This window comes from Paenarthrobacter sp. NPDC018779 (assembly GCF_044391085.1).
In the GTDB taxonomy this organism is placed as follows: domain Bacteria; phylum Actinomycetota; class Actinomycetes; order Actinomycetales; family Micrococcaceae; genus Arthrobacter.
The window spans coordinates 1-461,373 of the sequence record NZ_JBIRZS010000001.1 but is presented as its reverse complement, the minus strand read 5'-3'; the positions used below and the strand labels follow the sequence as shown (position 1 = coordinate 461,373).

Here is a 461,373-nt window from a genome sequence, read left to right as displayed (position 1 = left end):
GTCACCGACGCCGGCGGCGATCATGTCGGGTTCGCTGAGGTAACGGAAGTTGATTTCGGTGGTCACGGTACTCCTTTGTGGATCATGTCATGAAACGTTGATAACTGACATTCAACACAGGCGGCGTTTCCGATCCATCAAGCCGAAGTTTCCGGCATGTAACTTCTCCCTCCGTGCACGACGCCAGAGGTGACGCCGGGGCTACCGCTCCGCGAATGAGGTTCCGCGCGCAGGACAAGTCCACTAGCGTCGTCTCCAAAGGCTCCACCCCACAGGTGCGCCTTCCGGCTATCCAGGCCCCGGACTGTCCAGACCAAGCAAAGGAACACCATGGCACTGAGCAAGGGAACGCGCGTGGAGTGGAACACCTCCCAAGGCAAGACACACGGCAAGATCGTGGAAAAGAAGACGAGCGACTTTCAGCTTGATGGCAACACCCACCGCGCCAGCGAAGATGAGCCGCAATACGTCGTGGAATCCGCGAAAACCGGCGCCCGTGCAGCCCACAAAGGATCCGCACTGACTGAACTGCCGTAGCGGCCGTCGGAAGCCCGTTGATCCTGGGCGGCTATATTGGGCCGTGTCAGCCACCACCACAAAACCCGGGAGTCTGCACACATGGCCAAGGAACTCGCCACCCAGCTCATAGAACAACTCCAAGCTGCCGGGGTGCAGCGGATCTACGGGATCGTGGGTGACAGCCTGAACCCCCTTGTGGATGCCGTCCGGCAAACCGGCGGATCAGCAAAAGGCGGCATCGACTGGATCCACGTGCGCCATGAGGAGGCCGCTGCCTTCGCTGCCGCCGCGGAAGCGCAGCTGACCGGGAAGCTCGCCGTGTGCGCGGGCTCCTGCGGCCCCGGCAACCTTCACCTGATCAACGGCCTCTATGACGCCAACCGGACAGGAGCCCCAGTACTGGCCATCGCTTCGCACATACCAAGCAAGCAGATCGGCAGCGGCTTCTTCCAGGAAACCCACCCTGACCGGCTGTTCAATGAGTGTTCTGTCTACTCGGAATTGATCAGCACCGCCGAGCAAGCCCCGAGGGTCATGCACAGCGCCATCCAGAGCGCGCTGGCACTCGGCGGAGTATCCGTCGTAACACTCCCGGGGGATATTGCCGGCCTTGAAGCCACGGCCCCCACGCCGCTGCCGGCCACCTTCCGCCCTGCCGCCTTGATCCCCGATCCCACGAGCGTGCGGGCCCTCGCCGATGCCATCAACGACGCCGGCAAGGTCGCCATTTTCGCGGGGGCGGGCGTCGAGGGAGCCCACAGTGAGCTGATCGCCCTGGCCGAACTCGCCAAGGCACCCATTGGGCACTCCCTGCGGGGCAAGGACTTCGTCCAATACGACAACCCGTTCGATATCGGCATGACGGGCCTGCTTGGCTATGGCGCGGCAGCGGAAGGCATCGAGGACGCTGACCTGCTGATCCTCCTCGGTACCGATTTCCCCTACGACCAGTTCCTGCCGGATACCCGCACGGCCCAAGTGGACAGGGCCGCACAGCGGCTGGGGAGGCGGACCGACGTCGACCTTGCCGTGCATGGCGACGTCCTGCCTACCCTCACCGCCCTGCTGCCGCTGGTGAAGCCGAAGACCAACCGGCGTTTCCTGGACCAGATGCTGAAGAAACACGATCGCCTGATGAACAAGGCCGTGGGTGCTTACACCCGGAAAGTGGAGAAGAAACAACCGATCCACCCGGAGTACGCGGCCTCACTGCTGGACCAGGTGGCAGCTGAAGACGCGATCTTTACGGCCGACACCGGGATGTGCAACGTGTGGACGGCCCGGTACATCAACCCACTGGGTACGCGCAGGTTGATTGGGTCCTTCCTCCACGGTTCCATGGCGAACGCCCTCCCGCACGCCATCGGAGCGCAGGTGGCGTTCCCGGAACGCCAGGTGGTGTCGGTTTCGGGGGACGGCGGTCTGTCCATGTTGCTGGGAGAGCTCATAACTGTTGAAGCGCTCAAGCTGCCGGTGAACGTAGTGGTGTTCAACAATTCCACCCTGGGCATGGTGAAGCTGGAGATGCTGGTGGACGGCCTGCCGGACTTCGGTGTTGACGTTCCCGATGTCAACTATGCGGCAGTGGCCGCTGCCTTGGGATTCCACGCCGTCCGGGTTACGGATCCTGCGGACATCGAAGGGGCGTACCGTTCAGCGTTTGCGCACCCCGGACCATCGCTGGTTGAGCTGATCACGGACCCGCAGGCGTTGTCCCTCCCGCCCAAGATTTCGGGCGCCCAAGTGATCGGCTTCGCCACCGCCATGTCCAAGGTGGTGCTGAACCGTGGGGCAGGGGAGGCGGTCAGCATGGCCCGGAGCAACCTGCGCAACATCCCGCGGCACTAGAGGAACAGGGGAGCGGGGTCACGCTCTGGGGCGGCCGGGCCATTCCTTGCCGGCCCAGGGATCGTAGTTGGCGATCAGCTCTTCCTGCTCCGGGCGTTTTGCTTCCGGAACGTGCTGGAGGTTGATGCGGACGCGGTACCAAAGAGAGCTTGAGCCGCGCATGCCGTCCACCAGGACATCGGCGGGGTGCAACTCCGGCACAACGGCTGCGTGGCGCGACTTCCACTCCTCCAGTGCTTCAAGGGCTTCCGGCTTGGTCTTGGTCCGGGCCACCTCAATGAGCGGCATGACCGACTGCCGTCGTCCCGAACCATCACCCGAACGCGGAGCTTTCTCAGTCGGTCCCAGTTCGGCGCCCAAAGCGAGGAGCCGGTCCAGGCTACCTGCAGCACCATCGATCCCTGCGTGGGGATCCCCTTGCTCCTCAAACCGCGCTGGTACGGTCAACACAGTGAATTGGCCGGGCCTGGCCGTCGCCAGCTCATCCCAGGTCAGGGGAGTGGAGACCCTGGCGTCGGGCAGCGGCCGCACCGAGTAGGCCGAGGCCACCGTCCGGTCCTTGGCGTTTTGGTTGAAGTCAACAAAGACGCTTTCGCCCCGCTCCTCCTTCCACCATCGGGCAGTGGCGAGTCCGGGCGCCCGGATCTCCACTTCCCGGGCGAGCGTTTCGGCGGCGAGGCGCACTTGCTTGTAGTCGTGGTCCGGCGCAATGCGGACCAGGATGTGCAAACCCCGGGATCCGCTGGTTTTGGGCCATCCCACCAATCCAACGTCCTCCAGCACTTCCCCCGCCACGTAGGCAACATCCACAATTTGGGACCAATCCACTCCGGGCATCGGATCCAAATCGATGCGCAGTTCGTCCGGATGGTCAAGGTCCTCTGCGCGCACAGGATGCGGATTGAGGTCGAGGCATCCCAGGTTCACTACCCATGCCAATCCGGCGTCATCCCGGATGACCGCTTCCTCAGCCGAGGTCCCGGACGAATAGTGCAGGGTTGCCGTGTCGATGAAAGGCGGATGGTTCTCAGGAACACGTTTTTGGAAGAACGGCTCGGCATTGATGCCCTTGGGGAAGCGCTTCAGGACCATGGGACGGCCGCCCGCACCGCGCAATGCTCCCTCCGCTACGGCCAGGTAATACCGCACCAGATCCAGCTTGGTGATCCCCGCTTCCGGAAACACCACCTTGTCCGGACTCGAAATACTGACGTCCCAGTCGTCGATGGCCAGGATCTCGGGAGGGGTCTTCGAGGGACTCATGGCGTCACGCTAGCAACGTTCGGCCCCCTGAACCAGAGGGGTCGCTGGGGGGCACTTAGCGGCACCCTCAACTGAAAGTCAGCGAACGACGGCGGCTACCGCACTGATCTCCACCAAGGCCCCGCGGACGCCGAGGCCAGCCACCCGTGCGGCCGTGACCAGAGGCGGTTCATCCGAGGCGAGCTCGGAAGCGATGGCCCCGTATCCGGCAGCGAGGTCCGCACCATCGACGAAGAGCACGGTCCATTGCACCACGTCGGAAAGGCCAGCTCCCACCGCGGCCAGGGCGGTGCGGGCATTGGCCAGTGCGCGGGCACACTGGACTGCAACGTCGTCCGGTCCAACGAGGTTGCCGTCAGCATCCACCGCGTTCTGCCCTCCCACATAAATGGTGGTGGCGCCAGGAGGAACCACCGCCACATGACTGAAGGCAGGACTGTTCACCAACCCTTGGGGACGAAGGCGCTGGACAGTAGGGAGCTGGTCAGAAGCCATGAACGTAATGATGCCACCACCAAGGCTCGTTGTGACTCCGCTGACAACATGAAGCGACCGTTTTCTTAAATTAGGTAAGGCTAAGCTAATCTTCCATCTGTGATTGAGCAAACTGTGATTGAGCAGGGAAAACAGGCGGGCCTCAAGGCTCACGACCTCGTGTTGCGCTACGGCGACAGGGACGTGGTCCACGGTGCCGGCCTGGTCCTGGAGCCCGGGCGGATCGTAGCCCTGGTGGGTCCCAACGGCAGCGGAAAGTCCACGTTGCTGCGGGCCTTGGCACGTTTGCATGCCACGTCGTCGGGAAGCGTTACCGTCAGCCCCTCCGACGGTGACGCAGTTGATGCCCTCATGATGAAGCGCAGCGATTTCGCCCGTCACGTGACCTTGCTTTCGCAGAGCCGCCCGGTGCCCCACGGCCTGAGCGTCCGTGACGTGGTCGAATTCGGCCGCCATCCGTACCGCGGACGGTGGCGGGCGGCCGACCCCGAGGGGGCTGCCGCCGTCGAACGCGCCATGCTGCTCACCGGCGTCGGCGACTTGGCCGGCAGGGGAGTCCACGAACTATCCGGAGGGCAGCTCCAGCGCGTGTGGCTGGCCAGTTGCCTGGCCCAGGACACCTCGGTGCTTCTGCTCGACGAACCGACAAACCATTTGGACCTTCGCTACAAGGTGGAAATCTTCGACCTGGTGTTCGACCTCGCCCGCGTCCACGGCGTGGCGATCGGCGTCGTGCTGCACGACCTCGACGAGGCTGCGGCGCTGGCCGACCAGGTGGTAGTGCTCTCCGAAGGCCGCATCGCTGCGGCTGGTCCTGCACACGAGGCCCTCGACGCCGCACTCCTCAGCGAGGTCTATTCCATTCCCATCGTTACCCACACTGATCCGCTGACCGGAAGGCTGCGCACCCGTGCAGTGGGCCGGCACAGCGAAACCCAACCCCTCAACAATGAAAGGACCACGCGTCCATGAAAATCCCCAAGGCTTTGGCCGCTACCGCCGCCGCGGCACTTCTCCTCACCGGCTGCGGCACTACTGAAGCACCTGCCGGTTCGGCCTCCAGCGGTGCCGCAGGCGGCGGTGCCATCACCGTGACCGACGCCCGCGGCACGGAGGTCAAACTCGACGGACCCGCCAAGCGCGTGGTCGGCACAGAGTGGAACGTCGTGGAAAACCTCACGACGCTCGGCGTCATGCCCGTGGGTGTGGCCGACGTCAAGGGTTACAGTGCCTGGGTCACAGCCGGCAAGCTGGACAGCACGCCCAAGGACATCGGAACCCGCAGCGAACCCAGCTTCGACACCATCGCTTCCCTGGATCCCGACCTCATTGTCGCCACCACGGACCTGACCGACCCGGTCATCAAGCAGCTTGAGGAGCTGGCTCCCGTTGTGGTGGTCAAGTCGGCCGACGCGAGCCGCCAGATCGCCCAGGCAGAGGACAACCTCAAGCTCGTCGCCAAGGCAACAGGAACGGAAAAGAAGGCCGATGAAGCCATCGCCGCCTTCGATGCAGCGGTGGCGAAGGGCAAGTCCGACCTCGAAAAGGCCGGGCTCGCAGGAAAGCGCGTGGCATTCGCCGACGGCTGGGTGGCCGACGGCAAGGTTTCGGTCCGGCCCTACGTCAAGGGATCACTGCTGGCAGACATCAACACCGAACTTGGCCTGGTCAGCCCCTGGACCATGGAAGGGGATCCCGCGTACGGACTGGCGTCCACCGACGTCGAGGGCTTGACTGCCATCAACGCGGACAGCTTTGCCTACATCACCAACAATGCCGACGGCGACTTCACCGATGAGCTGACCAACAACGCGGTCTGGAAGTCCCTCCCGTTCGTCACTTCCGGAAGCGTACACCGCCTGCCGGACGGCATCTGGATGTTCGGTGGCCCGGCTTCGATGACGCAATACGTCGACGCCCTGGTGGCCTCCCTCACCAAATAGCACCGCCGCATCATGACCCAAACAGCACGGAGGCCCGCCATGACCGCTACCACGGCCGTGGCGGGCGCTCCCGCCCCCGCTCCCGCAGGCTTCCGGCGCTGGTCCGGAACTGTCCTCGCCGCCGTTGCCGGCCTTGTGGCCCTGGTGGCCTTTTCGCTGGTCCACCTTACGCAAGGGACGGCCGACGTCGGCCCTGCCGAGTTGCTGGGGTTGCTCACCGGCAGCGGCTCGGACCAGGCGACAGCGGTGTTGATCGCCTCCCGGGTACCCCGCCTTGTGGCAGGCCTCCTCGTGGGCGTCGCCTTGGGCGTTGCCGGGGCTGCACTGCAATCGGCAACCCGCAACGTCCTGGCCGCACCGGACACCTTGGCAGTCAACGCCGGCGCGCATTTCGCGATCGTAGGCGTAGCGGCGTTCGGCTTGACCTTGCCCGCGCTCTTGTCCGGCGGAGTTGCCTTCCTTGGCGGCCTCGCCGCCGCCCTGCTCGTGCTGGCGCTCTCCGGGGGTGGAGCCAACGGCAACGGCGGTCCCATTCGGCTGGTGCTGGCAGGGACAGCGCTGGCGCTGGGGCTTCATTCGGCCACCAGCGCCCTTCTGCTGCTGTTCAGCCAGCAGACAACCGGGCTCTATGCGTGGGGACAAGGCAGCCTTGCCCAGTCCCGCACGGATGAATTGCTGCAGTTCACGCCGGTGGTACTGGTGGCGGTCGCTCTGCTCCTGGTACTGTCCCGAAGGCTTGACCTCCTGGGCTTGGGAGACGACGCCTCCAGACTGGCAGGTGCGGATCCGCGCGTAGCCCGGGTGGCCGCCGTCGTCCTGGCTGTTGTCCTGTCCGCAGCGGCGGTCACCATCGCTGGACCCATCGGTTTTGTGGGGCTGTGCGCCCCGGCCATCGTCCGCTTGCTGGCGAGCCGGCTCCGGGGCCTTGGCAGGCACCGTTCCCTGCTGCCCGTTTCCGGGTTGGCCGGAGCGATCGTCGTGGTTGGCGCGGACGTCGCCGTGCGCGGGCTGTTCGGCGCCCAGGCCGGCGTCGAGGTGCCGACGGGCGCGGTGACCACAGTCTTTGGCGCAGTGTTCCTGGTGGTCCTCGCGCTGCGCATGACCGACGCCGGTCTCAGCGCGGCCGGGGATGCCCTGGCGCGATTGCGCTCGCACAGGTTTTACTGGGGCGTCCTGGTGGCTTTGCTGGTGCTGCTGGCAGGGCTGCTTGTGGCCGGGGCTTTGCTTGGCGATGCCAAATTGCTGCTCGGGGATCTGGCCAATTGGATGACGGGGCAATCCGGAAACCGGGTCAATGCCATCCTGGGCACCCGGATGCCGCGCGTCCTGGCCGCGGTACTGGCGGGCGCGGCGCTGGCCCTTGCCGGTGCCCTCATCCAGGCAGTCTCCCGGAATTCGCTGGCCGAGCCCGGCATCCTGGGCGTCTCGGGCGGCGGCGGCTTGGCGGCCATTGCCGTGATCACCACGGTTCCCCTGGCTGGAGCGTGGGTAGTTACCGGCTCGGCCTTGCTGGGCGCCGCGTTGTCCGCCGCGTTGGTCTTTGGCCTGTCCTTCCGCGGAGGCCTGCAGCAGAACCGGCTTGTCCTGATCGGAATCGGGGTCTCCGCGGGTCTCGCAGCCATCATCACTGTCCTGCTCGTTTCAACGGATCCGTTCAACCAGACCAAGGCTTTGACTTGGCTTTCCGGATCAACGTACGGTCGAAACTTCGCCTCGGTCCTGCCTCCGCTGCTTGCGCTGGTGATGGCGGTTCCCGTCCTGGCTGCCCTGCGGAGGGACCTCGACCTGATCGCCGTGGACGACGATTCCCCCCGCGTACTTGGCATCCGGCTGACGCGCTCCCGGTTGATCCTCCTCTCCGTTGCAGTGCTTCTGACCGCCGGGGCGGTTTCATCGGTGGGTGTCATTGCGTTCGTAGGCCTCGTAGCTCCTCACGCTGCACGCACCCTGGTAGGCGCGAGGCACGTGCGCGTGCTTCCGGTGGCGGCCCTGATCGGCGCTTCCACGGTGGTCTTGGCTGACGTCATCGGCCGGACGATCATTGCTCCGGCCCAGATTCCAGCCGGCATCACCACAGCACTGGTGGGCGCGCCCTACTTTGTCTACTTGCTGTGGAGGTCCCGCGTGGATCGAAGTGCCTGAAACCGGCACGCCCGGCCCGGTGCCTGCGGTCCTTGAAGGGCGGAAGGCGGCGGCGGTAGCATAACCGCCACCACACCCGAACTCAGCCAATCGAGGAGCCAACCATGGGTGAAAGTGCAGCGGAGAAAACGTCAGCCGAGTTGATGGTGGATCTCATCATTTCCCTGGACGGCTACGCCTCGGGCGAAGGCTGGCCCGGCTGGTGGGGGTTGGAAGGACCGGAATACTTGGCGTGGCTGGACGAGGAAGGAAAAAAGGACATCACGCTTCTGATGGGGGCCAACACGTACAAGGTCATGTCCAGTCTTTCCCAGCAGGCGGAGGATGAAGGCTCGGGGTTTTCGGACGACGAAGGGGCAAGCCTGACGGGGTTGGCGGCGATGCCCAAAATTGTCTTCTCCAAATCCGTGGAGGAACCACTGGCCTGGCCAAACACCGAGCTTGTACGTGGTGATGCCGTGGAGGCCGTCCGGGAGCTGAAACGCACCCGCACGGGAACCTTGAGTACCTTGGGCAGCCTCAGCCTCACCCGGTCACTGCTGTCTGCCGGACTGGTGGACCGCTACCGGCTGGTGGTCTTTCCCGTCATTACCGGCCGGACCGGGAGCGAGCGGATCTACGACGGATATCCGGACGTAGCCCTGGAGCTCGTGGAAAGCCGCACGTTCGATGGGCGGTCCCAGCTTCTTGAGTACATTCCTACGCTGATCGAGGGACCACCGCCGGGACGCCCGTGACCTGCCGCCTTCGCATGCCTGACTAGTAAATAAGTAAACTTACTAATAGGCTGGCAAACCGGGATGGTCCCGGACGAAAGGTGGAATGAGGCAACCATGAGTGAAGAGCAAGGCATCGCCAAAGTCACGGACATCATCAACCACACCAAAATTGGCATGCTGACCACCGTCAATGAATCAGGGGCATTGGTCAGCCGGCCTTTGGCCGTCCAAGAGGTCCGTGACGACGGCGACCTCTGGTTCTTCACGGGCTTGGGTACCTCACAGGTGGCCCACATCCGGGGCGACAACAGGGTCAACGTCTCCTTCGGCAAGAACACCGAGTGGGTCTCCGTGGCCGGCACCGCGGAAGTGGTCACGGACAGGACCACCATCCGTGAACTGTGGAACCAGGCCGTGGAAGCCTGGTTCCCCGACGGTCCCGAGACACCGGAGGTCTGCCTGCTTCGAGTGGACTCCGACTCCGCGGAGTATTGGAGCACTCCGGGCGGAACCGCTGCCACCGTCCTTCAATGGATAAAGTCCAAGGTGTCCGATTCCCGGATGAGCGTCGGCGAGTCCGGGACGGTGGACCTCTAGGCCCCCGCCTGTTGCGGCAACACGAGCATGTAGCCGGTGGGCAGCTCGCTGCTCCATCGCCGCGGTTCCCGGACTACAAACTGTGTGGCCAACTGCTCCGGATTCAGCAAGGTGTCCGGGGCCGGTGAAGGGCCCCACTGGCCACTGCCGTAGGGGTACAGCGGATCCAGCACCCTGACGCCGGTCACTTGGAATTCCGGATGCAACCGTGGATCGCCCACTGACTCGAACCCACTCATCACCCATGCGTGGCGGCCACTCCACATCACCAGGCCGACGGGCCTGCCGGTGTTGGCCATGGCCCGCGCGGCCGTTCGCAGTGCGTCCGCGTACCCAGGAATGCTCACCACCTGGTAGCGGCCCATGCCCACCTCCTCAAGCACGGCTGCCCAGCCCAAGGGGTTGGCACCGTTGAACGCGTTGGACGAGCGCACCCGGGCCATCTCCCACAATTCGCCCTGTTGGGCCTGCCCCGCCCAAGTGCCGTTGCCGCCCTTCAGGACAAGGTTGTGTGCCATCTGGACACTCGCGGCCACACACCATTCGAAGGTGTACTGCGGTACGAAGTCGCCGTCCTCATAGAGGTTGAAAGCGAAGGGCTGCGGTGCAGCTGTCTGGGTTGGCGTGGGTGGCGGTGCCAGGGTTGCACCGGCGGTCGGTGATGCATCGCCGGCCATGGCCGCTGCGGATTCCACCGGACCGGGCTGGCTGGTTGACGATGCCTGGGCGGGCGGGGGAGCGGTGTCGTGGGCAGCCGGTGAGCAGCCGGACATGAGGATCGCCGCAACAGCGACTCCGAGGAATAGACGGGCTGGGCTACCGGTCATGGTCGAACCAGTCTATTCCTGCCCTTGTGATGCGGGACAGGTGTGCGTAGCGTGGGAGGATAGGCTCTTTCGCCGATGCAGCCCGGCGGTTCTTGCCTTTCATCCCCATTGGAGGCCGTCATGGCCACAGACAATTTCGCGCGTTTCATCCAGGAATCCCTCATTATTGAAGAAGACACCGACGAGGGCATGGACATCGATACCCTCTACGGCTTGTACATCAGCTGGTGCCGGATAGCCGGCACTGCGCGGGAACCCGAAACGCGATTCCTCTCCACTTTGCGCAGGCATGGGCTTCGTTGGGGCCGCCACGACGGCGGCTGGGTCCTCGTGGGCCTGCGAATGGTTGGTCCCGCTGCCCGGGACTACGTCATGTCCAGTGAAGTCTATTCCCGCGCCGGAAAAGACGAAGTGTGGGAGCTACCCTTGGAACCGGACGCGGCCGCCTGACCGGCCAGCTCCGCCTGGTCAACGCACAGGGGAACCGGGCCCGAGCGAGGAGGGTGACGCACCTACAGGGTCCTGGCCAAGCTAAGGAAGTCCACCCCGTGCAGGGCCTCCGCGGCACGGACCAGGGCAAGGTGCGAGAAGGCTTGGGGATAGTTCCCGGCCATCCGTCCTTCATCTGTGTCGTACTCCTCGCTCAGCAGGCCAAGTTCATTGCTGAGCCCCACCAACTGGTCCATGAGGCGTTTGGCATCGTCTGTCCGGTCTGTTCGGGCGTACTGTTCCACCAGCCAGAAAGAGCAGGCCAAGAAGGGATGTTCTCCGGGTTCCAGGCCGTCCACACCCGTCTCCGTCCTGTAACGCAGCAGCAGGCCGCCGTCGTTCAGCAGTTCTTCTTCCAGGCGTGCCACCGTACCCAGCATCCGTTCGTGGCCGTAAGGCAGGAACCCAACCTGGGGCATGACCAGGAGGGCTGCGTCCGTTTGGGTACCGCCATAGGTCTGGCTAAACGAATTGAGCCCAGGGTTGAAAGCCCTGTCCATGATCTCTTCGCGCAGCTTTTCGCGGAGGTCTTCCCAATGCGCCGCCGGGCCTCAAGGCCGTGATCGCGAACTGCTCGAATGCCGCAGTCGAAGGCGGCCCACATCATCACCCGTGAATGGGTGAAGAAGCGTGGTTCGCCCCGTATTTCCCAGAGGCCATAGTCCTTGTCATCAAGGTGTTTCTCGACGAATCCCAGCAAGATCTGTTGCAGGGTCCAGGAGAAATGGTCTTCCTTGCCTCCGGCCATACGCAGTCTTTCCAGAGCCACCATGACTTCGCCGACCACGTCGGCCTGGAACTGTGCCACGGCCGCGTTTCCGATCCGCACGGGCCGGGAATCGGCGTACCCCGGGAGGTGATCGAGAACCCGCTCCGGCAGGTCCCGTTCGCCTCCGATGCCATACATGATCTGAAGGTCTTCCGGTTGCCCGGCCAGCGCACGCAGCAGCCAGTTGCGCCACTGCAACGCTTCGGTTTCGTAGCCATGGGTCAACATCGATTCCAGGGTCAACGCAGCATCACGCAACCAGCAAAACCGGTAGTCCCAGTTCCGGGACCCGCCAAATTCCTCCGGGAGGGAGGTGGTAGGTGCAGCGACAATGCCGCCCGTCTCGTAGTTCGTCAGGGCGCGCAGGACCAAGAGGGACCGCTTGACGGCTTCTCCGTAGGCGCCATTCGAACGGCAGTGGCTTCCCCACGTTGTCCAGTAGGCAGTGGCCTGCTGCAGGGCGGCGTCCACATCGATTCTTGCCGGCGCCGGGCGATGCGACGGAAACCAGGTCAGCTCGAAGTCCACAACGTCCGACGCCGCTACCGTGAACTTTCCTGCGTGACCGTGTGTGTGCGGTTCCGGAAGGTGCGGGCCGCGAAGGGCCAACGCGTCCGGTCCTGCCAAGGCCTGGAGCATGGTCCCGCCGGAATCCACGTCGTGGATGCGTCGCGTCCACGGGACGATCTTCGCGTAGCCCGGACGAATAGCCAGTTCCTGATGCATTTCCACCACGCCCTCAAGCCCGGTGATGCGGCGCAGAACCGACGAGGTGGCATGCCCTACCGGCATGAAATCGGTAACCCGGACGGAACCCGTGGGCGTACGCCAGTGAGTTTCCACTATGAAGGTCGAATCAACGTATGAGCGGCTTGTCACCACGGCTTCCGGGTCACCCGGGGCGAGCAACCACCGTCCTTGTTCACCGGATCCCAACAGGGCGCTGAACTGCGCGATCCCAACAGGGCGCTGAACTGCGCGGGGGAGTCGAACCTCGGGAAACATGCCCAATCAAGGCTGCCGCGACGGGAAACCAGCGGCCCGGTCGAGAGATCCGACAGCAGTGCATAGTCCTCGATAGGATCAGCCATGGCTTTACTAAAACACACCCGGAAGCGTGACGGGAGGGGCTACCTGGCAGCGCTCAGCGCCAACGGCGAGCAGACAAAGAACTGTGGCTGCTCAACCTGGGCGAACGGAACGACGATCCAGCGGCCACCATAAAACTCAACATAGGAGTCCGGGTTGCATTGTGCGTAAGCTTCTTCCCGCGTCATCGTCTTCTCCTTTCCTCATCTAGGTTGCGGACCACCACTACTGATCTGTGTCTGACCGGAACAGGTGCCCTTCTTCTCTTCGATTGGTACTCTTAACTATAGACTTTTATTGATAAGGGTCAATAGACATTCAAGGTTAAATGTCACTTTCTTCGAGGAGGACGAGTACCGGTGTCGACATGGAAAGAGCAACTGGCTTTCGCCCCGCTGGAGACCGCCGACAGGGGAGAGGAAGTCGCCCGGCGCCTGAGGCACGCCATAGAACTCGGCGTCCTCGAGGACGGATCCCAGCTGCCGAGCGAAAGCTATCTGGCCACCAGGATGGGCGTGTCAACATTGACGCTTCGGGCAGCCCTGGCCGAATTGCGGGGATTGGGTCTCGTGGAGACCCGGCGCGGCAAGGGCGGAGGAAGCTTCGTCAAGGCCAATACGGGCGACGTCGCACGGATGCAGAAACATTCGGTGGGCACCTACTCCTTGGAGGATTTGCGCGACCTCCGCGAGTTCCGCGCGTTCCTGGCCGGCAGCGCCGCTGCGGCCGCAGCGGAGAGGTCCAGCCGGCTATCCCTGGCACGCCTTGAGTACATGTCCGATGAAATCCGGACAAGCGAGCACCCGGCGGACGCGATCCGGGCCGACAGCAAATTCCACATTGAGCTTGCGGCGAGCTCCGGCTCCGTCAGGCTGACCAGGCAGGAGGCGGAGCTGCAGGCCGAGGTTGGCCCGCTGATCTGGATGGACCCTGCACCCCGCAGACAGGCCGCGGCCGACGATCACGCGCGGATAGTCGAGGCAATCAAGGCCGGCGACGTTGCGCTAAGCCGGCAGCTCGCCGAAGACCATGTGCGGCGGGACATGAACCTGGTCATCGACGAACGGTTGGAGCTGGACGTTTCGCCAATCGATACCAAAGGAAAGCCCCCGTCCGTGGACCGCGTAGTGACGGCCATCGAGACGCTCGCCGGCACTTTCCAAGGGATCGCCGCAGCATCACTTCGAGACCTCGAGCAGGCCGTTCGCACCAGCATTTCCTCGGGTGCGAGCCGGGAAAAGGCGGATTCAGAGATCTATGCCGTGGCCAGAAGGTCACTGGCCATCGGGGTACCCTTCCTGTACGGCAACGGCTTCATGGCCGATCAGGAATTCTACGGGGAGGGATGGATAGCGTGGTGCTACGCGCCTACGGGCCCTGAGTCCCACCAACGGCTGTACATCGATATGGATCTCTATGAGGTGAACACCGTCCCGTGGCTGCCGGGGGAGGACACAGAGGAGGGCGGCTACCACGTCAGCCACGCATACGTGGACGCCAGCGGAACCAATGAGATTGTGATGACTTTCGGCAGGCGTATCACGGTAGACGGCCGGTACGCCGGGGTAGTGGGCGCAGATGTTTCGGTCAGCCAACTACAGACTGCGTTCGAACCCCATCTGCGCGCGTTACCACCCAACAGCTGCATCGTTGACCAGCATGGAGCGATTCTCGCAACGAACACCGGCCGCTTTGTTGGTGGAACCATTCCCGTCGATTCCGGGGATTCACGTGAGCTGCCCGGCGTCCCTTGGCGGCTCTGTATCGGCTACGCCGGTTAGACTCCCCGCGCGACCGACCGGAGTCAGTTGGCCCCGACCAATTCGTTGAGCCAAGCAACTTCGAGTTCCCTGCTGCTGCGGGGCTGGAACCTTGCGTATTCGCCACTGAATTTCGCGTCCGGTTCAGCAAGACGCTGTCCATCCAACGTGACGAAGGGCAGTTCATCCAGGTACGCCAGGCGCGGGAGCCGGGTGATGTTGAACTCCGTGATGCACTGTGAGCAGATGGGCGTCGCCCGGATGCGCGCGTGGGCAGGGTTGGTCCAGCGGGTTTCGCAGAAGGCAATATCGCCGGGCATGTTTTCCTCAATGGTGGGCGCTGACGTGCACTTTCAATCCTCACAGCTGCCACCATGCGGTTTCGAGCAGGTGTGGCAGGCCCCACGGTGTGACGTGGCGCAAACGCGGAAGCACGTTCCAGGAAAACCCAGAAGGTTTGGCCCGGGACCCCGCAAAGCTGCGCATGCAGCGTCGAGAGGGGACGCTGAATATCCGTTACTTTACATAATGTAGATTATCGGCGTTTGGGACACATCACGGAGGGGGCCGTCCCGCACAGCCGAAACGGCCCCAAATACGCTCGCGTCAGGCGCCTACGTAAGCCGCCAAGTGCTTTGCCGTCAGCGTCGACCTGCCGGCCACAAGCTCCGCCGGCGTTCCAGCGAAAACGATCTTGCCGCCGTCGTGCCCGGCTCCGGGTCCCAAGTCGATAATCCAGTCCGCATGAGCCATGACGGCCTGGTGATGCTCGATCACTATGACGGACTTGCCGGACTCAACCAGGCGGTCCAGCATGCCCAGCAGATTCTGGACATCGGCCAGGTGCAGGCCCGTTGTGGGTTCGTCCAGGATGTAGATATCGCCTTTCTCGGACATCTGCGTGGCAAGCTTCAGGCGCTGGCGCTCACCGCCGGACAGGGTTGTCAACGGCTGGCCCAGAGTCAGGTATCCCAGTCCGACATCGGCAAGCCTGTCCAGGATCTTGTGGGCGGCCGGCGTGCGGGCGTCGCCCTCGCTGAAGAACTTTTCTGCCTCATTCACAGACATTGCAAGCACTTCTGCAATATTGCTTCCGCCCAGCCTGTACTCAAGAACCGACGCCTGAAAGCGCTTTCCCTCGCATTCTTCGCACGTTGATTCAACGGTGGCCATGACACCCAGATCCGTGTAGATCACCCCTGCGCCATTGCATGTGGGGCAAGCACCCTCGGAATTGGAACTGAACAACGCCGGCTTCACACCGTTGGCTTTGGCGAAGGCCTTGCGGATCGGTTCCAAGAGTCCCGTGTACGTAGCCGGATTGCTGCGCCGTGAACCGCGAATGGCACCCTGGTCAATGACCAGGACCCCGTCGCGCTTGGCCACCGAGCCGTGCACCAGCGAGCTCTTGCCTGAACCGGCCACGCCCGTCAGGACACAAAGAACCCCCAGCGGAATATCAATGTCGACATCCTGCAGGTTGTTCGTCGACGCGCCACGCACTTCAAGCTGGCCTGTGGCGGGGCGGACTGTGTCCTTGATTGCGGCGCGGTCATCGAGGTGCCGGCCGGTGATGGTGTCACTCCCCCGCAACCCGTCGAGGTCTCCCTCGAAGCAGACGGTTCCACCCCCGGTACCGGCTCCCGGGCCAAGGTCCACGACGTGGTCGGCGATCGCGATGGTTTCCGGCTTGTGTTCCACCACCAGCACTGTGTTGCCCTTGTCCCGAAGCTGCAGCAGCAGCTGGTTCATGCGCTCAATGTCGTGCGGGTGCAGTCCGATGGTCGGCTCGTCGAAAACGTAGGTGATATCCGTCAGGGAAGAACCCAGGTGACGGATCATCTTTGTCCGCTGCGCCTCTCCCCCGGACAACGTACCGGCGGGACGGTCCAAGGACAGGTACCCGAGCCCGATGCCGGTGAAGGAGTCAAGCAGGTGCTGCAATCCCTTCAGGAGGGGTGCGACTGATGGTTCGTCCAGTCCCCTGATCCAGCCGGCGAGGTCGCTGATCTGCATCTTGCAGACGTCCGCAATGCTCTTGCCCTGGATCTTGGAGGACCGGGCTTCCGGGCTGAGGCGCGTCCCTTCACACTCCGGGCAGGTTGTGAACGTGATGGCGCGCTCCACGAACGCCCGGACATGCGGTTGCAGGGCATCCACGTCCTTGGACAGCATCGACTTCTGGATCTTGGTAATGATGCCTTCGTAGGTCAGGTTGATGCCTTCCACCTTGACCTTGGTGGGTTCACGGTAAAGGAGGTCGTGAAGTTCCTTCTTGGTGAACTTGCCGATCGGTTTGTCCATGTTGAAGTAGCCGGTCCCGCTGAAAATGCGCCCATACCAGCCGTCCATGCTGTAGCCGGGCACGGTCAGGGCGCCTTCGCTCAGGGACTTGCTGTCATCGTAAAGTGCGGTGAGGTCGAAGTCGCTGACCGACCCCATACCTTCGCACCGGGAACACATGCCTCCCAGGCGGTTGAAGGACGCCTTCTCCGTCTTGGTCTTGCCTTCCCCGCGCTCCACGGTGATGGCTCCGCTGGCCTTGACGGTGGGGACGTTGAACGAATAAGCGTTGGGTGAGCCGATATGCGGCTGGCCGAGCCTGCTGAAAAGGATGCGCAACATCGCGTTGGCGTCAGTTGCCGTGCCAACCGTGGACCTGGGGTTTGACCCCATGCGCTCCTGGTCAACAATGATGGCGGTGGTCAGGCCCTCCAGCATGTCCACGTCAGGCCGCGAGAGGGACGGCATGAAACCCTGGACGAACGCACTGTAGGTCTCGTTGATCATGCGCTGCGATTCGGCGGCGATGGTGCCAAACACGAGCGAGCTCTTGCCGGAGCCCGAAACACCCGTGAACACCGTGAGCCGGCGTTTGGGGATGTCGATGCTGACGTCCTTGAGGTTGTTTTCGCGGGCTCCCTGCACCCGGATAAGGTCGTGGGTGTCCGCTACGTGGGACGCCGAAGCTTCCGTCTCCGTGCTCGCGGCAATGCTCATGATTTCTCCATCTGCCAGGCGGCGCTGCCTCGGCGTCGCCCATCCCCTGACCGGCCGGCTGCGGCCAGTACGTTCGATTCTCGTTCGTTGGCGCGGATGCGGCAACGGTACGTTCCACACTACTGGGCAGTATGCACCGCCACGGTGAACACGCGGCAACAACCCGCGCCCATTGTCTTCGCGTCCATACTCGCTAAGAATGAAGCATGCCGGTCTACATGAGGTCCCTCGAAACCGCAGTCCCGCCCACCATCCTTGTCCAATCGCAAGCGCGCGATGTTTTCGCAGCCCAGCCAGGCCTGTCCAGGCTTGGCTCACGGCTTGTGACCACCTGCTTCGACTCCGCCGCCATTGACACCCGCTACACGGCCGTGGCCGAATTGAGCCTGGACGCCCATCCCGAGAATCCGCAGTTCTTCGACCTCGAGACCAACCGGGTGCTGAGTCCCAGCACCAAGGCACGAAACGAAATTTTCGCCGTCGAAGCCACCAAGCTCTTCATCGAGGCCGGCAAGGCCGCCGTGGCAGGTGCCCCCGGGATCGGCCTGGATGACATCACGCACGTCATCACCGTCTCCTGCACTGGATTCTTCAACCCGGGACCGGACTACAAGGTGGTCAGGGCCCTGGGCCTCCAGCCTTCGGTCCAGCGCTACCATCTGGGGTTCATGGGGTGCTACGCCGCGTTCCCGGCGCTCAGGGCCGCCAAACAATTCTGTGTGGCGGATCCATCGGCCGTGGTCCTGGTCATCTGTGCCGAGTTATGCTCCCTGCACGTACGCACCTCCAACGATCCGGACACCATAATGGGTTCGGCCATCTTCGGCGACGGAGCCGCGGCAGCCGTCGTCACAGCCCGGGAACCCGAGGGGCCGGAGCCCGTCATCCGGCTGGACCACTTCGAGACCGTGCTGACCCCTGTGGGTGAAGAAGCCATGGCCTGGAACATCGGCGATGAAGGCTTCGAGATGGTCCTCGGTTCCTACGTGCCCCACATCATTGAAGACCACATCACAGGGGCCTTGGAACCGCTCCTGGCCAAGGAACCCGGCCTCAGCGACAAGCCCTACCGGGACATCACGCATTGGGCCATCCATCCGGGCGGACGCAGCATCCTGGACAGGGTGGAGTCCAAACTGGAGCTGATGGCAGATCAACTGGTCCCTGCCCGGGAGACGTTGCGGGAGTACGGGAACATGAGCAGCGCCACGGTGTTGTTTGTCCTCAAGTACATGCTGGACAGGCCTGCCCGTGAGCGTGAGGAACGGATCTGTTCCATGGCCTTCGGACCCGGATTGACCGTGGAGACCGGACTCCTGACGCTGGTCTCCCCCGGCCTGTGAGTCCGTGGGGGTCCCTCGCGCAGCGGGACCTGGATGCCGTGGAGGACATGGACCGCCCCGATTGCGACCTCCAGCGCCTCAACCGCAGCTATGCCCGCTTTCCCGTGGTGAACGCCCTGCTGTCCGGATGGCACAGGATGTACCGCGAACGGTTTGTACCACTTCTGCGCCTGCGGGATTCCGTCTCGGTGCTGGATATCGGCTGCGGAGGCGGTGACGTCGCCCGAAGCCTGGCCCGCTGGGCATTGCGCGACGGCTTCGACCTCCGAGTGACGGCGATCGACCCCGACGAGCGCGCCTTCGCTTTCGCTTCGAAGGCCCGGAGCGTGCCAGGAGTGGAGTACCGGCAGGCTCTCAGCTCCGACCTGGTGGCGGAGGGACGCACGTTCCACATTGTGCTGTCCAACCACATGCTGCACCATCTTGATGCTGCCGATCTGGCCGCTATCTTGGGCGACTCGGAGCAGTTGGCCACCTCGATGTCGCTGCACAACGACCTCCGGCGCAGCAACGCGGCCTATGCGCTCTTTGCGGCAGGTTTCTGGCCGCTTGGCGTGGGATCGTTCATTTGCGGTGACGGCTTGGTGTCCATCAGGCGCAGCTATACCCCGTCGGAACTGCGTGCGGAGGCCCCGGCCGGTTGGCGCGTGGAAGCAAACGGTCCCTGGCACAACCTGCTTGTCCGGGAAACCCGATTCGGAGACGACGGTCCGCGTGGGACCTGACGTTGTGATCGTCGGCGCCGGCCCTGTGGGTCTTTTCCTGGGAGTCCTCCTACTACAGCGCGGGAGGTCGGTACGCATCCTGGAACGCCGCACCGCGCGCAGCAACCGATCGCGTGCCATCGGTATCCACCCTCCTGCCCTGAAGGAACTCCAGCGCGCAGGACTCGCCACGGGGCTCGTGGCTGAAGGAATACGCATCCGGAAGGGCGTGGCGTACAGCAGGGGAAAAAGGGTCGCCGCCTTGCCCTTCTCCGGTGATCCGGATTTTCCGTTCATCCTTGCAGTTCCCCAGCCGGTGACGGAACGGCTGCTGGAGGAGGCCGTCGCAGCGTTGGACCCGCAGGCACTTGTCCGTGGCGCCAACGTCCACACGCTGGTTGACGACGGCGGCACTGTCAGCATCGGAGCGGACTCACCTTCGGGGGCACTCGGGTTCAGGACCAGGCTGGCTGTGGCCGCTGACGGCGCCCATTCCAGGTTCCGTGAGCGGTTCGAGCCCGGCAAGCATGCCAGGGACTATCCGGACTACTACCTCATGGGTGATTTCCAGGACACCACGGGCCACGGGGATGACGCCGTCCTCTACCTGGAGCCGGACGGGATCGTGGAATCCTTCCCATTGCCCGGTGGCGTGCGGCGATGGGTGGTGCGGCTCGGCACACCGGCAACGAGCCCGACGGCGGGTGGCCTGGCTGCGCTGGTGGGCGCCAGGACGGGCGTGCTGCCGGACCCGGCCACCAACACCATGCTGAGTGCCTTTGGCGTGCAGTCCCGGCTGGCTTCTTCCATGGTGCACGGGCGGATGGTCCTGGTGGGCGACGCAGCCCACGAGATCAGTCCGATCGGCGGGCAGGGGATGAACCTCGGATGGCTGGACGCCGCAGCCTTGGCACCCATCATCGATGCTTCACTCTCGGGTGTGGACGTGGGACGGCGTATCAGGCGTTTTGAAACCACCCGTGGCCGCGCCGCCTCCAAAGCATCACATCAAGCGGCGCTGAACATGGCCCTGGGCAGGCCCATGCCGGCTTCGGCGCTGGCCACCAGGAACAGCCTCTTTGCCGGTGCCCTCCGCCTGGACTGCGTCGCCGGGCTGGTGGAGCGGCGCTTTACGATGCGCTGGTAAGCCGTCCTCAGTCAGCTGCCGGTGTAGTAGCAGTCGTAGGTGTCCTGGCTGGCGATCAAACCGTCCCGCAGTTCAAAAACTGCGGTGCTCCGCGCGCGGATGGTTTCCCCGGCATCCCAGTGCGGGAGGTCCAGAAGCAGGACGGCGGACCAGTTCATTTCCAGCACCACCCGGTTTCCTTCGGTAGTGGTCCGGACAATCTCGAACCTCTGCCCGGAAACGATTGCCTTGCTGTCGTCGGCGCCGGCCAGGGTCTCTTCGCGGGTGCGGGTGGAGCCCGTCTTGGACAGGGCGTGAGGCCATTCGGTGAGTGTGAAGTCCTCGGCCAGGAACGGATCGATGTCGGCTCCTCCTCCGCCGGCTTCAACGGTCCTGACGAATCCAAGTACTACTTCCAGGGGGTCGCTGTCGCTCATCCGATGAGCCTAACCCACCTGCCCCGCCGCTCCATTGACGTGGTCATGCAGGCCGAACGGATAGGCTCACCTCATGACCCAGCATGCTCGGCCGCTGTACGGCCCATCCACGGACTTCACCGCTACCGACATCCGGGACACAGCGCGGATGCTGCTGGATATGGAGACCCTGCCCCCGATCGTCCAGGCCGGTCATCCAGTGCTCCGCCAGCACGCAGCACCATTCGACGGGCAAATCGACGGAGCAGAATTGCACGCCCTGATTGAGCGCATGCGTGAGGTCATGCATGCTGCACCCGGTGTGGGATTGGCGGCGCCGCAACTCGGTCTGCCCCTCCAGCTAGCCGTCCTGGAGGATCAATACCAGATTGACCCTGCCTCGGCGGCAGCCAGGAACCGCGAGCCGCTGGAGTTCCTGGCCGTGCTGAACCCGACTTACACGGCGGTTGGTCCTGAGAGCGCATCCTTCTACGAGGGCTGCCTGTCAGTCAGCGGCTACCAAGCCGTCGTCAGCAGGCCCGCTTCGGTACAGCTGGAGTGCCTCACCCCGGATGGTGTCCCGTTTGAAGGCGTGTACTCCGGGTGGCAGGCGCGGATCGTGCAGCACGAAACCGATCATCTGATGGGCACCCTTTACCTGGACCGGGCCGAACTGCGGTCATTGTCCAGCAACGCCGAACATGCCGCTCGATGGTCCGGTCCCGGGATCGACGATGCCCGGGCCGCCCTCGGCTTCCTCCGCAGCTAAATCATTCAGTCCTCGCCGTGCGCACCTGCGAAGGCCTGCTTGCAGATAATCGCAGCGACTCCAGCCAAACATCAGTGTCCTGGACGGCCAAACTGATTCGTTAGGGAAGGCGGATGAGCATCGAAACCCGGCACGACCCCTTGGGAGCCGTCAAAGGTATCGCCGCTGCCAGGGACGCGCACGGCGTCACCCTCGCAGACTCCGGCACGAAGTTCCTGTTCTACACCGCGATCCGCGATGGAATGCAAGAGGGATACCGCATTCCATCGTTGGCCCGAATTCAATACCGGAAACAACAGGGGTGTTACGGCCCCGGATCTTCAGTGCCAGGAAATGGCCCTTGCAGCGTGGTCGTCGGCTAATGGAATACCCAGCGCCCAGCCCTTGGATCTCGTCGAGCACAACGGTTTCCCCGTTCTGGTCCTGAATGTCATCGAGGACGACGGATCAAAACTCGACACGGCAGCATTGGGCTCTATCGTTGCCAGGATGCATCAGCTGCCGCTGCCCGAAGTGGACTTCGTCGCATAACATGGCATGCCCGTGAATCTGCGCATCGTACGGCGGTTGGAGCAGCGATATGCCGAGTTGGGAAAGAACGATCTGCTTCCGGTCCTGCCTGGAGCCGCACAGCTGCTACGCGATCTGGACGGGAACCCGAGCCGCGCGCGCCTTACCCATCTGGACCCCAGGCGTCAGAACGTCCGAGTCACGGGCGGCCAGCCGCCGTCCATTTTCGACTGGAGCAATGCCCTCGGCGCTGCACCTGAAATGGAGATCGCACGTATTGAGGAATACGCTGCCATCGATGAGAACGGACTGGACTACGAGGCTTTCCTGGAAGGCTATTCCCGTGCGGGAGGGACAGTCGTATCGGAAACACCCGCATGGCCGATCCTGCGTTTGGACAGGGCAGTGATGCTTGCTGTTGTCTTCAGCACCGTTGCTCCCAACGACCAGCTGAGAGAACTGTTCCTAACCCGTGTGAAGACCCTGGCCAAGCAACTCTGAGCAGGCCCGCCGAGCCCCTATTCCCCTTCATGCAAAAGACTCGCTCTGCAACGTCTGAGACTCGCATGGGCATCCCTGTCTCGTGCAACCGCTTCAGCATACGTACCCAGTGAATATCCCGGTCACCGTACCGCCGGCGCTCAGCCGAATCCCGCGGCACACCAGAGACCAGCAGGCGGTCGTTTCGTAGTAGCGCACTGTGTGCTCCGTAAGCTCTGTTAACTCCGCGGCAATGGAAATCGAATAGCTCAAGGCATTCCCCAATCAACAGTGACTCACCAATGCCAGCCTCGACCCAATTTGCAGAGCACGTGACATGAATATCACGGCCTCCCCCCGAGGATGAACCACGAACTATCTGGGGAACTCTCTTGAATCAGCGTCACGAACAAGGTTTCGCATCACATAAGTGTGTAACGAAAATATGGCTGAAGAAGCCTGACAGTCCATCATGGAGGTTGATCATGCGGTTCATTCAAGTTGCACAAAGTGCCGAGGACCTGGAACGGGCAGCGGCGTTCTATTCCTCGCTCCTCGGGAAGGAACCCCAAGCCGTCTTTGATCCGCCCGGCCTGTTGTTCTTCGATGTCAGTGGCGTCCGTCTCTTGCTGAAAAAGGGTGCGCCGTCGGCATTGGTCTACCTAGAGGTAGCAGACCTCCACTCGTCCGTTGAAGGGCTCCGGGCCAAGGGAGTGCGGATTGTCAAGGAACCGCACGTCATCTACGTCCACGAGGACGATCGGCTTGGCCCGACGGGGTCGGAGGAATGGATGGCATTCGTGGAGGACAGCGAGGGCAATACCGTGGGCCTGGTGAGTCACGTCCGGACGTCCGGCGACTAGGAGGCTGCTGGACAAATGTGGCTTTGGGGCGGGCGGAACACAACCAATGAGCCGTCCAGCGGCCCATCCAGGTCAGCACTCAAGGTGCGACAACCTGGTCGTTCCGCCCGCTTAGGATCATGTTGCACCCGGATCAGGGCGTCCGAACCACTAGCCCCACAGGTCCAGCCGACGCGCTTTAACACCACCGACCAATTCAGCAGCCTCCTAGGCCGAGGCAGGCCAGTGGCGCCGGTTGAACCAGGGCAACACAGCATGGGCTCACCGCTGAGCGGCATCTGCTCGACCTCCGCCAGCACATTCCTCCGTCACGCCGGCGACAAGGCGCCGTGGAACCTGCAGGGCGTCTGGTCAGCCACGCCCTACGGGTCGAAGCAACCAACGTGGGTGGTTATTCCGTACGCTTACGCCACGGGCCGCGGCAGAATCATCTTTGACACCGCGACCAACACCATCATCGCCGATCTCCCAAGAGGCACGGCTGTCCCATGGGAAAGAACCATCGTCTTGTTGAGCAGCAGGTGTGGTCGGTTTACCCCAATCGGCTGGCCACACCTGCACTTAGAGAAAATGTATAGCTGAGAAGTCAAGAGATTTCAGATCAAACCCTTGGAGTCACTTCAGTATATGTTTAATTCATTTCATTTATTCTACGGAGGTTCTTTTAATGAGTAAAGTCCAGTTCTCTGTGCAAGTGTTGCTAGTATCAAATCTAGAAGTTTCGAGAGCCTTTTATAAAGAAGTTTTAGGCTGTGAAGTAACTGATTTTTGGGCTGTGAGAGACGATTTTAGGCTGGGTTTCAAGTTGATAGAGGCTAATAGCTCTCTTGATGTCCAGCCAAACAAACCTGGCAAAGGACAGGACAAATCATGGGATACTTATGCTTATGTAGAAACGCATGAAGATATAGATATCTTGTATAAAGAATTAGAAGGTAAGGGAGCATCCATTACTCAAGAGCCTGAAGTGTATGATTTTGATTGGGGAGCATGGAAAGAGTTTTCCATAAAGGACCCGGATAATTATGTCATTGCTTTTGGATCAGGAAAAAAGAGTTTGTAAATTTTTCAATGAAGCCAGCTCATCGGTGTCCGGTACTGCGCCCGGCGCGTCGAAGCCAGCCCCGACGACGCAGTCTCCTACGGCTTGGTTTGGCTGTCCGATATCCGGCAGCACAGTCCAAGAGCGTGGCGGAAAGGCCAAGCTCGGTCCCGTCCCGGGATCGACGATGCCCGGGCCGCCCTAGGCTTCCTCCACAGCTAAACCATGCAGTCCTCGCCGCGGTTCAGCTCGCTGGGCAGGTGGTGCGCCCACCATGACAGAATGTGCTGGAACCGCGCCTTGCGGTGATGCGGAGTGCCCGAGCGCGACAGTTCGTGGTCCTCGCCCGGAAACAGCAACAGTGCCGTTTCCACCCCGCGGGACTTCAGTTCCGAGTAGTACCGCTGGCCCTGCTCGATGGGGCAACGGAGATCGTTCTCGCTATGGATGACCAGCGTAGGAGTCCTCACGCTGCCAACCACGGCCATGGGGCTCTGGGCTTGCAGTTGTTCCGGGGTTCCGCCCGTGTACTCGCCTCCGAAGAACCAGCCAATATCTGCCGATCCGTGGAAACTGACGGGGTCCAGGAAGCCGCGCTCCACAATGGCACCCTTAAAGCGATGATCGTGGCCGATGGTCCAGGCGGTCAGGTACCCGCCGTAGGAGCCTCCCATGATGCCCAACCGCTCTTTGTCCAAGGCCGGGTATTTCCGCAGCGCAGCGTCCAGGAAAGCCAGGACGTCCTGCATGTCCACGGTGCCCATCCGTTCCTTGATGGCCCGCCCATGGGTCTGGCTGTATCCGGCGGAACCACGCGGGTTGCACATCACCACCGCATATCCGGCCGCGGCATAGACCTGGGCTTCGTCGAAGAACGCGCCCGTGTACTGGGCGAACGGGCCGCCGTGGATAGTGAGGAGCACCGGGTGTGGTCCAGGACCGTCCGGCATGACCACCCAGCCGTGCACGGGGTGGCCGTCCTCCGCTGCCACTTCAAGGTCCCGCGGTTCGCTGACTTGGGAGTTGTTGCGGAGGTTTGCCGAGAAATCGGTCAGCAGCCGCAGTTCACCCCTGTCCAGGGAAGCAAGATCACCTACCGTGGAGGCGTCAGAGAAGCTGACTGCCATTTCGCCGTTAGCCGCCACTGTTGCTCCCAACACCACGCGGGCACCGTGTACCAGTGGGGTGATGCCGCCGTCCGCTGCGACCTCCAGCAGTTCAACAGTGCCCAAGGCCGTGTTCAAGACCAAGACACTATCCGGTCCACACGGCTGCAGGGGGCCTGAAACGTCAAGGTGCTCGGCATCGGTCAATGGCCGCGCCTCTCCCCCGCCCACGGGCATGACGAAGAGCACCGTGTTCCTGGCAACGAAGTCGATCCGCGATTCGCCCAAATCCTGGGCGGTGTAGAACAGCCACTCGCCGTTGGTCGACACCCGCACGGCATCGACCGTTTGCGGGCTGTGGTTGGAGGGATGAACTGCTTCTGGCTGGCCGCCTTGGACGTCCATCCGGTAGACAGAGGCGACCAGGTCGTCGTCGTGCGTTTCATGCAGCGCGGCCACAAAGTAAAGGTGGCGGCCGTCCGGAGCGAAGACCGGAGACTCATGGTCGGCGTCGCCAAAGGTGAGCTGCCGGGCTTGGGGAATGTCCGTGAAGGCGGCCTGGCTTTGTTCGTGGGCCGCCCGTCCGCGTGGACGGAACGCCGGCTCGCTGCCGAGTTCAGGTACGTCCACCAGGAACAACTGCTGGCGCTGGTCAGCGGTATAGCCCAAACCGTTCATCCGGTACTGCTTGGAGGAGATGAGGCGCGGGTCCTCGCGCCCGGCCGTGACGTCCTCCACCGTGCCATAGCGGCCGGGTTCGGGGACGCGCGACGTAAAGACGATCCGGTGCGAGTCCGGTGCCCACTCAAACCCTCCCACGCCCGCATGCTGCCCGGTAATCCGCTGCGGCTCGCCACCCGCGGACTCCACTACGAACAGCTGCGGCTTGCCGTCCTGGTCGCTTCGCAGGAAAGCCAGTACCAACCCGTCAGGCGAGAAGGCGGGAGCGGTATCCCTGAAGCCGCGCGTAATACGTCGGGAGTGCTTGGCAGGGTCCAACGGCACGCTCCAGAGCTGGCCGACATAGGAGTCGGTGTCAAAGTCCGGCCTGGTGACCGCGACGACGGCCCTGGTCCCGTCAGGGTGGATAGCGGGAGCGGAGACAGTATTCAGCAGTGGCAGTTGCTCGGGTTTCACGTGGGTGAGCCTAACCGCACACCCCGGATGCCGGTGCCTGACACTCCGTCGGCCGTAGGATTGAAGCCATGCTGTCCGACGCCATCGCCGCCCTTCGCTGTCCCGTGTGCCAAGGACCCTGCCACCTTGGCGAAGGCCCGAACCGCGCAATCCTGTGCGGCGCCGGCCACGTGTTCGATGCCGCGAAGCAGGGCTACTTCAACCTCTTGACGGGGAAGGGCACAGTCTTCGAGGCGGACACCGCAGACATGGTGGCCGCCCGCCAGCGCTTCCTCGACGGCGGCCATTACGCCGAACTGGCCGGCACCATCGCCTCCCTGGCAGCCGAGGCCATGCAGGGGCCGGATCCTGCTGTCCTTGACGCCGGGACGGGGACGGGCCATTACCTGCACGCCGTCCTGCACAAGACGCCGGCAAAAGCAGTGGGGCTGGATATCTCCAAATTCGCCCTCCGCAGGGCTGCCCACCTGAATCCCCAGGCCGCCAACCTGGTCTGGGACATCTGGCGTCCCCTGCCCCTCGCAGACCATTCCATGGACGTGGTCCTGGTGGTGTTCGCCCCGCGGAATCCACCGGAGTTCGCCCGCGTGCTGCGTCCGGGCGGCACCCTGTTGGTGGTCACCCCACGCCCGGGACACCTGGCCGAAGCGGCGGAGCGCACCGGCATGCTGTCCATACAGGAAGGCAAGGAGGCGAAGCTGGCAGAGACCCTCTCGGAACACTTCCTGCCAGGGCGCACCATCAACCTCGACGTCCCGCTCACGCTGGACCCGGGACAGTTGGCGGACCTCGCCTTCATGGGCCCTGCGGGCCACCATCTCGATTCGCACAAGACGCCGGGAACGGCCGACGGCACGGAATCCTTGCACACCACGGCGAAGTTCCAGATCGGTATCTTCAGGAGCCGTGAAACACGGCCCTGACGTGGGACTCCGCTCCGGGCTAGGATGGAAGGACAGCGACTGTGATCCCGTCCTCGGGGTCCGGGACCAAGGGGGAACAGATGTTTGAATGGCTCGGCGAAAACTGGTGGGCTCTCTGGCTCACGGTCTTCCTCGCCTTCGCAGTGGTGGAGATGCTCACGCTCGATCTCTTCTTCATCATGCTCGGTGGCGGCGCCCTCGCCGGTCTCGTGGCGGACTTCGCGGGGGCCGACTTCTGGCTCCAGATCGTGATCTTCAGCGTGGTTTCGCTCCTGATGATTGCCTTCGTGCGGCCCGTGGCCCTCAAGCACCTCCGCAAGGGACCCGCTGAACAGCGCACCAACGTGGACCGCCTGATTGGACAATCCGCCCTCGTCATCGAAGCCGTGAGCGGGACAAGCGGCCTGGTCAAGATCGGGGGCGACGTCTGGACGGCACGCAGCACGTCCGGGGTCATTGACCCGGGCGCAACGGTCCAGGTCACCAGGATTGACGGCGCGACGGCGGTTGTCGCCTCGACTGCCGAAAGCAGCCCGCTCTAGGGCACACCGAAAGTTTCTGCTGACGGGCGCGGGTTTGCCCCGCACCGTTGAGCCGCATCAAACCACTCAATTGGGGAATGAAGGAGATGTATGGACGGCTTGGGAGGAACAGCGGCAGCCATAGTGCTGGTTGTTCTAGTCATATTTGTCATCATTGTGTTGGTCCGCTCGATCAGGATTATTCCGCAGGCACGTGCCGGCGTCGTTGAACGCCTGGGCAAGTACCAGCGCACACTCAACCCGGGACTCACCATCCTGATCCCGTTCGTGGACCGGCTCCTGCCATTGCTGGATCTCCGCGAACAAGTAGTTTCGTTTCCGCCGCAGCCAGTCATCACCGAGGACAACCTGGTGGTGTCCATCGATACCGTCGTCTACTTCCAGGTCACTGACCCCCGGGCTGCCACGTACGAGATCGCAAACTACATCCAGGCTGTAGAGCAGTTGACCACCACCACGCTCCGTAACGTAGTGGGCGGGCTCAACCTCGAAGAGGCGCTGACTTCGCGCGATCAGATCAACGGCCAGTTGCGTGGCGTGCTGGACGAGGCCACCGGCCGCTGGGGCATCCGCGTGTCCCGCGTCGAGCTCAAGGCAATCGACCCACCCCACTCCATCCAGGACTCCATGGAGAAGCAGATGCGGGCCGAGCGTGACCGGCGTGCAGCCATCCTCACGGCCGAGGGCACCAAGCAGTCGCAGATCCTCACGGCCGAGGGCCAGCGGCAGGCGGCGATCCTTGCGGCCGAAGGTGACGCCAAGGCAGCCATCCTGCGTGCTGACGGTGAAGCCCAGGCCATCCAAAAGGTCTTCGACGCAATCCACAAGGGGAATCCGGACCAGAAGCTTCTGGCTTACCAGTACCTGCAGACTCTCCCCAAGCTTGCGGAGGGTACCTCAAACAAGCTGTGGATCATTCCCAGCGAGGTAGGCGAAGCCCTGAAAGGCATCGGCGGTGCCCTTGGCGGGACCAACGGGGACTCCCCCGTCCAGGGTCTTTTCGGCGGCAGGGACGATGCCAAGGCAACGTCCGCGGTGCCGGCAGCCGAGCCTGCGAGGCCCGCGGAGTAGCACCAGGCGAATCGCGTCAGGAGCGGTCAGCCGGGAGGCTGGCCGCTCCTGGGGTTTAAGGGTTTTTGAGTGCCCGGCCCGTTTCCGCGTATAATGGGATATTTGTCCGGCTGGTTCAGCGTGGATGGAACATAAGAGCTTGGCCAGGCGTTGCAAATAGTGATGCAAGGTGTGCAGAAGTAGTCCGTGAGCGGCGAGACAACGGCTTACGGCTAGCGCAGGGTTTCCAGCCCTGCGAACAGACAGAGGGAGTAATCATGAGCGATCGCAGCCTGCGGGGCATGCGTCTTGGCGCCCAGAGCATGGAAACCGAATCCGGTGTTGAGCCGGCACCGCGCCAGCGGGTCGAGTACCGTTGCGAGGATGGCGAGCAGGTCTTCGTGACCTTTGCCGCCGAAGCCGAGATTCCCCCTGTTTGGGTTTCCAAGACCGGCAAGGAGGCGCTGCTGGTTGACGGCGAGCGTCCGGTCGACGCCAATGAAAAAGCTGTACGTACCCACTGGGACATGCTTCTTGAGCGCCGCACGCTTCCGGAACTGGAGCAAATCCTGGAGGATCGCTTGAACATCCTCCGTGAGCGCCGTGGAGAGCGCCGCTCAGCATAACGGAGCCTGCAAGAGCTAAGGCCGGGCCCGGATCCCCCAGGGGAACCGGGCCCGGCCTTTCTTGTGGCCTGCTGGCTTCGGATTACTTGGCCGCGGCCGGCTGCTTGCCTGTCAGTTTCGCCCACCGTGCGGCGAGTCCCCACTTGGTGACGTTGATCATGGCTTCCACCACGATGTTCCCGCTCATCTTGGATGCTCCGAGTTCCCGTTCCACGAACGTGATGGGACGCTCTTCGATGCGCAGTCCGAGTTTGGCGACGCGCCAGGCGAGGTCTACCTGGAAGCCGTAGCCCACCGAGGCTACTTCATCCAGCTTGAGGGCCTCCAGGGTGCTCCGGCGGAAGGCGCGGTATCCACCGGTGACGTCCTTGATTTTGACGCCCAGCATGATCCGGGAATATGTGCTGCCAATACGGGAGATCGCCTGCCGGTACAGCGGCCAGTTGACGACGCTGCCGCCGGGAACCCAACGGGATCCCATTGCGAGGTCGGCGCCGTCCTTGATGGCGTCCAGAAGGAGGGGCAGTTGCTCCGGCTGGTGCGAGCCGTCTGCGTCCATTTCTACCAGGACGTCATAGCCCGCGGCGAGGCCCCATTTGAACCCGGCGATGTACGCGGCACCCAGGCCTTCCTTGCCTTTGCGGTGCAGGACGTGAACCTGGTTGTCCTCCGCGGCGATCCCGTCGGCGAGCTGTCCCGTACCGTCCGGGCTGTTGTCATCGACCACGAGGACGTCCGATTCGGGAACGGCAGTCCGAAGCCGGCCCAGTGTCTTGGGGAGCGATTCCAGCTCGTTGTAGGTGGGGATGATCGTCAGGACACGCAAGAAGAGGCCTTTCCTTGATGGAGCGGTCAGTGTGCCGGACCAGCATGGACGCTGGCGTTCTGGCGCAACTCTCCATTATAGGGTGAGGCGGCCACTGAAATTTTGCGCATGTGTCAGTGCCCACATTCCCGAGCGACGCGGCCGATGCTGTGGACAGGTCCAGCGGTCACAGTCCAGTCGGTGCCCGGCGGGTATCCTGCCGGACGGACTGTTTTCCAAGACCGCATGGACCTGCCCACACGCGTAACGCTTATGCTACCCGGCGAGGTATCGCCGTCAACCGGCCGATGACCTGCACCGACGGGTGTTGCCCCAGTTCAGCGGGGACGGTACTTCCGGGAAATTCTTGCGGGAATCAGCCGCGCAGGGCCTCGTGCGCGAACAGCTCCTGGCCTTCGCGGACCGTTTGCAAACAAACGGGGTCGCTGCCGGTATCCAGGGCCGGAAGCAGTGGCGTGCGCGCACGTGGATCGGTGCTCCACGACTGGACCCGGCTGTCTGCCACCTGCACCATAAGCTCCTCGACCTCCCAGACGGCGAAGCTCGCGGGTGCGCCCGGAACCAGTTGGCCCATGAGCGGATTGCGGTGCTTGGTGGCCCGCCACCCCGCACGGGTGTGGCCCAGGAAGGCAGCACGCGCCGAGATACGCTGCTCAGGGTTGCTGTGTTCCAGGCAGGCCCGGATGCTTGACCATGGTCGAAGCGGAGTCACAGGGCTGTCACTTCCAAAGGCAATGGGAACGCCGCTGGCATAGAACGACGCGAAGGGATTCATGCCACGGCTGCGGTCACCAAGCCGCTGCTCATAGAGCCCTCCCGGACTCCCCCACGCAGCGTCGAAACCGGGCTGCACACTGACAGTGATGGAGTACTTGGCGAGCCGGTCCACTGATTCCTGATCGGCCAGTTCGACGTGCTCAAAACGGTGCCCAGCAGCACGGATACGCTGCTCTCCGACTTCCGCTGCGGCCGCATCGAGTGCGTCCAGCGCGGAAGTCAGTCCGGCGTCGCCTATGACGTGGAACCCGGCTTGGATGCCCAGCATGGAACATGCCGCCAGGTGGCTCGCGGCCTCCTCAACGGACAGGTAGAGATTGCCACGGTTTCCGGGAGCGTCGGCGTAATCGGAAGCCAGTGCTGCTGTCCGGGAGCCGATGGACCCGTCGATGTTGAGGTCACCGGCGAGCCCCAGCACCGGGGTTCCCAGGCTTTCCAGGATCTGCCGGGCATGCTCCTCCGAGGAGGCCAGCTCACCCCAGTAGGGCAGGATCAGCGGGCTGCCGCCTTCTTCGTTCCAGGAGTTGGCCATCCGCAGATCGTCCGCCCGGCAAATATGGGGAGCGGACATTTCTGCCAGTGCCACATATCCGTTGCTGGCCGCTTCGCGGAGGGCTGCTTCCTGGAAGCCCCGTCGCGTGGAATCGTCGAAGTTCCTGGCCGCGCTCCTTGCCGCCGTGTGTGCCGCCCGGACAACATGGGCCGTTCCGGTAAAGCCATCAAGCCCGCCAAGGCCCGCGTCCTCGATCAGGGCGGAAGAAACGAGGGAGGAATGAACGTCTATCCGCGACAGGTAGACGGTCCGGCCCCGGGCTGCCCGATCAAGCTCTTCCACGGTGGGCAGTGTGGGATCGTTCCAGGTAGTTTCGTCCCACCCGTGGCCCAGGATGGCCGCCGTGCCGGGCACTGCGGCAACGGCGTCGAGGACATCGCGGGCCGAACGTGCGCTACCCAACTGCAGGCCGGACAGGGCCAAGCCCGTTTCGGTCAGGTGGACATGCGAGTCCACGAAGCCCGGGGCGAGAAGGGCACCTCGGAGATCGATGATCTCCATGGTGCCGTCCGCGATGGATGTGGCAGCCTGCTCGGAACCGACCCATGCCACAGTGTCACCGTCCACCACCATGGCCGTGGCAAAGGGATCCGCCGCAGTGTAGATGGATCCGTTGCGGTATATGGTGACCTTGGCTTTGCCGGCAGGCGCGCCTGGCTGGTTCATTCGCTGAACTCCTTGGGAAAGACGGTAATGAAAACGGAAAAGACGTCAGGCGACCGTGGAGTACGCCACGACGCCACGGCGGACCAGGTCGATGGACTCCCGGCAGATGCGGGCCAGCCGTGGGTCCAGCTGGGGAATTTTCGCCAACTGGTCCAACAGGTCCACCACCTGCTTGGCCCAGCGGACAAAGTCGCCGGCCGCGAGGTCCGTCCCATTCAGTACATCCTGGAGGTGCCTGCCCTTGGCCCACTTGTACATGGGCCACATGAGGCCCAGTTCGGGTTCCGCCGTCAGAGGGAGCCGGTTCTGTTCCTCGGTGTCCTCCAGGCGCGACCATTCACGGACCACGATGTCCACAGCGGTCTCAAGGGAGATGGAAGGCATCTTCGGCCGCAGGCCCCTATCTTCGCGCTTGGCCTGGTACACCAAAGTAGAAGCAAAACACGCCATCTCCGCAGCGTCGAGGTCGTTGATTGCACCTTCCCTGATGGCCTGTGAAATGAGCAGGTCCTTCTCGCCATAGATCCTGCGAAGACGCTGGCCGTCGGCACTGATGGTGACCTTTCCGGCGTCGTTCGCTTCCAGGTAGCCGTAGGAGGACAGGACATCGCACACCCGGTCGAAGGTCTTGGCAATGGTGTTGGTCCTGCCTTGGATCTGGCGGACCAGTCCGTCAGTCTCCTTCCGCAGCTTCCACCAGCGCTCGGACCAGCGGGCGTGATCCTCACGTTCGCTGCAGCCGTGGCAAGGATGCGCCCGAAGGGTCCGGCGAAGTTCGGCGATCCGTTTCTCCTGCTCCTGCGTCCGGGAACCCAGGCCGAAGTCCTCGTGCCTGCTGTTTCGCCGCTTGGGGGCATCGTCGCTGACAGCATGGCGCATGGACGCTGCGAGATCGCGTCGGGCCTTCGGCAGCTTGGCATTGAAAGACTTGGGAATCCGGATCCGGGTCACCGGGGACACGGGCGCATCCACGTCATGGACGCCGATGCGCCGCAGTTGGTTGTCCGAGGTCAGGATGGAGGGCCGCGGTTCACGCGCGTTGGGGTCGGCGTCAAGTACGACGGCGAACCCCGCCAGCCTGCCGCTCGAAACGCTGATGACGTCCCCGGGTATGAGACGGGTCAGGGAATCGGACACCCTGGACCGGCGGGCCCGCTGGTTGTCCCGGGCCGCGAACTGTTCAGCATCGCCGAGCTCGCGCCGCAACCGGGAGTATTCGCCGAAGTCACCGAGATGGCATTCCATGGACTTGGCGTAGCCGGCCAGCGATTCTTCCCTGCCGCGGACTTGCCTGGCGAGGCCAACTACGGAGCGGTCGGCCTGGAACTGCGCAAAAGAGGATTCGAGGATTTCCCGGGCCCTGGTACGCCCAAACTGGGCAATCAGGTTGATGCTCATGTTGTAGGTGGGCCTGAAACTCGAATTCAGGGGGTAGGTGCGGCGCGAAGCGAGGCCCGCCACGGCTGCCGGATCGGTGCCGGGTTGCCACAGGACTACTGCGTGTCCCTCGACATCAATGCCGCGGCGCCCGGCCCGCCCCGTCAACTGGGTGTACTCCCCTGCCGTGATGTTGACGTGGGCTTCCCCGTTGAACTTTTCAAGCTTTTCCAGGACGACGCACCGTGCCGGCATGTTCACGCCCAGCGCAAGGGTTTCGGTAGCGAAAACAGCCTTCACCAAACCGTCCGCGAAGAGCTTCTCCACCACCTCCTTGAAGGTGGGGAGCATCCCGGCATGGTGGGCCGCAAAGCCCCGCACAAGGCCGTCGCGCCAGCCCCAGAAACCCAGGACGTCAAGGTCGTCGGCCGGAATCTCCCGGCTGGCCTCGTCCACGCGTTGGGCAATGATCTGCTGCTCACGTTCGGTGGTCAGCCACAATCCGGAGGCGGCACACTGCGCGACCGCCGCGTCACAGCCGGCCCTGGAGAAAATGAAGGTGATGGCCGGCAGCAGGCCTTGCCGGTTCAGGCTGTCGATGACCTGGGGCCTGCTGGCCTTCCGGACAGGGCTGCGCTGTTCTGTGTTGCGGTCCTCCCGTTGCCTGTCCTGGCGACGCCGGCTGCGTCCGCCATGGCCAAAGCGGCCGCTGAAGTTCATACGGCTTTCCGAACGTGCCATGGCCAGGAGCTCGGGGTTTACCTCGAACTCCTGCCCGGACAGGGCCTGCCGGACGTTGTTTCCTGCTTGCTTGGCCGGCTTGGCGAAACTTGCCGCCCGTTCCTCAGCCGCGTCTACGGACTCATCCAGGTCCGGAACCTCAGAATCGGGAATGGGCGGGGCGATCTCGTCAAAGGACGTGTCGCCCGCGAAGAGGTCCACGATTTCCCGGCCCACCATGACATGCTGCCAGAGCGGAACGGGCCGGTGCTCGGACACAATGACGTCCGTATCTCCACGGACGGTGTCCAACCAGGCACCAAACTCCTCGGCATTGGACACTGTGGCGCTCAGAGATGCCACCTGGACTTCGCTGGGCAGATGGATGATGACTTCTTCCCACACGGCTCCACGGAACCGGTCGGCGAGGTAGTGCACCTCGTCCATCACCACAAAGCCAAGGTCACCCAGGGTTTCCGAATCGGCGTACAGCATGTTCCGGAGCACCTCGGTGGTCATGACCACCACCGGCGCCTCTCCATTGATGGTGGTGTCACCGGTCAGCAGGCCAACGTTGGCCGCCCCGTACTTGGCTGCAAGTTCGGAAAACTTCTGGTTGCTCAGCGCCTTGATGGGAGTGGTGTAGAAAGCCTTCAAACCCCGTTGCAGCGCAAGATAGATGGCGAACTCGCCAACGATTGTCTTACCCGCGCCGGTGGGTGCCGCCACGAGGACGCCCCGGCCCTCTTGCAGGGACCGGCACGCCTCACGTTGGAAGTCGTCCAGGTCGAAATCGAGGGAACGTGCGAAAGCGCCAAGATACGTCTTGGCCTCGGCTGTCCGGTTGGCTGCCGCCTGGTAGCGGTCTGATGGTGACGGAGACCCGGAGATGGAGGACATGCATCAAGCCTAGTGGCCTAAGGTCTACAGATTCTCCAGATCCGATGCCGAGGTGGCTATGTCCGCAGTGGCTTCCGTCTCAGCAGCCCGCTTGACGGCACGGCGTTCGCGCCGCCGGTCGTTCCACAAGCAGATCCCGATTGCGGCAAAGAACAGCAGGAGCATAGGTGCAGCCAGGTAGAACATGCTCATGGCGTCCGCGCCGGGAGCCGCCATGGCCGCAAACAAGCACACCAGGAAGATGGTAATGCGCCAGCTCTTGATCAGTTGCTTGCCCTTGACGATCCCCGCAAGGTTGAGTCCCACGAGCACCACGGGGACCAGGAAGGCGATACCGAACGCCAGGAGGAGCCGCAGGACGAAGGAAAGGTAGATCTCGGCACTGATGAAGTTGGACGCACCGCTTGGCGTGAAATCAGTGAGGACCCTTACTGCGTTCGGCAGGACGAGCCACGCCAGAAGCACGCCGCCAATAAACAGCGGTACGGCGGCGGCCACGAAGGACAACGCCAGGTTGCGTTCCTTCTTGTGAAGGCCGGGAACAATGAAAGCCCACAGCTGGTAGATCCAGACGGGGCTGGAAATGAGCACGCCAAGGAACACCGAAACTTGGACCATGAGGTCGAAGGAACTGGCCACCCCATCGAAATTCAGGGTTGCGGCGCGGCCTTCCTTCTCGTTGAGGTCCTTGATCGGCTTGATCAAGGCCTCAAGGAGCGGCTGGTAGACGATGAAGCCCGCCACCGTGCCCACAATGACGCCAATCGCCGCCTTGAAGAGCCTGTTCTTCAGCTCTTTGAGGTGGTCGAGCAACGCCATCCGGGCTTCGGGATTGGCTTTGCGTCCTTTCGTTTCTACCACTCTTCTTTAGACGCGGTTTGAGGGCGGAACGTCTGTCTCGCCGTTGTTCTTTGCCTTAACGTCCGGGTGGTCGACAACCCGGCCTTCGACGGCGTCCGAAGCGTCCTTGGAATCCTTGGACTCCGAAGATCCGTCCTTCTTCATCTCCCGGACCTCAGACTTGAAAATACGCATCGACTGACCAATGCTGCGCGCCATGGACGGCAATTTTGGTGCGGCAAACAGCACCAGGGCCAGAACGATGATGATGATGAGATGCCAGCCTTCAAGCCTCATGTGGGAGGTCCTTTCCTTTTGGATACATCCTACGTCTATCTGAATTCTATGTCGTGCAGGGATTGGGGTTGGCCCCGCTCGGCTTTGCGCTGGACGCGCCGTTGGCGACGAACTTCCTGGCGGAAGGCTTTGGCCGTCAGGTAATCATGACGCATCTGCTCGGGCGAGGCAAAAACGGCAGAACCGGGCACCGGGCTCTCTGACTTCCCGTCCACATCGGAGGTTTCCGTTGTTGGCGAAATGTTGCTGAAACGTTTACCCGCCTCGCCCAATTCGCGCACGGTAGCCATGAACTTCCGGAACAAACGGAAGCCCAGGGTGACATGCAAAAGCAGCGACAGGGCTATGAGCGCGATCCACAACAGGATCCAAAACCACCAAGGCATCTGAGTAGTCTAGCCAGCCGGGCTGGAAGTCGTGGCGCCGTATTGCGCCAAGGCGGATTCGAGCCAGGCCCGCGCGGCGTCCCTGAGCGGCCCCGGATCCAGGATCCGGGCTGTTCCACCGTGCTGGGCTATGAACATGGGCAGCCACTCCGCGCTGCCGAAGCGCACTTCGGCAAGCAGACCGCCGTCGGGCAGTTGGGCCGTGCGCTCCGCGTAGTAATCGTCGGCAAGTCCGGCACCCTGGCGGGTCAACTGCAACACCACCAATGCGTCGTCGTCACTGGGAGTGAAAAGACGTGCGGGCACATCAGCATCCGGAACCGCCTTCCGCGACACCGGCCGCCCGTTGGGCTCCAGCGACTCCACCCGGTCCAGCCGGAAGTTGCGGAGTCCGGATTTGCTGTGGCAGTACGCCTCGAAATACCACGTGCTGTCCATGGAGAAGAGACGCAGTGGATCCACGTCCCGTTCACTGACTTCGTCCCGCTGCAAGGACAGGTACCGCAGGCGGAGTTGCTGGCCGTCCCGCAACGCTTTGTTCACCGTGGCGAAGGCCTCCGACTGCTCGGGCTCCACAGAGGCTCCGGCCACTGCTCCCGCCAGTCTTCCTGCCTCGCCCGCGGCACCTGCCAACTTGAGCGTGACCGATTCAAGGGCGCTGCCCGCATGGTCTTCCTCAACACCGGCCAAGGCCGGCAGGTCTCCAAGCATGGCCAATCCCGTCAACAGCGCCGCCGCTTCTTCCTCGCTGAAGCGCACGGGACGGTTCAGGTCCAGGTGTTCGGTAATGTACACGTGGTCGTTTTCCCACTGGATGTCCAGCAGGTCGTCCGGATAGCCTTCCGGTAGCCCCGAACAGATCAGGATCTTAAGGTCGTCGATGAGGGCCTTGCGGGTGATCCCAAAATGGTCGGCGACCTCCTGGATATGCAGCCCCTGGTGGTGGACCAGGAACGGCACCAACTGGAGCATCCGGGTGAGCTGGTCCTCCGAGGTCCGTTTCCGCGCCCGGACCACCGGGGCCGTTGCGGGAAACTCAACGGCAACAGGCGGGGCGGCATCAAAGGCGGCCGCTCCCTGAAGGCGGCGTACGACGGCGGCACGCAACTCGGCGGGCTCCCGCACCAGCACGTGCGGCCCGTAAGAGGCCAGCTCCTCTGCCAACTTCTCCGGATCCCGGAAGGCTATCCGGAGTGTGTCGCGCCCGTTGGCGCCGGGCGTGGCCGAGCCGCGCTTCCGAAGGTCCAGCAACCGACCCGCGTCAGCGTCGAGGTGCGCTTCCTGGAGTGGGAGTTCAGTGAGGGAATCCAGCTCGGCCCGTGCGTCGAAACCAGCGGGAGGGTGGAACCGGCTGCTGGCGATGACAGTGACTGCGGTGGTCATCCTGGACAAACGGAAGAACCGCTTGGCGTTCCTTCCGCGGTCCAGCCCCACCAGGTACCACTGGCCAAAACGGCTGCCGAGGCCCCACGGTTCAACCTCGCGGGTTTCTTCCTTGCCGGTGCTCCCGGCGAGGTAGCCGAAGCGGATTGCCTGTCGTCCATGCATGGCCGCCACGACGTCATCGAATGCCTGGCCCGCGGGCTTGACGCGGGGCTGGACTCCGGAGGGGAGCTCCGTGTCCGCGAATCCTCCGGCGGCCTGCAGCTTGCGCACGGCGTTCACCGCGGCGTTTCCGAGGGCCGCACGTTCCCAGAGCTGCGAGGCCAGGAGAAGGACAGTTCCTTCAGCCGGCGTGAGGCTGACCTCGGGAAGCCTGTTCGAATCCTTCCCGATCCTGTATCGCGTTGAGGCGGGGTCATCCTCACCAAACCCGGTGTCCATCAGCGTCTCGATGTCGAAGCCAAACTGCTTCAAGTCCACCTTGTCACGTTCGAACATGCGCCCAAAAGCCGCGTCATTCTCAGCGGAGCCACGGTAGACCGTCTCGCGCAGGACTGCGCGGCTCAGCCCTACTTTGGTGTTCAGGAGGGCCAGGAGCAGGTTCAGGAGGCGTTCAGTGCGGGATGCGGACACGCTTGCTACGTTACTAAACACCCGACGAAAAACAGCAAGGCGCGTCACCTGCTGGCTGAACCGGAGGTGACGCGCCTTGGTGTTCTGCTTCGCCTAGCGGACGGCTACGAGGTCCACGACGAAGATCAGGGCCTCGTTGGGCTTGATGGCTCCGCCTGCACCGCGCGAGCCGTAGGCAAGCTCGGAGGGAATCTCGAGGCGGCGACGGCCGCCAACCTTCATGCCCAGCAATCCCTGGTCCCAGCCCTGGATAACCTGGCCTACGCCGACGCGGAAGTCCAGCGGTGCACCGCGGCCCCAGGAAGCGTCGAATTCTTCACCGGTGGACCAGGCTACGCCGACGTAGTGCGTGGAAACGGTGTCCCCGGCCTTGGCCTCGGCGCCGGTGCCTTCGATGATGTCGGTGATGCGCAGTTCCGTGGGGACCTCGCCCTCAGGGAAGTCGATCTCCGGCTTGGTGCGGTCGTAATCGCGCTGTCCAAATGACATGGTTGCTCCTTGAAGTAGTCGGGTGTCAGGTTCCAGCCTAAGCCAGTGCCTGGCGTGGTGGCTCCTGTTACTTGACGCCGAGGATATCCACGACGAAGACGAGGTCGCCCTTGGCCTTGCCGGATCCTTCCGCGCCGTACGCGAGGTCCTGCGGGATGACCAGGAGTACGCGGGAACCAACGGTCTTGCCGGTCAGGCCCTGGGTCCAGCCCTTGATCACGCCGGAGAGAGGGAAACTAGTGGACTCGCCGCGGTCAAAGCTGGAATCGAACTTCTCACCGCCAACGAGGTTGACGCCCACGTAGTTCACGGTCAGCGTGTCCGTGGCCTTGACGGCCGCGCCGGTGCCCTTGATCAGGTCCTGGGCGATGAGCTCCTTGGGAGCCGCGACGCCGTCCACGGAGATCTCGGGGATGCCCTTGTCGTTTTCCTTGACGGTGGGCAGGCCTGCCGGAGGAGTAACGGTTTCGCCTTCCGGCTTGTCGAGGGCCTTCGGGGTGTCCTTGGCGGAGAGCAGCTTGAAGACAACCAGCTGGGTGGTGGTGGACTCGCCGGTAGAGGCGTTTCCGGGAGCCGCGAAAGCAACATGGGAACCGATCTTTGCACCGACAATGGCGTTATAGATGGCCGCGTTGCCGGCCTTCAAGTCGTCGTTGAGTTCAATCGGCTGGGGCCCTTGGGCGTAGGTGTCCTCCAGGGTCTTGCCGTCAGTACCGTCCACGGCAATGTACGCCAGCTCAGCCGTCTGGCCTGCCTTGATGGTTTCTCCGCCGCCTTCGTCCACCACCTTGACGGTGGGCTCGGTGACGGCCAGGGGCTTGGTGAAGTCGAGGCCGGGGGCTTTGTCGTCACCATTGTCGGTCACCTTCAGCGAAGAGAGCTTTGAGACGTCGCCGGTGGACTGGCTGGTGGGCTCGGCAGCAGGGGTGCTTCCTCCTCCCCCACACGCCGTCATGAGCAGAAGGGCAGGAATCAGTATTGCTAGGAGTCGTCGCACAAAAGACACTTTCGTCGGGACAGAGGACATTCGGAATCGCAGGCAATCGCGGGGGCGCGCCGCGTCCGATCAGGTGCCTCTTTGGAAAGAGACCAACATCCAGAGTAACCGGCGAAGCTGGGAGTCAGCTCATAGAGTCCAGCAGGGCGTCCACCCTTTCGTCCACGCTGCGGAAGGGATCCTTGCACAGGATGGTTTGGTGGGCACGGTCATTGAGCTTCAAATGGACCCAGTCAACCGTATAGTCGCGCCCAAGTTCCTGGGCCCTGCGGACAAAATCCCCACGCAGTTTGGCGCGCGTGGTCTGTGGTGGAGCGTCCACTGCGTCCTTCACCTCGGTCTCTGTGACCAGGCGGCGGGCAGCACCACGTGACTGGAGGAGGAAGAACAATCCGCGTTGCCGGGAGATGTCGTGGTACGTCAGGTCCAACTGGGCGATCCGGGGCGAATCGAGGCTGAGATCGTGGCGGCGCATGTAACCGTCCATGAGCTTCTTCTTGATGGCCCAGTCAACTTCGGTGTCGATCGAACTGGTGTCACCGCTTTCGATGGCATCCAGCGTGCGGGTCCAGAGGTCGAGGATCAGGGGAACGTGGGGGTTGTGCGCACCATTTGCCGCAACGAACTCCGTCACTTTGCCCAGGTACTCACGTTGGATGTCCAGCGCGGAAAGTTGCCTGCCGTTGGCCAAACGGACCAAAGCCCGGCCGGTCAGGTCATGCGATATTTCACGGATGCTCCGGATCGGGTTCTCCATGCGCATGTCCCGCATGATGACTCCAGCCTCGATCATGCGAAGGATCAGGTCCACGGTGCCCACCTTGAGCAGTGCCGTGGTCTCTGACATGTTCGAGTCCCCGACGATCACGTGCAGGCGGCGGTAGAACTCGGCGTCGGCATGGGGTTCGTCGCGCGTGTTGATGATGGGACGCGAACGGGTGGTCGCGGAGGAAACGCCTTCCCAGATATGGTCGGCCCTTTGGGAGAACGCAAAGGTGGCGCCGTGCGGTGTCTTGAGGACCTTGCCGGCACCGGCGATCAACTGCCTGGTCACCAGGAAAGGAATCAGGATTTCCGCGAGCCTGGAGAACTCTCCCCTGCGTGGAATGAGGTAGTTCTCGTGGCTGCCGTAGGAATTGCCGGCGGAATCGGTGTTGTTCTTGAACAGGTACACCGTTCCGTTGAAACCCTCGGCGGCGAGCCGGGCCTGTGCCTCATCGACGAGGTCGTCGAGGATCAGCTCTCCCGCCCTGTCGTGGGCGATGAGCTGGGCGAGGTCGTCACATTCTGCAGTGGCGTACTCCGGGTGCGAACCAACGTCCAGGTAGAGCCGGGATCCGTTGGTCAGGAAGACATTGGACGACCTGCCCCAGCTGACCACTTTACGGAACAGGTAGCGGGCCACTTCTTCAGGAGCCAGGGGACGCGAATCCGGGCTCGAATACGAGATTCCGAATTCTGTTTCTATACCGAAAATGCGTTTGTCCATCTCAGGCCTCCTCAGTGATCAGTTGGGCCGTATCCTCAGGGAGAAGGCGGCGGAAAGATCTCCGCGTTCCCCTGCTGCTCTCCGAGGCCCTGTGCAGGACAGCGGCCTCCACGGCGGTAGCAGGAAGACTTTCAACGTCCTTGTCCGCAGCCAGCGCCCGCAGCGCCAATCTCATGGCGCCGGCGAAGTCCAGTTCAGGATCCCAGGAACCCCGCACCACATCCGAGATTTGCTCGGCCACGCCACCCATCACCACGAAGCCATTTTCGTCCGCGATGGAACCGTCGAACGTCAGCCTGTACAGGTGGTCTTTGTCCTGGCGCAGGCCGACCTCGGCCACGGCGAGTTCAACCTCGAAGGGCTTCTGTTCAGCGGTGAACACGGCGCCCAGGCTTTGGGCATAGACACTGGCGAGCCCACGGGCAGTCACGTCTTCACGGTCGTAGGAGTAGCCCCGGACATCGGCATACCGCACACCTGCCTGCCGGAGGCTCTCGAACTCGTTGTACTTGCCCACCGCCGCGAAGGCGATCTTGTCGTAGATTTCACCGATCTTGTGGAGGGACGGTGAGGGGTTCTCGGCCACCAGCGCGATGCCTTCAGAGCAGGAGATCACGATGACCGACCGGCCCCTTGCGATGCCTTTCCGGGCAAAATCCGCCCGGTCCTTCATCAGCTGTTCAGGCGAAACGTAGAATTGCTGCGTCATTTCAGGCCTCCCGTCCGGCGATGGCCCGCGATTCCACGATGGCCGAGGAAATCACAGCCAGGTCCCTTTCCGGAACCCGGCGGTGGCCTGCCCGGTTCACGGCATAGATCACGGGATACAGCTGGCGGACCGGATCCGGGCCGCCCGTTGCGGAATCGTCGTCCGCGGCGTCGTACAGGGCTTCAACGGCCACGGCAACGGCCGCTTCCTCGGAGAGGTTGGGCTTCCAAAGTTTCTTCAAAGCCCCACGGGCGAAGACAGAGCCAGAGCCAACAGAGTGGTGCTCATACTCCTCGTAGCGCCCGCCCGTCAGGTCATAGGAGAACAGCCGTCCGGTAGAGGACACGTGGTCGAAGCCGGCGAAGAGCGGTATGACGGCCATGCCTTGCATTGCCATGGGCAGGTTGCCGCGGATCATGGCGCCCAGGCGGTTTGCCTTCCCCACGAGGCTGAGGAGGGTGCCCTCGATTTTCTCGTAGTGTTCCAGTTCCACCTGGAAGAGGCGGGTGATGTCGATGGCGAGGCCTGCAGTGCCTGCAATTCCCAGAACGGAGTAATCGTCAGCCGGGAAGACTTTCTCGATATGGCGGCTGGCGATGACATTGCCCATGGTCGCGCGCCGGTCGCCGGCCATGAGGACTCCCCCGGCGTACGTCATGGCCACGATGGTTGTGGCATGCGGCGCGGCGGGAACGGCGCCCGCCGGAAGGGATTGATTGAAGGGAAGAAGTTCGGGACGCGAGCGTTGGAGATGCTCCGTGAATGAAGACGTTGCCTGGGTGGCCAGGGGGCCGATTGATGGGTCCTGCATTGCTGCACTCCTTCGACTCGCGTTCCAATGCCCGGCGGCCTCTCGCCGAACGGGCCCTACATCCTGTGTCCGGGACGGGTTACTGGCCGCCCTTTTGGACAAATGCCCTGACGAACTCTTCGGCGTTCGATTCGAGCACGCCGTCAATCTCGTCGAGGAGGTCGTCCACGCCCTGGGTAGCGTCCGAAGCCTGGGCTTCGGGGGCCGCAGGCGGGGCCTCGGGGACGTCTACCTCGGCCTCGGTGTCCCGCGACTGCGGTTGCTGTTGCTCCTGAGCTGCCATTTTCTTTCTCCCTACTGTCAGTCCCCCAAATGGGGACTTCCTACTGCCATACTGCCACGCTGCGGGCTGCCGTGCCCGGCTTTGCCGGGCCACCATTATTGCCGTGCCGGGCGGTGCCCTAGGCCTTGGGCGGCAGGGGGGTTTGCCCCAGCAATTCGGCCAGGAAAGAGCCTGCTTCGCTGTGCCTGTCGAACAGCCCACCCGTGAGGGCCTGGGTGCCGCGGAGGGGTTCCCTTGTGGGGACACGCTGCAGCTTGCCAAGGCCCGGGACATCGAAAATCACGGAGTCCCAACTCGCCCCCACCACGTCCTTGCCGAACGTCGAGACGCACCGTCCCCGGAAGTAGGCCCTGGTGTCCGACGGCGGTTCGCCCACCGCCCTGGTGATGGCGGCGTCGTCGACGATCCGCGCCATGCGGTCCCGCGAGAGAAGCCGGTAGTAGAGGCCCTTTTCCGGCCGGATGTCGGACCACTGAAGATCCACCAGGCCCAGCCGTGCGTCTCCCCATTCGAGCTTGTCCCGGTTCCGGTAGCCCTCCAGGATGGATTTCTTGGCAACCCACTCCACGGACGCAGCCGCGGAGGCAGGATCGGTACCCAGCGCGGTGAGGATTGACTCCCAGCGCTCAAGGACCTCGTGGGTATGGCCGTCGCCGGTCACGGAGTCGGCCACGCCCGTCTCCTGTGCCAGTTTCGCGGCGGCCTCGAAGTACATCCATTGAATGTCCAGCGCCGTGACGCGCCTTCCGTCAAGGAGCCTTACGGAGGTGGTGAGCGTTGTGTCATGGCTGATGGCCTGAAGCGCCTGGACAGGCTCGTGGACCTCGATCCTGGGCGCCTGTCCCGCTTCGATCAGGCTCAACACCATGGCCGTGGTCCCGAACTTCAGGTAGTTGGACACCTGGCTGAGGTTCGCGTCGCCGATGATGACGTGCAGGCGCCGGTATTTGTCCGCCGTGGCATGTGGCTCATCCCTGGTGTTGATGATGGGACGCCGGATGGTGGTTTCCAGGCCGACTTCCGCTTCGAAGAAGTCGGCACGTTGGCTGATCTGGTAACCGGAGGTGGAACTGTCCTGGCCTCGGCCCACCCTCCCGGCACCGCACACCACTTGGCGGGAAACGAAGAACGGCGTCAGTCCGCGAATGATGTCACCGAAGGGCACGGACCTCGGCATGAGGTAGTTCTCGTGCGAGCCGTAGGACACTGCCTTGTTGTCCGTGTTGTTCTTGTAAAGGTTGATCGGCGGAAGGCTGGTGTCCGCGGCAACCTTCCGAACCGTGGCCAAAGCAACCAGGTCGCCGGCAGCATCCCACGTCACCGCGTCACGGGGGTTGGTTACCTCCGGGCTCGAGTATTCGGGGTGCGCGTGGTCCACGTAGAGCCGGGCACCGTTTCCGAGCACCATGTTCATCAGGAGTGATCCGGATTCGTCAGCCCCATCGAGTTCCAACTCCTGCCGCCCGTACGCCAAGGCGACTGCCTCGGCGTCGAGCACTGGCGGCTGGTCCGTGAGTTGGCTTGGATCCGCCGCCGAACGTTCCAGCGTCCAGCCGCGGGCGTCATGCAACGGTTCTTCGTCCGTGTAGTCCCAGCGCGTTTCCGCGCCGCCGGCAGCTCGCTGCCGGGTGACGGTGGCATAGGCCTGGATGATGCGCGCGGACATCATGGTGGCGTTGGCGCCGGGGGCGGAAGGGGCGTGGATGCCGTATTCCGTTTCCGAGCCCATCACCCGCATGGCGCCGCCAACAGGCAGTTTCTCCTGGGTTTGTCCCTCGGGCCGAGCTGTCACAGGTACTGGCCCGTGTTGGCAGTGGTTTCGATGGACTTGCCAGGCTCCTGGCCTGCCTTGCCCTGCACGATGGTGCGGATGTAGGTGATCCTTTCACCCTTCTTGCCCGAGATCCGGGCCCAGTCATCCGGGTTGGTGGTGTTGGGCATGTCCTCGTGCTCGCGGAACTCGTCGACGACGGCCCGGAGCAGGTGGTCGATCCGCAGGCCCTTCTGGTGGTTGGTCAGGAGGTCCTTGATGGCGTACTTCTTCGCCCGGTCAACCACGTTCTGGACCACGGCACCGGAGTTGAAGTCCTTGAAGTAGAGCATTTCCGTATCGCCGTTGGCGTACGTCACTTCGAGGTACTCGTTGGACTTTTCGGTGGAGTACATGGCCTCCACGGTGCGCTGGATCATGGCATCCACGGTTGCCTGGACATCACCGCCGTACTCCGCGAGGTCCTGGGCATGGAACGGCAGGTCGGTGGTGATGTACTTGCCGAAAATGTCTGCTGCAGCTTCGGCGTCCGGGCGCTGGATCTTGACCTTGACGTCCAGGCGGCCCGGCCGCAGGATGGCGGGGTCGATCATGTCCTCACGGTTGGATGCACCGATGACGATCACATTGTCCAGCCGCTCCACGCCGTCGATCTCGCTCAGGAGCTGGGGCACGATGGTGGTTTCGACGTCGGAGGACACCCCGGTGCCGCGGGTGCGGAACAGCGAGTCCATCTCATCGAAGAACACCACTACCGGGCTGCCATCCGAGGCTTTCTCGCGGGCCCGGGAGAAGATGAGGCGGATGTGCCGCTCCGTCTCGCCGACGTACTTGTCCAGCAGCTCGGGACCCTTGATGTTCAGGAAGTAGCTCTTGAGGTCCGTGTTCCCGGCGCGCTCGGCTGCGCGTGCGGCCAGGGAATTGGCAACGGCCTTGGCAATGAGCGTTTTGCCGCAGCCCGGAGGACCGTAGAGCAGGATGCCCTTCGGAGCCTTCAGGCCGTGTTCGCGGTACAGGTCCGGGTGCAGGAACGGCAGCTCGACGGCGTCGCGGATCTGTTCGATCTGCGGCCCCAAGCCACCGATGTCCTGGTAGGTGATGTCCGGAACTTCCTCAAGGACCAGGTTTTCCACCTCGGCGCGCGGCACCTTCTCCAAGGCATAACCCGTCCGCGAATCAAGCGAGAGCGCGTCGCCCACCTTGAGGTGCACGTTCTGTAGGGCGCCGGAGAGGCGGACAACACGCTCTTCGTCCGCGCGGCCCACCACCAAGGCACGGTCCCGGCCAAGGAGTTCCTTCAGCGTCACCAGTTCCCCGGCGCGCTCATATCCCAGGCCCGCGACCACCAGGAGAGCCTCATTCAAGAGGACTTCCTGGCCCACAGCGAGCTGGTTGACGTTAACCAAGGGGCTGATGCCCACGCGCATCTTCCGGCCGGCATTGAAGATATCCACGGATTCCTCCGTGGCGGCCTGGCCCGAATTGCCTGCCGTTGGCTGCCGCCGCGGATTGATCTGGACCACGGTGCCAAAGCTGTAAGGGGGCTGCCCCTCCTGCTCCAACGCGCCCTTCAGCCGAAGAATCTCAGCCTTGGCCGTTTCCAGCATGGTGACGAGCTTGGTGTTGTTCTGCGTGGCAGCAGCCAACTGGCGGTCGATATGGCGGAGTTTGTCCCGAAGGATGTTGATCTGCCGTTCGGCCACCGTAAGTTCACTCGAAGGGTCAGGCGGTTGGATGGCGGCAAGCCTTCGGCGGGCAGCCTCTTCCGCTGCTGCGTTTGCTTCTTCCGGCGTCGGCCGTCCAATGTCGTTGTTCGACGTATCCACGATTCATCAGCCCCTTCCTGCGCTTAACAAGACCTTAGTCCCGAAAAGCTCAGGGTGCTGGGAGACATCCGGAATGCGGACCCTATTGTGACCTTTGTCAGTTTGTGACCGGCGGATCGTCCTGGACGTTGGTGCCGGCGATTGCGTCACGGGCCGCACGGCGAAGCTTCTTGTCCGAGACGGAGCGCTCCCCCACGGCACCGGGGGTCCAGGCGTTCAAATCCTCTTCGCTGAACTCGGTCTTGGACGGACGGCGCTTCACGGAAATGCCTTGGACGCCATCGGCCAGGCGCCGGGTCACCAGGAGGAAACCGGTGTGGGCCACCATGCGGTGGTCCGGGCGGACAGCCAGTCCCTCAAGGTGCCAGCCGCGGACCATGGATTCCCAGGCATCCGGCTCAGTGAAGCGGCCGTCGGCCCTGATGGCCTCGGCGGTCCGGGACAACTGGGTCACGGTGGCCACGTAGTTGATCCAGACGCCGCCCGGTGCCAGGACGGTAGCCACGGCATCGAGGCATTCCCACGGTGCCAGCATGTCCAGGACCACGCGGTCCACCGAACCCGGGGCCTCGGCCTTGACCACTTCTTCCTGGAAGTCACCCAGAGAAATCTGCCACGCAGGGTGCGGCCCACCGAAGATGGTCTCCACGTTTCCGCGGGCAATGTCCGCGAATTCCTCGCGACGTTCGAACGAGTGGAGGTACCCGCCGTCGCCAACGGCCCTCAGCAGGGAGATCGAAAGGGCGCCGGAGCCAACGCCGGCCTCCACCACGCGGGCGCCAGGGAAGATGTCCGCCATGGTGACGATCTGGCCGGCGTCCTTGGGATACACCACGGCAGCACCGCGCGGCATGGACAAAACGAAGTCCGAAAGCAGCGGGCGCAGCGTTTGGTATTGCTGTCCGATGTTGTTGCTGACCACCGAACCGTCCACCTTACCGATGATTTCATCGTGGTTCAGGAACCCACGGTGCGTGTGGAAGGCGCCGCCCACCTCAAGCGTGATGGTGTTCATACGGCCGCGCTCGTCAGTGAGTTGGACGCGCTCACCGACGCGGAAGGGTCCGCGGCGCCGTGCAGCGCCGGTTGCTTGGGCCGTCGGACTTACGCCTGTGGCAGTGGTGGCCGTTTCCGCGGCGGTTTCGCTGCTCATCTGATGTTCCTCGCTCCTGTGCGGCCGTGCCGCCGTGTATCGCTGCCCTGAGGGCGCCAAAAATTCGTCTGGATCTTTTCGGGCCGGCATGTAACTCTACCGGCCAAGGCGTCAGGCCCGCCCGCTTCCGCGGGCTTCCTTACCTGTTATGGCCGTCACCACAGCCTGCTGCCGGAGCAAACCGGTGACCATACCGTTGTGGTCCACCACGGCATATTCGTTGCCGTCCAGCCTGGCAAGGTACTGGATCAGCTCCTGGCCCTTGGACCATTCCGGCACGTAGGCGCCGGCGGCGAGGGCGTGCGCCACGGCCGTGACCGGCGTCGTTTCCAACGCATAGGGCGGCACGGCGGCGGTCGCACCGGTGTCCACAACGCCCTGCGGCTTACCGTCCGGACCACAGATCACGACGGCGGGACGTCCCTCCGGTGACATGGCCACCACGTCCGCGACGCTGGCGGAGTTGGGGATGCCGACGGCGGGATCGGCCAGTCCGCCGGCGCTCACCAGGTAGAGGCGACTGCGGAGGCGACCATGCTGGATGGAACTGGATGCGCCCATCCAGAGGAAGCCGCAGACCAGCAAGGTGATCAACATGAGGTTGATGTCCAAACGCTCCCCGCTGAGGAAGGGCCGGGCAATGAACCAGAGAAACAGGGCTACCGCTATGACACGTCCCGACCACCCTGCGGCGATAGTGCCCTTGTCCTGGCTTCCGGTTGCCTTCCACACGGCAGACTCGACGAGGCGTCCCCCGTCCAGAGGGGTTCCCGGCAAGACGTTGAAGATGCCGATCAGGAAATTGGCCCACATGAGAATGTTCGCCAGCATCTCAACGACGCCGTGGAAGGCGTGGCCGAACACGAACGGTGCCAAAGCCCCGGCGAGGATGAAGTTGGACGCGGGGCCGGCCATGGCCACCACGACCGCACGGCCGGGGGATGCCGTGAAGTTCTGGAATTGCGTGTGCCCGCCCCAAAGATTGAGGACAATCTTTTCCGTTGGCCATTTAAAGGCCTTGGCACTCAAAGCGTGCGCAAGCTCGTGAACCAAAACGGATGCGGCCAGCAACAGTGCGTAACCAAAGGCCACGAAGTACGCGCCAATACCCAATCCAGGAAATTGAACCAACACAGCCGGACCGTAAACGATCACCGTAAACCCGGCGATCACGAACCACGAGTAGGCCAGGTACACGGGGATTCCGGCGATTCTGCCCAGGGGTATGCCGTCCCGCTTGCTGGCGGCATGGTGCGGTGCGGAGGGACTGCTCACTTAGTTGGCCCCTTCAAGCAGGTTTGCTCCTGCGAAGCGGTCAAGGACAAGGTTCCCCACATCAGTGGCGGACCTGCCCACCAGGGTGTCCCAGAGGACCATGCGGGCATCGTCGGGCAGCGGAACCTGGTGTGGAACGCCGATGGTGATGACACCGGATGCCATGGCAGCGGTGGCACCCGGAACCGAATCCTCCAGGGCGACGCAATGGTTGATGGTCAGCGTTGGATCGTCGAGCCGCAGGCGGTCGACTGCCGTCAGGTAGGCCTCGGGATGGGGCTTGCCGTTGGTCACGGTGTCCCCGGTGACGAGGAATTCGAAATAGGGCTTGGGCAGGCTTTCCACCACCACGCTGGCCAAAGGGCCTTCGGACATGGTGACCAGCGCGCAGCGGATGCCGGCCTGGTGGAGATCCTCCAGGAGCTCGCGGGCCCCGGGCCGCCACGGAACTTGGTTGCGGACCTGCTGGATCACTTGGGAGCTGAGGGTGTCGATGATTTCACGGGCCTCGAGCCGGACGCCTGCCGCTTGCAGTATCGCCGCAGAATGGAGCAGGGATTGGCCTACCAATTGCATGGCCTGCTGGTGGGACCACGTGCCGCCGTGGGCCTCCACGAGGGCCCGCTCAGCGGCGATCCAGTAGGGTTCGGTGTCCACGAGGGTGCCATCCATATCCCAGAGCACGGCTTTGAGGAAGGGCTGGCTGGGTGAGGAATGCATGGCTTCAAGTCTACGTGGAACATGGGGCGCACCTTGCCGTGCTTGTGCTGTGGGCGAAGACCGGGGACGCGCCCCGTTGAAATGCCATGCATCTACGAGGGTCTTGGACGTAGGGTGAGTGGATGAACAGTGTGGACGGGACCCCAGAAGGACAGGACACCGCAGCGGAGCCCGAGCGTTTCCTCAAGGAACCCGCGGAAGGCCAACGTGTCACCGTAATGATCGCCGCGTTTGAAGGCTGGAACGACGCCGGAGAGGCCGCCAGCGATGCCTTGCACTACTTGAATAAATTGTGGGATGGCAAGAAGGTGGGCACGGTTGATGCCGAGGAGTACTACGACTTCCAATTCACCCGCCCCACGGTAAGGCGTTCGTCGTCGGGAGTCCGCAAAGTCAAATGGCCGTCCACCCGGATCTACAAGGCATCCATACCGGACAGCAACGTTGACGTGGTCTTCGTTCTCGGCACCGAGCCGTCCTACCGTTGGCGCGCCTACACCACCGAGTTGTTGGTCCACGCAGAGGCCTTGAAGGTTGACTCCGTCATCTTGGTGGGCGCCCTGCTGGCGGACGTGCCACACAGCCGGCCCATCCCCGTGAGCACCACCACCGAGGACAACCCGCTCCGGGAGCGCCTGAACCTGGAAGCCTCCCAATACGAAGGACCCGTGGGCATTGTGGGCGTGCTGGCCGAGTTTGCCATGCTTGCGGGACTACCCACCGTTTCGCTGTGGGCAGCAGTCCCCCATTACGTGGCCCAGCCGCCTTCGCCCAAGGCGCAGTTGGCAATCCTCCACAAGATCGAGGACTTGCTGCAGGTGCCCCTGGACAGCCGGGCGCTGGCCGAAGAATCGGAAGCGTGGGAACGCGGCGTGGACGAACTCGCCACGGAAGATCCGGAGATCGCGGCCTACGTCCGCCAACTTGAGGAAGCCAAGGACACTGCGGACCTCCCCGAGGCCTCCGGAGAGTCCATTGCCCGGGAATTCGAACGCTATCTCAAACGGCGGGGTAAGGAACGTCCCTAGGCGGTCCGCTGCTGCTGGGTTTGGCAACGAAGCGGCCCTGACGGATATCCGTCAGGGCCGCTTCCTTTGGTGCTCTTCGGTCAGAGTTCGACGCCGAGCAAGGCGTTCAGGGCGTCCGTCACCAGGGCGCTGTCCACGGGCGAGGCCGTGGAGGCGCCTGCGGTGAGAGCCGATTGTGCCCAATGATCGACGGCGGCGATGGCACCTGGAGCGTTCAGGTCGTTGGCCAGCTCCGTGCGCATGGCTGCAAGAAGCGGCGTGGCCGATTCCGCAGGTGCCTTGAGGGCTGCCTCGCGCCACGTGGCCAGCCGCTGCTTGGCCTCAGCAAAACCCTCCGCAGTCCAGGACCAATCGGAACGGTAGTGGTGGGCAAGGATGGCCAGGCGGATGGCCGCAGGTTCTTCCCCGGCGGCGCGAAGTTTGGAAACGAGGACGAGGTTGCCCTTGGACTTGCTCATTTTTTCGCCGTCGAGGCCCACCATGCCGGCGTGGGCGTAATGCCGTGCGAGGGGAACATGGGCCAAAGAGTAGGCGTGGCCGGCTCCCATTTCGTGGTGCGGGAAGATGAGGTCGGAGCCACCACCCTGGACAGTGAACGGTGCCGGGAGGTACTTCTGGGCGATCACCGTACACTCGATGTGCCAGCCGGGCCGGCCGTCACCGAGGCTGGCACCCGGCCAGCTCGGCTCGCCCTCGCGGGCTACGCGCCACAGCAAGGGGTCGAGGGCCTGGCGCTTTCCCGGCCGGGCCGGGTCGCCGCCACGCTCGGCGAAGAGCTCCAGCATTTCCGCTTCGCCCAGACCGGAGACGTCGCCCAGGGTCCAGGCATCGGTGGCGTCCGAGCGCTTGCCGGCCGTTTCGACGTCGTAATAGACGTCGCCGTCAGGTTCGCCGTCCGCACCCTGGACCCGGTACGCGACGCCGTCGGCGATCAACCGCTCCACCGCGGGCACAATATCCGGGATGGCCTCCACGGCACCGACGTAGTGGTCCGGAGCAAGGACGTTGAGGGCATCCATGTCAGTGTGGAACAGCTCGATCTGGCTCGCTGCAAGCTCCCGCCAGTCCACGCCGGTGGCATTGGCCCGCTCCAGGAGGGGATCGTCAATGTCCGTCACGTTCTGGACGTAGGACACTGTGGTTCCGGCGTCACGCCACGCACGGTTGAGGAGGTCGAAAGCCACATAGCTGGCGGCGTGGCCCATGTGCGTAGCGTCATACGGGGTGATGCCGCACACGTACATGGATTGATCCGCTGTGTGGCCAACTTCCACCACCTGCCCCAGGGCAGTATCGAAAAGGCGCAGGGACGCCAGGCTGCCGGGCAGCTCAGGAACAGGGCGGGAGATCCACGATTTCACGAGTCAACCTTAGTGCTAGGCGCTGATCACACCGAAACCGAGCAGGACATACAACGCCAAGCCCAGCAGGATCCGGTACCAAACGAAGAGCCGGTAGCTCCTGGTCGAAACGAACTTCAGGAACCAGCCAATGATGACGTAACCCACCACGAAGGCGATCACCGTGGCCAGGGCAGTTTCGGGGAGGCCGTAGGGTCCAGCGAGCCCTTCCTTGGAGACTGTCTTGTACAGCTGGTAAAAGCCACTGCCGAACACCGCGGGGATCGCCAGGAGGAACGAGTAGCGGGCGGCAGCCTCACGCGTGTAGCCCATCAGGAGGCCTGCAGTGATGGTGCCGCCGGAGCGGGAGACACCCGGGATCAACGCCATGGCCTGGGCGAAACCGTACAGGATGCCGTGCTTGTAGCTCAGCTGGGAAAGGTCCCTCTCCTGCTTGCCGATGGCATCTGCCACCGCCAGGATCATGCCGAAGACGATCAGCATGGTGGCAACGATCCACATGCTGCGGAAAACGGACTCGATCTGGTCCTGGAACAAAAGGCCCAAAATGACGATGGGCAGGCTGCCAAGGATCACCAGCCAGCCCATCCGGGCGTCAGGGTTGTTCCTGGCCACTTTGCCTGTCAGGGAACCGAACCAGGCGCCAATGATCCTGACGATGTCCCGCCAGAAATAGACAATGACGGCGGTTTCCGTGCCGAGCTGCGTAATGGCCGTGAACGCGGCACCGGGATCGGAGGCATTCGGGAGGAACGAGCCCACAATCCGCAGGTGCGCGCTCGAGGAGATCGGGAGGAATTCGGTGAGGCCCTGCACCAGGCCCAGCAAGGCAGCTTCTATCCAGTTCACGTGAATAGACCCTACGTCATGAAGTATGGGAACTCCCCGTAAGCTATCAGCATGCAGCAGCGTTATGTCGGTAACAGTGGGTTCCGGGTGTCCTCTTTGTCGCTTGGAACCATGTCCTGGGCACAAGAGACGGACGAACAGGAAGCCGCCGCGCTCCTGCATGCCTTCGTGGACGGCGGAGGGACCGTGATCGACACCGCCGCGTCCTACGCGCAGGGTCAGGCCGAAGCCATGCTCGGCTCCATGCTGGGAGACGTGGTGGCCCGTTCCGAAGTGGTCCTTTCCACGAAAGCCGGTGTGTCCAGTTCCGAATCCCGTCGCAGCATCAACGCCTCCCGGGGGGCCATGCTGGCTGCCCTGGACGCCAGCCTGGCGCGGCTCGGCACCGATTATATTGACATCTGGTTCGCCCACGAGTGGGATCCAAACGTTCCCCTCGAAGAGACGCTGTCCGCGCTTGAACTGGCCCAGCGAACCGGCCGGGCGCGCTACGTGGGAATTTCGAACTACAACGGCTGGCAAACAGCCAAGGCCGCGGCGATTGCCGGCTTCACCCTCGTGGCCAACCAATCCGAGTACTCGCTCCTCCAGCGCCGGCCGGAAGATGAACTTGTCCCGGCCATCGAAGATGCCGGCCTGGGATTGATGGCATGGGCACCGCTGGGCCGCGGAGTGCTGAGCGGCAAGTACCGCGGACAGATTCCCACGGATTCGCGGGCAGCCCAGGGCCGCTTGACCGCGTACGTGGAACGGTACCTTGACCCTCAAGCCTCACGGGTAGTGGAGGCCGTGGCCATGGCGGCGCGGGGCCTGGGACGCTCGCCGCTGGATGTGTCACTGAGTTGGCTGCTGTCCCGGCCGGGCGTCTCCACCGCCATCGTGGGACCGCGCAACGCGGTCCAACTCAAGGAACTCCTCGACGCGCAACTGGGTGTCCTGCCGGCTGAAATTTCACGGGCCCTGGAAGACGTTTCCTAGCGCCTGTCCAGGATGTCCAGGAGATAGCTCCCGTAGCCGCTCTTGGCCAGTTTGGCCGCCTGTCGGCGGAGTTCGTCATCGCTCAGGTAGCCCATGCGCCATGCCACTTCCTCCGGCGCACCGATTTTCAGTCCCTGCCGGTTCTCCGTGGTTCGGACGTAGTTCGAAGCGTCATTCAGGTCGCCGAAGGTTCCGGTATCCAGCCATGCCGTGCCACGTGGGAACTTCTGGACGTGGAGTTTGCCAAGCTCCATGTATTTCCTGTTGATGTCCGTGATCTCCAGTTCGCCACGGGGCGAGGGCTCCAGGTCCTTGGCCATCGGCACAACGTCGTTGTCGTAGAAGTAGAGACCCGGTACGGCGTAATTGCTCTTTGGTTGCGCGGGTTTTTCCTCGATCGAGATGGCCAGGCCGTCATCGTCGAACTCCACCACGCCGTAGGCAGTCGGGTCCTTGACCCAGTAGCCGAAGATGGCGCCGCCATCGACGTCGTTATAGTGCCGGAGCTGGGCACCCATGCCGGGGCCGTTGAAGATGTTGTCCCCGAGGATGAGCGCCACCTTGCCGCCACCGATGTGTTCCTCGCCCAGGATGAAAGCCTGCGCCAGGCCGTCCGGCGTGGGCTGCTGGGCGTACGTGAGCGATATACCGAACTGCGAGCCATCGCCCAGCAGGTTCTCGAATTGCGGGGCGTCCCTGGGAGTGGTGATCACCAGGATGTCGCGGATTCCCGCCAGCATGAGGGTGCAGAGCGGGTAGTAGATCATGGGCTTGTCGAACACCGGAACCAATTGTTTGCTGATTCCGAGCGTGATGGGATGAAGCCTTGAACCTGTTCCACCTGCCAGAATAATTCCGCGCATTTTGCGCTCCTCTCCCCTGCCCGTGACCGGTGCTGGCGGTTACGCTATCGCCATGCAGAGAATCCTTGTCACCGGCGGGGCCGGATTCATCGGATGCAACTTTGTCCACTACATCATGGAACACGGCAGCGTTCATGTCACTGTCCTGGACAAATTGACCTATGCGGGCAATGAGTCATCCCTGGTCGGGCTGCCACCGGAGAGATTCGAATTCATCAAAGGCGATATTTGCGACTCCGTGCTAGTGGACCGGCTTACGGCCAGTGTTGATGCGGTGGTGCATTTCGCGGCGGAATCCCACAATGACAATTCCCTGCAGGATCCCAGGCCATTTATGGACACCAATCTTTTGGGGACCTACACCCTCATTGAGGCTGCCCGGAAGCACGGAACGCGATTCCACCACATCTCCACCGATGAGGTTTATGGAGACCTCGCGCTGGACGAACCCACCCGTTTCACCGAGGATTCGGTGTACCGGCCCACGAGCCCCTACTCCGCAACGAAAGCCGGTTCGGACTTGCTGGTACGGGCCTGGGTCCGTTCCTTCGGCTTGCGGGCCACCATCAGCAATTGCTCCAACAATTACGGGCCCTACCAGCACGTGGAGAAATTCATTCCCCGCCAGATCACGAATCTCCTGGACGGGCACCGGCCGCGGCTCTACGGAAAAGGCCTGAACGTCCGGGACTGGATCCACGTGGAAGACCATTCTTCGGCCGTGGCTGCCATTCTGGAACGCGGCCGCATTGGTGAGACCTACTTGATCGGCGCCGACGGGGAACAGTCCAACCGCACGGTGGTGGAAAAGCTGCTTCACCTGGTGGGCCAACCATCCGATGCCTACGACCTCGTCACGGACCGCCCAGGCCACGACCTGCGCTACGCCATAGACTCCACCAAGTTGCGACGCGAGCTCGGGTGGCGGCCACTGTTCGAGGACTTCGACGCCGGACTGGCGGCTACGGTGCAGTGGTACCAGGAGAACGAGGACTGGTGGCGGCCGCAAAAAGCCGAAACTGAAGTGAAGTACGCGGGGCAAGGTCACTAGCCCCGATGGCAACGCCCAAGAAGTTGACGTCCCGGTCCACCCCGATCGGCGGTCTACTGCTGTTTGACCTGCCGGTGCACGCGGACGAACGCGGCTGGTTCAAGGAGAACTGGAACCGCAGGACCATGGGTGCCCTTGGACTGCCCGACTTCGGGCCCGTGCAGAACAACATCTCCTTCAACGCCCGCCGCGGTACGACGCGGGGTTTCCATGCCGAGCCGTGGGACAAGTACATTTCGGTTGCTTCCGGCAGGATCTTCGGAGCGTGGGTGGACCTGAGGAGCGGTCCCGGATTCGGCACGGTGTTCTTCACCGAAATGTCTCCTGGCGAGGCCGTCTTCGTCCCCCGCGGAGTGGGCAACGCCTTCCAAACCCTCGACGACAACACGGCCTACACGTATTTGGTCAACGACCATTGGAGCGCCGAAGCCCAGGCCGAATACACGTTCCTGAACCTGGCCGATGCCACTGCCGCTGTGCCGTGGCCGATCCCCCTGGCCGAAGCCACCATGTCCGCCCAGGACCAACAACACCCCTCCATGGCCGGGGTTGCTCCCATGAAGCCGCTCCGGACCATGGTTCTGGGCGCCAACGGCCAACTGGGATCGGCCTTGCGGAAGGTCTTCGCGGACCTGGACACCGTGGACTTCTTTGACCGGGCGGGCTTTGATGTCACCGACAGCCGCTTCTTTGACCAGGCCGATTGGCGGAAGTACGCCACGGTCATCAACGCCGCCGCCTACACCGCCGTCGACGCCGCCGAAACCCCGGAGGGGCGCGCCGCGGCCTGGCAGGTTAACGCCGGCGCGGTGTCACACTTGGCGAGGACCGCCGTCGACCATTCACTGACCTTGGTGCACGTCTCCAGCGACTACGTCTTCGACGGCACGGCAGAGATCCACGGCGAGGAAGAGCAGCCCAGTCCTTTGGGCATCTACGGGCAGAGCAAGGCCGCGGGCGATGCGGCCGCGGCGGTGGCGCCCAAGCACTACATCCTCCGGAGCAGCTGGGTGGTAGGCGATGGAAAGAACTTTGTGCGAACCATGGCGGCACTGGCCGGGCGCGGTGCGGCGCCGTCCGTCGTGGACGATCAATGGGGGCGCCTGACGTTTGCCGAAGATATCGCCGCGGCCATCCGGCACTTGCTGGGCACCGGCGCGCCCTATGGAACGTACAACGTCAGCAACGACGGGCCGGTGCAGTCGTGGGCGGACATCGCGCGCGACGTCTACCGGCTCCGCGGCGTGGATCCCGGACTGGTGAGCCCGGTGAGCACCGAAGAGTACGCCAAACCCGGCATGTCGCCCCGTCCGCGACGAAGCGTGCTGGATCTTGGCAGGATCAAGGCGGCCGGCTTCGTGCCGCCGGAGGCACAAGTCCGGCTCAAGGAGTATGTACAGGGCCTGGAACCCTAGCCCTGCGGCACAAAACGTCCTACAGTGGCCGTACGGCAACCTCGATCAGACGGGGCCGGGAGACAACTCAAGCAAGTACGGGGCAGCACCAGTTGCCCGCGGCGATCCAAGGCAGTGCAGCGGCCAGGGATCGCCGGTCAATAGTCCATGCCTTGAGTTGGACCCGAGCGAGACCTTGCGTCTGGAGAGCCGATCATGCTGCAGCCAAAGACCTTCCCCATCGGGGGCCTTTTCCACGTCCTCGCCGACCGGCTGAGTTACCACCCGCCAGCAGCGCCGCGGGCCGCGCAGACCCAGGAGCTTAGTCTCGGCGGTACCACGGTCCGGCTCATGGAGTTCCCTGAGGCCGTCAGCTTCATCATGGACCGCGCCTCGCATCTGGGAACACCGCCCTTGGGTGTGTGCTCAGCGAATCTGGACCACATCCGGCACTTCGGCACAGGAAGCCGTTGGGCAGGAACCATGGACGGCTCCGCGGTTGAATGGCTCACCCTGATTGATGGTGCTCCCCTTGCCGCGGAAGCCCAGCGCCTCACCGGTACGCCTTGGCCACGGCTGGCGGGCAGCGACCTGGTTGGACCTCTCCTTGACGAAGCGGAAAGACTCGGATTGCGCGTGGGCTTCATCGGCGGGTCCGGGCAGGCCCAGCAGCTGATCCGCCAACGGTTCGCCGAGGACCGTCCGGGACTGGCCATAGCAGGCTGGTGGGCGCCGGACCGGTCCGAGATCAGCGATCCCGCTGCATCGAGGCGACTGGCAGGTGAAATAGCTGCCAGCGACGCAGACCTCCTGGTGGTGGGATTGGGCAAACCCCGCCAGGAACTCTGGATCACCGAGTACGGCCACCTGACAGGAGCCAAGGTCCTTCTGGCGTTCGGCGCCGTGGTGGACTTCCTCGCCGGCCACATCAAGCGGGCACCGGACTGGGTGGCCGGACACGGTTTCGAATGGGCGTGGCGCCTCATGCTGGAGCCCCGCAGGCTCGCCCATCGCTACCTCGTGGACGGCCCCGAGGCCTACCTTCACCTAAGGCGGGACAGCGGGCTTTCCACCGCCCACGGGGTTCCCCGCTCCGAGGAACTACCCGCACAGGCGCCCCGCCAGGCTCCGGGCATCTTCGCGTCGGCCGCAGACCAAGCCGACATCGCCGTCGTGGTGGTCACCTACAACAACGCCGATGACATTGGCCCGCTCATCGAGAGCCTCCGCACCGAAACGGCTGGCCAGACGCTCAAGGTAGTGGTGGCGGACAACTCACCCAATGGCGAGACCATGGCGGCCCTCGCAGGGCATCCCGATGTGATTGCCAAGAGCACAGGCGGCAACTTGGGGTATGCCGGTGGAATCAATGCGGGGCTCCGGGCAGCCGGTCCGGCGGATGCCTTCCTCATCCTCAACCCGGACCTGCGCGTCGAACCTGGCGCGGTGGCTGCGCTGCGGCGCCGCATGGCGGCATCCGGCGCCGGAGCGGTGGTGCCTGTTCTCCTCGATGACGACGGTACCGTCTATCCCTCGTTGCGGCGCGAACCCAGCATCCTGCGAGCGCTGGGCGACGCGGCCATGGGAAGCCGTTTGTCCGGACGGCCCGGGTGGTTGTCCGAGATGGACTTTGATGCGGAGAGTTACAAGTATGCCCACGCCGTGGAGTGGGCTACGGGTGCGGCCTTGCTGATCGATGCGAGGGTGGCCGCGGCTGTGGGCGACTGGGACGAACAGTTCTTCCTTTACTCGGAAGAAACCGACTTTTGCCGGCGGGTCCGGGAATTGGGCTTCCCGATTTGGTTTGAGCCGTCAGCCAGGATGTGGCATGAGCGGGGCGGCTCGGGATCGTCGGCGCAGTTGTCGGCCCTGATGTCTGTCAATCGGGTGCGGTATGCGGAGAAGCACCTGGGCCGTGGGCGTTCGGGGGCTTTCCGGCTGGCGGTACTGGGCTCGGAGATTGCGCGTCTGGGGAAACCCGGTCACCGGGAGGCCGCTGTGGCGTTGCTGAGCCGCAAGCGTTGGTCCTCCTTGCCCCATGCGGGAACCTACCCTGAGGCGGGACCGGCAGTTCATCCGGTGGGTTCGGTGATTATCCCGGCGCACAATGAGGCCGCCGTGATGGGGCGGACGCTGGATGCGTTGCGGGAGGTGCTGGCTTGGGGCACCGTGGAGGTAATTGTTGCCTGCAATGGGTGTTCGGATGGGACGGAGGCCATTGCGGCGGCCTATGACGGCGTGCGTGTCATCGAGGTGGAGGCGGCCTCGAAGGTGGCGGCTTTGAACGCCGCTGATGAGGCTGCGCAGTTGTGGCCGCGGTTGTACCTGGATGCCGATATCGAAGTGACGCCCGGCGCCCTGGCTGCCGTGTTCTCGGCGCTCACGGACGGTATGCTCCTTGCCGGGCGTCCTGCCTACCGCTATGACACCTCGGGTGCGTCCTTCCTTGTCCGCGCCTATTACAGGGCCAGGACCAGGATCCCCGGTAACGCGCAGGGCTTGTGGGGTGCGGGGGCTTATGCGCTCAGCGAGGCGGGACACGCCCGCTTGGGGACTTTTCCGCCGTTGAGCGGCGACGACTACTACGTTGACAGGTTGTTTACGGCGGATGAGAAGGCCGTCCTGGACACGGAACCGGTGGTGGTTCGGACACCCCGTTCCCCGTCTGCCCTGATGGCCGTCCTGCGGCGTACGTCCCGGGGTAACGCCCAGCAGGATGCAGTCTCGGGTGATTCTTCGGCTTCCCGGACGGTGCGGCAATTGGTGGATTCGGTTCGTGGTCCGCTGACCGCGTTCGATGCGTTGGTGTATGCCGCCTTCGCAGGTGCTGGCCGCCGTCGTGCAGTCCGCCCGGGTACCCCGGCGGTTGCCTGGGAGAGGGACAACAGCAGCCGGTAGGTCACCAGCCGCAGCTGGTGCCTCCTTCAATGCGGTAGAGGTGGACTGCGTTGCCGTCGGCGAAATTGTCGGTGAACGTTGCGTCGGTGATGGGGATGGTGCGGTTTTCATCGATCACGACGGCGGTGCTGCCGCCGCAGGCGAGGTGGAAGGTGGCTTGGCCTCCGGCTTGGGTGTTGGCACCCGAGAAGACGTAGGCCTGCCCGTTGTGGAGTTTCGTGGCGACATCCACGGGGCCGGATGCGGTGGCGGCGCCGTCCAGGAACGGGGCGTTGAGCACCGGGGCGAGTTGTTTGATCTGGTGGTTGACTGCCGTGACGGCGGGCCGCACGTCGCCGGGGCAGTCTCGAAGAACGTGCTGGGTCACGCAGTCCCCGCCGAAGCTGTGGTTGAAGTACACGATTCCCCGGGCACCGTGGATGAGGCTGCTCCATACGGCGGCACGCAGTTGGGGACCGGTCATGGTGGCAGCGGCTGGTGAGTCTTCGAACGGGTGGCCTGCTTCCACGAAAGCCCATACGGGTTTGTTGCCTCCCGTAAGTTTGCGGATGCGCTCCACCGTCCACCCGTAGTTGGCCGCGAGCCGGCATTGTGCGGGGGTGAGGTCCCGGAGGTAGCCGTTGATGGCGCCGCCTTCGGTCTTGGCGCAGATGTTGGGGTCCGTGAACCAATAGTTGTCCGCCGAGACAACGTCCTGATACTCGCGAAGGAACTTTTGTGATTGTTCGTCGGACAGCCAGAAGGTGACGCCCTTGCCATAGTTGGCGTAGACCATGGTGCCCTGTGGCGCGGCGGCGCGCAGCTGGCCCTGGACCGTGTAGCCGCATTTGGCTTGTTCGGGAACGCAGATGGGGCCCTCGCCTGGGTATTTGCCGCTCCACGCGCCGTCACCGCCGCCGGCCCACATGTCCACCTCGTCACCCAACGCGAAGCCTGCGGCTGTCCCGGCCGGGTAGGTGGGGATGGCGTACATTCCGGAGGACTTGATGAGCTCCATGTCGGAGTCCGGTGTGAGGACGACGTACGTGTTGAGCCCCGCTGCGAGATCCTTGGCTACGTAGTCCTTCTCCAAGGCACTTTCGAACCAGACTCCCACGGGAAAGTAATTCGGATCGGTGGGAAGCGGATTACTGAATTGTCCGTAGAAGTCCGGTCCGCCGTCCACGGGGCGCAGCGCAGTGCCTGCCGGGTGGGTTGGTTCAGGTTGCTGCACCGTGCCTGCCAGGGGTGCTCCCCCGCTGATGGTGGCAGCGGCAAGGAGGCAGAGCAGTGCCAGGGCTCCGAGTATTGCCACGGACTTGCGGTTCATGGTTCCCCGATTCCCGGTGGTCAATGCGGAGTGGTCTTGAGGGCAGCGTCCGTGCGGGCCAGCCGCCACAACGCTCCGGAGATTCCGAGCATGAAGAACAGGACGCTGGCGGACATGGCGAAGGACAAGCCATCGAAGAAGGCGAACGTGACGGCGATTGCTGCTACTGAGGCCAGGACCGCTTGGGAGAGCTGTTGGCCGGCGGGATCAGTGGCGAGTTTCCTGCCCCGCCAGGCCGCGGCGAGCGCGCAGGCGATGACGCCCAGGAAGGCCAGCAGGCCGAGGACTCCAAGTTCCACGAGGGTGCCCAGGTACTGGTTATCCACGATCACGTAGTCGGGCAGGAAGGTTCCGAACCCGCGGCCGACCACCGGGTTGTTGGCCAGCATGCCGAAAGCCGTGCTGTAGGCGCTGGTGCGGGAACTGATGCTGGGGTCCTGTGTTCCCACGGTGAAGAGTCCGCGAAGGGTACCCAGCATGCCTGGCGTCAGGACGTACAGGGCTCCAGCCAGGACGACGGCCAGGAGCATCGCCCGGCGTCGGATCTTTTTGGGCCACGACGGAACCAGGGCGACGATCGCGACGGCGAAGGCCGTGAGCGCTGAACGGGAGACCGAGAGAACGGCTGCGGCGGAGATGATCGCTGCCGGTGCCCATCTGAGGAGCCAGCCGCGGTGCCTGTCGGTCACAGCGAAAGCAATGGCTACGGGGAGGGAGGCCACCAGGACGACGCCGTACTCCAGGGGGTGGCTGGCCATGCCGGCTGCGCGGACGAAACCGCCCCTGGACTGTACGCCGGTGAGCTCTGAGGCGGCGCTGAACCCGGGAAGGCTGATCCAGTCCACCAGTGACTGGCCTGTGGCAAATTGCAGCAGGCCCAGCAGTGCTGTTCCCGTTCCTACCAGGACCAGGGCGCGGAGGACCTTCATCAGGGTCCGGCGGCTGGCCAGGCCATCGTTGATCAGCAGGAAGATGCCGGCCCAGCTCGTCAGTCGGATGATGCCGCTGTCAGCCGGGCTGGTTTCGGGTGCAGGGACTCCGTGGAGCATGGCCAGGGCGTAGCTGGCCAGCGCTACGGCCAGGAAAACCGCCATGGCGTTGCGGACCATTTGTGTGCCTGCACGGCTTGGGCTGGTGCGCTGCAGTTGGTACAGCAACCACCAGGCGAAGGCCAGGAGCCCGCAGAGGGTGCTGGGCCTGCCCACGGACCCCAAGGCGGTGAGTGTCAGGTTGGAGGGGATGGCACAGGCGAGGAGCAGGTAGACAATGACGAACGATGAGACGTCCCTGCGTTCGGCGGGTTCGAGCGGTGTGGGGTTGGCAAGCAGCGTGTTCCGCTCAGACCCGGGCCTTATCATCGGACACCTCCCTTGGTTGCACCTTGCCCTGGCGGCGGCGGACCATGATGCGGTCGATGTAGATGGTGGCCACGGACGTGACCGCAAGGCAGAGCGCCTCGAGCACCACGGCTCCCTTGAGCCGGGTGACGGGAGTTCCACCGCCGAAGACCACCTCTGACTTGGACGGGGTTGTCTGGGTGGAAATGAGGTCACCTTTGACCTGGGCTTCGGCTTGCAGCTTGACGGTTGCGTCGTTGATCCGGTCCAGCACGTTCGCCAGCACCTGGTTCACCTTCTCTGCGCTCGAATCCACAACCTGCACTTTGAGCACGGGCTGGGTGAAGGTCTTGTTCCACTGGCCACCATTGTTGGGCAAGGTAACGGAGTAGCCCTGCTGGACTCCGGCGCCGTACAGTGTTCCGCTCGTCAGGACCAGGTCCACGGCAGCGGAATCCTGGTTGACCCGGCGCTTGACCATGTCCGCGAAGTCCACCAACGTCATGGCGCTGCCCCCTGAGATCCAATAGGCAGGCTCACGTTCGGGGGCCAGGAACGTCACGTCTGCCTCGGTCCAGAAGACGGGCTCGGAGGACCTGATGGCACCCAATGCAGCCAGGCCCAGCACCAGGCCTATGGCCACTACGTACCAACGGCGCAGGAGGATCCCGAGGAATGTAGCCGCCGTCATGGCTAACTTGGTCCGGAAGACAAGGGCAGGACGCCGTCGGTTTCAGGTTCTGTGGTGGCCTGGGCCTTGTTGCGGTTGCGGGATCTCACCGGCGAGGCGGCCAAGGGATCCACGGTGATTTCCTGCTCTGCTGCCAGCTTGCGGCGTCGCCGGGTCAAGAGCAGCCCGTCCAGGAGGACAGCGATCACCAGGGTCACGGCCACTCCACCGGCGCCTGCTACCAACACCAGCTGGGTCCGGGCTTTCACCTCCGGCACGGCCTGCCGGTCCACCAACAGGTTCATGGTGGTGATCCTGGCGGGAACGGCGACATTGAGGGCTTCCTGCATCTCGTTGAGGGAGCGCGGGGTTTCCTCCATCACGGCCTTGAGCAGGGACATGGTTTGCTCCGGTGAGTCGGCGGTGGCTGTGATGACCAGGATGGCACCGTTGGTTCCACGGTCCGGTTCGGCCGCGTACGTGGCCGTGCCGAAGTTCGCCAGAACCCGTTCCTTGACCGGCTGCGAGGAGAGTTTACGGATCAGGATGTCCAGCGCCTCGCTCATGCCTCCCAGGTAGAGGTAGGGGTTGCCTGCTGCGCCGATGCTCTGGCTGGAGGGCATCAGCACCAGGCTCGCTTGGGCTTTGAACTTGTCCGGGGCGTTCATCTGGATGGCCACGCACACCAGCCCGGTGACCAGGATGCCGGCGACCAGCACGTACCACCGCCGGATTATGCTCGCTATGACGGTACGAAATTGCATCATTTGCTCCCAACATGACGGGGTCCGCGTGTGCTGTCCGGCTCCGTGGTTTGATGCTTGCCCACTAGGGAAAGCAGCTGTTCTGCCCTGACATCCCACGTGTGCGCGAGAGCCGAGTCCTGGATCGCCAGCCGCCGCACAGGGCCGGGCGGGTCAACGATCCTGGAACGCACAAGATCCACGAATTCCCTAGGTGTCCCGGCGATGGAGACGGACAATCCCCCAACCCACCGTGTGGCGGGCAGGTCCGTCGCAACCACGGGAACACCTGATGCGAGGTATTCGAGGGTCTTCAAGGGAAAACTTGACGTATTGAACTCCGAAACGCTGTACGGGGTCAGGCCCACCGCGACTGTTTGGAGGATCCGGGCCACCTCATCGGCGGGGACTTCACCGCGCCAATCCACCGACGGCAGGGCAAGGAAGCCATCCAGGAAGCGTGCCATCCCCGGATCGCGTTCGGTCCGGGGTCCCACCACCACCAGCGGCACCTCGGCATGGCCCAGTTCGGTGAGGATGTCCTCATCCAGCCGTTCGTTCAGTTGCCCCACCAGGGCGGCAACGGGCCGCCCCACGGCGTCCGGGTCCCCTGCCGCCGGGGTCCGGCAACCATTGGGCAGCAGCTCCACGGTGCGGCCTGCGAGCGCGGTCATCTTTTCGGCCAGGCCGGGCGAGACCGCGGTGATCACATCTGCCATGGCGCAGTTGGCCTGCAGGACCCGTTCCACATGGCGCCGCGACAAGCCCAGGAGATCCGAGGCGGCCAGCCAGTCGTCCGTGAGGTGAAGAAGCCGGGGAGCACTGATGGCTGCCGGGAACGGCACCACCGGGGAGGAATTAACGACGACGGCGATGTCCGCCTTCTGCGAGGCGGACACCAAGGCCCTTGTGGCCAGTGCTTCGGTGATCCGCCGGACCAGGGGGCGGCTGAAACCAGGAAGTGCAGGGAGGCGGAGCCGGTTGATGGACGGGGCCACCTGTTCGGGAACACCCTTGAGGCTGCGGAAGGCGTGGCGGCGGACGTCGGCGTAGCGATGGACGGAAACTGGCTGGTCCGCCCACAACACGTCGGCGTGTACTGCGAGCGCCTCGGCGAGGAGCCTGTCCGTGCCGGGGATGCCGTCCCAGCGGCCTCCGGAAACGTACATGATGGTCTGCGTCATGGCCGGACCTCAGCGGGGTTCCAGGCCGGCCGTGGCGAGGACGCAACGGGACGGGAATTGAAATCGTCCAAGGCGGCTTGGCCGCGTAGCCGGAGCCAGCGGCGTCGCGCAACATAGGCGGCATACCGTGACAGGGCCTTTGCCTCGGCCGGTGCAAGCGCAACCTGCCGCTTCGGTGACCCGCAAACTTCCGTGTAGAGGTCCAGTTGCCGCTGCGCGGAGTGCTCCAAGGAAAAACGTTCCACAACCAGGCGCCGGCCGTAACTGCCCAGGGCTGTGCGCAGCCCCTGGTCGTCCAGGAGGCGGGCCAGGATGGCGGCGAGCGCCCCGCTTCCTTTCCCGGAACTCCCGGGCCCTGCGCCGTACCAGCCCTGCCACAGGAAGGTTGGCAGCGATTCCGGCGTCAGGAGCTCCCAGAAGCCCTCCTCGCCTTGAACCACCAGGGGCTTGGCAAACGCCATGCCCCGCAGTGCCGAGCCGCCCATTCCCAACACCACGTCGGCCATCGCGTAGGCGGGGCGTGGGTCCTCGATTTCCCCGGTCAGGACAACCACGGCGCGTCCGGCCCCGGCGTTGATCCGCTCGGCGCGTCCGCGGACGGTTGCCTCGGCCGGCCCGGATCCCACAACCACCAAACGCACGTCCCCTGCGCGGGCAAGATCCGCCACGGCATCCATGGCCGCGAGGATTCCCTCCAGCTTCAGTTCGTGGGCCAGGCGCGAAACACAGACAACGTGCAAGGCCGCGTCCGCCAGGCCCCACCTTGCCCGGAATTCGTCTGTGGCAGCGCCGGCATCCGGACTGTTGGCTGCAGTATCGACAGGGGGTTCCATCAGGCGGACCGCTCCCCGGCCGGCTTTCGCTTCATGGCGGCGGATCTGCTCCGTTCCCACCATCAAGGGCATGGAATAGGGAATGAAAGGTGCAACCGCCATGGACATGACGGTGGCGACGGCGGAACCGCCCGCTATTTTGCTGGCGGCGAGGCACTCCAAGGCGGGGGGCCATTCGTAGCCGTGGATGATGTCCACGCCGCGCTCGCGGACCAGGCGCCCCAATGCCCGGACCACGGCCGGCGAGGGACGCTTCCCCGGTACCGGGGCCTGGACGTGCTCAAGGCCCAGTTCCTTGGCCCTGCGAACCAAGGGGCCGGGCTGTCCGAACAGCATCACTTCGTGTCCCAGGGCCTGAACGGCGGCGCCCAGCTCAATGGCGTTCAGTTGGCTTCCGCCGAGGCCAAGGTCGTGGGGGTAGACAACGATTCTCATACGGCCACCTCCTCGCGGCCACGGCCCCAACGCCGGATTTCGGCGACGTCGGAGCGCCGCAGGGCGAGGCCGGCACCCATGACCACAAGTCCAATGCCGGTGGAAGCAAGGACAGCAGGCAAGGGTGAGTGCAGTGCCTGGGACACGAGCCACGACGCGTAGCCTGTGACGGCGGCCAGGGCGAGCGGAACAGCCACACGGGCCGCCAGGTCCCGCAGTGCGACGTTCGCCCGGCGCAGGGTCCTGAGATACATGGGTGTTGTCACCAGCAGGGCCACCCCTGCCGGAGCCATGGCCAGGCCCGGCATCCCGCCCAGCAAGGCCCCGGCAATCAGTCCTGGAACCAATGCCACCAGCGCCACTAGTTGGACACTGAAAATCGACATGGAGAGGCCAACCACCACCAGGTAGTCATAGAACAGTTCGTGAAGGATGCGCAGAGCGGTCAGCGGCGCCAGCCACACCAGGGCCAGGCCCGCCAAGGACCAGGCATCCCCGTAGACCAGGGTCACCAAGGCGACAGCGCAGCCCATCATCACCGCGCAGACCGGGAGGAGCACCGCGGACAAGGCACCCAACAAGGAAAGCAGGGCGGCCCGCATGTCTTCCGGATTGTCCTGCAACCGGGCAAACATGGCCGGGGCGACGCTCCTGAGGGGCTGCGACAACAGCGCCGCGGGCCAACCCGCCATATTAAACGCCATTACGTACAGTCCCAGCGTCACGGGTCCCAGCATCTTGCCTGCCACCAACTGGTCCACGTAGCCCACGCTGAAAACCACCAGGCTCGCCCCTGCCAGCGGCAGCCCGAACGACAACAGTTCGCGGGCCGCCTTCCGGGAAAAACCGAAGCGGTAAGGCAACGGAGAAAAAACCACGAAGAGCACGGCGGACACAATGCTTGCTGCCACCCGGCCGACGGCAAGGCTCATGGCCCCCATGCCGGCTATGACCAGGACCAGCGAAACACCCGCCCCGAGCCACACGTTCACTTGGTCTATGGCCATCCGCTGCCCTTGGCGGAAGTTTCTTTGCAGGAGGGCAGCGGGGGTGGCCACGAGGCCGTTGAAGACGATGCACGTAGCAAGCAGCCGGACAACATCCGTGGCGGCCTCATTGCCCATGGCGGCAGCAAAGTACGGGGCAGCCACATAGGAAGCAGCGAAGAGGACAACACTGCACGCCGTGGAAATCGTGGTCACCGTAGCAGCGATATGCTTTGGGTCCCCCGGCCACCGGACAATGGCCAGGCTCACCCCCAACTCGTTGAAGCTCAACACCGCAATCAAGGCGACGAACGCCACCGCGTACGTGCCGAACTCCTCCGGCCCCAGCAAACGGGCAAGGGCAATGCCAATCCCAATGGTCCCCAGGCGCGTGACGAACGCATTGATGACGCTCAGCGCAAAGGCCCTCGAGGGCGTTGGCCTGCGTTGGGTGGTCGCCACGTGCTTCTGGAGAGTCACAGGATGCCCTCCAACGCAGGGTAGTTGCCGCGCCGGATGATCCGTGCAGGAACACCCGCCCACGTCTCGTCCTCGGGAACATCGCTCAAAACGGCGGCACCCATGCCGATGGTGGCACCTGCGCCAACCGTGCGGCGCTCGCGGACGCTGGCGTTCATCCCGATGTACGCTGCCCTGCCGATGTGGACGTTACCGCCCAGGGACACGCCTGCGGCGAAAGTCGCGAAGTCGCTGACAACATCATCGTGGGTGAACGTCACTCCGGGCATGGCCACGACGTGGCTGCCGAGGGTCACCGAAGCAGTCATGGTTACATGCGCCAGGATGATGCTGCCGGGGCCAATGCGGCACCCTTCCGGAACATGGGCGGAGGGATCGACGGCGGTGGCGTAACGGTCCTCGGACAGTCCAAGCGCCCGCAACCGCATGACGACGCTTTCCCTGCCGCTGCCCGATCCGATGCAGACCAGCAGCAGTGCATGCGGGAATTTCAGGGCGTCACGGATGGGACCGAGGACGTGGGCTCCATCGACGACGCGTCCGAGCTTGTCTTCGTCGTCGTCAAGTATGCCGATGACATCGAACGGCCCGCTGCTGCGGACCATGGCCAGGACTTCCCGGGCCAGGCCGCTTGCAGCGATCAGGAGCAGCTCGCTCATCGTCCCCGCCCTGCCGCCCGGAGCACGGAATCAATGACGCGGACCTGGTCGGCGAGCGTGAGCTGGTGGTAGAGGGGCAGGATCAACGTATGGTCCGTGAGCCATTCCGTGGCGTCGAGGGCGGCGCTGCCAGTGTCCCTCCCGGCGTAGGCGGGCTGGCGGTGTGCGGCCATGATGCCGCGCCGGGCCGAGATTCCGTCCTCAGCCAGGCGAACCATCAACTGATCGCGTTCCAGCGGGAAAACCTCACCGATTTCCAGCCAGCACGACTGGTAATTGCCCGCCCCGTACACGGGATCGTCCACGAGCCGCAGGCCATCCACACCGGCAAACGCGTCAGCGTAGTTGGCGGCCAGTTCACGACGCCGGCGCACGGCTTGGGCCAGCCGGCCCAACTGCACGAGTCCGACGGCGGCCTGAAGGTCCGTCATGCGGTAATTGAAGCCAACTTCGAGGTACTCCTCAGCCGGGGCCAGAACGCTTGCATGCCGGTCGGCGGCCGAAACGCTCATGGCATGTTCGCGCAGCCTGCGGGCACGGTCGCCAAAGTACTTCCGGGACGTCGAGAGCATGCCACCCTCCCCCGTGGTCAGGATCTTGCGGGGGTGGAAGGACCATGCCGCCACTTCCGCACCGGCACCCACCGGCCGCCCGCGGTACCGCGACCCGATGGCGCACGCAGCATCTTCCACCACCACGATGCCCAAGGGATCGCACAGCGCACGAAGGGGATCCAGGTCCACCGGAACACCGCCCTGGTCCACGGCGATGACGGCCCGGGTCCTGGGAGTGAGCGCGGCGGCCACGGTTTCGGCCGTCACGCAGCCGGTGACGCGGTCGACGTCGGCGAACACCGGCCGTGCGCCCACGTACGTGGGCGCGTTCGCCGTGGCAATGAAGGAAAGGGAGGGCACCACCACGTCGTCGCCGGGACCAACACCGGCGACGGCCAAGGCCAAGTGCAAGGCGGAGGTGCAGCTTGAGACCGCAACGGCGTAAGCCGCCTGCTGTTCACGGGCGAAAGCTTCCTCGAACTGGCGTACCTTGGGTCCCTGGGCAACCCAGCCCGATGCTATGACCTCCGCCACGGCCTGGGCCTCTTCGGCTCCAAGCCACGGCTTCATGACGTCGATACGCGCCAGCGAGGTCTCGGACATGGTCATCGTGCACCTGCTGCCGGCACCGCCGGCCGGGTGGCGGACCTGGCTGCGGCGATTTCCTCCCGGAGGGGCCTCCACCAGTCAACCAGGGAACGTAATCCGTCCTCCAAACCCACGGCGGCCTCAAAGCCCAGGTCACGCCGGGCAAGGGTGGTGTCGGCCAGGCGGCGGACCACACCGTTCACTGCCCGTTCCGGCCCATGCTCCAGGTGCAAAGGCGAATCCATGACGTGCAGCAGGGTACGGGCGAGGTCGGCAAGGCTGGTCTCCGTACCGCTGGCCACGTTGTACACGCCCTCATTCACGCTGCTCGCGGCCGCAAGGACATTGGCACGGGCCACGTCCGCCGTGTGCACGAAGTCCATGGTCTGCTCGCCGTTTCCGAAAATCAATGGAGGAAGTCCATCAACGATCCTCTCCATCCAGCGGACCAGCACCTCGGTATAGAGTCCGTGGACGTCCATGCGGGGCCCGTAGACGTTGAAGTAGCGCAGCAGCACGTAGTCCAGGCCGGACATGGCCCGGAAACTCCTGGCCATGCCTTCGTTGAACGACTTGGCGGCGCCGTAGAAGGTGTCGTTGTTGTGGTGGTGGTGACGTTCCGTCGTCGGAAATTCCTCTGCCATGCCGTAAACCGAAGCACTGGAGGCCGCGATGAGCTTTCCCACTTTGTGCTCGACGGCCGCTTCAAGGACGGTGAACGTCCCGTCCACCAGAACTTCCAACGCGAGCCGCGGTTCCTCCGCACACTGGGTGATGCGTATGGCCGCCTGGTGAAACACCAGGTCCTTGCCGATGGTCAAATCGTGGACCAGGTCGCGCTCGCGGATGTCCCCCTCGACCAAACGGACACGTCCGGAGGCCATGGCATCGTCGAGGTTGGCTTTACGGCCACGCACCAGGTTGTCCAGGATGTCTACGTGAGCCACTCCGGCGTCGAGCAACTGATCCACCAGGGTGGATCCAATGGTGCCCGCCCCACCCGTGACCAGTGCCGTGGCGCCGAGGAGGGCGTTCACTGGGCAACCTGGAGGGAGACTTCGTTCCCCGCCACAACGGCTGCGTGCCCGTCGGTGCCAAGGCTCTGGGTGACGGCTTCCAGGACTGACAGGACTCGCAGTCCGGACTCGCCGCTGGTCCGTGGAGTCGAGTGGTTGCGGATGGACGAGGCCAGTTCGGCCACCACCTGGGTCAAGGGCTCACGTTCCTGGAGTGCCGGGGACCACGTGTCTCCCAGGCGGTAGGAAATCGCTGTCGCTTTCTTGTCCGCGGCGGAGCGGGGCTGGTGTTCCAGGCTGACTCCACGGTCGTAGACGCTTAGCCGCTGTTGGGGATTCAGGTCATCCCAGACCAGCGTCCTCTTGGATCCACCGATGATCATTTGCCTGATCTTGGTGGGACTCAGCCAGTTCACATGGATGTGGACCATGGCGTCGTTGGGCAACCCGAAGGTGAGATGGCCTACGCAGTCGCGCCCGGTCCCGAGTGGATCGGCCCCGTGCGCGGAGATTTCCGTGGGGTGCAGTCCGCCGGGGAGGATGAAATCCAGGATGGACAGATCGTGCGGGGCAAGGTCCCAGAACACGTTCACATCGGGCTGGACCAGGCCAAGGTTGATGCGCACGGAGTCGACGTACAGGATGTCGCCCAAGGCGCCGCTGCTGACCAGCTCCTGGATTTTCAGGACCGCCGGGGTAAAGCAGTAGGTGTGGTCGGCCATGAGGACCAAACCGCGGGCCTTGGCCTCCTCCACCATCTCAAGGCCCTTGGCCCTGCTGTCCGCCAGTGGTTTCTCCACCAACACATGCTTGCCTGCCCGCAGGGCGGTCATCACCACGCCGTGGTGGGTGTGGGCCGGCGTCGCCACGGCTACGGCGTCAAGGTTGTAGGTGTCCAACAGTTCGTCGAGGGATTCGACGACGGCCACCCCACCTACCGTTTCCGCCAGGCGGAGTCCCCGTTCGACGTCCAGGTCGCAGATGGCCACGAGTTCCCAGTCCGGGCTGGCTTTGAGGTTCCTCGCCAGGTTGGGCCCCCAATAGCCCGCGCCCACAACGGCGATCCGCAGTTTGGGGCGCAGCCCGTGGCCATTCAGTTGGCCTGATGGAATGGTTCCTATGCTCATTTTCCACTCGGATTCTGTGAAGGTGACTGGGTTGAAACGGTCTAGTAGGCTCCGGCGGGCCGGGTCATGGCCCGGAAGGTCCGCCACATGATCATGAGGTCCCCCGCGATGGACCAGTTTTCGACGTAGTACAGGTCCAGGCGGACAGCTTCGTCCCACGGGAGGTCGGAGCGTCCATTGATTTGCCACAAGCCGGTGATGCCCGGCTTGATCAGGAGCCTGCGGTGGGTGTGCTGCTCGTAGCCGTTCACTTCGCGGAGCAGGGGCGGCCGGGGGCCCACCAGGCTCATGGTTCCCATCAGGACGTTCCAGAACTGCGGCAGTTCGTCCAGGGAGTACTTCCGCATCCACCGGCCGCACTTGGTAATCCTTGGATCTCCCTTGATCTTGAACAGCACACCGGCTCCTTCGTCCTTGGTGCTGAGTTCTTCCAGCCTGGCCTCTGCGTCCACCACCATGGACCGGAACTTGAGCATCTGGAAGGTGGTTCCACGCTTTCCGATCCGCTCCTGCTTGAACAGGACGGGACCGGGGCTGTCAGCGCGCACGATCAGGGCCAGTGCCAGCAGCACGGGCGCCAGGACCAGAAGCGCTGCGCCCGCGACAGCGATGTCCATGACCCGCTTGAGGGTGTGTTTCCCACCGGAATAGTGCGGGATGTCCACGTGCATCAGTGGGAGGCCTTCGACTGGACGCCAGTGGATGCGGGGACCGGCGACGTTGGTCAGTGTTGCCGCGAGCACCAGTTCGGCAGCGTCTTCCTCGAGCCGCCACCCCAGCTCGCGGATGAACTGGTTGCCGCCCGGGACTGGGCCTGCCACGATCACTGCGTTGGCTCCGGTCTGCCGGACGGTGCGGGCCACCCCGTAGATCGACGAGAGAACAGGGACACGGCGTTCGTCCACCACGAGGGTTGTTCCCCGGCGTGCGCCCGGAAGGCAGGCTCCCACAATGTCGTAAGGGGCTCCGGACTTCCTGTTGATTTGCTTGATGACGTACCTGACGTCCTCCGGCTCACCCACCACGATGGCTCGGGAGAGGCACAGGCCATGGGCCTTCTGCCGGCCCAGCCAGCGCCTGAAAGCCCACCGGTTCACCGCAAGGGCAGCAACGCCGATGGGCAGCGAAACAAGGACGAAGGTGCTGACGGACTCGATCCTGAACACCACCGCGGCGACGCCCAGGAAGCCGAAGACCCGCAGGCTGGCCGAGAGGACGCGCTTGTATTCCTCCGGGCCGACGCCAAGGACCTTCGAATCCCGCGTGCGGTAGACCTCCAGTGCGCCAATCCACGCCAACCCGATGAGCAGTCCCAGGATGGCTTGCCGTGTGTATCCGGTTCCCTCCGCAGCCGTAGCGAAGCCATCGGTGTTCAACAGGTATCCGGCAAAAACCGCGACCGCCACCAAAACACTGTCGGAAAGGCGGAGGGCATTCCTCAGCAACCGGATCCACGTTGAACTGTCGGGCCGCGGCAGCACCGCGTGCGCGGGCCGGCGGGTGACTGGCGGCATGAGGTCCAGGGTGACATCTGCCCCCAGTGCCGCCAGTCCCGCCTTTTCAGTCCGTTGTGCAGCAACGGACTTGTCAATCCAGGGAGACACCGGCGGATTGACGGTGGCAACGGCCGGTTGCAGGGGGAATTCCGTGACGGTGTGGGTTGCACGCTTGGGTGCTGTTGCCTTGCCTTGGCGCAAGAGCGGAACTCGTACCATGTCAGCCTTCTTTTGCAGACCTGCCATTGCCTACAACCCAGTGAAGCCGGGGGGAAATGGGGGCGCACCAGTAGTCGGTACTCAACTTTGCGCAGGTTTACCCCTTGCGCATACTCGCGAGTACCTAGCTGCGCTACTTGGGACTACGTGCCTTGGCTCGTGGTTCGACGCCGGAGATCAGCGCCAATCCGGGCCCAAGGCAGCACAAAGAAGCCCAAAACCGGCACAAAAAAACCGGCCACCCGTTGGGTGGCCGGTGACAGTTGCTCAGTCCTCCAGGCTTTCGAGGTCCTCGTCGAGGACCTCTTCACCGTCCTCGTCATCCTCGTCGAACACTTGAAGGGGAGTAACCTCGGAGTAGGCCTCGTAGAGTGCGTCCTCGTAAACCTCAAACGCATCGGCTACGGCGAAGAAGGCCGCCTCGACGGTGGGATCACCCTCCCCGCGCCGGGCGGAGGCAGCGGCCAGATGCTCTTCGAAGGCAGCAGTCAGTGACTGCAGCGCGACACGCGGATCGATGCTCATGCCTTCACGTTAGCCGGAAAAGGACCAAAATGGAGAGGGATGAAGGAACAATTTCAAGGCGGCTCCGTTGAGCGCCAACGAGACTATGCCCGTCAGTACGAGTACCTCGTCCTGACGGTTGGACCTGAGGATTCGCTGCCGGAGGCCCGCCGTCGGCTGGCAGAGCACTCCGAGTACGGCAAGTGGGAGTTGGAGCGCAGCCGGCTGTATATGGGCGGCGGCCGCCGTTTCTGGCTCCGCCGGAAGGTGTACTCCGTCCAACGAACGGTGTAATCCCACCGACTAGTTTTCCAAGGGTCCCAACCAGGCGCTGGCCACTGTATTGTGCGCCGATTCGTCGTTGGACGGGTGGAAGATGCCGGCCAGCACGTCACGGTAGAGCCGCTCGAGCTCCGAGCCACGGAAATAGCTCCCTCCCCCGGACACCCTGATGGCCACGTCAACCACGTAGCGGGCATTCTCCGTCGCCCGTGATTTCAGGCCCACCAGCTTCGGGAACCATTGCGGACCGTGGTCCACCAACCCGTCCACGTCCCGGGCCAGGCCGGCCAGCTGTGGGTAGATGCCGTCCAGGGCCATGGCGGCATCGGCGATCTTCCAGCGGATGTCCGGATCCTGGGCAAAACTGCGTCCCCCGTACTTCGAGGAGACCCGCCATTTCACGGCGTCCACGCCCAGGACGAAGGCACGCTCCGCAAGCCCGGTGTAGACGGCAGCGAGCAACGTTTCGAAGCAGGCGAAAATCGCGAAGATCAGCAGATCCCGGTTCGGTCCTGCCGGGAGCTTCCGAAAGATCCGTTCCGGCGGCACCACAGCACCCTCCAGCAAGGTGCTGTTGGACGCACTGGCACGCATGCCCAACGTATTCCAATCGTCAAGGGTCCGGTGCCCGGGATCCTCGCGGCGCAGGAATCCGAACACCAGTTCGCCCTCGCCATCACGGGCATCGGAGTCCTTGCCGAAGGTACCCAGCCGCGTCCAGCCGTGGGACAGGCTGGTGAAAATCTTGCGGCCGGTAAACCGGTAGCCGCCATCAGGCAACGGCTCGGCCACAGTACCGGAATCGAAGAGCATGGAGTCATTGCCCGCTTCGGAAATCCCGAAGGCGAAAACCTCCCCTTCTCCGGCCTCTTTGAGGACAAAGGCCAGGGAATCGTCTCCCCTGGCGTTCATGACATGCGCGACGCCGGTCCACACCAGGTGCATGTTCACGCCCAACGCTGTGGCCGGCGCAGCCGTGGCGAGCCGTCGCTGAAGCGCAGCTACCGCTTCGAGGCCAAGGCCCAGGCCGCCGTCGGACGCCGGAACAAAAGCCTTGAGGTAACCGGCGCCGGCAAGGTCCGCGAGGTCTTCGTGGAAGAACGCATTGTCCCTGTCGTAGCCCGCAGCCCGCCCCCGGAGCCGCTCGAGCAGTTCGTCGGGCAGGATTTCCTCGGGAACCATTGCCTCAGCCTTCCTAGTAGTTGGTAAGCAGCCTGTTCAGGACGCGGGCGCCGAACTTCAACGATTCGGCGGGAACCCTCTCATCGACGCCGTGGAACATGCCGGTGAAATCAAGCTCGTCCGGCAGCATGAGCGGGGCAAAGCCGTAGCCCGTGATACCGATTTTGCTTAACGACTTGTTGTCCGTTCCACCGGAAAGCGTATAGGGCAGCACTTTCGCTCCAGGGTCCTCCGAGTGGAGGGCATCGATCATGGAGTCCACCAGGTTCCCCGCAAACGGGACTTCCAAGGACACATCCTTGTTCACGTAGCTGATGTCAATGCCTTCACCGGCGAGCTCCTTGATGGTCTGGAACACCAACTCCTGCTGACCCGGCAGCGTGCGGCAATCGACGAAAGCTTCGGCGGACTCCGGAATGACATTGTGCTTGTAACCCGAGCGCAAGTACGTGGGGTTGGAAGTGTTCTGCAGGGTCGCACCAACGAACCGCGCCACGGTCCCCAGTTCCTTGAGGAGGATGTCCGGGTTGTCGGGGTCGAACTCCACTCCGGTGAGTTCGGTGACGCCGTCCAGGAACTGCCGCGTCGTGGGAGTCAGCTCGATGGGCCACGTGTACTCGCCGATCCTGGTGACGGCAGCCGCGAGACGGGTCACTGCGTTGTCCGTGTTGATCTGGGAGCCGTGGCCGGCGCGGCCGTGCGCTACCAGCCGCAGCCAGGAGATACCCTTCTCGGCTGTTTGCAGGAGATAGGTCCGCTGGCCACCGATTGTTGCCGAGAAACCGCCCACTTCCGAGATGGCTTCAGTTGCACCATCGAACAGTTCACGGCGGTGCTCCACGGCATAGCGCGCCCCGTACGTTCCGCCCGCTTCCTCGTCGGCGAAAAAGGCAAAAATGATGTCCCTCTTGGGCTTGCGGCCAGTCCTGGCGAAATCACGCAGCACGGACAGGATCATGGCGTCCATGTCCTTCATGTCCACCGCTCCACGGCCCCAGATCAGGCCGTCCTTCAGTTCACCGCTGAAAGGATCAACGCTCCACTGGTCCTTCAGTGCCGGAACCACGTCCAGGTGGCCATGGACCACCAACGCGTCCGCGGATGGATTCTCGCCGGCCATGCGGGTGACCACGCTTGCCCGCCCAGGCTCGGATTCGAAGATCTCGACGTCGAGGCCGACTTCGCTGATGAGGCCTGCGGTGTACTCAGCCGCAGCACGCTCCCCCGGCCCTGTGCCATCGCCGAAGTTGGACGAGTCGATGCGAATGAGCTCCTGGCAGATCCGGACTACTTCGTCCTCGGGACGGATGACAGACATGGAAGTTCTCCTTGCGTGGCTGGGCTGCAGGTTCCGGTGACGCGCAGCGCGGATTCCGCTGCTGTGCCGTCCCGTGTACCTTCAGCCTACTCATCGGATGGGCGAGGGTGCAGACATTTGAGCCTCCCACCGGACCACGCTTTGCCCGGCCACTCCGCTCCGGTTGCCCGATTTTTGTGTTCCCCCAAAGCGTGTTAGAGTTTTTCTCGCTGCTTCGAAGGAAAGTGAAGTGCCGCACGGCCCAAACAGATACTTCGAACACCACCTGCGCGGGTGGCGGAATGGCAGACGCGCTAGCTTGAGGTGCTAGTCCTCGAAAGGGGGTGGGGGTTCAAGTCCCCCTCCGCGCACCAACTCAAGGCCTGGAATTTTCGAATTCCGGGCCTTGATTGTTTAATTCAACGGTCGCAAAACTACCCACTTGCGAGCTTGCTCACATTTATTGCCGCTTGCGTCATGTGCCGAAATCCGGCCCTGTCGTGCTAACGACGACGGCGGCAGTCACCATTGCTGACTGCCGCCGCCGTCGTGCCCCGGAGCCTAGCCCAGCGCCGCAACGCTGCCGATGAAATGCCGACGTCCGCTCCGTGGATTCCAGGCGACGTATTCCGATCGTTCCCATGCCCCGGACGCGGCCTGACTTGTGGAGATATCCAAGGCCACCCGCGCCGGCAGGAACACGGGGGCTTCGAAGGCTACGTCCCAGGTGAAAGCTTCGGCCTTGACAGAACCCACGTCGGCCAACGCCCTGGACGCCAGATACATGCCGTGGGCAATCGATCCGCGCAGCCCCAGGGCCTTGGCTGAGAGACCGCTCAAATGGATCGGGTTGAAGTCACCTGACACCGCGGCATAACTGCGTCCCGTGTCCACCCCGAGTTGCCAGAGGGCGGTGGGAAAGGGCGGCTTGAAGTCCGTCTGTGCCGCGCTGTTGGACGTCCCGGCCTTATCGATTCCGGGCAGGAACACGCCTTTGGCCAGATAAGTGGAAACCCCTCGCCACAGCAATACTTGCGATGCATGGTGACGGACCTCGGCCACCACGTCCACTTGCGTACCTGCGCGATGACCGGTGAGGTTTTCCGCCCACGCCCTGATATCCAGCGACTGGGTGAACTGTATGGGGCTGTACTGCTCCACGTGGTTCCTGAGATGGATCATCCCCAGCAGCGGCAACGGAAAGTCGTCACGGTTCATGACGCTCATGGTCACCGGGAAAGCCAAGGCGTGGACGAATCCGGCGGGAAGGATGTCACTCGCCGTTTCGCCGAGGAAGTGCTGATAGGACGTGAGGTTTTCAACGTCCGCCGTCACATCCCGGACCTCATGGCTCACTGCCGGCAACTTCCTGCGCGGCGGAGTCCCCAGGACGCGCCTCCGGGCCGCGTTGGCGGCGGCATTGACGTAGAGCTTGGACAGCGACGGCAACTCCCCAAGGATGACGGGCTGGGCCTGGATCATGCGCCCACCAGTTGCTGTCCGCAGACGCGAAGGACCTCCCCGGAAATGCCCCCGGCGGAGTCGCTTGCAAGGAAGGCAATGGCTTCGGCCACGTCCGTCGGCTGGCCACCTTGCTTGAGGGAGTTCAGCCGGCGGGCCGCCTCCCTGATGGCCAGGGGCATCCGGGCGGTCATCTCCGTCTCGATGAAGCCGGGAGCCACAGCGTTGATGGTCCCGCCAAAGGATGCCATCAATGGCGCGGTTGAACGCACCATGCCGATCACACCACCCTTGGAGGCGCCGTAGTTCGTCTGGCCCCGGTTGCCGGCGATACCGCTGGTTGAGGCAACCGAGACAATGCGCGGCGCATCCTTGAAATGCCCCGATGACAGGAGTGCCTCATTGATCCGCAGTTGCGCGGCGATGTTCACGGCAATCACCGACTGCCAGCGGCCCTGGTCCATGTTGGCAAGGAGGCGGTCCCGGGTGATACCGGCGTTGTGCACAACAATGTCCAGCCTGCCGTGGCGCTCCACGGCGTGCTCGATGATCCGCTGCCCCGCATCGCTGCGGCTGATATCCAGCTGCAACGCCGTCCCGTGCACCTGGTTGGCCACCTCGGCCAGGTGGTCTCCGGCCGCAGGGATGTCCACCAACACCACTTTCGCGCCATCCCGGTGCAGGGTGCGGGCGATCGCGGCACCGATCCCCCGCGCAGCTCCGGTGACCACGGCGACTTTGCCTGCGAGGGGCTTGTCCGCAACGCCAGGCAGCCTGCCGGCCGCGGACGTCACCGAAAGGAATTGTCCGTCCACGTAGGCCGAGCGACCGGACAGGAAGAACCGGACTGCACCGAGGGCGGAGGGGCTGGTGGTGGACAGGTCCTCCGCAAGCAGGACACCGTTGGCCGTCGCCCCCGATCGGAGCTCCTTCGCCAGGGAACGCAGCAAGCCGTCGATGCCTTGGCGTGCGGCGGCGGTGGCCGGGGACGAGGTTCCCCCGGCTGCCCGGGACACCGTGATGACCCGGCCATTGGGTGCGAGGTCCCGGAGGGAAGCACCTACGGTGAGGACAGGCTTTCCGAGGTCCTCAGGGTGCTGCACGGAATCGAGGACCAGGATGATGGCGCCCAACTTTTCCTTGGGCAAAGCATTCCGGCGGACGTCCAGCCCCCACCCCAGCAGGGTGGTAGCGAGATCGTCGGCGCCCACGCTGTCCCCGTTGACCAACACCGGACCGGAGATCAACGGGTCACCGGGATGGTACCGACGCAACAGGACGGGCTGGGGCAGGCCAAGCTTCCTGGCCACGTCCCGGCCCAGTCCGCGGCTGACGATTTGGGTGTATTTGTCCGTCATTGGGCCCCCTACGCAGCTTCCAGGATGGCTACGACGCCCTGTCCACCGGCGGCGCAAACGGAGATGAGGCCGCGGGCAGGACGTCCGTCCACCGTGCCCTTGCCATGGAGCATTTTGGCCAGCGAAGCAACAATCCTGCCCCCGGTGGCCGCAAAGGGATGGCCCGCCGCGAGGGAGGATCCGTTCACGTTGAGCTTGGCGCGGTCCACCTTGCCGAGGGCGCCGTCCAGGCCCAGCCGGGTACGGCCAAAGTCTTCGTCTTCCCACGCCGCCAGGGTGCTGAGCACGGTACCCGCGAAGGCCTCGTGGATTTCGAAGAAGTCGATGTCCTCCAAAGTGAGTCCTTGACGGGCCAGAAGCCGCGGAACGGCAAATACCGGCGCCATCAGCAGCCCGTCCTTGCCATGGACAAAGTCGACGGCGGCCGCCTCACCATCCACGACGGTGGCCAGCTTGGGCAGGCCGCGGCTTTCCGCCCACTCCGCACTGGCGAGCAGCACGGTGGAAGCGCCGTCCGTGAGCGGCGTCGAGTTGCCGGCGGTCATGGTGGCCTGGGAGCCAAGGTTCTTGCCGAACACCGGCTTGAGTGCAGCGAGCTTCTCCAGGGACGTGTCCGGACGCAGGTTCGAGTCGCGGTTGAGGCCACGGTAAGGGGTGATGAGGTCATCGAAGAAGCCGTGGTCGTAGGCGGAGGCGAGATTGTGGTGGCTGTTGAAGGCGAGTTCGTCCTGGGCTTCGCGGGTAATCTTCCACTGTGCCGTAGTGAGGGCCTGGTGTTCGCCCATGGAGAGTCCGGTACGCGGTTCGCCGGTGTTGGGTGCATCCGGGGCGAGGTCCTTGGGCCTGATCTTTCCAAGGATGCGCAACTTCTGGACCGGCGTCTTGGCGCGGTTAAGGTCCAGGAGGATTTCCCGCAACCCCTCGCTGACGGCGATGGGGGCATCCGACGCCGAGTCCACGCCGCCGGCAATGGCGGAATCGATCTGCCCCAGTTTGATCTTGTTGGCCAGGCCCAGGACCGTTTCAAGGCCGGTGGCGCAAGCCTGCTGCAGGTCGTACGCCGGAGTCTCCGGAGACAACGCCGAGCCCAGGACCGCCTCACGCGTGAGATTGAAATCCCGGGAATGCTTCAGCACGGCTCCTGCCGCCACTTCGCCGATGCGTTCATCCTGCAACCCAAAGCGCGCGATCAGCCCGTCCAGTGCTGCGGTGAGCATGTCCTGGTTGGACGACTTCACGTACGCACCGCCCGTACGCGCAAACGGGATCCGGTTTCCGCCCACGATCACCGCTGACCGTACCTGCCCGGGTTCTTGGGCTGCGCCCGATGTTGCACCTGCTGAAGCCATGTTTGTCTCCTTCGGAAAAGTTGCCGGTTACTGATACCCAGCGTACCTGATACGCTGGGTATCGTGAACAGTGGTCCCGCAGATTTCTCTCCTGCCCCCCGGGGCGTCGGCCGAACCGACGTCGAGTACTCCCCTGCCGCCGTCGATGGTCCCGAAGGTGCCGTGGACGGCCGCACGGCCCGCTGGCAATCCCACCGCGAGGAGAGGCGGCGGGCATTGATCAAGACAGCGAGGAAGGCCGTTCATGCGCTGGGCAGCGACGCGTCCATGGAGGACATCGCGGGCGCGGCCGGAACCTCCAAATCGGTTTACTACCGGTACTTCGGAGATAAGGCAGGACTGCAGCAGGCCATGGGCGAGGTGGTCCTCGGACAGATGCAACGCCGCATGAAGGACGCGGCCCAGTCGGCACAGACTCCGCGTGAGGGGCTCTATGCCATGGTCTCCGCCTACCTCCAGATGGCCGAATCAAGCCCGAATGTCTATGCCTTCATCACGAGGCTGACACCGGGCGAGGCTTCAGCGCAGGATGCCATTGCCGCGTCCGGCGCTTTGGGCAACTTTTTCGAGCAGATCACCGGCATGATCGCCACTCCCATGCGCCAATACCTGGGGCCGGATAACGAGGCCCTCATCGAGTACTGGCCTACGGCTGCGATCGGCCTCGTCCGGAACGCAGGCGAAATGTGGCTCGGAAGTGCCGCGACTTCCGCCAAGCCGGACCAGGCCACCATGGCCGCCAACATTACCGACTGGCTGTGCCTGGGCATCGCCCCACAGCTCAAGACCACCTGACACCAGCAAAGACGCAGCAGTTGTCCGGAACCAGAGAAAGAAGAAGCATGACCGACGTAGTGGATCGCGAATCATCAACCCGGCAGGCGACCGCGGGCAACCCTGCAACCGGCGTCGAAGCCGGGCCCGCCGTGGACGTGGCAGCATTGGGCGAGCAGCTCCTCGGCACATGGGCGGGCGTCCGGCGCCAGGCACGCGAACTCGCCGGCCGCCCTGAGGTGCAAAAGATCGAGGGCCTCACGCATACAGACCACCGCCACCGCGTCTTCGAGCAACTGAAGTACCTCGTGGACAACAACGCCGTCCACCGGGCCTTTCCCGTCCGCCTGGGCGGATCGGACGATCACGGCGGAAATATTGCCGGCTTCGAGGAACTGGTCACCGCGGACCCGTCGCTTCAGATCAAGGCCGGCGTACAGTGGGGGCTCTTCGGCTCCGCAGTGATGCACCTGGGCACCGAGGAACATCACGACAAATGGCTTCCAGGAATCATGAGCCTGGACACCCCCGGGTGCTTTGCCATGACGGAAACCGGTCACGGTTCCGATGTTGCAAGCATCGCCACCACAGCCACCTATGACGCCGCCAGCCAGGAATTCGTCATCAACACCCCGTTCCGGGCGGCTTGGAAGGATTACATCGGCAACGCTGCCAACGACGGCCTGGCTGCGGTGGTCTTCGCCCAGCTCGTCACACGCAACGTCAACCACGGTGTCCACGCGTTCTACGTTGAGTTGCGCGATCCGGACACCAAAGAGTTCCTTCCGGGCATCGGGGGCGAGGACGATGGCATCAAGGGTGGGCTTAACGGCATCGACAACGGACGCCTGCACTTCACCAACGTCAGGGTTCCGCGGACCAATCTGCTGAACCGGTATGGCGACGTCGCCGTCGACGGCACTTACAGCTCCACCATCGAAAGCCCCGGCCGCCGGTTCTTCACCATGCTGGGCACCTTGGTCCAGGGGCGGGTTTCCCTTGACGGCGCCGCAGTGGCGGCCAGCAAGGTGGCACTGAAGGCCGCCATCCACTACGCGGCAGAACGCCGCCAGTTCAACGCGTCATCGCCCACGGACGAGGAAGTGCTGCTGGATTACCAGCGCCATCAGCGCCGCCTGTTCACGCGGTTGGCCACTACCTACGCGGCAAGCTTTGCGCACGAACAGTTGCTCACCAAGTTCGACGACGTTTTCTCCGGCGCCCACGACACCGACGCCGACCGCCAGGATCTGGAAACCCTGGCCGCGGCTTTGAAGCCGCTCAGCACCTGGCACGCCCTGGACACCTTGCAGGAGTGCCGTGAAGCCTGTGGTGGTGCGGGCTTCCTCATCGAGAACCGATTCGCCTCGCTGCGGGCCGACCTCGATGTGTACGTGACCTTCGAAGGCGACAACACGGTCCTCCTGCAGTTGGTGGCCAAGCGGCTGCTGGCCGATTACGCCAAGGAATTCCGCAGTGCCGACTTCGGAGTGCTGGCCCGCTACGTGGTGGACCAGGCGGCTGATGTGGCGTTCCACCGGACCGGCCTGCGCCAAGTGGCGCAATTCGTGGCCGATTCCGGATCTGTCCAGAAAGCCGCGCTGGCACTGCGGGACGAGGCAGGCCAGCGCACCCTGCTGACGGACAGGGTCCAGTCAATGGTTGCGGAGATCGGGGCCGCGTTGAAGGGCGCCAACAAGCTTCCCCAGCACCAAGCGGCAGCGCTGTTCAACCAGCACCAGCATGAACTCATCGAAGCTGCCCAGGCCCACGCGGAACTGCTGCAGTGGGAGGCTTTCACCGAAGCCCTGGAATCAGTATCCGATGCCGGAACCAAGCAGGTTCTGACCTGGCTGCGCGATCTCTTTGGGCTCTCCCTGATTGAGAAGCACCTCTCCTGGTACCTCATGAACGGCCGGCTCTCCATGCAGCGTGGCCGCACGGTAGGCACCTACATCAACCGGCTGCTGGTGAAGATCCGCCCACATGCCCTGGACCTTGTGGATGCCTTCAGTTACGGTCCGGAGCACTTGCGGGCCTCGGTAGCCACGGGCGCCGAGGCCACGCGCCAGGATGAGGCCCGCACCTATTTCCGGCACCAGCGGGCCAGCGGCAGCGCCCCTGCGGACGAAAAGTCGCTTCTGGCCCTGAAAGCGGGCCGGCAGCAGTAGTTTTCGGGGCCTGGCAGTCCGGGCTGGCCACTTGGTGAACACTTGCGGAAGCTTGGAAACCACGACGGCGCCGTCCCCACCTGGGGGCGGCGCCGTCGTGGTTTCGGCTGCTTCAGCGACGCTTAGGCGAGCACCGAGCGGTAGACCTCAAGGGTGGTCTCCGTGATGGATTCCCACGAGAAATGTTCCTCGGCCCTGCGGCGTCCTGCCACACCCATGGCGCGTGCACGGTCCGGGTCGGTCACCACCTCGTTGAGGGCAGCGGCGAAGTCACGGACGAACTTCTCCGGGTCAAGCGGCGTACCCGTCCCGTCGGTGACCTGTTCCAACTCCACCAGCAGCCCGGTGTTCCCGTGGTCCACCACCTCCGGGATGCCTCCGGTGGCACTGGCCACCACCGCCGCCCCGCAGGCCATGGCTTCGAGGTTGACGATGCCGAGGGGCTCGTAGATGGACGGGCAGGCGAACACGGTGGCGTGGCTCAGGACCTGGATCAGCTCGCGCCGCGGCAGCATCCGTTCAATGAGGATGACGCCCTCACGCTGGCTCTGAAGTTCTTCGATGAGCTTGGCCGTTTCCGCGGCAAGTTCGGGGGTGTCAGCCGCGCCAAGGCAAAGGACCAGCTGCACGTTTTCAGGAAGGCTCGAGGCAGCGCGCAGCAGGTAGGGAACACCCTTCTGGCGCGTATTACGGCCCACGAACACCACGCTGGGTTTGGCGGGATCGATGCCGAGTGCACGGACTGCGTCTTCTTCCTCGTCACGTTCCCACAGGGACACGTCGATCCCGTTGTGGACCACGCGAACCTTGGCGGGATCTACATTGGGATAGCTGCGGAGGATATCCTGGCGCATCCCCTCCGATACTGCGATGATCGCGGCGGCGGCCTCGTAGGCGGTCTTTTCCACCCACGACGAGAGCGCGTATCCGCCACCAAGTTGCTCGGCTTTCCATGGCCGCAGCGGTTCAAGGCTGTGGGCACTGAGCACGTGGGGAATACCGTGCAGCAGCGACGCCAAGTGGCCTGCCATGTTCGCGTACCAGGTGTGCGAGTGGACGAGGTCCGCTCCCGCAACGTCCGGAACGATCCTCAGATCGACGCCGAGGGTCTGCACGGCAGCGTTGGCTCCGTCCAGGTCCCCGGGTGTCGCGTAGGAGTCAACCGTTGCGCCGTGGTAGTCGGCTTCGCGCGCCGCGCCGAAGGCCCGCACATGGAGGTCAACGTGCTTCGCCAGCACCCGGCTGAGCTCGGCAACGTGGACACCGGCACCGCCATAAATTTCCGGAGGGAATTCTTTAGTCACAATGTCTATTCGCACGCTAACCAACGTAGTCGTTCAGCCGTATGTGTTCTAGTGTGAAAGAGTCCGGAAAATCGGACTTTTGGGGGCTACGAAGACGTACGGGGAGCTGTGACCATGGCGTTGAAGAAAGTTTTGGCAATCGTGCTGGCCGGCGGAGAGGGCAACCGCCTGATGCCGCTGACAGCAGACCGTGCCAAGCCAGCTGTACCGTTTGCCGGCGGTTACCGGCTTATTGACTTTGCACTATCGAATCTGGTCAATTCGGGATATTTGCGAATTGTTGTGTTGACCCAATACAAATCGCACAGCCTGGACCGGCATATCTCCGAGACCTGGCGCATGTCCACGCAGCTGGGGCGCTACGTCGCTTCCGTTCCGGCGCAGCAGCGGGTGGGCAAAAGCTGGTTCCTGGGCAGCGCCAACGCCATTTACCAATCCTTGAACCTGATCCACGACGACGCCCCGGACATCGTGGTTGTTGTCGGCGCTGACCACGTCTATCGCATGGACTTCTCGCAAATGGTTGAGCAGCACATCGCCAGTGGCGCAAAGGCCACTGTTGCAGCCGTGCGCCAGCCCCTGAACATGGCCAACCAGTTCGGCGTGATCGAGGTGGACCAGAACGATCCCCAGAAGATCGCCGCCTTCGTCGAGAAGCCGGCCAGCACGCCTGGGCTCGCAGCCGACCCCAGCCAGTTCCTTGCTTCCATGGGCAACTACGTCTTCAACGCCGACGCCCTGGTGGAGGCACTGCACGTGGACGCCGAGCGGCTGGACACCAAGCACGACATGGGCGGCGACATCATCCCGTATTTCGTGGACAAGGGTGAGGCAGGGGTCTATGACTTCACGCTCAACGACATCCCGGGCGCTACGGAGCGCGACCGCACGTACTGGCGCGACGTCGGAACCATCGATTCCTTCTACGACGCACACATGGACCTGATCTCCCCCGTCCCGGTCTTCAACCTCTACAACTCCGAATGGCCGATCTACACGCGGCAGAGCATTTCACCGCCGGCCAAGTTCGTCCGCGGCGAAAACAGCACGGTGGGTACTGCACTGGATTCGATCGTTGCAAGCGGCGTGGTGATTTCCGGTGGCATTGTTGAGGGTTCGGTCCTGTCCAACGATGTCTTCGTCGAATCCGGCAGCCGGGTCGAGGATTCCGTACTCATGGACAAGGTCCGCGTTGGCGAGGGAGCCGTGATCAAACGGGCCATCCTGGACAAGAATGTGAAGGTGCCTGCCGGTGCTGCCATTGGCGTGGATGCGGCCCTGGACAAGGCCCGGGGGTACAAGGTCACCGAATCCGGCATCACCGTGCTGGCCAAGGGCCAAGTGGTCCCTGAACCCGGTGAAGAGGAACTGGCACTCTCCGCCGAGTACCGCCGCAGCCTTCCTGAAGCCCTCAAGGCAGCAACCCAGGACGACCCCGCCATGCGCGACTCCGCCGAGAAGGTAGCCGCCGGAATCCAGGCGCGGGTGGTGGACGCCGCTTCCCAAGGCGCCGCGCACTAACGAAGTCCGCACCACCAAACCCGAGGCAGGTCCCGGGGTCCCAAGGCTGTAAAATCAGGTCAATGAGTTCCACCGACCTGACGCCTGAGGAGATCCAGGCCTGCCTCAAGGTTTTAACCACCATCCATGCCTACGACGAAGAGCATCCGGACTACATTGCCGTCCGCCGGGCCACGGGCAAGATGTTCAAGGCAGTCAAGCGCCACCGGAGGGTGACCAAGCGGGACCTGATCGCCGAAGCTGACCGCGCGGTGATCGCCCTTACCGCGACTGCGGCCCCGGACCGGATCGACGACGAGACCCGGGGCAACAAGCTGGCCCCTTCGACAACAGGCGAGGTGGCCGGTCACCTCATCCGGTCGCGGCCCTGCTATATCTGCAAACAGCACTACACGCAGGTGGATGCCTTCTACCACCAGTTGTGCCCGGAGTGCGCAGCGTTCAGCCACAGCAAGCGGGATGCCCGCACGGACCTCACCGGGCGCCGGGCGCTGCTGACCGGCGGGCGGGCCAAGATCGGCATGTATATTGCCCTTCGACTGCTCCGGGACGGCGCCCACACCACCATCACAACGCGTTTCCCCAAGGATGCTGCCCGCCGCTTCGCAGCCATGGAGGACAGTGCAGACTGGCTGCACCGGCTCAAGATCGTGGGAATCGACCTCCGCGACCCGGCGCAGGTCATGGCCCTGACCGACTCGCTGAACGAAGCCGGCCCCCTGGACATCATCATCAACAACGCGGCACAGACGGTGCGTCGATCAGGCAACGCGTACAAGCCGTTGGTGGACGCGGAGGACGAGCCCTTGCCCGCCGCCCTCGAAACTGCCAACGGTGGGCCTGAGCTGGTCACGTTCGGCCATGCCCACGACAAGCACCCGCTGGCCCTGGCGAGCAGCGTGACCGAGCACCCGGTCCTCGCCGGCGACGCCATCACCTCGTTGGCGCTGTCCACGGGCTCCGCGTCCCTGGAACGGATCGAATCAGGAACCGCGATCGATGCCGGCGGCCTGGTCCCGGACCTCGCCACGATCAACAGCTGGACGCAGGTGGTGGATGAGGTGGATCCACTCGAGATGCTCGAGGTGCAGCTCTGCAACGTCACGGCACCGTTCCTGCTGGTCAGCCGCCTTCGCGGCGCCATGAAGCGCTCTACGGCACGGCGGAAGTACATCGTGAATGTGTCCGCCATGGAGGGGCAGTTCTCCCGCGCCTACAAGGGGCCGGGCCATCCGCACACCAACATGGCCAAGGCCGCCTTGAACATGATGACGCGGACCAGTGCCCAGGAAATGCTGGACGCCGACGGTATCCTGATGACCGCCGTCGATACCGGATGGATCACCGACGAGCGGCCGCACTACACCAAGATCCGGCTCATGGAGGAAGGCTTCCATGCTCCCTTGGACCTGGTGGACGGCGCCGCCCGGGTTTACGATCCGATCGTGATGGGCGAGCAGGGCGAGGACCAGTACGGCGTCTTCCTCAAGGACTACAAGCCCTCGCCCTGGTAAGGACTACGTAAGCACTACGCCAGGCGGGTAATCTCCACCGACACCGACAAACCGGAGCCGCCGCCGCCCGAAAGGATTCCCTTCAGCGGCGGCACATCCCGGTAGTCGCGCCCCTTGGCAACTGTCACGTGGTAGTCCCCCGCCGGCTTGTGGTTGGTGGGGTCCCAGCTGCGCCATTCGCCATCCCACCACTCCAGCCATGCGTGGGACTGGCCCGCCACGGTTTCGCCGATGTCCGCCGAGGACCTCGGGTGGATGTAGCCGGAGACGTACCGGGCCGGGATGCCGCAACTGCGCAGCGAGCCGATGGCCAGGTGTGCGAGGTCCTGGCAAACACCCTGACGCTGGGTCCAGGCCTGCTCGGCGTTGGTGGTGACTCCCGTGGTGCCCTTCATGTACGTCATCTCACCGGCCATCCAGGAGAAGACCGCAAGTGCCGCCTCATGCGGGTTCTTGCCCTCGACAACGCCGGGAACCAGGCTGAGGACTTCTTCCCCCGGACCGCTAAGCCGTGACTGCGGCAACCAGTCGCTGAATTCGTCCTGGATCTTCGCGGAACGGATAACGTCCCAGCCAACAATATCGTCGTCGTTCGCCACCCGTTCAGTGCGGTGGACCTCCACAGTGGCAGTCGCCAGGACCTCAAGGTTCTCGTGCGGCATCTGCATGTCGAAGGCGGTAACGCGGGTACCCCAATAGTCGCGGTAGGTACTCACCGAGGCCTGGCTGGGGCTCACCTTCAACGAGGACTCGAGGACCACTTGCTGGCCGTCCGTCAACGGCGTCATCCGGGCCTCGTTGTAGCTGAGGGTCACACGGCGGTTGTATTTGTAGGCAGTCTTGTGGACGATGCTCAACCGGGTCATGAAACTTCTCCCACCCAGGCGTGTTCATCAGCCTGATTGAAGTACTTACGGGAAATCGCATCCGAGGCCTGCGTCACGGCCTTCTGCACACGTTCCATGTGTTCGGGAAGCTCGGACATCAGGTCATCGGTCCGATGGAATTCAAGGAAGGTGCGGGCTTGGCCCACGATCCTGCGGGCGTCGTTGATGAAGCCGACGCGTTGGGCCGAGGGATCCAGTTTGGCCAAGGACTCGTCGGCATCGCGCAGCGCGTAGACGATGGACCGGGGGAAGAGCCGGTCCAGGAGCAGGAACTCTGCAGCGTGCTGGTCGCCGAAAGCAGCCCTGCGGGTCCGGATGAACGACTCGTACGCACCGGCGCACCGCAGCATGTTCACCCAGGACATGCCGGCCGACTGGACGTCGCGGGTGGAGAGCATGCGTGCGGTCATGTCCGCCCGTTCCAGGGAGCGGCCAAGCACCATGAACAGCCAGCTCTCGTCGTGGCTCACCGTCGTGTCGGCGAGGCCGCGGACCATGGCGGTCCGTTCCAGGACCCAGTTGCAGAACCGGTAGGTGCCCACCACGTCCTTGCGGTGCTGGTTAAGGCCGTAGTAGGTGGTGTTGAGGCTTTCCCACAGGGATTGGGAGACTGTCTCGCGGGCACGGCGGGCGTTTTCGCGCGCAGCCCCCAGGGAACCGGCAATCGAGGACGCACTTTGCTTGTCGTACGCCAGGGCGTTCAGCAGTTCGGGAAGGCCGAAGTCCTCGTTTTGGGGCTTGGCTCCCATGACCGCCAACAGGTCCCGGGCTACAGTGCGCTGTTCCTCGAGGGGCAAGTGGTTAAGGCGTTCCAAGTGGACGTCGAGGATGCGGGCGGTGCCATCGGCGCGCTCAACGTAGCGGCCAATCCAGAAGAGTGACTCGGCAATACGGCTCAGCATGCGGCTGTGCCTCCTTCGCGTGGTGCTTGTCGAAGTTCAAGGGATGGAAGGAGCGGAACGGCGCTCACTGTTGTTGTTCCGTCTGCCGGTCCCGCCAGTTGCTTTCCACGGGCCACACGGAAACCTGTTCGCGAACGGTCACCGTTTGCCGTGGAATGAATTCCGACGGCATCTGCGGCGAGTTGGCCAGTACCCAGGTGTCCTTGGAACCGCCGCCTTGGCTGGAGTTCACAATCAGCGACCCCTCCTTGAGCGCCACACGGGTGAGTCCGCCGGGCAGGACCCAGACGTCGTCGCCGTCGTTCACTGCGAACGGACGCAAGTCCACATGCCGGGGGCCGAACTTGTCTCCGGACAACGTAGGAACAGTTGACAACTGCAGGACGGGCTGGGCGATCCAGCCGCGGGGATCGGCGATCACGCGCTTGCGCAAGGCATCCAGTTCTTCCTTCGAAGCGTCGGGGCCAATGACCAGGCCCTTGCCACCGGAGCCGTCGACGGGCTTGACCACCAACTCTTCAAGCCGGTCCAAAACATGTTCCCTGGCTTCCTTTTCCTCAAGCCGGAAAGTGTCGACGTTGGCGATGACCGGCTCTTCGTGAAGGTAGTAGCGGATCAGGTCAGGGACGTAACTGTACACGAGCTTGTCGTCTGCGACGCCGTTGCCCACGGCATTGGCGATGGTCACGCCGCCGGCCCGCGCTGCATTGACCAGTCCGGGGCAGCCGAGCATGGAGTCGGAACGGAACTGCAGCGGGTCAAGGAAGTCGTCGTCGATCCGTTTGTAGATGACGTCCACGCGCTGCTCACCGGCGGTGGTCCGCATATAGACGCGGTTGCCGCGGCAGATGAGGTCGCGGCCTTCCACCAGTTCCACGCCCATGAGGCCCGCCAGGAGCGTGTGCTCGAAGTAGGCGCTGTTGAAGACGCCGGGGGTCAGGACAACGACTGTGGGATCGTCCACGCCCGCCGGAGCCGTCTTGCGAAGTGCTGAGAGAAGCCTGCGGGGGTACTCCTCCACGGGACGGATGTGCTGCTGGCCGAACGCCTCGGGAAGGCCCTTGGCCATCGCCTGGCGGTTTTCCAGGACGTAACTGACGCCCGACGGGACGCGCACGTTGTCCTCAAGGACGCGGAACGTGCCCGCCGCATCACGGACAACATCGATGCCCGAAACATGGACGCGGACACCGCCGGACGGTTCGAAGCCATGCACGGCGCGGTGGAAGTGCGCACTGGTGGTCACCAGCTGGCGCGGTATGACGCCGTCCGCCACCACCGCCATGCGCCCGTAGACGTCGTTGAGGAAGGCCTCGAGGGCCTTGACCCGCTGCGCGACCCCGCGCTCCAGCACATCCCATTCGTCAGCCGGGATGACCCTGGGAACAATGTCCAGCGGGAACGGCCGCTCCTCGCCCGCGTAGTCAAAGGTGACGCCACGGTCGAGGAAGCTGCGGGCCATGGAGTCGGCCCGGGCGGTGACATCCGCCAAGGAGAGCTCCTGCAGGGCGCCGGCAACCTGACCGTAGGATTTTCTGGTGACATGGCCGTTGGCAAACATTTCGTCATAGGCGCCGCTGCGCGCGGCGGCCTCTGAGTAATCCTGGAAGAGGTCAGACATGGGAAATAGACAATCACCTTTTTGGGTCCAGCGCATTTCGCGTTGATTGTGTCGCGGTTTCCCGGGCCTCCCGCGCCAGGCCGCCAGGTGCCGCATGATTAGATGGCTGTGTGTCGAATCACAATTTGTCGCGCGAAGAAGCCGCTACCCGCTCAGCCCTGATCACCACCCATTCCTACGACGTCACCCTCGATGTCCGCAACGCGGAAGATCCCGCAATGAACGGATACCCGAGCATCAGCACCATCGCCTTTTCCGCCGAGCCCGGCTCGGCCACTTTCCTTGATTTCATTGGCGGCACCGTGGACTCCGTCGTCCTCAACGGCCAAGAATTGGACGTCGCCGTGGCAGTAGACCAGGACCGGATCATCCTTGAAAGCCTGGGAGCAGAGAACGTGGTTACGGTCTCCGCGACGGCCCTCTACAGCCGTTCCGGCGAGGGCATGCACCGCTTCGTGGATCCGGCGGACGGCAAGTGCTACCTCTACACGCAGTACGAACCGGCGGACAGCAGGCGCGTCTTCGCCAACTTCGAACAGCCGGACCTGAAGGCCGAATTCACCTTCCACGTGATCGCGCCCACCGGATGGGAAGTTGCCTCAAACGGAGTTGAGGTGGCGCGGACGCCACTGCGCGACGATCCGTACGCGGCCCTATGGGACTTCGCCACAACGGCGCGGATGTCAACCTACATCACCACCGTTTTGGCTGGCCCTTACTTCAAGGCGACGGACCACTGGGGAGCAACGCTCGACGGCGGAACCCGCCTTGATGTTCCATTGGCCCTTTACTGCCGCGCGTCTTTGGCTGGGTCCTTCGATGCCGGTGAGCTCTTCAAACTCACCAAGAACGGCCTCGCGTTCTTCAATGAACTCTTCGATTACCCCTACCCGTGGGGGAAGTATGACCAAGCCTTCGTGCCCGAGTACAACCTTGGAGCCATGGAGAACCCCGGGCTGGTGACGTTCACCGAAAAGTACGTCTACGCGTCACGGGCAACGGACGCCCAATACCAGGCACGCGCCAATACCCTCATGCACGAGATGGCCCACATGTGGTTTGGCGACCTCGTGACCATGACCTGGTGGGACGATTTGTGGTTGAAGGAATCCTTCGCCGACTACATGGGCACCCTGGGCGTGGACCGGGCCACGGACTGGGACACCGCCTGGGTGAACTTCGCCAGCAAGCGCAAGGCCTGGGCCTATGTCCAGGACCAACTGCCCACCACGCACCCCATCGTTGCCGACATCCCCGACCTTGAGGCGGCCAAACAGAATTTCGACGGCATTACCTATGCCAAGGGCGCATCGGTGCTCAAGCAACTGGTTGCCTACGTTGGGTTCGACGCTTTCATTGCCGGTTCCAGGCAGTACTTCCGCGATCACGAATATGGCAACACCTCCCTCCAGGACCTCTTGCGCGCCCTCAGCGACGCGTCCGGACGGGACCTTGCCGTGTGGGCCCGTCAATGGCTTCAGACATCCGGTATCTCCACGGTCGGCGCCGAGATCGTCGAGGACAACGGGATCCTTGGGGCCGTTACGCTGACGCAGGATGCGGTGGACCCGCTGACCGGTGACCAGGAGTTGCGTCCCCACCGGATGCGGATCGGGCTGTACAACCCGGACCAAAACGGCGCGTTGGTCCGCGTGGAAAGCATTGAGGTGGATGTGTCCGGCCCGCGGACGCTGGTGGGCGGGCTGTCCGGAAAACCCCGCCCGGCACTGCTCCTGGTCAATGATGACGACCTCAGCTATGCCAAGGTCAGGCTGGACAGCGTTTCAGAACAGACCGTCCGTACGTCCCTGCACCGGATCCAGGACCCCATGGCACGGGCCTTGTGCTGGACCGCCCTGTGGGACGCTGCACGGGACGGCGTGACGCCGTCGGCACAGTACGTGTCGGCCGTGGAACAGTTCGCTCCTGCGGAGACCGGCATCGGCGTGCTCCTCAACGTGCTGGCCAACGCCTCCTTTGCCGCCGGGCGGTACGTTCCGGCTCCCCAGCGGGACAAGGTCAGGTCCGGGTTTCTTTCCGTGGCAGCACGCCAACTTCGCGCCGCGCTGCCGGGCTCGGACCAGCAACTGGCTTGGGCGCGCACCCTGGCGGATGTGTCACGGCATGCGGACCGGGAACTTCCGCTGGTGAAGGGCCTGCTGGAGGGCAACGTGGTGATCGATGGCCTCACGGTGGATGCGGAGCTTCGCTGGAGCCTCTGGCAGGCGCTGGCGGCGCATGGGCAGGCTTCCCAGGAGCAGCTGGATGCTGAGCTGGCCGGTGATCGAACGGCTTCGGGCCATGAGGGGCACGCGCTGGCCATGGCGGCCCGGCCGGACGCCGCTGTCAAGGCTTCCGCCTGGAAAGCCGCCGTCCTTGGCTCGGAACTGTCCAACGAGATCCTGTCCGCCACCATCAACGGCTTCATGGTGGCGCCTGCCGCGTTGCTCCACCCCTATGTCGAACCGTACTTTGAAGCACTTGAGACGGTGTGGTCGGAGCGTTCCATCGAGATTGCCGGCCGGATTGTCCGGGGACTGTTCCCCGCTTCCCAGGACCTCCCCGAGGGAACCGCTCCCGCCGCGCATCCCGTAGTGGTCCGAACCGACCAATGGTTGCGTGAGCACGCAGACGCACCCCGCGCCCTGCGTCGGATCATCATCGAGCAGCGGAGCCACTTGCTGCGCGCCCTGACGGCGCAGGCAGCAGGCTGACAGCCACCCTGTAGTAGAGGCAGCCGGGGTCAGGGAACGCGGTTGAGCCATTCGGCGGTGCCGAACTTGGTGTCCACCCGTTTCCTGGCCTCGGCCAACTCGTCATCCGTCAGGCGCGACACGACAGCGCCGTAGCGCTCAGTGAAGACCTCCTGCATGGCGTCGATAATCGCCGCCCGGGCAAGGCCTGTCTGCCTCCTCAAGGGGTCCACCCGCTTCTTCGCACTGCGGGTTCCCTTGTCGGAGAGCTTCTCCTTGCCGATCCGCAGGACCTCCACCATCTTGTCCGCATCGATGTCGTAGCTCATGGTCACGTGGTGCAGCATGCCGCCGTTCGCCAGCCGCTTCTGGGCCGCGCCACCAATCTTGCCTTGGTCCGTGGCGATGTCATTGAGTGGCACGTAGAAAGCACTGATGCCCAGCTTCTCCAGGGCGGCCATGACCCAGGAGTCAAGGAACGCGTAGGAGTCGGCGAAGCTGATCCCGTCAACCAGGGTCTGCGGCAGGTAGAGGGAGTAGGTAATGCAGTTGCCCGCCTCCATGAACATGGCCCCTCCCCCGCTGATGCGGCGGACCACTGTCACCCCGTGCCTCGCCACACCCTCCGGATCCACCTCGTTGCGGACGGACTGGAAGCTCCCGATCACCACGGAGGGTTCCGCCCAGTCCCAAAAACGCAGGGTGGGATTCCGGAGTCCGGCCCCCACCTCCTCGGTCAGGACTTCATCGAGGGCCACGTTGACGGGCGTCGGGAGGACTGACGGAGGGATGACGTCCCATTGGTGGTCCGCCCATCCCGTGGCCTTGGACAAGGCCCTTCGGACGGTGACCGCAACGGCCTCGGCCGAGAAGCCAAACAACACCGCACTTTCGGGAAGCCTTGCCTTGACGGCGGACGCGATCTCCCCCGCAGGGGACTCGGCGGGGAGCCCGGTGAGGGCCGTGTTGATGTCCAGGAGTGCTTCGTCGGGTTCAAGGAAGAAGTCTCCGCTCACAGAGACATTCGCGAACCGGCCTTCGACGACGTCCAGATCGACCACCACCAGCTTCCCGCCGGGAACTTTGTATTCCCCGTGAAGGTGCGTGCCGTCGTCGTGCGTTTCCTGTGCGGGGAGGGAAGTCATGGTTTCCATCTTGCCGGAAAACGCAAAGGCCCGCATCGCCGGAAACCGGTGATGCGGGCCTTCGAGAAGACTTGGGGTGAAGTGGGTTACTTCTTGCCGCCGAAGCCCTTGAAGCGAGCGTTGAAGCGCTCGACGCGGCCAGCGGAGTCCATGATGCGCTGCTTGCCCGTGTAGAACGGGTGGGACTCCGAGGAGATTTCGACGTCGATGACCGGGTAAGTGTTGCCGTCTTCCCACTCGATGGTCTTCGAAGAAGACACGGTGGACTTGGTCAGGAACTTGACGCCGGAAGCCAGGTCGTTGAAGACAACAGCTTCGTACTTCGGGTGGATATCAGACTTCATAATTGGACCTTTGTTCGCGCAGCTGGATTTTGCCAGCTGCCAGGTATGAATGGAGGTGGTCCGTAGATGCCATAACTCATTTCAACGTCCGGACCAACAAACAATCCTACCTGATGGTTGCCGCCTGCACGAACCAGGTGGCAAACCCGCCTCAGCCGTGTGGCCGGAGCTCCCAGAACGCCACGGCCGAAGCAGCGGCGACGTTGAGGGAGTCGACGCCGGCGCGCATGGGGATCTTCACCGCAAGGTCGACGGCGGCAAGCGTCCCGGCGCTCATGCCCGCGCCTTCGGTGCCGAGCACCAGCGCAAGCTTGGGGATCTCCCGGGCGGCCAGTTCGTCAAGGTCCAGGGCGTCATCCGTGAGTTCCATCGCCGCGACAGTGAAGCCTTGCTCCTGCAGCAGTGCCAGGTCCCCGGGCCAGCTTTCCAACCGTGCCCACGGGACCTGGAAAACGGTCCCCATGCTGACACGGACGCTGCGCCGGTACAGCGGGTCACCGCAGCGCGGCGAAACAAGGACTGCATCCACGCCGAGGGCCGCCGCGGAACGGAAGATGGCGCCGACGTTGGTGTGGTCAACGATGTCCTCAAGCACTGCCACGCGTTGGGCGTTGGCCAGCAGTTCCGGCAGTGGTACCGGGGCCGGCCGGTGCATGGCGGCCATGGCGCCGCGGTGCAGGTGGAAGCCGGTGATCTCTTCGAGCAGGGCGGCTTTGCCAATGAAGACCGGAACGTCGGGGTAGGCCTCAAAGACGTCCGTCAGATCCTCAAGCCACTTCTCCGCGAGGAAGAAGGACCGTGGTTGGTGCCCGGCGGCCAGTGCACGGCGAAGCACACGGGACGACTCTGCGATGTACATTCCCTCTTCCGGCTCACGCAGCTTGCGCAAGTGGACATCCGTCAGCGTGGTGTAGTCGGAAACACGGGGGTCACTGGCGGATTCGAGGTAATGGAAGGTCACAGCGGTCTTACTTAAGGAGATTGGCGATCATGAAACCGAGGGCCACGATGCCAAGGGTGAAAATGACGCTGCGGAGGACTTTCGGGGAGAGTTTGCGGCCCACCTTCGAGCCTACCAGGCCGCCAATGGTGGAGCTCACGGCAATGAGGAGGACCACCAACCAGTCGATCCGGTCGAAGGCGAAGATCAGGTAAGAGATGGCCGCCACCATGTTGACCGTGAGCGTCAGGATGTTCTTCATGGCATTGGCGTTTTGCATGGTGCCGGACATGAACACGCCAAGGATGCCCACCAGGAGGATTCCCTGGGCTGCCACGAAGTAGCCGCCGTAAACGCCGGCGAGGTAGATCAGGACCACCAGGAGGATGCCGTGGCTCTTGTCCTTGAGGGCGTGCTCCGGGTTCTGCTCGCGGTTTTTTATCCAACCCTGCAGCTTCGGCTGGAACAGCACCATCAGCAAGGCCGCCACCAGCAGCACCGGTGCGACATAGCCAAAGACTTTCTCCGGTAAATGAAGGAGGAGCCAGGCGCCGGTAATGCCACCGAGGAGGGAGGCCGGCATCAACTTCATCAGTTGCCTGCCCCGGCCCTTCAGTTCGCGCCGGTAGCCCCAGGCACCGGCTGCGGTGCCTGCGACGAGGCCCATGGCATTGCTCATGGAGGCAACCACGGGAACCACACCGAGTGCAATAAGTACCGGGAAGGTGACCAGGGTGCCGGATCCAACGACGGCGTTGATGGTGCCCGCCCAGAGGCCAGCAAAAAAGACCAGGATGCTGCTAAGAATTTCCATAGTGAATGTGCGTTTCCGGCCTAGCGGCGGGCAGTGGCCGTGTAGCGGCCGGCGTTTTCGGTGACGTCCAGCTCAAGGCCGAAGGTGCTGCTGAGGTGTTCATTGGTCAGGACGTCGTTGATGGGCCCCGCGGCCACAACTTCGCCTTCGCGCAACAACATGGCATGGGTGAAGCCCGGCGGCACTTCCTCAAGGTGGTGTGTCACGAGGACCATTGCCGGGGAGGCTTCGTCCTGGGCAAGTTCGCCCAGCTTGTGGACCAGTTCCTCGCGACCGCCAAGGTCCAGCCCGGCCGCGGGCTCATCGAGGAGCAGGAGTTCGGGGTCGGTCATGAGTGCCCGGGCGATCTGGACGCGCTTGCGCTCTCCCTCGGACAGCGTGGCGAAGGTCCTGTTAAGGAGCGGGCCCATCCCCCAGTCGTTCAAGAGACTAAAGGCGCGGCGTTCGTCGTCGCGCTCGTACCCTTCGCGCCAGCGGCCCGTGACACCGTAGGCCGCAGTGACAACGACGTTGAGGACGTTCTCGTGCTCGGGGATCTGGGTGGCAAGGGCAGCCGAAGAGAGGCCGATCCTGGGGCGGAGTTCGAAGACGTCCACGCGGCCCAGGGTTTCGTCGAGGATGCCGGCCTTGCCGCTGCTGGGATGAAGCCGTGCGGCAGCAATCTGCAAAAGCGTGGTCTTGCCCGCGCCGTTGGGTCCCAGGATGACCCAGCGTTCGCCCTCGTTGACCTGCCAGTCCACTTTGTCCAGCAGGGTCTTTTTGCCTCGGACAACGCTGACGGAAGCCAATTCCAGAACATCACTCATAGCAGTAGACACTAGGACAAAAATGAACATGACTGATAACCGGCACGGGAGCCCGTTACCAAGTGAAACCAATTCGGGTACATATAGCCGCCTCGCTAGGATTGAGGCCATGACTTCCAACTTGGCTGCGGTCAGCTATGGCATGACATTGTCCCCCGAATCCCTTGATGGCGTGCGCAAGGCACTCGCGGACGCCGGCGTCACAGTGTCAGCAGAATCACAGTCCGGTGACGGGCGCTACGCAGTGCATACCGCTGAACTCAACGTCGCAGCAGCCACGGCTGAAGACGTGGCCGCGTTGCGCCGCACCGTTGCCGCGGTGGATGCTCCAGGCGTGGATACGGCACTGGTGCCCGAAACCCTCCGGAAGGCGTCGCGGAAACTGCTCATCATGGACGTCGACTCCACGCTCATCCAGCAGGAAGTCATCGAACTGCTCGCTGCCTACGCCGGCAAGCGGGAGGAAGTCGCAGCCGTTACCGAAGCGGCGATGCGCGGCGAACTCGACTTTGCCCAAAGTCTCCACGCCCGTGTTGCAGTACTGGCAGGCTTGCCGGTCGACGTCGTAAATTCCGTGCGTGCGGAGGTGCGCCTCAGCCTGGGCGCGGCAGAGCTCGTGGCGGCGTTCAAGGCGGCTGGACATGTGGTTGCGGTTGTTTCCGGCGGCTTCAACCAGATTCTTGGTCCGCTTGCCGGGGATCTCGGCCTCGATTACTGGATTGCGAACGAGCTTGAAATCGTCGACGGCGCACTGACCGGCAAGGTGCTGGGCGCTGTCATTGATCGCGCCGCAAAGGAGAAGTACTTGCGGAAGTGGTCTGCAGCCGAAGGCATCGACATCGAACACACCATCGCCGTGGGCGACGGCGCCAACGATCTCGACATGCTGGGGGCTGCGGGGATCGGCATTGCCTTCAACGCAAAACCGGCTGTACGCGCCGTGGCGGACGCAGCCATCAATATGCCGTACCTCGACGCGGTAAGGCATATCGCCAACGTCTGAGCCGGACTTCCCCGCCCCCGTGGTGAAGGAAATCGATTCCGAGGATACGGCGATGGCTGTATCCGTTTCTCCGTGGATGAATCAGCGTCACGAATTGCGGTTCCCGACACTTAACCTTTGTGTCCGGCTGCCATGGTCCGGCGACTCGTTGACAGAGGTTCCTTCGATGAGGCGCTGCCTGGCGTCCCATCGTTAATCCAGGAGCATCATGAACCACACCTTCACGTCTGCAACGCACCATGTGGCCCACAGGACCACATGGACGCCGGGACGGTAAGTGGAAGGTTCACAGCGCACCTGGAAATGGTGGAGACGCCTCACTGAAGGTCCACCGGCCGACGGGTCGCCTGACTCGACAACAGGTTCTGCCTCCTTCCTGGACGAGGTACTCAAGGAAGAAGACCCTGGTACGGGCACGCCTCATGGGAAGGCGGTGGCTGGGCAGCCGGGTTTCCTGGAGGTCCCGTTCCGCGAATCCACCACCGGTTACTTCCCGCAACCCCTCTCCAAGGAAACAGAACAGGAAAATCGGAATATGAGTTCACTCGACGAAGCCGTAAAGCAACTACTGTCCATTGAAGGCGCCACCGGCGCCGCCGTGGTTGACTACACCAGCGGTATGGCCCTGGCCCAGGGCGGAAGCCCCGGCTTCGATCTCGGCGTCGCGGCGGCGGGCAATTCGAACGTGGTCAGCGCAAAACTGCGCACCATGTCCGATCTCAACCTGGAGAGCGATATCGAAGACGTTCTCATCACGCTGGATACCCAGTACCACTTGATCAACGTGCTGAACTCGGCCGGCTCCAAAGGCTTGTTTGTCTACCTGGTATTGGACCGCACCTACGCGAACCTTGCCTTGGCCCGCCACAAGCTCAAGAACCTGGCCAAGGGCATCACCATCTAGCGTCGCCGCATGAAGAAGGGGTGGTCCCGCCTGGGACCACCCCTTCTGCATCTCACAGCAAACTAACCCTTTTGGCGCCGGGGCTCCCGGGATGCTGCCTCGAATTTCTCGCCCAACATGTGGTGGACCAAAACATCCTCGTTGGTATTTGCGTTCGCCTCTATGGAAACCAATTCGCCGTCACGCATCACTCCGATCCTGTGGCACCAGCCAACCAGCTCTGACAAGTCAGAAGACAGCAGGATGATGGCCACCCCCGTTTGGCTGAGTTCGTGGAGCATCTTGTAGACGATTTCCTTGGCACCGATGTCGATGCCCCGGCTGGGGTGGCTGAGGATCAGGATGTCGCAATCGGTGGACATCCACTTGGCCAGCTGCACCTTCTGCCGGTCGCCGCCGGACAACGTCGCGATGGTTCCGTGGATGTTCGTGGTGTTGATCCGCATGCGCCTGACTAGTTCAATGACACCTCGGAGCTGCATCACCTCGTCCTGGAGGCTTGCCTCGTGTTCGTTTGCCGCTTGTTGAAGCCCGTCGGCGACGGTGGCACTTGCTTCGAAGTTGTCGTCCGTCTCTGACAGGAACCCGATCTTCAAACGCTTGGCATCCGGCTGTTCCCTGATTTCCACCTTGTCGCCGTGCATGAAGATCTCGCCCGAGGTGCTCGGGGTGGTCCCTACCAGGGCACCGATCAAGGGGTAGATCCCGGAGCGGTGCGTCCCCACAAGGCCAAAGATCTCGCCCTTGGCCACATTGAACGTGACGTCGCGGACCAGGTCACCCACACCCAGGTTCACCACACGCAGCGCCTCTTCACCGGTAGCCAGTTCCACGGGCCGGGCGTTGGGCTCCAGTTTTTGCTGCAACAGCAGGAAAGCGAGTTCGGCGATGTCTGTCTGGCTCGCGTCCACCACACGATGGACCCGCCCGTCACGCAGAATCGCTATGCGGTGGGCTATGGAACGCACTTCGTCGAGCCGGTGGGTAATGTAGATGATCGCCCTGCCCTGCTGGTTCAGCATTCGCAGGACTCTGTGCAGGACGGCAACGTCGTGGTCCGGCAACGAGGCCGCGACTTCGTCCATGATGACAAGCTGGGCTTCTTCGGCAACCATCCGAAGAACCTCCACCAGTGTTTGCTCGGCGCGGATCAGGGCTCCGACTTTCATGTCCGGATCAAGGTCAATCCCGGCGTCCAGAATCAATTTAGCCGCTTGCTCCCTTAATTCCGCGTGCGCTTTCCCCGCTTGGAACGTCCCGCGGAATATCGCTTCGGCAACCGTTAATTCAGGATCCACGCGAAAGTTTTGCGGGATGAGGCCTACGCCGCAGGCTTGGGCCTCATCCAGGGAGTCGGGTGCGAACTTTTCGCCGGCGAGGTTCATCCGGCCACCGTCATGTTTGTGGGATCCGGCCAGGACGCCCATGAGTGTGGTTTTGCCGGCGCCGTTGGTTCCGATCAATCCCAGGATTTCACCCCGGTGCAATGAGAAGCTCACGCCTTTGAGGATGCGCCGCTGGTCATAGGACGCGCGGATATCGTCGGCGTGCAATAGCAGGTCCAATAAAGCTCCTTGTTCGCAGAATTGCGGAGGGACTGGCAGGAAAAGCCCGTTGATGCGCACCGCTCAAGGCAAAATATTGAACGCAACTACGGACGCAGGCGCATTGCCGAGTCAATCAGATAGCGAACTTTAATGCAAAATTAGAATCACGAAACAAGTTAATGAAATTCGTGACGAAAGAATGGCAATAATTTATAAAATTGTCATTGAGTGATGAGCGGCGGACGTAGGTCCGGTTAAAGCGAAAGAGGCCCGGGACGCCGTCCCGGGCCTCTTTCGCGCGTGCCGCTACTGCTCGCTCTTGCCGAAGTAATCGGCGCCACCAACGTATTCGGTGTGGCCCGATTCGACGTCGGCCGTGACCATCTTGGCAACTTCGGCGGCAAACTCTTCCACCGAGTACAGCTTTCCGGCCTCTGCACGGCGTGCCTCGATGGCTCCAGGGTTGGAACGGTCAAGCAAGGTGGCCGTGACCGTGCCTTCGATCATGTCGCCGGAAACGACCACCAGCGAAATGCCCTTGTTGGCAAGGTCCGGCAATAGGGCGCGGAGCGCATCCTCACCAGCCCTCTTGCTCTTGGCGACGGGCTCGTACTCAGGCATGGTGGGAACGGTCTCCACGAAGTGCGCCTGGTGGCTGGTCACGAAGACCACCCGGGAACCTTCGGGCATGAGCGGTACGGCCGCGTTCAGCATGTTGACCTGGGCATCGCGGTTGAGCTTCAAGGCGTAGCCCTCCTCCATGCCCGTTTCCATGCCGCCGGAAGCGTTCAGGACCAGGACATCGAGCGATCCGAACTCCTCCATGGCGGCACTGGCCAGGGCATGGACTCCTTCATCCGTGGTGAGGTCCGCCCCCACGGCGGCCGCGCGTCCACCGGCGGCCTCGATCCCGGCCACCACTTTGTTGGCCCGCGGGGCCTTCTGGCGGTAGTTGACGACGACGGCGGCACCCTCGCCCGCGAGGATCTTGGCAACTTCGGCTCCAATGCCGCGGGAAGATCCCGTGACGATTGCAGTCTTGTTATCCAGCGTTCCCATACGTGCTCCTTTTGTTCACTTCATCCAAAAAACTGTGGGCTCGGATTCCATCTTGCCAGCGCGTGCTGGAAAGTTGCTTGTGGAGCACCAACAAAAACTGCCTGATCGGCTAGTGCAGCGACGGCTAGTGGCCCATGCCCAATCCGCCGTCAACGGGGATGACGGCACCGGAGATGTAGGCAGCCTCATCACTGGCAACCCAGCGCACCACGTTGGCTACCTCGGCGGCCTCGGCAAAGCGACCGGCCGGAACGCTGGCCAGGTACGACTTCTGTGTTTCCTCGGGGAGTTCGGCCGTCATGTCGGTGTTGATGAATCCTGGCGCCACCACATTCGCGGTAATGCCGCGGCTGCCGAGTTCACGGGTGAGCGATCGGGCGATGCCAACCATGCCGGCCTTCGAGGCCGAGTAGTTGATCTGTCCCGGCGCGCCGTAAAGGCCGGATACCGAAGAGATCAGGATGACGCGGCCCTTCCGAAGACGGATCATGCCCTTGGACGCCCGCTTGATGACCCGGAACGCACCGGTGAGGTTCGTGTCCAGGACGGAGGTGAAGTCGTCTTCGCTCATCCGGAGCAGCAAGGTGTCCTTGGTGATGCCGGCATTCGCCACCAGCACTTCCACCGGCCCATGGGCCTCCTCGACCGCCTTGAACGCGGCATCGATTGACGCTTCGTCGGTGACGTCCGCCTTCACACCCAGAATCCCTTCAGGGAGTTCTGATTCGCTACGGTAGGTCACCGCAACCTTGTCGCCATTGGCCAGGAAGGACTCGGCGATCGCGAGGCCGATCCCGCGGTTGCCACCCGTGATCAGGACGCTGCGGCCGGTGGATACTGCTTCAGACATTCATTCGCTCCAGGTTCTGCGGCATGGGTGTGCCACGGTGAAGAGGGGTTTTACCTGCCTCGATCTTAGCCGCCGCACCCGGCAACGCGCGGGTAACCGGTCTGGCCAGCGGTTTGGGCCAGTACCACGATGGTGAGAGAATTGATAGGAGCCTTTGGAGCGTGATGATTCAGCTGTGACACGAGAGAACAGTCCCATGCAGCAGGTGCCCGGGGATCCGGACGCTGTTTCCAGCGACCCCGAAGTGCACAGCATCACGGACGCCGCTACCGCGCATTCCGAGGACATGCGTCAACGGATGATCAAGTACTCGCTGGCCATGGGTATTCGCATGGTGTGCATCATCCTGATCTTCGTGGTGGATGGCTGGTTCAAGATCGTCGCGGTGGCGGGCGCAGTGTTCCTGCCGTGGATCGCTGTAATTATCGCCAATGGCAGCGATATGGCAGAGGACCACAGTGAGTCCTTGCTGGACTATGTTGCCACGCCCGAAATCGAGGGATCGCAGCAACCAGCCGAAGATGAACCCGAGGAAACGGTCACAGTCCTCCAGGGAGAGCTGGTGGACGACGATCCGGACCAGGACAGCACTCCGCCCCATGGCACCACCGACACACCATCTACGAAGGCCGGGAACGCCGGCGACGAACGGGCGGCTTCATGAACATCTTCACCCTCGGCGGCCTTGGTCAAGGCGACCAGGAGGCCGTACCTGAAAAGGCGCTGTGCTCCCGCAAAGGCTGCCGCGATGGCGCAAGTTGGCAACTCCTGTGGAACAACCCACGCATCCACACGCCGGAACGCCGGAAGGTGTGGCTGGCATGTGGCGAACACCGGGCGTGGCTCGAAGACTATTTGCAAACGCGCGGACTGTGGAAGGAAACGGTGCCGTTCGAGTCGGACGAGGCGTCCGTAGGCGGGGCCCGCTGAATGTACCGCTTCCTGTTTTCCAGCAAGTGGCTGGGCTATTTTGTCCTGGCCGTCATCTTCGCTACGGCCTGTGTGTTCCTCGGGCGGTGGCAAATGGACCGGCGCGCGGAAACGCTGGCCGAAATCAACCGCGTGGTCAGCAACTATTCGGCCACCCCGGTGCCCTTCGCCTCCATCAAGGACGAGTTCCGTCAACTCGATCCCGAGCGCGAATGGACTCAGGTGGAACTGCGCGGAACCTACGATCTTGACGGACAGCGAGTGGTCCGGAACCGGCCGTTGAACGGCCAGCCGGGCTACGACGTCGTGGTTCCTTTCCGCCTGACCACCGGCGAGGCCGTAGTGATCGACCGTGGCTGGTTGCCGATCGGCAACAACACCCCCGGAAGGCCCGACGTCGTGCCATCGCCTCCCACAGGTGAGGTCACCGTGGTGGCCCGCCTCAAGCCTTCGGAACCGAAGCTGGACCGCGGGGCGGTGGAGGGGCAATTGGCGTCGATCGATTTGCCCGGGTTCGCTGGTGAGTTGCCCTACAAGATTGAAACGGGCGCCTACGGCCAATTGGCGAGCGAAACACCAGCCGTGCAGCCCATGCCCACGCCATTCCCTAAACCGGCAACGGAAGAGGGCACCCACTTGTCCTACTCGCTGCAGTGGTTTGCCTTCGGCGTCCTGATGTTCATCGGGTTCGGCTACGCCGCCCGGCAGCAGGCGCGCAACGCAGCGATCGATGCCGAAGATGAGGACGACGAAGAAATCATGTCCGCTGCTGCTCCCCGCAAACGCCCTGCACCCGCGCCACGAAAGAACAAGCGCCGTACGTCCGAAGAAGAGGAAGACGCGATCCTGGATGCCCAAGGCTACTGAGAGAATCCACGATCCCGTCCAAACCGTCAGGACCGCCCTCACTGCGCTTGGGGCCAAGGACACGGTCCGCGTCTTCGAAGAGAAGGTCCCGACGGCGGCGGCAGCAGCTTCCGTACTTGGCTGCGAGGTCGCTGCCATAACCAACAGCCTTGTTTTCGAAGCGGACGGCGAACCTCTCCTGATCCTTGCGAGCGGCGCCGCGAAAGTGGACACCACACTGGTGGCCCGCCAACTGGAGACCGGCAAGATCCGCCGCGCCACCCCGGAGTTCGTCCTTGAACACACCGGACAGGAAGTGGGCGGAGTGGCGCCCGTAGGCCACCCCCAGCCGATAAGGACCATCCTGGACAGCTCGTTGCGGGATCACAGAGAACTGTGGGCCGGCGCAGGAGACCACAACTCCATGTTCTCCATCACCTACGAGGACCTGCTGCGCATTACCGGCGCGACGGAGCTCCCAGTGCGCTAGCCGGCCTTAAGCCAGCGTGATCAGGTCCAGGTAATCCTCGTTCCAGTGGTCCTCGACGCCGTCGGGCAACAGCACTACGCGCTCGGGGTTCAGCGCGGCGACTGCGCCCTCGTCGTGGCTCACCATCACCACGGCGCCGGTGTAGTTCTTCAGGGCGCCAAGGATTTCCGCGCGGCTGGCAGGGTCCAGGTTGTTGGTGGGCTCATCGAGGAGCAGAACGTTGGCGCTGGAAGCCACGATGGTTGCCAGGGCCAAGCGGGTCTTTTCACCACCGGAGAGCACACCGGCGGGCTTATCCACGTCATCGCCGGAGAACAGGAACGAACCCAGGATGCCGCGGACCTCGGCATCCTTCATGTCCGGCGCCGAGGAACGCATGTTCTCCAGCACTGTGCGGTCGTGGTCCAGGGTTTCATGTTCCTGGGCGTAGTAGCCGACTTTGAGGCCATGTCCAGGGATGATGTCGCCGGTATCCGGCGCGTCCACTCCTGCGAGCATGCGCAGCAGCGTGGTCTTGCCCGCACCGTTGAGGCCCAGGATGACCACCTTTGAGCCGCGATCGATCGCGAGGTCGACGTCGGTGAAGATCTCCAGGGAACCGTAGGACTTGCTGAGGCCCTCCGCCGTCAAAGGCGTCTTGCCGCAGGGCGACGGCTCGGGGAAGCGCAGCGCTGCCACCCGGTCCTGCTCACGGACAGCCTCAAGCCCACTGAGCAGGCGCTCGGCACGCTTGGCCATGTTCTGCGCGGCCACGGCCTTGGTGGCCTTGGCACGCATCTTGTTGGCCTGGTCCAGGAGGACCTGGGCTTTCTTCTCGGCGTTCGCGCGTTCCCGGCGGCGCGCGCGCTCGTCGGTTTCGCGCTGCTGGAGGTACCGCTTCCAGCCCATGTTGTAGTAGTCGATCTGGGCACGGTTGGCATCAAGGTGGTAGACCTTGTTCACCGTTGCTTCGAGCAGCTCCACATCGTGGCTGATGACGATGAGTCCGCCCTGGTGGTTCTTCAGGAAGTCGCGCAACCACGTGATGGAATCAGCATCCAGGTGGTTGGTGGGTTCGTCCAGCAGCAGCGTTTCTGCGGACGAGTACAGGATCCTGGCCAGCTCCACGCGACGACGCTGGCCGCCGGACAGCGTTTTCAGGGGCTGGTTGAGGATGCGCTCGGGCAGGGCGAGGTTGGAAGAAATAGCAGCCGCTTCCGCTTCTGCTGCGTACCCTCCGCCTGCAAGGAATTCGGCCTCCAGGCGGTCATAGCGGTTCATGGCCTTGCGCTGGACAGCTGCGTCCTCGCTGGACATCTCCGCCTGGGCTTTCTTCAGCTTGCCAAGGACCACATCCAGGCCACGGGCGGAGAGGATGCGGTCCCGTGCCAGCTGCTCCATGTCCGGGGTACGGGGATCCTGCGGAAGGTACCCAATCTCGCCGCTCCGCGTCACCTTGCCGCCTGCGGGAAGGCCCTCCCCCGCCAGGACACGGGTCAGGGTGGTCTTACCTGCGCCGTTACGGCCAACCAGCCCGATCTTGTCCCCTTTGTCCACCCTGAAGTTAACCTGGTCCATCAGCAGGCGTGCGCCGGCGCGGAGTTCGAGTTCCTGGACGGTAATCAATTCGGGTGATGCCTTTCAACGGGGAACGCCTGCGGGGCCGGTGGGCCGGTGGTTGCGGCGGGGACGGCCGTGAGAACGGCCTGTCCAAGTCTACCGGCAGGCTGGCCGGGACCGGACATCGGGAGAAACTGTGCCACCCACCAAAGATTGCCCGGGTGCCTTTGTGGAGAGACTCCAAAATAGGTGCTCCCACGCCTCCGTATTCTCGAAGTGTGGGCCCCAACCCACCATCACTGCAGCTACCAAGGAACCCCCATGACTCAAACCAATCCGGCTCCCCCTGCGCGCACTGTTGCCCGCAAGCGGTGGACAGCCACGGACCTCGGCCTCATCGCCGTCTTTGCGGCCCTCGTGGCCGCTTCATCGATTGTCCCGGGCATCCCCGTGGGCGCCCTGGGCGTGCCGATCACCCTGGTGACCCTGACTGTCATGCTCAGCGGTTTGGTGCTGGGCGCCGGGCGCGGTTTTGCCGCCGTCGGGCTTTATGTCCTGTTGGGGCTGGCAGGACTGCCGATCTTCAGCGGCGGACGCAGCGGACTGGGCATCCTGGCAACTCCCTCCGCGGGCTACATCATCGCTTTTCCCCTGGCCGCCGCCGCGACAGGCGCCCTGGCTGCCGTGATCATCCGGAAGACGGTGCGGTTCCGTGCGCTCCTGCTGTTCGTTGCCACCATGGTCAGCAGTGTGGTCATCATCCACGGGCTCGGCGTCCTGGGCATGATGGTCAACGGCAAACTCGATTTCACCAAGGCATTCATCGCGGACCTCCCCTACTACCCGGGCGATATCCTGAAGAACGTCCTCGCGGTCCTCATCGCGGTGGCTCTCCATAAGGCATTTCCGGACGTGCTGGTACGCCGGGTCAAACAGGCAGGCTAATGAATTCCATCAACTTCAGCGGGGTCTCCGTCCGTGTTGCCGTGGACGGCGCGGCGACGGACAAGACCCTGCTGCAGGACGTGTCCCTCGGCCTGACCGAACGGCGCATTGGTGTCATCGGGGCCAACGGTTCCGGCAAATCCACCTTGCTGCGCCTGGTCAACGGCCTGGTGGAGCCGACTGCGGGGTCGGTAACGGTCCATGGAGAGGACACCGTGGCTGCCGTGCGGCGGGTCCGGGCCAACGTGGGCTTCGTGTTCACCGATCCTTTCTCGCAGCTGGTGATGCCCACGGGACGCGAAGACGTGGAATTGTCCTTGCGCCGTTCAGTGAAGAACGGGCGCGAGCGTGCCCTCCGGGCCGAGGCGGTCCTGGACCGTTTCGGCATCCTGCACTTGGCAGACCAAAGCATCTATGAACTCTCCGGCGGCGAGCGGCAATTGTTGGCCCTGGCAGCCGTCCTTGCGGTGAATCCCAAAGTGTTGGTCCTCGACGAACCGTCAACCTTGCTGGACCTGCGGAACCGTGAGCTGCTTCGGCGCACCATCGCCGGGCTCGAACAGCAGGTGATCATGTCCACCCATGACCTGGAACTCGCCCAGGACATGGACCGTGTCCTGGTGGTCGAGTCGGGCCGGATCGTCTTCGACGGCGTCCCCGCCGCGGCCATTGCCCATTACCGGGAACTTTGTGCCGCAAGCATTGAGGGGACCACGCCGTGAGGGGCCATGGCTTCCTCATCGCGAACTACGTCCAAGGGGACTCGCTGATCCACAAGACTCCCTTGTGGTTGAAGTTCCTGGTGGTGGCGGCCTGCGGGGCCGCGTCCTTCCTCATTGTCGACTGGGCTGTTTCGCTGGCGGTCTTCGGGGCCATGTGTGCCTTGTTCCTGCTGAGTGGAGCAGGCCCCCGCCGCCTCGCACGGGTGGTCTGGATGGTCACGCCGATCGTGGCAGTCATCGGATTGTTCCAATGGTGGCAGCTTGGCGGCCCCACCGCGGCCAGGATTGTGCTGAATGTCCTGGTGTGCGTCGTCGCTGCCTCTGTCCTTACGGCCACTACACCGGTACAGCAATTGCTGGATGGTGTGGTTTCGCTGGCCCGGCCCTTTCAACGCTGGGGGGCGGATCCCGAGCGCTTCGCACTGACCATCGCCATTATGCTCCGGAGCATTCCGTTCATTGCCGGTGCGTTCTCCGATGTCCGGGACGCCGCGAGGGCACGCGGACTTGAGCGCAGCCCACGCGCGCTGGTGCTTCCTGTCTTCATCACCACGGTGGCCTATGCCCGGCACACCGGGGACGCACTTGCTGCCAGGGGTCTTGGCGAACCCGACGAGGAATCAGAGCGCCGCTAGAGCCTCGCGTACCGCAGAAGGGCAGACGTTCCCATGCCCCCGGCAATGCTGATCATCGCCAGCCCCAGGGACTCGGCGCCCCCGGAGTGGTAGCGATGCCTGGCCTGGGACATCAATCGCGTCACGAGCACTGCACCGGACGCACCGTAAGCGTGCCCCAAAGCCAGCGCCCCACCCTCCAGGTTGGCTGCCGCCGGGTCGATCCCCAGCTGGTCCAGGCAGGCGATGGTCTGAGAGGCAAACGCCTCGTTGAATTCCACCAGGTCCACGTCCCCGGCCGAAAGGTCCGCGTGGGCAAGGAGCCGTTTGGCAGCATGGGCGGCGCCGATGCCCAATAACTCCGGGTCCACTCCTGCGGTATCGCAATCCAGGACCAGCAGGGCGTCCTGCGCACCCATCGACCGTGCCCGGTGGAGCGAAGTAACAACGACGGCGGAGGCCGCATCGGCGTCAAAGCACGAGTTCGCCGCGGTAACCGTTCCGCCAGAGACGAACGCCGCCGGGAACCGCGCCATCAGGGACGGGTTGAGCGACTTCCTGGGTCCGTCGTCCTGGGCGACAGTGGTTCCAGCGCTGGCCAGGGGCACTATTTCGCCCTCGAAGCGGCCGGCCACGGCAGACGCGACGGCACGGCGGTGGCTTTCCAGCGCGTAGGCATCCTGCCGTTCCCGATCGATGCCGAAATGACGGGCCACATTTTCGGCGGCCACCCCCATATCCGGGTCACCAAAGTCGCTTGGCACGAAGCTGGCCCTGGAGTAGAAGTCCAGGCCGCCGTCGTCGTTCCGGTTGGCGCGTGCGGGCGCCGTACTGACGCTTTCCACTCCGCCGGCGATGAACAGGGGGCTGCCCCCGGCGGCAACCAACCGAGCCGCCATGGATATCGCATCCAGGCCTGAACCACACTGCCGGTCGATGGTCACGCCGGGAACGCTGACGGGAAATCCTGCCTGGAGCGCAGCGAACCGGGCCACGTTGCCGCCACCGCCCACTGCGTTGCCGATGATAACGTCGTCCACCAGAGCCGGGTCCACCCCGGCATCCTCAACCAGGGCCGCCAGCACCGGAGCCAGCAGATCCCCGGCCCGCAGGTGTTGTAGCCGGCCGTTGGCACGGCACACGGGCGTCCGCAACGCCGCAATGATGACGGCCTGCCGGGAAGGATCGGAGGCCACCCGGCTGTCTGCCTTAGCCAAGGGGCTGGACCCGCGGATCGTGGTTCTTGATCCAATCCAGAAGCACCTTGCGGCTCACCTTGCCCCGGTCCGTCATGGGCAGCTCGGCCATGACGAAGTACTGCAGCGGCCATTTGTCCCGTGGCAGTAATCCATCCAGGCCCGTGCGAAGCTGGGTGGCTGTGACAGCACCGTACGCGGGCACGATTCCCGCGACCACCCGTTGGCCCCTGATGTCATCCGGGGCCCCGGCGGCGACGGCGGATGCAATGCCCGGCACGGAAGCAAGGGCGAGCTCCACCTCGTGCGGGTAAACGTTCTTGCCCGCGGTGATGATCATGTCCGCCCGGCGGCCGAGGATATGCAAGGTGCCATGATCCAGGTAGCCCTGGTCCCCTACCGTGTACCAGCCGTCGAGGCAGCGAAGGGCGTGGCCGTCATCGCCCCACAGATAGCCGTTGCTGACCATCCCGCTCCGGACGCTGATGTTTCCATGCTGTCCGGGCTCGAGCTCGTTCCCGGCGTCGTCAAGGATCCTTAGGTCCACCCCAGGGAACGGGCGCCCGATGCCGGTCCCGCCAATGTCCAACGGCTCCCCGGCGGCCAGGCGGGTGCCGGACACGAAGCTCAATTCAGATGCTCCGTAGTACTCGAAAATCACCGCGTTGGGAGCCCAGCGGCGGGCGGCCTCCAACGTACGGGCATCGAGCTTGGAACCGGCGGAGACGATGCTGCGGATCCCCGAGGCGTCCACATCGCCGGCCAGGCCGCGTTCGCTGAGGAGGCGGAGCATGGTGGGGGCCAACACGAGCCTGGTGATGCCGTCGTGGCTGATGGCCGCGTGGGCGTCGCCAACATCGAAGGTCTCCAGGGTATGGAACGAGGCTCCCGCGTAAAGGCACTCGGACAATGCGTAGAGGTTCAGGGATGCCGAAAGCGGCCCGGGAGCGAGTGTGTGGTCGTCCTGTTCCAAGCCGAAAAATTCGATGGAGGCATCGAAGGAGACCTGCCAGGAACGGCGCGAACGGGTGAAGGCCTTGGGAATGGAAGTCGTACCGGAGGTCAGTCCAACGAGGAACGTGCTGGCGGGATCGCCGTCCACCAGTTCCATGGCGGCAACCGTCTCCGAGTCCTGGACCCTGGCGGCAACCTCCTCAACCATGGCCGCGGGCCATGCTGGGTCGAGGACCGCGCAGCGGCGGGTCCCCGCCACGGCGGCAACGTAGCGTTCAATGAAGGGGACAGAGTTCTGTTCGGCCAGCACCATAGTGGCACGGGTGTCCAGAAGGTCCGTGGCGGCGTCGCGGAGTTCCGCCCAGGTGAGCCGGCTGCTTCCCACAACCACGGCCGTGTGGTGCGGGCGTTCATCGGCCCAGAGCTGAAGTTTGTCCAGGAAAGGCATCCCCGCAATTTTACGGCAGTGTCCCCCGTCAGGCATCAAAGGTGACGTCTATTCTGGCTGTATGAGTTTCAATGACGGCGCACAACTGGATCCCTCGCAGGTTGAAGACCGACGCGGCAGCGGCATAGGACGCGGAACCAAGATCGGCGGCGGGATCGGGGGCGGCATTGTGGCCCTCCTGCTCGTGCTCTTGGGAGTAAATCCCAACATCCTCGGTGACATCACCGGCGGCGGCCAGCCACCCGCCGTCGAGAGCGGAACCGGAACAGGCGGCGTCCAGGAATGCCAGACAGGTGCGGATGCCGACAAGCGGCTTGATTGCCGCATCACCGGGACGGTCAACAGCCTCAACGCCTTCTGGCCCGCATATCTGGCCGACTACAACGTGAAGTACTCGCGGCCGGGGACGGTCATCTTCGACCAAGTCACCAGTACAGGCTGCGGGCAGGCGACCACTGCCGTAGGGCCCTTCTATTGCCCTGCCGACGTCAAGGCCTACTTCGACCCTGGTTTCTTCGACGAGTTGGTGACGCGGTTTGGCTCCTCCGGCGGACCCCTCGCGCAGGAATACGTGGTGGCGCACGAATTCGGGCACCACATCCAGAACATCCTTGGCAACCTTGACCGGGCTCAACAGGATCCCCAAGGCCCCCAATCCGGCGGAGTGCGGGTGGAACTGCAGGCCGACTGCTATGCCGGCCTGTGGGTGCGTTACGCGTCAACGCAGGCCGACCCTGCAACGGGAAAGCCCTTCCTGGACCCGATCACCCAGCAGGACCTGCAGGATGCCCTCTCCGCTGCATCGGCAGTGGGCGACGACCGCATCCAGAAGGCGGCCACCGGCAGGGTCTCACCGGAGTCCTGGACGCATGGTTCCAGCGAACAGCGGCAGAAGTGGTTCTCCCAGGGCTACTCCACCGGAGACATCAACAAGTGCGACACGTTCGGCGTCGCCACGCCATAGCCGAAGGTTAAACGGAAGTGGTTCCGGGCATAAGCCCGGAACCACTTCCTTTGTCCGCCTACAGCGGGACAGCCAGCTGATCAGATGTTGAAGCCGAGGGCCCTCATCTGGTCCTTGCCGTCGTCGGTGATCCGTTCGGGACCCCATGGCGGCATCCATACCCAGTTCAGGCGCCAGTCATCGACGATGCCGTCCAAGGACTTGCCAACCTGCTCTTCCAACACGTCCGTCAGCGGGCAAGCCGCCGTGGTGAGTGTCATGTCGATCAGGAGGGCGCCGTCGTCGTCCGAGTACTTCAGGCCGTAAAGCAGGCCCAAGTCAACGACGTTGACCCCAAGCTCAGGGTCGATGACGTCCTTGAGCGCTTCCTCGACATCTTCGAGGCTGGTGCGCGCAGCGTTGATTTCGGTCATAAGGCGATCCTAACTAGGCCTGGGCGGCAGGAGCAACAGCGACGCCGGCACCTGCGGCGTAGCGGTCGTAGCCTTCTTCTTCGAGGCGGTCGGCGAGCTCGGGGCCGCCTTCTTCGACTACCTTGCCGTCAACGAAGACGTGAACGAAGTCCGGCTTGATGTAGCGCAGGATGCGGGTGTAGTGGGTGATGAGCAGCGTGCCCATGTTGCCCTGGGCGTGTGCCCGGTTGACGCCTTCGGAAACCACCTTGAGGGCGTCGACGTCCAGGCCGGAGTCGGTTTCGTCAAGCACGGCGAACTTGGGCTTGAAGAGCTCGAGCTGCAGGATCTCGACGCGCTTCTTCTCGCCGCCGGAGAAGCCTTCGTTGACGTTGCGCTGGGCGAAGTCGGCGTCGATGCGCAACTGCTGCATGGCTGCCTTGACGTCCTTGGTCCAGGTGCGGAGGGCAGGAGCTTCGCCGTCGATGGCGGTCTTGGCGGTGCGCAGGAAGTTGGTCATGGTGACACCCGGAACCTCCACCGGGTACTGCATGGCGAGGAAGACGCCTGCACGGGCGCGCTCGTCAACGCTCATCTCCAGGACATCTTCGCCGTCCAGGGTGATGCTGCCGCTGGTCACCGTGTAACGCGGGTGGCCGGCGATGGTGGAAGCAAGCGTGGACTTGCCGGAGCCGTTGGGACCCATGATGGCGTGGGTTTCGCCGGTCCTGATGGTCAGGCTGACGCCCTTCAGGATCTCCTTGGTGCCCTGCTCCGTCTCGATGCTGACGTGCAGGTCCTTGATCTCAAGAGTAGACATGCTCTTCTTTCTTTCCGTTCGTAAGTCTGGCGGTACTGGGCGCTCAGTAGTTGTTTACCGGAGCGCCGTTCACAACGTTGGTCACGTCCACGTAGACGTCGTCGCCATCGATGGTGACGGCGAAAACCGGGACGGGGTCGTAGGCAGGCAACTGCAGGGGCTGTCCGCTGCGCAGATCGAACTGGGAACCATGGCCCCAGCATTCGATCGCGCAGCCTTCGATTTCGCCTTCGGACAACGAGATGTCAGCGTGCGAGCAGGTGTCTCCGACGGCGTGGATTTCGCCCATCGAGTCCTTCACGATGGCTACGGGGTAGTCATCGATCAGGACGCGCAATGCCTGCTTGACCTTGATGTCGTTGGCGTTGCACACCAGTTCGCCCTTGATGTGATCACTCATGGTTGTCCTGTTGGCCTGTCCTGGTTGTCGGTAGACGTTAGTTGTCGGTTGCAGCGAGCTCGCGCTCAACGGCTTCGGTCAGCCGGTCCTCGATGGCCGGAACCTTGATCTTCTGGATGATCTCGTTGAGGAAGCCACGGACCACGAGCCTGCGGGCAACGTCTTCCGGAATACCGCGCGCCATCAGGTAGAAGAGGTGCTCGTCGTCGAAACGGCCCGTGGCGCTGGCGTGGCCCGCGCCTTCGATGAGGCCCGTCTCGATTTCGAGGTTCGGCACGGAGTCCGCACGGCAGCCATCGGTCAGCACCAGGTTCTGGTTCTTCTCGTAGCTGTCAGTGCCTTCGGCGTTCTTCTGGATCAGGACATCGCCCACCCATACGGTGTGCGCACCCTTGCCCTGCAGCGCGCCCTTGTACAGCACATTGGAGACGCAGTTGGGCTGCCCGTGGTCAACGTACGTGCGGTGCTCAAGGTGCTGGCCGGCGTCGGCGAAGTACAGGCCGAAGAGTTCCACTTCGCCGCCGGGGGCTGCGAAGCGGGCCGTCGGCGTGACGCGGACGAGGTCGCCACCGAGGCTGACGACGATGTGCTTGAACTTGGCGTCACGGCCGATCTTGGCCTGCTGCGAGGAAGCGTGAACCGAATCATCGTTCCATTCCTGCAGCGAAACGACGGTGAGTTCCGCGCCGTCTTCGAGGATGATCTCCACGTTCTCGGACACGACGGCGGTGCCTTCATGGCCCAGGACCAGGACGGCCTTGGAGAACTTCTCCGCAACCACTACCACGTGCTGGGCGGCGGCCTCCGTGCCGGAACCCGCGAGGGTGACACTGATCTCCGATTCGAGGGAGGTCTCCGAGGGAACCGTGATGACGGTAGCTTCCTTGAAGTTGGCCCAGGCGTTCGCGGAGACGCGGTCCTCGGGAATGCCTGCCTGGCCAATGCGCTGGTCTTCCCGACCCACGGTCTCAACCGTCACGCCGGCGGGGGCGTTGACGGACACGGCCGGAGCAGCGCCGGTCAGGGCTTCGCTGTGCAGCCCGCGGAGGCGGCGCAGCGGCGTGAACCGCCAGTCCTCTTCGAGGCCCGTCAGTGCCTTGAAGTCCTCCACGTTGTAGGACGTCAAGCGTCCTGCGCGTGAGCTGTCCGGGACGCCGACGCCGCCGCCGTGCGAGTGGCCCTTCGCCGATGCACCGGCGAGGGGGCCAGCAGAAGGCTGTTCCGTCGTCGAGCCGGCGTTGATCGGCGAAAGGTTTTCGCCTTCTTCGGTGAAGCCGTCGATAAAGGGCTGTGCTGAGGGCGCGCCGATGCGTGCCTTTTCAGTAGTGATATCAGTCATTGTTAACCGACGGATCCTTCCATCTGAAGTTCAATCAAGCGGTTGAGCTCGAGGGCGTATTCCATGGGCAGTTCACGGGCGATCGGCTCGATGAAGCCGCGCACGATCATGGCCATGGCCTCGTCCTCCGGCATGCCGCGGGACATCAGATAGAAGAGCTGCTCTTCGCTGACGCGGGAAACGGTAGCCTCGTGGCCCAGTACGACGTCGTCCTCGCGGATGTCGATGTACGGGTAGGTGTCCGAACGCGAAATCGTGTCCACCAGAAGCGCGTCACAACGTACGGTGTTGGCCGAGTGCTTGGCACCTTCGCGGACCTGGACCAGGCCACGGTAAGCGGCACGGCCGCCGCCGCGGGCCACCGACTTGGAAATGATGGAGCTCTTGGTGTTCGGAGCGATGTGCACCATCTTGGAACCGGTGTCCTGGTGCTGGCCCTCGCCGGCGAAGGCGATGGACAGCGTCTCACCCTTGGCGTGCTCGCCCACGAGGTAGACGGCCGGGTACTTCATGGTCACCTTGGATCCGATGTTGCCATCTACCCATTCCATGGTGGCGCCCTCTTCGCAGATGGCGCGCTTGGTGACCAGGTTGTACACGTTGTTGGACCAGTTCTGGATGGTGGTGTAGCGGACGCGTGCGCCCTTCTTCACGATGATTTCCACAACTGCCGAGTGCAGGGAGTCCGAGGTGTAGATCGGAGCCGTGCAGCCTTCGATGTAGTGCACATACGAGTCTTCGTCGGCAATGATCAGTGTGCGCTCGAACTGGCCCATGTTCTCCGTGTTGATACGGAAGTAGGCCTGCAGGGGGATGTCCACGTGGACTCCCTTGGGAACGTACACGAACGAGCCACCGGACCAGACCGCGGTGTTCAGCGAGGCGAACTTGTTGTCGCCCACGGGGATCACGGTGCCGAAGTACTCCTGGAAGATCTCCGGGTGTTCCTTCAACGCGGTGTCGGTGTCCAGGAAGATCACGCCCTGGGCTTCGAGGTCCTCGCGGATCTGGTGGTAGACAACCTCGGACTCGTACTGCGCCGCAACGCCCGAAACCAGGCGGCTGCGCTCAGCTTCCGGGATACCCAGCTTCTCGTAGGTGTTCCGGATGTCCTCGGGCAGGTCTTCCCAGGTGGCTGCCTGCTTCTCGGTGGAGCGCACGAAGTACTTGATGTTGTCGAAGTCGATGCCCGAGAGGTCTGCACCCCAGGTGGGCATGGGCTTGCGGTCGAAGTACTTCAGGCCCTTGAGGCGGAGGTCGAGCATCCATTCGGGCTCGCTCTTCTTGTCGGAGATGTCACGGACAACCTCCTCATCGAGGCCACGGCGGGCGTTGGCGCCGACGTCGTTCTTGTCGGCCCAGCCGTACTCGTAGTTGCCGATGCCATGCAGCTCGGGATTCTTTTCCAGAATCTCCGAGATCACAGTGCCGTCAGCTACCGCCTTCTCTGCTGTTCCTTCAGCTAATTGACCCGTCATCACGGCCTTTCTTGCTGGTTGTTTGATTCCTTGGACAGGTTTCCGGACTGCTCTGCGATGTCGGGGAGCATCGTGGCAGCCGGTCGCCCGGTAGGTATGTGGGTGGTGCAGACGTGACCGCCTTGCGCCAAGGTGGACAAGCGGCGGACATCGACGCCCACCAAGCGGGAGAACACCTTGGTTTCGGTGTCGCAGAACACGGGAAATTCCGCCGCGAGCTGCTGGATGGGGCAATGCCCCTGGCACAGTTGGACGCTCGAGAATTCGGCGGGCAAGGGAGCCTTGGCCTCAATGGAGTGGGCGGAGGCGACGTAGCCGTCCCGGCTCAGTGCCTTGGACAAAGCCACTGCGCGGGCTCCTATGTCCTCACCGGCAGCGGCCACCTCGGGCGCATAACGGCGTTCCATCTCGGCGAACCGTTCTTCCGCATAATCCCGCACCGCGTCTTCTCCCGCGATATCCTGCAGGCGGCGCAGGGCAGAGGTTGCGATGTTCAGGTAGTCGTCGCCCAGCTTGGACTGGCCCTGTGAACTGAGGACGTACCGCCGTGCCGGACGGCCTGCACCGGCTCCGGCCTTTGCGACGCGCTTGACTTCGATGACGCCGTTCCGTTCGAGGTGGTCTAAGTGCCGGCGTACGGCCGCAGGGGTGAATCCAAGCAGGTCACCGAGTTCTGCGGCGCTGACAGGTCCGTTTTCCAGGACGGCGGCAAGGACGCGGTCGCGCGTACGGTCTTCAGCATCCGGCAGCGAAGGCACGGGCGCAAGGGGCCCGTCCGCCGCAGCATGCCGCTTCGAGGGCATGGAAACTGGAGTGCTCATGGAATACACAACACAATCATGTCGTAATTTCATTCCGGGCTCCAGTAAGGCAAGACTGACCTTGCCCTACCCGCCGCATGTGACCGTACTACTTCGCGTAGAATACTTTGGTGCGATCCACCGACTCCCCTGTCCTCACCATAGACGGACTCATCAAGGATGTTGGCCCCCTGGCCTCCCTTGACGGCAAAATGCTCAGGGTTGTGAGTGGCCTTTCCCTGGTAGCGGAGCGCGGGCAAATCACCGCCCTCCTTGGCGCCAACGGTGCCGGCAAGACCACCACCCTGGAGTGCGCCCAAGGTCTGCAGAAACGGACAGGGGGCACCATCTCGCTCCTCGGCGAGGACCCGGACACCGCGGGCGCGGAACTGCGCTCACGCGTTGGTGTCATGCTCCAGGACGGCGGCCTCCCGCCGTCGGCCCGCCCCCTTCCCCTGCTGCGCCATGTGGCGGGCATGTACGCGAACCCCATGGACCTTGACCTGCTGGTGGAGCGGCTCGGCATCAACCAGTTCAGCAGGACCAACGTCCGCCGCCTGTCAGGTGGACAAAAACAGCGGCTTGCCCTGGCCGCCGCCCTGGTAGGCAACCCGGACATCCTCTTCCTGGATGAGCCGAGCGCGGGCCTGGACCCGCAATCGCGCCAGATCGTTTTCGACCTTATCGCCGAACTCCGCGACGCCGGGATGGGCATCGTGCTCACCACCCACCTGATGGACGACGCCGAGCGGCTCGCCGATTACGTCTACATCATCGACGGCGGACACAACGTCGCCGAAGGAACGGTTGCCGAGCTGTTGGCCCACCACCATTCGACCGACATCGCGGACAGGACACTCTTCTTCGACGGACCTGCCGGAATGGACTTCAGCGCAGTTCTCCGGACAGGCCTCCACGTCACCGAAACGAGGGCCGGCAGCTATTCGGTCAGCGGCGCCCTGACTCCGGCGGACCTGGCAGCCCTGACCGCGTGGTGGGCAGAACGGAACATCATGCCTGCATCCCTCCGCCTTGAAGCACGCAGCCTGGAGGACGTATTCCTGGACATTTCCGGAAGGGACCTTCGATGAGCAAGCTCCTGGCACCCAACGCCGGTCCGGCCTCCCTTTCCCGCCGCATCGTTCAACAGGGCAAGTACGAGACCATCACCATGCTCCGCAACGGGGAGCAACTTATCCTGGCCATTGTGTTGCCGCTCATGGCCTTGGTAGGCCTGTCGGTGACTCCCTTGCTGGACGGGCTTGGCGGCTCCCGCGTGGACATCGCGACGCCGGGCATCCTGGCACTCTGCGCCATGTCCACGGCTTTCACGGGCCAAGGCATCGCCACAGGATTCGACCGCCGCTATGGAGTTCTGCGCTTCCTGTCCACCACCCCGCTGGGCCGGGGTGGCCTGATCGCGGGAAAGATCCTGGCTGTATTGGTGGTGTTGTTCCTGCAGGTAGTGGTGGTAACCATTGTTGCCGGATTGCTGGGGTGGCACCCCGCTCCGGCAGGGTGGCTGCCCGGGCTGGCATTGTTGGTCCTCGGAGCTGCAGCGTTCACCGCGCTGGGGCTGCTGGTTGCGGGTACGGTGCGCCCGGAAGCCACGTTGGCCATTACCAACCTCCTGTGGATCCTGCTCGGCGCCCTGGGTGGGATTGTTGTTCCAGCCGAGAGACTCCCGGCTCTGGCCCAGAGCATCGTGCATTTCCTCCCCTCCGGCGCCCTGGGACAGGCGCTGCGCGAGGCGTTCCTGCACGGAGCCATCGCCTGGCCGGCCGCCTTGGTCCTGCTGCTGTGGACACTGATTGCGGGCGCCGCGGCCATCCGCTGGTTCAAGTGGAACTGACCACCGAACGAGAACTGAGAAACGAGAAACCTGTGAGCACGGCATCACGCCTTCCCAAAACCGTTCAGCGGTTCACTTCCAAACTCCCCACCGACGTGAACCGGACCATCCGGCGTCTGTCGGTCCTGTCATTGATCGGCCAAACGGTCTTGGTTGTGACCGGCGGCGCCGTTCGCCTGACTGCCTCCGGCCTTGGCTGCCCCACGTGGCCCCGATGCACCTCGGACTCCCTCGTCAACACTCCGGAAATGGGCATCCACGGATTCATCGAGTTCGGCAACCGCCTCCTGACGTTCGCCCTGGCGGCCGTGGCCGCCCTCATGCTGGTCTACTTGTGGAACCTCCGCAAGGAACGGCGCGACCTCTTCCTTCTGGCACTTGGACTTCTGGCCAGCATTCCCGCGCAGGCCGTCATCGGCGGCATCACGGTGCTTTCCGGGTTGAATCCCTGGGTAGTGGGCTTGCACTTCCTGGTCTCCATGGCCCTGGTGGTCTTTGCCACGCTCCTGGTCAACCGGGCCTACGGGCGCACAGGGCGGTTCATGAACCGCTCCCTGGTTCCGCTGCCGGCTGTTCTGCGCCCGGCAATGCTGGCAGTGGCCGTGTTCTCGGCCATCGCGGTGATGCTCGGAGTAGTGGTAACGGGCGCCGGCCCGCACGCAGGCGATGCTGATGCACCGAGGAACGACCTCGACTGGGACCTCTTCTCGCACATCCACGCCGTCCCGGCTTACCTGATCACGGCGGGCTCGCTCTTCGCCGTCTACGTGGTGTTCCGGCACAAGATCGCCGGGCCCTTCCGCACGGCCGCCCACCTCATGGTGGCGGTCACCGTGTTGCAGGCCGTCATCGGCTTTACCCAGTACTACAACGGCATCCCCGCCCTCATGGTTGGCGCGCACATGCTCGGCGCGGCTTTGCTGATGAGCGCCTCAACCAACGCGGCAGACCTGGCGAAGGCGAGCCCGGTCAAGTAGGCGGAGTCCCGTCCAATAGCGCAGTTCGTGGAATTGGGATGGCTCGGTTGGGCACTCCGCAAGGGTGCCAACCGAGCCGCATCAGGTTCTGCTGGGCGGGCTACGGGGCCGAGTCCACTACCGATGTCTGCACCGACGTCCACGCTGCAGCCGTGTTGGCGGGAATGCCGGCTTCGGCTACCAGGTATACCGTTCGCTCGCCGATCAACTGTCCCGTTGCGGGGTTCACAATGATGTCATCGCGGACTTTGCCATCGGCATAATGTACTCCAAGGGCAACGCCCTGGCGCCCGTCAAGGGTCGCCTGCTTCGCAGCCACCACGATGCCAGGAATCAGGGCTGCCGCCTTGTACATGGCTGCCCGCAGATCCGCAGGGATAACGCCGGTTCGCAGCGCTGAAGCTATGGTCGTCAACGCCTCGCTCTCCGGTGAGGGGCCCTTCCCCTTGGTCCTGTCGTAAATAAGCTGCAAGAGTTTTTCGGGCTCGCGCGGGAAGGTCCGGAAGGCTTCTGCAAGCGGCGTGCCCAGGATCTGTTCGGGGCTGCCGCCATAGAATCCACCAGCCTTCCCCCGTAAAATTCCCTCGAGCTGAGGCCCTGCGAACACCGGGCCTTCAGCAGGAGCTGACTGACGTTCAGCTTCCGCACGGGACTCTTCACCGAAAAAGGTTGTAGGTATCCGTGGCTCCCGGTTCCAAACCCACTCACCGGTAATATCCGCTGGTATGTACATCTGGCCACCGGTGGTCTCGAGCCAGGCGACAGCAGTTCCGTCGTCCTTTTGCACGGTGCTGGCATATACAGCCTTGGTATCTACTCTCAGGTACTGCCCTGGTGCCATGACCGGATCGGAGGTCCGTATGGTTGCCAGCGCTGCATCGTTCAGGATCTCAGCGGCTTCCGCCGTCGCTCCGGGAGTCGGGCGGACGACGTCAGCCACGACGATACTGCCAATCAGCAAGACTGCAGCCGCGGACGCCAACAAGGCGCGACGGCGGAAACGGATGTGGCTAACGTTTCTCTCCGATGACTGTTTGCCCAGGACCCCGATGGTGGCGTCATGGGCGATAGCGGCCATGACTCTCGACCGGCCCATGGCCAAGGTTGCCGGCGGGACTGAGCCAGTGTCGCTACGCAGTTCACGGAGCAGTTGCAAGTCGTCCAAGGTCGTTCTCCGTTTCGTCAGGAGTGAGGTTGAGCTGGGATCGCAGGGTGCGGCGGGCACGGTTCAAACGTGAACGCACTGTCCCGACGGGAACCTCCATGGCGAGGGCGATGCCCTCGTACGTCAGGTCCGCCCAGGCATAGAGGAGCAGTGTTTCCCGGTCAATGGCTGCCATGCTTTTCAGAGTCCGGGCGATGCGCCCGGCAGCCACTGTGGCATCCACTTGGGCGGCGACCCGGTCTGTGTCATCCGCCAGCCCCTCCCTGCAGGCTGCTTTGGCCGCGGTTTTCAGCATCCTGTTTTCGGCACGGTGGTGACGTCGGAGTAGATTCGTGGCGATGCCGAACAGCCAAGGCCGGGCATCCTCCCGGGCAAGGTCGTAACTTTCGAGTTGCTCCCAGGCCACCAGAAACGTTTCGGACGTAACGTCATCGGCCACAAAGTCGCCAGCTCTTCTGGCGGCATATCTGTAGATGATGGGCGCGTGTCTGTCATACAACTCCCCGAAAGCTTCAGGGCTGTCCCGGGACCGCCTGAGGATGTCATTGTCTGTGCTCACACTATTTATTGCCCACTCAACGCAAATGAGTTCACGGAGCTGCCTTTCCACCGTCCTAGGTTTTCCACCGAAGCGTACTTCGCTGCGGGTGCGGTTGGCCCGAAGGGCTTGCGGCCAGGCCCCAAACGATGCACTCCCAATTCACCGTCAGCAGCTTCCGCGCTGACGGGTATCACAGGCGCAGCTTCATTGTCGGAGGTGAGAGAAGGATCGCCGGAAAGGGGTGTTTGGTGAGAGAGGGTTGGGGTGGGGATAGCAAAAGTCCGACGCCGGCACTCGCGTGAGTGCCGGCGTCGGACTTTGCGTAACTGGAGCCTTGGAGGCGTTAGCCGCCGATCAGCGGCGCACCCACGAAGGGGTCGACTGCGAGGGCGATGAACAGCAGCGTCAGGTAGCTGATGGAACCGTGGAAGACCTTCATTGCGCCCTTGTTGGAAACATCGCCGCCCTGGGCCCGCTTGTACAAGGCGTGGCTCTCGTAGAGGAACCAGGCGCCGGCCGCAACCGCCGCAATGGTGTAGACCCAGCCCGCGCCGCCCACGGGGATCATCAAGAGCGAGCACGCCACCATGGCCCATGCGTAAAGGACAACCTGCACCGAAACCACCTTGGCGCCGGCGATGGCACCCAGCATGGGCACCTTGGCGTTGCGGTAGTCCTCGCCGTAGCGCATGGAAAGGGGCCAGTAATGCGGCGGGGTCCAGAGGAAGATCACCATGAAGAGGACGATCGCCGGCCATTCAACGGTGTTGGTCACTGCGGACCAGGCGATGAGTACCGGGAAGCAACCCGCTGCGCCACCCCAGACGATGTTCTGCGCAGTGCGGCGCTTGAGGATCATGGTGTAGATGACGACGTAGAAGACGATGGCGCCGAGGCCGAGCCAGGCGGACAACGGATTGGCGCCGAACCACAGGATCGCGATGGAGGCCGCCCCGAGGATCCAGGCGAAAACGAGAGCTTCGCGGGGCGTAACCTCCCCTGTCACGAGCGGACGCTTCTCGGTCCGGTGCATGAGCTTGTCGATGTCGCGGTCGATGTAGCAGTTGAAGACGCCCGCGCTGCCGGCGGCGAACGCGCCGCCCACCAGCGTGGCAAGGATCAGGCCGATGGAGGGGAAGCCGCGCTGGGCGAAGATCATGGTGGGCAGCGTGCTGACCAGGAGCAGTTCGATGACCCGGGGCTTGGTGAGGGCCAGATACGCCTTGAACTTACGGGAAATTCCGATGCCTCCCCGGGCCGGGGACGCGTTAAGGGGCGTATCAGTTGTGCTCACGGCGGCAGTCACTCTGTTCTATGCTCTGGGGTTCTCGCAGCGGCAGCGTCCGGTTGATGGTGGAACCGGGGGGCCGGACACCGCTGGTGGCCTCCAGATATCATACCGTGGCCGGAAGTGGACCAATGTCCGCAAAATACGCCAATGTTTCCGAATCTTCACGTGTTCGGGGCGCCTTGGTGATTCATATAAGCGAATTTCTGTCCAGTTAGTGGGATTCCCTGAGTCCCACGCCACGTTTAGGGCTAAGCTGTGAAACAGATCAGCACACGTCGACTGTCCGGGAAACCGTATTCTCGGATTCTCCGTGCGACTGGATGAGAGATCAACGTTTCAATGGTGAACGGCTGGTAGACACATTGCAGCGGGCGCCATCCTGAGCTTCCTGCGTGCCGTGTTTCCAAAACCTGCCGTCAGCACAGAGAGGGGCTCGGTTTTCGTGCCACATTTGGAAGAGCAAGTACTGTCCTGGACCGATCTGGACCAGAAGGCTGTTGACACTGTTCGGGTGTTGGCTGCTGATGCTGTGGAGAAGGTCGGCAACGGCCACCCTGGTACGGCCATGAGCTTGGCTCCGGCTGCGTACCTGCTGTTCCAGAAGCTGATGCGCCACGACCCGAAGAACCCTGAGTGGATTGGCCGCGACCGTTTCATCCTCTCCCCGGGCCACACGTCCCTGACCCTGTACATCCAGCTGTTCCTTTCGGGTTACGGCCTGGAACTGAAGGACCTCGAAGCCCTTCGCACCTGGGGTTCCCTGACCCCTGGCCACCCGGAGTACAAGCACACCGCCGGTGTGGAGATCACCACCGGCCCGCTGGGCCAGGGCCTTGCGTCCTCGGTTGGGTTCGCTTACTCCCAGCGCCGCCAGCGCGGCCTGTTCGACGCCGATGCTCCCGCCGGCGAATCGCCGTTCGACCACACCATCTGGGTCATCGCTTCCGACGGCGACCTGCAGGAAGGTGTCACGTCCGAGGCTTCCTCGCTCGCCGGCCACCAGGAACTGGGCAACCTTGTTGTTGTCTACGATGAGAACCACATCTCGATCGAAGACGACACCGACATCGCGTTTACCGAGGATGTCCTGAAGCGTTATGAGGCCTACGGCTGGCACACCCAGCGCGTGGACTGGACCAAGACCGGCGAGTACGTCGAAGACGTCCAGGAACTGTACTCGGCACTCCTGGCTGCGAAGGCTGAGACCACCAAGCCGTCCATCATTTCGCTGCGCACCATCATCGGTTACCCGGCCCCGAAGAAGCAGAACACCGGCAAGATCCACGGTTCAGCACTCGGTGCCGAGGAAGTTGCCGCGCTCAAGACGGTGCTCGGTTTCGACCCGGCCAAGTCCTTCGAGGTCGACGAGGAAGTCCTGGCCCACGCCCGCAAGGTCGTGGAGCGCGGTTCCGAGGAACGCGCCGCCTGGCAGAGCAAGTTCGAAGCATGGCAGGCCTCCAACCCGGACGGCGCCGCCCTCCTGGAGCGCATCGAAGCCAAGAAGCTCCCCGTGGGCATCGACGCCGCCCTCCCGGTCTTCGAAGCCGGCAAGGACGTTTCCACCCGCGCCGCGTCGGGCAAGGTCCTGAACGCGATCGGCCCAGTCCTTCCGGAACTGTGGGGCGGTTCGGCCGACCTCGCCGAGTCCAACAACACCACCATCGAGGGTTCCCCGTCCTTCATCCCGGCTTCGCGCTCCACCGAGGCCTGGAAGGGCAACCCCTACGGCCGCGTGCTGCACTTCGGTATCCGCGAACACGCCGCTGCCTCGATCGTGAACGGCATCTCCCTGGCAGGCCGCACGCGTGCCTTCTCGGGCACGTTCCTGATCTTCAGCGATTACCAGCGCCCCGCCATCCGCCTCGGCGCGCTCATGGGCGTGCCCTCGCTCTACGTCTGGACGCATGACTCGATCGGCCTGGGCGAAGACGGCCCGACCCACCAGCCCGTGGAACAGCTCGCCTCGCTGCGTGCCATCCCCGGCCTGGACGTGGTCCGCCCCGGTGACGCCAACGAGGTCTCCGCAGCATGGAAGGCCATGCTGGAGAACCACGAGAACCCGGCCGGCATCGTCCTGACCCGCCAGAACATCCCCACCTACGCCCGCGGCGAAGGTGCAGCCAACGGTGACACCTTCGCGTCCACCGCAGGCGTGGCAAAGGGCGGCTACGTGCTGGCCGAGGCCTCCAAGGACGGCGAAACCGCTGACGCGCAGGTCATCCTGATCGGCACCGGTTCCGAGGTCCAGCTCGCCGTCCAGGCCCGCGAAGCCCTCCAGGCCGAAGGCATCGCCACACGCGTTGTCTCCATGCCGTGCGTCGAGTGGTTCAAGAAGCAGGACGAGGCCTACCGCGAATCCGTCCTCCCCAGCTACGTCAAGGCACGCGTTTCCGTGGAAGCCGGCCTCGCGCTCGGCTGGCAGGAATTCGTCGGCGACGCCGGCCGCTCCATCAGCCTCGAACACTTCGGTGCCTCCGCTGATTACAAGCGCCTGTTCAACGAATTCGGCATCACCGCCGAAGCCGTTGCGGCCGCAGCCAAAGACTCCCTCGCAGACCTTTCTTAGTAAACGTCTGAAACCCCATCAAGGAGAAAACCAATGACCAGCACTCCCACGCAGCAGCTGTCTGACGCCGGCGTATCCATCTGGCTCGATGACCTCTCCCGCAACCGCCTGGAAACGGGCACGCTGCAGAAGCTCATTGATGAGAAGAACGTGGTTGGCGTGACCACCAACCCGTCCATCTTCCACGCCGCCATCACGTCCGGCACGGACTACGACGCAACCATTGCAGCCAAGGCCGCAGAGGGTGCCAGCGTCGAAGAAACCATCTTCGAGATCACCACCACTGACGTGGCGGACGCTTGCGACCTGTTCGCCCCGCTCGCGGCAGCCACCAACGGTGTTGATGGCCGTGTATCCATCGAGGTAGACCCGCGCCTGGCGTGGGACACCGCGGGCACCATCGCCGAGGCCAAGCACCTCTACGCCAAGGTCAACAAGGACAACGTCCACATCAAGATCCCGGCAACCCTGGAAGGCCTCGAAGCCATCACGGCCACCCTGGCTGAGGGCATCAGCGTCAACGTGACCCTGATCTTCTCGCTGGAGCGGTACCGCGCAGTCATCAACGCTTTCCAGTCCGGCCTTGAGCAGGCCAAGGAGAACGGCCACGATCTGTCCAAGATCCACTCGGTCGCCTCGTTCTTCGTCTCCCGCGTGGACACCGAGATCGACAAGCGCCTTGACGGCATCGGAACCGACGAGGCCAAGGCCCTCAAGGGCAAGGCAGGCGTCGCCAACGCACGCCTCGCCTACCAGGTCTACGAAGAGCTGTTCTCCACGGAACGCTGGAACGTGCTCACAGAAGCGGGCGCACTCCCCCAGCGTCCGCTGTGGGCTTCCACCGGCGTCAAGGACCCGGCCTACCCGGACACCCTCTACGTGACCGAACTGGTTGCCGCCGGCGTAGTGAACACGATGCCGGAGAAGACCCTGGATGCCACCTTCGACCACGGTGTGGTCACCGGCGACACCATCAGCGGCACGTACGAGGACGCCAACGCCGTCCTCAACGCCCTTGAAAACCTCGGTGTTTCCTACAACGACGTTGTTGCGCTCCTTGAGTCCGAAGGACTCGAGAAGTTCGTGGCCAGCTGGAAGGAACTGCTGGCCGACGTCGAAGGCGCACTTGCTACCGCACGGAAGGCTTCCTAACCAACAATGAGCACAATCAGCTTTGACGCCAGCGGTGCCGCTCAGCAGGCAATCGCCCAGCACATTGACAGCCTGGTCGAAGACAGGATCGCTACGCGGATTTTCGCCAAGGACCACACGCTGTGGGGTCCGGACGCGGAGTCGGAATCCGCTATCCGCCTTGGATGGGTTGAGGCTCCGGCCGTTTCCCAGCCGTTGGTGGGCCAGATCCTGGAGTTGCGTGACGCGCTCCGCGCCGAAGGCGTTTCCCATATTGTCCTGTGTGGCATGGGTGGCTCGTCTTTGGCTCCGGAAGTCATTGCCGGCACCGCTGGCGTCGAGCTGACTGTCCTCGACAGCACCGATCCTGAACAGGTCAGTGCTGCCCTCGCGGACCGGCTGGCTGAAACGGCAATCGTCGTTTCGTCCAAGTCCGGTTCCACTGTTGAGACGGATTCCCAGCGCCGGGTGTTCGAGAAGGCGTTCAACGACGCCGGAATCGACGCCAAGAGCCGGATCATCATCGTGACCGATCCGGGCTCGCCCCTGGACAAGGCTTCCCGCGAAGCCGGCTACCGTGCCGTGTTCAACGCCGACCCGAACGTCGGCGGCCGTTTCTCGGCCCTGACGGCCTTCGGGCTTGTCCCCTGCGGCCTGGCCGGCGTGGATATCCAGGCATTCCTTGATGAGGCCGAAGAAGCCGGAGAGGTCCTCAACGAGGACTCCTCGGACAACATCGGCCTGTCACTCGGTATTGCCCTGGGCGGGACCAACCCGCTGCGGAACAAGATCGTCATCGCCGAGGACGGATCCGGCATTGTTGGTTTCGCTGATTGGGCAGAACAGCTCATTGCCGAATCCACCGGCAAGCTCGGCACCGGTGTACTGCCTGTTGTCGCTGGCCCGGACTCTCCCGAAGCCCGCGGCGGTGCCGACGATGTACTGGTCATCCGCCTGGTTGGTGCGGATGACGACGTCGAACTTCGCGAGAACGAGGTGGCCATCGCTGGCGGCCTTGCCACGCAGATGTTCGTCTGGGAGTTTGCTACCGCCGTCGCCGGTCGCCTCCTGGGCATCAACCCGTTCGACCAGCCCGATGTGGAAGCAGCCAAGGTTGCCGCGCGTGGCCTTCTCGACGCCCGTCCCGAACCGACGCCTGCTGCCTTCACCGACGGGGCCGTGGAAGTCCGCGGTGGCGATTGGCTCGGCTCCTCCGCAACTGTTACGGAGGCTGTGCAGGCACTTCTTGGCCAGCTCGGCACCGATGGTTACCTCAGCGTCCAGGCCTACCTGGACCGCATCAGCCACGCACCCCTGGAGGGCATCCGCGATGAACTCGCAGCTGCCAGCGGCCGTCCGGTGACATTCGGCTGGGGACCGCGGTTCCTGCACTCCACAGGACAGTTCCACAAGGGCGGCCCCGCCATCGGCGTCTTCCTGCAGGTTACTGCTGCATCCTCCCTTGATCTTGAAATTCCTGAGCGGCCCTTCACCTTCGGCGAACTCATTGCGGCCCAGGCCTCGGGCGATGCCCAGGTCCTGGAAAGCCACGGCCGTCCCGTCCTGCGCCTGCACCTCACCGAGCGTGCCGCAGGCGTAGCCCAGCTCCAGGATGTCGTCGCTGCGTTGGCCGGTCAGCCCAGCGCACTCGAAAGCTAAGGCACAAAGCAAACATGCCAGATACTGAAAACGGCAGGAAGACTGCCGGTTTGCGGAATCCGTTGCGGGATCCGCGGGACCGGCGCCTGAGTCGCATTGCCGGGCCGTCGTCGTTGGTGTTCTTCGGAGTCACCGGCGACCTCGCCCGGAAAAAGCTGATGCCCGCGGTCTATGACCTCGCGAACCGCGGCTTGTTGCCGCCGAGTTTCGCGTTGGTGGGTTTCGGCCGCCGGGAGTGGGACAACGCCGACTTCGCCGCTGAGGTCAAAGAGAACGTCAAGGCCCACGCCCGGACCAAGTTCGACGAAGCCGTGTGGGAGCAACTTGCCTCCGGGATCCGCTTCGTGACGGGCGAGTTCGACGACGACGATGCGTTCGAGCGGCTCGGTGACGTGTTGGAGGAGCTGGATGAAACCCGCGGCACCCGCGGCAATCACGGCTTCTACCTGTCCATCCCGCCGAAGGCCTTCGAACAGGTGTGCCGGCAGTTGTCCAAGCACGGTTTGGCGCAGGCGAAGCCGGGGCAGTGGCGGCGGGTGGTGATCGAGAAGCCGTTCGGTCATGACCTGGAATCGGCCCGGGCGCTCAATGACATTGTGGAGTCGGTGTTCCCGCCGGATGCGGTGTTCCGGATTGACCATTATTTGGGCAAGGAAACGGTGCAGAACATTCTGGCGTTGCGGTTCGCGAACCAGTTGTTCGAACCGTTGTGGAACGCGAATTATGTGGACCATGTGCAGATCACCATGGCCGAGGACATCGGCACCGGTGGCCGGGCCGGGTATTACGACGGGGTGGGTGCGGCCCGGGACGTGATCCAAAACCACCTGCTGCAGTTGCTCGCGCTCACGGCGATGGAAGAGCCGATCTCCTTCAACGCCGATGATTTGCGGGCGGAGAAGGAAAAGGTCCTCGCCGCGGTCAAACTCCCCGAAGACCTGTCCACGCATTCCGCGCGGGGGCAGTTCACCGGCGGCTGGCAGGGCGGGGAACAAGTCCAGGGGTATTTGGATGAGGACGGGATCCCCGCGGATTCGAAGACCGAGACCTATGCGGCGATCCGGGTGGATATCAACACGAGGCGTTGGGCCGGGGTGCCGTTCTACCTGCGCGCGGGCAAGCGCCTGGGCCGGCGGGTGACGGAGATCGCGGTGGTGTTCAAACGCGCCCCGAACCTGCTCTTCCGCGACCATGGCGAGGACGACTTCGGGCAGAACGCGGTGGTGATCCGGGTCCAGCCCGATGAGGGCGCCACGATCCGGTTCGGGTCCAAGGTCCCGGGCACCCAGATGGAAGTCAGGGATGTGACCATGGACTTCGGTTACGGTCATTCCTTCACCGAATCCTCCCCGGAAGCCTATGAGCGGTTGATCCTGGACGTGCTCCTGGGTGAGCCGCCGCTGTTCCCCCGCCACCAGGAAGTGGAACTGTCCTGGAAGATCCTGGACCCGTTCGAGGACTACTGGGCGTCCCTGGATGAACAACCGCAACCCTACGCACCGGGCAGCTGGGGACCGGCCGCCGCCGATGAACTCCTTGCCCGTGACGGACGAACCTGGAGAAGGCCATGATTGTTGATCTGCCGGACACCACCACCTCGAAAATTTCCAAGAAAATCACCTCCCTGCGCGAACAAGGCGGCGTGATCGCCCTGGGCCGGGTCCTGACCCTGGTGGTCGTGACCAAATCCGGGCAGGAAGAAGAAGCGATCGAGGCCGCCAACGAAGCCAGCCGGGAACACCCCTGCCGGATCATCGTCCTGGCCGACGCCGGCGCCGAAGCCCCGGACCGGCTCGACGCGCAAATCCGCGTCGGCGGGGACGCCGGCGCGTCCGAAGTGATCGTGCTGCGCGGCTACGGCCAAATGGCCCACGAAAGCGAATCCCTCGTCGCCGGACTCCTCCTCCCCGACGCACCCATCGTGGCCTGGTGGCCCCACGGCGCCCCCGCGTCCGCCTGCGAAACCTCCATCGGAGCCATCGCCCACCGCCGCATCACCGACTCCGCCAACGAACCCGACCCCGCCCAAGCCCTCGACACCATCCGCCAAACCTACAAAGCCGGCGACACCGACCTCGCCTGGACCCGCCTCACCAACTGGCGCATCCAACTGGCAGCGGTGCTCGATCAGGTGGACAGTGATCCGGTGTCCGCGATTGCTGTCGAAGGTGCCTCGGACTCCCCCAGCACGCTGCTGCTTGCTGCCTGGTTGACGTTGGCACTTGAGGCGCCGGTGACCATTGTGGCCGATCCAGCCGGGACCGGCATCCGCCGGGTGCGGCTGACCCGTGCCAGCGGCGATGTGCAGCTGTTCCGCCCGGGCCTGTCGGTAGCCGAGCTCACCCAGCCCGGCCAGCCGGCGCAGCGCATCACCTTGCCGCGGCGCAGCCTCAAGGACTGCCTCGCCGAAGAACTCCGCCGGCTCGACCCCGACGAAGTCTTCGGAGAAGTGATTACGATGGGACTGCCACTTACCAGCCAGAGGAGAGTCCAGACCAGTGCACGCTGAGCCCAGAGTAAGCATCCACCCAGACTCCAAAGTGTTGATGGCCGCCATTGCGGCACGACTCATCACCAAGCTTGTGGACGTCCAGGACAAGCACGGCGAAGCCACGGTGGTCCTCACCGGCGGAACAGTGGGGATCGGGACCTTGCGGGCGGTGGCCGAGTCGGCAGCTGCTCCAGCAGTGGACTGGTCGCGGGTGAACTTCTGGTGGGGCGACGAACGCTTCGTGTCTGCGGACAGCGGTGACCGGAACACCCGCCAGGCCCGCGAGGCGCTTCTGGCCCACCTCCCGGTGGATCCTGAGCGCATCCACGAACCTGGTTCCTCGGATGAGTTCGCAACGGCCGAAGAAGCTGCCGCGGACTACGCGGTCCGTTTGAAGGCAGCCGCCGAGGCAGAACACGCGGCCGACATGTCCGATGACCGGCCCGAAGAACCTGGCACCTTGCCCCGCTTCGACGTCCTCCTGCTGGGCGTCGGTCCGGATGCCCACGTTGCCTCGTTGTTCCCGGAGCAGGCAGCCATCCGGGTCAAGGACCGTACTGTGGTGGGCGTTGAAAACTCACCCAAGCCGCCGCCGTCGCGGGTTTCCCTGACCTTGCCCGCGATTAACACTGCCCAGGAAATCTGGATGGTAGTGGCTGGAGAAGACAAGGCCGGTGCTGTGGGGCTTGCCTTGGCCGGCGCCAATCCCGTACAGGTGCCCGCAGCCGGCCCGGTGGGCCGCTCTAGGACCCTGTGGCTGATCGACGAGAACGCCGCCTCACGTGTCCCGCAGCAGTTGGTCCGGAAGGACCCCGCGGGCGCGTAGCCTCTCAAGCGCTCCGGCCAGGACGATTTCCGCGTCCTGGCTGGAGCGTCTTTCTTTAACGTAATCCAGGTGTGATTTGAAGATTTCATCGTCCGGGCGTGCCGCTGCTGGATGCAGGGGGTCGCGAGACGCAGGGAGCCCACACTTAGGGCAGTCCCAGGCCTTGGGAATTTGCTCGTCCGGCAGCTTAAGAAAAACAAGCCGCGTTTCGTGTCCCTTGGCGCACCAATAGGGAACACGAATACGCGGCAACTGTTCTCCGTCACTGTGGTCGCTCTGATTTCGCGGTGCGGACCCTTGGGTTACTCCCACTCGGGTCCCCCGGTAACCGGGCGTGCCATGAACCATTTCGAACCCCTAGCGACTCGGTGGTCGGCCGTATGGCCCGTGGGCCTGACGGCCAACACCGACAGTCTAATGCCAGGTGCACGACGGCGGCACCAAACTTTGGTGCCGCCGTTCAGGATGGCGTGACGAACTTTCCGGAGGAGATCAGGAATCCCCGCCGGAGGTGAAACGCATGATGAGACCGAGGCCGATGATGACCACTCCCCAGGTGATGCCAAGGATGATGGTGAACCTGTTGAGGTTCCGCTCTGCAACGCCGGACGAGCTCAAACCGGAGCTCATGCCACCACCGAACATATCGGACAAGCCGCCACCACGGCCCTTGTGCAGGAGGATGAGCAGCGTCAGCAGAAGACTGGTAATGCCCAGCAGAATCTGCAGGATAACTTGAAGAACGTCCACGACGGCCTTTCGAAGAAGCGGAAAGCGGGAGCCGGACTAGTCCGTGACGAGGTGGCTCTCGAACCTGACAATGTTAGCAAACTCCGCAGGGTCAAGGCTGGCGCCACCCACCAGGAGACCGTCCACGTCCGGCTCGGCAAGGATCGCAGCGGCGTTGTTGGCCTTGACCGATCCGCCGTACAGGAGGCGGGTCTTGGCAGCGACATCGGCATCGAAGAGTTCCGTCAGCTCGGCGCGGATGGCCGCACACATTTCCTGTGCGTCGTCAGGTCCCGCGACTTCGCCGGTTCCGATGGCCCATACGGGTTCGTAGGCGACCACCAGATCAGCTGCCTGCTCCGCGGTGAGGCCTTCAACGTCGGTCCGGAGCTGTGCAAGCGTGTGCTCCACATGGGTGCCGGCCTGGCGGACCTCGAGTCCTTCGCCAACACAGAGGACGGGCGTGACCTCGTGCCGGTACGCGGCTTTGACCTTGGCGTTCAGGACCTCGTCGGATTCGTTGTGGATGGTCCGGCGCTCACTGTGGCCCACCAGGACATACGAGCAGCCCAACTTGTTGAGGAACTGGCCCGAAATGTCGCCCGTGTAGGCCCCCGAATCAAACTGGGACAGATCCTGGCCACCGTAGGCGACCTCGAGGTCGTCGCCCTGAACCAGGGTCTGCACGCCGCGGAGATCGGTGAAGGGCGGGAAGACCGCCACTTCAACACGCTTGTAGTCGTGCTTCGCGTCGTCCAGCGTCCACGCGAGCTTCTGCAGCAACGTGATGCCCTGGACGTGGTCCATGTTCATCTTCCAGTTGCCTGCGATAAAGGGTTTGCGGACAAAGTTGCCGTTGGCAGAGGTAGTCACGTGAACTCCAAGGGGATGCGTTGAAATATGGACGGCCGGCGGAACGCAAGGGCGTGCCGCCGGCCGGTTACTGTATTTAGCGGTCCAGGACGCTGAGTCCCGGAAGTTCCTTGCCTTCGAGGTACTCGAGGCTGGCACCGCCACCGGTTGAGATGTGGCCAAACTGTTCGTCGTCGAAACCCAGGGTTCGGACGGCGGCGGCGGAGTCGCCACCACCGACGACGGTGAACGCCACAGTGTCTGTCAAGGCCTGGGCAATGGCACGCGTGCCGGCTGAGAAGGCCTCGAACTCGAACACGCCCATGGGGCCGTTCCAGAAGACGGTCTTTGCGCCCTCGATCTGGGCAGCAAACGCAGTTGCTGATTCAGGTCCGATGTCCAGGCCGATGCCGGCCGTTCCAAAGGAACTTTCCTCGATGGCATCCGCCTTGACCACCTCGTGCTCGGCATCGGCCGCGAAACGGCTGGCCACCACGACGTCCGTGGGGATGACGAACGAGGTGCCCGCGTCAGCTGCGCGCTTGAGGTAGTCCTGGACCCCTGGGATCTGGTCCTCCTCAAGCAGGCTGCCTGCCACCTTGTGTCCTGCGGCAGCCAGGAAGGTGAAGAGCATGCCGCCACCCACAAGGATGGTGTCGGCCTTGCCCAGAAGGTTGTCAATGACCGCAAGCTTGTCTGAGACCTTGGAGCCACCGAGCACCACAACGTAGGGACGCTGCGTCTCCGCGGTGAGCTTCCGGAGGACTTCGACTTCGGTGTGGACGAGGTCGCCCAGGTAAGACGGCAGCCGGGTAGCGACGTCGTAAACGCTCGCGTGCTTGCGGTGGACAGCGCCGAAGGCGTCATCCACGAACGCGCCGTTGTCTCCCGTCAGCGCTACCAGTTCGTCGGCAAAAGCACCACGCTCGGCGTCGTCCTTGCTGGTTTCGCGGGCATCGAAGCGGACGTTTTCCAGGACGAGCACTTCGCCGTCCTGGAGGCCTGCTGCAAGGGCCTTGGCGGACTCGCCAACGGTGTCCCCGGCCAGGGTGACCTTGAAGTCTGCAAGTTCCGCGAGGCGGGCTGCTGCGGGCTTCAAGGAGTACTTCTCCTCGGGGGCACCCTTGGGGCGTCCGAGGTGGGCGGTTACGAGCACACGGGCACCGGCGTCCGAGAGCTTCTTGAGGACCGGAAGGGAGGCCTTGATGCGGCCGTCGTCGGTCACTGTAGAGCCGTCGAGCGGCACATTGAGGTCACTTCTGACCAGAATGTACCGCCCGCGGACACCTTCAGCGATGAGTTCGTTGAGGGTGTGAGATGTCATGTGTCTACCCTAGCCCAGCTTGGATGCGACGAGCTCCGTGAGGTCGACGAGGCGGTTGGAGTAGCCCCATTCGTTGTCATACCAGGAAACAACCTTGACCTGGTTGCCGATCACCTTGGTGAGGCCGGAGTCGAAGATGGAGGATGCCGGGTCCCCAACGATGTCCGAGGAGACGATCGGGGCGTCCGTGTAGCTCAGGATGCCGGCCCACTGCTCGGACTCCGCGGCAGCCTTGATGGCAGCGTTGACCTCAGCGACAGTGACTTCGCGGGAAACGGTGACCGTGAGGTCCGTTGCGGAGCCGGTGGGGACGGGAACGCGGATGGCGTAACCATCCAGCTTGCCCTTGAGCTCAGGCAGGACCAGGCCGATTGCCTTGGCTGCACCCGTGGACGTGGGGACCATGTTGATGGCTGCTGCGCGGGCGCGGCGGAGGTCGCCGTGGGGGCCGTCCTGCAGGTTCTGGTCGGCAGTGTAGGCGTGGACCGTGGTCATGAGGCCACGCTCGATGCCGAAGGCGTCGTTGACTACCTTGGCCAGCGGGCCGAGGCAGTTGGTGGTGCAGGACGCGTTGGAGATGATGTTGTGCGCAGCGGGGTCGTACTGGGAGTCGTTGACGCCCATGACGATGGTGATGTCTTCGTCGCTGGCAGGAGCGGAGATGAGGACCTTCTTGGCACCGGCGTCGATGTGCTTCTGCGCGGCTGCCGCCTTGGTGAAGAACCCGGTGGACTCGATGACGATTTCAACGCCGAGGTCTGCCCACGGAAGGTTGGCGGGGTCGCGCTCTGCAAGGACCTTGATGGACTTGCCGTCGACGACGAGGTTGCCGTCCACAACTTCCACCGACTGGGTCAGGCGGCCACCGACGGAGTCGTACTTCAGAAGGTGGGCGAGGGTCTCAGGGCTGGTGAGGTCGTTGACGGCTACGATCTCAAGGTCAGCGCCCTGGGCCAGCGCTGCGCGGAAGTAGTTGCGGCCGATGCGGCCGAAGCCGTTGATACCAATACGGGTGGTCACTGTTTGTCAATCTCCTTGGTGCTCTTGCAAGCACGCCTCGTGAGTTGGGTTTTTAGGTCCAACCAACAGACCCCGCACGTCATTGGGCAGAGGTGATTATCAGATCGGAGGGCGACCAGCCACGTTGCTGAAGGCTAACCGCCTTCCGTGACCCATCTTACGTTTAACTGAGCCTGCCCCCGCAACTGCGGGGGCAGGCATTTCAGCATTTGGCCCTAATTCACTGAAAAAGTGACTTTTGTTACACCAGTGTCAACCAGGGCTCACCACCTAGAGGACGATGAGGCCCGTGGCGTTGGTGCGGGCTGCTTCGAAGCGCTTGGCAACATCTGCCCAGTTCACGATGTTCCAGAACGCCTTGACATAGTCGGCCTTGACGTTCACGTAGTCCAGGTAGAACGCGTGCTCCCACATGTCGAGCATGAGCAGCGGGGTGGTTCCCACGGCAACGTTGCCCTGCTGGTCGTAGAGCTGTTCGATGAGCAGGTTGCCTGCGATGGGCTCGTAGGCCAGGAAAGCCCAGCCGGAGCCCTGCAGGCCAAGGGCAGCAGCGGTGAACTGTGCGCGGAAGGCATCGAACGAGCCGAAAGCGTCGTCGATGGCTGCTGCGAGTTCGCCTTCGGGCTTGTCGCCGCCGTCCGGGGAAATGTTGTTCCAGAAGACGGAGTGGTTGATGTGGCCACCGGTGTGGAACGCGAGGTCCTTGGAGAGGCGGTTGATGTTGGCGTAGTCGCCCTTGTCACGGGCTTCGGCCAGCTGCGCCAGCGCATTGTTGGCGCCGGCTACGTAGGCAGCGTGGTGCTTGCTGTGGTGCAGCTCCATGATCTTTGCCGAAATGTGCGGCTCGAGTGCTGCGTAGTCGTAGCCGAGCTCGGGCAGAACGTACTCTGTCACGAAATCCTCCAATGTCATGGACCGAAGTCCGGTTTGGTAACTCTCGTTGTGTTCATCCGACCGGCTGGGCGGCCGGAAATCCTTGGCGAAGAAGCCTGCGATTGCCTCCAAAGGGGGTCAACCCGTGGGGGCTCCGCAGTATTTCCTTCAGCGCACTTTTGATTCTAGGTGCGTGAACTACTCGTCCATCATTTCCGGAGTCACATTTGCTTCGGTACCCGGAATTCCCAAATCCAACGCTCGTTTGTCCGCCATGGCCAACAAACGGCGGATACGCCCGGCAATGGCGTCCTTGGTCATGGGCGGATCAGCCAAGCGGCCGAGTTCGTCCAGGCTGGCCTGTTTATGCGCAACGCGTAATTCGCCCGCATATTTGAGGTGGTCCGGCACGTCGTCACCCAGGATCTCCAACGCGCGGTCCACCCTGGCACCCGCAGCCACGGCGGCCTGGGCCGAGCGGCGCAGGTTGGCGTCGTCGAAGTTCGCGAGCCGGTTGGCGGTTGCCCGTACTTCCTTGCGCATGCGCCGCTCTTCCCACACCATGAGGGCATCATGGGCACCCATGCGTGTCAGGAGGGCCGCGATGGTGTCGCCGTCCCGGATGACTACACGGTCCACGCCGCGTACTTCGCGCGCCTTGGCCTGGATGCCCAAGCGACGGGCGGCGCCGACCAAAGCCAGCGCAGACTCGGGGCCGGGACAGGTGACTTCGAGCGACGACGACCGCCCAGGTTCGGTGAGGGAACCGTGGGCAAGGAACGCGCCGCGCCAGACCGCCTCGGCATCGGCCGCAGAACCGTTCACCACTACGGACGGCAATCCCCTGACGGGCCTGCCGCGGCCATCGAGCAGGCCGGTCTGCCGGGCCAGGGCCTCGCCATCACGGACTACCCGGACCACGTAGCGGCTCCCGCGCCTCAGCCCGCCGCCGGACACGACGATGATTTCGCTCTGGTGGCCGTAGACCTCCGCAATGGCCGCACGGAGCCGCCTGGCAGTGGATGCCAGATCCACCTCGGCCTCGATGACGATCCGCCCCGAAATAATGTGCAAGCCGCCGGCAAAACGAAGCATCGCTGAAACTTCGGCCTTGCGGACTGAGGACTTCTTGATGTCCAGCCGGGACAGTTCGTCCTTGACCGACGCGGTAAGTGCCATCGCGTATGTGTTCCTAACTGTTCCCGAAAATATCGTGGTATGCCGCTGCCAAGAGCAGGGGATCATGGACGGGGCGGCGCCTCGACGCCCCTACTCTACCCAACACGACTTCCGCGCCGATCATCCCTGCGGCCTTCTCGAAGGCCTTGAGGTCCGGGATGGCCGTGGGGTCGGCAAGGACCACGTCCACGCTGAACTCGGGGGCATAGCGGCGGAGGACATCGAGGTGGTCCGCCGCGGTCATGCCGGACGTCTCCTTCGTCTCCATGTCCAGGTTCATGGTCAGGCAGCGCTTGGCCGTTGTTTCGCCCAGGGCCTGACGCAGTTCCGGCAACAGGAGATGCGGAAGCACCGAGGTGTACCAGGAACCCGGCCCGAGGATCACCCAATCGGCGAGCTCAATGGCCGTCAGTGCCTCCGTGCAGGCTGGGGCGTCGGCCGGCAGGAGCTGGACGTCCTCGAGCTTCCCGGCAACAGCGCACTTGGCTTGTCCGCGGACGGTCTGGAGTTCGTGTCCGCCTCCGGGCAGGGCCACCCGGGCCTGGCCTTCGATGGTCAGGGGAACGCTGGACATGGGAAGGACCTGTCCGCGGGCACCCAGAAGGGCCCCCGCCCATTTGAGGCCGGCTACCGTATCCCCCAGCAACTCCCAGAGCGTGACAATGAGGAGGTTGCCCATGGCGTGGTTGTCCAGCGAACCGCCCTTCGCCGTGCCGGCGTTGAAGCGGTGCTGCATGACATCACGCCAGGTCCTGCCCCAGTCCGTGTCGTCACACAGTGCGCTGAGCGCCATCCGCAAATCACCGGGCGGGAGGACACCGTACTCGTCCCGGAGACGCCCCGAAGAACCGCCGTCGTCCGCTACCGTGACGATCGCCGTCAGTTCGGAGGTCAGCAGACGCAAGGCGGACAGGGACGCGGCCAGGCCGTGGCCTCCACCGAGGGCAACCACGGAGGGACTCTTGTGCTGCTGGCTGCCGGGAACGCCCTTCGGCGGGATCAGGGGCAGCGGGCCGGTCAGGACGCCCATTACTCGCGGCCCAGGTCGCGGTGGGTGGTGGTGACGGTGACCCGCGGGTACTGCGCCAGCCTCTTGGAAAGCTCGACGGCGACAGCCACCGAGCGGTGCTTCCCACCGGTACAGCCAACGGCCAGCGTGGCGTAGTGCTTGTTCTCCTGGCGGTAGCCGTCCAGGACGGGTTCCAGGGCGCTGACGTAGCGGTCCACGAATTCGTGGACACCGTTGGCGGCCAGGACGTAGTCGCTGACGTCCTGGTCCAGCCCGGTGTGCGGCCGCAACTGCGGAACCCAGTGCGGATTGGGAATGAAGCGGGCGTCGGCCACGAAGTTCGCGTCCACAGGGAGCCCGTACTTGAAGCCGAAGCTCATGACGTTGAGCCGCAACGTCACGGGCCCGGTGTCGCTGAACAATTCCGTAATGGCGGTGGCAAGGCCGTGGACGTTGTAATCGGTGGTGTCCAGGACGACGTCCGCATGCTCGCGGAGTTCCCGGAGGACCTCGCGTTCAATGCCGATGCCGTCGAGGATGCGTCCGCCACCCTGGAGCGGGTGCGGCCTGCGGCCTTGTTCGAAGCGGCGGACCAGGACGTCGTCGCTGGCGTCGAGGAACAGGACCCGGAACGTGATGCCCGTGGCGCTCAAGGCGCCCAGCGCCGTCTGGATGTCCGTGAAGAGGTCCTTGCTGCGGACATCCACGACGACGGCCAGCTTGGGGATCGATTTGGGGGCATGGGACACAATCTCTGCCAAGGTGCCCAGCATCTGGGGCGGCAGGTTGTCCACCACGTACCACCCGTGGTCCTCGAGGGCGTCGGACGCCGTGCTGCGGCCAGCACCGGACATGCCGGTGACTACCAGCAGTTCCGCCTCCGGTGGCTTGACGGGCGTCATGCCGTCCTGCTCCGTGCCGGATCCTGCCGTTGACTCGTCCATCAGTCGTCCCCGTTTCCTCGGAAGTCGTATGTGGCCCACGGTGCTGCCGGAGGGTGGCACCATGGACCGGTGGCGTCGCGAAGGCTGCCACCGGTCAAGTTCTTACCCTAGCTAAGATTCAAGGATTTCGCCGGTGGTCATGTTGATGGCAGGGACCGCCCCACCTGCGTTTTCTCCCGCGCCGAGATGCTGGACCACGGCGGCTGCGAGGGCAGGCCCGATCCCCTTGGCCATGGTGAGTTCCCCGACACTGGCCGCTTTGATCTTCTTCAGCGAACCAAAGTGGGCGATCAGCGCCTTGCGCTTCGCCTCGCCCAGTCCCGGGACGCCGTCGAGGGCCGAAACCGTCATGGCCTTCCCGCGCTTTTGCCGGTGGAACGTAATGGCAAAACGGTGGGCTTCGTCGCGGATGCGCTGCAGGAGGTACAGCCCCTGGGATGTCCGGGGAAGGATCACCGGGAAGTCGCTGTCCGGGAGCCACACTTCTTCGAGGCGCTTGGCCAGGCCCACGACGTAAACGTCGTCGATGCCCAGTTCCGCCAGGGCACGGGCTGCCGCGTTAACCTGCGGTTGGCCGCCATCCACCACCACCAGGTTGGGCGGGTAGGCGAACTTCGCCTTGGGCGCGGGCAGCGTGGGGTCCGACGGCGGCTGCTCCGTTCCGGCTGTTGCCGCAGCTTGCGTCGGATTGACGATTTCACCTGAAACCGGTACCTGCGCGGCTTTGTCGTTCAGGTAGTGCCTGAACCGGCGGGTCAGGACGTCGTGCATCGCGGCGGTATCGTCCGCGGCCGCCGGTCCCGTGATGGAGAACTTCCGGTAATCGGACTTCTTGGGCAGCCCATCCTCCACCACCACCATGGAGGCCACCACGTTGGTGCCCTGCACGTGCGAGATATCGAAACACTCGATGCGGAGCAGCGGCACCGGCAACTCCAGTGCTTCCTGCAGTTCCTGGAGGGCCAGGGACCGCACCGTGATGTCTCCCGCCCGCCGCGTCTTGTGGAGCTTCAGCGCCTGCTCGGCATTCTCCCTGACCGTGGACATGAGCGCGGCCTTGTCCCCGCGCTGCGGAACCCGGATGTCCACCTTGGCTCCGCGCAACCCCCCGAGCCATTCGGCAAGCTCGGCATGGTTGCTCGGGTTCTCAGGGACAAGCACCTCGCGGGGAATGCGGCCCTGTACCTCGCTGTCCTCGCCGTAGACCTGTTGGAGCAGGTGTTCGATGAGCTCCGGCGTGGTGGCATCTTCCACTTTCTCCACCACCCAGCCGCGCTGGCCCCGGACACGGCCACCACGCACATGGAAGACCTGCACGGACGCTTCCAGTTCGTCGTCGTGCAGGGCGAAGACATCGGCATCCGTATCTTCGGCCAGGACGACGGCGTTCCGTTCGAACACCTTGCGCAGCGCGATGATGTCGTCCCGGAGTCCCGCCGCCCGCTCGTAGTCGAGTTCCGCGACGGCCGCGGCCATGTCTTTTTCCAGCCTGCTGATGAAGCGCTTGGCCTCGCCGCCCATGAACGAGCAGAAATCCTCCGCCAGGGCCCGGTGTTCATCCGGGGTCACCCGGCCCACGCAGGGTGCGGAGCACTTGTCGATGTAGCCAAGCAGGCAGGGCCGCCCGCTGGCTTCGGCGCGCTTGAAGACGCCGGCGCTGCAGCTGCGCACGGGAAAAACGCGAAGGAGGGTGTCCATGGTTTCCCGGATGGCCCCGGCCGTGTACGGACCGAAGTAGCGCGTTCCCTTGCGGCGCTCGCCCCGCATCACCTGGACCCGCGGATACTTCTCCCCCATGGTGACGGCCAGGTAGGGGTACGTCTTGTCGTCACGGAAGACCACGTTGAAGCGCGGCTTGAACTCCTTGATCCAGGTGTACTCCAGCTGGAGGGACTCCAACTCGCTGCCCACCACGGTCCACTCGACGCTGCTCGCGGCATGCACCATGGCATGCGTCTTGGGAAGCAGGCCCGCCGGGTTGGCGAAATAGGAGTTGAGCCTTGAGCGAAGGTTTTTTGCCTTGCCTACATAGATCACACGGCCGTGCGGGTCGCGGAACCGGTAGACGCCCGGGGTGGTGGGAATTTCGCCTGTTTGAGGGCGGTAACTTGCTGGATGTGCCACGGTTCAAGTCTAGTGAACGGCACTGACACCAAATGCCAAGCGTAGTGTGCGGCTATTCCACAACCTTGCTCTGGTTGTAGCTGGTGGAGCGTTCCTGGCCGCTAAGGGCAGCAATGGCGTCCATGATCCGATCCGTCACTTCACGACGCGCAGGAAGGGAGTGGTCGGGGCCGGTCTTGTCGAAATACAGCGGTTCCCCCACCTTCATGGTGAAGTGCTGGGGCCGGACGGCGTTCTTGTCCGCAGGCTGCAGCTTTTCAGTCCCGATCAAACCGACGGGGATGACCGGCGCACCAGTGGTCAGGGCAAGCCAGCCAACGCCTGTCCTGCCGCGGTAGAGGATGCCGTCCCGGGACCGGGTACCTTCCGGATAGATGCCGATGCCCTTGCCCGCTTCAAGAATGTCCAGCAGTGTTTTGAGTGCCTGCACGCTGGCAGCCTGCTCGCCGCGCTCCACGGGAATGGAACCCACGGCTTCGAAGAAGGACTTCATCACTGCACCCTTGACGCCCTTGGTGGTGAAGTACTCGGCTTTGGCGAAGAACGCCACGGGCCGCGGCATGAGTGCCTGGACTATGACACTGTCCAGGAAGGAGAGGTGGTTGGGGGCAACAATGAACGGGCCTTCCTTGGGCACATTCTCGAGGCCGATCACCGTGGGGCGGCACGTGGTGGAAATCAATCCACGCGTGGTCCACCGGATCGCATCAAAGACTGCCATCGTTATGTACCTCGCTCAGGGCTGCCGCACGGACAGCGTCAAGTTCTTCGATTTTGCTCCGCAGCCCGGCCGTGTCCTCCACAACTGCTACGGCACCGGCCTCTTCCAGCTCGCCATCGGGCGCGAATCCCCAGCGGACGCCAATGCAGTCGAGTCCGTTGGCCATGGCCCCGGCAACATCCTGGTGCCGGTCCCCCACCATCACGGCAGGCTGCGAGTGGAGTTGTGCCAAGGCCGCACCCACAATTTCGACCTTGCCCGGAGCCGTGTTCGCGCCCAGGGATTCGTCATCGGAGGCACCACAAATGGCCACAAAGAAATCGGCGATTCCGTGATGCTCCAGGACCATCCGGGCAATGCCCTGGGGTTTCTGCGTTGCCACGGCCACTGAACGACCCGATTCCGTGAAGAATTCAAGGAGATCGAAGATTCCCGGGTACAACGTGCTTTGCGCAATGCCGGTCTCACGGTAATGCGTGCGGTAGCGCTCGATGGTTTCATCGACCATTTCCGGCGGAACGTTCGCCAAGTGGAGCAGGGAATCGCTCAGCTTGGGACCCACCATGGAATTCAGCACGGCCTGCTCCGGGACCGGGAGGCCCATTTCACGCAGTGCCGCGGAAATGCCCCCCGTGATACCGCCGGCTGGATCGACAAGGGTGCCGTCCAGATCGAATATTACGGGCACCTTTGTTTGAGTCACCGGGTTAGTTTCCCACAAGTAGCGGCATGCTCGAAACTCGCATGCCGCTACCGGAATACTTCCACTGCAGCGATGGGCGGCTAACCCAGAATCTCGGCCAGGAACTTCGCCGTGTGGCTCTCGGTGGACTTTGCCACCTGTTCCGGGGTCCCGGAAGCCACGATCCGGCCGCCGCCGGAACCTCCGTTGGGTCCCAGGTCCACAATCCAGTCAGCGGACTTGATGACATCCAGGTTGTGCTCAATGGTGATCACCGTATTGCCCTTGTCCACCAGGCCCTGCAGGACCATTAGGAGCTTTCGGATGTCCTCAAAGTGGAGGCCCGTGGTGGGTTCGTCCAGCACGTAGATGCTGCGGCCGTTGGAGCGCTTCTGCAACTCCGCTGCCAGCTTCACGCGCTGTGCCTCGCCGCCGGAAAGGGTGGTGGCCGGCTGGCCGAGGCGTACGTAGCCCAGGCCAACGTCCACCAAGGTGTTCAGGTGGCGGGCGATCGGCGTGAACGCGGCGAAGAACTCTGCCGCCTCCTCGATGGGCATGTTGAGCACGTCCGCGATGGTCTTGCCCTTGTAGTGGACCTCCAGGGTTTCCCGGTTGTAGCGCGCGCCGTGGCACACTTCGCACGGGACGTAGACGTCCGGCAGGAAGTTCATCTCGATCTTCAGCGTTCCATCGCCCGAGCAGGCCTCGCAGCGGCCGCCCTTCACGTTGAAGGAGAAGCGTCCCGGCAGGTAGCCACGGACCTTGGCTTCGGTGGTCTCGGCGAACAGCTTCCGGATGTTGTCGAAAACACCCGTGTACGTTGCCGGGTTGGAGCGCGGCGTCCGGCCAATCGGGCTCTGGTCGACGTGCACCACCTTGTCCAGGTGTTCCAGCCCGTTGACGGTGCGGTGGCGTCCCGCAACCTGCTTGGCGCCGTTGAGCTTGTTCGCCAGGACCTTGTACAGGATCTCGTTGACGAGCGTTGACTTGCCCGAACCGCTCACACCCGTGACGGCGGTAAACAGGCCGAGCGGGAAGGTGGCGTCGACGTTGTTGAGGTTGTTCTCGCGTGCACCGACAACCTTCAGCTCACGCTTTTTGTCGTACTTGCGGCGCTTCGCTGGAACGTCGATCTTCCGGCGGCCGGAGAGATAGTCGCCGGTCAGGGAATCCTGGTTGGCAAGGAGCTCCTTGTAGGTACCGGAGTGGACCACCTGGCCGCCGTGCTCGCCGGCGCCGGGTCCAATGTCCACCACCCAGTCGGCCTCATGGATGGTGTCTTCGTCGTGTTCCACAACAATGAGCGTGTTGCCGAGGTCCCGGAGGCGGGTCAGGGTTTCGATGAGGCGGCGGTTGTCCCGCTGGTGCAGGCCGATGGATGGCTCGTCCAGGACATACAGCACGCCCACCAGGCCGGAACCGATCTGCGTAGCCAGGCGGATGCGCTGGGCCTCGCCGCCGGACAGGGTGCCGGAGGGACGTTCAAGGTTCAGGTATTCCAGGCCGACGTCCAGGAGGAAGGTCAGGCGGGCCTGGATTTCCTTCAGCACCTGGTGGGCAATCTGGGCCTCACGGTCCGTCAGCGTCAAACTGCCGAGGAATGCGGCGCACTCCCGCATGGGCAAGGCTGCGACTTCGGCAATGGACTTGCCGTTGATGAGGACGGAGAGCGACGCCGGGTTAAGGCGCGCGCCATTGCACTCGGGGCAGGGAACCTGCCGCATGTATTCTTCGTAGCGGTCGCGGGCCCAGTCCGAATCGGTCTCACCGTGCTTGCGGTGGACGTACTGGATGGCTCCTTCAAAACCGGTGCTGTACTTGCGTTCCCGGCCAAAACGGTTGCGGTACTGCACAACCACCTTATGGTCCTTGCCGTGCAGCACGGTGTTCCGGACGTCCTTCGGCAAGCGCTCCCAGGAAGTGTCCATGGAGAAGCCGAGTTCCAAGGCAAGGCCTTCGAGCAAGCGGTTCCAGTATTCCGTGGTCGCGGTGCCCAAAGACCATGGCGCAATGGCGCCCTCGGCCAGGGAAAGTTCCGGGTTGGGGACGATCAGTTCCTCGTCCACCTCGAGCTTGGTGCCGATGCCGCTGCAGGCAGAGCATGCGCCAAAGGGATTGTTGAAGGAGAACGAACGGGGTTCGATCTCGTCGATGGCCAAGGGGTGCTCGTTGGGGCAGGCGAGGTTTTCCGAGAAAGCCCGGATGCGTGCAGGGTCCGCGGCATCGAGATCCACGAATTCCACCAGTACACGGCCCTCGGCCAGGCCGAGCGCCGTTTCCACGGAATCCGTCAGGCGCTGGCCGATGTCCTCCTTGACCACGAGGCGGTCCACCACTACTTCGATGGTGTGCTTGAACTGCTTTCCCAGCTTGGGAGCCTCGCTGAGCTGGACCAGCTCACCATCCACGCGTGCACGCGAGTAGCCCTTGGCCGTGAGTTCCTTGAAGAGGTCAACGAACTCGCCCTTGCGGCCGCGCACAACCGGAGCAAGCACCTGGAACCGGGTCCCCTTGTCCAGCTCGAGCAGCTGGTCCACGATCTGCTGCGGGGTCTGGCGCGTAATCGGCTCTCCACACACGGGACAGTGCGGCCTGCCGACGCGTGCCCACAGAAGGCGCATGTAGTCGTAGATCTCCGTGATGGTGCCCACCGTGGAGCGCGGATTCTTGCTGGTGGACTTTTGGTCGATGGAGACGGCCGGGGAAAGGCCCTCAATGAAATCGACGTCCGGTTTGTCCACTTGTCCCAGGAACTGCCGCGCATAGGCGGAGAGGGACTCAACGTAGCGACGCTGCCCCTCGGCGAAGATGGTATCGAAGGCCAGGGAGGACTTGCCTGAACCGGAAAGACCGGTAAAGACGATCATGGCGTCCCTGGGGAGGTCCAGGTCAACGTTGCGCAGGTTGTGTTCGCGGGCTCCCTTGACCACTAAACGGGACAGATCCGGGCGCACGGGCTTGGCGTCGGGCGCGACCGAAACGCGGTTCAGGGCATGGACGGCTGTATCTTCAGCTAAGGCTTTGGGCACCCCACAATGCTAGTCGAAAACGTCTTCGAATTTCCATGTGGTTGCTCACACCCTACTGATCGGTATCAGTCGGCGTCATAAGCGGCTGCCAGGAGTTGCACCGCCTCGGCGAACGATGCCCCTTGGGCCTTGGCCGCTGCCGCGTACTGGGCCGCCCCTTCCGCCAGCGCGCCCCACCGGTCATCGCGTGCGCACACCACGGTCCCGTTGCGCCCCCTGGTGGCCACCACTCCCGCCGCCTCCAACTCCTTGTAGGCTCGGGCCACCGTGTGCGGTGCTACATCCAGGACCCCGGCAAGGTTGCGGACAGGCGGGAGTTTGGCACCCACGGCAAGGACACCCGAGTCGGCGAGTTCAATGATCCGAAGCCTCAATTGTTCGAACAAGGCAACGCCGCTGCTGGTGTTGGGGCGCCACGTCCCAGGGAAGTCCGTGGGGGAAATCATGCCGGGCACCGGCCGGACGAAAACGCTGTGCCCGGCTCAACGAAGCTTCCTTGGTCCATGCCGAGAATTAGACCAGCGACGCACTGTCGGGACAAGGCACTGTTGGCTGTGAACTTCCTCGTGGCGTTGTCCTGGGTCACGGGTTCCTGCGAGCCACGGCAAAGATCCGGCGGAACGGGAAGACGGTTCCGTGCACGGATTCCGGATAGGCGTCATGGAGCAAGGCGGAGTATTGGCGTTCAAACTCTGCAGCTTCCTCGGGAGGCAGGGCCGCAAGAACCGGCCGCAGCCCGGTTCCCCTGACCCATTCAAGGACCGGGTCCTTGCCCGGCAGCAGCTGCTGGTAGGTGGTCTCCCACGCGTCAGCCGAGCAACCGGCGTCGAGCATGATGTTCAGGTAGTCCGCGGGACTGCCCACGGCGCCGTCGTGGCGCAGCACGCCGCCCAGGCGGGAAGACCAGGTGGACGAGCCGGCGAGTTCCCGCATCAGCGCATGCGACGGTGAGGTGAAGTTGCCTGGAACCTGCATGGCGAACCAGGCGCCAGGCTTCAACGCCCGAAGCCAGCCGCCGAGCATTTCCTGGTGCCCGGCAACCCACTGCAGGGCGGCGTTGGTCACCACCACGTCAGTGTCCGGTCCGGGCTGCCACGTTGAGATGTCGCCCTCGACAAAGTCCAGCCGGGGCTCCCGCTCCCCCAGTGCCGAGGCCTTGGACAGCATTTCCGCAGAGGAATCAATGCCCGTGACGCGGGCGTGCGGCCAGCGTTCGGCCAGGGTTGCGGTGAGGTTGCCGGGACCACAACCCAGGTCCACCACCTCGCGGGGATCGTCGGCCAGTACCCGTGCAACGAGGTCATGGAAGGGCCGGTCGCGATGATTGCCGAACTCCACGTACTTGGACGGATCCCACTTCATAACAGCCTCCTTGCCATGGGCACCTGTGCAGGAGCGAGCCTAGTAGCTGCGGGCACTAAGCTGGAAACCAATGAAACTTCTTGAGCAGCTTTCCGGTTCAACCACCGCCAACCCCCTGGGTCCGGACGACATTTACAGCCGCTTTGTTGAGTGGACAGAGAGCCGCGGCCTGCAGCTGTACCCGGCACAGGACGAGGCCGTCATGGAGCTTGCTTCGGGAGCCAACGTCATCCTGGCAACGCCCACTGGTTCCGGCAAATCCATGGTGGCCATCGCGGCGCACTTCGAAGCCATGGCGCGTGGCCGGCGCAGTTACTACACGGCGCCCATCAAGGCGCTGGTGTCCGAGAAGTTTTTTGCCCTGTGCGAGATCTTCGGCGCCGAAAACGTTGGCATGATCACGGGTGACTCCGGCGTCAACCAGGACGCGCCCATCATCTGCTGCACCGCCGAAATCCTCGCGAACACGGCCCTCCGCGAAGGCGCGGCCGCGGAGGTCGGCGCCGTGATCATGGACGAGTTCCACTTCTATGCCGACCCGCAGCGTGGCTGGGCCTGGCAGGTACCGCTCCTGGAACTTCCGCAGGCGCAGTTCCTGCTCATGTCAGCCACGTTGGGCGATGTGACCCGCTTCGAAGAAGGACTGACCCAGCTCACCGGCCGGACCACCACAACGGTCAGTTCCGCGGAACGCCCCATCCCGCTGCACTACTACTACCACCAGACGCCTGTCCACGAGACCCTCGAGGAATTGCTGTCCACCAAGCAGGTGCCTGTGTACGTGGTCCACTTCAGCCAGGCCGAAGCGATCGAGCGCGCGCAGAACCTCATGAGCATCAACATGTGCAGCCGGGAGGAAAAGGACCGGATCGCCGAGCTGATCGCCAACTTCCGCTTCGCGGCCGGGTTTGGCAAGACCCTTAACCGCCTGGTCCGCCACGGCATCGGCGTCCACCACGCCGGCATGCTGCCTAAGTACCGCCGTCTGGTGGAACAGTTGGCCCAGGCCGGCCTGCTCAAGGTCATCTGCGGAACCGACACTTTGGGCGTTGGCATCAACGTGCCCATCCGGACGGTGCTGCTCACGGCCTTGAGCAAGTACGACGGCGTCCGCACCCGGGTGCTGAACCCGCGTGAGTTCCACCAGATTGCCGGACGGGCGGGGCGGGCGGGGTACGACACCGCCGGCACGGTCGTTGTCCAGGCTCCCGAACACGTGGTGGAAAACGCCAAGGCGATGGCCAAAGCAACCGCAAAGTTCGGCAATGACCAGAAGAAGCTTCGCCAGGTGGTGAAGAAGAAGCCGCCGGAGGGATTCGTCTCCTGGGGAGAACCGACGTTCAACCGGCTCGTGGAATCCGTTCCCGAGCCTTTGACCTCCAGCTTCACGGTGACGCATGCCATGTTGCTGAACCTGCTGGAGCGGCCCGGCGACCCCTTCCTTGCCACCCGCAGGCTGCTCAGCGAAAACCATGAGAGCAGGGCCTCGCAGCTCACACTCATGAAAAAGGCCCTGGGTATCTATCGTGAGCTGCTGGCCGCCGGCGTGGTGGAACGGGTTCCGGAGGATGAGCAGGCGGCCGAAGGGCGTTCGGTCCGGTTGACTGTCCACCTGCAGGCAAACTTTGCGCTCAACCAACCCCTCTCCCCCTTCGCCCTGGCTGCCTTGGAGTTGCTCGATCCGGAATCGCCGGCGTACGCGCTGGACGTGGTGTCGGTGATCGAAGCGACGCTGGAGAAGCCCCGGCAAATCCTCTCGGCCCAGCAGAAGAAGGCGCGGGGCGAGGCCGTGGCGGCCATGAAAGCCGATGGCATCGACTACGATCAACGCATGGCCATGCTCGACGAGGTCACCTATCCCATGCCGTTGGCGGACATCCTGGGCGAGGCCTTCGACGTGTACCGCAAGGCCGCGCCGTGGGTGGGCGACTTCGAACTGGCGCCCAAATCCATCATCCGGGACATGTATGAGCGGGCCATGAACTTCGGCGAGTTCGTCCAGTTCTATGGCCTGGCCCGTTCCGAGGGCATTGTGCTGCGTTACCTGGCCGACGGGTTCAGGGCGTTGCGCCAGACGGTTCCGCAGGATTCGTTGCGCGAAGACCTGGAAGACCTCATCGCCTGGCTTGGCGAGCTGGTGCGGCAAGTGGACTCCAGCCTGCTCGACGAGTGGGAGGAACTCACCTCCGGCCTGGCACCGACGCCCCACGATGCCCCGCCGCCACCGCCGCCCTCGCTGACCTCGAACCCCAGGGCCTTCCGCGTCATGGTCCGCAACGAAATGTTCCGGCGCGTGGAGCTGTTTGCCGACGAAGATTCAGCGGCCCTGGGCGAACTGGACAGCGAAGCGGGCTGGGACGCGGACAAGTGGGAAGACGTCCTGGACGATTACTTCGATGAACACGATGACATCGGCACGGGACCGGACGCCCGCGGGCCGGGACTGCTGATCATCACGGAGGAGCCCGGACTGTGGCGTGTCCGGCAAATCTTCGATGACCCGGAGGGCAACCACGACTGGGGCATTTCCGCCGAGGTGGACCTTGCCGCCTCGGACCAGTCCGGTACAGCGGTGGTGAGGGTCACCGCCGTCGACCGTTTGTAAAGGAACGCTCCATGGAAACCGTCCCTGATCTGTTGGAGAGCCTGCGGAACCTGCGCGCCATCGGCCCGGTTCCTGCAGCGGCCTGGGACGGTCCGCGACGCTGGTGGCACGGCCCCTTGGACGTCGAGGGCTTGGCGATCGGCTCCGTCCAGGCCGCAGCTACAGCGTTGAATGCGCTGACGGCGAGCCGGCGATACAAGGTTTCCACCGTCCGGACCGCCCAGGCCTTCGATTCCCTGGGACACTTGCGCATCGCAGGACAGCCGGCGGTGGGCTTCGCGCCCCTGTCAGGCTTCAGGAGGACCTCGGACGGCTGGATCAGGCTGCACGCCAACTATCCGCACCACGCGGCCCGGCTGCTGGAAGCGTTGTCCGTGTCCGCGGAAGGGCACGTTGCGGGTGCCTTGCTGGAGCTGACGGCGTTGGAAGCCGAGGCGCTCATCAACGCCCGGGGTGGAGTGGCGGCGGCCGTCCGGAGCCGTGGCGAATGGATCGACGCACCGGTCCACGGCGCGGTCGCATCCCTCCCCTGGATCGACGCGCATCAGTCACCGGGACCAGCGCCGACTGGAAAGCAGTGGCGCCGTTCCTCCGATGCAGCCCGCCCTTTGCTGGGCCTGCGGGTACTGGATCTCACCCGTGTCATCGCCGGTCCCACGGCAACACGCTTGCTGGGCGCCTTGGGCGCGGATGTCCTGCGGATCGATCCTCCGCTGATCCCGGAACTGCCGGACGCCTTCATCGATTCGGGCTTCGACAAGCGAAGTTCCGTGGCGGACTTCGGGAATGCCGGCGACCTGGAGCGCGTCCGGGGCCTTGCGGCCACAGCGGACGTGGTGGTCCTGGGCTACCGTGACGGCGCCCTGGATGCCTTCGGACTGGACGCCCAATCATTGGTCCAGGACCGTGGCGATGTCATTGTGGCTACCCTGACGGCGTGGGGTGCCGGGCCCTGGCAGCAGCGGCGGGGCTTCGACAGCCTCGTCCAGGCGGCTTCCGGCATCGCCGCAAGTTATGGAACATCGAACGACGGCGGGTGGCGGCCGGGTGCCCTGCCGGTGCAGGCCTTGGACCACGCCACGGGATACGGCCTGGCCGCTGCCATCCTGGCCCTGCTGGCCGAAAGGGAAGCGAATGGACGCGGAGGAGTAGCCCGGATGTCCCTGGCCAGGACAGCGGAGGAGCTGTTCAGCGTGGGCCCGGCTGGCGGCGACGGGACGGACGGTGTGCTGCCCGGGCCGGATTACCGGCAGATGGACAGCCCCCACGGAGTCCTCCGGTTCGTCGGGCCGCCGCTTACGGTTGACGGCTCACCCCTGGACTACTCAGAGGCGCCGGTGGCCTACGGTTCTTCGGAACCGGCTTGGCTCAGCCGCCCCTAGTAAGCTCGGAACCATGAGTGTAATCCGCCCCGCAACTGCTGACGACGTTCCCGCGATCCTGCGCATGATCCACGATCTTGCCATCTACGAAAAGGAACCGGATGCCGTCAGGAACACCCCGGAGATGCTGGAGGATGTGTTGTTCGGGGAGAACCCGAGGGTCTATGCCACCATGGCCGAAAATGCCGCCGGCGAGGTCCGGGGATTCGCGCTTTGGTTCTTGAACTATTCCACGTGGGAGGGCGTCCACGGCATTTACCTCGAAGACCTCTACGTCATCCCTGAAGCCCGGGGCGAGGGCCACGGCAAGGCGCTCCTGCAGCATCTGGCCGCGACCGCCGTCGAACGTGGTTACGCACGGGTGGAGTGGAGTGTCCTGGACTGGAACGAGCCGTCCATCAGGTTCTACAAGAATCTTGGAGCCTTCCCCATGGAGGAATGGTCCACCTTCCGCTTGACCGGTGATGCCCTGGCGGCATTCGGGACCTCGGGCGCAAACGACGGGAAGGCACTGGCACGTGGCTGAACAGCACTGGATCCGCGCACGCCACGAGTTCCGGGGGCTGCGGACCGCGGAGCATTTCTTCACTGTTCCCCTCAACCATGGACTCGTGGAAGCGTGGGGAACCAAGGAAGGACACGTCCCCAGCGAAGCCACCGGGGAGACCATCACGGTCTTTGCCCGCGAGTACTCGTCCACGGAATACAGCGAAGAAGAAGCCGCGCGGCTCCCGTGGCTTCTCTTCCTGCAGGGAGGTCCGGGCGGTCGCGGCAACCGGGTCACGTCCCTGGCGGGCTGGATGAAAGCTGCAGCCAAGGACTTCCGGATCCTCATGCTGGACCAGCGCGGAACGGGCCTGTCCACCCCCGTGGAGCAGCACACCCTGGCATCGCGTGGAAATGCACAAGAGCAGGCAGACTATCTGGCACACTTCCGCGCGGATTCGATTGTTGCCGATTCCGAGTTCATCCGCCGGACCCTTGGCTCGGCCCCCTGGAGCGTGCTGGGGCAGAGCTTCGGTGGCTTCTGTGCGTTGACCTACCTGTCCTTTGCCCCGAAAGGTCTCCGCGAGGTCATGATCACCGGCGGCCTGGCACCCATCCAGGGTCCCGCTGACCGGGTTTACCGGGCCACCTTCCGGCGAGTGGCCGCCCGCAACGCAGAGTACTTCTCCTGGTACCCGGAGGACCGTGAGGTGGTCACGCGCATTGCCCGCCACCTGGAGGAGACACCCGAGTACCTCGCCAGCGGTGAACGGCTGACGCCGGAACGTTTCCAAATGGTTGGCTCGTTCCTGGGCGGCAACACCCGGGTCGACTCCCTCCATTACCTCCTGGAGGATGCCTTCGTGGAGACGGCAGCGGGGCCGCGGTTGTCCGAGGCATTCCTGGAGCAGGTACGCTCACTGGTCAGCCGGGCTGCCAATCCCCTGTATGCCGTGCTCCACGAGTCCATCTACGGCCAGGGCGAGGCCACCAAATGGGCAGCTTGGCGGGTCCTGGAAGAGTACCCGGAGTTCGAGCCCACGGCAGCCGAACCACTGCTGACGGGCGAGATGGTCTATCCCTGGTACTTCGACCAGGACCCGGCATTGGTCCCCTACCGTGACGTCGCCGAACTGTTGGCCGCCAAGGAGGACTGGGCCCCGCTGTACGATCCGCATCGTTTGGCCACCAACACAGTCCCTGTTGCGGCCGCCGTCTACAAGGACGACATCTACGTGGACCACGAACTCTCCATGGAGACAGTGGCAGCAGTACGCGGCCTCCAGCCATGGGTCACCGGCGACTTCCACCATGACGGCATCGGGGAAGACGGCGAAGGCATCTTCCGCAGGCTCTTCGGACTGGTCCGCGGTGCCCGCTAGGCCGCTGTCCGTACCTTGTATCTGGCCGCGGTGGTGAGTACCAGGGCAAGCACCGCTGCGGCCAGGATGCTCCCGGCCACGTTGAGGCCTTGATAGCCAAGCCACGCAAGGACCAGTCCGGACGTGGCGCCACCAACGGCGCCCGCAGCGCCCATCAGGGTGTCGGACACACCTTGGACCGTGACGCGCTGGCCCTCTGCCACGCTTTCTGCAAGCAGGGTTGATCCGGCAATGGTCGCCGCGGACCACCCCAGGCCCAGAAGGATCAAACCCACCGTCACCAAGAACGGCTGGGCATGGCCGAGTCCCGCTACCAGGACAGCAAGCAGGATCAGGCCGTGCCCCATGGCGATGGTGGGAAGCCGGCCCGCTTTGTCCGTCAGCCAACCCCAGAGCGGCGAGAGCGCGAACATGCCCGCGATATGCAATGAAATGGTCACGCCTATCACTACCAATGCGTCGGTGCTGTCCGTGGTGTGATGTTCAGCGTGGGCACCGCCTACCAGTTGTTGGAGGTGGAGGGGCGTCATGGACATGACCGCCACCATGACTCCGTGCGCGGCCACCACAGCCGCCAGCGCAAGGAGCGCCCGCGGCGAGGAGCGGATGGCGGCAAGCCCCGAACGGACGCTGCCCCGCACGGGCGCCTTCGCTGTTCCTGCAGCCTCCGACGCGAGGCGTCGGGCCAGCAGCAAGGGATCAGGCCGCAGCCCGAGGAACAAGAGGGCCGCAGCCAGGAACAGTCCCACGGCCGAGAAGACAAAGGGCCCGGCGATAGGCGGCAAGCCAAGCGCATGACCCACCACCGCACCGGGCTGGATGAGGTTGGGGCCGGCAACTGCCCCAATGGTGATGGCCCAGACGACGGTGGACAGCGACCTGCCGCGGTGCTCCGCTTCGGCGAGGTCGACGGCGGCAAACCGCGCCTGAAGGTTCGCGGCGGTGCCCAGCCCGAGGAAGGCGCCACCCAGGAGCAGCAAAAGGAACGATCCTGCCACCACGGAAGCCATCATGAGCAAGGCCCCCGCCAAGGCCGCAACCAACCCGGTAACGAGTCCCACCCTGCGTCCGCGGGCTTCGGCGAGCCGGGCCAATGGCAGGGCGGTCAAAGCCGCGGCAAGGGTGAGCACGGTGGTGATCGACCCGGCCCACGCCTCGGAACCCGAAAGATCCACAGCCAGCAAGGAGCCGATGGACAGGGTGGCGCCGTTTCCGATGCCGCTGAGCAGCTGCGAGGAGCTGAGCAGGAAAACAGTACGGCGCTGGACCCTTTGGGGGTCCAGCGCCGTAGATGAAGTGGTAGTCACCTCACGAGACTACAACGATTGCTGTGCGGTTACTCCGCCTCGCTCATGCTCTTCTTGGCGTCTTCTTCCAGGCGGGCATCGATCTGCGCCTTCTTTGCGGCGGGGCTCAGCAAGCTGGCGACGACGGCGATCACAATGGTGCCGATGATGACGCCCAGCGAGACGAAGGTGGGAATCTCAGGCGCCCACTCGATGTGGTGGCCGCCATTGATGAAGGGCAGTTCGTTGACGTGCATGGCGTGCAGGACCAGCTTGACGCCGATGAACGCAAGGATGACCGACAGGGCGTGCTTGAGGTACACCAAACGGGTCATGAGGCCACCGAGCAGGAAGTACAGCTGGCGGAGGCCCATCAGGGCGAAGATGTTGGCCGTGAACACGATGAAGGCGCTTTGCGTCAGGCCGAAGATCGCCGGGATGGAGTCCACCGCGAACAGGAGGTCTGTCATGCCGATGGTGATGAACACGATCAGCATGGGGGTGAACACCTTCTTGCCGTTGACCGTGGTGCGGATCTTGCCGCCGTCGAACTTCTCCGACATGGGCAGCACCTTGCGGATACGGGCAATCAGGGGGTTTTCAACGTCTTCTTCGTGTTCACCGGAATCTGTGGCCTGCTTCCATGCTGTCCACAGGAGGAACGCACCGAAGATGTAGAAGATCCAGCTGAACTGCTCGATCACCACAGCGCCCAGGGCAATGAAGATACCGCGCAGGACAAGCGCGATGATGATGCCCACCATCAGCACTTCCTGCTGATACTTCCTGGGCACCGAGAAGCGGGCCATGATGATGATGAACACGAAGAGGTTGTCGATGCTGAGGCTGTACTCAGTGACCCAACCTGCGACGAACTGGCTGCCGTATTCAGCACCCGTGAAGTAGAACATCGCGCCGGCAAAAACCAACGCCAAGGCCACGTAGAAGGCGACCCAGAGGCCGGCTTCCTTCATTGAGGGTTCATGGGGACGCTTGACCACCAGGAGAAGGTCGATCAGCAAGATGATTCCGAGGACGACAAACGAGCCGACTTCGAACCAGATAGGGAGCTCCATTAAAGAAGGCCTTTCGCAGGGTACGGGAAAGCGATGTAAGTCTCTCCGGCCAGCCCGATGCGCTCGAAGGCATGGTGTGGCGGCCCGCTAGGCCCGGCGAGGCATCTGTGCCTTGCGTGTTGACGGACGTAGCGCTTGGGATACTCCCCTACGTGGAGCTAACTTTACCTCAGGCGTGCCCTGCGGATTGCATCTGGCGTAATTCGCGCTTCAACTCCTTGACTTCGTCACGGATCCTTGCAGCCACCTCGAACTGCAGCTCGGCGGCGGCGCCGTGCATTTGCTCCGTCAGTTGCTCGATGAGGCCAACCAGGTCTTCCGCCGGTGCGGCCGCGAGGCCATCCTGCCGGACGGAGGCTGCACCCTTGGCCGTAGTTTTGCTGCGCTTCGCTCCCTTGGCCAAGCGGTTGTTGTTGAGCAGTTCCTGGGTATCGGCGTCTTCCTTGGCGAGCTGGTCCGTGATGTCGGCAATCCTCTTGCGCAGTGGCTGGGGATCAATGCCGTTCTCCTGGTTGTACTTCACCTGGATGGCGCGGCGCCGGTTGGTTTCATCGATGGCGTGCGCCATGGAATCGGTGATCTTGTCCGCGTACATGTGGACCTGGCCGGAGACGTTACGGGCCGCACGGCCGATGGTCTGGATCAGGGACGTAGAGGACCGCAGGAAGCCTTCCTTGTCCGCGTCCAGGATGCTGACCAGCGAGACTTCAGGCAGGTCGAGGCCTTCACGGAGGAGGTTGATGCCCACCAGGACATCGAAGACGCCCATCCGGAGCTCCCGGAGCAGCTCCACCCGGCGGAGGGTATCGACGTCCGAGTGCAAGTACTCCACCTTGACGCCGTGGCCCACCAAATAGTCGGTGAGGTCCTCGGCCATGCGTTTGGTCAGGGTGGTCACCAGGACACGTTCGTCCTTGGCGGTCCGGGTCCGGATCTCTTCGAGGAGATCGTCGATCTGGCCCTTGGTGGGCTTGACCACCACTTCCGGGTCGATGAGTCCGGTGGGCCGGATGATCTGCTGGACGTAGCCATCTGCCTTGCCGAGCTCGTACTTGCCGGGCGTGGCCGAGAGGTAAACGGTCTGCCCGATGCGCTCCAGGAACTCGTCCCACTTCAGTGGGCGGTTGTCCATGGCCGAGGGCAGGCGGAAGCCGAAGTCCACGAGGTTGCGCTTCCGGGACATGTCACCTTCGTACATGGCGCCGATCTGGGGAATGGTGACGTGGGATTCGTCCACCACCAGGAGGAAGTCGTCCGGGAAATAGTCGAGGAGGCAGTGCGGAGCCGTCCCGGCGGCGCGGCCGTCAATGTGGGCGGAGTAGTTCTCGATGCCGTTGCAGAAGCCCATCTGCTGCATCATCTCGAGGTCGTAGGTGGTGCGCATCCGGAGGCGCTGGGCTTCCACCAGCTTGTTCTGGCTTTCCAGGACCTTGAGCCGGTCCGCCAGTTCATCTTCGATCCGTTTGATGGCGCGGGCCATCCGCTCGGGTCCGGCGACATAGTGTGACGCCGGGAAGACGTACATCTCTTCCTCGTCCCGGATGACTTCGCCCGTGAGCGGATGGAGGGTCTGGATGTTCTCGATCTCGTCGCCGAAGAACTCGATCCGGATGGCGAGTTCCTCATACATGGGGATGATCTCGACGGTGTCCCCGCGAACCCGGAAGGTACCCCTGTGGAAGTCCATGTCATTGCGGGTGTACTGCATGGAGACGAACTTCCGGAGCAGATGATCGCGGTTGAGTTCGGCACCCTTGCGGAGGGTCACCATTCCGGCGATGTACTCTTCGGGGGTACCCAGGCCATAAATGCATGACACGGTAGCCACCACGATGACATCGCGCCTGGTCAGCAGCGAGTTGGTGGCCGAGTGGCGGAGCCGCTCCACTTCCTCATTGATGGAGGAGTCCTTCTCAATGAAGGTGTCCGTCTGCGCTACGTAGGCTTCGGGCTGGTAGTAGTCGTAGTACGAGACGAAGTACTCCACCGCGTTGTTGGGGAGCAGTTCCCGGAACTCGTTGGCCAGCTGTGCTGCCAGCGTCTTGTTCTGGACCAGGACCAGCGTAGGCCGCTGGACCTGCTCGATGAGCCAGGCAGTCGTGGCGCTCTTACCGGTACCGGTGGCGCCGAGGAGTACAACGTCCTTCTCGCCGTTGTTGATTCTCTCGGTCAGCTCGGCGATGGCCGTGGGCTGGTCGCCGGCAGGCTTGTATTCGCTAACGACTTCAAAGGGCGCAACGACACGGTTGATATCCTGGGCAAGGCTCATGGAATCAATCTACCCCTGCCCACGGACAACTACTGTCCGGAAGGGGACCCTTCCGCCAAGGGAGAACCCGGCAGCCCGGATTCGGCGGCTAACGACGGCGGCCTCCACCCTGAGTCCGCGGCCCACGCCTCCATGCGGGGCCAGGCAACCTCGGTGAACCACGGCTCTTTGGCGTCGGCGTACCCGGCGGTGTCCTGGTCTTTGGCGTACCGCGCAGCCAGGTCCCGCTTATGCGACTCATAGTTCTCCCGTGCGACGGCGTCGGCCCGCAACCAGTCGCGGAACATCAGCGCGTACCGCCATCCCGGCGAGCCGGCCACGCGGACGTGCAGGTTGACCGGCCTTCCGGGGTCCGCATTCGCATGGAATCTTTTGAGCCAGCCCGCGGGATCCGGATGTGACGGCTTCGGGGTGTCCCAGGTGACGTGTGGAACCACCGGGAAGCCCGCGGCAGCCAGCAGCGGCGCAAGCCGGTCGGCCACATCAAGGTCCGGAACGCCCAACTGGAGGTCCAGGATGTCCTTCGCAGCCAGGCCGGGGACGGACGTTGATCCGACATGATCCAGGGAGAGAATGCCGGCGGGCACTGCGGCCTTGATTCGGGCCAGGAGGCGTGCGGCCTCCAGAGGCCACTCCGGCAAGGACTCTGACAGTACCGGGCCGGAGGCACGTGGAGCGCGGTGGTTCCCTTGCAGGTTCTCTGCGAAGGGCACCAGCCTGTGGGTCCACAGGGAGTCGACGGCGGCAAGAATGGCAGAACGGCTGCCCGAATTGTCCAGGACGACGTCTGCCGCTGCCAGGCGTTCTGCCCGGCTGGCCTGGGCTGCCATACGGGAGCGGGCCTCGTCCGGAGACATTCCACGGAGCTCCACCATGCGCTGGATCCGCACGTCGTCAGGGGCATCCACCACGATGACCAGATGGAAGGAACTCCCCTGCCCTGTCTCTACGAGCAACGGAATGTCCTGGACCACGATTCCGCCGGGCGGAGCCGCGGCAAGCGCTGCAGCAGCCGACGCGCGGACCAAGGGATGGATGATGCTGTTGAGCATTTCCCGCTTGGATGGGTCCTGGAAGACAATGGCACCCAGCGCCGGACGGTCCAGGCTGCCGTCCGCAGCGAGAATACCCGCTCCGAAAGCCTCCACCACTTGAGACAGCCCGGGAGTACCGGGCTCCACCACCTGCCGGGCCAGGAGGTCTGCGTCAACGAGGGTGGCCCCCAGCTCCTGGAGTCGAGCGGCCACCAACGATTTTCCCGAGGCTATGCCGCCCGTCAGCCCAATCTTCAGCACCCCTCCACACTAGACTGAAGCGGTGGAAAATGAGGACGAAAGCCGCGCGACCAGCTACACGACCCTCACGTCGGGACCCGATTTCCGCCATGAACTCGAGATCCGCCGGTCCCGTTTCATCACCGTCCTCCGCCGCTCAGCGGACGAAGAATCAGCACGCGAACTTGTTGCCTCGTTGCGCCGGGAGTTCCACGATGCCGGCCATCACTGCTCGGCCTTCGTGATCGGTCCCGACCGCATGGTCCAGCGCTCCTCCGACGACGGAGAGCCGTCCGGCACCGCCGGGATACCCATGCTTGAGGCGTTGATCAAACGGGAGACGGCACCCGGGGTGACTGACCTCAGCGACGTCAGTGCCGTCGTCGTTCGCTACTTCGGCGGGATCCTGCTGGGTGCCGGCGGCCTGGTGCGGGCCTATTCCGAATCGGTTTCCACGGCCCTGGAAGTGGCGCCATTGGTTCACAGGAAGCGCCTGCGGCTCTGTGACCTCGGCGTCCCCCATGCCGAGGCAGGCCGCCTGGAAAACGACCTCCGCAGCAGCGGCTTCGTGATGGCGGAAACGCAGTACCAGGCACAACAGGCCGTACTGAGGCTGGCCCTTCCCGACGAAGTCACGGCCATCGAGGAGGCACAGTCGCGGGTGGCTGCACTGACGGCGGGGAGTTCCACCCTGGAGCCCCGGGGAACCGAATGGATCGACGTTCCCCGCCAGGCCTAGGCAGCGGGCAACGCAAAAGACCCCCACCGGAAGGGTGGGGGTCTTTTGTTGGCTATTCAGCACAGCCCCGAAGGGCGGCGGAATTAGTTGCCGGTGAGCTTCTCGCGCAGAGCGGCGAGGGCCTCGTCGGAAGCCAGGGTGCCCGCGTTGGACTCAGCAGCAGCCGGCTCCGAGGAGTAGCTGGTAGCGCCGGAGTCGCCTTCGCCGGACGTTGCAGCAGCAGCGTCGTCGGCAGCGTGCTGTGCAACCTGCTTCTTGTGGGATTCCCAACGTGCCTGGGCGTCAGCGTACTGCTGCTCCCAAGCGGCACGCTGTGCCTCGTAGCCCTCGAGCCATTCGTTCGACTCGGGGTCGAAGCCCTCGGGGTACTTGTAGTTGCCCTCTTCGTCGTACTCAGCGGCCATGCCGTACAGAGCGGGATCGAACTCGGTGCTGTCTGCGTCAACGCCCTCGTTGGCCTGCTTGAGGGAGAGGGAGATGCGGCGACGCTCGAGGTCGATGTCGATGACCTTGACGAACAGTTCGTCGCCAACGGAGACAACCTGCTCGGCGAGTTCCACGTGGCGGACAGCCAGCTCGGAGATGTGCACGAGGCCTTCGATGCCGTCTTCGACGCGAACGAACGCACCGAACGGAACCAACTTGGTGACCTTACCCGGAACAACCTGGCCGAGGGCGTGGGTGCGGGCGAAGGTCTGCCACGGGTCTTCCTGCGTAGCCTTGAGCGACAGGGAGACACGCTCGCGGTCCAGATCCACTTCGAGGACCTCGACGGTGACTTCCTGGCCAACCTCGACAACCTCGGACGGGTGGTCGATGTGCTTCCAGGACAGCTCGGAAACGTGGACGAGGCCGTCTACGCCGCCAAGGTCCACGAAGGCACCGAAGTTGACGATGGAGGAAACAACGCCGGGACGGACCTGGCCCTTTTCCAGCTTGTTGAGGAACGTGGAGCGAACCTCGGACTGGGTCTGCTCGAGCCATGCACGGCGGGACAGAACAACGTTGTTGCGGTTCTTGTCCAGCTCGATGATCTTGGCTTCGATCTGCTGACCGATGTACGGAGCGAGGTCGCGAACGCGACGCATTTCGACGAGGGAGGCGGGCAGGAAGCCGCGCAGTCCGATGTCCAGGATGAGGCCACCCTTGACAACCTCGATGACGGTACCGGTAACGACGCCGTCTTCTTCCTTGACCTTCTCGATGTCGCCCCAGGCACGCTCGTACTGAGCACGCTTCTTGGAGAGGATCAGACGGCCTTCTTTGTCTTCCTTGGTGAGAACCAGGGCTTCGACCTGATCGCCAACGGCGACAACTTCGCCGGGGTCAACGTCGTGCTTGATGGAAAGCTCGCGGGAAGGGATGACACCTTCGGTCTTGTAACCGATGTCGAGCAGGACTTCGTCGCGGTCAACCTTGACGACAGTACCTTCGACGAGGTCGCCGTCGTTGAAGTACTTGATGGTGGCGTCGACAGCTGCGAGGAAGTCCTCAGCGGTACCGATGTCGTTGATCGCGACTACGGGGGTACCGGGCTTCTCGGTGGAGGTGATGGTCATGTAGTAGGGGCTCCGTTGTGGATAGTATGTCGGTCAGGCAAACCGCTGCCGCCCGGGTCCGGACGGCAGAACACGGCGAAGTGCCGGGTCATCCTGATTTGTGGATTATTACAAAATGGATGCGCGCACGTAGTACACGCCCGTTTATTGTAGTCGATTCTGCAAAGCAGGGTCAAAAGGACGCCATGCGGCTTCAGTCCGGGAGGACCTGTCCCAACTGGGCGAAGGTGGTTCCGCCGTCCAGGAGCCGGGGCAACACCCTGGCGTAGCCTTCGGCGGTACCGGAAGCCGGCCGGTTGAAGTGCGAGATCACGATGTCGCCTGCTTTTGCCTTGCCCACCTCGGCGGCGACCGTTGCCGGCGGGAAGGTCGCTCCGCCGTCGCCATTGATGGTGAAGTTGACCGGCAGCATGCCGAGCCTGCGCGTCATGGCCGCCGCGACGTCGTCGTAATAGGCCGTGCCGGGACGGAAGAAGCGGGGCCATGTGCCGGTCAGCGAGTGCAGGACGGTCTGGTTCCCGGTCAGTTCGTCATAGGCGTCCGCCACACTGGCCGTGCCAGTGATGCCATAGGCTGCCCGTCCGCTGACGGACAGCGGCAAGTGCCGCGTTCCATGGTTGGCAAGCTCGAACAACGGCTCGGCGGCGAGGTCGGCTGCCAGCGACGGGTTCGCGGCAATCCAGCGGCTGTTGACGAACAACGTGGCCGGCACCTTGAGACTGCGGAGGGTAGCCAGGAGCTTCTGGTCGCAGCCGGCTCCGCCCGGACCGCCGCAGGCATCGAACGTGAGGGCCACGTGGCGGCCGGGTGAATTGTCCACCACGCCTGTCACGTGCAGTCCCCACTCTTTGGGGCGCAAGGCACTGAACTCGGCCAGGATTTGCTCCCTGCCGGGCGGCGGAGACACGGCGTTCGACGCCGGTGCTCCCCTTCCGGCGTCCACCCCGCCGCCCGCTTCCCCGCTGCCGGCGTCGACGCCTCCGGCGTGCGGACTGTGGTTCCGTGCCGCCAGGGCCGCTGCTTCTTCCTCCTTGGAAAGTTCGGCAATGGACGGCGGCGGAGTGGCCGGACCGGCACCGCCGGGGGCGGGCGCCGCAGATGGCACGCCGCTCCCGCCGTCGGTGGAACATGCGGCCAGGGCAGCGGACGCGAGGCCCGCCATTCCAAGCAGCACTGATCGCCGGCCAGCCAGCGGCCGCCGCTTGGAATCCCCCATGGATGTCCCTCTTCTTGTTGCGTGCTATGCAGTTGTTGCGCTGTGGATGGAACTAGAAATGCGTGAGGCAGTGCGCCGGCCGTTCAACGGCGAACAGCTGCTGGGCCGCAAAAGCAGCCCCGGGCGTGTGTACCTGGATCCGGCCGGCCGCGGCCAGGGTCACAGGCGACACGGAACCGAGGTAGATCGACGCCAGGTCTGAAACGTCAAGGCTGAGGTCCGGGTCCGTGCCGGCAACGTCCCGCACTGCGGCGGAACCGGAGTCGGACGCGATTTCCCACGTGCCACCGGCCAAGCCGAGGGTATCCGAAACCTGCAGGACCAGTTTGCTGGTGACGGGATAGTGCCGGGCCGTCAAAGCCGCCGGCAAGTCGAGGATCCTGAGCCACAGCATGTCGCGGACATCGGAGGAATCGATGCAGCGGGGATCCTCCAGCGCCCAGGCCAGCGGATCGTCCACCGGGGCCTCGTTCCAGGTGACCACCTCTATCAGGTCGATGCTGCCAAGGAAGCGCCATAGATCGAGGTAGGCGGCATCGTTGCCGGCCACGAGGTCGACAACCTCCATGGTGAAGGGCTTGGCGTCCCAGCCTTTGAAGCGGTAGGAGACGTAGCCGTCCACGGTTCCTTTGCCGTCGTAGTGCAGTGCACTGCGCACGGCAAGGTCCGGTTGCCCATCATGGCCGATCGAACCGGATGCAAGGAGCCGGTAATACTCCTGCCGTCCAACAGACCCCGGGGTGGCGCGCTGGACGCGCTCGAAAATCTGCGGTGCGATGTCCAGCAGGACTGCCGGATCTGCCACTTCCACGGTTCCCGCCATCTGCCCGCGGACACGGAACCGGGGCCCGGTATCCACCTTGATACTCCGCTCGAAGGTGGCCACGCCAAACCCGAAGCGTCCATAGATGGTGCCCTCGGAGGCGGTGAGGGCGGCCAAGGCCAGGCCGTCATCCTTGGCCCCTTCAAGGTCGGCGCTGATCATGCCGCGCAGGATGCCCTGGCGCCGGTGGGTGCCGCGGACGGTGACTGCAGTGATGAGGTTGGACTCGAGTTGCCGTCCGAAGCCGATGTTGAGGGGCTTCCGCATGGTGCCGTACGTGGCTACCGGAACGTCGGCACCGACGGAGTGTTGGGGTACGTCGCCTTCGACGTAAACGCCCGTCAGCTCCCGCTGGTCGAGGGCGTAGCTGGCGAGTGTCTTGGCGACGAAGTCCTCGTTCCGACGGTGCTGGTGGAAGCCGTGGGAGACTGCGTGGACCCATGCCGCGCTGCGGGCGTAACCAGGGTTGTCCTGGCCTGCGGCGGGAAATCGGTGGACGGTGTACTTTGCCTGGTGCGTTTCATTGGGATCAGCCACGATCCCGAGCCTAGCCAGCAGCAGGAGGGCGCGCCACCATCGCGGCGGCGCGCCCTCCTGCGGACGTTCGGAAGTCCTAGTGTCCGGCCTCGTGCCAGCTCGAACCGACTCCGATCTGGACGTCGAGGGGAACGGACAACTCCGCAGCGGCACCCATCTGCTCCGCAACGAGCTTCTCCACGGCCTCGCGTTCGCCGGGGGCCACTTCCAGGACGAGTTCGTCGTGAACCTGCAGCAGGAGGCGGGACTTCAGGCCCTGGCTTGCCAATTCGGCCGCCACGCCGAGCATGGCCCGCTTGATGATGTCCGCAGCCGAACCCTGGATGGGCGAGTTCAACGCGATGCGCTCGGCAGCTTCGCGGGCCTGCCGGTTGGTGCTGGTCAGGTCCGGCAGGTAGCGGCGGCGGCCTTCGATGGTAGCCGTGTAGCCGTCAACGCGGGCCTGGTCCACAACGCCGCGAAGGTAGTCGCGCACGCCGCCGAAGCGGTCGAAATAGTCCTTCATGAGCGTACGGGCTTCATCCACCGAGATTTCCAGCTGCTTGGACAAGCCGAAGGACGTCAGGCCATACGCGAGGCCGTAGGACATCGCCTTCACCTTGGAGCGCATGGCACTGGTGACATCCTCGGGGGCCACATTGAAGATCCTGGAGCCCACAAAACGGTGCAGGTCCTCGCCGTCCCGGTACGCCTGGATCAGTGCCTCGTCCCCGGAAAGGTGGGCCATGATGCGCATTTCGATCTGCGAGTAGTCCGCAGACAAGAGGCATTCGTAGCCCTCGCTCACCACGAAGATGCCGCGGACCCGGCGGCCTTCCTCGCTTCTGACCGGGATGTTCTGGAGGTTGGGGTTGTTGGAGGAAATGCGCCCGGTCGCGGCGATGTTCTGGGCATACGTGGTGTGGATCCGCCCGTCCTCGGCAACGGACTTCTTGAGTGTCTCCACCATCTGGGCCAGCTTGGACGATTCGCGGTGGGCCATGAGTTGGACCAGGAACTCATGGCCGGTCTTCTCCAGCAGGGCTTTCAAGGAGGCCGCGTCCGTGGTGTAGCCGGACTTGATCTTCTTGGTCTTGGGCAGGCCGAGTTCCTCGAACAGGACAGTCTGCAGCTGCTTCGGCGATCCGAGGTTCACCTCGTGACCGATCGCGGCAAACGCCTGCTCCTGGGCATTCTCAATCACCTTGGTCAGGTCAGCGAGCTGCTCGTTCATCCGGTCCATGGAGACGTAGATGCCGGTCAGTTCCATCTGGGCCAGGACACGGGCCACGGGGAGTTCCAGCGTGGTCAGCAGGGCATCCGCCTTGCGCTCGGCAAGCTCCTTTTCGAAGTGCTTGCTCAGGGCATGCACGACGGCGGCATGCTGGACCAGCGCAGCGGCGGCAGCCTGGTCGCTGTCCCCGGCAAGGTCCAGCTCCAGCTGGCCCGAAGGAGCCGCAGCCGCACCAAGGGTGATCTTCAGGTGCACCTGGGCGAGTTCGGCGAGATCGTAGCTGCGCCGGTCAGGCTGGATGAGGTAACCGGAGATGGAGGTGTCATCCACCACGCCTTCCAAGCCCAGGCCACGGTTGTGCAGGGCCTTGAGGGCGGACTTGAACTCGTGGAGGATCTTGGCTTCCTCGGGGTCCTTGAGCCAGGTGGCCAGGACCGCTTCCGCGGCGGCATCCAGCCCGGTGAGTTCGATGAACGCGGCTCCGTTGTTCCGGACCACGGCAATGGCTGCGGCGTCTTCCCCGATGCGTCCGGGAACGAACTGGACGGACACCGCAGAACGCATGCCCGAGCCAGCAGCGAAGAATGCTTCCAGGCCGGCAGCATCGGACAACACGGCGAACTCCGGGGCCTCAATGGTGTCCCGGGCCGCGCCTGCGGTGTCATCGCCGTAGAGGTCGAAGAGCCGCGTGCGGAGGGTGCGGAACTCGAGTTCCTCGAAGAGGTCCTCCACCGCCTGGCGGTCCGGACGGGGTTCGTGGAGGTCGGCCAGCGAGACCGGGAGTTCCAGGTCCGTCAGCAGTTGGTTGAGGCGCCGGTTGCGCTTGACGTTCTCGACGTTTTCCTTGAGCGCCCCGCCGACCTTGCCACCAATGGAGTCCAGGTTCTCGAGGATGCCTTCGAGTCCGCCGTAGAGGTTGATCCATTTGGCGGCCGTCTTGGGACCCACGCCCGGAACGCCCGGCAGGTTGTCCGCCGTCTCGCCGACCAGCGCTGCGAGGTCCGAATAGAAGGCGGGCTTGACGAAGTACTTCTCCTCGATGGCAGCCGCGTCAAGCTTGGGAATGTTGCTGACGCCCTGCTTGGGGTAGAGGACAAACACGTTGTCATTGATGAGCTGGAAGGAGTCCCGGTCTCCCGAGACCAGCAGGACCTCGAACCCTTCGGCGTCGGCCTGGGACGCCAGGGTGGCCAGGATGTCGTCCGCTTCGTAGCCGGGCAGCGCAATGGTCTTGATGCCCCAGGCTTCCATCACCCGCGCAATCAGGCCGATCTGTCCCGCGAACTCGGCCGGCGTGGCATTCCTGCCGCCCTTGTACTCGCTGTACTCGGCCTTGCGGAAGGTGGTGTCGTCAGAGACGTCGAAGGCCACGGCAACGTGGGTGGGCTTCTGGTCCTTGATCAGGTTGATCAGCATGGATGTGAAGCCGTGGACGGCATTGGTGAACTGGCCACGGGCGGTGGAGAAATTCTCTGCGGGAAGCGCGTAGAAGGCACGGAACGCCATGGAGTGGCCGTCCAGGACCAGCAGCCGGGGCCGCTCCCCCCCTGTGATGGAAGGTGTTGCTGCGGAAGAGGGTGCTGGTGCCGTTGCGACGGCAGCAGCCTGGGCCGTTGGAACCTGGTCCGGTTTGGTTGTTTCACTCACAGGTGCCAGCCTAGTTGGCATGATGGACAATTTCACGCCGAACCGGTTTGTCGACGAACTGAACCAGGCAGGCATCCCCGAGGAATTCCACGGCTGGCTTTCCGCCCACGGCGTGGGTTCACTGGTAGTCAAAATGGGCATCCGCTTCACCGAGCTCAGCGCAGAGCGCACCGTTGCCACCATGCCCGTGGAGGGAAACACGCAAGTGGCCGGAATCCTGCATGGCGGGGCGCACGTGGTCCTCGCGGAAACCCTGGGCTCCTTTGCCGCATCCCTGCACGCCGGACGGGGCCGCCATGCCGTCGGAATCGAAGTGGGCGCCACGCACCACCGGTCCATTGCCGCTGGCACCGTGACGGGCACCTGCACCGCCATCCACTTGGGCGGAACCCTGGCCACCCACGAAATCGTCATCACCGACGAGAAGGGCCGCCGGCTGTCCACCGCCCGGATCACCAACATGATCCGTGACAACCGTCCGCAACGGACCGACGGTCCGGCAGGCACCCCTGCCGACTAGGCTCCCTTCCGGGGCATACGGTAATGGAGCTCGGCCGCCGCGCCACCGAGGATGCGCGACGAGACCAACTCAAGTGGCGCCGTCGGGCCCTTCAACGGCAAGAGCCGCTTTCCCGCGCCAAGTACCACGGGAATGATGGTGACGATCATTTCGTGGAGCAGTCCCGCATTGGCGAACTGCGCCACGAGGTCGCCGCCACCCACAAGCCAAACGTTTTTGTCCCCGGCATCGGCCAACAGGTCCGGAGCGAACTCGCGGACGTCGCCCCGGACAAACGTCACGTTGGCTCCCGTTGGCGCAAGGTACTCGTGGTGGGTGAACACCCAGCAGGGATGGTCCGGGTAGGGCCATTTCCCGGCCTCATGCTCCATGAGCCAGCGGTACGTTTCGCCGCCCATTGCAATGGCTCCCACTCCTGCGAAGAAGGACTCGTAGCTTCCACTGACGCCTTCCACCTGGTCGAATTGGAGCAGCCATCCAAGCTCGTCCTCGGGTGAGGCGATGAAGCCGTCAATGGTGGACGCAACGTAGTACTGGAAGAGTGGCATGGCCCCAGACTAGCCAATCCGCCGGCCTGGGGCAGCCAGCAGGCGCGGGTCAGTTGGATCCGGCGTTTCCGTACTCCACCCGGACGCTGCCATCGTCCCGCAGCACCACCACGCGGCCTTGGGCGAGCGTCCAGCCATCGTTGAGGAGAAAGATCCTCCCGCCGCTCACTACCAGCAGCCGCAGCCCGGAGTACCGGTAGAGCGGAGCAGCGTCGGTTCCCGCCGACTCCTCGCGCACGTTTGGTGCCGTGACCGCGAGCCGTTCCTTGCTGTAAACCACTGCGGTTGGCAGGAGGCTGGAGCGTTGCTGGTAGTCGACGGCGGCGCCACGGCCCAAGGCCTGGGCATAGTCAGAAGTGCCCCAAAACAGCAGCAACGTGACCAGCACGAAAACCAGCGACCGTTCCAATGCCTTGGGCGTCAACCTGAGGTTCCTGGCTGGCGGTGCCGAACGGCGGCGGACGCTGAGGCCCCAGGCGCCCACCACCAGGCCGGCGGCGATCAGGAAGGGAACGTAGAGCAGCGTACGGTCCGGTTGGGCAACCACCACCACCCACATCACCGCTGCATACGCGAAGCCGAGGACCACCACCACCATGGCTGTCCGGTGGAGCAGCGCCCTGTGCCGGGCCGCGCCCAAGAGCCGCGAGACCGCACGGTCCAGCATCAACCACAGCAAGCCGAGCACCACAAGCCATGCGAGGGGCTGGAAAAGGGACTGGATGCTCCGCAGGATGAAGTCCTGGACGGTGTAGCCGAACAGGCTCACGTCCAGGCCCATGGCCTTGGCCTGCGCGTCGGTGCGCGCCCACCCGAAGTAGACCAGGAGGGCCGTGGCTACCGTCAGGGGCGGGCCAATCACGGAGAGCACTTCAAGGGTTCGCTGCCAGCGGGTATTGACCAGATTGAGGTTCGCTGTTTCGGTGGCGGCTGGCCCTGGTTGCGGATCCGATTCCTGGGCAGCGTCTGGAACTGCGCCTGCGCTCATGGCGTTGCCGTCGGTGACGGCGTCGGGGAAGGGCTGCCGGGCGTAGGACCGGAACTGGCCGAGGGTTGCCCCGGACCCGCCGTGGGATCCGGCTGGGCGGACGCCGCATCCTCGTAGAAGAAGGTCACCGTGCCCGTGATGTCCACCGTATCCGTGATGGAAACCTTGACGGTGTCGCTGCCGGGTGCGGCCGGCGGCATCTGGATGTACATCGTCTGGTAGTCGCCGTCGTATTTGACCACCGGGTCCTGCTGCGCCGGAAGGCCGTCGAACCGGACCTCGCCCACGCGTACGTAGTACCCGTCCAGGCGAACGATCGTGCCGCCTGCGCGCGTCCCCGCTGCGCGTTGCAACCCCGGCACCGGCACCAGGTTTTGGTCAACCACCGTGAGGCCACTGAGATGGCGTGGGCAAGCCTGGCCGGGCGCCGCCGTCGGCTGCAGGGCAAGCCTGGGGCTGATCCGGTGTTGGGCAAGCACGGCAGCCGACGTGGATGCCACAGTCGACTCGAGGCACTGGGTTTGCGGGATGCGCGGCGTGGCGGCTACCGCGGTGGACGCCTTCGCCCAGTCCTGCTGGCTGCCGGTCTGGAGCGCCTTGCAGACAGCGGCCGCGGCCTGCCACACGGCCGCCTCCTGGTCGCCGTCCACGTTTTGGGCGAGGGCATCGCACTGCAGCTGCTGCAGCAGGAGGTAGCGCTGGCCGGAGGTGGGGTCGTTGGGGCCGACGGGTCCTACGGGGACCCAGCGGACCACGGGCGCCTCAGCTTGCGGGGCTGCCGGACCGGCGGGTCCCACCGGCTGTTGGGCGGTAGGTCCGACGGCGGTGGGCTGGGCCGCGGAAGAAGCGGCCGTTGCCGAAGGTGCCGGGTTGGGAGACGGATTGTCAGGGTTGGCAGCAGGCGGAAGGCACGCGGACAGTCCCAGCATCAGGACCGGGACCAGGGCCAGTCCGATGAAGTGGCTTAGGGATTGGCTCTTCATGACAGCCCCACATCTGCCGGATCACCATCGTGCAGTGATGTAAGTTCACTGCTGATTATTCTCCCGAATGGACTTTACTGCCAGAGCGGCCGCACTCCCCGCTACTTGCCGAAGTAGGGCACGATCAGGTAGATGCCGAACAACACGGCCAAACCGCAGACGCCGAAACAAACATAGGCGAGGGACCTGACCAGGGCGGGCGATTTTTGCTGGGCGTCACCGGCAATGGCCGTCAAGCGCACACCCAGGGAGTACAGCACCACGAGGGTCACGGCGGCCACCAGCGTGACACCGGCTACTTCCAGCAGTTCCAACCATTTCATCGCTGAGCACCCTTGGCTTTCTTCTTTTTCCGGAAGCGGACAGCGTGGCCGGCTTCTTCGACTTCCACGGCATTGTGGTGGCCCACATGGGATTTCCGGGAGGCGACGAACATGAACAGGATTGCGGCCGTCCCTGCGACCGCCGCGATGACCACACCCACCACGCCGACGTTGACCAGCAAGGCGGTAAGCGCGCCGACAATGGCGGCGGCCGGAAGGGTGAAGAGCCAGCCCAGGGCAATCTTCCCGGCAGTGCCCCAACGGACCGAGGTGCCCTTGCGGCCCAGGCCCGAACCAATGACTGATCCGGAGGCAACCTGCGTGGTAGAGAGGGCGAAGCCCAGGTGCGAGGAAGCAAGGATCGCCGAGGCCGTGCTCGTTTCAGCCGAGAAACCCTGGGCGGGCTTCACCTCGGTGAGGCCGGAACCCATGGTGCGGATGATGCGCCAGCCACCGGCGTACGTTCCGATGGCGATTGCGAAGGCACAGGCTGCGATCACCCAGAACTGCGGCCCGGAGCCGGGCGCCTGCGTGCCGGCCGCGATCAGGACCAGCGTAATGATGCCCATGGTCTTCTGGGCGTCGTTGGTTCCGTGGGCCAAGGCGACGAGGCTGGACGTGAAGATCTGGCCCGTCCTGAAACCACCGCGCTTTTGGGTGAGCTTGTCTCCCGTCTCGGGATCGTGGCGCGAGGTCAGCGCATACGCGAGGCGGGTACAAATGTAGGCCACCCCACCGGCGATCAACGGCGCGAAGACGGCCGGAAGGATGACTTTGAGCAGCACGGTCTCGAAGTTGATCGAATGCAGGCCGATGCCCACCACGGCTGCTCCAATGAGGCCACCGAAGAGTGCGTGGGAGGAACTGGACGGGAGGCCCTTGAGCCAGGTGACCATGTTCCACAGGACAGCGCCCATGAGCCCCGCGAAGATGATGTCCGGGGTGATGTGGATGCCGTCGGACCCTTCCCGGATGAGGCCGCCGGAGATGGTCTTGGCCACCTCCGTTGAGAGGAAGGCACCCACCAGGTTGAGGACGGCCGCCAAGGCTACCGCCGTCTTGGGCTTGATGGCCCCCGTGGCGATAGGCGTGGCCATCGCGTTGGCTGTGTCGTGAAACCCGTTGGTGAAGTCAAAGAAAAGGGCCAACGCTATTACCAGCGCGACCATGAAGGTGATTTCCACCTGTTGCCCAATCTGCAGAGTCGACGTTCAGCAGTTTCACTTCCCCGTACCTGCCAAGCACAGCATAGTTCAGCAACTGTTCATAGGCTGGACTTGCAGAATTATCGTGGCGGGCTTGAAACCTTAAGAATCCTACGTGCCAGCTTCCGAGGGGACAAACGAATCCCCGGCTTCCTCAGCCCAGAAATTCCCTGACCGCCGCCAGGTGGCGCCGGGAAAGCCCTCGCCGGGGATCCGGTGAGATACACAGCACACGGTCCTGCTGGTAATCGGCCCAGGACTGCGCTTCCGCCTCCTGCCCGAGCTGGTCATCGAGCCAAATGAAGCGTTCGGCCCCTGCAGTGGCAAGGTCCTTCTGGAGGGCCGTCAATTTCCACCATTCGGGACCCGCGTCCCAACCCTCACTCGAAAGAACGGGCCACTCCTGGCCATTGAGGCCAATCGCCGGGCAGAGGAACTCGGGTGCGAGCCGCTCCCACGTGGTGAGCCACACAAAGCGCGCTGCCGGATGTTCAGCTATGAGGTTGAGTTCGGCAACCAGCTCCGGAGCATAGGCGACGTCGAGAATGCCGGCATCGGCGATGTGCCACTCGCCGCCCCAGTCCGTGACGCCCAGCGGACTGAACGGATTCACCACGCCGTCGACATCCAGATAAATGGACACCGGCACGATGGACATCGGCATCGTTCTCCCTTCCCCAAAGGTTCACGTTCAGCGTACGGCACGCCTTCCGGACGGAAAACAGCCCAAATCAAATTCTTGACGCGCGTCATAGCAATGATATTCTGGACGTATGGAAAAGCCTGCGGCAGAGTTGCCGAATGCCCACTCGCACCGAAGCGTCCGCCCCATCGAGGAGACGGTACGCACGGATTTCCGGCATGCGATGTCTTATGGCGGGTACCTGGACCTGGACAGGTTGCTGGGTTCCCAGCATCCGTTGAGCCAGCCGGAGCACCATGACGAGTTGCTGTTCATCATCCAGCACCAGACAAGTGAGCTGTGGCTCAAGCTGGTGCTCCACGAACTGTTGGAAGCGCGCAGGCTGTTTGACCAGGACCAGCTTGGCAAGGCCCTGAAATGCATCGCCCGGGTCAAGGCCATCCAGCGCACCATGACTGAGCAATGGTCCGTGCTCGGCACGTTGACGCCGCGTGAATACGCCCAGTTCCGTGGCTTCCTGGGCAGTTCCTCCGGCTTCCAGTCCTACCAATACCGCGGTGTGGAGTTCCTGCTGGGCAACAAGAACCGGGGCATGCTCCGGGTCTTCGAAAGCGACCCCGAGGCACATGCCCTGCTGAGCACGCTGCTGACCGAGCACACGCTCTATGACGCCTTCCTCCGCGTCCTGGCCCGCGCCGGCTACGAGATTCCCGCGGACATCCTGGACCGGGACACCAGCGAACCGTGGTCCTACCGCAAGGACCTTGTCCCCATCTTCCAGAAGATCTATGAATCCGATGACACGCCTTGGGGCTTGTATGAGGCCTGCGAGGACCTGGTGGATGTGGAAGACAACTTCCAGGCCTGGCGTTTCCGGCACCTGCGCACGGTCCAGCGCACCATCGGCTTCAAAGTGGGCACCGGTGGCTCTTCGGGCGTCGATTTCCTCAAGCGCGCGCTGGACCTGACCTTCTTCCCCGAGTTGTACGCCGTCCGCACCGAGATCGGCAACTGACCTTTCCCCGCCCCACCCAGCAGGAGTAACCATGAGCACACAGCAGACCCGGCGGCCCGCGGCCGCGGACCTGGACGCCAACGATCCCCTCGCAGCCCAGCGTGAGGCCTTCTACACCCCCGACGCCGGTCAACTCACCTCCTACCTGGACGGGAACTCCCTCGGCAGGCCCCTGAAGGCCACTGCCGCCACGCTGCAGTCATTCGTCGAAGACGCCTGGGGCAGCCGGCTGATCCGCGGCTGGGACGAACAGTGGATGGACGAACCCACCCGCGTCGGGGACCGGATCGGCGAAGTGGCCCTCGGCGCCGCGCCCGGCCAAGTGACCGTCGGCGATTCGACATCGGTGATGCTCTACAAACTGATCCGCGCCGCCGTGGACGCCCAGCCCGGCCGGAACCAGATCATCATCGACCGGGACAACTTCCCCACCGACCGGTTCATCATCGAAGGCATCGCCGCCGAACGCGGGGCCACCATCACCTGGATCGCCCCCAACCCCGCCAGCGGTGTCCGCGCCGCAGACCTTGACGGCCTCGTGGGCGAGCAGACCGCCGTCGTGGTCCTGAGCCATGTTGCCTACCGCTCAGGGTTCCTGGCCGACGCGAAGGCGATCACCGACGTCGTCCACCAAGCCGGCGCGCTCATGCTCTGGGACCTCTGCCACTCCGTGGGATCCGTACCCCTGCAACTCGACGAATGGGACGTCGACCTCGCTGTCGGCTGCACCTACAAATACCTCAACGGCGGACCCGGCTCCCCCGCCTTCGCCTACGTCAACGCCGCACGCCAGAACCTTCTCCAGCAACCCATTTGGGGCTGGATGGGCGCCGCCAACCCGTTCGGCATGACCGAGGCCTACGAACCGGCCCAGGGCATCCGCCGGTTCATCACCGGAACCCCGCCGGTACTGGCCATGCAGCCACTCAAGGACATGGTGGAACTGATCGCCTCGGTCGGCATGGACGCTGTCCGGGAAAAATCCATCAAACTCACCAACTACGCCATGGAACTGGCCGACGAGCTCCTGGTCCCCCTCGGCGTCGAGATCGTCAGCCCCCGCGACCCCGCCGAACGCGGCTCCCACATCACCGTGGACCACCCCCTCTTCGCCGACGTCACCACCCGACTCTGGGAACGCGGGGTCATCCCCGACTTTCGTCCCCCGCACGGCCTCCGCATCGGCCTGTCCCCCCTCAGCACCAGCTACGCCGAAGTGGAGCTCGGCGTCCTGGCCATCCGCGACGTCCTGACCGAACTGCAGTGAGCGCCGTCCTCGACGACATGGACTCCCGGCCAGGGAGTACGACGTCGTTGCTGCGCACCGTGATCGGGCTCTACCTGCGTGAGGCCGGTGGATGGATGTCCGCCAAGGACCTGGTGGTCCTGATGGAAGCCCTGGGAACATCCGGGACCGTCACCCGGACCGCGCTGGGCCGGCTGCGGAAGAAGGACGTGGTGCGCCAGGAAACGCGGGACGGCAGTCCCGGCTTCACCTTGACCGAGGGCGCAGCAACCATGCTGGCCCGTGGCGATCGCCGGATCTTCACTCCGCGTTCCATGGAGCCCGGCGATCCATGGTGCCTCGTCTCCTTTTCGATCCCGGAAACCGAACGCGAAAAACGCCACCAGTTGCGCCGCCGGCTCCATTGGATTGGCTGCGGAACCGTAGCCGCGGGCCTGTGGATCTGTCCCGACTCGTTGCGGGACGAGGTGGAGGAAATCCTGGCCGACCTTGGCTTGCGGGACATGGCCACGCTGTTCGTCACCGGATCGCCGATGGTGGGCGGGAGCCTGCCTGACGCCGCCGCCAAGTGGTGGGACCTGGACGCCATTGCCGGATTGCACCGGGATTTCCTTCGTGAGCACAACGCATCGGAGACCGATGCGGGCGTGCGCACTGGCGCGGCCGTGGATACCGGAGCGACGGCGTTTGCCACCTATGTCCGGAGCATCGACCGGTGGCGGATCATCCCCTACCTCGACCCCGGCCTGCCATCCACGTTCCTGCCCGATGACTGGCCCGGGGCCCAAGGGGCAGCCCTGTTTGGCCGGATTACAGAAACACTCGCAGCTCCCAGTGCGGCGTTCGTCCGGGAAACGCTGGGCGCCACGGTCTCCTGACATCGCGACCTCAGGCATGCATTAGCTGCCTGATTTCACCCGCGACACGAAGCGGAAGCGGTCCCCCCGGAATACGCTGCGCGTCCACTCCACCGGCCGGCCAGCCGCGTCCCGGCCCAGCCGATGGACCACCAGGAGGGGCGCACCCATTTCGATGCCGAGCAACTGCACGTCGCCTGGCCCGGCGAGGGCAGTTTCCACCGTGTCCTCGACGTCGGAAATCCGGATGCCGTACGCATCCGCCAGGGCTGCGTAGAGCGAACCCGCCTTGGACAAGTTGGCCTTGAACCGGGGCAGCTTCCCGGGAAGGCAGGCAACCTCGTGGGCCAACGGCTCACCATCGATGAGCCGGATGCGTTCCAGGCGCGTCACGGGGTCTCCTTGGTCCAGTCCCAAGTGGGCCGCCACCTCGGCGTCCGCCTTCCCTACCGCCAGGGCCAGGAGCTTCGAGTCGGGGCGGAGCCCTTGGCTGCGGGCATCGTCCGAGAACGACGTCAATTGGCGCACATGCGTCATCTTCGGAGGGGCCACGAACGTTCCATGGCCTTGGACCCGGCCAAGCTTGCCTTCGGCCACCAGTTCGCTGATGGCCTGGCGGACGGTGGTGCGCGAGGTCTGATAGGTCTCGGCGAGTGCCCGTTCAGTGGGGATGAGGGTGCCCGGCTGGAGTCCTGAGATGAGCGCCAGGACCTCGGTCTTGAGGACGTAATACTTTGGAGCACCGGGCGCGACGTCTGTGGACATATTGGACATCCTACTTGTAGACACAAATATTGGTCTATGCCAATCTAGTCCGAGTTGGCCTGACGCGGAAGGATCGTCCCATGAAGTTCGCCACGCACCGCCCTCATTCCCACGAAGCCCCGAATTCCCTCGAGGCCCCCGCGTTGCAGGCGTCGGACGCATGAGCCCCGCCGTCCTCGGCCTGCACATCGGCGGATCCCGGACACACGCCCTGCGCGCCGGGTTGGACCAGGCGGGCAACGATGATGGCACTGGCCTTCCGGAAATCACCGAGTCCAGCGCCAATCTTTCGTCCGTTGGGCACCAGGGAGTGGATGCCGTCCTGCGCCGGATCGCGGGGGCCGCAGGCGGCGACGTCCGGGCAGTGTGCGCGGGAGCGGCCGGTGCCGATACACCCGCCAGCCGCGCGGTGCTCTCGGGGCTCCTGTCCGAGCACTTTCCAGGTGCCAGGATCCACGTGGTCCATGACACCCGCATCATCCTCGCCGCCGCTGGCCTCGAAGCGGGCGCCGTGCTGGTTGCCGGAACGGGCTCGGTGGCCTGGGGCCGCAGCCGCGAAGGCCGGGAGGCCCGCAGCGGCGGTTTCGGCTACTTGCTGGGCGACGAAGGGGGCGGCTACTCCGTGGTCCGGGACGCCGTCAGGGAGGCCCTCCGCGAGCATTACGCGGGGCTGGAACCGGGAACTTTGGTGCAGGCACTCCTGGCAGCCACGGGCAGCGGTGATGCCTTGCAGTTGATGGACTTCTTCTACGCGAAACCCGAACCCGACCACTGGGCAAGCCTCGCTCCGCTGGTCCTGGAACTGGCAGTGGACGGCGATCCGGCCGCCCTGCGCATCCAGGCGGAGGCAGCACACTCGCTCGCGACCATGGCCCGACAGGTGCTGGGTGAACTCGGCCTCGACCTGCCCCTGGTGATGGCCGGAGGTTTGCTGGTCAACCAACAACAACTGGCCGGCGCAGTGGCCCGGAAAGTGGCACTCGAGGATCCCTCGGCCGTGCGCATCCTTACCGAGTCTCCGGTACGCGGTGCTGTGCGGCTTGCAACCGAACTCCTCCAGGCCTGAACCACTGGGTTTTACCCCCAACAACCGACAGGAACCATGACCATCACTTCCCCGTCCCCCAGCATGTCCTACACGCCCGGCCTGAAGATGGCCCACGAAATCAATGAACAACCCCAGGTGCTCGCCGGCCTCCTGGAGACCGGCCGCCAGCAGGTTGCCGCCCTGGCGGAAACCATCCGCAAGGCCTCGCCCCGCTTCGTCCTCCTCGCCGCCAGGGGCACCAGCGACCACGCCGCGCTGTACGCGAAGTACCTCATAGAAATCAGCCTGGGCCTGCCCGTGGGGCTCGCCTCGCCGTCGACCCTCACCTCCTACGGCGCCACGCCGCAACTGGACGGCGTCCTGTGGCTGGCCGTCAGCCAGTCCGGCGGTTCGCCGGACCTCGTGGAGTCGACGGCGGCGGCACGCCGCTTCGGTGCCCTCACCGTGGCGGTGACCAACTCGCCGTCGTCCCCCCTGGCGGGCGCTGCCGGGCACCATCTGGACATCCAGGCGGGTCCGGAAACCGCCGTAGCGGCCACCAAGAGCTACACCGCCCAGTTGCTTGCCCTGTGGATGCTGGTGGACGCCTGGCGCGGAGGCAACGGCGCAAACGCCGCGGCACTGCCGGACTGGGCCGGGACCGTCCTGGCCGACGGCTCCGTGGAACATGTTGCCGCGCAGTACAGGTTCGCTGACCGAATCATCACCACCGGCCGGGGGTACTCCTACCCCACCGCCCGTGAAGGCGCCCTCAAGCTCATGGAAACCTCCTACCTTCCGGCGCAAGCGTTCTCCGGAGCGGATCTCCTCCATGGTCCCTTCGCCATGATCGACTCGCAGCACCCGGTGATCGCCGTGGTTCCGGAGGGAATCGGCGGCACCGCCATGCGCCCGGTACTCGACCGGCTGGCAGACCGCGGGGCGCACGTATGCGTCGTCGGTGATCCTGCAGCGGCGGCGCCGGGCGGCTTGGTGGTTCCCCTGCCCGCGGGCATTCCGGAAGAGCTTTCGCCGATTGTCCAGATCCTGCCGCTGCAACGCCTTGCACTGCGCCTTTCCGTGGACCGTGGCAACGATCCTGACGCACCGCGGGGACTGCTGAAGGTCACCGAAACCTGGTAGCACACGCCGGTGGCTGGACCCGGAGCTTGGGGAGGGGCACAAGCCGTCCGGGTTTTCCAGCTACCGGCCACCCGTGATGCAGGCAGCCAACCGGAGTAGTCTGGAAACATGCCTCTCACGGACGGTGGTCGGTAACAATGGCGCGGGTCAAGCAACGGTGGCTGCCGGCCCTCCTGGTCCCGCTTGTGCTGATCGCCGGAATCCTGGTGGGCTCCATCCAGGCAGGCGCAGCCCCCTCCCTGCCGTCCAAGACGGCCCAGGACCTCATGGTCATGATCGCCAACAGCAACGTCCGGTCGTTGTCCGGGACAGTGTCCCAGGAAGCAAACCTTGGACTGCCGGATCTATCCGGCACCGGCGGCGGACCTGGCGCCGGCTCACCCTTGGAGTTCCTGACCGGTACGCACACGGCCCGCGTCTACCTCGATGCGCCCGGCAAGGCGCGCCTACAGATCCTGGACCAACTGGCCGAACGTGACATTGTGGTCAACGCAAGCGATGCCTGGTACTACAACTCAACCGACAACAGCGTGGTCCATATGGCGCTGCCGCCACGGCCCGGCACAGGAAGCATGCCGTCGGAGATTCCCCGGCCCCGGGCCGCGACCCCCGAAGCCCTGGCCGCCCGCTTCCTCGCGGCCGTAGACTCCACGACGGACGTGGCAGTGGGCCAATCGGCAACCGTTGCCGCTCGAAGCGCCTACAGCCTCACGTTGACTCCGCGCAGCGAGGGAACCCTGGTGGAATCGGTGTCCCTCAGCGTCGATGCTGAAACAGGCCTGCCGCTCGGCGTCACCGTGCGAGCCAAGGGACAGGCGGAACCTGCCTACTCCCTCGCTTATACGGACCTGAACCTGGCCACCCCGGACGCGTCGTTGTTCACCTTCACGCCGCCAGCCGGCGCAAGCGTGACAGAGAAGGCGTTCCCAGCCACGCCCGCCCTCCCGGTACCGGCCGTTCCAGCACCCGAAAAAACGGTTCCGGCCCCAACTCCAGCGAACCCGTCCTCCCATGCCCGTCCGGCGGTGACCGGCAAGGGCTGGGACGCCATAGCAACCTTGCCGGCGGGTTCCGCACCCGCGGAACTCACAAGCAACCCGCAACTCAGCCAACTGCTCCAGCCGGTTTCCGGTGGACGGGCGTTGACCACTTCGCTGGCCAGCGTGCTGATTCTCGACGACGGCCGCGTGCTTGCAGGCATGGTTCCCTTGGACCGACTTGAGTCAGCCGCTGCCGCCGGTTGAGGGGCTGCGAGCCACGGAATCGCCCGGCGCGGCCGGCACCGACCTCGCCCTGGAGACCATGGGACTAGCCAAACGCTTCGGCCACCGCGCTGCAGTGGACGGCATTGCCCTCGCAGTACCCCGCGGTTCCGTCTTCGGTTTCCTGGGACCGAACGGATCCGGCAAGACCACCACCATCCGCATGCTCCTCGGCCTGGTTTCGGCTGATGCGGGCACCATCAAGGTCCTGGGGAGGGACATGCCCCGGTGCCTTTCCGAGGTCCTGCCGGATGTTGGCGCGTTGGTGGAAGGACCGGGCTTCTATCCCTTCCTGACCGGCGCGGGAAACCTGCTGAGGCTCGATGCCGCGGACAGGCACGCCCCACCCGCAACCCGCCGCCAGCGCGTGGATGATGCCCTGGAACGCGTGGGCCTGGGCCACGCCGCGGGAAAGAAGGTGCGGGCCTACTCCCTGGGCATGAAGCAACGCCTTGGACTCGCGAACGCCATGCTCCGGCCCCGCAAGCTCCTGGTCCTGGACGAACCCACCAACGGCCTGGATCCCCAAGGCACCCGCGAAGTCCGCAACCTGGTCCGGTCCCTTGCTGCAGGTGGCACAACGGTGTTCGTGTCCAGCCACCTGTTGGCCGAGGTGGAACACATGTGCACCCATGTGGGCATCATGAGCGCCGGCCGGCTCGTGGCCCAGGGCACCTTGGACGAACTGCGCTCTACGGGGCAGGCCACCGTCCTGGTGACAACGCCCGACGTCGGGAAGGCAACCCATGTCCTGGCCCGGCTGGGGCTGGTCCCCGTCCCGGCACCCACGCCCGGCACCGTGCTGGGTGGCGGCCTCGACGGCCTGGCTCCTGAGGCGATCGTCGCTGCCTTGGTTGGCGACGGGGTCCGCGTGCGTGGCTTCTCCGTGGAGAACGCCAGCCTGGAAGAACGGTACGTGTCACTGACCGGAGAGGGGTTCGACGTTGTCGGCTGAGACTGTTTCAGGGCCAGCCATCCGCCCAGGCATGGGCTGGCGCCTTCTGGGCTCCGAACTGGCCGTCCTCTTCCGCAGGCTCCGGACGTGGGCGATGCTGTTGGCGCTGGCCGCCGTGCCCATCCTGATTGCCGTGGCGGTCAAGCTCTCCTCGCGTCAAGTGCCTCCGGGCCGTGGCCCCTTGTTCCTTGACCGGGTGAGCCAGAACGGCCTGTTCGTGGCGGTGACGGCACTGGTGGTGTGCGTCCCGCTGTTGCTCCCGCTGACCGTGGGTGTGGTGGCCGGAGACACCATTGCGGGCGAAGCCAACCTCGGCACCCTGCGGTACCTGCAGCTGGCACCGGCCGGCCGGATACGGCTCCTCCTGGTCAAGTATGCGGGGGCCGTCGCTTTCTGTTTCGCCGCCACGGCAACGGTCGCCGCTGCGGGTGCCCTGGCCGGCGTCGTGCTTTTTCCCATCGGTCCTGTGACGCTGTTGTCCGGGGACACCATCAGCGTGGGCGAATCCGTGGTGCGATCGTTGCTGATCGCCGCCTACATCACTGTCTCACTGCTGGGCCTGTCCGCGATCGGGCTGCTGATCTCCACGTTCACGGACGTGCCGGTAGGCGCCATGGCTGCCACGATCGTCCTGGCCGTCGTCTCGCAGGTACTGGACAACCTCCCCCAACTCGAGTGGCTGCATCCGTGGTTGTTCAGCCACCATTGGCTCGGGTTTGCCGACCTCCTGCGGCAACCCATAGCGTGGGGATCCTTTGCTGACAACGCCCTCCTCCAAGCCGGCTACATGGCTGTGTGCGGCGCCTTGGCATACGCGAAGTTCTCCACCAAGGACATCCTTTCCTAGCTTTGGCGTAGGCTCGTCCCATGGCGAGATTCTTTGACGTGCACCCTGTAGATCCCCAGCCCCGGGCCATCGGCCAAGTGGTGAACATGCTGCAGGACGGCGGGCTGATCGCCTACCCCACTGATTCCTGCTACGCGTTGGGTGCACAGATCGGGAACCGCGAAGCCCTGGACCGGATCAGGGCGATCCGGCACCTGGACGACAAGCACCACTTCACGTTGGTCTGCAAGGATTTTGCCCAGCTGGGCCAGTTCGTGATGCTGGACAACGACGTCTTCCGCGCCATCAAGGCCGTGACGCCAGGCAGCTACACGTTCATTCTTCCCGCCACCCGGGAAGTACCCAAGCGCCTGCTCCACCCGAAGAAGAAGACTGTTGGCGTGCGTATTCCGGACCACAAGGTGGTCCAGGCGATCCTCGCCGAGCTGGGCGAGCCGCTCCTGTCCAGCACGCTCCTGTTGCCTGACGAGGAAGAACCGTTGACCCAGGGCTGGGAGATCAAGGAGCGCCTGGACAACGAGGTGGATGCCGTCATCGACTCGGGAGACACCGGCTCAGAACCCACAACGGTGATCGACTTCTCCAGTGGCGTAGCCGAAGTGGTCCGCCGCGGCACCGGCGACCCTTCCCGCTTCGAATAGGACGACGCCGCTACTAGCCAAAGCGGAAACGGCAGCTTGAGTTAAGGACCACCTGGGCGACGTTGGTCAGTTCAAGGGCAAGAGCCGAAGGCTGGCCGCTGATGGGTTCCGGCGGAGAGGCAACCGCGATGGTGAGCTGGCGGTTTCCATCCGCGCTGCTCATGGTGATGGTTCCGAAGCCGGGAAGATCGCCGGCATGGCCGTAATAGTTTCCATTGGTGCACCTGTCATCCCACTGGTCCAGTCCCAGCCCATAGTCAGCCGACACCTCGCCCTTCATCAGCAGCAGGCCGGACGGCGCCAGCAGGCGCCCGGCGAGGAGGGCAGCCTGGAAGGTGTTCACGTCCGCCGCCGAGGACACCAGCCGCGGCGGCGATTGGTTTGTCGCTGCTGGGGTCTCTGTGATGTCTACGGTCCCGCCATCGGTGGAGGCATAGCCGTGGACGAGGTTGGGAATGGCTTCGGCATCGTCCAGGAGGGCCATGGATCCCAGCCCCAGGGGACCCCACACCTCGCGGCGGAGCACATCGGCGAGGGCTGCTCCCCTGAGCCGTTCCACCACACGGGTGAGTACCGTGTCCGCCCATCGGCTCGAATCGGGGCCCGACGAGTCGGCCAACAGCCGGCGGAGGGAAACCTCGCCCACAGGACCTTCACTGCCTGCGGCCACCTGATCGGCAAGGTCCGGCACGTAGGCGCTGACGGGGACATCGAGGGCGGCCTTGCCTTCCTCGACCAATTTAAGGACTGACACGGCAAGCATGCTCCGGAGCACCCCGCCCACAACGATCGGATCGGCGGACTCCACCGGCAGGCCACCTTCGAGGCTGCGGACCCCTGCCGCAGATGTCCAGATCTGCTGGCCGGAGCGCACCTCGATGAGGACCGCCGGAGCACCCTGACTGATCAGCTCCCTGCTGAACACTTCGAGGGACGCTTGCAGCTCAAGGAACACCATGGACGTGGTGGACTCCGACGGTGCGGAGGCGGTGGGAAGCGGCGGTGCGGTCCGGGCGGAAGGAGGGGCCGACGTCGTGCCCGTCACCGGCGCTGTTGGCGGCGGCGGGAGCGGCCCCGGTGGATCAGTGCACGAAGACGCCAGGCAGGCGGCGAGCAACAGGCTGCAGCAGACTCCGGCAGCCCTGTGTGCAGACGCCCGTTTCACCTCACTTCTCCGGTTGTTCCTCCGGCTTGCGTGCGCGGCTCGGCTGGACCCTCATGGGCTCGCCGGGCATCTTGGGAAATTCCGGAGGGAACGGCATCTCCCCTTGCCCGTTCTTCACGTCGCGTTCCCACCACTGCAGGAGGACATCGATGTTGCCGGGCTTTTCATGCATGGCCGCCCACGGATCGCCGATGGTCCTGAGCCGGTCCGGAACAGTCTGGATGGTGTACTTCGAGGGGTCGGCATTCTCCAGTTCGTCCCAAGCCAGCGGGCAGGAGACCTGGGCCTGGGCCACGGCGCGGGGACTGTAGGCGCCGGCGATGGTCCTGTCCCGGTTTGCCTGGTTGAAGTCGACGAAGATCCGGGAACCGCGTTCCTCCTTCCACCACGCCGTGGTGACGTGCTGCGGCATCCTGCGCTCCAATTCCCGGCCTGCGGCAATGACGGCGTGCCTGACGTCGAGGAATTCGTGCTTGGGATGGATCGGCGCATAGACGTGCAGGCCCCGGTTGCCGGAGGTCTTGATGAAGGCCGTCAGGCCGGCCTCGTCCAGAACGGAACGGAGCTCCTGGGCTGCCGGGATGGCATCGGCGAAATCAGTGCCTGGCTGAGGGTCGAGATCGATCCTCAGCTGGTCAGGATTGTCCGGATCGTTGGCCCGCGAAGCCCAGGGGTGGAAGACCACGGTGTTCATTTGGGCTGCCCACACGGCGGCGGCCGGCTCGTCAATCACCAGTTGCGGATGGGACCGGGCACTGGGATAAGTGACCATGACCGAGCGGATGTAGTCCGGGGCACCCTTGGGAGGGTTCTTCGAAAAGAACATGTCTCCTTCGATGTTGCCCGAATAGCGCTGCAGGCTGACGGGCCGGTTTCCGTTGGCAGCGACGAAGGCTTCCCCCACGTCCGAGAGGTAGCTTGCCAGGTCCAGCTTGGTCAGTCCCGCTTCCGGCCAGATGACGCGGCTTGGACTGGAGATACGGACTTCGCGGGGACCTTCGGGGCCGGGCACGGTCAGGGTGGTGGATTCGCTCGCCATGGCCACAAGCTACCGTGCCCGGACCGTGCGCGTCAGCAGGTGGGGATCGTTTTGGGGGAATTGGTGCGCGCCCGTACGTAAACCTGCTCCATGATGGATGCATGCCAAACACCGAAACCGCCCTGACCATCTCCGTGGACCACACCGATGTCCCGGGCATCCACCTCAGCCCGGAGGCCCCGTCCGCCACCCTGGTGGTGGCCCACGGCGCCGGGGCGGGCATGGAGCATCCGTTCCTGCAGGGTTTCTGCGAGGCGATGGCGGCAGAGGGTGTTGCCACGCTCCGTTTCAACTTCCCCTACCGGGCCGCGGGACGCCGGTTCCCTGACCGTCCACCGCTGGCCATCGCCACATGGCGGGCCGTGGTGGCCAAAGCCGCCGAACGCTCCAACGGGTTGCCGCTCTGGGCGGCGGGGAAGTCGTTCGGCGGACGCATGGCATCCATGGCCGTGGCCGAGGGCATGGACGTCCAAGGCCTCGTGTACCTCGGCTATCCCTTGCATGCTCCAGGCAAACCCGAAAAGCTCCGGGACGAGCACTTGTACGGCGTCACCACGCCCATGCTTTTCCTGCAGGGCACCAGGGACACCTTCGCGACTCCGGAACTGCTTGAGTCCGTGGTGTCCCGCATCGGGCCAACGGCCACCCTGCAATGGGTAGCGGGCGGGGACCACTCCTTCGCCGTCAAGGGCGTCAAACGCACGGCAGCGGAGGTCGGCGCATCGCTGGCACCGGCCGTGGCAAGCTTCATGCGCACCGACGGACAGGCCGGGGCTACTTCGCTATAGGCTCGTGGCGCAGGTACTCCCGGCTGAACCGTCCGGTCCCGGCCGTGAGGGCACGGAGTTCAATGGCGTACCGCAGGAGTTCCTGGTCCGGCACTTCGGCACTGACCTCGGCGCCTTCGCCGCCACCGCTGTCGGTGCCGGTCACCCGCCCCCTCCGTCCGGAAAGATCGCTCATCACCGTTCCCACATATTCATCCGGGACGCTGATGACCACCCGGGACACGGGTTCCAGGAGTTGAATTTTCGCCACTGCGGCCGCTTCGCGAAGGGCCAGTGCCCCGGCCGACTGGAAGGCGGCGTCCGAGGAATCCACGCTGTGGGTCTTTCCGCCCACCAGCGTCACCTTGATGTCCACAACCGGGAAGCCTTCGGCGACGCCCTTGAGCATCTGGGCGCGCACCCCCTTCTCGACCGATGCCACGAAGGTTCCGGGAATGACGCCACCCACAATCCTGTCGACAAACTGGAAGCCCTCGCCGCGGCCCAGGGGTTCCACCTCGATGTCGCAGATGGCGAACTGGCCGTGCCCACCGGACTGCTTCACGTGCCTGCCATGACCGGCCGCCTTGCTGGCGAACGTCTCCCGCAGGGGCGTGATCACGTCCACGGTCTGGAGCTTGACTCCCTGTCCACGCAGGCGGTCCAGGACCACTTCGGCGTGCGCCTCCCCCATGCACCAGAGGACCAACTGATGGGTGTCCTGGTTGCGTTCCACCCGCAGTGTTGGGTCCGCCGCTGCCACCTTGCCGATGCTCTTTGCCAGGGCGTCCTCATCGCTGCGGGACGCGCCTTCCACGGCTACGGGCATCAGTGGCTCGGGAATGTGCCAGGTCTCGATAAGCAGCGGTGCATCCTTGTCCGACACGGTATCCCCGGTTTCTGCGCCGGCGAGCTTACTGATGGCGCAAATATCCCCGGCGATGCATTCCCGGACAGGCTTCAGGCTGGACCCCACCGGCGAGTACAGATGCGTTACCCGTTCGTCTGAGTCGTGGTCCTCATGGCCCCTGTCCGCGAGGCCCCTTCCGCCGATATGGATGGAAGAGTCCTCCCTCAACGTTCCGGAAAACACCCGCACCAGGCACACCCGGCCTAGGAAGGGATCCACTGTTGTGCGCACCACCTCGGCAGCCAACGGTCCGTCCGGGTCACAGGCCAGGTCCTTCAGGGAGGACCCGTCAAGCTGCATGGCCGGGGGCGCGGAGCGTTCCAAAGGCGACGGCAGCGCGTCGGTAAGGAGCGCCATCAGTTCCGGTAGCCCCCGGCCCGTTTCAGCCGACGTTGGCATGACGGGGAAAAAGCTGCCCCGGGAAACAGCCTTTTCCAGGTCCTCGATCAAGTCCCGCAGTGGCAACTCTTCGCCGCCGAGGTAGCGGTCCATGAGTGTCTCGTCTTCGCTTTCCGCAATGATGCCCTCGATCAAAGGCCCGCGCGCTTCCTCAAGCGCGGCGTCATCGCCCTGGCCGCCGCCGTGCAGGACTCCTGCCACCCCGTCAGCGTCCGGAAGGTAAAGCGGCAGCACCGACTCGCCGAAGGCCTCCTGGCAGCGCGCGACGGCGGCACTGAAGTCTGCGCGCGGATGGTCCAGCTTGCTGACAACCACGGCCCGCGGCAGCCGGACCCGCTCGCATTCGCCCCACAGGGCGATGGTGGCGCCGTCTATTCCGTCGATGGCCGAGACAACAAAAAGGGCCGCATCCGCGGCCCTCAGACCGGCACGCAACTCGCCGGTGAAGTCGGTGTAGCCCGGGGTGTCGATCAGGTTGACCTTGATGTCGCCCACCAGGATCGGCGCCACGGATAAGGAGACGGAACGTTGCTGATGAACAGCTGAGGGATCCGAGTCGCTGACGGTGGTTCCTTCGGTGATGGAACCCATGCGGGTGATCGCACCGGTGGCTGCGAGGAGGGCTTCCACGAGCATCGATTTGCCGGCTCCCGAATGTCCCACCAGGGCGACGTTCCTGATCCGGCCCGGGTGGCTGGCAGTCAGTGCTGCACCATTCTCGCTTCGTCGGGGTTCCGCGGCGCTTGATCCCGTGGCCTTGGCTGTCTCGCGCGTGCCCTTCGCGGACATGGGCGCCTCCCGGTGTTCGTATCCAGGCTCGGAGTCCGAACGCATGGCTTGGTTCGAACGTGTACAAGGATTGGACACCCTCAAGCGACCACAGGGCAAGAGGCAACGGCGCAGATGCGAGGCCCTAGAGAGCCGCTATCCCCAGCATTCCCCAGAGCAGCCCTGCGGAAACAGCGGCACATCCGGCGATGACCAGCGTGAAGCCAGTCATCCAGACGAAGCTGGGGACACCAGTGGTGCGACCCAGGATCCAGGCGTCCGAGGCCTGGATACGGTCCCTGCGCCGGGTGTGCACCCCGGCGAGCTTCAGCAGGTCACGTACGCCACCCACCGTGAGCGCAATACCCAGCGCCAGGACCACATAGTTCACGGCCTCGGGCGGGGCGAAGAGGATTAGTGATTGGGCGGTGGCAGCGCTGACCACCGCCACCAGGATCCCGGTCAGGTTCCGCAGGAAGACGAGGGACACCAAGAGGATGAGGGCGCCGATGGACATGGCGGCTCCGGACCGTCCGGCGGAGAAGGCGGCGATCAGGGCAAGGCCCACCACCGCCGGGGCCGGATACCCCCAGAACCCGGACCACGCCGCTCCAAAGGCACTCCGCCCGCTGCTGACGAGGCGGCCGGAATGGTCCAGTCCGATCCGCAGGCTGTGCACGAAACGCCCGGTCATGAGGGCCGCGTAAGCGTGGCCGAGTTCGTGCACGAACGTGACGTAAAGTCCGAACCACCGCCACGTGGCACTGGGGATGCTCAGCAGCGTGGCGCCTGCAACGATGGCGAGGAGCACGGGCAGGGGCACTGCAGTGGTGTGGACATCGGTGAAGCCGCGGACGACGGCTGCCCACCAGGTCTCGGGCACGGATGCGGGATCGAAGGCGGTGTGGGTCACCGTCGAATGGTACGCAAGAAATCTGGGAGTCAGACCAACGCCTGCTTGAGACGGGAGCGCAGTCCGGCCATGAGGATTTCCAGGCCGAAGTCGAAAGCCGCTTCACCACGTTCCGCGGACGGACCCGCATTCTCAAGGGCACCGGACAGCGCCGGGTATCCGTCCACCGGCGGAGCCCAGACCACCTGCGGCGCTGCCAGGTCCAGGGCAAAGCCCAGCGCGAAGCTGTCGATGGTGGAGATGGCAGACACCACGTCCTGCCCGCGGAAGCCGGCCTCTTCGAGGGCGATCGCCAGATTCTCATACAGGGCCAGCACTTGCGGGTCCTGCACCGTCTGCAGGACCATCAGCGGCGCCAGCCGGGGGTGCCTGGCGAACGCGTCCCGGTAGCTGCGCACGATGGCCCGCAGCGACTCTTCCCACCCTTGGCCTTCGTGAAGCTGGTAGGGGCTCTCGGAGATGATCCGTCCGCGCATGAGCTCGAGGATCTCTTCGCGGCCGCTGACGTGGTTGTAGATGGACGATTGGCTGACGCCGATTTTCCTGGCCAGCTTGGGCAAGCTGAAGTCGCCGGCTTCGTCCACCAGTTCCAAAGCGGCCGTTACCAAGGCGTCGATGGATATGAGCGGGACGGGCGGGCGCGGCATGGGTACTCCAATCGGTCGTTGCTACGACTCTAGCCACAACTCCCGGAACTTCGCAGGAAAGTATTGTGCGTCGGGTCACAACGCCCTACCATAAAACGAAAGGCTTTCGCTAACGCCTCGATCCCCATACTTTCCAGCTCCCAGACCCTTCGAGGACTCCCATGTCTGACACCGAAATCCGCCCGCCGGCAGCCGAGGCTGCCCATGGGCTCAAACGCAATGCCATCGGAACCGGAGGCATCGCCTTTCTGGTCATCTCCGCAGCGGCACCGCTTACCGTCATGGCCGGCGTGGCCCCGGTAGCCATCGGCATCGGGGGCATTGGCGCCCCCATGGGCTACCTCATCGCCGGCGCTGTCCTGCTCGTTTTTGCCGTCGCCTTCATGGCCATGACCAAACACGTCAAAGCCGCCGGCGGCTTCTATACCTACATCACCTTGGCCATGGGAAAGACGGTGGGGCTGGCCTCCGCCATCCTGGCAATCGTGTCCTACAACTGCCTCCAGATCGGCGTCTATGGACTGTTCGCCGTCCAGACGCAGGCCATGCTCCGGACGCTCTTCGGCCTGGACGTGCCCTGGCCCGCCGTAGCCCTCGTGGCGATCGGCGCCGTATGGTTCCTCGGATACCGCGGCATCGATGTCGGAGCGAAGGTCCTTGGTGTCCTGCTCATTGCCGAAACAGCCATCCTGGCAATCATGGGCGCGGGCATCCTTGCCTCCGGTGGGGCGCACGGCATCAGCGGGGCATCGTTCGAACCCGGAAACGCCTTCACGCCCGGCGTCCTCGCAATCCTGGCCATCTGCTTCGCCGCTTTCATGGGCTTCGAATCCACGGTGCTCTACCGCCGCGAAGCCCGGAATCCGGACAAGTCCGTACCCCGTGCCACCTACATTGCGGTGGGCTTCATGTCTGTCTTCTACGCCTTCATCGTCTGGACGGTGGTCCAGGCCTTCGGCGACGGCGACGTGGTGGCGGCAGCGGGCGAACTGGCCGACGGGATGTTCTTTGCCACCATCAACCACTACGTGGGGCCTTGGGCGGAAGTGGTGATGTACGTCCTGATCGTCACGAGCGTTTACGCATCGCAACTGGCCTTCCATAACGCCATCAACCGCTACGTTTACATGCTCGCCAAAGACGGCGTCCTCCCGGCCTTCCTTGGCAAGACCCACCCCAAGTACAAATCCCCGCACCGCGCCGGGCAGATCCAGACGCTGCTTGCCGCCGTCGTGATTGCCGTGTGCGCCGTTGCCGGGGCCGACCCCTACAAGCAGTTGCTGATCTGGGTGAACACCCCCGGCATCTTCGGAATCGTGGCGCTCCAGGGACTGGTTTCCGTGGCTTGTTTTATCTACCTCCGCCGCACTCCCGCAGCTGTCACCAACCGGCTGCTGGTTCCGGTGAGCGCGGCGTCCGCGATCCTGCTCTTCGGCGTTGTAGTGCTCATTGCCGTCAACATCGAACTCCTTACGTTCGCCGACGCCCTGACCAACACCATCCTCCTGCTGGTCGCCCCTGTTGTTTTCCTGGCCGGCCTGCTGATCGCACGCCGCCTGCGCGCCACCCGTCCACACATCTTCGACCGCCTTGGAAGCTTTGAAACCCATGACTCCTGACCTGATCGTCCTGGCAGATACCGTCCACACCCTCAGCAAGGGTGCCGACGGGAAGCGGCCCGTCCAAGCCGTAGCCGTCAATGGCGGCGTGATAGCCGCCGTCGGGAGCCGAGCCGATGCGCACGACTGGCGACGGTCCGGCACCGAGGTAGTGGACCTTGGCGAGGCCACCCTGACCCCGGGTTTGGTGGACTGCCATATCCACCCGGTGTTCGGGCTGGACCTGACCATCGGCGTCGACCTTTCCGCAGCGGTGGGCCTGGAGGACGTCCGCGCGCTGCTGAAGGCGGAGTCGGAACGGACCAACGACGGCGGCTGGTTGCGGGGGTGGGGGCTGAACCCGAACGCTTTTGGAACAGAACCGCTGCACCGCTCGGTGATCGACGACGTCGCAGGTGGCCGTCCCGCGATGATCCGCTTGTTCGACGGTCACTCAGCACTTGCCAACAGCCGTGCCTTGGAGATTGCCGGCGTCGACGGTCGCCGGGACTTCACGCAAGCGGCCGAAGTCGTCTGCGATGCCGGTGGCACTCCCACCGGGTTGCTCCTGGAGGCGGCCGCCATGGAACTCGTGCAGCGGTACATTCCCCAGGAATCCTTTGCGGAACGGAAGGTCCGGCTGGGCCGCTTGCTGCAGGACTTCGCCCGTTCGGGCCTGACCGGCGGACATGTCATGGACCACGGGGACGAAACAGCCGCCCTCCTGAATGCCCTGGAAGCCGACGGCGGGCTGCCGCTGCGGCTGCGGACCGCACCGTGGTGCATGCCCGCCACGGGAGAAGCGGAGTGGGAGCAGTTGGCCGCCTCCATCGGGACAGGAGGGCAACGCTGGTCCATCGAAGCCATCAAGCTCTTCGTGGACGGCACCATCGACAATGGAACCGCGTGGCTTTACGAGCCGGACCTTTATGGTCAATCCACGGCATCCTTCTGGCCGCGGCCGGAAGAATATACCGCGGCGGTCCACTTCTTTGCGGCCCGCGGAATTCCGACGGCCACGCACGCCATCGGTGATGCCGGAGTGGAGCATGTGCTCAACGCCTTCGGCTCGCTCCCCCGGTCCGTCCGGTCCCGTCACCAGGAGACAGTGCACAGGATCGAGCACATCGAGACAGTCCCCGACGCACTCGTGGAGCGGTTCAAGGACGCCGGAGTGGTGGCCAGCATGCAGCCCACGCACTGCACCCACTATTCCCTCGCCGACCACAGCGACAACTGGTCCACCCGGCTGGGCCCGGAGCGCGCGGACCGGGCCTGGCGCTGCCGGGACCTCCGGGACGCAGGCATCGTCCTGGGCATCGGCTCGGACTGGCCCATAGCCCCCTACGAACCCCTGCCCATCCTGGCCGATGCCCAATTGCGCAGGCGTTCCGGGCACCCCGCGCAGGAACCGATCGCTCCGGCCCAGGCGCTCACGGCCCTGCAGGCTTTGGAGGGATACACCTCCCATGCCGCCAAGGCTGCCGGGCTCTGGGACGTCTCAGGCACCATCGACGTGGGCAAACGGGCCGACTTCACGGTATTCGACCTCGATCCCCTTACCACGGCGCCCGACGAACTTGCGGCAAGTTCCGTCCTGGGCACTTTTGTTGATGGCGAGGTCCAGTTCATGCTGGACAGGTTGTAGGGGCTACATCCGTTTCTTGGTCCTGGCCGTCGCCTGGGCTGTCCAGGGATCCTCGGGCCAGGGGTGTTTGGGGTAGCGGCCCCGCATCTCGGCCCGGACCTGGGCGTAGGGGCCGGACCAGAACGACGCGAGGTCGTCCGTCACCGCCAGGGGACGGCCCGCCGGAGACAACAGATGGAACAGGACCGGCACCCTGCCGTCCACCAGCCGCGGCGTGCTGTCCCAGCCAAAGCATTCCTGCAGCTTGACCGCCACCACCGGACGGCCGACGTCGTGGTTCTCCCCAGGGTGGCCTGAAACGCCAGGGTAGTCGATCCGCACACGGGAGCCGCTTGGAACCTGCAGGCGCTCGGGAACGAGGGTGTCCAGGTGGACAGCCTCGGGCCACGGGAGGAGCCGGCGCAGCGGCTCGGCAAGATCCAGCGCCGTGGCCGCTTTGCCGTTGGCCAGGGCCTCCAGTTCGGGGCCGAGCCACTCGTCCAGGCGGGACAAGAGTGCCGCTTCGCCGACGTCCGGCCACGGTTCGCCGAGTACGTTGTGCAGGAGGGCCAAGCGGCGCCTGAACGCATCGGCGGCATCCGACCACCCGATCATGGACAGCCCGCGCTTGGCGAGGGCCTCGGCCACGGCAGCGCGGCTGGCTTCCGGTCCCGGTCGGACCGGCGTGGAAGACAACACGATGGCACCGAGGCGTCGTTCCAGCCGTGCTGTGACTTTGCCCCCGTCAAAGCGTGCGCGGACAGTCTCTTCCAGCAGGTCCGGAGCCGCCGAGAGTGCCAGGTCCTCAGCAAGCGGGGCCGCCGACCGGATGACAGCCCCCGTGCCGGCGGCATCCCGCCCTTGCGCACGGGAGACCTCAGCCACGGCGAGCCACTCGGGCCCGGCGAGTGTGCTGCCTCCCGGAAGTCCGGCGCGGGTGCCGGAGGCGAGGAGGTAGGCCGCCGGCCCGTCCCCCGCCACGCGGCGCGCGATCCTGTCCGGGAACGCCAACGCGACAACGAAACCAGGCTCTTCGTCGCGCATCGGACTTCGGTGCGGTGCGGAATGGACGACGGCGGTTCCGCCCTTCCGCACGATCGCTTCGAAGCGCTTGGCCTCCTCGGCGAAGCGCTTGCCAGCCGGGCCCGAACCGGAGCGCATTTCCGAGAGCAGGCGCGTGAGGTCGGCGCCCGGAGCGCGCTGGTCGCCGGAAACCAGGGCCACTGTTTCCGCCGCTCTCCGCGGTCCAACCACGGCGGCACCGTCCAACAACGCCCGGGCCAGGCGGGGATCCGCCGGAATCCCGGCCAAGGTCCTGCCAAGACTGGTCGCCTTGCCCTCCGTGGTGACCGCGCCGAGTTCGCGGAGGACCTCCACGGCATCGTCCATGGCCACCGTGGGCGGCGCGTCGGGGAGCGCCAGACCCCGTCCGCGCGGAGCACCCCAGCAGGCCAGGAGCAGCGCGGCTCCGGTCAAATCCGCTACGGCGATTTCCGGGGTCTGGTGTTCCGGGGCTGCGGCGAAGGCTTGCTGGTCGTAGCAGCGCACCACCGTTCCCGGGCCTTGGCGTGCGGCACGCCCGGCCCTTTGCCCGGCAGAAGCCCGCGAGCAGGATACCGTGACCAGCCCGGACATTCCCCGGCCCGCGTCCCTGCGTGGTTCCCTTGACAGGCCGGAATCGATCACCAAGCGGACCCCCGGGACGGTCAGCGACGATTCGGCAAGGGCCGTGGACACAATGATCCGCGCCGGCCCGCCCGGGCTCCGGCCGGATACTGCCCGGTCCTGCTCCTGTGGCGATGCCTGGCCGTGCAGTTCAAGAACTTCCGTGCCATCGTCCGCGCGATTCCGCAGGCGCGCGGCAACATGGGCTACTTCGCGGACACCGGGCAGGAAGACGAGCGCGTCAACCTTCGGATCGTCGTGGAGCATCCGCTGGTGGGCCTGCGCCGCCGTGTCCGCGACGTGGTCCAGGAAGCTCCGGGCCACACCGCGGTCGTCGAGTCGAAGGGAAGGCCCCGGAAGCCACTCGACGTCCAAGGGGTGCAGGGCGGAAGGACAGTCAACCACCGGTGCCGGTGTTCCGCCGTCGGGGTCCGCCTCCCCGAGGAGGGCAGCGAAGCGCGGCGCATCCAGGGTGGCGGACATGGCCACCAGCAGCAGGTCCTCGCGTACCTGGCGGACTTCGGCCAGCATGCCGAGCAAGAGGTCCGTTTCCAGCCCGCGTTCATGGACTTCGTCCAGGACCACCGCGTGGGTCCCTTCAAGGGCCGGGTCCGAGAGCAGCCGCCGCAGCAGGATACCCGGCGTGACGAACTCCACCAAGGTGTCCTTGCCCGTCCGGGATTCGCCACGGACGGTGTAACCCACGCGGCCTCCGGGCGTACCGCCGTCCGTCCCGCCCTCCACGGGCGTGGGGCTGTCCAGGGCAGCGAGGCGGCGCGCCGCGGAACGGGCCGCGACGCGCCGGGGCTGCGTCACCACTACGCGGGGCCGCAGGTGGCCTTCCTGGTGCAGCAGATTGACCAGCAGGGGCGGCACCAGGGTGGTCTTGCCCGTACCGGGCGGCGCCTGCACCACGGCAGTGCCGCCGGGTTTGGCCTTGAGGGCCGAGGCCAGGTTGTCCAGGGAATCGGCGAAGACCAGGCCTTTGCCGATGGTATCCAGGTTGAAAGTCACCGAACCATTTTCCCTTGGACGCGCTGCCCCGGCACACGGCCCACCCGGTGCCGGGCCTGACGACTAGGCGATGGTGGCGGCGTCGATGACGAAGCGGTAGCGGACGTCGGATGCCAGGACCCGCTCGTAGGCTTCGTTGATCTTCTCCGCGGGAATGACCTCGATTTCCGCACCAAGGTGGTGTTCGGCGCAGAAGTTGAGCATTTCCTGGGTTTCCCGGACGCCGCCGATCGCGGAACCAGCGAAGGACCGGCGGCCACCAATCAGGGCGAAGGCATTGACGGGCAGCGGCTCGGCCGGGGCACCCACGTTGACCAGCGTGCCATCAAGGGCGAGCAACTGGAGGTAGGCGCTGATGTCGATGGAGGCGCTCACCGTGTTGATGATGAGATCGAACGTGCCGGCGAGCTGCTCGAACGTGCCCGGGTCGCTCGTGGCGAAGTACTGGTCCGCGCCCAGCTTGAGCCCGTCTTCCATCTTCTTCAGCGACTGCGAAAGGACAGTCACCTCGGCGCCCATGGCGTGTGCCAGCTTGACGGCCATGTGGCCCAGGCCGCCCAGTCCTACCACCGCCACCTTCTTGCCGGGGCCAGCACCCCAGTGGCGAAGCGGCGAGTACGTGGTGATGCCAGCGCAGAGCAACGGTGCGGCGACGTCGAGTTCGAGGCCCTCGGGGATGGTGACCACGAAGTCCTCGTTCACCACCACATCGCTGGAGTAGCCGCCCTGGGTGATGGTGCCGTCGCGGTCCACCGAGCCGTAGGTACCCACGTTGCCGTTCAAGCAGTATTGCTCTTCCCCGGCCTCACAGTTTGCGCATTCCTTGCAGGAATTGACCATGCAGCCCACGCCAACCCGGTCGCCCACTTTATGCTTGGTCACCTCGGCGCCCACCTTGGTGACTATGCCGGCGATCTCGTGGCCCGGCGCCAACGGATATTGCTGCCGACCCCACTCGCCGCGGACCGTGTGGATGTCGGAATGGCAGATGCCCGCGAACTTGATGTCGATGTGGACGTCGTGCGGCCCCACCTCGCGGCGCTCAATGGTGGTCAGGACCAGATCGCCCGTGGCCGAAGGGGCTGCGTATGCGGTAGCGGAAGGCATGTTTCTCCTGTTGATCATGATGTGTGGATGATTCCATCAAACCTGCTTTTTTCGACGGGAGGGAGTGTCTGTTGAGACTGGGATTGGGAGTCCTACCCATGGCGCCGCCCCGTCAAGCGCCCAGTTCCTCGATTTTCCGCTCGAGCACCAACCGTTCAGCAGCGTTGGCGCATCTGTCAAGCGCCAGCATGAGCGCTTCCCTGGCCTCTGTTTTCCGGCCCATGCGCGTCAACAGCTCGCCGCGCACCGCCGGCAATACATGGGAGCCCTGCAGCCCGCCGTCGTCCGCCAGCCCATCCACGATGTCCAGGCCCGCCGCGGGTCCCTGGGCCATAGCGACGGCCACGGCCCGGTTCAGTTCGACGATCGGCGAGGGGGTCAGCCTGCCAAGGGCCTCATAAAGGACCACGATCCGGTCCCAGTCGGTATCGGCGACGCTGGCAGCGGCAGCATGGCACTCCGCAATCGACGCCTGCAGTCCATAGGCGCCCAGCCCTCGTCCAGCGGCTACCGCGGTGGCAAGTGCCGCCTTGCCGCGCCGGATCGCGGACTGGTCCCAGCGCCGTCGGTCCTGGTCTTCAAGGAGGACCGGGCGCCCGGCGGCGTCCAACCGGGCGGGGAACCTGGCAGCCGTCAATTCCATCAGGGCCAGCAGGCCGAAGGCCTCCGGTTCGGGCGAAAGCCGCACCAGCGTGCGGGCCAACCGGCGGGCTTCTCCGGCCAGATCCTTGCGCATCCAGTCATCGCCGGCGCTGGCGAAGGACCCTTCAGAGAAAATGAGGTACACCACCTGCAGCACCGAACCCAGCCGCTCAGGGAGTTCGTGCTCTTCCGGCATGGCGAACGGAATGTGGGCAGCGGCAAGTGTCTTCTTGGCCCGGGTAATGCGGGCCTGGATGGTGGGCACGGGAACCAGGAACGCCTTGGCGATCTGATCCGTGCCCATGCCAGCCACCACGCGCAGGGTCAAGGCGATCCTGGACTCCTTGGACAGGACAGGATGGCAGGAGATGAACATCAGCGCCAGGACATCGTCCTGGACCGCTTCGGGGTTGAACAGCGCATCCATCGAAGGGTCCTCTTCTGACAGCCCGCCGGCCAGCAACGCATATTTTTCGTCACGGGCGGCGCGGCGCCGGAAAGCATCGATCGCACGACGCCGGCCCGCAGTCAGCAGCCAGGCAACCGGTTCGGTGGGGACGCCATTGACGGACCACGACACCAGTGCCTCGGCAACGGCTTCCTGGGCGAGGTCTTCAGCCAGCGGAAAGTCGCCTGTGTACCTGGCAAGGGCGCCGACGATGCGGGCGGATTCACTCCGCCACACAGCTTCGACGGCGGCCCTTGCCGCAGTGTTGCCCACGTCAGGTTTCGCCCTGAGAGTCAGGCCCGGCGATCAGAGCTGACCGGTCTGTTCACGCCAGGCACGTTCCTTCTGGATCCATTCGTTGTCCTGGGGGAACTCGTCAATCCCCGGGACCCTGCGGATTTCCGTTTTGGTGCCCGCCGTCATGGGCGCCCGCTTTGCCCATTCCACCGCTTCCTGCTTGGAAGCCACGTCAAGAATGTAGTAGCCGGCGAACAATTCCTTGGTCTCCCCGTAAGGGCCGTCGGTCACCACGGGAGTCTCGCCGGTGAAGTCCACCACCACGCCTTCCTTGGGGTCGTCGAGTCCTTCCGCTGCCAGGAGCACGCCGGCGCGGATGAGTTCGTCGTTGAACTTGCCCATGACCTCGAGCATTTCGTTGAAGTCGGCGGTCTGGAGCTTCTCCATCGACTCATCGGTTGCCCGCATGATCAGCATGTACTTGGCCATTTAACTCAATCTCCTCGGTTGTGGAAGGTCGCTTTCCGACCTTCTCACTGATAGGTCGAACGGATCGAGGAAGAATCGACACGGAAACCAAGAATTTTTCAAAAGAGGGGCAGGATCCTTCCGGTTGCCCGGCGGATCCTGCCCTCCTGTGGTGATTCTGTGTCGGATTTCGGGCGGGGGCCGAAAACTACCGGCCGCCGCCCCCAATGACTCCCGCGTTAACTGCCTTGGTGACGGCGTCCGCTTCGGCCTGCGTCAGCTTGCCATCGGAAACAGCCTTGTCCAGGCGGGACTTGAGCTCGGCCGAGCGGTCGGCCTTCGCCTCGGAACGGATTTCCTCAAGCGCCGTAGTCACCTTGGACTCATCGATTCCAAGGGCCTGGGCCAAGGACTTGGCCAGGGCCGCTTCCCGCGCCGTACGGTCCGGCTTGGTGCCTTCGGTACCTTCGCTGGGCGGAGCAGTGGGCTTGTTGGCATCACGGAACGCCTTCAAGGCGTCGGTGACTTTGGATTCGTCCACACCCAGCTTGGTGGCGAGCTTGGATGCGAGCTGGGCACCGTCGCGACCGTGGCCGCCATGGCGTCCCTGGCCGTTGCCCTGAGTGGACCCGTCAGTGGACGAGGTGGCACTGGATGTCGGGGTACTGGGCGTCGGGGTGCTGGTGGCCGAGGCAACGCCCGTGACTCCCAGGCCGGCACCCAAAGCCAGCGCTCCGGCGGTTACGCCCAGCGTGATCTTCTTGGTTTTTGACATATGCCTCTCCTGATTCGGCAGCCGAACAGTTGCTGCACCGTAGTACGGCTGGTGACATGAGGACAGCAGGTTGCGCCGTCCTTTTCCCAGCATCCGGCATCGAACCCAGTCCGCCCTGTCGCGAAGCTGTTGATTAGCTGTGAAAGCAGCCCGGAAAGCTGTGAATCAGCCCCGGCCTGCTGCGTCGAGGGAGTCAAGCAAGCGCTTGACGGCGCCGCCGAGGTTCCAGTCCGAAGCCAGGCCTTCCAGTTCCTCCCTCGCCGTACCGGTCACGGGTCGAAGGGCCGCACCGGCTTCGTCCAGTGCTGGAACGTCAAGGTCTCGGGCCACCTTGACCACGGTGGGCGCCACGGCCAAATAGTCCGCGGCGGCGGACAGTTTGGCTTTCACCCCGGCCGACAACCCGCCGTCGGGGCGCTCCGCCGCTTCGAGGAGGCCGTCCAGCGTGCCGTGCGTTGCCAGGAGGGATGCGGCGGTCTTCTCCCCGATGCCGGCCACACCGGGCAAGCCATCCGAGGAGTCGCCACGGAGTGTCGCGAAGTCCGCATACTGCTGGGGCAGGACACGGTACTTTCCCACCACGTCCACCTCCGTCAGCACTTCGAGGTTCCGCATTCCGCGGGCGGTGTAGATGACCCGGACATCCCGCTGGTCATCGACCAACTGGAACAGGTCCCTGTCCCCCGTCACCACGTCCACGGGAAGCGTTGCCTGGCTTGCGTAACTGCCTATGACGTCATCAGCCTCATGGTCATCCACACCCACAACCGCAATCCCGGCCAGGGACAGGACGTGCCGGATGAGCGGTATCTGGGCCTCCAGGGCGTCCGGGACTTCCTCGATGTCCGGCCCGTCCTCCACCGGCCGCGCAACCCGATGGGCTTTGTAGCTGGGAATGAGGGCAACCCGCCACGACGGACGCCAGTTGTTGTCCCAGCAGGCAACCAGGTGGGTGGCGCCGTAGTCCGCGGTGAGCCGGGCAATCATGTCCATCAGCCCCCTGACGGCATTGACGGATGTCCCGTCTGAACGGCGGATGGTGTCCGGTACGCCGTAGAAGGCACGGAAGTACAACGAGGCGGTATCCAGCAACATGAGGCGAGGCATACCTGATCCTGACATGCCTCCGACCGTTTGGGGACCCAACGCGCTTACCGCTGGGACTTGAACGTCCGTGTGAGCCGGATTAGCATTGTGTGAGCGATAATCGAACAGCGATTTCTATTATCGAACACAAAGTTTTCGAACACGCTATCAAGCCCAGGCATTTGTGCCCACGAAGAAGTGAGGAAAGCCCGTGCAGTTTCATCATCACGGTTATGTATCCGGTGACCCACGGGTCGAACCCGCGGCCGGAGTCGGGATCGACCGCCCGGAGGAGCTTCCGGATGAGGTGGATGTCCTGATTGTGGGCACCGGCCCGGCGGGCATGTTGACGGCGGCGCAGTTGGCACAGTTCCCGGACGTCACCACCCGGATTGTGGAGCGGCGTCCGGGCCGCCTGGCGATCGGGCAGGCCGATGGGATCCAGGCCCGGAGCGTGGAGACATTCCAGGCGTTTGGGTTCGCGGAGCGGATCATTGCCGAGGCTTACCGGATCACTGAGATGGCGTTCTGGAAGCCGGACCCGGCGGACCACAGCAAGATCGTGCGCAGTGCCCGGGCGGTGGATGACCCCGCCGGGATCAGTGAGTTCCCGCATCTGATCGTGAACCAGGCCCGGGTGCTGGACTACTTCGCCGAGTTCGCGGCGAACTCCCCGGCCCGCCTTCGCCCGGATTACGGGTACGAGTTCGTAGGCCTGAACAACACGGGCCAGGGCGAGTACCCCGTGGAGGTGACCCTCCTGCACACGGCCGGTCCGGACGAGGGCCAGGAGCGCACGGTTCGGGCCAAGTACGTGGTGGGGGCGGATGGTGCCCGGAGCAAGGTCCGTGAGTCGATCGGCTGTCACCTGGCCGGGGACCAGGCGAACCACGCCTGGGGCGTGATGGACGTGCTTGCGGTGACGGACTTCCCGGACATCCGGACCAAGTGCGCCATCCAGTCCGGCACGGGTGGAAGCATCCTGCTGATTCCCCGCGAGGGCGGGCATTTGTTCCGGATGTACGTGGACCTCGGTGAAGTTGCAGCGGATGACCACGGGGCGGTGCGCAGAACCACCATCGAGCAGATCATCGCCAAGGCCAACGACATCCTCCACCCCTACACCCTGGATGTGCGCAACGTGGCCTGGCACAGCGTCTACGAAGTGGGGCATCGGCTCACGGACAGGTTCGACGACGTCCTGCCGGAGGAGCGCGGTACGCGGACTCCACGGGTGTTCATCACCGGCGACGCGTGCCACACGCACTCGGCAAAGGCCGGGCAGGGCATGAACGTGTCCATGCAGGACGGGTTCAACATCGGTTGGAAACTTGGCCACGTCCTCGAGGGCCGGTCCCCGGAGTCGTTGCTGGATACCTACTCAGCCGAGCGGCAGGTAGTGGCGAAGAACCTGATCGATTTCGACAAGGAGTGGTCCACCCTCATGGCCAAAAAGCCCGAGGAATTCAAGGACCCCACCGAGCTGGAGACCTTCTACACCAGCACTGCCGAGTTCCCTGCCGGGTTCATGACCCAGTACGCGCCTTCCATGCTGGTCGCAGAGCCCAAGCACCAGGACCTCGCCACTGGATTCCCGATCGGCAAGCGCTTTAAGTCCGCCCCGGTACAGCGGGTCTGCGATACGAACCCCATGCACCTGGGCCACCACGCCAAAGCCGACGGCCGCTGGCGGATCTACGTCTTCGCCGACGCCCCAGCCGCCGGCACCCCCGGAGCCGTGGCGGACCTGGCCCAGTGGCTCGCGACCGCGGGCGACTCGCCACTGGCCGCAACGCCGTCGAGCCTTGACCGCGATGCCTGGTTCGACGTGAAGGTGATCTACCAGCAAGACCACACCGGAGTTGACATCAACGCCGTCCCCGCCGTCTTCAAACCCACGGTCGGCCCGTTCAAGCTCACCTACCTCGAAAAGGTCTTCGGCACCGACCCCGCCAACGATATCTACGAGGCACGCGGCCTCAGCCGCGATGGCGTCGTGGTGGTCGTCAGACCGGACCAGTACGTCGCCAATGTCCTGCCGCTGACCGCAACCGCCGAACTCGGCCAGTTCTTCGCAGGCCTCCACGCCACGCCGAGGAACGCCAAGCAACTCAGCAACGCCTGACCGAAACACCAGCAAGAGGTTGCCGGGAGCCATGCAAGGCTCCCGGCAACCGTGCTTTAAGGGGACATGCCTGTACGGCCGGAAAGTTTTACCTGGCGGAAACGAAACACTCTAGCGGCAATCAAAATTGCAGAGTATCTTTATTGCAATGCAGATTGCAGAGTGATGCACGTTACAGGGAGGATGGCCGTGAAGAGCGAGCAACTCGAAACCGAGTCAAGCAACGCGAATGGAACCACCTGGGAATCCGCGGATTATGCCTGGTTGGGCGACGCCCTCCCAAACATCCCGCTTTCCAAGTCGCAGGCCCGGGTAGTGGAAGTCATCGCCCGCAATCCGCAGTTGTCCTCCTACGCGGACATCGCCGAAATCGCCCAGCGTTCGGACGTGAACAACTCCACTGTGGTCCGCACGGCCCAACGGCTTGGCTACCGCGGCTGGCCGGACCTGCAACGTGAATTGCGGTCCAGGTACTTGGTGATGATCTCCACCGAAGACACCCTCAATGAACACGGCGAACACCGCAGCCCCCTGCATGACGCCCTCAGCCACGACATCGAAAACCTGCGGCTCACCCTTGATTCCAATACCCCGGACGACGTCCAAGCCGCCATCGCTGCATTGGCCGCAGCGAAATCCATCACCGTGATTGGCCTCGGTTCGTTCGCTGGACCGGCCAGCGTCATGGCCCACCTGGGCTCAACCATGGGCTACGCCATCACCCTGGAGAACCGGGCCGGCGTGCACTTCGCCTCGGCAGCCAACAACCTTGGACCCGGCGACGTTCTGGTGGTCATCAACATGTGGCGTTCGGTCAAACAAATCATCCTCACGGCTGAGGCTGCCAAGGAGGCTGGAGCCACCGTCGTCGGCATCAGCGACATGCGCCGCGGCCGCCTCGCCGCAGCAGCCGACCACCTCCTGATCGTCGCTTCGGAAGGCATCTCCTTTTTCCAGTCCGTCACCGCGGCCAACTCCATGGTCTACGGGCTCCTCGCCGGCATGGAAGCGGCACACCCCGAACGAAGCCGGGCCGCCATCCGCCGAACCCAGCAGTTGTGGAAAGACCTTGACGTCTACCTCGACTAGCGGCCCGCCCCCTCACCTGCCCCACCCATCAACACCCAAGGAGTACCTCATGAACACCAAACGCCGCGTCGCCGTGGTGGGCCTCGGATCCATGGGCGGAGCCATGGCCTCGACCCTGCACGCCGCAGGGTGGGACGTCATCGGCTTCGATCCCTCCGAATCTGCCCGCACCGCTGCTGCAGCGGGAGGAATCACCACGACGGCCAGCCTCGAAGACCTGGCAGGGACCCCGTACGCAGTGCTGTCCCTCCCCTCGGCAAAGATCGTGGAGGCCACCGTGCCGACGCTGCTGGCAAAGCCCGGCGTGGTGGCCATCGTGGATACCACCACCTCCGAACCCGGCACCAGCCAGGCAATGGCGGACCTCGCCGCGGCCAAGGACGCCGCTTTCGTGGACGCCCCCGTGTCCGGTGGCCGCGATGGCGCAGCAACAGGGACACTGAGTGCCTTCGTGGGTGGTACGGATGCTGCCCTCGCCAGCGCCCAACCCGTCCTTCAGGCACTGACCGGAGGCAGGTTTGCCCACATCGGCGGACCGGGCAGCGGAAACGTGGTCAAGCTCCTCAATAACGTCCTCGCCGCGGCCAACCTGGTTTCAGTGGGTGAGGCCCTGGGAGTGGCCAAGGCGTATGGCATCGACCCCGCAGTGGCGGCTGAGAGCATCAGCAACGCTTCGGGCGGCAGCAAGGTCTCGGCAAACATGTACCCCAACTGGGTCCTGAGCGGCACCCATGACTCCGGTTTCTCCCTTGGCCTCATGGCGCGCGACGCAGCCCTGGCCATTGACGTGGCCCGGGAAGTCGGCGAACAGCCGGAACTCCTCGCCGCGGCGGCTGAGCAATGGCAGGAGGCCCTGGCGCTTCTGGGACCAGCGGCGGACTTCACCGAAATCGCCCGGACCGTCGCACCGGCAGTTACTCCCGCAGGCGCCCCCGAATCCAGCGACGCTGCCTAGCCAACCCCCGAACGCCCCAAGCACCAAAGGAAACTACGTTGAGCATCACCACAGTCCCCACCGCCTCTTCCACTGCCACTGCCCGGGCAGTCCTCGACGCCGCCTTCCCCTCCGGCCTTGGCGCCTTCGTTGATGGCTCGGTGGCCCCCGGCGCCGGCGAGCCCATCACGCTCACGGCTGCAGCTACCGGCGAGCCCTTCGCCAGCTACGCCGACCCCGGCAAGGAAGGTGCCGACGCATTGCTGGCCAGTTCCGTCCGCGGCGCCACGGCCTGGGCAAAGCTGAACGGTTTCGAACGGGCGGCCATCCTCCGTAACGTGGGCCGCGTCGTCGAACAGCACGCTGAAGAGCTCGCCATCCTCGAGTCGGCCACCACCGGCAAGCCCATCCGCGACGCCCGCGCGGAAGCAGCCAAAGTCGCAGAAATGTTCGGCTACTACGCGGGTTGGGCGGACAAACTCACCGGCCAGACCATCCCGGTGCCTGGCAACTGGCACACCTACACCGAGCGCGTGCCATGGGGCGTCGTGGTGGCCATTACTCCATGGAACGCACCGCTCTTCACTGCAGGGTGGAACTCCGCAGCACCCCTCGCAGCGGGCAACTCAGTGATTATCAAGCCCAGCGAATTTACTCCGGCCTCGACCCTTCGCCTGGCGCAGTTGGCCCACCAGGCCGGACTTCCCGATGGTGTCTTCAACGTTGCCACCGGCTTGGGACAGACGGTGGGATCGGCCCTGACCACGGACCCGCGCGTCGGCAAGGTCAGCTTCATCGGTTCGGTGCCCACGGGCCGGCGCGTCGCCGTCGCAGCTGCCGGAGCAGGCATCCCCGCGTTGCTGGAACTCGGCGGCAAGAGCGCCAACATCGTCTTTGCCGACGCGGACCTGGAACGTGCCGCTGACGGTGCCATCTCCGCGATCTTCTCCGGCGCCGGCCAATCGTGCGTCGCCGGTTCCCGGCTCCTGGTGGAACGCAGTGTCCACGCCCGCTTCGTGGAACTGGTGGCCGAGCGTGCTGCCCGCCTCCGCGTTGGCGATCCCCTGAACGCCGAAACAGAAGTGGGTCCCATCATCACGCCCGGGCAGTTCGCCACGGTCACCTCGCTGATCGAAGCGGGAATGAACGACGGCGGCCGCCGGGTCACGAGCGGAAACCTCCCTGAGTCTCTGGCCGGCTCAGCCCTTGCCGGCGGCCACTGGGTCATGCCCACCCTGCTGGACGGCGTGACGCCGTCGAACCGGCTCGAAACAACCGAAGTGTTCGGTCCGGTAGTGGGCGCGGATGCCTTCGACACCGAGGAGGAGGCTATCGCGCGGGCCAACAACACGAACTTCGGCCTGGCCGGTGCCGTCTGGACCTCGGACGTGTCCCGGGCCCACCATGTGGCCCGCGAAGTGAAGGCGGGAACGTTCTGGATCAACGCCTACAAGACCATCCATGTGGCGGTTCCCTTCGGTGGGTTTGGTGACTCCGGCCATGGCCGTTCGTCCGGTCCCGGCGTCTTGGACGAATACACGCAAACAAAGGCCATCTGGGTGCCCACGCGGGCCGCGGGCTCCCCGTTCCCGTCGCTGTCGTACTGAAACGGCCGGTTGAGGAAAAGGAAGAACCATGGAACCGACCGGAACGAACCCGGCGATGGAGGCCCTGCGCAAGGCGCTGAGGGACGGAGTGGACGCCTGGCGCCCCCAGGTCCAGAGCTTGTCGCAGGACTTGCACGCCAACCCGGAGCTCTCCTTCGAGGAGGTGCGGGCCGCCGCATCCATCACAGCTGTCCTGGCCGAAGCCGGATTCGAGGTGGCAACCGGTACTGCCGGCCTTCCCACCGCCTTCACGGCCACAGCCGGCACCGGTGGGCTGACGGTAGCCCTGTGCGTGGAATACGACGCGCTGCCTTCGGTGGGACACGCCTGCGGCCACAACCTCATTGCAGGAGCATCGGTAGCCGCAGCACTCGCCCTCCTCCCCCATGTGGACGAGCTGGGCATCACGTTGAAGGCCATAGGTACGCCCGCCGAGGAACACGGCGGCGGAAAGGCCCTGATGCTGGAGCGGGGTGCTTTTGACGGAGTGGGACTGGCACTCATGGTCCACCCCGTACAGGACGGCGTCACCTACAACCCGGCCGGAACCACCGCACAGGCTGTGGGACGGTATGAGGCGGTCTTCACCGGCAAGGCAGCGCATGCCGCCGCAGCCCCGCACCTTGGCGTCAACGCCGGGGATGCGGCTGTGCTCAGCCAAGTGGCCATCGGTCTGCTTCGCCAACAAATCCCCGGGGATCACCGGATCGCCTGCTACGTGGCTGAGGCTGGCCATGTCACCAACATCATTCCGGACCACGCGGTGGTTCCCTTCGAATGCCGGGCGTTCACCCTGCCGGAATTTGAAGCACTCCTGGAACGCGTCAGGCATTGCTTCGAAGGGGCGGCCCTCGCCACCGGGACAACCCTGGAGATCACCGCGGCCGAGCCACTGTACGAACCGTTGATCCAGGACGACGACCTTGCCGCCCACTGGACCGGGGCCATGGACGCCTTTGGCAAGGACACCTCACCGTCCGCCGGAATGGGCGGTGGGTCAACCGACATGGGCAACATCTCCCAGGTCATCCCCTCGCTCCACCCGTGGCTCAGCATCCCTGGCGCCAACGTGCCCATCCACTCGCACGGTTTCGCCGCCCTGGCCAACACCCCCGAGGCCTATGACGTCATGTTCGAGGCGGCCGTGGCCCTTGCCTGGACCGTGGCCGGAGCCGCAACCCATCCCCAACAAAGAGAACGCTTCGCCAACGCGGCCTACCGCGGCGGAGCCCTGATCCAGGAAGCAACATCATGAGCACCCGCATCGAAACTGCGCGGACGGACAAAGCCGGTATGCGGCTGACCCTCCCCATTGCCGCGCTGGCGTTTGTCATCGCCCTTGCTGTTCAATTCATCGGCCAGGCCAAGATCGATCTCGGCATTGGCGCCATCATCATCTTCCCCATGGTGTGGGGCCTGATTTTGGGCCTCCTCGTCTCCATCCAGAAATTCAAGCCCCTGGGCCTTGACCTCCAGCGTGTCGCCTCTGCCCTGGTGGGTGTGGCCGTCCTGCTCCTGGTGGCACGCCTGGCCTTCAACATTGGCCCCAGCCTGCCCAGCCTGATCAAGGCAGGACCGGCACTGTTGCTGCAGGAAGTCGGACACCTCCTGGGGACCATCGTCCTGGCACTCCCCCTGGCCGTCCTGCTCCGCATGGGCAAGGCGACGGTCGGGGCGACGTTTTCCCTGGACCGCGAGCCTTCCTTCGCCATGGTCTCCGAAAAGTACGGCCCCGACTCGGACCAGTACCGCGGGGTTCTGGCGATGTACGTCTTCGGCACGCTGTTCGGCGCCGTGTTCATCACGCTGCTGACCTCGCTCGTCTCCAACTGGAAGATCTTCGATCCGCTGGCCCTTGCCATGGGTGCCGGCGTTGGTTCCGGGTCCATGATGGCGGCTTCGGCGGCCAGCATCGTGGCTGCCTACCCCGGCGACCAGGATGCCATCCTGGGCATGGCGGCCGTCTCGAACCTCATCACTACGGTCCTGGGCGTGTACGTGGGAATCTTCATCGCTCTTCCGCTGGCAGACAAGTTCTACAAGTTCCTGACCCGGAACAAGGACGGGCAGAAAGTGGCGGCCGGCACGGCAGACGCACCCAAGACGGGAACCGCCGTCGTCAGTGACCACGACGAGGCACAGGCGGAAGAGAACCGTCGCTTCCGTGAGGAAGTCGCCAAGTCCTCGGCACACATGCAGTTGCCCTTGTGGCTTTCACTCTCTGTCCTGACTGTCCTGGGTGTTGGCACGGCCGCTGTTGCGGCAAAGGGCCTGAGCCTTTCCATCCTGGCCGGTTACGGCATCATGCTGGCGCTGGTCCTGGTGAGCCTCTTGCTCGCCAAGATCACGGGGAAGATCTCGGCGATCGTGTTCATCACCACCATCGGTGCCTACATTTCCAGCCCCTGGTTCTTCGGTGCCGGCGTGCTGAATGAGGCCGTCAAGACCGTGGACTTCCTGTCCATCGCCACTGTCATGCTGACCTTGGCCGGGCTTTCCCTCGGCAAGGACATCCCGCTGCTGCGCAACATCGGCTGGAAGATCATCCCCGTGGGCCTCGTAGCCATCACGGCGTCGTTCCTCCTCTCGGCCGTGATCGCCGAATTCGCCCTGGGGCTCTGGCACTAGCCCGAACGGACCGCTAACACGTGAGGCCCCGGGGATCCCCTCCCCAGGGCCTCACGTGTCATAGCGCGTTTGGATTCGCCCGATCAGGCAACTGCCGGAGCAAGCTCAACCTGCACTCCCGCGGCCCGGAACGGCGCCAACTGTTCCTCCGAGGCACCGGCATCCGTCACGAGCGTCCACGGCAGCGGCAGCCGGACCCAGGAATGGAACGGACGCTTGCCAAGCTTGGACGAATCAGCAAGGACGTAGACGGCTTCGCCGCGGCGCGCCATCAGTTCCTTGAGCCGGGTTTGCTCGTGGTCGGCCTCGCACAAGCCGTCGTCGGCCGTCACGGCATCGGCACCGAGGAACACCCGGTCGAATGTCATCCGTTCCAGTGCCGCCTCGGCCAGGGGACCCACAAACGTTTGGCTGACCTCGCGGAACCGGCCTCCGAGGCAGTTGACCACCACGCCCGGCGCGTCCTGCAGTTCCTGCAGGGTATTCACGCCGGGGGTGGTGATGGTCAGCGCCTCTGAGCCGCGCAGTGCGTGCGCCAAGGCACCCACCGTGGATCCGCCGTCGAGCAGGACGCTTTCGCCCGTCCGCACCTGGCCGGCAGCCCACGCCGCAATGGCGTGTTTCTGTTCATACGCTTCGCCCGTGCGTTGCCGCAGGGAAGGTTCCGGGTGGGCGCCCAGGGGAAGCGCCCCGCCATAGGTACGGGCCAGTTTGCCTTCCGCGTGCAGCTGTGCAAGGTCACGCCGGATGGTGGATGACGTCACGTTGAAATGCTTGGAAAGCTCCTCAACGGAGGCAAGCCCAGTGGTAACGGCGAGGTGGTAGATCTCCTCGCGCCTGGTCCGGGCGGTGGTCATGGTGGGCTCTCCTTTGGCCTGTGCGTGGCTGCTTGTCACATCGTAGGGGCACGGCGTCCCGTTCGCCGGGAAGGGACCGGCCTACAGGGATGCGCCTCCGCAGATGACGTAGTTCTGCCCCGTGATGGATTTGCCGTGCGGCCCCAACAGGAACGCCGCAAGTGCCGCGACGTCCTCCGGATCCACCAGGGAACCGAGCGCCGGCGTGATGGGCGGCGTGGCGGACCTGCCGGGATCGGCCAGCATGGGCGTGTCGGTGGGTCCGGGCGAGAGCACGTTAACGGTGATGCCCCGCGGTGCCAACTCTTGCGCCCAGGATCTTCCCAAACCCAACAGGGCGGCCTTCGTCGCGGCGTACTGGCTCTTGCCCGGTGCGCCGGTGGATGTCCGGCTGCCCACCAACAGGACCCGGCCGCCGTCGGGCATGTCCGGGACCACCGCGTTGGCGAGGGCCTCGGCAGCAGCGACATGGACGGTGAACATGCCGGCGAGGGCCACCGCGTCCAGCTCGCCGAGGCGCGCGGTCCGCTGGAACCCGGCAGCATGGACCAAGGCATCGAAGGGTCCATGCGGGCTGACGGCCGCAGCGAGCGATTCAGGCTGCGCCAGGTCGGCCTGCACCCAGCCGAATCCTTCCCCGAGCACTGACTCGCCACGGCTCAGCCCCGTCACTTTCCAGCCGTCCTCCAGGAGCTTGAGTGCGATCGCCCTGCCAATGCCGGAACTTGTCCCGGTGACCAGTGCGTGCCTGGTCATTCCTGGCCGCCCGGAGTGGAGGTGCCTCGGTAGGCCCACTCCGGGTCAACCCGGACAAACTTGATGGCCTGGCGGAAATACGTGTAGGCGATGTTGACGGCGCCATCCGGTCCCTGGTGGATGGACGGATAGGAGTACTTGCGGTTCAGGCCGTCGCGGGAATTGTTGGACAGGCAGTAGCCGTCTCCGACGTCCAGGTTGCGGCGGACCGGCCAGCTGCGTCCGCCGTCCTCGGAGATGGCGAGGGTCATCGGCGATCGCGGGGTTCCCCAGAACGCCTTCCGCTCGTCACCTGCCTCTGCGGAGGGCTGCTCGGTAGTCAGCTGTCCCTGTTCCTCGGCCAGTCCGTCGTCGTCGATTTCGTCGTAGAGGGAGAGTCGGCGTTCGGTGCCCTCTTCGGCACGGCTGTGGTTGTAGACCAACGCCAGGCGTCCGTCCGCCAGGGCCGTGAACTGGATGGAGGAGTTGTTGTTGGGCAGCTCCGTGGGGACCGGCTCGCTCCACGTGGATCCGTCGTCGGTGGAGCGGGATTCGTAGATGGCATCTGCCCAGCGGCTGCGGAAGAGTGCCAGCAGCGAACCGTCCCGGAGGACCTGGATGTTCATGTGGACGCAGCCCAGGCTTCCCGGCAGCACCGATTCTGTCCACGTGATGCCGGAATCGTCGGAGATCATCACCGCGCTGTCGTCGCTGTTGCCCACCCACTTTTCGCCGGGCGTCGTGATGCACCGGAAGATCGGGATGATCAAGCGTCCGGAGGGCAGGGCCACCGGCAGTTGCCGTACGAAGACCCCGCCCGTCTGATTGGCGGCGAACAAGGTTTCCACCACGCCCCAGGTGCGGCCACTGTCCGACGACGTACGACGCCGGACCTCGGCTGTGTCCTGGTTACCCGCCTTTTGCGCGGTGTACAGGAGCCACAACTCACCATTGGGTGCGTTGAAGAGGATGGGGTTCTGCTCCGAACGGGTGGAGTCGTTCGAGAGCTGCTCCGGCGTTGACCACTGCCGGCTGCCGGGCTCCAGCGTGGCGAACCAGATGGAGATGTCCGGGACACCTTCCTGCGTACCCCCGAACCAGACGCAGGCGAGGCGTCCGTCGGGCAGGGTCAACAGGTTGGCGGCGTGGCTCTGGACCGTGGGCGCAGGCAGGTAGGCGAACTCCGCCTCCATGGCCTCCTTCACGAGTCCGTCCGGAGTGATGGTGCTGTAATCGGTGGTGGTCTGCACGGTTCAGTCCTTGGCGGTTGCGGCGTCGAGGTGGGACTTGGCGATCTGCTCCAGGTGCGTCAGGTCGGAGGCCACCGTGGTGAAGGTGTAGCCCTGCTTGAGGCGTTGCGCGGCTACGGTTCCGGTGGGCGTGTGAATGCCTGCCGCGATGCCCGCGGAAGCGGCTGCGTCGGCGATGGTTTCCAGGGCCGCGTTGAATTCCGCTTCCACGGCGGGATCGCCCGGGAAGGCGCCACCCACGGCGATGGCCAGGTCCGACGGGCCAACATAGATGCCGTCAAGGCCGGGCGTAGCGCAGATTTCCTTGACATTCGCCAACCCATCCGGGGTTTCGATCATCGCGAAGACAAGCGTGGCGGCGTTGGCGTCGGCGGGAACCGGGCCAATGCGCAAGGCCGAGCGCATGGGGCCGTAGGAACGGCCGCCCATCGGCGGATATTTTGCGGCTGCCACGGCTGCGGCCGCGTCGGCTGCTGTGTTCACCAGCGGGACGATCACTCCCACTGCACCGGCGTCGAGGGCTTTGCCGATCGCCGTCAGATTGTTGTCTTCCACCCGGACCATTCCGACGGCGGTGTGCCCGGCGTCGATGGCCATGAGTCCGTTCAGCACGCCCGAATATCCGAGCAAGCCGTGCTGGGCGTCCAGCGCAACGTAGTCGTAGCCGAGCCGGCCGATGCGTTCCGTGGCCACCGGGGCGTCCAGGACTGCCCAGTATCCAATGGCCTGTTCACGGGCCCGGATCTTCCGGGCGAATTCGAGGGCCAATTCCGAAGTCATGTTCTCTACCTTTGGTTCGTCGTGGGTTGCGTGGTCAGGAGTGTGTCTCAGCGGTTGTAGGCCGGCATGGGTCCGCGGAGCCCGGCCCCCACCGCGTCGCACGCGGCCACCGTGCCGGCGTCGAGCGGCCCCTTGGCCACTGCAGCGATGTTGGATACCAGCTGCTCCACCTTGGAACCGCCCAGCAACATCGAACCGACGCCGTCCCGGTAGGCAAGCCACCGCAAGGAGAGCTCCGGAAGTCCAATGCCGGCGTCGGAGGCAATCCCTGCGAGCGCCGCCACGGCGTCGAACAGTTGCTTGTCCCAGTAGCGCTGGGTGTACATGGCCGCGAGTTTGGAGTCGCCGAACCTGCCTTCGGAAGGCTTGGAGTCGAAGCTGTGCCGCCCGGTCAGCAGGCCGCCGCCCAACGGGTTGTACACCATGGTGTGCACCTCATGCGTTGCCGCGAATTCGAGGTACTCCTCTTCCAGGCGGCGGGCCACCAGGTTATACAGCTGTTGGGCTACGACGGGCCGCGGGGCGCCAACTTCGCGGGCCACATGGATGACGTCCGCGATCTGCCAGGCGGCGAAGTTGGAGACGCCCAGGGCTCCGATCTTGCCCTCGGCAACCAGTTCGGCCACGGTCCCCAGGGTTTCCTGCAGCGTGGCCGCACGGTCGGGCTGGTGGAGGTAGAACAGGTCGATGCTGTCCACTCCGAGACGGCGCAGGCTGCCTTCGACGCTGTTGCGCAGTCCCTTGGCGGACAAGGGAGAGGCATCCCCGTGGTCTGCGTGCGGCATGCCTGCCTTGGAGGCCAGGAGCACCTGTTCCCTGCGGTCCTTGAGGAGGCGGGAGAGCATCTCCTCGGTGGCACCTCCAACGTAGGCGTTCGCGGTGTCGATGGTGGTGATCCCGGCGGCGAGCGCCTCATCCACCATGCGCCCGGCAGTGGCTTCGTCCGCTGTGTCTCCGAAGGTCATGGTTCCCAGGACAAGCTTGGAAATCGGCAGGTTCAGGCCTTCGACGCTTGTTCCTTTGTGCTGGTTGCTCATGTGCTGTGGTTCCTCGGGTTTGGATGGTTGGTTTCAGGCGCTGGCTTTGAGGGCCAGGGAGGACACGATGTGGCGGGGCTTGAGTCCGTTCATGCTGGACGGGTCCAGGGCGGCGCGGCGCAACCGCCGTGTGTAGTCTTCCGCTGGGCTGGTCAGCACTGATGCGGTGGGGCCTGCTTCCACCAGTTGGCCTCGCCGCATCACCATGACGGTATCGCTGATCTCCTGCACCACGCCCAGGTTGTGGGAGATGAAGACGTAGGTGATGCCGGTTTCTTCCTGGATGGACTTCAGCAGCCTGAGCACCTGGGCCTGTACGGAGACATCGAGCGCGCTGGTGGCTTCGTCGCAGACCAACAGTTCCGGCTTGGAGGCCAGGGCCCGGGCGATGCCGATGCGCTGCCGCTGGCCGCCGGAGAATTCTGCCGGGTGTTTCTCCAGCGATGCGGCGGGCAGCCCCACTTGGTCGATGAGTGTGGCTGCTGCCTTGTGGCGTTCGGCTTTGGACCTGATGCCCTGGAGTTTCAGCGGCTCCGCCACGATCTCCTGTGCGGTCAGGTGCGGGTCCAGGGAGCCGTAGGGATCCTGGAAGACCATTTGGAACTTCGAGCGGAGGGGGCGCAGCTTCGACTCGCTCAGGGATGCGAGGTCCGTGCCGTCCAGGTTGATGCTGCCGCTGGTGGGGGTTACCAGCCGCATGAGCGCCTTGGCGATGGTGGATTTGCCGCAACCGGACTCCCCCACCACGGCGATGGTCTTGCCTTTGTCCACGGAGAAAGAAACATCGTCCACGGCCCGGAACGTTCCGCCGGGCACGTGGTAGTCCACCACGAGGTTCTCTACCGAGAGGAACGGTTCAGTCATGGCGGACTCCTGTCCGGGTGAGCGTAGTGGGTGGAGGTTCGACGGCGGCGCCTGGGGTGGGTGCCTCTGTGCGGTCCGTCCGGGGTTGGGTTTCATCCGGGGTTTCGTCCCACGTGCCCAGTACCGGAACAGCGGCCAGCAGGCTGCGGGTGTACTCCGTGGCCGGGTTTTCAACGATCTGCTGGACTTCCCCCGACTCCACGAAGGTGCCGTTCTTCATGACGTGGATCCGGTCGGAGATGAGGCGGGCCACCCCGAGGTCGTGGGTGATCATGAGGATGCCGATGCCCCGCTGCTCCTGCAGTTCCAGGAGCAGGTCCAGGATGCCTGCCTGGACCGTGACGTCGAGGGCCGAGGTTGGTTCGTCGGCTACGAGGAGTTGCGGTTCGCTGGCCAGGGCGATAGCGATCAGCACGCGTTGCAGCATGCCGCCGGAGAGTTGGTGCGGGTATTTCTTCAGTTGCTGTTCGGGCACCGGGATGTGGACCTGCTGCAGCAAGCGGATGGCACGGGCCCGGACAGCATCCTTGTCCTTGGCCGACGCGGCGCCGGCGATGCGGATGGCTTCGAAGAGTTGGCTGCCGATCGAATGGACCGGACTCAAGGCTGTCATGGGGTCCTGGGGAATGAGGGCAAGCGTCTTTCCCCGGACCTTGTTGATGGCTTTCGGATGGGCCACCACGTCCACGTCTTCGATCTTTACCGTTCCGGAGAGTACAGCGAGGTCCGGGGGCAGCAACTGGAGGATGCCCATCGCCGTCGTTGATTTACCGGAGCCTGACTCGCCGATGATGGTGACAGTCTCGCCGCGGCGGATGCTGAAGCTGACGTCGTCCACGGCGCGGATGATCCCCGCGTCGGTGATCAATTCAACCTGGAAGTTCCGGACGTCCAGCAGGGCCGGTTCGGAGTGGGTTTGCGTATTCATTTCAGGCACCCTTCTTCTTGCGGCGCGGACGGTCGCGGAGGCCATCACCAAGGAGGTTGACGCCTACCACCATCAGTACGATCACCAGGCCAGGCAGGGTAACCATCCACCAGGAGGTTGTGATGTAGTCCTGTCCATCGGAAATGATGCGACCCCAGGTGGCGAAGGGACGCTGCGGACCGGCGCCGAGGAAGCTAAGGGCGCTTTCCAGCAGGACCGCCTGGGCCAGGAGCAGCAGGACAACCAGCATGGCCTGCTTGATGACGTTGGGAATGATGTGCTGGATCAGGATCTGGATGCGGTGCAGGCCCAGGATGCGGGCCGCGGAAACGTAGGGTTTCTCCCGTTCCACCAACACCATGGAACGCGTGAGCCTGGCGACTTCCGGCCACTGGGCTATGGCGATGACGAACGTGATGACGGGGATGGACGGACCGAAGAGCGCCACCACCAGGAGCAGCATCATGAGCAGGGGCAGCGACATCTGTGCTTCCAGGATGCGCGAGACCACGGTGTCCACCCAGCCACCGAAGTATCCTGCTGCGGCACCGAGGATGATGCCAATGGCACCGGACACCACCACGGCGAGGACGCCGATGGTCAGTGAGACCTGGCCACCGTGGAGGACTCGGGACAGCAGGTCGCGGCCGAGTTGGTCGGTGCCGAACAGGTGCCCGTCCACCAAAGGCGCCAGGCGCCGGGCGGACAGGTCCTGATGGTTGGCGTCCGGGAGGGGCAGTACCTGCGCCAGCAGGATGGGAATGATGACGATCAGCGTGCAGGCCGCGCCGATCCGGATTTTCCATTTGGCGGCGTTCCTGCGACGCGTGGCACCGGCCTTGGCGATCATCGCCTTGGTGACCGCGCTGGGGGAAGGCCTGCGCTCCGGCTGTCCGGCCGGTACTTCGGCCGGGGTGGTTGCGGTAGGACTGATGCTCATGCTGCTGCCGCCTTTCCAAGACGAACACGGGGATCCAGGAGGGGGTAGGCAAGGTCGATGACCAATTGGACCGCCACTGCCAGCAAGGCCGTGATGAGGACGGTCGCCTGGATGAGGGGGTAGTCGCGGGTTTCCAGGGCCCGGACAATCAGGGACCCGACTCCCGGCCAGGCGAAGACCACTTCCACTACCACCACGCCGTTGAGCATCGCCGCGAAGCGGGTACCCAGGGCGGTGAAGACGGGAATGGCCGAGTTGCCCATGGCGTAGCGCCACGTCAGGAGGGAGTTCCGGACACCACGGGAGCGGGCCACTGTCAGGTAGGGTGCGGCGAAATTGGTGGTCATTTCGCGGCGGACCATGCGCGAGATCAAGGCGATCTGGAGGATCGCGATGGTCACGGTTGGCAGGACCAGTCCGCCCCAGGTGGCGAAACCGGAGGCCGGGAACAGAGGGATCAGGACAGCAAATCCAGTGAGGAGCATGATGCCTGTCCAGAAGTCCGGCATTGACTGCCCGGCGATGGTGAGGACGTTGACGCCGAGCTCGCGGTTGGTATCCGGGCGGCGGGACATCCAGACGCCCAAGGGAATGGCGACGACGGCGGTCAACAAAATGGCCGACGTCGCCAGGGTCAGGGTGTAGGGCATCCTTTCGGCCACAACCTGCATGGCCGGGGCCTGGAAGGAATAGGACGTTCCCAGGTTGCCGGTGAACAGCTGTTGCAGGAAGATCCAGTACTGCTCAAGCAGGGGACGGTCCAGGCCGAACTGCTCGCGGACCCGCGCCAGCTCCTCGGTTGTTGCCAAGGGCCCGGCATAGGACACAGCGGGATCGCCCGGGGCCATGCGGATCAGGATAAAGACGGTGGAGACGGTCAGGAACACGGTCAGGAGCCCCTGGCCGGCCCGTTTGAGGATGTACTTCGTCATGGCTTAGGCCTCCAGCCGGACATCGACGAGTGGGTAGGAGTTGGTGGGGGCCAAGGAGAGCCCGTCCACGCGTTTCTGGTGGGCGAGGACGGATTTCGGCACGAACGCCCACGCGCACGGCCAGGTATCCCAGATGGCCTGTTGCGCGGCGGCCAGCCGTTCCTGCCGCAGTGTGGGATCCACCTCGGACGAGGCTGCCTGGATCTTCTTCTGCACGTCAGGGACAACGTAGCCCTGGTAGGTGTCGCGGGTCTTCTCCTTCTCGGCAGTACCTGCGTACATTCCCTGCATCATGGTGATGGCCAGTCCCGTAGGGCTGCTGAAGCCGTTCCCGAGCAGGTCCCAGTCCCCCTGCTTGCCCTGGCGCCACGCGAGGATGTTCCCACCGGGCTCGAACTGCTGCAACTGGGTCTTGACTCCAATAGCGCCGAACATTTCCACGAGGGCTTCCATCACGGAGGTGTCGGAAGCGAATTCGCCGGTCTCCCAGATGATCTTCAGCTCGAGGTTGCTGACCCCCAATTGCTTCAGGGTGGACTTCGCTTTGGCGGGATCGTAGCTGTATGTCCCGGTTTTGGCGTATCCGGTGAGGCTGGAGGGTACAACGCCTTCGGCTTGGCTCACAGAGTCCACCAGGACGTCCTTGACCAGGGCCTCACCATCAATCGCCCAGCTGAGGGCCTCCCTTACCCGGACATCCGCCAAGGGGTGGCCAGCGGGTTTACGGAAGTTGTAGAAGATCTGGTTCAGGCGCAGGCTCGAAGCTTCTGCCAGCACGACGCCCGGGAGCCCGGCGAGCTGCTCGCGCGAGTCCGGGGTGATGGAGTCGATGATGTCCACCTCGCCGCTGCGCAGGGCGATCACGCGGCTGGACTCTTCAGGGAGGAAGCGTACTTCGACGTTTTCCACCTGGGGAGCCGGACCCCAGTAGTTTTCGTTCCTCCGGAGGCTGTAGGTGCCGGCGCCGCGGTTGAATTTGGTCACCATGTAGGGGCCGGTACCCACGCCGTCCTGCAGTTCTTCCGGCTTGTTGCTAGCGGCCGGGCTGATCAGGATCATGCTCATCAGGGAGTCCAGGATGGGGATCGGATTCTTCGACTCCATGGTGAAGGTCCGGTCATCCACGGGCACAACCGTGGGGAATTCCGGAAAGAAGCCCGCCACGAAGGAACCTTGGACCTGCTGGTACATTTTGAGCGCTGTGGCAACGTCGTTGATGTCAACGGGGGTGCCGTCCGAGTACTTGATGCCTTCGCGGAGGCGAACGGTCCATTGAGTGGGTGAGGTCATCTCAAAACGTTCGGCCAGGACAAGCACGGGCTTGGTCTCGGGACCGATTGCCGTGAGGCCTTGACGTACTGCACGCTGCACCGTCACTGCGGCATCGAACTGGTTGAGCTTGTTGTCGAGGCTGACCAGTGAACGGTTGAGGGCCAGCGTCAGGGTGCTTGGTCCTGGAAGTCCGGTGGGGCCTGCGCACCCTGCGACGGTGCCGGTGCCCAGGAGAAATCCGGCGGCTGCGCCGAACTGCAGGAGGCGGCGCCGTGAGATCTCGGTTCCTTGAGGAAGAACGGTCATCGTTGACCTCTCGGTTGGTTGGGGAGACGGCCGGCCGGATTGGCTGCGCCGTGTTGCATGGATCACTCTGCCACCTCTGCGCGAAATACGCAACAGCCATGGCGCATTTCGCGCAATCATGCCATGATGGTCCCACGGTCCGCCTCATCTGCAGGCGACGCGACCGGCCAGCAAACCCGCTGGCCGGTTCCCACGGCAAGGTCAGGAAGGAGGACACGTGGACACACCCCCGCGCCTCATCATCCAGGCGGACGACTACTCGGGCGCAGCAGAGGCGGGACAAGCATTTGCCGCGCAAGGATTCACAACCGGCATCGCCTTGGGCGGAGCTGGCCGGACAGCGCCCCTTTCCATGGGCTCCCCCGATGTCCTGGTACTCGACACGCATACCCGGGGAGCCTCCCCAACCGACGCCCGGGCTGCGGTGGCACAGGCCCTGGATTCGGCCCGCCGCGACACCCGGACAGTGGTCTTCAAGAAGACGGATTCGCTCTGGCGGGGCAACATCGCCGCCGAAATCTCTGCGCTTAACGCACTGGGCTACCACGTGGTACTCGCGGGTGCGCTGCCGCAACTGCACAGGACCGTCAAGGACGGAAAACCCTTCGTGGCAGGTATTCCCCTTGCCGCCACTGACGCCTGGCGTGCTGAATCCGGCCCAGCACCTGCGGCAGTAGGGGAACTCTGGGAGCCGCTCGCAGCCCAGCCCGCACGTTTGTCCCTTGACACCGTCCGCTCCGCCCATTTACCCGCGCGGCTTGCGGGCTTGCTGTCCGGCCACGCTCCCCGGATCGTGATAGCCGACGGCGAAACGGCTTCCGACCTCACGGCGGTCGCAGACGCCTTCATGGCCCTGCAGGACGACAACGGAGGAACCATCGCGTTGGCGGGCACCGGCGGCTTGGCCGAGGCATTGGCCGCCAGCATGAAGACCATAGTTGCGCGAAACGCGCAACCAGAGCTCCGCGAGCTGCTTGTGGACACACGACGGCGGCGGGTGATTGCCGCCGTCGGGAGCGCCTCCCCGGCGGCCCGGATGCAACTGGACGGCCTGGAACGCAACGGATTCCGCACCGTTCGCCTCCAGCCCCGGCAACTCCACACTGGAGCCGCCCAGCCGTTGGTGGAGGAGTCCGCCGAAGCGCCCAACATGGTGGTCACCGTGGACTCTTCCGTCGTGGATCCCCGTGATGCCCGGAACATCGTGAAGGCGCTGGCCGGCGTCGTCGCGGACAACGCCCATGACGATCCTGCACCCGACCTCATCCTGACCGGGGGCGAGACGGCGCGGGAGGTGCTTGATGCCCTGGATATCGCTTCGCTCCAGCCCCTCGGTTCAGTGCAGCACGGCGCCGTCATCAGTGTGGCCGACGATGGCCGGCTGGTCGCCACCAAACCCGGCAGCTTCGGCACCAAGGATGTCCTGTCGCAGCTGTACCTCAGTATCCGGAACCTTAGGAGCGGCTCGTCTCCCCAGCCGCCCGCAGACAACCATTCCCCCTCGAACGACGGAGCAACCATGACTTCAACCTCTGCACACCACGACAACCGGCCATTTATCGCCGTCACCATGGGTGACGGCGCAGGCGTAGGCCCCGAAGTCACCGTCGGGGCCCTGCTGGCCGAAAATGCCTACGACGACTGCCGGCCGGTTGTCATCGGCGACGCGTACCGGCTCCGCCTCGGGGCACAAGCCCTGGGTGCAACTGCGGACATTGTGGAAATCACGTCGGTTCCGGACGCCGTCTTCGAACCGGGCCGCATCAATGTCATTGACCCCAAGCTCCTCTCTCCCGACCTCGAGTGGGGCAAGGAATCAGCCGAAGCGGGCAACGCCGCCTACCACTACATCCGGATCGCATGCGAACTGGGGATGGACGGGCAGGTGCAGGGTATCTGCACCGCTCCCCTGAACAAAGCAGCACTGCACATGGCCGGCCATGTGTACCCGGGACATACGGAACTCCTTGCGCATTTCATGGGCATCGAGGAGGTGTCCATGATGCTCTCTACCCCCAAGGTCAAAGTCATCCACGTGACCACCCACATCGGCCTCATTGACGCCATCAACAAGATCGAACCAGGACTCGTGGAGCGCACCATCCGCCGCGGCCACGGCGCCATGCAGCGGGCAGGTATTGCTGAGCCGAAGATCGGCGTGTGTGCCATCAACCCCCATGCCGGCGAGAACGGCCTGTTCGGTTACGGCGAAGAAGCGGAAAAGATCACTCCCGCCATCGAGAAGGTCCAGGCCGACGGCATCGACGCCCGCGGCCCGCTTCCAGCCGATACTGCCTTCTTCCTGGCCGGACGCGGCGACTACGATCTCATCGTTGCCATGTACCACGATCAGGGCCACGGGCCGGTCAAGGTCCTGGGCATCGAGGCCGGGGTCAACATCACCGTTGGGCTGCCCGTCATCCGCACGTCAGTGGACCACGGCACCGCCTTCGACATTGCGGGCAAGGGCATCGTGGAGGTCGGCAGCATGATCGAAGCCCTGAGGCAAGCCGCGGAAATGTCCCCGAGTCCGCTGGTTCGGAAGTAGGGGTCAGCCCTCGGGGTGGCCGTGCGCACAGTGTGATTCTCCGGGCGCGATCTCGTGGCCTTGGAGGCACGTGCGGGCAGGTGGCAGGTGGTCTTCCTGACGCCTGAAAAAGATGCTGCTCGAAGCGCCCGCGATCCCGGCGTCTTCGCGCCTGAGCCATTCCCCGAAGTGGGTGAGGTGCGGCTTGCCAGTTCCACCGTGTTCTGTCTTACCGTGCCCGAACGGATGTTTGGCCATGTCGACCGCCGCCTTCCATGCTGACGTCCCTGCGGCGTGCAGGGCTGTTTCGACATGACGATTTTAGAACGGCCTATTCCGTCGCGGAATGGGTTCTGGTTTTTGCCTGGTGCCCGGCGTAGAACGGGCTTATGGCCACTAGGCGCAGGAGGTTCCTGCTGGCCCTTTGCCTCAGTTTGTGGTTCCTGGGCGGATGCACGGCCGGCCCACCCGAGCCGTCGCCCCTGCCTGCCCCGGCGCCTGGTACCACGGACTCGCTCGAGCGGACGGTCCTGCATTTCCTGGAGGATGGCGTGACCTCCGTTGTGGTCCAGGTCCGGTGGCCCGGCGGTGAATGGTCCAAGGCATACGGTGTCCGGAACCTGTCCACCAACGATCCCGCCCGGCCCTTGGACAGGTTCTCCGTGGGCAGCCTTACCAAGTCGATGGTTGCCGCGGAGGTGCTGAAGTTGGTGGATGAACACCGGCTGAGCCTTGATGGGCCGATCAACGATGCCCTCGCCCGTGTGGCACCGGAGCTGAAGCCGCCGGGCATTGTGACGCTGCGGCAGTTGCTGAACCATACGTCAGGATTGCCCGACTTCCCGGGCGAACTGGTCAGCGGGTCCACGGTGGGTGGCATCCTCCAAACACGGATCAGCCCACAGGATGGCCTGCGGCTGGCCGCCAAGCTGCCGTGGGAATCCTTCAACACCGGATTCTTCAACTATTCGGAGTCCAACTACCTTGCCCTCGGATTGTTGATCGAGGATGTCCGCTCACGTCCCTTGGGCGAGATCCTCCAGGACGAGCTGTTCAGCCCGTTCGGGCTGGAAAAGACCGCCCTCCCGAACCCGGACCGGGGAGCCCGGGACAACCTTCACGGCTACGTCCTGGACGGCAACCGGCAGGTGGACATCACCCAAGCCGATTATTTGGTGGGCTCCCCCGCCGGCGGCGTGGTGTCAACCACCGCGGACATCAACCACTTCTATCGCAGCCTGTTGTCGGGCCGCATCGTCTCCCCCGGGCTGCTCAAGGATATGAAGGAAACCGGCACCGGCAACTACGGCCTGGGACTCCAACGCTTCAGCATCGGTTGCTCGGGCGAGCACAGGTACGGCAGCACCGGCCGCGTCTTCGGATACCTTTCTGCGTCGATCAGCAGCGACGACGGCGGCAGCCAGGTCACCATGGGGCTGGCCCTGCCGCCGCTGCCCGTTGATGACCCCGTGGTGGACAGGCGCATAGGACTTTACGCCTCGCAAATGGTCTCCGCCGCACAGGAAACGCTGGACCATTTGTGCCAGTGACAAGCTCTGGCGGAGCACGCACATCGGGACGAGAATGGGCACGTGGCCCACCCTCGCACCGAAGGCAGCGGCGACACCATGAACGATGCCGCCCGCAGGATCCAGCGTGTCTATCTGACGCTGACGCTGGGAAACACCATCGCGGCGTCCTTCATCTGGGGCATCAACACCCTGTTCCTCCTCGACGCCGGCCTCAGCAACCTCGAAGCCTTCGCCGCCAACGCGTTCTTCACGGCCGGGATGGTCCTGTTCGAAGTCCCCACAGGAGTGGTTGCCGATGGCTGGGGACGCAGGGTCTCCTTCCTCCTCGGCACCATCACCTTGGCGGCGTCCACGTACTTGTACTACGTGATGTGGCAAATTTCGGCGCCGTTCTGGATGTGGGCCGTCGTTTCAGTACTCTTGGGACTCGGCTTCACGTTCTTCTCCGGCGCAGTGGAGGCCTGGCTGGTGGACGCCCTCCGCTTCTCGGGCTACGAAGGCGGCCTCGAGACCGTGCTCGGCCGGGGCCAGATGGTCCAAGGCGTAGCCATGCTGCTTGGGTCCGTGGCAGGTGGCGTCATTGCCCAGGCCACCAACCTTGGCGTGCCGTTCCTGTTGCGCGTCCTGGTTTTGGTGGCGATGTTCGCCGTGGCTTTGTGGTTGATGCACGACGTCGGCTTCTCGCCTGAGCGGTCAACGCACCCCTTGGAGGCCACCCGGGCAGTCCTGGCCGCTTCGATCGACAACGGCCTGAAAAACCCGCCCGTCCGCTATGTGATGCTCGCCGCGCCCTTCAGCGCCGGCGTCGGAATCTATGTCTTCTACGCACTGCAGCCGTATCTGCTGGACCTGTTCGGGGATCCGCACGCGTATTCTATTGCGGGGCTCGCCGCCGCGATCGTGGCGGGTTCGCAAGTGCTGGGAGGGTGGCTCGCACCGCTCGCCCGCAGGCTCTTCCATAAGCGGACCTCGGTCCTGATTCTCGGCAGCGTGGTGGGCGCCGTGATCCTGCTGGTCCTCGGATTCACCCGCGTGTTCTGGATTGCGCTGGTGCTGCTCGCCCTGTGGGCTGTAGTGGGGTCTGCTGCCACCCCCGTGCGCCAGGCCTATGTCAACGACCTCATCCCGTCCAAACAGCGCGCCACGGTCCTGAGCTTTGATTCCCTGATGGGATCCAGTGGCGGCGTCGTGGTGCAGCCCCTGCTGGGACGCGGCGCCGACCTCTATGGCTACCCGGCGTCACTGGCCATGGCTGGAGTCATCGAGATCATTGCCGTCCCGTTCCTCATCGCCAGCCGGCGGCAGTCGGCCTCAGCCGATCGTTCGACTTCCACTCCGGCCGGCACTGACCAACAGGGGCCAGCAAAGGACGAATGGCAGCCCGGCCCCGCGGCCTAGAAAGCCCGCGGCCTAGAATGACGGAACGGTCAGCCCAAGTCCCAACAACCCGCGCCCGGCCTGCTCCAGGACAGGATCCAGGCTCAGCGTCGGATGGTTCAGGAGCACGTCCATGTCCCGTTGGATCCGTTGGAGCGGATCGGACAAACGGTGCGCACTGCCCCCTGAACGTGAGGCAATGAGCCGCACCGCAGTGCCTGCGGCTTCCGCGCTCAGCGCCAAGGACAGCCTGTATCCGGACCGTTCCACGTCGGTCAACAGCGCATCACTCCTGCCCAGGGCGTCGGAGAGGATCTGTACTGCTTCCTGCCAATGGAGGCGGGCTGTGGTAACAAGTCCGTAGGCCTCCGAATACCGCGCCTGCGCAAGGACGGAATCTGCCTGCCGGTTGTCCGTGGTGTTCTTCACTTTGCGGACCATCAGCCGTTCACGGAAGAGGTTCAACGCCTCCTCTGCGGCTCCCAACGCCGACGACGGAGCAACCACGTTCAGCAGCGTCGCCATGGGGGCATGTACCAGGGAGTCCGGGTGGAGGCGGCTTCCCGGATTATCCGTGGCGCTCAGCTGGTCCCAGTCCATCACCCGGTGCTCCGGAACGAAGACATTGACTGCAACCAGGTCATTGCTCCCGGTTCCCCGCAGGCCGGAAGTGTGCCACGTGTCCAACAGTTCGAGGTCCTGTGCGGGAACCAGCACCTGCACGCGCCGCCCTTCGCTGTTGGCAGCCAGCAGCGCCCATGTGGAGTGCATGATTCCCGAGGCGAAACTCCACCGTCCGGATAAGCTGAAACCTCCCGGCACCTTGGTGGCCGTTCCGGGAGGAGCACCCGTAGCTGCCGCCAGGGGCATCTGTCCGCCGGCAAAGACTTCGTCCTGGACCTTGCTGGGCCACCGGGCCAACATCCAGGCATGTTCAGCCAAGTGGCCTGCAATCCAAGCCGTTGACGCACAGCCCCTCGCCATCCGCCGCAGGGCTTCGGCGTAGGCGCCAATCCCCAGGCTGTAGCCACCCACCGCGGCCGGAGCAAGCATCCGGAACACTCCGGCCTCGGCCAACTGCCTCATGGTGGCCTCCGGAAGCTTCCGCAATTCCTCGGCTTCACTGGCACGTTCACGCAGCGACGGAAGCAGGGCGTCGATGCGTCCCAGCAAGCCGTCCGCATCCGGTCCGGAGTGACGCCCGACGTCGGACCCGGCCAGTTCCAGCGCATGCCCCGTTTTGTCCCGTTTGGCCATGAGGTAGGCCTTGTTTGCCTCGGACAGATGCACGCCGGTGGGGACGTTCTCAACCACCCTGATACCGAGTGCCTGGAGCTGCGCCCCTTTGTCCGGATTGTTGCTGAGCAGCCTTACCGCGGAGGCGCCCAGGACCTCCAACATCTGCGCAGCGGCCGCGTAGTCCCGCTCGTCCTCGCCTCGGCCGAGGGCCACGTTGGCGTCGTAGGTATCGAGTCCAGCATCCTGGAGGGCGTAGGCGTCAAGTTTGGAGTAGAGGCCGATCCCACGGCCTTCCTGCCTCAGGTACAGCAGGAATCCACCGACCCCGGCAATCCTTTCCACAGCCTCACGGAGCTGCGGTCCGCAGTCACACCGTTCACTGCCGAAAACATCGCCGGTCATGCACTCGCTGTGGAGACGCACCAGGGGCGCGTCTCCGTTTGCACCTGCCCCCAGCAACGATTGCTCCCAAGCCCCGAAGGCAAGCAACAGATGCTCTTGGCCGTCTACGAGTCCGTGGAAGGTCATGACTTCTGCCGTGGTGGCGTACCCATCCGGAAACCGAAGCGGAACGGTCACCCGCTGTCGCAGGGTCGCGGGGACCATCGGCGCCAGGGCTACGGTGCCGTCAAGGGTGGCGGTCATTGCCCTCCTCGGAATTAGTTGAAGCTTGAAGTTAACCGTATCCGGTCAATACTTGAAGCTGCAACTAAAATGACGAGGTGAATATTCCTGCCTTGCTCAGCGACCGACTGAGGCGTGATTGACGCAATAGGGCGTCCACGGCCGCGCATCGAGCCGTCCCTCCGGTATCTCCACCCCGCAAACGATGCATATCCCGAAGGTACCGGCGTCGATGCGCGCCAAGGCGTCCTCGATGTGGCCCAGCCCGGCGCGGCTTTGCTCCATCAGCGCGGAGGCCTGCGAGAGCTCAAAGGCGATCGTGCTGCCCTCGGGGTCATGCTCGTCGTCAACATTCGAGTCCAGCCTCGCCGCGCTGACCGAGGCAATGTCACCACGAAGGGCGCCCAGCAGGGCCAGCTTCGCATCCCGCTCGCGCTCCAGAAGGACGCGGAAACGCTGGACATCAACCATGTTCCTCCTTGGTTCCCCAGACAGGTGCGCCCTCCCCGGAACTCCGGGAAGGGCACAACGACTGCCTGCGGTTGAAACTACTTGGCCGGCTGGTCTCCGGCAATATTCACAAGCCAGGCAATGCCGAACTTGTCAACGCACATGCCAAAGACGTCGCCCCAGGGGGCGCTCTCGAGGGGCATGGTGACGGTGCCGCCATCCACCAGCTTGTCCCAGTAGCCGCGGAGTTCTGCTTCATCGGACGACTCACCGCTGAGGGACACGGAGATGTTGTTTCCCGGGTTGTAGTCCATGCCGTTGGGCGTATCCGAAGCCATCAGTGTCAGACCGTTCGGCGAGACAAGCATGCCGTGCATCACTTTGTCGGCTTCGGCGGGATCCTGGCTGGCCTGGTAGTCGCCGAACGTGCTGATAGTCAGTTCTCCGCCGAAGACGGTTTCGTAGAAAGTGATGGCGTCACGGGCGTTGTCGCGGAAAGAGATATAGGGGTTGAGGCGCGATGTCATAGCAGTGTTCTCCTCATGGTTGTGTTGGGCGCGCTGGTCGCCGTGCGGCCATGCTAGCAGCGGCATCAGGTGCCTGTCGCGCAGTCTTTTCAGTCGCCGTCGTAGGCCTTCCGAAGAGCTGCGATGTCCAGCTTCCGCATCTTCATCATGGCTTCCATGGCACGGCGCGCACCTTCGGGATCCGGTCCGGTGAGGACGTCCGTAAAGCCTTTGGGAATAACCTGCCAGGAGAGCCCGTACTTGTCCTTCAGCCAACCGCACATGCTTTCCTCCCCGCCTACCAGCAGGGCTTCCCAGTAGCGGTCCACCTCTTCCTGCGAATCGCAGTTGATCACCAGCGAAACTGCCTCGTTGAAGGTGAAGGCAGGGCCGCCGTTCAGCGCCATGAACTGCCGCCCCTCAAGCTCGAACTCCACCGTTAAGGGCTGGCCGTCCGGTCCCGGCATGGACTGCCCCATGACTGCGTTGTCAAAGGTCGAGGTGTAGAACTCGGCCGCTTCCGCTGCCTGGCCGTCGAACCACAAACACGTGGAAATCTTCTGCATTGCCTTGGTCCTCCCATGTCGCTCGGGACAAGCCGTCCCCGGTTGAGGCTAACGCTCCGGCGCGTTCGGAACAATGCCCGACGGCGGAGCGGTCACCGGCGCATTCCGCGAAAACGCCACCTAGTCGCCGGACGTCCGGATCCGGCTCACCAGGCCCACGGTATTGCCCTCGCTGTCCTCCACGAACGCCATCCATTCCTCCGAGCCCGGCGGGCCCAGCCGATCGTCCTCGTGGACGAAGATGACGTGCGGTTCTGCGAGAATCCTTACGCCCTCGGCGCGAAGCCCTTCAACGGACGAGGGGAGGTCTGCCACCTCCAGGTAGACCAACGCCGACGGCGCACCCTTCTCCAGCAGGAGACGGACTCCACCGACATCGAAGAACAACAGGCCGGGCGGATCAAAGACGGCTTGGGGCTCCTTCCCGAGTAGCGAGGAATAGAACTCCGCTGCCCGTTCCAGGTCCTCGGCGCGTTGGGCGACTTGGATGAACCGCATGATCAACCTCCATGATGGCCTGTCAGGCTTCTTTCGCAGCCATCGTCCCGGCAAGAAGCCCGCCAATCAAGGGAAGTTCACCCACTTCGCGATATTCGCCGCACACGGATAGTGTCGGTTGCATGCCTACCCCCAAGAACCGGTGGATTTTCGCTGCCGCCGGTGACCTCGTCCTGATCCTTGTTTTCGCCGCCATAGGACGTGACGCCCACACCCGTGGCGACATCATCGGCGGCGCGTTCCTCACCGCCTGGCCCTTCCTGGTGGGGGCCGCCGCAGCCTGGCTGGCCCTGCGGGTGTGGTGCAGGCCTTTTGCACTCTGGCCCTCCGGCGTGGCCGTATGGATGGGCGCCCTCATTGGAGGAATGCTGCTCAGGGCGCTTACCGGCCAAAGCGTCGTGTTGCCCTTCGTGATCGTGGCACTCCTTGCCCTGGGCATCCTGCTCCTGGGTTTCCGCGGGATTGTGGCGATCGCAAGCAGGCTTTCGAGGAAACGCCACAGCCGCTCCTGACAGGGACCGGAACAGACCATATGCACTAGGCTGGAGAGCGTCCGCAATGACGCTTTTTTCGGAAAGGCCCCCCGTGATCACCGCATTCGTCCTGATCAAGACCAACGCTTCCCGCATCCCGGAAACCGCCGAACAAATCTCGGCCATCCAGGGCATCAGCGAGGTCTATTCAGTGACTGGCGAATGGGACCTGATCGCGGTGGCGCGCGTGTCCAAGCATGAAGACCTGGCAGACGTCATCGCGGACCGCTTGTCCAAGGTTCCATCGGTGGTCCACACCACCACCCACATCGCCTTCCGCGCCTACTCGCAGCACGACCTCGACGCTGCCTTCGCCCTCGGATTCGAGTAAATCTCCGGGGGATACCCTCCGGAAATCCCCCCGGAGCCTAGCTCCGGCTGAGGTCCGTCCATTTTGCCAGGACACCAGCGGCGGCACCTGAATCGACGGACTCGGCAGCACGGCCGAAAGCAGCCCGCATCCGGTCCACGAGCGTTCCCTCCGCGGCAAGGTCCGCAGCCACAAGCCCCGCTGCCGCGTTCAACAGCACGGCATCACGGACGGGGCCGGTCTTGCCGTCGAGGATTTCCCGAACCACCTGGGCATTCGCCCCGGCATCACCGCCACGGAGGTCCGCCACGGTGGACGGGCCGATTCCAAGGTCCGCCGGTGAAAAGACCTGTTCGGTAACCACACCGTCACGGATCTCCCAGACAGTCGAGGGACCCGTGGGAGTCAGTTCATCCAATCCGTCGTCACCACGGAAAACGAGCCCGCGGCTGCCACGTCGTGCAAGCACGCCTGCCACCAACGGCGCCATGCGGGCATTGGCCACACCCACGGCGGAAGCCTGCACGTGGGCAGGGTTGGTCATGGGACCAAGGAAGTTGAAGGCCGTAGGAACGGCAAGTTCCCTGCGGGGAACAGCGGTATGCCGGAAGGACGGGTGGAAGACCTGCGCGAAGCAGAAGGTGATTCCTGCCTCCTCCGCATTGCGGGCCACCTGCTCTATGGACAAGTCCAAACGGACCCCGAGCGCTTCGAGGACGTCGGCGGAGCCCGAGGCGGATGACGCGGCACGGTTGCCGTGCTTAACAACCTTTGCCCCGGCGCCGGCGGCAACGAGGGCGGCCATGGTGGAAATGTTCACCGTGTTGAGGCGGTCGCCACCGGTACCAACAATGTCCAGCTTCTCACCGGAGATTTCTATGGGGTTTGCGTTCTGGACCATGGCTTCCACCAGGCCCGCGAGTTCTTCCACGGTCTCACCCTTGGCGCGCAAGGCAACAAGGAAGCCGGCGATCTGTGCCGGAGTCGCATCTCCGGCCATGATGGTGTTCATGGCCCACTGCGTGTTCTCCACCGCAAGGTCGTCGCCATTGATCAGTGCAGAGATGAGCCCTGGCCAGGTGTTGCTGGCTGCAGGTGCCGATGCCGGAGAAGTCACTCCCCGATGCTATCGACCGAGCAGCGCTGATGACCAATGTGAACCTGCCCGGGAACTTTTCCGCGCGATTTCGCGTCTTTGTAGAAAAAGTCTCCCCAAACGGTGGTTTGCATTGGGAACTCTGGACTTTTACAGACATAATGTCCTTGTGACATCTGCGACCCATGCCCCCAGTACCCCGGCGCACCCGACGCTGAACCGCCCCAACCTGGTTTCTGTTGGAACCGTTGTTTGGCTGTCCAGTGAGTTGATGTTCTTCGCCGGCCTCTTTGCTATGTACTTCACCCTGCGTTCCACTTCCGGAGCGCTGTGGGCCGAAGAGACGGCCAAGCTCAACTTCCCGTTTGCGCTCGTCAACACCATCGTCCTCGTGGCCAGTTCCTTTACTTGCCAGATGGGCGTGTTCGCCGCCGAACGGCTCGAACCGCGCCGCACGGGCGGCCCTTTCCAGTTCACCCGCTGGGGCATGAATGAATGGTTCATCCTCACCTTCATCATGGGTGCCTTCTTCGTAGCCGGACAGACCACGGAATACGCCATGCTCGTCTCCGAGCACGTTTCCTTGTCCTCCAACGCCTACGGCTCCGCCTTCTACATGACCACCGGCTTCCACGGCCTCCACGTCATCGGCGGTTTGATCGCGTTCCTCTTCATCATTGGCCGCGCATTCGCAGCCAAGAAGTTCGGACACTTCGAAGCTACCTCGGCGATCGTCACCTCTTACTACTGGCACTTCGTCGACGTCGTGTGGATCGGCCTCTTCCTGGTCATCTACGTCCTCAAGTAGCCGGCCTTGACTCTTTTTCTACAAGAGGCAGAATTTCAAGAAGCGGCTCACGGAGCCGACGCAGGATCGAATAAAGGAACCACCACGTGAAGGCACTCTCGCAGAAGCGACGTCACCCACTGGCAGCCATTGCACTGCTGCTGATGGGCCTCCTCCTCACTGGTGGGCTTTACGCCATTGCCACTTCCGTCAACCAGGCCAAGGCCGACACCACGAGCTACAGCGCCAGTGACGTAGAGGAAGGCGGCAAGCTCTTTGCCGCCAACTGCGCCACCTGCCACGGCATGGGTGCAAGCGGAACCCAGGACGGCCCTTCGCTGGTCGGCGTGGGTGCAGCAGCAGTTGACTTCCAGGTTGGCACCGGCCGTATGCCCATGCAGATGAATGGCCCGCAGGCACAGAAGAAGCCCGTTCAGTTCAACGACGAGCAGACCAAGCAGCTCTCGGCCTACGTCGCATCGCTCGGCGCCGGCCCGGCAATCCCCGAGGAACACCTCCTGGATGAGAAGGGTGACGCTGCCAAGGGTGGCGAGCTCTTCCGTGTGAACTGCGCCATGTGCCACAACGCCGCAGCCGCAGGTGGTGCACTTACCCGCGGTAAGTTCGCGCCCGCCCTTGCCGATGTCACCGGCAAGCACATCTACGAGGCAATGGCCACGGGACCGCAGAACATGCCCGTGTTCAACGATTCGAACGTCACCCCGGAAGACAAGCGCGACATCATCACCTTCCTCAAGACGATCGAAGCCAACGGATCACCCGGTGGAGCGGACCTCGGCTCGCTCGGTCCGGTGTCTGAGGGCCTGTTCGTGTGGGTAGCCGGTCTTGGCGTGATCATCGCATTCACCATCTGGTTGACGTCACGTACGTCCTGATCCAGGCGGAAACAAACTTCTGCTGCACTGACAGCAGTTTTGAACTGAAAACAAACCCGGCGCAGGCCGGGACAACGAGAGAAGGATGAGGCGAATTATGGGCAACCATAGTGACGGCAGTCCGAACCACTCGGGCACCGTAGCTACGGCTGGTCAGAATGAGGTGGAGAAGTTCCAGGATCCTGGTCTTCCTCCGCATCGTTTGCGCCTGGCTGACACGGACCCGGTAGCCGCAAAGCGCGCCGAGCGTCAGGTAGCCATTCTGTTTGGCATTTCCGTCATCGGCACCCTGGTGTTCCTGGTGGCGTACTTCGCCATCGATCTGGGCGAAGACTCCACGATCGCGACGATCCGCACGCAGAACCTGCTGCTTGGCCTGGGCACCGCCTTTGCCATGCTCGGTATCGGCACCGGTATCGTCCACTGGGCCAAGGCACTCATGCCGGACCACGAAGTATCGGAAGAGCGCCACGCCATCCGCACGGAGGAAGACCGCCAGGCGGCCGTCCGCATTGTGGATGACATCGTCGAAGAGACCGGCATCAAGCGCCGCCCGCTGATCCGCAACACGCTCCTTGGAGCTGTGGCGCTGGCTCCCCTGCCCGCGCTGGCGATCTTCGGCGACCTCGGTCCCCGTCCGGATGACAAGCTGGCGCACACCATGTGGGCTCCGCAGGATGGCAAGCTCAAGCGTCTCACCCGCGACCCCGATGGCACCCCCATCAAGGCATCGGACGTCACCATCGGTTCTGCCTTCCACGTCATTCCCGAGGGCCTCAACGAACTGCACGAGGGCAAGCTCAACGAGAAGGCCAAGGCCGTCGTTTTGCTCATGCGCCTCGACCCGAACTCGTTGCACCCGTCCGAGGGCCGCGAAAACTGGAGCTACAACGGCATTGTTGCCTACTCCAAGATCTGCACGCACGTTGGTTGTCCTGTTGCCCTCTACGAGCAGCAGACCCACCACCTCCTGTGCCCCTGCCACCAGTCCACGTTCGACCTCACGCAGGAATGCAAGGTCATCTTTGGACCGGCCAGCCGTCCGCTTCCCCAGCTGCCCATCGCAGTTGACGCAGAGGGCTACCTCGTCGCCACAAGCGACTTCAAAGAACCTGTAGGACCGAGTTACTGGGAGCGTGACGAGCATGAGCGCCTCATCAACAGCTGAAGCCCCCTTCGTAGCGAAGACCAAGGTTGGCCGTTTTACTGACTTCGTGGACGAGCGTGTAGGTGGCTCCGGTATCCTGCGCGAATTCGGTCGCAAGGTCTTCCCCGACCACTGGTCATTCATGTTCGGTGAGGTGGCGCTGTATTCCTTCGTCATCCTGCTGATGTCCGGAACGTTCCTGACGTTCTTCTTCGATCCCTCCATGGCGGAAACGCACTACCAGGGTTCGTACACCCCGTTGTACAACGTCGAAATGTCCGTGGCCTATAATTCGTCACTGAACATCTCCTTCGACGTTCGCGGCGGCCTGTTCATGCGCCAGGTACACCACTGGGCGGCTCTGCTGTTCGTGGCCTCCCTCGGTGTCCACATGCTTCGCGTCTTCTTCACGGGTGCATTCCGCAAGCCGCGTGAAATGAACTGGGTTGTTGGTGGCGTCCTGCTCATCCTTGCGATGGCCGCAGGCTTCACCGGCTACTCCCTCCCCGATGACCTGCTGTCCGGCAACGGCCTGCGCATCATCGACGGCGTGATCAAGTCCATCCCGGTCATCGGCACGTACATCTCGTTCTTCCTCTTCGGCGGCGAGTTCCCGGGTACGGCCATCATCGGCCGCCTGTACGTCCTGCACATCCTGCTCGTGCCTGCCCTCATCCTCCTGATGATCGTCGTGCACTTGTTCATGGTTGTTGTCCACAAGCACACCCAGTACCCGGGCCCGGGCCGTAACGACGGCAACGTTGTTGGCTACCCCCTCGGTCCTGTCTACGCAGCCAAGGCCGGCGGCTTCTTCTTCATCGTCTTCGGTGTCCTTGCGCTCATGGCAGCCGCTTTCACCATCAACCCGATCTGGAACTACGGCCCCTACGACCCCTCCCCCGTTTCGGCTGGTACCCAGCCTGACTGGTACATCGGGTTCGTTGACGGTGCCCTGCGCCTGATGCCCGGTGTTGTGAATGGCTTCCACTTCGAATACGTCATCTTCGGGCACACGCTGACCCTGAATGTCCTGCTGCCGGCACTGGTCCCGGCAGGCATCATCTTCACGGTGCTGTTCATGTACCCGTGGATCGAGCGTTGGATCACCAAGGACAACCGTGAGCACCACGTCCTGGACCGTCCCCGCAACGCTCCAACGCGTACGGCCATCGGTGTTGCCGGCTTCACCTGGTACTGCGTCATGTGGGCAGCTGCCGGATCCGACCTCATCGCGACGCACTTCCACGTTTCGCTCAACGACGTCACCTATTGGCTGCGTGCGCTGTTCTTCATTGGTCCGGTCATCGCGTTCATCGTGACCAAGCGCATCGCCCTCGCTTTGCAGCGCAAGGACCGCGAAATCGCACTCCACGGCCGCGAAACCGGTCGCATCGTGCGACTCCCCCATGGTGAGTTCATTGAGGTGCACGCACCGCTGGACGAGTACAAGCGCTACAAGCTCGTTGGTTTCGAGTCACCGGCTCCGTTGCCTGCGGAGCCGAACGAACACGGCGTGGTCACCCGCAAGGAAAAGCGCCGCGCGGCTCTCTCCAAGTGGTTCTTCGAGGACAGGGTTGCCCCGGCGACACCTGCCGAACTCGAGGCCGCACATGCTCATGGCCACCACGAGGCCATCGAAGCTGGTTCCGACCAGAAGAGCCTCAGCCACTAGCTGAACCGCTGAAAGGGCGGGCCCGATCCCCAGGGATCGGGCCCGCCCTTTCTGTATTTCCGGCCGCTGCCCTGGGTGCCGGGCCCAGCTATTGCGTCCTGTAGCCGGATGAATAGTTCCTGGTAGGCCGCACACCCGGCCTCTGCAGGGGAATCCACAGCTTGTACCTGTCAGCACGATAGTAGGAGACTGAGTAGTCCACCATGGCCCGGGCCACGAAGGCGTGGCGCTGGATTTTCAACAGCGGGGAGCCGACATCGACATTCAAGAGACGTGCCGTGGATGGCGAAGCCGCCGTCGCTTCGATCATGTCTTCGCCCCACTCCATCACCAAGCCGAAGCGTTCACTGAGGACGTTGTAAAGGGACGTTGGTGGAGCATCGTCCAACAGCCCGGGGACACGGTGCGCGGGGATGAAGTTCTCATCCACGCTCATGGGCTCATTGTCCGCAAGGAGCAAGCGGCGGAAGCGCACCAGGGGTGTGCCCTCCTCCAGTTGCAGTTCCCTCGCCAGGAAGGCGCTGGCCGCGATCTGCTCAAAGCTGAGCACCTTTGCGGCCGGTACCATGCCGCGGCGCTGCATTTCCTCGCTGTAGGACGTCAGCTTCACTTGCAGGTCCAGTTTGGGTTTCTTGACGAAGGTTCCCAAGCCCACAACCCGTTCCAGGACCTCTTCGCCCACCAAGGCGTCGATGGCTTGGCGCACGGTCATCCTGGCAAGCCCAAAGCGCAGCGACAGATCCCGCTCCGAGGGCAGGGAGGAGCCCGGCGGGCACGACTGCCCAATGAAGGCCCGGAGGATCTCCCTGAGCTGAATGTAAATGGGCGTGCTGCTGGTGCGGTCAATCTCGCCGGCGATGTTCGCTGCTTCAGGCACAACGTCTCCCAACCGATGTTTGGCTCATACAACAAGGGTAAGTCAGTTGTGCGGAGGTCTAGACCAGCTCCGGTCGCAATATCGGCAAAGGGAATAGCGGCAGCTAGGCTTGGATGAGCCCCATACCCCAACGGGTCCCTCCCCCAACGCTAGGAGCTGGCTTGCCGCAGCTGAAATCCTTTGTCGCCGCCGAAATCGGGCTTCACGCCCGGGCGGCAGCCGTCTTTGTCCGCGCCGTTACTGAAACGGGCCTTCCAATCACCATCCGGAAGATCGACGGCGAGCCGGTGGATGCCAGGTCCCTTCTGGAAGTCATGACCGAGGACTTTGCCCACGGCTGCGAGGTTGTGCTGGAAGTCACCCAGGACAGCCCTGAAGGCGCGCAGACGGCCTTGGACGCCGAAGATGCACTCTCAGCGCTCTCCGCCATACTCGAGGCTCCGGAGGCCCACTGAGCCACTGCCGGACCCCTGGGAAAACAAGCGGGGGCGGCAACTTCAAGGACATGAAAAACGACGTCGGCCCCCACCATAAGGTGGGGGCCGACGTCGTAATGACTGTGTTGCTTAGTGGGCGTGATCGCCGCGGCTGTACTCGAAGACCCAGCCGACGAGTGCAACGACGGCGAGACCAGCAGCAACGAACGTGACCCAGAAACCTATTGCCAGGCCCAGGAAGCCACCTGCGCAGGCGAGGCCCAGAACCAGCGGCCACCAGCTCCAGGGGCTGAAGTGGCCCTGCTCGCCGGCACCTTCATGGATTTCCGCGTCGGGACGGTCCTCGGGACGCATGCCAACACGGCGACCGGTGAAGCCAAGGTAGGCACCGATCATGCCAGCCAGGCCACCCACCAGCAGGATGCCCAGGACGCCAACCCATTCAGACCATTCGGTCAGGATGCCGTAGACGATGGTGACGGGGACGAAGAAGAAGACTCCGGCGCCGAAGAGCCATGATTCGATTTTCACTTGCGGACGTCCTTCTGGTCTGCGTTGCCGAGGACGGCAGCTGCGGGCGAGGGGGCTTCTGCGGTGTGCACCTGTGCAAGCTCCGGGTGGTGGAGGTCCAGGGCCGGACGCTCCGAACGGATCCTGGGCAGGGAGGTGAAGTTGTGACGCGGCGGCGGGCAAGAGGTTGCCCACTCGAGCGAGGCACCGAAGCCCCAGGGATCGTCAACTTCAACCTTCTTGTTGCTGCGCCAGGTGATGTAGACGTTCCAGAAGAACGGGAGCAGCGACGCGCCCAGCACGAAGGAGGAAATCGTGGAGAACTGGTTCATCCAGGTGAAGTTGTCCTGCGGCATGTAGTCGGCGTAACGGCGGGGCATGCCCTCAACACCCAGCCAGTGCTGGATCAGGAACGTGCCGTGGAAGCCGAGGAACAGCAGCCAGAAGTGGATCTTGCCGAGGCGCTCGTTGAGCATCTTGCCCGTCCACTTGGGCCACCAGAAGTAGAAGCCGGCGAACATTGCGAAGACGACGGTACCGAAGACCACGTAGTGGAAGTGTGCCACCACGAAGTAGGAGTCGGAGACGTGGAAGTCCAGCGGCGGCGAAGCCAGGATGATGCCGGTGAGGCCACCGAAGAGGAACGTCACCAGGAAGCCGATGCTCCACAGCATGGGCGTCTCGAAGGTGATGGAACCCTGCCAAAGAGTACCGATCCAGTTGAAGAACTTCACGCCGGTGGGGACTGCGATCAGCATGGTCATGAAGGCGAAGAACGGAAGCAGGACCGAACCGGTCACGTACATGTGGTGGGCCCACACAGTGACGGACAGTGCGGCAATGGCGATCGTTGCGTAGACCAGGCCCTTGTAACCGAAGATCGGCTTGCGGCTGAAGACCGGGAAGATCTCCGAGACAATGCCGAAGAACGGCAGCGCGATGATGTAAACCTCAGGGTGTCCGAAGAACCAGAACAGGTGCTGCCACAGGACTGCGCCACCGTTTTCGGGATCGAAGATGTGCGCACCGAAGCGGCGGTCGGCACCGAGTGCGAACAGCGCAGCAGCGAGCGGCGGGAAGGCCATCAGCACCAGGATGGCCGTAACCAGCGTGTTCCAGGTGAAGATCGGCATGCGCCACATGGTCATGCCGGGAGCACGCATGCAGATGATGGTGGTGATGAAGTTGACCGCACCAAGGATGGTTCCGAAACCTGACAGGGCGAGGCCGAAGACCCACAAGTCACCACCAACGCCCGGACTGAACGTTGTGTTGGACAACGGAGCGTAGGCGAACCAACCGAAGGACGCAGCACCCTGCGGGGTGATGAAGCCTGAGACGGCAATGGTGGAACCGAAGAGGAAGAACCAGAAGGCCAGGGCGTTCAGACGCGGGAACGCGACATCCGGAGCACCGATCTGGAGCGGCATGATCACGTTGGCGAAGCCGGCGAACAGCGGCGTCGCGAACATGAGGAGCATGACCGTGCCGTGCATGGTGAACATCTGGTTGTACTGTTCCTTGGTCTGCAGGATCTGCATACCGGGTTCGAACAGTTCAGCACGGATGAGCAGCGCCATGACGCCACCGAGGCAGAAGAACACGAACGACGCAATGAGGTACATGTACCCGATGGTCTTGTGGTCCGTGGAGGTGATCCAGTTGACGACGATGCGTCCCTTGGATTTAGGAACTACGGGAGCCTCGAGGGTCCCGGCGGATTGAGTGTATGTAGCCACGTCGCTCCCCTTACTTTTCGTTCAGGTTCGGGTTGCGGTCGTATTCCGCACCGAGCAGGCCCGTGTTGCCCTCTTGGCGAAGCTGGTCCATGTGAGCCTGGAATTCGGACTCGGAGACAACCTTGACGCGGAAGAGCATTTCGGAGTGGTATTCACCGCAAAGTTCAGCACACTTACCGTCGAAGGTGCCTTCCTTGGTGGGGGTGAAACGGATGTAGTTGGTCTTGCCGGGGATCATGTCGCGCTTCTGCAGGAAGGCGGGAACCCAGAAGGAGTGGATGACATCGCGGGAGTTGAGCTCCAGGTCAACCGACTTGTTGACCGGCAAGTACAAGGTGGGCAGGAGATCCTTGTTGACCTCGTTGCCCGTCAGGTGGGCCTGGACGCCGGCCTCGTGAAGGTCCTCGGAAATAACCTGGCCCTGCTTGTAGTTGAAGTCCCATGCCCACTGCTTGCCACGGACGTCAACGACGACGTCTGCAGGCTGCGAACGGTCATCGATCGCGCGCTGGTCCTGGTCGGTGAAGTAGAAGAACACCAGCACCATGAACAGCGGGATGGTCAAGTAGAAGACCTCGAGCGGCAGGTTGTAGCTGAGCTGCTTCGGGAAACCGGTGGTGCCCTTGCGGCGGCGGTAGGCAATGATGCACCAGACCAGCAGGCCCCACGTGATGATACCGACTGCCAAGGCGGCGATCCATGAGTTGACCCAGAGGTCCATGATCCGGTCAGTGTGGTTGGTGGTGCCGCGCTCTGTAGGCAGCCAACCCTTCTCTACCTCTGGTGAACATCCGGTCAAAACCAACGCGCCGGCTAGTGCCAAGCCAGTGATCGAGGTGATCTTTATGCGTCGGCTGCCGGTTCGGTTCTGCGAACTCACAGACGGCCCTTCCTCTTGTTGCTGTCGCCCGGCAGGCCAAAGGCCCACCGGGCACACTAAAAGTTTTACTACCCGATGTAGAGCTTACCGCTATGAAGCGGTTTTCGCGCACATGTCGGCGCCGTGGCTCCGAACGCGGTTAAACACGTCCGGGACGGCGCCGACATGCGGCGATGGCTCACGTCAGTGGAACGAGTCGCCGCAAGCGCACGAGCCGCCGGCGTTCGGGTTGTCAATGGTGAAGCCCTGCTTCGAGATGGTGTCCTCGAAGTCGATGCTCGCACCGCTGAGGTAAGGGACGCTCATCTTGTCCACCACGACTTCGACGCCGTCGTAGTCCCGGACGGCGTCGCCGTCGAGCAGGCGCTCATCGAAGTAGAGCTGGTAGATCAGGCCCGAGCAACCGCCCGGCTGGACTGCAACGCGCAGGCGCAGGTCAGTACGCCCTTCCTGTTCCAGGAGGCTGCGGACCTTGCCTGCTGCGACGTCGGTCAGGTTGACCTCGTGCGTGGGAAGCTCTTCGCTCTCGGCGAGCTGTGCTCCAGTGCTGTTTTCGTTGGTTGCAGTGCTCATTGGCCTACCTTCTTATAACGCGCTTGGCGGCTGCGCCGGGGACGCTGCCTGCCCTTACCCAATTACGTACGGGTTATAGCTCCATGCTACGTCGCGCAGGCGCTGAGCTATAACTCCTGACGTAACCACGGCCCGCAGTTACTTGTTCCCGTTCAACCTGGCCAGCATCAGCGCCTCGGCCAATACGGCGTGCCGGAAGTCCCCAAGGTGCAGGGATTCGTTGGCACTGTGGGCCCGGCTGTCCGGATCCTCCACGCCGGTGACCAGGATCTGGACCTCCGGGTAGACCTCCATCAAATCGGCGATGAATGGGATGGAACCCCCTATGCCCATTTCAACGGGCTCCACTCCCCAGGCCTGGCCGAGGGCCCACAGCGCCACCTGCGCTGCTACGGAACTGGTGTCCGTTGAGAATGCGTTGCCCCGCTCCCCCGGGGTGAAGGTGACCTTTGCGCCAAACGGAGCGTGGGCATGGACGTGCCGCTCCAGGGCGTCCATGGCTGCTTCCGGATCCTGACCGGGCGCCAGGCGCATGCTGAATTTTGCCCTGGCTGCTGGAATCAGCGTGTTGGAGGCAACGGCCACCGCCGGCGCATCGATGCCGATGATGGACAGTGCCGGCTTGGTCCACAGGCGCGAGGCGATGGTGCCGCTGCCGGCCAGCTGCACGCCGTCGAGCACGGACGCATCGGCGCGGTAGTCGGCTTCGGCGAGGTCAACGGCAACCTCGTCACGGGCCACCAACCCCTCGACGGCCACATTGCCGTGCTCGTCGTGGAGGGTTGCGATGAGGCGGGAGAGCAGGGTGGGCGCATCCAGCACAGGCCCACCAAACATTCCCGAATGGACGGCGTGCTCCAGGACCCGTACTTCAAACGTGCCGTCAACGAGTCCCCGGAGGCTGGTGGTGAGGGCAGGGACGCCCACTTTCCAGTTGCTGGAATCAGCCACCACGATCACGTCCGAACGCAGCAGCTCTTTGTGTTCCTCAAGGAACGTGCGGAACGTAGGCGAGCCGGCTTCCTCTTCACCTTCGAAGAAGAAGGTCACGCCAAGGCCAAAGTCCTCGCCCAGGACTTTCACGGCGGCGCTGTAGGCCGCAAGGTGCGCCATGATGCCGGCTTTGTCATCGGCAGCACCCCGCCCATAGAGTCGCCCCTCGCGCTCCTCCGCCACGAACGGCTCCGACGTCCAAAGCGAACGTTCCCCCGGAGGCTGGACGTCGTGGTGGGCGTACAGCAGGATGGTCGGCTTTCCGTCGCGCGCGGGCCGGTGCGCGACGACGGCCGGCCCGCCGGGCGTGCCATCGGCCTTTGCGGCCCGCAGGATCCGGACGTCCTCCATGCCCGCTTCGCGGACCAGTTCCGCGACGGCTTCGGCGCTGCGGTCAAGTTCCGCGGGGTCGAAGCTGGCCCAGGCGATGCCCGGAATGGCCACCAGGTCCTTGAGGGCTGAGACCGTCCCGTCGAAATGCTCGTTGACGGCTGCGTTGAGGGCGGCGGTATCCACACCGTCCACGGATTGGCCCGCGACCGGGGTGGTGTCGGAGTTCCCTGGGGTATTCTGCGGGTTCCCCGCATGTGCTGAAGTCATGCCCCAAACCTTACCGCCGGGTAGCTCCCGTCCTGGTGAGGCACGGCACCCCATGCCTTCGCTCCAGCCCCGTGCGTAACGTACGCCACCAGCCCGCGCTGTATTCTGTAGTGGTGTTCGGACGCAAAAAGGAAGAGCCAAGCGCTCAATCAGTAGTTGACCAGGCCCACGCCGCCGCCCAGGACCCCGTCATTGGGAAGGGCGCTCCCACGCCCAAACGGAAAGCCCAGGAAGCGGCACGGAAGCGCCCGCTGGTGCCAACGGACCGCAAGGCCTCCAAGGAGGCGGAGCGGGTGGCCATCCAGGACCAGCGCCAGAAGATGCGGCAGGCCCTGGACACCGGCGAAGAAAAGTATCTTCCCCTCAGGGACAAGGGTCCGCAGAAGCGCTTTGCCCGCGACTACGTCGATGCCCGGTTCACCCTCGGCGAGTACCTGATGTTCGGTGCGCTCCTGTTCGTGGTGGTGTCGTTCATCATTCCGTCCAACAGCGCCCAGATCACGTATGTCCTGATCGGTTTCTGGATCATGTTCCTGGCAGTCTTCGTGGATGTCTTCATCCTCTCCCGCCAGCTCCGCAAGCGGCTTACTGCCAAGTTCGGCGAGGTGGAACGCGGAACCGTTTGGTATGGCTGCATGCGCGCCCTGCAGTTCCGCAAGCTCCGCCTCCCCAAGCCTCTGGTCAAGCGCGGCCAGTACCCGTCCTAAGAGCACACCAACCTTAAAGCGAAGGCCCCGGACCACTTGGTCCGGGGCCTTCGTGCCTGCCTGGGCCTTTCCCTCAGGCACCGCGTCCCTTAGGCACCGCGTCCGTTAGGCACCGCGCTTCCGGATCCTGGCAAGTCCTTTGTTGATGCGTGATGCCCAGAAGGGACCCTCGTAGAGGAATGCCGTGTAACCCTGCACCAGGGTGGCGCCGGCGTCCAGCCGCTCCTGGACGTCCTGTGCTGTTTCCACCCCGCCCACGGCGATCAACACCAATTGGTCCCCCACGGCATCCTTGAGGCGGCGCAGCACCTCCAGGGAACGCTGCTTCAGTGGTGCACCGGACAGTCCTCCGGCGCCGAGCGCCTCCACCTTGGCGGCTTCGCTGGCGAGGCCTTCGCGGCCGATGGTGGTGTTCGTGGCGATGATGCCGTCCAGCTTGAGGTCCAACGCCAGCCGTGCGACGTCGTCGATGTCTTCGTTGCTGAGGTCGGGAGCGATCTTGACCAGCAGAGGAACGTGGCGTCCCGCGGACTCGTCAGCCGCGTCACCGACGGCGCGCAGCAGGGGGCGCAGTGTCTCGACGTTCTGGAGCAGCCGCAGCCCAGGCGTGTTGGGAGAGCTGACATTGACCACAAGGTAGTCGGCTGCCGGCGCGAGCCCGCGTGCGCTGACCAGATAGTCCTCCGTAGCAGCATCGAGTTCCACCACTTTGGTCTTGCCAATGTTGACGCCAATCACCGGCCGCACGCCGGCGTGTGCACGCTGCAGGGCGGCCCGCGCGGACTTCAGCCGTGGAGCCACTGCCGCGGCGCCGTCGTTGTTGAAGCCCATGCGGTTGATGACCGCGCGGTCCTCAATCAAGCGGAACAGCCGCGGCTTGTCGTTGCCGGGCTGGGCCTGCCCCGTAATGGTGCCCACCTCCACGTGTCCGAAACCAAGTTCGGAGAGCGCCTCTATTCCATGGCCCTCCTTGTCGAATCCCGCTGCCAGGCCGAAGGGAGATGGGAAGGTCAAGCCCAGCGCCTCGGTGCGGAGCGATGCATCAGGGGCGGTGATCCTGGCCAGGATCCGGCCGGCACCACTGCGGTGGACTGCCCGGATGGCCTGGAAACCGATCTTGTGTGCTTTCTCGGCATCCATCCAGGAGAAGGCAAGCTTGAAGAAGGTGGGGTAAACACGCATGATCCTAGTTTTCCGGTTTCCGCACCACTCGCCAAACCCGTGACCTGCCTGGCGCTAGCATGTACCCATGCCGCTTCAGGATCGTGACGGACATCATGGAAACCGCATCAACGCAGATGTGCTGGTGGTCGGGGCCGGCCTCTCGGGCCTGGTTGCTGCCGCCACCGCGTATGCAGCGGGCAAGTCCGTGGCCATCCTGGACCAGGAAGGATCCGCATCACTGGGTGGCCAGGCACACTGGTCGTTCGGTGGCTTGTTCATGGTGGACACCCCCGAACAGCGGCGCCTGGGCGTCAAGGACAGTGCTGAACTCGCCCTGCAGGACTGGTTGTCTTCGGCAGCATTCGACCGCGACGACGATGCCCATGCGCGAAGGTGGGCCGAGGCCTATGTGGACTTCGCCTCCGGTGAAAAGCGTTCGTGGCTAAGGAGCCTGGGCGTAGGCATCTTCCCGCTCGTGCAGTGGGCAGAACGGGGCGGCTACGGTCCCCAAGGCCACGGAAACACCGTCCCCCGCTTCCACGTCGCGTGGGGAACCGGTCCCGCCGTCGTCGAACCATTCGCCGCCAAGGTGCGGGAGGGAGCCGCGGCCGGACGCATCACGCTGCACCTGCGGCACCGCGCAACATCCCTGACCGTCCACTCGGGCACCGTCACCGGTGTTGGCGGTGACGCCTTGGAACCCACGACGGCGGTGCGCGGCCAGGCTTCCTCGCGGGCCGTCGTCGGGAATTTCGAAGCGGCTGGCGGAGCCGTGGTGGTAGCCACCGGCGGTATCGGCGGCAACCACGACACGGTGCGCCGCCAGTGGCCCGGCGGGCTGGCACCCCCGGAAATGCTCAGCGGTGTGCCCGCCTCCGTTGACGGCGCCTTCCTGGCGGTCGCGGAGACCGCCGGTGCGTCGCTGGTCAACGGGGACCGCATGTGGCACTACCCCGAAGGCATCCACAACTACCATCCCGTGTGGCCCAAGCACGGAATCAGGATCCTGCCCGGGCCTTCGTCGCTGTGGTTGGACGCCGAGGGCATGCAACTGCCGGCGCCCTTGTTTCCGGGCTTTGACTCCCAGGGCGCGCTCCGCCACATCGTGCGAACCGGCCACGGGTACTCCTGGTTCGTCCTGAACCGCACCATCGCCCTGAAGGAACTGGCCCTCTCCGGATCCGAGCAGAACCCGGACCTGACGGGCAAGGACATCCCGTTGTTGCTGGGCCGGCTCAAGCCGCGGGGCGACACACCCATCGAACGGTTCCTTGAGCGGGGCGCCGATTTCGTCCAAGGAGCCTCGCCCCGGGAATTGGCCGCCCGCATGAACGGTCTGGCGGGTACGGAACTGGTCCACCCTGACTCCCTGGCAGCGCTCATTCATGCCCGCGACCTCCAGGTATCCAGCGGGCTCGGAAAGGACCCCCAACTGGCCCAGATCCGCGCGGCGCGGCGTTTCGCGACGGACCGCCTCATGCGGGTGGCTCCCCCGCACCGCCTCACTGACCCCGCCCATGGGCCGCTCCTTGCCATCCGCCTGCAGGTGGTTACCCGCAAGAGCCTTGGCGGCCTGCAAACGGACCTGCGTTCGCGGGTGCTGGGCAGCGACGGTTCTGCCATCACGGGATTGTATGCCGTGGGAGAAGCTGCCGGATTCGGTGGTGGCGGCATCCATGGCTACAGGGCGCTTGAAGGAACGTTCCTGGGTGGGTGCCTCTTCACCGGAAGGGCGGCCGGCCGCGACGCAGCAGGAAGTGTCTAAGCTGAAGCCATGGAGTGGTCAACGGACATCCTCGGCCCGGACTTCCAGTCCTGCCGCATCCAGGCCCCAGGACCCGGCGGCGCAAGCCGGCGGGCCACCTTGGTGCGCCACAGGCCGGATGCGATGCCCGACGACGGCAACAGGGGCGCCGCTGCCGTCGAGGGTCGCGGGGCCGTGCTTTTCCTGCACGGGTGGAGTGACTACTTCTTCAATATTGAACTGGCGCAGTTCTGGGCCGGCCTGGGATACGGGTTCTATGCCCTGGACATGCACAACCACGGCCGGAGCCTGGGTACCGATACCACCGGCGGCTACGTTGCCGACCTCAAGGACTACGATGCCGAGATCCAGCAGGCCCTGGACGTCATCCACAACGACTCCGCGGCAGGGAATGGGCACAAGGTGGCGCTCATGGGCCACTCGACCGGTGGGCTCATCGCCGCGCTGTGGGCCAGCCGCCATCCCGGCGCAATCCAGTACTTGATCCTGAACAGCCCCTGGCTGGAAATGCACGGCAATTCGGTGGTGCGCCGGGCCGCGCAGGCCATGGTGCATCCCCTGGCACGGCTGCGCCCCGAAATGGTCCTGAAGCTTCCGGAGCGGGGGTTCTACTTCCGGAGCATCAGCAGTACTGCCGAGGGGGAATGGCCACTCGACGAACAGTACAGGCCACCGCTCGCCTTTCCGGTCCGCGCAGGATGGCTCCGGGCCGTCCTCGACGGACACACGCGGGTGGCGCGCGGCTTGGGGCTGGCTGTTCCTGTGCTGGTCCTCACGTCTGCAGCCAGCGCCAACGGCATGGTTTGGCAGGAATCGATGCGCCGGTCCGATGCCGTCCTGGACGTGGACATCATCGCCGTGCGGGCCATGGCACTTGGACAAAGCGTCACATTGGAGCGGGTGGAGGGCGGACTCCATGACGTCTTCCTCTCCGCGCCGAAGGTACGCGCCGATGCGTATTCGCGGCTGGCACGGTGGATCCACGGTTTCATGGAAGAGAACACATCCGTCCGCCAGGGGGAAGGCGATACATGACCACCACGGAAGAATCAGTAGGTACGTGGCAACCGGATATTCTCGGCGGTGGCTACCAGCGCCTCGACCTTCCCCTGGGGACGGACGAGGAAGGCGAGGTCAAAGCAACCCTGGTCCGGTATCTTCCGGAGCCGGCCGCGCCCCTGCCGCACGGCATCCTGGACTTTTTCCAGGGCTTCGCGCGACGTAAGCGCCGCCACGTCCCAGCCGATCCTTCAGCGGCTCCACGCGCGGTCCTCTACCTGCACGGATGGGCCGACTACTTTCTGCAAACCGAACTGGCCGAGTACCTCACCGCCTCGGGGTTCCACTTTTACGCCCTGGATCTCCGCAAGTTCGGCCGGAGCCTGCTTCCCGGCCAAACGCCCGGGTATACCTCGGACCTGGCCATTTACGACACCGACATCGCTGCCGCGCTGGACGAAATCGAACTGGACGTGGCTTCGAGGACCGGCAATTCCGTTCCGCCAACCGTGCATATGATCGCCCACTCCCTGGGCGGCCTGATCGCGGCATTGTGGGCGGACCGCAATCCGGGCCGCATCGGGACGCTCGTGTTGAATTCCCCCTGGTTGGAACTCCAGGGCAGCAGCCTGGTACGCAGCATAGCCATGCACCTGATTGAGCCGTTCGCGCGCACGGACCCGAAGCGGCCGTTCCGGTTCCCGGATATGCCCGCTTACTGGGAAAGTGTCAGCAGCGATGCCCACGGAGAGTGGCTCTTGGATCCTGTGTGGCGGCCCCGGGCATCGTTCCCGATCAGGGCAGGCTGGACCAAGGCCGTCCTGGCCGGGCACAGTGCGGTGGAGCGGAAACTCAACATCGACGCTCCCGTCCTTGTCCTGCTGTCCGGGCGCACGAGGATCCAGGCCGAATGGACAGCCGAGCTCATGCGCGCCGACGCCGTGATCGATGTGGAGGAGACGTCAAGGCGCGCCTTGGGCCTCGGCCGGCGCACGGCAGTGTTCCGCTATCCCGGTGCCCTCCACGATGTCTTCCTGTCGCGCAGGACCATCCGCCAACAGGCGTACCGGGATGTGGGTGTGTGGTTGGCGTCCTACCCCTATTGAAGTAGCACAACCCCGCTACTTGGCCGGGGCAGCGGCATCCACTGCGCCACCGTAACGGCGATCGCGCTTGGCATAGATCTCCACGGCGTCCCAGAGGGTCCGCCTGTCCACATCGGGCCAGAGTGTGTCCATGAAGACGAACTCTGCGTAGGCCGACTGCCACAGCAGGAAGTTGGACAACCTCTGTTCGCCGGAGCTGCGCAGGAAAAGATCCACGTCAGGGAGATCCGGCTCATCCAGGTACTTCTGGATGGTCTTCTCAGTCACGGAACCCGGCTTCAGGACGCCCGCCGCCACGTCCTGGGCGATGGCGGATACTGCGTCGGCAATTTCTGCCCGGCCGCCGTAATTAACACACATGGTCAACGTGCAGGTGTCGTTGCCCCGGGTGTATTCCTCCGCCTCTTCCAGTTCACGGATCACCGACCCCCAGAGCTTGGGCTTGCGTCCCGCCCAGCGGATCCTGACTCCCCATTCGTCGAGCTGGTTCCGCTGGCGCCGTAGCACGTCCTTGTTAAATCCCATGAGGAAGCGGACTTCTTCGGGCGACCGCCGCCAGTTCTCCGTGGAAAAAGCGTAGACGCTGACGTATTTGATGCCGAGCTCGATCGCTCCGGCCATGACGTCGAGGAGTGCCGGTTCGCCGGCCTTGTGCCCCTCGATGCGGGGAAGCCCGCGCTGGTTCGCCCAACGGCCGTTGCCATCCATGACAATGGCCACGTGCTGCGGAACGAGCTCTTGTGGAATCTCCGGTGGAACTGCTCCCGAGGGGTGGGCGTAGGGTGCGGTGACCGGCGCGGTCCGGGCGGGTGTTTTGCTCTTCTTACCAAGTACCACTGCTAGCTTCGCTCCACATGTTTGAGGGATTTCACGGCGCGTTCCAAATGCCATTGCAGATAGCCCGCCACCAGGCCTGCCGCTTCCCTGCGGTGCCGGGAGTCGGAGCCGTCTGCCACACCCCAGTTCCCCGTCAACAGGGCACCAAGAAGCACCACCGTTTCCGGGGCAGGCGCCGGTGATCCCGGCGGACGGCAGTCGCCACAGACCATCCCGCCCAAGGGCGCGGCGAAGGCCGTATGCGGGCCCGGGGTTCCACAACGGGCACAATCGGTGAAACTGGGTGCCCAGCCGCCCGTGGCCAAGGCCCGCAGGAGGTAGGAGTCCAGGATGAGCTCCGGAGGATGCTCCGAACGGCTCAGCGCGGCCAAAGCACCCACCAGCAGGTTGTACTGGGCTGTGCCTGATTCGGCGTCGACGTCGGTCAGCTTCTCTGCCGTCTCGGTCATGGCAGCGGCCACCGTGAAGCGGCCATAGTCCGAAGCGATGCTGCTGCCGTAGGCACCCTTGGCCACCGCTTGCGTCACGATGTCCAGGGTACGGCCGGACACCAACTGCAGGTCGGCCACCATGAAGGGTTCAAGCCGGGCTCCGAATCGGCTGCTGGTCCGGCGCACGCCCTTGGCCACCGCCCGGACCTGCCCATGGTGCTTGGTGAGCAGCGTGATGATCCTGTCAGCCTCACCGAGCTTGTGGGTACGGAGCACCACAGCATCGTCCCGGTACGACCGGGCTGCGAAAGACGATGGATTGGCCACATCTAATCTTCGCATTGCCGCGGCTTCCGAGAGCACCGCCAAGCCGTGGGGTGACGGTATTTCACGTCACCCCACGGATCCGGCTAGGCCTGGGCGTCGCGGACAGCCCGGTTCACTGCGGAAATCAGGGCCTTGAGCGAGGACGTGGTGGTGCTGGGATCGATCCCCACACCCCACAGGACCCGCTCGCCCACTGCGCACTCAACGTAGGCAGCGGCGCTGGCGCTGCCGCCTTCGGACAATGCATGTTCGCTGTAGTCCAGGACGCGGACGTCCACGCCGTCATGGTGCAGGATGTCCAGGAACGCGGCGATGGGGCCGTTACCGTGCCCGGTCCGCCGCACTTCGACGCCGTCAATGCGCAGGTTGGCGTTCATGGTCATGGCGCCGGACTCGTCCGTCTCCGTGCTGACGCTGCCCAGGGAGTAACGGCCCCACTGCGACTGTTCCTCGTCCGAGGGCAGGTACTCGTCCTGGAAAATCTGCCACAGCTGGGCACCACTGACTTCGCCGCCAACGGCGTCGGTGCGGCGCTGGATCACACCCGAGAACTCGATTTGCGCCCGGCGCGGCAGGTCGAGGTTGTGCTCGTTCTTCAACAGGTAGGCCACGCCGCCCTTGCCGGACTGGGAGTTGACGCGGATAACGGCCTCGTAGCTGCGACCGAGGTCCTTGGGATCGATCGGCAGGTAAGGAACCTGCCACGTGAAATCCTTGACCGGAACTCCTGCTGCGGCGGCGTCCTTCTCCAGGGCTTCGAAGCCCTTCTTGATGGCATCCTGGTGCGAACCGGAGAAAGCCGTGAACACGAGGTCGCCACCGTAGGGCGCGCGCTCCGGGACAGGCAGCTGGTTGCAGTACTCGACCGTGCGGCGCACCTCGTCGATGTCGGAGAAATCGATCATGGGGTCGATCCCCTGGACGAACATGTTCAAGCCCAGCGTCACCAGGTCCACATTGCCCGTCCGCTCGCCGTTGCCGAAGAGGCAACCCTCAATCCGGTCTGCGCCGGCCAGGTAGCCCAGCTCGGCTGCAGCGACACCGGTGCCGCGGTCGTTGTGCGGGTGCAGCGAGATAATGATGCCCTCACGCGGGTGCAGGTTCCGGTGCATCCACTCGATTGAATCGGCGTAGACATTCGGCGTTGCCATCTCCACCGTTGCCGGCAGGTTGATGATGACTTGCTTGTCCGCCGAAGCTTCGAAGACGTCCGCGATGGCGTTGCACACCCGGGCTGCGTACTCCAGCTCGGTTCCCGTGAAGGACTCGGGCGAGTACTCGTAGGTGATGTGCGTATCCGCGAGGGTCTCTTCATACTTCTTGCACAGCCGCGCGCCCTGCAATGCGATATCCAGGATTCCGTCCTCATCCTGGTTGAAGACCACCCGGCGCTGCAGCACGGACGTGGAGTTGTAGAGGTGCACGATTGCCTGCTTGGCACCAACCAGGGACTCGTACGTCCGCTCGATCAGATGCTCGCGGGCCTGGGTCAGCACCTGGATGGTGACGTCGTCAGGAATATGCCCGCCTTCGATCAGCTGCCGGACAAAGTCGAAGTCTGTTTGCGATGCGGAGGGGAAACCGACCTCGATCTCCTTGAAACCCATCTTCACCAGCAGCTGGAACATCTTCAGCTTGCGGGCCGGGCTCATGGGATCGATCAGGGCCTGGTTGCCGTCCCGGAGGTCGACGGCGCACCAGCGGGGAGCTTTGGTAATGACTTTGTCCGGCCACGTGCGGTCGGGGACTTCAACGGTGATCTGGTCCTGGAACGGCAGGTAGCGGTGAATCGGCATACCGGAGGGCTTTTGTGCGTTACGCATGACGTGTGGCCTTTTCTCTAAGAACTAAGTGAAAGCTTAGCCGGGCACACCGAAACTCCGCGGCGAGGATGGCCCAGCTTTCAATCAGCTATCAGGCCTCGCCGCGGCAGCTAAGAAGAAGCATCTCCGCACGCACAAGTTCACAGTAACACGGTGCGTATGATGACATTGCAACACCCAATGCAACGTCCACTATGCAGACGCAGCGACGGTGGCAACGCCGGCTGCAGCGTCCATCCAAGGAGCCACAGTGCCACAGTCGGGGATCACTCTTTCCAACATCGATCACAACGTCCGGCCGCAGGACGATCTTTACCAGCACGTCAACGGAGCCTGGCTTAACAGCACAACCATTCCCGACGACCGCCCGTTGGAAGGCACTTTTACCGCCCTGCGCGACGAAGCGGAACTGGCAGTAAAGGCGATCATCGAAGAAGCTGCGGGCAAGGGTGAGGCCGCGACCGGCGTCGAACGGAAAATTGGCGGACTCTACGCAAGCTTCATGGACGAGGCGGCCGCTGAGGCCAAGGGCCTCGACCCCGTTCGCGGCCGGCTGGAGGATGTCCGCGCGGTGTCCTCCACCAGTGACCTCGTTGCCCTGATCGGACGGTTGTTCCGCTCCGATGTCTCCGGCCTCTTCGGCATCTACCCCGCCCCGGATGCCGGCAATCCCGAGCGCATCCTGCTGTACATCAGCCAAGGCGGCCTGGGCCTGCCGGACGAGTCCTACTACCGTGACCAGAAATTCGCTCCCATCGTCACCGCCTACGGTGAGTACATTTCGAAGCTCTTCAGCCTGGCCGGCGTGCCGGATGCCGAAGAGGCCGCAGGCCGGATCGTTGGCCTGGAGACGTCTCTCGCCGCCCACCACTGGGACAACGTCACGCTGCGGGACCCGCAGAAAACCTATAACCTCAAGACCGCGAAAGAGGCGGCCGACCTCTTCCCCCTGCTCAATACATGGTTCGAGGCAGCCCGCATTGACGAAGGGAAACGCACGGAAATAGTGGTCAGCACTCCCGACTTCTTTGCCGGCGCCGCCGGACTGCTGGAGTCGGCCGACCTTGGGACGTGGAAGGAATGGCTCACCCTTCGTGTCCTCAGCTCGGCTGCACCCTACCTGTCCGCTGAGTTCGTAGATGCAAACTTCGACTTCTACGGCACGACGCTTAGCGGCACTCCGCAAAACAAGGAACGCTGGAAGCGTGGCGTGGCGGTGGTGGAGTCAGCCTTGGGTGAAGCAGTGGGCCAGATCTACGTTGAACGGCACTTCCCGCAAGGCCACAAAGCACGGATGCAGACCCTGGTTTCAAACCTGATCGAGGCCTACCGCGCCAGCATTTCCTCCCTTGAGTGGATGGGCGAAGCCACCAAGGCGGAGGCCCTGAAGAAACTGGAAGCCTTCCGCCCCAAGATCGGCTTCCCCGAGAAGTGGATCGACTACTCCGCCGTTGAGATCGATCCCCATGACCTCCTGGGCAATGTGGAGCGCGCCCACGACGCAGACATCGACCGCCACCTGGATGAAATCGGCGAGCCGGTGGACCTCAACAAGTGGCTCATGACACCGCAGACGGTCAACGCCTACTACCACCCGATGCTCAACGAAATCGTCTTCCCCGCAGCCATCCTGCAGCCACCGTTCTTCAACGCGGACGCCGACGACGCCGTGAACTACGGCGGCATCGGTGCAGTGATCGGCCACGAGATCGGCCACGGTTTTGACGATCAGGGGTCCCAGTTCGACGGCAGTGGCGCCCTGCGCAACTGGTGGACCGAAGAAGACCGCGCAGCCTTCGAGACCCGCACCGCCAAGCTGGTTGCCCAGTACGATGCCCTGTCTCCATACGCAGCACCGGACCACAAGGTGAACGGCAAACTCACGTTGGGCGAAAACATCGGCGACCTTGGCGGACTCACCATCGCCTACAAGGCCTACCTCCTCAGCCTCGATGGTGCCGAGCCGGAGGTGATCGATGGCTTCACCGGGCAGCAGCGCTTCTTCATGTCCTGGGCTGCAGGATGGCGCCAAGTGATCCGCGCCGAGGAAGCCGTCCGACGCCTCGCCACGGATCCGCACTCCCCCAACGAATTCCGGACCAACGCGATCGCCCGGAACCTCAACGCCTTCCATGAAGCCTTCGATGTCCAGGAGCAGGACACTATGTGGATGGAACCCGGAGAGCGCGTCAGCATCTGGTAACCGTCAACAAAGCACAGTGGCCGGGACCCGCCAAGGGAACCGGCCACTGTTCTTTAACTCCGGAGAGTCACTGGGTGATGTAGAGGGGGTTCACTTGCTGGCACACGGCATCCTTGGCCGTCTGGTTCACCACATCCGTGGGAACCGAAGCCGCACCATACGCCGTACCGCTTGCAAAGTCCGTACCTACGTAAACCTGGACTCCGGAAACGCCCGCGGCTTGTTTGACCTGGGTCGCAGGGATACCGAAGAGTGCCGCCACATCCGTAGCCACGTCAGCGAAGTCTGCACCGTAGTACACCACCGTCTGTTCCACCGGGTTGGCCAGGTAGGACACTGCCTGGGTGAATCCGTTGCCGGTCAGGACGGACATGATTTCCTGGGCCCGGGTACCCACGCCACTGCCATTGGCCACGGAAACAGGCTGGATGGCCTTGTTGTATGCCGGCACAGGAGGCGCAACCGTTGTGGGTGCGGCCGACGCAGTGTCCGTCGCGGAAGGTGTTGCCGAGGGACTCGACGTAGCTCCCGGGTTGGTCAGGTCAAGGTCCGCGCGGAGCGCAGCGAAGAGTTGCGAGGCCTGGGGTTCCACCAATTCAAGCCTGTTGGGGTCAATGGCCGCCGGCTGCGTGGGGACAGAGACAAACGCCACCTTGGAGACATCGATGTCCTTCAACCGCCCGCCGATGGTCAGCAACGTGGGGACTGATGCCAGGCCTTCGTCCACTGTGAGGTTCTGCGTCACCACGTCGGCAATCTGCAGCAGGCGCTGCGGGTTGCCCAGGGTGCCTTCTGATTTCAACTTACGGGTCAGGGAGGAAAGGAAGGCCTGCTGCCCCTTGATGCGGCCAAGGTCGCCGCCGTCGCCGAAGGCATGGCGCGTACGGAGGAAGGCCAAAGCCTGCTCACCTTCCACCTGCGAGTTGCCCTTGGCCAGGCGAAGGCCGGAGTCGGGGTCGAAGACGGGGTCGCTGACACACACGTCCACGCCGCCAACGGCCTTGGACAACTCCTTGACCGCGTTGAAGTCCGCCATCATGAAGTGGTCCACGGTGAGGCCCGTGAGCTTGTTGATGGTATCCACTGCGCAACCGATCCCGGCTTCCGCCATGGCGGCATTGATCATGACGCCGCTGCGCGCGGGGAAGGTCTGGTTGTTGGTGTGGTCGGTGCATTGCGGGACGTCCACCAGCAGGTCACGCGGGAAGCTCATGACGCTGACCCGCTTGTTGTCGGCCGAGATGTCCAGCAACATCATGACGTCCGAGTGGCCGTAGCCCGTGGAATCCTCGGACGTGCCGTATTGCGCGTTCTTGCCGTCGCGGGTATCGGATCCCAGGATGAGGATCTGGAGCCTGTCCGACTTGTCGTTGACTGTGGCGTCGCCGGAAACCCGTTCGTCGCCGGCGCTCAGCGGCGCCTTGGTGATGTTGCTCTGGAGCCGGATGAACCAGAATGCCGCGAAAGCTACGCCGGCCACCAAAGCCAGGGAAACCACTCCGGTGACGATTTTCAGCCACACGGGCAGCCCCTTGGGCGCGTTCATGTGGCGCGGAGTTCCTTCCGGACCCCCACCATGGCGCGCCTCACCGGGAGCAGCGGTGCCGGTGCCCTGGGCGTGGGCTTCACGACGTCGCACTATTCGGTTACCTTTCCTCAAACAGGTGAATCTCCGCAATCATAGTGGCCGTTTCTGTGAACTTGCTTATCCATCCCCGGACCACGCCGATGCGTGGAGCCAATCAGAAGCCCAGCTTCACCAATTGCTTGGGGTCCCGCTGCCAGTCTTTGGCTACTTTGACATGCAAATCCAGGTAGATGCGGGTGCCCAGCAGCGTTTCGATGCCCTTGCGTGCGTTGGTGCCCACCTCGCGCAACCGGCTTCCGCCTTTGCCGATGATGATGGCCTTCTGCGACGGACGCTCCACGTAAAGATTGACGCGGACATCCAGCAAGGGGTTGTCCTCGGTCCGGCCCTCACGGGGAACAATTTCCTCAACCACCACGGCCAACGAGTGCGGAAGTTCGTCGCGGACGCCTTCGAGTGCCGCCTCGCGGATCAGTTCGGCAATCATGACTGCTTCAGGTTCGTCGGTCAGTTCGCCGTCCGGGTAGAGCGGCGGAGACGGCGGCATGTGCCCGATGAGGACATCGGCCACCGTGTTGACCTGAAATCCATCGGCGGCCGAAACGGGGACAATGTCCGCCCACCCTTGGTCTCCGAGGACTTCCCTGCCGAGTTCGGCGACGGCGAGCAGTTGCTCAGTCAGGGCCTGCCGGTCCACCAGGTCCGTCTTTGTCACGATCGCCACGATGGGCTTGCGGCCCACTCCCGCCAATTGGGCTGCGATGTATTTGTCTCCGGGGCCGATCTTCTCGTTCGCGGGGAGGCAGAAACCAATGGCATCAACTTCTGCCAGGGTATCGGCCACGAGTTCGTTGAGCCGCTTGCCCAGCAGGGTGCGCGGACGGTGGAGTCCCGGAGTATCCACGAGGATGAGCTGGGCCTCTTCCCGGTGCACGATGCCGCGGATCGTGTGCCGCGTGGTCTGGGGTTTGGCAGACGTAATGGCCACCTTCTGCCCCACCAAGGCATTGGTCAAGGTGGACTTGCCGGCGTTGGGTCGGCCAACCAGGACGGAGAAACCGGCGTGGAAGCCGCCGAATGCGTCCTCGGCGTCGAATTTCTTATTTTGCTTGCTCACGTGGAACTCCCTGTTGCGTTGTGCCGGCCTCGTCGAGAAGGTCTTCAAGGTCAGTTTCTTCTTTTGGCATTGCTGCCGCAATGATGTGGCTGACCCGGTTTCGCCGACCCTCAAGCCTATCGGCCCTGAGCGACACCCCGTTCACCTCCACTGCACTTCCCACGATCGGGACCTGGCCCAGCGCCTTCGCCAGGAGGCCACCCACCGTGTCCACCTCGTCGTCGTCGAGGTCCATGTCGAAGAGTTCGCCAAGATCGTCGATGCTCATGCGGGCGCTGACACGGTAGGTCCCGTCGCCCAGGTCAACAGCTTCTTCCGCCGCGGCGTCGTACTCGTCCACGATTTCCCCGACGATTTCCTCGATGAGGTCTTCGAGGGTCACCAGGCCGGCCGTGCCGCCGTACTCGTCGATCACGATGGCTACGTGCGTCGACTCCTGCTGGAGTTCCTTCAGGAGGTCGCTGACCGGCTTGGACTCCGGAACGTACCGGGCCTCGCGTGCCAGCGAATCGACGTCGTGCGGCTGCAGTCCGTGCTCGTTGCGGTGGAGCGCCGCCGCAACGTCCTTGAGGTAGAGGATGCCACGGATCTGGTCGGTGTTCTCGCCGATGACCGGGATCCTCGAATAGCCGGAGCGAAGAAACAGGGCCATTGCCGCTTCCAGCCCGGAACCGGTACCGATGCTGACGATGTCCGTTCGGGGAACCATGACCGACCGCACCAAGGTATCCCCAAAGTCGAACACCGAGTGGATGAGTTCGGCCTCGTTGTCCTCGATCATGTCCGACTCGGCCGCGCGGTCCACGAATTCCCGGAACTCTTCCTCGCTGACGAAAGCATCGTCGCCGCCCGGCGCGCCGGGTGCCACCGCGCTGCCCAGGGCAACGAGCCACCCGGGAATCGGTCCCAGGATCCAGCACAGGAACCGGATCAGCGGTGCCGTGAACCGCACCACCGGACCTGAGTGCGCCCTGCCCAGCTGCCGCGGCGAAACCCCTACCAGGACAAAACCTATGACCGCCATGATGCCGGTGGCTGCCAGCCCGGCGAGCCATACGTTGTCCAAGAGGCTGTGAAGTACGACGGCGACCGCCACCGCGGCTGCCATTTCGAACCACACGCGCCAAAACCGCAGCGCCCGGATGTGCGCCACGGGGTTCTTGAGGATGCTCCCCAGCGCTTTGCCCTTGCTTCGGTGCACGGATTGCTCAGCTTCGTGCCGGGGCAGGAAATTGAAGGCGGCCTCGGCCGCCGTCAGGAGGGCGACAAAGCTCAGGAAGACCAGCGCCATGCCGACCAGGAGGAGCGAGGTCACTGCATGGTCTCCATGGGGGCATCCTTGCCCAGGAACTCAGACAGCAGTTCGCGCTGCAAGCCGAACATTTCTTCCTTCTCGTCCGGCTCGGCGTGGTCGAAGCCGAGCAGGTGCAGGATCCCGTGGGTGGTCAGCAGCAGCATCTCGTCCTGCGTGGGGTGTCCCGCGTTGCGCGCCTGGACTTCGGCCACCTGCGGGCAAATGGCAATGTCGCCGAGCATGCCCTGGGGTGTGGGCCGGTCCGGAGTGCCCGGCGTCAGCTCGTCCATCGGCACGGACAGCACATCCGTGGCCCCTGGCTCATCCATGAGTTCGATGTGGAGTTTCTCCATGGCCGCCTCGTCCACCAACAAGATGGACAACTCAGCCTGGGGGTGGATGTACAGGCGCTCGAAGATGAAGCGCGACAACGTGACCAGCTGGGCTTCGTCCACCTCCACGCCGGATTCGTTGTTGACCTCAATGCTCATTTGTGTTCTCCGCGTTTGTGCTGGGTGCCCGCTGTCGCCGGGCGGTGGGCGTCGTCCCATTTGCTGTACGCAGAAACAATGTCTGCCACGAGGCGGTGCCTGACGACGTCGGCCGCCTCCAGGATCGAGAAGTTGACGTCATCGATGCCCGTCAGGATCTCCCTGACGATCCGCAGGCCGGACGTTGCCCCGAACGGAAGGTCGATCTGGGTCACGTCTCCCGTCACTACCATCTTGGAACCGAAACCAAGTCGCGTCAGGAACATCTTCATCTGCTCCGGAGTGGTGTTTTGCGCCTCGTCCAGGATGATGAAGGCGTCGTTGAGCGTCCGGCCACGCATGTAGGCCAGCGGGGCGACTTCGATGGTGCCGGCTGCCATGAGGCGGGGAATCGACTCGGGGTCCATCATGTCGTGCAAAGCGTCGTACAGCGGACGGAGGTAGGGATCGATCTTGTCGCTGAGGGTGCCGGGAAGGAAGCCCAGCCGCTCCCCTGCTTCCACTGCCGGACGCGTCAGGATGATCCGGCTGACTTCCTTGTTTTGCAGGGCCTGGACGGCCTTTGCCATGGCCAGGTACGTCTTACCCGTACCGGCCGGACCGATGCCGAAAATCACGGTGTTCTCATCGATGGCGTCCACGTAGTTCTTCTGGTTCAGCGTCTTGGGGCGGATGGTCTTGCCCCGGCTGGACAGGATGTTGTGCGTCAGGACGTCAACAGGGTTCTGGACGGATTGCGCCCTTAGCAACGAGACAAGCTGCTGCAGGATGTCCGGAGTGACGGTGGTGCCCTTGGCGACGAGTCCGCGCACTTCTTCCAGAAGCCGCATGATCCTCGGGATCACCGCGGAGGGACCGGACATGGACAACTCGTTGCCCCGTACATGGAAGTTGACGTCCGGGAACTGGTCCTCGATGTAACGCAGGGCTTCGTCATGGCTGCCCAGCGAGTGAACCATCTGGTCTGAATTGTCGAACGTGACGATTTCCGTGCGCGTGCCCGGCAAGGTGTGCGGGAACTCTGTAGCCGCCGGGTTCCCGTTGCCGGTCCGCAGCCGCCCATTCAGGGATTCACTCATAGTGCTGGCCGTACGGCCTGTTCTCCTCCGGTTGATTCTCGTCTTTTCCCCGGTCAGCCGCCGGGCCCACCGTGGTCCGGCCATATGCCGGAATGCCTTCAATCCTACGCCAGCAGGCGGCCGTCCGAACTGGCACGCCACCACCATGCCAAGAGCGGGACGCGGCCGCCGCGCCGTTAACTGTTTATCTCAACTCGGCATCAAGCCGGTATCAATCCTGTTTCAGTTGGTGCCGGTCCGGCAAAACCCGGTCAGCCGCCGTCGGACGTGTGCCAAGCTGGCAAGGCGGGGTGAAAAGTCCGCCCGTGCAGGAACGGACACCACTCCGGCGGAAGCAAGGCAAGGAAACCCCACATCACGCAGTCAGCCACCCCACAGCAAGGCGCCCGCAAGCGGACAAAATCCGCTGTTGCCGCGCCTGCGATGGCTGTCGTCCTTTTCCTGACCGGCTGCATCGCCAACGGCGGCACCACCGCGCCCACCTCGAGCCCGGCCATCAGCGTGCAGGACGCCCCGGCGAGCAACGCGCCGTTGGAGACCACCCAGGCCTCCACCAAGATCCCGGTCTATTGGATCGGGCGCAGCAAGGACAACGTCTACCTTTACCGTGAGTTCCGGGACATCTCCGGCGACGAGAATCCCGTCACCACGGCCTTGCGCATCATGATGGCCGAGAAGCCACTGGACCACGATTTCTTCACCCCCTGGCAGGAACCCGGCAGCCTCGCCACATCGATCTCCGGCAAGAACGTCATCACCGTGGACATTTCGCGGGACGCCTTCAACTCGAACCTGGACGCCGGCATGGCCCAACGGGCAGTCCAACAGTTGGTCTACACAGCCACTGCCGCTGCCTCGTCATCCGGGCTGATCAATTCCGGGCAACAGATCCAGGTGGTCATCCTGGTGGATGGACACACCGACTTCATGGCCTTCGGCCAAGTGAAACTCGGCCAACCCATGGCCAGGGATGCCTCAATGGTGGCTCCCCTGTGGATCATCGATCCCCAGGAGGACACCACGTTGCCGGCTGGCGCCGTCAAGTTCAACGGGCGCAGCACGGACAGCTCCAAGCCGGTGAACTGGCAAATCCTGCAGGACAACGGCGGCAACAGGACCAGCCTGCTCACCGGCCAGGTGAAATCCACCGGCGAACCGGGACAATTCGGCGTCTTCACCTTCAGCGCTACGCTGAAGCCCGGCCGCTATGAACTCCGCGTGACCCAGGTAGACAGTTCCGGGCAGGCCGATGAATCGACGCTGGACACCAGGCTCTTCAACGTCAACTGACGACTCCGGTGTCAGGCCTCCTGCCAGCGCCCCAGGACATCGCTCGCCAGCACGACGGCGGCAGGCCCGGCCGTCGATGACCTCAGGACATGGTGGCCCAACAGAGCCGTCACCGCACCCGCATCGCTAAGGCGCGTCACTTCGCGCGGCGAGATGCCACCCTCCGGTCCAACGATCAGCAGGACTTCACGGGGCGCGTCGGGGCCGGCACCGGCCAGTTGGGCCGCACCTTCCAACACGGACCGTAGCCCGTTCTTTGCATCCTCATGCAGGATGACGGCCACGTCTGCCCCAGCCACTGCCTTGGCCAGCGATGCGGAGTCCACGATGGACCTGACCTCGGGAATCCAGGCGCGCCGGGCCTGCTTGGCAGCGGCGGTGACCACTGACTGCCACTTTGCATGGGCCTTGGCTGCACGGTCGCCCTTCCACCGCACGATGGAACGTTCCGCCTGCCAGGGTATGACAGCGTCGATGCCGAGTTCCGTGGCGGTCTCGATGGCGAGCTCGTCCCGGTCACCCTTGGCCAGTGCCTGGACCAGCACCAGCCGCACCGATGGTTGGTCCTCGAAGACCACGTCCGTTGCCGTCACCGACAGCGAGCCTTGGCCGGCGTCGGACACCTTGCCGGTGAGCCGGGCGCCGGACCCGTCCGCGAGGTCCACGGATTCGCCGACGGCCAACCGCTTCACTGTCACGGCGTGGCGGGCTTCCGGACCCTCGAGGATGAACACGGAACCCGGCCCCAGGCCGTCCAGGCTTCCGGCCGGGGTGAAGAAGACGGGGTTGCTCACCGCTACAGGTTACCGAGCTTGTCCCGGAGCTTGGCGAACATGCCGCCACTGGCTACGAGCTTGCCTTCCGTGAACTGCTCTCCGCGCAACTTCGCAAGCTGCCTCAGCAGGTCTTCCTGCGCGGCATCCAGCTTGACCGGCGTCTCAACGTGCAAGTGCACCTTGAGGTCTCCGCGGCCGTAGCCACGAAGATGGGTGACGCCCAAACCGCGGAGGGTAATGATTTCACCCGACTGTGTGCCCGCTTTAACGTCGATTTCCTGGGGGCCATCGAAGGTCTCCAGGGTCAGTTCCGTTCCCAGGGCGGCTGCAGTCATCGGCACGCTCAGCGTTGCGTGGAGGTCGTCGCCTTCGCGGATGTACGTGGAATCGCTGTTGACGCGGATCTCGACGTAAAGGTCGCCTGCAGGGCCTCCGGCAGGGCCCGCCTCACCCTGGCCGGACAGCTGGATACGCGTTCCCGTTGCCACGCCCGCGGGCACCTTGATGGTCAGCGAGCGGCGGCTGCGGATGCGGCCCTGGCCGCTGCATTCGTTGCAGGGGTCCTTGATGATGGTGCCGAAGCCTTCGCAGGACCCACACGGAGCCGTGGTCATGACCTGGCCGAGGATGGAGCGCACTGCCCGCTGGACCTGGCCGCTGCCACCACAGATGTCGCAGCGTTCAGGGTGTGTTCCGGGACGGCAGCAGCTGCCATCACAGGTGGGGCAGACAACCGCCGTGTCGACTTCGAGCTTCTTGTTGACGCCGAAGACTGCGTCCTTGAGGTCGATGCGGACGCTGATGAGGGCATCCTGGCCGCGCCGGACACGGGAGGCAGGACCTGCGTGTCCCCCGCCGCCACCGCCAAAGAACGTATCGAAGATGTCCTGGAAGGCAAAGCCCTGCCCGGAGTAGCCGCCACCGAAACCGTTGTCGGTTCCGTTCTCATTGCCGGTGGCGTCGTACACGCGGCGTTTCTGCGGGTCGGACAACACTTCGTAAGCGTGCGTCACGGCCTTGAACTGCTCAGCGACATCCTCGCCCGGGTTCACGTCCGGGTGCAGTTTTCGCGCCAACTTGCGGTACGCCTTTTTGATCTCTTCTCCGGTGGCTTCCGGGGAGACTCCCAAAACGTCATAGTGGCTGCTCAAAGTCAGTATCTCTTCCTTGTTGTCCTGCGGTTCTTGCGTCGGTGGCTGGTGTCAGCCGCCGAGAATACGGGAAAGGTAACGGGCCACGGCGCGCACAGCGGCCATGGTGGTGGGATAGTCCATCCGGGTGGGCCCCAGGATGCCTACCTTGGCACCGGAGCCGTAACCCGTCGCGACCACTGAAGCCTCGGACAGCCCGTCGTACGGGTTCTCCCGGCCAATGCTCACGGTGACCCCTCGCGGATCATCGCCCATGTCCGACAACAACCGAAGCATCACGACTTGTTCCTCAAGGGCCTCGAGTACCGGGCCGATGCTCAAGGGGAAGTCCACGTTGGAGCGGGCCAGGTTGGCCGTGCCCGCCATCAGGATGCGCTCTTCGCGGCTGGTATCGCTGAGGGACTGGAGTCCGGCGGCGAGGACCTGCGCCACCCCGCGAAGCTCCGGCCGGCACAGGGCCACAACGGAGGGCAGCACCTGCGGCAACAGCTCCAGCGGGGTGCCGGCAATGCTGCCCAGGAACCTTGCCCGCAGGGCCAGCAACGACTCGTTGGTGACCTCGGTTCCGGCGTCGATGACTTTCTGTCCCACGCTGCCGGTGTCCGCGATCAGGACCACCAGCACCTGCTTGGGTGCCAGCAGCACGAACTCCACATGCCGGACCAAGGCCCGCTTGGAGTGCGGGTACTGCACCACTGCCACCTGGTTGGTCAACTGCGACAGGAGCCGTACTGTCCGCTCCAGGATGTCGTCAAGATCGTCGGGGCCTTCAAGCAAGGAATGGATGGCCCGGCGCTCGGCGGCCGAAAGCGGCTTCACCTGGGAGATCCGGTCCACGAACAACCTGTAGCCCTTGTCCGTGGGAATACGGCCCGCGCTGGTGTGCGGGGCGGCGATGAGGCCTTCCTCTTCAAGGACGGCCATGTCATTCCTGATGGTGGCACTTGATACGCCGAGGTGGTGCCTCTCCACCAGCGCCTTGGAGCCGACAGGTTCCCGTGAGTGCACGTAATCCTCGACGATGGCACGCAACACTTCCAGCTTGCGTGGCTCACTCATGTGCAACACCTCCTGTCGACGCTCCGAATCCGGGCTGCCCAGCGTGGGATGGACCCGGATTCACCATTGCTTTTAGCACTCAACATGCCTAAGTGCTAACAAGTCTAGTATGGGCCACCCCGTTGCTAGCATTGAAAACGCCCGCGGATGACCTCCGTGGAGCCGTCTCCACCCATTACCGGCCCATCAAACCCAGCGCGAAGAGGTATGAAGTCCTTGGCTTTCGACACTTGGGGTCCGCAGGACCTTTCCGCACCCGTCAAACAGAAGCTTCCCGAAGTGCCTGTCCAGCGCGGGATGGTCCTGGAAGACGTCCAATCCGGTTGGGTGGGTGAGGTCGTCCGGGTCGAGAAGTCGGGCGGAATGCACATCGTGTCGCTGGAGGACCGCCGGGGCAAGACCCGGTCCTTCCAGCTGGGGTTCGGTTTCCTCCTGGACGGCCAGGCGATCCGCCTGCTCCCTCCGGCCGCCCGGCAGCCGGCCGGCGCTGTACAGCCCGGCAGGACGGCGTCGGGCTCTGTCAAAGTCCAAGGCCAACGCGCACAAGTGGCAAAGGCCAGCCGGATCTGGGTGGAAGGCAAGCACGACGCCGAACTCGTGGAAAAGGTTTGGGGTGACGACCTTCGGGTGGAAGGCATCGTCGTGGAGCCGCTCCATGGCGTGGACGACCTCCGGTCCGCCATCGCCGCCTTCGGACCCGGTCCGCAGCGCAAGCTCGGTATCCTGGTGGACCACTTGGTGGCCGGTTCGAAGGAGTCCCGCATTGCGGCCGAGGCCATGCAGGTACCGGGAGCCGCGGGAAACGTGTTGATCGTGGGACACCCCTACGTCGATGTGTGGCAGGCGATCCGCCCCAAGGTACTGGGCATCGAACAGTGGCCTGACGTGCCGCGCGGCACGGACTGGAAGACGGGAATCCTGCGGGCCTTCGGCTGGCCGCACGAAACGGCGGAGGACATCGGGCTCGGCTGGCAGCGGTTGCTGGGGGCAGTACGGACCTACGCGGACCTGGAAGCCTCCCTCCTTGGGCGCGTGGAGGAAGTCATCGACTTCCTGACCGCCCCCTGAGCCGGGACACCTGCCCGTTTCAGGGGCGGATGGTCCCTGCAGGGAGTCCGGACCCAGTATTCTGGGACAGCAACACCGCATTTTTACAGCAAAGGGAAGACACCGTGGCAGAGAACGCTCCAGAAGAACAGGGCAGGGCCGCAGGCCAGCCCCAGTACCATGGTGCACCTGCGAATGCACTGCCCCTCACGGCAAGCGAAGACCGGCAGTGGGCCACCTTGGCGCACTTCGGCGGAATCCTCGGCTGCCTTCCGTCCTTGCTGATCTATTTGATCTTCCGGGAGCGCGGCCCGTTCACGGCGCAGGAGTCCAAGGAAGCCCTGAACTTCACGCTTCCACCCACCATTGCCGCTGTCCTGGCGAACATCCTGGTCCTGCTGCCGGTTGTGGGCAACATCTTCGCGGTCATCGCAACAGCCATCTGGGTGGCCCTGACGTGTTTCTCCGTTTCCGCAGGCATCCGCGTCAACCACGGCCAACCCCACCGCTACCGCTTCAACCTGCGCTGGATCAAATAGCGCCCGGGCCGGTCAGTCCGGCAGGATCCTGCGCACCACGGCGTCCGCCAACAAGCGGCCCTTGAGGGTCAGCACCAAACGACCCTTGAAGGCGGCAACGGGATCCACCAGGCCATCGGCAATCAGCCCGGCCATGGCGTGCCGGCCTACCTTGTCCAAGGCATCCACGTCCAATCCCGAACCGAGCCGCGCCTCAAGCATGATGCGCTCCACCTCCCGTGTACCGGCGTCGAGGGTTTCCCTGCCCGCAGCAGGCGACGTTCCCGCTGCCAGCCGTGAAGCGTAGGCGGTGGGGTGCTTGACGTTCCACCACCGGACGCCGCCAACGTGGGAGTGGGCGCCGGGGCCGATGCCCCACCAGTCGTCGCCCCGCCAATAGGCGAGGTTATGGCGGCAGGCCTGTTCGGGAGTCCTGGCCCAGTTGCTGACCTCGTACCAGGTGAGGCCCGCCGCCGAAATCAGCTGCTCGGCGAGCTCGTACTTTGCCGCGTGGTCGTCGTCGTCAATCCCCGGGACCTCGCCACGGCGGATCTGGGCCGCCAGCTTGGTGCCGTCCTCAACGATCAACGCGTAGGCGCTGATGTGGTCCGGGTTGTAGGAGAGCGCGGTTTCCAAGGACAGCCGCCAGTCATCCATCGATTCGCCCGGGGTGCCGTAAATCAGATCCAGGCTCACGGCCAAGCCGGCCTCGCGTGCCCATTGGACAACCAGCGGGACCCTGCTGGGGGTGTGGGTGCGGTCAAGGACCTTGAGGACGTGCGGCACAGCGGACTGCATGCCGAAAGACACCCGGGTAAACCCGGCATCCGCGAGCACTTGGAGGGACTCGGGCGTGACGGAATCAGGGTTCGCCTCGGTGGTCACCTCTGCGTCCGGCTCAAGTCCCCAGCGCCCGACGGCGGCACGCAGGATCCGTGCCAGGTCTTCCGCCGGGAGCAGTGTAGGGGTGCCACCACCGAAGAAGACGGTGCTGAGGGGCCGGGATGGCACGCCGGAAGCCTCCAGCGCGCGGACCGCGAAATCCACCTCGGCAACGGCCGTGCCGGCGTAGGCATCCTGCGACGCGCCGCCACCCAGTTCGGTGGCGGTGTAGGTGTTGAAATCGCAGTAACCGCAGCGGACCGCGCAGAAGGGAATGTGGACGTACAGGCCGAACGCGCGCTGTCCGATTCCGTCCAGCACCTGCGGAGGCAGCACGCCGTCCGCAGGTGCGGGGTCGCCCAGGGGCAGGACGCTGGGCATCTACTTCTTTGCCTTGTCCTTCGATTCGTCCGTGGTAAGGGCAGCAATGAAGGCCTCCTGCGGAACTTCCACACGGCCCACCATCTTCATGCGCTTCTTTCCTTCTTTTTGCTTCTCGAGCAGCTTGCGCTTACGGGTGATGTCGCCGCCGTAGCACTTGGCCAGGACGTCCTTGCGGATGGCCCGGATGTTTTCGCGGGCAATGATCCGGGAACCGATCGCGGCCTGGATGGGAACCTCGAACTGCTGCCTGGGAATGAGTTCACGGAGCTTACCGGTCATCATCACACCGTAGGCGTAGGCCTTGTCGCGGTGCGTGATGGCGCTGAACGCGTCCACCTGTTCACCCTGCAGCAGGATGTCCACCTTCACCAAGTCGGCAACCTGTTCGCCGTCGGCCTTCCAGTCCAAGGATGCATAGCCACGGGTCTTGGACTTCAACTGGTCGAAGAAGTCGAACACAATTTCAGCCAGGGGGATCCAATAGCGCATCTCGACGCGGTCCTCGGACAGATAGTCCATGCCCCGCATCTGGCCGCGCCTGTTCTGGCAGAGCTCCATGATGGCACCCACGAATTCGTTGGGAGCCAGGATGGTGGCCGCCACCATCGGTTCGCGGACCTCGCTGACCTTCCCGGTGGGGAACTCCGAAGGGTTGGTCACTGTGGCAATGGACTTGTCTTCGAGGGTTACTTCGTAGACGACGTTCGGTGCCGTCGAGATGAGATCCAGGTTGAATTCGCGTTCAAGGCGCTCCCGGACAATCTCCAAGTGCAGCAGGCCGAGGAACCCGACACGGAACCCGAAGCCGAGGGCCGCGGACGTTTCCGGCTCGTAAACCAGGGCGGCGTCGTTGAGCTTGAGCTTGTCCAAGGCCTCGCGAAGATTGGGGTAGTCCGTTCCATCCAACGGGTAGAGGCCGGAGAACACCATGGGCTTGGGGTCCTGGTAGCCGCCCAGGATTTCCGTTGCCGGCTTGGCAAGGTTGGTGACGGTATCGCCCACCTTCGACTGGCGGACATCCTTGACGCCGGTGATCAGGTAGCCCACTTCACCGACGCCCAACCCCTTGGACGGGACCGGCTCAGGAGAGCTGACACCGATCTCCAGGAGTTCGTGGCTCGCCTTGGTCGACATCATCTGGATGCGTTCCCGGGGGCTCAACTGGCCGTCAACAACCCGCACGTACGTCACGACGCCGCGGTAGGTGTCATAGACAGAGTCGAAAATCATGGCGCGGGCAGGTGCCTGCGCGTTGCCCACGGGGTTGGGGATGTCGCGGACAATCCTGTCCAGCAGGGCCTCGACGCCCACGCCGGTCTTGCCGGAAACCTTGAGCACATCCTCCGGGTCGCCGCCAATGAGGTTCGCCAGTTCCTCGGCGTACTTCTCCGGCTGGGCGGCCGGAAGGTCGATCTTGTTCAGGACCGGAATTATGGTGAGATCGTTCTCCATGGCCAGGTACAAATTGGCCAGGGTCTGCGCCTCGATGCCCTGGGCGGCATCCACCAGGAGCACGGCACCTTCACAGGCCGCGAGGGAACGGGACACCTCGTACGTGAAGTCCACGTGGCCGGGGGTGTCGATCATGTTTAAGGCGTAGGCGGTGCCTTCGACTTCCCACGGCATCCGGACGGCCTGGGACTTGATGGTGATGCCGCGCTCACGCTCGATGTCCATGCGGTCCAGATACTGGGCCTTCATGTCGCGCTGCTGAACGACGCCGGTGAACTGCAACATGCGGTCGGCCAGGGTGGACTTGCCGTGGTCGATGTGGGCGATGATGCAGAAGTTCCGGATGATGGCCGGATCTGTTGCGGCGGGCACCGGTGCGGTGCGGGCCATGGGAGACACGCAGGGTCCTAACTGTCGGCATTCACGCGGCAGCTCCGTTCACTGGGCAGGGGCCAGCGCAGGACATACCGCATATCTGATCCTCCAGTGTCCCATGAACCGGCCGTTCCACGTACATTCCGGTCCGCCGCACGCTGTGGTCAAGGGGTAGCTTTATCCCATGGCTTTGGACTTGCGACCCCTCGGCACCTTCATCCTCCGTTCCCTCAAGGCGTTGGGAGGTGCCGGCACCAAAGCCGCTCCCCGCAGCGGTACCCCACAGCGGCGTGTGTCCACGGGGCAGCAGAGCCGGCCAAACGCCGTCGCCAACGGGTCAGGCGCTTATCCCGGCGACTACCATGGCCGGGTCACACCGCGCTACTCCCCCAAACCGGACGGGAAGCCCGATCCGGGCGAGATCGTATGGAGCTGGGTGCCCTACGAGGAGGACCACACACAGGGCAAGGACCGGCCCGTGCTGCTGGTGGGACGTGACGAAAAGTGGCTTCTCGGACTGATGCTGACGTCCAAGGACCACGACAACGGGATGCGGGCGGACGATTACGTGGACATCGGCGCAGGCCCTTGGGACCGCCAAGGCCGCCCCAGCGAAGTCAAAGTGGACCGCGTCATCCGGCTGGATCCGGGCGCCGTCCGGCGCGAAGGAGCGGTGCTCGGAAAAGCCGCCTTTGGTGAGGTAGCACGGGCCCTGCACGGGCAGTCCACCAGGAACTGAGGCCTGTTCCGCAAGTCGCCCGTCTTTCTGCTATTCTTTATAGCTGTGTGTCCGTGCAGGTCGACGGCCACACATGGTTGGCTGCCATAGGCATCCCCACGCCGCTCAGTCGATGGCCAACCTGACAACCCTCTAGACCATTTCCGCATTAAAAAGAGAGTTCATACGTGGCTAATATCAAGTCCCAGAAGAAGCGCATCCTCACCAACGAGAAGGCTCGCCTGCGCAACAACGCAGTCAAGTCCGAGCTGAAGACGGCCATCCGCGCCGTCAACACCGCCGTTGCGTCTGCTGACAAGGATGCTGCTGGAACTGCACTTGCTGCTGCCAGCCGTAAGCTGGACAAGGCTGTCAGCAAGGGCGTTATTCACAAGAACAACGCTGCTAACCGCAAGTCGGCGATCTCCAAGAAGGTCAACGCACTCTAAGGTTTTTCCAGTTCGACTGAGCTGAACAGGAGGCCGGCACCCACGGGTGCCGGCCTCCTGGCCTTTAAGCCCGGCCCCTCATTTGCGCTGCGCCGACGTCGAGATGACTGTGACTGCATGCTCCACGGCATAGACAGGATCCCTCGACTCACCCTTGACCTGGGCATCGGCTTCGGCAATGACCTGGATGGAACGGATGAGCCCCTCGGGAGTCCAACGGCGGACATCCCGCTGCGCCTGCTCCACGAGCCAGGGCTGCATGCCCAGGTTCTTCGCGATGGTGGCTGAGGACCCCTTGGCGCCCGCCACTTTGGCGATGGTCCGCAGTTTGGCCGCCAGTGCCGCCACCAACGGAACGGGATCAACTCCGGTGGATACCGCATGCCGCAGGGTGGACAGGGCCAACGGACCATTACCCGCCATGGCCGCGTCCGCGACTTTGAACGCCGTGGCCTCGACCCGACCACCGTAGTATCTGTCCACGGTTTCCGCGGTGACGGCCGTGGTGGCGTCGGCGATGAGTTGGTTGCATGCCGCAGCAAGCTCCGAAAGGTTGGCTCCTACCGCGTTGACGAGGGCCTGGACCGCCTCGCCCTCGATCCGCCGGCCGCCTGCTTTGAACTCCGCCACGACGAAGGCCGTCTTGTCTGCATCCTTCTTGAGGGGCTGGCAGTCGATCACGGGCCACCCTGCGGCCTTGACTGCGTCGAGCAGCTTCTTGCCCCGGACTCCCCCCGCGTGCCGCAGGACAAGGACCACGTCGTCCTCCGGATGCGGAAGGTACTTCATGGCGTCAGCAAGGAAAGCGTCGTTCATCGACTCGAGGCCTTCGACTTCTACGAGTTTTCCTTCACCAAAAAGCGACGGGGTCACCGTCATGGCCAGGGAGCCGCCCTCGTAGGATCCCGCGTTGAGCCGGGTCAGTTCAACATCTGGGGTTGCGGAGCGGACCAGGGACCTGATGCGGTCCATCGCACGGATTCCCAAGTACTCTTCAGGTCCTGTGACCAGCACTACGGGGGCAGGCGTCGCGTCGCGCCACCCGGCGTTGTTGGCCGGGATGTTCTTGGCCCGGGTGTTTTGGGCAGCAGCCACTGGTGGTTCCTTCCGGACGGGTTTGCGCAGGGTTTTAGTCTGCCATGTCTGCGGCGTTGGCGCTGATCGCGTCGACCGGCACCCCGCAGCGCAGCCCGGCGTGGGGCACGTCGCTCCAGGTGTTCCATGGCCTTCATGGTCTTGCTGTGGAGGGTCAGCACCGCGACGAGGAAGCCCGCCGGATGGAGCAGGCTCCACGTTGCCAAGACGGCAAGGGCGGAGAAGGCAAGCATTGAAGCGATCCCCACCGGCCCCTCCGCCCATGGCATCGCAGCACCTGGCAGGGAAGCGAAAAACCGTGCCACTGCTGCCACCATTCCGGCGCTGGTCCCGGCCACGGCCACGGGAACGACAGCCAGCCAGGACACCGAAGCCAACGGCACAGACACGGTTCCGAGGATGGTGACAGGAGCTACCAGCGGCCCGGCCAGCACATTGGCCGCGAGTGAGTAGGGCGAGAATTGGGGCTGCAGCGCAACGATGGCGGGTCCACACAGGATCTGCGCGGACAGTGGAACGGCGATCCCCGTGGCCAACCACGAGGGAACCCATGCCGGAAACCACGACGCCAGTCGGCCGGCGAGCAGCACGATACCGAGGGTGGCCAGGACGGAGAGCAGGAAACCAAAAGACACAGACAGGGCGGGGTCAAGCAGCAGGAGCGAGGTGCTCGCAATGCAGAGGAAGGATAGTGACCTGCCACGACGCCCCGCGGTGAGGGCGGCCAGCCCCACCGTGCCCATGACCGCCGCGCGCAAGACGCTCGGATCCGGTCCTACCAGGACCACGAAGGCCGCCAGACCGGCAGCTCCGCTGATGGCGGAAAGGGGCCGCGGGAGGCGGAAGGTCCGTGCAAGCAGGATGAATCCACCCAGGACCAGGCTGCAATTTGCGCCGCTCACCGCGGTCAGGTGGGTCATGCCCGTAGTTTTCATGGCCGCTTCGAGGCTCTCGGGCAACGCGGAGGTGTCGCCGGTAACCATTCCCGGCAGCAGGCCTGCCGCGTCGGCGGGCAACCAAGCCGATGCTTTGCGGAATTGCTCCCGGGCGCGGGCCGCGGTTTGTTGGGGATCGTAGAAAGCAGCCACCAGCACGGGCGGCGTTGACGCGGCCAGGACAGCGGCTTCGGGCTGGCCCTGCTTGCCCTTCCGGAGGGTTCCTGTGGTTCTCAGCGATTGTCCCGGCTGCACGCGCCCCCAGGCCTCCCCACCGATGACCAACACCGCGGCCGATTCTGTCACGGTGTTGCCCTGGGACGTGAAGTGTTCCACTTGTGCCGGGACGGACCAGCGGCTTTCCCCGGAATGCCCTGGAACCGACAGTGCCGCCGGAGGACCGGTTACGCGGATGGTGATGACCACTCCATCACTCCGGGCGGCAGCGGAGGCAAGCGGACCCTGCTCCCGCCCGGCCGTGTCCAGGGCACAGTGCAGGGCCACGGCGGCACCGGCCACGCAGGCCAGCGCGAGGGTTGACGACGCGGTCCGTGCCCGCTTCCCCACGCGTCGGCGTTTCCGTCCGGATACCATCAACCCCAAAGCACCCAGTACCAACAAAACGCAGATCGTGGCGGGCCACGGCTGGGGAGCCAACGTTCCCGCCAAGGCAGCCGCCCAGGCTGCGAGGGCTGCTGGGACGAGGCGCACGTCCAGCCGCCTGGCCGGGGTTCCGCCGTCGGACTCAACCACCCTGCACCGTCACAAGGCCCTTGAGCGATTCCATGAGTTTGGGGCCGATGCCGTCGATCGCGTCCAATTCCTCGACGGAGGTGAAGGGGCCGTGATCCTTTCGCCAGTCCGCGATGCGTTGCGCCATGACGGGTCCTACGCGGGGCAACGTGCCGAGCTCCTCGACACTGGCGGTGTTGATGTTGATCTTCGCCGAACTTCCCGGCACGGCGGCACCTCCGACGGAGGGTTCAGGCTGTTCCTGCCCCGGAGGCGGGACGGGCGTATCCCCGGCGCGCGGAACCACGATCTTGGCCCCGTCAGCCACCACTTCCGCCAGGTTCAGTCCGTCAAGACGGGCATCCTGGGCCGCACCCCCGGCCGCGTCAATGGCCTGGAAAACCCTGCTGCCCTCCGGCAAGGAGACCACTCCGGGTTTTTGCACGGCACCGGCGACGTGGATGACCACCGTCTCACCGGGCACCGGGTCTTGTCCGGCATCCCCACCGGGAACTGCTGCCTCGGCGGTTGCAGCAGGGCTGAGCGGTTCGATCGATGGTTGGTCCTGTCCGGTTTGCCAGACATAGCAAACTGCCGCCACTACGGCGGCCGCAGCGACCACGAACACCACGGCGCGGGGGCTCCGCCACCGGAAACGGGAGGGGACGGCCGTCGGCACCGCGGCACCATCACCACCGTCGGAGTCCTGCTCCTCCTCCGCATGCGCCAGCAGCGGTTCAGCCAGCACAGCGGGCCGGACATGCCGTGACAGCCGCCGCCTGAACGCCGCGGTTGCGGCATCGGACGAGGCGTCCAGGGTCCGGCGTGGCATGAATTGAGCCTATGGCCGGCTCCGAACGGGCGCTGTTGCCCACCGGAACTATGTGGATAAAGCCGTCAATTGCCCGGCGTGCTGCTTTCTCCCACGATGACGGCCAGTACACCCAAACCGGCGTGTGCGGCAAGGACAGCAGGGAGGGAACTGATCTGGGCAAGCGGAGAACCGGGACACTTTTCGGCCAGCCGGGAGGCAAGTGACTCTGCCTCGGCTGGATTCCCGAAGTGGTGAACAGCCAATCGCGCTTGTCCGGCCGCGCGGGACGCTACGTCGGCGGCAACGATCTCTTCCAAGCGGGCGATGGCCCGCACGGCGGACCGGACCTTTTCCAGCGGTACGATCTTGCCGCCGTCGACGGCGAGGATCGGCTTGATGGAAAGCACCGTTCCAAGGAGCGAAGCGGCGGCACCGATGCGGCCGCCGCGGCGAAGCTGCTCAAGGCTGGGGACGTAGAAGTAGACCTTGGTGCGGTCCATGCGCTCCACGGCGAATTCCCGGACCTCGGCAGCTCCCCGGCCGTCGGCCGCGGCAACCACCGCGCTCTGAACACCCATCCCCTGCGCCATTCCTACTGTCCGGGAATCAACGATTTCCACGGGTATGGTCACGCGGGCCGCAGCCAGGCGGGCCGCATCGGCGGTTCCGGACAGTTCGGATGAGATGTGGATGGAGACTACTGCCTCAAATCCATGACGTTGGGCTGCCAGATACGCCTGCTCGAATTGGCCGGGCGATGGCCGCGAGGTCTTTACCGAGGCGCCAGAGGCAAGTGCCAACGACAACGTCTGGGTGATGTCGTCTTCACCCTCACCGTAAATTTCGTTTCCCACCATCACGGGCATGGGAACAACAGCCAAACGACCGTCGGCCGCAAAGGCGGAAACCCAGTCGGCGGGCAACGCGGCTGCCGAATCGGTGACCACGGCAGTCCTGACGACGGCGGCCAGTGGCTCTTCAGCGACAGGAACCGGTGCCGCTGGTTGCCGGAGCCGCGCCACTCTTTCCTTGAGCCACATCCACGCTGGTGGTTCTCGCTCAGGCACGCAACCTCCAAAGATGATGGCCGGCCGCCGGCACAGTGCCGGCGGCCGCACAATCCCCGCTAGGCGGGAACGATGTTCACCAGTTTAGGTGCCCGCACGATGACGGTGCGGATGCCACGGCCGTCCATGGCGCGCTGGACGTTCTCCGATGCCAGCGCGCGTTCACGCAGTTCGTCTTCGCTGATGTCCGGGGAGACTTCCAGGCGGTCACGGACTTTCCCCTGCACCTGGACAACGGCAGTGACGGTTTCCTGGACCAGCAGGGAGTCGTCGTGTGCGGGCCAACCTGCATTGGCCACGGAGGCAGGGTGGCCAAGGGCGTTCCACAGATCCTCCGCAGTGTACGGAGCGAAGAGGCTGAGGATCACGGCAACGGCCTCAACGGCCTCCCGGACCGCGGGATCGGCTCCACCAGCGCCGGAGTCGATGGTCTTGCGCGTTGCGTTGACCAACTCCATGAGGCGCGCGACAACCACATTGAACTTGTTGTTGTCCAGCAGTTCCGCGGCGTCGGCAATGGTCTTGTGGGTCACGGTCCGCAAGGCGCGGTCGCCCGTGGCCGGATCGGTGCCGGGTTCGCTGGTGACGTCCTGGCCAAGGCGCCATGCACGGGCCAGGAACTTGCCGGACCCGGCGGGCGAAACGTCAGCCCAGTCAACGTCGTCCTCCGGCGGAGAAGCAAAGACCATGGTCAGGCGGACAGCGTCCACACCGAACTTGTCCAACTGTTCGCCGAGGTCCACGCCGTTGCCCAGGGACTTGCTCATGGCCTTCCCGCCGTTGAGCACCTGGCCCTGGTTGAGCAGGGCGCTGAAGGGCTCGTTGGCTTCGATCAGGCCGATGTCCTTGATGACCTTGGTGAAGAAACGGGCGTACAGCAAGTGCAGGATGGCGTGCTCCACGCCGCCCACATACTGACCCACCGGCATCCAGTCGTTGATCTTCGCGGGGTCGAACGGACCTTCGGTGAAGTTCGGCGAGACGAAACGCAGGAAGTACCAGGACGAATCCACGAACGTGTCCATGGTGTCCGTGTCGCGCTGCGCGGCGCGGCCACAGTTGGGGCACTCGACGTTGACCCATTCGACGGCGGCGGCCAGCGGTGATGTGCCCTTGGGGGCCAAGGCCTCACCACGCAAGTCCTCCGGCAACCTGACGGGCAGTTGATCGTCCGGTACCGGCACTTCGCCGCATTCGCCGCAGTGGATGATCGGAATCGGCGTGCCCCAGAACCGCTGGCGGCTCAGCAGCCAGTCACGGAGGCGGAAGTTGACGAACTTCTCACCGGTACCCTGCTTTTCCAGGATATCGATGGCAGCCGGGATGGCCTCTGCCTTACTGAGTCCATCCAGCGCACCGGAGTTCTGCAGGGTGCCTTCGCCTGCGGTGGCTACGCCGGATTCCGCAGGATCGTCCTCGCCCGTGTTCAGTACGGCACGGACAGGCAGGTTGAAGGCCTTGGCGAAATCGAGGTCGCGCTGGTCGTGTGCCGGAACAGCCATGATGGCGCCCGTCCCGTAGTCGGCCAGGACGTAGTCCGCCGCCCATACTGGGAGCTTTTCGCCGTTGAGCGGGTTAATGGCGTAGCGGCCAGTGAAGACACCAGTCTTTTCCCGCTCTGTGGACTGGCGCTCGATTTCCGAGAGCGCCTTGACCTTTTCGCGGTACGCCATGAGTTCGTCGTGCTGTTCCGGGGTGACCAGGTCCAGTGCCAGGTGGGCGTCTGCTGCGACAACAAAGAAAGTTGCGCCGTACAGGGTATCCGGCCGGGTGGTGAAGACCGTGACTTCGCGTTCCGGGCGGCTTCCTTCGGCTTCAATGACGAAGCGGACGTGGGCGCCTTCCGAGCGGCCGATCCAGTTCCGCTGCATGGCAAGGACCCGTTCGGGCCAGTGGCCCTGCAACTGGTCCATGTCTTCGAGCAGGCGATCGGCATAGTCCGTGATCTTGAAGTACCACTGGTTCAGCGACTTCTTGGTGACGGGAGTGCCGCATCGTTCGCAGGCACCGTTGACCACCTGTTCGTTGGCCAGGACGGTGAGGTCCTTGGGGCACCAGTTGACGGGTGAGTCCTTGCGGTAGGCCAGGCCACGCTCGTAGAACCGCTTGAACAGCCACTGCGTCCAGCGGTAGTACTCGGGATCGGAGGTGTGCAGGCGGCGGGACCAGTCCGCGGAAATGGCATAGCGCCTGAAGGACGCGGCCTGCGTATCAATGTTGGCGTAGGTCCACTCGCTGGGATGGGCATTGCGCTTGATGGCTGCGTTCTCAGCGGGCAGGCCGAAGGAGTCCCAGCCGATCGGGTGCAGGACATCGTAGCCCTTCTGCCGGAGGTAGCGTGCCACGACGTCGCCCATGGCGAAAGCCTCGGCGTGGCCCATGTGGAGGTCGCCGGAAGGGTAGGGGAACATGTCCAGCACATAGCGGCGCTCCCGCGAACCGTCGTCTACGGGGGTGAACACCTTGAGGTCGTCCCAGACCTGCGGCCATTTGGCTTCCATGGTCGCGAAGCTGTAGACGCCCTCTTCGGGTGCTCCGGCTGCCGTTGCCTGTGCTGTTCCGGTTTCTGTCTCCGGCTGAACGCTCACTGCTGCCCTCTTCTGTTCTCGATGGCGGAATTACCTTCTGCTGTTGTCGCACGATCCCGGGAGCACAAACCCCCGGACACACAAAAGCCCCTCGACAATGGAGGGGCGGCCGCACGGCGAAGATTGCCGGGCGGCTAACTAAGCAGAAGGTTCGCACGCATAGATCTACAATAGCGCACGTTTAAATTCTCCAGTCTCCAAAGAAGGCGTTGAGGACGGACTGGTGAGTTGATGGCAGCCGCGCCTCGCCCGGGTGTGGTGGGCACCGCGAAGCGGGCGGGGCAGGCGCGGCTGCCATCAACGTCAGGTCAGACTACTTCACGTCCTCGTCCACCCAATCCATCGATTTGGTCACGGCCTTCTTCCACAACCGCAACTGCCGCTCCTGCTCTGCCGTATCCAGTTGCGGTTCCCAGCGCTTGTCCTCGCCCCAGTTGGCACTGAGCTCGCCGAGGTCGTTCCAGAATCCCACCGCCAGGCCAGCGGCGTAGGCCGCACCGAGGGCGGTGGTTTCAATGACCTTCGGCCGAACCACGGGCACGCCCAGGATGTCCGCCTGGAACTGCATGAGGGCATCGTTGGCGACCATGCCGCCGTCGACCTTCAGTTCGGTGAGCGGCACGCCGGAGTCCGCGTTGACAGCGTCAAGTACCTCACGGGTCTGGAAGGCGGTGGCTTCCAGGGCTGCCCGGGCGATGTGGCCCTTGTTGGCGTACCGGGTGAGCCCCACGATCGCGCCGCGGGCGTCGGCACGCCAGTACGGGGCGAAGAGGCCGGAGAAGGCGGGCACGATGTACACGCCACCGTTATCCTCCACCGCGGCGGCGAGTTCTTCCACCTGCGGGGCCGAACTGATCATGCCGAGGTTGTCGCGGAGCCACTGGATGAGCGAGCCTGTGACGGCAATGGACCCTTCCAGCGCGTAGTGCGGTTTCTGGTCTCCGAGCTTGTAGCCGAGCGTGGTCAGCAAACCGTTCTTCGAGTGGACGATCTCCTCGCCGGTGTTGAAGATCAGGAAGCATCCGGTGCCGTAGGTGTTCTTCGCTTCACCGGGCTGGAAAGCCGCCTGGCCGAACGTGGCTGCCTGTTGGTCGCCCAGGATGCCGGCAACCGGGGTTTCCCGGAGCAACTGGGACGTATGGACCTGGCCGTAGACCTCGGAGGAGGACTTGATGGCCGGCATCATGGACGCAGGAACCCCAAAGATGTCCAGGATTTCCTGGTCCCACTGAAGCGACTCCAGGTCCATGAACAGTGTGCGCGAGGCGTTGGTGACATCGGTAACGTGCACGCCGCCGTCGGTCCCGCCGGTGAGGTTCCACAGCACCCAGGCGTCGGTGTTTCCGAAGAGGAGGTCTCCCGCTTCGGCCTTCTCCCGGGCTCCTTCGACGTTGTCCAGGATCCATTTGATCTTGGTCCCGGAGAAGTACGTGGCCAGCGGCAGGCCTACCTTCTGTTTGAACCGCTCCACTCCCCCGTCCTTGGCCAGTTCGTCCACGATCGGCTGGGTACGGGTGTCCTGCCAGACGATCGCGTTGTACACGGCCTCGCCGGTGTTCTTGTCCCAAACCACCGCGGTCTCGCGCTGGTTGGTGATTCCGACGGCGGCAATATCGTGCCGGGTCAGGTTCGCCTTGGAGAGGGCTGAGGCAATGACCTCGCGGGTGTTGTCCCAGATTTCGGCCGGGTTGTGCTCCACCCATCCTGCCTGCGGGAATATCTGCTCGTGTTCCATCTGGCCCGTGGAAACGATGGTTCCCGCGTGGTCGAACACGATGGCGCGGGAACTTGTGGTGCCCTGGTCAATGGCGATGACGTATTGGTTCATGGTGACGTCCTTGTCTGTGGTTGGGTGGTTGGTTATTGGCAGTATGGAAAGGGATCAGCCGGCGACGGCGGGCATGATGTCCGGAACCCAGATGGCCACGAGGCCTGCGAGGGCGCCACCAACAAGGGGTCCCACTACCGGAATCCAGGAATAGGCCCAGTCGCTGGAACCCTTGCCCTGGATGGGGAGGACAGCGTGCGCAATGCGCGGGCCCAGGTCACGTGCGGGGTTGATGGCGTAGCCTGTGGGTCCGCCGAGCGAAACGCCAATGCCGACAACGAGCAGGGCCACGGCCAATGGTCCAAGGCCCGAAGGCGTACCGCCGAAGGTCAGGATCACGAAGACCAGCACGAAGGTGCCGATGATTTCGGTGATCAGGTTCCACGGGGTGGACCGGATTGCGGGGCCGGTGGAGAAGGTGCCCAGCTTGTTGGCCGGAAGGGGCTCGGCGTCGAAGTGCTGCTTGTAAGCGAGCCAGCACACCACGGCACCAAGGAATGCGCCCAGGAGTTCGCCGCCGAAGTAGGTCAGTGTGGATCCAAACGTGACTGCCACGTCGGGGGCGTATTCCTTGCTGCCCTTGACGAGCAGGCCCAGGGTGACGGCGGGGTTGAGATGGGCACCGGACTTTGCGGCCACAAAGACGCCCGCGAAGACCGCAATTCCCCAGCCCCAGGTCACCATCAAGAATCCAGCGTTGTTGCCCTTGGTGCCTTTGAGCGCAACGTTGGCCACAACGCCGCAACCCAGAAGGGTCAGCATCATGGTTCCGAATACTTCGGAAAGGAAAACAATTCCAAGAGACATCTTTGACTCCTCATTCTTCTGTTATCAGCCCCCTCGCGGGTGGAAGGGGCTGTTGGAACGGCACCGTCGCCGGTGCCGTTCCGGTGGTGGGTTTCAGTCCACCAGGCTGTGCACGTTGACCTTGTGGTAACGGTGCAGGACCTCTTGCGCGAGGCGGACTTCCGCCTGCCGTTTCGTCGCGTCCCAACCGAGGGGACCAGCAAGCGCCTCGGCAATCTCGTTGAGCAGTTCGCCGGTGACCAGGCCGCGGAAAGCGAGCGAGGTGCGGCGGATCAGCACGTCAACCAAGTGCCCTACCTGCTCGTTCAGTGCCATGAATTCCAGTTCCCTGACGCTGAGTTCGCGGGTGGACCGCAGTGGGGCGTCTTCGCCGGCCTGCAGGAACGCGATGACTTCCCCGGCGCGGGTGCCGTAGCGGGTCAAGAGCCCTTCGACGCGGCTCGCGTCCAGGCCCGGTCCCATGTGCTCCTTGATCCATTCCTGTTCGCCTTGGGCGGTCACGGGGAAGTCCGCGCCACCACCGATGGGGAGTTTCGCCGTCGAGACCTTGCGTTCTTTGCCGAGTTCCCGCAGGACATCGTTGGTCATGTGTTCGGCAAGCGCACGGAAAGTGGTCCACTTGCCGCCCACCAGGCTCAGTACGACGGCGGCCTTGCCGCCTGGCGTCGCGGCCGCGCCTTCGCCCGTGCGGACCGAGCGTTCGATCCGGTAGTCCCGGGAGACGAAGCCGGGCTGGGTGGCGTCATGCCGCGGGAGGGGACGGACGCCGGAGAAGCTGTAGACGATGTGTTTGCGGTCCACGGCGATGGTGGGAAAGACGTGGCCCACCAAGTCGAAGAAGTAGTCCACCTCTTCTTCGGTGCACACCGCATCCTGGGACATGTCCGCGTCGACGTCAGTGGTTCCCACCAGCACGCGGTCGCCCATGGGGTAGATGAGGACGATGCGGCCATCGGTGTGTTCGAAGAAGATTTCCCTGCCGTTGCAGGCGGCGAGGAGTTCCGGGTGGTCCAGGACGATGTGCGATCCCTTGGTGCCGCCCATGAACGTGCTGGCAGCACCCATGGCCTGGTTGGTGAGATCCACCCACGCACCAGTGGTGTTGACGATGACGTCTGCCTGGAAATCGAATTCTCCACCGGTCAGTTCATCGCGAAGCCGCACCCCGTTGGCCCCCATGGAGACCAGTGAAACATAGTTGCTGGCACGGGCGCTGCCCCCTGCCGCGTGTCCTGCCTTCTCGCCATCCTGGAGGACATCCAGCGTGAGCCTCTCCGGGTTGTGCACGGAAGCGTCGAAGTAGGTGGCGGTGTACTTGATGCCCTGGTGCAGTCGCGGCAACTCGGCCAGGGCTTTGTCGCGGCCAAGGAACTGGTGCTTCGGAACACTGCCGCCATCGCGGGAGAAGAAATCGTAAATGCTCAGACCGAGCTTGATGAGGAAAGCGCCGCGTTCCTTCGGCTTACCCTGTTTGTGGGTCAGGAAGCGCACTGGGGCAGAGAGAATGCCGGAGAAGGTGCTGAAGATCGGGATGGTGGTCTGGAGCGGCTTGACGTAGTGGGGTGCGATCCGCAGCAGGCGGTTGCGTTCCACCACGGATTCCTTCACCAGGCGGAACTCGCCGTTTTCCAGGTAGCGGATACCACCGTGGATCATGTGCGACGACGCGCCGCTGGCCCCCTGGCAGTAGTCTCCGCGTTCGACGAGTGCCACGTCCACCCCCTGCAGTGCCAGATCCCGGAACGTTCCCACTCCGTTGATACCGCCACCGATGATGAGTACCTGGGCTGAGGGGCGCTCCTTTAAGGCCGCTGCCGATTCACGCCGATGCGCCTCGGACGAGGTACCGGAAATCCTGTTTCCCAAAACTGCTCCCTTGGGCTTGGTTCGTGCGTGGCGCTCCCCGCCGCTGCACCTTTCACCACTAATCTGGCGAAGGTGGAAAATGGAGTCAAGCTATTTGCACAAACGTGCAGCAAGGAAATGAGATGGGACGATCACGCCATTCGGACGCACTGAGGGCCGCACAGATGTACTACCTCCAGGACCTGACCATGGACGCGATCGCCCGTGAGTTGAGGACCTCGCGTTCAACGGTTTCCCGGCTGTTGTCCTCGGCCCGGGAAACCGGCCTGGTACAGGTCCAGATCAAGAGCCCTTTTGATACGGCGCCCGAACTGGAAAGCCAGATCCGCGACCGCTTCGGAGTGGACGTGCACGTGGTTCCGGTGCTGGACACGCTGAACGAAGCCGAGACACTTGACCGAGTTGCGATGCAGGCAGCCCGGACCATCGGCCCCCTGGTGGACTCGAACGCCATCATCGGCGTGGCCTGGGGAGCGACCTTGAGCGCGGTCAGCCGGCACCTTACCCGCAAGGTGACGCACGACAGCATCGTGGTGCAGTTGAATGGGGCCGGAAACATGCAGACCACCGGCATTACCTACGCCAGCGACATCATGCGGCGGTTCGGAAGCGCCTATGGTGCACGGGTGGAGCAGTTCCCCGTTCCGGCGTTCTTCGACCACGCCGCCACCAAGACAGCTATGTGGAATGAGCGCAGCGTGCAGCGGATCCTCGATGTGCAGGCCCGCATGAGCATCGCCATCTTCGGCGTGGGCTCCGTGGACTCCGACTACCCCAGCCACGTCTACGCCGGCGGGTACCTCGATGAACAGGACCTGGCGGCACTGGCAGAGGACGACGTGGTGGGCGACGTTGCCACGGTCTTCTTCCGCAGCGACGGATCCTCGGACGGCATCACCTTGAACGAACGGTCCACCGGCCCCAGCCACGAACAACTGCGCCAGGTCAGGCGCCGGATCTGCGTGGTCTCCGGTGCTTCGAAGATCAATGGGCTCCAGGGCGCGTTGGCTGCCGGGCTGGCAACGGACCTGATCCTCGACGAAGCATCTGCGCGGAGGCTGGTGAGTTTCACTGGCCACTCCTAAGGCAATCCGCCCCGGAATGGGTAGAGTCGTTGCTATGAGATTCCCGGCACGGCTGAGCCTGAACAACGGCGTCATGATGGACCAGATGGGCTATGGCCTGTACAAGGTCCCCCCGGCTGATGCCGACGCATTGGTCAGTACTGCACTGGGGGAAGGGTACCGGCGCTTCGACACCGCGGCCATGTACGGCAACGAAGTCGGCGTGGGCCGGGCAATCGGCGGGGCCATCGGCGACGCGCGGGACGCCAACCTGGGCACGGGCGGATCCGGTGAATCCGTCCACGCGCTGACCCGCGAGGACGTTTTCGTCACCACCAAGGTCTGGAACGACCACCATGGCTACGACGCGACGCTCCGCGCCTTCGACACCTCCATGGCCAACTTGGGCCTGGACTACGTGGATCTGTACCTCATCCACTGGCCCTGCCCGGCGCGTGGACTGTTCGCTGAGACCTACAAGGCCTTGGAGACCCTCTACCGTGAGGGCAAGGTCCGGGCCATTGGCGTGTCGAACTTCCAGCCCGACCATCTTGAACAACTTATGCAATCCGCCGAAGTGGTCCCCGCCGTGAACCAGGTGGAACTGCATCCCTGGCTGCAGCAGGCCCGGCTCAGGACCCTGCACAGTCAGCTCGGCATCCGGACCGAGGCCTGGAGCCCCTTGGGCCGCGGGCAGGTCCTCGGGGATCCGGCAATCGTTGCCCTGGCGGAGAAGTACAAGAGGACTCCCGCTCAGGTCATCCTTCGCTGGCACCTGCAGCTGGGGAACCTGGTCATACCCAAAGCCAGCACGGCCGGACGCATCAAGGAGAACTTCAACGTCTTCGATTTCGAACTGGACAGCGGGGACCTGGACGGCATGGCGGGCCTGGAACGCCATCACCGGACGGGCTCGCATCCGGACAACGTGAATTAGGAATTACTGAATGGAAAAAGTGGACACCGCGCATCCCATGGGGGGTGCACAGGCCCCCGTCGAGTTCTTCAGCAAGTCCTTGGCAGCCCGCACGGCCGCGTCCGATGTGGACGTCGATGGCAGCACGGTGGCGTACTGGACGTACCAGCCCGTCAAGGCAACCGACACGACACGTACCATCCTGGTCATCCATGGCTTCCGGGGCGACCACCACGGCTTGTTGCGGGTGGCCGACCTGCTCCCGGAGATGCGGATCATCATGCCGGACCTCCCCGCCTTCGGCAGCTCCGAGCCATTCGTCGACGACGAGCACAGCGTGGAGCGTTACGGTCGCTTCATTGAAGGCTTCATGGCCGCCCTGGATCTGGGACCGCAAACCGTCCTCCTTGGCCATTCCTTCGGATCGATCGTGGCAAGCCATTTCGTGGCAAGCCATCCGGGCGCGGTGACTCCCCTGGTGCTGATTAATCCCATAGCCGCGCCGGCCTTGGAGGGACCCAAGGGCGTCATGACCAAGCTGGCGGTCTTCTACTACCAGATCTCGGCCAAACTTCCCCGGATCCTTGGCCTTGCCATCCTCCGGAACCGCGCGATCGTCCGGATCATGAGCATCACCATGGCCAAGACCAAGGACAAGCAGCTGCGGCGCTTCATCCACGGCCAACACGACGCCTACTTCAGCGCCTTTGCCGATCGGAACAGCCTTTTGGAATCGTTCAAGGCCTCCGTCTCAGGCAACGTCGCGGACGTGGCTGAACAGCTCAACCTCCCTGTGCTGCTGGTCGCCGGTGAAAAGGACGAGATCGCCACTTTGCCCAGCCAGCACAAACTGCTGGAACGCCTCCCGGACGGGACGCTGGAAGTGATTCCCGGCGTCGGGCACCTGATCCACTACGAAACGCCCGAACCGGCAGCTGCGTCCATCCGAACCTTCCTGGAGGAACATCCCGCGTGAAAATCGTCATTGACGCCCGCTTTACCAGGACAGACCACCACGACGGCATCAGCCGCTACGGCTCAAGCCTCATCGCGGCGACCGCGAAGATCGCCGACGTGACCATGCTCATCAATGACAAAAGGCAGCTTGCGCTGTTGCCCGATGTTCCGTGGGTCATGGTGAACAGCCCGCTCTCTCCCTTGGAGCTGTTCGTTGCACGGAAAGTCAATCCACTGGGCGCCGACATTGTGGTGTGCCCCATGCAGACCATGGGCTCGTGGGGTCGGCAGTACAGCCTGATCCTGACCCTCCACGACCTCATCTACTATGAGCACCCTGCTCCCCCGGGCTTCCTTCCGGCGCCGGTCCGCCTGCTGTGGAGGCTCTACCACAAGGCCTTCTGGCCGCAGCGCGTGCTGCTGGACAGGGCCGAAGTGGTGGCCACCATCAGCCGGACCACCGAGGCGCTCATGGCGAAGTACCGGCTCACGCGACGCCCTGTCCGGATTGTCGGCAACGCCCCGCAGCCGGGACAGACGCCGCGGGATCCGGCAGAGGGTGCGGACAAGTCCCTGCTCTACATGGGCTCGTTCATGCCGTACAAGAACGTGGAGACCATGATCCGCGGCATGGCCGGTCTCCCCGACTACACCCTGCACCTGCTCAGCCGCATCACTTCCCAGCGCAGGGCGGAACTGGAAGCACTGATGCCGGACGGCGCCAAGGTGGAGTTCCACAACGGGGTCACGGACGCCGAATACGAAGAGCTCCTGCGCAGGGCCACGGCACTGATCAGTTTGTCCCGTGCCGAAGGCTACGGACTGCCGCTGGTGGAAGCGATGGCGTTGGGAACACCGGTGGTGGCAAGCGACATCCCTATCTTTCGGGAAGTGGGTGCTGACGCCGTCAGCTACGTGGATCCCGGGTCCCCCGCTGACTTTGCCGCCGCCGTTGCCGCCCTGGATGACCAGGTCCTGTGGCAACAGCGGTCGCGCCGTTCCGTGGAGCGGGCAGCTGACTTCAACTGGGACGAATCCGCACGGCAGTTGCTTGCCGCGGCGGAGGAAGCCATCACCCTGCGCAAACGCAATGCCCCAAAGCGAAAGACCACCAATGATTGAAATCCTGAGCCCCTCCGAAGTGGCCAAAGCGAAAGTCACCGGCGCACTGGTGGCCGACATCCTCCAGGCCCTCAAGAGCCGGGCCACGGTTGGCACCAACCTGCTGGACATCGACCGCTGGACCAAGGACATGATCGTCGAGGCCGGAGCCGAATCCTGCTACGTCGACTACGCCCCCTCGTTTGGCCGGGGTCCCTTTGGCCACTACATCTGCACCGGCGTCAATGACGCAGTGCTCCACGGCCTGCCCCACGACTACGCGCTTGCCGACGGCGACCTCCTTTCTTTGGACCTCGCGGTCACCAAAGACGGAATCGCAGCAGACGCGGCCATCAGCTTCGTGGTTGGCGCCCCGGCGCGTCCCGAAAGCCTGGCCATGATCGAAGCGACAGAACGTGCCCTCGCAGCAGGCATTGCCGCAGCCGTCCCCGGCGCGCGGATCGGCGATCTGTCCTACGCGATCGGCTCGGTCCTCAAAGACGCCGGCTACCCCGTGAACGTCGAGTTTGGCGGGCACGGCATCGGATCAACCATGCACCAGGACCCCCACGTTCCCAACACCGGCAGGCCGGGACGTGGCTACGAGCTCCGTCCGGGATTGCTGCTGGCCCTTGAGCCGTGGGTCATGCAGGACACGGCGAAACTCGTGACCGATGCCGACGGCTGGACCCTCCGGAGCGCCACAGGTTGCCTGACGGCCCACACAGAGCACACCATCGCCATTACAGAGACCGGCGCGGAAATCATGACGCTTCCCTCAGGCTCATCCAGGCCCTAGAGGACATCCACTCCGTCAAGCCGCAACTGGACGGGCCCGTGCAGGCGCTTGGCTGCGTTGGCGGCCTTGACCGCGCGCATTGCCTGGGTGACTGCGGCAGCTTCACCATACGGGATGAAGAAAAGCGTGCGGACATCCGCGTCGGGCTCCGCTGCGCCGGTGCCGTGCAGCTGCACCGGCGCAGGACCAACGCTCCGCAGGGTATCTGTTGCCCCCTTGAGCGCGGCGGCCAGTGTTTCCGAAAAGGACACAACGTCTGTCCGGGGGCCGGTGACGGAAGCCACCCGCACCGCCGGAGGCAACTGCAGTTCTTTCCTCAGGGCAAGTTCACGGGATGCGTATCCCGCAGCATCCCAGCGAAGCAGGGCCCCTGTGGCCGTGGTGTCGTCAGCGGTGATGACTACCAGTCCTCCTTGGCCCGCGGGACGCACCAGGGCCGCCGCGTTGAACCAGCGGCGAACCGTGTCCTCGCCGGACCGCAGGTTTTCCCGGCGCAGCAGGGAATTACCGTCCAGGAGCAACGCCGCTGCGTAACCCTCCGGGGCTACCGGTTCGGCACCCACGGTGGCCACAACCAAGGCGGGCGACCCCGGCACGGTTGCCTTGATGTGCTCACCGGATGAGGTAATGACTGCGTGCCCGGGAAAGGCCCTGCCAAGTTCTTCGGCGGTCCGGATGACCCCGGTGGCACCGCGCCGCAGGTGGACGCCATTGCAGTGCGCACAACGCCACTGCGGAGCCGGCGTTGAACACCAACGGCACGCAGGCAGGGCGGAGCCGCTGGATGTTGCCAACGGGCCTTGGCAAGCATTGCAACGGGCAGGCTCGCGGCACGTTTGGCACACCAGTGAGGGAGCGTACCCTGCCCGGGCCACCTGCACCAAGACCGGGCCCCGTTCCAAGCCTTCCTTCGCGGCTTTCCAGGCCGCCCCGGGGAGGCGTGCAACGCGTGCCAAGGGGTCGCGCTCCTGTTCGAAGCTGTCCGCTGTGTTCAGGACCCGTGGCGCCGTGGCGCGGATGGCTCCCCGCGGGGCCTCGATGGGCACTGCCCACTGTAGCTCCACGAGCCGTTGCAACTCGGTGCTGCGGCTATGCGAAGCAAGCAAGCAGGCGGTATCTTCCTGTTCCGAGCGCAGCAGCAGGATCTCGCGTGTGTGGGCGTACGGTGCCCGTTGATCGATGTGCAGGTCATCGCCATCGTCCCAGCACACCATCAACCCGGGATGGTGCACCGGCGCGTAGGCGGCCGAGCGGGTTCCGATGGCCACTCCCGCCTGACCCGTCAGGAGTCGCAGGAAGTTGCGGTAGCGTGGCGTCGGACCGTCGTCGGCGGTCAAACGTGCAATATCGGTGGCGGGCAAGACCTCCACCAGCGCCGCTTCCAGGCGCTCCAGGTCCCGGTAGTCTGGAACTACCAGCACGGCGCCCCGGCCGGAACTGCGGACAGCTGCTACCGCCGAGGCCAGCATGGCCGGCCAAGCATCGTGGCCGAATCCCTGGAGAGCAGTCAGCACGGCCTTGGGTGTGCCGCCCGCAGCCAGGTGCCGCAGGAACGGCGTCCCGTTGGTGTAGGAGGTCCACGTCCTGGCGTCCACTAACGGGGTGGGTGCGGTGACATCCTGCTCCGCGTTCTCCAGGGCTTCCTTCTCCACCTTCGCGACCCGTGGCGGAATAGCAGTCCGCAGGACATCGCTGAGGGTTCCGGCGTACCGGGCAGCCACTGCTGCGGCAAGGCGGCTGATGGCCGGAGTCATCACCGCCACCGGTGACACCACCTTGTGGAGGGGGATCAGCCCATGCCCGGCGTCGGAGGCCTGCCGCCTTTCGGCAATGTAGCCATTCAGTTCCTGCCCGTTGAACTTCACCTTGACCCGCACGCCGGGGACGGCCGTCCCTTCGAGCTCGATGGGAACGGCGTAGTCGAAGGTCCGGTCCAGGTGCGGCAAGGGAGACTCCAAGACCACCCGCGCAACCGGGTCAATTGCTGCGAGTGGTAGCCCCTTGACCGCTGGCTTCGCCGGAAAACCCTGCAGTAACGAGGGCTGAAGCAAGGACGGCTGCATATCCTGTTCCGCCATGTACTCCGCCTCCATCCCGTGATCGGTTCTGCCCTGTGATCAGTTTGCCCCGTGATCAGTTCTGCCCGCCGGCCGCTCAAACGCAGGATGCCCACAGCGGGATCGACCCACTGCGGGCATCTCTGGCTCAAGCCAATCACGGGCCACCGACATTAAGGCAATCGGCGGTCAGGAAGTCAGGCGTTGAAGAACTCCTTAAGGTCCGCTACGCGGTCAAGGCGTTCCCATGTGAAGTCAGGCTCATCGCGGCCGAAGTGTCCGTGGGCTGCCGTCTTGGCGTAGATGGGGCGTTTGAGGTCCAAGGCGTCGATGATCGCCCGCGGGCGGAGGTCGAAGATCTCGTTGATGGCCTCGCTGATGCGTGCCGGATCCACGGTCTCCGTGCCGAAGGTCTCCACGTAGGTACCAACCGGCCGTGCCTGCCCGATCGCGTAGGCGATCTGGATTTCGGCGCGCTTGGCAAGTCCTGCGGCCACCACGTTCTTCGCGACCCAGCGCATGGCGTACGCCGCGGAACGGTCCACCTTGGACGGATCCTTGCCGGAGAAGGCACCGCCGCCGTGGCGGGAGAATCCGCCGTAGGTGTCAACGATGATCTTGCGCCCGGTCAGTCCGGCGTCACCCACGGGTCCGCCGATCACGAAGGCACCGGCAGGGTTCAGGATGTTCGCCACACGCGAGAGGTCAAGGTTGGCTGCTGCAAGGACCGGATCGATGACGTGGCTTGCCAGATCGGCACGCAACTGCTCCAGGCTCGCGTCCTCTGCGTGCTGGCTCGAAATGACCACCGTTTCAACTGAAACCGGCCGGTCGCCGTCGTACCCTACCGTGACCTGGGTCTTGCCGTCGGGCCGCAAGTACGCGAGTTCGCCGCTCTTGCGGACCTCGGTAAGCCGCTCGGACAAGCGGTGCGCCAGCCAGATGGGTGTCGGCATGTAGGAGGCGGTCTCGTCACTTGCGTAGCCGAACATGATGCCTTGGTCGCCGGCGCCTTGGAGGTCATAGTCGTCTTCCTGGCGCCCTTCACGGGCCTCCAGCGAGTTGAACACGCCCCCGGCGATGTCGTTGGACTGCTGGCCGATTGAAACAGAAACGCCACACCGTGCGCCATCGAAGCCATTGGCTGAGGAGTCGTAGCCGATGCCGAGGATGGTCTCGCGGACAATCTGCGGAATCTCCACGTACGCGTCGGTGGTGACCTCGCCCGCTACGTGCACCAGGCCGGTGGTGGCCATGGTTTCTACGGCCACGCGTGACTCGGGGTCTGCAGCGAGCAGCGCGTCAAGGATGGAGTCGCTGATCTGGTCGCAGATCTTGTCCGGGTGTCCCTCGGTGACCGACTCGGAAGTGAAGAGCCGGAGCTTGGACGGGGTGCCATGGTGTTCATGGTGAAGCGGTAAAGTCACTCGACCACCTTACTGGGTTGCGGGGCAGAGGCATTTGCCGTGTGTCCCTATGCTAAGTGTTCTTTGCTTCGGCTTGCGTCGCCGGCAGCTAGGGTGCGGGAAACACCTTGGCCAGTTCCGCGCCGACGCGGTCAACGACGGCGGACGCGACATCGGCCTTGGATCCGGAAGCCGATTGAGGTTCGGCCCCGTGGCCGGAGAGGATGACCACGGAATTGTCATCCTGCCCAAAGACCCTGCCGACGCCCACCTGGTTGACCACCAGGAGGTCACAGCCCTTGCGTTTGAGCTTGGCGGTGGCATGCTCCAGGACATCGCCTTGGGCGTCGCCTGTCTCAGCGGCAAAACCTACGATGAGCTGCCGGCCGCCCGTGGCATTGCGCCGTTCCACGAGTTCATGGAGGATGTCCGGATTGCGCACCAGGCGCACCAGAGGCGCATCTTCGCCGTCGACTTTCTTGATTTTGGTGTCCGAAACATCCGCGGGGCGGAAGTCCGCAACGGCAGCTGCCATGATGACGACGTCGGAATCGGCTGCCGCTTGAAGCGCCGCCTCGCGCAGTTCCAGGGCCGACTCGACGCGGACCAGTTCGACGCCGGCGGGCGGCTCGACGTCCATGTGCGCTGCGAGGAATCTCACAGTGGCACCGGCCCCGAGGGCGGCGGCAGCCAATGCCGCGCCCTGCTTGCCCGAGGAACGGTTACCGAGGAACCGGACGGGGTCAAGCGCTTCGCGGGTACCGCCGGCAGAAATGGTGACGACCCGTCCTGACAAAGGACCAGCTCCGACATGCGCGGCAGCTGACGCTTCAGTGCCTGCAAGCGCCATGGCGGCAGCGAAGATCGCCTCCGGCTCCGGCAGCCTGCCAGGGCCGGAGTCCGCTCCGGTGAGGCGCCCGCTGGCTGGCTCCAGTACAGTGACACCCCGCTTGCGCAGGGTCTCGACGTTGGCCTGCGTGGCCGCGTGCTGCCACATCTCGGTGTGCATCGCCGGGGCAAAGAGCACCGGGCCGTGCGCCATCAGGAGGGTGTTCGTCAGGAGGTCCCCCGCCTGTCCCGTTGCCGCCTTGGCCAGGAGGTCGGCGGTAGCCGGTGCAACGACGATCAGATCGGCCTCGTGGCCGAGCCTGACATGGTTCACCTTCTCGACGTCGTCGAAAACGCTGTTGCTGACGGGATTGCCGGAGAGCGCCTCCCAGGTGGCTACACCCACAAAACGCGTAGCTGCCTCCGTTGGGATGACGGTGACCTTGTGGCCGGCTTCAGTAAAAAGCCGGAGGAGCGATGCAACCTTGTAGGCTGCGATCCCTCCCCCGACTCCGAGGACTATGCGCACGTGACCTCCGTCAACAGGCAGTCTGTCTTACTCTGCGGGCTCGATCGGGGTGGAGACCAGGAGGCCTTCGTTGATCTCGCGCAGGGCGATGGAGAGCGACTTCTCGTTCAGCTTGGTGTCGACCAAGGGGCCGACGTACTCGAAGAGGCCCTCGTGGAGCTGGGCGTAGTAGGCGTTGATCTGACGGGCACGCTTGGCGCCGAAAATCACCAGGCCGTACTTGGAATCGGCAGCCTCAAGCAGCGAATCGATCGGCGGGTTGATGATGCCTTCAAGGTTCGTGGACACGAAATCTCCAAATTCTAGCGGGCCGACAAGTGCAAGCGCTTAGCGCTGGTGCGGGGTAAGCCCCATGAGTGAAACAAGCTCGTCCGCTGCCCGGCGAACGTCGTCATTGATGACGGTGTGGTCAAACTCCGGTTCAGCAGCAAGTTCCAGTTTAGCGGTTTCCAGCCTGCGCTGCTGTTCTTCGGGAGTTTCGGTGCCGCGGCCCACCAGGCGGCGCACCATTTCGTCCCAGCTCGGGGGTGCCAGGAAGACGAAATTGGCATCCGGTACGGCTTCCTTGACCTGGCGCGCACCCTGGAGGTCGATCTCCAGGAGAACAGACTTGCCCTCGGCGATGGCTGCGTTGACGGTGCTGCGCAATGTGCCGTAGCGGTTGTGTCCGTGGACAACGGCCCACTCCAGCAATTCACCGTCCGCGATGAGGGAATCGAACTCCTCGGCGGACTTGAAGAAGTAGTGGACGCCATCCTTCTCACCGGGCCGGGCCGCGCGGGTGGTGGCTGATACTGACAGCCAAACCTCTGGATAGTTGTCCCTGATGTAGGTGGATACGGTTCCCTTGCCAACAGCAGTTGGGCCTGCAAGGACAGTCAGTCCAGGTTTCGTGCTCACGGATTCCTTCGGGGAGATGCGTCAATCGCTTTGTTGGGTATCCATAAAATCTACCAGCGCGCGGGCCTGGTGAATTCCCAGGCCCCTGATCCGCCGCGATCCGGCGATACCGATATCGGCCATGATCGCGGCGGCACGGACAGGGCCAATGCCCGGGAGTGCCTCAAGCAGTTCGATGACACGCATCCGCGCGATGGCCTCATCAGAGGAGCCCGATGAGATCAGTTCGGCGATGCTGACCTCACCCCGCTTGAGCCGCTCCTTGGCTGCGGCGCGGGTGGCCCGTGCCTTGGCAGCTTTTTCCAAAGCGTCGGAACGCTCCTGCGGGGTGAGTTCTTTCAAAGCCATGGCCAAACTCCCGTTCAAGAGGAACTGTGACACGGATCACGCGACTGATGCTGAACCTACCGGCAGCAGCCTAGGCGCGCAAGCCGCCCAGGGTTTCCTCTGTTGCCACCCGAAGGGCAGCGACCGTGGGTCCGGCTGCGAGGATCCCGCGGCTGGACGTTGCAAGGACCGCCGGGTAGGCCGAACCGAACGTCGCGCGCAGGTCCGCCGGAGTGGCTCCCTGGGCGCCCAGGCCGGGAGCCAGGATCGCGCCCTTGACCGGCCCAAGATCGATTCCAAGGTCCTCAAGGGCGGAACCGATCGTAGCCCCAACCACCAGGCCAACCGATCCCAAGGCACCCGCGTAGCGTGCATTTTCTTCAGCAGCCGCAGCAATAATCCGCCGGGCTACCGAGTCATCTCCGCCAACATGCTGGACGCTCTTGCCTTCCGGATTCGACGTCAGGGCAAGCACGAACACTCCCCTGCCGTACTCGGCCGCAAGATCCAAGGCCGGACGCAAGGACTCAAAGCCCAGGTACGGGCTCAACGTCACCGAGTCGGCCGCCAGGGAGGAGCCGTCACGGAGCCAGGCATCCGCGTACGCCGCCATGGTGGAGCCGATGTCTCCGCGCTTGGCGTCGGCGATGCTCAAGACTCCGGCCTCTGCAGCGGCGGCCAGGGTGCGTTCCAGGACTGCCATGCCGGCGGATCCGTGACGCTCGTACAGCGCCACCTGCGGCTTGACCGCGGCAGCGAGGGAAGCCACCGCCTCCACCACCGTGAGCGAAAAGCGTTCCAGCCCGGCGGCGTCGTCGTTAAGTCCCCAGTCCGCCAACAACTGCGGGTGCGGGTCAATGCCCACGCACAACGGACCGCGGGCGTCCATGGCCGCAGCCAGCCGGGAGCCGAACGGCTCCCGGGCAGGCTGCTGTTCGGGTGTTACGCCGGACTCAGGCATTGGCGGCCTCAAAGGAAGCAGCCAGGTTTGCCGCGTGTTCCTGCAAGCTCGTCACGGACCACTCGTAGGTGCGCAGTGCTTCGATCGCCTGAACCGCAGCGTTGAACTCCGCCACCGTGGTGATGCAGGGAATGCCGATCGAGGTTGCCGCGGCCCGCAGCTCGTATCCATCGCTGCGAGCTTCGCCGCCGGACGGAGTGTTGAACACCATGTCGATTTCCCCTGCCACGACGAGGTCTGCGATGGTTCCCTCACCCTCGGCGCTGCTGCCCTCGGCCACCTTGCGAACGGGGGTTGCCTGGATTCCGTTGCGGCGCAGGACGTCCGCGGTTCCGCCTGTGGAGACAATCTCGAAGCCGAGGTCCGACAGGCGCTTGACGCCCATGATCACTGACCGCTTGTCCCGGTTGGCCACCGAAACGAAGATCTTGCCACCGGTGGGCAGGGCGTTGTTCGCACCCGACTGGCTCTTCGCGAAAGCCGTGTCGAAGTGCTTGTCGATGCCCATGACCTCGCCCGTGGAACGCATTTCGGGGCCGAGGAGGGAGTCCACCACCTTGCCCTCCGGAGTCCGGAAGCGGCTGAACGGCAGGACGGCTTCCTTGACGGCAACCGGAGCGTCGAGCGGAAGAGTGGAACCATCGCCGGACTCCGGCAGCATCTTGTACGCGGTGCGGAGCTGGTTGATGGTGACGCCCGTACCGATCAACGCGGCGGCCTTGGCCATCTGCACGCCCGTGGCCTTGGAGACGAACGGAACGGTGCGCGAGGCGCGCGGGTTGGCCTCGAGGACGTAGAGGACATCCGATGCCAGGGCGAACTGGATGTTGATCAGGCCACGGACACCTACGCCCTCGGCAATCGCGCGGGTGGCGGTGCGGACGCGCTCGATCACGTTGTTGCCCAGGGTGATCGGGGGCAGCACGCACGCGGAGTCACCGGAGTGGACTCCGGCTTCCTCGATGTGCTCCATGATGCCGCCCAGGTACATGTCCGTGCCGTCGAAGAGCGCATCGACGTCGATCTCCACCGCGTCTTCGAGGAAGCGGTCGATCAGCACCGGGTGCTCGGAGGTGATTTCCGTTGCGTTGGCGATGTAGCGGGACAGGTTGGCTTCGTCGTAGACGATCTCCATGCCGCGGCCGCCCAGGACGTAGGACGGACGGACCAGGACGGGGTAGCCGATCTCGTCGGCGATCTTCTTGGCGTCCTCGAAGGACACAGCCGTTCCGTTCTTCGGAGACGTCAGGCCGGCCTCATCCAGGACCCGTGCGAAGGCGCCACGGTGCTCTGCGAGGTCGATCGCTTCGGGCGACGTACCCAGGATGGGAACACCGGCGTCGGCCAGCTGCTGGGCCAGCTTCAGCGGGGTCTGGCCACCGAGCTGGACGAACACGCCCATGACGCCACCGGTGCGCTCCTCGGCGGCGATGACCTCGAGGACGTCCTCGAGGGTCAGCGGCTCGAAGTAGAGGCGCGTGGAGACGTCGTAGTCAGTGGAGACGGTTTCCGGGTTGCAGTTGACCATGACGGTCTCGTAGCCGGCCTTGCGCAGTGCCATGGAAGCGTGGACGCAGGAGTAGTCGAACTCGATGCCCTGGCCGATGCGGTTGGGCCCGGAGCCGAGGATGATGACGGAGGGCTTGGAGTGCAGGCCCACCTCGTCTTCCTCGTCATAGGCCGAGTAGTGGTACGGCGTGTAGGCAGCGAACTCGGCGGCGCAGGTATCCACCGTCTTGTAGACCGGGCGGATGCCCAGGGCCTGGCGGACGCCGCGGACGACGGCCTCGGAATTGTGCGTGAGGGCACCGATCTGCTCGTCGGAGAAGCCGTGGCGCTTGGCGTTGCGCAGCATGTCCTCGCTCAGGACACCGGCCTTGCGGATCTCCTGGGCGGTTTCGTTCAGCAGCTGCAGCTGGTCCAGGAACCACGGATCGATCTTGGTTGCCTCGAAGAGCTGTTCAACGGTGGCACCGCCGAGGAGCGCCCGCTGGACCTGGTACAAACGATCGGTGGTGGGCCGCTTGGCCTTCTCGATGAGCTCAGCCACTTCGTACTCCGGAACGGAGCTGAAGTCCAACTGCGAGCCCTTCTGCTCGAGGGAGCGGAGGGCCTTCTGCAGGGCCTCGGTGAAGTTGCGGCCCATGGCCATGGCTTCGCCCACGGACTTCATGGTGGTGGTCAGCGTGTTGTCCGCCGCCGGGAACTTCTCGAACGCGAAGCGCGGAACCTTGACCACCACGTAGTCGAGCGTGGGCTCGAAGGATGCCGGGGTCTTCTGCGTGATGTCGTTGGGAATCTCGTCCAGCGTGTAGCCGAGGGACAGCTTGGTGGCGATCTTGGCGATCGCGAAGCCAGTTGCCTTCGAAGCCAACGCGGAAGAACGGGACACACGCGGGTTCATCTCGATGACCACCACACGGCCCGTGGCGGGATCGATGGCGAACTGGATGTTGCAGCCACCGGTATCCACACCGACTTCGCGGATCACGGCGATGGCCACGTCGCGGAGCTTCTGGTATTCGCGGTCGGTCAGCGTCAGGGCAGGTGCGACCGTGATCGAGTCACCGGTGTGCACGCCTACGGGATCGAAGTTCTCGATGGAGCACACAACAACGACGTTGTCGTTCTTGTCGCGCATCATCTCGAGTTCGTATTCCTTCCAGCCAAGGATGCTCTCTTCGAGCAGTACCTCGGTGGTGGGGCTGTACTGGAGGCCCTGGCCAACGATCCGGCGCAGGTCGTCCTCGTTGTACGCCAGGCCGGAGCCCAAGCCACCCATCGTGAAGGACGGCCGGACCACCATGGGGTAGCCGAGCTCCTCGGCGGCCTTGAAGGCCTCGTCCATGGTGTGGATGATGTGGCTGCGTGCCGATTCGGCGCCACAGCGTTCCACCACGCCCTTGAACTTCTCGCGGTCCTCGCCAAGTTCGATCGCGGCGATGTTGGCACCGATCAGTTCCACGTTGTACTTCTCCAGGACACCGTTCTTGTCCAGGGCGATCGCGGTGTTCAGTGCGGTCTGACCACCCAGCGTCGGCAGGACGGCGTCAGGACGCTCCTTGGCGATGATCTTCTCGACCACCTCGGGAGTGATGGGCTCCACGTAGGTGGCATCCGCGAACTCGGGGTCGGTCATGATGGTTGCCGGGTTGGAGTTGACCAGGATGACGCGCAGGCCTTCGTCCTTCAGGACACGCAGGGCCTGGGTACCGGAGTAGTCGAACTCGGCGGCCTGGCCGATGACGATCGGGCCGGAACCAATGACAAGGACGCTCTTGAGATCTGTACGCTTGGGCATTACTTCTGGTCCTCAGTCTTGGTGTCGGTGTTCTTTGCGGCGGTGGCGGCTTTCGTGTCGGCCATGAGGTCGATGAAGCGATCGAAGAGGTATGCGGCGTCGTGCGGGCCCGCAGCAGCCTCGGGGTGGTACTGGACCGAGAAGGCCGGGATGTCGAGGCAGGCGAGGCCTTCCACGACGTCGTCGTTCAACGAAACATGGCTCACCTCAACCCGGCCGTACCGCTCTTCCGGGGCCACAGTGGCGCCGTTCATGGGCGCATCCACAGCGAAGCCGTGGTTCTGGGAAGTGATCTCCACCTTGCCGGTGCGGCGGTCCATGACCGGCTGGTTGATGCCACGGTGTCCGTAGCGCAGCTTGTAGGTGCCGAAGCCAAGCGCGCGGCCCAGGATCTGGTTGCCGAAGCAAATGCCGAAGTACGGCAGCTTCTCGTCCAGCACCGAACGGAGCAGGGTCACCTGGTGGTCGGCGGTGGCGGGGTCGCCGGGGCCGTTAGACATGAAGAAGCCATCTGGGCTGACGGCGTTGACGTCCTCGAGCGTGGCGGTGGCAGGGAGGACGTGCACGCGGACGCCGCGCTCGGCGAAGCGGACGGGCGTCATGGCCTTGATGCCGAGGTCCACTGCCGCGATGGAGAACCGGGGTTCGCCATCCCAGCCGTGGTCCTTGGGCTCCACCACGTAGGCTTCGTCGATGCTGACTTCCTCCGCCAGGGCAGCGCCTTCCATGGGGGCGCTGGCCAGGACGGTCTCCAGCAGTTCCTTGTCCGAGGCCTGGGCGGCCTCGCCGGAGAAGATGCCGGCGCGCATGGTCTTGTGCTCACGCAGGTGGCGGGTAATGGCGCGGGTGTCCACGCCCTGGATGCCCACGATTCCCTGCTCCACCAGTTCGGCGTCCAAGGAACGCTCCGAGCGCCAGTTGGAGGGGCGGCGTGCGGCATCGCGCACGATGTAGCCCGCAACCCAGATCTTGCGGGACTCAGCGTCTTCGTTGTTGACGCCGGTGTTCCCGATGTGCGGGGCCGTCTGAACCACCAGCTGGCGGGCATAGGAGGGGTCCGTGATGGTCTCCTGGTAGCCGGTCATGCCGGTTGCGAAGACGGCTTCACCGAGGGCAGTGCCCTGGGCGCCGTAGCTCCGGCCGCGGAACATGCGGCCGTCTTCGAGCACCAGAACGGCTGCTGAGGGGGTTGGTGTGGTGGCTGCGTTACTGTCCGTCACTTTATTACTTTCCACTATCGGCATCTGCCTGAGGGGCTGCGGAGATCAATTCTTGAAGGGCTTCGAGGAGGAGTTGCTGGTCTGCGGATTGCCTGGATCGGAAGCCGGTATCCAGTTCCCGGTCCCCCAGCTTCCAGCTGATGACCAGGAGTCCGTCCTTCTCGACGAACTTGCCGGCCATTCCGGCGTCCCTGCGGACATCGGTCACGGCCGCGCGGGGGATGAACAACGGAGCTGCTCCGGGGCGGTCGAACAGCACGCCTTCGGCGTGGATGCTCAACTCGGCGTTGGTCCGGATTCCCAGTCCCTGCACGGCAATGCGGTCCAGCCAGTCGCCTGCCGTGGTGGTCGCAACATACTGTCCCTCGGCCACCACTGCGGCCGGTTCCAGTTGCTGCGGCACGGCCGGGAGGCGTTCGACGTCGGACTGTCGCCTGAGGCGGTTCCGCCACCCCAGCCCGATCATCGCCAGGATGACGACGATCAAAGCCACGGTGATAACCGCTGAGAGGGTCTGGGTGTCCATCAGGCGCCGCTGACCGCCGCGGCAGGTGTGTCGAGGTTTCCCGGGTACCGGTAAGGCGTGTTCAGCTGGCCGTCGAGGACCGTCGGGTGGCCTTTGAAGAACGTGGCAACGACTGATCCGGGCAGTTCCTTGCCCTTGAACGGTGAATTGCGGCCCATGGTGGCCATTTTATGGGGGTCCACCGTCCAACGCGCAGCGGGGTCCACCAGGATGACGTTGGCCGGTTCACCTTCGGCCAAGGGACGGCCCTGGTCGGCGACCCGGCCGATCTGTGCCGGGGTGAAGGAGGTAACCCGCGCGAAGTCGGCCCATGTCATGAGGCCGGTTTCGATCATGGTTGCCTGCACCACGGAAAGCGCGGTCTCCAGGCCCGTCATGCCCATGGCGGCCTGCGCCCACTCGCATTCCTTGTGCTCGCTCGGGTGCGGTGCGTGGTCCGTTCCCACCACATCGATGGTTCCGTCGGCCAGGCCTTCGCGGAGCGCTTGGACGTCCGCGTCCGTGCGCAGCGGCGGGTTGACCTTGAACACGGGGTCGTAGCTGCGGACCAATTCGTCGGTGAGGATGAGGTGGTGCGGGGTGACTTCCGCCGTGACGTTGATGCCTCGGGCCTTGGCCCAGCGGACGATTTCCACGCTCCCTGCCGTTGACACGTGGCAGATGTGCAGGCGGGAACCCACATGCTGGGCCAGCAGGACATCGCGGGCGATGATGCTTTCTTCGGCGACAGCCGGCCAGCCGGCCAGTCCCAGGACGGCCGAGACGGCGCCTTCGTTCATCTGTGCCCCGGCGGTAAGGCGGGGTTCCTGCGCATGCTGGGCCACCACGCCGTCGAACGCTTTGACGTATTCCAGGGCACGGCGCATGAGGACGGGGTCGTGGACGCAAATGCCGTCGTCGGAGAACATCCGCACCTGGGCGCGGGAATCGGCCATGGCGCCCAGCTCGGCAAGCTGCTCGCCTGCAAGTCCCACGGTGACGGCACCTACCGGGCGGACGTCCACCCAGCCCGAGGCACGGCCCAGGCTGTGGACCTGCTCCACCACACCGGCGGTGTCCGCCACGGGGTTGCTGTTGGCCATGGCGTGCACAGCCGTGAAGCCGCCCAGGGCTGCCGCACGGGTGCCGGTCTCAACGGTCTCCGCGTCTTCCCTGCCCGGTTCGCGGAGGTGGGTGTGGACGTCCACCATGCCAGGAAGGGCAATCAGGCCAGCGGCGTCGATGACGGTGGCGTCGCCAGCTGCCAGGTCCTTGCCGCGTGCTGCGATGATTCCGTCGCGGATCAGGAGGTCTTCAGCTTCGCCGCCAAGAATGGCGGCCCCGCGGATCAAGTAGGTATCACCGGACATCAGTTGTTCTCCTTGGTGGACGGGGTGGTTGCAGTGGGGGCTGCCTCGCGGGTGTCTCCCGAAAGCAGCAGGTAGAGGGCGGCCATGCGCACGGAAACGCCGTTCCTGACCTGGGCCAGCACGGTGGAACGGGGCGAGTCTGCGGCCGCCGAGGAGATCTCCAGGCCCCGGTTCATGGGGCCCGGGTGCATGATGATGGTGTCCTTCATGCCCAGGTCGTCCAGGGTTTTCAGGCGTGCGTCGTCGAAACCCCAGCGGCGTGAGTACTCACGGGTGGACGGGAAGAAGGAAGCGTTCATGCGTTCACCCTGGACCCGGAGCATCATCATGGCGTCCACACCCGCTTCGAGGGTCTCGTCCAGGTTGTAGCTGACCTTGCAGGGCCAGTGTTCGACGCCGATGGGCAACAAGGTGGGTGGCGCAACAAGCGTGACATCGGCGCCCAGGGTACGCAACAGCCACACGTTGGACCGGGCCACCCGGGAGTGCAGGACATCGCCGGCGATGGCCACCCGCATGCCTTTCAGGTCCGCGCCGGAGGAAGCAGTCCCGTTGATCTGCGACCAGTGGCGGCGCATGGTGAAGGCATCCAGCAAGGCCTGCGTGGGGTGTTCGTGGGTACCGTCTCCGGCGTTGATCACCGCCGCGTCGATCCAGTCCGTGGCGGCAAGCCGGTGCGGGGCCCCTGATGCCCAGTGCCTGATCACCACGGCGTCGGCACCCATGGCGGCCAGGGTCTGTGCCGTGTCCTTGAGGGATTCGCCCTTGGAGACCGAGGAGCCTTTGGCGGCAAAGTTGATGACGTCCGCGGACAAGCGCTTGGCCGCGGCTTCGAAGGAGATGCGGGTCCGCGTGGAATCCTCAAAGAAGAGGTTCACCACCGTGCGTCCGCGAAGGGCCGGAAGCTTCTTGACCTCACGGTCCCCCACGGCAGACATTTCCTCGGCCGTGTCCAGAACGCGGATGGCGTCCGCGGCGCTGAGGTTTTCTGTGGAAAGAAGATGCTTCACTTACCGGCCTCGATCACTACTTCGTTGATGGGTTCGCCGTCCACGGAATCGATCTCTTCGAGGCGCACGCGGACCTTCTCGGCTGATGACGTGGGAAGGTTCTTGCCCACGTGGTCCGCGCGGATGGGCAGCTCGCGATGACCACGGTCCACCAGGACTGCAAGGCGCACGATCCTGGGCCGTCCCAGGTCCACCAGGGCATCCAACGCTGCGCGGATGGTACGGCCCGAGTACAGGACATCGTCAATGAGGACAACAACTTTGTTGTCGATGCCGGAGAGGGGAAGGCGCGTGTGGTGCGGTGGACGCGTGGGCTGGTGCGAGAGGTCGTCACGGAACATGGTGACATCGAGCTGGCCGACAATCGTTTCGGCGTGGACCGCGGGATCGGCGGCGGCAATTTTGTTGGCCAGGCGCACGGCAAGTGGATAGCCGCGGCGGGGAATGCCCAACAGAACCAGGTCCTGGGAGCCTTTGTTGGCCTCGAGGATCTCATGGGCGATACGAGTGAGCGCACGGTCAATGTCCGCCTGGTTAAGAACAACCCTGGACGGAACCTGCGCTGAAGTGGCTTCAGTCATCGCTCGTCTCCCCTTTCCCCGCCTCACAGGACGGAATTAAAAAAGGAATATTTGCGTTTCAAAGCTACCACAGGCACCCCCGGCGCCCTCACCGCATGACCGGGGCAGCGGTGAGTTTAACCTCACATCCACAAAGCGTGGAATAGGCTCGGGAGCATGACCAGCAACCTTCCCGGCAGCCCCGGCGGCCCGCAGCAATATCCTGGGCCCATGCCGGGCGCGTCCCCGAATCCCACGTGGATCGGCAGGGTGCAGCCGGGCAACTACCAAACTGCCCCCGGGAATCCGGGCCCGCTTCCCCAACAATCCTGGGCCAACCCGGCCCGCGCCCAGCCCCGGCAAACATGGGGGTTGATCCCGCTTCTGCTGGTGGGCGCCGTCCTGGTTTTCGGAAGCCTCATCCTTGTTATCCCTTTCCTGCTGGGAAACACCGGCGTCACCGGTTTCGCGATCGGCTTTGTAGCTTCGCTGGTTCCGTTGTCCGTGGTGTTGTTGACCGTACGGTTCATTGACCGCTGGGAGCCCGAACCCAAGCGCCTGCTGTGGTTCGCGTTCACTTGGGGAGCCGCCGTATCCATTGCCGCGACGCTCTTGATCCAACCTGTGTTTGCCTTGGCAGCTCCCACCACCAGCGAAGAGGCCTTCACCTACTTCATGGCTACGGTGCAGGCGCCCATCGTGGAGGAGTTCAGCAAGTCCCTTGGCCTGCTGGTGCTCATCCTTGCGGCACGGAAGTATTTCGACGGTCCGGTGGACGGGGTGGTCTTCGCCTTCACCATTGCCGCCGGCTTCGCCTTCACGGAGAACATCCTGTACTTCGGACGCGAAATCGCCTCGTCCTCCGAGCCGGGAGCCGACCTGGTCCGGATCTTCATCCTGCGCGGGGTCATGTCACCCTTTGCGCACGCCATCTTTACCGGGACCACCGGGCTCATCATGGGTTTCGCCGCACGTAAATGGCACACCGGCTACGCGGTCCTGGCGTTCTTGGTTGGTTTGCTCCCCGCCATGTTCCTGCATAACCGCTGGAACAGCATGGGCCAGGACTTCCTGGCCGAGTATTTCGTGGTCCAGGTGCCGATCTTCCTGGTAGCCGCCGTGGGCATCATCCTGCTTCGCCTCGCCGAAGGAAAACTCACACGGCAACGCCTGCAGGAATATGCCGCCGCTGGTTGGTTCACTCCGGTGGAAGTGGAGATGCTGTCCACCGCCCGCGGCAGGAGGCAAGCCACCGGATGGGCGGCCAGCCGCGGCCGTTCGGCCCACATGCGGGCCTTCATCAAGGCCGCCACGGCTTTGGCTTTCACCCGCCAGCGGATCCTGAGCGGACGCGACGTCCAGCTCCATCAGAGGGACGAACTGGAGCAGCTGCGGACCATACCGCAGCTCCGCGCGGCCGTCCTGGGACAGGCATGCAAAAGGGCCCGTTTTCCGGCACGCACAGTGCGGGAAAACGGGCCCTTCACAGCTGGTGGCTAGGCCAGCAAAGATGGCTTGAGCTTCTGGAGCCGCCCGAGCAATCCGTTGATGAAGGCCGGCGATTCGTCAGTGGACATGGTCTTGGCCAGGGCCACGGCTTCGCTGACGGCAACCCCATCAGGAACGTCGTCGTTGTACAGCAGTTCCCAAGCGCCGATTCGCAGGATGATGCGGTCCACGGACGGCATCCGCTCCAACGTCCAACCCTGCGCGTAGGTCTGCAGGAATTCGTCGATGGTGGGCTGCATGGACACAACACCCTCCACGATTTCCACCGTGTACGGGTTAACAATGAGGTCAGTCTTCTCCCGGCGCGCCTTCAGCGCGTCGAAAGCCGAGACCGAGCGCTGCTCGGCTTCGAAGAGTACTTCCAGGGCCCTGTTACGGGCCTTACCGCGGGCGCTCACTAGTCGTTGACCCGGCCCAGGTAGCTGCCGTCGCGGGTGTCGACCTTGACCTTGGTGCCCTGCTCGACGAAGAGGGGAACCTGGATCTCGTAACCGGTCTCGACGGTTGCCGGCTTGGTGCCGGCGGACGAGCGGTCACCCTGGAGGCCAGGCTCGGTGTAGGTGATTTCGAGGACGACGCTCGGCGGGAGTTCGATGTAGAGCGGAGTGCCCTCGTGGATGGCGATGTTCACCATCTGGTTCTCCAGCATGAAGTTGGTGGCATCGCCCACAGTTGCGCCGGATACGTGGATCTGGTCGTAATCGGAGGTGTCCATGAAGACGAAGTCTTCGCCATCCTGGTACAGGTACTGGTAGTCGCGGCGGTCAACCGTAGCGGTCTCGATCTTGAGGCCGGCGTTGAACGTCTTGTCCACAACCTTGCCGGACATGACGTTTCGCATCTTGGTGCGTACGAAGGCGCCGCCCTTGCCCGGCTTGACGTGCTGGAACTCAATGACGTTCCAGAGCTGGCCCTCGAGCTTCAGTACGGTTCCGTTCTTGATGTCGTTTGTGGTTGCCACTCGTATCCTCTGGTTTCTCTCACTGGTCAAAGCTAAGTTCTAGCTTCCAGCCGTATGCCAAGCCGGCATGCCACAATGGCTGGCCAGCGCGTATTTATCAAAAATCCAAGAACCATTCTACCGGCAAATGGACAGTGGCCCGTCAATGGCCAGCAGGAGGCGTCCTAGGAAGCCACTTCCACCACGTCGCGGGCACGCTGCAGGGCCACAGCGGAGGAATAGATCAAGGCCGCGTCGGCCGCCATGGCTACCCGCAGGTCCAGGGCCTTCGCGAACTCCTCCGAAGCCGCCGCGGCGTTGCCACTGACGAAGTAGGCACGCCCAAGGTACTGATGGACCACCGCTTCCTTGGAGCTGCCGTGGACTTCATTAAGGAGTTGGCGGAACAGCTGGACGGCACGGTCATGCCTGTTGGTGGCACGGTGGACTTCGGCTTCGAAGATCCGCAGGCGGAACGACTCGGGGTCCTTGTAGCGTGCCTCGGCGAGCAATTCGGCGGCTTCCTTGGGCTGGTTCTCCAGCAGGAGGGCCATGATGCGGTCGGCTGGGTCTTCGGACACAGCGAGGGCGGACTCCATTGCGTCCTCGTTGACCACCACTGGGAGGAGGGTGTCCGGGTTCATCCGGACTCCGGGGAAGCCGGCTGTTGGCCAGTCGCTGATGCCTTCGCTGAGGGTGGCCGTCATGATGCGATCTCCTGGTAGGCGGCAAACAGCAGTGAGGTGTCCGGAACATCCAGGATGCCGGGCTTGGCAACCCCGTCCAGGACCACGAAACGAAGAAGGTCGCCGCGGGACTTCTTGTCGCGCCGCATGCCGTCCAGCAAACCCTGCCAGCGGTCCTTGCGGTAGGTGATGGGCAGGCCCAGGCTTTCCAGGATGGTCCGGTGCCTGTCTGCGTCGGCATCCGGGAGGCGCCCAACGCTGCGCGAGAGCTCGGCTGCGAACATCATGCCGACGGAGACCGCCGCGCCATGCCGCCAGGAGTAGCGCTCCACGAGTTCAATGGCATGACCCAGGGTGTGGCCATAGTTGAGGATCTCACGCAGCCCGGATTCCTTGAGGTCCTGGGACACTACGTTGGCCTTGACCGCAATGGCCCGCTCGATCAGTTCCCGGATCACCGCCGATCCCGGATCCGTTACTGCGTCCGTGTTCTTCTCCACGAGGTCCAAAATGGCTGGGTCCGCGATGAAGCCACATTTGATGACTTCGGCCATGCCGGAAACGAGTTCGTTCCTGGGAAGTGTCTGCAGTGTGTCCAGGTCGGCAAGGACAGCGGCAGGCGGGTGGAACGAACCCACGAGGTTCTTGCCTTCCGCGGTATTGATGCCGGTCTTGCCGCCAACGGAAGCGTCCACCATGCCGAGCAGGCTGGTAGGCATGTGGATGACCTTGACACCGCGCAGCCACGTGGCAGCAACGAATCCGGCCAGGTCCGTGACCGCACCACCGCCAACGGCGACGATTGCGTCTGACCTTGTGAAGTCGTTTTGCCCCAGCACCTGCCAGCAGAAGGCAGCTACCTGGATGTGCTTGCCCTCTTCGGCATCGGGGATCTCGGCCGTCAGGGCCGTGAAGCCGGCGCCTTCAAGTTCGTCGCGGACGGTATCGCCGGTCAGCCGAAGGGCCCTGGGGTGGATTACCAGGACACGGCGGACGCGCTCACCAAGTTTGGCTGGAAGTGTTTCCAGCAGTCCCTGTCCCACCACGACGTCGTAGTTGTCCGAGGCGTTTTGCCCGGTGACCTTGATGACAGTTGCTTCGTTGCTCACTTTTCAACTTCCTCTTTCAAGGCTGCGTACTCGCGCAGCTGCTCCTCCAGCAGGAGGGCGATTTCCGCCACGGATCCCGACCGTACATCCAGGACGATGTTGGCGAGGCGCTCGTAGACGGGCTTCCGGGCAGCGAACAATGCCTCCCAGCGGGACATCGCGTCCCCCTGCAGCAAGGGGCGGCCGGTGTTCCGTGCGATGCGGTCTGCGACGGTTTCGGCATCGCATTCCAGGTACACAACGGTGCATTCTTCAAGCAACTGCTGTGTCCCCGAATCAAGGACGGCTCCCCCACCGAGCGAAATGATGGCGGGCAGTACCTTGGCGGAATCAATGGCCTTGGCCACTGCCCGCGCTTCGAGTTCACGGAAGGCGTGTTCGCCGCGGCCCGCGAAGATGTCTGCGATGCTGCCGTGCGCGGCCACCACAACGGCGTCCGTATCCACGAAGGGTATGTCCAACTGTTGCGCCAACTGCACGCCGATGGCGGATTTTCCTACCGCCATCGGACCAACCAGGACAACGGGACGGCCGATGCGGCCGCCCTGGATCGCGCCCGCCACTACCGGCCGACCGAGTCCAGGGTAGCCGGGATGCTGTCCAGGTAGCTCTGCAGGTTGCGGGTGGTCTCTGCCACGGAGTCGCCGCCGAACTTTTCGGTGATGGCCTCGGCCAGCACCAGCGCCACCATGGCCTCGGCAACGACACCTGCCGCCGGCACCGCACACACGTCCGAACGCTGGTGGTGGGCCTTGGCCGGCTCACCGGTGCTTACATCGATGGTGCGCAGGGCGCGCGGAACGGTGGCAATGGGCTTCATGGCAGCACGGACCCGCAGCACTTCACCAATACTCATGCCGCCTTCGATGCCGCCAGCGCGGTTGGTCTGCCGGATGATCTTGCCTTGCCCGTCCTTGACGATTTCGTCGTGGGCGGCCGATCCACGGCGCGCAGCGGTCAGGAAGCCGTCGCCAACTTCCACGCCCTTGATGGCCTGGATACCCATGAGGGCCGCCGCGAGGCGTGAATCGAGGCGACGGTCCCAGTGGACGTAGCTGCCGAGTCCCGGCGGGAGTCCATAGGCCAGGACTTCAACGACGCCACCGAGGGTTTCGCCCTCTTTGTGGGCAGCATCCACCTCAGCCACCATGGCGTCCGAGGTCTCGCGGTCGAAGCAACGCAGCGGGTCGGCATCCAGGGCGAGCACGTCGCCCGGAAGCGGCAGGGGCCGGCCTTCAGGCACGGAAACGCTGGCAATGGAAACGGTGTGGCTGACCAATTCGACGCCAAGTTGCTTCAGGAACTGCGCCGCAACCGTGCCCAGTGCCACGCGCGTGGCCGTTTCCCGGGCACTCGCCCGTTCAAGCACAGGACGTGCTTCATCAAACCCGTACTTCTGCATGCCGGTGAAGTCGGCGTGGCCCGGACGCGGACGCGTCAAGGGGGCATTGCGGGCCTGGTCCGCCAGAAGCTCCGGATCCACCGGATCCGCGGACATGATCTGTTCCCACTTGGGCCATTCGGTATTGCTCACCTGGATGGCAACGGGACCACCCTGGGTGACACCGTGACGGACACCACCCATGATGGTCACTTCGTCCTGCTCAAACTTCATGCGGGCGCCACGGCCATAACCAAGGCGGCGACGCGCCAACGCGTCGCGGATCTGCCCACTGGTGAGTTCAACACCGGCAGGCACGCCTTCAACTATTCCGACCAGAGCCGGACCGTGGGATTCACCGGCTGTCAACCAACGCAACATATAACCAATCCTGCCATGTAAGGCCTCTAGAACACTCGCCGGGGAAGCCCGACTGAGTCGCACATCACATCTATGACGGCGGCATCCACGTCGCATCCGCTGAAAAGGCGGATCTGTTCTGCCGCTTGGTACATCAGCATTTCGAGCCCAGGAACCACGGCACCGCCATGTCCATGCCACACCTCGGCAAGGCGGCTCGGCCAGGGGTCGTAGGCAACGTCCAGCAGCACCCCTCCCCCGGTTCCGGGCTGGTCCGCCAACTCGTCCGCCAGGGCATCGGCGGCACGCGGCGGGAAAGTGGAAATCACCAGGTCGCTCGCGGCCACCGCTGCTGCGGCTTCCGTGAGCGGACGGACCGCAAGGGAAATCCCGACGGCGGCCGCAGCGGCTTGGGCTTCGACGGCACGGGAGACATCGCGGACGAAGACATCGACGTGCCCCGCCCCCATCTCCTGCACCGCTGCGATTGCGGCAGCTGATGTTCCGCCGCCGCCCAGGATGGCCGCGTGGGGCGTCGTTGCCAGGCCGGCGTAACGGACTGCTTCAATGATGCCGGCGACGTCCGTGTTGTACCCCACCCGGCGGACGGAACCGCCGTCGTGCTCGAATGCCACGGTGTTGAGCACGCCCAAGTGGGCGGCAGCACCGCGGACCTCGTCCACCTCCGCCACCATTGCCGTCTTCAGCGGCATGGTCACGGACAAACCGCACCACGAGGCATCTCCGCGGACCGATTCCATGAAGGCCGGAAGCGATTCCACTGTCACGTCGACGGCTGAATAGCCGATGTCCACGCCAAGCTTGGCATACGCCGCGGAATGCATGGCCGGAGACTTCGAATGGGAGATCGGGTGGCCCAGGACGGCAGCCCGGCGGCTCACACACACCGTCCTGGATTGGCCGCACACCAGGCGTTGTATTGCTCGACATAGCCGCTGTGCTCCGACAACGTCTTGGAGAACTTGGTCTCCTTGGTGTCCAGGTTGATGGTCACCCAGTACAGGTAGTCGTTGGCAGTGGGCTTGGCGGCGGCATCGATCGCGGTCTTGCCCGGCGAACCGATGGGGCCCGCGGGTAGTCCAACATTCGCATACGTGTTGTAGGTGTTGGACTTGTCGGCCTTCTCTTCCTCCGTCAGGTGGAAGGACTTCTTCCCCAGGCCGTAGGTCACTGTGGCATCGGACTGGATGAGGCCGTTGGTTTCCTTGTTGTCCGGCTTGAGCCTGTTGTAGATGGCACCGGCCACGTTTCCGTAATCGGCCTGGCCACCTTCTGCCTGGACGATGCTCGCGATGGTCACCACGTCATACTGCTTGGCCTGGTCCGTGATGCCCTGAGCCTTGAGTTCGTCCAACGTCGCGGTGACGAGGGCCTGGATGATGTCCTTGCCGGACGTTCCCAGCGGGAAGCGGTACTCACCTGGCGCAAGGAAGCCTTCGAGGTTCTTCGCCTTGGCCGGCAGCCCGAACTGGCCGGGCGCCTGGTTGAACGCATTGAGTTGCTGGAGCGGGATGCCCGAACCCTTGGAGATCGCGTCGAGCGACTCGTTGATCCGTAGGCCTGCGCTCAAGGCAAAGTAGATGACTTTGGACGAATCCTTGTTGGCGAGAATTGCGACGGCATCGGAGTTCTTCATCTCTGTCTTGAAGGTGAAGTCGCCCGGAGACAAGACACCGCCTTCAGCCGTGAAGGCCTTCACGAAGCTGTCGGCATCGGCCACGACTTTCTTCGACACCATGTCGGCGGCAACCTGCTTGGGCCCCGCCCCTTCGGGCACCGTGACGGTGACCGACCCGGAACCCGGCCCCGGATAGTCGGTCACCTTGTCCATGCCCAGGAGGGGCTTGAGGAACTGGGCGCCGATCACGATGGCGGCCACGAAGACGCCGAGGGTGATGAGCAGGGCGAGCACCCGACGGCGGCGGCGTGCCTTGCGGACAGCTGCTTTACTCACCGGGGTCTCCATCGCCGGGATCAGCTCATGGGCGTGATCGTCGGGATGGTCTTCATGATGCCCGTCGTAGGCGTAATGAACATCGTGCCCGGCATGGATTTCCCCGCCGTGGTGGGCTTCGTGGTCCGCATAATCGTGGTGTCCATGGTCGGCGGCGTCGTTGCCATGGCTGGGACCGCCCTCAACGTGGCCTGCATAGGCCGGAGCCACGACGGGCATATGCGTGGTGGCATCGTGAGGCTCAGGCTCCTCCGCAATGGACGGAGCCGCTTCGGGTGCAGGCGGAACGGGATTCGGCGGATCCGCGGGCTGTGCTTGCGCGGCGGGACTGGGCTGTGCTTGCGCGGCGGGACGCTGCGCCGGCTCGGCTGGACGCGACCCTGGCTCGGCTGCCGGTGGGGCAGGCGCCGCTGCCGGTGGAGTGGGCTGGGCTGCGGGAGGTGCCACGTAGGGACGGTGCGCAGCTGCGGCATTGGGGACCGCAGGTACGGGACGGGGAAGTTCGGGCTCCACTTCCGGCGAAGCGCCCGCCTCACCTGGCGTGGCTTCGGGAACGGGCACCACGTTCTGGTTTTGCGTGGCCAGGAATCTTTCCCTGGCGCGCAACTCCTTGCGGGTCAGCGGCATGCCACCGCCCCCCGTACCGTTGGAGGGGTCGTTGTTGACCGGGCTCACAGTTGCAGTCCCCTCGTAGAAGAATCTGGATCACTGCCGGAGGCAGCCCGCAGCGTTGGGGCACTGCTGGGTGTTTCGGACTGCGCCCTCGCCTGCACGCGGCGGCCAACGTCCGTTCCTCTGGCTCTTTGCATGTCGATCGCGTGCTGAAGTATTCCAGCAGCAGCAACCTGATCAACCACTTTACGGTGGTTCTTGCTGCTCATGCCAGCTTCGTGCAGGTTGCGGTGCGCCGTCACGGTGGTCAACCGCTCATCCACGAGGTTGACGGGAACGTCCATTTCGGCGTGCAGCAAGGCGTCCGCCAACAGCTCGGCATACTCGGATGCCATCCGGGCCGATGCGCGCTCCTCGCCTTTCATGGTGCGCGGAAGGCCCACCACAACCTGGACCGCGCCAAGCTCCGCCACCTGCTTCACCACGACGCGGATGTCGGAGTTCTTTTTTGCGTCCCGTCCTACGGTCTTGAACGGGGTGGCAAGGATTCCGTCGGGGTCGCAGATGGCAAGCCCTACGCGGACGGTGCCGACGTCCACCCCCAGCTTGATGCCCCGGGGGTAGACGTCACCGCTGCTACTGGAACCCACCTCAGCGCTTGGCTATCGCGTCCACTACCGCTGCGAGGGCCTCGGAGACCTTCGCAGCGTCAGTACCACCGCCCTGGGCAACATCGTCCTTGCCGCCGCCGCCTCCGCCGAGGATGCCGGCTGCGAGGCGAACCAAGGCACCGGCCTTCACTCCGGCGTCGCGGGCGGCCTCGTTGGTGGCCACCAGGACCACGGGACGATCGTTGCTGACGCCTGCGACAGCCACCGTGGAGGCCTCGGAACCCAGGCGGTTCCGGAGGTCAAGGGCGAGGTTGCGGAGATCGTCCGCGCCGCCAACCTGACCGGCGTCATGGGCAATGACACGGACGCCCGCAGCGTCACGTGCGGTGCCTGCCAGGTTTGCCGCGGCTGCAGCAAGCTGTTCCTTGCGCAGGCGGTCAAGTTCCTTCTCGGTGGCCTTGAGTTTGTTCAAGGTGCTGGAGATGCGGTCTGCCAACTGGCCGGAGGGCACCTTCAGGAGTTCGGTCAGCTCGGTGACCAGGGCACGTTCGGCGGCAAGGTGGCGGAAGGCGTCCAGGCCCACGAAGGCCTCCACGCGACGGTTTCCGGAGCCGACGGACTGCTCGCCCAGCAGCGAGAGGCTGCCGATCAGGGAGGTGTTGGAGACGTGCGTGCCACCGCAAAGCTCCCTTGACCAGGCGCCGTCGATCTCCACTACCCGCACTTCGCTGCCATAGTTTTCACCGAACAAGGCCATGGCTCCGAGAGCCTTGGCCTCGGCGAGGCCCATCACCTTGGTTTCCACCCGGAAGTTGTTGCGGATGGCGATGTTGGAGACTTCCTCGATTTCCGAGCGCGTGGCCGAGCTGAGGCCTTCGCCCCAGGCGAAGTCGAAGCGAAGGTACCCGGCCTTGTTGAAGGAGCCGCGCTGGGTAGCTTCCGGGCCGAGGATCTGGTGCAGGGCCGCGTGCACAATGTGCGTTCCCGTGTGGGCCTGCTCTGCGGCGTGGCGGCGTTCACGGTCGACGGCGGCACGCACCAGGGCGTCGCCGGCAATCTCGCCTTCGCGCACGATTGCCTTGTGGACGCTCAGGCCCTTGACGGGCCGCTGGACGTCCAGGACCTCGACGACGAAACCGTCGCCGGTGATAAGGCCGGTGTCTGCCGACTGACCACCGGCCTCGGCGTAGAACGGGGTCTCGTTGAGCACGAGTTCGATTTCGTCGCCAGTCGACGCGTGGGCAACCCGCTGGCCGCCGCTGACGATGCCACGGACCCTGGACTCGCCTTCAAGCTCGTCGTAGCCGGTGAACACCGTGTCACCTTCGCCCAGCAGTTCCTGGTAGGCCGTGAGGTCGGCGTGGCCGCCCTTCTTGCCCTTGGCGTCGGCCTGGGCACGCTGGCGCTGTTCGAGCATGAGTGCACGGAATCCGGCCTCGTCCACCTTGAGTCCGGCTTCCTCGGCCATTTCAAGGGTGAGGTCGATCGGGAAACCGTAGGTGTCGTGCAGCGTGAAGGCGTCGGCACCGGAGAGCGGGACGCCGGCGGCCTTGGACTCAGCAACAGCATCTTCCAGGCGGGCAGTGCCTGAAGCGATGGTCCGGAGGAACGCCTTTTCTTCGGCGTAGGCAATGCGGCTGATGCGGGCGAAATCGGTCTCGACCACGGGGTAAACGCCCTTCATGGCGTCCCGGGAGACCGGCAGGAGCTCGGGGAGGCAGGCGTTCTCGACTCCAAGGAGGCGCATGGCCCGCACTGCGCGGCGGATCAGGCGGCGCAGGACGTACCCACGGCCCTCGTTGGAGGGTGCCACGCCATCGGCGATGAGCATGAGGGCTGAACGGATATGGTCGGCCACAACACGCATGCGGACGTCGTCGGTGTGGTGCGGATCTTCGTCGGTCTCGGCGGAGGTGTATTCCTTGCCGGACAGCTCGGCAGCCTTGTCGATCACTGGACGGACCTGGTCGGTCTCGTACATGTTCTCCACGCCCTGCAGGATCATTGCAAGGCGTTCCATGCCCAGGCCCGTGTCGATGTTCTTGTTGGGAAGTTCGCCAACAATGTCGAAGTCCACCTTGGAGCGGACGTTCTCGATCTGGTACTGCATGAACACGAGGTTCCAGATTTCGATGTAGCGGGTTTCGTCCGCGATGGGACCGCCCTCGATGCCGTACTCGGGACCGCGGTCATAGTAGATTTCCGAACACGGACCGGCGGGTCCGGGCTGGCCGGTGTGCCAGTAATTGTCGGACTTGCCCATGCGCTGGATGCGCTCAGCCGGGATGGCCGTGTTCTTGAGCCACAGCTCCTTGGCTTCGTCGTCCTCTTCGTAGACGGTGACCCACAGGCGTTCCGCCGGAAGCCCGTAGCCGCCGTCGTCCACGCTCTTGGTGAGGAGTTCGAAGGCGAACTTGATGGCGTCTTCCTTGAAGTAATCACCAAAGGAGAAGTTGCCGCACATCTGGAAGAACGTGCCGTGGCGCGCGGTCTTTCCGACTTCCTCGATGTCGCCGGTGCGGATGCACTTCTGGACGCTCGTGGCGCGGCTGTACGGCGGCTCTTCACGGGCAGTCAGGTAGGGAATGAACGGCACCATGCCGGCCACAGTGAAGAGAAGTGACGGGTCGCTGGAAACGAGCGACGCGGAGGGAACGGCTGTGTGGCCCTTACTGACAAAAAAGTCCACCCAGCGCTTGGTGATCTCCTGCGACTTCATTGGCTGATTACTTACCCTTCTCAATTCACTGCACACGTTGTGCGCGGTACCGGCTGATGCCGTTCCGCAGCTTTCCATTCTGCCCTGTTGCGGGCGCGGGGGCGAACCCGCCCGCTACCTGCGGACGGCGTCGTCGATGCCCAACGCCGCCCGGAGGTCCTCTTCGCGCTCGTGCATGCCCGCGCGCACCGCGTCGGCAAAGTCGAACAGCCCGTCGGCCAGCCGGCCAACGGCGCGGTTCAGGCCATCAGGCCCGATGGAGGCCTGCGCCTCGTTGAACTTCTTGAAGGCGATGACGCCGATCGCGACGCCAATGCCCATCCAGACAACTCTCTTCATGTGTGATGCCCTCCCGGGGAATCAGCGGCTGCGCCGGCCGGACGATGGGGTGCTCTTCCTGGCGAACGCGGAGCGGACACCATAGCTGAACGCGGCAACCTTGATCAGCGGTGAACCAACCGTGGCCGCCACGAGCGAAGACAGTGCCGAAATGTTGGCGGAGGCATCGGAAACGTTCGAGGCAATGCCGTCCACCTTCTTCAACTGCTGGTTGGTGGTGGACACCGTGGCCGTCACCTCGTCCATGAGGGGCGTGGCGCCGTCGCTGATGGAACGGATGGACGAGCGGACTTCGTCGAAAACTCCGCCGAGCTTCAAGATCGGCACAGCCAGCAACAGAACCAGGAGCGCGAAGACTCCTGCCGCAATCAGGCCGGCGATGTCGCCACCAGACATAGAACTCATCTCCTAGGATCGTTGCGCTGCCCGCGCCGGCCGTTTCCGGTTTGGCTGGGGCTTCCCCAAGTACCTTACAGACAAAAGGAGCCTCATCTCACCTGCGCAGGCAACACCGCATAGTCCAACCGCAAAGACAGAGAAGCCCGCGGCGTATGCCACGGGCTTCTCAGTGCGCTGCTGGAAAATTTAGCGAGCGTAGAATTCGACGACGAGCTGCTCTTCGCAGATCACGGGGACCTCGGAGCGCTTCGGGCGGCGAACCAGCTTTGCCTGCAGGGCGTCGATCTTGACATCCAGGTAAGCCGGGGTGGTGGCCAGGACGTGTGCACCGGCAGCTGCTGCCTGGAACGGTGCCATGACCTCGGAGCGGCTGTGGACGTGGATGAGCTGGCCTTCGCCGACGCGGAAGGACGGGCGGTCCACGCGGATGCCGTCAACCAGGATGTGGCGGTGCACAACCAGCTGGCGGGCCTGGGCGATGGTGCGGGCGAAGCCTGCACGGAGAACCAGGGCGTCCAGGCGCATCTCGAGCAGTTCAACCAGGTTTTCACCGGTCAGGCCCTTGGTACGGCGTGCTTCTTCGAAGGCACGGGTCATCTGGGCTTCGCGGATGCCGTACTGGGCGCGCAGGCGCTGCTTTTCACGCAGACGAACGGCGTAGTCGGAGTCCTGCTTCTTGCGGGCACGGCCATGCTCACCGGGGCCGTACGGGCGGCGCTCCATGTACTTGGCGGCCTTGGGGGTCAGAGCGATGCCGAGTGCACGCGAGAGGCGTGCGGTACGGCGAGCACGAGTGTTGTTAGCCACTTGTGTCCTTCCAAATTACTGCGGTGTATCAGTGTTCCTGGCCTCCATCAGGGAGAGCATCGGCCAACCGCTGCCTCTTGCTACTGGCCCACGGCACAGTGCCATCGAAGGAAACTTCCATGGGATTGTGCGTCGGGTCATGCCAGACGAAGATCAATCCTACCACGGGCCACGGCTCCACGGTCGCGGACCGGCACCAGGGAGCTACTGGCCGCGGATGATCTTGCGCAGCCGTTCGAGCCTGGGGGCAATGTCCCTCTCCGCGCCGTTGTTGGTGGGCACGTAATAGTCCTTGCCCACCAGGTCGTCGGGCGGATACTGCTGGGTGGCCACGCCATGCGGCTCGTCGTGGGCGTACTTGTAGCTCTGGCCGTGGCCGAGCTGCTTGGCCCCGGGATAGTGGGCGTCACGAAGGTGCATCGGTATGCCCCCACCGTATCCGGCACGGACGTCCGCGATGGCTTTGTTGATTCCCATGTAGGCGGCATTGGACTTGGGTGCGGTTGCCAGGTGGACCACGGCTTCAGCGAGAATGATCCTGCCCTCCGGCATGCCGATCAACTGGACGGCCTGCGCTGCCGCGACCGCTGTTTGCAAGGCCGTAGGGTCAGCCATGCCAATGTCCTCGGCCGCGGAAATCACGATCCGTCGGGCGACGAACCGAGGGTCCTCCCCCGCCTCGAGCATCCGCGCGAGGTAGTGCAGGGAAGCGTCCACGTCCGAACCCCTGATGGACTTGATGAAGGCACTCGCCACGTCGTAGTGCTGGTCGCCGGCCCGGTCATACCGGACGGCTGCCGCATCCACGGCGCGTTCGGTGTGGCGCAACTCCACGGGTACCGGCGCGTCCGGTGCGCCGTCGTCGGCAAGGCCCGGCTCGGCGTCGTGCGCTTCTTCCCCTTCGACGGCGGCGTTGTCGCCAAAAGCGACACCTGCGGCGGCTTCGAGCGCAGTCAGCGCCCGCCGCGCGTCCCCACCCGACAAGCGCACCAGGTGCTCCAAGGCCTCCTGGCTGAGCTCCACCCGCCCACCGAGTCCACGCGCATCCAGGACCGCCCGCTGCAGGAGGCCCGAAATGTCCTCGTCGGTCAGTGGCTTGAGCGTCAGCAGCAACGAGCGCGACAGCAAGGGTGACACGACGGAGAAGGATGGATTCTCCGTAGTGGCCGCCACCAGCACCACCCACCCGTTTTCGACACCGGGAAGCAGGGCATCCTGTTGGGCCTTGTTGAACCGGTGGATCTCGTCCAGGAACAGGACGGTGGTCTTCTTATAGAGGTCCCGGGCAGTCAGGGCCTCATCCATCACCCGCCGCACGTCCTTCACGCCCGCCGTAATGGCGGACAACTCCACGAACTTCCGGCCCGGCCCCCGGGCGATCACGTGCGCAAGGGTTGTTTTTCCTGTACCTGGAGGCCCCCAAAGGATCACGGAACTGGGGCCGGCCGGGCCTGCGGCTTCCGCGCCGGCCGCCAACTGCCGCAGTGGTGAGCCTTGGCCGAGGAGGTGCTGTTGTCCCACCACGTCATCAAGGGTCCGGGGACGCATGCGGACCGCCAACGGGCTGCGCTGCGAAGCCATCCACTTGGCATCGGAGACTCCCCCGGCCGCGGGCACGTCCTCCGACTCGTCGTCGTCGACTGCGCCGGCACCAAAGAGATCTTCCACATGGATAGGCTACTCATAGTTCCAGCAAAGGAGACATTGACGTGGACCGGCCCGTAACCAGCCCGCACCAACAAGGACCCCGCGCCGCCAGCCGGACGGCTTTGGTTGCTGCCGCGCGGCTCAGGGGCTGGGTGGACCGGTTTGCCGCCGGCCACGGGTCCGTGGCCGAGGATTTCGACGGCGACGGCCTGGTCCTGCGGGCCGCCGACGGCACCACCGCTGCGCTCAGGCCGCCATGGCCCATCGACGGGCGGCCGGGGCGCGGCGCCACTGAACTGGAGCGCCTGGCCTCCCTGGCTGCCCAGGAACGCGGCCTTGGCCTTGTCCTGGTCCGACGTGGCGGCTTCGCCATTGCCGCAGCCAGCGGCGGCAGGATCCTCGCGTCGAAGAGCGGCAACCGCTATGTCCAGTCCCGCACCTCTGCAGGCGGACAGTCACAGCAAAGGTTTGCCAGGCGGCGATCCAACCAGGCGGACGCTTTGGTGGAGACCGCAGCCGAACATGTGGCCCGGATCTTTGCTTCACACCTCATCGAATACATCGTCCCGGGAGGGGACCGCGCCCTGGTGGAGCAGGTACTCAATGCCTCCGCCGTGCAGGCCTGGGCTCAACGGACCCGCTTGGCTTTCCTTGATGTGCAGGAGCCCAAGACTGCCATCCTGCGCAAAGCCGCGTCCGACGCCTGCTCCATCCGGATCACCGTCACCGATGGTCCTGGACGGCCCTAGCAGCCCGAGGGTGCACGCCGCAACGGCGCCTGCCGGTAGAAATAGCTGCCATAGTCCGTGAAGCCGGCCCGCCGGTACAGGCTCCGGGCACCGTGGTTTGCCGCCGTGACCAGCAGCCAGAATCCCTTGAGGTCCTCCTTCGCCCCCTGGCCCAGCAGGGCGTCCAGCACCAGGGTTGCGTAGCCTCGCCTGCGGTGCGCTTCGGACGTTGCCATGCCATAGATGCCGCCCCAGCCACCCGCCACAGCGAGACGCCCGACGGCGGCGGGCTGGCCGCCGTCGTCCCTTACCAAGGCGTAGACGGAAGGACAGCCGGTCAGGATCCTGCGTGCAACCTCCAGTTCAGGCTCACCGCCGCGGCCGTCCACCGACCACCACAGCCGCAGCCATTCCTCCGACGGGCCACGCGACATCTCCACGCGGCCGTCGCCGGACGACGGCAGGCCTGACGTGCCGCGCACCATGATCTGCGTGGCGGACTGCCGGGTGAAGCGCAAACCGTCCAGGAGGTCATTGAGGCCGGCGCTGCGGGCGTCGTCGAAAACCTGGAAAATCAGCGGGAGGCGGCGGCGACGGTACCACTCGGAGGCATCACGGACGGCTGCGGCCAGCGCCGCGCCGTCCGCGCCAGCGGACAATCCGCGTGGCCACACTGAATTGGCCCGCTGCGTCACGCCCTGAGACGCCCTCAGCAACCAAGCACCAGATTCTTCCCGGTCCAAGGACGGCCAGGCCTCGTCCATGAGGGCTTCGATCGAAGATTGGTCCAGCATGAAGGGGGCCACCTTTCACTGACGGCGGGAACGGCAAAGGCTCCCCGCGGACGGGGAGCCTTCGAAGGGGAACTTTACTCGGACTTGGTCTCCGGCTTTGCGGCGGGCTTGGCCTCCGGCTTGAAGTCCACTCCGGCTTCCTTGCGCTGCTGCGCCGTGATCGGAGCAGGCGCTGCGGTCAGCGGGTCAAAGCCGTTGCCGGTCTTGGGGAAGGCGATGACGTCGCGGATCGACTCGACGCCGGCCAGCAGGGCCACCACGCGGTCCCAGCCGAGGGCGATGCCGCCGTGGGGAGGGGCGCCGTACTTGAAGCCCTCGAGCAGGAAGCCGAACTTGGTCTCGGCATCTTCCTTGTCCAGGCCCATCAGCTTGAACACGCGCTCCTGGACATCGGCCTGGTGGATACGGATGGAACCGCCACCGATCTCGTTGCCGTTGCACACAATGTCATAGGCGTAGGACAACGCCGATTCCGGATCCTGGTCGAAGGTGTCCAGGAACTCAGGCTTGGGCGAGGTGAAGGCGTGGTGCACGGCTGTCCACTGGCCGGCGCCAACCGCAACATCCCCGGACGCCACAGCGGCGGCAGCAGGCTCGAACATGGGGGCGTCGACAATCCAGACAAAGGCCCAGTCGTTCGGGTCGATGAGGCCGGTACGGTGGCCGATCTCCACGCGGGCCGCGCCGAGCAGTGCACGCGAAGCGGACTTCTCGCCCGCGGCGAAGAAAATGCAGTCCCCCGGCTTGGCGCCCACGGCATCCGCCAGGCCGGCGCGTTCCTGCTCGGTGAGGTTCTTGGCCACGGGACCGGCCAGCTCGCCGTCTTCCTTGTAAAGGACGTAAGCCAGACCCTTGGCACCGCGCTGCTTGGCCCATTCCTGCCAGGCATCCAGGGCGCGGCGGGCCTGGGACGCTCCACCGGGCATGACCACGGCGCCCACGTAGGGAGCCTTGAACACACCGAAGTTGGTGTCCTTGAAGAATTCCGTCAGCTCGGTCAGCTCAAGGCCGAAGCGCAGGTCCGGCTTGTCCGAACCGTACCGGGCCATGGCGTCGAGGTAGGTCATACGGCGGATCGGCGTGGGGACTTCGACGTCGATCAGCTGCCACAGGGCCTTGACGATGCCTTCGCCCAAGTCGATGATGTCGTCCTGGTCCACGAAGCTGGCCTCGATGTCCAGCTGGGTGAACTCGGGCTGGCGGTCCGCGCGGAAGTCCTCATCACGGTAGCAGCGGGCGATCTGGTAGTACTTCTCGAAGCCGCCCACCTGGAGAAGCTGCTTGAAAAGCTGCGGCGACTGCGGCAGGGCGTACCAGGAACCCGGGGCCAGACGCGCCGGAACCACGAAGTCGCGGGCGCCTTCCGGCGTCGAACGCGTCAGCGTGGGAGTTTCGATCTCGACGTATCCACGCTGGTGCAGCAATTCACGGGCTACGCGGTTGGCCTCGGAACGGAGGCGGATGTTGCGGGCCGGGCCCGGCCGGCGGAGGTCCAGGTAGCGGTGCTTGAGGCGTGCCTCCTCGCCAACTTCCACGTGCTCGTCAATCTGGAACGGCAAGGGATCGGAAGTGTTGAGAATCACCACTTTGTCCGCGATGACCTCAATGTCGCCGGTGGCCAGGGCGGGGTTCTCGTTGCCTTCGGGACGCTTGTTGACGGTACCGGTCACCTGCAGGACGTATTCGTTGCGCAGGCCGTGGAAGACCTCTTCCTCGCGGACAACCACCTGGGCGACACCGGAGGCATCACGCAGGTCAACGAATGCCACGCCACCGTGATCGCGGCGGCGGCCTACCCAGCCGGCCAGGGTAACGGTTTGTCCAATGTGCTCGGAACGGAGTGATCCGAGGTCATGTGTGCGCAGCACAGCATTCCTTTCAGCATGAATTTTTAGGGATGTCCGCAAGGACGATCCCGTCCGAGTTTACCCGCCCCGGCCGCGGCCCCCGCTACGGGGGAAGTCAGGCGGTGGTGACCCGGACGTACAGGTCCTCGTCCGACGGAGTCCAGGTGGCCGGATCCGCATCCACTTGCTCGCCCGAACGGATGTCCTTGACCTGGTGCTTGCCATCCTCATCGGTGAACCACACGAACGGAATGCCTCGGCGGTCGGCAAACTTGATCTGCTTGCCGAACTTTTCGGCCTTCGCAGCGACTTCCGTGGCGATGCCACGGCTGCGCAGTTGCGCAGCTACGTCCTGGGCTGCGGACCAGCTGTCATCGTGGTTCAAGGCAACCAGGACCGCAGTCGGCACGGAACGGGAGGCCGTGGCGAACTCCTGGCTCAGGATCCGCGAGACCAGGCGGGTCACGCCAATGGAGAGGCCAACGCCGGGGAACTTGCGGTTGCCCTTGCTGGCCAGGGCGTCGTAACGGCCACCCGAGCAAATGGAACCCAGCTGCTCATGGCCCACCAGGACGGTCTCCACCACCGTACCGGTGTAATAGTCCAGGCCGCGGGCAATGCTGAGGTCTGCCAGCACCTTGCCGGGGGCGCGCAGCACTGCTGCCTCAATGACCTGCTCGAGCTCGCTCAGGCCCTCGTCAAGAAGGTCGTCCTTGACGCCGAGAGCCTTGACCTGGGCCACGAAGGACGTGTCGTCGGTGCGGATCGTGGCAAGCTGCAAGGCCAGGCCGGCCTGCTCGTCCGTGGCCCCGAGCTCGCTCTTGAGCAGCTCCGCCACCTTGTCCGCACCGATCTTCTCGAGCTTGTCGATGCTGCGCAGCACCCCTGTAGTGTCCGTGAGGCCGATGCCGCGGTAGAAGCCTTCCGCCAGCTTGCGGTTGTTCACGCGGAGCCGGAACTCCGGAATGGGAAGGGCGCTCAGGGCTTCGGCAATGACCAAGGCGATTTCCACGTCGTAGCGGAACGGCAGCTCACCATCGCCCACAACGTCAATATCAGCCTGCGTGAACTCCCGGGCACGGCCCTCCTGCGGGCGTTCTCCGCGCCACACCTTTTGGATCTGGTAGCGGCGGAAGGGGAAGGCAAGGTAGCCGGCGTTCTCCACGACGTACCGGGCGAACGGCACCGTCAGGTCGAAGTGCAGGGCAAGTGCGTTCGGGTCCGAGCGATCAGCTTTCGCAGGTTCACCTTCGTCATCCTGGAGCCGGCTCAATCCATAGACTTCCTTGTCGATTTCACCCTTGCGCAGAAGTTGGCCAACCGTCTCCACCGCGCGGGTCTCAATCGATGAGAAGCCGTGCAGTTCGAAGGTCTTGCGGAGGGTATCCAGGACATGGAGTTCCACCAACCGCTCCTGGGGAAGCCACTCGGGGAATCCGGACAGGGAGGCGGTACGTGCCATGGTGGAAATGTCTCCTCGAAGAAAGCGGACCCGAAATTCAATGCGGCGACAATAAACATCCAATCAGCGTTTATTGGGCAGGAGTCCAGACGGTCATGCATAAACTATGTGCGGCAGCCAGTTTATGCTTTCCTCGCGTGCACTTCTAATGCAGCATGCCCGGATCCCTTCGGCCGCCCTGGTACACGGACATTAACAGGAGGACTCTTGGCAACGAAGTCGCGCGATGAACGCGAGGCCAGACGACGCATCCGGCAAATGGAAGCCAAGCGTGCCCTGCGGCAGGAACAGGGCAAGCGGCGCAAGCGGGACAACGTCCTTGCCGTCACCGCGGCCGTCGTGGCCTTGGTCCTGGCCGTGGTCCTCCAGTTGACGGTGTTCAGCTCCAATCCCACCGAGGAGGAGTATGCAGCGGCCCAGGCAGGGCTCAGCTCACCGTCCGCCTCGCCCGCAGCCACCAACAGCGCGGACGTTCCCAGTGCGGACACAGCCGCGGGGAAGACCTTCACGGGAGAACTCACCCTGAACAGCGGCGTGGTGGGAGTCCAGATCGATGGAACCACCGCCCCACAGGCTGCCGCCGTCCTCAAGTCGCTCAGCGATTCCGGCTATTACGCCGGCGCTTTCTGCCACCGGCTGACAACCTCCGATACCTTCGGCCTGCTGCAGTGCGGCGCCAAGGCCGAGGACGGTTCCGACGACCCGAACTACCGGTGGGGTCCGCTGGAGAACACGCCGGCCGACAACAAGTACCCCGCGGGAACCATCGCCGTAGCCCGCAGCGGCAACAACGCCTACGGAAACGGCCACCAGTTCTTCATCGTCTACAAGGACACCCTGATCCCCTCGGACTCTGCCGGCGGCTACACCGTTGTGGGGAAAGTGACCAGTGGCCTGGATGTGGTCACCAAGATCGCGGCGGCCGGGCTTAAGGCAGGTGCCGCCAACAACGACGGCGCCCCTGTGGCACCTGTCACGATAGACTCTTTTTCACTGAAGTAACCGACTCCCGGCCCCGGCCTGGGGTGCATGACCTTTAGCAGTCCCTCCAAGCGAAAGACTTTTAGCGGTGACAGACAGTCAGAAATCCGACGAAACAGCAGCAGTGACCAACCAGGAAGCCGTCGAGGCGACCGAAGGCAGCGGCCAGGAAGAGACGCCTGGCGTCGAAACCACGACGCCGGAAGCCAAGCCTGCTGCGCCCCGCCCGGCTCCCTCCCCCGCTGCTTTCGCAGCGCGTCCCAAGGCTCCGGCCGCCGTCGTACCTGCCGCTCCGGCAGTGTCCGCAGCGTCCCTCGCGGAAGCCGCCAAGTGGGGCCGCGCCGAGGGCGACGGCCATGTGTTCCTTACCTTGGACGGTGAAGAACTCGCCGTGGGCCAATACCCCGGCGTCAGCCCTGATGAGGCCCTGGGGTACTTCGCCCGGAAGTTCGACGACGTGATTGCCCAGGTGGTGCTGTTGGAGCACCGCGTGGAATCCAAGGCACCGGCCACGGACATGCAGAAGACCGTTGCCCACCTGCGGGAACAATTGGCCGAACGGAACATGGTGGGCGATATCCGCTCCGCCGAGGCGCGCCTGGACTCGCTCTCCACCCAGATCGTGGAGCTGGAAAAGTCGGAGAAGGCAGCGCACGACGCCGTCCGGGCCAACGAACTCGCTGCCCGCGAAGCGATCGTCGCCGAAGCCGAGTCCATCGCCGGACAGGACCCCGCGCAGATCCAGTGGAAGACCTCGAGCGCCCGCATGAACGAGCTCTTCGAGACCTGGAAGGCGGCGCAGAAGAGCGGCGTCCGCTTGGGACGCAGCAACGAGGACGCACTGTGGAAGCGGTTCCGATCCGCTCGCACGGTCTTCGACCGCCACCGCCGCGCGTACTTCTCGCAGCTGGACAGCAACAACTCCGCAGCGAAGGCAGCCAAGGAAGCACTGATCACCGAGGCCGAGGCACTCTCCTCGTCAACGGACTGGGGCTATGCCGCAGGCGAATACCGCCGGCTCATGGACCAGTGGAAGGCCACTCCCCGCGCCAGCCGCAAGGACGACGACGCCCTCTGGGCCCGGTTCCGTGCTGCGCAGGACGTCTTCTTCAGCAACCGGCAGGCGGCCAACGACCAGATCGACCAGGAATACACCGCCAACCTGGCCGTCAAGGAAGAGCTGGTGGCCGAAGCCCAGGCCCTCCTCCCCATCAATGACCTGAACGCTGCCAAGAAGGCCCTCCAGTCCATCCGTGACCGGTGGGAGGACGCCGGAAAGGTGCCGCGCGCGGACATGGGACGCATCGAGGCGGGCCTTCGCAAGGTTGAGGACGCTGTCCGGGAAGCCGAAGAAGAGAAGTGGCGCCGGAGCAACCCGGAGACCAAGGCCCGCACCAACAGCGCGCTCTCGCAGCTTGAGTCGGCCATCGCCAGCCTCAAGGATGACCTGAAGAAGGCAGAGACGGCAGGCGACCAGCGCCGCATCAAGGCTGCCCGCGAAGCCCTCGAAGCCCGCCAGGCCTGGCTGGACCAGATCCAGCGCTCCGCTAGCGACCTCGCGTAGGAGTTATCCCACGATGGCAGGCCCCGCCCCGGTTATCCACATAGCCGGGACGGGGCCTGTGCTCGTTTTCGGGGTTCGGGAAATGATCGATGGATGGTCTCCGCTGTCACCACCTCGCATCTGCAAGAACCCGTGCTGCATGAGCTCTACTCAGCGCCACGCATCTTCACCTGGCCCGAACTCCAAAGCATGGCATCGGATGGCATCCTGTCGCCCCTGTACGGAAAGAGCTACGCAGCGCCTGGTTCCGCGGTCACCCCGCGGCTCAGGGCCCGGGCTGCCGCGCTGACCGTTCCGGAGCGCATCCGGACCAAAGTGGTGGCCGGCAGGCTGACGGCGGCATGGATCTACGGTTGTGCCAGGCCACCCAGGAGCCTGACGCTTCTGGTTGATGCGAAGCACCGCATCTCCAGCATCCGTGGTGCCCGGGGCTGCAGCCTGCACGAGGTCCGGCTCGGCCAGTTTGATGTCGTCAGCCTTGGCGGGTTGCTCGTCAGCAGCCCTTTGCGGACCGCAGCGGACATCGCCTTGCACGTCGAAGCCGAGCATGCCCTCCCGGCGTTGTCTTCGCTCCTGGAAAAGCCGGACCTCGGAGTCCGGCTCCGCCTGGTGACCCTGGCCGTGCAGGCTGCCCCGCGGGTACCGCATAAGAAGCGCGCCCTCGCCACCTTGGCCCGGTTACAGGATGGCTAGCTTCGGCGGCGGTTGCCCGTGGTCCGGTAGACGTCAAAGACTCCGTCGATGCGGCGTACGGCGCTCAGGACGTGGTGCAGATACTTCGGGTCACCCATCTCGAAGGCAAACTTGGAAATGGCCACCCTGTCGCTGGACGTGTGGACCGATGCTGCAAGGATGTTCACGTGGTTGTCCGAAAGAACCCTGGTGACGTCGGAGAGCAGGGACTTGCGGTCCAAAGCCTCAACCTGGATCTCCACCAGGAAGACACTCGACTGCGTCGGAGCCCATTCCACTTCCACGATCCGGTCCGGCTGGTCCCGGAGGCCTGCAACGTTCGTACAGTCGGTCCTGTGAACCGAGACTCCCGAACCACGGGTCACGAAGCCCAGGATGGGATCCGGCGGGACGGGCGTACAGCACCGGGCGAGCTTGACCCACACGTCGCCCACGCCACGCACAATGACGCCGGAATCGGAGAACTTGGATTTGGCAACCTGGGTCGGAATGCTGACCTCGTCAAGGTCCTCATCAGGCGTCTCATGGCCACCCAACTGCTCCATGAGCTTTTCCATGACCGACTGCGCAGACGTGTGGCCGTCTCCCACACCCGCGTACAGGCCGGAAATATCCACGTAATGGAAGTCCTCGGCCACGGATGACAACGCGTCATGGGTCATGAGGCGCTGCAAGGGCAGGTTTTGCTTGCGCATGGCCCGCGTCAGCATGTCCTTGCCGCGGTCAATGGCTTCTTCGCGGCGTTCCTTGCTGAACCACTGGCGGATCTTGTTGCGGGCACGCGCCGACTTGACGAAATGCTGCCAGTCCTGGCTGGGGCCGGCACCCTCCGCCTTGGAGGTGAAGATCTCCACCCAGTCGCCATGGTTCAGTTCGCTGTTGAGGGGTACCAGCTTGCCGTTGACCCGGGCGCCGATGGTGCGGTGGCCCACTTCGGTGTGGACGGCATAGGCGAAGTCAACGGGCGTGGATCCCGCGGGGAGAGCCATGACCTCGCCCTTGGGCGTGAACACGAACACTTCCCGGGCGTTGATCTCGTAACGCAGGGAATCGAGGAATTCGCCGGGATCGGAGGTTTCCTGCTGCCAGTCAACCAGTGACCGCAGCCAACCCATGTCTCCGTCACGCGGACTTCCCGGACCAACAGCCGTGCGGTTGGGCTGGTCTTTGTACTTCCAGTGCGCTGCCACACCGTATTCCGCCCGACGGTGCATCTCGTGGGTCCGGATCTGGATCTCGACGGGCTTGCCGCCAGGACCGATCACGGTGGTATGCAGTGACTGGTACATGTTGAACTTGGGCATCGCGATGTAGTCCTTGAACCGTCCCGGGAGCGGGTTCCAACGCGAGTGCAGGGTGCCCAGGGCTGCGTAACAGTCCCGGACGGAGTCCACCAGGACGCGGACGCCCATGAGGTCGTTGATGTCGTCGAAGTCCTTATCCCGGACGATCATCTTCTGGTAGATGGAGTAGTAGTGCTTGGGGCGACCGGTGATGGTCGCCTTGATCCGCGCGGTGCGGAGGTCATCGGCAATCTGGTTGCGGATGACGCTGAGGCTCTTCTCACGCTCCGGCGTCCGGTCCCCCACCATCCGCACGATTTCCTCGTACACCTTGGGGTACAGGGCTGCGAAGGACAAGTCCTCAAGTTCCCATTTGATGGTGTTCATGCCCAGGCGGTGGGCCAGCGGAGCGAAGATCTCAAGGGTCTCGCGGGCCTTGCGGGAGGAAGATTCAGCGGATACAAACCGCCAGGTCCGGGCGTTGTGGAGCCTGTCCGCCAGTTTGATCATCAGGACACGGATGTCCTTGGCCATGGCCACGACCATCTTTCGGACCGTCTCGGACTGGGCCGCCTCGCCGAAGCTGACCTTGTCCAGCTTGGTGACGCCATCCACCAGCATGGCCACTTCCGGTCCGAAGTCCCGCGTCAGGTCGGCGAGGGTGTACGGGGTGTCCTCCACGGTGTCGTGCAGCAGGGCTGCCGCCAGCGTGGTCCCGGTCATGCCGAGCTCCGCCAGGATGGTGGCGACGGCCACGGGATGGGTGATGTACGGATCGCCGCTCTTGCGCTTTTGCCCCTGGTGGCTGCGCTCCGCGACGGCAAAAGCGCGCTGGATGAGGTCGAAGTCCTCTTTGGGGTTGTTGGCCCGGACAGTCCGCAGCAACGGCTCCAGGATGGGCGAGTATGGCGCCACTCCCCTGCCGGTCAGGCGGGCCAGGCGGGAGCGTGTGCGTTCGCGTCGTCCAGGGAAGGTTGGGCGTGGCCCGGGGGCATCAACCGGGACAGCAGCAGTCCGTCCAGCCACGCTTGTTGCTGGAACAGCCACCCCGCTGTGACCGTCTTCCCCGCCCGCCGGTGGTGCCGACGTCGCACGTTCTTCCACAGAAGTACCCCTCACGACCGATTTAATTCTCCCAGTCTATTCCCGGAAGCGAATGCTTCCGCAACCCGGCAGCACATGACGGATGGACCGGCAAGTCAAAGAGCCGGGCACCTGCACTGAAGGGCAGGTGCCCGGCTCTTCCGGTGAAACAGTTCCTAGGCGCTGGGAACAGCGGCCTCGGTCCGCCGGTGGGAGACCTTCTTGGCTTGCTTGACGAGTTCCGGCTCGCCTTGGCGCAGCCAGGCATACAGCGGCGCAGCAATAAAGATCGTGGCGGCGGTTCCGATCAGGATGCCCACGAACAGGGCCAACGAAAGGTCCCGCAGGGTACCCGCGCCGAGAAGCCCGGCACCGATGAACAGGATCGCAGCAACCGGCAGAACGGCCACCATCATGGTGTTGATGGAACGTACCAGGGTTTGGTTGACGGCGAGGTTGACCTCTTCGGCGAAAGTCCGGCGGGAAGACGTCGCAATGTCCGAGGTGTTCTCGCGGATCTTGTCGAAGACCACCACCGTGTCATACAGCGAGTAGCTAAGGACGGTCAGGAAGCCGATGATGGCCGACGGCGTCACTTCGAAATCGCTCAGGGCGTACACGCCCGCTGTGGTGAACATGGTGACGAGCATGCCCACCAGCGCGGACAGGGACATCTTCCAGGTCCTGAAGTACAGGGCCATGAGGACGGCAGCAAGTCCCACGAAGACCACCAGGCCGATCAGTGCCTGCCGGGTGACGTCCTGGCCCCAGGTGGGACCAACGAAGTTGGAGGTGACCTCGTTCTCGGTCACGCCGTAGGCGCTGGTGAGGCCATCCTTGATGCGGTTGGTTTCGTCGTCAGTCAACTGGTCCGTCTGGATGCGCATGGTGTTGCCGGCGACATTCGCCACGCGCGGGACGGCGCCCGCGACGACGTCGTGGACGGCCTTCTCACCCAGTGCGGCGTCGGTGGTCTTCACATTGGATACCGTGAACTCCGAACCACCGCGGAACTCGATGCCGAGGTTGAAGCCGCCCTTGAGGACGGGAATCAGGATCGAAAGGACCACTGCGACAGCCGCGATGGCGAACCAGATCTTCTTGGAATCGACAAAGTTGTACGAACGTTTGCCGGTATAGAGCTCATAGCCGAAGGTCGCGAAGCTCGTCTTCATTACTTCTCCTCCTTGGTGCCGTTCGAGGTGCCGGTGAGCTGGCCCTTTTCGGCAAGGCGCCGTTCGGCGATGGTCATACGGCGTTCAGCTTCGGCTGCGGCACCCGCATTCCGGGCGCGGACGTTGGCCGGCTTGTCGGCAGGCGTCCGGAGACGGCCTGCGCCACGGTACAGGGGTACTGCGCCCAGGCGGTCAGGAGACAGGCCCGAGAAGCGGTGCCCTTCCCCGAAGAACTTGGTACGCGCCAAGGCCTGCAGCGTGGGGTGGGTGAACATGAAGACCACAATGAGGTCGGCCACGGCCGTGAGGCCCAAGGTAAAGGCGAAGCCACGGACGTTGCCGACGGCCACGAAGTAGAGGACCAAGGCGGCAAGGAGGTTGACGGCCTTTGATGCCAGGACGGTGCGCTTGGCGCGCTTCCAACCGTTCTCGACGGCGGAGACCAGGCCGCGGCCTTCACGGAGCTCGTCGCGGATTCGTTCGAAGTAGACGATGAAGGAGTCAGCCGTCTGGCCGATGGCCACGATCAGACCGGCCACGCCGGCCAGGGAGAGACGGTAGTTCTCGGTCCAGCCCAGGATGGCGATGGCCAGGTAGGTCAGCGCACCTGCCACGACCAGCGATGCCACGGTCACCAGGCCGAGGGCGCGGTACTGGAACAGCGAGTAGACAACAACCAGGGCAAGGCCAATCAGGCCAGCCAGCAGGCCCAGGCGAAGCTGGTCACCACCGAGGGTGGCTGAGATCTGTTCCTGTGACTGGATCTCGAAGCTGATGGGCAGGGCACCGTAACGGAGCTGGTCGGAGAGGGCCTTGGCTGTGGCCTGGGTGAAGTTTCCGGTGATCTGCGGACGGCCATCGGTGATGACGGCCAGGGCACGGGGAGCGGAGATGACTTTGTCGTCCAGGACAATGGCGAACTGTGCCTTGGGGTCGTCACTGCCTTGGGCCTGCGCGGCAACGTAGTACTGGTTGAGGCGTTCGGTAACCTGCTTGAACTTCTCCGTGGCGTCACCGTTGAAGACGATGTTCACGCCCCAGGAGTTGGTCACCGTTCCCTGTGCACCCTGGACCTGGGAGAACGTGGAATCGGCGATGTCCTGGCCCTTGACCTCCACCGGCCCCAGGATGTACTTGATGGCCGGCGTCTTGTCCGTTGCAGCCTCGCACGTCACCAGCGGCTTCGCGGGATCTGAGCGGTCGCGCTTCTCCGTTGAAGGATTGACGCAGTCCAGCGCCTCGAATTCCTTCTGGACTTCGGGGGTGATCCAGTTCGGATCGCTGGCGTTGGTGGGCTCAGCGGTGGGCTTGTTCAGCTGGTCGTCCGGAGTACGGGATTCGGCGGGGACCGCAGCAGGATCGCCGTAGGTGATGACGGGGCGGAAGTTCATGTCCGCCGAGGCCTGGATGAGGTCGCGGGTTTCCTTGGACGGCGTACCTGGCAGGCTGACCACCACATTGCGGCCTGACTGCGTGCTGATTTCCGCCTCGGCAACACCGGAGCCATCAACGCGCTGGCGGATGATCGCGACAGCCTGGTTGAGTTGCTCCTCATTGATATCGCTGGCACCCTCCACCTTGGGCGCCAGGATCATCTGGGTTCCACCCTCAAGGTCCAAGGCGAGTTTGGGAGCCCAGCTGGCGTGGCCAGTCAGGACCCCGCCACCGAGGACGGCGGTCAATACAACGAAAATTGCTCCAAGCCAGGTCAGCACCCTGCGGGCTGAGTTTTTGGGGCCGGTCCGTGCCATTAATCGATCTTCCTGTTATCGCCGGACAGCCGCCGGCCGACGCGGGTAAGCGTCCGCCGGCGGCTTTCCGCTGCCTTAGAAGTAAACGTGCGCGGTGTTACCGCGACTGACAGTGCTAGTTGTCCTTCTTGTCCTCTTTGTTGAGGCGCGCGATGGTTTCCTCGGGCGTCTCAGTTGCGGCCGGGCCGTCAGTCTCGGCGACAGTGAGGGAAGAAGCGTCGTCCGGCACAACCGGAGCTTCCTCTTCGGGCTTCTCCACCACCTTGGTGACAGCCTGGCGGTGGACCGTGGCCTCGTTGCCCGGGGAAAGCTCGATGACAACCTTGTTCTCGGCCTCGTCAATGGACACGATGCGGCCAAACAGGCCAAAGCTGGTCATGACGTCAACACCCGGCGCAAACTTCGACTGCATCTCAGCCTGCTGCTGCTGGGTCTTCTTGTTGCGGCGGAACATCATGAAGACAAAGAGGCCAAGCATGACGAACAGCAATATGGTCATTGGATCCACAGGGAAGTTCCGTTCTGTACTTACGTTTTGTTCACGGCAACGTCCTGTGCCGAGCGTCATACCAGTCTAGAGGGAAATTCTGAACGGGGCGTGTTAACCGAGGGTGTCTACGCTCTCAGCGTTGTTTTCGTCCTCGTCAAACAGTGCAAGCTGTTCCTGGCCGAACACCCCGGCAGGCACTGCGTATCCCAAGTGCGTCCAGGCCGCTGCCATGGCGATGCGGCCACGCGGCGTACGGCCCATCAGCCCTTCCCTGACCAGGTACGGCTCGGCAACAGTTTCCACCGTCTCAGGCTCTTCCCCGACGGCGATGGCCAGCGTGGACAACCCCACGGGACCACCGTTGAATTTGGTGATCAGGGCTTCCAGGACTGCACGGTCCAACCGGTCCAGGCCCCGAGCGTCTACCTCGTACATGTCCAAGGCCGCCGCGGCCGAGCGGGCGTCGATCTGCTCAATACCGTGTACCAGCGCCCAGTCCCGGACACGCCGGAGCAGGCGGTTGGCAATACGGGGCGTTCCGCGGGACCGCCCGGCAATCTCGGTGAACCCGGCAGAATTGACCTTCAAATCCAGCAAGCCGGCCGAACGTCTCAGGACCAGCTCAAGCTCGGGCACCGAGTAGAACTCCAGGTGTCCGGTAAAGCCAAAGCGGTCGCGGAGCGGACCGGGCAGCAGGCCCGCACGGGTAGTGGCACCCACCAGGGTGAAAGGCGGCAGTTCCAAGGGGATGGCAGTGGCCCCCGCTCCCTTGCCCACCACGATGTCCACACGGAAGTCTTCCATGGCCATATAAAGCATCTCCTCGGCAGGCCGGGACATGCGGTGGATTTCGTCGAGGAACAACACTTCTCCCGCGGACAGCGAGGAGAGGATGGCCGCAAGGTCACCGGCGTGCTGGATGGCCGGGCCGCTGCTGATGCGAAGGGGCGCGTTCATTTCCGCGGCAATGATCATGGCCAAGGTGGTTTTGCCGAGGCCCGGAGGGCCGGAGAGCAGCACGTGGTCCGCGCTCCTGCCACGCATGCGGGAGGCTTCCAGCACCAGCGACAACTGCTTGCGGACCCGGTGCTGGCCCACGAAATCGTGCAGGTTCTTGGGCCGGAGCGCGGCTTCAATGACCCGCTCCTCCGGCTCCTCTCCCCCGGCTACGAGGGATTGCTCAGCCACGGCTGCCTACGCGGTTGCCGGCGCGGGCACCGTCCTGCCCCAGCCAACGCAGCGTGGCCCGGAGGATCTGGGCAACGTTGCCGGAGTCCACCAATTCGGGCGAATCGGCCATGGCCTTGTCGATGCTTCCCGTGGCGTCCTTCTCGGACCATCCCAGGCTGGTCATGGCAGCAACCACCTGGGGCTTCCATTCGGCACTCACCTGCACGGCGGGGGTGCTTGACGTTCCCGTTCCGTGCGGGACGAGCTTCCCAGCCAACTCCAGGACCAGGCGGCCGGCAACCTTGGGACCGATGCCCGGCACCTTGGTGAAGGCCTTGGTGTCACCGGTGTGGGCGGCTACCCGAATGGCTTCGGGCTCGTGGACGGCCAGCACAGCCAGCGCCAGCCGGGGACCGATGCCGCTGACGCCCAGGAGGACATCGAAAACCTCACGTTCGTTTTCGTCAGCGAATCCGAACAGGGTCAGGGAGTCCTCCCTGACGATCATGGACGTGAAGAGCTTGGCTTCATCGCCCACCCTGAGGTGGCTCAACGTCTGGGGCGTGGCGTAGACGCTCATGCCGGCACCGTTGAGGTCGATCACTGCGGTGGACAAGCCAACGTGGGCAACCGTTCCACGAAGAAAACTGATCAAGACCCGGCTCCTGTAATTATCCGAACATATCTACGAATAGCCTAGCAAGCGCCGCCGGCTTTCACCGACCACGCCGCGCCTTGGCTTCGGCTTCCGCCCACGCCCGCTGTGCAGGAGTCAAGGAAGACTGGCCCTTGGCAGAAGCAGTTCCCGTGGCGCCACCTGCGCGCCAGGCATGGGTCAGCGCAAGGGCCAAAGCATCGGCCGCGTCGGCGGGCTTGGGTGGGGCATCCAAGCGAAGGATCTTGGTGACCAGCTTCGTCACGGCTTCTTTGTTGGCGCTGCCACTGCCGGTGACGGCTGCTTTCACTTCCGACGGCGTATGCAGGGCCACCGGAATGTCCCGCCTGGCTGCGGCAGCAATGACCACGCCGGACGCCTGCGCCACGCCCATGACCGTGCTGACGTTCATCTGTGAGAACACCCGCTCCACGGCCACCACATCGGGTTCATGCAGGTCCAGCCACTCATCGATAGCCTGGGCGATCACCAGCAAACGCCGGTCGAGCGTCAGTTCGGCGGAGGTTCCTACAACGCCCACGGCCACCATGGTTGCCCGTCGGTTCCGCTCGATGTCCACCACGCCGATTCCGCAACGGGTAAGGCCCGGATCGACTCCCAATACGCGAAGAGTCAAGTCCGGGCCTTCCTGTCAGTGGTGGATGTGTTGCGTTGCCCCGGCCTAGTCGGCGTCGAGGGCTGCCTGCACTTCCTCGCTGAAGTCGGCATTGCTGTAGACGTTCTGGACATCGTCCAGGTCTTCGAGCGCGTCAACCAGCTTCATGAACTTCTTGGCGCCGTCGATGTCCAGGTCCACCTGCATGGACGGGACAAACTCGGCTTCGTCCGAGTCGTAATCGATCCCGGCGTCCTTCAAGGCATCACGGATGGCCTGGAGGTCCGAGGGCTCGGAGTGGATTTCCCAGTTCTCGCCGCTGTCCTTGACCTCTTCGGCGCCTGCTTCGAGGACGGCCATGAGGATGTCGTCTTCGCTGAGGCCGTTCTTCGGCAGGACCACCACGCCCTTGCGGGTGAAGAGGTAGCTGACGGATCCGGGGTCGGCAATGGTGCCGCCGTTGCGGGAGATCGCGAGCCGGACCTCGGAAGCAGCGCGGTTCTTGTTGTCGGTCAGACATTCGATGAGCACGGCAGAACCCTGCGGTCCGCGTGCCTCGTACATGATCTCGGTGTAGTCAACCACTTCACCGGTGAGGCCGGCACCGCGCTTGATGGCGCGGTCGATGTTGTCGTTGGGGACGGAGGTCTTCTTCGCCTTGGTAACGGCAAGTTCCAGGCCGGGGTTGCCGGCGAGGTCCGGTCCACCCATGCGGGCAGCAACTTCGATGTTTTTGATCAGCTTGGCGAACGACTTTGCACGCCGTGCGTCAATGACGGCTTTCTTGTGCTTGGTGGTCGCCCATTTGGAGTGGCCTGACATGCTTTACGCTTCTCCTCTGATCATTCGAATAAAGAGTTCATGCACGCGCTTCTCGCCCGTCACTTCCGGATGGAAGGAGGTTGCCAACAGGTGGCCGGAGCGCACTGCAACAATTCTAGCCAATCCATGCAAAGTAGCTGTGTGGCTTGCATGGTCGGGGTCCACTTGGGCCAGTACTTCGACGTCCGGACCCACGCGTTCCACCCACGGTCCTCGGATGAAGACGGCGTGGACGGGATCGACGCCGGACACCCCTGCGCTGAAGTCGAGCCCCTTGAAGTCGAGGTCCGTCTCGAACGATTCGCGCTGCCTGCCAAAGGCATTGCGGCGCACGGTGATGTCCAGGCCCCCGAAGGTCTGCTGCGGGTTGCCCTCAAGGTCCGTGGCGGGGTCGGCAATTTCGTTGGCCAGCAGGATCATTCCTGCGCAGGAACCGTAAACGGGCAGGCCATCGGCGATGCGCTTGCGCAACGGGTCCGCCACCTCGAAGATCCTCGCGAGTTTGTCGATCGCCGTGGACTCACCGCCCGGAATGATGAGGCCGTCGATGTCGTCCAGTTCTGCCGGCCTGCGGACGCCGATGCCGGTGGCCCCTGCGGCCTCGACGGCATGGATGTGTTCGCGGAAGTCGCCTTGGAGAGCCAGTACACCGATCCGGAGTCCTGCACCCACGCGTGATGAAGCGTCGGAAAGGGAATTGGTCATTCGACCATCATAGTGGCCCGGACACCGGGACCACGCCTCGGGACCGGGCTCCATGCACCAACTGGGATATATTACAGAGCATGTTTTCCTTCAGCGTCCCCCTCGGCAAAGTGGTCCGTGGACTGTCCCGGCTCCGCGGCGGAGGCTCAGCATTTCCGGGCCTGGTGGTCGAGAAAATCGACCCCGGTTTCATGCAGCGGACCTTGGCTTCCTTGCCGCACGGCGTAGCCGTGGTCAGTGGGACCAACGGCAAGACAACCACCACCAAGATGGTGGTGGAACTCCTTGAAAGCCAGGGCCTGAAGGTCTTCACCAACCGCACGGGCAGCAACTTCACCCGTGGCGTGGCGGCGTCGCTGCTGGGCGACGTCGATTGGCGCGGAAAACTCGACGCCGATGTGGCCGTTCTGGAACTGGACGAGGCACATGCTGTCCACTTCGTGAACAAGGTCTCGCCGCGGTTCAGCCTCCTTCTCAATGTCCTCCGTGACCAGTTGGACCGCTTCGGCGAAATCGACAAGACCGCCCGGCTCTTGGAACACATCGCCCTCAAGACCACGGATACAGTTGTCCTGAACCGCGAAGACCCACGCGTGGCCCGCATCGCCAATGCCATCCACAGCCCCGACGCCGTACTCCACCCGGCCATCCGCTATTTCGGCCTCGACGAATCGCTCCGCAGCACGTTCCCTAACGATGACGACATGCGGACCGCCACCGGCACCACGTCCCCGGGGACGTCAGCCGCAGGTGACGCTCCCGCCGCCCCGGCGGCCGACGTCGTACTCCGCCGGGTGGGCGCCAACGACGCTGACTTTGAGTTCGACGGCGGGACCGTCACCACACAGATGAAGCTTCGCGGCGTGTACAACATTTTCAACGCCGCCGCGGCGCTGTCCCTTGCCCGGGCCATCCTTGGCGCGGGCGAAGTGGACACCCCGAAGCTTGTCAAGGCCCTCGGCGAGGTGGCTCCCGCCTTCGGCCGTGGCGAAAGCCTCACGGTGGACGGCCAGCCCTTGGAACTGGTGTTGGTGAAGAACCCCAGCGGTTTCCGCCTCGGGCTCAAGTCGTTCCCTGCGGGCGGGTACGCCACCATGATCGCGATCAATGACAACTACGCCGACGGCAGGGACATGTCCTGGCTCTGGGACGTGGAGTTCGAATCCTTGCGCGGGAACGGCGTGGAAGTCCTCACCGGTGTCCGGGCCTACGACATGGCCCTGCGCCTGCAGTACGACGAGGTGCCTTTCGGCGCCGTCGAAACCGACATCACGGCCGCGCTGCGGACGTTCATCGACGGATCGCGCGGCAAGCCCAAGCGCATCTTCTGCACTTACACCGCCATGCTCGCCATCCGCCGCGAACTGGCCAAAATCACCATTGTTGAGGTGGTCTCATGACGTCGGAAACCAGCCCATCCCTGGAAAACCAGCCGGGCAAGGGAACACTGCGGGTCCTGCAGCTGTACCCCAAGGAAATGAACATCTACGGGGACTGGGGAAACGCCCTGGTACTCCAGCAGCGCATCAAGTGGCACGGCTACACGCCGGAACTCTTGGAGTACAACGTGGGCGATGACTTCCCGGAGGACATCGACATCGTTGTGGGCGGCGGAGGCCAGGACAGCGGCCAGGTGGTCATCCAGGACGACCTCCAGGCACGGGCTGACGTCCTGCGGGGACTGGCTGACGACGGCGCCCCCATGCTGGTGATCTGCGGCCTGTACCAACTGTTCGGAAAGTTCTTCAAAACCAGCGCCGGCCCGGTCATTCCCGGCATCGGCATCCTGGACGTCGAAACACACGGAACCAACGAGCGGCTGATCGGCAACGTCGCCCTGAAATCCGCGGAGTTCGGCGAAGTCCTCGGCTACGAGAACCACAGCGGACAGACCACGCTGGGTCCCGGCGTCGAGCCGTTGGGCACCGTGACGAAAGGCGCCGGCAACAACAGCAAGGACGGCCATGAGGGCGCCCGCTACCGCAACGTGGTGGCCAGCTACCTGCACGGCTCGCTGCTGCCGAAGAACCCGGCGATTGCGGACTTCCTGATCAAGACAGCCGCGGAACGGAAGTTCGGCAGTTTTGTTCCGGGAACGCCCGACGACGACTACGCCCGCCTCGCGCGCGAACACGCCGCACGCCGGCCCCGGTAGCGGCTACTTCTCCTTGGTGATGAGGAGTTCGTGGGCGCCGGCCGCTGCCGCGCCCATGGACTCCACCACCGCTTGCGTTCGCTGATGCGTCTCCGCGTCTGCCACTGGTGAGGCGCAGACACCCTGTGGAGCGTCACTGGCCACGGAACACCAGCGGTAGGGATCGCGGACAATCACGGATGGCGCCCAGGCGAGGTCCGAGACACTCCATGCGCCGGCGTCGTTCTGACTGAACTGGGCGCGCACCAGCAGGCCCTCGTTGTTGACCACGTACCACGGCGACAATTCCGTAATACCGTTGCCCAGTCCGTAGACGATCCAGGTGCCCTTGTAGTTTTCAATGGGCAGCACCGAATGGGTGTGATGGCCGTAGACCATGGTGAACTGTCCGCTGTCCACCAGCGCATGGGCCACCTCCTGCTGCTGGGCATTGGGCTCACTCGCGTACTCGTCGCCCGCGTGCATGACTCCCAGGACAATGTCCGCCCCTTGGGCCCGTGCCTGGGTGGCTTTGGCGATCATGACGGCTGGGTCCAGTTCGTCCACCAACCAGGGGTACTCCGGTATCTGGCCGTTGTGGCCGTACGTCCCGGCAATCACGGCAATGGTTGCCGCCGGCGTCTTGAGCATGAGGATTTCCTTGGACGCCGCCTCCGTTCGGTAGGAACCCGTGTGCTTCAGGCCGGCGGCATCAAAGGCATCCAGGGTACGGAGCAGGCCATCCGTGCCGCGGTCGATGGTGTGGTTGCTGGCCGTGGTGCACGCCTGGTAGCCGATGTCCTTGGACGCGGCGATGATCTGGGGTGGCACGTTGAAGGACGGGTACGCCGAGAACGGGCCTTCCGGGTTGGCCACGGGAGTCTCCTGGTGGCAGATGGCGAGATCGCTGGCGGCTACATATTTCCGTTGCCCTTCAAGGAGTGGAACAAAGGTGTAACCGGGCTGGCCGGCGGCCGCGGCGTCTGCCCGTGCCTGCTGCCAGAGCTGGGTGTGGACCAGCATGTCGCCCGTGACCGTGACGGAGGTGCAGCGAAGGGTGGGGCATTCCGGCCCCTTGCCGTGGGTGGGGACGGGCGTTGGCCTGGGGCTCGGTGTGGCCGTGACGGGTGGCTCCGGCGCACTGCTCGTGTTCCTGGAGTCATTCTCGGCGATGACCCCGCAACCGCTGAGCGCGGCGAGGAGGGCGCCGGCTGTCAGCAGCCACGCCAGCTTTGGGACGGAGGCGCGAGCGGTCCATGTGACTTTCCCCATACCGGTCATCCTACGGCCGCAGCTGCCACCAATCGGGCGCGGCACCCTTGAGGACACGAACTTCAAATGAAAGAGTCACTTCATGACCAGCCCGAATCCCCTTCTCAGCCCGAGCCCGCTTCCCTTCGGATTGCCACGTTTTGGCGAAATCACCATCCAACACTACGCGGAGGCCGTGGAAGCCGGACTCGACCAACACCTCCAGGAAATTGCCGCGATCGTAGACAATCCGGAGCCGGCAACGTTCGAAAACACGGTCCTTGCCATGGAACGCTCCGGCCAACTGCTCAACCGGGCCTCTGCCGCCTTCTTCACATTGGTGTCCGCCGATGCCACCGATGCCATCCGGGATCTCGAAACCGAGCTCTCCCCCAAACTCTCCGCCCACCAGGATGCCGTGTACCTCAACCGGAGCCTCCATGAACGGTTCGAGGCAGTGGACGTGACTGGACTGGACACAGAAGCGGCGCGCTTGGTGGAGGAATACCTCAAGGAGTTCCGCCAGTCAGGCATCCAATTGAACGCCACAGCACAGGACCGGCTGAAGGAGATCAACGCCGAGCTCTCCCGACTGGGCACAGGGTTCGGCCAGCGGACCAAGGAAGCCATGAAGTCCGCCGCCCTGCTCCTGGACGACGTCGCCGACCTTGCTTGTTTGCCACCCGGAGACATTGCCGGCGCTGCCGAGGCAGCGGCGGCAGCAGGCCACGAGGGCAAGTACCTTCTCACGCTCATCCAGCCCAGCAACCAGCCCGCCCTGGCGTCCCTCGAAAACCGCACCGTCCGCCGTCGGCTCTTTGAAGCATCCCTGGCCCGCGGCACATCAGATGATTCCCTGGATGTGCGCGACCTCATCCTCCCCACCGTGCGTCTGCGCGCCGAGAAGGCACGCCTCCTGGGCTTTGCCAACTATGCCGAACTGGTGATCGACCAACAAACCGCTCCCTCGTTCGAAGCGGTCCAGGCCATGATGGGGCGATTGGCACCGGCAGCCGTGCGGAATGCCCAAGCGGAAGCGACTGCCTTGACTGAGCTGGCCGGGCATGAACTGAAGCCGTGGGACTGGACTTTCTACTCGGCCCGTGTGCGCAAGGAAAAGTACCAGGTGGACGAGCAAGCCATCCGCCCCTACTTCACCTTGGATTCGGTTCTTTCCAGAGGCGTCTTTCATGCTGCAACCGCCCTTTACGGCATCACCTTCGACGAAAGGCCGGACCTGGACGGTTACCACCCCGACGTGCGCGTCTGGGAAGTCCGCAACGAAGACGGCAGCAGCCTGGGTCTCTTCCTGGGCGACTACTTCACCCGGGCGACAAAACGGGGCGGCGCGTGGATGAACTCCCTGGTGGAACAGTCCAGCCTTCTGGGCACGCAGGCTGTGGTGATCAACAACCTCAACATCACCAAACCGGCGCCCGGCGAACCTGCATTCCTTACCCTGGACGAGGTCCGGACGGTGTTCCACGAATTCGGGCACGCGCTGCACGGGCTGTTCTCCGACGTCACGTATCCGCGGTTCTCCGGAACATCGGTCCCAAGGGACTTCGTGGAGTACCCGTCCCAGGTCAATGAAATGTGGATCATGTGGCCGGAAGTCCTGGCAAACTACGCCCGCCACCACCAGACCGGCGAAGCTTTGCCGGCAGAGATCGTCCGGAAGCTCAAGGACTCCGCGCTGTGGGGCGAAGGCTTCGCAACCACCGAGTATCTTGGCGCGGCGTTGCTCGACGTAGCCTGGCACGTCCTCTCGGAGGCGGATGTGCCGGAGGACGTTCTTGCCTTCGAAGCAAAGGCCCTGGCCGAGGCCGGAGTGGCGCATCCCTTGATTCCGCCGCGGTACCGCAGCGGCTATTTCCAGCACATCTTCGCGGGCGCGGGCTATGCGGCTGGCTACTACTCCTACATCTGGAGCGAGATCCTGGACGCCGACACGGTGGAATGGTTCAAGGAAAACGGTGGCCTCACCCGAGCCAACGGTGACGTTTTCAGGTCCGAACTCTTGTCCCGCGGCAACAGCAGGGACCCGCTGGAATCCTTCCGTGCCTTCCGCGGCCGCGACGCAGAACTGGAACCGCTGCTGAAGCGCCGGGGGCTGGATTAAACAACGACGCCGGCCGGTCACCTCTGGAGGTGACCGGCCGGCGTCGATGAGCTGCTTTTACCAGCCGCGCTCGGCGAGGCGGTGCGGCTCGGGGATTTCGTCGACGTTGATGCCGACCATGGCTTCGCCCAGGCCGCGGGAGACCTTGGCGATGACGTCGGGGTCGTCGTGGAAGGTGGTGGCCTTCACGACGGCGGCCGCGCGCTGGGCGGGGTTGCCGGACTTGAAGATCCCGGACCCGACGAACACGCCGTCAGCGCCGAGCTGCATCATCATCGCAGCATCAGCCGGGGTCGCGATGCCACCGGCGGTGAACAGCACCACCGGAAGCTTGCCCGTCGCAGCGATCTCCTTGACCAGCTCGTACGGGGCCTGCAGTTCCTTCGCAGCGACGTACAGTTCGTCCTCGGGCAGGGAGGAGAGCTTGGCGATCTCGGCACGGATCTTGCGCATGTGCCCGGTCGCGTTGGAGACATCACCGGTGCCGGCTTCGCCCTTGGAGCGGATCATCGCCGCGCCCTCGTTGATGCGGCGCAGCGCCTCCCCGAGGTTGGTGGCACCACAAACGAACGGCACAGTGAAGTTCCACTTATCGATGTGGTTGATGTAGTCCGCCGGGGTCAGGACCTCGGACTCGTCAATGTAGTCCACACCGAGGGATTGCAGGACCTGGGCTTCGACGAAGTGGCCGATGCGGGCTTTGGCCATCACCGGGATGGAGACTGCGGCGATGATCTGATCGATCATGTCCGGATCGGACATCCGGGACACACCGCCCTGGGCGCGGATATCGGCAGGGACGCGCTCAAGCGCCATGACGGCAACAGCACCGGCATCTTCGGCGATGCGGGCCTGCTCGACGTTAACGACGTCCATGATGACGCCGCCCTTGAGCATCTCCGCCATGCCCCGCTTCACACGGCTGCTGCCCGTGACGCTGTTCGCGGACGAACCGGCTTCGTTGCTTACATCTGGAGTAGACACAAAAACCCCTATGGGTAGATAAACGACCTTTTGACCGGCGGCACGCACAGCACAGGACCGCATTCAGCGCACACCGGAGTTCAGGTCAAGGTGACCAAGTACTAGTAATACTAGTCGCAGTGGATGGGGTGGCTGTACTTGTATTACTGCCCTGAATCCCCATTTAGCCGGGTCCGGCAGGACACCTGCACAATCCGTCCGCCCGGACTCTGGTCAGATGCCAGTTCCCTTGGCCTCCGACAGGGCTTGGCGGTGGACCGTGGCCATCCTTTGGACGATGGTGATGATGCTCGCAATAGCAAGCAGGACGAGTGTTGCGAACAGAACCACAGGTGGCAGCCCAAGCCCTGTCAGTCCAGTCACGAGCAGAACGGAGGCCAACCTCTCAGCCCGCTCAGCCAGGCCTACGCTGGCGTGGTACCCCAAGGACTCGGCCTTTGCCCGGGCATAGGAAACCACCATGCCCAGGACCAGGCAAACCACTGCGGCCGTGGCAATGGCAGGGTCGGAGCCCTTCGTGAAGAACCAGATGGTGATGCCCGCGAAGATCGCGCCGTCGGCCAGCCGATCGAGGGTGGAATCGAGGAAATTGCCCCAGCCACCGCTCCGGCCCTGAAGCCGGGCCATGATCCCGTCCACCACGTCGGAAAAAGCAAAGATGGCAACTACCACCGAACCCCACCAGAGGTACCCGAGCGGATACAGGACCAGGCCACCCAGGATGACTCCGGCGGTGCCAACAATCGTTACCGCGTCCGGTGAAACGCCCATCTTAAGGAGCCAGCGGGCAACCGGGGTGAAAAGGGAGGTAAAGAAGCCGCGCGCATGCCGGTTAAGCATTCGACTCCCCCGGCCAGGCTTCGGCCACCAGTTTCCGGACCTCGTCCAGTGTCTGGGTAATGGCCTTGGTCTGGGCAATGATGGGGAAGAAGTTCCCGTCCCCGCCCCAGCGCGGAACCACGTGCTGGTGCAGGTGCGCGGCAATTCCAGCGCCGCCGGTGACACCTTGGTTCATGCCGAGGTTGAAGCCGCTGGGGTTGGAGACCTTCCGCAACACGCGCATGGCGGTCTGGGTGAGGTCCGCGAATTCCGCCGTCTCTTCCACGGTGATGTCGGTGTAGTCCGGCACGTGGCGGTAGGGGCAGATCAACAAGTGGCCGGGGTTGTAGGGGAAAAGGTTGAGCACCACGTAGCAGGTCCTGCCACGGTGGACGATGAGCGACTCTTCGTCGGTGTGCGATGGCCCCACACAGAACGGGCAGTCGTCCTTGTTCTTGAACTGGTCCTGCCCGCCCTTAATGTAGGCCATGCGGTGCGGAGTCCACAGGCGCTGGAAGGCGTCCGGGACACCAGCCAGGCCGAAGTCATCGGTTACCTCGGCGTCGCCCGGATAATCAGCTCCAGCGCCTGTGTTCTCCTGCACCGTTTCCTGTCCGTTCCGTCAGTTCTCGCGGTTCTTGACGGCGTCAACGATCCTGCGGACCGCCTCAGCCACGGGCACGCCGTTGTCCTGGCTGCCATCGCGGAAGCGGAAGGAGACAGCACCGGCCTCAGCGTCTTCCCCGCCCGCGATCAGGACGAAGGGAATCTTGTCCTTGCTGGCCGTACGGATCTTCTTGGGGAAGCGGTCCGAGGAGATATCCACTTCGGCGCGGATGCCCGCCGCCTTCAGCTGGTCAACGACGTCGAACATGTAGTCGTTGAACGCCTCGGCCACCGGAATGCCAACCACCTGCACGGGAGCGAGCCAGGCCGGGAAGGCGCCGGCGTAGTGCTCCGTCAGGACGCCCATGAAGCGTTCCACTGAACCGAAGAGGGCGCGGTGGATCATCACGGGACGCTGGCGGGTGCCGTCTGCGGCCTGGTATTCAAGCTCGAAACGCTCGGGCAGGTTGAAGTCCAGCTGGATGGTGGACATCTGCCAGGTCCGGCCCAAGGCATCCTTGGCCTGCACGGAGATCTTGGGGCCGTAGAACGCAGCTCCACCCGGATCCGGAACCAGTTCCAGGCCCGAAGCTTCAGCTACCTCGGCCAAGGTGCGGGTGGCTTCTTCCCAGGTGGCGTCGTCGCCGACGAACTTTTCCTCGTTCTTGGTGGAGAGTTCCAGGTAGAAGTCGTCCAAGCCGTAGTCCTTGAGGAGGCCCAGCACGAAGTTCAGCGTGGTGGTCAGCTCGTCCTTCATCTGCTCACGGGTGCAGTAGATGTGGGCATCGTCCTGAGTCATGCCCCGCACGCGGGTGAGTCCGTGGACCACACCCGACTTCTCATAGCGGTACACGGAACCGAATTCGAACAACCGGAGCGGCAGTTCGCGGTACGAGCGTCCACGCGAGCGGAAGATCAGGTTGTGCATGGGGCAGTTCATCGGCTTCAGGTAGTAGTCCTGCGCCGGCTTGCGTACGCTGCCGTCCTCGTTGAGTTCGGCGTCGATCTGCATCGCAGGGAACATGCCGTCCTTGTACCAGTCAAGGTGGCCGGAAACTTCGTAGAGGTGTCCCTTGGTGATGTGCGGCGTGTAGACGAACTCGTAGCCCGCGTCCACGTGGCGCTGGCGGGAGTAGTCCTCCATGGCCTTGCGGATGATGCCGCCCTTGGGGTGGAAGACCGGAAGGCCCGAACCGAGTTCGTCCGGGAAGGAGAACAGGTCCAGCTCAACACCCAGCTTGCGGTGGTCGCGGCGCTCGGCCTCGGCGATGCGTTCCTGGTACGCCTTGAGGGCTTCCTTGGTGGGCCAGGCCGTTCCATAGATCCGCTGGAGCTGCTGGTTGTTCTGGTTGCCCAGCCAGTAGGCGGAGGACGAACGGGTCAACGCAAAGGCGTTGGAAATGATCTTGGTGTTGGGCAGGTGGGGGCCGCGGCAAAGGTCGCACCAAACACTGTCACCGCTCTTGCGGTCCACATTGTCGTAAATGGTGATGTCGCCGGCGCCGACCTCCACGTTGACTCCTTCGGCGGAGTCTGCGGCATCGTTCTTCTTGCCCAGCAGTTCGAGCTTGTAGGGCTCGTTGGCCATGGCTTCGCGGGCTTCTTCTTCGCTAACGACGCGTCGGACGAACTTCTGGTTCTGGTTGATGATCTTCTGCATCATCTTTTCCAGCTGGCGCAGGTCTTCCGGAGTGAAAGGCTCTGCGACGTCGAAGTCGAAGTAGAAACCGTCGGTGATGTAAGGACCAATGCCAAGCTTGGCGTCAGGGCGCAGCTGCTGCACGGCTTGTGCCATGACGTGCGCCGTGGAGTGGCGGAGGACATTGAGTCCGTCCGGCGATTCGATGGTGACGCCCTCGATGTTCGCACCGTCCGCGAGGGGCTGGTCAAGGTCCTTGAGGACACCGTCAACACGGGCAACAACAACATCGCGGCGCTCGAAGAAGAGTTCCGCGCCGGTAGTCCCCTCCGTCACCTTGGTCTCTTCGCCATCGACGATGAGGGTGATCTGTTGGGCATCTGACACGGGTGTCTCCTATTCATAGTGAAGGCTTCATAGCTTGTGGCGTACGGGGACCACAGCCAGCCACCGTCAATCGTATCCGCAACGCATGGAGGCGGCCAAAGCAGCGCGCCGGGCCAGGATTTGGCTGCGGATCAGCTCCCCAGCCCCGTGATGGCAAGGTTCCGGCTGATGCCGTCCAGGGGACCTGCGTGCACCAATTCGGGCGGAATAACGACGCCGGCAGGCAGGATTTCCGGGTACGGCAACGTTTCGGGACGGCTGAGGTCCCAGGCTTTGCTGGCACTGAGGCTGATACCCTTGGGCCCCGTCCTCCGCGTTGTCCCCCGGATCAGCAAGAGCCTGGTGCCGAACAAGAGCGGACCCGATTCTTCCTGGGCTTCGTGGAAGAAGACGCTGTCCACGCACCCCGTGCCGTCGTCGATGCTGATGAAGACCACCCTTCGCCCACCCCGCATGGGCGGGGTTTGGGTAGCAACCCGCACCCCGGCCACCAGGACTTCGGATCCGTTCCGGAGGCCCAGCAGCTTGTCCGCCGTGGTAACTCCCAGCTTGTCCAGCAAGGGCCTGTGGCTTTCCATGAGGTGCTCGCTGACGTCCACCGCCATCAGGTCCAGTTCAGCACGCACCCTATCCACGGTTGAAGGTTCAGGGTGTTCCGGAACCAGGTTGCGTAGTTCCACGTCTCCGATCGGCAAGGACAGCTGGCCGTCCATGACTTCCACGGTTTTCCTGGCGGGAGCCGCCTGCAGGGACTGGAGGTGCTGCACCAGGTCGGCACGGTTCGCTGTGCTGCCCGAATCCTTGTGGAGATGGTCGAATGCACCCAACTGGGCAAGCCTTTTGATGTTGGGCTTGCTGACCCTTGCCCGCGCCCGTAGGTCGGCGAGGGAGTCGAAGGGTTGTCCGGCTACGATCCTCTTGAGTTCAGCCCCGGACAATCCATAAATTCCGGTCAGGCTGAGACGGATGCCCAGCTTGCCGGCGTCCGCGCCTTCCTGGATCCGTTCCACGCGGTACTCAGCCTGGCTCCGGTTGATGTCCAACGGGAGGATGGGAATGCCCAGCCTGCGCGCCTCGGCAACCAGCAGGCGCTTGGGATACATCCCGGGATCGTGTTCCCACAGCCCGGCCAGGAAAGCCTCGGGATGGTGCGCCTTCAACCAGGCCGACTGGTAAGTGGGCACAGCGAAGGCGGCGCCGTGTGCTTTGCAGAAACCGAAACTGCCAAAGGCCTTGAGGGTTCCCCAGACCCTGTCCACGACGTCCGGCGGATACTTCCCGATGGCGTGTTTCCTGAAGTAGGTTTCCACGCCGGGTTCCTGGATTTCGTCCCCCAGGGCGCGCCGGAATTCGTCAGCGCGGGCCAGCCCGCATCCCGTCATCACATCAAAGGTCTTCAGGATCTGCTCATGGAAGACCGTGACGCCATGGGTTTCCTGCAGCACGGGTTTCAGGTGCGGGTGGGGGTAGATCTCGGGCGCGAACCCGTGGCGGTGTTCCAGGAACGGCCGGACCATGTCCGATTTCATGGGTCCCGGCCGGAACAGGGAGATATCGATGATGAGGTCGTTGAATTCGCGCGGTGCCATCTTGCCGATGAGCTCACGCTGGCCCGGGGATTCGATCTGGAAGCAGCCCAGGGTGTGCGTACTGCGGATGAGTTCGTAGGTGGGCTCATCGTCGAAAGGCACGGCGTTGAGGTCGATCCTGCCGTCCTCGGCGATGTAGGCCGGCCCCTCTCCCCCCGGCCCGACAGGGTGGTTGCCCGCTTCCACTACCGCCGCTTTGCCGGGGTGGAGCCGGATGACTTCACGGACGGCAAAAGCCATGGCACTTTGCATGCGGACGCCAAGGACATCGAGCTTGAGCATCCCCATGGGATCCATGTCGTGTTTGTCGAACTGGCTCATGGGCAGGCCCAGGCCGCTGGGTTGGACAGGCGTCCGGTCCAGGAGGGTGGCATCCCCCAGGATCACACCGCAGGGATGCATGGAGATGTGGCGTGGTAAACGGTCCAACCGCTCGGTAAGGTCCACCAGCAGGTCCAGTTGCTGGTTGTCTTCGGGCATCCCCCGTCCACGTCCTGATTCCACCCGTTCGGCGAACTCCCGGAGTTCGGGTTTCTCCACCATGGCTTCCCGGAACTTCCGGGCAGAAAACCGCCACAGCTGCTTGGCTATTTCGCCGATCTCGCCTTGGTCCATGCCAAGGGCCATCCCTGCGTCGCGGACAGCTCCCCTGGCCCGGTATCCGTTCTGCATGCTCATGAGGGTGACCCGTTCGGCGCCGAAGCGGTCAAAGATCTTCCGGTAGACGTTATGCCTTTCAGCGCTCTCCACATCAATGTCGATATCCGGCAGCGTGGAACGGCGGCCGGACAGGAACCGCTCGAAGATGAGGTCGTGGCGAAGGGGATCCACTTGGCTGATGTCGATCAGGTAATTGACCAGGCTGGAGGCACCCGATCCACGGGCTGCCACCCGCACACCCATCTCAAGGATCATCCTGGAGACCTCTGCCACGGTCAGGAAATAGGAAGCAAAGCCCAATCCGCCAATGATCTCCAGCTCATGGTCCAAGCGCGAGCGCATGGTTTCGAAGGCCTTGCCACCAATCCCGGGAAATCGCCTGGTGATTCCTGCTTCGCAGCGTTGGGTCAGTTCCACCATGGGGTCCTGGGTGATGCCGATGATGGCGGTTTCCGGAACCACGGGCTTCTTCCATCCCATGTCCAGTGCGGGGTTCATCCGGCATTTGTCTGCGAGCGCTTCGGTGTTGTGCAGGAGTTTGTTGAGCTCGGCTGCGCTGTGCCCTGCGGCTCCCATGATTTCCCTGCCGAGCTGGTGCATGTGTTCTTTGCTCTTGAGCCAACCTTGTCCGGTGGGTTGCAGCAGCGGGGCTTCCGAGAGTTCAGGAAGTGACTTCAGGGACCTGGCGGCGTCCAGGACATCGGCGGTGGCGGCGCCGTCCTGTGCGCAGTACCGGACGGCGTTGCTGAGAATTGCCGGGACGTTGTATTCCAGGGCGAGTTTGAGCATACGGATGGCGTGGGCGGTGCTGAGGGGTTGGCCTGGTGGGCTGAGGTGGGAGACGATTTCCGCCACGATGGTGCCGGGCGGCATGGCGTCGATCCATTCCTTGAAGAGGGTCCTTGGCCGGAGGTATTTCCTTCCTCCCATGGCACGGCCTACGTCGGAGTCAGGTCCGATCAAGACGGTAAGGACCGGTTTCAGGGTTGCGGGGTCGAGTGTCCTTGAGGCCAGCTCTGCCCTGGTCACGGCTACGGGTACCACTCCTCCGGCTTTTCCCGAGGTGCGGGCATGGGCGTCGGAGACGAGGCGGCAGAGGGCCCGGTAGCCGGCTCCGTTGGTGTTTCCGTGGGCGAGCACGACGACGCGGCCCGCGAGCTGGGTGCGGTGGTCGCCGTCATCGTCGAAGACAGCGAGGTCCACGCCGACGATGGGGTCGATGCCGGCGTCCATGCAGGCTTTGAGGTGTTTGACGGTGCCGTACAGTCCGTCGCGGTCTGTGCAGGCGAGCGCTGTGGCTCCGTCTGCTGCGGCAGTTTGGGCGAGTTCGTCCGGCCAGGAGACGCCGTAATGTGCGCTGAAGGCGGTGGAGACGTGCAGGTGTGTGAAGCTCAAGGTTCAGGCAGCTTCGTCTGGTTCCACGGCCTGGCTTGGTGCGGCGTCGTGGATGCGGAGCAGCCGCCATCGGCCGCTTCCCAGATGCCGGACGAGGTCCAGGGTGATGGTTTTTGCTGTTGGCCCTGCGGTGTCTTCCTGGAGCTGGACCCGCCAGATTTCGTGGTCGACCAGCCCCGCTCCAGTACCCAGGGGCGCGCGGCTTTCCTCTATCCACCATTGGCGCCGTTCGAACCACCGGACAGGTTCGGCGCATACGAAGTAGTCCCGGCTTTGCCATTGAATGCGCTGGGGTTGTCCGGTTTCTGTACAGGTGACAGTGACTGACTCGCTGAACAGCCCCATTTCCACGCTCCTCGTACCACTTTTGTATTCGAAGATATGTTCGAATAATTCCAGTTTACGGCGGGGGAGCCACAAATCCTACTCTGGAGTTTTTACCCTGCCCCGCCTGCTGGAAACGAGCTTTCCCACTTGCTTGAGAAGCCCGTCCCGCACTGGCTGCATCGTTTGCGCAAGGGCCACCCTGCCCATCATTGAGGAGGCGAGACGGAGCCGCTGGGTTTTAAGGACGCGTTCTTTGTTGTATTCACGGAGCGCCTCTTCGCGGGGCAGCGCATTGAGGAGGCTTCCCAGGGTGACTGCATCAACCAGCGTTTCGCAGGCTCCCCGGCCCAGGTTGGGCGTCATGGCGTGGGCGGCGTCGCCGAGGAGCACAACGTTGCCCCGGCTGTAGGTGGACAGCGGTGGCGCGGTCCAAATACGTTGGGCGAGGCTTATGTCCGGCGTCGCCAGGGCAAGGACGCCCTGCACCGCCCGTGAGTGGCTGGAGTAATGCTGCCGGGTGACTTCCAGGGCTTCGGCTACATCCACACGTTCGGGGCCAAGGTCGGAGCGGAAGGACGCATACCAGTTGGTGCCCCCTTCCGCCGGGGCGAGGCCGAAGATGTTCCCACGCCCCCAGTACTCCCCTACGGATTCGGGGGAGGGACGCCCGGGAACCACACCCCTAACTGCGAGGAAATCCGTCGCTTTGGCGGAGCTTCCGGCACCCCACACAGCCCTTCGAACGACGCTGTGGACGCCGTCGGCACCAACCACGAGTCCGGATTCTGCGGGAAGTTCACCCACGCGGCGCCTTTCGCGGCGGACAGATGTTGGCACGGCCGAGTCCAGCAACCGCAGCAACGTGGGCCTGGTGACACCCACCAGCCCTCCCCCTTCCATGGCGAGCATGGGGTGGCCGGAGGGTTCCCGGAGCGCTCCGGATTCAAGGATTGCGCCTTGGTCTTTGATGGCTTCAAGGAGTCCGAGTTGGGCCAGGGCCTTGCGGGCGCCCGGCCACATGGCAAGGGTTGTCCCTACGGCAGGGATTTCAGGACGCTGCTCATGGATGGTGACGTCGAACCTCGCCGGGTCCAAGAGTGCTGCGAGCGCGAGCCCGGCAATTCCACCACCTATGATGTCGACTTTTTCCATGCATCCACAGTACAACTACATTTGTAGTGGCAACAGGTGTTGAGGCTAAGCTTTCTCCATGCCGGACCGCCGAACCGAACTTGCCGACGCAGCCCTTGCAGTCGTGGCAGCGAAAGGCCTCAAGGGCCTCACGCACCGCGCCGTGGACGCGGAGGCGGGCGCCGCCGTCGGGACCACCTCCAACTATTTCCGCAACCGGGCGGCCCTGGTAACTGCGGCCCTGGACCGTGTTGAAGAGTTGGACTCCCGCCTGCTGCAGCAACAAGCAAAAGGACAATTTCCGACGTCGATCGCGGAACTTGCTGAGCAACTCACCGGCGCGGTGCTGGCCTTGGCGAGGGAACATGCCGACCTCACCCGGGCAAGGTTCGCCTTGGCCTTGGACCGGCCGGAATCGGTCTCCGCCGGGCACGAACGCATGTTGACCGGACTGGCGCAGATCCTGGAGGCGCTCGGCGTCCCCGATGCACGGGTGCGGGCCGAGGCCGTTGCCGATTACAGCGACGGGCTTGCCCTGCACCTGTTGACAGCGCGCCAGGGGCAGGACATGGCACACTCGACCGTCGCAGCGAACGTCCGCCAACTCCTCGAAGGATGATTCCCGGGGGGTGGACGCGGGCGGGTCCACAGAGCAGGATTGTGGCATGAGCACCCATGACGCACTCCTGAAGCAGGTCAGCATCACGGCCACGGACGACAACCTCGTGGCGCGTTTCGAAATCGACGGCAACATCCCCGGGTCCGGCGCCTACGTGGTTGGCCTGGTCGCCGCCAGCGAAGACTACTCATCCCAGCGCAGGCTCGGCATCGAATTCATGAACGGCGAAGCCATATCCTTCTATTCGTTCAACCACTCGTTGAGCACCGAGGAAAACTACGACATCAAGGGCGTCGAACACGACGGCAACGTCATCACCGGCAACTTTCCCGTTTCCGCTATCCATGGCCTTGCCAAAGGGCACCTCATGACTGCCTTCAGCGAAGCCGATGGCAGGGACTTCCAATCCGGTGTTCCCGTCAGCGAATCCCTCTAGCTAGAACAGGCCTTCCACCGGTTCGATCAGTTCCGGTGAGTTGTTGCGGACGTTGCCCACCGCCGCGCCAACAGCATCAAGGGTCCAATCAGCCGCGGCATCGTGCGCCCTGGACCGGACCATGTCCACCAGCCCCTCAGCGTCCTTCTCGCGCGGATTCAGCCACGCCTCCATGGTTTCGGGGTCCATGGGCAGCGGAACACGGTCATGCAGCGCCGTCAGTTCATCGAACACGGAGGCACTGCGCCTGGTCCGCGCAGATTCGGCCGTCGGCGTGTCGGCCGTGATGATGGACATCGACAACAGCCACCGCGCGGGATCGTCATCCGGCAGGCTCTGGTCCTTCCACCACTCATACAGTCCCGCGAACACCAAGCCGTGGCCGCCTCCGGGGTGGACGTAATAGGGCTGCTTGTTCTTCCCTTCGCCCTTCTTCCACTCGTAGTAGCCATCGGCGGGAACAGCACACCGCCTGGCAACCGCGGCTTTCCTGAAGGACGGCTTCTCAAGCAGGGTCTCGCTGCGGGCATTGATCAGCCTGGCACCACCCTTGGAGTCCTTTGCCCACGACGGGACCAAACCCCATTTCGCGACGTGGAGTTGCCGCCTCGGAGCCTCGTCAACCAATCGCTCCAGGACGATCGGCACGGCATCAGTCGGGGCCACGTTCCACGACTTCTCCAGCGCAATTTCCTTCTCAAGTTCGGCGTCGAACTGCGCCAGGAGGTCTCCCACCGCACGGGCCATCACATAACGTCCACACATGCGAACAGTCTGCCCTGTCCCCGGCCAACCCACCAGCAAGGGCATGTGACGTAACCCTGCTTCGCTGCCGGACGGGAATTATTGGTCCCCGCGTTACGGTTGTAAGCAACGAAAGCAACCCGTCGAAAGACCCCATATTTAGGAGAGCCCTGTGGATTTCACCCCCGATTCCGGCACTATCACCATGTTCTCGACCACCTGGTGCGGCTACTGCAACCGCCTGAAGAAGCAACTCGACGCCAAGGGCATCGGGTACCAGGAGATCAACATCGAGGAAGTCGAAGGCACAGCCGAGCTCGTCGAGAAGCTCAACGGCGGCAACCGCACGGTGCCTACCGTCCTGTTCCCGGACGGCACCGCGGCTACCAACCCCTCGGCCTCCGAGGTGGAGAGCCGGCTGGCGGCCTAGGCAAGCCCAACAGCTCCGCCCGGAGGTACTCCCTTCATCCCCGGCGGACCGTCTGCCTCGTGTGATAGACAGAGTGGGAATCCGTTGCAGGCCTGGTGCCTGCAACGGAACCCGCTGTCAGCGAGCCCGAAGGGAACACCTCCATGGTCCATGCAGTCAAGGGCGTCGTCGTACGCTCCAAAGGCGCCCCCGCAACACTCGAAACCGTCCTGGTCCCCGAACCAGGCCCCGGCGAAGCCCTGGTGGACATCCTCACCAGCGGCGTCTGCCACACAGACCTCCACTACAAACTCGGCGGAATCAGCGACGATTTCCCGTTCCTCCTTGGCCATGAGGCCACCGGTGTGGTTAACGCCGTGGGACCCGACGTCACGGACATCGCTCCGGGCGACCGCGTGGTCCTGAACTGGCGGGCAGTGTGCGGGAACTGCCGTGCATGCAACCGCGGCCAGGCGCAGTACTGTTTCAACACCCACAACGCCACCCAGAAAATGACCCTCGAAGACGGCACGGAACTCTCCCCCGCCCTGGGCATAGGCGCGTTCATCGAGAAGACCCTCGTGGCCGCCGGCCAGTGCACCAAGGTGGATCCCGAAGCCGATCCCGCCGCTGTGGGCCTGCTGGGCTGCGGCGTCATGGCAGGCTTGGGTGCCGCACTGAACACGGGCGGCGTTAAGCGCGGCGACTCCGTGGCCGTTATTGGCTGCGGCGGAGTGGGCGTGGCCGCCATCGCCGGTGCCGCTTTGGCCGGAGCCACCACCATCATTGCCGTTGACATTGATGCCAAGAAGCTCGAACGGGCCAAGGAACTGGGCGCAACGCACACCGTGGACTCCTCCGCCGGCGATCCTGTCGAAGAGATCCGCGCCCTGACCGGTGGCTTCGGCGCTGACGTGGTGATTGACGCCGTCGGACGCCCGGAAACCTACAAGCAGGCCTTCTACGCGCGCGACCTCGCCGGAACGGTTGTCCTGGTTGGCGTCCCCACCCCCGACATGACGCTCGACCTTCCGCTGTTGGACGTCTTCGGGCGCGGCGGATCCCTCAAGTCCTCGTGGTACGGCGACTGCCTGCCCTCCAGGGACTTCCCCATGCTCGTGGACCTCTACAAGCAGGGCAAGCTTGACCTCGATGCCTTCGTCACTGAACGCATCACCATCAACCAGGTGGAAGAAGCTTTCGACAAAATGCACCAAGGTGCCGTCCTCCGATCGGTGGTGGAACTGTGAGCCAGTCCAACAACGCACGCATTGACCGCGTCGTCACGTCAGGGACTTTCTCCCTGGACGGCGGAACCTGGGACGTGGACAACAACGTCTGGATCATTGGGGATGACAGCGAGTGCATCGTCATCGATCCCGCCCATGACCCCCAGGCGATCGCCGACGCCGTCAGCGGCCGGAACGTCACGGCGATCCTCCTGACCCATGGCCACGACGACCACATCCGGTACGCGGGCGACTTCCGCGACCTCGTCAAGGCACCCGTCCACCTGCACAAGGAAGACTGGATGCTGTGGCACGCAGTGTTCCCGGACACGGACCCTGACCAGGGAATCGAGGATGGCGACGAGTTCACCGTGGGTGGTGCCACGCTGAAGGCGCTCCACACCCCCGGCCACTCCCCCGGATCGGTGTCCTTCCTGCTGCCTGCCGGATCCCCCGAAGCGGCGGACGAAGCGGGCGTCGCCACCGTGTTCAGCGGAGACACCCTGTTCCAAGGCGGCCCGGGAGCTACAGGCCGTTCCTACAGCGACTTTCCCACCATCATCGATTCCATCCGGACGCGCCTTTTGACGCTCCCGGAGGACACCGTGGTCCTGACCGGTCACGGTGAGTCCACCAGCATCGGCGCGGAATCGCCGCACCTGGACGAGTGGATCGCGCGCGGGCACTGACCGGTCGTTAGCCCTGGGGATCACCCTCCAGGACCGGCCGCCGGCCCGAACACCGGGGCGGCGGCCGGTTTCAGGCGGGTGCTGCCAGTTTCAAGCGATAAGTGCGCCGAAGTCCCCTTCGACGACGTCAGCATAGGTGCCGTACGCCTGCACCACCGCATCCTCCACGGTGGCGACATCGAGGTGCGGAAGGAGGTCATTGGCGGCCCCGGCGGTGGCCGGGTCCCATTCCAGGCCCAGGGCCTCGTAGCTTGCCGTGAGAACTTCACGGATGGGTGCGGAATTTTCCACCACAATGACCGAACTGAACAACCATCCGCCGGAGACCACGCGCTGCGCAGTGCCAATCAGCTTGATGCGGTGCGCCGGGAATTCCGGATCTTCGCCGTGCACGCTGAACTCGCCGGGGCAGTACTCGCCGGGGATTTCGCCGACGGCGGCATGGACGCCCACGCTGCGCAGCGCACCGGCCAGCAACTCGCCGAACTCCGAGAAGCGGGCTTTGGCTTTGACGATCGCATCGGGGTGTGGCTCAACGTGGTCCACCACGAGTGTTCCCTGGTGGTAGGCGGCGGCGCGTCCGCCGGCCTTACGGACCAGCGGCTCAAAACCCAGGTTCCGGCACGCTTCCTCCGCGGCCTGGAAACCGGGAAGATTCGCGTCCCGTTGCCCAAAAGCCACCGTAGGCTCAGGGCGGTAAAGACGCAAGGAAGGCGTAAGTTCACCCCTTCGTGCGCGTTGCAGCAATTCCAGCGCAAAGTCCAGGTCTTCGGCCGCGCCCAGGGTTTGGGGTTGCCGGTAGACAGTGAGGGCGGTCATCAACTCTTCCTCAGGGTCAGGATTTGCTCGGCCCTGCCGAACGGCCCGTCCAGGTCATGGAGCACGGTGGAAGTCAGGCCGATGCCGTCGGCACCGAAGGACACTTTGTTGTCCAGGCCAAGCCATTCCCCCGCCGGAGCCCTGTACATGTGGACCTGCAGGTCTACGTTGGGAAAGATGTAGCTGTTCTCCCCGGGTGGCACCCTGGCCGCGATGCCGTTGGCCGTGTCCACCAGCCCCATCAGGCGGGCCAGGTCGCTGCTGTCTTCCTGGTCGGTCAGCGGATGCATGGTGCGGATCCAGACCCTGCCCGAGCCAGGACGGTGCCCTTCGGCGATGCGCATCTCCAACGAGCGGATGTAACCGCCTGGCCAGACGCTGGCACCGTCCCACGGCTTGCATTCGTCCGGGGAGGGCATGCCCTCGTCCTCAACGGCCGCGACGGCGCTCGTATCGCTGGTGACCATGCGCCAGGCCGTTGCCCGGATCGCTGGGCGGCCACCCGCCACCAGCTCGGCCTGGATCAGTTCGATGGTGCGGCCCGGCCTTAGGGTGGAGGTAATCACCTGGAACTCACCGCCGGGGATCAGGCCAAGGATTTCGTAGCTGATCCGGGCCATCCGGACGTCGCTTCGGGGCTCATGGCGCACCAAGGCATCTGCGATGATGCCCGAGGCCGGGGCCATGTGCTGCTCGTGGGGGTTCCAGGCGCCCTGGGCATGGATGGTTGAGCGGTACCGGCCGTCACCCAACGATTCGTAGTAGAACCCGCCTTCTGCCAGTTCCGGTAATGCAGTAGTCAAGCCGAACCTTTCGCCGATGCAGCAGTAGAACTCAGACCACTGTATCCGCAGATTTGGCCGCAGCCCGACGCCGCCGGGCTACGACGATCACTACCACGAGGATTGCGACGGCAGCGATGGCCACTGCCGCTCCCACGGGCGACGCCGCGGCTACCGCCAACCACGCTTCCAGGGCTGCCAACCCGATGGTCGCATAGAGCACCGCCCACAGCACCGAACCGACAATGGCTGCAGGCAAGTACCGCCGCAACGGCATCCGCGCGGCACCTGCTGCGAGGTTCACGGCTGTTTGGAGGCCAATGGTGAGGAAGGAAACCACGACGGCGTAGGGTCCCCAACGCTGGATCAGCGCCTGGGCACGGGCTGCTTTGGGTTTCTCCAACGAGGCCCCAAAGCGCGTGTGGGCGAATCCTGTCACAGCTCCCCGGCCCAGCCAGTAGGTGGCATTGACCCGGATCATGACGATGGCGAAGAGCGCCGCGAGCGCGACGCCAAAAGGCAAGCTCATGATCTGGTCCACGTGACTTAGGCTACCCTAAGCCAAGCCGGGCCACCGACCCGGTGCCGGGAAGCGGGTACCCAGCCGGCTACGTGGGACAAGGACCCTAGGATAAGGGCATGGACCTCAGCGATGCCGCCCAGGAGTTGTATGCCGTGCTGCCGCGCGACTTCACCGCCCGGCGAACGGCCTTGGCCCGCGAAGCCAAGGACTCAGGAAACAAGGACCTGGCCAAAGAGATCACGGCCTTGCCAAAGCCGGCCGCCGGTGCCTGGGCCATCAACATACTGGCCGTCAACAAGCCCGAGGTGATTGACGGCGTCGTACGCTTTGGTGGTGCGCTGCGCCAGGCGCAGGAGGAGGGCGACGCCGAAGCTTTCCGTGAACTGGGACAGCGGCGTCAGGGCGAACTGGGCACTGCGGTGAAAGCCGCGAAGGACCTGGCCGGTGAGCTCGGAGCCGGACTGAGCGCGGCGGCCGCTGCCGACGTCGAGCAGACCATCCGGGCGGCGATGTCCGACGCCGGGGCTGCCGCCGCCGTTGCTACTGGACGGCTGGTTCGCGGGCTCAGCAGCAGCGGATTCGAAGCGGTGGACCTTAGCGGGGCGATTGCTGCGGGCAGTCCCGAAGATACGGCTCCCGGCCAACCGGAAACTGCCCCGCGCCCGCAGTCAGCGAGGAAGCCCGCGCCGACAACCCCGGCGAAGGCGAAGGCCAAGGCTCCCGGCGAGGCCGCGACGTCGCTGGCCGAGCGCCGCGCCGCCAAACGGCAAGCCGCCCTCACCGAAGCAACAGCCGACTACGAAACCGCCGACAACGAGGCGCGCGGAGCCGAAGAAGCGGCCAACGAGACGTGGAAGGCAGTCAAGGCGCTGGAGCGGCGACGCAAGGAAGTACGGTCAAACCTTGAGGACGCCAAGAAGCGCCTGGCGTCGCTTGAAGCTGAACTGATCGGCATCACCCGGGATGCCGAAGCCGCGGAATCGACCAACAAACAGGCCGTCCGGACCGCAACGCAGAAGCGGCGGGCGGCGGACCAGGCAAAGCGCCGGCTTGAACGGCTGAACTAGTCCTTCTTCTTGTCCGGAGGTTTTTGCAGGTTGTGCGTGGCCGGTCCTTCCAAGTATTTTCCCTCGGGACTGAACCGGGAGCCGTGCAAAGGGCAATCCCATGATTTCTCGGCATCGTTCCAGGTCAACAGCCCACCCAAGTGGGCGCAACTGGCCGACACCATGCACACGTTGCCGTCCACCGTGGATACTGCCGCCGGTTCGCCGTTGTACAGCCCAACTACTCCCTTGCCTTCCGGCGGCCTGGTCTCCGCGCTGATTTCAGGGTTCCTTTTCACCCGCGCCCGGTCATCGATCATCCGCTTTGCCGTTGAGGCGTTCAGGCGGATGGCCTCCGCGGCGCCCTGCGGATGCGTGACCCTGTGGTGGATGGTGGTTGCCCAGTCCGAATGACCGCCCAAAATGTCCGCAGTAACGGACAGAGCCGCGGCCACACCGTTGCTCATGCCCCACTTGTTGTAGCCCGTGGCGAACAGGATCCGGCCGTGGCCCCGGGGCAGCTTGCCGAAGAACGGCATCAGGTTGGTGGCCCGGTAGTCCTGGGCAGACCACGTGTGGGTGACTTCACCGCCGGGATAGTGCTGATGCGCCCACGCCAACAAGGCGTCCACGTGGGACTTGGGGGACTTTGCCCGGCCTCCCGGGTGGCCGTAGCCACCCACCAGGAGCAACTCCCCCTGGTCCGTGGGAAAAGTCCGCTGCGAGCGCGTGGGCGGGTCGATGGACAAGTACATTCCGCCGGGAATCTTGTTGTCAGCGGGAAACCTCAAAGCCGCCGCGTAGGACCTGTTCGGCTCAAGCTTGGCAAAGTAGAGGCCGCGGTCCAATATGGGGGTGCCCGTGGCCAGCACCACGGTGTCGGCCGTGAAGGAGCCCTTCCGCGTGGTGACCTCCAGGGGCTGGCCGGAGCCGACATTCTGCACCTGGACGCCCTCGACCACCAGGCCGCCATGATCCCGGATGTCACGGACCAGGACCTCCAGCACGTCCATGGGGTTGATCTGGACTTGGTTCTCCAGTTCCAGGGCTTCCACAACATGGAACGGCAGGCCCGCATCCCTGCTGAAGTGGACATCCAGACCCGCGTCGCGCGATACCGCAGCTTCCTTCCGAAGCCGCTGGCCGCCGTCGTCGCTGGTTGCGAAAGTAACGGCCGTCCGGCGCTGGTACGCAATACCCTGCTGGTCCATGTATTGGGTCAGCCACGCTTGGCCGCTCTTGTTGGCTTCGACGTACGCGTGCACCATCTTCAACGAGTACTGGGCACGCAGGCTGGACAGGACTCCGCCTTGCAGGAGGCTCAGTTTGCCGGTGGTGTTTCCCGTGGTCACGGCTCCCACCGTCCGGGCCTCGAAGACTGCCACGCGCTGCCCGGAACGGGAAAGCAACAGCGCAGTCACCAGGCCCGTCAAACCGGCACCGGCGATGATCGTGTCAAAGTGTTTCCCGTCGGGGAGCGGATCGGAGGTAATGCGCGCTTCGCGGTCCAGCCACAGCGATTTCATCAAACAACCTGCCTCTCAATCCACGAAAATTGACACCTGGCATGTGTTGAGGAAAACGCTAGGCCGGTCAAGGGGGCTAATCAAGGGGCGGCTGCCGGCCTGTGGCAAGGGCAGACGCCCGGCGCAGTGCCGGATCCGGGTCCTGCGCCCACCGCTCCAGCACCTTTCCGGCTCTCTCCTTGGCTTGGCCCTAGAGCCGCTCCACCAGAGGACGGACCACATCAAGGGCGAGGGGATCGGCCAGATTCCCAGTTCCGGCCTGCCTGATGAAGCCTTCAATACGAGTGAGGTCCGTGTTGACCAGGACCCCTACCTTGGTTTGCAGGAGAACCACCGCCGCCAACCGACGTTCAAAGACTGGGGTGGACCACAACTCCGAGCTCAGGGCCGTGATGTCGTCATGGCCCAGATCCTTGTAGCGCTTAAGGGCGTCCCGCACAGTCCCCCGCACCGCCCCCACCGAGGCGCCGTACACTTCAAGGCCTTCCCCGGCCCGCTCACGGATCTCGTAGGCCTTCTCCCACGAGGACTCCCGTTGCAGGGTGTAGTCCACGAATTCGCCGGCATCGCTCACGTCCCTATTCTGTCAGTGCCTCCTCCTAGCGTGGTTCCTGCCAGCCCATCGACAGGAGACACCATGCCGTCGCAAGACCTCGTTACCGATGCCGCCTCCTTCCCGGGGGTGCCCGCTGCTTCCTCCATGCCGGACTGGTACCCGGCCCTCCTGAACACCGTTGCCAAAGAGGTTCGTGCCGGCCGGACGCGTGCCCAGGCGGCGGCCAACGGTGAGCTGCTGAACTCGTACTGGAGCATCGGGCGGCAACTCGCCGAGCGTGAATCCGAGCAAGGGTGGGGCGCCAAGGTGGTCACGCGCTTGTCGGCGGACATCCGCACCCGATTCCCGGAAGCCAAGGGCTTCTCCCCCCGGAACCTCCGCTATATGAAGAGCTTCGCCCAGGCCTGGCCTGACTACCCAATGTTGCAAGCGCCGCTTGCAACATTGCCGTGGTACCACCAGATCGCCCTCCTGGAGAAGCTCGACGACGGCGCCACGCGGCTTTGGTACGCCGCGGCGGCCGCTGCCCATGGCTGGTCACGCAACGTGATGGTGCACCAGATCGCCACCCGCCTGCACGAGCGCTCCGGCCAGGCCATCACCAACTTCGCCTCAACCATGGTTCCGGCGGATTCAGACCTCGCGCAGCAGGCCACCAAGGACCCCTACGTCTTCGATTTCCTCTCCATGACCGAACGGCACACCGAACGGGACCTTGAGCTGCAATTGGTGAAGCACGTGGAAAAGTTCCTGCTGGAACTGGGGCAGGGCTTCGCGTTCGTAGGCGAGCAGGTGCGGCTGGAGATCAGCGGGGACGAATTCTTCGCCGACTTGCTCTTCTATCACCTCAAACTGCGCTGTTACATGGTGATCGAGTTGAAAGCCGTGAAGTTCGAGCCTGGTTTCCTCGGCCAGCTGGGCATGTACATGGCAGCCGTGGACGACCTCATGGCGCACCCGGACGACAAGCCCACCATCGGCCTGCTGCTGTGCAAGGAGAAGAACAGCGTGGTGGCCGAGTACGCGCTGCGCGGCTTCAACACGCCCATCGGCATCGCGGAGTGGCGGACCTCCTTGGCCGATTCCCTGCCCGATGAACTGGTTTCCAGCCTGCCGAGCATCGAAACGTTGGAAGCGGAGTTGGCCAGCGAGGCTGAACGGCTTGGTGGCTAGGATCAGACGTTGTTCTTGAACCATTGCAGGGTATCGTTCCAGGCCGCGGTGGCTTGTGCCTCCACGTAGCGGTCGCTGGTGTCGTTATGGAAGGCATGGTCCACGCCCGGGTAGACCTTGAGCTGGTGTTTGACGGTGGTCTTGTCCAGCGCTTCCTTGAGTTGCGGCATGGGGCCGGTGATCCGGGCGTCCTTCTCCGCATACACTCCGTACACCGCAGGCTTGATGCCCGGGACCTTCGCAAGGTCCGGGGCGGGTCCATAGAACGCGCTGGTCGCCTTCAGTCCTTGGATCTCGGTACTTGACTGCCACGTTATGCCCCCGCCGAAGCAGAAGCCCACCATGGCGATACGTCCCTGATCCACGAAGTCCTGGCCGTTGAGGTAATCGAAGGCGGCTTTGAAGTCGTTCACGTGCCGTTGGGCGCCGGCGTTCGTCAGTGCCCCGGGGACCGCGTCCGGATCCATGTTTGCCGTACCGCCCTCCCGGCTCAGCAAGTCCAAGGCCAGGGCGGCGTAGCCCTCCTTGGCAAAGCGCCGCGCAACATCTTGAATGTGCGGGGTCAGCCCGCGGTTCTCGTGGCAGATCAGCACAGCCGGGCCTGGCTTGCCATCCCCTGGACGGGCCAGGTAGCCGCTGATGTCCGTCCCCTGAGCCGGGAACGTCACCGTTTCAGTGGTCAGTCCCGCTGCTCCTTCCGGTACGGAGAGGGGACTCTTGGCGTTCGGCACGGCAGTAGTACTCGCGCCTGACGCCGTAGACGCGTTCGGGGTTGGCATCGGAGTTCCGTTCCGGGGTAGTTCCTCCGGTGTGCAGCCAACCAAGGTCATCGCAGCGGCTGCCGCTGTCATGCTGCCCATGATGAACGCGACCCGCCTGGTAAAGGTGTGGTGCGACATCTCACCGGCACGGTAATCGTCGTAAAACTCTTCGATCAGGTACTTTTCAAACTTCTCAAGCTGGGTCATGGCGGTTGTCCTCCCCTGAATGCCACAAATCCTCCCCTGATGTAAGGACGCGGACAAGGGGCCAGGGGTTCAACTCGAGGTTCGAGGGAGCAACCGCCGGGTTGACCTTAAAGGCCGAAGGCTTGCGTTTTAGCTGGTCAGATTTCGTGGTCACCGGCCGGGCTTATGTTGTCAGTGCCTCCTGGCAGAGTGTGACTATGGAAGAGGTACAGGGCACACATGCGACGGGCAACGCCGTTTCGTTGTCTACGTGCCTTGATAGGTCAGACTTCGCTCCCTTGATGCGACCGGCAAACGAAGTCTGCAACACGCCGCAGGCCTCAACCATCAGCAAGGATCTGGTCGATCAGTTGCGGGTTCTTGAGGACATGAAGTCAGCGATCTCCGCCTTGCAGGCCAAGATCACGGTGGCGTTCGACCTGGCACAGCGGCAGGAACAAGCCAACGCCGGGATCCCCGCCAGCGAGCAGGGACGCGGCGTGGCCGCCCAAGTAGCACTGGCCCGCCGCGAATCACCCAACAAAGGCTCCCGCCTCCTGGGCCTGGCCAAAGCACTCGTCACCGAAATGCCCCACACCCTCACAGCCCTCGAAACAGGACAACTTAACGAATGGCGCGCCACCCTCCTCGTGAAGGAAACCGCCTGCCTCTCCGCCGAAGACCGCTGCGCCGTCGACGACGAACTCGCCCCGGACACCGGCACCTTCAACGGCGCCGGAGACAAAACCATCACCGCCGCCGCCAAAGCGGCCGCCTACCGCCGCGACCCCCGCTCAATCACCCAACGCGCAGCCCACGCCGCCACCGAACGGCACGTCAGCCTCCGCCCCGCCCCCGACACCATGACCTACCTCACCGCGCTCCTGCCCGTGGCCCAAGGAGTCGCCGTCTACAAAGCACTCACCAACGCAGCCAACACCGCACGCTCCAACGGCGACACCAGAACCAAAGGCCAGGTCATGGCCGACACCCTCACCGAATGCATCACCGGCACCCGCCAAGGCTTCACCGGCATCGACCTGCAACTGATCATCACCGACCGCACCCTCCTCCAAAGCGACTCCGAACCAGCACGCCTGGACGGCTACGGCACCGTCCCCGCCGCCTGGGCCCGAAACCTCCTCACCCCAGAACAAGCAGGCACCGACCACAGCCCCAGCACAAACACCAGCACCAGCAACCCCGAGCTCAACATCTGGCTCCGCCGCCTCTACACCGCACCAACCACCGGCGAACTCCTCGCCATGGACTCACGAGCCCGCTTCTACCCAGCAAGCCTGCGCCGCTTCATCCAAACCCGCGACAACCTCTGCCGCACCCCCTACTGCGACGCCCCCATCCGCCACCACGACCACATCATCCCCTGGTCACAAGGCGGCAAAACCACCCTCACCAACGCAGCCGGACTCTGCGAACACTGCAACCACACCAAAGAAAACCCCGGCTGGAGCGCCAAACCCGAACCAGGCGACCGGCACAATCTGACAGTCACCACACCAACCGGCCACCACTACTCCTCAACCGCTCCCCCGCTACCCGGTCATGAGCGGGCCAAACAACTGGTCCCCAACCTCGAACGGGGACCTTAGGAGTACGGCCTCTGGCTCAGACCAGATCTTTTAGCTCGCGGGATCGTACTGGAACTCCCTCAATTCCTGCGGGCATCGGCACGCCACGGCGATCTTCGCTGCCCACTCAACGGCTGCCCCACGGCTTGGCAGCTCGAGAACGGTGTAGCCGCCGTTGGGTACCTTGTGGTCCGGATACGTACCAGCTTGGATTGACCCATCTCCTGAAACATGGACCGGCTCGACTTCCTCATTGATGCCGCCACCGAAAACGTAGACCCCGGCCTGTTTGGCCTCCTCGATGACCGCGTGTGCGGCATCGGCCACGGCCTGGAACTGCCCCTCGGGGATGTCCATGGCCTCGCCGGGAAATGAGATCAGGTACTTGGTCATGCGGATCGCCTTCCTAACGTCAAAGCCCCTCACGCTTGTCAGCGCAAGGGGCTTTGAACCTACCAAATGATGTCGGATGTGAGATCGGAGGCTACTTGGCGACCATCGCCAGATGCGAACCGCAGATTAGTAGGGCCGCCCCTCTCGTTGTTGTGGATCAGGCGCAGTGGGTATCTGGCACTTCAACTCTTTGCCGTTCTCGAAGGTTGTCAGTTCCGGTCCTAGTTGGCGGCCGGCCCCGGACAGTTGGCGACCGATAGTTAGGTGCGGAACGTGGAGCAGACCAACTTTGGACCAAGAGAACCCGGCGCGAGTGAACCGCGTACCCTCTTTTCTTTCAGTTGTTTTCGACAATGAAGACGGCGTCCGGAAAAGGGCAGGCCGTCAGCCAGGTACAGGGCAGCGGCTAAGTCGAACGACCTTGCCCACGCCTATGTCCGGATCATCGGCGAAGGAATCAACCATTGGGTTGCTGACATTGAGGCAATCGCTGACCCAGGCTTGGAGAAACCACGTTGACTAGGACGCCCCAAACGGCTCCTCCAAACGCGATTGCAGCTCCCTCAGACAACGTCGTTCTCCTGGCTAGCGGTAACTCACCGGCAATCGCGTGACCTCAGGCGACTTTCCGCCCACCTTGCATCAGGGACTTCTGCCGCGGCTCAGTTTTCGAACAGCGTTGACGACCCACTCCGACCCAGCTGCCAGTGCATCTCAGAGCAAAATTGCCGAGGTTCTCATCTACCGCTGAAAATCGAACCGCCAGGATCGCTGCCGACCTCCGGCAGGCGAGGATCACTATATTTGCTTCCTCAGCCATGTCTGAACCTCGGCTATGGTTTCCTGAGGTCGTCCAGCAGTGGAGTACACACGGATTTCGTGGTAGTTGGCGTGGTCCACTGGCAGGCTTGGCAGGTTATCTTCGCGGAGCCGCACCACTAGGTGTCCGGCGGCCAGAAGATCCAAAGTTTTGCGTTCGTCGGTCAAGATTTTCGCCGGCGCTGAGTGCCAGTAGGCTCCGTCATATTCGATGACTAGGGTTTGCCCGTCCAGGTCTGCGCTGATGTCGGCGGTCCAGGAGCGGCGGGTCGTGAAGCGTGCGTCGCGCAGCACACGTCCCGAGCGCACCCCTGTGAAGGCTTTCTTTGCCGCAGCCAGGTGGGCCAGTTCAATCTTTGATTTACCCGCTACTTTGCACTCTGGGCATTCGGCCCCGTTGGACCTGCCCGGCAGTGGACTTTCCCAGACGTGTAGCGGGTTTGTCGCGCAGATCCATTTAGGCACGTATGAGGTCTTGGCATAGGGCCGGACGTGCCATGCGGTCTGTGGATTCTCGGGACTCCATTCGGCTGCCAGTCCAGGGTCCGTCCACGCCAGTGAACCGAGAATGGTTTGGCATTTCGGGCATCGTAGCCGTTCAAATTTGTCACGAAATCTTGGCGAGGCCTCCCACTCGTGGCCGCAGCAGTCGGCCCGCCACATTATGGGGCGTCGCGAATCCCATACGACAGTTTGTGGGGTGTGCTGGCCATTGAGGCTCGGGTGCCATTGCGAGGCGATTTCCGGGAGTACGTCGGCAAGCCAGTTTTTCTGTGTTTTCCGGGTTTCCGCTGCCCGGCAGCTAGGGCATCCCGACACGTAGAAGGTGGTGGCTTGAAGACGCGGGTGATGGCCGGCAGGGCATTTGAAGCGACGCAGGATCCACGAGTCGTCTCCGTTGACCATAACGGTTCGTGGGTCGTCCTCATCTGCCCATGCGGCTGCAAGTTCGGGTACGTCAGCGATGGGCGTTGTCCTCCAGCGCTCAAGCTGCTGCTTCCACTGTGTTAGAGCGATTTCACTGCAGTCAGGACAGGACTGACGTCCAACAGTCATGTCCAGTACTTTCTTCGGAAATGAAAGGCCGCATTCCGGGCACAACCAGTGACAGGTCCTCGTAGCGCGTAGGGTCACGGTACGGAATGTTTTTTCATCGTTTCGCTCGTGGTCCCACCATTCCAGGGCTGGATCATCGGAGTCTGCGAGGAGGTTCTTACGTGCCTTTGAGCCGCCAAGGTTCGATGAACCACCTGCGCTGGAGGCAGAGACGGCCTTCGCAGAAACGGGGTTACTGGAGCGGACGTTGCGGCTGCATGAGCACCCCCAGCTGAAGTCATCCAGGCGTTCAGCAGAGAGCCTTCCGCATGCCCGGCAGCGTGCCACGACAGGATCGTTGCCGTCGTTGAAATCAACGAGGGTGGCGATGAGGTCATAGCCGCTCCTCTCAAGGTGGATGGTGATTTCCTCAACGGAGTACCCGGCATTTCGTGTAGGCGTTCCAGATGCTTCCCGCACGAATTTTGCCCACTCCATCCAATGGCACGCCCGACAGGTCTTTTCCTGCTGGGAGTTCTTTTCCAAGGTGTAGACAAATCTGTAATGGGCTCGGACACCGCAGTTCAAACAGGTCGTCAACCGCCATTCCTGAGGTCCGGTAAAGGGTTCATCCGCCCGGAGTCCACCCTCATGCAGAATGCCGTCTATGCAGTCCGTACACCACGCCGGCTTGCTTCTCGTCTTGAATGCGGCCGGCTTGTTGCACCGCTCCGCCGAGCAGAGCTGATTAGTGGTGGTTGCGCTCATGGGTCCTCGTGTTCATATGCGTCGCCCGTCGTTGTGCATAGCTGGGAAGTATGACCCTATCCCGCTACGCCGGATATGAAAGGAAACGACACCACGGCACTGTATGGCCCGGGCATTCCGGAGGTTAACGCCCTCCTTTAAAGCGTACGTAACGGCACAATAATCTAAGTTGCCATACCCACTGAGTTACGCCGATGGCCTCGATCCGACAGCACGATGACACACAGCTGCAGACCTTTCTGGGTGTATGCGAGCTCCGAATCGGTTTCCGGTGCCGAGGGCAGGCCGAGTGTCCGGCTGTACGCGACATCCAACATCCCCAAGCATTCGATTTGCCGAGGACCGTCAGCGTGTTCCGCGTCAAGGACGTCAGAACTGCAAGCTAGGTTTGTCACATGATTGAAGGATTCCCGAAAGATGCAAACTCATCCACGGCAGGAATGGCAATCGGCATTCTCCGTGAAAAACTTCAGAAGCATAATGTTGTGACCTTCGTTTGGCCCCAGGAAGTGGATCGAGGCATTGACTTAGTGGGTTTTGCCATCACCAAGGACGACAAGGGTGACGGCCTGCACACGGCGTTCTTGGGAGCGTTCCAATCGAAAGGAATTGGAGACAAAACCAACCGGCGCACGGTAGATGTAGGAACCCACCATGGCTACTGGTCTTCTGCCACTCCCCCGGTCTTCGTAGCGAATGTCGACACCGTGACTCAACGAATCCTGATCGAGGACGCCCGTTCTTTTCTCGATACGGACAAGACAGCTGACGACAAACTGACAAGCATCCACACAACTATCACGCTCGAGGAATCCATCGCGGACATTCGCCTGCGAATGTACGCCCAGGCATTGGCACCCTGGGCGTCACGGCATCTGCGCTCACGAACCTTGGCACACACGGATCCTGCCAGCGGCCTGGATCCTTGCTCAACATGGTCGCTCATCGCTTACGCCGGTACCTTTTTCCGTGAAGATGGCCCAAGCGAAGGAATGACCCCGGCCAACTGGTATGAATGCAGCCAATACTTCACACTAGTGGAGTTTCTTTACCACGACCGCAATTGCAGGGAGCAATTCGTTACCGGGTTCCCGGCGGACGATTCACCCATAGCGGAACGGGAAGGAGCATCGTCCTTTAAATTCTTGCTGCATCTGCTTGACGTCTATACGGCCTTCGGCGAACTCCGTCCATCAATGCCATCCAGGAACTCGGCAGCCGTAGACCTGGACAAAGCCGCCAAGATCGTCGGGAGGATCTGGGCGGACGCGCTGACAAGCACTGGCTACGGTTCGGATGAACTGGCGAAGAAGATCCGCACCCTGGCCAAGCTCACGGAAGTCCGCGATGGCCCACCCTTTGACGACCAGTACCTGCTGACCACACTGATTGACGGAAAGCCAATCAATGCCGCGATTGCCGAACTCCACACGCCATGGTGGAGTCCGGCGCCATCTCGCCCCTGAGGGCATCTGCCGCCAGACCACGGGGGATGGAAGCCACTTCAGTCACGGACGTCCATCATGATCTTCTGAGAAAACGCCCAGGCAGATTCGGCAGCGAACACGCCACTCTGGCCCCAATCCGTCCGAGATCCGCCGAAGTTGACTCGATCAAGCAAAATGCTGTCCGATCACAAAAGGGATCCCGGTGCCCGTCAAGATGCGCTCCTAACGACCGGAGCGCAGTAGCCAAAGCAGTGGGCGCGAGGAATCTGTCTTCCACATAGTCTGTGCTGGCTTCAAGTCCAGCCGGTCGATGGCATGATCAATACAGATACGGCCGAGGAACGGACGTTCGGCGAGCATGCAAAGGGGATCGGTGAGCACCGACGAGAAGTGGTTTATTACGGACGCGCCTGTTTCGTTGTCCGAGAACGACGCGTTTGGCCATGCCGATGTGGCAAATAACCTTAAGGCAATGATCGAAGGCGCCGGTGAGCACCGCCTAATGATCGGGCTCCTCGGTGGTTTTGGCGTCGGCAAAAGCACGGTTATTGAACTGCTGAAGAAGAACCTCGAGGGTTCGGGCAAGTACGACGTCGTTCGGCTGTCGGCCGAACGACACGAGCAAGTCGGGTTTCACAGGTCGATGATCTTCGCTTTCGCCGAGCAGCTCCAGGAAAACAAGCTTATAAAAGAAGCCAAGGCTGAAGAACTGCTGAGAGAGTTGGAGTTCAGCACCACACGTATGGCGGTTGATCCGTTAGCCGCGCCATTGCTGACCTTGGGCAGGGACATCACGCAAGTTGTCCGTCCACTCCTGAAGAAGCTTGGTTTCTGGACGCTCGGTGGCATTGTGGTGTTTGGTCTCTTCCTTGCGGCTGCTGCTCTACTTGGACTCGATGTGTGGGGCTTCGGAGTCGGACTTGGCGGTGCCATTGGAGTTGCGATCGCTGCCTTGGGCCCAGCCTATGAATTCGTCACACGCCTCACCGGAGTTCAAAAGTACTTCGAATCCCTGCTCGCACCCGGTCAGGTAAGCCATCTCAAACCCCGTGTTGAAGCGGCAGATGGCTTCGAACGCACCTTTGCGAACCTCGTCGGAGCTGCTGGATCACGCCTTGTCATAGCTGTCGACGACATAGACAGGCTCAGTGCAACACAAGTGGTTGAAGCACTTAACGCCGTCCGCAGCTTCCAATTGACATGCAGGGACGACAACCGCCCCATTTTCATCGTTTCTGTGGATGACGCAATAGTCAGGCAGGCGATAAAGGAAGAACAAGCCTCCGGCCCCACCGCGGAGAGCACGGAAAAAGCCCTGAGCGAAGTCCTCGTTGACGACCCTGCCGATGCCTACCTTAACCGCCTATTCGTTCAACAACAGCAGATGCCCACCCACGCCCAAAGTGACTTGGTCAAGTATGCGGCTTCCCTCCTGGACCCCGCCTCTCATGCCGGAGCTAAGGCCCTGGGTGACGATCTCAGTTCAGTCCTTACGGTGTTGATATACGACAAGGTGAATGACCCGCGACATGTCATACGCCTGCTGAACGGCTTTTTCGGAGACTTCCGTATAGCCTCACGCCGCGAAGGGCGGGAAGGGGTGCGCTCCGTTTCTCCCGGAACCATCACAAAGAACGTTCGAACCCTGGCGCAAATGACAGTGCTGCGGATGGATTTCCCCGACTTCTACGCCAGGCTCCGAGACGACGTCGGCCTCATCGACTTAGTGTTCGCCGACTCCGCAGGCGATGTCGGCCCAGAGGAAACCTGGAGAAAAGAATTCCGCGCCTATTCGTCGCTTCGCGACTTCATCGGCCGGACCCAGGGTTTCCTGGAAGCAGTCCCGAGCCTAATCCCCTTCCTGTACTTGGGACAGGACGATATTGACAAAATCCTCGGCGACAAGGTGGCCCGCGACATTCGCGGCATGCTAGTCAACCGCCAAACCGGCGAGCTAAAAAAGGCCATTCAAGCGTGGGTATCCGAGGGCGACGTGGCACGGCTGCAGAGCCTGGGCGAACTCGTAGTCCTTACGATGCGATCCGCTGAAGGCCTCGAACTTCAGAACACGCTCTCCGTGGTACTGGACATCGCTGACGGGCTGCCAGGGCCAGGTCTTGAGGACATCGCAGCAGGGCTGGCATCACAGCTCGCCCGCGCTCCTGGAGTGCAACCCGTTGCCAGTGCGGTACTCAAGTTGGGGGAATCATCATCAGATAATCGTGTCAAAGGCACGCTCGGAAGATTCCTCATTCGAAACACCCAGGACCCTGGGTACAGGCGCGCCCTTGCCGTCCTTCAAAACCGATCAAGGGCGGTCTCCTTGCTGGACGCTGAGCAGGTGAGAACCTATCTGGAGACCTACATCAGTGATCTAAGGGACAATGGCACCGTCGATGACTTTGAACGCTGGTTGTCTGCTTTTGAAGGTTCGCTGTCTGAAGACTTGGCCCCGGCTATGGCCGCTGCAATTCTTGCCCTCGCCGAGCGCGCGGACGCCGAACCCAGCGATGAGTTCGTCGAACACGCCCTGAAGCTTTTTGAACGGCTTGAAATCGATGAGCCAAAATGGCTAGGGCTTAACGCCGCCAAAACGCTCGCATCCGGCGCTGAAGGAGCATACTTCAGGTTGGCAATCGGCGCACTGTATCGGCTAAACCTTGTTGAACTCTCGCCGCTCACCTCCGCAGTGAAAGCCCTTAATGAGCAACTTCCGGAGAACCCCACACAGTTGATCGAAGTCGACTCCGACCTGCCCGATGAGATCCTGGACATCTGCCGGCGTGCCGTTGAAGCCACCGCAGAGGACGACTCCGCTGCTGCCCTTAACACCCTGAAAATCGTTGACAAATTAACCGCCAGCCTCGTCGTCGATCTAGAGGACGACTCCATTCTGGCCCCCGCCAACAATGTCTTCGAATCGATGGTCCAAAGGCGTCCAAGTGCCACTCAAGAAATGGCCGAGGCCTTTGTAGGGCGGTGGAGCAGAAGCGGATCCACCTACGACGCCCGGCCATGCGTGGGAATAGTCATCCAGCACCTGGATGAACTGAACGACAACGCCAAAACACTCCTTGTTGAAGCGATGATCGCAAATCTCCAACCGGGTACCGCACCGAACCTCCAGGCCCAAGCGACGCAAGAACTTCCGGCATTCCTGAAGACGACCTTTGGAGGGAAATCGTCGGAAGCTCTGGTCGTTTCCCTGCTGCCCCACGTCACCTACAACTCTCCCCAGCCACTTGACCACGCCACACGGGTGATTTCCACTGTCTATGACCTAAGCGGCTCGGTGTCCACTGACGTAACGCGGCAGTACCTAAACCGACTGCGAAGCGTACTCAGTTATGGCGGTGCTGCCTCGGATCCGGCCCTTAGGGCGATGTGCAGTGTGCCATGGCCCCCGTCGGAGGTCGACGAGGCTCTGACGTTAATGTCACAACACGTCGACGTTCTGAAACCACAGCATTTCCACGAGCTCGTCAAGAATCTCCCCCGCTTGGAATTCGCTTCTCTTCCTGATTCTCTCGAAGCGGGCCTGGTCGCAGACCTTAGGTTTAACAGCGGTGAACTGACCGAAATGCAAATCGGCGATGCCACAGCACAATTGCCCCTCAATGCCGCGTTACTCGTTGCCGGCGACGTTGCGGCAGCGGTCTCCAGCGCCCTCGCAAAGGTCGAGGCATCCAACCAAGAACACGTGAGCCTCGCCGTGCGGTTGATGGCTGAGCGCGACGGCGATCCGGACGGGTATCCGGAATGGCGGCTGCATCTCTTGGAGACCCTTCACCAACGAAATGCTGAGGTCTATGAGTCAGTTCTTCGTCGGTTCCAAATGGCACAAAGCGACGCCGAGGCACCGGCGCCTTGGTCGGGCAAACAGTGGCAGCTGCTTTGCGAACCGCTGACGCTCAAACCGGGAATCTTCCTCGCGTCAGTCGGCCAATCCCTTAAAGCCGGTCCCGGCCACATGATCAATACCTTGCCCATAGCCGAAGGAGCCCTAAGAAACGACGCCCTGCGAAGCGATCTGACCGACACGCTCAGGGCCATCCTAGAAACCTATACACGTGAGAGTCCCGATGTCACGGCAGCCGCGCGAATAGCACTGACCATGCGGGTACACGAGGAATCCCACGCAGCCGCCTTGAATGTGTTGCCGAAGCGCGCTCCCAATAGGGGAACTCCGCGACGAGAAGCATATGATGCAGCGAAAAATGCTCTGGCGTAGTACAACCTGGGCAGCGCAAGAGATAATCAAGACTCCTCGGAAGGTCTTGAGTGTAAACGTCGTATAAGAACGGCGGAGGTTCTGATGGGCGGACGACGGCCCAGAGCCCAGAGCTCACGGTCATACCTTTGGCTGTCGGGCACGCCTGCGACAACACACGAAAGGACCGCGACCGTGCCGAAGGTAGGTTCTACTCTGGTGCGCCATGGATGGGTCAACAGCCAGCCTCAGGTCCCGCTGAAGCCGCGAAATCACATCTGCCGCTGGATCCAGTCGCTGTGGGCCGACATCGTTCGGCTGGCACCAGGAGATCACCGCGACTATTTTGGGCTAAGCGGTTAGTACGTTGCTTATCACAACGCACGACAACCCAAGGATGGCTAAAAGCGCGAAGCCCTTAACCGCATTGGCACACGCGTGAAATTTGCGCCCGGCGAGCTCGGACAAGTCAAGAACCTGCTGCCAGGCATCCACGCGGACGTCGACTTGCTTAGCGTGTTCCGTCATCTGCTCTGCTGTGGCGCCTTGGAGCGCCGGCCATGCAAACCGGTTGAGTTGCGAGTATTTGGAGGAGGTTTGAGGACCTATGGCACGCACCAGCCAGTAAAGCGTCCACACGAATGCCGCAAGCGCCCCCACAGCACACGGCCATACGACGAAAGCCTGAAGGCTACCTTGGCCTGCAGCGAGTGTCACAGTTCGTGCGTTTGTCACCAGCATCGTCAGGATGACACCGAGCCCGGCAGTGAGAATCGTCGCTTTCGTGTCGGCAAACCGTACCCAGTTTGCCATCTGATCCATCGCCTGGAATCCGCCGTCTGCGGGCTTCGCGTCCCATTTGTCATCGGGTTTGTCATCGGGCCGGCTAAAGCCGCTGAGCGTTCCCTGATCCGAAGGTTTCAAATTCCTAGGCCACTTCAAGTTGAACTCCCTCGACGGGCCACTGACGGGTCATACGCCACTCGGTATATGCCGCCAACCAATGAGCGGCCCAGGCCGTCACTGTAGCGGCCGTATGCTCCTCAGGGATCCATTCTTTGCCGTCGGCTACGCAGAGGTTGCCGTTGTCGTAAAGGTGTGGCGATGGCTGCCAGCGCCGTCCGGACGGTATGCCGAGGCGGACACCGCCCAGTACTGCGACCCGAGGAAGCTGCCTGTCGCGGCGAAGGATGATGGCAACGTGGAAACTTCCCCGTCCAGTGTCTAAAACGCCAAACCAGCAGGGACTGGTGTCATTTTCAGGTGGAAGGTAGGTGAAGTTCGGGAAGGACCGTTTCATGGCATTGACGTGGCGGCTGACCTCGTCGTCGGCCCACCGCTCCGTCACCGAGCCGCTGTCAACGTCGGAGCCTTCAACGCCGCCATGAAAAGTATGCTTGGCTACGGGTGTGACGACGCCGAACGTCGCATGCGAGTACTCCCCTTCGCCGGTAATCGTGACATCATCAAAGACAACGCGTCCGTCGACTGTCACGAATCGAGGAACGTTGACACCGTGATGGCGCAGCAGCGCAGCGATGGTCATGCGTACTCCTTAGGAAATAGCTATACTTTCGGACGAATGGCCGTTGAGTTGCTGGACTGTTCCCGGGATGTGCCGAAGGGTACGTCGCCAGCGGTAGTCGTAGAACCTGTAGGTCTTGCGCTGATAGTCGCGCTGGTAAGTCTTAGGCGAGTCCTGGTGCTCAACGAAGGTATCGGCGTCGGGCAGCAACGTGGCGAGCCCCTCACCAGCGACGATTTCCCAGGAACCGGCTTTCTTTTCGCACTTCGCAGCGAAATTCGCCGCAAAGCCAAGCGGATTGATTTCGCTGTGTTGCTGGTTTCCGCTCCGGACGAAAGTGACCCGCCCGTAATCGATCCCCGCCCTCGCCTGTACCCGAGCAATCCCGAGCTGTTCGAGTCGTGGGTTGACGACATTCTCAACTGCGTCGAGCGCAAAGGAGCACGCGCTTAGCGCCATCACACCAGCCACTTGGGGGTCGCCTGGACCGAAGCCTGCAAAAAGTCCGTCACCACGGAGTCCGAGAGGGAATCCGCCAAAATTGACCACAGTCTCAACGAAGCCCGACAAGACAGCATGAGCGAGATCTACAACCTCAGTTTCATCGTCCCAGAAGCTGCGTCCTGTGAAATCTGTCAAGTCTATAAACACGGCAACGATAGAAGCAGCTCGGCGTTCCCCAACGGCGAGGCTTTCGAAGTGGGGATGTCCCAAGGCTTTCGTTTCCAAGGCTGAAGAGGCTTGCCGCGTTTCCTTCACGACGTCGACGCCGCCACGCCGGGCACGGTAATCGCGAAGCACGGTGTTCCCGAAGTCGGTGGTCGTATAGTCGCCCATCAGAGACTCCTTAGCTCCTCATCAACGGTGTTCTGGGGTTTAGGCATTTCACCAGTTTCGTCATCCAATATTCGCGACGAATAGAGTTACGTCGACAGGGCATCATCTAGTTACTGAAACTTCCAGCAACTAGATGATGCCGGGTCAAGTTGGATGGAACAGTGTCCGGTAGACCGGTACCATTCCACCTAAACGGAACGTGCGTCCAATCAGTGTGGAATCTCACAATCCGCCAAGTACCTCGTTTTCGCCAGATAGCTTGGGGAAAATCGCCAACTAGCCGGCCAACCGCCAACTAGCCTCCGATCTCACATCGGAGCTTAGAACTCCCAGTCCTCGTCCTCCGTGTTTACGGCCTTGCCGATCACGTAGGAGGAGCCCGAGCCGGAGAAGAAGTCGTGGTTCTCGTCGGCATTCGGGGACAGGGCGGAAAGGATGGCCGGGTTCACGTCGGTGACGGATGCCGGGAACATGGCCTCGTAGCCCAAGTTCATGAGGGCTTTGTTGGCGTTGTAGTGCAGGAACTTCTTGACGTCCTCGGCCAGTCCAACACCGTCGTAGAGGTCATGCGTGTACTGGACTTCGTTTTCGTACAGTTCGAAGAGGAGCTCGAACGTGTAGTCCTTGATTTCCTGCTTGCGGGCCTCGGAAACCTTCTCCAGGCCCTTCTGGAACTTGTAGCCGATGTAGTACCCGTGCACGGCCTCGTCACGGATGATGAGGCGGATGAGGTCGGCCGTGTTCGTGAGCTTGGCGCGCGAGGACCAGTACATGGGCAGGTAGAAGCCCGAGTAGAAGAGGAAGCTCTCAAGCAAGGTCGAGGCAACCTTGCGCTTGAGGGGATCGTCGCCCTGGTAGTAGTCCATGACGATCTGGGCCTTCTTCTGCAGGTTCTCGTTTTCGAGCGACCAGCGGAAGGCGTCGTCAATCTCCTTGGTGGAGCACAGGGTGGAGAAAATGGACGAGTACGACTTTGCGTGCACCGACTCCATGAAGGCGATGTTGGTGTACACGGCTTCTTCGTGCGGGGTCAGCGCATCCGGGATCAAGGAGACCGCGCCCACCGTGCCCTGGATGGTGTCCAGCAGGGTGAGGCCGGTGAAGACACGCATGGTGAGCTGCTGCTCCTGCGGCGTCAGCGTGTGCCACGACTGGACGTCGTTGGACAGCGGCACTTTCTCCGGCAGCCAGAAGTTGTTGACCAGGCGGTTCCAGACTTCCACGTCTTTGTCGTCCTGGATCTTGTTCCAGTTGATGGCCTCGACGTGGCTCAGCAGCTTGACCTTTTCGGTCATTTCATCCCCTTAAGCAGTGGGTAGTTCTTGAGGTAAGCCTACGACGGCGGGTGGTCACCCGCCGTCGTACTCTTCAGTTTCAGTGCGGCAACTGCCGCAATATGTCAACCGATAACGGTTGACTACAGCATGCAGCTGACGCAACCCTCAACTTCGGTCCCTTCCAGCGCGAGCTGGCGGAGACGAATGTAGTAGAGCGTCTTGATGCCCTTGCGCCATGCGTAGATCTGGGCCTTGTTGATGTCGCGCGTGGTGGCGGTGTCCTTGAAGAACAGCGTCAGGGACAGGCCCTGGTCCACGTGCTGCGTGGCAGCGGCGTAGGTGTCGATGATCTTCTCGTAGCCGATCTCGTACGCATCCTGGTAGTACTCCAGGTTGTCGTTGGTCAGGTACGGAGCCGGGTAGTAGACGCGGCCGATCTTGCCTTCCTTGCGGATTTCGATCTTGGCGGCCACCGGGTGGATCGACGAGGTGGAGTTGTTGATGTAGCTGATGGAACCGGTAGGCGGAACGGCCTGGAGGTTCTGGTTGTAGATACCGTGCTCCATGACCGAGGCCTTGAGTTCCCGCCAGTCGTCCTGGGTAGGAATCTGGTGGCCGGCGAACAGTTCACGGACCCGCTCGGTCTCCGGAGCCCATTCCTGCTCGGTGTACTTGTCGAAGAACTCGCCGGAGGCGTACTTGGAGTTCTCGAAGCCGCCGAACGTCTGGCCCGTTTCGATCGCCAGCTTGTTGGAGGCACGCAGGGCGTGGAACAGCACGGTGTAGAAGTAGATGTTGGTGAAGTCCAACCCCTCTTCGGAACCGTAGTGGACGTGCTCACGGGCAAGGTAGCCGTGCAGGTTCATCTGGCCAAGGCCGATTGCGTGGCTCTGGGCGTTGCCCTGGGCAATGGAGGGCACGGAGTTGATGTAGGACATGTCCGAGACCGCGCTGAGCGCACGGATGGAGGTCTCGATCGACAGGCCGAAGTCCGGCGAGTCCATGGTCTTGGCGATGTTCATGGAACCGAGGTTGCAGGAGATGTCCTTCCCCACGGTTTCGTAGTTCAGGTCCTCGCTGTAGATGGACGGCGTGGAAACCTGCAGGATCTCCGAGCACAGGTTGCTCATGGTGATCTTGCCGTCGATCGGGTTGGCCCGGTTCACCGTGTCCTCGAACATGATGTACGGGTAGCCGGACTCGAACTGGATCTCGGCGAGGGTCTGGAAGAACTCGCGGGCGTTGATTTTGGACTTCTTGATCCGGGAATCGTCCACCATCTCGTAGTACTTCTCCGTCACGGAGATGTCGGAGAAGGGCACACCGTAGACGCGTTCAACGTCGTACGGCGAGAAGAGGTACATGTCCTCGTTCTTCTTGGCGAGCTCGAACGTGATGTCCGGAATGACCACACCCAAGGAGAGGGTCTTGATACGGATCTTCTCGTCGGCGTTCTCGCGCTTGGTGTCCAGGAAGCGGTAGATGTCCGGGTGGTGGGCGTGCAGGTACACGGCACCTGCACCCTGGCGGGCACCGAGCTGGTTGGCGTAGGAGAAGCTGTCTTCGAGGAGCTTCATCACGGGGATCACGCCGGAGGACTGGTTTTCGATCTGCTTGATCGGGGCACCGTGCTCACGGATGTTGGTCAGCGAGAGGGCAACGCCGCCGCCGCGCTTGGAAAGCTGCAGGGCGGAGTTGATGCCGCGGGCGATCGACTCCATGTTGTCTTCGATGCGGAGGAGGAAGCAGGACACGAGCTCGCCGCGCTGCGCCTTGCCGGCGTTAAGGAACGTGGGGGTGGCTGGCTGAAAGCGTCCGTCGATGATTTCATCGACGAGGCGGCTGGCCATTTCCTCGTTGCCGCGTGCAAGGTGCAGTGCCACCATGCAGACGCGGTCTTCGTAGCGCTCAAGGAAGCGCTTGCCGTCGAAAGTCTTCAAGGTGTAGGAGGTGTAGAACTTGAAGGCGCCGAGGAAGGTCTCGAAGCGGAACTTCTTCTTGTACGCCCGGTTGAAGAGGTCGCGGATGAAGTTCATGGTGTACTGGTCGAGCGTTTCGCGCTCGTAGTACTGGTTCTTCACCAGGTAGTCGAGCTTCTCTTCCAGGTCATGGAAGAACACCGTGTTGTTGTTCACGTGCTGCAGGAAGTACTGGTGAGCGGCTTCGCGGTCTGCCTCGAACTGGATCTCGCCATTGGCGCCATACAGGTTCAGCATCGCGTTGAGCTCGTGATAGCCAAGGCCTTTATAGGCCTCCGGCAGTGGCTTCTTGGCCGTGTCCACAGTGCCCCCGGTTACTTCTGTTTCTGCGACAGTCGTGTCCAAAACTTTTCCAATCCTTGATTGACCCGGTCGACGTCTTCGGGCGTCCCCATGAGTTCAAACCTGTAGAGATGCGGCACCTTGCACTTGGCGGAGATGATGTCCCCGGCTGCGCAATAGTTGTCCGCGAAGTTGGTGTTCCCCGCTCCGATAACACCGCGGATCAGTTCCCTGTTCCGCGGATTGTTCAGAAATTTGATGACCTGCTTGGGCACGGATCCTTCGCCGTTGGTGCCACCGTAGGTGGGCAGAACAAGGACGAAGGGTTCAAGGGCCTGAAGCGGCGCATCCTGGGCGTAAAGCGGAATGCGCGCGGCATCCCGGCCCAGTTTCTGGACAAAGCGCTTGGTGTTTTCGGAGGTGGAGGAAAAGTAGATGAGGTGACTCCTGGTGGTGACAGCTTCCGCGGTGTTGCGTACGGTGGCCGCTGCCAGCGGTGCCATGGGAGTCACCTCGACTACATAGGAATTCTTTGTCTGTTGTGGCGTCGTTGTTGACGAACCTTAGGCCACGGAGGAGGAAACGGTCTGTGCCAGTTCCTCGATCTTGTCCGGGCGGAATCCGGACCAGTGGTCCTGCTCGGTTACCACGACCGGTGCCTGCAGGTAACCCAGTGCCTTCAGACGCTCAAGGGCCTCGGCATCCTGGGAGATGTCGACACTCTGGTAGGCGATGCCCTTCTTGTCGAGCGCCCGGTAGGTTGCGTTGCACTGAACACAGGCCGGCTTCGTGTAAACCGTTACGGTCATGATCCCTGTCCCCTTAGTTGAAGTCTGTTGCTCTTCGTATCTGGCGGGCTCAACCGGAACCATGTACTGCATCCGATGACGACCCGCGGGCTGCCGTGACAGCCAACACGCTCTGTTTGGTCTTGTGCTGGTTTCCCGCTCAATCCGTAAATCGATACTACATGTAGTGCAAGCGCCTCGCCGGAACCCCAAGATGATGTATTACAAGTATGTCATTCAATCCACCGGTCGTCCACAGGCAGGGGGCCTCAAAATGTCCGTAATTCCGCCAAAGTGAGAGATGAAATCCACACCCTGTGGACTACTTAGCCACATTAAATCTCCCGCGTGTCGCCGGCTCCCGGCGTGTCGTGACACTTTGAAAACTGTGGCGTGGCGAACAGCTAAAATCCTCTGATGGTCAATCTTCTCCACCTCCGGACCCTGCTGGAGGTCACCCGGCTGGGGTCCTTCGCGGCCGCCGCAACCCAGCTTGGCTACACGGCTTCTGCAGTCTCCCAGCAAATGGCCGCTTTGGAACGGGACACGGGCGTGGAACTGTTCCAACGCTCAGCCCGGAGCGTGGTGCCAACCGAGGCGGCGGTCACCATGACCCGCCATGCGTCCAAGGTCCTCACGGATGTGGAAGCGCTCATGGCTGCCGCGTCCAGGACCAACGACGCGCCTGCTCAGGAGCTCCGGCTTGGCATCTTCCCCAGCCTGGCAACGTATGTCCTGCCGGACATCCTGCGGAACGATCGCTGGAACGGCCTGGGAATCGAGCTCAAAGTCTCCGTCGCCGAGCCTGCCCAGACCATCCAGGGACTCCGGACCGGCGGCGAACTCGACGTTGCCCTCGTCTACCAGGTGGGCCAGTCCGGCTTGGCCTGGCCGCACTCCTTGGAACGCCAGTGGATCGGCGATGACAACTTCCGCGTGGTGCTGCCGGCTTCCTGGAAGATCCGTGAGGATGCGGAGATCGAAGCGGCACACCTTTCGGATATGCCGTGGATCGTGCACCACCCCGGGACCAGCGATGCCTTGGTGATCGAACGCCTGTTCGCCAGCTGCAACCTGCACCCCCGGGTAGTGGCGTACAGCGACGACTTCCACGCGAGCCTCGAGATGACGGCGGCCGGACTGGGTGCCTCGCTGGTTCCGGAACTGGCGCTGCGGAACCGGCCATCCGGCGTCGTGGTCCTTGACGTTCCGGACATCCGGTTGGCGCGCAACGTGTTCGCGCTGCTCATCAACGAGAAGCGCACAGCGCAGGTACAGCTCTTTACCCAGCTCCTTGCGGACACCTTGCGGGGAACGTCCGGGAAAGCCGGATTGCCGCCGCTCAAACCCGCGCCGTCGAAGGCTCCGCAGCGGCGGCGGTGAAATATCGCGAAGTGCTGGAACCCTCTGGTTGATGGGGTTAGATTGATCACATGGGCAAGGTAGCGAGCAAGCATTTCGGGGAAATCGAGCTCAATCACGGGCGTGAACACTGCTTCGTGGCCAAACACGAAATAGCCGGAAACGCCCTGGAGCTGGACCTCAATGTCACAGCGCACGACCATTTCGACGAGGCAGCTCTACACAAGGTGGACTACCGCCTCAGGTTCCTCCCGGAGCTGGTGGACCAGGTCCGCGAGATGATCGCCGACGAACTGGACCAGGACGGTACCAACCCCCAGCAGTTCCTGCACTTCCACAGCTCGCAACTCAAGGAAGAACAACTGGAGTCGGTGTTCGGTGTCAGGGACAAGAACCAACTCACCAACGATGTCTTCCTCAAGGCCCTCAAACTTGGCCACGTAGCGATCTACCCCGGACAGCCTGAGCGCTACTTCGTGCTCGATTTCACGCTCGGCTCGCATTTCACGGACGAAACCCTGGTGGTTTCCGCCGACGAAGACGGCGTGGTGGACGACGAGATCGTCTGGGAGTAGGCGTTAACGCCCGACGGCGGCCGGTCGCCTTTTCCACAGCCTCACCAGGGCCGGTCCACGCCTGAGTCGTCGGGGCCACGAAGGTACCGGTCACGGTCCTGGCCTTCGGTCCGCTCACTTTGTGCCTTCCGGGCGCTCTCCTGCAACTGCTGGAGTTGGTCCTGTTGCTGGACGGAGGGCTGCCCGGGCCCTTGGTCTTTCGCCGGCGATTCGCCGGAGGAGGAAGTCTTCTTTCCTTCGAGGCGCTCCCGGGCCGCATCCAGCCGCCGGCCTTCACCGTCACCGTTGCCAGGCCCGTCCTCGTGGCAGGATGCCGGAGCTTCCTGCACCACCTCCAGGGCCTCCGCATACAGGGCGGCAGCCTGGGGGTCCCCGGAGGACGTGGCGGAGTCCCCCAGTTTCTCGATGCTCAGGGCAAGGTTGACCCGGACTTTGCATTCGTCGTCCCCCGGCCCGGCATTGAGGGCCTTCGTGAAATCGCTGCGCGCCGAGGTGAAGTCACCGGCCACCACGTACGCATCTCCCGAGGCAACCAGGGCCTTGTGCGGCTCCAGGACATTGGCGAACAAGAGCCCGCCTGCAGCATCCGCAACCCCGTGTTGGTTTCCCACTGCGAACGCTTCCGCCGCTGCGCCGCCCAAGGCTCCGACGCTCAGCAGCTTCGCAGCAACGGCGAGCGCAGCGAGGGCAGCAGGGACGGACCACAACGCAAGGCGACGCCTCCGTCGTCGTGCGTTGCCCGCTTCGGTACCTTGACGAGTCACTGGACGAGTCACCGGACGAGTCTCCTTCCCCGCGTACCGGACCTCCGCAGGGCCCTCAGGACCGTCACGTGCCGGAACGGCTCCAGCACCAGGATCAGGAAAGCTGCCAGCGCCAACAACCAGTACAGTTCCACACGTCCGGATCCGTCCTCGGAAACTGCGCTAACGGCACCGGGGTTGGCCTTGCTGAGCATCTCTCCGGTTCCCGCGCCTCCCGTCCGGTGCAGGTACGGGACGCCCAGTTGGGTGGCGATGGTCCTCAAGGCGTCCTCGTCGATCTTCGAGATGGCTGCCTCAGCGTTCTTGTCCTTCACGTATCCGCCCTTCGGGTCCGAGGGGTCCTTCATCCTGCCACCGTCCGAAGTTCCATAGCCGAGCACCGCTCCCCCGCTGACTACCGAGGGATCAAGCGGCAGGCGTTCAGGCCCCGACGCTGCCGTGTTCTCACCGTCCCCGGCATAGAACACCAACGCAGGACGTCCGGGGTGCTTCTCCCTCGCCGCAGTGAGTTGTTTCTTCAGCAGCGCACCGGCTTCGGTGATGCTGCTGCCTGCGGCGTAGCGGGGATTTTGCGGTTGCAGGGTGGCAACAGCCGTCTGGAGCGCTGTGGCATCCTGGCTCAACGGCATGCGCACCGTCGCCTTGCTGTCGAAGGTGATCAGCGAGAACTTGGCGCCGGCCAGTTCCTTGGCCACGCCCAGCACGTCCTCTTGGACGCCTGCGAGGCGCATCCCACTGCCCTGGTAGTCCTCCGCCGCCATGCTGGTACTGGTGTCCACCACGAAGAACACATCCAGGTCCGCCACTGCGGTCCGGCCACCGTCACCGGGCCAGCCCGGGCGGAGCGCGGCAACAAGCAAGAGCACGACGGCGGCCGCCCGGAGCGTCGTCCGGCGTGCCGGCGTTTGGGGCTGGTTACGGGCAGAGAGGGTCCAGACGACGAACGCGACCACGGCAACGCCTGCCAGGGCAATGAACGGCAAGGGAATGATCGGTGCGAGCGTCATAGGCGCGACCGCCAGCCAAGCAGCAACAGACCCGCGCCGGACACCAGTGCCAGGCCTAGAGGCCACGCGGGAGAGTCGGTAATCACGGCCTGCGGCGCTTTAAGGTAACTCGAGGCCTGGCTCTCCTCCACTGTGGAAACGATCCCTGGGACGGCGTCCGGGCTGTCCAGCGTGTAGTAGCTGCCGCCGGTTGCTTCGGCGGCCGCCCTCAGTTGGGCCCCGGGTTGGTCTGCGGCCCCGCCGTAATCCAAGTCCCCCGGATTCAGGGCATACACTTTCACGTCCTTGCCTTTGGCCAGTTCACTGGCCTGCTCCAACGTGAAAATCGGGTCCCCGGACAGGAAATTGTCCGTGGCACAGATGACCGACCGCGAGCGCCGGGCGTCCCCAGTGCCGGGCGGCGTATCAGGAAAAGCCTGCACGCAGGATGCCAGCCCGTCACCGATCAGCGACGATCCTCCCCTGCTCCATGTTCCGTCAAAGAAGGACCCGGCGCCGCTGTCCAAGGCTGTCCGGGCCTCAGCAAGTTGCCCGGCCACGTAGTCGTAGTCATCCGTCAACGGGAACAGTTGGACGCTGCTGCTGTCGAAAATCACCATGCCGATGCGCTCGCCGTCGAATTCCCGCGCCAGCCGCTCGAAAACGGCCGCCAAGGCAGCGTCGGTACTGGTCATGGAGCCGGAGACGTCAAGGCAAAGGACGATGTCGCGGTTCCTGGCTTCAGGTTGCTCCGAACTGCGTTGGGCGGGCCGGGCCGCTGCCGTCACCGTGGCGGCCAGGAAGACCGAGGCAAGCACCAGCGCCACGATCAAGGATGTGCGGTGCCTGCCGAGGGCCCGTTGGTACTCCGGCAGGGCCGTCAGACGGTCTCCATGGGCCACCAGCCGGGAAGACTCCTGCCGGCGCCTGCGGTGCAGGAACCACGCCACGACGACGACGGCCGCCGCTGCCGGGACAACCCACCAGGACGTCAATTCCATGCGCGCACCGCCTCCCGTGCAGCTGCCGCGGAGTCCTGGACCGTGCGGCCACTTACGGGTTCAAACTCTGCAGGATAGATGCCTGCTATCCCGTCGACGAACGGTTCCAGGGCGTATCTGCGCAACTCCTCCAGCGTCATGGACGTGGCGGGCTTTCCCGTCACGTGCCCGGCGAATTCCCGCACCAGGAAGCTCAAGCGCTGGTGTGCGGCGCGCTCGGGCAACCGTCCGGCGTCGGCATCGGCCACGACCGAATCGATCGCCTGCAGGCAGGAGAGCCGCAAGCCCGCCAGGTCCCGGGGAACCACCGGACGGGTCCGGCGTGCCCTCTTGCGGCGGGGCCACAAGAGAAAGGCATACCAAGCGGCCACCACCAGCAAGACCAGCACACCCAGCCAGAACCACGCCTGGCTGTACGGAAGAGGACCGTAGAAACCGGAGTTATCCTGCACGCTTGGCCTTCCCGGACTTGTGCCTCTCCAACAACGCGAACACCGCGGACACCATCTCGCCGCTGCTGCCCACCTGCTCCTCCGCGATCCCCAGCCGACGGAAAACATCCCTGCGTTGCGAATCACGCCGGTCCATTGCCACCGCATAGGCCTGCCGGACTTCGCTGCTGTCCGCCAGCGCCCCCGGAATCACGAATCCCTGCCCAACATCCCGGCTTGACCCGCCGCCTTCCTCCCCCGCCAGGTCGGCGTCCCTGATGGTGAGCCAAAGAACTTCATGGCGCACCCTCAACCGGCGGAGCAACTCCTCAGTCCGTGCGTCCGGCATGAACTCATCGGCCACCCCGACCACAAGGAACCGCCCCTTCAAGAACCGCAACGCGTAGTCGAGCTGCCCGGCCAGTGCGCTCGCAAGCCCGTCGGGGCGCACGGCTTCCTGCACCTCGCGCAGCAGCCGTTCGAGGTGGTGTTCGCCGGAACGCGGCGGGAGGTAGCGGGTCGCTCCGACCGATCCGTGAAGGAGGCCCACGTCGTCACCGTGGCGGCAGGCGAGGTAGCCCAACACTCCTGCCGCCTGGATGGCAAGGTCCACTTTTGCTTCCCCGGAAGCCGCTTCGGCGGCCATGGTCCGCCCGGTGTCCACCAGCAGGAGGACGGAGTGGCGCCGGACTGCCGTGTAGCGCTTCACCAAGGGTGAACCGTGCCGGGCGGTGGCTTTCCAGTCGATGTCGCGGACCTCGTCACCGGGGACATAGGAACGGAGGTCGTCGAAGTCCAGGCTGCGTCCCTTGAAGACCGAACCGTATTCGCCGTCAAGCAGTGCCGTTGTTTTCCGATGGGCAAAGATGAACATCTTCGCCTTGACGCGTTGGAGCAGGCTGGGCACTGGCGCCCCTAGGGTGTCTGCACCGACGCCAGGACTGCGTCAATGACTGTCTCCACGGCAATGCCCTCCACCACCGCGTCAAAGCCAAGCACGATCCTGTGCCGGAGGACCCTGTGGGCCAGGCGTTTGACGTCTTCCGGTATAACGTGGTCGCGTCCGCTGAGGAGTGCCAGTGCCCGGGCGGCCTGGCTGAAGGCGATACTGGCCCGTGGACTTGCGCCGAACTCGATCAGTGAGGCCAGCTGCGGCTCAAGGTACTGCGCAGCATTCCGGGTGACGTACGCCAGGCCAACGATGTACCGGACAATCGCCGGATCGGTGTAGACGCGCCGCACCAGTTCCTGGACCTGGAGCACCGAGTCCAACGACGCGGCAGCGGGAGGTTTCTGTCCTGAGTCGAACACGCCGGCGTCGATCCTGCGAATCACCTCGGCTTCCTCCGCCGGGCTCGGGTAGTCAAGCACATCCTTGAGCATGAAGCGGTCCATCTGCGCCTCGGGCAACCTGTAGGTGCCCTCCTGCTCTATGGGGTTCTGTGTGGCCAAGACCAGGAAGGGTTGTGGCAGCGGATAGGACTCGCCCCCGATGGATGTCTGCCGTTCCTGCATGGCTTCCAGCATGGCGCTCTGGGTCTTGGCGCTGGACCGGTTGATTTCGTCGAGCAGCACGATGTTGGCGTGGACAGGCCCCAGTTGCGTGACGAAGGTGCCCTTGGTGGCATCGAAGATCTGGGTTCCCGCGATGTCGCTGGGAAGCAGGTCGGGAGTGCATTGGATCCGCCGGAAATCGGCGCTGACGGCCTCGGCAAGGGCATGCGCGGCGGTGGTCTTGGCCAACCCCGGAACGCTTTCCAAAAGGATGTGGCCGCTTGTGAGGAGGCCGATCACCAGGGTTTCCCGCAACCGTTCCTGGCCAACTACCTTGGCTTCGAAACTGCGGACGATACCGCCAACGAGTTGCTGCGCACGGGCCATATCCGGTGCATCGATCCCGGCTGTGGCGGTGTTTTGAAGCACTCGATATCCCCTCGGTGGCGTTCGGTTTTCAGTTTGCCGCACCAGGTGTCCGGCGCGGTCCTGCTTCCGGCCACTCTATCCAAGCCGCAACCGCCTCGGCCCGCAATGGGTACCCCTCCCCATGCGGACTCCGGAGGTCTATCCTTTTGCCATGCATCAGCTACCAGCCGCCTACCAGCAGTACCTCGACAGCCAGACCCAACACGTCAATGACGCAGTCCGGCCCGTATTACTCCAGTCTGCCGCGGACCAGCGCCACGGGGTACGCATCACCTACAACCACGGACCTACCGGTCACCAGGCCCACGTGGATGAGTCCATTCCGTACGGGGAGATCGTCGAAGACATCGACTGATCCCCAAGACAGAGCGTCAGCCTTCCAGCAGAAGTCTTTGCGCCCGGGGCGCCAGGGTGTGTTCCAGGACGAGGCAGGCTGCCCCAATGGCGCCCACGTCCTCGCCTACGCCCGAGCCCACCACTTCGATGCCGTGAATCATGCGGGCGGCACTGTTCTGCGCAATCAGCTCGGGGACGCTGCCCAGGAAGTACTTGGACATCCGGCCCCAGAACGGCCCGCCGAACACCACGCGTTCAACATCGAGGGTGTTCGTTACCACCGAAACCGCGCGGGCAACGAGGACGGCGGACTTCTCCAGGATGGCGATCGCTTTTTCGTCCCCGGCATCCGCCTTGTCACACAGCATTGCGTAGCGCTCCTGCACGGCCGGGCCGTCCTCCTGGCCATGACCGTCCAGGACACCGGCAGCCTCTGCTTCGGCCACCAGGACCTGTGGGATGCAGGAGGATTTCACGCAACCCCGCAGCCCGCAATCGCAGGGAGGGCCGTCCGGGTCCACAATGATGTGCCCAATCTCGCCTGCGTTGCCGGACGTACCCCGGACCACCTCGTCGTTGAGGACAAGGCCGCAGCCGATGCCGGTTCCCATGTACATGAACACAAAACTGCCGGCCCCGCTCGCTCCACCTGCCCACGTCTCCGCAACGGCGGCGCTGGTGACATCCTTGTCCACCAACGTCTCAAGGCCCGTGGCTTCGGTGAGGGCTTCACGGATGCGCACCCGGTTCCACCGGGTCAGCAACGGCGGCTCAACAACGGAACCTTCGTCAAGGTCGATCGGGCCCGGCACGGCGACGCCCAGGCCGGCGATCTTTGACTGGTCCACGCCCGATTCCTCGATGAGCACCTGGATCTGCCCGGCGATGCTCGTGATGACCGCGGCCGGGTCGCCACCCGGGGTGGCCATACGCGAATGCCTGACCACATCCCCCAGCAGGTCCAGGACCACGAAGGTAATGACGGCCGGGTCCAGGTGGACCCCCACGGCGTACATACCGGACGGATTCAGGCGAAGGATGGTGCGGGGCTTGCCCGGACCCGTGCCTTCCTTGCCCGCCTCGACAATGAGTTCCTGGTCCAGGAGGCGGCGGGAGATGTTGGAAATGGTCTGCGGCGACAACCCCACAATGTGTGCGAGTTCAACACGGCTGAGTCCTCCGGAAGACCGCCGGATAGCTTCCAGGATCACCGTCAGATTGAAGTCGCCCATGCGGGGTAGGTTCGTTCCGCGCCTTGGTGCCGGCGTCCGGATCTCAGTCACGGATTCCCCTTGTCTTGAGAAACAAATTCCTTGAACTTCATCTGTGTCAGAATCGTACGTCACCCCCGCTCAGACGGGTATGTGCACACAACAACCGGAGCCAGGGGCAGATACCGACGACACTGAATTCTATGTGACGCCTGCGGCACTGACGTGTTTCATGACACGCCGGGCGTGCCGGGGTCAGGCCTTCCGGCTCCGGGTCACTGTGAACTTCGGGTTGCGGCCCTCCACTGTTGTTGGTCCGACCATGCGTCCCAAAGCCGGACGGTACTGCAGGTGTCTGTTGTAGACCGTCCAGAGTTCCCCGCCCGGGGCAAGCACGCGTGCTGCAGCCTCGAACATCTTGAGGGCGGCGCCGGCGTGGACGCTGGCACCGAGATGGAAGGGAGGGTTCAGCAGGATAAGTTCCGCACTGCCGGAGTCGAACGAGGACATCGCATCGTCGTGGACCACCGTCACCCGTCCGTGCAGGCCGTTGGCAGCAGCTGTTCCGCGGGCCGAGGCAATGGCAGCGGCGGACTGGTCTGTCGCCAGCACCTTGGCCGCAGGATACCGGCGCGCATACATCGCGGCCAGGATCCCGGTGCCACATCCAAGGTCCACCACTGTGCCGGCAGCCGGCATGCGGTCCACGAAAGTCAGGAGGAAACGCGTGCCGATATCCAGCCGTGCCCCGGAGAACGCAGCTCCGTGGGCACAGACGTCCAGGTCCAGCTCATCCACGTGTTCCAGGACCGGGTAAGGCGCCTTGCCGGCTGTGGCTACGGGCCCGCTGGCCTTCACCACCCTGGATTTTTGGCGGGCATGTTGTGGTTGCACCACCGAAAACGACTTCTCCAGCACCGTATTCATGCCCAGGCTCATGTGCTTCACGCGGCCACCGGCCAGCAGCACCGCGTCGGGCGCAGCGAACCGGGCCACGGCGTCGGCAATTTCCTCCAGTTCAGCCAGCGACTTGGGCAACTGCAGAAGCACCAGGTTCGCGCCCGAAAGCAGGTCCTCGCCAAGTTCGTGGGCCACGTACCGGCCTTCAAGGCCCGCTGCGCGGGCGTTGTGCCGCAGGGCCATGCGGCCGGTAAAGAGGTCCTGGTGGACACGGACATGGTCGACGCCGAGGCCCACCAGGGAACCGAGGGTGAGGGCTCCGTAGCGGTCGCCGATCACCACTGCGCGGGTATCCGCTGCAAGCAGTTCGGCAGCTGTGTCCAGCAGGAGCCGGTCCGTCGCATCGTAGGCGTGCAGGTTGTCCGCCTCAACATCGGGAAAGCGCCCCAAGGTGCCGAACAGAGCATCCAACCCAGATAACATCACGGTGCTTTTCCTTTTTGCAGATGTAAGAAATTCGTACGCAAAAGTGTCTCGACTTCACGGCCGCTGGGGAGGAACGTGGTTGGTGCACACAGCACAAACACCCGTTCAGGGCACTGATCCCGGCTTCCCCGTGAGCCCGGCGCCGGGACCATCAGCGATCCGGCTCCCCTCCCCTGCGAGCAAAACCATGACTGTCAATGTTGTCACGCAACTGCAAGTGAAGTCACATAACTCTCCGGACGAAACCCGCCGACCGGACAAGACCGTGGTGGACATCGTCACCGTGGGCGACTACACCATTGGGCGAAATACCTTCCAACCCGGTTGGACGTGGGCAGACTGCATCAAGCCGGTGGTGGGCACCGATACGTGCCAGCTGAACCACGTCGGCTTCTGCGTCTCCGGAGCCCTGGAAGTGGAAACCGACGACGGCAACCGCATCAGTATTTCCGCCGGAGACTCCTACACCATCCCGCCGGGCCACAACGCCCGGGTGGTAGGCGATGAACCCTTCCAAGGCGTCGAGTTCCTGAGCGCTGCGGAATTCGCCCGGCCACAGGAGTAGCCCCGGTTCCACGAAAAAGGCCCCGCTCTGACGAGCGGGGCCTTTTGTCCGAAGTGGAGCTGAGGGGACTCGAACCCCTGACCCCCTGCATGCCATGCAGGTGCGCTACCAGCTGCGCCACAGCCCCGGACTTGTTGTTTTCAGTAGGAAGATTTCCCTTCCTGCCGAAGCAACTCGTCAATACTACCCACAAAGTATCGAGATGCGAAATCGAGCCCGAATGATGTGGATCACATAGCGCGGCACTGTCCGGAAAACAAAAATCTCCCCCTTCGCCTTTGCGAAGAGGGAGATCGTGATGGTGGAGCTGAGGGGACTCGAACCCCTGACCCCCTGCATGCCATGCAGGTGCGCTACCAGCTGCGCCACAGCCCCATATTCTTGTTGTTCCGCTTTCAGGCTTTCCAGCCCTTCCCGCCGAAGCAACTCAAATATCTTAGAACAGCATTTCCGATAATTCCAAATCGGGCATATTCCGAGGTGAAATGCCTACTTGGCGTCGGAATCGTCGCCGGCAACAGCCTTGGCCGAAGCGTCATCACCGAGTTCGAGGTCAACCACGGGGCAGTCCTTCCACAGGCGCTCCAGCGCGTAGAACACACGATCCTCGGCGTGCTGGACGTGGATAACGATGTCGGCGTAGTCCAGGAGTACCCAGCGGCCTTCAGACCGGCCTTCGCGGCGTACGGGACGAAGGTCCTGCTTCAGGAGCTCTTCCTCGATGCCGTCCACGATCGCATTGACCTGGCGTTCGGTGGGAGCCGAAGCGATCAGGAAGACGTCGGTCAGCGCCAGGCGCTCACTGACGTCCAGGGCGACAATGTCCTCGGCAAGCTTCTCTGCCGCGGCGCGCGCTGCGTGGCGGGCGAGGGTAATGGATTGTTCGTGTGCAGACACAGGGACTCCTTGTAGTGGCCCGAGGGCCTTTTGGTGGCGAAAGCCGTATTTCCAGCGGAACTAACCGCTCGTGATCATGATGATGCCGATAATGAGCGCAACGAGGCCCAACGCGAGGACCCCATACTGCAGCAGACGGCTGCGTTGTGCCCTGGCCAGGCCCGCGGTGTTGGCGTCGAGGGGATCCAGCCCGTAGGCGGTGCGTGCCGAGACCGGCGGACGCTCGGCCTCCTGGCCCGGATCAACGACGGCGGCGTTGCGCTTCCGCGCGTTCCTCGCCACCGCTTCGGCACGGGCAAGGACCCCGGCACGCCCCCGGGAGGGCCGTCCGTTACCCGCTGCGGGCGCGGCCTTGGTGTTGGCCGACGTTACGACGGGGACGAAGGTGGTGCTGGGCCGCTTCATGACCGGACGCTCAACGCCAGGCACCTTCACGAATTCAAGCGGGGTGACCATGGCAAGGTTGTTCGCCGTCGAGGGCCCCGACGCCGTGCCGGGCACCTTCGACTCGGTCTTTTCTCCAGAGACTTTCCCGGGCGCGGCCTTCTCTGGGGCGGCCTTCTCGGCCAGCTTCTGCTTGGCCGCTGCCCTCTTGTTCAGGACGGCCGCACGCTCAGCCAACGCAATTTGCTGGGCAAGGACCTCGGGATCCACCGCGAGGGGATCCTGCTCAGCGATATGTTCCAGCTTGGCAGTCTGGTTTTGCACCTGGGCCGCAATCAGCTCACGGACCGCCAGGGCCTGCTCCACTGACATTTCGGAACCGTCAGCTGCGGACTGAGCGCCTGTCGGTCCGGCGGCCTTCGCCCCCGGCACGGCAGAGATGGGGGCGTCCTTTGCCTCGTCAGGAGACGCCGCTGGCTCCGGGGCTTTGGCACCGGGCGCCGGCACAATCGGATTGGCGGAGGTAGCCACCTCTGCCTGGAGCTGCTGCAGGCGAAGCTGGCGCCGGGTGGGCGGGCCACCACCGGAAAGCTGCTCTTCCTTGTCCGCGAGCTCTTTGATGGCCCGGAGGGCGGCACGGTCGCGGGCGCGGATCTGTGATGAGCGCTCTGGCGCAGGCACCACCGCGTCCAGGGGAGCATCAGCGGCGCGACGGTTCCGGCCGTTGTCCTCGGCTTGCGCCGGCTGGGGCGCTTCCGATGGGGGTGCAGGCTGGGCTGCATCCGGCGTCGTGGCGGTGGCCTGGGCTTGCTCCTGCTCTTCGCGGGCGCGGCGAAGCTCACGCCTGCTGCGGATGGGTCGCTGTTCCTGGCTGCTCATTGAAAACTCATTCAGTACGTGCTTGGTCGTCTGATCCGGCAAGCGCTGGTGCCAACTCCCCTGCGCTGCTTTTTGGCGCGTACAGTCCATACTTTGCGATGTACTGCACCACACCATCCGGCACGAGGTACCAGACAGGATTTCCTTCATTCACCCGGTTGCGGCAGTCCGTTGACGAGATGGCCATGGCTGGAACCTCAAGGAGGCTGACGTCATCCCGGCCCAGGTTGTGGAGCTCGTGCCCGGGCCTGGTCACGCCCACAAAATGGGCCAGCGACCACAGCTCGTCAACGTCTTTCCAGGACAGGATTTGCGCCAAGGCATCAGCGCCCGTGATGAAGAACAGATCGGCATCCGGACGCTGATGGCGGAGATCGCGCAGGGTGTCGATGGTGTACGTGGGGCCTGGACGGTCCACATCCACCCGGCTCACAGTGAAGCGGGGATTGGAAGCGGTGGCAATGACCGTCATCAAATAGCGGTGCTCGGGCTTGCTGACTTTCTTGCTGGATTTTTGCCACGGTTGTCCCGTGGGCACGAAGACAACTTCATCCAGGTCGAACTTGGCAGCAACTTCGCTCGCAGCCACAAGGTGGCCGTGATGGATGGGATCAAACGTTCCACCCATCACGCCCAAACGGAGCCTGCGCTCCGAATCCCCACGCGGTGTTGCAGCGATGATGTCAGTGGCCCGGCTTGTGCGTGTGCTTGTTCGGGTGCTGGCGGTGCGGGTCACTGTGCTCTTCCACGGCCTCGTGGCGGTTGCCGAGGTTGGTGTAGGAGAGGGTCACGAACATGAGGACCAGGAGGAGGGCGAACATGACGATGCCAAAGACCCACGGTTCTGCCCACAGCGGCGCAGCTTCCTCGTGACCGCCCTCGGTTTGCGCGGCAATGGATATGGCGATCTGCTGAAACAGCATCTTCTCCCCTAGTTGGTTCTCAAAGGATGACGGCGGCGGGCCTTCCCGCCGCTTCGGACTTCTGTTCTATGTTACAGCGTTGCTAGCCGCGGACTTGGCCTTCGCCCTGGACGATCCACTTGGTGGTGGTCAGTTCCGTCAGGCCCATGGGGCCGCGGGCGTGCAGCTTCTGCGTGGAGATGCCTACCTCGGCACCCAAGCCAAGCTCGCCGCCGTCGGTAAAGCGCGTAGAGGCATTGACGATCACGGCAGCGGAATCCACCTCGGCAATGAACCGTTCCGCGTTGGCCAGGTTGTTGGTCAGGATGGCCTCGGTGTGGCCGGTGGTCCAGGTGCGGATGTGCTTGACGGCCTCGTCCAGGTTGTCCACCATGGCCACGGCGAGGTCGAGGTCCATGTACTCGGTGGCCCAATCCTCGTCATCGGCCGGCACGGTCTCCACGTCCGTCCCCAAGGCCGCAGCAATCCTGTCGTCCACGTGCAGGGTGACACCGGCAGAGCGCAGCGCCTTGGCCACGGCAGGAAGCACTGAGGATCCCGAGTGCACCAGGAGCGTTTCCACGGTGTTGCAAACACTGGGACGCTGGGTCTTGGCGTTGAGCAGGATGTCCACGGCCATCTCTTCGTCGGCGGACTCGTCGATGAAGATGTGGACGTTGCCCTCGCCCGTCTCAATAACGGGAACGGAAGAGTTGGTGACAACGGTCTGGATCAGGTCGCGTCCGCCGCGGGGAATGAGCACATCCACCTTGCCGCGGGCGCGCATAAGCACGTTGGCGCCCTCCCGGCCGAACTGGTCGACGGTCTGCACCGCGTCTGCAGGCAGGCCCACGGAATCCAGGGCTTCGCGGAGGATACGGACCAGTGCCTCATTGGTGTTGGCCGCTGCGGAGCCGCCACGCAGGATCACGGCATTGCCGCTCTTGAGGGCAAGCCCTGCGATGTCCACTGTGACGTTGGGGCGGGCCTCGTAAATGGCGGCCACCACGCCCATGGGGACGTTGACCTGGCGCAGGCGCAGGCCGTTGGGCAGGGTCTGTCCGCGGACCACGTTGCCCACGGGATCGGGCAGTCCGGCAAGGTTCTCCAAAGCGGCAACCAGGCCGTCAATCCGGGCCGGGGTCAGGGTCAGCCGGTCCAAAAGGGCGGCAGATGTGCCATTCGCACGTCCCGCCGCCACGTCCTTGGCGTTGGCTTCGAGTACCTGCTTCTGCTGGTCCAGCAGGGCGGCGCCGATGGCCCGCAGTGCGCTGTCCTTCCAGGCCCGGTTGGCCTGGGCCATGCGCCGGGCAGCCTTGCGGGAACGGTCCGCGATCCCGTAGACGGCAGACTGGACGTCTCCGGCAGTGACTGGAACAGCGCCCGCCGCAGGGTTCCCCGGCGTTTGGCCGGCGGCACCGGAAACGTCGGAAATCACGGGGGCGTCAGGGGTCAGCGCTTCAGTCATGCTCCAAGTTTAGATGAGCGGGGCGTCCGGAGGAGCACCAGGTCATCAACATGAACAACTTCGCGGTCATAGCCGCGGCCCATGGCCTGGCCAAGTTCCTGGGTGGACCGTCCCAACATCTTCGGCAGCTCGTCCGAGGAGTAGTTTACCAGCCCACGCGCCACCACGGCGCCGTCCAGTCCAACCATCTCCACCGGGTCGCCGGCTTCGAACTCCCCCGAAACCTCGGAAATGCCTGCGGGCAGGAGCGACCTGTGCCGTTCGCGCACGGCTTTCACTGCGCCGTCGTCGAGCACCAACCGGCCACGGACCGTGGCCAGGTGCGCCAGCCACAGAAGGCGGACGGGCTTGCGGTTGCCGTTGACGGCGAACCAGGTACCCACGTTCCCGCCGTTCAGCGCCGCGGCGGCGTTGGCGGTGGAGGTAACCAAGGCATGGATACCCGAGCCTGCCGCAATCGAAGCCGCCTCAACCTTGGTCATCATGCCGCCGGTACCCACGCCGGCCTTTCCTGCTTTGCCAATGGTGACGCCTTCGAGGTCCTGCGGTCCCCTGACCAACGGGATGCGTTGCGCGCCTTGGGATGGAGGACCGTCGTAGAGGGCATCGACGTCGGAAAGCAGCACCAGCGCGTCCGCGCGGACCAAGTGGGCCACGAGGGCCGCAAGGCGGTCATTGTCGCCGAAACGGATTTCGTGGGTGGCCACGGTATCGTTCTCATTGACCACAGGCACCACCCCGAGGTTCAGCAAACGGTCCAAAGCCCGGAAAGCGTTGGTGTGCTGGGTCCGGCGCATGAGGTCGTCGGCGGTGAGCAGGACCTGGCTGACGGTGACGCCATGGGCGTTGAAAGCCTGGGTGTAGCGGGCCATGAGCAGGCCCTGTCCCACGCTGGCCGCTGCCTGCTGGGTGGCGAGGTCCTTGGGACGCTTCGCCAGGCCCAACGGGGCAAGTCCGGCGGCGATGGCACCGGATGAAACCAGGATGATCTCGGCACCGGCGTTCCGTTTCTCCGCCAGCGCGTTGACCAAACCGGTCAGTGACTTTTCGGAAATGCCGCCCTTGATGCTGGTCAGGGACGACGAACCGACCTTGACCACGATCCTCTTCGCGGAGGCCAGTGCGTGGCGTTCGTGGATGTCCGGTTGGGGGGTTTCGACGGTCTTAGTCGTCATCACCGTTGTCCAGGTTGCTTTCCTTGATGGGCTGCGTACGACGGCGGCTGACGGACTCCGTCCAGATGCCGGCCTTGCGCTCGGCTTCCAGTTCGGCGCGTGCAGCGGCCTTCGCTTCGCGGCGTTCCACCTGCTCTTCGCGCTTCTGGGCACGCGTGGGACGATCGCCGATGTCGGCCACCCGGATATCCGTGCCACGAGGCGTGGCAAGGAGTTCCGCGCCTGCCATCATGGTGGGCTCCCAGTCGAAGACCACGCCGTCGTCTTCGCCGATCACCACGGTATCGCCGGGCTTGGCACCGACCTTGAAGAGTTCGGTCTCCACGCCCAATTTGGCAAGGCGGTCGGCCAGGAAGCCGATCGCTTCCTCGTTGGTGAAGTCAGTCTGCTTGACCCAGCGCACGGGCTTTTCGCCCAGCACGCGGAAGAGTGGCTCGAGGTTCTTTTCCTCGCGGCGGATCCGGAAGCCGGATTCGTTGACCGCGCGGGGCCGCAACACCGGAGCAGCCACCTTCGGTGGCGCGATCTCCACGGCGTCGCGGGCAGCCTTGACGATTTCGGCCATCGCAAAACTGAGCGGGCGCAGGCCTTCGTGGCTGGTGGCAGAAACTTCGAAGACACGGTAGCCGCGGGCTTCCAGGTCCGGACGGACGAACTCAGCCATGTCCTTGCCGTCCGGCAGGTCCACCTTGTTCAGGACTACCAGCTTGGGCCGCTCATTGAGGGGAACCACTTCCCCGTCCACCCCGGCGTAGCTCATGTCCACGGCGTACTTGTCGAGTTCTGCCTCGATGATGGCCAGGTCGGACAGCGGATCGCGGTCGGACTCCAGGGTTCCGCAGTCGAGGACATGCACCAGGGCAGCACAGCGCTCAACGTGGCGCAGGAAGTTATGGCCGAGGCCCTTGCCCTCGCTGGCGCCTTCAATCAGCCCGGGAACATCGGCAATAGTGAACCGGACGTCACCTGCCTGGACCACTCCCAGGTTGGGGATCAGGGTGGTGAACGGGTAGTCGGCAATCTTGGGCCGGGCTGCGGACATGGCCGCGATCAGGCTGGACTTGCCGGCGGACGGGAAGCCAACCAGGGCAATATCGGCAATGGACTTCAGTTCCAGCACGATGTCGCTGGAATCGCCTTCGATGCCCAGCAAGGCAAAGCCGGGGGCACGGCGCTTCTGCGACGAAAGGGCGGCGTTGCCCAGGCCGCCTTGACCACCCGCGGCGGCGACGTACTCCGTGCCTTCCCCCACCAGGTCAGCCAGTACGTAGCCATCCTTGGTCTTGACCACTGTGCCGTCGGGTACGGGAAGGATCAGGGTTTCGCCGTTCTTGCCGCCGCGCCAGTCGCCCATGCCGGGGCCACCGTTGGTAGCGTGGCGGTGCGGAGCGTGGTGGTAGTCCAGCAGCGTGGTGGTTTGCGAGGACACACGGAGGATGACGTCGCCGCCATTGCCGCCATTGCCGCCGTCGGGACCGCCGAGTGGCTTGAATTTTTCACGCTTGACGGAAACACAGCCGTGGCCGCCGGTACCGCCTGAAACGTGCAGGACTACCCGGTCTACAAAGCTCGCCACGTCTATCTCCTCTGTTGCTGTAAACAGCGCGAATGCCATGTCCGGCGCGCACCGGGCGCCCCGAACGATTGTAATGCGGTTAAAAGAACGGTGGAGCGGGCCTTTTGGGCCCGCTCCACCGGTTCAGAACTTGTTGTTACTCTGCAGCTGCAGCAGCAACGATGTTCACTACGCGACGGCCGCGGCGAGTACCGAACTCAACCGCACCAGCCTGGAGTGCGAACAGGGTGTCGTCGCCACCGCGACCCACGCCTGCACCGGGGTGGAAGTGGGTTCCACGCTGGCGAACGATGATTTCGCCTGCGGAAACTACCTGGCCACCGAAACGCTTGACGCCGAGGCGCTGTGCGTTGGAGTCACGACCGTTGCGAGTGGAGCTCGCGCCTTTTTTGTGTGCCATGTGAAATGCCTGCCTCTAAATATGTGGGGAAACTGAAAATCTGAACTGCGTAAGGAAAGTTACGCGATGCTCGTGATCTTGATCTTGGTCAGTTCCTGACGGTGACCCTGGCGCTTCTTGTAGCCGGTCTTGTTCTTGAACTTCTGGATGACGATCTTGGGACCACGGAGGTCCTCCAGGATCTCGGCCGTGACCTTCACCTTGGCCAGGTCCGCAGCAGCGGAGGTGACCTTGTCGCCGTCAACCAGGAGCAAGGCGGGCAGCTCAAGCGTGCTGCCGGCTCCACCGGGGACGCGGTTCAGCGTTACGTAGTCTCCAACGGAAACCTTTTCTTGGCGGCCGCCTGCGCGGACAATCGCGTACACCACTTGGGTACTCACTTCTCTCGACGTTTCTTACTAAATTTGCGTGCGGAACTCGAACCGGAATCAGGCCTGGTTCACGCTGTGCCTCAACGCCGTGGACTCCAGATCGAAGCCCGCGAGTCATCCCGTGAATAATTCCAGGGGGCATAACCCAAGTGTTGGCGTAAGCACCGAAGATCAAGATTACGCTAATTCGACCCTCGGCTGCAAATGAGGCCGGGTCCGGAAGCCACCGCGTGACGCTAGTCACCAGTAGGAACGGACTTTCCCGGCACCGTGCCCATACAGCCTACAGGCTCCTGGACGCTTTACCGGGATTTCACCTCTTCGACGCGCGGGTGGTCCTTTAGGCGTACAACCGCGGGGCGTCGAAGAAGGCAGTCTCATGGCGGCACGAATGGGCGAAAGCCTCCACCATGGCAGCCCGGTCCTGGCTGGAAGCGACCACCGCGGCCGCGTCTGTGAAGCCAATGGCCTTGCGGGTGGCCTCGGCGAAGTCTTCATCGGCGTAGGTCTTCAACCAGTCCGCATACGCGTGCTCCGACGGGGACCCTGCCTTGACGTAATTCGCGTGGAGCTGGTGTCCCACCTCGGCGTAGAGCCAGTAGCAGGGCAGGATCGCCGCGAGCAGCACGCCGTAGCTTCCAGAGGCCGAGGCCGCCAGCAGGTGGTCCACATAGGCCTTGGTGACAGGACCGGTGTGGGTAGCGGCCTGCCTGGTGCTCAGCCAATTCCGGTGCAGTTCGGATTCGACCTCGAGGCAGAGCTGCGAGGACCTGGCCCAGAACAGCTGTTCTTCCTCGGTGGGAGCGAGGGCACCTGCGCGTGCCAGCACCCGCGAATAGCCGTTGAGGTAAAGGGCATCCTGCGCGAGGTAGTAGTTGAACTGGGGTTCTGGGAGGCTGCCAGACTCCAACCCGTGGATGAAGTCGAGGCCGTAGATGGCGTCCAGTTCAGGTGCCGCTTCCTCCCACAGGCGGGCGGCGAAAGCCCCCGGGCCTCCAGCCTGCTGTGCTTGGTGGAAGTGGTTGATGGGGCCGCTGCCATGGCCCACCTCCAGCACATCCGCCGTGGCCAGGGCCTGCAGGAGCCAGGGCTTGACCTCCCGCAGCGACGCTTCCCAGTCTCCCGTCCGCGCCTGGACCGTGGCCAGCGCCGAGGACAATGAGCAGCCCGTTCCGTGGCTGTTCTTCGTCTCCACCCGTGGCCCTGCCACCGAGACAAAGTCCTGCCGCAGCAGCCCGTTCGTGTTGACGAGCGCATCGGGGCACTCGGCTCCTGCCAAGTGTCCGCCCTTCACCAGCACGGTGTTTCCGCATTCGGCAGCGAGCCGCTTGCCCTGTTCGAGGGCGGTGGACCAGTCCGTCGCCTCCGGCTCCCCCAGCAACATGGCCAGTTCAGGAATGTTGGGGGTGATGAGGTCGGCCAGCGGCAAAAGTTCGCGCAGTGCGGCTTCGGCGGATTCCCGGAGGAGTCGGTCACCACTGGTAGCTACCATTACCGGATCAAGGACCACGACGGCGGGACGCACCTTCTCGAGCCAGCCACGCACCTCGCCGATCACTTCGGCGTCGCCCAGCATCCCGATCTTGACGGCGTCGATGGTTACATCGCTGCTGATCGCCTCAAGCTGCTGCCGCAGGAAGTCCACGGGCGGGACATGGACGGCAGTAACACCCAGGGTGTTTTGCGCCGTGAGCGCCGTGACCACTGCCATCCCGTAGCCACCGTGGGCGGCAATGCTTTTCAGGTCTGCCTGGATTCCTGCGCCGCCGGAGGGGTCGGAACCGGCGATGCTGAGGACACGCGGGTATTGCCGGCCGGTGCGGGCCACGGCGTAGACGGCTGAATTCAACGATGAAGTCATGAGGGACATCCCTTCGCCGGTGCTAACCGGACAGGTTCAACGGGTCTGGATCTCAGCCCGGCCCAACGCCTGGCACCCCGTGTCAGTGACCAAGCCTAACGGACCGAGGGTCCGGCAGTAGCTACTGCCGGACCCTCGGTCCGTTACATGACGTTGGCAATGCCTAGAGTTCCGAGGCCGGAACCCCCACGCCGAGGATAATCGGCTCAGAAGCAGCGGACTCCTTCTTGGCCTGCTCCTGCGGCGCCTTGGCTTCATGGGCCGCTCCCCCACCGGTGGAAGCGGACACCTCGTGGTGCTCCACCGTGGTCTCGTTGGCAGCACCCTGCGCCCGGCTGGCGCTGCGGTTCCGGCGACCACGCCGACCGCGGGCACGGCTGGACGGATCGCTTTCCTCCGCAGCAGCCTGCCGGGACGGGACAGTTTCCGCCGGAGCAGCATCAGGGGCGGCCGGCTCATCCTGGCTTTCGACAGTCACAGGACCCCCACCCAGGTGGGAGAAAGCCTCGGCCAACAGGTCCAAAGTCATGGCAGGCTTCTCCGAAGCCGGCTCCTCGTGGTGTTCCACGAAGGGCAAGGCAACCTCTTCACCACCGAACCGGAGCACCGGCGTGGCACGCGGGGTGCCCTCGGCGCCGCTTGAATCCGGCACCTCGTCAGCGTGCTCCGCTCCAGCCCCGGTTGCGGCGGCGGCTGCGGCACGTGCTTCCTCCTCGGCCCGGTGAACCTCGTCATCGTGCAGGTGGGCAGCGTGCGCTGCAGCGGCAATCGTGGCCAGGGCAGCCCTGGTGGCCTGCGCTTTGGCCTGCCGGGCGGGGTCCACCGGCTCGGGCACCGGCGTCGAAGGCGCGGGAGAGGCAGCGGCGTGGACCGGCGTCGGGCTCTCTGCCGGCTGCCCCCCGCCCTTGCCGCGGCGGCGCTTCCGCTCAGTCCGGGTGGAAGGCTGCTGCTGGGTGTCGGCGTGCGGCCGGTGCTGCTCGGCGGCAACGACGTTGGCACGCCGATGCTCCACGGGCTCGTCGTGGGTCACCACACCGCGTCCGGCACAGTGCTCACACTGCTCGCCAAAGACCTCCAGCAGGCCCGTGCCCATGCGCTTGCGCGTCATCTGCACCAGGCCGAGCGATGTCACTTCGGCCACCTGATGCTTGGTACGGTCCCGGCCCAGGCATTCCACGAGGCGGCGCAGCACCAGGTCGCGGTTGGATTCGAGCACCATGTCGATGAAGTCGATGACGATGATGCCACCGATATCGCGCAGGCGCAGCTGGCGGACAACCTCCTCTGCGGCCTCAAGGTTGTTCTTGGTGACGGTCTCCTCGAGGTTTCCACCGCTGCCGGTGAACTTCCCGGTATTGACGTCCACCACGGTCATGGCCTCGGTACGGTCGATCACCAGGGATCCGCCCGACGGCAGGAAGACCTTGCGTTCCAGGGCCTTGTGGATCTGCTCGTCGATGCGCCAAGCCGAGAAAATGTCCTGGTCCTTGGTCCACTTTTCGAGCCGGCCCACCAGGTCCGGCGCCACATAGGTGACGTAAGCCTCAATGGTGTCCCAGGCATCGTCACCGGAAACGATCAGCTTCGAGAAGTCCTCGTTGAAGACGTCACGGACCACCTTGATGGTCAAATCGGGCTCGCCGTACAGCAGCTCGGGTGCCAGCACCTTCGTGGAGGACGCCTGGCCCTCGATGCCTTCCCACTGCGCACGGAGGCGGTTGATGTCGTGGGTCAGTTCCTCTTCCGAGGCGCCTTCGGCAGCCGTACGGACAATGACACCGGCGTTTTCCGGCAAACGGTCCTTCAGGATCCGCTTGAGGCGGTTGCGTTCGACGTCGGGCAACTTGCGTGAGATGCCCGTCATGGAACCGCCGGGGACGTACACCAGGTAGCGGCCCGGGAGGGAAATCTGGCTGGTCAGGCGTGCACCCTTGTGCCCGACGGGATCCTTGGTTACCTGCACCAGGACGGAATCGCCCGACTTCAGGGCGTTTTCGATCCGGCGCGGCTGGCCCTCGAGATTAACGGCATCCCAGTTGACCTCGCCGGCGTAGAGGACCGCGTTGCGGCCACGTCCAATGTCCACGAACGCTGCTTCCATGGACGGCAGCACGTTCTGTACCTTGCCCAGGTAGACGTTGCCGATCAGCGAGTCCTGCTGGGTCTTGGAAACGAAGTGCTCGGCCAGGACCCCGTCCTCCAGGACGCCGATCTGGATCCTGTCGTCACGCTGGCGGACGATCATCTGCCGGTCCACCGATTCGCGGCGGGCCAGGAACTCGGCCTCGGTGATGACCTGGCGACGGCGGCCCGTCTCGCGGGACTCGCGGCGGCGCTGCTTCTTGGCCTCAAGCCGCGTGGAACCCTTGACGCTGGCCACGCGGTTGGAGCTCGTGGATTCCGAGATCGGCCGGGGTGCGCGGACGCGGGTCACCGTGTTGGGCGGATCGTCGTCCGAGCCACCGGTCAATTCAAGGTCCTGGTCGCCACGGCGGCGGCGACGCCGGCGACGCGAGGTGACGCCGTCTTCAAGGGGTTCGGCGGCCGGCGACTCGTCATCCTCGGATTCCTCGCCGGAATCCTCGGCCCCGTTCTCCTCACGGTCAGTTGCGCGGCGGCCACGGCGGCCACGGCTCCGGCGTCGACGGCGACTTCCCGATTCCTCCGTCTCGCCGTCACCGTTGTCCTCGGAATCCTCAGCCGTTTCTTCACTCTTTTCCTCGGCTGCCGGACGGACCACGGTGCTGAGGTCGGGCGCCTGGAAAATCATGGACGTGATGGAAACGGGCTCCAGGAAGAGCGACGAGGAGCCGGGAGCGGCGTCTGCATCGGTTTCCGGGGACTCTGTGGGGGCTTCCGCGCTGGCTTCCGGTTCGGCGGCTGCACCGCCTGCCGGGGTGATGGCCGGCGTTGCTTCTGCGCTGGCTTCCGGTTCGGCGGCTCTGCCGCCTGCCGGGGTGGTGGCCGGCGTTGCTTCCGCGCTGGCTGCCGGGGTCGTGGCCGGCGTTGCTTCCGCGCTGGCCTCCGGTTCGGCGGCTGCGCCGCCTGCCGGGGTGGTGGGCGGTGCTTCCGCGCCGCCTGCCGGGGTGGTGGCGGGCGTTGCCTCCGCGCCGCCTGCCTCAGTGGTGGGTTCCTGGGTGGTGATGGCTTCGGCTTCGGCCTTGGGCTTGGCAGTCCGACGACGGCGGACCGGCTTTTCCGGGGCGGGTTCGGCTTCTGCCTCGGGCGCTGATGCTCCGGAGCCGGCTTCTGCCTCCGGCTGGACTGCTGCTTCGGCGGCGTCGCCGAGGCCGGGAAGGGTTTCGGCCGGATCGGCCTTCTTGCGTGCGCGGCTGCGGCGGGCCGGGGCCTTTTGGGCTTCCTCAGGGGCGGCGGCTGGTTCGGCGGCGGCGCTTTCGGCCTCAGGGGCGGCGGCTGGTTCGGCGGCGGCGTCCGGGGCTTCCTCTGCTACCGCCGCTGCTTGCTTTGCCGTGGCTTTTCGCGGCGCGCGCGTGGTCCTGGCACGGGTGGCCTTCTTGGGCACCTCGGCTGCTTCTGAAGAAGCTGCCTGATCATTAACGGCTACAACCTGGTCATTATCCATATGTGGCAACACTCCTGCCCCAGCGACGCCGCCACATCCAGCGCCCAGTGGGGCAAATATTGTCAAAACCCGCAGGCGTTGACAGAAGTCGGTAGTATTCCTTCCGGTTCGCACCATCATTGGGGTGCGGCAGCCCTGGAAGGCCAGTGTCTCAGTTCTGGAACCCGTTGTTCTGCTGCCACAACCAGGTGCCGTCCATTGTCATGGCGGGCCTACCGAGGATCGGCTGATCCAGGCATGCCCTGCTCATGCTGGCGGTCTTGGGAACAAGTCACCGGACCGGAGGACGAATGTGGATCGACTCCCGGCCATGTTCATTCTCTCATACCCCTACACATTCGAGTGGTAGGAAGGTGTGTCGATCTCCCCTTCGCCGCCGCCCGGAAGCTGGATGCCACCTTCAGCATGCGGGGTTAGAATCCTCCCAACAGCCCTTCCCGGCCACGCCGGGCCATCTGCCGAAAAGGATCACAACCGCGATGCCAAGCACCGCCAAGGGAAACCTGGACCACAAGTCTTCCGTCCCCGTCGAGGCGCGGGACCCCCAACCGGACACGATGCCCGCGATGGTTCGCAACCGGCCCTTTGGCTGGCTGCTGCTGGTCACCGGCGTCATTGGATGGCTGGCCTCAGGGGCACTGGTCCTGGAAAAGCTCCAAGTGCTTCAGGACCCCAACCACATCACCGCGTGCGATGTGAATCCGTGGATCTCCTGCGGCGCCGTCATGAAGACCTGGCAGAGTTCCCTGTTTGGCTTCCCCAACATGTTCATCGGCATCGTTGCCTTTGCCATCATCATCACCACGGCCATGGGGCTACTCTCCGGGGCCAGGTTCGCCCGTGGTTACTGGATCGGACTGCAGGCCGGCGTGACGCTGGGCTTCGTCTTCGTCATCTGGCTGTGGTCGCAGGCCTTGTACGCGATCAACGTCCTCTGCCCGTTCTGCATGGTGGTGTGGGCTGTCATGATTCCCATGTTCGTCTGGGTGACCATCCGCAACCTGAGCACCGGAGTCATCAAGGCTCCCGCAGCGCTGGTCAAGCTCCTGGGCGATTCGGGCTGGATCATCGTGGCACTGCTCTACGTGGCCGTCATCGCCACGATCTTCTTCGCTTTCCTCCATGTCTTCGCCGGAACCTCCGGCTACTAGGATTCAGCTGCCTACCAGGATTCAGCCGCCTCTTAGGATTCAGCTGCCTACCAGGATTTAGCTACACAACGCAGAAGGTCCCGTGTTCCTTTGAACACGGGACCTTCTGCGTTGTGCTTCCTGGCTTTACTCGAACCAGATCTTGATTTCACGCTCGGCAGACTCAATCGAGTCCGAGCCGTGAACGAGGTTCTGCTGGACAGCCAGGCCCCAGTCGCGGCCAAAGTCGCCGCGGATGGTGCCCGGGGCGGCCGTCGTGGGATCGGTGGTGCCGGCCAGCGAACGGAAGCCTTCGATCACACGGTGGCCTTCGAAGACTGCCGCCACTACGGGGCCGCTGAGCATGAATTCAACCAGCGGCTCATAAAACGGCTTCCCCACGTGCTCTTCGTAGTGCAGTTCCAGGAGTTCACGGGTGGCGTTGACCTTCTTCAGCTCAGCCAGCGTGTAGCCCTTGGCTTCGATGCGGGCCAGGATGCTGCCGCTGAGGTTGCGGGCGACGCCGTCGGGCTTGACCAGGACGAGGGTCCGTTCAATGCTCACAGTTGCTCCAATGTGGTTGCTTGGTGGGTTTCCCAGCCAGTTTACGGGGTTTCCGGCTCTGTCCCGTCACGGTGTGCCGCGTCCCATTCGGCCTGCTCCCGGTCACGTTGCTGCACCTCACGGTCGATCCTCATGCCTGTGCGGATCCCGTACCACCAACAGACCGCGAACAGGATGCCGACAATGAACATGGTGGGCTCGGCCAGGCCGGTAAGGATCAAGACGATCTGCAGTGCCCAGCCGAGGCCCACACCCCACGGCTTCGACAGCACGGCGCAGGTCAGCACCAGGATGACGCTCAGGGCGATGCCAACGCCGAGGATGACTCCGGGAGCCACCTCGCCGCGCTTCAACCCGAAGACCACCAGCGTGCCGAAGAAGGCCACGAAGGCCTCGAGGAGCAAGACCGTGGAGCCGAACATCACCTTGGTGGAGCGGCGCTTCTTGGGCATCCCGGGACGCCATTCCCTCTGTGCTTTGGTCAGCTTCGCCATGCTTAGGCACCTGCCTTTCCGAGGAGGATGCGCGCCTCCGCCACCAGGGTGATGGACCCCGTGACCAAGACGCCACCGGCAAAGTCGTCGTTGGATTCGGAGCGCTCCACGGCCCATTCGAGGGCGTCGTCGAGTTTCTCCGCAATGTGCACGTTCTCTTCGCCGAACCCCAGGTCCACGGCGATTTCGGCCAGTTCTGCCGCGGGGATTGCCCGGGGCGAGTTGGACTGGGTAAAGCAGAATTCCTCGGCCAGGTCGCCCAACTGCTCCTTGAGCGTCTTGAGGATCTCCTCTGCGTCCTTCTCCTGCAGGATTCCCACCACCACAACCAGCTTGCTGAAAGCGAACGCCTCATGGATGGCTTCAGCCGAGACCCGGATGCCATCAGGATTGTGGGCTGCGTCCACAACGATCGTTGGAGCGGTCCGGACCACCTCCAAACGGCCGGGCGAGCTCACGTTGCCGAAGGCCTCCCGCAGCACCTCAGCGTCGAGTTCCTTCTCTCCCCCGCCAAAGAACGCTTCGAGCGCGGCAACAGCCACGGCCGCGTTCTCCGCCTGGTGGGCGCCATGCAACGGCAGCAGCAAGTCCTCGTAGCGCCCGGCCAGGCCCTGGATGGTGAGCACTTGGCCTCCGACGGCAACGCTGCGGGACTCCACGCCGAATTCGACGCCCTCGAAACGGAACGGAACATCCACTTCACGCGCCTTGTCCAACAGGACCTGGGCGGCATCAACCGGCTGCGCCGCGCTCACGAGGAATCCGCCAGGCTTGATGATGCCTGCCTTCTCGTAGGCGATGTCCTCGGTGGTGTCTCCAAGGAGGTCGGTGTGGTCCAAGGAGATTGGGGTGATCACGGAGACCTGGCCGTCGCCCACGTTGGTGGCGTCAGTGATGCCCCCAAGGCCCACCTCGAACACGGCCACATCCACAGGCTGGTCAGCGAAAACCGCGAAGCCCAGGATAGTGACGCATTCAAAGTAGGTCAGGCGCGGCTGCCCGTCGGCAATGAGCTCGTTGTCCACGATCTCCAGGTAAGGCCGGATCTCGTCCCAGATCCGGACGAACGTCTCATCCGGGACGGGTTCGCCGTTGATGCTGATGCGTTCGGTGACCTTGGACAGGTGGGGACTGGTGTAGCGTCCCGTGCTGAGGCCGTGTGCGCGCAGTCCGGCCTCGATCATGCGGGCCGTGGACGTCTTTCCGTTGGTTCCCGTGATGTGGATGATCGGGTAGGCCTTGTTGGGCTCGCCCAGCACATCCATGGCGCGGAACAACGGTGCCAGGCGCGGCTCCATCTTGTTCTCCGGCGCCCGGCCGAGCAGCTCGGCGTAGACGCTCTCAACTGAGAATTCGTCGGTCATGAATCAGGCCCCTGCTTTCGCTACGGTGACCTGCGGTTCTGCGGCGCTGGAAAGGAGCACCTCGAGTTCCAGGGTCAAGGTTTCGGTTTTGACGAGCTCTGCATTGGCGTTGAGCGCATCAACCACGTCCTGCTGCGCCTCCACGGAGGTGCGGATGCGGTCGCTGACGTTGAGGCCGGCGTCCTTGCGTGCCTGCTGGATGGCACGGACCATGTCACGGGCAAGGCCTTCGGCAGCCAACTCCGGCGTCACCTCAGTATTCAGGACAACAAACCCGCCACCCGGCAGGACGGCAGCTGCGGCAGCACCGCCGTCGGCCGCTTCAGCCACAACGGTTTCCAGGGTGTATTCCTGCGGCTCGAGCTCGAGTCCGCCGGCAACTACCACTCCAGCATCGTTCACGGACCAGTCGCCGGACTTGGACCCCTTGATGGCCTGCTGGACGTTCTTGCCCAAGCGGGGGCCGGCGGCACGGGCATTGACCACGAGTTTTTGCTCGATGCCGAATTCCTCCGGCGACGCCGACGCTGCATCCAGCAACCGCACGGACCGCAGGTTCAGTTCATCGGCGACGACGGCGGCAAAACCTTCCAGCGCGTCTGCACCGGGTGCCACGACAGTCAGTTCCTGCAGCGGGAGGCGGACACGGAGGTTGGCTGCCTTGCGCAGGCTGGAGCCGGTGGAGCAGATCTGCTGGATGCGGTCCATGGCCTCCACGAGTTCCGGATTTGCCGGGAACAGCGAAGCCTCGGGCCAGTCGGCAAGGTGCACGGAACGGCCACCGGTCAGGCCACGCCAGATCTCCTCGCTGACAAGCGGCAGCAGGGATGCCGAAACGCGGCACACAGCCTCCAACGCCGTGTACAGGGCGTCGAAAGCATCCACGTTCTCGTCGAAGAAGCGCTGGCGGCTGCGGCGTACGTACCAGTTGGTGAGCATGTCCAGGTAACTGCGCAGCTCGTCACAGGCACCGGAGATGTCATAGGTATCCAGGCTTTCGGTCACCTTGCGGACCAGGTCGCCGGTGTTTGCCATGAGGTACTGGTCAAGGGTGTCCGCGTAGCCGTCATAGCGCAGCCTGGCGTCGTAGCCCGAGCCCCCGTTCGCGGCGTTCGTGTACAGCGTGAAGAAGCTGTACACATTCCACAGCGGAAGGATGACCTGCCGGACACCGTCACGGATGCCCTGCTCTGTGACGATCAGGTTGCCACCGCGCAGGATCGGGCTGGACATCAGGAACCAGCGCATGGCGTCGGAACCGTCGCGGTCCAGCACCTCGGACACATCCGGGTAGTTGCGCAGGCTCTTGGACATCTTCTGGCCGTCGGAGCCCAGCACGATTCCGTGGCTGATGACGTTGCGGAACGCCGGTCGGTCAAACAGCGCCGTGGACAGGATGTGGAGCATATAGAACCAGCCACGTGTCTGGCCGATGTACTCCACAATGAAGTCCGCCGGATTGTGGGTGTCGAACCACTCCTCGTTCTGGAACGGGTAGTGGACCTGGCCGTACGGCATGGAGCCGGAATCGAACCAAACATCCAGGACGTCCTCAACGCGGCGCATGGTGGACTTACCCGTGGGGTCGTCCGGGTTGGGGCGCGTCAGCTCGTCAATGAAGGGACGGTGCAGGTCCACCTGGCCCTCGTTGTTGACTGGCAGGCGGCCGAAGTCCGCTTCGAGGTCGGCGAGGGATCCGTACACATCGGTGCGTGGGTACTCAGGATCATCGGACTGCCACACCGGGATGGGCGAACCCCAGTACCGGTTGCGGCTGATGGACCAGTCACGGGCGTTCTCAAGCCACTTGCCGAACTGGCCGTCCTTGACGTTGCCCGGGATCCAGTTGATCTCCTGGTTCAGCTCGGACATACGGTCCTTGAACTTGGTGACCTCAACGTACCAGGAGGAAACCGCGCGGTAGATCAAGGGGTTGCGGCAGCGCCAGCAGTGCGGGTAGCTGTGCTCGTAGCTGGCCTGGCGGACCAGGCGGCCGTCGGCGCGCAGCACCTGGGTGATGGGCTTATTGGCCTCGAAAACCTGCAGGCCGACGATGTCGGCAAGCCGGCCATGGCCGAACAACGGCAGGAACTTCGCACCCTCATCCACGGAGAGGACCACGGGGATGCCTGCGTCTTCACAGACCTTCTGGTCGTCTTCACCATAGGCCGGGGCCTGGTGGACGATGCCCGTACCGTCGGTGGTGGTGACGTAGTCGGCCACGAGGATCCGCCACGCGTTCTGCGTCCCGTACTTTTCGGCATCGGCGAAGTCGTTCCACAGCGGCTCGTAGTCGAGCCCTTCCAACTGGGAGCCTGCGTAGGTGGCCGTGACGGCGGCAGTTGCGGCAGCAGCGTCGTCGTACCCCAGGTCCTTGGCGTAGGAACCCAAAAGGTCAGCCGCGAGAAGGAAGCTGCCCGTCACCGGAGCCTCCGGTGAAGCGGCCTTCACGCCGCTGGGGCCGGCGGGGACCACAACGTAGGAGATGTCAGGCCCGACGGCGAGCGCAAGGTTGGTGGGCAGCGTCCAGGGCGTGGTGGTCCAGGCGAGGGCCTGCACGCCTGCGAGCGCCTGCGAAACCTCGGATTCGCCGCCCTTGATGGGGAACGTCACGGTGACGGTCTGGTCCTGGCGGTTCTTGTAGACGTCGTCGTCCATGCGCAGCTCGTGGTTGGAGAGCGGGGTCTCATCCTTCCAGCAATAAGGCAGGACCCTGTAGCCGTTGTAGGTGAGGCCCTTCTGGTGCAGTTGCTTGAAGGCCCAGAGCACGGACTCCATGTATTCGACGTTGAGCGTCTTGTAGTCGTTGTCGAAGTCCACCCAGCGGGCCTGGCGGGTGACGTAGGCCTGCCACTCGTTGGCGTACTTCATCACCGAGGCACGGCAGGCGTCGTTGAATTTATCGATGCCCATGGCTTCGATCTGGGTCTTGTCAGTCATGCCCAGCTGCTTCATGGCTTCGAGCTCGGCGGGGAGGCCGTGGGTGTCCCAGCCGAAGCGGCGCTCCACGCGCCTGCCGCGCTGGGTCTGGTACCGGCCCACCAGGTCCTTGGCGTAGCCGGTGAGCAGGTGGCCGTAGTGGGGCAAGCCGTTGGCGAAAGGCGGGCCATCGTAGAAGACGAACTCGTTGCTGCCGTCTTGTCCCGCGTCGCGCTGGTCGATGCTCGCCTGGAAGGTGCCGTCCTGGTCCCAGTACTTGAGGATGCGCTCTTCGATCTCCGGGAACTTCACGGAGGCGGATACGCCTTGGGCGCCGGAAGGCGATGCTGAGGCCTTGGGGTAGTGGGTCATCTCGAATCCTGGTGATAGCTGGTTGACTGTCAGGATGCGAGGACGGCTCCAGTCCTGTTTCGCAACAGTCCAGGCACCGCGGTACCACCTCACTTACCGGAACACGGCGTCCCGGCCTCTCATTACTGCTGTGACGGGCTTACCCGTCCGGTTCTACTGGGAACTGGCCGCAATTGCGGTCAGTGCTGTTCTTCCGGAAGCTCACCGGTGATGGCCGGGTCAACGCTGGTTATCAGAGTCTAGCGGCAGCGGGGCACCATCGACTACTTTCCAAGTCATCCCCTGGGTGGACGGGTCCCGGGTGGATGGCTGCATAGACTCGGCCACATGACTGAACCTGCCGCCGCCCTCCCGGCTGTCCATCGCCGGCGACGCACGGCCTCGATTGCCTGGTCTGTTGCCGCCGTCCTTGTTGCCCTTCCGGTGGCCAGCTTGTCCTTGTTCCGGGCCATCGACGTTGAGTGGCCGTTGCTGGTGGTCCAGGCACTGGCTTTCACGCCGTGGCTGGTGGTTCCCGCCGCTGTTGCGCTGGTGCTGGCCGCCCTGGGTCGGCGTCGTTTGACGGTGATCACGACGGCGGCCCTGCTGGCTGTGCAGCTCTTCTGGCTGTTCCCGCTGGACTACGGCCGCCCGGTGGCTTTAAAGGAGGGGACGGCTACCGTCCCGCTGAAGGTGATGAGCCTCAATACCGAATTTGGTGAAGCCGAAGCGGCCACGATCGTGCAACTGGTCCGTGACCATGGCGTCCAGTTGCTGGCCCTCCAGGAGTTTTCGCCGGCGTTGCAGGAACGGCTCAGCGCCGAGGGACTCGATGCCTTGCTGGCCAACAGGATCAGTACCCCCAATGACGACGGATCCGGCGCCGCCGTGTACTCGGTCTTCCCCCTGGCGTCGGAGGGTCTTCTGCCGGACACTCCCTTCCGCATGGCGGCCACCCGGGTTGTGGTGGAAGGTTCCGGGGCCAAGGGGGCCCTGACCCTGACCAACGTCCACGCCCTCCCGCCCGTGGATGAGCGGATCGGCCAGTGGAGGAGCGACCTTCTCAAGCTTTCCCGCCAGGCCGGGAGCCAAGGTAACCAGGTGCTGATAGCGATTACAACGCCACGTATGACCACGCCGAGTTCCGGGCCCTGTTGGAGGTGGGCAGGGACGGCAACAAACTGGTGGACGTCGGCACGGCCACGTGGGGAAGGTTGTCCCCCACGTGGCCCATGGAAGGCCCGCCGTTGCCGGGCGTCGTGATCGACCATGTGGTCACCTCGCCCCGGATCGGCAACAGCGCCTACTCAGTGCACACCGTTCCGGGCACGGACCATGCCGCCCTCATTGCCCAGCTCAGCGTTCCTGCCGGCTAGGCCCTTAGTCCTGCTTGCGGATGAGCTTGTGGTTGGCTGCCTGCGCCACGGGACGGATCACGATCTCGTCCAGGTTGATGTGGTGTGGCAGGGAGACGGCGTACCGGACCACGTCGGCAACGTCGTCAGCGGTCAACGGCTTCTCCACCCCGGCATACACCTTGGCCGCTGCGTCCTTGTCACCCAAGCGGTTCAGCGCGAACTCCTCGGTGTGGACCAGGCCCGGGGCAACCTCGATCACCCGGATGTTGTTCCCCACTTCCTCCAAACGGAGTGCGTTGGTCACTGCATGCTGGGCGAACTTGGCTGCGTTGTAGCCGGCGCCGCCTTCATAGGCCGCCAGTCCGGCGGTGGACGTCAGATTGAGGACCGTACCTTCGCCGTTCTCCCGGAGCATGGGCAGGAAGGCGCGGGTGATTTTCATGGTGCCCAGCACGTTGACCTGATACATCCAGTCCCAGTCCTCGGTGTCCGCGTTGCCGATCGTGTCAGCGCCGCGGGCCCCACCGGCAATGTTGATGAGGGTATCGGCTCCCCCGCCCTCGGTGACGGCGGCAAGCAGGGCTGCGACGTCGTCGCCGTTTGTCACATCGGCGGCGAAGGGAACGGCGCCGGTCGCGGCACCCAGGGCTTCCAGGCGGTCTGCCCGGCGCGCCACGGCGTAGACCTTCCATCCTTCGCCGCTCAGCGCCCGGACCGTTGCCTCGCCGATGCCCGTGCTGGCGCCGGTAACGACTGCCGTCTTGTTCTGTGTCTGTGCTCCCAAAGTCATGGCACCACCCTATCGAGGGCAGGGCCCGCCGCCGAAGGCGCCCTGTAACTCCGGGCCATGAAACAATTGGTCCATGGCTGAATCAACGCAGGGTACAGACACGCCCGCCACCGCCCCCATTAACGTTCCCGACAAGCCGGCCCTTGAAGGCCTCGAAGCTGCCTTGACGCAGCGCTGGCTCGCGGAAGGAACCTACAAGTTCAACCCGGACACCACCCGGGAGCAGGTCTACTCGATCGATACTCCCCCGCCGACTGCCTCGGGTTCACTCCACGTCGGCCACATGTTCTCCTTCACGCAGACTGACGTCCAGGCGCGCTACATGCGCATGACCGGCAAGAACGTCTTCTACCCCATGGGCTGGGACGACAACGGTTTGCCCACCGAGCGCCGCGTCCAGAACTACTACGGCGTACGCTGCGATCCCGCCATCCCGTACAACGCCGACTACCGCCCTCCCGCGCAGCCGGCCAAGAACCAGCGCGACTTCGATGTGGTCTCCCGCCAGAACTTCATCGAACTGTGCGAGGAACTCGCCGTGGAAGACGAAAAGGTCTTCGAGAACCTGTTCCAGACGCTTGGTTTGTCCGTGGACTGGAACCTGACGTACCGCACCATCGACGACACGTCGCGTGCGGTCTCCCAGCGCGCGTTCCTCGCAAACCTCGCCGCCGGTGACGCCTACATGGCCGAGGCGCCCACGCTGTGGGATGTCACGTTCCGCACCGCCGTGGCGCAGGCTGAGCTTGAGGACCGCGAGGTCCCGGGCGCCTACTACCGCTACCCCTTCTTCACCGAAGACGGCCAGAAGATCTTCATCGAGACCACCCGTCCCGAACTGCTTGCCGCGTGCGCGGCCCTGGTGGCAAACCCCGACGACGAGCGGTACCAGCCGTTCTTCGGCAAGACCGTGAAGTCCCCGCTGTTCGACGTCGAACTCGAAGTCAAGGCCCATCCCCTTGCCAAGGCGGACAAGGGTTCCGGAATTGCCATGGTGTGTACCTTCGGTGACCTCACCGACGTCACGTGGTGGCGCGAACTGCAGCTGCCGACGCGCGCCATCATGGGCCGCGACGGCCGCATCATTGCCGAGACTCCCGAATGGATCACCACGGAGGCTGGCAAGGAGGCCTACGCTGCGATCGCCGGGAAGACGGCTTTCTCGGCCAAGGAAGCCGTGGTTGAGCTCCTCTCCGCAGCGGGCCTGCTGGACGGCGAACCGAAGAAGATCACCCACCCCGTGAACTTCTTCGAGAAGGGCGACAAGCCCCTCGAAGTGGTCACGTCCCGCCAGTGGTACATCCGCAACGGCGGCCGGGACGAGGACCGCCGCGAACGGCTGATCGGGCGTGGGCAGGACATCGACTTCCACCCGTCCTTCATGCGCTCCCGCTACGAAAACTGGATCGCCGGCCTGAACGGCGACTGGCTCGTTTCGCGCCAGCGCTTCTTCGGCGTGCCGATCCCCGTCTGGTACCCGCTCGATGCCCAGGGCAACCCGGACTACGACAACCCGATCCTGCCGTCCGACGGGATGCTCCCAGTGGACCCTGCCGCCGACGCAGCTCCGGGCTACGAGGAATCCCAGCGTGACCAGGCCAACGGGTTCACCGGCGACGCCGATGTGCTGGACACCTGGGCCACGTCCTCCCTCACGCCGCAGATTGTGGGTGGATGGAGCCGTGACGAGGAGCTGTTCGCCAAGGTCTACCCGTTCGACCTGCGTCCGCAGGGCCACGACATCATCCGCACTTGGCTGTTCTCCTCGGCCGTCCGCGCCGATGCCTTGCAGAACAGCGCTCCATGGAAGCACGCTGCGATCTCCGGCTGGATCCTGGACCCGGACCGGAAGAAGATGTCCAAGTCCAAGGGCAACGTGGTGGTTCCCACCGATGTCCTGAACGAATACGGCTCCGACGCCGTCCGTTACTGGGCAGCATCTGCCAAGCTCGGCGCGGACACCGCGTACGAGATCGCACAGATGAAGATCGGCCGGCGTTTGGCCATCAAGCTGCTCAACGCCTCCAAGTTCGTCCTGAACCTCGGCGCCACGGAGAATTCCGTGGTCACCAACCAGCTTTCTGTCCTCAGCAACCCGCTGGACCGGGCCTTGCTCGCCCAGCTTTCGGACGTCGTAGCCCAGGCCACCAAGGCCTTCGACAACTACGACTACGCCCGGGCCCTGCAGATCACCGAATCGTTCTTCTGGCAGTTCACGGACGACTACGTCGAACTGATCAAGGACCGTGCCTACGGTGCAGCCGGCGAAGCCGAGCAGGCCTCCGTGCTTGCGGCCCTCGCCACCACGCTGGACTCGCTCCTGCGTCTCTTCGCACCGTTCCTGCCTTTCGCCACCGAAGAGGTGTGGAGCTGGTGGAGGACCGGTTCGGTGCACCGCGCCGCATGGCCTTCTGCCCTGGAAATCGCCGACGGCGACACCACCATGCTGGGCACGGTGGGCTTGGCCCTCAGCGGCATCCGCAAGGCCAAGTCCGAGGCCAAGGTCAAGCAGCGGACCGAAGTGCTTTCTGCCAATATTTCGGCAACGGAAGTGCTCGTGGCGCAGCTCAAGGCCGGTTTGGGTGACTTGAAGGCCGCCGCAAACGCCCAGGAGATCACCCTGCAGTCCGGTGAAGGCGATCTGACGGTCAGCGATGTCGTCCTTGCGCAGCCGGAAGAGACACCCGCCTCGTAGCAGCCATCGCCCAGGAGTTTTTGGGCAAAGGGGAAGCCCCATCAGCGTTTTGCCGTTGGTGGGGCTTCGACTTTTCGGCTGTCCGGTGACGACTTGACAGTCTGGCGGAATCCTTGGAATTTCAGGTCTTCCTACCACGTCACTGGTAGCTTGCTTCCGACTTTGCCAAAGGCTGCGTCGGTTGCATATCACTGAATCTTCGGTTTCCGTGTCCCTCTTCTTTCGAAGTGGGTAAGAACCATTGTTGTCCTGCCCGGGCCGATCCACAAGGCTTCCGAAAGAACTACAATCCTGTAGTTTCCGGGACCTTTTACCGCTGCGTGTGGCAGAGTATTCCCATGCCGGAACTGCCCGAAGTGCACGGCCTGTGCACCTACCTGGACACGCAACTGAACGGAGCGGTGCTGACGAGTGTCCGCATCAACTCCATTGCCGCGCTGAAAACGGCAGATCCCCCCTACACGGCCCTGGAGGGTCGGACCATCCGCGGGGTGCGGCGCTTTGGCAAGTTCATCTGCGTCGATGCCGACGGACTGTTCTTCGTCTTCCATCTGGCGAAGGCCGGCTGGGTTCGGTACACCGAGCACCCGTCCTCGGCAACGCTGCGCATGGGTAAGAGCAACATCGCTGCCCGCCTGCTCCTGCACCGCGGAATCGATGACACCCACATCGGGCTGGACCTCACCGAGGCTGGAACAAAGAAGAGCCTGGCCGTGTACGTGGTCCGCGATCCCCTGGATGTCCACGGCATCGCGACGCTGGGCCCGGAACCACTGAGTCCCGATTTCGATGTCGAAGCGTTCGCCGGAATAGTCCGTTCAAGCCCGCAACAGATCAAAGGACTGTTGCGGAGCCAAGCCGTGATCGCCGGAATCGGCAACGCCTACAGCGACGAGATCCTGCACGCTGCCAGGATCTCCCCCTTCGCGATTGCCAAGTCCTTGGACGAGGAGACGGTTGGCCGCCTGTATGGGGCCATGCAGGAAGTGCTGGTGGGCGCCGTCGCGGCAGCGGCCGGCAAACCGTCCCGTGAACTCAAGGACACCAAACGGAGCAATTTCAGGGTCCATGCCAGGACGGGACAGGCGTGCCCGGTATGTGGAGACACAGTGAGGGAGGTGTCCTTCGCGGACACCTCCCTCCAGTACTGCGCTACGTGCCAAACAAACGGCAAGATCCTGGCCGACCGCAGGACTTCGCGTTTCCTCAAATAGCGGCCGAACAGCTCACCCTAGTTGAACTCGGGCCGTTCGGTGCGGCTGCGCTTGAGCTCGAAGAAATGCGGGTACCCGGCAAGGGCCACGGTTGCGTCCCAGATCTTTCCGGCGTCTTCGCCACGGGGAATGCGGGTCAGGACCGGGCCGAAGAAAGCCGTACCGTTGAAGGCAACCACGGGCGTTCCTACGTCCTGCCCCACCAGGGAGATACCTTCCTCGTGGCTGGCACGCAGCTGGGCGTCGAATTCGTCCGAGTCGGCGTATCGCGCCAGTTCTGCCGGAAGGCCGACTTCGGCCAGGGCTTTACGGATCACCGACGGACGGTCCTTGTTGCCCTCGTGGTGGATTTCCTCACCCATGGCGTCATAGAGGGGCTTGACGTACTCGCTGCCGTGCAGCTCCTGCGCCGCGATGATCACCCTGACCGGACCCCAGCTCATGTCCATGAGTTCGCGGTAGTCATCGGGCAGGTCGCGGCCTTCATTCAAGACGGACAGGCTCATGACGTGCCACTGCGTCTCGATTCCGCGGACTTGCTCCACTTCGCCGATCCAGCGGGACGTGATCCACGCAAACGGGCAGGCGGGGTCGAACCAGAAATCGGCCTTGTTGACGGCTTGCTCGGTCTGTTCAGGCACAGGAAATCTCCTCAGGAAGGTGGCAACGGGCACGCTAAACGTGAAAGGCGGACAGGGCCGCTGTTTGGTGTAACGGGTGGTCAGGCGGACTTATTCCGCCGCTTCGCCACCACGTCATGGGCAATCATGGTTGGCTGCGCCTTCTTGGCCACTACGTCCTCGGTAATGACCACGGTGGCGATGTCGTCGCGGCTGGGGAGGTCGAACATGACCGGCAGCAGGACTTCTTCCATGATGGCGCGCAAGCCACGGGCTCCTGTTCCACGTTCCAGGGCCTGGTCCGCGATGGCGTTCAAGGCGTCGTCGTCGAACTGGAGTTCCACGCCGTCGAGCTGGAACATCTTCTGGTACTGCTTCACCAAGGCGTTCTTGGGCGTCGAGAGAATCTGGATCAACGCGGGGCGATCCAGATTGGACACTGTGGTGATCACCGGGAGCCGCCCGATGAACTCCGGGATCAGGCCGAACTTGAGCAGGTCCTCCGGCATGACCTCACCGTAGGTATCCACGTTGTCCTTGACCTCGTTGAGCGGGGCGCCAAAGCCGATGCCCTTCCGTCCCGAACGGGAACCAATGATGTCTTCCAGGCCTGCGAACGCGCCTGCCACGATGAACAGCACGTTGGTGGTGTCGATCTGGATGAATTCCTGGTGCGGGTGCTTGCGGCCGCCCTGCGGAGGCACCGAGGCCACCGTGCCTTCGAGGATCTTCAGCAAAGCCTGCTGAACCCCCTCGCCCGAAACATCACGGGTAATGGAGGGGTTCTCGCTCTTGCGTGAAATCTTGTCGATCTCGTCGATGTAGATAATGCCTTGTTCGGCCTTCTTGACGTCGTAGTCAGCGGCCTGGATGAGCTTGAGCAGGATGTTTTCGACGTCTTCGCCAACGTAGCCGGCCTCGGTGAGTGCCGTGGCATCGGCCACCGCGAAGGGTACGTTGAGCCGGCGGGCCAGGGTTTGCGCGAGGTAGGTCTTGCCGCAGCCGGTGGGGCCGATCAGCAGGATGTTGGACTTGGCGATCTCCACGTCCTCGTGGTGCGGTCCCTCGCCCAGGCTGCCGGTCTTCGGTGCATGGCCTGCCTGGATGCGCTTGTAGTGGTTGTAGACGGCAACAGCGAGCGAGCGCTTGGCCGGCTCCTGGCCGATCACGTATTCCTGCAGGAAGTCGAAGATCTCGCGCGGCTTGGGAAGTTCGAAGCTGCCCAGGTCCGAGACCTCGGCGAGTTCCTCTTCAATAATCTCGTTGCAGAGTTCAATGCACTCGTCGCAGATGTACACGCCGGGCCCGGCAATCAGCTTGCGAACCTGCTTCTGGCTCTTTCCGCAAAAAGAACACTTCAGCAGATCCGTGCTCTCGCCAATCCGAGCCATGTGTGAATCCCTTCGTTGCGTGCGGGTGATGGGGCTCCGCGCCTTGCTCCATTGTGCGGCCAGACCGCGGTTGGCATCACCGTGACTTCTTCCACTCTAGGTCACAATGAGCCGCTTGGGTGGAAACAGAACGCCGGTGCGGTCCATATTTCGCGAACCGCACCGGCGTCGTTTTCCGGATGCTACCGGGCGATTGCCTGGGGCTTGATCTTCCGGGAGTCCAGTACCTGGTCAATCAGGCCGTAGTTCCGGGCTTCCTCGGCCGTGAGGATCTTGTCGCGCTCGATGTCGTTGTTGACCTGCTCGGCCGTGCGGCCGGAGTGGTGGGCGAGCGTCTCCTCGAGCCACGTCCGCATGCGCATGACCTCAGCGGCCTGGATCTCCAGGTCCGAGGCCTGGCCTCCCTGGCCGCCTGACAGTGCCGGCTGGTGGATCAGGACGCGGGCGTTCGGGAGGGCAAGGCGCTTGCCCGGGGTGCCGGCTGCCAGGAGGACGGCCGCGGCACTGGCTGCCTGGCCCAGGCAGACCGTCTGGATCTCCGGACGGATGTACTGCATGGTGTCGTAAATAGCGGTCATTGCCGTGAACGAGCCGCCCGGCGAGTTGATGTACAGGGTGATGTCGCGGTCCGGGTCCGTTGATTCAAGGACCAGCAATTGGGCCATGATGTCGTCGGCGGAGGCATCGTCCACCTGCACGCCGAGGAAGATGATGCGGTCCTCGAACAGCTTGGTGTACGGGTCCTGGCGCTTGAATCCGTAGGGGGTGCGTTCTTCGAACTGGGGCAGGACGTAGCGGCTGGACGGGAGGTTGCCGGCAGACCATCCGAAGTTGTAGTTCATTGTTTACTCCTGGGTTTTCAGTGGTTCGTGGTGCCGGCTAGTTTTCGGTGGAGGACGCCGCGTCGGACTGGTTGGCAGTTCCACCGCCACCGGCCACCGAGCCGGCGTGCGCCGAGATCTTGTCGAAGAAGCCGTACTCCAGTGCTTCCGCGGCAGTGAACCACTTGTCGCGGTCGTTGTCCTTGAGGATGGTCTCAACGGTCTGGCCCGTCTGCTCGGCGGTGAGTTCCGCCATGACCTTCTTCATGTGCAGGATCAGCTCAGCCTGGATCTTGATGTCCGAGGCCGTTCCACCGATGCCACCGGAAGGCTGGTGCATCAGGATACGGGCGTTGGGGGTGGCGTAACGCTTGCCCTTGGTGCCGGAGGAAAGCAGGAACTGTCCCATGGAGGCGGCCAGGCCCGTGGCGACCGTGACGACATCGTTGGGAATGAACTGCATGGTGTCGTAAATGGCCATGCCGGCCGTTACCGAACCGCCAGGCGAGTTGATGTAAAGGTAGATGTCCTTCTCAGGGTCTTCGGCCGAGAGCAGGAGAAGCTGTGAGCAAATGGCGTTGGCATTCTCATCGCGGACTTCGGAGCCGAGCCAGATGATGCGCTCTTTCAGCAGGCGGTTGTAGATGTAGTTGTCCTGGGCCGCGGGATCGACAGTTGCCATCCGGGGAGCCTCTGATTGCTGTGACATAAGTACTTACCTCTCGCTGGTGCCAGTGACATCACTGAACTTCACTACATGGACACTAACCGTATTCAGGGGTGATTTGTTCGCCGGAATCGCACTGTTCGCTGACGGCGCACGTTTGTGGACGGCGCCTGGCACGGCCTTAAAGCAAACCGGCCCCGGATCGAATGATCCGGGGCCGGTCAGGGCCTGAAACTAGAACTTCACTGCTGCGGGGTCATCGCTGGCAACGGTTTCAGCTTCCTCGGCAGCCTCTGCTGCGGGAGCTTCTTCCACGGCTTCGCCTGCGGGGCGCACGAAGTCGGTCAGGTCCACCTTGTTGCCTTCGGAGTCCACAACTTCGGCCTGGCCGAGGACAACGGCCAGGGCCTTACGGCGGCGCACCTCGGAAACCATCATGGGAACCTGGCCGCTCTGATCGATGATCTGGGCGAACTGGTTGGGGTCCATGCCGTACTGGCTGGCGGTGGTGACGATGTAGTCGATCAGCTCGTTCTGGCTGACGTTGACTTCTTCCTTGTCAGCAATGGCGTCGAGGATGATCTCGTTCTGGAACGCACGCTCGGTGTTGGCCTTGACCTCGGCGCGGTGCTCTTCGGTGTCGTGGTCACCTTCGCCGTGGGCGTTCTCCGGGTTGAAGTGCGATTCGAGCTGCTCTTCCACTACCGAAGCCGGAACCGGAACCTCAACGAGCTCAACGAGCTTGTCCAGGACCTTGTCGCGGGCCTCGACGCCCTGGCCGACAACCTTGGAATCGGCTGCCTGCTTGGCGAGGTCCTCGCGGAGTTCCGCGAGGGTGTCGAACTCGGAAGCCAGCTGTGCGAAGTCGTCGTTCGCCTCGGGGAGTTCGCGCTCCTTGACGGCCTTGACAACAACCTTGACCTGGGCGGCTTCGCCGGCGTGGTCGCCACCAACCAGCGTGGTGTCGAAGATGGCTTCCTCGTCAGCGGAGAGGCCCTCAACGGCTTCATCCAGGCCTTCGAGCATGGTGCCCGCGCCAACCTGGTAGGACAGGCCGGATGCGGAGTCGATCTCTTCGCCGTCGATCGTGGCGGTGATGTCGATGGTGAGGAAGTCGTCGTTCTTGGCTGGACGCTCAACGGACTTCAGCGTGCCGAAGCGGCCGCGCAGCTCGTCAAGGGCCTTGTCGACATCGGCGTCGGAGGACTCAGCAGCTGCGACCTCCACCTTGATGCCCGCGTAGTCCGGCAGTTCGATTTCGGGGCGAACGTCAACCTCCACCTGGAACTTGAGCTCGCCGTCGGTTGCGGACGGGTCCGGAACCTCGGTGATCTCAACCTCGGGGCGGCTCAGCGGGCGAACGCCGGTTTCCTGCACAGCGGCCTGGTACCAGCCGTTGAGGCCATCGTTGATGGCAGTCTCCAGGACGTAGCCGCGACCGACGCGCTGGTCGATGAGCTTGGAGGGAACCTTGCCCTTGCGGAATCCGGGAACCTGGATCTGCGAAGCAACGGTCTTGTACGCGGCATCGATGCTCGGCTTCAGTTCCTCAAAGGGAACCTCAACATTGAGCTTGACCCGCGTGGCGGTGAGGTTCTCGACAGCGCTCTTCACAGTCTAAGTACTCCTGGATTGATGGGTATGGGGTTCTGTCGTGTTCCAAGAAATGGACACGAAACACAGAGTCGGGGTGACAGGATTTGAACCTGCGACTTCCTGCTCCCAAAGCAGGCGCTCTAGCCAAGCTGAGCTACACCCCGAACGCACAGGACAGTCTACGGGCAAGCGGGCCAGGAATGCACATTTGACACCGTCGCCGGAATTAGGTTTAGTTGTACCCGGCTTGAACAGCCACAGGGAAGATGTCCTGAACAGGAGATCCTTTCGGGGACGTAGCTTAATGGTAAAGCCTCAGTCTTCCAAACTGATTACGCGGGTTCGATTCCCGTCGTCCCCTCCAGGGAATATCCCTTCCAGGGAAAACAAAAGAGCCCCGATCCACCAGGATCGGGGCTCTTCTGTTATTTCCGGCATCAAACCTGGCAGCCAGGGCACCAGTAGAGTTTGCGGGCACCGATTTCGGCCATGCCCACTACCGTCCCGCAGGCGCGGCAGGGCAGTCCCTCGCGTTTGTAGACGAAGTGGGCGTCGGCGTCGGGCGCCGTTTCCGCTCCATCTGTCCACAATGCCGGCGGCGTGGTGACAATTCGACCGTCGCGGACGCCGTCGGACATGGTGGCAACGGCGTCATCCCACAGGCGGCCGGCGGTGCCCGTATCCACGGCAGTGCCGGGCTTCCACGGGTCCACCGCCTGCCGGAACAGCACCTCGGCGCGGTAGATGTTGCCCACCCCCGCCAGGACCGACTGGTCCATCATCAGGAGCGCGACGGCGGTCTTCCGCTTCCGCAGCCGCCGGATGAACTCATCGCGGTCGCCGGGCCCATTCCGCAAAGGGTCCGGGCCCAGCCTGCCGAGCACCTTGGCTGCGTCATCGGACGTAATGGCGGCGCATGTCGTAGCCCCGCGGAGGTCCGCCCAGCCGTGGTCGGAGACAAGGCGGACGCGGACGGCCCCCACCGGCTCCGGCGGTCCGGAATAGTCCGTGTCAGCACCGGACGGCCCGGATTCGCGCTCACCGATCCGGCGAGGCGCACCAATGCTGGACGCACCCGCGAAAGAACTGTCTCCCCCGAAGTTCCACGCCCCGTAAAGACCGAGGTGCACATGAAGGAAAAGGTCATGGTCGAACTTCAGGAACAGCTGCTTGCCGTGGGCAAGGGCGTCCACCATGATGTGTCCATCCAGCAGCGCCGCCCCCTCGGCGAACCGCCCTTGCGGGCTGCTCACGCGAAGGCGCCGGCCACCGAAGACATCCTGGAACTGGCGAGCCAGCCTGTGGATGGAATGCCCTTCAGGCACTATTCGACGATCTCGCCGGTGGTCTCGTACACCGCGATTTTGCCGATGCGGCGAACGTGGCGTTCGTCGTTGCTGAAGGGCTCCTGGAGGAAGGCCTCAATCAGTTCGGTGGCTTCTTCCACGGTGTGCTGGCGGCCGCCGACTGCGATGACGTTGGCATCGTTGTGCTCGCGGGCCAGCTTGGCCGTGGACAGGTTCCATGCGAGCGCGGCGCGCACGCCTTTGACCTTGTTGGCCGCGATCTGCTCACCGTTCCCCGAGCCACCCAGCACGATCCCCAGCGCATGGACTCCGGCTTCCTGGTCCGCCACCACGGCGACGCCTGCGTTGATGCAGAACGAGGGGTAGTCATCCAGGGCGTCATATTCCTTGGGTCCGTGGTCCACGACTTCATAGCCCTTGGCGGTGAGGTGGCTGACCAGGTGGGCGCTGAGTTCCATGCCGGCGTGGTCCGTGGCGATGTGGACGCGGGGTGTAGTCACAGGAAGTCCGTTCTTTGTGGCGCAGGCGGCACAGCACTGGGCAACAGCTCAGCATTGGCCAAGGCGCGGCGGGGAGGGATGCGTTACCTAGATTACCGCGAGCCCGGTTGATGGGGCTGCCCGTCCTGGTGTGCCCGTTCGGCAGCGCGGTTAAGGATGCCGGCGAGTTTGTCCGCGGCAACCGTGGTACCGGCACTCAGCGCCACCCGCCCACCGTTGAGCCTTCGAACGACGACGGCCGGCCCGCTGCTGACCAACATTGCGGTGGCGCCTTCGTGGTGGCGCCAGCCCCAACCGCCATAGTCGGCGGCTTTGACGTCGGTGGGAGCCGCCGCGGCAATATCGACGGCGGGAACGTTCAGTACGGGGACTAGGCCGCCGGCAAACACCTGCAGCCCTCCCCTGTCCGCACGGACCCGTGCGAACAGGAAGCCCGCGCCCACCAGTCCCGCCACGGCCAGCAAGGCCCCGAGCCATGGGACGGCTACTGCGATCAAAGCAGCCGGGAAGAGCGCGGAGATGATGATCATGATGAAGACCGAACTCCGGGCGTGAACCCACATCCGGAGCGTGTCCCGGGCCAGATCGGGATCGGCGGCCCGCAGGCGTTCGGCTTCGAGCGCATGGTCGTCCTCCTGCGTCCACCGCGGATCCGGCTTGAAGGCAAACGTCATCACCACGCCGAGCGCCACCGCGGCGCCGCTACCCATCGCCAGAACGATCGGATCGACATGTGACAACCTCGCGTCACCGACTCCGGACTGCCCCACGAGGCCCGCTGCCAGGACCGTGGTGATGAACAGGCTGACCATCAGCCCCAATCCCATCATGACGCGGCGCATTACCACGGGCCGCGAGATGGGTACGGACTGGAGGAAGGCGACCCAACCGAAAAAGACGATGAGTCCTGCGCCGCCGGCCACATAGGCTCCGAACGGCGCGAACGAACTGCCGCCGTCGGCGTTCCACATCACGGCGACGGGATCCGGAAGGCTGTTCCGCAGCATTTGGGCGCACACCACGAATCCCACGGCGAGCAGCAGTGGAAAGGCCAGCGCGAACCGTAGTGCGCGGGTGTCGAGCGAATCCCGGAACGTTCCCATGGTTAAACGCTACTCCGTGGTGGCGACACTGTGCGGACTCCTCCTTGCCAACAAGCGACAGAGTGAAAGAATGGCTTCACACCAGCGACCGGATCATGATCCCGGCCGGCCACCCCAATCTTCTGGAGGCACACTTGCCAGGCCTTAACCTGACCCGCGACGAAGCCGCGAAGCGCGCGGAACTGCTCAACGTCGAGTCCTACAACGTCACCCTGGACCTGACCAAGGGCGCCAAAGTCTTCGGATCCACCACTGTGGTGCGTTTTTCCGCGCAGGCTGGATCATCAACGTTCATCGACGCCATTACGGACGCAGTCCACAGCGTGACGCTGAACGGAACCGAACTGGAACCATCCGAAGTCTCGGACGGCGTGCGCATCCAGCTCCCCAACCTCAGCGAAGAGAATGAACTCACCATCGTTGCCGACGCTCCGTACATGAATACGGGCGAGGGCCTCCACAGGTTCGTCGACCCGGTTGACGGCGAGGTGTACCTCTACACGCAATTCGAGGTCCCGGACTCCCGGCGGATGTTTGCCGTTTTCGAACAGCCGGATCTCAAGGCAAGCTTCACGTTCACCATCACAGCGCCATCCCGCTGGGATGTAGTGTCCAACTCCCCCACTCCTACGCCTGTGCAGGCAGCAGCGGGTGAGGACGGTGCGGCCCGGTCCGTGTGGGAATTCGCCCCCACGCCACGGTTGTCCTCGTACGTCACCGCGTTGATCGCCGGCCCCTACCAGTCCGTCCGTTCCCAAGTGACAAGCTCCGACGGCCGCGTGGTGCCGCTGGGCGTCTTTGCCCGCAAGTCACTCATGCAATACCTGGACGCGGAGAACATCTTTGAGCTGACCCGCCAAGGATTCGAGTTCTTCGAGGCCCAGTTCGGCTGCCCCTACCCATTCGAAAAGTACGATCAGCTCTTCGTCCCCGAATTCAACGCCGGTGCCATGGAAAACGCCGGCGCCGTGACCATCCTGGAGGGCTACGTCTTCCGCGGCAAAGTCACCGAGGCACAGGTTGAGCGGCGCGCCATCACGGTGCTGCACGAACTGGCGCACATGTGGTTCGGCGACCTGGTGACCATGCGCTGGTGGAACGACCTCTGGCTGAATGAGTCGTTCGCCGAATACATGTCCCACCTTGCCGCTGTGGAAAACACCGAGTTCGACCGCGCCTGGACCACCTTCGCCTCGGTGGAAAAATCCTGGGCCTACCGCCAGGACCAGCTCCCCACCACGCACCCGATCTTCGCCGAGATCAACAGCCTCCAGGACGTGGAGGTCAACTTCGACGGCATCACCTACGCCAAGGGCGCATCCGTGCTCCGCCAACTGGTGGCATGGGTGGGACCCGAGCAGTTCATGGCAGGCGTGCGGACCTACTTTGCCAAGCACGCCTGGTCCAACACGGAACTCAAGGACCTCATGGTGGAACTCGAGGCCGCGAGCGGCAGGGACCTGGATCAGTGGGGCCGGTTGTGGCTGGAGACGGCAGGCGTCAACACCTTGGCGCCTGAGCTCGCTGTCGATGCGGCCGGAAACATCACGGACTTTGCCATCCTGCAAACAGCCATCACCGAGCAGCCAACGCTGCGTCCGCACCGCCTGGCCGTGGGCTTCTACAACCTTGTGGACGGAAAGCTGGAGCGGATCCACCGCGAAGAACTCGACGTCGACGGTGCACGCACGGAAGTTCCCGGCCTGGCGGGACTCGCCCGCCCGGACCTGGTGCTCCTCAACGACGACGACCTCGCTTACGCAAAGGTCCGCCTGGATCCCGAGTCGCTCGCAACGGCCAAGGCACACCTCAAGGACTTCTCCTCGAGCCTGCCACGGACGCTCGTGTGGGGTTCGGCCTGGGACGCTGCCCGCGACGGCGAAACTCCTGCCCGAGGCTACGTGGACCTCATCCTGGCCAACATCGCCCACGAAACGGATTCCTCCGTGATCCTGGTCCAGCTGCGCCAGCTCGCCACGACGCTGACGTACTTCGTGGCCGCCGGGCACAAGGACGAAACGGCCATTGCCGCGGCTGACAAGCTCTGGGAGCTCGCGTCCGCGGTGGAACCGGGTTCCGACGCGCAACTGCAGTTCGCCAAGTCGTTTGCCCAGATCTGCCGCAGCGACGCCCAGTTGGACCGCATCCAGGCCCTCCTGGAGGGAAAGGAAACGCTGGCGGGACTCACCATCGACCAGGACATGCGGTGGGAACTGCTGACGGCTTTGGTTGCCGGTGGCCGCCAGGGACAGGAACGCATCGACGAAGAGCTGGCGCGGGACAACACGTCCAACGGCCAGAACGCCGCCGCGCAGGCCAAGGCAGCCATTCCCACGCCTGAGGCCAAGGAAGCCGCCTGGGAATCGATCGTGGTCAAGGGAGAGCTCTCCAACGCCCTGCAGGCTTCGGCGGTGGCCGGCTTCATGCGGGTACCCGACACGGCACTCCTGGAGCCCTTCGCGGAGAGGTACTTCGAGGCGGTCCCTGGAATCGTCAAGGAACGTACCCACGCCCTGGCGCAGCAGATCGTGGTGGGCCTCTACCCCGCCCAGTTGACCACCCAGGCCACGGTTGACCGGACAGACGCGTTTCTTGCCGGACTCCCTGAGGACAGCGCCGCCTTGCGCCGCATGATGCTGGAGAACCGCGACGCCGTGGCGCGGGCACTGCGCGCCCGGGCTGCCGACGTCGGCTAAGCCTCGCCAAGGTCCATGCGGACAGTCTCCGGCCGCTGGCTAGACTGTCCGCATGGCCCTCAACGAACACCACTACGCGCTGACCGTCCGATGGACCGGAAACCTCGGGGACGGCACGTCCACCTACCGCGGGTATTCACGGGACCATGATGTAGAGATCCCTGGTTTGCCCACGCTCCGCGGGTCCTCCGACCCCACCTTCCACGGAGACCGGACGCGCTACAACCCCGAACAACTTCTCCTGGCTGCACTTTCGCAATGCCACATGCTGTCCTTCCTGCACGTGGCCGTCAAGCACGGTGTGGTGGTCACCGCCTACGAGGACAACGCCGAAGGGCTCATGAAGCTCAACCGTGATGGCAGCGGCCAATTCGAAAACGTGACGCTGAAGCCCCGGGTCACGCTGGCCGATCCGGCCCAGGAAGAGCTGATGCCGCAACTGCACCACGAGGCCAACCAGGTTTGCTTCATCGCCCGCAGCGTCAACTTCCCGGTACTGCACCAGCCAACCACGACGCCGGCAGCAGACTAACGGGCTTCGGCCCGCCATAGTGCCACGAGCCTGCGTTCGGTGTCCGGTGTGAGTCCGGCCCTGCGGTCGCGGTCCAGGCCCCTGGCACGCTCATCCGACAGTGTGTCCCGGAGCGTCTCCTGCCACGCCCGAAGCACCATTCCCTGGGCGATGGCCGCTGCATTGCTCCGTGCTTGGAATCCTTCGTGGCCAGGCGGAAGCCAGAGTGGAAGTGAGTCGGGGCCGGCCCAATAGGCAACGCCGCGCTCCACAAGCCACTGCTCCGGCACTGTTACCAGTTCCGCCGGGTTGCCGGACGCACGCTGTGATTCCGTGAAGTAGTCACCGAATGGCACCACTTCACCCATGGCGTTGTACGTTCCGGCCAGCCCGCGAGCTGCCGCCTGCAGGATCCAGGCCGCCAGGTCCCGCACATCGATGATCTGTGTAGCGGCGGCGGGGATGTCAGGCACCAGGACGGGTTGGGTGTTTGCTGCCAACCTCGCCGGCCAGTAGCCGTATCTGTCCGAGGCATCCCCGGGTCCGCCGATGAGGCCGGCCCTGACGATGTGGGCCTTTCCGCCCACCAAGGCACGAGTCATGTGCTCGATCGCCGACTTGGACTCTCCGTACGTTTCCGGGCTGCCCGATTGGCCCGCCGGAAGGGGTTCAAGCAGTGGAGCGCTCTCATCGGCTCCTGCAACCGAATGGTCTGCATACACCGAACAGCTGGAAACGAAGGTCCAGTGGCCAGCCTCCGGCCCCAGGACCTCCAGCGCCGTTTTCGCCTGGACAGGGTCACGCGAAACGTCAACCACCGCGTCCCACTGCCCGGCGACGTCCGCAAAGGCTGCCGCGCCCTGGGAGCGGTCGGCACGTACCCAGGTGACGCCGTCGGGCGCTGCTGCTGAGGTGCCCCGCGCCAGGCAAGTGACGTGGTTCCCGGAGGCTGCCGCCTGACGGGCGATTTCGGCAGAGAGGAAGGCGGTACCGCCCAGGACCAGGATGCGCATGCGGCCACGCTACGACGCTAGTGTTGGTAGTGGACAGAGTGTTCTGCGCCAGGCGAACACGGGCCGACCACAAGGAGCTATTGGACCTTGACCTTCATTCCCCCCATGGAAACCCTCACCATCGAGCCGGAAAGGATCGACTACGTCTCGATCCTCATTACAGTGGGCGTTGGCCTGCTGGTGTGGACCGTGGCGCGCTTCATCATCCTGCGGATCACCCGCAGGGTTGCCGCCGGCAGCTCGTTCTTCAAGAAGCCGCATTTCAAGTGGGTCCAGCCCGCTATCCGGGCGCTTGACCACGAACGGCGGTCCCAACGTGCGCAAACCATAGGTTCGCTGCTGACCAGCCTGGTGAGCGTCATCGTGGTGGTCATCGTGATCATCTACGTCCTGAAATACATGAACGTTGATGTCGCTCCCCTGCTGACCAGCGTGGGCATCCTGGGTGTGGCCATCGGTTTCGGTGCCCAGCAGCTGATCCGTGACTTCCTCGCGGGCATCTTCATCACCATTGAGGACCAGTACGGGATCGGCGACGTGATCGTGACCAGCGAGGTGATCGGCACCGTCGAGTCGGTGGGTCTGCGCATCACCAGGGTGCGGGCCGAGGACGGGGCCATCTGGTACCTGCGCAACGGCGAAATCCTGCGGGTAGGCAACCGGTCACAGGGCGACTACGTCCCGTTGGATGCACCCGCGCCCGATGACGACAACCAAGACGCTAAAGTAACTGCCGGGGCAGCAACGGGTGCCGCCCCGAAGCCTGAGGAGAAGGCCAGTGAATGACATGACCGCCGGACGCGAACCGGCCTCGCAGCCAGCATCCCCGCAGGCCGGTGGGCGCCCCCAGCTGATGCGCAACGATCCCTTCAGCCAGCCGGCCTACACGGACAGCTTCTATGCCGCCGTGGGTGGGCACCAGACGTTCGTGAAGCTCATCGATGTCTTTTACGACGGCGTTGCCGGTGATCCCTTGCTGCGGCCCATGTATCCCGAGGAGGACCTGGAACCTGCCAAGCGGCGTTTCCTCATGTTCCTGGAGCAATACTGGGGCGGGCCAACCACTTACAGCGAGGAGCGTGGCCATCCCCGCCTGCGGATGCGCCACATGCCGTTCCGGGTGACGCCGGAAGCGAAGGACCGCTGGCTGTTCCATATGCGTGCGGCCGTGGATTCGCTCGGCCTGTCCCCCCTGCACGAGGGCACGCTGTGGGACTACATGGAGCGGGCAGCGCTCACCATGGTGAACAGCCCGTCAGCCATCTAGCCCTGGTTCTGGAAACCCAGGCCTGCGCCAGTGCGGACCAGCACGTGCCCGCGCGGCCCGCTGAGGCGGAACCAGCGGCCGTTGCGGAACAGCTGCTGTTCGCCGTCGCCCAGGAATCCCAGGGCGAAAGCCGCGAAGGCAGCGCCGGCAGGGATGTCCTCCCGGCCGGGCAGGCCGCGGCTCCAAACCGCCGCACGCGCAGAATTGACGACGGCGGCACCCGCCATCGCGGGCACCACACCGGCGACTTCCGCGATTCCGGCCTCGGCGGCGGCCTTCAGTTCTGCATCTGAAACCGGGCCTTGGGCCTCCCAGCCGCTCCTTGGGGCACCAACGCCTGCCCACGACTCGGAAACGGTGGACGGCGGGATGGGCAGGTCCACGTCGTCGGCGCTGCAACGGGCAAGCCGGTCCAGGATCGAAGCGATCGAAACGGTGACGTCGGCCTCTGCCTCCTCGGCCAGCGCCATGGTCCGCAGTCCAAGGATTGTGGGAGTCGACTCACCAAGGATCCGGGGCCGCAGGACACAAACATAGGCGGCCAGCACCTGGCCTGTTGCCTGCAATCGGATGGCGCCGTCTTCGATGCTTTTGGCACGCGTCACATAGGTGCGCAGATCGGTGAGATCGCGGGGGTCGGCAAAACGGAAGGACTGGGTCAAGACGTCTGTCACATCAACGACTCTACCGGCATGTCCGCGGTTGAGAGGCGTTGGGGTGCCGTCTAGAGTCGAACCATGACTGAGACGAACGCGGGCCTTGAAGCTGAGGCCCCCTCCGGAGACCCCATGGAAGTGCTGATCGACCTGCTGGATTTGGGCGACTTCGACGGTGCCCGCACCACCGAGGACATCTTCCTGGGCCCGTCCCAGAAACAACCGCGGCACCGCGTCTTTGGTGGACAGGTGTTGGCCCAGTCCATGATGGCCGGCATGCGGACGGTGGACCCCGGGCGTGTTGCCCACTCCATGCACGGCTATTTCCTGCGCCCCGGAGACGCCAACAAACCCATCACTTTTGGGGTCGAGCGGCTTCGGGACGGCCGGTCCTTCTCCGCCCGCCGGGTGCATGCGTACCAGGATGGCGTGCCGATTCTCTCGATGATCGCTTCCTTCCAGGTCCAGGACGACGGCCTGGACCACCAAGCCGTCATGCCCGAAGGGATCCCGGATCCCGAATCGCTGCCGAGCACCGCAGAGTTGCTCTCCCGCTATGACCATCCCCTGGCCCGCCACATGTCCTCCGAACGCCCCTTCGACGTACGGCACATCGACCCAGCACTCTACGTCTCGCCGCCCACGGACCATGTGGCCACCAATGCTGTGTGGATGAAGACCATGGGACCCTTGCCGGACGATCCACAGCTGCACGTTGCTGCCTTGGCCTACGCGAGCGATTACACGCTGCTGGAACCGATCCTGCGGAAGCACGGCCTCGCGTGGATGACACCTGGAATGAGCGTGGCCAGCCTGGACCACGCCATGTGGTGGCACCGCCCGGTCCGGGTGGACGAATGGATGCTCTACGTCCAGGAGTCCCCCAGCGCCCAGGGCGCCCGCGGACTTTCCACGGGACGCATCTTCAACCGCGACGGCGTGCACGTGGCCACCGTGGCGCAGGAAGGCATGGTCCGGATCCCCTGATTTCCGTCTTCCCCGGAACAACCAAGAAACGGCCGTCCCTTTTGGGACGGCCGTTTTGTTGTTCTGCGTTCTAGTCGCGGGTCAGGCGACGGTGCGTCACGCGGTGCGGCTTTGCAGCGTCGGGGCCGAGGCGCTCAACCTTGTTCTCCTCGTAGGACTCGAAGTTGCCCTCGAACCAGTACCACTTGGAGGGGTTCTCGTCGTCGCCTTCGTAGGCCAGGATGTGCGTTGCCACCCTGTCGAGGAACCACCGGTCGTGGGAGACCACCACTGCACAGCCCGGGAAGTCGAGCAGGGCATTCTCGAGGCTGCTCAGCGTCTCGACGTCGAGGTCGTTGGTGGGCTCGTCAAGGAGCAGGAGGTTTCCGCCCTGCTTCAACGTCAAGGCCAGGTTGAGGCGGTTGCGCTCACCACCGGAGAGGACACCGGCCTTCTTCTGCTGGTTCGGACCCTTGAAACCGAAGGCCGAAACATAGGCGCGGGAAGGCATTTCCACCTGGCCCACCTGGATGTGGTCCAGGCCATCGGAAACAACCTCCCACAGGGTCTTGTTGGGGTCGATGCCGCCGCGGGACTGGTCAACATAGGAAATCTTGACCGAGTCGCCGATCTTGAGGTCGCCGCCGTCGAGCGGTTCCATCCCCACAATGGTCTTGAACAGCGTGGACTTGCCCACACCGTTGGGGCCGATGACGCCCACGATGCCGTTCCGGGGCAGGGAGAAGGACAGGTCTTCGATCAGGACGCGGTCGTCGAAGCCCTTCTTCAGGTCCTTGGCTTCGATCACCAGGTTGCCCAGGCGCGGTCCCGGCGGGATCTGGATCTCTTCGAAGTCGAGCTTGCGGGTGCGCTCTGCCTCGGCTGCCATCTCCTCGTAGCGGGCAAGACGGGCCTTGGACTTGGTCTGGCGGCCCTTGGCGTTGGAGCGCACCCATTCCAGTTCCTCGGTGAGGCGCTTGGCGAGCTTGGCGTCCTTCTTGCCCTGGACCTCGAGGCGGGCCTTCTTCTTCTCCAGGTAGGTGGAGTAGTTGCCCTCGTAGGGGTACAGGTGGCCGCGGTCCACCTCGGCGATCCACTCAGCCACGTGGTCAAGGAAGTAGCGGTCGTGGGTGACGGCCAGGACGGCCCCGGGGTACTTGGACAGGTGCTGTTCCAGCCACAGCACGCTTTCGGCGTCCAGGTGGTTGGTGGGTTCGTCCAGGAGCAGGAGGTCCGGCTTCTGGAGGAGGAGCTTGCACAGCGCCACGCGGCGGCGCTCACCACCGGAGAGGACGGTGACGTCCGAGTCGGCCGGCGGGCAGCGCAGTGCGTCCATGGCCTGCTCGAGCTGGGAATCGATATCCCAGGCGTCGGCGGCGTCGATGGCTTCCTGGAGTTTGCCCATTTCCTCCAGGAGGGTGTCGTAATCGGCGTCCGGGTTGGCCATTTCCTCGGAGATCTCGTTGAAGCGCTGGATCTTGCCGTAGATTTCGCCCACGCCTTCCTGGACGTTGCCCAGGACCGTCTTTTCCTCATTCAGCGGCGGTTCCTGCAAGAGGATGCCCACGGTGTAACCGGGGCTCAGGCGGGCCTCACCGTTGGAGGGAGTGTCCAGTCCGGCCATGATCTTGAGAATGGTGGACTTACCAGCACCGTTCGGGCCAACGACGCCGATCTTGGCACCGGGGAAGAACGACATGCTGACATCGTCCAGAATAAGTTTGTCGCCAACGGCCTTGCGGGCCTTGGTCATTGTGTAAATGAATTCCGCCATGCCCTTAAATCTAGTGGCTTGGCGGGCAGAACTCACATTCGGACCAAGCGGGTGATGCTATCTGGCGTCTCCGATGAAGCATTTTCCAGTGGCCAGGACAGGAAGTACCGTCACCACCACGGCACCGTCACGGATCTGTCCCATCACGCAACTGCTCCCTGCAAGCGCCGCCGCTTCCATGGCGTCGACGTCGAGCCCCGTGGGCGTCCGGCTCGCGGACACCTCAACGTTGTCCTTCGGGATGCCCGCAGCCACCAAGGCGGCACGTACCGCTTCCTGGCTTGGCTTGGGGGTAGTTGACACGAGGTTCTTCAGCGTAGTTTCCACGGTTTCGGCCGTTGCTGTCACAGCAGGATCGGCAGTTATCCCCGCGGCGGTAGACGCCGGCGGGACGGCTGGCGATGCGGCCTGGTCTGTGGTCGACTGGGCTGGGCTGGTAGCCGGCTGCGCGGGGTTTGTGGACGGCTGGGCTGGTGCGCAGGATGTCAGTGCCGCCGCAATCACCAGCGAGGACAGCAGGACTCCGCCCAGCCGTTTGGACGTACCGTTTTGCCGGATCACTGCGCTCCCCCATTCATCACACAGCCATTCTGCCATTCCGCGGGCATCCCTTCCGGCGTAGCGTTGCCCTGACGTACGGGTTTTGGACCAGTCTGACGCAGCTATGGACGAAGGAGGCGCACCGTGAACGCACAGATTCCGGATGCGGAAGCCACTGTGACGGTCGCCGCGGAGCGCGGCGACGTGTGGAAGGCACTGACCGACCCCGCCATCATCAGGAAGTACTTCCTCGGCACCAACGTGGAGACCACCTGGAAGGTGGGCGATCCCATTACGTACTCGGGTGAGTACAACGGCAACTCCTACGAGGACAAAGGCACTGTCCTGGAGTTCGAGCCTATGGAACGAGTGAAGACCACACACTTCAGCCCTTCAACGGGACTGCCGGATGCTCCGGAAAACTACCACACCGTTGAGTATCGGCTGGCTGACGAGGGCCAGGGAACGTCGGTAACCATCGTGCAGGGAAACAACAAGAGCCTGGAGGAGGTGCAGCAGTCCACCGACACATGGGGCATGGTCCTGCAAGACCTCCAAGAACTCCTTGAGGCGGGGAAGCCGGGTCCATAAACAACGATCCCCCGGAACTCGTGGTGAGTTCCGGGGGAGGCTTGCGCCCCAGGAGGGAATCGAACCCCCGACCGGCGGATTAGAAGGCCGCTGCTCTATCCCCTGAGCTACTGGGGCGTACGGGATCGCCGCACAGCTTGGGCTGCTTGGCGCCACAAAGAGTTTACAGTGCATTCCTTGCCCCGGCGGCCAAACGCACGTCTCCGCCCGCACTGGCCCTCCACAGGCGGTGGTTTGGGCCCGGTTATGCACATAGGCGCCCGAAGGACTGCCTCGACGCCTGCGGCTGGCCGAAGACTGAAGGAGCCGGAAAGGCAATCTCCACTTCGGGAAGGACCGCAATGAACGACGTCATCACCCTCCGCGGCTTTGTAGCTTCGGAAGTCAAGAGTTCCACCACAATCCGCGGGACATCCACCGCTTCGTTCCGGTTGGGGACTACCGAGCGGCGCTACGACCGGGCGAACAACACCTGGGTGGATGGGAATACGAATTGGTACACGGTACAGTCCTTCCGGTACTTGGCTGGGCACGTGGGCTGCAGCCTCAAGAAGGGCCAGCGTGTCATTGTGGTAGGCCGGCTGCGGCTCAGGCAATGGGAGCACGAGGGCAAGATCTACCACGTGGCCGAGGTGGATGCCGAGGCGGTGGGGCACGACCTCATGTGGGGCTCGGCGAACTTTACCCGGATGAGCGCAACCTCCCCGGCACCGGAGGTGGCCCCAACGGATGCCCGCTCGGACCTGGCATCCGGGACAACGGCCCCTCGGCTGGATGGTTCCAGCGAGGATTGGGAATCCACCATGGACGGGTCCACTCCGCCTGCAGACAGCGAAGACACCAGTGGCACGGAAGGACCCGAGGATCCGGACAGGCTGCTGGTGAACACGGAGACTGGTGAGCTGGCGGACGCCGTAGCTTGATGCCAGGCCGGGCTACGCCCAAGGAGCATGTATGGGATCCGGACCTACAGTTGAGGCATGCACAACACCGAACTCCTTGAGGCGATCCGTTCATCCCTCCGGTCGGCGGCGGACGCCGATCGTGGACGGGGTGCCCAGGCTTACATGAAGTCGGAGATGCCATCGTTGGGGGTGAGGGTCCCCGAAGTCCGCCGGATCACCAAGGAAGCAGCCAAGCAGTTGCCGCTCGCGTCACCGGAACATGTCCGCCAGGCAGTGCTGGAATTGTGGCGCAACGCCGAGGCCCGGGAGGAGCGATACGCCGCCATCGATCTGACGGGTCTTCCGTTGGTGAAGGAAGACCTCGGCATGTTGCCTGTGTATGAGGAAATCATCAGGACCGGGGCTTGGTGGGACCTTGTGGACGGCGTTGCCCACCGTATTGGAGCACTGTTGTTGGCGCATCCGGAGATCATGAGGCCGCTGCTGGTTGAGTGGTCCGCGGACCGGGACATGTGGATTCGACGCTCTTCCATCACGGCGCAACTCGGTGCCAAAGCGAAGACTGACACCGCGTTGCTGTCCGCGGTCATCAAGGCCAATCTTGCGGATAAGGAATTCTTTATCCGCAAGGCCATCGGCTGGGCGCTGCGGGAATTCAGCAAAACGGACCCCGCCTGGGTGAGGGCTTTCGCGGCCGAAAACGCTCCCGCGCTCAGTCCCCTCTCCACCCGGGAAGCACTGCGGTTGTTGTCCGCCCGGCCGGGAGGGCAGGGCGGCGTCAAATGATGGGGCGAAGTCCCGGCTCGTCACGTTTGCGGAACAGGCTCTTGGTCTTTGGGTCCACGAAGATCAAGTAGACGGCGAAGAGCAACGCGATGATGGCTGCGGCGTTCCGTGCCAGGGTCAACGCCAAGCCAAGATCCTCGCTCTGCAGGTACGGGAAGACGTCCAATTGGTCGGAGATGGCGTAGACCATGAAGAAGGAGACCACAAAGTACACGGCCTTGACCTGCCAGTCGTTGCGGATCCCGGTCACGGCAAACAGGGGTATCAGCCACACGACGTACCAGGACTGGATCATGGGTGCCAGCAGCACGATCGCAGCGAAGGCCAAAGTGAGGCGGCGCATCAGCCGGTCGTAATCTCCGCGGAACACCAGCCACCCCACAGCAACAAGCATCAGGAGCTTGCCGGCGTCGTAAACCCATTTGGCCATGCCCCAGCCATCAAGTCCAAAGACGTTGAAGATGGAAGCCACAATCAATCCGATCAAGCCGATAGGGGCATACCAGATCCATACGCTGCCGGGGGCGGAGAGGCCCTTGATCCAACCGAACCCGTAGCCGTTGACGAGTCCCATGGCGTAAAGGATGCCCAGGGTCAGGGCGGCCGTCAGGAACCAGAACAGGATCTTCCGGGGCCAGGATGCTCCCTTGCCCGCCCACAACAATCCAATGAACGGCAGGAACACCACAGTGATTGGCTTGACCGAGATGGAGAAGGCCACCAAGGCGATACCGAGGACCACCCGGCGGGTTGCGCAGTAATACAGCCCAGCCAGCGCCAGACCGATCATCAGGGCATCGTTGTGGACGCTCGCTATGAAGTTGGTCAGGAACAGGGGGTTTGCCGCAGTGAGCCACAGTGCACGGTGCGGGTTCACTCCGTGGAGTTCAGCCAGCTTGGGGACGTAGATGATGCAGAGAATGACGCCTGCCACTGCCACGAGCCGGAACAGCATGATGCAGGCTTCCGGTTGGACGTTCGTCACCCAGACGACGAACTGCTCGATCCACAGGAACAACTGCCCGTACGGAACGGGCGCCTCGGTCCACATTTTGTCGGCGCCCAGTTGGAAGTAGTTGGGCAGGGCCGAGATGCCGTTCTCGTAGGGGTTGATTCCCTCGACCATGAGGCGGCCCTGGCCAATGTAGGCGTATACATCCCTGCTGAAGAGGGGAACCGTGAACATCATGGGCAGGCCCCAGGCCACCACGGCCTTCAGGGTAGCCTTGCGGGCTTCCAGCCCCCACACCCTGACGCGCTGGCCAAGCCTCAACCATGCCCTGACCAACAGCATTCCGCCGATGGCCAGTAGGACGATTGACAACCCAACGCCGAGGCCTTCGGTCCGCATCCAAATGAACAGGGGCAGCCGCCTCAACTCCGATACCGGGGCGAGCCAACCGACTCCCAAGGAACCGAAGACGAGGAACATGGATCCGATGAAACCGGCAATGAGCGGGGAACGGGCGTTGTCCACCTCGGCTGCTGCGGCCGCCACGGGCGCCGCAGCTCTCCCGGCCTTCTGGGCGGCGGGTACGGGCACCGTCATGTGGTTTCATCCAATCGTTTGCCCGTTGATGTTTCGGGACGTAATTACGAATCTCCGGAGGTGGGTCACAGCAGGAAGAAATGACACTGCCGTGCCCAAAAATCGTACCATCGGAGCACTTAAAGGAACCTGAACGATAGGCTGGGCGCGTGCCTATTACTAATGAACGCATCGTCTGGATCGACTGCGAAATGACCGGCCTGGACCTCGTCAACGACGCCTTGATCGAAGTAGCGGCGCTTGTGACCGACTCCGAGCTCAATATTCTTGGCGATGGCGTGGATGTCGTCATCAAACCCGACGACGCAGCGCTGGAGCAGATGAACGACTTCGTCCGCGACATGCATACGCGCTCCAAGCTCCTGGACGAACTCCCCCATGGCAAAACCATGGCCGAGGCCGAAGCCCTGGTGTTGGAGTACATCGAGAAATGGGTTCCGGATCCCCGCAAGGCTCCGCTTGGCGGCAACTCCGTGGGCACCGACCGCATGTTCCTCGCCCGCGACATGCCCAACGTGATTGAACACCTGCACTACCGCGTGATCGATGTCAGCACCATCAAGGAACTCTCGCGCCGCTGGTTCCCCCGCGCCTACTTCCAGGCACCGGCAAAGCATGGTGGCCACAGGGCCCTCGGCGACATCAAGGACTCCATCGACGAACTCCGCTACTACCGCGAAGCCGTCTTTGTGCCTGCCCCGGGACCGGACACCGCAACTGCGCAGCGCATTTCCAAGGAGACGACAGCCTCCGCGGAGACCCTCAACGCCGCCGACCAAGTGTGATCTGCGTCATTTTTCGAGGTTTTTTCGGTGAAACCGGCAAAAGTGGACTTTGAACCCCCAAACAGCAGGTAAGCTATTTGTCGTTGCCTTCACGGAAAGCCGGTCAAACGGTCAAACCGAGAGGCGCATGGTGGGCGTAGCTCAGTTGGCAGAGCGCCTGGTTGTGGTCCAGGAGGTCGCGGGTTCAACCCCCGTCGCTCACCCCACCGGAATTGGCTGGAAAAGCCGGTTTCCCCAAAGGCCGCACCGGATTTCCGGTGCGGCCTTTGTTTGTTTGTTGGCCCGCTGGCGGTTCCTGCCGGAGTCACCAGCGGCCGCAGCCACTGACTAAGGAAGTACAGACATGACTGTCCTGCCAATCACCATCTGGGGCGAACCTGTCCTCCACCGCCGGGCCAGCGAAGTGGAAGTCTTTGACGACGAACTCCGCCAGCTGATCTCGGACATGTTCGAAACCAATGACGCCGCGAACGGCGTGGGCCTCGCAGCACCCCAGGTCGGCGTGGGCAAGCGGATCTTCGTCTACAAGTACGCCAACGATGACGACGCGCCGGATCAAGGCGTCCTGGTCAACCCCGTCCTTACACTTTCCAAGGTGTCAGGCGCCCTTCCGGATCCCGAGGAGCATGTTGAAGGGTGCTTGTCCTTTCCCGGCGAGCACTACCCTCTCCAAAGGGCCGAGTGGGCACGGGTACAGGGCTTCGATGGCGACGGAAATCCGGTTGAGTTCGAGGCAACCGGCTGGTTCGCCCGCGTCATGCAGCACGAGTTCGACCATCTGGACGGCAAGCTGTACGTCAACCGCCTCGTAGACCGCTATGCCAAGAAAGCCATGAAGCAGGCGAAGAAGAGCGGCTGGGGAGTCCCGGGGCTGACATGGATGCCCGGCGTCGACCCCGATCCGTTCGGGCACTGACCCATGGCCACCGCAGATCGCGCTCAGCTGTTCCAACTCCTCGACATCACAGGCGAGGACGCACGGGAATGCGCGGACCTGCTTGCGGCCACTCCCGGTCCCGGCGTCCAGCAGGCTCTCGAGGCGCTGCAAGCCAGGCTGGGGACCTTCCCCTCGAACAGCACCGTCTCCAACGGACCCACAGAGTTCGAATGGATTACAGCTTTGCTCCGGTTCGCACCGGTGGTCCACTCTTATCACCTCGATCTGGGCATCAGTTCGGACGTCTCGGCGGCGACCTTGTCAGACCTCGGACTCCAGATGCGTATCAACAGGCGCGTCCACGGCCGGTTCGGCCTGGACACCTGGGGTTGGCTGACCCTGCACATGGCCGGCAACCTCTTCCGGCTGGGCAGGTTGCAGTTCCACTTGGTCCGCCAGAGGCCACGGGGAGCCAACGACGGGCAGGAACGTTCATGGGTCCTGGGCGTCCACATTCCCGAGGCCGGGGCTCTCTCACCAGCTGCCGTTGACGCCAGTTTCAGGGACGCGAAACTGTTCTTCGCCGGCCATTTCCCCGACAAGCCTGTAACTGAAGCCACCTGCGAGTCCTGGATGCTGGATCCGTACCTGGTGGACCACCTCCCGGAGAGCAACATCGCGTCCTTCGCCAGGCGATTCACCCTCGACCGCTGCACAGACGCACCCACCGATGCCGTCTACTTCACGTTCCGGCACCGTGGGCTGGAAGGCCTGGACGCCCTGCCTCGCGAAACCTCACTGCAGCGCGTGGTTCTGGAGCGGATCGACGACGGCGGCACCTGGCAACTGGGGCATGGTCACCTTTGGTTGTAAATGGTCTGCTGCTCCGGGCAAGAGGCCAGGACCCGCTTCATCGCGTCCTTCTCGGCCTGTGTGACCCACAGCTGGTAAGCCGTTTTCACCGAGATTTGCCGGGCCACATAATGGCAACGGAAGTTCTTGTTGGGCGGTAGCCAGGTCGCGGCGTCCCCTGCGCCTTTCTTGACGTTTGCGGGCCCGTCAGCGGCAATGAGGTTCAGCGGATCGTTGGCCAGCATCTGGCGTTGCTGCGCAGACAACTGCTTGGCCCCCTTCTGCCAGGCGTCGGCCAATGCCACCACATGGTCGATCTGGAGGAGTGAACTGGTGTCCTGGCCCCTCCGGAACGAAACAGAGGCGCCAGTGTACGGCTCCTGGATTTCCCCCGCGGCGATTTTGCAGGTGGATCCATTGGTAAACTCGACGCCCGCGAGATCGCGGCGGAGGATATCGTTCCTGGTGTCGCACCCGTTGCGGTCAACATCCAGCCAGGCCGGACCGAACGCGGTGCGGTCATAGTCACTCTTCGACGACCTGCCCTTCACTTCGAGCTGGTCAAGGACCTCCGACGCTTTCCGGGCCGGGACGCGGACGGCCCCCGGCAGCGGCTTCATCCAGGCGGCATCAAAGACGGGCGCCTCCGTAGGGCCGGCGACCCATGGGCCCACAGCATCGAACTGCCCGGCGGTGAAAAACCAGGAAAGTCCACCTACGACGGTGGCGGCCAGCAGTCCCAGGATGGTCCAGGCTTGCCGGGACCGACGGCGGGCACGCTTGTAGGCAGACCACGTGATACTCAAGGGGCTCCGTTCAGTCGGGGTATACGTTGCCCTTCGAGCGTAGGACAAGGCACCGACAACGAAGCCGCTGTCCACAGTGTGCAGGGAGAGTCACACTGTGGATGGAGGATGGCTGGCCTATTGCTCGCGCATCACACGCTGCAGGTCTTCGGCTGCCACTGCCAGGAGACCCCGCAATTGCTCAACGCGCTCGTCCGTGACATCGCCGGCAGCATTGGCCGCGACGGCCTGGTCCAGCAGTTTTTGTGCCTGCTTGTGGTTGGCCTTGGCCACGTCCAAGGCGTGTTCAAGCGTGGTTTCGTGCTCCAACGTAGATTCATTTTCCATGACCCCATTGTGAGCAGGTTTCCCGGCTGATTCCAGTAACCCAGCCGGGAAACCCAGGTAACACTTTGGCTTAGGCGTTGGCTGCCTCAAGCACCGCGATGGGGGCCACGATGTCGCGGGCGGGGAACGACGGCGGGTTGACCCCTGCCATCTCCTCCATCACGCGGACAACCTGGCAGGAGTAACCGAACTCGTTGTCGTACCAGACGTAGACAACCAGGTTCTTATCGTTGGAAATCGTAGCAAGCCCGTCCACGATGCCAGCCCGGCGGGACCCTACGAAGTCCGTGGAAACCACATCCGGCGAATCGATGTAGTCGATCTGCTTGCGCAGCGGCGAGTGCAGGGACATCTCGCGGAGGTAGTCGTTCACTTCGTCACGCGTGGTGCCGTTGGCGAGGTTGAGGTTGAGGATGGCCATGGACACATCCGGCGTGGGAACGCGGATGGCGTTGCCCGTCAGCTTCCCCTGCAATTCGGGGAGGGCCTTGGCTACGGCCTTGGCGGCGCCTGTCTCCGTGATCACCATGTTCAGGGCAGCGGAGCGTCCGCGGCGGTCGCCCTTGTGGAAGTTGTCGATCAGGTTCTGGTCGTTCGTGAACGAGTGCACGGTCTCGACGTGCCCGTGGATGATCCCGAACTTGTCGTTCAGGGCCTTCAGCACGGGGGTGATGGCGTTGGTGGTGCAGGAGGCGGCGGTGACGATCTTGTCCTCGTCGGTAATGTCGGCCTGGTTGATGCCGTGCACGATGTTCTTGAGGTCGCCCTTGCCGGGAGCGGTCAGGAGGACGCGCGCAACACCCTTGCTCTGCAGGTGCTGGGAGAGACCATCGGCGTCGCGCCAGCGGCCGGTGTTGTCCACCACCAGTGCGTCCTTGATGCCGAATGCGGTGTAGTCAACCGTGGCGGGGTTGTCAGAGTAGATCACCTGGATCTGCACGCCGTTGGCCGTGATGGTGTTGGCTTCCTCGTCCACCCGGATGGTGCCTTCGAAGGAACCATGGACGGAATCGCGGCGCAGCAGGCTGGCACGCTTGACGAGGTCATTCTCGGCACCCTTGCGCACAACGATCGCCCGGAGGCGCAGCCCGTGTCCGCCGCCTGCCTTTTCGATCAGGAGGCGGGCGAGGAGGCGGCCGATGCGGCCAAAGCCATAGAGGACGACGTCGGTGCTGGTGCGGTCATCGGCGCCGCGCTTGCCCACAACGTCAGCCAGCTCCGCGCGAAGGAACTCGTCCAGGGAAACAGAGCCGTTCTCTGCGCGGTACTTTTCGGTCAGGCGGGCGATGTCGATCGCGGCAGCGCCGAGCTCCAGCTCAGCCAAGGCGTTCAGCAGGGGCGCGGTCTCTTCGAGCAGCAGCTCTGTATTGCTCATCCGGCGGGCGAAGCGGTGGGCCTTCAGGATGTTCATGGTGGACTTGTTGATCAGGCTCCGGCCGTGGATGCTGGTGACCACGTTGTTTTCCCGGTACAGCCGGCCGATCACCGGAATCATGGCCTCGGCTAGGGCCTCCCGGCCCATCCACTTATCAAGACAAGAATCTGACGTCTGGCTCACAGAACTACCTTCCTTGGGTCAACCACATACGTCTTCGTATGCAGATGGCGTCGGCCGCCCGGAGTAGTCCTGCGGCACATGCGCTGCGGGCTTCGGTCCACCCACGGCGCCTTGAACGAGAGCAAAGAAAATCCGCCGGCTGCGAACGCAGACCCGGCGGCAGAACTTCTACGTTCAGTAACCATTCTAGGGCGGGAACCCGGCGCAGTCGCCGCCCGGATGCGTGAAATCACTCACACGGGTGTCCCGTAGACTCCCCGGTGTGAATCATCCAGTGCGTCGCGAGCTGCTCCGCCAAGCGCTCCTGGCCCGAAAGGGCGGCCGCATCGGCACCGGCGGCCGGGGTGCCGTGGCCCTGCGTTTCGACGACGGCGCACGCGACTTCAGGGACAAGGTGCTGCCGCTCCTGGTCGAGCGCAGCCTGCCGTTCACCCGGGTCACCACCACGCAACGGATCGGTACTGTGCCCACCGAAAGCGATACCTGGCAGAACATCCAGCATTACTGCCTGCAGCACGGCGGCGAGGTGTGGAACCATGGCGCCACCCACAAGGACGCGTCCGGAGACGACGCCCTGCACCAGGAAATCGTGGGGGCACTGCGGGATCTGCGCCGTTTCCTGCCTCGCCTGCCGATCGACTGCTTCGCTCCCCCGGGTGGTTCCAGCATCCGTTATGACGGCCATATGCCTTCCAGGACCGTGGCAGCCTGGGCTGGAACCTTTGCCGGCAGGCTGATCAACGACTTCCACGCCCTGGCCTCCGGGTATTTCCCTGACAGCTATTACAGGCCCCTGGATGGCGTGCTGCGGGACGGGCAGAACCATTACAGCCTGGACCTGTACACGGAGACAGCTCGGGCAACGGCATTAGTGGACCGGGCGCGGGAGTGGAGGACCGGCATCGTCATGATGTGGCACGCCAACAACCTTGGCGTCAAAGACCGGCAGTCCATGGAGGCGTTCACCGCCATTCTGGACTATCTCGTGGAACAAAGGGACCAGGGTTCGCTGTTGGTTTTGACGGCATCAGGGCTGGGCACGGCAGACGCCTCAAGTACGCACCGGGACAACATCCTGGTCACTGGTTCAGGTAACCCCTTCGCGGAATCCATCCCCTATCCGCAGTACCGGCAGAACATTCCGGGCTCAACACGTGAACTGACGGCTACGGTCTCGGCACCCGCAGGTACAGCCGTGGAATCGGTGATCGGTGAATCGGCACGCCACCACGTTGTGCCCGTAGGGGGCACCTTGTACCTGCGCCACCTGGCCACCGTCCCCCTTGACGTGAAGTCCTTGGACATCACCATCAATGCGGCCAGCCGGGACGTCAGGCTCGTCCCGGTCTAGGCAACGCCGCGTTCAGGGCCACAAAATGCTCCCGGTACGCTGCGAAGGTGAACAAACTCTCAATACTGGCAGACCACGGCGATGGGTCCGGGAACAGCATCGAGTGTTCAAGGCCCATCGAAACCGGCATCGCGGTGACCTTTCGAGGCAGGAACAACCGCATCATCGTCGCGGAAGGCGCCCGGATCGCCAAGCTGCAGGCCGTTTTCGACTGCGACAACGGCACGCTCATCATCGGTCCCAGCAACAAGTCTCCGTTCAGCATGAACGTCCGAATCGGCCAGGATGCAACGGTACGCACAGGCGCAGACCTCACCACCACCAGCGTCGCCGTGGTCAGCGCCGTGGAGGGAGCCGCCGTCACGTTCGGTGACGACGTCATGATCGCCAGCAGCAACCAATTCCGGACCGACGATGGGCATCCCATCTTCGATGTGGCCACCGGCCGGCGCGTCAACCCTGCACGGGACGTTGTCATTGGCAATCACGTATGGTTTGGGGGCCAGGCGGTGGCCCTGGGCGGCGCACGCGTGGGCGACGGCTCGGTGATCGGGTTCCGCAGCGTGGTGACAGGAACCATCCCCAACAACGTCATCGCCGTGGGTTCACCCGCCCGCGTGGTCCGGCGCGACGTGGCCTGGGAAAGGCCGCACCTTTCCTTCACCAGTCCCCCGTACAAGCCGGATGCCTCATCCGTTACCAGGAGCGAGGAGTACTGGAACCTGACCGCGGAAGACGTCCCCATCTTCGAAGAACTCAGCGGCTGGCACGACCACCACTGACAAGGGGTATGTGGATGGGTTGACCGATACGCCGGGTTCTGTCATCCCGAGCCGTTACCGGCAAGGGAGTGGCGGCCATCCATCTACGAACGCCGTTGCCGACGCCCTCCAGCAGCCTACCCGGACACTCGGGCGGGCAGCCCTCGAACGTGTCCTGTCTGGCCTTGCTCCGGGTGGGGTTTACCTAGCCTCCCCGGTCACCCAGGGAGCTGGTGGTCTCTTACACCGCCGTTTCACCCTTACCTGCCAACCAACCGGTGCAGGCACCGATCAGCGCAGGCGGTCTGTTTTCTGTGGCACTTGCCTGCGGGTTACCCCGAGTGGGCGTTACCCACCACCCTGCCCTGTGGAGCCCGGACGTTCCTCGAGCCACTTTCGTGGCGCGCGACCGCCTGGTCAACCCATCCGCCGTACAGTCTACCGGCGTCCGGAGCCACGCCCGGACACCGGTAATATCGACTGGTGCTGATTCTCCTGCCGCCTTCCGAAGGCAAGACTCCCGCTGCCAAAGGACCCTCCATCGACTGGGAAGCGCTGAGCTTCCCGGACTTGAACACCTCCCGGGCCAAGGTTCTGGAGGCTCTGGGGACCGTCAGCGCGCATGAAGACGCCCTCGCTTTGCTGGGCGTCGGCGCCTCGCTGCGTGACGACGTCGAACGCAACACCAGGCTGCACTCGGAACCTGCCGCACCGGCCCACCAGGTCTACTCCGGCGTCCTGTACGACGCCTTGGGCTACAACAGCCTGACCCCCACGCAGCGCCGCAAGGCTGCCGAATCAATCCTGGTGGTTTCCGCCCTCTGGGGCGCCATCGGCTTTGGCGACCATGTGCCCGCCTACCGGCTGTCCATGGGAACCGCACTGCCCGACGTCGGACGCCTCGCCTCCTACTGGAAGCCGCAGCTGGCCGCCGCCCTCGCCCAGCGCACCGAAGGCGAGCTGCTGGTTGATTGCCGGTCCAGTACCTATGCGGCCGCCTGGGCACCGCCAGCCGATCAAACGGTGACCGTCAACGTGTTCACTGAAGCCAAGGGCAAGCGCACGGTGGTAAGCCACTTCGCCAAGCACACCCGCGGTGAACTGGCCCGGCACCTGCTGACCAGGCGAGGAAAAGCTCCCGCCACCCCCGCTCAACTCCTGAAGGCAGCCAGCGAGGTGTGGACCAGCGAGCTCGTCGAGGGCACGGCCCGAAAGCCGCACGCCCTCAACATCATCTTGACGAGCTAGTTCCACTCCGCCGAGCGGACCAGGATGCAGCCGGAGTCGGGGCAGAAGACGATGTCGTCCTCGGCCGCGGCCTTGACTTCGGCGAGGTCGCCCGGGCTGAGAGTCATCCCCGAGCCTTCCGACTTTCCGTGGAAAAGACGGGCCGCTCCCACTCCGCGCTTGGCAATGGTCTTCTCATAAATGGCCACCATGCCCTGGTCCAAGGCCTCCGCGAAGGCAGCCCGTTCGCCGCGGACGACTGCTTCCTCCGCGGCGATGCGGGCAATCTCCTGGTCCAGTTCGGCCCGGATGCTCCCAAACGAGCCCTGGATGTCGTCCACGATCGCCTGCTGGGCAGCTTGGCGTTCGCGGAGCCCGTCCAGGCGCTCGAGGATCTCCAACTCCACATCTTCCAGGTCCGACCGGCGCTTGTTCAGGGACGCGATGTCATTCTGGAGCGCCACCAGGTCCTTGGACAGTCCAGTACCGCTGTTGAGCCGGGCTTCGTCGCGCTCGATGCGGGCAACCACCTGCTCCACATCCGCTTCCGAACGCCGCAACTCCGCCTCGGAGTCGTGGACGGCAAGCTTTGCCGCACCGAGTTCGCCGTTGGCCACATTCAGGGCGTCCTGCAGGTCAGTGATGCGGGGATCGTTCTCCAGTACCTTCCGCTGGCCTGCCAGCGACTTCAGCTTGGCATCAAGGCCCTGCAGTTCAAGCAATTTGAGTTGTTCTGCCGGTGCTGCCTTCGCCACGCTTACCTCCACCTGTCTATTGCCGGCACCGCTGGTCAGTGCCGGCCGCTGTCCTGTTGATGCTAGTCCCCGCCGGGAGTCAGGATGAAGTCCCAGGGATCGCTGTTGGTGTTGCTGACGCGGATCTCCACATCGTGTCCTTGATCCTTAAGTACGTTCGACAACGATTCGGCAGCCACCGGCAACCAGAGCCATTCGCTGGCGAAGTGCGAAACGTCAATAAGGTACGGCCGGTCGTTCACAGCCGCTTCGCGGGCTTCCGAGGCCGGGTGGTGCCGCATATCGGCAGTCACGTAGACGTCGGCCTGATTGGCGCGAACGGCATCGAACAGGCTGTCACCAGCGCCGCCGCACACTGCAACGCGCCGTACCAATCCGTCCTTGTCGCCCGCCACGCGCACGCCGCCTGCAACGGCCGGCAGGACGCCGAAGACCCTGGCGGCAAAATCTCCCAGGGTCATGAGTTCGGGCAAATCGCCAACCCTGCCGATGCCTTCCTCGGGCAGGCCGTTCGCGGCCGTGGTCAGCGGGCTGACGTTGCCCAGGCCGAAGGCGTCCGCCAGCACGTCGGAGACGCCCCCCACGGCTGAGTCGCCATTGGTGTGGACTGTCAGCAACCCGGTTCCGGCCTCGATCAGGCGATGGATGGCCAGGCCTTTCGCGGTGGTGGCGGCTACCGAGTTCACGCCCCGCAGGAGCAAGGGATGGTGGGTAATCAGGAGTTCGGCGCCCCACTCAATGGCCTCGTCAATCACTTCGAGCGTCGGGTCCACGGCGAAGAGGACCTTGGTCACCGGGGAGTCGGGCCGCCCTGCAACCAGGCCAACTTCATCCCAGTCTTCGGCCAGGGACTCGGGCCAGAGTTCCTCCACAGCCAGGAGCACCTGGCCCAGTGTCGGGTCACCGTTGTCTTCAACTGTTCCGGCGTCGTCGCTGGAGTCCGCATCGGAATGGGCGGTGTCTACTGCTTCCATACTCTTATTCTTACCTACTGCAACGGATCGGTCAGGGTGTGACCTGCCACCAACCCAAGCATCCTGTCGATCTCCGTCACCGTCCCGTAAGGTGCTGCGGGAATCATCAGTCCGTCCCATCCATTGAAGAGATCATGAAAACTTTCGTACTTGGCGGCGGCTGCTTCTGGTGCCTCGATGCCGTCTACCAGAAGACCCGCGGCGTACAGTCTGTGGTTTCCGGCTACACCGGAGGCCATCTCCGCAACCCCGACTACTATGAGGTCTGCTCCGGGACCACCGGCCATGCCGAGGTGGTGGCTGTGACCTTCGACGAATCCGTAGTGCCCGCCGAAGTCATCCTGGACATGTTCTTCGCCCTGCACGACCCCACCACACTGAACCGCCAGGGATACGACGTCGGCACCCAGTACCGCTCGTCCATGTTCTACACCACCACCGAGGAGAAGATCCTTTTCGAGGAAGCGATCGAACGGGCGCAGTCCCTTTGGCAGCATCCGATCGTGACGGAGGTCAGCCGCCTGGGCGACTTCTACGAAGCCGAGGATATTCACCAGAACTACTACGCGAAGTTCCCCAACCAGGGCTATTGCCAGGTGATTATTAACCCGAAGCTGGCAAAAGCCCGGAAATATTACTCTGCATGGCTAATTGCTTAGCAGGGTTTCGGCGCTGCTGGTTAGGCTGACCTCAGCATTCCCTCTTCAGAGATAGGCATAAATTTCATGGCAAGGATCTACGACGACGTCACCCAGTTGGTTGGACGCACCCCGCTTGTCCGCTTGAACCGCCTTACCGAAGGACTTGGCGCAACAGTTGCAGTCAAGCTTGAGTTCTACAACCCGGCCAACAGCGTCAAGGACCGCATCGGCGTAGCCATCATCGACGCCGCCGAAAAGTCCGGCGCCCTGAAGCCTGGCGGAACGATCGTCGAAGGTACGTCCGGCAACACCGGCATCGCTTTGGCCCTGGTTGGTGCGGCCCGTGGTTACAAGGTCATCCTGACCATGCCGGAGACCATGTCCACCGAACGCCGTGTCATGCTCCGCGCCTACGGCGCCGAGATCGTGCTGACCCCGGGTTCCGAGGGCATGCGTGGCGCCGTGGAGAAGGCCCAGGAAATCGTAGCCAACACCGAGAACTCCATCTGGGCACGCCAGTTCGCCAACGAGGCCAACCCGCAGGTCCACCGCGAAACCACTGCCGAAGAAGTCTGGGCCGACACCGACGGCGAAGTGGACATCTTCGTCTCCGGCGTGGGCACCGGCGGAACCATCACCGGCGTCGGGCAGGTCCTTAAGGAGCGCAAGCCCGGCGTCCAGATCGTGGCTGTTGAGCCCAAGGACTCCCCCATCCTCAACGGTGGCGCACCCGGTCCGCACAAGATCCAGGGCCTCGGAGCCAACTTCGTCCCTGAAATCCTGGACACCAACGTCTACGACGAAGTGCTCGACGCCACCCTGGAAGACTCTGTCCGCGTTGCCCGCGAACTCGGTGCCCGCGAAGGCATCCTGGGCGGCATCTCCTCCGGCGCCATCGTCTGGGGTGCCCTGGAACTGGCCAAGCGCCCGGAAAACGCAGGCAAGTTGATCGTTGCCGTGGTCTGCGACTTCGGCGAACGTTACATCTCCACGGTCCTGTTTGACGATATCCGCGGCTGATTCTTCGCCCGCGAATATTCATTCCTGTAGAAAGGTCTTTGTGAGTTTCTTCGCAAGGCTTAAGGAAGACCTCGACGCCGCCCGGTCACACGACCCGGCGGCTCGAGGCTCTTTTGAGAACTTTTTTGCCTATTCCGGCCTCCACGCCATCTGGGCACACCGCTTGACCCACAAGCTGTGGCAGAACCCGGCCCTCCGCTTCCCGGCCCGCCTGATTTCGCAGCTTGCACGCTTCCTCACGGGTATCGAGATCCACCCCGGAGCGACCATCGGCCGCCGCTTCTTCATTGACCACGGCATGGGAGTGGTGATCGGCGAGACCTCTGAAATCGGCGACGACGTGATGATCTACCACGGAGTGACCCTTGGCGGACGGTCCCTGGCCAAGGTCAAGCGCCACCCCACCATCGGCGACCGCGTGACCATCGGCGCAGGCGCCAAGGTGCTCGGACCCATCACCATCGGCGCGGACAGCGCCGTGGGTGCCAACGCAGTGGTGGTCAAGAACGCCCCGCCGGAGTCCATCATCACCGGCGTTCCGGCCACGTGGCGGCACCGCGACGCCAAGTCCGAAACCAAGCCCGCCGTCGACCCGGCTGAGTACTACATCGAGTACCGGATCTAGCGGACAAACCTCTGATAGGAATTCCACAGCACCGTGTCGAATGCACGGTCCGGGAGTATCCTTCGCAACGCCAGGACGCTCCAGGCTCCCCTGCCCACCGGGTATCGGGTCCTGGGGCGTTTTGCCGTTGCCGCCCTGGCGACGGCCCTGGCCACAACGTGCGGCGGCGTGGACAGCACCTGCCCCGAAGTGGACGCCAGCGCAGCAGCCATGACGTGCGCCTGGTCCTTGTACGGGCCACTGCCGGAAGCCAGCATGAGGCCTTCCCCGGCGATGGTTCCCCATTCCGTGTCCGTTCCGGACGGTTCGATGATCACCACATCAATACCGTGCGGTTTGAGTTCCAGGCGCAATGAATCGCTCAGGCCCTCCACGGCGAACTTGGTCCCGTGATACCAGGCGCCCAGCGGTTCGAAGATTTTCCCGCCGATGGAGGAGATATTGATGATCCGGCCGGCCCCTGCCTGCCGCATCCGCGGGAGGACCAGTTGCGTCATCCGGGCAAGCCCCAGCACGTTGACCTCGAACTGGCGGCGGCCCTCGGACAGCGGGACTTCTTCGAGCGAACCATAGCTGCCGTAACCCGCATTGTTGACCAGGACGTCCACCTGTCCTTGGGCATTCTCCACGTGGCGGACCGCGGCCATCATCGATGCGTCGTCCGTGACGTCCAGGGACAGGACGTGGATACCCCGGGCCTTTAGCGGCTCCATTTTCTCCACTCGCCGGGCTCCTGCATACACCGCGAAGCCCGCCGAGCGCAGGGCCAAGGCAGCCGCGTAGCCGATTCCAGTGGAGGCACCGGTGACAAGGGCGGTCCGTTCAGTCATGGTGCGGGCTCCTCAAGGCTCCAGGCACGGCAAAGGCCGGCTCTTCCCAGCGTATAAGGGAAGAACCGGCCTTTGCGGATTCAAGCAATCAGTGAGTGTCGACTGCAGAGATTTCGGACTTGTCTTCGCCCCACAGGGTGTGGAACGTGCCTTCGGCGTCAACGCGGCCGTAGGTGTGTGCGCCGAAGAGGTCGCGCTGGCCCTGGATCAGGGCAGCGGCGACGCGCTTGCGGCGCAGGCCGTCGTAGTACGCGAGCGAGGAGGAGAACACCGGTACCGGAATGCCCAACTGGACAGCGGTGGCCACCACGCGGCGCCAGGCCGGAAGAACCTCGGCGATTGCCTTGGTGAACGCCGGAGCGAAGAGCAGGTTGGCCGGCTTCTCTTTCGCTGCGTAGGCCTTGGTGATGTCCTTGAGCAGTTCTGCACGGATGATGCAGCCTGCACGCCACAGGGAAGCGATCTCGTCCAGCTTGAGGTCCCAGCCGTATTCCTTGGCGGCCGAAGTCAGCATGTCCAGGCCCTGGGCGTAGGAGACCAGCTTGGAGGCGTACAGCGCCTGGCGGACGTCCTCAACGAACGTCTCGGGAATTTCGACGGCGGCTTCCTCACCGGCGAGCAGTTCCTGGCCCAGCTTGCGCTGTTCTGCCTGGGAAGACAGGGCACGGGCGAACACGGACTCGGCAATGCCCGAAACCGGCGAACCAAGCTCAAGGGCGGAGATGACCGTCCAGCGGCCGGTGCCCTTCTGGCCGGCAGCGTCCACCACGACGTCCACGAACGGCTTGCCGGTCTTGGCATCGACGTGGCCCAGGACCTCGGCGGAGATTTCGATCAGGAAGGAGGACAGATCGCCCTTGTTCCACTCAGCGAAGATCTTGGACTGCTCGGCCGGCTCGATGCCCGCACCGGAGCGGAGGAGGTCGAACGCTTCACCGATGACCTGCATGTCGGCGTATTCGATGCCGTTGTGGACCATCTTCACGAAGTGTCCGGCACCGTCGGTACCAACCCAGGCGCAGCAGGGTTCGCCGTCCACCTTGGCGGAGATCTTCTCCAGCAGCGGGCCGAGAGCGTCGTAGGACTCGCGGGAACCACCAGGCATGATGGACGGGCCGTTCAGCGCACCCTCTTCACCACCGGAGACGCCAACACCCACAAAGTGCAGGTCCTTCTTGGCCAGGGCAGCTTCGCGGCGGCGGGTGTCCTCGTAGTGCGAGTTACCGGCGTCGATGATGATGTCCCCGGCTTCGAGCAAAGGCTCAAGCTGCTCGATCACGTTGTCCACCGGAGCGCCGGCCTTGACCATGATCAGGACGCGGCGGGGCTTCTCCAGCGAGTCGACGAGTTCCTGCAGCGTTTCCGTGCGGATGAAGTCGCCTTCGGAGCCGTGCTTCTCCAGCAGGGCGTCGGTCTTTTCCACGGAGCGGTTGTGAAGTGCCACAGTGAAGCCGTTGCGGGCAAGGTTACGGGCCAGGTTGGCGCCCATCACCGCTAGGCCGGTGACACCGATGTGTGCTGACATCAAAACTCCAATTCGATCGTGTGCATTCAGTCCTGCGGGCATGCAGGAAGCGATTTTGATAAACAGGGGCTGTAATAAACCATACGTATTTAAGCCGTGGGCCGGAAGCATCGCCCACGTTGTGGGACACTGCCGCGTCATAAACAGTCTAGGTTGCGCCGTTCCGTCCGGGCATCGGATCCCGGCCGCCACCCACGCACGGTGCGCGCGAAGGACCTTCGCCCGCCACTATGCTTACCTCTATGTCATCCAGCCTCCACCACCGCGCCGTCGAGCACCTGGGTACCCGGATCGTCGGCGGCACCCTGCCAACAGGGCACGTCATGCTGGCGGAACACTTGGAAGACGAACTGAACGTATCGCGCTCGGTAGTGCGCGAGGCCGTCCGGGTACTCCAATCCCTCGGCCTCGTCGAGACCATCAAGCGCGTAGGCATCCGGGTCCTGCCAGCCCACCGCTGGAACCCTTTCGACCCGTTGGTGATCCGCTGGCGCCTCGCCGGCGAAGGACGCGGCGCGCAGTTGAGGTCGCTCGCGGAGTTGCGTTCCGCCGTCGAGCCCGTGGCCGCGGAACTTGCCGCCGGCAACGCACCGTCAAGCCTCAGGCAGGAACTCGTGGACATCTCCCTGGCCATGAAGAAGTCGGGCGATGCCGGAGACATGGCCACGTTCCTGGAACTGGATATCCGGTTCCACGCCCTGGTCCTTTCCGGATCCGGCAACGAGATGTTCGCCAACCTGATCGGCCAGGTAACGGAGACCTTGACGGGCCGGACAGTGCACGGTTTGATGCCGGAGCACCCACAGCAGCAAGCACTGCAGTGGCACATCGACGTCGCCCATGCGATCCACGACGGCGACGGCCCCCGCGCCCGTGAAGCCTCCGGCAGGATCATGAAGCAGACCATCGCGGAGCTGGCCCCCAGCTGGGACGGCCAGCCCCGCGTTTTTGTGCCGGTAGCCCGGAACTAGTCCTGGAAGTTCAGGAGGACCTTGCCGGATTCGGCGGAGTTCCTGGCCACTTCGAACGCTTCCAGTCCGTGCGCGAGGTCGAATTCATGCGTGACGACCGGGTCCACTGACAACGAACCGTCAGCCAACGCGGCGATGACCTGGTCGATTTCGTCGTTGAAGCGGAACGAGCCGAGCAATTCCAGTTCGCGGGTGATGGCCAGCGAAATGAACACGGGCTGCGGGCCGGACGGCAGAAGACCCACCATGACCACCTTGCCGCCGCGGGTGGCACCCTTGATGGCCGACGCGAGACCGAAATGGCTGCCCGAGGACTCAATGACGATGTCCGCGTCCACTGCCGCGATCGCCTCGGCGTCGTCACCCTTCAGGACGTCATCGGCGCCCACGGCCCGGGCGATTTCCAGTGGCTTGTCATGCATGTCGACGGCGACAATCCGGGACGCTCCTGCCCGCTTCAGGACGGCGACCGTCAAGGCACCGATCGGGCCGCTGCCGATCACCAGGGCGCTCTTGCCCGCCACATCACCGGCGCGGGCGACGGCGTGCCAGGCGACGCTCGCCGGCTCCACCAGGGCGGCAGTCCGCAGGTCCAGCGACGCCGGCAGTTCGCGCAGCATGCGGGAGGGAAGGTTGGCGTAGCGGCTGAAGGCACCGTCAGTGTGGGGGTAACGCGCCGCACTCCCCAGGTAGGTGCATCCCGGGGAGAGGTTGGGCCGGTCCTCGGGGTACCTGACCTCTCCCGGCGCCGGAGTGGCAGGGTGGACAGCCACAGGCGTGCCGACGCCCGGTCCGCTTCCGTCTGCGGCCTGCTGCACCACCACGCCAACGATTTCGTGTCCCAGCACCATGGGTGCCTTGAGGATGGATTCACCGGCTGCCCCGTGCAACCAGTAGTGGAGGTCCGAGCCGCAAATGCCGCCGTAGGCGATCTCCACGATCGACTCGTCGGCCGCCGGAGTCGCCAGGGGGATGTCTTCGATGCGGAGGTCGCCCTTGCCGTGGGCAACCACCGCCGGTCCGGAGGAAGGAAGTGCGATGCCCATCAGACCACCACCGTCATTCCGCCATCGACGAAGATGGTTTGGCCGTTGACGAAGTTCGAAGCCTGCGAGGCGAGCCATACCGTGGGGCCTGCCAGGTCGGCAACCGTACCCCAGCGGTTGGCCGGCGTGCGGCCGAGGATCCAGGAGTTGAAGTCGGAATCGTCAACCAGGTTCTGCGTCATTTCCGTGTGGATGTACCCCGGGGCGATGCCGTTGATCTGGAGACCGGAAGCCGCCCATTCAGCCGTCATGGCACGGGTGAGGTTCCGCAAGCCACCCTTGGCAGCGACGTACGGTGCAATGGTGGGACGGGCAAGGTCCGTCTGGACGGAACAAATGTTGATGATCTTGCCCTGGCCGCGGGGAATCATGTGGCGGGCAGCCTCGCGGCCCACCAGGAAGGCGCTGGTGAGGTCCGTGGTGATGACCCGCTCCCAGTCCTTGACGTCCAGGTCCAGCATGGGGACGCGGTGCTGGATTCCGGCGTTGTTCACCAGGATGTCCAGGGGGCCGACGTTCTTTTCGATCCACTCCACGCCTTCGGCGGCGGACGCGGCATCGGTGACGTCGAACGCACGGCTGTGTACGCGCCCTTCCGGGTAATCAGCGGCCATGGCCTGGTGCGCGGATTCCAGCCGCTCTGTGCTGATGCCGTTGAGCACCACCGTCGCCCCGGCATCTGCCAGGCCACGGGCCAGCGCGTTGCCGATCCCGCGGCTCGAGCCCGTGACCAGCGCGACGCGCCCGGTCAGGTCGAATAGTCCACTCATGGTTCTTTGTTTTCCTTCTTGGTTGGTGGCGGTTTAGTTGGAGACCTGCGACGCGGGAGATGCCACGCCCAGGTTGGCTATTGCCTGCCGCACGACGGCGAGGTCCTGGTCTCCCAGGCCCTGCCGCTTCAGTTCGGCGTAAAGTTCAATCGCTGCCGTGGCCATGGGAACCGCGGAGCCTGCTGCCCTGGCACTGTCCAGCAGGAATCCTAGGTCCTTGTGCATGAACTTTGCCGGGCCGGTGGGCGTGTAGTCCTTGGCCGCGAGCCGGGGGCCCACGACCTCCAGGACACGGCTGCCCGCCAGGCCTCCAGACAACACGTCAAAGAGTGCGGCCACATCCATGCCCGAACGTTCGGCGAGTTCCGCCGCCTCGGCAAGTGCCGCCGTCGTGCTTCCGACGATCAGCTGGTTGCACGCCTTGGCGAGCGAGCCAGACCCCAGGGGGCCCATCCGTCGAACGGTGGTGCCCATGGTGGCGAAGAGCGGCTCGAGCCGTTGGAAAGCAGCCTCGGAGGCGCCCACCATGATGGCGAGGGTTGCGTTGCGGGCACCCACCGTGCCACCGCTGACGGGGGCGTCGACCACCACGGCATTGCCGCCGCTGGCAACTTCCACGGTTTCGCCAAAGCGCTGCACTTCCGTTGGGGAGACGCTGCTCATGACGACGACGGCGGTCCCCGGCTTGGGTGGCGCCGCCCGCCAGGAGTCGAGCAGGCCGGAGGCGGCCGCCTCAATGAAGGGCAAGTCGGGGAGCATGAAGATCACGGTGGGCTGGTCCCGCAGATCGGCGACGCTTCCTGCGCGGGCGACGCCATCCAGATCGTCGAACGCTGCGCTCGAGCGGTTCCAGGCGGTCACGTCCCAGCCGGCCGCGGCGATGTTGGTGGCCATGGGGCCACCCATGAGACCCAAACCTACAAATCCCACGCTCTTGCTCGTCATGGAGCCGATCCTCACTTCCTCGTGCAACAGGCACCGGTGCCTGTTGATGTGCCCAAATGATGGAACTCTGTTCAATATCCTAGCCTCCATTCAGTATGATGAACACCATGACGACTGATGAACTTACCATCGCGATCGCTGTACCCCTCGAGGCTGAGTACGTAGAGCAGATCCGCGCCGTAGACCCTTCCGTGACGGTTCTCTACGAGCCGGACCTGCTGCCGCCGGAACGTTTCCCCGCCGACCACGCCGGCGACCCGGACTTCAAGCGCACCCCTGAGCAGGAGGAACGCTACTGGGCCATGCTCAACAAAGCACAGGTCCTCTACGGCTTCCCCAACGAAAGCCCCGCCGGCCTGGCCCGGATTGCCCAAAGCAACCCTCACCTGCAGTGGATCCATGCCATGGCAGCAGGCGCCGGTGGAGCCGTCAAAGCCTCTGGACTCGACACCGAAACGCTCCGCAAGTTCCACGTCACCACCTCCGCCGGCGTGCACGCGCTGCCCCTCGCAGAGTTCTCCGCCTTCGGTATCCTCAACGGCTTCAAGCGCAGCGCCGAGATGGCACAGGACCAGGCAGCCAAGGTGTGGCCGGCCCTGCGCACGCCCACCAAGCTTGCCAACGGTTCCAAGGTGGTCATCGCGGGCCTCGGCGAGATCGGCATGGAAACAGCCCGCATCTCCCGGGCCCTGGGCATGCGGGTCAGCGGCACCAAGCGCAACGTCGAAGCCATTGAGGGCATCGACCAAGTAACCACCAACGACGGCCTCGCCGGACTTGTGGCCGACGCCGACGCCGTGGTGAACACGCTGCCCGGCACCCCGTACACGGAAAAGCTGTTCAGCACGGAGATTTTCTCGGCCATGAAGCCTGGCGCTGTCTTCGTCAACGTCGGCCGCGGCACCGTGGTGGACGAGGATGCGCTCCTCGAAGCCCTCAACAACGGGCAGGTCTCCTACGCGTGCCTGGACGTTTTCGCCGTCGAGCCGCTCCCACAGGACAGCCCGCTCTGGAACCACCCGAAGGTCCTCGTCTCCCCGCACACCTCGGCGCTCAGCACGGCGGAGAACCGGCTCATCGCCGAGCGCTTCTGCAGCAACCTGCGCACGTTCATCGACGGTGGCGAACTGCCGCACCTCGTGGACCCGGTGCACTTCTACTAAGCCGCCACGGCCGCCAAAAGGCCCCCGCTCCCTCATGGGAGCGGGGGCCTTTTGCGCTGCTTCGGCTGCTACTTGGCGTCCTCCGTGCTGACCAGGTCACGGCCAACCGTTTCCGGCGTGAAGAACGTGGTGATGAAGGAAATCAGGGCAAGGACCAACGAATACACAGCGAGGACCAGCCACGAATGATTGGTTGCCGCAAGCAGAACGGCGCCCAGCAGTGGAGCCACACCACCCGCAATGACTGCCGAGATCTCGCGGCTCATGGCAACACCCGTGAAGCGGTACTGGGATCCGAAGAGTTCGGGAAGCAGCGGGCACTGGGGACCGAGCATCGACTGGACGCCGATGGCAATACCGACTGCCATGACCACCCACACCAAGGTGACGTTGCCAAGGGTGACAAGGTAAAAGGCAGGAACGGCAATGATGGCCTGGAACAGGGCTCCGTAGCGGTAAACCGGGACCCGGCCGAAGCGGTCCGACAAGGCACCGAAAGTTACCACCAGGATCGCCGCGAAGCCCGCGGCAATGAGCAGGCCAACGGGCCCGATGGAGTTGTTGCCGGCGAAGACCCCGGCCGGCATGCTCATGAACGAGACAAGCAATGCAGAGTAGATCGAAGAGTTTCCGTTCTCTCCCATCCGTAGCCCGATACCCACCAGGACGTTCTTCTTGGAGTGCTTCCACAGGGCACCGATGGGATTCTTGACCACATTCTTGTGCTTCTCGAGTTCCTGGAATGCAGGAGTCTCCTTCAACTTCAGACGGATGAAGACCGCAACAGCAATGAGGATGAAGCTGGCGAGGAACGGTACGCGCCACAGCCAACCTTGCAACACCGACTTGTCTGCCATGGCAATGAGGGCAAAAGTTCCCGCGCCGAGCAGGGTACCCAACTGGATTCCGACGAAAGGCAAAGAAGCAAAGAAACCACGACGGCGGCGCGGCGCGACTTCCGAGATGAGCGTGGTGGCACCAGCCTGTTCAGCACCCGCGCCCAGTCCCTGGATGATCCGCAACGTGACCAGGAGGACCGCCCCGAGCATTCCGGCCTGCTCGAACGTGGGCAGGAGGCCGATGGCGAAGCTCGCCGTGCCCATCAGGGCGATGGTCAGGATGAGGACCATCTTCCGGCCGAAGCGGTCCCCAATGTAGCCAAAGAACAAGCCACCAAACGGACGGGCTGCAAACCCGACGCCGTAGGTGGCAAAGGACGCAATCAATGCCCCGTCAGGTCCCAGCGGAGAAAAGAACAGCGGCCCGAAGATCAGAGCAGAAGCCAGGCCATAAATGTAGAAGTCGTAGTACTCCAGGGCGGAGCCTACGGAACTGGCCAGCGTCGCCCTGCGAAGCTGCTCCGGTTCAACAACAGCGTCGTCAGCTTCTGCTGCGAGCTTTGCATTGGTTCGAGTAATCACAAGCACTCCCTCAACATCGCGCCAGGCCCCCGTTGGCCCGGCGAGATAGTGATGGCATCAACCGCCAAGGTCACTATGTTGAACAGCGTACAGCGAGTTGAATCACATGCCAAGGTTGTAATCAGATTTAATGCAGGTTGCTTGACTGGCTAGCCCATGGGGTTGCCCAGTGACCGCGCCAGCTCCTTGAGTTCCTTAATCATGAGCGCACCTTGCTCATCCGAATAGGTGGCTTTCAGCGCCGTGACGGAAAGGCCGAGGCTTGGGCCGTGCGCACCATGGGTGGGCACGGGCACGGCCAGGCAGACGACCCCAACGGTGGACTCTTCATCCTCGAAGGCAAAGCCCTGTTGACGGATGGTGGAGATCTGGGCTTTGAGTTCTTCGGCTGTACGCAGCGAGTTCGCCGTCATGACCGGGAGCTCCGAGCCATCGGGGAACATCGCTTCAATGTCGTGATCGTGCAATTGGGCGATGAGTGCCTTGCCAACCCCGCACAGGGAAACGGGCATCTTGTCGCCAATGTTCGAGGTCAATCGAACGGCAGGGTGCCCTTCATAACGTGCCAGGTAAATAACGTGGTCTCCATCAAGCATGGCAACCCGGACCGTTTCGCCCGAAAGGGTTGGTGCCTGCTCGCAGTACTTGTAGAACTCCTGCACCTCATCAAGGCGGCTGAGATAGGCGGCACCCAACTCCACGAGCTTGCGTCCCAACGCGAAGTCGGCACCCTGTCGGGTGATCAGCCGGGCCTCCTCGAGCGCTAGCAGAAGGTTGGATGTAGACGACTTGGGGATGCCAAGCTCCCGGGACAAGTCGCTGAGCGTCAGGCGCCCCGACGGCGACTCCGCCAGGGCCTCCAGTACTGCTGCCGCGCGGGTTACCGCCGGCGCCGGGGAAGAAGAACCCAGCCCATCTGGGCGGGTGGTACGGGAATCGGCCATGATTCTCCTTTGTCGATCTCAACCGGCTGTCCAGTCTGCTGAACAATTCCCATCATAGTGGCAACAGGAGGTAGCCGATCCTGGCGGCGGCAGGCGGCTCCCGACACAGAGACGGAGCTGCCATTAGGCAGCTTTCCAAACCCAAAAGTTCAATGTATATTCATCTTCGAGCTCTCCACCGCGGCATCCCCCAATAGTCGCGGTGGAGAGCTCATCCATTTCCCGGGAAGATCAGGCGACGGCCAGTTCCCCGCCCCTCAGGCACCATCCCCCACCGGCGCCGTCCCTCACCAGCTCCCAAGTGGCGAGCATCGACTTGGCGTTGCTTCCCAGCCGAACCTGGACCTGCCACACTTCGACATCCACGCGCCCTTGCCCCCTCGGCATCCGTCGAGCGCTCTCCCACCACGGAACCCTCTCAAACCACCTCACGGGATCAACCGCTATCTGCCATTCCCTGGCACCCCTGACCACCGCAGCCGGGGTGCCGTCGGGGTTGTTACGAATAAAGACGTGCTCCATGGAAGGGAACACTAAGGGGAGGCCCTGACATTTTACGGGGACAGACTTCCTCACCAGCACAGGGCGGCAAAGACGGACGACAACAAAAGAACCCCGCCATTTCACACTGTTCAGTGTGGAACGACGGGGTTGTTCGGTGGGTCCTACCGGGATCGAACCGATGACATCCACGGTGTAAACGTGGCGCTCTACCAGCTGAGCTAAAGACCCTTACCTTGGTTCCGGCGGCTTTCTTTCCTTGCCGCCCCAACCAACGAACAATGACTCTACCTGATCATCCGGTGGAAACACCAATCGTGCTCCCTGGGTCCTGCAGATCAGGCAAATCACGGGACAAGTACTCCAGGGCACCGCTGACGCCGAGATCAAGCTTGAGCGTTGCCAACCCGTCTCCACGGGTGGTTCCCCTGTTGATGATCACCACCGGCTTGCCCGCTTTGGACGCGTGCCGGACGAACCTCAGTCCACTCATCACGGTCAATGACGACCCGGCAACGAGCAAGGCGTCCGCGCTGTCCACCATGGCGTAGGCCCGATCCACCCTGTCCTTGGGGACGTTCTCACCGAAGTAGACGAAATCGGGCTTCAGGGTTCCACCGCATACGGGACACACTGCCACCACGAAGGACGTGATCAATTCCGGATCCTCGATGGTTGCGTCGGCGTCAGGGGCCATCTCCACTACACCGGCCTCGAGGGCAGCCTCCACGAAACCGGGATTGAGTTCCTCAAGGATGGCCGCCAGCAGCTTCCGGGAAAACGTGTGTGCGTGGTCGAGGCAGATGACTTGGTCGAACCGCCCATGGAGGTCCACTACATTCACGCTTCCCGCGTCCTCGTGGAGCCTGTCAACGTTCTGGGTTATGAGGCCGGTCAAAAGACCGCGTTGCTCCATCAATGCGACTGCGGCATGGCCCGCGTTCGGATCCGCGTGCCGCAGATGCGACCATCCGAGATGGTTCCTGGCCCAGTACCGGCGGCGGTTTTCCACACTGGCAATGAACTCCTGGTAGGTCATGGGCTTCCTCGGAGCCGAGCCCGGACCACGGTAATCAGGAATGCCGGAGTCGGTACTGAGTCCGGCGCCGGTGAGCATGGCCAGCCGCCTGCCGGCAAGGACCAAGGAGGCATCCTTCAGGGCAGCCACCTCGTCAGGGGCCAGGGCATCGGCGGATACCGGCGGCATGCTGGCAAAGCCTGTCATGCCCACCCCCGGCCGTGCGCTGGCCACGCTATGTCCTCGAAAGCGCCGACAGGGCTGCGCGGTATTCCGAGAGATCCCGCGCCTGGCCACGCGGATTAACCACCACGTAGCGCACGATTCCCTCGGTATCGATGATGAACGTGCCCCTCAGTGCCATTCCGCTCTGCGCATCGAAAACCCCATACTTCCGGGCAACGGCGCCGTGAGGCCAGAAGTCTGCCAGCAGATCGAATCCGTAGCCTTCCTTCTCGGCGTAGGCCCGCAACGCGAATTTGCTGTCTACGGAAACAGCCAGCACCGTCGCATCGGAATCCTCGAAGGACCCAATGTTGTCGCGGATTTCGCAGAGCTCGCCTGTGCATATGCCGGAGAAAGCGAAGGGGTAAAACACCACCACTACGTTGCGGCCCCTGAAATCCGAAAGCCGGATCGGCTCACCGTACTGGTTGGACAACTCGAAGTCCGGGGCAGGCAGGCCAACCTCGGGGACTACCGAGAGGGCGGAAGATTCCTGGACTTCCGTCACTTGTTCTTCTTTGCCACCAGGCGGGTGGCGCTCCAGTCCTTGGAAACCCCGGCCGACGTGGTCAAGTGCAAACCGGACGTAGGGGCTGCATCCTGGATGTCAGCAGGTGAAACGTAGTTCTCGCGGCCTGACTTGGGTGTCAGCACCCACACCACGCCGCCTTCCTTGAGGGTTGTGAGCGAATCCATCAGCGCATCAACCAGGTCTCCGTCGCCGTCGCGCCACCAATAAATCACGGCGTCGACGACGTCGTGGTCGTCTTCATCCAGCAGCTCTGAACCCGTGACATCTTCAATGTCGTCACGCAAGTCGAAATCGACGTCGTCGTCGTAGCCGCGTTCCTGAATCAGATCCCCATCTTTGAAACCCAATCTTTCCGCCACATTTACCGATGTGGCGGCGTCGGCCTCGCTCACGTTTCCTCCTTTTGAAGTGACTTCCATTACTAACAGCCAACACCCTTTGGGCGCGTGCTTCAAGCCATTGTCCCTGCGATCCACCATATTCCGCACCACCCGGCGTGTTTCGAAGCTGTGACAATCGCGTGGCATCCGTCACGGAACGCGCCGGGGTGTGACATACAACGCCCGTCCGGGCCCGCGGCTACGCATACCAGCGCCGTCAAAGCTAGAGTGGCCATGAGTGCATTGGCTGCAGGGCGATCGCCCCGAGGGATTCCATCGGGCAGCCATGCGCTCACAAGACCTGCCCGGCGCATCGGACCGGGCTGTTTGAAACCGAGATGTCGCACACGACGCGTTCACGACGGGCAGTTACCCTGCCGGACCTGAGGCGCCGATGGATGCGCCTAAAGGAAGGTTGGACGTGGCTGCAGGAGAAGAGACCTCACACATCCTTAGTGGGTTGACTGCCCAGTTGCCTGATCGTGATCCGGAAGAGACCGCGGAGTG

At 63.9% G+C, this 461,373-nt stretch carries 421 protein-coding genes, 8 tRNA genes, 1 other RNA gene, 1 pseudogene and 1 riboswitch (1 of these 432 only partly in view); of the genes and pseudogenes, 150 read left to right on the top strand and 281 right to left on the bottom strand.

Annotation, left to right across the window (positions count from 1 at the left end; translation table 11 throughout):
- Positions 1 to 66: the 5' portion of a tyramine oxidase subunit B gene (locus tag ACH488_RS02155; RefSeq protein ID WP_397321930.1), read on the bottom strand. 1,068 nt of this gene lie to the left of the window's left edge; 66 of the gene's 1,134 nt are visible here — the first part of the coding sequence; the start codon lies at positions 64 to 66; its stop codon lies beyond the left edge, outside the window.
- Positions 67 to 330: 264 nt separating this feature from the next.
- On the opposite strand from ACH488_RS02155, the gene ACH488_RS02150 reads away from it, so the two are divergent.
- Entirely contained in the window at positions 331 to 537 is a 207-nt protein-coding gene (locus ACH488_RS02150) for a DUF2945 domain-containing protein (protein WP_397321928.1), read from the top strand.
- A gap of 81 nt (positions 538 to 618) precedes the next feature.
- Entirely contained in the window at positions 619 to 2,367 is a 1,749-nt protein-coding gene (locus ACH488_RS02145) for a pyruvate dehydrogenase (RefSeq protein WP_397321927.1), read from the top strand.
- Positions 2,368 to 2,385: 18 nt separating this feature from the next.
- On the opposite strand, the gene ligD (ACH488_RS02140) is transcribed toward ACH488_RS02145, so the two are convergent.
- On the bottom strand, positions 2,386 to 3,630 hold the full coding sequence (gene ligD, locus ACH488_RS02140; RefSeq protein ID WP_397321925.1) for a non-homologous end-joining DNA ligase: 1,245 nt from the start codon (positions 3,628 to 3,630) through the stop codon (positions 2,386 to 2,388).
- A gap of 78 nt (positions 3,631 to 3,708) precedes the next feature.
- Entirely contained in the window at positions 3,709 to 4,125 is a 417-nt protein-coding gene (locus ACH488_RS02135; RefSeq protein WP_397321923.1) for a RidA family protein, read from the bottom strand.
- Positions 4,126 to 4,224: 99 nt separating this feature from the next.
- Between ACH488_RS02135 and ACH488_RS02130 the strand changes: the two genes are divergently transcribed.
- The 5 genes from ACH488_RS02130 to ACH488_RS02110 all read left to right on the top strand — a co-directional run bounded on the left by ACH488_RS02130 (position 4,225) and on the right by ACH488_RS02110 (position 9,526).
- Positions 4,225 to 5,097 carry an ABC transporter ATP-binding protein gene (locus ACH488_RS02130; RefSeq protein WP_397321922.1) on the top strand — a complete coding sequence of 291 codons (873 nt, stop codon included), beginning with the start codon at positions 4,225 to 4,227 and terminating at the stop codon, positions 5,095 to 5,097.
- The gene (locus ACH488_RS02125) at positions 5,094 to 6,068 is read left to right on the top strand and encodes an iron-siderophore ABC transporter substrate-binding protein (RefSeq protein ID WP_397321920.1); all 975 of its coding nucleotides are present in this window, start codon (positions 5,094 to 5,096) and stop codon (positions 6,066 to 6,068) included. The genes ACH488_RS02130 and ACH488_RS02125 overlap by 4 nt, the downstream gene beginning before the upstream one ends.
- 12 nt (positions 6,069 to 6,080) lie before the next feature.
- On the top strand, positions 6,081 to 8,210 hold the full coding sequence (locus ACH488_RS02120; RefSeq protein ID WP_397321918.1) for an iron ABC transporter permease: 2,130 nt from the start codon (positions 6,081 to 6,083) through the stop codon (positions 8,208 to 8,210).
- 104 nt (positions 8,211 to 8,314) lie between these two features.
- Positions 8,315 to 8,947 carry a dihydrofolate reductase family protein gene (locus tag ACH488_RS02115; RefSeq protein ID WP_397321916.1) on the top strand — a complete coding sequence of 211 codons (633 nt, stop codon included), beginning with the start codon at positions 8,315 to 8,317 and terminating at the stop codon, positions 8,945 to 8,947.
- Positions 8,948 to 9,043: 96 nt separating this feature from the next.
- Complete coding sequence (locus tag ACH488_RS02110) at positions 9,044 to 9,526, top strand: pyridoxamine 5'-phosphate oxidase family protein (protein WP_397321915.1); 483 nt, start codon at positions 9,044 to 9,046, stop codon at positions 9,524 to 9,526.
- Here ACH488_RS02110 and ACH488_RS02105 read toward each other — a convergent pair.
- The gene (locus ACH488_RS02105; protein ID WP_397321913.1) at positions 9,523 to 10,353 is read right to left on the bottom strand and encodes a hypothetical protein; all 831 of its coding nucleotides are present in this window, start codon (positions 10,351 to 10,353) and stop codon (positions 9,523 to 9,525) included. The two genes, ACH488_RS02110 and ACH488_RS02105, sit on opposite strands and share 4 nt — an antisense overlap.
- Positions 10,354 to 10,473: 120 nt before the next feature.
- Here ACH488_RS02105 and ACH488_RS02100 point away from each other — a divergent pair, with 120 nt between their 5' ends.
- Entirely contained in the window at positions 10,474 to 10,803 is a 330-nt protein-coding gene (locus ACH488_RS02100; RefSeq protein WP_397321911.1) for a hypothetical protein, read from the top strand.
- Between the two features lie 62 nt (positions 10,804 to 10,865).
- On the opposite strand, the pseudogene ACH488_RS02095 reads toward ACH488_RS02100, so the two are convergent.
- The 3 genes and pseudogenes from ACH488_RS02095 to ACH488_RS02085 all read right to left on the bottom strand — a co-directional run bounded on the left by ACH488_RS02095 (position 10,866) and on the right by ACH488_RS02085 (position 12,888).
- Positions 10,866 to 12,520: pseudogene (locus ACH488_RS02095) on the bottom strand (glycoside hydrolase family 15 protein).
- Entirely contained in the window at positions 12,487 to 12,702 is a 216-nt protein-coding gene (locus tag ACH488_RS02090; protein ID WP_397321909.1) for a trehalase-like domain-containing protein, read from the bottom strand. The pseudogene ACH488_RS02095 and the gene ACH488_RS02090 overlap by 34 nt, the downstream one beginning before the upstream one ends.
- Positions 12,703 to 12,741: 39 nt before the next feature.
- Positions 12,742 to 12,888, bottom strand: a complete 147-nt coding sequence (locus tag ACH488_RS02085; protein ID WP_397321907.1) for a hypothetical protein — start codon at positions 12,886 to 12,888, stop codon at positions 12,742 to 12,744.
- Between the two features lie 171 nt (positions 12,889 to 13,059).
- Here ACH488_RS02085 and ACH488_RS02080 point away from each other — a divergent pair, with 171 nt between their 5' ends.
- The gene (locus tag ACH488_RS02080) at positions 13,060 to 14,481 is read left to right on the top strand and encodes an FCD domain-containing protein (protein ID WP_397321906.1); all 1,422 of its coding nucleotides are present in this window, start codon (positions 13,060 to 13,062) and stop codon (positions 14,479 to 14,481) included.
- A 23-nt stretch (positions 14,482 to 14,504) separates the two neighbouring features.
- On the opposite strand, the gene ACH488_RS02075 is transcribed toward ACH488_RS02080, so the two are convergent.
- Together ACH488_RS02075 and ACH488_RS02070 are read right to left on the bottom strand one after the other, a co-directional pair.
- The gene (locus tag ACH488_RS02075) at positions 14,505 to 14,780 is read right to left on the bottom strand and encodes a hypothetical protein (RefSeq protein ID WP_397321904.1); all 276 of its coding nucleotides are present in this window, start codon (positions 14,778 to 14,780) and stop codon (positions 14,505 to 14,507) included.
- A 286-nt stretch (positions 14,781 to 15,066) separates the two neighbouring features.
- Positions 15,067 to 17,460, bottom strand: coding sequence for an ATP-binding cassette domain-containing protein (locus tag ACH488_RS02070; protein WP_397321902.1), 2,394 nt, complete (start codon positions 17,458 to 17,460; stop codon positions 15,067 to 15,069).
- A gap of 206 nt (positions 17,461 to 17,666) precedes the next feature.
- Here ACH488_RS02070 and ACH488_RS02065 point away from each other — a divergent pair, with 206 nt between their 5' ends.
- Genes ACH488_RS02065 through ACH488_RS02055 form a run of 3 tightly spaced genes read left to right on the top strand, consistent with a single transcriptional unit; the run spans position 17,667 to position 20,654 of the window.
- Positions 17,667 to 18,803, top strand: coding sequence for a type III polyketide synthase (locus ACH488_RS02065; protein WP_397321901.1), 1,137 nt, complete (start codon positions 17,667 to 17,669; stop codon positions 18,801 to 18,803).
- A complete protein-coding gene (locus ACH488_RS02060; RefSeq protein WP_397321899.1) occupies positions 18,800 to 19,528 on the top strand; it encodes a class I SAM-dependent methyltransferase in 729 nt (242 codons plus the stop codon). The genes ACH488_RS02065 and ACH488_RS02060 overlap by 4 nt, the downstream gene beginning before the upstream one ends.
- Positions 19,518 to 20,654 carry an FAD-dependent oxidoreductase gene (locus ACH488_RS02055; RefSeq protein ID WP_397321897.1) on the top strand — a complete coding sequence of 379 codons (1,137 nt, stop codon included), beginning with the start codon at positions 19,518 to 19,520 and terminating at the stop codon, positions 20,652 to 20,654. Before ACH488_RS02060 ends, ACH488_RS02055 begins: the two co-directional genes overlap by 11 nt.
- Positions 20,655 to 20,665: 11 nt before the next feature.
- On the opposite strand, the gene ACH488_RS02050 is transcribed toward ACH488_RS02055, so the two are convergent.
- Positions 20,666 to 21,070: a nuclear transport factor 2 family protein gene (locus tag ACH488_RS02050; protein ID WP_397321896.1), complete on the bottom strand. Its 405-nt coding sequence runs from the start codon at positions 21,068 to 21,070 to the stop codon at positions 20,666 to 20,668.
- 73 nt (positions 21,071 to 21,143) lie between these two features.
- On the opposite strand from ACH488_RS02050, the gene ACH488_RS02045 reads away from it, so the two are divergent.
- The 6 genes from ACH488_RS02045 to ACH488_RS02020 all read left to right on the top strand — a co-directional run bounded on the left by ACH488_RS02045 (position 21,144) and on the right by ACH488_RS02020 (position 24,734).
- The gene (locus ACH488_RS02045) at positions 21,144 to 21,818 is read left to right on the top strand and encodes a peptide deformylase (RefSeq protein WP_397321895.1); all 675 of its coding nucleotides are present in this window, start codon (positions 21,144 to 21,146) and stop codon (positions 21,816 to 21,818) included.
- A gap of 113 nt (positions 21,819 to 21,931) precedes the next feature.
- On the top strand, positions 21,932 to 22,180 hold the full coding sequence (locus ACH488_RS02040; protein ID WP_397321893.1) for a hypothetical protein: 249 nt from the start codon (positions 21,932 to 21,934) through the stop codon (positions 22,178 to 22,180).
- Between the two features lie 22 nt (positions 22,181 to 22,202).
- Positions 22,203 to 22,349 (top strand): hypothetical protein, encoded by a 147-nt coding sequence (locus tag ACH488_RS02035; protein WP_397321891.1) that lies wholly within the window; start codon positions 22,203 to 22,205, stop codon positions 22,347 to 22,349.
- A 12-nt stretch (positions 22,350 to 22,361) separates the two neighbouring features.
- A complete protein-coding gene (locus tag ACH488_RS02030) occupies positions 22,362 to 22,829 on the top strand; it encodes a phosphotransferase (RefSeq protein ID WP_397321890.1) in 468 nt (155 codons plus the stop codon).
- A 464-nt stretch (positions 22,830 to 23,293) separates the two neighbouring features.
- Complete coding sequence (locus tag ACH488_RS02025; RefSeq protein WP_397321889.1) at positions 23,294 to 23,671, top strand: VOC family protein; 378 nt, start codon at positions 23,294 to 23,296, stop codon at positions 23,669 to 23,671.
- Between the two features lie 667 nt (positions 23,672 to 24,338).
- Positions 24,339 to 24,734, top strand: coding sequence for a VOC family protein (locus tag ACH488_RS02020; RefSeq protein WP_397321888.1), 396 nt, complete (start codon positions 24,339 to 24,341; stop codon positions 24,732 to 24,734).
- 197 nt (positions 24,735 to 24,931) lie between these two features.
- On the opposite strand, the gene ACH488_RS02015 is transcribed toward ACH488_RS02020, so the two are convergent.
- Positions 24,932 to 26,956: a S9 family peptidase gene (locus ACH488_RS02015; RefSeq protein WP_397321887.1), complete on the bottom strand. Its 2,025-nt coding sequence runs from the start codon at positions 26,954 to 26,956 to the stop codon at positions 24,932 to 24,934.
- A 68-nt stretch (positions 26,957 to 27,024) separates the two neighbouring features.
- Between ACH488_RS02015 and ACH488_RS02010 the strand changes: the two genes are divergently transcribed.
- The 4 genes from ACH488_RS02010 (at position 27,025) to ACH488_RS01995 (ending at position 30,097) form a co-directional block, all read left to right on the top strand.
- Complete coding sequence (locus tag ACH488_RS02010; protein ID WP_397321885.1) at positions 27,025 to 27,879, top strand: methyltransferase domain-containing protein; 855 nt, start codon at positions 27,025 to 27,027, stop codon at positions 27,877 to 27,879.
- Positions 27,880 to 27,959: 80 nt separating this feature from the next.
- On the top strand, positions 27,960 to 28,421 hold the full coding sequence (locus tag ACH488_RS02005; RefSeq protein ID WP_397321884.1) for an NfeD family protein: 462 nt from the start codon (positions 27,960 to 27,962) through the stop codon (positions 28,419 to 28,421).
- A gap of 90 nt (positions 28,422 to 28,511) precedes the next feature.
- Positions 28,512 to 29,492, top strand: coding sequence for an SPFH domain-containing protein (locus ACH488_RS02000; RefSeq protein ID WP_397321882.1), 981 nt, complete (start codon positions 28,512 to 28,514; stop codon positions 29,490 to 29,492).
- Positions 29,493 to 29,749: 257 nt separating this feature from the next.
- A complete protein-coding gene (locus tag ACH488_RS01995) occupies positions 29,750 to 30,097 on the top strand; it encodes an RNA polymerase-binding protein RbpA (RefSeq protein ID WP_397321881.1) in 348 nt (115 codons plus the stop codon).
- An 82-nt stretch (positions 30,098 to 30,179) separates the two neighbouring features.
- Here the strand turns inward: ACH488_RS01995 and ACH488_RS01990 are convergent, their stop codons facing one another.
- The 18 genes from ACH488_RS01990 to ACH488_RS01905 form a co-directional block, all read right to left on the bottom strand.
- Positions 30,180 to 30,923, bottom strand: a complete 744-nt coding sequence (locus ACH488_RS01990; RefSeq protein ID WP_397321880.1) for a polyprenol monophosphomannose synthase — start codon at positions 30,921 to 30,923, stop codon at positions 30,180 to 30,182.
- A gap of 355 nt (positions 30,924 to 31,278) precedes the next feature.
- A complete protein-coding gene (locus ACH488_RS01985) occupies positions 31,279 to 32,919 on the bottom strand; it encodes an amidohydrolase (RefSeq protein WP_397321878.1) in 1,641 nt (546 codons plus the stop codon).
- 45 nt (positions 32,920 to 32,964) lie between these two features.
- Entirely contained in the window at positions 32,965 to 35,916 is a 2,952-nt protein-coding gene (locus ACH488_RS01980; protein ID WP_397321876.1) for a DEAD/DEAH box helicase, read from the bottom strand.
- Positions 35,917 to 35,940: 24 nt separating this feature from the next.
- Positions 35,941 to 36,777, bottom strand: coding sequence for a twin-arginine translocase subunit TatC (gene tatC / locus ACH488_RS01975; protein WP_397321874.1), 837 nt, complete (start codon positions 36,775 to 36,777; stop codon positions 35,941 to 35,943).
- 6 nt (positions 36,778 to 36,783) lie between these two features.
- The gene (gene tatA, locus ACH488_RS01970) at positions 36,784 to 37,053 is read right to left on the bottom strand and encodes a Sec-independent protein translocase subunit TatA (RefSeq protein ID WP_397321873.1); all 270 of its coding nucleotides are present in this window, start codon (positions 37,051 to 37,053) and stop codon (positions 36,784 to 36,786) included.
- A 35-nt stretch (positions 37,054 to 37,088) separates the two neighbouring features.
- Complete coding sequence (locus ACH488_RS01965) at positions 37,089 to 37,439, bottom strand: hypothetical protein (RefSeq protein WP_397321872.1); 351 nt, start codon at positions 37,437 to 37,439, stop codon at positions 37,089 to 37,091.
- A 9-nt stretch (positions 37,440 to 37,448) separates the two neighbouring features.
- Positions 37,449 to 39,455, bottom strand: coding sequence for a helix-turn-helix transcriptional regulator (locus tag ACH488_RS01960; protein ID WP_397321870.1), 2,007 nt, complete (start codon positions 39,453 to 39,455; stop codon positions 37,449 to 37,451).
- A gap of 93 nt (positions 39,456 to 39,548) precedes the next feature.
- Positions 39,549 to 39,944 carry an FKBP-type peptidyl-prolyl cis-trans isomerase gene (locus tag ACH488_RS01955; protein WP_397321868.1) on the bottom strand — a complete coding sequence of 132 codons (396 nt, stop codon included), beginning with the start codon at positions 39,942 to 39,944 and terminating at the stop codon, positions 39,549 to 39,551.
- Positions 39,945 to 40,011: 67 nt separating this feature from the next.
- Positions 40,012 to 40,941 carry an FKBP-type peptidyl-prolyl cis-trans isomerase gene (locus ACH488_RS01950; protein ID WP_397321867.1) on the bottom strand — a complete coding sequence of 310 codons (930 nt, stop codon included), beginning with the start codon at positions 40,939 to 40,941 and terminating at the stop codon, positions 40,012 to 40,014.
- 124 nt (positions 40,942 to 41,065) lie between these two features.
- The gene (gene pafA, locus ACH488_RS01945; protein WP_397321866.1) at positions 41,066 to 42,430 is read right to left on the bottom strand and encodes a Pup--protein ligase; all 1,365 of its coding nucleotides are present in this window, start codon (positions 42,428 to 42,430) and stop codon (positions 41,066 to 41,068) included.
- Between the two features lies 1 nt (position 42,431).
- Complete coding sequence (prcA, locus tag ACH488_RS01940; protein WP_397321864.1) at positions 42,432 to 43,139, bottom strand: proteasome subunit alpha; 708 nt, start codon at positions 43,137 to 43,139, stop codon at positions 42,432 to 42,434.
- A gap of 1 nt (position 43,140) precedes the next feature.
- Complete coding sequence (gene prcB / locus ACH488_RS01935; RefSeq protein WP_397321863.1) at positions 43,141 to 43,950, bottom strand: proteasome subunit beta; 810 nt, start codon at positions 43,948 to 43,950, stop codon at positions 43,141 to 43,143.
- A gap of 79 nt (positions 43,951 to 44,029) precedes the next feature.
- Entirely contained in the window at positions 44,030 to 44,233 is a 204-nt protein-coding gene (locus tag ACH488_RS01930) for a ubiquitin-like protein Pup (protein WP_397321862.1), read from the bottom strand.
- Between the two features lie 118 nt (positions 44,234 to 44,351).
- On the bottom strand, positions 44,352 to 46,025 hold the full coding sequence (dop, locus tag ACH488_RS01925; RefSeq protein ID WP_397321860.1) for a depupylase/deamidase Dop: 1,674 nt from the start codon (positions 46,023 to 46,025) through the stop codon (positions 44,352 to 44,354).
- Positions 46,022 to 47,830, bottom strand: coding sequence for a proteasome ATPase (arc, locus tag ACH488_RS01920; RefSeq protein WP_397321858.1), 1,809 nt, complete (start codon positions 47,828 to 47,830; stop codon positions 46,022 to 46,024). The genes dop and arc overlap by 4 nt, the downstream gene beginning before the upstream one ends.
- A 97-nt stretch (positions 47,831 to 47,927) precedes the next feature.
- Positions 47,928 to 48,983 (bottom strand): tRNA (adenine-N1)-methyltransferase, encoded by a 1,056-nt coding sequence (locus ACH488_RS01915; RefSeq protein ID WP_397321857.1) that lies wholly within the window; start codon positions 48,981 to 48,983, stop codon positions 47,928 to 47,930.
- A 111-nt stretch (positions 48,984 to 49,094) separates the two neighbouring features.
- Positions 49,095 to 50,258: a site-2 protease family protein gene (locus tag ACH488_RS01910; RefSeq protein ID WP_397321855.1), complete on the bottom strand. Its 1,164-nt coding sequence runs from the start codon at positions 50,256 to 50,258 to the stop codon at positions 49,095 to 49,097.
- Positions 50,259 to 50,978, bottom strand: coding sequence for an HAD family hydrolase (locus ACH488_RS01905; protein ID WP_397321853.1), 720 nt, complete (start codon positions 50,976 to 50,978; stop codon positions 50,259 to 50,261).
- 122 nt (positions 50,979 to 51,100) lie between these two features.
- On the opposite strand from ACH488_RS01905, the gene ACH488_RS01900 reads away from it, so the two are divergent.
- Complete coding sequence (locus ACH488_RS01900; protein ID WP_397321852.1) at positions 51,101 to 52,006, top strand: PAC2 family protein; 906 nt, start codon at positions 51,101 to 51,103, stop codon at positions 52,004 to 52,006.
- Positions 52,007 to 52,086: 80 nt separating this feature from the next.
- Here ACH488_RS01900 and mshC read toward each other — a convergent pair whose 3' ends face one another.
- Together mshC and ACH488_RS01890 are read right to left on the bottom strand one after the other, a co-directional pair.
- Entirely contained in the window at positions 52,087 to 53,367 is a 1,281-nt protein-coding gene (gene mshC, locus ACH488_RS01895) for a cysteine--1-D-myo-inosityl 2-amino-2-deoxy-alpha-D-glucopyranoside ligase (protein ID WP_397321851.1), read from the bottom strand.
- A 15-nt stretch (positions 53,368 to 53,382) separates the two neighbouring features.
- Entirely contained in the window at positions 53,383 to 54,216 is an 834-nt protein-coding gene (locus ACH488_RS01890; RefSeq protein ID WP_397321850.1) for an undecaprenyl-diphosphate phosphatase, read from the bottom strand.
- A 51-nt stretch (positions 54,217 to 54,267) separates the two neighbouring features.
- Here ACH488_RS01890 and ACH488_RS01885 point away from each other — a divergent pair, with 51 nt between their 5' ends.
- Positions 54,268 to 55,194 carry an aldo/keto reductase gene (locus ACH488_RS01885; protein ID WP_397321849.1) on the top strand — a complete coding sequence of 309 codons (927 nt, stop codon included), beginning with the start codon at positions 54,268 to 54,270 and terminating at the stop codon, positions 55,192 to 55,194.
- Here ACH488_RS01885 and rfbA read toward each other — a convergent pair.
- Entirely contained in the window at positions 55,191 to 56,057 is an 867-nt protein-coding gene (gene rfbA, locus ACH488_RS01880) for a glucose-1-phosphate thymidylyltransferase RfbA (RefSeq protein ID WP_397321847.1), read from the bottom strand. The two genes, ACH488_RS01885 and rfbA, sit on opposite strands and share 4 nt — an antisense overlap.
- 52 nt (positions 56,058 to 56,109) lie before the next feature.
- Between rfbA and rfbB the strand changes: the two genes are divergently transcribed.
- The 3 genes from rfbB (at position 56,110) to ACH488_RS01865 (ending at position 61,400) form a co-directional block, all read left to right on the top strand.
- Positions 56,110 to 57,108: a dTDP-glucose 4,6-dehydratase gene (gene rfbB / locus ACH488_RS01875; RefSeq protein WP_397321846.1), complete on the top strand. Its 999-nt coding sequence runs from the start codon at positions 56,110 to 56,112 to the stop codon at positions 57,106 to 57,108.
- A gap of 5 nt (positions 57,109 to 57,113) precedes the next feature.
- Positions 57,114 to 58,523 (top strand): sugar nucleotide-binding protein, encoded by a 1,410-nt coding sequence (locus ACH488_RS01870; RefSeq protein ID WP_397321845.1) that lies wholly within the window; start codon positions 57,114 to 57,116, stop codon positions 58,521 to 58,523.
- Positions 58,524 to 58,718: 195 nt separating this feature from the next.
- Positions 58,719 to 61,400 carry a WecB/TagA/CpsF family glycosyltransferase gene (locus tag ACH488_RS01865; RefSeq protein ID WP_397321844.1) on the top strand — a complete coding sequence of 894 codons (2,682 nt, stop codon included), beginning with the start codon at positions 58,719 to 58,721 and terminating at the stop codon, positions 61,398 to 61,400.
- Position 61,401: 1 nt separating this feature from the next.
- Here ACH488_RS01865 and ACH488_RS01860 read toward each other — a convergent pair whose 3' ends face one another.
- The 13 genes from ACH488_RS01860 to ACH488_RS01800 form a co-directional block, all read right to left on the bottom strand.
- Positions 61,402 to 62,709: a hypothetical protein gene (locus tag ACH488_RS01860; RefSeq protein ID WP_397321842.1), complete on the bottom strand. Its 1,308-nt coding sequence runs from the start codon at positions 62,707 to 62,709 to the stop codon at positions 61,402 to 61,404.
- Positions 62,710 to 62,729: 20 nt separating this feature from the next.
- Complete coding sequence (locus ACH488_RS01855; RefSeq protein ID WP_397321841.1) at positions 62,730 to 64,067, bottom strand: O-antigen ligase family protein; 1,338 nt, start codon at positions 64,065 to 64,067, stop codon at positions 62,730 to 62,732.
- Positions 64,048 to 64,737 carry a hypothetical protein gene (locus ACH488_RS01850; RefSeq protein WP_397321840.1) on the bottom strand — a complete coding sequence of 230 codons (690 nt, stop codon included), beginning with the start codon at positions 64,735 to 64,737 and terminating at the stop codon, positions 64,048 to 64,050. The genes ACH488_RS01855 and ACH488_RS01850 overlap by 20 nt, the downstream gene beginning before the upstream one ends.
- Before the next feature lie 2 nt (positions 64,738 to 64,739).
- The gene (locus tag ACH488_RS01845) at positions 64,740 to 65,483 is read right to left on the bottom strand and encodes a hypothetical protein (RefSeq protein WP_397321839.1); all 744 of its coding nucleotides are present in this window, start codon (positions 65,481 to 65,483) and stop codon (positions 64,740 to 64,742) included.
- A complete protein-coding gene (locus tag ACH488_RS01840; protein WP_397321838.1) occupies positions 65,480 to 66,643 on the bottom strand; it encodes a glycosyltransferase in 1,164 nt (387 codons plus the stop codon). Before ACH488_RS01840 ends, ACH488_RS01845 begins: the two co-directional genes overlap by 4 nt.
- Positions 66,640 to 67,911, bottom strand: coding sequence for a glycosyltransferase (locus tag ACH488_RS01835; protein WP_397321836.1), 1,272 nt, complete (start codon positions 67,909 to 67,911; stop codon positions 66,640 to 66,642). The genes ACH488_RS01840 and ACH488_RS01835 overlap by 4 nt, the downstream gene beginning before the upstream one ends.
- A complete protein-coding gene (locus ACH488_RS01830; RefSeq protein WP_397321835.1) occupies positions 67,908 to 69,377 on the bottom strand; it encodes an oligosaccharide flippase family protein in 1,470 nt (489 codons plus the stop codon). Before ACH488_RS01830 ends, ACH488_RS01835 begins: the two co-directional genes overlap by 4 nt.
- The gene (locus ACH488_RS01825) at positions 69,374 to 70,036 is read right to left on the bottom strand and encodes an acetyltransferase (protein WP_397321834.1); all 663 of its coding nucleotides are present in this window, start codon (positions 70,034 to 70,036) and stop codon (positions 69,374 to 69,376) included. The genes ACH488_RS01830 and ACH488_RS01825 overlap by 4 nt, the downstream gene beginning before the upstream one ends.
- A complete protein-coding gene (locus ACH488_RS01820) occupies positions 70,033 to 71,199 on the bottom strand; it encodes a DegT/DnrJ/EryC1/StrS family aminotransferase (RefSeq protein WP_397321833.1) in 1,167 nt (388 codons plus the stop codon). The genes ACH488_RS01825 and ACH488_RS01820 overlap by 4 nt, the downstream gene beginning before the upstream one ends.
- Positions 71,196 to 72,215 (bottom strand): NAD-dependent epimerase/dehydratase family protein, encoded by a 1,020-nt coding sequence (locus ACH488_RS01815; RefSeq protein WP_397321832.1) that lies wholly within the window; start codon positions 72,213 to 72,215, stop codon positions 71,196 to 71,198. Before ACH488_RS01815 ends, ACH488_RS01820 begins: the two co-directional genes overlap by 4 nt.
- Complete coding sequence (locus ACH488_RS01810; protein WP_397321831.1) at positions 72,212 to 73,321, bottom strand: Gfo/Idh/MocA family protein; 1,110 nt, start codon at positions 73,319 to 73,321, stop codon at positions 72,212 to 72,214. The genes ACH488_RS01815 and ACH488_RS01810 overlap by 4 nt, the downstream gene beginning before the upstream one ends.
- A 41-nt stretch (positions 73,322 to 73,362) precedes the next feature.
- Positions 73,363 to 75,036, bottom strand: a complete 1,674-nt coding sequence (locus tag ACH488_RS01805) for a sugar transferase (protein ID WP_397321830.1) — start codon at positions 75,034 to 75,036, stop codon at positions 73,363 to 73,365.
- A 267-nt stretch (positions 75,037 to 75,303) separates the two neighbouring features.
- Entirely contained in the window at positions 75,304 to 75,561 is a 258-nt protein-coding gene (locus ACH488_RS01800) for a hypothetical protein (protein WP_397321829.1), read from the bottom strand.
- A gap of 39 nt (positions 75,562 to 75,600) precedes the next feature.
- Between ACH488_RS01800 and ACH488_RS01795 the strand changes: the two genes are divergently transcribed.
- Complete coding sequence (locus ACH488_RS01795; RefSeq protein ID WP_387438396.1) at positions 75,601 to 75,834, top strand: DUF5703 family protein; 234 nt, start codon at positions 75,601 to 75,603, stop codon at positions 75,832 to 75,834.
- Positions 75,835 to 75,843: 9 nt separating this feature from the next.
- Here ACH488_RS01795 and ACH488_RS01790 read toward each other — a convergent pair whose 3' ends face one another.
- Positions 75,844 to 77,004 (bottom strand): acyl-CoA dehydrogenase family protein, encoded by a 1,161-nt coding sequence (locus ACH488_RS01790; protein ID WP_397321827.1) that lies wholly within the window; start codon positions 77,002 to 77,004, stop codon positions 75,844 to 75,846.
- A 13-nt stretch (positions 77,005 to 77,017) separates the two neighbouring features.
- On the bottom strand, positions 77,018 to 78,322 hold the full coding sequence (locus ACH488_RS01785; RefSeq protein ID WP_397321826.1) for a M20/M25/M40 family metallo-hydrolase: 1,305 nt from the start codon (positions 78,320 to 78,322) through the stop codon (positions 77,018 to 77,020).
- A 267-nt stretch (positions 78,323 to 78,589) separates the two neighbouring features.
- Between ACH488_RS01785 and ACH488_RS01780 the strand changes: the two genes are divergently transcribed.
- Positions 78,590 to 78,675 (top strand) — tRNA-Leu (locus tag ACH488_RS01780).
- Positions 78,676 to 78,862: 187 nt separating this feature from the next.
- On the opposite strand, the gene ACH488_RS01775 is transcribed toward ACH488_RS01780, so the two are convergent.
- Genes ACH488_RS01775 through ACH488_RS01765 form a run of 3 tightly spaced genes read right to left on the bottom strand, consistent with a single transcriptional unit; the run spans position 78,863 to position 82,469 of the window.
- Positions 78,863 to 79,783 (bottom strand): MaoC family dehydratase, encoded by a 921-nt coding sequence (locus ACH488_RS01775; RefSeq protein ID WP_397321825.1) that lies wholly within the window; start codon positions 79,781 to 79,783, stop codon positions 78,863 to 78,865.
- Positions 79,780 to 81,120 carry a 3-oxoacyl-ACP reductase gene (locus ACH488_RS01770; RefSeq protein WP_397321824.1) on the bottom strand — a complete coding sequence of 447 codons (1,341 nt, stop codon included), beginning with the start codon at positions 81,118 to 81,120 and terminating at the stop codon, positions 79,780 to 79,782. The genes ACH488_RS01775 and ACH488_RS01770 overlap by 4 nt, the downstream gene beginning before the upstream one ends.
- A gap of 8 nt (positions 81,121 to 81,128) precedes the next feature.
- Positions 81,129 to 82,469, bottom strand: a complete 1,341-nt coding sequence (locus ACH488_RS01765) for an acetyl-CoA C-acetyltransferase (RefSeq protein WP_397321823.1) — start codon at positions 82,467 to 82,469, stop codon at positions 81,129 to 81,131.
- 162 nt (positions 82,470 to 82,631) lie between these two features.
- Here ACH488_RS01765 and ACH488_RS01760 point away from each other — a divergent pair, with 162 nt between their 5' ends.
- Together ACH488_RS01760 and ACH488_RS01755 are read left to right on the top strand one after the other, a co-directional pair.
- Positions 82,632 to 83,264 carry a TetR family transcriptional regulator gene (locus ACH488_RS01760; RefSeq protein ID WP_397321956.1) on the top strand — a complete coding sequence of 211 codons (633 nt, stop codon included), beginning with the start codon at positions 82,632 to 82,634 and terminating at the stop codon, positions 83,262 to 83,264.
- 47 nt (positions 83,265 to 83,311) lie between these two features.
- Complete coding sequence (locus ACH488_RS01755) at positions 83,312 to 85,414, top strand: acyl-CoA dehydrogenase (protein WP_397321822.1); 2,103 nt, start codon at positions 83,312 to 83,314, stop codon at positions 85,412 to 85,414.
- Between the two features lie 122 nt (positions 85,415 to 85,536).
- Here ACH488_RS01755 and glgA read toward each other — a convergent pair whose 3' ends face one another.
- Positions 85,537 to 86,733 (bottom strand): glycogen synthase, encoded by a 1,197-nt coding sequence (gene glgA / locus ACH488_RS01750; protein WP_397321821.1) that lies wholly within the window; start codon positions 86,731 to 86,733, stop codon positions 85,537 to 85,539.
- 93 nt (positions 86,734 to 86,826) lie between these two features.
- On the opposite strand from glgA, the gene glgC reads away from it, so the two are divergent.
- Together glgC and ACH488_RS01740 are read left to right on the top strand one after the other, a co-directional pair.
- Positions 86,827 to 88,239 carry a glucose-1-phosphate adenylyltransferase gene (glgC, locus tag ACH488_RS01745; protein WP_397321820.1) on the top strand — a complete coding sequence of 471 codons (1,413 nt, stop codon included), beginning with the start codon at positions 86,827 to 86,829 and terminating at the stop codon, positions 88,237 to 88,239.
- A 62-nt stretch (positions 88,240 to 88,301) separates the two neighbouring features.
- Entirely contained in the window at positions 88,302 to 89,753 is a 1,452-nt protein-coding gene (locus ACH488_RS01740) for an SDR family NAD(P)-dependent oxidoreductase (protein ID WP_397321819.1), read from the top strand.
- Positions 89,754 to 89,767: 14 nt separating this feature from the next.
- On the opposite strand, the gene ACH488_RS01735 is transcribed toward ACH488_RS01740, so the two are convergent.
- From ACH488_RS01735 to ACH488_RS01725, 3 genes are all read right to left on the bottom strand, one after another.
- Positions 89,768 to 90,619, bottom strand: a complete 852-nt coding sequence (locus ACH488_RS01735) for a transglutaminase N-terminal domain-containing protein (RefSeq protein ID WP_397321818.1) — start codon at positions 90,617 to 90,619, stop codon at positions 89,768 to 89,770.
- Entirely contained in the window at positions 90,616 to 91,542 is a 927-nt protein-coding gene (locus tag ACH488_RS01730) for an alpha-E domain-containing protein (protein WP_397321817.1), read from the bottom strand. Before ACH488_RS01730 ends, ACH488_RS01735 begins: the two co-directional genes overlap by 4 nt.
- Positions 91,543 to 91,606: 64 nt before the next feature.
- On the bottom strand, positions 91,607 to 93,163 hold the full coding sequence (locus ACH488_RS01725) for a circularly permuted type 2 ATP-grasp protein (RefSeq protein WP_397321816.1): 1,557 nt from the start codon (positions 93,161 to 93,163) through the stop codon (positions 91,607 to 91,609).
- A gap of 110 nt (positions 93,164 to 93,273) precedes the next feature.
- Between ACH488_RS01725 and pepN (ACH488_RS01720) the strand changes: the two genes are divergently transcribed.
- The gene (gene pepN / locus ACH488_RS01720; protein ID WP_397321815.1) at positions 93,274 to 95,877 is read left to right on the top strand and encodes an aminopeptidase N; all 2,604 of its coding nucleotides are present in this window, start codon (positions 93,274 to 93,276) and stop codon (positions 95,875 to 95,877) included.
- A gap of 29 nt (positions 95,878 to 95,906) precedes the next feature.
- On the opposite strand, the gene ACH488_RS01715 is transcribed toward pepN (ACH488_RS01720), so the two are convergent.
- The 5 genes from ACH488_RS01715 to ACH488_RS01695 form a co-directional block, all read right to left on the bottom strand.
- Positions 95,907 to 97,001: a biotin/lipoate A/B protein ligase family protein gene (locus tag ACH488_RS01715; RefSeq protein ID WP_397321814.1), complete on the bottom strand. Its 1,095-nt coding sequence runs from the start codon at positions 96,999 to 97,001 to the stop codon at positions 95,907 to 95,909.
- 86 nt (positions 97,002 to 97,087) lie between these two features.
- Positions 97,088 to 97,345 carry a type B 50S ribosomal protein L31 gene (locus ACH488_RS01710; protein ID WP_009358283.1) on the bottom strand — a complete coding sequence of 86 codons (258 nt, stop codon included), beginning with the start codon at positions 97,343 to 97,345 and terminating at the stop codon, positions 97,088 to 97,090.
- A 151-nt stretch (positions 97,346 to 97,496) separates the two neighbouring features.
- The gene (locus ACH488_RS01705; RefSeq protein ID WP_397321813.1) at positions 97,497 to 98,306 is read right to left on the bottom strand and encodes a TrmH family RNA methyltransferase; all 810 of its coding nucleotides are present in this window, start codon (positions 98,304 to 98,306) and stop codon (positions 97,497 to 97,499) included.
- Positions 98,307 to 98,313: 7 nt separating this feature from the next.
- Positions 98,314 to 99,099 carry a sulfite exporter TauE/SafE family protein gene (locus ACH488_RS01700; RefSeq protein ID WP_397321812.1) on the bottom strand — a complete coding sequence of 262 codons (786 nt, stop codon included), beginning with the start codon at positions 99,097 to 99,099 and terminating at the stop codon, positions 98,314 to 98,316.
- Positions 99,100 to 99,119: 20 nt separating this feature from the next.
- Positions 99,120 to 99,905 (bottom strand): ABC transporter ATP-binding protein, encoded by a 786-nt coding sequence (locus tag ACH488_RS01695; RefSeq protein WP_397321811.1) that lies wholly within the window; start codon positions 99,903 to 99,905, stop codon positions 99,120 to 99,122.
- A gap of 109 nt (positions 99,906 to 100,014) precedes the next feature.
- On the opposite strand from ACH488_RS01695, the gene serB reads away from it, so the two are divergent.
- Both serB and ACH488_RS01685 read left to right on the top strand, forming a co-directional pair.
- Positions 100,015 to 100,908 carry a phosphoserine phosphatase SerB gene (gene serB, locus ACH488_RS01690; protein WP_397321810.1) on the top strand — a complete coding sequence of 298 codons (894 nt, stop codon included), beginning with the start codon at positions 100,015 to 100,017 and terminating at the stop codon, positions 100,906 to 100,908.
- A gap of 535 nt (positions 100,909 to 101,443) precedes the next feature.
- On the top strand, positions 101,444 to 101,812 hold the full coding sequence (locus ACH488_RS01685) for a hypothetical protein (RefSeq protein WP_397321809.1): 369 nt from the start codon (positions 101,444 to 101,446) through the stop codon (positions 101,810 to 101,812).
- Positions 101,813 to 101,874: 62 nt separating this feature from the next.
- Here ACH488_RS01685 and ACH488_RS01680 read toward each other — a convergent pair whose 3' ends face one another.
- The 3 genes from ACH488_RS01680 to ACH488_RS01670 form a co-directional block, all read right to left on the bottom strand.
- The gene (locus ACH488_RS01680) at positions 101,875 to 103,377 is read right to left on the bottom strand and encodes an ATP-binding cassette domain-containing protein (RefSeq protein ID WP_397321808.1); all 1,503 of its coding nucleotides are present in this window, start codon (positions 103,375 to 103,377) and stop codon (positions 101,875 to 101,877) included.
- Positions 103,378 to 103,665: 288 nt separating this feature from the next.
- Entirely contained in the window at positions 103,666 to 104,418 is a 753-nt protein-coding gene (locus ACH488_RS01675) for an SDR family oxidoreductase (RefSeq protein ID WP_397321807.1), read from the bottom strand.
- A 124-nt stretch (positions 104,419 to 104,542) separates the two neighbouring features.
- Entirely contained in the window at positions 104,543 to 105,268 is a 726-nt protein-coding gene (locus ACH488_RS01670; RefSeq protein WP_397321806.1) for a beta-ketoacyl-ACP reductase, read from the bottom strand.
- Between the two features lie 154 nt (positions 105,269 to 105,422).
- Here ACH488_RS01670 and ACH488_RS01665 point away from each other — a divergent pair, with 154 nt between their 5' ends.
- The 4 genes from ACH488_RS01665 to ACH488_RS01650 are packed head-to-tail and all read left to right on the top strand — an operon-like array spanning position 105,423 to position 107,534.
- Positions 105,423 to 105,932, top strand: a complete 510-nt coding sequence (locus ACH488_RS01665) for a DUF3099 domain-containing protein (protein ID WP_397321805.1) — start codon at positions 105,423 to 105,425, stop codon at positions 105,930 to 105,932.
- Positions 105,929 to 106,198, top strand: a complete 270-nt coding sequence (locus ACH488_RS01660) for a hypothetical protein (protein ID WP_397321804.1) — start codon at positions 105,929 to 105,931, stop codon at positions 106,196 to 106,198. Before ACH488_RS01665 ends, ACH488_RS01660 begins: the two co-directional genes overlap by 4 nt.
- Entirely contained in the window at positions 106,199 to 107,065 is an 867-nt protein-coding gene (locus tag ACH488_RS01655) for an SURF1 family protein (RefSeq protein WP_397321803.1), read from the top strand.
- On the top strand, positions 107,049 to 107,534 hold the full coding sequence (locus tag ACH488_RS01650) for a YbaK/EbsC family protein (protein ID WP_397321802.1): 486 nt from the start codon (positions 107,049 to 107,051) through the stop codon (positions 107,532 to 107,534). The genes ACH488_RS01655 and ACH488_RS01650 overlap by 17 nt, the downstream gene beginning before the upstream one ends.
- Positions 107,535 to 107,540: 6 nt before the next feature.
- Here the strand turns inward: ACH488_RS01650 and ACH488_RS01645 are convergent, their stop codons facing one another.
- The gene (locus ACH488_RS01645) at positions 107,541 to 109,139 is read right to left on the bottom strand and encodes an ABC-F family ATP-binding cassette domain-containing protein (RefSeq protein WP_397321801.1); all 1,599 of its coding nucleotides are present in this window, start codon (positions 109,137 to 109,139) and stop codon (positions 107,541 to 107,543) included.
- Between the two features lie 255 nt (positions 109,140 to 109,394).
- Here ACH488_RS01645 and ACH488_RS01640 point away from each other — a divergent pair, with 255 nt between their 5' ends.
- The 3 genes from ACH488_RS01640 to ACH488_RS01630 are packed head-to-tail and all read left to right on the top strand — an operon-like array spanning position 109,395 to position 111,375.
- On the top strand, positions 109,395 to 110,018 hold the full coding sequence (locus ACH488_RS01640; protein WP_397321800.1) for a biotin transporter BioY: 624 nt from the start codon (positions 109,395 to 109,397) through the stop codon (positions 110,016 to 110,018).
- Complete coding sequence (locus ACH488_RS01635; protein ID WP_397321799.1) at positions 110,018 to 110,740, top strand: energy-coupling factor ABC transporter ATP-binding protein; 723 nt, start codon at positions 110,018 to 110,020, stop codon at positions 110,738 to 110,740. The genes ACH488_RS01640 and ACH488_RS01635 overlap by 1 nt, the downstream gene beginning before the upstream one ends.
- Positions 110,737 to 111,375, top strand: coding sequence for an energy-coupling factor transporter transmembrane component T family protein (locus ACH488_RS01630; protein WP_397321798.1), 639 nt, complete (start codon positions 110,737 to 110,739; stop codon positions 111,373 to 111,375). Before ACH488_RS01635 ends, ACH488_RS01630 begins: the two co-directional genes overlap by 4 nt.
- Here ACH488_RS01630 and ACH488_RS01625 read toward each other — a convergent pair.
- A complete protein-coding gene (locus tag ACH488_RS01625) occupies positions 111,372 to 112,571 on the bottom strand; it encodes a thiolase family protein (protein ID WP_397321797.1) in 1,200 nt (399 codons plus the stop codon). The two genes, ACH488_RS01630 and ACH488_RS01625, sit on opposite strands and share 4 nt — an antisense overlap.
- Positions 112,564 to 113,952 (bottom strand): class I adenylate-forming enzyme family protein, encoded by a 1,389-nt coding sequence (locus ACH488_RS01620; protein ID WP_397321796.1) that lies wholly within the window; start codon positions 113,950 to 113,952, stop codon positions 112,564 to 112,566. Before ACH488_RS01620 ends, ACH488_RS01625 begins: the two co-directional genes overlap by 8 nt.
- 61 nt (positions 113,953 to 114,013) lie before the next feature.
- On the opposite strand from ACH488_RS01620, the gene ACH488_RS01615 reads away from it, so the two are divergent.
- On the top strand, positions 114,014 to 114,916 hold the full coding sequence (locus ACH488_RS01615) for a neutral zinc metallopeptidase (protein WP_397321795.1): 903 nt from the start codon (positions 114,014 to 114,016) through the stop codon (positions 114,914 to 114,916).
- Positions 114,917 to 114,996: 80 nt separating this feature from the next.
- Here the strand turns inward: ACH488_RS01615 and ACH488_RS01610 are convergent, their stop codons facing one another.
- The 6 genes from ACH488_RS01610 to ACH488_RS01585 are packed head-to-tail and all read right to left on the bottom strand — an operon-like array spanning position 114,997 to position 120,166.
- The gene (locus tag ACH488_RS01610) at positions 114,997 to 115,329 is read right to left on the bottom strand and encodes a metal-sulfur cluster assembly factor (RefSeq protein ID WP_144658786.1); all 333 of its coding nucleotides are present in this window, start codon (positions 115,327 to 115,329) and stop codon (positions 114,997 to 114,999) included.
- Between the two features lie 13 nt (positions 115,330 to 115,342).
- Entirely contained in the window at positions 115,343 to 116,128 is a 786-nt protein-coding gene (sufC, locus tag ACH488_RS01605; RefSeq protein WP_397321794.1) for a Fe-S cluster assembly ATPase SufC, read from the bottom strand.
- A gap of 43 nt (positions 116,129 to 116,171) precedes the next feature.
- Positions 116,172 to 116,528, bottom strand: a complete 357-nt coding sequence (locus tag ACH488_RS01600) for a non-heme iron oxygenase ferredoxin subunit (RefSeq protein WP_387438439.1) — start codon at positions 116,526 to 116,528, stop codon at positions 116,172 to 116,174.
- Between the two features lie 37 nt (positions 116,529 to 116,565).
- On the bottom strand, positions 116,566 to 117,867 hold the full coding sequence (gene sufD, locus ACH488_RS01595; RefSeq protein ID WP_397321793.1) for a Fe-S cluster assembly protein SufD: 1,302 nt from the start codon (positions 117,865 to 117,867) through the stop codon (positions 116,566 to 116,568).
- 2 nt (positions 117,868 to 117,869) lie between these two features.
- Positions 117,870 to 119,345, bottom strand: coding sequence for a Fe-S cluster assembly protein SufB (gene sufB, locus ACH488_RS01590; RefSeq protein ID WP_144658782.1), 1,476 nt, complete (start codon positions 119,343 to 119,345; stop codon positions 117,870 to 117,872).
- Entirely contained in the window at positions 119,345 to 120,166 is an 822-nt protein-coding gene (locus ACH488_RS01585) for a helix-turn-helix transcriptional regulator (RefSeq protein WP_397321792.1), read from the bottom strand. Before ACH488_RS01585 ends, sufB begins: the two co-directional genes overlap by 1 nt.
- A 110-nt stretch (positions 120,167 to 120,276) precedes the next feature.
- On the opposite strand from ACH488_RS01585, the gene ACH488_RS01580 reads away from it, so the two are divergent.
- The 3 genes from ACH488_RS01580 to ACH488_RS01570 are packed head-to-tail and all read left to right on the top strand — an operon-like array spanning position 120,277 to position 122,974.
- On the top strand, positions 120,277 to 121,236 hold the full coding sequence (locus ACH488_RS01580) for an ABC transporter ATP-binding protein (protein WP_397321791.1): 960 nt from the start codon (positions 120,277 to 120,279) through the stop codon (positions 121,234 to 121,236).
- Positions 121,233 to 121,997 carry an ABC transporter permease gene (locus ACH488_RS01575; RefSeq protein WP_397321790.1) on the top strand — a complete coding sequence of 255 codons (765 nt, stop codon included), beginning with the start codon at positions 121,233 to 121,235 and terminating at the stop codon, positions 121,995 to 121,997. The genes ACH488_RS01580 and ACH488_RS01575 overlap by 4 nt, the downstream gene beginning before the upstream one ends.
- Positions 121,998 to 122,029: 32 nt before the next feature.
- Entirely contained in the window at positions 122,030 to 122,974 is a 945-nt protein-coding gene (locus tag ACH488_RS01570) for a heme A synthase (protein ID WP_397321789.1), read from the top strand.
- Positions 122,975 to 123,074: 100 nt separating this feature from the next.
- Here the strand turns inward: ACH488_RS01570 and ACH488_RS01565 are convergent, their stop codons facing one another.
- The 3 genes from ACH488_RS01565 to ACH488_RS01555 all read right to left on the bottom strand — a co-directional run bounded on the left by ACH488_RS01565 (position 123,075) and on the right by ACH488_RS01555 (position 125,986).
- A complete protein-coding gene (locus ACH488_RS01565; RefSeq protein WP_397321788.1) occupies positions 123,075 to 124,139 on the bottom strand; it encodes a CU044_5270 family protein in 1,065 nt (354 codons plus the stop codon).
- Positions 124,114 to 124,698 carry an RNA polymerase sigma factor gene (locus ACH488_RS01560; protein WP_397321787.1) on the bottom strand — a complete coding sequence of 195 codons (585 nt, stop codon included), beginning with the start codon at positions 124,696 to 124,698 and terminating at the stop codon, positions 124,114 to 124,116. Before ACH488_RS01560 ends, ACH488_RS01565 begins: the two co-directional genes overlap by 26 nt.
- A gap of 325 nt (positions 124,699 to 125,023) precedes the next feature.
- Entirely contained in the window at positions 125,024 to 125,986 is a 963-nt protein-coding gene (locus tag ACH488_RS01555; RefSeq protein ID WP_397321786.1) for a heme o synthase, read from the bottom strand.
- 436 nt (positions 125,987 to 126,422) lie between these two features.
- On the opposite strand from ACH488_RS01555, the gene tkt reads away from it, so the two are divergent.
- From tkt to pgl, 6 genes are read left to right on the top strand one after another with little or no spacing between them, the layout of a single operon-like run.
- The gene (gene tkt, locus ACH488_RS01550) at positions 126,423 to 128,537 is read left to right on the top strand and encodes a transketolase (protein ID WP_397321954.1); all 2,115 of its coding nucleotides are present in this window, start codon (positions 126,423 to 126,425) and stop codon (positions 128,535 to 128,537) included.
- 33 nt (positions 128,538 to 128,570) lie between these two features.
- Positions 128,571 to 129,689, top strand: coding sequence for a transaldolase (gene tal / locus ACH488_RS01545; protein WP_397321785.1), 1,119 nt, complete (start codon positions 128,571 to 128,573; stop codon positions 129,687 to 129,689).
- Between the two features lie 6 nt (positions 129,690 to 129,695).
- Positions 129,696 to 131,327 (top strand): glucose-6-phosphate isomerase, encoded by a 1,632-nt coding sequence (locus ACH488_RS01540; RefSeq protein ID WP_397321784.1) that lies wholly within the window; start codon positions 129,696 to 129,698, stop codon positions 131,325 to 131,327.
- Between the two features lie 14 nt (positions 131,328 to 131,341).
- Positions 131,342 to 132,898 carry a glucose-6-phosphate dehydrogenase gene (zwf, locus tag ACH488_RS01535; protein ID WP_397321783.1) on the top strand — a complete coding sequence of 519 codons (1,557 nt, stop codon included), beginning with the start codon at positions 131,342 to 131,344 and terminating at the stop codon, positions 132,896 to 132,898.
- Positions 132,895 to 133,836, top strand: a complete 942-nt coding sequence (locus tag ACH488_RS01530; protein WP_397321782.1) for a glucose-6-phosphate dehydrogenase assembly protein OpcA — start codon at positions 132,895 to 132,897, stop codon at positions 133,834 to 133,836. Before zwf ends, ACH488_RS01530 begins: the two co-directional genes overlap by 4 nt.
- Positions 133,826 to 134,644 carry a 6-phosphogluconolactonase gene (gene pgl, locus ACH488_RS01525; RefSeq protein ID WP_397321781.1) on the top strand — a complete coding sequence of 273 codons (819 nt, stop codon included), beginning with the start codon at positions 133,826 to 133,828 and terminating at the stop codon, positions 134,642 to 134,644. The genes ACH488_RS01530 and pgl overlap by 11 nt, the downstream gene beginning before the upstream one ends.
- Here pgl and ACH488_RS01520 read toward each other — a convergent pair.
- The 15 genes from ACH488_RS01520 to ACH488_RS01450 form a co-directional block, all read right to left on the bottom strand.
- A complete protein-coding gene (locus tag ACH488_RS01520) occupies positions 134,597 to 134,992 on the bottom strand; it encodes an RNA polymerase-binding protein RbpA (RefSeq protein WP_397321780.1) in 396 nt (131 codons plus the stop codon). The genes pgl and ACH488_RS01520 overlap by 48 nt on opposite strands.
- Positions 134,993 to 135,136: 144 nt before the next feature.
- Positions 135,137 to 135,394, bottom strand: a complete 258-nt coding sequence (gene secG, locus ACH488_RS01515; protein ID WP_017198454.1) for a preprotein translocase subunit SecG — start codon at positions 135,392 to 135,394, stop codon at positions 135,137 to 135,139.
- A gap of 36 nt (positions 135,395 to 135,430) precedes the next feature.
- Positions 135,431 to 136,246, bottom strand: coding sequence for a triose-phosphate isomerase (tpiA, locus tag ACH488_RS01510; protein ID WP_397321779.1), 816 nt, complete (start codon positions 136,244 to 136,246; stop codon positions 135,431 to 135,433).
- 76 nt (positions 136,247 to 136,322) lie between these two features.
- On the bottom strand, positions 136,323 to 137,549 hold the full coding sequence (locus ACH488_RS01505; RefSeq protein WP_397321778.1) for a phosphoglycerate kinase: 1,227 nt from the start codon (positions 137,547 to 137,549) through the stop codon (positions 136,323 to 136,325).
- Positions 137,550 to 137,558: 9 nt separating this feature from the next.
- Entirely contained in the window at positions 137,559 to 138,569 is a 1,011-nt protein-coding gene (gene gap / locus ACH488_RS01500; protein WP_397321777.1) for a type I glyceraldehyde-3-phosphate dehydrogenase, read from the bottom strand.
- 270 nt (positions 138,570 to 138,839) lie between these two features.
- Positions 138,840 to 139,463 (bottom strand): superoxide dismutase, encoded by a 624-nt coding sequence (locus ACH488_RS01495; RefSeq protein WP_397321776.1) that lies wholly within the window; start codon positions 139,461 to 139,463, stop codon positions 138,840 to 138,842.
- A 177-nt stretch (positions 139,464 to 139,640) separates the two neighbouring features.
- Complete coding sequence (gene whiA / locus ACH488_RS01490; protein ID WP_018777554.1) at positions 139,641 to 140,621, bottom strand: DNA-binding protein WhiA; 981 nt, start codon at positions 140,619 to 140,621, stop codon at positions 139,641 to 139,643.
- A gap of 13 nt (positions 140,622 to 140,634) precedes the next feature.
- The gene (yvcK, locus tag ACH488_RS01485; protein ID WP_397321775.1) at positions 140,635 to 141,651 is read right to left on the bottom strand and encodes a uridine diphosphate-N-acetylglucosamine-binding protein YvcK; all 1,017 of its coding nucleotides are present in this window, start codon (positions 141,649 to 141,651) and stop codon (positions 140,635 to 140,637) included.
- Positions 141,651 to 142,574 carry an RNase adapter RapZ gene (rapZ, locus tag ACH488_RS01480; protein WP_397321774.1) on the bottom strand — a complete coding sequence of 308 codons (924 nt, stop codon included), beginning with the start codon at positions 142,572 to 142,574 and terminating at the stop codon, positions 141,651 to 141,653. Before rapZ ends, yvcK begins: the two co-directional genes overlap by 1 nt.
- A gap of 111 nt (positions 142,575 to 142,685) precedes the next feature.
- Complete coding sequence (gene uvrC, locus ACH488_RS01475; RefSeq protein WP_397321773.1) at positions 142,686 to 144,698, bottom strand: excinuclease ABC subunit UvrC; 2,013 nt, start codon at positions 144,696 to 144,698, stop codon at positions 142,686 to 142,688.
- A 52-nt stretch (positions 144,699 to 144,750) separates the two neighbouring features.
- Complete coding sequence (locus tag ACH488_RS01470) at positions 144,751 to 145,419, bottom strand: lysophospholipid acyltransferase family protein (protein WP_387437331.1); 669 nt, start codon at positions 145,417 to 145,419, stop codon at positions 144,751 to 144,753.
- The gene (locus tag ACH488_RS01465) at positions 145,406 to 146,122 is read right to left on the bottom strand and encodes an HAD hydrolase-like protein (protein WP_397321772.1); all 717 of its coding nucleotides are present in this window, start codon (positions 146,120 to 146,122) and stop codon (positions 145,406 to 145,408) included. The genes ACH488_RS01470 and ACH488_RS01465 overlap by 14 nt, the downstream gene beginning before the upstream one ends.
- An 80-nt stretch (positions 146,123 to 146,202) precedes the next feature.
- A complete protein-coding gene (uvrA, locus tag ACH488_RS01460; RefSeq protein WP_397321771.1) occupies positions 146,203 to 149,130 on the bottom strand; it encodes an excinuclease ABC subunit UvrA in 2,928 nt (975 codons plus the stop codon).
- 65 nt (positions 149,131 to 149,195) lie between these two features.
- Positions 149,196 to 149,576 (bottom strand): GntR family transcriptional regulator, encoded by a 381-nt coding sequence (locus ACH488_RS01455; RefSeq protein WP_397321770.1) that lies wholly within the window; start codon positions 149,574 to 149,576, stop codon positions 149,196 to 149,198.
- 136 nt (positions 149,577 to 149,712) lie between these two features.
- Entirely contained in the window at positions 149,713 to 150,492 is a 780-nt protein-coding gene (locus tag ACH488_RS01450) for a trans-aconitate 2-methyltransferase (RefSeq protein ID WP_397321769.1), read from the bottom strand.
- 70 nt (positions 150,493 to 150,562) lie between these two features.
- Between ACH488_RS01450 and ACH488_RS01445 the strand changes: the two genes are divergently transcribed.
- The 4 genes from ACH488_RS01445 to ACH488_RS01430 are packed head-to-tail and all read left to right on the top strand — an operon-like array spanning position 150,563 to position 156,347.
- Positions 150,563 to 153,097 (top strand): DEAD/DEAH box helicase, encoded by a 2,535-nt coding sequence (locus ACH488_RS01445; protein ID WP_397321768.1) that lies wholly within the window; start codon positions 150,563 to 150,565, stop codon positions 153,095 to 153,097.
- 11 nt (positions 153,098 to 153,108) lie between these two features.
- Positions 153,109 to 154,479, top strand: a complete 1,371-nt coding sequence (locus ACH488_RS01440) for a CoA transferase (RefSeq protein ID WP_397321767.1) — start codon at positions 153,109 to 153,111, stop codon at positions 154,477 to 154,479.
- A gap of 13 nt (positions 154,480 to 154,492) precedes the next feature.
- A complete protein-coding gene (locus tag ACH488_RS01435; RefSeq protein ID WP_397321766.1) occupies positions 154,493 to 155,005 on the top strand; it encodes a GNAT family N-acetyltransferase in 513 nt (170 codons plus the stop codon).
- Positions 154,998 to 156,347, top strand: coding sequence for an alpha/beta fold hydrolase (locus ACH488_RS01430; RefSeq protein ID WP_397321765.1), 1,350 nt, complete (start codon positions 154,998 to 155,000; stop codon positions 156,345 to 156,347). The genes ACH488_RS01435 and ACH488_RS01430 overlap by 8 nt, the downstream gene beginning before the upstream one ends.
- On the opposite strand, the gene ACH488_RS01425 is transcribed toward ACH488_RS01430, so the two are convergent.
- The 4 genes from ACH488_RS01425 to coaE all read right to left on the bottom strand — a co-directional run bounded on the left by ACH488_RS01425 (position 156,344) and on the right by coaE (position 162,273).
- Positions 156,344 to 157,654, bottom strand: coding sequence for an MFS transporter (locus ACH488_RS01425; protein WP_397321764.1), 1,311 nt, complete (start codon positions 157,652 to 157,654; stop codon positions 156,344 to 156,346). The two genes, ACH488_RS01430 and ACH488_RS01425, sit on opposite strands and share 4 nt — an antisense overlap.
- A 29-nt stretch (positions 157,655 to 157,683) precedes the next feature.
- Positions 157,684 to 158,709: a TerC family protein gene (locus ACH488_RS01420; RefSeq protein WP_397321763.1), complete on the bottom strand. Its 1,026-nt coding sequence runs from the start codon at positions 158,707 to 158,709 to the stop codon at positions 157,684 to 157,686.
- 169 nt (positions 158,710 to 158,878) lie between these two features.
- Positions 158,879 to 160,978, bottom strand: coding sequence for an excinuclease ABC subunit UvrB (gene uvrB, locus ACH488_RS01415; protein ID WP_397321762.1), 2,100 nt, complete (start codon positions 160,976 to 160,978; stop codon positions 158,879 to 158,881).
- Positions 160,979 to 161,007: 29 nt separating this feature from the next.
- Entirely contained in the window at positions 161,008 to 162,273 is a 1,266-nt protein-coding gene (gene coaE, locus ACH488_RS01410; protein WP_397321761.1) for a dephospho-CoA kinase, read from the bottom strand.
- 22 nt (positions 162,274 to 162,295) lie between these two features.
- Between coaE and ACH488_RS01405 the strand changes: the two genes are divergently transcribed.
- Entirely contained in the window at positions 162,296 to 162,991 is a 696-nt protein-coding gene (locus ACH488_RS01405) for an IMPACT family protein (protein ID WP_397321760.1), read from the top strand.
- 83 nt (positions 162,992 to 163,074) lie between these two features.
- Here ACH488_RS01405 and rpsA read toward each other — a convergent pair whose 3' ends face one another.
- The 4 genes from rpsA to polA all read right to left on the bottom strand — a co-directional run bounded on the left by rpsA (position 163,075) and on the right by polA (position 169,845).
- On the bottom strand, positions 163,075 to 164,550 hold the full coding sequence (gene rpsA, locus ACH488_RS01400) for a 30S ribosomal protein S1 (RefSeq protein WP_397321759.1): 1,476 nt from the start codon (positions 164,548 to 164,550) through the stop codon (positions 163,075 to 163,077).
- Between the two features lie 193 nt (positions 164,551 to 164,743).
- A complete protein-coding gene (locus tag ACH488_RS01395; protein ID WP_397321758.1) occupies positions 164,744 to 165,766 on the bottom strand; it encodes a polysaccharide deacetylase family protein in 1,023 nt (340 codons plus the stop codon).
- Between the two features lie 52 nt (positions 165,767 to 165,818).
- Positions 165,819 to 167,126 (bottom strand): GNAT family N-acetyltransferase, encoded by a 1,308-nt coding sequence (locus tag ACH488_RS01390; protein ID WP_397321757.1) that lies wholly within the window; start codon positions 167,124 to 167,126, stop codon positions 165,819 to 165,821.
- A 76-nt stretch (positions 167,127 to 167,202) separates the two neighbouring features.
- The gene (polA, locus tag ACH488_RS01385; RefSeq protein ID WP_397321952.1) at positions 167,203 to 169,845 is read right to left on the bottom strand and encodes a DNA polymerase I; all 2,643 of its coding nucleotides are present in this window, start codon (positions 169,843 to 169,845) and stop codon (positions 167,203 to 167,205) included.
- 160 nt (positions 169,846 to 170,005) lie between these two features.
- Here polA and ACH488_RS01380 point away from each other — a divergent pair, with 160 nt between their 5' ends.
- Entirely contained in the window at positions 170,006 to 170,506 is a 501-nt protein-coding gene (locus ACH488_RS01380; RefSeq protein ID WP_397321756.1) for a hotdog fold thioesterase, read from the top strand.
- On the opposite strand, the gene ACH488_RS01375 is transcribed toward ACH488_RS01380, so the two are convergent.
- The 6 genes from ACH488_RS01375 to ACH488_RS01350 all read right to left on the bottom strand — a co-directional run bounded on the left by ACH488_RS01375 (position 170,503) and on the right by ACH488_RS01350 (position 175,217).
- Complete coding sequence (locus ACH488_RS01375) at positions 170,503 to 171,054, bottom strand: dihydrofolate reductase family protein (RefSeq protein ID WP_397321755.1); 552 nt, start codon at positions 171,052 to 171,054, stop codon at positions 170,503 to 170,505. The two genes, ACH488_RS01380 and ACH488_RS01375, sit on opposite strands and share 4 nt — an antisense overlap.
- A gap of 49 nt (positions 171,055 to 171,103) precedes the next feature.
- Positions 171,104 to 172,042 carry a hypothetical protein gene (locus ACH488_RS01370; protein ID WP_397321754.1) on the bottom strand — a complete coding sequence of 313 codons (939 nt, stop codon included), beginning with the start codon at positions 172,040 to 172,042 and terminating at the stop codon, positions 171,104 to 171,106.
- Positions 172,039 to 173,025: a hypothetical protein gene (locus ACH488_RS01365; RefSeq protein ID WP_397321753.1), complete on the bottom strand. Its 987-nt coding sequence runs from the start codon at positions 173,023 to 173,025 to the stop codon at positions 172,039 to 172,041. The genes ACH488_RS01370 and ACH488_RS01365 overlap by 4 nt, the downstream gene beginning before the upstream one ends.
- A gap of 101 nt (positions 173,026 to 173,126) precedes the next feature.
- On the bottom strand, positions 173,127 to 173,348 hold the full coding sequence (locus ACH488_RS01360; RefSeq protein ID WP_397321752.1) for a hypothetical protein: 222 nt from the start codon (positions 173,346 to 173,348) through the stop codon (positions 173,127 to 173,129).
- On the bottom strand, positions 173,345 to 174,532 hold the full coding sequence (locus ACH488_RS01355; protein ID WP_397321751.1) for an anion permease: 1,188 nt from the start codon (positions 174,530 to 174,532) through the stop codon (positions 173,345 to 173,347). Before ACH488_RS01355 ends, ACH488_RS01360 begins: the two co-directional genes overlap by 4 nt.
- Positions 174,533 to 174,707: 175 nt before the next feature.
- Positions 174,708 to 175,217 (bottom strand): HAD domain-containing protein, encoded by a 510-nt coding sequence (locus ACH488_RS01350; RefSeq protein WP_397321750.1) that lies wholly within the window; start codon positions 175,215 to 175,217, stop codon positions 174,708 to 174,710.
- 109 nt (positions 175,218 to 175,326) lie between these two features.
- Between ACH488_RS01350 and kynA the strand changes: the two genes are divergently transcribed.
- Genes kynA through ACH488_RS01335 form a run of 3 tightly spaced genes read left to right on the top strand, consistent with a single transcriptional unit; the run spans position 175,327 to position 178,335 of the window.
- The gene (gene kynA / locus ACH488_RS01345) at positions 175,327 to 176,211 is read left to right on the top strand and encodes a tryptophan 2,3-dioxygenase (protein WP_397321749.1); all 885 of its coding nucleotides are present in this window, start codon (positions 175,327 to 175,329) and stop codon (positions 176,209 to 176,211) included.
- A gap of 31 nt (positions 176,212 to 176,242) precedes the next feature.
- The gene (kynU, locus tag ACH488_RS01340; protein ID WP_397321748.1) at positions 176,243 to 177,478 is read left to right on the top strand and encodes a kynureninase; all 1,236 of its coding nucleotides are present in this window, start codon (positions 176,243 to 176,245) and stop codon (positions 177,476 to 177,478) included.
- On the top strand, positions 177,475 to 178,335 hold the full coding sequence (locus tag ACH488_RS01335) for a PaaX family transcriptional regulator C-terminal domain-containing protein (RefSeq protein ID WP_397321747.1): 861 nt from the start codon (positions 177,475 to 177,477) through the stop codon (positions 178,333 to 178,335). Before kynU ends, ACH488_RS01335 begins: the two co-directional genes overlap by 4 nt.
- 21 nt (positions 178,336 to 178,356) lie before the next feature.
- Here the strand turns inward: ACH488_RS01335 and ACH488_RS01330 are convergent, their stop codons facing one another.
- Complete coding sequence (locus tag ACH488_RS01330; RefSeq protein WP_397321746.1) at positions 178,357 to 179,088, bottom strand: GntR family transcriptional regulator; 732 nt, start codon at positions 179,086 to 179,088, stop codon at positions 178,357 to 178,359.
- 151 nt (positions 179,089 to 179,239) lie between these two features.
- Here ACH488_RS01330 and ACH488_RS01325 point away from each other — a divergent pair, with 151 nt between their 5' ends.
- From ACH488_RS01325 to ACH488_RS01300, 6 genes are all read left to right on the top strand, one after another.
- On the top strand, positions 179,240 to 180,145 hold the full coding sequence (locus ACH488_RS01325) for an N-acetylglucosamine kinase (protein WP_397321745.1): 906 nt from the start codon (positions 179,240 to 179,242) through the stop codon (positions 180,143 to 180,145).
- A gap of 36 nt (positions 180,146 to 180,181) precedes the next feature.
- Positions 180,182 to 181,249 carry an SIS domain-containing protein gene (locus tag ACH488_RS01320; protein WP_397321744.1) on the top strand — a complete coding sequence of 356 codons (1,068 nt, stop codon included), beginning with the start codon at positions 180,182 to 180,184 and terminating at the stop codon, positions 181,247 to 181,249.
- Between the two features lie 137 nt (positions 181,250 to 181,386).
- Complete coding sequence (locus ACH488_RS01315) at positions 181,387 to 182,493, top strand: DUF2092 domain-containing protein (RefSeq protein ID WP_397321743.1); 1,107 nt, start codon at positions 181,387 to 181,389, stop codon at positions 182,491 to 182,493.
- Between the two features lie 58 nt (positions 182,494 to 182,551).
- Positions 182,552 to 183,466, top strand: coding sequence for an ABC transporter ATP-binding protein (locus ACH488_RS01310; protein ID WP_397321950.1), 915 nt, complete (start codon positions 182,552 to 182,554; stop codon positions 183,464 to 183,466).
- A 31-nt stretch (positions 183,467 to 183,497) separates the two neighbouring features.
- Entirely contained in the window at positions 183,498 to 184,313 is an 816-nt protein-coding gene (locus ACH488_RS01305) for an ABC transporter permease (protein WP_397321742.1), read from the top strand.
- 20 nt (positions 184,314 to 184,333) lie between these two features.
- A complete protein-coding gene (locus tag ACH488_RS01300) occupies positions 184,334 to 184,954 on the top strand; it encodes an L-threonylcarbamoyladenylate synthase (protein WP_397321741.1) in 621 nt (206 codons plus the stop codon).
- A gap of 13 nt (positions 184,955 to 184,967) precedes the next feature.
- Here the strand turns inward: ACH488_RS01300 and ACH488_RS01295 are convergent, their stop codons facing one another.
- On the bottom strand, positions 184,968 to 185,999 hold the full coding sequence (locus tag ACH488_RS01295) for a serine hydrolase domain-containing protein (protein WP_397321740.1): 1,032 nt from the start codon (positions 185,997 to 185,999) through the stop codon (positions 184,968 to 184,970).
- Positions 186,000 to 186,120: 121 nt separating this feature from the next.
- Positions 186,121 to 187,158, bottom strand: a complete 1,038-nt coding sequence (ligD, locus tag ACH488_RS01290; protein ID WP_397321739.1) for a non-homologous end-joining DNA ligase — start codon at positions 187,156 to 187,158, stop codon at positions 186,121 to 186,123.
- Between the two features lie 101 nt (positions 187,159 to 187,259).
- Here ligD (ACH488_RS01290) and ACH488_RS01285 point away from each other — a divergent pair, with 101 nt between their 5' ends.
- On the top strand, positions 187,260 to 187,946 hold the full coding sequence (locus ACH488_RS01285) for an alpha/beta family hydrolase (RefSeq protein WP_397321738.1): 687 nt from the start codon (positions 187,260 to 187,262) through the stop codon (positions 187,944 to 187,946).
- On the opposite strand, the gene ACH488_RS01280 is transcribed toward ACH488_RS01285, so the two are convergent.
- The 3 genes from ACH488_RS01280 to ACH488_RS01270 form a co-directional block, all read right to left on the bottom strand.
- Positions 187,933 to 190,023: an elongation factor G-like protein EF-G2 gene (locus ACH488_RS01280; RefSeq protein ID WP_397321737.1), complete on the bottom strand. Its 2,091-nt coding sequence runs from the start codon at positions 190,021 to 190,023 to the stop codon at positions 187,933 to 187,935. The two genes, ACH488_RS01285 and ACH488_RS01280, sit on opposite strands and share 14 nt — an antisense overlap.
- 124 nt (positions 190,024 to 190,147) lie before the next feature.
- On the bottom strand, positions 190,148 to 190,915 hold the full coding sequence (locus ACH488_RS01275) for a M50 family metallopeptidase (RefSeq protein WP_397321736.1): 768 nt from the start codon (positions 190,913 to 190,915) through the stop codon (positions 190,148 to 190,150).
- Between the two features lie 29 nt (positions 190,916 to 190,944).
- Positions 190,945 to 191,562 carry a TetR/AcrR family transcriptional regulator C-terminal domain-containing protein gene (locus ACH488_RS01270; RefSeq protein ID WP_397321735.1) on the bottom strand — a complete coding sequence of 206 codons (618 nt, stop codon included), beginning with the start codon at positions 191,560 to 191,562 and terminating at the stop codon, positions 190,945 to 190,947.
- Between the two features lie 161 nt (positions 191,563 to 191,723).
- On the opposite strand from ACH488_RS01270, the gene ACH488_RS01265 reads away from it, so the two are divergent.
- Positions 191,724 to 193,181 carry an APC family permease gene (locus ACH488_RS01265; protein ID WP_397321734.1) on the top strand — a complete coding sequence of 486 codons (1,458 nt, stop codon included), beginning with the start codon at positions 191,724 to 191,726 and terminating at the stop codon, positions 193,179 to 193,181.
- Complete coding sequence (locus ACH488_RS01260; RefSeq protein WP_397321733.1) at positions 193,171 to 194,808, top strand: amidohydrolase; 1,638 nt, start codon at positions 193,171 to 193,173, stop codon at positions 194,806 to 194,808. The genes ACH488_RS01265 and ACH488_RS01260 overlap by 11 nt, the downstream gene beginning before the upstream one ends.
- Positions 194,809 to 194,811: 3 nt before the next feature.
- Here ACH488_RS01260 and hrpB read toward each other — a convergent pair whose 3' ends face one another.
- The 6 genes from hrpB to ACH488_RS01230 form a co-directional block, all read right to left on the bottom strand.
- Positions 194,812 to 197,466, bottom strand: a complete 2,655-nt coding sequence (gene hrpB, locus ACH488_RS01255; protein WP_397321732.1) for an ATP-dependent helicase HrpB — start codon at positions 197,464 to 197,466, stop codon at positions 194,812 to 194,814.
- A gap of 63 nt (positions 197,467 to 197,529) precedes the next feature.
- A complete protein-coding gene (locus ACH488_RS01250) occupies positions 197,530 to 198,573 on the bottom strand; it encodes an NAD(P)-dependent alcohol dehydrogenase (protein WP_397321731.1) in 1,044 nt (347 codons plus the stop codon).
- Between the two features lie 112 nt (positions 198,574 to 198,685).
- Entirely contained in the window at positions 198,686 to 199,936 is a 1,251-nt protein-coding gene (locus ACH488_RS01245) for an RNA polymerase sigma factor (RefSeq protein WP_397321730.1), read from the bottom strand.
- A 33-nt stretch (positions 199,937 to 199,969) separates the two neighbouring features.
- Complete coding sequence (locus tag ACH488_RS01240; RefSeq protein ID WP_397321729.1) at positions 199,970 to 200,389, bottom strand: YciI family protein; 420 nt, start codon at positions 200,387 to 200,389, stop codon at positions 199,970 to 199,972.
- Between the two features lie 187 nt (positions 200,390 to 200,576).
- Positions 200,577 to 201,143 carry a hypothetical protein gene (locus ACH488_RS01235; RefSeq protein ID WP_397321728.1) on the bottom strand — a complete coding sequence of 189 codons (567 nt, stop codon included), beginning with the start codon at positions 201,141 to 201,143 and terminating at the stop codon, positions 200,577 to 200,579.
- 165 nt (positions 201,144 to 201,308) lie between these two features.
- A complete protein-coding gene (locus ACH488_RS01230; RefSeq protein ID WP_397321727.1) occupies positions 201,309 to 202,265 on the bottom strand; it encodes a 5'-3' exonuclease H3TH domain-containing protein in 957 nt (318 codons plus the stop codon).
- 175 nt (positions 202,266 to 202,440) lie between these two features.
- Here ACH488_RS01230 and ACH488_RS01225 point away from each other — a divergent pair, with 175 nt between their 5' ends.
- From ACH488_RS01225 to ACH488_RS01200, 6 genes are all read left to right on the top strand, one after another.
- Entirely contained in the window at positions 202,441 to 204,354 is a 1,914-nt protein-coding gene (locus ACH488_RS01225) for an FAD-binding monooxygenase (protein ID WP_397321726.1), read from the top strand.
- 264 nt (positions 204,355 to 204,618) lie between these two features.
- Positions 204,619 to 205,443: a MurR/RpiR family transcriptional regulator gene (locus ACH488_RS01220; RefSeq protein WP_397321949.1), complete on the top strand. Its 825-nt coding sequence runs from the start codon at positions 204,619 to 204,621 to the stop codon at positions 205,441 to 205,443.
- Between the two features lie 49 nt (positions 205,444 to 205,492).
- On the top strand, positions 205,493 to 206,398 hold the full coding sequence (locus ACH488_RS01215) for an NAD(P)-dependent oxidoreductase (protein ID WP_397321725.1): 906 nt from the start codon (positions 205,493 to 205,495) through the stop codon (positions 206,396 to 206,398).
- Between the two features lie 38 nt (positions 206,399 to 206,436).
- On the top strand, positions 206,437 to 207,984 hold the full coding sequence (locus ACH488_RS01210) for an aldehyde dehydrogenase family protein (protein WP_397321724.1): 1,548 nt from the start codon (positions 206,437 to 206,439) through the stop codon (positions 207,982 to 207,984).
- 28 nt (positions 207,985 to 208,012) lie between these two features.
- Positions 208,013 to 209,239 (top strand): amidohydrolase, encoded by a 1,227-nt coding sequence (locus ACH488_RS01205; protein WP_397321723.1) that lies wholly within the window; start codon positions 208,013 to 208,015, stop codon positions 209,237 to 209,239.
- Positions 209,236 to 210,612, top strand: coding sequence for a DUF3100 domain-containing protein (locus ACH488_RS01200; protein ID WP_397321722.1), 1,377 nt, complete (start codon positions 209,236 to 209,238; stop codon positions 210,610 to 210,612). Before ACH488_RS01205 ends, ACH488_RS01200 begins: the two co-directional genes overlap by 4 nt.
- An 83-nt stretch (positions 210,613 to 210,695) precedes the next feature.
- Here the strand turns inward: ACH488_RS01200 and ACH488_RS01195 are convergent, their stop codons facing one another.
- The 10 genes from ACH488_RS01195 to ACH488_RS01150 form a co-directional block, all read right to left on the bottom strand.
- On the bottom strand, positions 210,696 to 211,469 hold the full coding sequence (locus ACH488_RS01195; RefSeq protein ID WP_397321721.1) for a DeoR/GlpR family DNA-binding transcription regulator: 774 nt from the start codon (positions 211,467 to 211,469) through the stop codon (positions 210,696 to 210,698).
- 81 nt (positions 211,470 to 211,550) lie between these two features.
- On the bottom strand, positions 211,551 to 212,225 hold the full coding sequence (locus tag ACH488_RS01190) for an SDR family NAD(P)-dependent oxidoreductase (protein ID WP_397321720.1): 675 nt from the start codon (positions 212,223 to 212,225) through the stop codon (positions 211,551 to 211,553).
- Positions 212,222 to 213,454: an exo-alpha-sialidase gene (locus ACH488_RS01185; RefSeq protein WP_397321719.1), complete on the bottom strand. Its 1,233-nt coding sequence runs from the start codon at positions 213,452 to 213,454 to the stop codon at positions 212,222 to 212,224. Before ACH488_RS01185 ends, ACH488_RS01190 begins: the two co-directional genes overlap by 4 nt.
- Positions 213,455 to 213,457: 3 nt before the next feature.
- Positions 213,458 to 214,234: an HpcH/HpaI aldolase/citrate lyase family protein gene (locus ACH488_RS01180; protein ID WP_397321718.1), complete on the bottom strand. Its 777-nt coding sequence runs from the start codon at positions 214,232 to 214,234 to the stop codon at positions 213,458 to 213,460.
- A 47-nt stretch (positions 214,235 to 214,281) separates the two neighbouring features.
- Entirely contained in the window at positions 214,282 to 215,271 is a 990-nt protein-coding gene (locus ACH488_RS01175; RefSeq protein WP_397321717.1) for an aldo/keto reductase, read from the bottom strand.
- 33 nt (positions 215,272 to 215,304) lie between these two features.
- A complete protein-coding gene (locus ACH488_RS01170; protein ID WP_397321716.1) occupies positions 215,305 to 216,135 on the bottom strand; it encodes an ATP-binding cassette domain-containing protein in 831 nt (276 codons plus the stop codon).
- Positions 216,128 to 217,063 (bottom strand): ABC transporter ATP-binding protein, encoded by a 936-nt coding sequence (locus ACH488_RS01165; protein WP_397321715.1) that lies wholly within the window; start codon positions 217,061 to 217,063, stop codon positions 216,128 to 216,130. Before ACH488_RS01165 ends, ACH488_RS01170 begins: the two co-directional genes overlap by 8 nt.
- 1 nt (position 217,064) lies before the next feature.
- Entirely contained in the window at positions 217,065 to 218,003 is a 939-nt protein-coding gene (locus ACH488_RS01160) for an ABC transporter permease (RefSeq protein WP_397321714.1), read from the bottom strand.
- Positions 218,000 to 218,935, bottom strand: coding sequence for an ABC transporter permease (locus ACH488_RS01155; protein WP_397321713.1), 936 nt, complete (start codon positions 218,933 to 218,935; stop codon positions 218,000 to 218,002). Before ACH488_RS01155 ends, ACH488_RS01160 begins: the two co-directional genes overlap by 4 nt.
- A gap of 3 nt (positions 218,936 to 218,938) precedes the next feature.
- Complete coding sequence (locus ACH488_RS01150; RefSeq protein ID WP_397321712.1) at positions 218,939 to 220,513, bottom strand: ABC transporter substrate-binding protein; 1,575 nt, start codon at positions 220,511 to 220,513, stop codon at positions 218,939 to 218,941.
- Between the two features lie 217 nt (positions 220,514 to 220,730).
- Between ACH488_RS01150 and pdxA the strand changes: the two genes are divergently transcribed.
- The 3 genes from pdxA to ACH488_RS01135 all read left to right on the top strand — a co-directional run bounded on the left by pdxA (position 220,731) and on the right by ACH488_RS01135 (position 225,970).
- Positions 220,731 to 223,061, top strand: coding sequence for a 4-hydroxythreonine-4-phosphate dehydrogenase PdxA (gene pdxA / locus ACH488_RS01145; protein ID WP_397321711.1), 2,331 nt, complete (start codon positions 220,731 to 220,733; stop codon positions 223,059 to 223,061).
- 368 nt (positions 223,062 to 223,429) lie between these two features.
- On the top strand, positions 223,430 to 224,590 hold the full coding sequence (locus ACH488_RS01140; RefSeq protein WP_397321710.1) for a serine hydrolase domain-containing protein: 1,161 nt from the start codon (positions 223,430 to 223,432) through the stop codon (positions 224,588 to 224,590).
- A gap of 78 nt (positions 224,591 to 224,668) precedes the next feature.
- Positions 224,669 to 225,970, top strand: coding sequence for an MFS transporter (locus tag ACH488_RS01135; RefSeq protein WP_397321947.1), 1,302 nt, complete (start codon positions 224,669 to 224,671; stop codon positions 225,968 to 225,970).
- Positions 225,971 to 225,982: 12 nt separating this feature from the next.
- Here ACH488_RS01135 and ribA read toward each other — a convergent pair whose 3' ends face one another.
- The 5 genes from ribA to ACH488_RS01110 all read right to left on the bottom strand — a co-directional run bounded on the left by ribA (position 225,983) and on the right by ACH488_RS01110 (position 229,832).
- Positions 225,983 to 227,833, bottom strand: coding sequence for a GTP cyclohydrolase II RibA (gene ribA, locus ACH488_RS01130; protein ID WP_397321709.1), 1,851 nt, complete (start codon positions 227,831 to 227,833; stop codon positions 225,983 to 225,985).
- 96 nt (positions 227,834 to 227,929) lie between these two features.
- Positions 227,930 to 228,283 (bottom strand): TraR/DksA family transcriptional regulator, encoded by a 354-nt coding sequence (locus ACH488_RS01125; RefSeq protein WP_397321708.1) that lies wholly within the window; start codon positions 228,281 to 228,283, stop codon positions 227,930 to 227,932.
- A gap of 77 nt (positions 228,284 to 228,360) precedes the next feature.
- Positions 228,361 to 228,789 (bottom strand): VOC family protein, encoded by a 429-nt coding sequence (locus ACH488_RS01120; protein ID WP_397321707.1) that lies wholly within the window; start codon positions 228,787 to 228,789, stop codon positions 228,361 to 228,363.
- Positions 228,790 to 228,878: 89 nt separating this feature from the next.
- Positions 228,879 to 229,334, bottom strand: a complete 456-nt coding sequence (locus ACH488_RS01115) for a VOC family protein (protein WP_397321706.1) — start codon at positions 229,332 to 229,334, stop codon at positions 228,879 to 228,881.
- 120 nt (positions 229,335 to 229,454) lie between these two features.
- The gene (locus ACH488_RS01110; protein WP_397321705.1) at positions 229,455 to 229,832 is read right to left on the bottom strand and encodes a VOC family protein; all 378 of its coding nucleotides are present in this window, start codon (positions 229,830 to 229,832) and stop codon (positions 229,455 to 229,457) included.
- 122 nt (positions 229,833 to 229,954) lie between these two features.
- On the opposite strand from ACH488_RS01110, the gene ACH488_RS01105 reads away from it, so the two are divergent.
- Together ACH488_RS01105 and ACH488_RS01100 are read left to right on the top strand one after the other, a co-directional pair.
- Positions 229,955 to 230,344 carry a DUF3054 domain-containing protein gene (locus ACH488_RS01105; protein WP_397321704.1) on the top strand — a complete coding sequence of 130 codons (390 nt, stop codon included), beginning with the start codon at positions 229,955 to 229,957 and terminating at the stop codon, positions 230,342 to 230,344.
- Positions 230,345 to 230,417: 73 nt separating this feature from the next.
- A complete protein-coding gene (locus ACH488_RS01100; RefSeq protein ID WP_397321703.1) occupies positions 230,418 to 230,696 on the top strand; it encodes an Lrp/AsnC family transcriptional regulator in 279 nt (92 codons plus the stop codon).
- 37 nt (positions 230,697 to 230,733) lie between these two features.
- Here ACH488_RS01100 and trpD read toward each other — a convergent pair whose 3' ends face one another.
- The gene (gene trpD, locus ACH488_RS01095) at positions 230,734 to 231,792 is read right to left on the bottom strand and encodes an anthranilate phosphoribosyltransferase (RefSeq protein WP_397321702.1); all 1,059 of its coding nucleotides are present in this window, start codon (positions 231,790 to 231,792) and stop codon (positions 230,734 to 230,736) included.
- 148 nt (positions 231,793 to 231,940) lie between these two features.
- On the opposite strand from trpD, the gene ACH488_RS01090 reads away from it, so the two are divergent.
- From ACH488_RS01090 to ACH488_RS01075, 4 genes are all read left to right on the top strand, one after another.
- Complete coding sequence (locus ACH488_RS01090) at positions 231,941 to 232,579, top strand: heme-copper oxidase subunit III (RefSeq protein ID WP_397321701.1); 639 nt, start codon at positions 231,941 to 231,943, stop codon at positions 232,577 to 232,579.
- Between the two features lie 86 nt (positions 232,580 to 232,665).
- The gene (locus ACH488_RS01085; protein ID WP_397321700.1) at positions 232,666 to 233,454 is read left to right on the top strand and encodes a c-type cytochrome; all 789 of its coding nucleotides are present in this window, start codon (positions 232,666 to 232,668) and stop codon (positions 233,452 to 233,454) included.
- Positions 233,455 to 233,551: 97 nt separating this feature from the next.
- Positions 233,552 to 234,622 carry a Rieske 2Fe-2S domain-containing protein gene (locus ACH488_RS01080; protein WP_397321699.1) on the top strand — a complete coding sequence of 357 codons (1,071 nt, stop codon included), beginning with the start codon at positions 233,552 to 233,554 and terminating at the stop codon, positions 234,620 to 234,622.
- Positions 234,600 to 236,273 carry a cytochrome bc complex cytochrome b subunit gene (locus tag ACH488_RS01075; protein ID WP_397321698.1) on the top strand — a complete coding sequence of 558 codons (1,674 nt, stop codon included), beginning with the start codon at positions 234,600 to 234,602 and terminating at the stop codon, positions 236,271 to 236,273. The genes ACH488_RS01080 and ACH488_RS01075 overlap by 23 nt, the downstream gene beginning before the upstream one ends.
- Before the next feature lie 88 nt (positions 236,274 to 236,361).
- Here the strand turns inward: ACH488_RS01075 and ACH488_RS01070 are convergent, their stop codons facing one another.
- Complete coding sequence (locus tag ACH488_RS01070) at positions 236,362 to 237,150, bottom strand: GntR family transcriptional regulator (protein ID WP_397321697.1); 789 nt, start codon at positions 237,148 to 237,150, stop codon at positions 236,362 to 236,364.
- Positions 237,151 to 237,311: 161 nt separating this feature from the next.
- Between ACH488_RS01070 and ACH488_RS01065 the strand changes: the two genes are divergently transcribed.
- Complete coding sequence (locus tag ACH488_RS01065) at positions 237,312 to 237,605, top strand: HPr family phosphocarrier protein (protein WP_397321696.1); 294 nt, start codon at positions 237,312 to 237,314, stop codon at positions 237,603 to 237,605.
- 111 nt (positions 237,606 to 237,716) lie between these two features.
- Here ACH488_RS01065 and ACH488_RS01060 read toward each other — a convergent pair whose 3' ends face one another.
- The 5 genes from ACH488_RS01060 to ACH488_RS01040 form a co-directional block, all read right to left on the bottom strand.
- Entirely contained in the window at positions 237,717 to 238,118 is a 402-nt protein-coding gene (locus tag ACH488_RS01060; RefSeq protein ID WP_397321695.1) for a cytochrome c oxidase subunit 4, read from the bottom strand.
- Entirely contained in the window at positions 238,115 to 239,836 is a 1,722-nt protein-coding gene (gene ctaD, locus ACH488_RS01055; protein WP_387437250.1) for a cytochrome c oxidase subunit I, read from the bottom strand. The genes ACH488_RS01060 and ctaD overlap by 4 nt, the downstream gene beginning before the upstream one ends.
- Positions 239,837 to 239,846: 10 nt before the next feature.
- On the bottom strand, positions 239,847 to 240,716 hold the full coding sequence (coxB, locus tag ACH488_RS01050) for a cytochrome c oxidase subunit II (RefSeq protein ID WP_397321694.1): 870 nt from the start codon (positions 240,714 to 240,716) through the stop codon (positions 239,847 to 239,849).
- A gap of 183 nt (positions 240,717 to 240,899) precedes the next feature.
- On the bottom strand, positions 240,900 to 241,289 hold the full coding sequence (locus ACH488_RS01045; RefSeq protein WP_387437248.1) for a HesB/IscA family protein: 390 nt from the start codon (positions 241,287 to 241,289) through the stop codon (positions 240,900 to 240,902).
- A 138-nt stretch (positions 241,290 to 241,427) separates the two neighbouring features.
- Positions 241,428 to 242,882, bottom strand: coding sequence for a dipeptidase (locus ACH488_RS01040; protein ID WP_397321693.1), 1,455 nt, complete (start codon positions 242,880 to 242,882; stop codon positions 241,428 to 241,430).
- 113 nt (positions 242,883 to 242,995) lie between these two features.
- Between ACH488_RS01040 and ACH488_RS01035 the strand changes: the two genes are divergently transcribed.
- On the top strand, positions 242,996 to 243,589 hold the full coding sequence (locus ACH488_RS01035; RefSeq protein WP_397321692.1) for a DUF3043 domain-containing protein: 594 nt from the start codon (positions 242,996 to 242,998) through the stop codon (positions 243,587 to 243,589).
- Between the two features lie 105 nt (positions 243,590 to 243,694).
- On the opposite strand, the gene ACH488_RS01030 is transcribed toward ACH488_RS01035, so the two are convergent.
- Positions 243,695 to 244,771, bottom strand: a complete 1,077-nt coding sequence (locus ACH488_RS01030) for a quinone-dependent dihydroorotate dehydrogenase (RefSeq protein ID WP_397321691.1) — start codon at positions 244,769 to 244,771, stop codon at positions 243,695 to 243,697.
- Positions 244,772 to 244,838: 67 nt separating this feature from the next.
- Here ACH488_RS01030 and ACH488_RS01025 point away from each other — a divergent pair, with 67 nt between their 5' ends.
- Genes ACH488_RS01025 through ACH488_RS01015 form a run of 3 tightly spaced genes read left to right on the top strand, consistent with a single transcriptional unit; the run spans position 244,839 to position 248,623 of the window.
- The gene (locus ACH488_RS01025) at positions 244,839 to 246,518 is read left to right on the top strand and encodes an FAD-binding dehydrogenase (protein WP_397321690.1); all 1,680 of its coding nucleotides are present in this window, start codon (positions 244,839 to 244,841) and stop codon (positions 246,516 to 246,518) included.
- A gap of 9 nt (positions 246,519 to 246,527) precedes the next feature.
- The gene (locus ACH488_RS01020; RefSeq protein WP_397321689.1) at positions 246,528 to 247,553 is read left to right on the top strand and encodes an alpha/beta hydrolase; all 1,026 of its coding nucleotides are present in this window, start codon (positions 246,528 to 246,530) and stop codon (positions 247,551 to 247,553) included.
- Complete coding sequence (locus tag ACH488_RS01015; RefSeq protein ID WP_397321688.1) at positions 247,550 to 248,623, top strand: alpha/beta hydrolase; 1,074 nt, start codon at positions 247,550 to 247,552, stop codon at positions 248,621 to 248,623. Before ACH488_RS01020 ends, ACH488_RS01015 begins: the two co-directional genes overlap by 4 nt.
- Before the next feature lie 15 nt (positions 248,624 to 248,638).
- On the opposite strand, the gene ACH488_RS01010 is transcribed toward ACH488_RS01015, so the two are convergent.
- The 3 genes from ACH488_RS01010 to leuA all read right to left on the bottom strand — a co-directional run bounded on the left by ACH488_RS01010 (position 248,639) and on the right by leuA (position 252,041).
- Positions 248,639 to 249,460 (bottom strand): isoprenyl transferase, encoded by an 822-nt coding sequence (locus tag ACH488_RS01010; protein WP_397321687.1) that lies wholly within the window; start codon positions 249,458 to 249,460, stop codon positions 248,639 to 248,641.
- Positions 249,461 to 249,462: 2 nt separating this feature from the next.
- Positions 249,463 to 250,233: a DNA repair protein RecO gene (gene recO / locus ACH488_RS01005; RefSeq protein WP_397321686.1), complete on the bottom strand. Its 771-nt coding sequence runs from the start codon at positions 250,231 to 250,233 to the stop codon at positions 249,463 to 249,465.
- Positions 250,234 to 250,301: 68 nt separating this feature from the next.
- The gene (gene leuA, locus ACH488_RS01000; RefSeq protein WP_397321685.1) at positions 250,302 to 252,041 is read right to left on the bottom strand and encodes a 2-isopropylmalate synthase; all 1,740 of its coding nucleotides are present in this window, start codon (positions 252,039 to 252,041) and stop codon (positions 250,302 to 250,304) included.
- A gap of 250 nt (positions 252,042 to 252,291) precedes the next feature.
- On the opposite strand from leuA, the gene ACH488_RS00995 reads away from it, so the two are divergent.
- Complete coding sequence (locus ACH488_RS00995; protein ID WP_397321684.1) at positions 252,292 to 254,244, top strand: M13 family metallopeptidase; 1,953 nt, start codon at positions 252,292 to 252,294, stop codon at positions 254,242 to 254,244.
- 67 nt (positions 254,245 to 254,311) lie between these two features.
- Here the strand turns inward: ACH488_RS00995 and ACH488_RS00990 are convergent, their stop codons facing one another.
- From ACH488_RS00990 to ACH488_RS00970, 5 genes are all read right to left on the bottom strand, one after another.
- Positions 254,312 to 255,790 (bottom strand): LCP family protein, encoded by a 1,479-nt coding sequence (locus tag ACH488_RS00990; RefSeq protein ID WP_397321683.1) that lies wholly within the window; start codon positions 255,788 to 255,790, stop codon positions 254,312 to 254,314.
- A 196-nt stretch (positions 255,791 to 255,986) separates the two neighbouring features.
- Positions 255,987 to 256,949, bottom strand: coding sequence for a GTPase Era (gene era, locus ACH488_RS00985; RefSeq protein WP_397321682.1), 963 nt, complete (start codon positions 256,947 to 256,949; stop codon positions 255,987 to 255,989).
- Positions 256,933 to 258,264: a hemolysin family protein gene (locus ACH488_RS00980; protein WP_397321681.1), complete on the bottom strand. Its 1,332-nt coding sequence runs from the start codon at positions 258,262 to 258,264 to the stop codon at positions 256,933 to 256,935. The genes era and ACH488_RS00980 overlap by 17 nt, the downstream gene beginning before the upstream one ends.
- Positions 258,261 to 258,734, bottom strand: a complete 474-nt coding sequence (gene ybeY / locus ACH488_RS00975) for an rRNA maturation RNase YbeY (RefSeq protein ID WP_397321680.1) — start codon at positions 258,732 to 258,734, stop codon at positions 258,261 to 258,263. The genes ACH488_RS00980 and ybeY overlap by 4 nt, the downstream gene beginning before the upstream one ends.
- Positions 258,731 to 259,813 carry a PhoH family protein gene (locus tag ACH488_RS00970; RefSeq protein ID WP_397321679.1) on the bottom strand — a complete coding sequence of 361 codons (1,083 nt, stop codon included), beginning with the start codon at positions 259,811 to 259,813 and terminating at the stop codon, positions 258,731 to 258,733. The genes ybeY and ACH488_RS00970 overlap by 4 nt, the downstream gene beginning before the upstream one ends.
- A 423-nt stretch (positions 259,814 to 260,236) precedes the next feature.
- Between ACH488_RS00970 and ACH488_RS00965 the strand changes: the two genes are divergently transcribed.
- Positions 260,237 to 261,103, top strand: coding sequence for a GerMN domain-containing protein (locus ACH488_RS00965; protein ID WP_397321678.1), 867 nt, complete (start codon positions 260,237 to 260,239; stop codon positions 261,101 to 261,103).
- A gap of 11 nt (positions 261,104 to 261,114) precedes the next feature.
- On the opposite strand, the gene ACH488_RS00960 is transcribed toward ACH488_RS00965, so the two are convergent.
- From ACH488_RS00960 to hrcA, 3 genes are read right to left on the bottom strand one after another with little or no spacing between them, the layout of a single operon-like run.
- Positions 261,115 to 261,897 carry a 16S rRNA (uracil(1498)-N(3))-methyltransferase gene (locus tag ACH488_RS00960; protein ID WP_397321677.1) on the bottom strand — a complete coding sequence of 261 codons (783 nt, stop codon included), beginning with the start codon at positions 261,895 to 261,897 and terminating at the stop codon, positions 261,115 to 261,117.
- A gap of 2 nt (positions 261,898 to 261,899) precedes the next feature.
- Positions 261,900 to 263,030, bottom strand: coding sequence for a molecular chaperone DnaJ (gene dnaJ, locus ACH488_RS00955; RefSeq protein ID WP_397321676.1), 1,131 nt, complete (start codon positions 263,028 to 263,030; stop codon positions 261,900 to 261,902).
- Positions 263,031 to 263,081: 51 nt separating this feature from the next.
- Positions 263,082 to 264,089, bottom strand: a complete 1,008-nt coding sequence (gene hrcA, locus ACH488_RS00950) for a heat-inducible transcriptional repressor HrcA (protein WP_397321675.1) — start codon at positions 264,087 to 264,089, stop codon at positions 263,082 to 263,084.
- 216 nt (positions 264,090 to 264,305) lie between these two features.
- On the opposite strand from hrcA, the gene ACH488_RS00945 reads away from it, so the two are divergent.
- Together ACH488_RS00945 and ACH488_RS00940 are read left to right on the top strand one after the other, a co-directional pair.
- Complete coding sequence (locus ACH488_RS00945) at positions 264,306 to 265,157, top strand: DUF3097 domain-containing protein (protein WP_397321674.1); 852 nt, start codon at positions 264,306 to 264,308, stop codon at positions 265,155 to 265,157.
- Positions 265,158 to 265,261: 104 nt separating this feature from the next.
- Positions 265,262 to 265,675 (top strand): DUF4870 domain-containing protein, encoded by a 414-nt coding sequence (locus tag ACH488_RS00940; RefSeq protein WP_387437228.1) that lies wholly within the window; start codon positions 265,262 to 265,264, stop codon positions 265,673 to 265,675.
- Between the two features lie 12 nt (positions 265,676 to 265,687).
- Here the strand turns inward: ACH488_RS00940 and hemW are convergent, their stop codons facing one another.
- Together hemW and lepA are read right to left on the bottom strand one after the other, a co-directional pair.
- Positions 265,688 to 266,917, bottom strand: a complete 1,230-nt coding sequence (gene hemW / locus ACH488_RS00935) for a radical SAM family heme chaperone HemW (protein WP_397321673.1) — start codon at positions 266,915 to 266,917, stop codon at positions 265,688 to 265,690.
- Positions 266,918 to 268,771 carry a translation elongation factor 4 gene (gene lepA, locus ACH488_RS00930; protein ID WP_397321672.1) on the bottom strand — a complete coding sequence of 618 codons (1,854 nt, stop codon included), beginning with the start codon at positions 268,769 to 268,771 and terminating at the stop codon, positions 266,918 to 266,920.
- 160 nt (positions 268,772 to 268,931) lie between these two features.
- Here lepA and ACH488_RS00925 point away from each other — a divergent pair, with 160 nt between their 5' ends.
- Both ACH488_RS00925 and rpsT read left to right on the top strand, forming a co-directional pair.
- Complete coding sequence (locus ACH488_RS00925) at positions 268,932 to 269,486, top strand: type II toxin-antitoxin system PemK/MazF family toxin (protein WP_397321671.1); 555 nt, start codon at positions 268,932 to 268,934, stop codon at positions 269,484 to 269,486.
- Positions 269,487 to 269,653: 167 nt separating this feature from the next.
- A complete protein-coding gene (gene rpsT, locus ACH488_RS00920; protein ID WP_347107561.1) occupies positions 269,654 to 269,914 on the top strand; it encodes a 30S ribosomal protein S20 in 261 nt (86 codons plus the stop codon).
- 78 nt (positions 269,915 to 269,992) lie between these two features.
- On the opposite strand, the gene holA is transcribed toward rpsT, so the two are convergent.
- The 8 genes from holA to ACH488_RS00880 form a co-directional block, all read right to left on the bottom strand.
- On the bottom strand, positions 269,993 to 271,009 hold the full coding sequence (gene holA / locus ACH488_RS00915; protein ID WP_397321670.1) for a DNA polymerase III subunit delta: 1,017 nt from the start codon (positions 271,007 to 271,009) through the stop codon (positions 269,993 to 269,995).
- Positions 270,928 to 272,697, bottom strand: a complete 1,770-nt coding sequence (locus tag ACH488_RS00910) for a ComEC/Rec2 family competence protein (RefSeq protein WP_397321669.1) — start codon at positions 272,695 to 272,697, stop codon at positions 270,928 to 270,930. The genes holA and ACH488_RS00910 overlap by 82 nt, the downstream gene beginning before the upstream one ends.
- Positions 272,690 to 273,508 (bottom strand): helix-hairpin-helix domain-containing protein, encoded by an 819-nt coding sequence (locus ACH488_RS00905; RefSeq protein WP_397321668.1) that lies wholly within the window; start codon positions 273,506 to 273,508, stop codon positions 272,690 to 272,692. Before ACH488_RS00905 ends, ACH488_RS00910 begins: the two co-directional genes overlap by 8 nt.
- Positions 273,509 to 273,573: 65 nt before the next feature.
- The gene (locus ACH488_RS00900; protein WP_397321667.1) at positions 273,574 to 274,608 is read right to left on the bottom strand and encodes a DegV family protein; all 1,035 of its coding nucleotides are present in this window, start codon (positions 274,606 to 274,608) and stop codon (positions 273,574 to 273,576) included.
- An 8-nt stretch (positions 274,609 to 274,616) separates the two neighbouring features.
- Positions 274,617 to 277,145, bottom strand: coding sequence for a leucine--tRNA ligase (leuS, locus tag ACH488_RS00895; RefSeq protein WP_397321666.1), 2,529 nt, complete (start codon positions 277,143 to 277,145; stop codon positions 274,617 to 274,619).
- Between the two features lie 313 nt (positions 277,146 to 277,458).
- The gene (gene glpK, locus ACH488_RS00890) at positions 277,459 to 278,973 is read right to left on the bottom strand and encodes a glycerol kinase GlpK (RefSeq protein ID WP_397321665.1); all 1,515 of its coding nucleotides are present in this window, start codon (positions 278,971 to 278,973) and stop codon (positions 277,459 to 277,461) included.
- 54 nt (positions 278,974 to 279,027) lie between these two features.
- A complete protein-coding gene (locus ACH488_RS00885) occupies positions 279,028 to 279,780 on the bottom strand; it encodes an MIP/aquaporin family protein (RefSeq protein WP_397321664.1) in 753 nt (250 codons plus the stop codon).
- Positions 279,781 to 279,873: 93 nt separating this feature from the next.
- On the bottom strand, positions 279,874 to 281,646 hold the full coding sequence (locus ACH488_RS00880; protein ID WP_397321663.1) for a glycerol-3-phosphate dehydrogenase/oxidase: 1,773 nt from the start codon (positions 281,644 to 281,646) through the stop codon (positions 279,874 to 279,876).
- Between the two features lie 122 nt (positions 281,647 to 281,768).
- Between ACH488_RS00880 and ACH488_RS00875 the strand changes: the two genes are divergently transcribed.
- Genes ACH488_RS00875 through map form a run of 5 tightly spaced genes read left to right on the top strand, consistent with a single transcriptional unit; the run spans position 281,769 to position 286,483 of the window.
- The gene (locus ACH488_RS00875; protein WP_397321662.1) at positions 281,769 to 282,731 is read left to right on the top strand and encodes a sugar-binding transcriptional regulator; all 963 of its coding nucleotides are present in this window, start codon (positions 281,769 to 281,771) and stop codon (positions 282,729 to 282,731) included.
- Between the two features lie 34 nt (positions 282,732 to 282,765).
- Entirely contained in the window at positions 282,766 to 283,647 is an 882-nt protein-coding gene (locus tag ACH488_RS00870; protein ID WP_397321661.1) for an aldo/keto reductase, read from the top strand.
- A 10-nt stretch (positions 283,648 to 283,657) separates the two neighbouring features.
- On the top strand, positions 283,658 to 284,602 hold the full coding sequence (locus ACH488_RS00865; RefSeq protein WP_397321660.1) for an alpha/beta fold hydrolase: 945 nt from the start codon (positions 283,658 to 283,660) through the stop codon (positions 284,600 to 284,602).
- On the top strand, positions 284,599 to 285,705 hold the full coding sequence (locus tag ACH488_RS00860; RefSeq protein WP_397321659.1) for a glycosyltransferase family 4 protein: 1,107 nt from the start codon (positions 284,599 to 284,601) through the stop codon (positions 285,703 to 285,705). Before ACH488_RS00865 ends, ACH488_RS00860 begins: the two co-directional genes overlap by 4 nt.
- A complete protein-coding gene (gene map, locus ACH488_RS00855; protein WP_397321658.1) occupies positions 285,698 to 286,483 on the top strand; it encodes a type I methionyl aminopeptidase in 786 nt (261 codons plus the stop codon). The genes ACH488_RS00860 and map overlap by 8 nt, the downstream gene beginning before the upstream one ends.
- Here map and ACH488_RS00850 read toward each other — a convergent pair.
- The 13 genes from ACH488_RS00850 to pyrR all read right to left on the bottom strand — a co-directional run bounded on the left by ACH488_RS00850 (position 286,480) and on the right by pyrR (position 301,478).
- Positions 286,480 to 288,561 (bottom strand): primosomal protein N', encoded by a 2,082-nt coding sequence (locus ACH488_RS00850; protein ID WP_397321657.1) that lies wholly within the window; start codon positions 288,559 to 288,561, stop codon positions 286,480 to 286,482. The two genes, map and ACH488_RS00850, sit on opposite strands and share 4 nt — an antisense overlap.
- 176 nt (positions 288,562 to 288,737) lie before the next feature.
- Entirely contained in the window at positions 288,738 to 289,967 is a 1,230-nt protein-coding gene (gene metK / locus ACH488_RS00845; RefSeq protein WP_397321656.1) for a methionine adenosyltransferase, read from the bottom strand.
- An 88-nt stretch (positions 289,968 to 290,055) separates the two neighbouring features.
- The gene (coaBC, locus tag ACH488_RS00840; protein WP_397321655.1) at positions 290,056 to 291,303 is read right to left on the bottom strand and encodes a bifunctional phosphopantothenoylcysteine decarboxylase/phosphopantothenate--cysteine ligase CoaBC; all 1,248 of its coding nucleotides are present in this window, start codon (positions 291,301 to 291,303) and stop codon (positions 290,056 to 290,058) included.
- Positions 291,304 to 291,330: 27 nt separating this feature from the next.
- Positions 291,331 to 291,591, bottom strand: coding sequence for a DNA-directed RNA polymerase subunit omega (rpoZ, locus tag ACH488_RS00835; RefSeq protein ID WP_017197559.1), 261 nt, complete (start codon positions 291,589 to 291,591; stop codon positions 291,331 to 291,333).
- Between the two features lie 39 nt (positions 291,592 to 291,630).
- Positions 291,631 to 292,203 (bottom strand): guanylate kinase, encoded by a 573-nt coding sequence (gene gmk, locus ACH488_RS00830; RefSeq protein ID WP_397321654.1) that lies wholly within the window; start codon positions 292,201 to 292,203, stop codon positions 291,631 to 291,633.
- A gap of 21 nt (positions 292,204 to 292,224) precedes the next feature.
- Entirely contained in the window at positions 292,225 to 292,551 is a 327-nt protein-coding gene (mihF, locus tag ACH488_RS00825; RefSeq protein WP_397321653.1) for an integration host factor, actinobacterial type, read from the bottom strand.
- A gap of 70 nt (positions 292,552 to 292,621) precedes the next feature.
- Positions 292,622 to 293,491 (bottom strand): orotidine-5'-phosphate decarboxylase, encoded by an 870-nt coding sequence (pyrF, locus tag ACH488_RS00820; RefSeq protein WP_397321652.1) that lies wholly within the window; start codon positions 293,489 to 293,491, stop codon positions 292,622 to 292,624.
- Positions 293,484 to 296,792, bottom strand: a complete 3,309-nt coding sequence (carB, locus tag ACH488_RS00815; RefSeq protein ID WP_397321651.1) for a carbamoyl-phosphate synthase large subunit — start codon at positions 296,790 to 296,792, stop codon at positions 293,484 to 293,486. The genes pyrF and carB overlap by 8 nt, the downstream gene beginning before the upstream one ends.
- Positions 296,792 to 298,036, bottom strand: a complete 1,245-nt coding sequence (gene carA, locus ACH488_RS00810) for a glutamine-hydrolyzing carbamoyl-phosphate synthase small subunit (protein ID WP_397321650.1) — start codon at positions 298,034 to 298,036, stop codon at positions 296,792 to 296,794. Before carA ends, carB begins: the two co-directional genes overlap by 1 nt.
- Positions 298,017 to 298,538: a hypothetical protein gene (locus ACH488_RS00805; RefSeq protein ID WP_397321649.1), complete on the bottom strand. Its 522-nt coding sequence runs from the start codon at positions 298,536 to 298,538 to the stop codon at positions 298,017 to 298,019. Before ACH488_RS00805 ends, carA begins: the two co-directional genes overlap by 20 nt.
- On the bottom strand, positions 298,538 to 299,887 hold the full coding sequence (locus tag ACH488_RS00800) for a dihydroorotase (protein ID WP_397321648.1): 1,350 nt from the start codon (positions 299,885 to 299,887) through the stop codon (positions 298,538 to 298,540). The genes ACH488_RS00805 and ACH488_RS00800 overlap by 1 nt, the downstream gene beginning before the upstream one ends.
- Positions 299,887 to 300,897: an aspartate carbamoyltransferase catalytic subunit gene (locus ACH488_RS00795; RefSeq protein ID WP_397321647.1), complete on the bottom strand. Its 1,011-nt coding sequence runs from the start codon at positions 300,895 to 300,897 to the stop codon at positions 299,887 to 299,889. Before ACH488_RS00795 ends, ACH488_RS00800 begins: the two co-directional genes overlap by 1 nt.
- Positions 300,894 to 301,478: a bifunctional pyr operon transcriptional regulator/uracil phosphoribosyltransferase PyrR gene (gene pyrR / locus ACH488_RS00790; protein WP_397321646.1), complete on the bottom strand. Its 585-nt coding sequence runs from the start codon at positions 301,476 to 301,478 to the stop codon at positions 300,894 to 300,896. The genes ACH488_RS00795 and pyrR overlap by 4 nt, the downstream gene beginning before the upstream one ends.
- Positions 301,479 to 301,634: 156 nt before the next feature.
- Between pyrR and ACH488_RS00785 the strand changes: the two genes are divergently transcribed.
- The gene (locus ACH488_RS00785; protein WP_397321645.1) at positions 301,635 to 302,957 is read left to right on the top strand and encodes a PrsW family intramembrane metalloprotease; all 1,323 of its coding nucleotides are present in this window, start codon (positions 301,635 to 301,637) and stop codon (positions 302,955 to 302,957) included.
- Here ACH488_RS00785 and nusB read toward each other — a convergent pair.
- The 14 genes from nusB to ACH488_RS00715 all read right to left on the bottom strand — a co-directional run bounded on the left by nusB (position 302,954) and on the right by ACH488_RS00715 (position 316,572).
- Positions 302,954 to 303,364, bottom strand: coding sequence for a transcription antitermination factor NusB (nusB, locus tag ACH488_RS00780; protein WP_397321644.1), 411 nt, complete (start codon positions 303,362 to 303,364; stop codon positions 302,954 to 302,956). The genes ACH488_RS00785 and nusB overlap by 4 nt on opposite strands.
- Entirely contained in the window at positions 303,364 to 303,927 is a 564-nt protein-coding gene (gene efp / locus ACH488_RS00775) for an elongation factor P (RefSeq protein ID WP_021470603.1), read from the bottom strand. The genes nusB and efp overlap by 1 nt, the downstream gene beginning before the upstream one ends.
- Before the next feature lie 164 nt (positions 303,928 to 304,091).
- Positions 304,092 to 304,613 carry a tetratricopeptide repeat protein gene (locus ACH488_RS00770; RefSeq protein WP_397321643.1) on the bottom strand — a complete coding sequence of 174 codons (522 nt, stop codon included), beginning with the start codon at positions 304,611 to 304,613 and terminating at the stop codon, positions 304,092 to 304,094.
- Entirely contained in the window at positions 304,610 to 305,701 is a 1,092-nt protein-coding gene (gene aroB / locus ACH488_RS00765; protein ID WP_397321642.1) for a 3-dehydroquinate synthase, read from the bottom strand. The genes ACH488_RS00770 and aroB overlap by 4 nt, the downstream gene beginning before the upstream one ends.
- On the bottom strand, positions 305,698 to 306,264 hold the full coding sequence (locus ACH488_RS00760; protein WP_397321641.1) for a shikimate kinase: 567 nt from the start codon (positions 306,262 to 306,264) through the stop codon (positions 305,698 to 305,700). The genes aroB and ACH488_RS00760 overlap by 4 nt, the downstream gene beginning before the upstream one ends.
- Complete coding sequence (aroC, locus tag ACH488_RS00755) at positions 306,264 to 307,463, bottom strand: chorismate synthase (RefSeq protein ID WP_397321640.1); 1,200 nt, start codon at positions 307,461 to 307,463, stop codon at positions 306,264 to 306,266. The genes ACH488_RS00760 and aroC overlap by 1 nt, the downstream gene beginning before the upstream one ends.
- 26 nt (positions 307,464 to 307,489) lie before the next feature.
- Complete coding sequence (locus ACH488_RS00750) at positions 307,490 to 308,344, bottom strand: shikimate dehydrogenase family protein (protein ID WP_397321639.1); 855 nt, start codon at positions 308,342 to 308,344, stop codon at positions 307,490 to 307,492.
- The gene (gene mltG / locus ACH488_RS00745) at positions 308,341 to 310,092 is read right to left on the bottom strand and encodes an endolytic transglycosylase MltG (RefSeq protein ID WP_397321638.1); all 1,752 of its coding nucleotides are present in this window, start codon (positions 310,090 to 310,092) and stop codon (positions 308,341 to 308,343) included. The genes ACH488_RS00750 and mltG overlap by 4 nt, the downstream gene beginning before the upstream one ends.
- Positions 310,089 to 310,679, bottom strand: coding sequence for a Holliday junction resolvase RuvX (gene ruvX, locus ACH488_RS00740; protein WP_397321637.1), 591 nt, complete (start codon positions 310,677 to 310,679; stop codon positions 310,089 to 310,091). The genes mltG and ruvX overlap by 4 nt, the downstream gene beginning before the upstream one ends.
- Position 310,680: 1 nt before the next feature.
- Positions 310,681 to 313,359 (bottom strand): alanine--tRNA ligase, encoded by a 2,679-nt coding sequence (alaS, locus tag ACH488_RS00735; protein ID WP_397321636.1) that lies wholly within the window; start codon positions 313,357 to 313,359, stop codon positions 310,681 to 310,683.
- A 114-nt stretch (positions 313,360 to 313,473) separates the two neighbouring features.
- Complete coding sequence (locus ACH488_RS00730; protein ID WP_397321635.1) at positions 313,474 to 313,698, bottom strand: DUF6167 family protein; 225 nt, start codon at positions 313,696 to 313,698, stop codon at positions 313,474 to 313,476.
- 21 nt (positions 313,699 to 313,719) lie between these two features.
- A complete protein-coding gene (locus ACH488_RS00725) occupies positions 313,720 to 314,094 on the bottom strand; it encodes a DUF948 domain-containing protein (RefSeq protein ID WP_397321634.1) in 375 nt (124 codons plus the stop codon).
- A gap of 189 nt (positions 314,095 to 314,283) precedes the next feature.
- Complete coding sequence (rpsD, locus tag ACH488_RS00720) at positions 314,284 to 314,904, bottom strand: 30S ribosomal protein S4 (RefSeq protein ID WP_387437188.1); 621 nt, start codon at positions 314,902 to 314,904, stop codon at positions 314,284 to 314,286.
- A 204-nt stretch (positions 314,905 to 315,108) separates the two neighbouring features.
- Positions 315,109 to 316,572, bottom strand: a complete 1,464-nt coding sequence (locus tag ACH488_RS00715; RefSeq protein ID WP_397321633.1) for a replication-associated recombination protein A — start codon at positions 316,570 to 316,572, stop codon at positions 315,109 to 315,111.
- 41 nt (positions 316,573 to 316,613) lie between these two features.
- On the opposite strand from ACH488_RS00715, the gene ACH488_RS00710 reads away from it, so the two are divergent.
- Positions 316,614 to 317,300 carry an acVLRF1 family peptidyl-tRNA hydrolase gene (locus ACH488_RS00710; RefSeq protein ID WP_397321632.1) on the top strand — a complete coding sequence of 229 codons (687 nt, stop codon included), beginning with the start codon at positions 316,614 to 316,616 and terminating at the stop codon, positions 317,298 to 317,300.
- Here the strand turns inward: ACH488_RS00710 and ACH488_RS00705 are convergent.
- The 3 genes from ACH488_RS00705 to hisS all read right to left on the bottom strand — a co-directional run bounded on the left by ACH488_RS00705 (position 317,297) and on the right by hisS (position 321,382).
- Positions 317,297 to 318,073 (bottom strand): GNAT family N-acetyltransferase, encoded by a 777-nt coding sequence (locus ACH488_RS00705; protein WP_397321631.1) that lies wholly within the window; start codon positions 318,071 to 318,073, stop codon positions 317,297 to 317,299. The two genes, ACH488_RS00710 and ACH488_RS00705, sit on opposite strands and share 4 nt — an antisense overlap.
- 74 nt (positions 318,074 to 318,147) lie before the next feature.
- Positions 318,148 to 319,941 (bottom strand): aspartate--tRNA ligase, encoded by a 1,794-nt coding sequence (gene aspS, locus ACH488_RS00700; RefSeq protein ID WP_397321630.1) that lies wholly within the window; start codon positions 319,939 to 319,941, stop codon positions 318,148 to 318,150.
- A gap of 94 nt (positions 319,942 to 320,035) precedes the next feature.
- Positions 320,036 to 321,382, bottom strand: coding sequence for a histidine--tRNA ligase (hisS, locus tag ACH488_RS00695; protein WP_397321629.1), 1,347 nt, complete (start codon positions 321,380 to 321,382; stop codon positions 320,036 to 320,038).
- A 207-nt stretch (positions 321,383 to 321,589) separates the two neighbouring features.
- Between hisS and ACH488_RS00690 the strand changes: the two genes are divergently transcribed.
- From ACH488_RS00690 to ACH488_RS00680, 3 genes are all read left to right on the top strand, one after another.
- A complete protein-coding gene (locus tag ACH488_RS00690; protein ID WP_397321628.1) occupies positions 321,590 to 322,384 on the top strand; it encodes a peptidylprolyl isomerase in 795 nt (264 codons plus the stop codon).
- Positions 322,385 to 322,451: 67 nt separating this feature from the next.
- Positions 322,452 to 323,927, top strand: coding sequence for a DUF349 domain-containing protein (locus ACH488_RS00685; RefSeq protein ID WP_397321627.1), 1,476 nt, complete (start codon positions 322,452 to 322,454; stop codon positions 323,925 to 323,927).
- Positions 323,928 to 324,020: 93 nt separating this feature from the next.
- Entirely contained in the window at positions 324,021 to 324,620 is a 600-nt protein-coding gene (locus tag ACH488_RS00680; protein ID WP_397321626.1) for a hypothetical protein, read from the top strand.
- Here the strand turns inward: ACH488_RS00680 and ACH488_RS00675 are convergent.
- The 9 genes from ACH488_RS00675 to pdxT form a co-directional block, all read right to left on the bottom strand.
- Positions 324,617 to 327,007: a RelA/SpoT family protein gene (locus tag ACH488_RS00675; protein ID WP_397321945.1), complete on the bottom strand. Its 2,391-nt coding sequence runs from the start codon at positions 327,005 to 327,007 to the stop codon at positions 324,617 to 324,619. The two genes, ACH488_RS00680 and ACH488_RS00675, sit on opposite strands and share 4 nt — an antisense overlap.
- 155 nt (positions 327,008 to 327,162) lie before the next feature.
- The gene (gene secF, locus ACH488_RS00670; RefSeq protein ID WP_397321625.1) at positions 327,163 to 328,161 is read right to left on the bottom strand and encodes a protein translocase subunit SecF; all 999 of its coding nucleotides are present in this window, start codon (positions 328,159 to 328,161) and stop codon (positions 327,163 to 327,165) included.
- On the bottom strand, positions 328,161 to 329,912 hold the full coding sequence (gene secD / locus ACH488_RS00665; RefSeq protein WP_397321624.1) for a protein translocase subunit SecD: 1,752 nt from the start codon (positions 329,910 to 329,912) through the stop codon (positions 328,161 to 328,163). Before secD ends, secF begins: the two co-directional genes overlap by 1 nt.
- Before the next feature lie 115 nt (positions 329,913 to 330,027).
- The gene (gene yajC / locus ACH488_RS00660; RefSeq protein ID WP_397321623.1) at positions 330,028 to 330,411 is read right to left on the bottom strand and encodes a preprotein translocase subunit YajC; all 384 of its coding nucleotides are present in this window, start codon (positions 330,409 to 330,411) and stop codon (positions 330,028 to 330,030) included.
- 102 nt (positions 330,412 to 330,513) lie between these two features.
- Entirely contained in the window at positions 330,514 to 331,590 is a 1,077-nt protein-coding gene (ruvB, locus tag ACH488_RS00655; protein ID WP_397321622.1) for a Holliday junction branch migration DNA helicase RuvB, read from the bottom strand.
- On the bottom strand, positions 331,583 to 332,227 hold the full coding sequence (gene ruvA / locus ACH488_RS00650) for a Holliday junction branch migration protein RuvA (RefSeq protein ID WP_397321621.1): 645 nt from the start codon (positions 332,225 to 332,227) through the stop codon (positions 331,583 to 331,585). Before ruvA ends, ruvB begins: the two co-directional genes overlap by 8 nt.
- Positions 332,228 to 332,288: 61 nt before the next feature.
- Entirely contained in the window at positions 332,289 to 332,864 is a 576-nt protein-coding gene (ruvC, locus tag ACH488_RS00645; RefSeq protein WP_397321620.1) for a crossover junction endodeoxyribonuclease RuvC, read from the bottom strand.
- Between the two features lie 45 nt (positions 332,865 to 332,909).
- The gene (locus tag ACH488_RS00640) at positions 332,910 to 333,665 is read right to left on the bottom strand and encodes a YebC/PmpR family DNA-binding transcriptional regulator (RefSeq protein WP_397321619.1); all 756 of its coding nucleotides are present in this window, start codon (positions 333,663 to 333,665) and stop codon (positions 332,910 to 332,912) included.
- 3 nt (positions 333,666 to 333,668) lie between these two features.
- Positions 333,669 to 334,370, bottom strand: a complete 702-nt coding sequence (gene pdxT, locus ACH488_RS00635; RefSeq protein WP_397321618.1) for a pyridoxal 5'-phosphate synthase glutaminase subunit PdxT — start codon at positions 334,368 to 334,370, stop codon at positions 333,669 to 333,671.
- Between the two features lie 80 nt (positions 334,371 to 334,450).
- Here pdxT and ACH488_RS00630 point away from each other — a divergent pair, with 80 nt between their 5' ends.
- Both ACH488_RS00630 and ACH488_RS00625 read left to right on the top strand, forming a co-directional pair.
- Complete coding sequence (locus ACH488_RS00630; protein WP_397321617.1) at positions 334,451 to 335,770, top strand: MurT ligase domain-containing protein; 1,320 nt, start codon at positions 334,451 to 334,453, stop codon at positions 335,768 to 335,770.
- On the top strand, positions 335,767 to 336,525 hold the full coding sequence (locus tag ACH488_RS00625) for a type 1 glutamine amidotransferase (RefSeq protein WP_397321616.1): 759 nt from the start codon (positions 335,767 to 335,769) through the stop codon (positions 336,523 to 336,525). Before ACH488_RS00630 ends, ACH488_RS00625 begins: the two co-directional genes overlap by 4 nt.
- A 3-nt stretch (positions 336,526 to 336,528) precedes the next feature.
- Here the strand turns inward: ACH488_RS00625 and ACH488_RS00620 are convergent, their stop codons facing one another.
- On the bottom strand, positions 336,529 to 337,785 hold the full coding sequence (locus tag ACH488_RS00620) for a CapA family protein (RefSeq protein WP_397321615.1): 1,257 nt from the start codon (positions 337,783 to 337,785) through the stop codon (positions 336,529 to 336,531).
- Between the two features lie 73 nt (positions 337,786 to 337,858).
- Between ACH488_RS00620 and ACH488_RS00615 the strand changes: the two genes are divergently transcribed.
- On the top strand, positions 337,859 to 339,877 hold the full coding sequence (locus ACH488_RS00615; protein WP_397321614.1) for a M3 family metallopeptidase: 2,019 nt from the start codon (positions 337,859 to 337,861) through the stop codon (positions 339,875 to 339,877).
- Between the two features lie 57 nt (positions 339,878 to 339,934).
- On the opposite strand, the gene pdxS is transcribed toward ACH488_RS00615, so the two are convergent.
- From pdxS to ACH488_RS00580, 7 genes are all read right to left on the bottom strand, one after another.
- Positions 339,935 to 340,861 (bottom strand): pyridoxal 5'-phosphate synthase lyase subunit PdxS, encoded by a 927-nt coding sequence (gene pdxS / locus ACH488_RS00610; RefSeq protein ID WP_397321613.1) that lies wholly within the window; start codon positions 340,859 to 340,861, stop codon positions 339,935 to 339,937.
- A gap of 213 nt (positions 340,862 to 341,074) precedes the next feature.
- Positions 341,075 to 341,701, bottom strand: coding sequence for a phosphatidylinositol phosphate synthase (gene pgsA / locus ACH488_RS00605; protein WP_397321612.1), 627 nt, complete (start codon positions 341,699 to 341,701; stop codon positions 341,075 to 341,077).
- Positions 341,694 to 342,284 carry an HIT family protein gene (locus ACH488_RS00600; RefSeq protein WP_397321611.1) on the bottom strand — a complete coding sequence of 197 codons (591 nt, stop codon included), beginning with the start codon at positions 342,282 to 342,284 and terminating at the stop codon, positions 341,694 to 341,696. The genes pgsA and ACH488_RS00600 overlap by 8 nt, the downstream gene beginning before the upstream one ends.
- An 18-nt stretch (positions 342,285 to 342,302) precedes the next feature.
- On the bottom strand, positions 342,303 to 344,312 hold the full coding sequence (thrS, locus tag ACH488_RS00595; protein ID WP_397321610.1) for a threonine--tRNA ligase: 2,010 nt from the start codon (positions 344,310 to 344,312) through the stop codon (positions 342,303 to 342,305).
- A 131-nt stretch (positions 344,313 to 344,443) separates the two neighbouring features.
- Complete coding sequence (locus tag ACH488_RS00590) at positions 344,444 to 347,956, bottom strand: DNA polymerase III subunit alpha (RefSeq protein ID WP_397321609.1); 3,513 nt, start codon at positions 347,954 to 347,956, stop codon at positions 344,444 to 344,446.
- Positions 347,957 to 347,959: 3 nt separating this feature from the next.
- The gene (locus ACH488_RS00585) at positions 347,960 to 348,301 is read right to left on the bottom strand and encodes a DUF6504 family protein (protein ID WP_397321608.1); all 342 of its coding nucleotides are present in this window, start codon (positions 348,299 to 348,301) and stop codon (positions 347,960 to 347,962) included.
- 78 nt (positions 348,302 to 348,379) lie between these two features.
- A complete protein-coding gene (locus ACH488_RS00580) occupies positions 348,380 to 349,435 on the bottom strand; it encodes an FAD-dependent monooxygenase (RefSeq protein WP_397321607.1) in 1,056 nt (351 codons plus the stop codon).
- A gap of 58 nt (positions 349,436 to 349,493) precedes the next feature.
- Between ACH488_RS00580 and ACH488_RS00575 the strand changes: the two genes are divergently transcribed.
- Together ACH488_RS00575 and ACH488_RS00570 are read left to right on the top strand one after the other, a co-directional pair.
- Positions 349,494 to 350,033 carry a TetR/AcrR family transcriptional regulator gene (locus ACH488_RS00575; protein ID WP_397321606.1) on the top strand — a complete coding sequence of 180 codons (540 nt, stop codon included), beginning with the start codon at positions 349,494 to 349,496 and terminating at the stop codon, positions 350,031 to 350,033.
- A gap of 46 nt (positions 350,034 to 350,079) precedes the next feature.
- Complete coding sequence (locus ACH488_RS00570) at positions 350,080 to 350,469, top strand: hypothetical protein (RefSeq protein ID WP_397321605.1); 390 nt, start codon at positions 350,080 to 350,082, stop codon at positions 350,467 to 350,469.
- Here ACH488_RS00570 and ACH488_RS00565 read toward each other — a convergent pair whose 3' ends face one another.
- Positions 350,470 to 351,216: an SOS response-associated peptidase gene (locus ACH488_RS00565; RefSeq protein WP_397321943.1), complete on the bottom strand. Its 747-nt coding sequence runs from the start codon at positions 351,214 to 351,216 to the stop codon at positions 350,470 to 350,472.
- A 169-nt stretch (positions 351,217 to 351,385) separates the two neighbouring features.
- On the opposite strand from ACH488_RS00565, the gene ACH488_RS00560 reads away from it, so the two are divergent.
- From ACH488_RS00560 to ACH488_RS00550, 3 genes are all read left to right on the top strand, one after another.
- Positions 351,386 to 351,643, top strand: a complete 258-nt coding sequence (locus tag ACH488_RS00560; protein ID WP_397321604.1) for a mycoredoxin — start codon at positions 351,386 to 351,388, stop codon at positions 351,641 to 351,643.
- Positions 351,644 to 351,786: 143 nt separating this feature from the next.
- A complete protein-coding gene (locus ACH488_RS00555; protein WP_397321603.1) occupies positions 351,787 to 352,872 on the top strand; it encodes an S-(hydroxymethyl)mycothiol dehydrogenase in 1,086 nt (361 codons plus the stop codon).
- Positions 352,869 to 353,540 carry an MBL fold metallo-hydrolase gene (locus ACH488_RS00550; RefSeq protein WP_397321602.1) on the top strand — a complete coding sequence of 224 codons (672 nt, stop codon included), beginning with the start codon at positions 352,869 to 352,871 and terminating at the stop codon, positions 353,538 to 353,540. Before ACH488_RS00555 ends, ACH488_RS00550 begins: the two co-directional genes overlap by 4 nt.
- A 90-nt stretch (positions 353,541 to 353,630) precedes the next feature.
- Here the strand turns inward: ACH488_RS00550 and ACH488_RS00545 are convergent, their stop codons facing one another.
- Genes ACH488_RS00545 through ACH488_RS00535 form a run of 3 tightly spaced genes read right to left on the bottom strand, consistent with a single transcriptional unit; the run spans position 353,631 to position 355,682 of the window.
- Complete coding sequence (locus tag ACH488_RS00545) at positions 353,631 to 354,359, bottom strand: biotin/lipoate A/B protein ligase family protein (protein ID WP_397321601.1); 729 nt, start codon at positions 354,357 to 354,359, stop codon at positions 353,631 to 353,633.
- Positions 354,359 to 355,162, bottom strand: a complete 804-nt coding sequence (locus tag ACH488_RS00540; RefSeq protein ID WP_397321600.1) for a thioesterase family protein — start codon at positions 355,160 to 355,162, stop codon at positions 354,359 to 354,361. The genes ACH488_RS00545 and ACH488_RS00540 overlap by 1 nt, the downstream gene beginning before the upstream one ends.
- Before the next feature lie 31 nt (positions 355,163 to 355,193).
- Positions 355,194 to 355,682: a DedA family protein gene (locus ACH488_RS00535; RefSeq protein WP_397321599.1), complete on the bottom strand. Its 489-nt coding sequence runs from the start codon at positions 355,680 to 355,682 to the stop codon at positions 355,194 to 355,196.
- Between the two features lie 98 nt (positions 355,683 to 355,780).
- Here ACH488_RS00535 and ACH488_RS00530 point away from each other — a divergent pair, with 98 nt between their 5' ends.
- Positions 355,781 to 356,731: a hypothetical protein gene (locus ACH488_RS00530; protein WP_397321598.1), complete on the top strand. Its 951-nt coding sequence runs from the start codon at positions 355,781 to 355,783 to the stop codon at positions 356,729 to 356,731.
- Here ACH488_RS00530 and ACH488_RS00525 read toward each other — a convergent pair.
- Both ACH488_RS00525 and ACH488_RS00520 read right to left on the bottom strand, forming a co-directional pair.
- Positions 356,728 to 358,236 carry an FAD-dependent oxidoreductase gene (locus ACH488_RS00525; protein ID WP_397321597.1) on the bottom strand — a complete coding sequence of 503 codons (1,509 nt, stop codon included), beginning with the start codon at positions 358,234 to 358,236 and terminating at the stop codon, positions 356,728 to 356,730. The genes ACH488_RS00530 and ACH488_RS00525 overlap by 4 nt on opposite strands.
- Before the next feature lie 190 nt (positions 358,237 to 358,426).
- Positions 358,427 to 358,810 carry a DNA alkylation repair protein gene (locus ACH488_RS00520; RefSeq protein WP_397321596.1) on the bottom strand — a complete coding sequence of 128 codons (384 nt, stop codon included), beginning with the start codon at positions 358,808 to 358,810 and terminating at the stop codon, positions 358,427 to 358,429.
- Positions 358,811 to 358,873: 63 nt separating this feature from the next.
- Between ACH488_RS00520 and ACH488_RS00515 the strand changes: the two genes are divergently transcribed.
- On the top strand, positions 358,874 to 359,965 hold the full coding sequence (locus tag ACH488_RS00515) for a YhcG family protein (protein ID WP_397321595.1): 1,092 nt from the start codon (positions 358,874 to 358,876) through the stop codon (positions 359,963 to 359,965).
- Positions 359,966 to 359,967: 2 nt separating this feature from the next.
- Here the strand turns inward: ACH488_RS00515 and ACH488_RS00510 are convergent, their stop codons facing one another.
- On the bottom strand, positions 359,968 to 360,933 hold the full coding sequence (locus tag ACH488_RS00510; RefSeq protein WP_397321594.1) for a dienelactone hydrolase family protein: 966 nt from the start codon (positions 360,931 to 360,933) through the stop codon (positions 359,968 to 359,970).
- A 281-nt stretch (positions 360,934 to 361,214) separates the two neighbouring features.
- On the opposite strand from ACH488_RS00510, the gene ACH488_RS00505 reads away from it, so the two are divergent.
- Complete coding sequence (locus tag ACH488_RS00505) at positions 361,215 to 362,522, top strand: DUF222 domain-containing protein (RefSeq protein WP_397321593.1); 1,308 nt, start codon at positions 361,215 to 361,217, stop codon at positions 362,520 to 362,522.
- A 30-nt stretch (positions 362,523 to 362,552) separates the two neighbouring features.
- On the opposite strand, the gene ACH488_RS00500 is transcribed toward ACH488_RS00505, so the two are convergent.
- Positions 362,553 to 362,894: a YciI family protein gene (locus tag ACH488_RS00500; protein WP_397321592.1), complete on the bottom strand. Its 342-nt coding sequence runs from the start codon at positions 362,892 to 362,894 to the stop codon at positions 362,553 to 362,555.
- A 798-nt stretch (positions 362,895 to 363,692) separates the two neighbouring features.
- Positions 363,693 to 365,516, bottom strand: a complete 1,824-nt coding sequence (locus ACH488_RS00495) for a zinc-ribbon domain-containing protein (protein ID WP_397321591.1) — start codon at positions 365,514 to 365,516, stop codon at positions 363,693 to 363,695.
- Between the two features lie 395 nt (positions 365,517 to 365,911).
- Between ACH488_RS00495 and ACH488_RS00490 the strand changes: the two genes are divergently transcribed.
- Together ACH488_RS00490 and ACH488_RS00485 are read left to right on the top strand one after the other, a co-directional pair.
- Complete coding sequence (locus ACH488_RS00490) at positions 365,912 to 366,982, top strand: hypothetical protein (RefSeq protein WP_397321590.1); 1,071 nt, start codon at positions 365,912 to 365,914, stop codon at positions 366,980 to 366,982.
- A gap of 355 nt (positions 366,983 to 367,337) precedes the next feature.
- Positions 367,338 to 371,195, top strand: coding sequence for a P-loop NTPase fold protein (locus ACH488_RS00485; RefSeq protein ID WP_397321589.1), 3,858 nt, complete (start codon positions 367,338 to 367,340; stop codon positions 371,193 to 371,195).
- A 330-nt stretch (positions 371,196 to 371,525) separates the two neighbouring features.
- On the opposite strand, the gene ACH488_RS00480 is transcribed toward ACH488_RS00485, so the two are convergent.
- The 7 genes from ACH488_RS00480 to nrdH all read right to left on the bottom strand — a co-directional run bounded on the left by ACH488_RS00480 (position 371,526) and on the right by nrdH (position 377,883).
- Positions 371,526 to 372,098 carry a hypothetical protein gene (locus ACH488_RS00480; protein ID WP_397321588.1) on the bottom strand — a complete coding sequence of 191 codons (573 nt, stop codon included), beginning with the start codon at positions 372,096 to 372,098 and terminating at the stop codon, positions 371,526 to 371,528.
- A 4-nt stretch (positions 372,099 to 372,102) separates the two neighbouring features.
- Positions 372,103 to 372,720, bottom strand: coding sequence for a hypothetical protein (locus ACH488_RS00475; protein WP_397321587.1), 618 nt, complete (start codon positions 372,718 to 372,720; stop codon positions 372,103 to 372,105).
- Between the two features lie 9 nt (positions 372,721 to 372,729).
- The gene (locus tag ACH488_RS00470) at positions 372,730 to 373,536 is read right to left on the bottom strand and encodes an adenylate/guanylate cyclase domain-containing protein (protein ID WP_397321586.1); all 807 of its coding nucleotides are present in this window, start codon (positions 373,534 to 373,536) and stop codon (positions 372,730 to 372,732) included.
- Between the two features lie 320 nt (positions 373,537 to 373,856).
- Entirely contained in the window at positions 373,857 to 374,831 is a 975-nt protein-coding gene (nrdF, locus tag ACH488_RS00465; RefSeq protein WP_397321585.1) for a class 1b ribonucleoside-diphosphate reductase subunit beta, read from the bottom strand.
- 122 nt (positions 374,832 to 374,953) lie between these two features.
- Positions 374,954 to 377,095: a class 1b ribonucleoside-diphosphate reductase subunit alpha gene (nrdE, locus tag ACH488_RS00460; protein ID WP_397321941.1), complete on the bottom strand. Its 2,142-nt coding sequence runs from the start codon at positions 377,093 to 377,095 to the stop codon at positions 374,954 to 374,956.
- A gap of 11 nt (positions 377,096 to 377,106) precedes the next feature.
- Entirely contained in the window at positions 377,107 to 377,577 is a 471-nt protein-coding gene (gene nrdI / locus ACH488_RS00455; protein WP_397321584.1) for a class Ib ribonucleoside-diphosphate reductase assembly flavoprotein NrdI, read from the bottom strand.
- A 60-nt stretch (positions 377,578 to 377,637) separates the two neighbouring features.
- Positions 377,638 to 377,883 (bottom strand): glutaredoxin-like protein NrdH, encoded by a 246-nt coding sequence (gene nrdH, locus ACH488_RS00450; protein WP_397321583.1) that lies wholly within the window; start codon positions 377,881 to 377,883, stop codon positions 377,638 to 377,640.
- 396 nt (positions 377,884 to 378,279) lie between these two features.
- On the opposite strand from nrdH, the gene ACH488_RS00445 reads away from it, so the two are divergent.
- Both ACH488_RS00445 and ACH488_RS00440 read left to right on the top strand, forming a co-directional pair.
- Positions 378,280 to 379,245: a LysR family transcriptional regulator gene (locus tag ACH488_RS00445; RefSeq protein ID WP_397321582.1), complete on the top strand. Its 966-nt coding sequence runs from the start codon at positions 378,280 to 378,282 to the stop codon at positions 379,243 to 379,245.
- 50 nt (positions 379,246 to 379,295) lie between these two features.
- Positions 379,296 to 379,799, top strand: coding sequence for a DUF2004 domain-containing protein (locus ACH488_RS00440; RefSeq protein ID WP_397321581.1), 504 nt, complete (start codon positions 379,296 to 379,298; stop codon positions 379,797 to 379,799).
- Positions 379,800 to 379,840: 41 nt separating this feature from the next.
- On the opposite strand, the gene ACH488_RS00435 is transcribed toward ACH488_RS00440, so the two are convergent.
- The 6 genes from ACH488_RS00435 to ACH488_RS00410 are packed head-to-tail and all read right to left on the bottom strand — an operon-like array spanning position 379,841 to position 384,904.
- Entirely contained in the window at positions 379,841 to 380,575 is a 735-nt protein-coding gene (locus tag ACH488_RS00435; RefSeq protein WP_397321580.1) for a tetratricopeptide repeat protein, read from the bottom strand.
- A complete protein-coding gene (locus ACH488_RS00430; protein ID WP_397321579.1) occupies positions 380,572 to 381,570 on the bottom strand; it encodes a VWA domain-containing protein in 999 nt (332 codons plus the stop codon). The genes ACH488_RS00435 and ACH488_RS00430 overlap by 4 nt, the downstream gene beginning before the upstream one ends.
- Positions 381,567 to 382,550, bottom strand: coding sequence for a VWA domain-containing protein (locus tag ACH488_RS00425; protein ID WP_397321578.1), 984 nt, complete (start codon positions 382,548 to 382,550; stop codon positions 381,567 to 381,569). Before ACH488_RS00425 ends, ACH488_RS00430 begins: the two co-directional genes overlap by 4 nt.
- Complete coding sequence (locus ACH488_RS00420) at positions 382,541 to 383,002, bottom strand: hypothetical protein (RefSeq protein ID WP_397321577.1); 462 nt, start codon at positions 383,000 to 383,002, stop codon at positions 382,541 to 382,543. Before ACH488_RS00420 ends, ACH488_RS00425 begins: the two co-directional genes overlap by 10 nt.
- Entirely contained in the window at positions 382,992 to 383,888 is an 897-nt protein-coding gene (locus ACH488_RS00415; protein ID WP_397321576.1) for a DUF58 domain-containing protein, read from the bottom strand. Before ACH488_RS00415 ends, ACH488_RS00420 begins: the two co-directional genes overlap by 11 nt.
- Before the next feature lie 8 nt (positions 383,889 to 383,896).
- Positions 383,897 to 384,904: an AAA family ATPase gene (locus ACH488_RS00410; RefSeq protein ID WP_397321575.1), complete on the bottom strand. Its 1,008-nt coding sequence runs from the start codon at positions 384,902 to 384,904 to the stop codon at positions 383,897 to 383,899.
- 151 nt (positions 384,905 to 385,055) lie between these two features.
- Here ACH488_RS00410 and ACH488_RS00405 point away from each other — a divergent pair, with 151 nt between their 5' ends.
- Positions 385,056 to 385,259: a hypothetical protein gene (locus ACH488_RS00405; protein ID WP_397321574.1), complete on the top strand. Its 204-nt coding sequence runs from the start codon at positions 385,056 to 385,058 to the stop codon at positions 385,257 to 385,259.
- Positions 385,260 to 385,275: 16 nt separating this feature from the next.
- Here ACH488_RS00405 and ACH488_RS00400 read toward each other — a convergent pair whose 3' ends face one another.
- Together ACH488_RS00400 and ACH488_RS00395 are read right to left on the bottom strand one after the other, a co-directional pair.
- A complete protein-coding gene (locus ACH488_RS00400; protein ID WP_397321573.1) occupies positions 385,276 to 386,472 on the bottom strand; it encodes an ROK family transcriptional regulator in 1,197 nt (398 codons plus the stop codon).
- Between the two features lie 234 nt (positions 386,473 to 386,706).
- Positions 386,707 to 387,834, bottom strand: coding sequence for a class I SAM-dependent methyltransferase (locus ACH488_RS00395; protein ID WP_397321572.1), 1,128 nt, complete (start codon positions 387,832 to 387,834; stop codon positions 386,707 to 386,709).
- A gap of 190 nt (positions 387,835 to 388,024) precedes the next feature.
- Between ACH488_RS00395 and ACH488_RS00390 the strand changes: the two genes are divergently transcribed.
- Positions 388,025 to 388,402, top strand: coding sequence for a cupin domain-containing protein (locus ACH488_RS00390; protein WP_397321571.1), 378 nt, complete (start codon positions 388,025 to 388,027; stop codon positions 388,400 to 388,402).
- A 54-nt stretch (positions 388,403 to 388,456) separates the two neighbouring features.
- On the opposite strand, the gene ACH488_RS00385 is transcribed toward ACH488_RS00390, so the two are convergent.
- The 13 genes from ACH488_RS00385 to ACH488_RS00325 all read right to left on the bottom strand — a co-directional run bounded on the left by ACH488_RS00385 (position 388,457) and on the right by ACH488_RS00325 (position 401,898).
- Positions 388,457 to 388,529, bottom strand: a tRNA-Ala gene (locus tag ACH488_RS00385).
- A 172-nt stretch (positions 388,530 to 388,701) separates the two neighbouring features.
- Positions 388,702 to 388,777: transfer RNA gene (locus ACH488_RS00380), tRNA-Ala, on the bottom strand.
- Between the two features lie 114 nt (positions 388,778 to 388,891).
- Positions 388,892 to 389,299, bottom strand: a complete 408-nt coding sequence (gene rsfS, locus ACH488_RS00375; RefSeq protein ID WP_397321570.1) for a ribosome silencing factor — start codon at positions 389,297 to 389,299, stop codon at positions 388,892 to 388,894.
- Positions 389,300 to 389,359: 60 nt separating this feature from the next.
- Entirely contained in the window at positions 389,360 to 390,562 is a 1,203-nt protein-coding gene (locus tag ACH488_RS00370; RefSeq protein WP_397321569.1) for a hypothetical protein, read from the bottom strand.
- 7 nt (positions 390,563 to 390,569) lie between these two features.
- A complete protein-coding gene (gene nadD, locus ACH488_RS00365) occupies positions 390,570 to 391,241 on the bottom strand; it encodes a nicotinate-nucleotide adenylyltransferase (RefSeq protein WP_397321939.1) in 672 nt (223 codons plus the stop codon).
- A gap of 4 nt (positions 391,242 to 391,245) precedes the next feature.
- Positions 391,246 to 391,485 (bottom strand): hypothetical protein, encoded by a 240-nt coding sequence (locus ACH488_RS00360; RefSeq protein ID WP_397321568.1) that lies wholly within the window; start codon positions 391,483 to 391,485, stop codon positions 391,246 to 391,248.
- 82 nt (positions 391,486 to 391,567) lie between these two features.
- Positions 391,568 to 392,932: a glutamate-5-semialdehyde dehydrogenase gene (locus ACH488_RS00355; RefSeq protein ID WP_397321567.1), complete on the bottom strand. Its 1,365-nt coding sequence runs from the start codon at positions 392,930 to 392,932 to the stop codon at positions 391,568 to 391,570.
- On the bottom strand, positions 392,929 to 394,107 hold the full coding sequence (proB, locus tag ACH488_RS00350) for a glutamate 5-kinase (RefSeq protein WP_397321566.1): 1,179 nt from the start codon (positions 394,105 to 394,107) through the stop codon (positions 392,929 to 392,931). Before proB ends, ACH488_RS00355 begins: the two co-directional genes overlap by 4 nt.
- Positions 394,097 to 395,683: a GTPase ObgE gene (gene obgE, locus ACH488_RS00345; protein ID WP_397321565.1), complete on the bottom strand. Its 1,587-nt coding sequence runs from the start codon at positions 395,681 to 395,683 to the stop codon at positions 394,097 to 394,099. Before obgE ends, proB begins: the two co-directional genes overlap by 11 nt.
- A gap of 136 nt (positions 395,684 to 395,819) precedes the next feature.
- Entirely contained in the window at positions 395,820 to 396,083 is a 264-nt protein-coding gene (gene rpmA, locus ACH488_RS00340) for a 50S ribosomal protein L27 (RefSeq protein WP_070347479.1), read from the bottom strand.
- Positions 396,084 to 396,142: 59 nt separating this feature from the next.
- Positions 396,143 to 396,451: a 50S ribosomal protein L21 gene (gene rplU, locus ACH488_RS00335; protein WP_021470684.1), complete on the bottom strand. Its 309-nt coding sequence runs from the start codon at positions 396,449 to 396,451 to the stop codon at positions 396,143 to 396,145.
- A 343-nt stretch (positions 396,452 to 396,794) separates the two neighbouring features.
- Complete coding sequence (gene thiD, locus ACH488_RS00330) at positions 396,795 to 398,315, bottom strand: bifunctional hydroxymethylpyrimidine kinase/phosphomethylpyrimidine kinase (RefSeq protein ID WP_397321564.1); 1,521 nt, start codon at positions 398,313 to 398,315, stop codon at positions 396,795 to 396,797.
- A riboswitch (TPP riboswitch) is annotated at positions 398,307 to 398,405 on the bottom strand. It overlaps the preceding gene by 9 nt.
- Before the next feature lie 73 nt (positions 398,406 to 398,478).
- Positions 398,479 to 401,898 carry an Rne/Rng family ribonuclease gene (locus tag ACH488_RS00325; protein ID WP_397321563.1) on the bottom strand — a complete coding sequence of 1,140 codons (3,420 nt, stop codon included), beginning with the start codon at positions 401,896 to 401,898 and terminating at the stop codon, positions 398,479 to 398,481.
- A 479-nt stretch (positions 401,899 to 402,377) separates the two neighbouring features.
- Between ACH488_RS00325 and ACH488_RS00320 the strand changes: the two genes are divergently transcribed.
- Positions 402,378 to 403,049 carry a vitamin K epoxide reductase family protein gene (locus tag ACH488_RS00320; protein ID WP_397321562.1) on the top strand — a complete coding sequence of 224 codons (672 nt, stop codon included), beginning with the start codon at positions 402,378 to 402,380 and terminating at the stop codon, positions 403,047 to 403,049.
- 126 nt (positions 403,050 to 403,175) lie between these two features.
- Here the strand turns inward: ACH488_RS00320 and ndk are convergent, their stop codons facing one another.
- The 4 genes from ndk to ileS are packed head-to-tail and all read right to left on the bottom strand — an operon-like array spanning position 403,176 to position 408,741.
- Positions 403,176 to 403,592 carry a nucleoside-diphosphate kinase gene (gene ndk / locus ACH488_RS00315; protein ID WP_397321561.1) on the bottom strand — a complete coding sequence of 139 codons (417 nt, stop codon included), beginning with the start codon at positions 403,590 to 403,592 and terminating at the stop codon, positions 403,176 to 403,178.
- A gap of 41 nt (positions 403,593 to 403,633) precedes the next feature.
- Positions 403,634 to 404,086, bottom strand: a complete 453-nt coding sequence (locus ACH488_RS00310) for a DUF4233 domain-containing protein (RefSeq protein ID WP_397321560.1) — start codon at positions 404,084 to 404,086, stop codon at positions 403,634 to 403,636.
- A gap of 2 nt (positions 404,087 to 404,088) precedes the next feature.
- The gene (locus ACH488_RS00305; RefSeq protein WP_397321559.1) at positions 404,089 to 405,450 is read right to left on the bottom strand and encodes a bifunctional folylpolyglutamate synthase/dihydrofolate synthase; all 1,362 of its coding nucleotides are present in this window, start codon (positions 405,448 to 405,450) and stop codon (positions 404,089 to 404,091) included.
- Positions 405,451 to 405,453: 3 nt separating this feature from the next.
- Positions 405,454 to 408,741, bottom strand: a complete 3,288-nt coding sequence (gene ileS / locus ACH488_RS00300) for an isoleucine--tRNA ligase (RefSeq protein ID WP_397321558.1) — start codon at positions 408,739 to 408,741, stop codon at positions 405,454 to 405,456.
- A gap of 327 nt (positions 408,742 to 409,068) precedes the next feature.
- On the opposite strand from ileS, the gene ACH488_RS00295 reads away from it, so the two are divergent.
- On the top strand, positions 409,069 to 409,983 hold the full coding sequence (locus ACH488_RS00295) for an endonuclease/exonuclease/phosphatase family protein (RefSeq protein ID WP_397321557.1): 915 nt from the start codon (positions 409,069 to 409,071) through the stop codon (positions 409,981 to 409,983).
- Positions 409,881 to 410,096, top strand: a complete 216-nt coding sequence (locus ACH488_RS00290) for a hypothetical protein (RefSeq protein WP_397321556.1) — start codon at positions 409,881 to 409,883, stop codon at positions 410,094 to 410,096. The genes ACH488_RS00295 and ACH488_RS00290 overlap by 103 nt, the downstream gene beginning before the upstream one ends.
- Before the next feature lie 4 nt (positions 410,097 to 410,100).
- On the opposite strand, the gene ACH488_RS00285 is transcribed toward ACH488_RS00290, so the two are convergent.
- Entirely contained in the window at positions 410,101 to 410,868 is a 768-nt protein-coding gene (locus ACH488_RS00285) for an SDR family oxidoreductase (protein WP_397321555.1), read from the bottom strand.
- A 73-nt stretch (positions 410,869 to 410,941) separates the two neighbouring features.
- On the opposite strand from ACH488_RS00285, the gene valS reads away from it, so the two are divergent.
- Both valS and ACH488_RS00275 read left to right on the top strand, forming a co-directional pair.
- The gene (valS, locus tag ACH488_RS00280) at positions 410,942 to 413,563 is read left to right on the top strand and encodes a valine--tRNA ligase (RefSeq protein WP_397321554.1); all 2,622 of its coding nucleotides are present in this window, start codon (positions 410,942 to 410,944) and stop codon (positions 413,561 to 413,563) included.
- 338 nt (positions 413,564 to 413,901) lie between these two features.
- Positions 413,902 to 414,777 carry a DNA-formamidopyrimidine glycosylase family protein gene (locus tag ACH488_RS00275; protein ID WP_397321553.1) on the top strand — a complete coding sequence of 292 codons (876 nt, stop codon included), beginning with the start codon at positions 413,902 to 413,904 and terminating at the stop codon, positions 414,775 to 414,777.
- Positions 414,778 to 414,794: 17 nt separating this feature from the next.
- Here the strand turns inward: ACH488_RS00275 and ACH488_RS00270 are convergent, their stop codons facing one another.
- The 6 genes from ACH488_RS00270 to ACH488_RS00245 all read right to left on the bottom strand — a co-directional run bounded on the left by ACH488_RS00270 (position 414,795) and on the right by ACH488_RS00245 (position 420,036).
- On the bottom strand, positions 414,795 to 415,418 hold the full coding sequence (locus tag ACH488_RS00270) for a DsbA family protein (protein WP_397321552.1): 624 nt from the start codon (positions 415,416 to 415,418) through the stop codon (positions 414,795 to 414,797).
- An 80-nt stretch (positions 415,419 to 415,498) separates the two neighbouring features.
- A complete protein-coding gene (clpX, locus tag ACH488_RS00265; protein ID WP_397321551.1) occupies positions 415,499 to 416,788 on the bottom strand; it encodes an ATP-dependent Clp protease ATP-binding subunit ClpX in 1,290 nt (429 codons plus the stop codon).
- Positions 416,789 to 416,970: 182 nt separating this feature from the next.
- Complete coding sequence (locus ACH488_RS00260; RefSeq protein WP_387437112.1) at positions 416,971 to 417,630, bottom strand: ATP-dependent Clp protease proteolytic subunit; 660 nt, start codon at positions 417,628 to 417,630, stop codon at positions 416,971 to 416,973.
- A 37-nt stretch (positions 417,631 to 417,667) separates the two neighbouring features.
- Positions 417,668 to 418,291, bottom strand: coding sequence for an ATP-dependent Clp protease proteolytic subunit (locus ACH488_RS00255; RefSeq protein WP_397321550.1), 624 nt, complete (start codon positions 418,289 to 418,291; stop codon positions 417,668 to 417,670).
- Between the two features lie 219 nt (positions 418,292 to 418,510).
- Positions 418,511 to 419,890, bottom strand: a complete 1,380-nt coding sequence (tig, locus tag ACH488_RS00250) for a trigger factor (protein ID WP_397321549.1) — start codon at positions 419,888 to 419,890, stop codon at positions 418,511 to 418,513.
- 71 nt (positions 419,891 to 419,961) lie between these two features.
- A tRNA-Pro gene (locus tag ACH488_RS00245) sits at positions 419,962 to 420,036 on the bottom strand.
- A gap of 126 nt (positions 420,037 to 420,162) precedes the next feature.
- Here ACH488_RS00245 and ACH488_RS00240 point away from each other — a divergent pair.
- Positions 420,163 to 420,236 (top strand) — tRNA-Gly (locus ACH488_RS00240).
- A 73-nt stretch (positions 420,237 to 420,309) separates the two neighbouring features.
- Here ACH488_RS00240 and ACH488_RS00235 read toward each other — a convergent pair.
- The 3 genes from ACH488_RS00235 to ACH488_RS00225 all read right to left on the bottom strand — a co-directional run bounded on the left by ACH488_RS00235 (position 420,310) and on the right by ACH488_RS00225 (position 422,782).
- Positions 420,310 to 421,197 carry an Fpg/Nei family DNA glycosylase gene (locus tag ACH488_RS00235; RefSeq protein ID WP_397321548.1) on the bottom strand — a complete coding sequence of 296 codons (888 nt, stop codon included), beginning with the start codon at positions 421,195 to 421,197 and terminating at the stop codon, positions 420,310 to 420,312.
- Positions 421,197 to 421,679, bottom strand: coding sequence for a ribose-5-phosphate isomerase (locus ACH488_RS00230; RefSeq protein ID WP_387437108.1), 483 nt, complete (start codon positions 421,677 to 421,679; stop codon positions 421,197 to 421,199). The genes ACH488_RS00235 and ACH488_RS00230 overlap by 1 nt, the downstream gene beginning before the upstream one ends.
- A gap of 92 nt (positions 421,680 to 421,771) precedes the next feature.
- Entirely contained in the window at positions 421,772 to 422,782 is a 1,011-nt protein-coding gene (locus ACH488_RS00225) for a hypothetical protein (RefSeq protein WP_397321547.1), read from the bottom strand.
- A 95-nt stretch (positions 422,783 to 422,877) separates the two neighbouring features.
- Here ACH488_RS00225 and pepN (ACH488_RS00220) point away from each other — a divergent pair, with 95 nt between their 5' ends.
- Entirely contained in the window at positions 422,878 to 425,478 is a 2,601-nt protein-coding gene (gene pepN / locus ACH488_RS00220; protein ID WP_397321937.1) for an aminopeptidase N, read from the top strand.
- A gap of 52 nt (positions 425,479 to 425,530) precedes the next feature.
- Positions 425,531 to 426,010: an OsmC family protein gene (locus tag ACH488_RS00215; RefSeq protein ID WP_397321546.1), complete on the top strand. Its 480-nt coding sequence runs from the start codon at positions 425,531 to 425,533 to the stop codon at positions 426,008 to 426,010.
- Here the strand turns inward: ACH488_RS00215 and ACH488_RS00210 are convergent.
- Positions 426,007 to 427,002, bottom strand: coding sequence for an NAD-dependent epimerase/dehydratase family protein (locus tag ACH488_RS00210; RefSeq protein ID WP_397321545.1), 996 nt, complete (start codon positions 427,000 to 427,002; stop codon positions 426,007 to 426,009). The genes ACH488_RS00215 and ACH488_RS00210 overlap by 4 nt on opposite strands.
- 87 nt (positions 427,003 to 427,089) lie before the next feature.
- Here ACH488_RS00210 and ACH488_RS00205 point away from each other — a divergent pair, with 87 nt between their 5' ends.
- Positions 427,090 to 427,788, top strand: a complete 699-nt coding sequence (locus tag ACH488_RS00205; protein WP_397321544.1) for a mechanosensitive ion channel family protein — start codon at positions 427,090 to 427,092, stop codon at positions 427,786 to 427,788.
- A 1-nt stretch (position 427,789) separates the two neighbouring features.
- On the top strand, positions 427,790 to 428,269 hold the full coding sequence (locus tag ACH488_RS00200) for a globin (protein ID WP_397321935.1): 480 nt from the start codon (positions 427,790 to 427,792) through the stop codon (positions 428,267 to 428,269).
- Here ACH488_RS00200 and ACH488_RS00195 read toward each other — a convergent pair.
- Positions 428,266 to 428,943 (bottom strand): hypothetical protein, encoded by a 678-nt coding sequence (locus tag ACH488_RS00195; RefSeq protein WP_397321543.1) that lies wholly within the window; start codon positions 428,941 to 428,943, stop codon positions 428,266 to 428,268. The genes ACH488_RS00200 and ACH488_RS00195 overlap by 4 nt on opposite strands.
- Positions 428,944 to 429,006: 63 nt before the next feature.
- Here ACH488_RS00195 and ACH488_RS00190 point away from each other — a divergent pair, with 63 nt between their 5' ends.
- Positions 429,007 to 429,912: an acyl-CoA thioesterase gene (locus ACH488_RS00190; protein ID WP_397321542.1), complete on the top strand. Its 906-nt coding sequence runs from the start codon at positions 429,007 to 429,009 to the stop codon at positions 429,910 to 429,912.
- A gap of 70 nt (positions 429,913 to 429,982) precedes the next feature.
- Here ACH488_RS00190 and ettA read toward each other — a convergent pair whose 3' ends face one another.
- Both ettA and ACH488_RS00180 read right to left on the bottom strand, forming a co-directional pair.
- Positions 429,983 to 431,665: an energy-dependent translational throttle protein EttA gene (ettA, locus tag ACH488_RS00185; protein ID WP_397321541.1), complete on the bottom strand. Its 1,683-nt coding sequence runs from the start codon at positions 431,663 to 431,665 to the stop codon at positions 429,983 to 429,985.
- A gap of 57 nt (positions 431,666 to 431,722) precedes the next feature.
- Positions 431,723 to 432,262 carry a DUF6993 domain-containing protein gene (locus ACH488_RS00180; RefSeq protein WP_397321540.1) on the bottom strand — a complete coding sequence of 180 codons (540 nt, stop codon included), beginning with the start codon at positions 432,260 to 432,262 and terminating at the stop codon, positions 431,723 to 431,725.
- Between the two features lie 87 nt (positions 432,263 to 432,349).
- Here ACH488_RS00180 and ACH488_RS00175 point away from each other — a divergent pair, with 87 nt between their 5' ends.
- Entirely contained in the window at positions 432,350 to 432,796 is a 447-nt protein-coding gene (locus ACH488_RS00175) for an SRPBCC domain-containing protein (protein ID WP_397321539.1), read from the top strand.
- A gap of 44 nt (positions 432,797 to 432,840) precedes the next feature.
- Here ACH488_RS00175 and ACH488_RS00170 read toward each other — a convergent pair.
- Positions 432,841 to 432,913: transfer RNA gene (locus ACH488_RS00170), tRNA-Arg, on the bottom strand.
- Positions 432,914 to 433,137: 224 nt separating this feature from the next.
- On the opposite strand from ACH488_RS00170, the gene ACH488_RS00165 reads away from it, so the two are divergent.
- Both ACH488_RS00165 and ACH488_RS00160 read left to right on the top strand, forming a co-directional pair.
- Positions 433,138 to 433,719 (top strand): single-stranded DNA-binding protein, encoded by a 582-nt coding sequence (locus ACH488_RS00165; protein ID WP_397321538.1) that lies wholly within the window; start codon positions 433,138 to 433,140, stop codon positions 433,717 to 433,719.
- A gap of 57 nt (positions 433,720 to 433,776) precedes the next feature.
- On the top strand, positions 433,777 to 434,487 hold the full coding sequence (locus tag ACH488_RS00160; protein WP_397321537.1) for a DNA alkylation repair protein: 711 nt from the start codon (positions 433,777 to 433,779) through the stop codon (positions 434,485 to 434,487).
- Here ACH488_RS00160 and mptB read toward each other — a convergent pair.
- Positions 434,480 to 436,036, bottom strand: coding sequence for a polyprenol phosphomannose-dependent alpha 1,6 mannosyltransferase MptB (mptB, locus tag ACH488_RS00155; protein WP_397321536.1), 1,557 nt, complete (start codon positions 436,034 to 436,036; stop codon positions 434,480 to 434,482). The two genes, ACH488_RS00160 and mptB, sit on opposite strands and share 8 nt — an antisense overlap.
- Before the next feature lie 149 nt (positions 436,037 to 436,185).
- Between mptB and orn the strand changes: the two genes are divergently transcribed.
- The 4 genes from orn to ACH488_RS00135 all read left to right on the top strand — a co-directional run bounded on the left by orn (position 436,186) and on the right by ACH488_RS00135 (position 438,571).
- Complete coding sequence (gene orn, locus ACH488_RS00150) at positions 436,186 to 436,821, top strand: oligoribonuclease (RefSeq protein WP_397321535.1); 636 nt, start codon at positions 436,186 to 436,188, stop codon at positions 436,819 to 436,821.
- Between the two features lie 130 nt (positions 436,822 to 436,951).
- A tRNA-His gene (locus ACH488_RS00145) sits at positions 436,952 to 437,027 on the top strand.
- A gap of 137 nt (positions 437,028 to 437,164) precedes the next feature.
- Positions 437,165 to 437,737: a peptide deformylase gene (gene def, locus ACH488_RS00140; RefSeq protein WP_397321534.1), complete on the top strand. Its 573-nt coding sequence runs from the start codon at positions 437,165 to 437,167 to the stop codon at positions 437,735 to 437,737.
- A 3-nt stretch (positions 437,738 to 437,740) separates the two neighbouring features.
- Positions 437,741 to 438,571: an acyltransferase domain-containing protein gene (locus ACH488_RS00135; protein ID WP_397321533.1), complete on the top strand. Its 831-nt coding sequence runs from the start codon at positions 437,741 to 437,743 to the stop codon at positions 438,569 to 438,571.
- Here ACH488_RS00135 and ACH488_RS00130 read toward each other — a convergent pair.
- The 3 genes from ACH488_RS00130 to ACH488_RS00120 all read right to left on the bottom strand — a co-directional run bounded on the left by ACH488_RS00130 (position 438,556) and on the right by ACH488_RS00120 (position 441,241).
- Entirely contained in the window at positions 438,556 to 439,356 is an 801-nt protein-coding gene (locus ACH488_RS00130) for an HNH endonuclease family protein (protein WP_397321532.1), read from the bottom strand. The genes ACH488_RS00135 and ACH488_RS00130 overlap by 16 nt on opposite strands.
- Before the next feature lie 117 nt (positions 439,357 to 439,473).
- On the bottom strand, positions 439,474 to 439,683 hold the full coding sequence (locus tag ACH488_RS00125) for a hypothetical protein (RefSeq protein ID WP_387437088.1): 210 nt from the start codon (positions 439,681 to 439,683) through the stop codon (positions 439,474 to 439,476).
- Positions 439,684 to 439,753: 70 nt separating this feature from the next.
- Positions 439,754 to 441,241 (bottom strand): glyceraldehyde-3-phosphate dehydrogenase, encoded by a 1,488-nt coding sequence (locus ACH488_RS00120; RefSeq protein ID WP_397321531.1) that lies wholly within the window; start codon positions 441,239 to 441,241, stop codon positions 439,754 to 439,756.
- A gap of 262 nt (positions 441,242 to 441,503) precedes the next feature.
- Here ACH488_RS00120 and ACH488_RS00115 point away from each other — a divergent pair, with 262 nt between their 5' ends.
- Both ACH488_RS00115 and ACH488_RS00110 read left to right on the top strand, forming a co-directional pair.
- The gene (locus tag ACH488_RS00115) at positions 441,504 to 442,592 is read left to right on the top strand and encodes a polysaccharide deacetylase family protein (RefSeq protein ID WP_397321530.1); all 1,089 of its coding nucleotides are present in this window, start codon (positions 441,504 to 441,506) and stop codon (positions 442,590 to 442,592) included.
- Positions 442,593 to 442,639: 47 nt separating this feature from the next.
- A complete protein-coding gene (locus ACH488_RS00110; RefSeq protein WP_397321529.1) occupies positions 442,640 to 443,374 on the top strand; it encodes an acyltransferase in 735 nt (244 codons plus the stop codon).
- A gap of 11 nt (positions 443,375 to 443,385) precedes the next feature.
- On the opposite strand, the gene rnpB is transcribed toward ACH488_RS00110, so the two are convergent.
- Positions 443,386 to 443,778, bottom strand: an RNA gene (gene rnpB, locus ACH488_RS00105) — RNase P RNA component class A.
- A 58-nt stretch (positions 443,779 to 443,836) separates the two neighbouring features.
- Between rnpB and ACH488_RS00100 the strand changes: the two genes are divergently transcribed.
- Positions 443,837 to 444,601, top strand: coding sequence for a YaaA family protein (locus ACH488_RS00100; protein ID WP_397321528.1), 765 nt, complete (start codon positions 443,837 to 443,839; stop codon positions 444,599 to 444,601).
- Here the strand turns inward: ACH488_RS00100 and ACH488_RS00095 are convergent.
- Both ACH488_RS00095 and ACH488_RS00090 read right to left on the bottom strand, forming a co-directional pair.
- A complete protein-coding gene (locus ACH488_RS00095) occupies positions 444,598 to 445,335 on the bottom strand; it encodes a zinc ribbon domain-containing protein (RefSeq protein WP_397321527.1) in 738 nt (245 codons plus the stop codon). The genes ACH488_RS00100 and ACH488_RS00095 overlap by 4 nt on opposite strands.
- 62 nt (positions 445,336 to 445,397) lie before the next feature.
- Positions 445,398 to 446,309, bottom strand: coding sequence for a Nif3-like dinuclear metal center hexameric protein (locus ACH488_RS00090; protein ID WP_397321526.1), 912 nt, complete (start codon positions 446,307 to 446,309; stop codon positions 445,398 to 445,400).
- Between the two features lie 134 nt (positions 446,310 to 446,443).
- Between ACH488_RS00090 and msrA the strand changes: the two genes are divergently transcribed.
- From msrA to epsC, 3 genes are all read left to right on the top strand, one after another.
- Complete coding sequence (gene msrA, locus ACH488_RS00085) at positions 446,444 to 446,968, top strand: peptide-methionine (S)-S-oxide reductase MsrA (RefSeq protein ID WP_397321525.1); 525 nt, start codon at positions 446,444 to 446,446, stop codon at positions 446,966 to 446,968.
- A 66-nt stretch (positions 446,969 to 447,034) separates the two neighbouring features.
- Entirely contained in the window at positions 447,035 to 447,970 is a 936-nt protein-coding gene (cysK, locus tag ACH488_RS00080) for a cysteine synthase A (RefSeq protein ID WP_397321524.1), read from the top strand.
- 40 nt (positions 447,971 to 448,010) lie between these two features.
- On the top strand, positions 448,011 to 448,595 hold the full coding sequence (epsC, locus tag ACH488_RS00075; protein WP_397321523.1) for a serine O-acetyltransferase EpsC: 585 nt from the start codon (positions 448,011 to 448,013) through the stop codon (positions 448,593 to 448,595).
- On the opposite strand, the gene ACH488_RS00070 is transcribed toward epsC, so the two are convergent.
- Together ACH488_RS00070 and gndA are read right to left on the bottom strand one after the other, a co-directional pair.
- Positions 448,592 to 449,425, bottom strand: a complete 834-nt coding sequence (locus ACH488_RS00070; RefSeq protein ID WP_397321522.1) for an oxidoreductase — start codon at positions 449,423 to 449,425, stop codon at positions 448,592 to 448,594. The two genes, epsC and ACH488_RS00070, sit on opposite strands and share 4 nt — an antisense overlap.
- An 88-nt stretch (positions 449,426 to 449,513) precedes the next feature.
- A complete protein-coding gene (gndA, locus tag ACH488_RS00065) occupies positions 449,514 to 450,950 on the bottom strand; it encodes an NADP-dependent phosphogluconate dehydrogenase (RefSeq protein WP_397321521.1) in 1,437 nt (478 codons plus the stop codon).
- 242 nt (positions 450,951 to 451,192) lie between these two features.
- Here gndA and ACH488_RS00060 point away from each other — a divergent pair, with 242 nt between their 5' ends.
- On the top strand, positions 451,193 to 451,921 hold the full coding sequence (locus tag ACH488_RS00060) for a FadR/GntR family transcriptional regulator (RefSeq protein WP_397321520.1): 729 nt from the start codon (positions 451,193 to 451,195) through the stop codon (positions 451,919 to 451,921).
- Here the strand turns inward: ACH488_RS00060 and ACH488_RS00055 are convergent.
- Genes ACH488_RS00055 through ACH488_RS00045 form a run of 3 tightly spaced genes read right to left on the bottom strand, consistent with a single transcriptional unit; the run spans position 451,918 to position 454,682 of the window.
- On the bottom strand, positions 451,918 to 452,967 hold the full coding sequence (locus tag ACH488_RS00055) for an L-idonate 5-dehydrogenase (RefSeq protein ID WP_397321519.1): 1,050 nt from the start codon (positions 452,965 to 452,967) through the stop codon (positions 451,918 to 451,920). The genes ACH488_RS00060 and ACH488_RS00055 overlap by 4 nt on opposite strands.
- Positions 452,967 to 453,737: an SDR family oxidoreductase gene (locus ACH488_RS00050; protein ID WP_397321518.1), complete on the bottom strand. Its 771-nt coding sequence runs from the start codon at positions 453,735 to 453,737 to the stop codon at positions 452,967 to 452,969. Before ACH488_RS00050 ends, ACH488_RS00055 begins: the two co-directional genes overlap by 1 nt.
- 33 nt (positions 453,738 to 453,770) lie before the next feature.
- The gene (locus ACH488_RS00045) at positions 453,771 to 454,682 is read right to left on the bottom strand and encodes an NAD(P)-dependent oxidoreductase (protein WP_397321517.1); all 912 of its coding nucleotides are present in this window, start codon (positions 454,680 to 454,682) and stop codon (positions 453,771 to 453,773) included.
- 95 nt (positions 454,683 to 454,777) lie between these two features.
- Here ACH488_RS00045 and ACH488_RS00040 point away from each other — a divergent pair, with 95 nt between their 5' ends.
- Positions 454,778 to 455,845: a D-2-hydroxyacid dehydrogenase gene (locus tag ACH488_RS00040; protein ID WP_397321516.1), complete on the top strand. Its 1,068-nt coding sequence runs from the start codon at positions 454,778 to 454,780 to the stop codon at positions 455,843 to 455,845.
- A gap of 68 nt (positions 455,846 to 455,913) precedes the next feature.
- On the opposite strand, the gene ACH488_RS00035 is transcribed toward ACH488_RS00040, so the two are convergent.
- The 7 genes from ACH488_RS00035 to ACH488_RS00005 all read right to left on the bottom strand — a co-directional run bounded on the left by ACH488_RS00035 (position 455,914) and on the right by ACH488_RS00005 (position 460,878).
- The gene (locus ACH488_RS00035) at positions 455,914 to 457,272 is read right to left on the bottom strand and encodes an MFS transporter (protein ID WP_397321515.1); all 1,359 of its coding nucleotides are present in this window, start codon (positions 457,270 to 457,272) and stop codon (positions 455,914 to 455,916) included.
- A gap of 143 nt (positions 457,273 to 457,415) precedes the next feature.
- Positions 457,416 to 458,210, bottom strand: a complete 795-nt coding sequence (locus ACH488_RS00030) for an IclR family transcriptional regulator (protein WP_397321514.1) — start codon at positions 458,208 to 458,210, stop codon at positions 457,416 to 457,418.
- A 231-nt stretch (positions 458,211 to 458,441) separates the two neighbouring features.
- Positions 458,442 to 458,576, bottom strand: a complete 135-nt coding sequence (locus ACH488_RS00025) for a hypothetical protein (protein ID WP_397321513.1) — start codon at positions 458,574 to 458,576, stop codon at positions 458,442 to 458,444.
- A gap of 293 nt (positions 458,577 to 458,869) precedes the next feature.
- A tRNA-Val gene (locus ACH488_RS00020) sits at positions 458,870 to 458,942 on the bottom strand.
- A 64-nt stretch (positions 458,943 to 459,006) separates the two neighbouring features.
- Positions 459,007 to 459,963 (bottom strand): NAD-dependent protein deacetylase, encoded by a 957-nt coding sequence (locus tag ACH488_RS00015; RefSeq protein ID WP_397321512.1) that lies wholly within the window; start codon positions 459,961 to 459,963, stop codon positions 459,007 to 459,009.
- 1 nt (position 459,964) lies between these two features.
- Positions 459,965 to 460,462 carry a peroxiredoxin gene (locus ACH488_RS00010; protein ID WP_397321511.1) on the bottom strand — a complete coding sequence of 166 codons (498 nt, stop codon included), beginning with the start codon at positions 460,460 to 460,462 and terminating at the stop codon, positions 459,965 to 459,967.
- Complete coding sequence (locus ACH488_RS00005; RefSeq protein ID WP_397321510.1) at positions 460,459 to 460,878, bottom strand: DUF3052 domain-containing protein; 420 nt, start codon at positions 460,876 to 460,878, stop codon at positions 460,459 to 460,461. Before ACH488_RS00005 ends, ACH488_RS00010 begins: the two co-directional genes overlap by 4 nt.
- Positions 460,879 to 461,373 lie beyond the last annotated feature (495 nt).

Coding starts and splice junctions, on each gene's coding strand:
- ACH488_RS01360 (WP_397321752.1), bottom strand. CDS start 173,348: ATGAAATGGTTGGAACTGCTGGAAGTAGCCGGTGTCACGCTGGTGGCC.
- ACH488_RS00500 (WP_397321592.1), bottom strand. CDS start 362,894: ATGACCAAGTACCTGATCTCATTTCCCGGCGAGGCCATGGACATCCCC.
- ACH488_RS01930 (WP_397321862.1), bottom strand. CDS start 44,233: ATGGCAGCTCAGGAGCAACAGCAACCGCAGTCGCGGGACACCGAGGCC.
- sufC (WP_397321794.1), bottom strand. CDS start 116,128: ATGTCTACTCTTGAGATCAAGGACCTGCACGTCAGCATCGAGACGGAG.
- ACH488_RS02045 (WP_397321895.1), top strand. CDS start 21,144: ATGACCCAGCATGCTCGGCCGCTGTACGGCCCATCCACGGACTTCACC.
- ACH488_RS01530 (WP_397321782.1), top strand. CDS start 132,895: ATGATTGTTGATCTGCCGGACACCACCACCTCGAAAATTTCCAAGAAA.
- rapZ (WP_397321774.1), bottom strand. CDS start 142,574: ATGGACGAGTCAACGGCAGGATCCGGCACGGAGCAGGACGGCATGACG.
- ACH488_RS00395 (WP_397321572.1), bottom strand. CDS start 387,834: ATGTTATCTGGGTTGGATGCTCTGTTCGGCACCTTGGGGCGCTTTCCC.
- ACH488_RS00295 (WP_397321557.1), top strand. CDS start 409,069: ATGACTGAACCTGCCGCCGCCCTCCCGGCTGTCCATCGCCGGCGACGC.
- valS (WP_397321554.1), top strand. CDS start 410,942: ATGGCTGAATCAACGCAGGGTACAGACACGCCCGCCACCGCCCCCATT.
- ACH488_RS00505 (WP_397321593.1), top strand. CDS start 361,215: ATGCGACCGGCAAACGAAGTCTGCAACACGCCGCAGGCCTCAACCATC.
- ACH488_RS01260 (WP_397321733.1), top strand. CDS start 193,171: ATGACTCCTGACCTGATCGTCCTGGCAGATACCGTCCACACCCTCAGC.
- ACH488_RS02040 (WP_397321893.1), top strand. CDS start 21,932: ATGAGCATCGAAACCCGGCACGACCCCTTGGGAGCCGTCAAAGGTATC.
- ACH488_RS02135 (WP_397321923.1), bottom strand. CDS start 4,125: ATGGCTTCTGACCAGCTCCCTACTGTCCAGCGCCTTCGTCCCCAAGGG.
- ACH488_RS01805 (WP_397321830.1), bottom strand. CDS start 75,036: ATGGTACGAGTTCCGCTCTTGCGCCAAGGCAAGGCAACAGCACCCAAG.
- ACH488_RS01540 (WP_397321784.1), top strand. CDS start 129,696: ATGAGCACAATCAGCTTTGACGCCAGCGGTGCCGCTCAGCAGGCAATC.
- ACH488_RS01025 (WP_397321690.1), top strand. CDS start 244,839: ATGCCGCTTCAGGATCGTGACGGACATCATGGAAACCGCATCAACGCA.
- ACH488_RS00200 (WP_397321935.1), top strand. CDS start 427,790: ATGACCGCCGGACGCGAACCGGCCTCGCAGCCAGCATCCCCGCAGGCC.
- hisS (WP_397321629.1), bottom strand. CDS start 321,382: ATGGCACGTACCGCCTCCCTGTCCGGATTCCCCGAGTGGCTTCCCCAG.
- ACH488_RS01850 (WP_397321840.1), bottom strand. CDS start 64,737: ATGACGGCGGCTACATTCCTCGGGATCCTCCTGCGCCGTTGGTACGTA.
- ACH488_RS01865 (WP_397321844.1), top strand. CDS start 58,719: ATGCTGCAGCCAAAGACCTTCCCCATCGGGGGCCTTTTCCACGTCCTC.
- secF (WP_397321625.1), bottom strand. CDS start 328,161: ATGAAGACGAGCTTCGCGACCTTCGGCTATGAGCTCTATACCGGCAAA.
- ACH488_RS00870 (WP_397321661.1), top strand. CDS start 282,766: ATGAGATTCCCGGCACGGCTGAGCCTGAACAACGGCGTCATGATGGAC.
- ACH488_RS00570 (WP_397321605.1), top strand. CDS start 350,080: ATGAGCACCCATGACGCACTCCTGAAGCAGGTCAGCATCACGGCCACG.
- ACH488_RS01765 (WP_397321823.1), bottom strand. CDS start 82,469: ATGGCTTCAGCAGGTGCAACATCGGGCGCAGCCCAAGAACCCGGGCAG.
- ACH488_RS01620 (WP_397321796.1), bottom strand. CDS start 113,952: ATGCCTTTCCTGGACAAACTTCAGCTCTGGGCCGATGAACGCCCGCAC.
- ACH488_RS02010 (WP_397321885.1), top strand. CDS start 27,025: ATGCTGTCCGACGCCATCGCCGCCCTTCGCTGTCCCGTGTGCCAAGGA.
- ACH488_RS01770 (WP_397321824.1), bottom strand. CDS start 81,120: ATGACGGACAAATACACCCAAATCGTCAGCCGCGGACTGGGCCGGGAC.
- rpsA (WP_397321759.1), bottom strand. CDS start 164,550: ATGACCATCACCTCCACCGAGAAGCCCGGTACCCCCGTAGTCGCGATC.
- ACH488_RS01375 (WP_397321755.1), bottom strand. CDS start 171,054: ATGCCACTCTTCCAGTACTACGTTGCGTCCACCATTGACGGCTTCATC.
- ACH488_RS01370 (WP_397321754.1), bottom strand. CDS start 172,042: ATGAGCGCAGGCGCAGTTCCAGACGCTGCCCAGGAATCGGATCCGCAA.
- ACH488_RS02085 (WP_397321907.1), bottom strand. CDS start 12,888: ATGACGCGGGAAGAAGCTTACGCACAATGCAACCCGGACTCCTATGTT.
- ACH488_RS01845 (WP_397321839.1), bottom strand. CDS start 65,483: ATGATGCAATTTCGTACCGTCATAGCGAGCATAATCCGGCGGTGGTAC.
- rpmA (WP_070347479.1), bottom strand. CDS start 396,083: ATGGCACACAAAAAAGGCGCGAGCTCCACTCGCAACGGTCGTGACTCC.
- carB (WP_397321651.1), bottom strand. CDS start 296,792: ATGCCCAAGCGTACAGATCTCAAGAGCGTCCTTGTCATTGGTTCCGGC.
- ACH488_RS00525 (WP_397321597.1), bottom strand. CDS start 358,236: ATGAAATCGCTGTGGCTGGACCGCGAAGCGCGCATTACCTCCGATCCG.
- leuA (WP_397321685.1), bottom strand. CDS start 252,041: ATGCGTAACGCACAAAAGCCCTCCGGTATGCCGATTCACCGCTACCTG.
- ACH488_RS01740 (WP_397321819.1), top strand. CDS start 88,302: ATGAGTTCCACCGACCTGACGCCTGAGGAGATCCAGGCCTGCCTCAAG.
- zwf (WP_397321783.1), top strand. CDS start 131,342: ATGCCAGATACTGAAAACGGCAGGAAGACTGCCGGTTTGCGGAATCCG.
- ACH488_RS00585 (WP_397321608.1), bottom strand. CDS start 348,301: ATGGGGCTGTTCAGCGAGTCAGTCACTGTCACCTGTACAGAAACCGGA.
- ACH488_RS01365 (WP_397321753.1), bottom strand. CDS start 173,025: ATGAAGAGCCAATCCCTAAGCCACTTCATCGGACTGGCCCTGGTCCCG.
- ACH488_RS01170 (WP_397321716.1), bottom strand. CDS start 216,135: ATGACTGAACCGTTCCTCTCGGTAGAGAACCTCGTGGTGGACTACCAC.
- ACH488_RS02110 (WP_397321915.1), top strand. CDS start 9,044: ATGAGTGAAGAGCAAGGCATCGCCAAAGTCACGGACATCATCAACCAC.
- ACH488_RS00990 (WP_397321683.1), bottom strand. CDS start 255,790: ATGAACGCGCCCAAGGGGCTGCCCGTGTGGCTGAAAATCGTCACCGGA.
- ACH488_RS00785 (WP_397321645.1), top strand. CDS start 301,635: ATGACCAGCAACCTTCCCGGCAGCCCCGGCGGCCCGCAGCAATATCCT.
- ACH488_RS02025 (WP_397321889.1), top strand. CDS start 23,294: ATGCGGTTCATTCAAGTTGCACAAAGTGCCGAGGACCTGGAACGGGCA.
- ACH488_RS00970 (WP_397321679.1), bottom strand. CDS start 259,813: ATGAGTGAATCCCTGAATGGGCGGCTGCGGACCGGCAACGGGAACCCG.
- ACH488_RS01905 (WP_397321853.1), bottom strand. CDS start 50,978: ATGCATTCCTCACCCAGCCAGCCCTTCCTCAAAGCCGTGCTCTGGGAT.
- ACH488_RS01420 (WP_397321763.1), bottom strand. CDS start 158,709: ATGGAGCTCCCTATCTGGTTCGAAGTCGGCTCGTTTGTCGTCCTCGGA.
- ACH488_RS00730 (WP_397321635.1), bottom strand. CDS start 313,698: ATGAAGAGAGTTGTCTGGATGGGCATTGGCGTCGCGATCGGCGTCATC.
- ligD (WP_397321925.1), bottom strand. CDS start 3,630: ATGAGTCCCTCGAAGACCCCTCCCGAGATCCTGGCCATCGACGACTGG.
- ACH488_RS00310 (WP_397321560.1), bottom strand. CDS start 404,086: ATGGCGAAGCTGACCAAAGCACAGAGGGAATGGCGTCCCGGGATGCCC.
- ACH488_RS01715 (WP_397321814.1), bottom strand. CDS start 97,001: ATGACTTCCCTCCCCGCACAGGAAACGCACGACGACGGCACGCACCTT.
- ACH488_RS01325 (WP_397321745.1), top strand. CDS start 179,240: ATGAGCCCCGCCGTCCTCGGCCTGCACATCGGCGGATCCCGGACACAC.
- msrA (WP_397321525.1), top strand. CDS start 446,444: ATGAAAACTTTCGTACTTGGCGGCGGCTGCTTCTGGTGCCTCGATGCC.
- pafA (WP_397321866.1), bottom strand. CDS start 42,430: ATGGACAAACGCATTTTCGGTATAGAAACAGAATTCGGAATCTCGTAT.
- tatA (WP_397321873.1), bottom strand. CDS start 37,053: ATGAGGCTTGAAGGCTGGCATCTCATCATCATCATCGTTCTGGCCCTG.
- ACH488_RS00575 (WP_397321606.1), top strand. CDS start 349,494: ATGCCGGACCGCCGAACCGAACTTGCCGACGCAGCCCTTGCAGTCGTG.
- ileS (WP_397321558.1), bottom strand. CDS start 408,741: ATGACCCACTACCCCAAGGCCTCAGCATCGCCTTCCGGCGCCCAAGGC.
- ACH488_RS02090 (WP_397321909.1), bottom strand. CDS start 12,702: ATGGCTGATCCTATCGAGGACTATGCACTGCTGTCGGATCTCTCGACC.
- ACH488_RS01670 (WP_397321806.1), bottom strand. CDS start 105,268: ATGTCTGAAGCAGTATCCACCGGCCGCAGCGTCCTGATCACGGGTGGC.
- ACH488_RS02100 (WP_397321911.1), top strand. CDS start 10,474: ATGGCCACAGACAATTTCGCGCGTTTCATCCAGGAATCCCTCATTATT.
- ACH488_RS00470 (WP_397321586.1), bottom strand. CDS start 373,536: ATGGGCGACTATACGACCACCGACTTCGGGAACACCGTGCTTCGCGAT.
- secD (WP_397321624.1), bottom strand. CDS start 329,912: ATGGCACGGACCGGCCCCAAAAACTCAGCCCGCAGGGTGCTGACCTGG.
- ACH488_RS02125 (WP_397321920.1), top strand. CDS start 5,094: ATGAAAATCCCCAAGGCTTTGGCCGCTACCGCCGCCGCGGCACTTCTC.
- ACH488_RS01685 (WP_397321809.1), top strand. CDS start 101,444: ATGAGTTCACTCGACGAAGCCGTAAAGCAACTACTGTCCATTGAAGGC.
- ACH488_RS01965 (WP_397321872.1), bottom strand. CDS start 37,439: ATGCCTTGGTGGTTTTGGATCCTGTTGTGGATCGCGCTCATAGCCCTG.
- ACH488_RS01315 (WP_397321743.1), top strand. CDS start 181,387: ATGGCGCGGGTCAAGCAACGGTGGCTGCCGGCCCTCCTGGTCCCGCTT.
- ACH488_RS01160 (WP_397321714.1), bottom strand. CDS start 218,003: ATGAGCATCAGTCCTACCGCAACCACCCCGGCCGAAGTACCGGCCGGA.
- ACH488_RS00160 (WP_397321537.1), top strand. CDS start 433,777: ATGCACAACACCGAACTCCTTGAGGCGATCCGTTCATCCCTCCGGTCG.
- ACH488_RS01505 (WP_397321778.1), bottom strand. CDS start 137,549: ATGACATCTCACACCCTCAACGAACTCATCGCTGAAGGTGTCCGCGGG.
- ACH488_RS00370 (WP_397321569.1), bottom strand. CDS start 390,562: ATGAGCAGCCAGGAACAGCGACCCATCCGCAGCAGGCGTGAGCTTCGC.
- ACH488_RS01820 (WP_397321833.1), bottom strand. CDS start 71,199: ATGACCATGTCCGAGACCTCGCTGGCGCGTATCGACGTCATGAAGCCG.
- ACH488_RS00360 (WP_397321568.1), bottom strand. CDS start 391,485: ATGCTGTTTCAGCAGATCGCCATATCCATTGCCGCGCAAACCGAGGGC.
- ACH488_RS01445 (WP_397321768.1), top strand. CDS start 150,563: ATGAAACTTCTTGAGCAGCTTTCCGGTTCAACCACCGCCAACCCCCTG.
- ACH488_RS00515 (WP_397321595.1), top strand. CDS start 358,874: ATGCCGTCGCAAGACCTCGTTACCGATGCCGCCTCCTTCCCGGGGGTG.
- carA (WP_397321650.1), bottom strand. CDS start 298,036: ATGCCGATAGTGGAAAGTAATAAAGTGACGGACAGTAACGCAGCCACC.
- ACH488_RS01730 (WP_397321817.1), bottom strand. CDS start 91,542: ATGCTGAGCCGTATTGCCGAGTCACTCTTCTGGATTGGCCGCTACGTT.
- ACH488_RS01305 (WP_397321742.1), top strand. CDS start 183,498: ATGGGCTGGCGCCTTCTGGGCTCCGAACTGGCCGTCCTCTTCCGCAGG.
- ACH488_RS01610 (WP_144658786.1), bottom strand. CDS start 115,329: ATGACCGAAATCAACGCTGCGCGCACCAGCCTCGAAGATGTCGAGGAA.
- alaS (WP_397321636.1), bottom strand. CDS start 313,359: ATGAAGTCGCAGGAGATCACCAAGCGCTGGGTGGACTTTTTTGTCAGT.
- ACH488_RS00060 (WP_397321520.1), top strand. CDS start 451,193: ATGTCATCCAGCCTCCACCACCGCGCCGTCGAGCACCTGGGTACCCGG.
- rfbB (WP_397321846.1), top strand. CDS start 56,110: ATGCAGAGAATCCTTGTCACCGGCGGGGCCGGATTCATCGGATGCAAC.
- ACH488_RS01150 (WP_397321712.1), bottom strand. CDS start 220,513: ATGACCGTTCTTCCTCAAGGAACCGAGATCTCACGGCGCCGCCTCCTG.
- recO (WP_397321686.1), bottom strand. CDS start 250,233: ATGCGAAGATTAGATGTGGCCAATCCATCGTCTTTCGCAGCCCGGTCG.
- ACH488_RS01575 (WP_397321790.1), top strand. CDS start 121,233: ATGAGCAAGCTCCTGGCACCCAACGCCGGTCCGGCCTCCCTTTCCCGC.
- ACH488_RS02145 (WP_397321927.1), top strand. CDS start 619: ATGGCCAAGGAACTCGCCACCCAGCTCATAGAACAACTCCAAGCTGCC.
- ACH488_RS02115 (WP_397321916.1), top strand. CDS start 8,315: ATGGGTGAAAGTGCAGCGGAGAAAACGTCAGCCGAGTTGATGGTGGAT.
- ACH488_RS01115 (WP_397321706.1), bottom strand. CDS start 229,334: ATGCAGAAGATTTCCACGTGTTTGTGGTTCGACGGCCAGGCAGCGGAA.
- ACH488_RS01120 (WP_397321707.1), bottom strand. CDS start 228,789: ATGACATCGCGCCTCAACCCCTATATCTCTTTCCGCGACAACGCCCGT.
- hrcA (WP_397321675.1), bottom strand. CDS start 264,089: ATGAGTGAGCCACGCAAGCTGGAAGTGTTGCGTGCCATCGTCGAGGAT.
- ACH488_RS01675 (WP_397321807.1), bottom strand. CDS start 104,418: ATGGGAACGCTGGATAACAAGACTGCAATCGTCACGGGATCTTCCCGC.
- ACH488_RS01870 (WP_397321845.1), top strand. CDS start 57,114: ATGGCAACGCCCAAGAAGTTGACGTCCCGGTCCACCCCGATCGGCGGT.
- ACH488_RS01660 (WP_397321804.1), top strand. CDS start 105,929: ATGAACATCTTCACCCTCGGCGGCCTTGGTCAAGGCGACCAGGAGGCC.
- ACH488_RS01205 (WP_397321723.1), top strand. CDS start 208,013: ATGGAACCGACCGGAACGAACCCGGCGATGGAGGCCCTGCGCAAGGCG.
- ACH488_RS00445 (WP_397321582.1), top strand. CDS start 378,280: ATGGTCAATCTTCTCCACCTCCGGACCCTGCTGGAGGTCACCCGGCTG.
- ACH488_RS00725 (WP_397321634.1), bottom strand. CDS start 314,094: ATGTCTGGTGGCGACATCGCCGGCCTGATTGCGGCAGGAGTCTTCGCG.
- ACH488_RS00545 (WP_397321601.1), bottom strand. CDS start 354,359: ATGACCGCCCTCACTGTCTACCGGCAACCCCAAACCCTGGGCGCGGCC.
- ACH488_RS01735 (WP_397321818.1), bottom strand. CDS start 90,619: ATGACCCGGTTGAGCATCGTCCACAAGACTGCCTACAAATACAACCGC.
- ACH488_RS00705 (WP_397321631.1), bottom strand. CDS start 318,073: ATGCTGGACCAATCTTCGATCGAAGCCCTCATGGACGAGGCCTGGCCG.
- prcA (WP_397321864.1), bottom strand. CDS start 43,139: ATGACGCAGCAATTCTACGTTTCGCCTGAACAGCTGATGAAGGACCGG.
- sufB (WP_144658782.1), bottom strand. CDS start 119,345: ATGACGGGTCAATTAGCTGAAGGAACAGCAGAGAAGGCGGTAGCTGAC.
- ACH488_RS00925 (WP_397321671.1), top strand. CDS start 268,932: ATGGCTTTGGACTTGCGACCCCTCGGCACCTTCATCCTCCGTTCCCTC.
- def (WP_397321534.1), top strand. CDS start 437,165: ATGACTGTCCTGCCAATCACCATCTGGGGCGAACCTGTCCTCCACCGC.
- ACH488_RS01125 (WP_397321708.1), bottom strand. CDS start 228,283: ATGGTTGATGTCCAGCGTTTCCGCGTCCTTCTGGAGCGCGAGCGGGAT.
- ACH488_RS01835 (WP_397321836.1), bottom strand. CDS start 67,911: ATGAGAATCGTTGTCTACCCCCACGACCTTGGCCTCGGCGGAAGCCAA.
- ACH488_RS00215 (WP_397321546.1), top strand. CDS start 425,531: ATGGCCCTCAACGAACACCACTACGCGCTGACCGTCCGATGGACCGGA.
- ACH488_RS01790 (WP_397321827.1), bottom strand. CDS start 77,004: ATGGTTCCCGAGGAAATCCTGCCCGACGAACTGCTCGAGCGGCTCCGG.
- ACH488_RS01435 (WP_397321766.1), top strand. CDS start 154,493: ATGAGTGTAATCCGCCCCGCAACTGCTGACGACGTTCCCGCGATCCTG.
- pgsA (WP_397321612.1), bottom strand. CDS start 341,701: ATGCTTAACCGGCATGCGCGCGGCTTCTTTACCTCCCTTTTCACCCCG.
- ACH488_RS01725 (WP_397321816.1), bottom strand. CDS start 93,163: ATGTCTGACCTCTTCCAGGATTACTCAGAGGCCGCCGCGCGCAGCGGC.
- ACH488_RS01155 (WP_397321713.1), bottom strand. CDS start 218,935: ATGACGAAGTACATCCTCAAACGGGCCGGCCAGGGGCTCCTGACCGTG.
- ACH488_RS00165 (WP_397321538.1), top strand. CDS start 433,138: ATGAACGACGTCATCACCCTCCGCGGCTTTGTAGCTTCGGAAGTCAAG.
- ACH488_RS00180 (WP_397321540.1), bottom strand. CDS start 432,262: ATGGCAGAATGGCTGTGTGATGAATGGGGGAGCGCAGTGATCCGGCAA.
- ACH488_RS01585 (WP_397321792.1), bottom strand. CDS start 120,166: ATGAGCACTCCAGTTTCCATGCCCTCGAAGCGGCATGCTGCGGCGGAC.
- ACH488_RS00565 (WP_397321943.1), bottom strand. CDS start 351,216: ATGGCCCGTGCGGTGGGAGACCTCCTGGCGCAGTTCGACGCCGAACTT.
- ACH488_RS00305 (WP_397321559.1), bottom strand. CDS start 405,450: ATGACCGACGAATTCTCAGTTGAGAGCGTCTACGCCGAGCTGCTCGGC.
- ACH488_RS00190 (WP_397321542.1), top strand. CDS start 429,007: ATGACTGAGACGAACGCGGGCCTTGAAGCTGAGGCCCCCTCCGGAGAC.
- ACH488_RS02050 (WP_397321896.1), bottom strand. CDS start 21,070: ATGAGCGACAGCGACCCCCTGGAAGTAGTACTTGGATTCGTCAGGACC.
- ACH488_RS00275 (WP_397321553.1), top strand. CDS start 413,902: ATGCCGGAACTGCCCGAAGTGCACGGCCTGTGCACCTACCTGGACACG.
- ACH488_RS00405 (WP_397321574.1), top strand. CDS start 385,056: ATGCATCAGCTACCAGCCGCCTACCAGCAGTACCTCGACAGCCAGACC.
- ribA (WP_397321709.1), bottom strand. CDS start 227,833: ATGACCGCCACCCTTGACGGCACCGTAGCCCTGGCGCCGATGGTCCCC.
- ACH488_RS00510 (WP_397321594.1), bottom strand. CDS start 360,933: ATGACCCAGCTTGAGAAGTTTGAAAAGTACCTGATCGAAGAGTTTTAC.
- ACH488_RS01655 (WP_397321803.1), top strand. CDS start 106,199: ATGTACCGCTTCCTGTTTTCCAGCAAGTGGCTGGGCTATTTTGTCCTG.
- whiA (WP_018777554.1), bottom strand. CDS start 140,621: ATGGCACTTACCGCGTCGGTCAAGGACGAACTGTCCCGGCTGGACATC.
- ACH488_RS01995 (WP_397321881.1), top strand. CDS start 29,750: ATGAGCGATCGCAGCCTGCGGGGCATGCGTCTTGGCGCCCAGAGCATG.
- ACH488_RS00885 (WP_397321664.1), bottom strand. CDS start 279,780: ATGTCTCTTGGAATTGTTTTCCTTTCCGAAGTATTCGGAACCATGATG.
- ACH488_RS01520 (WP_397321780.1), bottom strand. CDS start 134,992: ATGGTTCATGGCACGCCCGGTTACCGGGGGACCCGAGTGGGAGTAACC.
- ACH488_RS01165 (WP_397321715.1), bottom strand. CDS start 217,063: ATGAATACGCAAACCCACTCCGAACCGGCCCTGCTGGACGTCCGGAAC.
- ACH488_RS01330 (WP_397321746.1), bottom strand. CDS start 179,088: ATGTCCAATATGTCCACAGACGTCGCGCCCGGTGCTCCAAAGTATTAC.
- ybeY (WP_397321680.1), bottom strand. CDS start 258,734: ATGAGCATTGAGGTCAACAACGAATCCGGCGTGGAGGTGGACGAAGCC.
- ACH488_RS00475 (WP_397321587.1), bottom strand. CDS start 372,720: ATGACCATCGCTGCGCTGCTGCGCCATCACGGTGTCAACGTTCCTCGA.
- ACH488_RS01190 (WP_397321720.1), bottom strand. CDS start 212,225: ATGACCAGGCACGCACTGGTCACCGGGACAAGTTCCGGCATTGGCAGG.
- ACH488_RS00680 (WP_397321626.1), top strand. CDS start 324,021: ATGGTCTCCGCTGTCACCACCTCGCATCTGCAAGAACCCGTGCTGCAT.
- ACH488_RS01020 (WP_397321689.1), top strand. CDS start 246,528: ATGGAGTGGTCAACGGACATCCTCGGCCCGGACTTCCAGTCCTGCCGC.
- ACH488_RS00045 (WP_397321517.1), bottom strand. CDS start 454,682: ATGACGAGCAAGAGCGTGGGATTTGTAGGTTTGGGTCTCATGGGTGGC.
- ACH488_RS00030 (WP_397321514.1), bottom strand. CDS start 458,210: ATGGCCGATTCCCGTACCACCCGCCCAGATGGGCTGGGTTCTTCTTCC.
- ACH488_RS02005 (WP_397321884.1), top strand. CDS start 27,960: ATGTTTGAATGGCTCGGCGAAAACTGGTGGGCTCTCTGGCTCACGGTC.
- ACH488_RS01885 (WP_397321849.1), top strand. CDS start 54,268: ATGCAGCAGCGTTATGTCGGTAACAGTGGGTTCCGGGTGTCCTCTTTG.
- ACH488_RS01270 (WP_397321735.1), bottom strand. CDS start 191,562: ATGCCGCGCCCGCCCGTCCCGCTCATATCCATCGACGCCTTGGTAACG.
- ACH488_RS00255 (WP_397321550.1), bottom strand. CDS start 418,291: ATGGCAACTGTCGATCCCGCGGCCCAGGACAACTACATCTACAACCGC.
- ACH488_RS01240 (WP_397321729.1), bottom strand. CDS start 200,389: ATGGCCAAGTACATGCTGATCATGCGGGCAACCGATGAGTCGATGGAG.
- ACH488_RS01320 (WP_397321744.1), top strand. CDS start 180,182: ATGACCATCACTTCCCCGTCCCCCAGCATGTCCTACACGCCCGGCCTG.
- ACH488_RS01755 (WP_397321822.1), top strand. CDS start 83,312: ATGACCGACGTAGTGGATCGCGAATCATCAACCCGGCAGGCGACCGCG.
- ACH488_RS00530 (WP_397321598.1), top strand. CDS start 355,781: ATGGACCTCAGCGATGCCGCCCAGGAGTTGTATGCCGTGCTGCCGCGC.
- nrdH (WP_397321583.1), bottom strand. CDS start 377,883: ATGACCGTAACGGTTTACACGAAGCCGGCCTGTGTTCAGTGCAACGCA.
- prcB (WP_397321863.1), bottom strand. CDS start 43,950: ATGCAGGACCCATCAATCGGCCCCCTGGCCACCCAGGCAACGTCTTCA.
- rfbA (WP_397321847.1), bottom strand. CDS start 56,057: ATGCGCGGAATTATTCTGGCAGGTGGAACAGGTTCAAGGCTTCATCCC.
- ACH488_RS01075 (WP_397321698.1), top strand. CDS start 234,600: ATGAGCGCCTCATCAACAGCTGAAGCCCCCTTCGTAGCGAAGACCAAG.
- ACH488_RS01280 (WP_397321737.1), bottom strand. CDS start 190,023: ATGTCCGCGAAGGGCACGCGCGAGACAGCCAAGGCCACGGGATCAAGC.
- ACH488_RS02070 (WP_397321902.1), bottom strand. CDS start 17,460: ATGAGCATTGCCGCGAGCACGGAGACGGAAGCTTCGGCGTCCCACGTA.
- ACH488_RS01600 (WP_387438439.1), bottom strand. CDS start 116,528: ATGAGTGATCACATCAAGGGCGAACTGGTGTGCAACGCCAACGACATC.
- ACH488_RS01175 (WP_397321717.1), bottom strand. CDS start 215,271: ATGAGCAACCAGCACAAAGGAACAAGCGTCGAAGGCCTGAACCTGCCG.
- ACH488_RS01080 (WP_397321699.1), top strand. CDS start 233,552: ATGGGCAACCATAGTGACGGCAGTCCGAACCACTCGGGCACCGTAGCT.
- ACH488_RS01350 (WP_397321750.1), bottom strand. CDS start 175,217: ATGCCGATGTCCATCGTGCCGGTGTCCATTTATCTGGATGTCGACGGC.
- ACH488_RS01455 (WP_397321770.1), bottom strand. CDS start 149,576: ATGATTTCCCCCACGGACTTCCCTGGGACGTGGCGCCCCAACACCAGC.
- ACH488_RS02150 (WP_397321928.1), top strand. CDS start 331: ATGGCACTGAGCAAGGGAACGCGCGTGGAGTGGAACACCTCCCAAGGC.
- ACH488_RS01040 (WP_397321693.1), bottom strand. CDS start 242,882: ATGACTTCAGCACATGCGGGGAACCCGCAGAATACCCCAGGGAACTCC.
- ACH488_RS00425 (WP_397321578.1), bottom strand. CDS start 382,550: ATGGAATTGACGTCCTGGTGGGTTGTCCCGGCAGCGGCGGCCGTCGTC.
- ACH488_RS01300 (WP_397321741.1), top strand. CDS start 184,334: ATGGCGAGATTCTTTGACGTGCACCCTGTAGATCCCCAGCCCCGGGCC.
- nrdI (WP_397321584.1), bottom strand. CDS start 377,577: ATGGCACCGCTGGCAGCGGCCACCGTACGCAACACCGCGGAAGCTGTC.
- ACH488_RS01110 (WP_397321705.1), bottom strand. CDS start 229,832: ATGCGGTTCATCCAAGTCGCCCAACGCGCCGAGGACCTGGAACGGGCA.
- ACH488_RS00490 (WP_397321590.1), top strand. CDS start 365,912: ATGATTGAAGGATTCCCGAAAGATGCAAACTCATCCACGGCAGGAATG.
- ACH488_RS01775 (WP_397321825.1), bottom strand. CDS start 79,783: ATGATCCAGGCCCAGCCCGTCATCCTTGGGGAGTTGCCGTCGCTGTCC.
- ACH488_RS02065 (WP_397321901.1), top strand. CDS start 17,667: ATGCCGGTCTACATGAGGTCCCTCGAAACCGCAGTCCCGCCCACCATC.
- ACH488_RS00285 (WP_397321555.1), bottom strand. CDS start 410,868: ATGACTTTGGGAGCACAGACACAGAACAAGACGGCAGTCGTTACCGGC.
- ACH488_RS00555 (WP_397321603.1), top strand. CDS start 351,787: ATGGTCCATGCAGTCAAGGGCGTCGTCGTACGCTCCAAAGGCGCCCCC.
- ACH488_RS00070 (WP_397321522.1), bottom strand. CDS start 449,425: ATGACTGAACGGACCGCCCTTGTCACCGGTGCCTCCACTGGAATCGGC.
- ACH488_RS00495 (WP_397321591.1), bottom strand. CDS start 365,516: ATGAGCGCAACCACCACTAATCAGCTCTGCTCGGCGGAGCGGTGCAAC.
- sufD (WP_397321793.1), bottom strand. CDS start 117,867: ATGACTGATATCACTACTGAAAAGGCACGCATCGGCGCGCCCTCAGCA.
- ACH488_RS00210 (WP_397321545.1), bottom strand. CDS start 427,002: ATGCGCATCCTGGTCCTGGGCGGTACCGCCTTCCTCTCTGCCGAAATC.
- thiD (WP_397321564.1), bottom strand. CDS start 398,315: ATGACTTCATCGTTGAATTCAGCCGTCTACGCCGTGGCCCGCACCGGC.
- ACH488_RS01180 (WP_397321718.1), bottom strand. CDS start 214,234: ATGACTTCGGAATTGGCCCTCGAATTCGCCCGGAAGATCCGGGCCCGT.
- ACH488_RS01710 (WP_009358283.1), bottom strand. CDS start 97,345: ATGAAGTCTGATATCCACCCGAAGTACGAAGCTGTTGTCTTCAACGAC.
- hemW (WP_397321673.1), bottom strand. CDS start 266,917: ATGCCCAGCGTCCTGCCCCTGGGCGACCCCGCACCTGCGGACGGCGTG.
- ACH488_RS00625 (WP_397321616.1), top strand. CDS start 335,767: ATGACGTCGGAAACCAGCCCATCCCTGGAAAACCAGCCGGGCAAGGGA.
- ACH488_RS01450 (WP_397321769.1), bottom strand. CDS start 150,492: ATGAAGTGGGATCCGTCCAAGTACGTGGAGTTCGGCAATCATCGCGAC.
- ACH488_RS00615 (WP_397321614.1), top strand. CDS start 337,859: ATGACCAGCCCGAATCCCCTTCTCAGCCCGAGCCCGCTTCCCTTCGGA.
- ACH488_RS01195 (WP_397321721.1), bottom strand. CDS start 211,469: ATGACCACCGCCCGGACCAGGCGCGAGGAGATCTACCACCTCGCCGTT.
- ACH488_RS01230 (WP_397321727.1), bottom strand. CDS start 202,265: ATGTCAGGATCAGGTATGCCTCGCCTCATGTTGCTGGATACCGCCTCG.
- ACH488_RS00055 (WP_397321519.1), bottom strand. CDS start 452,967: ATGGGCATCGCACTTCCTTCCTCCGGACCGGCGGTGGTTGCCCACGGC.
- serB (WP_397321810.1), top strand. CDS start 100,015: ATGACTTCCAACTTGGCTGCGGTCAGCTATGGCATGACATTGTCCCCC.
- pdxT (WP_397321618.1), bottom strand. CDS start 334,370: ATGACCAATTCCCTTTCCGACGCTTCATCACGCGTGGGTGCAGGACTC.
- ACH488_RS01650 (WP_397321802.1), top strand. CDS start 107,049: ATGCCCAAGGCTACTGAGAGAATCCACGATCCCGTCCAAACCGTCAGG.
- ACH488_RS00580 (WP_397321607.1), bottom strand. CDS start 349,435: ATGGAAAAAGTCGACATCATAGGTGGTGGAATTGCCGGGCTCGCGCTC.
- ACH488_RS00620 (WP_397321615.1), bottom strand. CDS start 337,785: ATGACCGGTATGGGGAAAGTCACATGGACCGCTCGCGCCTCCGTCCCA.
- ACH488_RS00135 (WP_397321533.1), top strand. CDS start 437,741: ATGGCCACCGCAGATCGCGCTCAGCTGTTCCAACTCCTCGACATCACA.
- glpK (WP_397321665.1), bottom strand. CDS start 278,973: ATGAACCAATACGTCATCGCCATTGACCAGGGCACCACAAGTTCCCGC.
- ACH488_RS00325 (WP_397321563.1), bottom strand. CDS start 401,898: ATGGATAATGACCAGGTTGTAGCCGTTAATGATCAGGCAGCTTCTTCA.
- ACH488_RS00260 (WP_387437112.1), bottom strand. CDS start 417,630: ATGAACTACAACTTCGGATGGTCTGCCGGCAACCTCCCGTCCAGCCGC.
- pyrR (WP_397321646.1), bottom strand. CDS start 301,478: ATGACTGAAGCCACTTCAGCGCAGGTTCCGTCCAGGGTTGTTCTTAAC.
- ACH488_RS01265 (WP_397321734.1), top strand. CDS start 191,724: ATGTCTGACACCGAAATCCGCCCGCCGGCAGCCGAGGCTGCCCATGGG.
- ACH488_RS01980 (WP_397321876.1), bottom strand. CDS start 35,916: ATGTCCTCCATCTCCGGGTCTCCGTCACCATCAGACCGCTACCAGGCG.
- ACH488_RS00225 (WP_397321547.1), bottom strand. CDS start 422,782: ATGGGAACGTTCCGGGATTCGCTCGACACCCGCGCACTACGGTTCGCG.
- ACH488_RS01135 (WP_397321947.1), top strand. CDS start 224,669: ATGAACGATGCCGCCCGCAGGATCCAGCGTGTCTATCTGACGCTGACG.
- mihF (WP_397321653.1), bottom strand. CDS start 292,551: ATGGCTTTGAAAGAACTCACCCCGCAGGAGCGTTCCGACGCTTTGGAA.
- ACH488_RS01900 (WP_397321852.1), top strand. CDS start 51,101: ATGAACAGTGTGGACGGGACCCCAGAAGGACAGGACACCGCAGCGGAG.
- nrdF (WP_397321585.1), bottom strand. CDS start 374,831: ATGACCGAAAAGGTCAAGCTGCTGAGCCACGTCGAGGCCATCAACTGG.
- ACH488_RS01030 (WP_397321691.1), bottom strand. CDS start 244,771: ATGCGTGTTTACCCCACCTTCTTCAAGCTTGCCTTCTCCTGGATGGAT.
- polA (WP_397321952.1), bottom strand. CDS start 169,845: ATGGCGTTCCGTGCCTTCTACGCGCTTCCCGCAGAGAATTTCTCCACC.
- ACH488_RS02120 (WP_397321918.1), top strand. CDS start 6,081: ATGACCCAAACAGCACGGAGGCCCGCCATGACCGCTACCACGGCCGTG.
- ACH488_RS01915 (WP_397321857.1), bottom strand. CDS start 48,983: ATGAGCAGCGAAACCGCCGCGGAAACGGCCACCACTGCCACAGGCGTA.
- ACH488_RS00875 (WP_397321662.1), top strand. CDS start 281,769: ATGGGACGATCACGCCATTCGGACGCACTGAGGGCCGCACAGATGTAC.
- ACH488_RS01695 (WP_397321811.1), bottom strand. CDS start 99,905: ATGAGTGATGTTCTGGAATTGGCTTCCGTCAGCGTTGTCCGAGGCAAA.
- ACH488_RS01235 (WP_397321728.1), bottom strand. CDS start 201,143: ATGTCAAAAACCAAGAAGATCACGCTGGGCGTAACCGCCGGAGCGCTG.
- ACH488_RS01810 (WP_397321831.1), bottom strand. CDS start 73,321: ATGAGCATAGGAACCATTCCATCAGGCCAACTGAATGGCCACGGGCTG.
- ACH488_RS02105 (WP_397321913.1), bottom strand. CDS start 10,353: ATGACCGGTAGCCCAGCCCGTCTATTCCTCGGAGTCGCTGTTGCGGCG.
- ACH488_RS00865 (WP_397321660.1), top strand. CDS start 283,658: ATGGAAAAAGTGGACACCGCGCATCCCATGGGGGGTGCACAGGCCCCC.
- ACH488_RS00630 (WP_397321617.1), top strand. CDS start 334,451: ATGTTTTCCTTCAGCGTCCCCCTCGGCAAAGTGGTCCGTGGACTGTCC.
- ACH488_RS01825 (WP_397321834.1), bottom strand. CDS start 70,036: ATGAGCGAGCTGCTCCTGATCGCTGCAAGCGGCCTGGCCCGGGAAGTC.
- ACH488_RS00050 (WP_397321518.1), bottom strand. CDS start 453,737: ATGAGTGGACTATTCGACCTGACCGGGCGCGTCGCGCTGGTCACGGGC.
- ACH488_RS01395 (WP_397321758.1), bottom strand. CDS start 165,766: ATGGGGGATTCCAAGCGGCGGCCGCTGGCTGGCCGGCGATCAGTGCTG.
- ACH488_RS01635 (WP_397321799.1), top strand. CDS start 110,018: ATGAATTCCATCAACTTCAGCGGGGTCTCCGTCCGTGTTGCCGTGGAC.
- ACH488_RS02075 (WP_397321904.1), bottom strand. CDS start 14,780: ATGCCCGGCGATATTGCCTTCTGCGAAACCCGCTGGACCAACCCTGCC.
- pepN (WP_397321937.1), top strand. CDS start 422,878: ATGATCCCGGCCGGCCACCCCAATCTTCTGGAGGCACACTTGCCAGGC.
- ACH488_RS00390 (WP_397321571.1), top strand. CDS start 388,025: ATGACTGTCAATGTTGTCACGCAACTGCAAGTGAAGTCACATAACTCT.
- ACH488_RS01015 (WP_397321688.1), top strand. CDS start 247,550: ATGACCACCACGGAAGAATCAGTAGGTACGTGGCAACCGGATATTCTC.
- ACH488_RS00800 (WP_397321648.1), bottom strand. CDS start 299,887: ATGTCCGGTGATACCTACTTGATCCGCGGGGCCGCCATTCTTGGCGGC.
- ACH488_RS01700 (WP_397321812.1), bottom strand. CDS start 99,099: ATGGAAATTCTTAGCAGCATCCTGGTCTTTTTTGCTGGCCTCTGGGCG.
- ACH488_RS00400 (WP_397321573.1), bottom strand. CDS start 386,472: ATGGGCGACTTCAATCTGACGGTGATCCTGGAAGCTATCCGGCGGTCT.
- cysK (WP_397321524.1), top strand. CDS start 447,035: ATGGCAAGGATCTACGACGACGTCACCCAGTTGGTTGGACGCACCCCG.
- ACH488_RS02020 (WP_397321888.1), top strand. CDS start 24,339: ATGAGTAAAGTCCAGTTCTCTGTGCAAGTGTTGCTAGTATCAAATCTA.
- yvcK (WP_397321775.1), bottom strand. CDS start 141,651: ATGGGCGTCCTGACCGGCCCGCTGCCCCTGATCCCGCCGAAGGGCGTT.
- yajC (WP_397321623.1), bottom strand. CDS start 330,411: ATGACCATATTGCTGTTCGTCATGCTTGGCCTCTTTGTCTTCATGATG.
- ACH488_RS01250 (WP_397321731.1), bottom strand. CDS start 198,573: ATGCCTTCCGCTACCGCATACGCAGCCCCTTCGGCCACGGGCGATCTG.
- ligD (WP_397321739.1), bottom strand. CDS start 187,158: ATGGCGAGCGAATCCACCACCCTGACCGTGCCCGGCCCCGAAGGTCCC.
- ACH488_RS00965 (WP_397321678.1), top strand. CDS start 260,237: ATGGCTGTCGTCCTTTTCCTGACCGGCTGCATCGCCAACGGCGGCACC.
- ACH488_RS01285 (WP_397321738.1), top strand. CDS start 187,260: ATGCCAAACACCGAAACCGCCCTGACCATCTCCGTGGACCACACCGAT.
- ACH488_RS02000 (WP_397321882.1), top strand. CDS start 28,512: ATGGACGGCTTGGGAGGAACAGCGGCAGCCATAGTGCTGGTTGTTCTA.
- ACH488_RS00125 (WP_387437088.1), bottom strand. CDS start 439,683: ATGGAAAATGAATCTACGTTGGAGCACGAAACCACGCTTGAACACGCC.
- ACH488_RS01785 (WP_397321826.1), bottom strand. CDS start 78,322: ATGTCTGTCATCCGTCCCGAGGACGAAGTAGTCCGGATCTGCCAGGAG.
- ACH488_RS01105 (WP_397321704.1), top strand. CDS start 229,955: ATGCCTACCCCCAAGAACCGGTGGATTTTCGCTGCCGCCGGTGACCTC.
- ACH488_RS01215 (WP_397321725.1), top strand. CDS start 205,493: ATGAACACCAAACGCCGCGTCGCCGTGGTGGGCCTCGGATCCATGGGC.
- ACH488_RS00770 (WP_397321643.1), bottom strand. CDS start 304,613: ATGACGGCCACCCTCAGCGAAGGCATCAGCGACTGGCCAACAGCCGGC.
- ACH488_RS01140 (WP_397321710.1), top strand. CDS start 223,430: ATGGCCACTAGGCGCAGGAGGTTCCTGCTGGCCCTTTGCCTCAGTTTG.
- ACH488_RS01310 (WP_397321950.1), top strand. CDS start 182,552: ATGGGACTAGCCAAACGCTTCGGCCACCGCGCTGCAGTGGACGGCATT.
- ACH488_RS01440 (WP_397321767.1), top strand. CDS start 153,109: ATGGAAACCGTCCCTGATCTGTTGGAGAGCCTGCGGAACCTGCGCGCC.
- aroC (WP_397321640.1), bottom strand. CDS start 307,463: ATGTTGCGTTGGTTGACAGCCGGTGAATCCCACGGTCCGGCTCTGGTC.
- ACH488_RS00805 (WP_397321649.1), bottom strand. CDS start 298,538: ATGGACACCCAGACCCTCTCAGCGGTTATCACCGTGGCTTTGATCGTC.
- mptB (WP_397321536.1), bottom strand. CDS start 436,036: ATGACGGTGCCCGTACCCGCCGCCCAGAAGGCCGGGAGAGCTGCGGCG.
- tal (WP_397321785.1), top strand. CDS start 128,571: ATGACCAGCACTCCCACGCAGCAGCTGTCTGACGCCGGCGTATCCATC.
- ACH488_RS01045 (WP_387437248.1), bottom strand. CDS start 241,289: ATGAGCACTGCAACCAACGAAAACAGCACTGGAGCACAGCTCGCCGAG.
- ACH488_RS01200 (WP_397321722.1), top strand. CDS start 209,236: ATGAGCACCCGCATCGAAACTGCGCGGACGGACAAAGCCGGTATGCGG.
- ACH488_RS01855 (WP_397321841.1), bottom strand. CDS start 64,067: ATGATAAGGCCCGGGTCTGAGCGGAACACGCTGCTTGCCAACCCCACA.
- ACH488_RS01470 (WP_387437331.1), bottom strand. CDS start 145,419: ATGGCAGTCTTTGATGCGATCCGGTGGACCACGCGTGGATTGATTTCC.
- proB (WP_397321566.1), bottom strand. CDS start 394,107: ATGACGACTAAGACCGTCGAAACCCCCCAACCGGACATCCACGAACGC.
- map (WP_397321658.1), top strand. CDS start 285,698: ATGATTGAAATCCTGAGCCCCTCCGAAGTGGCCAAAGCGAAAGTCACC.
- ACH488_RS00355 (WP_397321567.1), bottom strand. CDS start 392,932: ATGACTGAAGCGCTGACCCCTGACGCCCCCGTGATTTCCGACGTTTCC.
- ACH488_RS00040 (WP_397321516.1), top strand. CDS start 454,778: ATGATGAACACCATGACGACTGATGAACTTACCATCGCGATCGCTGTA.
- uvrB (WP_397321762.1), bottom strand. CDS start 160,978: ATGAGCCTTGCCCAGGATATCAACCGTGTCGTTGCGCCCTTTGAAGTC.
- ACH488_RS01985 (WP_397321878.1), bottom strand. CDS start 32,919: ATGAACCAGCCAGGCGCGCCTGCCGGCAAAGCCAAGGTCACCATATAC.
- clpX (WP_397321551.1), bottom strand. CDS start 416,788: ATGGCTCGGATTGGCGAGAGCACGGATCTGCTGAAGTGTTCTTTTTGC.
- pyrF (WP_397321652.1), bottom strand. CDS start 293,491: ATGCCTGAGTCCGGCGTAACACCCGAACAGCAGCCTGCCCGGGAGCCG.
- ACH488_RS00850 (WP_397321657.1), bottom strand. CDS start 288,561: ATGGCGGAACAGGATATGCAGCCGTCCTTGCTTCAGCCCTCGTTACTG.
- ACH488_RS00440 (WP_397321581.1), top strand. CDS start 379,296: ATGGGCAAGGTAGCGAGCAAGCATTTCGGGGAAATCGAGCTCAATCAC.
- ACH488_RS00905 (WP_397321668.1), bottom strand. CDS start 273,508: ATGCCACGCCGGACCCTGGACGCCTCGTCCGATGCCGCAACCGCGGCG.
- gndA (WP_397321521.1), bottom strand. CDS start 450,950: ATGTCAGCACACATCGGTGTCACCGGCCTAGCGGTGATGGGCGCCAAC.
- ACH488_RS01640 (WP_397321800.1), top strand. CDS start 109,395: ATGACTCAAACCAATCCGGCTCCCCCTGCGCGCACTGTTGCCCGCAAG.
- ACH488_RS01380 (WP_397321756.1), top strand. CDS start 170,006: ATGATGGACAATTTCACGCCGAACCGGTTTGTCGACGAACTGAACCAG.
- kynU (WP_397321748.1), top strand. CDS start 176,243: ATGAGCACACAGCAGACCCGGCGGCCCGCGGCCGCGGACCTGGACGCC.
- ACH488_RS01860 (WP_397321842.1), bottom strand. CDS start 62,709: ATGAACCGCAAGTCCGTGGCAATACTCGGAGCCCTGGCACTGCTCTGC.
- ACH488_RS01800 (WP_397321829.1), bottom strand. CDS start 75,561: ATGAGCATCGATCCGCGTGTCGCGCTGCAGTCACTGACTGCTGCCTTC.
- ACH488_RS01615 (WP_397321795.1), top strand. CDS start 114,014: ATGAGTTTCAATGACGGCGCACAACTGGATCCCTCGCAGGTTGAAGAC.
- ACH488_RS00320 (WP_397321562.1), top strand. CDS start 402,378: ATGCCAAGCACCGCCAAGGGAAACCTGGACCACAAGTCTTCCGTCCCC.
- ACH488_RS01955 (WP_397321868.1), bottom strand. CDS start 39,944: ATGTCATTTGGACAGCGCGATTACGACCGCACCAAGCCGGAGATCGAC.
- ACH488_RS00640 (WP_397321619.1), bottom strand. CDS start 333,665: ATGTCAGGCCACTCCAAATGGGCGACCACCAAGCACAAGAAAGCCGTC.
- ettA (WP_397321541.1), bottom strand. CDS start 431,665: ATGGCGGAATTCATTTACACAATGACCAAGGCCCGCAAGGCCGTTGGC.
- ACH488_RS00430 (WP_397321579.1), bottom strand. CDS start 381,570: ATGACGCTCGCACCGATCATTCCCTTGCCGTTCATTGCCCTGGCAGGC.
- ACH488_RS01795 (WP_387438396.1), top strand. CDS start 75,601: ATGAAGGAACAATTTCAAGGCGGCTCCGTTGAGCGCCAACGAGACTAT.
- kynA (WP_397321749.1), top strand. CDS start 175,327: ATGGAAAAGCCTGCGGCAGAGTTGCCGAATGCCCACTCGCACCGAAGC.
- ACH488_RS01840 (WP_397321838.1), bottom strand. CDS start 66,643: ATGACGCAGACCATCATGTACGTTTCCGGAGGCCGCTGGGACGGCATC.
- ACH488_RS00090 (WP_397321526.1), bottom strand. CDS start 446,309: ATGGAAGCAGTAGACACCGCCCATTCCGATGCGGACTCCAGCGACGAC.